The organism is Microlunatus soli (assembly GCF_900105385.1).
Classification (GTDB): Bacteria; Actinomycetota; Actinomycetes; order Propionibacteriales; family Propionibacteriaceae; genus Microlunatus; species Microlunatus soli.
In genome coordinates this window covers 5,848,459-6,309,831 of the sequence record NZ_LT629772.1, presented here as the reverse complement: position 1 = coordinate 6,309,831, position 461,373 = coordinate 5,848,459, and the positions used below count along the sequence as shown (strand labels likewise).

Here is a 461,373-nt window from a genome sequence, read left to right as displayed (position 1 = left end):
ACCGCACCGGATTCCGACCAGGATGACCCGGCGACGGATGCTCCGCAGTCCCCCGACAGCCCCGGCAATCACGGTGCCGACCAACCGCAGCAACCGGCGGAACCGACCGAGGAACGGCATCGCCACCACCACGGCGACGTACCGGTGCTGCTGGACAAGACCGACGATCGCTGGGAGTGGCGCCGCAAGATCCGTGCCGACCCGCACAAGGCACGGATCTACCGCGTGGTGATCGCGATCGCCGGGACCTTGTTGATCGCGCTGGGCGCGGTGACCGGACCGCTTCCCGGTCCCGGCGGCATTCCGCTGGTGCTGCTCGGGCTCGCGGTCTGGGCCAGCGAATTCGAATGGGCGCAGCGGCTGATGCAGTGGTTCAAGAAGCAGCTGCACAAGTTCCGCGGCTGGAGCCGCCCCCGGCAGGTGCTCGGCTGGGTGATCTTCTTCGCTTGCCTGGGTGCGCTCGGGTACGGGTATCTTCTGCTGCTCGGCCTACCCACCTGGATGCCGGCCGCGATCGCCCATTGGTTGGACCGGCTGCCGGGCGTCAACTGACGAAGCGCGGCCAACCGGTAGGGTCGGCCCAAATACCCCGTTCGACAGTAGGAAATACCCATGCGCCCCGACGGACGCCCTCGGCAGCTCCGAGAACCGCCGAGCACGGCCCGCCCCGACTCCACCCTCCCCGACTCCAGCCGGCCCGACTCCATTCGGCCCGACTCCAGCCGGCCCGACTCCAGCCGCCGAGCAGCCGGACAGCCCCGCCGCCGCGACATCGACGCGATGCGCGTCATCGTGTTCAGCTGCGTCATCGCGGCCCACGTCGTGACCTACGTCGGCGACTTCGAACGCCGGTCCGTCGCGGCCTGGGGGATGGCCATGCACTTCACCCGGTACGCGTTCGTGTTCATCTCCGCGCTGGTGCTGATGTACGGCTACCGGGACCGGGAGCTGGCGCCGGCCCGCTTCTGGCGCCGCCGGTTCGGGGCCGTCGTGCTGCCGTACGTGGCCTGGTCCTGCATCTACTACGCCGTCGAGTTGGCCGTCGACGGCAGACCCGGATGGTGGCCCGGCATCACCCGGCTGACGACCCAGCTGCTCACCGGTGGCGTCTGGTACCACCTGTACTTCCTGCTGATCTCGATCCAGCTGTATGCCGTCTTCCCGCTGCTGCACCGCCTCGTCCGCGGTGCGTCGATCCGCCGGTCGGTGGCGATCCTGGTCGGCGGCGCCGTCCTGCAGCTCGGCAGCATGGCCGCGGTCTCGCTGCTGCCAGCACCGCACTCGATTGCCGGCTATCCGTGGCGGCACCCGGACACCCAGTTGCCGATCTACGCGTTCTTCATCGCCGCCGGAATGCTCACCGCGCTGCATCGAGATCGGGTCGACCGGTGGATCCGGGCCCGCCCGGTGCTGATCTCAGTCCTCTTCGGAGTCGGCGTGGTGGTCACGATGGGCGTGTTCCTGATCCGTTCCAGCGCAGGCTCGGCGATGTTGGCCTCGCTGCCCGCCTTCCCGACCATCCTGCCCTGGGCCGCGGGTGCGACGCTGGTGGTCTACGCGCTGTGCATCACCTGGGATCGCCGCGCACCGGCCGGCGGACGGACCGCCCGACTGGCCGCGGCGGGCGCACACCGGGCGTTCGGCGTGTTCGCCCTGCATCCGCTGGTTCTCTGGGCCCTGGACCGCTGGTTGTTGCCCGCCCTGAACGCCGCCGGCGTCGGCACTCCGACCGAGATGGTGATCTTGTTCGTCGGCACCGTCCTCGGCACCGTGCTGCTCGTCGAACTCCTGCTCCGCACCCCGCTGAGCAAGGTCCTGACCGCCCGCCCGCGGATGTCCTTGCGGCGCAGCCGCCAGGATCGCAACGATGTCGACCGGGCAGCACGGGTCAGGAGCTGTTGAGGATCGTCGCTGTGAGCGCAGCGACGACAATCGCGACCGCTTCGGACCTGGCGGCCAGAATCAACAACCTCAGCTCCAACCGGGCGTGATTCTCATCGCCATCTCGCTGCTCCCGGTGCTGACCACGGACCTGCTGCGCCGACACCGGACACCGAGAGCCACCCGGACCGACATAATGATCATCATGCCGGCCAGCGACTACGAGTTCTTCGACGTGCCCTTCCTGGCCTTTGCCCATCGCGGCGGCGCGGAGCTGCCGGCCAACGTGGGCAAGGAGAACACGCTGTACGCCTTCGGCAACGCTGTCGAGCTCGGGTATCGGTACCTGGAGACCGATGTGCACGCCACCGCCGATGATCAACTTGTCGCGTTCCACGACCCGCGGCTGGATCGGGTGACTGATCGCACCGGAGCGATCGGTGAGCTCAGTTTCAAACAGGTACGCAGCGCCCGGGTCGCCGGCGAGCTGCAGATTCCCACCCTGGCCGAGTTGATCGAGGCGTTCCCGCAGGCACGCTTCAACATCGACTGCAAGGCCGAGGGCGCGGTCGCCCCGCTGGCCCGGCAGATCCTCGACCTCGGCATCGGTGACCGGGTCTGCGTCAGCTCCTTCGGGGTCGACCGGCTGCGCCGCCTGCGCAAGCTGCTGCCGGGGGTGGCGTCGGCGGTCAGTTCCCGCGGGATCGCCCAGCTGCGTTTCCTGCCCTGGCTGACCAGAGTGCCGTTGATCAAAAACCTGATCGACTCCCCCGGCGTCGCGCTGCAACTGCCGGTGACGACCACGATCGCCGGCCGCGAGGTCACGGTGGTCACCCCGTCGTTGGTCAAGGCCGCGCACCGCTCCGGACGCCAGGTCCACGTCTGGACCGTCAACGAGTCCGCGGAGATCGAACGGCTGCTCGACCTCGGAGTGGACGGCATCTTCACCGACCGCCCGGACACCCTGAAGTCGGTGTTACAGGCACGTGGCCTGTGGACCGCCGGATCGGAGCGCTGAGCAGATGAGCAGCGGGCAGCTCGAACCGACCGACCGGGCACCGGCCAAACGCCGTACGGTGCTGGCCTGGGCGCTGTGGGACTGGGGCTCGGCCGCGCAGAACGCGGTGATCACCACGTTCGTCTTCGGTCCCTACATCGTTCAGGGCGTGGTCGGCGACGCCCGTCCGGGCGGCCTGACCGGCAACACCTGGGTCGGCATCTCCACCGCGGTCGCCGGTGTGTTCATCGCGTTGATCGCCCCGATCAGCGGCAAACGCGCCGACGCCGGCGGACACCGGCGGCGCAACCTGGCGGTCTGGTCGGGGCTGATGCTGCTGACCATGATCGGCCTGTTCTGGGTGAAGAACGAGCCGAGCTATCTGTGGCTCGGTCTGCTGTTGTTGGCGGCCGGCAACGTGTTCTCCGAGTTCGCGGCGGTCTCGTACAACTCGATGCTGCCGCAGGTCTCCACCAAGGCCACGATCGGCCGGGTCTCGGGCTTCGGCTGGGCGATGGGCTACTTCGGCGGCATCTTCCTGCTGTTGATCTGCTACGTCGGCTTCATCTCCCCCGACGTCGGCTGGTTCGGCGCCGGAGACGAGGGCGGGCTGCGCTACCGGGCCATCGCGCTGATGGCGGCCGCCTGGTTCGGGATCTTCGCGTTGCCGGTGCTGTTCGCCGTACCGGAGGCCCCGGCGGCCGGCGGGGTCAAGGCAGGTCGCGGCATCATCGACTCCTATCGGCAGTTGATCCGCGACATCGTCGCGCTCTTCAAGGCCGACCGGCATGCGGTCTACTTCCTGCTGGCCAGCGCGCTCTACCGTGACGGGTTGGCTGCGGTGTTCAGCTTCGGTGCGATCCTCGCGGTCAGCGTGTACGGGATGGCCAGCGGCACCGTCCTGATCTTCGGCGTGGTGGCCAATGTCGCCGCTGCCCTGGGAGCCGTGGCGATGGGCCGGGTCGAGGACCGGATCGGCCCCAAGCGGGTGGTCCTGATCTCGCTCGCCGGGCTGGTGCTGATGGCCTGCACGCTGCTGGTGGTGGCGCTGCTGCAGCCGCCGAACATCACCACCTTGTTCTGGATCTTCGCGCTGCTGATGGTGCTCTGGGTCGGGCCGGCACAAGCCAGCTCGCGCTCCTATCTGGCCCGGATCGCCCCACCGGACCGAGAGGGCGAGCTTTTCGGCCTGTACGCAACCACCGGCCGGGCTGCCTCTTTCCTGGCTCCGACACTCTTCGCCGTGTTCTCTGGCCTGTTCGGCGATCGGATCGGTATCGTCGGGATCATCCTGGTGTTGGTCGGTGGTGCGGTGGCCCTGTTACCGGTCCGCCCGCCGCGGTCGGCACCGGATACCGATCGAGCAACCGGATCGGGGCACGACCTCCAACAAACCTGAAGGAGCTGATCGGATGCACCAGACCAGGATTTGGACCTGCCGCTACGGTTGAATGTTGGATCGCGGATACCTCCACGCTTCGGCCCGGCAGTTTGCCTGGCGTTCGTGATTCGCGTCACTGCGTCGGTGTTCTTTACTCCGCAAAGGAACAAGACGCACTGCTGGACCGTTGACCAAAGCGAACACATCGGGAGGAAACAACCATGGCTGATCGTTCTCTGCGTGGAACGGGTTTGGGCTCCAAGAGCTTCGAGGACGAGACAGGCGTCGAGTTCGCGGCCCGTCAGGAAATCGGATACATCTGCAGCAACCAGCACGAGTACGCGCTGACCTTCGCCGAGGAGGCCGAGATCCCGGCCATCTGGGAATGTCCGCGTTGCGGTGCCGAGTCCTTGCGCACCGATGGCACCAAGCCGGAGGCCAAGGAGGAGAAGCCGGTCCGTACGCACTGGGACATGCTGCGCGAGCGCCGTTCGATCCCGGAGCTGGAGGAACTGCTCGCCGAGCGGCTCGACCTGCTGCGTTCCGGTGAGCTCGGCCCCAACTACGCCACCGCCGGTGCCGGCAAGTCCAAGAAGACCGCCTGATTCTGAAGGACCGCCTGGGCCGGGTCCGTTCCGAACGGACCTGATCCAGCAGCAAGGGCGTCGCCACACACCATGATTCCGGTGTGGCGGCGCCCTTTGTCGTGCTCAACGCCGGCGGTGTCGCCCAGGAGTCCGAGGTCAGCGATCGTCGATCTCGCCACGGATGATGACCGGGCCGTCGTCGGAACGTGGTTTGCTCGGCGGTACGTCATCGACGACCTCGCCCTCGATGACGTCACCGTCGGCGAATCCGCCCCGTCGGCGGCCGAAGCCGCCCATCGAGCCCATCCCGGAGAGATCGCCGAGGCCGGTGATCCGGCGTTCGAGGGCGCCGGTCAGCAGCGTGCGCGGTAGCCGTCGGGTGAACGGGATCAGGCAGATCAGGGCGATCAGGTCGGTGATCAGTCCCGGGAAGATCAGTGCGAGTCCGCCGGCCACGAAGACCGCGGTGTCCGTCGCGTCGGTCAATTGCCCGGCCGAACGGGTGTTCGGGCCGGTCACCGCGTCTGGTTGCATCGATTCCTGCAGCGATTCCAGCGCCGACCGCCAGCGCCGCCGGCTCAGCCAGGCACCGACCAGCGCCTCGACGATCACCAGTGCGAGCACCGGGAGCAGGCCGATCAGTTGTCCGAGCTGGACCAGCAGAATGATCTCGACCACCGGCAGCACCACGAACAGCACCACCAGGATCGCCAGCGTACGACGTCGAAGCCCCATCAGCGCATCCCTCCCACGTCTCCGATTGTCCCAAATCGGTCCAACTCACCAACCCGGAACGAGACCTGATCCTCCCCTGGTTTCCGGCCCAAGCACCAGCGCTGCACCGGTTGCGTACCTTCGCACCACGTACACGCGGTGCGAAGGTACGCAAATGGTGCGGCGGGGCCGGGCAGGAGCAGGGGCGGGGGCCGGTCAGGAGCGGGTACGGCGGCGGGCGACGACTGCGGCGACGCAGCAGACCAGGGCGGCCAGGGCGATGCCGCGTTCCAGCCACGGGGCGATCCGGACGGCCGGAGTGATCTCGGTCCGCAGCGGCATCGCGACGACGGTCGAGTCGGCGGTCCGTTCGGCGGTCTTCCACTCCACCTGACCGTCCCGGCCGATGAAGCCGGAGACGCCGTTGGTGGTGGCGACGGCGATCTCCCGGCGGGTCTCCATCGCCCGGGCCCGGGTGATCGCGAACTGTTGGCTGACCTGGCCGGTGCCGCTGTAGGTGGCGTTGTTGCTCTGCACCATGAACAGCTGCGATCCCGACGTCACCACGTCGTACATGGTGTCGTCGTAGGCCAGCTCGAAGCAGATCGCGTCGCCGACCGTGACCTGCTGCTGCGGTCCGTTGTTCAAGCTCAGGTTGACCTTCAGAGCGCCCGGCTTGGTGCCCGGGACGGATTGCGCGCCGACCAGCTTGAGGATCGGGAAGATCGGCAGCAGTTCATCGCGGAACGGGATCCACTCCCCGAACGGGACCAGGTTGCGCTTGTCGTAGCGGGCCGTGATGCCCCGCTGCGGATCCCACCACAGGCCGGTGGTCTGCCGTTCGTCGGGACCGGGTCCGTTCATCACCGCACCGACCAGGATCGGTTTGCCGGCGACCGCCGCGGCGGACTGCACCTGTTCCTCGGTGATCGCGTCGGCGGTCGGGTCGATGTCGGTGGAGTTCTCCGGCCACAGGATGAAGTCCGGCTCGTGATAGCGGCCCTGTTGCGCTTCGGTGACCAGTTTGTCGGTCTCGGCGACGTGGTTGGCCGTCACCGTACGCATCCGACCGAGCGCCTCGATCCCCTTGCCCGGCACGTTGCCCTGGACGATGCCGACGTGCGCGACCTGTCCGGTGCCGTCGGCCGGATCGGGGTTCCAGCCGCGCAGCGCCAGTCCACCGCCGATCAGGATCAGCCAGGCCGCCAGCGCCGGCAGCACGGCGCGCAGCAGCAGGGTCCGCGGCCGTCGTCTCCCGGTCCGCGGCGTCGAAGCGACCGCGATCGCCACCCAGGCCAGGCACTGCGCCAACAGCGGCACCACGAACGACAACCCGGCTACCCCGATGAACGGCAGCAGGCCGGCCAGTGGCGTGTCGACAGCGGTGTAGGCGGTCCGGGTCCAGCCGAATCCGCCGAACGGGTACCGCGAATACAGATACTCCACGCCGGTCCAGACGCCGGCAGCCATCGGCGGCCAGAACCGGAACCGGCCGACCAGGCCGATCCCGATCCCGAGCAGGCCGAAGAACAACGCCTCGAACGCGATCAGCCCGACCACGCCGAGCAGCGCGACACCACCGCCGCCGACGATCACCCGGACCCAGATGATGGCGACGCCCAGCATGGCGAGCCCGAAGAAGAACCCGACGGCGAAACCGCGACGCGGACGGGTGCCGTGCACTGCGACGCTCAACCCGGCGATGCCGAGGAAGGCCAACGGCCACAGCGCGTACGGCTGGAAGGCGAACCCGACCGCCAGCCCGGACACCACGGCAAGCAGCAGCCGTACCGGCAACGGCATCGCGATCGTCCCGGATCGCCGGTCACCTGCTACCGGGGCGTCGCGTCTGAGCACCAGGCGAGCCTACCTTTCGGTTCAGGTGCCTCGGACCCGCTCTCAGCTCCTCAGACGACGGGCCGGTCCTCGTACGGGGTGGACAGCACGACGGTGGTGTGGGTGGAGACTCGGCCCTTGCTGCGGATCACGGCCAGCAGCTCCTCCAACTCGGCGGCACTGCCGACCTGGACCTTGAGCAGGTAGTTGGCTTCGCCGGCGACCGAGTAGCAGGACACGATCTGTTCGATGTCGCTGAGCAACTCCGGCGTGTCGTCAGGTTGTTCGGCGAAGAACGGCTTGACCTCGATGAACGCGGTCAGCATCAGACCGAGCGCGTCGCCGGCGATCATGGCACGATAGCCGGTGATCACACCCCGCTGTTCGAGCTTGCGGACTCGCTGTTGGGCGGCGGAGGTGGACAGGCCGGTCGCCTTGCCGATGTCGGTGTAGGACATCCGTCCGTCGCGGGCAAGCAACGAGAGGATCTGTCGGTCGAGCTTCTCCATGCGGCTAAGCGTGCCAGTATTCGGGGTGTGATGACGCAAAGATTGCTGGTTCTGGACACCGCATCGTTGTATTTCCGTGCCTTTTTCGGTGTACCGGACAGTCTCCGGTCCCCTGACGGCCGGCCGATCAACGCCGTACGGGGGCTGCTGGACTTCATCTCCCGGCTCACCGACGAATACCGGCCCACCCATCTGGCCTGCTGCTGGGACAACGATTGGCGCCCCGCATGGCGGGTGCAGCTGATTCCCAGCTACAAGGCGCACCGGGTCGCCGAATCCTCCGGATCCGGGATCACAGAGATGTCCCACTCCGCGGCCACCAAGGTCGAGGACTCCCCCGACGACCTGGCCATCCAGATCCCGATGATCATCGACAGCCTGAACGCCCTCGGCATCGCGATCGTTGGCAAGGACGGCTACGAGGCCGACGACGTCTGCGGCACCCTGGCCCGGACCTCCGGCATCCCGACCGAGGTGGTCACCGGCGACCGCGACCTCTTCCAGCTGGTCGACGACGAGCGGCGGATCCGGGTGCTCTACACCGCCCGCGGTGTCGGCAAGCACGATCGGGTCGACGACGCGTGGATCCGGAACCGCTTCGGGGTGCCGGCCGCCGGCTACCGCGATTTCGCCACCCTGAAGGGCGACCCGTCCGACGGGCTACCCGGGGTGGCCGGCGTCGGGGAGAAGACCGCTGCGTCGTTGATCACCACGTACGGCAGCATCGAGGGCATCCTGGCCGCGGCAAGTAGACCGGACTCCGCGATCGCTGCCGGGGTCCGGGCCAAGCTGGCCGCGGCGATCGACTACCTGGCCGTCGCCCCGGACGTGGTCGGCGTGGTCGATGATCTTGATCTCGGCGTCACCCTTGATGATCTGGTGTTGCCCGACGCCCCGGCCGACCCCGATCGCTTCGCCGAACTCACCGAGACCCTCGGCCTCGGTGGCAGTGCCGACCGGATCCGCGCAGCGCTGGGCACCGAAGGTCGCTGAGCCTGTCGACGGGTCACCAACCTCGAAGGGTCAGCAACCTCGCAGAGTCACCGAGCGGTCCTTCGACAGGCTCAGGAGCCGTGCCGGACCGGTTGTCGGAGGATGGTTCTGAGTCGTTCGGTGGCGGTTCGCCGCGGGTCGCTGAGATAGATCTCGTGGTGCTTGCCTGTCATCCGCAGCCCCTGCTGGGGAATGACGTGGTCATGGAGCTCTGCGAGGACCGGCGCCTCGTCGTCGTAGCTGCCGACATGCAGGGTCTGCACGGACAGTCCTTCGTCGAAGTGCTCCAATCGAAGGTCCGCCAATCGTGGCGCTCCGCCCTTGCCGGCAACGGTTCGCTTCGCCTGCTCGACATGGGCAGCTGTCAACCAGTCCGGGACCATGATCATCATCGTCCAGTCCCAGCGGGACTTGTCCCGGTCGGTGGTGAAGGAGTCCATCGACTCCGACCACCACAATCCCTCCAGCGGCATCACTGCGTAGTCACGTTCGAGCGTGATCTTGCTGAAGAACTTCAGCGCGTAGGCCACCGGATACAGCGTGGCCAGCGTGTCCCGGTAGGCCCCCGAGGTGTTCGGGTCACCGTGCCCGTCGATCATCAGGAACTGCAACTCGGGCACCGTTACGACGTCGAATCGGCCGCGTTGTGCAGCGTAGCCGGCGATCTCCTTCTTGAAGTCGATCTTCATCGCGGGCGCCCTGGCCGCGCACCGGAGAAGGCGATCTCCAACACGGCGTCGATCTGGTCGTCGTCCAACGGTCGGGTGTGCAGCAGCAGTCGGTAGTAGATGACGCCGTACAGCAGGTCGATCAGGCCTTGCAGGTCGATGTCGGCCCGCAGCTCACCGCGTTCGACGCCGGTGGCGAGCCGGCGTCGGCAGGCCAGCACGGCCGGTTCGATCACCCGGTCGAGATGGGCGCGGGACAACCGCGGGTCGGATTGAGCTGCCGCGACCAGGCCCTGGTAGACCCGGCCGACCCTGGTCGTCAGCAGTCGGGACACGCCGAGCATCTGAGTGCGCAGGTCGGCGACGATGTCGCCGGTGTCGGGGAAGTCGACGACGGCGTCCAGACTCTCGTCCAGGGCGTCGAGGGTGACCGCACCCTTGGACGGCCACCAGCGGTAGATCGTCTGCTTGCCGACTCCGGCCTGCCGGGCGATCGCCTCGATGGACACCTGCTCGTAGCCGAGGTCGCCGACCAGTTCGACGGTCGCCGCGAGAATCGCGCGACGGGACTGTTCGCTCCGTCGGTGCGGATCGGGCGACGCAGCCGGCATGACGCCACCCTATCCGAGACGAGACGGTACGTCTTGACTCGCGGCGAGACGCTCCGTATCGTCGCGAGCGAGGGCACCGACTGTGCCATCGTCATCCGTCCGTCACAGGAGCGCCCGCCATGTCTCGTGTCGTCCCCGAGGGTGCCGACCTCGAGACCGATGCAGGTCTGCGTCCGGGCTGGCGCGAGTTCATGGCCGCCGCGATCGCGTTCGTGATCATCTTTGCCGGCATCGTCGCCTGGAGCCGGTTCGGGCCGGACCTGTCGAAGCAGATCGCCGGCCTTGTCGAGTACGCGCTCTCCGCGATCCTCGGTCTGGGGGCGTTCGCGGTGGCTGTTGCGGCGCGGATCCGCAGGGTGCAACCGTTCGGGGTGCATCGGGTGGCCGGCAGTTGGCTCGCCATCGGTGCCGTGTCGGGACTCGGCACCTTCGCCGTCGGTCTGCTCGTCTCGGTCGGCTACATCACGCTGTCCGGTGACCAACGCGTCATCCAGGGCGACTACCAGGCATCGGCCGGCGCCGGCCCGCTGTTCCTGATCGGCACCCTACTGCTGGGGTCCGTGGCGACACCGATCGGCGAGGAATTCCTCTGGCGCGGTGTGCTGGCCAACGTGCTGCTGCGACACCTCCCGGGCTGGATCGCCGTGATCGGCTCGGCCGCGCTGTTCGCCGTTGCGCACGGCATCAACGCCGTCGCCCCGACAGCGTTCGTCGTCGGCCTGGCCACCGTGCTGCTGTTCCGCAGGACACGTTCGGTGTGGCCGGGAGTCTGCCTGCACGCCGTCCACAATTCGCTGTCGACCTTCTTCCCGCTCGCCATCGCCGCGCTGAGCTGACCACACGGCGAACTCGGCACCCGTGTCGGTTCGGCATCGGAGCGGATCGAGCGGGATCAGGCTGGGCGTGGCTCCTCGGCCGGCGGAGGATTCTCAGCCGGCTCGCCGATCAGCGTCCGCACCTGCTCCAGGAACGGTTCGTCATCACCTGGGCGGTCACCCAGATAGTGTCGGCGGACGACATCGCGACGGTCGGCCAATGGATCGTTCTGCAGCAGGTCCTGCAGCGCGTCGACGCTGCCGGAGGTGCCTTGCTCGGCGACAGCCGCATAGTCGATCAGATAGGCGGCCTCGGTGCTCGGCAGGTCCGCCCGGGCCGTCTCCATCGCCTGCCCTCGCGGCAACACCACAGCGTACGGCTTGCCGGTGGCGAAGTAGTCGACCAGCACGCTACCGACGTCGGTGATCAACGCGTCGGAGGCGTCGAACGCGTCGGCCACGTTGGCATCCCGGCCCTCGGCGGCCAGCCGATGCGGCCGGCCCGAACTGTCCCGGTCCTTGCGGAGCAGATCGTCGATGGCGACGATCTCGGACCGTTCCCGGGCGCCGAGCCAGCTGAACGGGTGCGCCCGGAAATGTACGACCGCGCCACGTTCCAACAGGCCGGAAACGATCTTGGCTCCGACCGGCAGTGAGCTGAGCGTGGTCTGGGCGTTGTAGCCACGCCAGGTCGGCGCGTACAGCACGGTGGGCCGCTCCACCTCCCCGATCGTCCGGGCGGCCTGCTGCAATCGCGCCATCTGCGGTCTGCCGACGATCACGAACTTGTCCCGCGGGATGATCACCCCGGCCTGGTCGTAGCGATCGATCGCGGCCTGGCCGGCGACGAACACCAGGTCGAACATGCTGTGCATCGGGTGCACCGACAGCTCCTTGTCGGAGTCGCCGTGCCCGAGGTAGACGTGTTTGAGACTGCGGTAATTGACGAAGCTTGCGTTCTCGGCGGTCCCGTTGACGTAGAACGCCACCTGCAACGACGGAACCGTGATCGCGTCCAGGTCACTGCCGGTCGGCAGCACCACGATCGGCGCGGTGGTCACCGCCTTGGTCGAGCGCACCGCCTCCGGATAGCGCAGCGCCACCAGGTACGGGAGTCCGAGCCGCTCCAGGATCGGGATCCACATCGTCAGCTGGTACGACGCATCGTTGCGGCGACCGGTGTAGATCACGAAACGTGGCTGGTAGGCGTCGATCGCCTGCCGCAGTGCCGCGCGGTGTCGGGATCGGCCGCGACGGGCGCGATAGGCCATCGCGAGGTTGGCGATCAGTCCCAGGCCGGCGATCAACATCAACACGAAGGCGACACCGCCGGGCAGCCAGAGCATCACCAGGACCATGATCAACACGATCGTTCCGGCGATCGCCTGACTGCCGCGTCCGGTCGGGACCGGCAGCGGCTGTCGATAACGCGGCAGCTGGATCGCGCTGACCTCCTTCGGACCGTGCACCGCACTCAGCAACGGCAGCGCGACCACCTCGCAGGCGGTGCCGATCGACGCAATGATGCCCAGCGCGCCGTGTCCACGGATGTCGGCCAGGACAGCCAGCGCGACCGCGACGGCGACCGAGATCGGCAACATGCCGATCACCGAACGGATCAGATTGCGGGGGTTCATCCGACCACCGCCCCGGCGAGCAGCCGATGGGTGGCATCGACGAAGCCGTCGGCCGCGCGCGCGGTCGGCCGATCACCGAGGTAGTAGACGCGCACCCGTTCCCGGTCGGCAGCGAGTGGGTCGGTGATCAACAACTCCTCCAGTGTCGGTTCCAGGTCGGTCAGATCCTCGGCGATCGTGTAGCCCGCGGCTGCAGCGGGCGCCTCGGCGACGAGCTCGTCCTCGGTCCGACCGACCGCAACCACCGCGAACGGCTTGCCGGAGGCCAGGTAGTCCGAGATCACCGCCGACACATCGGTGATCATCGCATCCGAGGCATTGAAGCATTCCTCCACTGTCAGCTGTTGCTCGGCGGCGTCACCCCACAGGTGCTGGCGGCCGGTCCGGTCACGGTCGGCGGCGAGCAGTTCCCCGATCTCGGCAATCAGCCGCCGGTCGGCGTCGAACCGGTAGTTGAACGGGTGCGCCCGGAAGATCACGCGGACGCCGCGCGCCAGCAGTGCATCGACGATCTGCTGACCGACCGGCAGCGAATAGACCCGGCTGTCGGCGTACGGACCCTGCCAGGTCGGGGCGTAGAGCACGGTCGGTTCGTCGGCGCGTTCGGCGGCCGGCCGGATCACCTCGGTCTGTGGACGTCCGACGATCCGGAACTTCTGCTCCGGGATCGTCACCCCGTGCCGGGCGTACCGGTCGACGGCCGCCTGGCCGGCGGCGAAGATCAGGTCGTAGATCGCGTGCACCGGGTTGTAACAGGCCGGCTTCTCCGAGTCACCGTGGTTCAGCCAGATGTGGGTCAGTTCGCGGCGTTCGATCAGATGCGTGTTGCGGACCGCGTTGTTGACGTAGAAGGCGAGCTTCAGGCTGGGTACGACGGCCTCCTCCAGGCTCCGCAGCGTGGCCCGGTAGAGCACCGGGACGTCGGTGCCCCGGGTCAGCTGCCGGATCTCCTCCAGCATCGGCAGCGACCGTGTGATGATCACGAACGGTCGCCCGATCCGCAGGAAATACGGCAACCACATGCCGATCTGATAGCTCGCCCCGATGCCGGAGCCGAAATAGACACAGAATTCGGGGCCGATCCGCTGCAGCACCGCCGGCACCTCGTCCTCGGCCGTCGCCGCGGCGACCAGCCGGGTGCGGGCCGGGCCGACGACCGTGATCATCACCGCTGCGTAGCCGACACCGATCGCCAGCAGCAACCATCCCAGCGGCGCCGTCACCAGGGTCGACAGCAGCGTCACCAGCCATCCGACAGCCGCGGCGACGAGGGCGACCAGCGGCAACCGCGCGACCATCCGGGAGGGACCCGGCAGCGTCAGTCCGGGCAGGTTGTCGGCGATCACACCGGGATAGCTCCAGGCCTGTCGAACCGCCCACTCGGTGACCAGCGCCAGCGTCATGATCAACACACCGACTCCGGCCGCCGCGCCGGGCAGGTCGGAGTTGATCAGCGAAACGCCCGACGACAGCAGCAGGATCAGCCGTGGCCCGTCCAGCGTCGTGTCCGCCCGCATCCGCCCGGTCAGTGTCAGACCGGCCACCAGCACCGCGATCAGCGCGGCAACCGCACCGATCCAGACACCTGCCGTACCAGTGCCCGAGCCGCCGGCCAACGCCAGCACGGCCAGAATGCCGGTGATTATGGTGCGGGCCAAACTGTCCAGGTTGCGCCGGACCGTGTCCCGCCCGATCGTGGTCGAACCGTCGTCGGACTCGGCGACCTCGGCGACCTGCGGTGCCGGCACATCGCAGGCGACCCGGACCGCGTCGACGAACACGTCGGCGTAGCCGTCCACCGGAGCGTCACCGAGGTAGTCGGCCCGGACCGCTGCACGGGTGCCGGCCAGCCGGTCCTCGCCGGGGGTCAACAACTCGTCCAGCACCGAGTCCAGCCGATCAAGATCATGATCGATCAGATAGCCGGCTCGGGCCACCGGATAGTCGGCCACGAAGTCGGCGTCGTCCGGCGTCGTCGGCGGAGCCACCATGGCAAAGGGTTTGGCCGAGAAGAGGAAGTCCGAGACCACACTGGAGACATCGGAGATCATCACATCGGCGGCGTTCATGCAGCCGAAGGCGTCCAACTCGGTCTCCGCGGCGGGACCGTAACGATGCCGGCGGCCGGTCCGCCGCGCATCCTCGGCCAACGTCTGTTTGATCCGTTCGATGACCGCGGTGTCGACCTGATCCTCGTAGCTGAACGGGTGCGGACGGAAGATCACCTCCGCACCACGGTGCAGCAGTGCGTCCACAAGGGCCTCGGCACGATCCAAGGAACTCAGCGCCGTTTCGCTGACATGACCGCGCCAGGTCGGCGCATAGAGCACCACCGGGGCCGCGCCGGCGGCGCGGGCAGCGATCCGCTCCGGGGCTGCCGGGGTGATCACCTCGACCTGCGGTCGGCCGACCACCCGGAACTTGCTCTCGTCGATCAGCACTCCGTGTTCGGCGTAGCGCCGATTGGCCGCCGGCCCGGCGGTGAAGATCTGGTCGTACATCGCGTGCGTCGGGTTGTACGACGGCGGCTTGTCGGAGTCGCCGTGCCCCAGATAGACATGCGTCAACTGGTGATAGCGGATCAGCGCACCGTTGCCCGAGGAGGCGTTGACGTAGAACGCCGCCCGCAGCGAGTCGGTCATGATCAGATCCAGATCGGCAACCGACCGGCAACACACCACCGGCACCTGGACATCCGAGGCTGCCGCAACCGGAGCAATCGCCTCGGCCGGCAGCTCCTCCCGGGTGATGATCATGAATCGCCGCCCGGCCCGGGCCAGGTACGGCAGCCACATCTGCAGTTGGTAGGACGCGTCGTCCGGTCGAGCGGTGTAGAGCAGAAACTCCGGCCGGTAGGCCTGGACCGCCTCCGGCAGTCTGCGCCGGAGCTCGGCTGCAACCCGGCGTCGGTCCCGGACCTGACGGATCAGCAACGCCACCGGGACGGCGCCCAGCACGGAGATCAGCAGGATCAGCCAGCCCGACAACCCCGCCGCCGCGATGATGCCGGCGGCGACGGTGCCCAGCAGACCGATCGGGGCGATCCACCAGGCCGCCCTGGTCCGGTTCGGCAGCGTCGCCGCCCCCGGAAGACCGCTGACGAAGGGCGCGGGCAGCCGCAGCAACCGCACGACGAACGGTTCGACCGCGACGGTCAGAACCAGCCCGATGACACCCACCGTCGCCGGCACCGTACGGCCCGCGGGGGCGCTGGGATCGACGGCAAGGATGAGCACCGCGACGGCGGCCGCCATCCGCAGCGCGCCGAATCGGCCGAGTCCACCGAAACCGCCGGCGATCCCCCAGCGCCGGCCGAGAGGCCCGGCACGGTAGAGGGATTCCCGCAGATCCTCGGGATCGGCTGTTCGCGGGAACCGCAGCACCAACCAGATCGCCGCGGCCAGCAACCCGGCCAGACCGATCCAGCGTCCCCAGTCGATCCCGGCGTCCGCTCCGGCGCCGAGCCGTACGCAGCAGCAGGCCGCGACCAGGACAGCAGCGACTCCGAGGTCGGCAGCCGTCGCCGCCTTCCAGCGACCCTCGACCGCGGCCGGTCGCTCGATGCCGGTCCGGCTCATCCTGTCTGACTCATCGTCGGGGGCAATCTCCTGTCTGAACAACGGGCGCGACGCCTGAGTCTAGTGTTGCCGGTGCCGCCGAACGCCGTACGACTCAGCTGGCTGAGGTCAGGTGGCGGCGCGGCTGAGTAACTCTTGAGCTGCCGCTTCGCCCGCGTGGCGCGCGCCCTCAGCCTCGGTGCCGTGCCGCCCGGTTAGTCTGAGCCCCGCGATCGGGCCAGACACGGTGGCCGCGTGACAGCGAAAGGTGAGATGTCGGTGTTGGGAAACGCCAGGAGGCGTACGCGTCGGATGGCCGGACGAGTTGCGGAGCGGTTGCCTGCTCCGGCTCAGCGCGGCATCCGTGCGGGATGGCGGCGGCTCCGTCCGTACGCCAAGCGGGTCTTCTACTCCCGGCCGGCGTCACCGCTGGTCAGCGTCGTCATTCCGGTCTACAACGTCCAGCGCTATCTGCCGGCCTGCCTGGACAGCGTGCTGTCCCAGTCCTATCAGCATCTGCAGGTCATCCTCGTTGATGACGGGTCACCGGACCGGTCGATCGACATCATGCGCAATTACGCGGCCGAGGACCGTCGGATCCAGATCGTCCAGCAGCCCAACGCCGGTCTGGGTGCCGCACGCAACACGGGTGCCCGGCATGCTCGCGGTAGCTTCCTGATGTTCATCGACTCCGACGATGTACTCAAGCCGGACGCGATCCGGACCTATGTGCGCACGTTGCGCCGTACCGGTTCGGACTTCGCCGTCGGCTGCTACGAGCGGATGAACAGCACCCAGACCTGGCCGGCGGCATGGTGGATCCGGTCCACGCACCGCTTCTCCCGGTTGGGCACCACCCTGGTCGAATCGCCGGATGCCTGTGTCAACGCGGTGGCCTGGAGCAAGTTCTACCGGCGGTCGTTCTGGGAGAAGAACGGCTTCGCCTTCCCGGTCGGCGTGCTGTACGAGGATCAGGCGCTGTCCACCCGTGCCTACGCCACGGCGGCGAAGTTCGACATCCTGGCTACGGTCACCTACGGCTGGCGGGTCCGGGAGGACCGGTCCTCGATCACCCAGCAGTCGACGGCGCTGAACGATCTGCGGGCCCGGCTGCATGCCCTGGAGAACTCGCTGGCCGAGCTGGATCGTCCCGATCTGCAGCATGTCCGCAACGTCCGGCTCGGCCAATATCTGAGCAACGATCTCCCGTTGTCGATCAAGACTGCGCAGTTTGCCGACGACGAGTTCTGGGAGCTGCTGACCGATGCGCTGCGGCGGCTCACCGATCATGCCGACGACGAGGTCTGGGATCGGGTCTCGGCCCAGCATCGGGTCGCGATCAAGCTGGTCACCGAGGGACACCGGGATGCGGTGATCGACTTCGTCGGCCTCGGTCACAACAACCCCAAGAACATCCCGCCGATCGTTGCCGACGGCAACGTCTACCTGGACACGCCGGCCCGGCAGGTGCTGGGGCTGCAGGCCACCGATCCGCTGCTGGCGCTGGCCGATCATCAGCTCGGTCTGGTGTCCAGCATCCGCCGTGTCTACTGGGATCACGATCAACGTCTGCACGTCGAGGGCTGGGCCTACATCGACAATGTCGATCTTGCTCAGTGTGAGACCGATGTCCGGATCGTCGCCGCTGTCCGGGACACCGATCGCGAAGTTGATCTTGCCGTCCAGATGCGTCCGTCGGTCGAGGTCACCCAGGCCAGCAAGCATCGCTACGCCGACTACCGGCCGTCCTGTTTCCATGCCGTCCTGGACCTGTCGGCCGAGGGCCTGGGGCCGGGTACGCAACTGCAGTTGATCGCCCGGGTCAGTTCGGGTGGGATCAGCCGGGAGGCACTGCTGCGGGGTCCGGAACCCGGCGGTTCGGCCGGCCGGCTGCAGTCCGGCAACCTGGCCGACGGCACCGCTGTCGAAGTCTCCTACACCGGCAAGACCGGACTGCTGGTGAACCTGGTCGAGCCGACCTGCACGGTCCGGGACGTACGGTTGGACGGACGACAGCTGACCGCCGAGGTGGTGGGCAGTACGAACTTCGATCCGCATCAGCTCGAGTTGTCCGCCGAGGACGGCGCGGCGGTCGTCCGAACCGCTGTGCAGCGCACCGCTACCGGACCGCGCATCGCGTTGACGCTGCCCGACCACGGCGACGCGATGACGGTCGAGGGTTTCCAGGGACGGAACTGGGTCGTCACCGCGCTCGCCGACGACGGGACCCGCGCTCCCCTGTATTGGCCGGACTTCGACAGCGCCGTACCGAACGAGTCCTACGTCCGCACCCGGGCCGTCCGCACCCCGCGCGGGATGCTGACCGTGATCGACGAGCCCGCCTCGGTGCGGGTGGACGCGGTCGAGGTCGTCGAGGGCACGCTGCGGGTGCATGGCCGGCTTGCCGGCGGTGCGGTGACGGATCTGCAGCTGGCAGTGCAGACTCCCAGGGCGCGCGCCGGTGCGGAGCTGGTCGATTCCGGTGACGGTGCGTTCAGCGCCGACATCGCCTTGGTCGCCGATCCGTGGCATCTGGGCTCGCTGCCGTTGCCGACCGCCGACTACGACCTGGTTGCCACGATCGGCGGCGTCGCCGTGCCGGTCCGGTTGACCGACGAACTGATCAGCACGCTACCGATCGACTTCCGCAGCGAACAGTTGCTGGGCAAGCTGCGACTGCGCAAGCCGAATGCCTTGTCGGTCCGGCTGCTGCCGCCGCTGGCCGACGACGAGTTGGGGGCTCGCAATCAGCAGCGGCTGCAGGATCGGCTGGGCGAGCGGGTCGGAGATCCGAGCTACGAAGCAGGGGCGGTGCTGTTGCGCTCCTACTACGGCGAGATCTGCGGCTGCAACCCGCGTGCGCTGCATGAGTATCTTCATGATCATCCGGTTGTCCCCGGTAGTCCGCACCGCATCTACTGGACCGTCAAGGATTACTCGGTACGGGTTCCCGAGGGCGGCGTCGCGGTGCTGCACGACAGCGCCGAGTGGTATCGGCTGCTGCACGAGGCGCAGTTCTACATGGACAACATGCACCAGCCGATCTATCACCACAAGCCCGCGCATCAGGTGCAGATCCAGACCTTCCACGGCTACCCGTTCAAACAGATGGGTCAGTCGCACTGGGCGATGCAGGGCCGCGACATCGCCCACATCCGGTCCTACCTGGAACGAGCGGCGGACTGGGACTATCTGGTGTCGCCGGCGTCCTACGGCACCGCCGCGCTGTGCCGTGAGTTCGGCTACCCGCGGCCCGCGTTGGAGATCGGCTATCCGCGCAACGACGTCCTGTTCTCCACTACCGCCGATGCGATCGCCGAAGCAGTACGGCGCCGGCTGGACATCCGCTCCGACCAGACCGCCGTGCTCTATGCGCCGACGTTCCGCGACAGCATGAGTGAGAACGACAACACCGCGGCGATGGTCGATTTCCTCGACCTCGATCGGCTCGCCGGCGAGCTCGGCGACGACTACGTGATCATGGTCCGCGGGCACGCCTTCAACGCTCGGCTGAGTGATCGGGTCGGCAGTCACGGGACGGTCATCGACGTCACCGACTACCCCGACATCGCCGAGCTGTGCCTGGCTTCCGATGCGGCAGTGCTGGACTATTCGTCATTGCGTTTCGACTATGCCCTGACCGGCAAGCCGATCCTCTTCATGGTCCCGGATCTGGAGGAGTACCAGAACGAGGCCCGTGGCTCGCTCTGGAGCTATCAGCCGACCGCTCCCGGTCCGTTGCTGAGCAGTACCGACGAAGTGATCAAGACGCTGCGTGATCTTGATCGGGTCAAGCAGGACTATGCCGAGGACTACCGCCGCTTCCGGTCGGATTACCTTGATCTTGACGACGGTCACGCCACCGAACGGCTGGTCCGAGCAGTCTTCGAGGCTGACTCGTCTCGTCTCGCCGGCCCAGCCAAGGGCCCTGAGCCTGTCGAAGGGCCTGACGCGCCCTGAGTCTGTCGGGGCAGCCAACTCGACCGACAGAATCTCTTTCCAAATCTGTGGATAACCCTTCCTGGCTTGGGATCCCTGACGACCCAAACTGTCAGACGTTCCATCTACTGTTGGTCACATGATCGATGGCAGCAGGCTGATCGACACCGCCCTCTCCGGGCCCGGTGTCGATCCGACCTGCCTGACCGACGACCAACTCCTCGCCCAGGTCGAAGCAACCGACCGACTCGAACGCACCGCCGGCACCAACCGGCTTCGGTTGGCAGCGATCTTCGCCGACCAACACCCTGCCGACAGCATCGCCGCCCACCAGTTGGCCATCCCCGGCGGGGACCGGCCCATCCGACCCGGCGGCGACGGCACGCCCGAGTTCACCCGATTCTGCGTCACCGACCTCGCCGCCACGATGCACAAATCCACCGGCACCGCCGAACGAATCATCGCCGACGCCCTCGACCTCCGCCACCGCCTCCCCCGACTCTGGGCGCGACTCTGCAACTACGAAGTCGCCTCACTCGACTGTCAGACCATCGCCCGCCAAACCCGGCATCTGACCTTGGAACAGGCATTGGAGGTGGACCGGTCGATCGCGCCGATGGTCGGACACTGGTCCTGGAACAAACTCCTCGCCCAACTCGAAGCCACGATCATCCGAATCGACGCCGCCAACATCAAAAAACTCGCCGAAGAAGCAGCACAAGACGTGGGCGTCTTTATGAACCAGAGCAACGAACACGGCATCAAGGGCATCTACATCCTCACCGACTCACCCGCCGGGATCCGCTTCTACGCCCAAGTGACCCGGATCGCCGACATCCTCGCCCGCCGCGGCCACACCGGCACCAAGAACCAACGCATGGCCGCCGCCATCGACGTCCTGGGCAATCCCCTCGACGCGATCCGGATGATCGCCGAAGACACCGAACCGACCCTATTCGATCCAGACCTGGATCCTGACGACGACTCCCTGTTCTCGAAACCGGAGTCCAGCGACGGCGACGCCAGGACAACCCGACCGACCGCATCCGACCAGCCCGGCGCGCACGCCTCCCAGGACCAGTCGACCGAGACCGGGTCGCCCGCGCCCGACCGGACAGCCACGTGGCCGCCTGATCACAACACGGCCTGTGAGCCGCAACCCGATGACCACGACTCCGAGGACGAACCGCCACCCGACCCGCTGGACGACGACGGCGCCACCGACCGCTTCCCCCGCGTTGATCAAGATCAACGCCTGGCCGAACTCGCGATCCGCGCGATCAGCAAGATCGACCCGGCCAAGTTCCGACCCAACGCCACCCTCTACGTCCACATCGCCAAAGAAGCCCTCGACACCGGACTCGGCGTCACCCGAGTCGAAGACATCGGCCCCATGGTCAGCAGCCTGGTCGCCGACTGGCTCGGCCACTGCAACATCACCCTCAAACCCGTCCTCGACCTATCGGTCGACCTGACACCAGTGGACTCCTACGAGATCCCGCGGGCGATGCGGGAACGACTGTTCCTCAAACACCCCGGCAGCATGTTCCCCTTCTCCGGGGCCGTCGGGCGTCACCTTGATCTTGACCACAACATCCCGTTCGTCGAAGGGCTCCCGGCACAGACCCGAGAGGACAACCTCTCCCCCGACGGCCGCCGGGAACACAACGTGATCACCCACGGACTGTGGAAGAGGCGACGACCCGAGCCCGGAACCCTCTTGTTCCGGGCGCCGGAAGGCAGAGTGTTCCTGGTCAACGCGACCGGCACCTACGACCTCGGTCGTGGCAGTTTCGCCCAACACATCTGGCAGACCAGCGCGCCCACACCTGACGCCGCCTGACCACGACAGCACCCGCGTTCCCGACCGTTGCCTGCGCTGTGGGCTGCCCGGTACCGGCTGAACGGACGTGGCCGCAGCCGTGCCGCAATCACACTCGCCACGTCTGGCTGCGCCGGCCGGGCCTCCACGATCCGCCGATCCAAGCGTTCGTTGTCGCCTGGCGGTGTCAAAGCCACGGGTAGCGGGCCCTAGTCGTCTGGCTGTCCGATGCTGGCCAAGTGATTCAGCAGTGGGTGCCGGCAGACGAACTCGGCCCGGACCCCGTGGTCGATCATCAGATGCCCGGCAATCCGAGCTACTTCGCCGGCCTCTCACCGGCCCGCAGCTCGATCGATCACCGGGCACGAGAGTCCCGCGGTCTCAATCGGAGGATGAGCCACTTCTGGTCCCGATCATCGGCGCGAGGGTGAGTTGAATGTGGTGGGTCCTCTTGTTGGGTAGTGGTTCTGCCTGGCGGGCGTAGCGGGTGACGATGGAGGCGAGTTCGTGCTGCAACTGCTTGGCCAGGTCTGAGGGGAGCTCCAGCGTTGCGTGTTGGGTCCAGACGGCCGGGGCCTGCTCGCTGAGGGCTTGGGTCCAGAAGCTGTCGCCGTCGGTCAACGATCGGGGAACGAAGTCTCTGTTGACCGATCCTGACGGCCGACGGTAGAGCAGTGTTCCCCACTGCTGGGATCGACCGACCGACAGCCAGCCCTCCTCCAGCGAGGCCTCGACATCGGCGGAGATGTCTGCCAGCCCTTGTCGAAACAGGTCCCGGAGCGAGTCAACTGGGGTCAGGTCGAGTGGTGCGAAGAATCGGTCGGCGACCGCACGGTAGAAGGCGACGGGACGTCCTGCCCGGTGCTGGAGCCGGGTCTGCTCGACCAGTCCGAGCTGGACCATTTGCCTGATCCGGTAGGCCGCGGCTCCGATGCTCACCGAGACCTGGTTGGCTAGTTCGGAGACCGCGAGCTCGCGGCCGAGCAGTGGGATCAGGAACCGGCTCGATGTCGGCATCGTCACGAACGTGGACGCTTCACGGGTCGTCAGCGCGAAAGTTCTACTGCAAGACTGGTCTGCCATTTTCAGTAGGTTAGTGCCGACGATTCGGCGTGTGAGACTTCTCCGCACCAACCCGGTCTTCCGTTCGCTGTGGCTGGCTAATCTGGCCGCGGCGTTGGCCAGCTCGGCACTGGGCACCGTGTTGACCGTGCAGATCTTCACCATCACACACTCTGCTGCCGCCACATCCGGCCTGCTGGTCGCCGCCACTGTGCCCGCGATCGCCCTGGGAACGATCGGTGGTCTGGCCGCCGATCGGATCCGTCGCGACCGACTGGTGAAGCTCACCAGCTGGCTCCGGGTTCCGACCGTTGCCTGCTTGCTGCTCGTCGGTGATCATGCTGGAGCGTTGTATGTGATCGCGTTCGTCCAGGCCGCGCAGTTGCAGTTCTTCGTTCCCGCCGAGCAAGCCACCGTTGCCGACATCGTCAGCGACAAGGACCTGCCGGATGCCATGTCGGCCAACTCCGTCGCCCGCAACGTCACACGACTTGCCGGACCGGCCCTCGGTGGAATCTTGATCACCTGGATCGGTTTCGTCCCGACGATCGCAGCAGTCTCGGGATGCCTCGGCGTTGCTGCCCTGCTGTTCAGTTTCCTACCCAGAAGCGAACATGTGCCGTCGGCAGACGTCACGATCATCCGGGACTGGCTCGACGGGCCGCGGATCACCGTGACGCACGTACCAGCCCGGGCGGTCGCGGTCTTTCAGATCCTCGACTCGATCAAGGAAGGTCCACTCAGCTCGCTGTTCCCGGTCCTCATGCTGGGCACCATCGGCGCTACAGCGGCCTACATGGGCACGGTCAACAGCTCCTTCGCCGTGACCGCCATCCTCGCCGCCCCACTGGTCGGCATCATCACCCGACGGCTCGGCTACCGATGGCCCATCGCCGGCGGCGCCGCCATTTCCGGAGGACTCCTACTCCTCCTTGCTGCAGTGCCCAACGCAACCACGGCGCTTGCCGTCTTCGCTCTCTCAGGATTCCCCTTCACCATTTCCTGGGTCGCTGCCAACACCTGGCTCCTGGCCAACACCGACGCCACCCACCGGGGACGAGTCACCGGCACAACATCCACCCTCAACGCAATAGCCACTGCTGTCTTCGCGGGGATCGCCGGTGCAGCAGCCGAGATAGTCCCGGTTGTCACCGTGATCGGCGTTGCCGCGCTCATCCAGACACTAGCCGGGCCATGCTTCCTGATCATGACTCGCCGCTACACCGGACGAGTCAACCAACCAACCAGCAACGCCTCAACAGAACTGCCCTGACAGGATCCCTCACCGGGCAGTCGCGTCAGGCGGTGATTCCGGCGTCACCGTGCCTGTCTGGTTTGCTCCCACCATGGTAGGTAGGAACCATCGAAGGGGCGACGGCACTCGTTGACCGCGTTCAGGACCGATCTGCACGCGGCTTCGGCTGAGGAGACCAGCGCATCCGGATAGGACCATCGGATGCGCCGGTCGTCGAACTCGCCGCGGGTGCATAGAGCCACGTTCCAAAATGGTCCTCGCCCAGCGCGAGCGCGTACCAAGAACGTGACTCTCCGGCCAGCTTCTTCTTCGTAACCGTCCACGTGTCCGACACGGACGCCGACAGTAGCGGTTGATGTGGCGTTCCGCTCGGGACGGCAAGATCACGAGCGTGCGCCGTCACCGCATGGGATCCGTGACCAGCCGAAGTGTCAGATGCCCCTACTACGGTCCGAGCATGAAAAGCGTCTGGTCAACGGCCTTGATGGTTACTGCCGAGATCCTGAACCGGAACCGCATCCCTTGGATGCTCGTAGGCAGCGCGGCGACAGCCCTACGCGGTGCTGCGATCACACCCGGCGACCTCGACATCGCAGTCAACACAGCGGATGACCTCACCCGAGCCGCCAATCTCATGCCAACCCCGAGCGTCGAGCCACAGGACACGACACCGGATTGGTTGAGCAGCCAGTCCGCACCAACACTCAGCTTCGGCGACGCCGGCGAGCAATGGACGTTCGGGCGCTGGATCATCGAGGGTTTCCGCGTCGAGATTGCCCACATCGAGAGCCCACGAACTACGACGCTCTATCTGGAGACCAGAAGCACGCTCAGCTGGAGCGACCGCGAACCTCTGGAGTGCGCCGGACACGACGTCCCAACCGTACGAGTCGAGCCGCAGATCGCCACCATGATCGCGCGCGACCAGACCGACCGAATCGACGCGACACTGGCAGCGGTCGGCATCGAAACACTTGATCCATCCCGGCTGCGCCGAGCGATCAACGACAAGAGGACCGAAGCACCTGACTTGGTCATCCCCGACCAAATCCGGCAAGTGCTCGCGGTCTGACCGCAGCCGCAGAGGTTCTCACCCGAAAGCCGTTTCCGAGGAGGGCAGGCAGCGGCGTGCCCGCCCGGAGTGACCGGCATGACGCGGCTTATCTGCTCCACAAGGGATCGGTGAGCGGGCAACGATCAACCTCCTGTGTGCGCGGCTACTGATCGCGCGTTCGGGTCGGTTGCCCGCTCTCCGGGTAGACCGTCGCCTTTCGCGAATGGACTTCCAGCTCTTGTACTGGTGGTGGCGGCACCGCCGCTAGCAGGCACACCGTCCGGCGAAGCCGACCGCCCGGTTGTTCGCTAGACTCCTCCTGGCATCTGAGGGGAGCTTTCCAGTGGCAACTGAGCGCAGACAGACGACCCAGGCCGTGGCCTGGTTCTGGGATCTCTTTAACAGGGACCTCTTGGAACTGGACCCTCCTTACCAGCGGCGTAGCGTCTGGTCGCAGACGTACAAGGACTACTTCATCGACACGGTGCTGTTGGACTACCCAGCCCCCGCCGTCTTCCTTTTCGAAGATATCGATGATGCCGGGGTCGCGAAATATTTCGTTGTTGATGGGAAGCAGCGATTGTCCACGGTATTTGAGTTCCTCGACGGGAGGTTCCCTGTAAGTGACGACGCCACGATGGACCGTTATCGCGGACTGATGTTCGCCGACCTACCGAGCGAGACAAGACAGCGATTTTACAGGTACCAGTTTTCAATCGAGTTTCTTCCGACAATTGATGAGAGCGCCCTTAGCAACATCTTTGACCGTATCAACCGAAACGTGGCTCGGCTCACCGCCCAAGAGTTACGCCATGCCCGGTTCGGTGGCGTCTTTGCCTCGAGAGTTGAATCGCTAACCGAACACCTCGAGGAGGTTATGCCTAAAGACTTTCCTCGCATCGCGGCGGGTTCCAGACGACAAATGAAAGACGCAGAGCTGGTCGCACAACTCCTGCTCCTCGTGGAGCGGGGCATCGAGAGCTACTCACAGGACGATCTCGACGATGCCTACAACGCCCGGGACGAAGAGTGGGAGCAGGCTCCCGACGTTGAGGATGAAGCTCGCGAGGTGATCAGGACTCTAGCTAGCTGGGCCGATGAGATCCTCGGCGGACCGTCGAGGCGCCTTCGCAATCAGGCGGATTTTTACTCTCTCTTTGGTGCAATATTGAGCCTCAGGCGCGAGGATAGGCTTCCGGATCAGGGCGCGGCCCTTAGGCGGCTGGGGAAGGCCATGAGCCGAGTCAACTCTGAGGACGATCGCCAGCGATTCCCCGACGCAAAGCGATATTACGAGGCAGCCAGATCGGCATCTAACGACATTGCACAGCGTCGCGCTCGAGTCAAGTATCTCGAGGATGTCATTACTGGGGATGCGGAAAGTGTCCGATCCTGAAAGTGTCAGGCAGGCCTACGACCGGATTCGGCCCCTCGTAGATGACGTCGCTCGTCACGTCAGTGACACGTTGGAGCGTTACTGCAAGGACAATGGCTATCTCTTCCGAGAGCGAACCAAGGAACTGACGTCTTTGGTCGAAAAGCTCGACGGTGGACGAGTAGAGCAGTGGTCGGCCATCGACGACCTTTACGCATGCACGGTGGTTGTTCCTGTTCGAGACCATGAGGAAAAGGTCCTCCGAAAGCTTGATTCAAGCTTTGCGCGCGAGTCAGTCAGGTCGCGGAGTGACGCCAAGAAGGCCCCGGATGTCTTTCGCTTCGATGGTACGCGTTGGTACGGCACCATGAGCGCGGCCGCCGCGAGCGGCCGGCAGCCCGGCGCCGGAGATGTCATCTTCGAGGTTCAAGTGGTCACGGCCTTTGAGTACGCATGGATAGCGGTCACGCACGATCTCGTTTACAAAGGGGACACTGCAGACTGGCGAAAGCAACGCCTCGCAGCACAATTGAAGGCCACGGTGGAACAGGCCGAGGTGCTGATTTCCGCCTTCGAGTCGGTGTCTGATGCAGTCCTCCCATCTCCTTGGCCGGAGACGGAAGTCAAAACTCAAATCGTCGAACGCTTCAAGAGATTAGCTGACGATGGCTCGCTGCCCGATATGATCCTTCCGGCGAGTTGGCGCCGTTTCGGGGACAACGTGTACGCCTTGGTGAAATCTTACGAGAAGAACGCTTACAAAGTGCCGGGAGCAGTGGATAGCTTGTTGGACACGATCGAGGCCGATCTGCTTGGCGCTGAGCCGCGCCATCTTCCCACCTCTGGCACGCTGTTCCAGTACGTCCTCTCGGTCGTCCACCGCGCAGAGACCGATGGATCTCTCGCGAACTTTCGGATTGTTCCCTCACGGGAGCTCAGTGACCTCTACGACATCCAGCAGCTCGAAAAGACCTTTGTGTTTGACGCAGATATGGATCCATCGGTGAGATCCGATCCTCCACCGGACACAATCCTGGAAGACCCGCGATAGTTCGACCTGGCTCCTCTGCAATCCTGAGTACATGAGCGAGTCGTCAGTCGTCCGAGCTGCAGGCGTCGCGATCTTCAACGACAGCGCGCAGCTACTGCTAGGCCGACACCAGCACGACAGACGCTGGGCGACCTTCGGAGGACGTGTTGAAGCCGGCGAGTCGGCCCCGAACGCCGCCATACGCGAAGTCCGCGAAGAGCTCGGCCTCGAGCTCGCCGGTCAAATCCAGGAACTCGGCGTGTTCGGCGACTCGCCGATCTACACCGTGAACTATCCCGACTGGGGACCGACAACGTACGAAGTCACGATGTTCGCCACTATTCTTCGCGGCCATGTCGAACTCGTGCTTGACACTGAAGAGATCGCGGAGGCTCGATGGATCGACGCATCCGACGTTGCTCGCATCGAGCTCGCTCGCGACATGCAAGAGATCGTCCCGGCCGCCTGCGCTTGGCACTCAATACATAGACGTCACGCGTCATAACGGATCCGGCACCGGGCGGCACTCATGTGCGCCGGGACAACCCAACAGCTAGTCGCGTTCAGCGGCGATAATCAGGAAGTTCGGCAGCGCGACGTAGGCATCGATCGCGTCGATTCCGCTCTCTCGCGCGACCTGCGGATCAAGGCCCGGCTCGCACACTTCAGTGATGCGGCAACCGAGGCCGATGAGCACCTTGAGGTAGGCCGACAGGGGCCGGTGGAAGTCGGGTGCGTACCCATCCGGGAGCGTGTACTCCTCCAAGTAGCGGTCGAGGCGATAGTGGCCGTGCTGTCGCCACGTTCCATAAAGGTTCTCAAAGGCCGGATGAGTGATGGAGAAGACAAACCGGCCGCCCGGCCTCATTGCATCAACGCACGCCGACATTGCCGACTGCAAATCGGGAACGGCGAGCAGCACCATACTGCACACCACCGCATCGAAAGGTTGGCCCACCTCGGGCAAAGTCGACAGATCGGCCCGCACGTACGTGATTCCCTGACCACGTTCCCGCTCGATCGTCTGAGCGCGGGCCAGCAGCACGTCGGCCGGCTCCACACCGACGACCTCGGCTCCCCGTTCAGCCAACAACCTGCTGAAGTAACCCTCACCGCTACCGGCATCGAGCACCTTCCGTCCGTCGAGTGGCCCCAACAGCCGAAGCAGGTGCTCGTTCATCAGGTGGCGCTTGGGAAAGTCGCCCTGGGCGTCGTAGGACTCAACGGTGTCAGCCGGCATCGCCGACCAAGCGGCAATCGCGTCGGAGTTGCTGATCGTGGACATGCGGACAGACCTCTTCTGCGACCAAGACAAGGGATGAGCGATCAACGTATCGCGTCACTCATCGCCGAGCTAGCCCGTTAGAGGTTCCACCACCGGGACAGGAGCCACCGCGCTCGCTGCGGCGTGAGCAGGTGGCCGTTTGCCCCGCCCGGCTCCGATGCCCGCAAGGAGGCGACCTACGGACGCATTCACGGGGTTGGAATACGTCGTGTTACCGGTAAACCACGGCCAGTTCATCCAGGACTGGGGCACCGGTCCGCGTCAATGCAACGCGTCAAGGTGTGCAGCGAGCTTGCTGACCTGAGACTTCGAGGTCCGTCGCACATATCCGCTGCCAGGCCCGAACCATCGCTCCCAGACTTCGACCAGCACCTCGTCGGAAATCGGCTGACCAGCCCGCAACCGACGAGCAATCTCATCGGCTTCAAGGTCATACTCGCTTATCGGCGCGCCGATCGCGAGCAGACCTTTGGGATCCTCCCTGCCCAGCAACTCAAGGACCGCCTCAAACGGCGGCCGGCGATCCAGAACAGGCTCCACACCACAAGTATCGACGGTGGTCGTGGGGTCGATCACCGGGCGCCGGCTACAACTTGCGGCCCGATTGAGCGAGGTAGTCAACGAACCCGTCTATCGAGCTGACGCCGTGGTCCAAACCGCTTCGTAAATGTCGACGCTGCTCACGCCACGGTGGTAGCCGTCACTCGCAGCGGCGACCTGCTTGATCTGCAGGATTGATCTGCGGTTCGCCTCGTCCAAGCCATCCCGGATCCGATCGTGGAGTCGTCGGCGCTCCCTTGCCTGGTCGGCGTCAATGAACCACAGGTCGACCTGCCACGCAACGCTACGGAACTCCACGTCCGGGCCGAGGTAGACGCCGGTCGGCAACCCGCTGTCCGTCGGCGCGCGATGGTCGGCATAGTTGATCTTGCGAATCCCGGTTGTCAGCACCAGCTCTTGCAGAACGTTGACCACGACGGCTGGCTGCGGCGGCGACGTCGTGATCACCTCGATGTCGAGGTCCGGCCACACCATCAGTCCCAGATCGAAACTGCCGCCCGGCCACACTCGACCCGCTGTCTCCAGGATTGCTCTCAGTCCAACCTCGTCCATCAGAGCATGAGCGGATGACTGCAGCCACTCCTGGCGCTCGGTCAACTGCTTGACGTCGAGCCCCAGATCCCCCTGCTTCACCTCTGCATCCTGTCAAAGGCTGAAACCGCGCTCGCACCGGATCGGTCACCGGGCGGGATTCAGATGACGGTGCTGACGGTTCCGTTGGCTGATTACACGGTCGACGCCGAACCTGATCATGGCGCGATCGGCAGACGAGTCGACGACGTCATTCGCGGCCGGTTCGCCGGCCGCCGGATCGTCGCCCGGGGCGGCAGCGCCGATGATCACCCAACGCTCAGCGTTGATGATCTGATCAAGATCATTCTGACGACCGGGACCGATCGCTACGACCCCAACCGTGCCGGCGATCGCTACGCCAATATCGAGGGCAAGCACATCGATCTGTTCGGCATGCGCAGGACCGTCACACCGCGGATGAGACTCTTCGCCGATCTCAGCTGGGGTTTCTACCACGGATCGATCGAGGTCCACGGTCGCCCGACGCGGCTCGACATCGTCACGATCTACGACTCCGCGCAGCTTCGCGCAGTCCTCCATCGCTACCACGGCCGCGCCGACCCCAAACGTGACGGCTTCCGATTCGCGGTCCCCGACGACGTGGCGACGACAGTTCTCGGTGTCGTCAAACTCGGTCGATGAGGAGACCAGCGGGCAGCATTCCGCGGCTGCGATCGTTCCGCGGCACCCGGTTGCTTCGGCCACTGTGACAAAACGAGTGGGCTTCGTTGGTCGGCTTTGCGACAGTGTCTCCACGATGACTGCTGGCGTCGGAAGGAGTAACAACGTGCAGGACTCCAGCGCCGAACAACGCGAACTCTGGGATCGGATCGCGGCCGGCTACAGCCCGGACGACGTCGCGGAGACCGACGAGATCTCACCTGCCTTGGACTTCCTCCAGGACCTGGCCGGTGACGGCACTGCACTCGAATTCGCCATCGGCGGCGGCCGAATCGCCGTACCACTGCACCGCCGTGGCGTCCCGGTCGACGGGATGGACGTGTCCTCGGTGATGATCGATGTCCTGCACCGAGCGGTCCCGGCGGGCCGGCTGCCGGCCACCGTCGGGAGCATGGCCGTCGACGACCCGCCGGGCACCGGCTATCAGTTGATCTACATCGTCTACAACGCGATCACCTGTCTGCTGCACCAGGACGAGCAGATCGCCTGCTTCCAGAACGCTGCGCGGCACCTTCGCCCGGGCGGGCGGTTCGTGATCGAGGTCTGGGTTCCACAGTTGCGTCAGTTGCCGGCGGGCCAGACGCTCGTCCCCGGAACGGCGACCGAGGACCTGTTGATCATCGATGACTACGACCTGGTCTCGCAGCGACTGGTCTCCCACCACTACACGTTTCGGGAGGGCAAGATGATCAGCTCCGGCGGGACACCGCACCGCTACGTGTGGCCGTCGGAGATGGACGTGATGGCCACCATGGCCGGGCTCCGGCTCACCGACCGGTACGCGGACTGGGACAGGTCCCCGTTCACCGGGGACAGCACGTCCAGCATCTCGGTGTGGACGAAGCCCTCCGTGGACGGACCATGATCAAAAGGGCCCGGCGTCGCGGAGTCAGAGCTTGATCACGTGCACCTTGTTACGTCGCTCCAGCAGGAACCCGCTCCGGTTGGCGAAGTATTCATCGACAGCGGTCCGGCAACCCGACCAGTGGAAGTAGTCGTCCAGGACGATCCGGCCACCACGGGACAGCAGCGGGACGATCCGTTCCAGGCAGGTCATCGTCGACTCGTACCAGTCGCCGTCCAGATGGGCGAAGGCGACGGGTTGATCAAGATCGATCGTGTCGGCGAACAAGCCCTTCACCAGTTCGACGTTGTTGTCTTCGACCGGCACCCCCAGCCGGGCGAACGACTCGGTGACCTCGGTGTAGAGGTCATCGCGGTACCCGTAGTAGGTGTCGCCGGCAACACCGCGAGCACCACCGGCCTGGATCTGCTCGTATCGCTTCTTGACGTCACTGCCGTCGGCGTCGGTCGGCGCAGGGATCTGATCGAAGACGTCGTACACCTTCATCGGCCGGGCCGGATCCTTGGCTGCGGCCATCACGATCGCCGACCCGCCGCGTGCCGTTCCGGCCTCGATGATCAAGCCCTCCCGGCCGGCCAGGTCGGCGTCGTGGACCTGGCGGGCGAGCACGGTCAGCTCCGGGATACCGAGGTAGGACAGCCGTTCGCCGCGGGCCCGTTCGATGGTTTCGGCGACACCGTCCGGCAGTTCCGCCCGCGGCAGCGGATCCATCAGTGACCGCCGCGTCAGTTGCAGTTCCTTCTTCCAACGAGCCGACGTCTTGCGTTCGGCCTTGACCAACGAACGCAGCCGCCTGACCTCGGAGTTGGCGAAATCGAGTTTGGCCTGCAGTTCCTCGTCCGGGCCCACCGCCCGTCGCAGCACGGCCTTGCCGCGGGTGACCACGGTTCGGCCCTGTCGTCCCACGGAGCGAAGTCGCCGCTTCATTGTCGGCTCGTTCATGTTCCTACACCTCACCACGTGCTGGATCCGGATGCTGCCGAGGCGTGTGCCCCAGCACCAGTCGATCAGTTCGGTCGAAGTTGATCTCGTACGGACCGGGCTGGCGTGCCTCGCGTCCCAGGTCGGCACGCCAGCTGAAGTTGTTGCAGATGTAGGTCAACCGCAGCCGCGCTGTCGTCGAGTCCGGTCCCAACTCGTCGAAGACCTGCTGCGGATCGACGGTCGCCTCGAAACGGACCGTCGTCCCCTTCCGGCTGAACGTGACCGGGACCCGGGTCAGTGCTGCCGTCTTGTCACAGACCGCATGGACGACGACGTCGGACGCCGTCAGGCCGCCCTTGTCGCCGGAGATCTCGATGTCCAGCCGGCCACCCACGAGGAACGTGTGCGGACGACCACTCGTCGCGTTCACCGGCCGGCGGATCCGCTTGCTGCCCAGGCCGATCTCGTGCTCGACCGAGGTCTCGCTGAGCTTCATGCCGGTGATGGTGACGCGACTCTTCTTCTGCTTCACCACACTGGTCAGCACGGCACGCCAGTCCTTCAGGAAGGCCCGGTAATCGTGCTTCTCGGCCTTCTTGTAGGAGGCCTCACTCATCCGCTGGGCCAGTTCCGGATTTTCGGCCAGCTCGACCACCCGATCGGCGAAGCCGTCCAGGTCACCGGGCCGGACCAGGAAACCGTCGACGCCTTCGGTGATCTGGTCCTTGGGTCCGTACTTGATGTCGTAGCTGATCACCGGACAGCCGTGACTCATGCTCTCCAGCGTGGCCAGCGGGTAACCCTCGTTGCGGCTGGTCATCAGGAAGCCGGTGGCGGTCCACAACGTGTTGCGGGCATTCGGGTCGTAGCCCACCAGCCGGACCGCATGGCCGACACCGAGATCATCGATCTCGCGCTGCAGCTTGTCCTCCAACGCGCCCTTGCCGTAGATGTCGAAGGTCGCATCCGGCACCCGCTTCAGGACCCGGGCGAACGCCCGGATCGCGTCCTCCAGGCGCTTCTGGGTCTCCAGCCTGGCGACGGCGACGAACCGTTTCGGATCACGCGCCGGCGGCGTACTCGGCCGCTCCGGCAACTCGACCGGATTGGGCACCACGAACAGGTTGTTGGTCTGGCCGAACCGGTCGATGACGTCCTGCCGCTGGGTCGGGGTCAGCGTGACCAGTCCGTCGATGTAGCGGACATCGTTGAGCAGCGGGCCGTAGCTGGGAGCGAACTTGGAGTTCCACAACCGCGGCATCCCGGTGTGCACGTTGTGCATCAGGTGCATCACGTGGAAACGCGGCGACTTGAACGGGACCAGGTGGGCCAGCGTGAACCGGCTGTCGCTGATGATGAACGCCCGCTGATCGGCCGGCGTCAGCCAGTGCAACCAGAAGCGATACAGCTCGCCGATCTTCTGGAATCGCTTGATCGGCTGCTCGTTCTCGTTGAGCAGCACGTAACCCTGGCTCTGCTTCAGCGCATCGGACTCGGGAATCCGCAGATACCTGCTGCCGTCCGGCCGGTGGTAGTCGATCGCCTGCGGCGCCTTGCTCTCCCGGTGCACGTAACGGGTCCGGTAGACCGACCCGTCCGGGTGCGGCTCGGGGCGCGCCTCGAACCGGTCGAGATCCTCCAACGGCTCACCGACCGGCGGCTCGGCCGTGAAGTCGGCGACCCGCAGATCCTCGTACAGGTTGAGCATCGTCATGCCGGGCACCAGTTGGCCGGCCGCCCGCAACGCCTTACGGACCTCGGGATAGACCGGCTGGCTGTCGACGGTCAACACCGTCGGCCGGATCGAGGTGTACTGCGCGAACAGCCGGTTGCGCATCAGCAGTGCACGGGTCTGTCCACCGGCGTCGGCGCGGATCACTCCGCTCAGTGAGTAGTAGGCGCCCTGGGGCATATCGAGCTCGAACATGGGGAGCACAGTACCCGGAGCCGGATCGGTCAGGCCTGTGGTCGGTCGGCGCGTACGACGTAGTTCTTCGGCATCCCGTGTTTGGTGTACTTCCAGCGCAATTCGGCCCGGGAGAAGGCGCCTCGTAGGAAGCCGGCCAACGCCCGGGTCCCGACCAGCAGCGGCGCCATGTAGATCAGCCGCCAGCCCTGGACGACCTCCCGCGGATCGGCCGGCAGCCAACGGCTCATCAGATGGAACTGGTAGGAGATGGTGCCGAAGTAGCCTTCCAGCCAACCGATCTTGACGTTGCTGTAGCCGGCCTCCTCGAAGAGCTTGACCAGGGCGTACTTGGTGTAGCGGAAGTAGTCGTACGGCGGCTGGTGTTCCTGGAAGAACAGCGGCACCGTGCACAGGATCTTGCCGCCCGGCTTGGTCACCCGGAACAGTTCGGCGAGCACCTTCGGCGGATCGTCGATGTGCTCCAGTACCTGATTGAACAGGATCCGGTCGAACCGCTGGTCCTCGACCGGGATGTCATCCAGGGTGCAGACGTAGTCCAGCTGGGTGTATCCGGTGGACAACTGCGCAAAGTCGGCGGCCTCGTACTGTGCGTGTTTGAAGAGCTTGCGATACGGTCCCCGGCCCGCACCGGCATCCAGGACGACCATGCCCTTCTTGGTGCCGGCGGCGAACTTCTTGTTGACTTGAGACAGCCGGACGCGGGACGCGTTCACGAACCACGGACGCTTCTTGCGCTGGGACACGGAATACCTCTCAGCCGAGAACGATTCCGGACAGGCTATGCGTCGCGCCCAGCCGCGTCGAACACGACACGCACGGCCTGTCAGGATACGCTCACCCCGTCCTGTTCGCAGGAGAACCGCAAAAAGTCTTGACCGCAGTACACCGGTCCTGACGGCAGCACCCAGCCTTGTCCGTAGTACCTACGAGGAGCTCGATGCCCACCCCTCGCCAACTCGCACGCCATCTGCCCGCGCCGGCAAAGTCCCGGATCAAGGCCGTGTTGCGTCGCCTCGAGTCGACCGGCGTCCTCGGTGGACAGCCCACGAAGAAGCCGGCAACCGCCAAATCCACGCCGACGAAGCCGGCGGCCAAGAAGCCTGCGGCGAAGAAGCCCGCCGCCAAGCCGGCCGGGCCGCCACCGAACCCGCTCCGGGTGATCGCGATGGGACGCGAGGTGCCACGCAGTGCGCTGCGGGCACCGCAGGTCGTCTCGCTCGCCCGCGGTCTGATCGAGGAGGGCGACTCGGCCTTTGCGATCTCCGCGGCCGAGGCGCTGCATCGGTCGGAGGAGACCCGGGAACTCGGCTCGCTGGTCGCCGCCATCGTCGCGTTCGAGCGGGGTTACCAGTCCGCGGCCTGGGCTTACCTGCAGGAGGTGCCGACCCAGCTGTGGTCCCGGCACGCACTGAAGGAGTACGTCGTCTCCGGCCTGGAGTCCGACCCCGACACGGTGCACACCGCGCTGACCGAGCTGGCCGCCGCTCCTTCACCGCAGGTCTCCCCCGCGGGCTGGTTCGACGCCACCTCGACCCTGTTCGGCTACGGCAGCGCCGACCTGGCTCGTACCTTGTACGAGCGTTTCGATCGGGCCACCGACACCGCCAACGCACCGGACACGTTGCTGGAGCAGCACCGCGACTGGCTGCGGCCCTGGGTCGCCAAGGACCCCGATTCCCCATCGGCGCCGGCCGTCCCGGACGGCCGGGTCTCCTTCGCCGTGATGGACTACGGACACCCCGGACGCAGCCGCGCCTCGGCCAACATCGGCGACCACGTCCAGAGCATCGCCTCACTGGGCCATCTGGTCCGCCGGCAGAACGTCCACTATCACGGCGAGGACGATCTGCTGGAGCTGATGAAGCGGCTCGGCGACCGAGTACCGGATCGGTTGCGACTGGACAGCGCACCGGCCGAGGTCGAACTGCTCACCGTCGACCGGGACGCCTCGATGTATTCGCCGATCCCGCCGAACACCTGGACGCTGGGCTTCGGCTGGTTCATGCACCCGATCTACGAGATGCGGTGCGGGTTCCCGTTCCACGACAACCTGCTGCCGATCTTCGTCTCCTTCCACTGCAGCAAGCGGGATCTGCTCACCCCGGACGCGATCGAATACCTGAAGAAATTCGGGCCGATCGGCTGCCGGGACTGGACCACGGTGGACATCCTGCTGTCGGTCGGTGTGGAGGCGTTCTTCTCCGGCTGCCTGACCACCACCACCAGCACGGTCTTCGCCGATCTCGAGCAGCGTCCCGGCCCCGACGCACCGGTCGCCTACGTCGACGTCCCCGACGATGCGGTGCCGGCCGGCGGCAAGGTCTTCAAGCACAGCAGCGACAAGATCCGGTTCCGTTCGTTCGTCCGCAACGTCAACGACGCCGTGGAACTGCTGGAGACCTATCGCACCGGTTACAGCAAGGTCGTCACCTCCCGACTGCACGGCTACCTGCCGTCCCGGTCGCTCGGCATGGAGGTCGACTTCGTACCGAAGAACCGTTCCGATCCTCGCTTCGAGGGCCTGCAGGACATCACCGATGAGGCGTTCGAGGCGATCCGGAACGGGATGCTGACCAAGCTGGACGCGATCTTCACCCGGATCTTGGCCGGCGACGACGCCGAGACGGTGTACGCCGCCTGGCACGAGATCAACAAGGACGACGTCGCGTTCGCCCGCGCCCGGCACAGCGAGCCGGCGGCCTTCGCACCGCACGATCCCCAGCTACTCAGCGATGCCGCGGCCAAGGCGATCAGCGGTACGACTGCCGGGACAACCAGCGGCGCAGCCGACGAAACCAGCGGTGCAGCCGACGAAACCAGCGGCGCAGCCGACGATCCGCAGCGTTTGGATCTCGTCGTCCATGTCGGCGAACAGGGCCGGGAACGTCTCGAACAGGGGCTCATCCGGATGGTCGGCACGGCGTCGGCAGCCAGCAGCCGTCCGATCGGCCTGACCGTCATCTCCCGCGCCAAGGAACCCGTCGATCAGGCCTGGTTGGCCGGTCGACTGCCGGGGGTGACCGTGCGGGTGCTGTCCACTGTCGACCTCGGCGAATCCCTGCAGCAGCCCAACGGCAAGCCGGTCTCCAAGCGTGATCTGGATGTCAGCCTGCTGCCCGATCTGCTGCCCGACCTGGACCGGGTGCTGGTGTTGTCCGGTGACGCGATCGTGCAGGGCGATCTGTCGGCGCTGTACGACCTCGACCTCGGCGAGCACCGGTTCGCTGCGCCGACCACCAGGACCGTCAAGGGTCGCAGCGGTTTCGCCTTGATCCATGCCGCCGCCAACCGGCTCCGTGACCGGACCGAGCTGGCTGCCGACCTGCGCCGGACCGCGCACGGCCGGCACGCCTTCGACTTCGACTCCTACACCACCGACGTGTTGCTGCTCGATCTCGCCGGTCTGCGCGCCGACGGCTTCACCGAGGCGTTCGTTCCCTATCTGGCCGAGTTCGGGCTCAGCCTGCGGGAACTGCTCAGCTTCTACGCCGGCCCGAACCGTACCGAGGTGCCGGCCGACTGGCACGTGGTCCCGACCCGCGGTCCGATCGGCGAACCGCAGCTGCTGCACTGGGCGGACTCGTTGAAGCCGTGGTTCCAGCGGATCGTCCCGGGTGAGGAGTACTGGCGCGAGGCGGGCAAGGAGTCGGCTTGAGACGGCCACGACGGCTGGTGAAATCGCTCCGGGCGATCGACCGGCGCGCTCCGGACCCGGTCCGCCGGTTCGTCCGGGCCGGCCGCGACGTCGCCCGGCGGACCGGTCGTGAGCTGACCTGGGAGGTTGCCGGACGACGCGGCGACTCCCGGCTGGTCACGGTCGTGGTGACGGTGTCGGCCGAGGATCTGGATTATCTGGATGAGGCCATGGAATCGGTGGTCGGGCAGGCCCACCGGGACCTGGAGATCCTCGTCGTGCCGTACGGACCGGAAGGTCGGCAGGTCCGCGCCGCGTTGGCGCGGTGGACCCGCTCCGACTATGCGGTGCACATCATGTCGGCACAGCCGCCCGATCTCGCTGCTGCCCGCGACCGTGGCGCCCGCGCTGCGCACGGTCGTTATCTGGCGTTCCTCCGCGGACACGATGTGCTGCCCGCCAAGGCCATCCGGGACGGTGTGGCTGCGTTGCAACGCAGCGACTCCGACTTCGTCATCGGCCGGGTCAGCAACCCGACCTCGGTGATGCGTTCGATCCTGCCGCGGGACGACCGGGTCCACGACCGCCGCCGGTACGGTGTGACGCTGCGCGAGTTCCCGGCGGCCGTCGCCGACTCGGGACTGGGCAATCGGCTGTTCAGCAGCGCGTTCTGGCGCAGGTCGCGGCTGACCTTCGCCGGTGCCCGTGGCGAGTCCGACGTCGTGCTGGCGGCCTTCCAGCATGCCGTCGCGTTCGACGTGATCACCAGCACCACCTACCGGCCCCGCAACCGGGCCTTCGGAACGCCGGTGGAACAGCTTTACGATTCCACGGCCGATCTGTCGGCCTGGCTGTCCGACGCCAGCACCACCCGGCGCCGGCTGCGTACGCTCGAGTCCACCATCGGCGCCGCACTGCTGGACCACTGGGCGACCGGCGTCATCGACCACCAGCTGCAGACCTTCCTCGGTGACGCCGAACGAATGACCGACGAGCAGTGGCAGGCGTTGCGCAGCTTCACCGCCGGCCTGCTGGAGGCGATCAGCGACCGGGCCTGGTCGCAGACCCGGGCCGAGTCCCGGGTCAAGCTGCGGCTGCTGCTGGCCGACCGACGACCGGCGTTGGAGCGGTTCGTCGCCGACCGCTGGTTCGAGCAGGACAACGTCTTGACCAGGGTCGACGAGGGCGGGGTGTACGCCGAGTTCCCGCTGGACGCCGATGCCGCGTCGGTGGTCGACGCCACCGATCTGGCCTTCGCCGAGCACGAGACGCCGGCACGGGTACGGGTCCGCAACGTCCGCATCGTCGCTGCCGACCGGCTCGCGGTCGATGTGCTGGCCCGGATCCAGCTGGTCGACCTGTCCGACATCACCCCCGAGGTCACCGCCCGCTGGCTGGGCTACGACGACGAGGACAAGCGCGACGACTCGATCGAGCCGGTGCCCACCGACGTGATCCCGGTCGAGGACCCACAGGCCAACATGTCGATCGGCCATCGCTACCAGGACTATCGCCGCGGAGGATTCCGGGTCGAGTCCGACCTGAGCCGGCTCACCACCGGCCGCTGGCGGCTCGAGGTCACCGTGCGGGTCGGCACGATCACCCGCAGCACCGACGCGATGAGCTTCGACAATCGCGGATCGGCCGGCCTGATCGGCAGCCGCTATCAGCCGCGCCGGGTCACCGTCGCCGGGCCGACGGTCGCCGTCAAACGCGGTGGCGGCCGGCTCGAGCTCGTCGTCCGGGACGCCGAACCGGTCCGGCTCGTTTCGGCCCAGGTCGACGGCCGTCGGGTCCAGCTCCGGCTGCGTTCCCGCGACGGCCGCTCCGTCGAATCGGTGGTCGCCGACGCCGGCCCGCGGCATGCCGCGGCCGGTCTGAAGGACGGCATCGCCACCCTCGACCTGCCCAGCCCCACTGTCGACTCGCCGCGGGCCTGGAAGCTGCGGGCGATCACCGATCAGGGCAGTCACCCGATCGCCTGGCCCGCCGAACCGGAGCCGAGCCTGCTGGACGGCTGGCTCGGCGTCGGCGACGGCTCGGTCGTCGTCACTCGCAGCGAGTACGGCAACGCCATGCTGTACGAGTCCGAGCGGTCGGCGATCCTGGACGACGTCGACCTCGCCGCCGGCAGGGTGGTCGTTCGCGGCCGCTGGTTGGGGGCCGAGCCCGCCGACGACGCCGGCCTGCGGCTCACCGCGCGGGGTTCCCGCTGCGAGACGGCCGGTGCGATCTCCACCGCGGCGGACGGTTCGTTCACCGCCGACATCCCGCTGCGCTGGACACCGTGGGGGCTGGACGAGCGTCTGGTGCCGCGCGACGAGTACCTTTTCTTCCTCACCGATAACGCGATCGCGACCGGCGAGGAGACCGACGAACCGTCCGGCTTCGCCCCTGAGCTGCATGTCAGCGCCGCGTTCATCGACGGCATGCTCAGCTTCCGGCTGACCGACGAGGTCCGGATGCGGCCGATCTGCAAGCCGAGCCGGGCCCCGGGGTTCGCGCTCAGCGTGCCGATTCCGGTGGCCGACTCCGGCGCGTACGCCCAGTACCGGCTGCAGCAACAGGCGCTGTCCGATCCGGGACCGATCGACGAACAGGCCGTCTACCTGCTCAGCTACAACGGCAGTGTCGCCACCGACAGCCCGGCAGCGATCCACCAGGAGCTGCGCCGCCGGCATCCCGAGCTCAAGCTCTACTGGGGCGTCAACGATCCGTCCACCCCGCTGCCGGAGGGCGGCATCCCGGTGTTGGTGAACAGCCCGGAGTGGTATCGGATCGTCACCACCGCGGCCCACCTGGTGCAGAACGTCGACTTCCCCCGGTGGTGGCGCAAGCGTCCCGAGCAGCGGTTCCTGCAGACCTTCCACGGCTATCCGGCCAAGTCGATGGGGCTGCGCATGTGGCGGGCCAAGAAGTTCACCCCGCTCCGCCAGCAGATCGAGCTCGAACGGACCAGCGCCGGCTGGGATCTGATCCTGACGCCGGCGCCGGCGATGGATGTGCACTACCGGCAGGAGTACGACTACGCCGGGCCGATCGAGAACCGCGGTTATCCCCGCGACGACGCCCTGCTGGACGACCGTGCCGACCAGTGGCGCCAGGAGGTACGGGAGCGGCTCGGCATCCGGCCCGACCAGAAGGTCCTGCTCTATGCGCCGACCTGGCGTGACCACCTGGCCAGCAGCTACACCTCGGCCGCCATCGTGGAATACCTCGACGTCGATGCCGCCTCCGAAGCACTCGGCGACGAGTACGTCTTCCTGCTCCGCGGCCACCGGTTCAACACCAAGCGGCCCGACCGCGGTTGGGACGCCGCCCGGATCCTCGACGTCACCGACTATCCGGAGATCAACGATCTGATCCTCGCCTCCGACGTCGCCGTGCTGGACTACTCCAGTCTGCGATTCGACTTCGCGCTGACCGGCCGACCGATGGTGTTCCTGGTCCCCGACCTCGCCGACTACACCGGCGGCATCCGGGGCTTCCTGTTCGACTACGCCGACAGCGCGCCGGGACCACTGCTGAACACCACCGACGAGGTGATCGCGGCCGTACGCGACCTGAAGGCTCTGTCGCAGAGCTACCGTGGCCAGCTGGCGGCGTTCAACGCCAAGTATCAGTACCTGCAGGACGGCAGGGCCGCCGAGCGGGTCGTCGGCCGTTTCTTCTCCGACCGTCAGCCGGAGGCGTAACGCCGGACCGGTCCAGCACTGTTGATCACCGGGCGTCTGATCATTTGGCGTCCTGATCGGCGAGCAGCGCATCGACCGCGCGCTCGCCGGACCGCCCGTCGTCATAGGGATTGAACCGCTGCCGCCACTGCGCGTACCGCTCGGCGTGATCGGTCCGGAGTCGATCAAGGTCGGCCAACGCGGCGATCACCTCGTCGGTGGTCGCCACCAGCGGACCCGGTGCGTCGGCTGCAAGATCGAAATAGGTGCCCCGCAGGGTGCCGGTGTAGGCGTCGATGTCGGGGGTGAAGAAGATCATCGGCTTGCCGGTCACACTGAAATCGAACATCGTCGAGGAGTAGTCGGTGATCATCACATCACTGATCAGATAGAGCTCGGCGAGGTCGGGATAGAGCGTGACGTCGAGCAGTCGCCCACCGCGGACCCCGCCGCCGTAACGGATCGTGTTGGCATGGCCACGGATCAGCAACCGGCCGGCCGGACCGAGCGCGGCTGCAACGGCGTCGAAGTCCAATTCGGCGAACAATCCCTTGGCGTTCTCCCGCCAGGTCGGCGCATACAGCACGACCCGCTCGTCGGCCCCGATCCCGAGCCGGTCACGGATCTGCCGCCGGTCATCGTCGTCGGCGCGGCTCAGCCTGTCGTTGCGCGGATAGCCGATCTCCAGCACGGTGCCCTCGAAACCGTAGGCGGAGCGGAAAACCTCGCTGCTGTAAGGATTCTGCGAGATCAGCATGCTCCACTGCGAGACCTCGGCCGTGGTGCGCCGCCGGTACGCGTCGCCCCGTTTGGTGCCGATCCGGTCGAAGCCGAGCAGTTTGAGCGGCGTGCCGTGCCAGGTCTGCAACACCGTCTGATGATCGCGCCGCAGGAACTTGCCCGGCATCCAGCAGTTGGTCACCACCAGCCGTGACCAGGTCAGCGCGCGCCACCAGGCGTCGGTCTTGAAGATCACCGAGTCGACCCCGTCGGGCACCTCGACCGACCGATCTGCGACCGTCCACACCGGTCGCAGATCGGGACGCCGGCGGGCGAGTTCGTCGGCGATCGGCCCGATGTTGTCGCCGGTGCTCTTGCCGTCGAAACAGTCCAGGAAGATCGTGTCGGTCGGCTGCCCGGTGCCCTTACGGTGTCTGATCTCGAAGCGTCGGTGCCGATAGCGGCTGCGTTCACCCGGCGGCATCGGCGGCCGGGTACGGACCACCAGCTTTCCATGATCACCGGCAATCAGCAGCGTGTTCTGCTCGGTGTCGATGCTGCTGATCAGCGTCTCGGCCAGCTCCTGATCCAGCAGTGCCGGCACGCCGTGCCGTTGCTCGGTCAGGCGGTAGTCCGCCGACGGCAAGGCAGTCGGCGTCCGGCCCCAGTCCGGGACCGACAACAGCGGATACCGGGCGGAGAACCGGTCGACAGCGTGGTCGACCTGACCGGGCCGGATCTGCAGCTCGACCGGCTGGACCCGCCGGCGGCCGCCGACCAGCAGCCAATCGGCAGGGTCGGCCGACAGCTCGTGGCACTCCCCCTCGATGATCAACTGCGGGCCCTGCGCCGCGGGCTCGACGGTGATTCGGTCCACGACCAATCGTCGGCGGTGCACATCGACCCGGACGACGCCCTTGGGCGCGTAGCGGATGGCGACCCGCGGGTCGCCCGGACTGGCTTCGCGATAGCCGTGCGGTCGATGGCCGTGCCAGTGCACCATCCGGGTCTGCTGCCGGTCATCGGCCAGCACCAGATACCAGGACTCGACATCGCTGCTGTCGCTGCTCCGAGTCAGCGGCCGGACCGATCCGCGGACCCGATAGCGCCCGTCCGGCAGTGCGGACAGCGTCAGCCACACCACTTCCTGGCCCCGCCGCAGCAGCGCCGTCCGGGGCTCGATGTCGCCTCTGCAGGTGACCACGGCGTCCAGATCGTCGCCGTCGAAGGAGATCGAGTCGGCCGTCAGCGCCCGCCGCGCGACGGTCAGCACCAGACCCTGGTCGTCGTCCCAGCTCGGCAGGATCAGGCAGCCGTCGCCCGCGTCGGCGGTGTGCAGGTGCCCGGCGGAGGTGTTCTCGTCGCGCTGTAGCAGCGGCCCCTCGACCCGGCCGTCCCGGTCCTCGACGGCGATCTGGAGCTGCCACTTGCGGAAGAAGATCCCCGGCCCTTCACGCTCGGTGAGCAGCCGCGGGTCCAGCAAGGCGACGAATCCGCTGCCGGTGCGGTCCTTGTCGGTGCTCTCGGAGCGGTCGTTGTAGGCCGCCGACTTCACCGGCTGCACCATCAGCTCGACGGTGTCGTCATCGGACACCAGGGTGACCGAGATCACCTGCGAGTCGGCTCCCTTGCCTTCGGTGCGCCAGCCCGCCCCGTCGATCCGCAACCGTCGGCTGCCGTCGGCGGCCGGCCGTTCCCAGCCCGCGCCGAGCAGCCAGCCGGTGACGTCGGGCGGTGCCGGAGCCGGCTGAGCCTTCCGGTCCTGCTGCCCGATGCTGCTCTGCGAGACGGTCTCCGGCGACCGCGTCATCCGGCCCGACCGGCGCAAGACCCGTGCGGTCAGCCGCGAGGCCACTACCGAGAGACTCTGGATCACGCTCGTCGTCCCCGCCCTTCACCTGCCATCTGTTCGCCGTCGGTGGACGGCCGCAACCCAGGGTAGAGCCTGCGCCACGGCCTGCGAGGGTTTCCGGGCCTGACACGTTAAGGTCGCTGGGTGGAAAAGCTGCGAAACGTCGCCGTCATCCTCGCTGGAGGGGTCGGATCCCGGGTCGGGATGAACATCCCCAAACAGTTGATCAAGATCGCCGGCAAGCCCATCATCGAGCACACCATCATCGCGCTCAGCCAGTCGCCACTGATCGACGAGATCGTGATCATGATGGCGCCCGGGCATCTCGATCCGGTCCGCGCGATCGTGAAGACCGGTGGGTACACCAAGGTGACGCAGATCCTGGAGGGCGCGGGTGCGGACGGGACCCGCAACGACACCACCCGGGCGGCGCTGGCCGCGCTCGGCGACGAGGACTGCAATGTGATCCTGCATGACGCGGTCCGGCCGTTGGTTTCCCAGACGATCATCGAGGCCAACGTCCGAGCCCTCGACGAGTACACCGCCGTCGACACCGCCATCCCGTCGGCCGACACCATCATCCAGGTCGACGGCGAGTTGCAGGGCGGCAAGCGGGTCGGCAGCGATCAGCCGGTGATCGCCGACGTGCTGTCCCGTCCGCTGCTGCGGCGCGGTCAGACTCCGCAGTCGTTCCGGCTGTCGGTGATCCGCGAGGCCTACGAGTTCGCCGCCGAGGATCCGAATTTCACCGCCACCGACGACTGCACGGTGGTGCTGCGTTATCTGCCGGACACCCCGATCGCGGTGGTGGCCGGTCATGAGCGGAACATGAAGGTGACCGAGCCGATCGACATCTATCTGGCCGACAAGCTGTTCCAGCTCGCCTCCGCCGACCGCCCGGCAGCGCTCACCGACGAGCATTACGAAGCAGCGTTGAAGGGCAAGACGATGGTCGTCTTCGGCGGCTCGTACGGGATCGGCGCCGACATCGCCCAACTGGCAGCCAAGTACGGCGCCATCGTCAGGACCTTCTCCCGGTCCTCGACCAACACCCATGTCGATCGGCGCGAGGACGTGCACGCCGCCGCTCAGTCGGTGATCGCCGAGACCGGCCGGATCGACTTCGTCGTCAACACCGCCGGCGTGCTGCCGCGCGGCGAGCTCTCCGATACCAGCGAGGAGACCATCTACTCCGCGACGGAGATCAACTACCTCGGCCCGGTCTTCATCGCCCAGGAGTTCTTCCCCCATCTGGCCGAGTCGCAGGGCTCATTGTTGCTGTTCACGTCCTCCTCCTACACCCGCGGCCGTTCCGGCTATTCGCTGTACTCCTCGGCCAAGGCCGCGGTGGTCAACCTGACCCAGGCGCTGGCCGACGAATGGGCCGGCAACGGCGTCCGGGTCAACTGCGTCAACCCGGAACGGACTGCGACACCGATGCGGACCAAGGCGTTCGGGTCCGAGCCGGCAGGGACGCTGCTGGCCTCGACCGACGTCGCCCGCCAGTCGCTGGACGTGATGCTGGCCGGGCAGACCGGACACGTGATCGACATCCGCCGCGAAGACGGCCCGGCGGCCGTCCAGAACGGCTGAGCACCGCCGCCGTCCATCGGCCGGATATGTTTAGGCCATGCGCGCGACCGTTCGAGATGTAGCGGCCCGGGCAGGCGTCTCACCGAAGACGGTTTCCAACGTCTTGAACGGCACCTTCCGGGTCAGCCCGGCGACCCGGCAGAAGGTCGAGGAAGCCGTCGCCGCACTGGACTATGTGCCGAATCTGTCGGCCCGCGGTCTGCGCAACGGACGGACCGGGATGATCGCGGTCGCACTCCCCGATCTGCGGATGTCGTATTCGGCGGAGATGTGCCATCACTTCGTGGTGGCTGCGGGCAAGCGTGGTCTGCATGTCCAGATCGAGGAGACTGCTGGCGGCGTCGACCGCGAGGTCGAGCTGATGTCGCGGGCACGAGCACAACTGATCGACGGGCTGATCCTCAATCCGGTACGGCTGGAGACCACCGCCGTGCAGCGTGCTGTCGCGATGCCGCCGGTGGTACTGATCGGCGAGGTCGACCAACCCATCGTCGATCACGTCTGGATCGACAACACCGCGGCCGTCCGCGAGATCACCCAGCTGCTGATCGACGAAGGTCATCGACGGATCGCGATCGTCGGTGCGGACAACACCGCCACCGCCCAGGTCCGATTGATCGGGTTCCATCAGGCCCTCGAGGCGGCCGGGATATCCGCCGAGGCAGCCCTGGAGATCCCCAGCCCGGACTGGCATTCCACCGACGCCGCGCGCTGGTTCGGCGAGTTCCTCGACACCCACGACGTCCCCGAGGCCGTCGTCTGCATGACCGACACCCTGGCGATGGGCGTGATCAGCGCGCTGCATGACCACGGTCTGTCGGTGCCCGGGGACGTGTCGGTCGTCGGCTATGACAACATCACCGATTCGGCGACCATGGTGCCGGCGCTGACCACCATCGACTTCGACAAACAGAAGTTCGCCGAGACCGCGATCGACGTGCTCGCCGCCCGGATCGCCGATCCGAACCGGCCGATCATGAGCGTCACCATTCCGCATCGGATCATGCGCCGGGCCAGCACCCGTCAGCGCAGCACCCGCAAGACCGGGCCCCGCAAGACGGGCACCCGCAAAACCGGGCCCCGCAAACCCAGCACCCGCAAGGGCTGACCCCGTCACAGACCGGCGGCCAGCAGCAGCCGGCTCAGCGCCAGTGAATGCTCGGTGTCGATCATCGGCTCGCGTCGGCGGATCAGGTTGTTCAGCACCCATTCGGCCTCGGTCGCGGGCCCGCAGCTGAGTGTCACCGGATCCTGACCGTCGAGGATCGAGCGCAGCCGGCCGCTGCCGACCTCCCACTCGATCATTCCGGCCGGGCCACTGATCTCGATCACCTCGCTCGGCACGGCGCCCGGTCGGCGGCGTACCTCGAAGGTCGCTTCGTCGGCTACCGCTTCTGCACCGACAGCATCGGACGGTGAGCCGTCGCGATCGTTCGTGGCACTGCCGACCAAGATCAACTCGCCGTACGCGGCACGGATCTCGGCGGGATCGTCGACCGCAGCCGGATGCCCATCGGTGACCGTGGTGAGGCCGGCCGGCCTACCTCCGGTCAGCCGCCCGAACAGGTCGAACGCTTCCATGATCGACAGTCGGGACGCCGTGCCGTCGTGTTCGCCGCCGAGCAGCAGTGACACCAGTTGCGGGCGGCCGATCCGACCGAGCAGCTCGACGGCGGTTCCGGCCGCCGGGTGCCCCCGATAGGTGTAGGACGTGGATACCCGGTGTCCCAGATCGGCGGCAAGTCGGGCGATCGTGTCCAGCTCCTCGAGGCTGTCGCAGAGCGGCGGCGCGACCAGGACATCAACGTTGTGCTGCAGCGCATCGATCACGATCGGACCGGATCCAGGCCCGGCGATCGCCACCAACGACGGAGCGGCCGCGTCCAACAGGTCGCGATGATCGGACCAGGACGGCAGGTCGTACAGCTCTGCGGTCCGTCTCCGTGCTGCCGGGTCGGGCTCGCTGAGTCCGACGATCCGGACGCCGGCACGTCGTCGCTGCGCCGCCGCAAGGAACCATCGGTGCCGTTGGTCGACGGCCCCGATCAACCCGACCCTGATCATCCGGTCCCCCTCGGAGGCGTTCCCGCGGGAGCGCCGGGACCGCCGAGTTCACCGCCCGTCCAGCATCGTCCGCCGGACGGTCCGCCTATTGCCGAAGCCATCCGACGCCGCCGTACCAGGAGCTCCGTCCCGTCAGGCACAGGAGGCAGCGCGGCAACGGTGACCGACTCAAGCCAAGCCCGGTCCTCTGCTGTCAGCTGCCCCACCACCTGCGACTCCGTCGTCATCCGATCGATCCTAGGACGTCGTGCCACCCGCGGGTGAGCACCGGCCCGCATTCCCGGACGGCCGGGATGCCGGCAGGGCTCAGGTGCGAAAACGCAACACCACCGGGGGCAACATGGCCCACACGAGGGGAGGTGGGCCCACTGGTGCGTTCTTGGCACCGCGAGCGCGCGCCTTCCTCGGGAGACGTGGTTGAGGGCCGCAACGACCACTTTCACGCCCGGCTCGCTCCCGAGACGAGAAATCGGCGAGGTCAGATCAAGCCGGCGTGATTCTGGTCGCCCCTCCGAGATCCCGGCGCGTTCGGCGCGCAAGATCAGTGCTTGGCGATCATGGTCCAGGCGCGCCAGTTGTAATAGTCGCCGAAGTCGTGGGTCTCCTTCAGCCACGGCCGGATCTGGGTCCACTGGATGTCGGAGCAGTAGCGTGCGAATCGTTCCTCGATCCGGTCCTTGCTCAGATCGTTCACGTGGTAGTAGCGACGTGGCTGGATCCGGTGCTCGGGCTCGTCCCGCATCAGGAAGAACGAGATCAGCACGCCGCGACGCGACACCCGGGACAGCTCGTCGATCGCCCGGTTGAACGCGCTCGGCGAGAGATGCTCCAGCAGATCGTGGGCGACGGCCCAGTCATAGGAACCGTCCTCGGCGTCGATGTCCTGGACGTCGCCGACCCGGAAGTCTGCTTCGGGAAACATCGAGCGTGCGTTGGCGATGTTGGCCTCGGTCAGATCGATGCCGGTGTAGTCCACCAGCGGCGCGATCCCGTAGCCGTCGAAGGCCCGGTAATCGTTGGCCGACCCGCAGGCGGCCTCGATGATCGAGACCCGTGGGCCGTCGGCACCGTGCAGCGCCTCGGTCCACTTCGTGGCGTACACGTCGTGGTCGTCGACGATCTGGGCGAACGCCTCGCGCCACTTGCCCTTCCGCTTGAGTTCGGCGAAACTCATGCCGTACTCCTCGGGCAACTCCTGCTGGCGTTTGCGCAGTGCCCGGTTCTTCTCCACGGCCCAGTCCAGTTCCTCGGCCATCAACGCTCTGTGTTCGTCGCCGGTGACCTCGCCGATGAAGTGGTGCCGCGCCAAAATGCTCTGCACGTTGATCACCGGATCCTGGTAGCTCGTGACCAGGTAGTTCTTCAGCATCGCCGGTTTGGCGTTCACCCAGGATCGCTGCAGCAGATGCCGTTCGATCCGTCGTTCCACCGGGCCGCCCACGGTCGAGCCGACGCGCCGGGCCAACCGGCTGTAGAGCTCCCAGCGGTCCTGACGATTCTGGATCGCCTTGGGTAGTGGCACTTTGGCCAGTGAGTCCTTGGCCCGTGAGATCGTGGCCTGTGGCAATGTGGCCCGTGCGGTCTTCGGCTGTGACATCGTGAGGAACCCCTCCCATCGGTGGCATCGTCGCCGCCGATAATCCCCTCGCTCCCGAGGGACCGTCCCGTCCTCAGCAGACTAACGAGGTCGCCACGGACAGACAAGCACCCGTTGTTCTCCCGGAGTGTTCGGTCTGTTCATCCCAGCTCGGTTGTGATCGCAGCCAAGAACTGGTCGACGTCGGACTCGGTGGTGTCGAAGGAACACACCCATCGGACCTCTCGCGCTGCCCGATCCCAGTCGTAGAAGGCGAAATGCTGCCGCAGCCGATCTGCTGCGCCGTCGGGCAACGTGGCCAAGATCGTGTTCGCCTGGGTCGGCTGGCTGAAGCCGACACCGCTGATCGTTCCGGCATCCAGCCGCTGTTGGAGGCCGTTACGCAGACTGGTCGCCATCGCGTTCGCTCGGGCGGCCGAGCGCAGCCACAGATCGTCGTCCAGCAGTGCGACGAACTGCGCGGACAGGAAACGCATCTTGGATGCCAGTTGCATGTTCAGCTTGCGCAGGTAGTCGATGCCGTCGACAGCGTCAGGATTGATCACCAGGACGATCTCACCGAACAACACGCCGTTCTTGGTCCCGCCCAGCGATAGCACGTCGACGCCGACGTCGGTGCTGATCGCGCGCAGCGGCACCCCGAGGCTCGCCGCGGCGTTGGCGATCCGGGCGCCGTCGACATGGACGGTCAGTCCCAACCGGTGGGCGCGTTCGGTCAGTGCGGCGAGCTCGTCGGGGGTGTAGAGCGTCCCGTATTCGGTGGACTGGGTGATCGAGACGACCGCAGGCAGCGGGTGGTGGACGTCGGTCGGATCGACCGGGAACCGCTCCAGATCGTCGGGTCGCAGCTTGCCGTCGCCGGTCGGGACGGTCAGCAGCTTGAGGCCGGCGACCCGTTCCGGGGCGCCCGCTTCGTCGGTGTGGATGTGGGCCGACGCGGCAGTGATCACCGATCCCCAGCGGGGCGTCATCGCCTGCAGTCCGACGACGTTGGCGCCGGTCCCGTTGAAGACGCCGAAGCCCTGCACCCCGGCGCCGAAATGATCAACCAGCAACTCGGCGAGCCGTGCGGTGTAGACGTCGGCGCCGTAGGACGGTTGATGGCCGCCGTTGGCCCGGCCCAGCGCCTCCAACACCTCCGGATGGGCGCCGGCGTAGTTGTCCGAGGCGAAGCCTCGGGTCTGCGGATCGTGCAAACCGTTCGTCACCGGGGAGAGCCTTTCGCCAGAGCTTGGTCAGATCGTGCCAGAGGTTGGTCAGATGGTGACGGTGCCGCTGATCATGGTCGTCGTCCGGCCACCGACCCACACCGTGCCGTCGGCGTCCTGGTCGATCTCGATCGCACCGTCGGCGCCGACCGCGGTCCCCTGATGGGCCGAGTACGGAGCGGTCAGGATCCCCTGTCCGAGCAGCCATTGGGCGACCGCGGCATTCAGACTGCCGGTCACCGGGTCCTCGAAGGCGATGCCGCCGGAGGCGAAGAAGCCCCGCACCTCGATGGCGTGACCGGTGCCGGCCGCGGCGCTCCTGCTGATCACGCCGACCGCGCCGGGCAGCTCCCTGGTCGGCAGCGCCATGATGTCGACGTCGTCGGTCACCAGCACCCCGACCCAACCTGGTCCGTTGTCGATCACCCGGGAGGCCAGCAACTGGTCGGCGGTGAGGCCGAGGACTCCCCGGATCTCGGCGAGCAGCTGATCGTCGACCGGCTCGTCGGTGATCAGCGGCGGCGCCGCGAAGGCCAGCCCGGACCCGGTACGACGCACCGTGACCAGTCCGACCCCGCATTCCTGGACCACCCGATCACCCTCGTGCTCGGGATGTGCCTGCAGCCAGGCATGTGCGGTGCCCAGCGTCGGATGCCCTGCGAACGGCAGCTCTTCGCTGCCGGTGAAGATCCGGACCCGGTAGTCGGCGCCGGGATCGGTCGGCGGCACCAGGAAGGTGGTCTCGCTCAGGTTGGTCCAGCGGGCGAAGGCCTGCAGTTGATCATCGTCGACACCGTCGGCGTCCTGCACCACGGCCAGCGGGTTGCCCCGGTAGGGAGTGGCCCCGAAGACGTCGATCTGCGAGAAGTCGTAGGTGTTCATCAGGCGATCTCCACCTCGTCCACCGGTAGCTCCCCCACCAGATTGTGTTCCAGCAGTTCCCAGTCCCGACCGTCGGAGCCGATCAGATTGACTGCTCCGTTGAGGATCCTCGGTGCCTCGGTCCGGCACAGTTCGCTGATCAACATCCTGATCAGCGACCCGTGCGCGACCACGATGCCGTCGCCTTCGTGGGCGGCCGCGATCCGGCGAATCGCCCGGGCGCCGCGGGCGCGGATCTGTTGATCGGTTTCCATCTCGGGGAAGTTGCCGTCCGGCCACCGTTGCGCGGCCTCGGTGGCGAGCATTCCGTCGGCGACACCGTAGTCCCGCTCGACCAGGTCGGTGTCGGTGCCCACCGGCATGACCGGCAGCGATCGGGTGATCTGCTCACCGGTCTGCACGGCGCGCTCCAGCGGCGAGGTGATCATCCAGGACCATTCCCGTCCGTCGGGCAGGATCCGACGCAGCGGCTCCGCAGCGGCTTCGGCCTGCCGACGCCCGAGATCGTTCAACGGGGCACCCGCACGTCCCTGCCAACGATGCTGACGGTTCCACTCGGTCTCACCGTGACGGACGAGGGCGATGATCTGCTCCGGCTGGTCCATGATCACTCATCCTTCCAGAGTGGTCCGGTGATCACGGAACCCGGTGCAGCCAGTCGTCGGTGCCGAACTTCTCGGCGGCCAGGGCGGTCGCGCGTTCCCGTTCGGCTGCGGTGATCTGACCGGCGACGGTGCGATAGCGCCCGGCGAAGTGCTTCTTGAACGCCTCGATCACATCTGCGCGCGACATCCCGGTCTGACTGCGCACCGGATCGACCCGCTTGTTGGCGCTGGTGGTGCCCTTGTCGGACAGCTTCTCGCGGCCGATCCGCAGCACCTGCAGCATCGCGTTCGCGTCGATGTCGTAGGCCATCGTCACGTGATGCAGTACGGCGCCATTCAGCTTCGGAGCACCGTTGGTCGCCACCATCCGCTTCTGCGCCGCACCCCCGATCTTGCCTACCGGTGAAGTGATGTCGTTCAGCGGTGCGTAATGCGCGTCGACGCCGACGTCGGCCAACGCGCCGAGCACCCAATCGTCGAGGAAGGCGTACGACCGCTCGAAGCTGAGCCCCTCGACCAGCGAGCCCGGGACGTACAGCGAGTAGGTGATCGTGTTGCCCGGCTGGATGAACATCGCGCCGCCGCCGGAGATCCGGCGGACCACGGTGACGTCGTGCGCCCTGGCTGCTTCCTCGTCGATCTCGTTGCGGTAGGACTGGAAGGAGCCGATCACCACCGCATTGCGTTCCCATTCCCAGATCCGCAGAGTGGGCGCCCGGAGACCGGCCGCGACCGACTCGGTCAGCGCCTGGTCCAGTGCCATCTGCATCGTCGGCTCTTCGGCCGCGCCGTGCACGATCTCGAAGGTGTGGTCCGACCAGCTGGTCGCCCGGCCGACGGCTCGACGGACCGCGATCGCCACCGCGTCGGCGTCGAAGCCGATCAGCTGTGCCTGCGGTCCGACGGCTGCGCGCACCACAGCACTCATGGTGTCGACCGACGAATCCTCCGGCAGCCCGGTCAGCGCCTGGTCGATCCTGCCGAGTGCCTCGTCCGGTTCGAGGAAGAAATCCCCCGACACGTGCACCGAGCCGAACGTACCGCCATCGACCTCGACCTCGGCGGCCACCAGTTTGCCGCCCGGAACCTTGTACTCACCACGCACGCTCCCGACAACCTCTCCGATGCGCTCGCTATTCCTTCGGTGCTCGACACCCTGCAGTCACCATGATCAACTCAGGATCAGGCAACTGGTGGTCGCCGTGGCGTGCCGACGACCGTCGGAGCCCAGCACCTCGGCCCGAGCCGTCCCGGTCCGGCGGCCGACATGGTCGGCGACACCGATGATCCGCAGCGGCTTGTCGTCGGTGCGCACCGCCCGGGTATAGCGGACCTGGATGTCCAAAGTGGTCAGGCTGACACCGGCCGGCAGCCGGCTCTGGATCGCATAGCCCATTGCGGTGTCCAGCCAACTGGCGATCACCCCGCCGTGTACGGTGCCGATCGCGTTGGCCTGGTAGGCCGCCGGGCGTGCCTCGATCGTCACCGTCCCCTGCTCGGCGTCCACCAGGTCGAAGTCCAGGGTGCTGCTCAGCGCCGACTGCGGGAGGTCGCCCTTGATCATCCGCTGCAGGAACTCCAGCCCGGACGTCGTCGGCGCCTGCTCGGCCAGCTGCTGTGGATCATCCCAGCGGTAGGTCCGCTCGTAGCCCTCAGACAAAGAGCGGCTCCATCCCCCAAACGCGTTCGAGATCGCTCATCGCGTCGTCGTCGGGGCGGGCGGTGAAGCGTTCGGCGGCGTCCAGGACCTTGGGCAGGATGTGGATGTCGCCGACGGTGTTCAGGAAGATCCCGGGTCGGCCGAGCACCCAGCTGACGGCGGTGTCGATCGCCTGTTGATCTTGCAGCGGCTCGTACCAGGTGGCGGCGAAATGATCTTTGTCGTCCTGCCAGGGTGCCTTGGTGATCGCCTTGATGGTCTGGACCGCGATCCGGTGCTGCTGGCAGTAGTCGTACAACGCTTCCCAGTCGTCGATGTAGGCCTGGTTGCGGGTCATCGGGAAGTTGTACGGCAGCAGCACCGAGTCGAAGTCGAACACCTGCAGCGACTTCAGGTGCTGGGCCGCCACCGTCACACCGTGACCGGTGATGCCGATGTGCTTGACCAGGCCCTCGTCGCGGGCCTGCACGCAGGCCTCCAGCGCACCGCCGGCGCCGAGTGCGGTCTGCCGTTCGTCCTCGTCCACCAGGTTGTGCAGTTGGATCAGGTCGAGGTGATCGGTGCGCATCCGTTCCAGTGAACGCCGGATCGAGGCGTAGGCGTCCTCGCGGGTCCGGTCGCCGGTCTTGGAGGCCAGGAAGTAGTCGTCCCGGTGCTGCTCGATGAACGGGCCGAGCCGTTCTTCCGCAGCGCCGTAGCTGGCGGCCGTGTCGATATGCGTGATGCCGTGCCGGCGGACCAGTTCCAGGGTCCGATCGGCCTCCTCCTGGGTGACGTCGCTGAGCGCAGCGGCTCCGAAGATGATCCGGGTCGAGGTGTGCCCGGTCCGACCGAAGTCCAGTGTCGGGATCATGATTGTCCTTCCCTGCAAGAGAAACGATGGGTACTGGCCTCGGCCGGAAGCGGTTCGCCCGGCCGGAGTCCGGCGGTATGTGCTGCGGCGATCGTCTCGGCGAGCACCGTACGGACCGGCAGTCCGAGGGATGCTGCGACCGCTGACACATCGTCGAATTCGGGGGTGGCCTGCCGGATCACACCGTCGCGATGGGCGAGCTTGATCAGCACTGCTCCGCCGGAGATGTCGATCTTGGTCCAGGCCCGTGGCGAGGCGAACTTGCGGTAGTCGGTCTGTCGGACGCCGATGGTGCTGGTCTGTTCCAGGATCACGTCACGCAACCCGGCTGCGGCCGACGGATGAGCCAACACACAGAGCGTGTGCGCCGGCCGTCCCTTCTTCATCAGGATCGGCACCAGCCATGCGTCGGACGCGCCGGCGGACAGCAGCGCGGTCAGGGCGCCGGGCCAGAGTCGCGGATCGAAATCGTCGACGTTGGCCTCCAGCAACACCGCCGGATCGCTGTCCTCGTCGCTGGTCGTCTGCTGTCGCTGCCCGATCAGCACCCGGGTGACGTTGGCCCGCCCGGTGAAGTCCTTGCTGCCGGCGCCGAGTCCGACCATGCTGATCCGCATCGCCGGCAGGTCGGTGCACTCCTGGCAGAGCGCGGCGAGCACGGCCATCCCGGTGGGCGTGGTCAGCTCCCCCTCGCCGCCGGCCAGGATCTCCCAGCCGTCGGCCAGCCGGGTGACGGCCGGCACCGGGACCGGCATCCTGCCGTGCGCGGCGCGTACGGTGCCGGAGCCGACGGCGACCCGGCTGCCGCTGAGCGACACGATGCCGAGATCGTGCAGGGCGGCGCTGGCCCCGACCATGTCGGCGATGGAGTCCAGCGCGCCGACCTCGTGGAAGTGGATGTCGTCGGCCGGCACGCCATGCACCTGCCCCTCGGCCTCGGCGAGTCGGGCGAAGACCGCGGTGGCGTTGCGACGGACCGGCTCGGGCACCTCGGCCGTGGCCAGCATCGTGGAGATCGACTTCCAGGTCCGATGCGGCGGGTCGTCGACGAGGACGTCGACATGGACCTTGGTGGCGGCGATCCCGGCCCTGGTCACCGGCTCGGTCCGCAGCCGGATCGAATCCGGCAGCACCGCGTCGATGCAGGTCTGGATGAACTGCAGGTCGGCTCCGGCGTCGATCAACGCCCCGAGCAGCATGTCGCCGGCGATCCCGGCCGACGCGTCGATCCAGGCATGGCGCTCGGTCACGATTGGTCCTCCGGATTGCCGGCCCCGGAGCTTGCCGAGGGGCCGGTCGTCGTGTGCGGTCCGGGGCCTTCGACGGGCTCGGGGCCCTTGTTCGGCTCGGGGCCCTGGGCGATCTGGGCGGCGAGATGACCCGCACCGTAGCCGTTGTCGATGTTGACCACGGCGACACCGGGAGCGCAGGAGTTGAGCATGGTCAGCAACGGCGCCAGTCCGCCGAAGGCGGCGCCGTAGCCGACCGAGGTGGGCAGCGCGATCACCGGGCAACGGACCAGTCCGGCGACGACGCTGGGCAGCGCCCCGTCCATCCCGGCCGCGACCACGATCACCCGCGCCGTACGCAGCCGGTCGAGCTTGCCGAGCACCCGGTGCAGTCCGGCGACGCCGACGTCGACCACCAGTTCGGCGGACCGGCCCAGATACCGGGCGGTCAGCAACGCCTCACGGGCGACCGGAACGTCAGATGTGCCGGCCGACAGCACCAGCACCGGCCCGCCGGACGGCTCGGGGACCGCCGGCGGCCAGGCCACCAGCCGAGCGGTCCGGTCCCAGTGCGCGTCCGGCAGCACGCCGAGGACGGCCTTGGCCTGCTCCTCCGACACCCGGGTGAACAGCGTCACCTGGTCGGGCTCCCGGCCGGCGGCGCGGTCCGCGACCGCCCCGGCGATCGCGGCCACCTGATCCACCGACTTCGGCTCGCAGAGGACGGCTTCGGGGTAGCCGCGGCGGTCGGCGCGGGCGAAGTCGAGGTCGGCGATGCCCTCCAGCTGCGGTCCTGCTGGCTCGGGATGCTGCGGTTCAGGCATCGCGCTGGCCGAGCACGGTGAGGGTGAAGGCACCGGACTGCATGCCGCCCAGGTCGACGGTGGCGAATCGGAAGCCGGCGCGTTGCACGGCGCTGCGCACCTCACCGGCCAGTGGCTGGCTGACCGCCCGGACCAACTCCTCGGCAGGCAGTTCGATCCGCGCGATCTCGCCGTGATGACGGACCCGGAAGTCGGCGAAGCCGAGCTCGCGCAACGCGGCCTCGGCCTGGTCGATCTGCTGCAGCTTCTCCGGGGTGACTTCCTGGTGGTGCGGGATCCGGGACGCCAGGCAGGGAGCGGCGGGTTTGTCGGCCGAGGGCAACTGCCAGGCGCGGGCCAAGCTCCGCACGGCACGTTTGTCCAGCCCGGCCGCGGCCAGCGGACGCAGCACCCGATGCTGGCTGGCGGCGTTGGCTCCGGGCCGGTCCGGTCGGCGGGCGTCGTCGGCGTTCTCCCCGTAGGCGACGGCGTCCAGGCGGTGTTCGGCGACCAGTTCGTCGTCGATCCGGGTGAACAGTTCGTCCTTGCAGAAGTAGCAGCGGTCCGCCCCGTTGGCGCGATACTCCGGCCGGTCACCCTCGTGGGTGTCCACCTCGACCACCGGGGCGCCGATGAACCGGGCGACCTCGTGGGCGGCGGCCCGTTCGGCGGTGGCCAGGCTGGGTGACACGCCGAGGATCGCGACCACCCGGTCCGGGCCGAGAGCACGGACCGCGGCGGCCAACAACACCGAGGAGTCGACACCGCCGGAGAACGCAACGCCCAATCGGCCGACGCCGTTCAATTCGGCGGCCAGATCGCGTTCCATCCGATCACGATCATCACCGGTGCCATCGGTGTCGGTGTGGTCGACGGTCGGTGGTACCGACGTCATCGCATGCCCCTTTCGCGACGCTCAGCGCATCCTGCTCACTCCACCACGGCCGGGGACGGTCGTGGTGGACACTTCACTGGTCAGCAGGCCGGGCACCCTGCAGGTACCAGTCTGCCTCGTCCCCGCGGCATCCTGTCACGCGGGTCACAGGAAGTACCGCAGCCACAGGTACGGCACACACAGCGCGACGGTGACCCCGGTGACGATCAGGCCGTATTTGGTGAAGGTCCAGAAGCTGATGTCGATGTCGTTGCGGCGGGCGATGCCGATCGTCACCACATTGGCACTGGCGCCGATCGCCGTTGCGTTGCCGCCGAGGTCGGCGCCCAGCGCGAGCGCCCACCACAACGGTTTGGCCGGGTCACCGCCGCTGTTCACCAGGTCCACGGTCAGCGGCGCCATCGTCGTCACGTACGGGATGTTGTCGATGATCCCGGAGAGCACGGCCGACCCGACCAGCAGCGACAACCCACCGGCCAGGTAGTGACCGTGCAGCGCCTGCGTCGCAGCCTTGCCGACGGCCTCGATGATGCCGAGGTTGACCAGCGATCCGACCATCACGAAGAGGCCGGCGAAGAACACCAGCGTCTCCCACTCCACGTCGCCGAAGGTCTTGGCGGCGCCCAGCCGGCTGAGCAGCATCAGCAGGCCCGCGCCGAGCAGAGCGATCACCGAGACGTCCACCTCGATCACCGAGTGCAGCACGAAAGCGGTCAACACCAGACCGACGACGACCAGCGACTTGATCAACAGGGGCCGGTCTCGCAGCGCCTCGCGTTCGTTCAAGGCCATCACCTTGGCCGCACGCTCGCTGTTGTAGGCGAAGGCGGACCGGAACATCAGCCGACAGAGAACGATCAGAACGATGATCAGGACGACGACGATCGGGGCCATGTTGATCAGGAAGTCGTTGAAGGACAGGCCTCCACGGCTGGCGATGATGATGTTCGGCGGGTCGCCGATCAACGTCGCCGCACCACCGATGTTGCTGGCCATCACCTCGGCGATCAGGTACGGGATCGGCGGCACCCCGAGCCGATGGCAGACCAGGATGGTGACCGGCACCACCAGCAACACGGTGGTGACGTTGTCCAGGAACGCCGACAGCACGGCCGTGATCACGATCAGCATCGCCATGATCAGGAACGGTCTGCCGCCGGCCCGCTTCGCCGCCCAGATCGCGAGGAACTCGAAGATCCCGGTCTGGCGCAGGATCCCGACGATGATCATCATGCCGAGCAGCAGGAAGATAACGTTCCAGTCGATGCCGGTTTCCTCGGAGAAGAAGGCGTGCCGGCTGTCGGTGGCGCCGATGATCACCATCACCGCGGCGCCGATCGAGGTGACCATCACTCGGGGCAGCTTCTCGGTGGCGATGAAGACGTAGACCGCGACGAAGACCAGCAGCGCGACGACGATCTGGACCGTCACGCGGAGGCACCGTCCCGTCCGACGGTATTCGGTCCAGTGGTCTCGGGGTCAGTGGACTCGGGGCCGCTGCTCTCCGGGCCGATCGTCAACACCGACTGCAGCACTGCGGCCAGGGTGACGAACCGCCGGTCGTCGTTGACGCTGTCGCTGATCACGGCGACCGGGCAGCCGGCCGACACCAGGATCGCGGCGATCTCCAGCATGGTGGCGTCGGCATCGACCGTCGGCACGTCGTGCACGGTGACCGCTTGATCGCCGATCACCTCGGCCAGCGACTTCGCCCGCAACGGGGCGATCATCTCTTCGATCGCCGCCTCGTCCAGTGTTGCGGCCAGTGACGAGTCGTCGACCAGGTAGTCGGGCAGGGCGAGCCGGAGCACGTCCAGCGCGGTGATCACTCCGATCGGTTCACCGGACCCGTCGCTGACCACGACACCGGTCTTGCCACTGTCGGCGATCACCCGGCTGGCTTCGGCTACCGAGAGCTGCCGGTCCACCATCGGGATCGCGATCCTGATATCGGTTGCTCGCATGCTGTCTCCTGCTCGTTCGGTCGGCGCGGCTTCACTCGGTCGGTAGCGGCAACGCTGAACGGTCACCGCGGTCGTACAACTGCGCGTAGCCGCGCCAACTCAGCAGGGTGATGATCATCGATCCGGCGACACCGACGGTCATCGGCAGCCGTCGCCGACGCCAGGCCGCCAGCCCGGCAGCCGCGAGGCAGGCCGAGCCCACCACGTTCAGCGCGATCAATCCGCGGTCCGCTCGCGGATCGGTTGTCCACTCCTCCTCACCGAGCATCGCCCGGGTGGCGAACGCATGATCATCGGTGACCGGCGGGGTGACGATCGGGTTGATCGCCATCCACGCGGCGACCGGTATCGCGGCAGACCACCGTCGCCGCCACAGGGGCACCAGGACGGCCGGCGTCGTCGCCCACCGGGTCCAGGCGCTGATCGGGTGGGCGTGGCGCAGGAACAGCCGGCGGCGGGAGCGGGCAAAGGTTGCGGTGGGCATCAGGGTGGCCTCCAGCGGTCGACGATCCGTTTCGCCGACCAGACTTCCCGGCACACCGCTCGCGACGCTACCGCCTCATCACCGCTGCCGCTACCCCGGTCCCCGGTTCAGGACGCGTGGACGACGAACGGCGCAGTGATCTCGGTGCCGTCCGGCAGCGCGAACTGCGCCCACAGCCGATAGCTCCCGGCGGTGGCGAAATCGGCGTGCAGATCGAGGTCGGGTCCGAAGGTGCTGCCCGGCAGGGCGAACTTCGGCCGACCGTCGGCGTCGGTGGTCTCGGCGTGCTGATGGGCGAACCAGCTGTCGTCGGACTTGATCATCACGACGTGACCGGCCGCACTGAGATAGGGCTTCAGTCCGTCGACCGGTCGCCCGTCCTTGTCACTGAAGTGCAGGCTGAAGTCACTGGTCTCGCCGGCCTTCGCTGCGCCGTCGAGCCGTACGGTGACGCCATGAACGGTCGCCGTCCGGACCTCACCGTTGATCGGATCTGCGGCGGCGCCGGGGGCCCCGGCCACGGTGATCACCTGACGGTCCGCGACGTCGGCCATCCGGCCCTGCCGGCGGAATTCGGTGCGGAGGTCGTAGCGGCCCCCGGTCGGGAAGGTGGCGCGGACACTGAGCTCGCCGGGTCGGCCGGTCGGTTCGGGATGCAGGTGGGCGAAGCTGCCGAGATCGGTCCGGGTGACGATCAGGTGGGTCCACACCTGATGGCTGCGGACCAGATCGGTCATCGGCTCACCGGTCGTTTCGTCGGTCAACCGGATCGTCAAGGTCGTCGGCACCCCCGCACGCACGGTCTCGGCGCCGCTGATCGCGATGTCGACCCCCGCGTCGTGCGCGGACACCGGTGGTGTGTCGGTGGCCTCCATCACGCTCATGGCGGGTCGCATCGGCATCCCCATCCCCTGACTCCAGGCGAGGATCCCGTTCATCCCCCGTTGGGCGGGCTCGCTGCGGCTGGCGATGGTGAAACCAGTCCCGATCGCCAACGCCAGCAGCGCGACGACGACCAGATAGGCGTACCCGCCGATCCTGGTCCGCAGCGGTGGGTGCGCGACCTCGGCGGCGGTGCGGGGACGGCGGAACCGGCGCAGCCGCAGCGCGTTGGTCACCACCGACACCGAACTCATCGCCATCGCGGCCGAGGCCAGCACCGGGTCCAGCAACAGTCCACCGGCGAAGAACAGCGCACCGGCGGCGACCGGGATCAGCAGCAGGTTGTAGCCGAAGGCCCAGCCGAGTCCCTGCTTGATGGTGGTCACGGTACGGCGGGACAGGCCGATCGCCGCGACGATGCCGCGCAGGTCGCCGCCGAGCAGGGTGATGTCGGAAGCGGCGATCGCGACGTCGGTGCCGGTCCCGATCGCGATCCCGAGGTCGGCGGTCGCCAACGCCGGTGCGTCGTTGATGCCGTCGCCCACCATGGCGACGACGGCGCCGTCGGCCTGCAACTCGGCGACCCGACCGGCCTTGTCCGCCGGCAACACCTCGGCCAGCACGTTGTCGATGCCGACCCGGTCGGCGACCGCCCGTGCGGTCCGGGTGGTGTCACCGGTGATCATCCAGACCTCCAGCCCGAGGGCCTTCAGCTGGCTGATCGCTGCGACCGATTCCTCCTTGACCGGATCGGCGACCCCGATCAGTCCGGCCGGTTCACCGTCGATCGCGACGAAGATCGGCGTCTGGCCGTCGGCTGCCAGCTCGTCGGCGGATGGGCCCGCACCACCGAATCCCGCGCTGTCGATACCGGCTGCGACCATCATCGTCCGATTGCCGACCTGGACCAGGTGACCACCGACGGTGGCCCGAGCGCCCTGCCCGGGAACGGCGGAGAAGTCGGTCGCGGTGCCGATCGACAGCCCGCGGGTGCGAGCGGACTCGACCACCGCCTCGGCCAGCGGATGCTCACTACCGGTCTCGACGGCAGCGACCAGGGCCAACAACTCGTCCACGGACCGGTTGCCGACGGCACGGATCGCCGTCACCGCCGGCCGGCCCTGGGTGATCGTCCCGGTCTTGTCCAGCACCACCGTCGTCACCCGGTGCGCGGTCTGCAGCGCCTCGCTGCTGCTGATCAACATGCCCAGTTCGGCGGCCCGTCCGGTGCCGACCATCACCGCGGTCGGAGTGGCCAACCCGAGCGCGCACGGGCAGGCGATGATCAACACGGCGACCGTGGTGGTGATCGCCAACGTCAGCCGGTCCTCGGCCGGGCCGAAGATCATCCAGGCCGCGAAGGTCGCCGCCGCGATGATCAACACCACCGGTACGAAGATCGCCGAGATCCGGTCGGCCAGCTTTTGCAGCGGTGGTTTGGATCCCTGGGCCTGCTCCACCAGCTGGACGATCTTGCTCAGGGTGCTTTCGGTGCCTACGGCGGTGGCGGTGACGATCATCGTCCCGGTGCGGTTCAGGGTGGCGCCGATCACCTGATCGCCGACCCGCTTGGTCACCGGAGCGCTCTCGCCGGTGATCATCGACTCCTCGACCGTCGAGCCGCCCTCGGCGACCACGCCGTCGACCGGCACCTTCTCTCCCGGCCGGACCCGGATCCGGTCGCCGGTGACGACCTGATCGATCGCGATGTCGACCTCGCCCCCGTCCCGGATCACCCGGGCGGTTTTCGGAGCCAGGCCCATCAGTTCGCTGATCGCCGAGACCGTACGGTGTCGGGCGCGACGCTCCAACCACCGGCCGAGCAGGACGAAGCCGACGATCGCCAGCGCTGTCTCGAAGTAGACGTGCAACGGCAGTCCCCAGCGCTCGGCCGCCGCCGGCCAGAGCGTGACGAAGGCGCTGTAGCCGTAGGCCACCGACGTGCCCAGCGCGACGAGCGTGTTCATCGTCGTGCTCCGGTGCCGGGCCGCGAGCAGTGCGGACCGATAGATGTCGGCGCCGGCCCAGAACTGGACGACGGTCGCGACCACCAGCAGCACCGGCATCAGCCAGTCCATGGTGTCGGGGTAGATCGGCACGTACATCGCGACCATCATCACCAGCGCGGTGGCCAGCGCGACGACCCAGCGGCGCTTCAGCCGGGCCAGTTCGGGGTCCGTGGCGTCGGCCGGGTCCTCGTCGTCTGCGTGCTCGGACGGCGCCGCCGTGGCCGCTTCGACGGCGGGCAGCGGGCGCGGCGTCGAGGTGTAGCCGGCTCGTGCCACGGCGCCGACCAGGTCCTCGACCCGGACCGCGCCGGACCCGAAGCGTACGGTCGCTGTCTCGTTGGCCAGATTGACCGACGCGTCGTCGACGCCGTCGACCCTGCGCAGCGCCTTCTCCACCCGCGTCACGCACGAGGCGCAGGTCATCCCACCGATGTCCAGCACCCGGCTGTCGGTGTCCGATCGCTCGGTCGAGGTCGTCGTCATGCCGGGAACTATACCCCCCTAGGGTATAAATCCGCCAGCATTCAGCTGCACAATCGGATCGTTTGCGGTCGGCAGGGCGACGGCGCAGTCCGTCGCCCAGAGCAGTTCGAGCTGCGTCCTCAGTTCCATGATCAGTTTGCCGACGTCGGCCGCGGCCGAGGCATGCACGGCCTCGGCGACGATCAGCACTGCACCGGTTCCCGGGCCGACCGCGGAGGTCGCACTCTGCCGGTTGACCCACCGTCGGGCGTGCGCACTGCCCGCGCTGTCGCGGTAGATGACCTCCCCCGGGCGTGGACGTTCCTCGGTGCCGTCGAACGTGCGGTACCGCTCGGCGCCGGTCGCGAACCCGACCCTCAGGTCACCGACGATCCGGTCCCGGTCGAGAACCGCGACCGGAATCGCATGGGCTGCGGACGCGGCATTGCAGACGTCGACCAGCGGGTGCACCCGAGGCAGCGTCCCCTGCTGACGGATTCGCCGCAACAGCGACTCCGCCGCACAGCGGTACTGGGTCGGTTTGTAGCCGAGGTCGGCATAGACCCGTCGCCAGGCGGCGATCGACGTCAGACCGGACTCGCTGTGGTTGGCGCTGCGGGACAACCGACCCGCGGCCGCCACCTCGCCGTCCCGGACGATCCGCGCCAGCTCGGCCTCGAAATCGGAGTCGGTGCCCGGGTGACCGCTGACGCCAGCGGCCCACAGCACACCGACCGCGAGGGCCGGGAAGCGTTGCCAGACGGCCGGCTCGTGGCCGAAGGTCGACATCACCGCTGCCGCCCCGCCGACATCGGCCCGGTCGGTTTCTGCCCGACCGGCATCCGTCCGGACCGCCGGCGACCGGCCGTACGGTGAGCGACCAGCAGCCCGACCATGATCAACACCATCCCGGCCCAGGCTGCCGGGCCGGGAATCGGGCCACCGACGACGATCCCGATCAGCGCCGACGCCGGCGCTGCGACACCCGACGCCAGCCCGGCCGACCCGGCACCGATCCGCTGCACGCAGCCGAACCAGAGCACGAACGAGATGGCGGTGGCGATCACGCCGAGATAGACGATCGACAGGATCGGACCGGGCTGCCGGAGTTCGATCAGTCGGGACGGCTCGGTGACCGCGGCGATCGCCCCGAAGCTCAGCGCAGCCACCGCGCAGGTCCCCGCTGAGAAGCTCCAGGCACCCAACCGCGGCAGCACCGGCGCGCCGACCAGGGTGAATCCCGCCTCCAGGGCGATCAGCACGGCGGCTGCCAGCAGCCCGATCGCGTCGGTCCGGCCCCACCCCGAGACCAACACCGCACCCGCCGCGACGACGACGGCACCGGCGACCAGCCGCCCGGACGGCCGACCACCTCGGGTCAACGGGCCGGCGACTGCCAGCACGATCGGGATGCAGGACACCGCGGCCCCGAGCACGGCCGGTTCGGCGTGCCTGCTGCCGACGATCAGCGCCAGGTTGAAGCCCACCAGCCCGAGGCCGGCACCGGCGATCACGAACGGCAGTTCGGTCGGACGCGGCAGCACCAGCCGTCGCCCGGTCAGCCGACTGATCAGCGCGATGGTCGCCGCCGCGGCCGCATAGCGCCAGGCCTGCACCCAGAACGTCGGCTGACCGTGGATGCCACCGATCACCGCAACACTGCTGCCCAGCAACACCATCGCCACGATCCCGGGCAGCAGGCTGGCCACGGGGCTCGGGTCGGAGGCGTCGCCGGCTCGGCGCTCCGGCCCGAGCAGCCGGCCGCGGGACGGCGACCCGATCGACGTATCTGAACTCATGGACTCCACCATCACCGGATCTTGGACCAGTGCACAGAGCCAAACCTGGCGCATTCAATCGGTCCAAACTCGCTGCTGCGGGTGCCGGTTCGTGGCAGGCTGGCGTGCATGACCGGTGGCTCGGACTTCCTGCAGCTGGATCCGGCCGGTATCCCTCGCGGTCGCCGCACCGACTGGCTCGCTGATCGGCTTCGGGCGGCGACCGGCGAGGCGCTCCCGGTCGGCGCCCGACTGCCGGCCACCCGCGAGCTGGCCGCCGAGCTGGGCTTCGCCCGCGGCACGGTCACAGAGGCCTACCAACGGTTGATCGAGGAAGGGCTGCTGGTCACCAACCGCGGCGGCGGGACCAGTGTCGCTGCCCGCTCGGCACCTGCCGCGGAGATCGACGCGACAACAGCGGCCGGCGCCACCGGACCCGGCCGGGGAACCGGCCCCGATTCCGACCCCGACGTGATCGACCTGATCTCCGGCGTCCCGGACCTGTCTGCGTTTCCCAGGACGGCATGGCTGCGTGCCGAACAAGCGGTGCTGGAGCGCGCCGACAGCCGGCAACTGGGCTACGCCCCGGCGCAGGGCGTACCGGAGCTCCGGGCCGAACTCGCGGGTTGGTTGGCCCGGTCCCGAGGCGTGACGACGTCTCCGGATCGGATCGTGATCACCGGCGGCGTGACCGGTGCGCTGAGCCTGCTGTATCAGGTGCTCGGTTCGAACGGCGGTCCGGTCGTCGCGATCGAGGACCCCGGCGCCGAGGGCAATCGTCGGATCCTCCAGCACTGGGGCTGTCGGACGGTTCCGGTCCCGGTCGACGCCGACGGACTCGACGTCGAAGCGCTGGAACGGACCGATTCCGACGCGGTCGTGCTCACCCCAGCCCATCACTACCCGACCGGAGTGGTGTTGTCGGCCGACCGTCGTCGCCGGCTGGTCTCCTGGGCAGCGGATCGCGACGCACTGATCATCGAGGACGACTACGACGCCGAATACCGCTACGACCGGGCCCCGGTGCGGGCGATGCAGCCGCTGGCGCCGGAGCGGATCGGCTACGCCTCCAGCCTGTCCAAGACCCTGGCCCCGGCGCTCCGACTGGGATGGCTGGCGGCCCCCGAGCGCCTCGTCGGGCCGATCGTCGAGCGCCGCTGGGCGCTCGACCTCGGCGCCCCCGCACTACCTCAGCTGGTGCTGACCGAACTGCTCCGCAGCGGCGCCTTGGCCCGCCACCTCCGTTCGATGCGGACCAGACATCGGGGCCGGCGTGACGCGTTGGTCGCGGCGTTGACCGAACGGTTCCCCGGTTGCCGGGTCACCGGGATCGCTGCCGGCATCTACCTGGTCGTCCTGTTCGACGACGACGTCGACGATCAGGAGTTCGCCCGGCGCGCCGCCGATCACGGCGTCCAGGTCCAGCCGCTGAGCACGCACCGGATCCGCCCCGGGCGCCCAGGGTTGGTGATCAGCTACGCCAACCAGTCGCCGCAACGGCTTCGGACCGCCGTCGGCCGGCTGGCCGCGGCGGGTCGCCGACCGACCACGATCGGTCGTTCGGATTCCGGATCTCAGGCAGCGCGCCTGCCGGAGCGTCGGCGGCAGTAAGGTTCATGCTCACACGTTCGGAGGTGCACCGATGGCAACGATCTACGAGGTCGCCGCGCGGGCAGGTGTCTCCCCGGCAACCGTGTCCCGGGTCTTCAACGGAGCCCGGGTGTCGGCGGACAAGACCGAGCGAGTACGCCGGGCAGCCGCCGATCTGGCGTTCACGCCGAATCGCGCGGCCCGCACGCTGCGCCGTCGCAACTCGGAGGTGATCGCGTTGATCATCCCCGATATCGGCAATCCCTACTACACCGAGATGGCCCGCGGCGTCGGCGATGTGGCCCGCGAATCGGGTTATTCGGTGGTGCTCTGTAACACCGACGAGCGCGGCGATCATGAGTCCGGATTCCTGCAGATCGCGCTGGCCGAGCACATGGCCGGTGTGATCATCGCGCCGGCGTCCGAACGGACCGATCTCTCCCCCGTCCTGGAGGCGGGCCGGGCCATCGTCGCGGTCGACCGGACGTCGACCTTTGCCGTCGACGGCGTCACGATGGCCAACCGCGAAGCCTGTCGGAATGCCACCGATCACCTGCTGGAGCAGGGATTCCGACGGATCGCCTGCGTCACCGGTCCGGCAGCGGTCGAGACGGCCGTCGAGCGGGTCGAGGGCTGGCGCGAGGCGGTCCGGTCCACCACGGGGAAGGATCCGGACCCCCAGCTGCTGTGTCATTCGACCTTCCGGGTCGACGGCGGCCGCGATGCCATGGAACGATTGCTGACACTGCCGGAGCCGCCCGATGCCGTCGTGGCTGCGAACAATCTGATGGGCGTGGGGATCCTGCAGTTGTTGAACGAACGCCGTCTGGCGCCACCGGCGATCGGCGTCGCGGTCGTCGGCAGCCTCCCGTTCACGACGATGTCGCCGCGAGCGGTCACCGTTGTCCGACTGCCCGCCCGGGAGATGGGCGAAACGGCGGCCAAGCTGCTGATCCAGCGGATCGACGGCGACGACGAACCGCAACGCACCGTCGTGTTGCAGCACACCGTCGAGCCCGCCATCGTCTCCGGCGACGACTCCGCGCCAGCCCTGACCCCAACCCGCTGACCCGCCAGTTTCTCCCCGACACGCCCGGCGTGTCGGGGAGAAACTGACGGGTCAGCGGATGTGTGGGGTGCTCCGCGGTGTCGCGTCAGGCCTGGCTGGTCGGGAATCCGGGACCGTTGTCGGTCGGCGGGACCTGATGCTGGGGCTGCTGAGCCTCGCCACCGACCTGCTGGCCGGCAGGCTGTTCGGCGAGCTTGGCGTCCAGGTCGGCGAGTCGACCTTCCCACCGGCTCTGCGCGGGCTTGATCAGACCGCCGCCGAGTCCGACGACCAGGATGCCGCCGACAGTGGCCAGAACGAAGATCAGGATCGGGCCGGTGATGATGGCGCCGATGCCGATCTGGTTCGTCGCGGCGATGATGCCGAGGGCGAGGATGACCACGTAGCAGGCCGTGCCGACCACGTTGGCGAAGTCACGCCCGGCGAGCACCGACAACACCAGGTCCTTGACGACCTTGGCGATGGTCGCCGCGATGATCACCAGAATGATCGCGACGATGATCCGGGGCAGGAACGACACGATCTGATTCAGCAGATCGGCCACCGGGTTCGGGCCGAAGGCCGAGAACGCGAACTGCAGGACGATCAACATGATGAAGTAGAAAACGAGCTTGATGATCAGCCCGCCGACATCGAAGTTGATCTTCTTGGTCAGATTCGCCAGACCGGCCTTCTGCAGCAGGTTGTCGAAGCCGATCTTGGACAGCAGGAATTGCAGGGCCTTGGTCAGCCCCTTGGCGATCAGATAGCCGATCAGCAGGATCAGCAGGAAACCGAGCAACTTCGGGATGAAGGTCGCGAAGGTCGATAGCCCATCCGAGAGCCCGTTGACCAGGGCCTTTCCGATGTTCATGTGAGACCGTCTCCTTACGTCTTGGTTGTCCGGCAGGCGCGAGACTCGCCCCGATCAAGCAACCAGCACGCCGGACAACGACTTGTGTAGGCACTGCCTGTGGGCAGTAGAGCAGATCATGGTGTCATGGCGCCATAGGCCGCTTGACTTCTTGACGATCTTGCAACCCACCTGCCCAGATGATCACCAGGTCCAAACAACAACCTCAGGCGTAGATTGTTGCCATGATCACAACTGATCTTGTAAACGGTCACGGTCGACGGCGTGTCCACCGACTGGGATGCAACTGATATGCAACACCGTTACTGATTGTCGGATCAATGATCATCGACAGCACAGAAGAAACGACCAGAAAGATCAGAGAACTGCCGCAAGATCAGGAGGAACATCCGCTGACCGACGAGCATGATCGACTGCGTGTCGTCGCCGGCGTCTTCGTCTGCGACGACCGGGTGCTGGCCTGTCGCCGTGCCGCCGGACGGTCGGCGGCCGGGCACTGGGAGTTTCCCGGCGGCAAGATCGACAACTCCGAGACCCCGGAGCAGGCGTTGCGCCGTGAGCTCTTCGAGGAACTCGCCGTCGCCGCACGGATCGGTCGGCTGCTCGACCGATCGACAACGCGGGTCGGTGCACACACGATCGATCTCGCCTGCTACCTGATCGGTGATCATCACCCCGCGCCGTCAACCAGTACCGATCACGATCAATTGCGCTGGCAGCCGGTCGCGGACCTGCTCGACCTGGACTGGGCGAAACCGGATCTGCCGGCGGTCGCCGTGCTGATGGCGGGAGCAGATCACTCCGACGGCAGGCCGGATCCTCGGCGGCGGTAGAGCTCCAGCACGTGCTCGCGTGGGATCACCCCACAACGCTCCGCCCAGGCCTGATAGCTCGCGGCCAACTCTGTCACCAGCTCGGGCCGTTCGGTCGCCCGGTCGTGCAATTCGGTGCGATCGGTGATCATGTCGTACAACTCCCAGGACCGGCCGTGTTTGCGGACCAACTTCCAGTCCCCCCGGCGGACGCCGCAGTTGCCTTCGTGCTCCCAATAGAGGACACGTTCGGGATCGGTGGCGTCGTCGATCAAGGTCGGCAGCATGCTGACCCCCTCGGCCGGCAGGATCGGCCGGTTGTCGTACCGCTCCGGATACTGCAGGCCGGCGGCGTCCAGCAGGGTTGCCAGCACGTCGGTGAGTTGATGCGGCTGCCGGCGCAGCACCCCGGGCTGCACCCGTGCCGGCCACTGCACGATGAACGGCGCGGCGATCCCGCCTTCGTGGATCCAATGCTTGTATTCCCGGAACGGGGTGTTGGACACGTTGGCCCAGGACCGTCCATAGGTCGCGTAGCTGTCCTCACCGCCGGGGACGATGGACGGGTCGTTGCCCGGCCGGACCGGCCGGCCGTCCCGGGTCTCGGCGTCGAAGGTGACGTAGGTGGTGACGAACTCCTGCGCGGTCTCGATCGGCATCTCCTCGGCACAGCCGCCGTTGTCGGACAGGAAGATCACGATCGTGTCGTCGACCACGCCCTGCGCCTCCAACTCGGCCATGATCACCCCGACCCCGGAGTCCATCCGGTCGATCTGGGCGGCGTACACCTCCATCCGGCGGGCCTGCCATTCCTGATCATCGATCTCGTCCCAGGCCGGCACCCGCGGGTCCCGGTCGGTCAGCGGCCAGTCCGCCGAGATCAGGCCGTCGTCGATCATCCGCTGCAGACGCTCCTCACGCAGCCGGTCCCAGCCGGCGGCGAACCGACCGCGATACCGCTCGATGTCCTCGGCGGGCGCATGCAGCGGCCAGTGCGGGGCGGTGTAGCCGACGTAGAGGAAGAACGGGTCGTCGGCGTGTTGATCATGGTGCCGACGCAGGAAGTCGACAGCCTCGGTCGAGATCGTGTCGGTGTAGTAGAAGTCCGGGTCTTCGGTCTCGGACTCGACATTGGTCTCGTCCCGGGTCAGGGTCCGCGGCTGGAAGAAGCTGCCGGCGCCCTCCAGGGTGCCGTAGAAGCCGTCGAACCCGCGGCGGGTCGGCCAACTGTCCGACGGCTGGTGGATGTCGCTGGCCAGGTGCCACTTGCCGGACAGATAGCTGCGATAGCCGCCCGATCGCAGTGCTTCGGCGATCGTCACGCAGGAGTCGTTCAGGGTCCCGGGATAGCCGTCCGGGGCATCGTCGTAGTTGAGGATCCCGATACCGGTCTGGTGCGGATGCAGGCCGGTCATCAGTGACGCTCTGCTCGGGCTGCACCGGGCGGTGTTGTAGAACTGGGTGAGTCGAGCGCCGCGGGCCGCCAGCGCGTCCAGGTGTGGGGTGTCGATCTCTCCGCCGTAGCAGCCGATGTCGGAGTAGCCCATGTCGTCGGCGAGGATGATCACGACATTCGGACGGTGCTGTCCCTGCCTCCTGGCCTGTCCCTGCTGCTGGGCCTGATCCTGCTGGGCCCGACGGTGATCTTGGTCGGCGACGGTCATCTGTTCGTTTGCTCCTGGTGGTTGTCGGTTCGGATGTCGGGTCAGTCTTCGGCGGCCGTGATCAGGTCGGCGTCGACGTCGTCGTGGGCCGTCTCGCGGGCCAGCAGCACAGCGACGAGCGCGATCACGGCGGCGACCATCACGTAGACCGCCACCGGCCAGGATCCGCCGAACCGACCGACCAGCCAGATGCAGAGCGCCGGCGCGATCGCACCCGACGGCAACACGCCGAGTTGATAGACCACCGACATGCCGGTGTAACGCACCCGGGCCGGGAACAGCTCGGCGAAGAACGCCGCCTCCGGACCGAACATCGTGCAGGCGCCGAGCGCCCAGCCGACGATGATCGCCACCCAGATCAAGATCATCATCTTGCTGTCGAAGAGTGCGAACACCGGAAAGGCGGTGACCAACGCGATCAGCGCGCCGAGACCGAAGACCGGCCGTCGGCCGATCCGGTCCGAGAGCCGGCCGGTCGCCGGGATGATCACGAAGCCGAGCACCGAAGCGATCAGCAGCCCGTTCAGGGCGTACGACTTCGGTAGTCCGAGGATCGTCGTGGTGTAGGTCAGGATGAATGCGTTGTAGACGTTGAAGGTGATGCTCTCACTGAATCGGGCGCCGGCACCGATCAGGATCTGCTTCGGGTAGTAGCGCAGCACGTCCAGCAGCGGCACTCGGGCCCGCTGATCGGTGGCGACCAGCGCGCTGAAGCTGGCCGGTTCGGCGACCCGGAGCCGCAGGAACAGGCCGAGCAGCACCAGCACCGCGCTGAACAGGAACGGGATCCGCCAGGTCCAGGCGACCAGTGCACCGTCCCCGCCGAGGGAGACCAGGTTGACTGCGACGGTGGACAGTAACAGACCGAGCGGGACACCGGTCTGCGGCCAGCTGCTCATCCGGCCGCGCCGGCCGGCTGGTGCGTGCTCGAAGGTGAGAATCGCCGCTCCGCCCCACTCGCCGCCGAGCCCGATCCCCTGCAGCATCCGCAGGATCAGCAACAGCACCGGCGCGGCAGTGCCGATCGCGGCATAGGTCGGCAGCACACCCATCAGGAAGGACGATCCGCCCATGATCAACATGGTCAGGATCAAGATCTTCTTCCGCCCGAGCCGGTCACCGAAGTGACCGAAGATCAAACCGCCGATCGGCCGGGTGATGAATCCGGCGGCAAACGTGGCGAAGGCGATCAGGCTGCCGATCAGCGGATCGAACTCGGGGAAGAACTCCTTGTTGAACACCAGCGCGGCCATGGTCGCGTACAGGAAGAAGTCGTACCACTCGATGACCGAGCCGATCACGCTCGCGACCACCGCATTGCGAGCCGTCCGATCACGCATGCCGGCCGACCGCAGCCCCGCTTCTCGGCCGCGTTGCTCCAGCTCTTGTCCGTGCTGTTCGGTCATCGCACCCTTCTCCGGGTTCCGGCCACGTCGCCTGTCCCATTTGACGGGACACTGTCCCGTTTCAGAGCCCGATGCTGTCACGACTCCGACGGATGATCAAGAGGGACGCCGTCAGGGAGTCAGCACGATCCGCCCGAACACCGTGCCGCCGTCCATCCTGTGGTGCGCGTCGGCGGCTCGGTCCAGTGGCAGCACATCCTGCACGACGGAGGTCAGCTCGCCGACCGCAGCAGCGTCGAACTGCTGGGCCCGGACCCGGCCGACCTCGGAGGCCGGGATCGTGTTCAGGCTGAAGGTCGCCACCGATCGGGACTGCTGGAACGCCCCGACGCCGACCAGCCTCGTCCCGAAGTCAGCCGGCGGCAGCCCGGCAACGGCACCCGCGATCACCAAGCGGCCGTTCGGGGCGAGCCGATCGACAAAGTCAGGCACCTGCGGTCCGCCGACGATGTCGATGATCACGTCGAATCCGGTCGCCGCATCCGCACCTCGCGCCGCAGCACCGCTACGATCCAGCAGCTGTGTCGCCCCGAGTTTCCGCAACCGGTCGCCGCGCTCCGGCGACGACGTGGTGACCGCGACCACCGAGGCGCCGGCCCGAGCAGCCAGCTGCACCGTCGCCACGCCGATGCTGCCGGCAGCCCCTCGGACCAGGACCGACTCCCCGGCACGGAAGTGGCCATGGGCCAGCGCGAACTGCGCGACCGGACCCGAACTGCCGAGCGTGACCGCATCGATCGCGGACAGCCCGTCGGGGAGCACCGTGATGTCCTCGATCCGAGCCACCGCCTGCTCGACGTAGCCACCGCCGGTGCCGGTGAAGGCCCAGACCCGTCGATCGACCCAGCCTCGGTCGACACCGGGACCGACGGCGGTCACCCGACCGGCCACCTCACTGCCCGGCACCAATCCTTCGGTGAAGCCGTAGCCGGAGAGGATCCCGCGACGGATCACCGCATCGACACCACCGACCCCGATCGCTTCGACCTCGATGATCACCTGTCCGCCGGCCGGCACCGGCGTCGGCACCTCGGTGAGCACCATCCCGTTCGGATCGCCGAACCGTTCGATCACGACTGCTCGCACCATCGTCCCCATTTCGTCCTCCGACCCGCCGCCGATCGGCGGGTACGCTGGTGAACGTAACGGACGCCCCCGTCCGTTTCTGCGAAGTGAGAGACGATGACCGACCAGGTGACTCAGAAGCTGCGCGTCGATGCCCGGGAGAACCGCGATCGCGTGGTCGAGGCGGCACGGGAGTTGTTCGCCGAGCGCGGCATCGACGTGACCATGCGCGCCATCGCCCGCCGCGCCGGGGTCGGGCCCGCGACGCTGTATCGCCGGTTCCCGGCCAAGCAGCAGCTGGTCGACGAGGCCTTCGCCGACGAGATGCGGGCCTGCCGCGGAATCGTCGAGGAGGGCTGCGACGATCTCGATCCGTGGCGCGGGTTCTGTTCCATCATCGAGCGCATCACCGTGCTGAACGCCCGTAATCAGGGCTTCGTGGACGCGTTCCTGGCGGCCGACCCCGAGGTCGACGGGTTGGCCGCTCACCGCCGCTTGCTGCTCGGGCAACTAGCCGAGTTGGCCGAGCGGGCGCAACGTTCCGGCGGGCTACGCCGGGACTTCGTGATCGAGGATCTGCTGGTCGTGCTGCTGACCGGCCGGGCGCTGTCGGCGACGCCGCGGCAGGATCGGGAGTCGACGGCTCGACGGTTCGCCGCGCTCGCCATCGACGCCTTCCGCGCATCGGCCGACCATGGCGAACTACCGTCCGCCGGACTGACCCGTCGCCGGGCCGGCTGACGACGCCGGCGATGGCGGCCCCAGGGCAGCGGTCGCAGGACGCGGCGAGGAATCAGAGCACCAGGTCCCAGTGTTGTCCGACCAGGTCGTGACCGAAGCTGTGATGGCGGTCCTCCTGGCGGAGCTCGAAGCCGAATCCTTGGTAGATCCGTCGCGCCGCGGTCAACACACTGTTGGTCCAGAGTGTCACCGACCGGTAGCCGGCCCGACGGGCGAACTGCAGGCAGGTCCGGACCAGGAGCGTCCCGATCCGATGCCCGCGGGCGTCCGGCGTGACCAGCAGAATCCGGAGCTTTGCCACCATCGGATCGTCCGAACCGACCAGGAAGATCGATCCGACCCGCCGACCGTCGAGTTCGGCGATCCAGCCGGCCTCTCGATCCGGATCATGATCGGCAGCGAAATCGGCAACCACCCGCGCCACCAGGGCTTCGAAGTCGGCGTTCCAGTCGAACTGGCGGTGGTAGGCCTCGCCGTGGGCCATCACCACCCAGCCGAGATCACCCGGCTGATCGGCTGGTCGGATCCGCACCGTGCGTCCGGCATCTTGCAGCGTCATGAGTCATCCCTCGTTCCGGGCGTCGTCCACGCCGGGGCTACTGACACAACTGTTTCAGTAGCCTACTCTGGCGGGATGTCTTCGGCTCCTGCACCCTCGGCCCGGCAGAGCGAGCTGCTCGACGCCGCCTATCGCTACACGCTTCGGCACGGACTGGCGGATCTGTCGCTGCGTCCACTGGCAACGGCGATCGGATCGAGCCCACGCGTACTGATGTTCCTGTTCGGCAACAAGGACGGGTTGGTCCGCGCGTTACTGGCCCGGGCGCGAGCCGACGAACGGGAGTTGCTCGAGCGGATCGACCGGCTCGCTGACCGATCGGCCGGGATCGGCCCCACCGCCGAAGCGATCTGGGACTGGCTTGCCGACGATGACCATCGTCCGTTGCTGCGGCTGTGGACCGAGGCCTATGCACGATCACTGATCGAGCCGGACGGCCCCTGGGGCGGCTTCGCGGCCGAGACGGTGACCGACTGGTTGGACATCCTGGCGGCCCGGCAGAGCGAGGAACACCGGCACAGCACCGCAGGAGCCGCCGAACGCAGCGCCGTGTTGGCGGTCCTGCGTGGCGCACTGCTCGACCTGTTGGCCACCGGCGACACAAGCCGCAGCACGGCCGCGGTTCGTCATCAACTCGACAGGTTGTGACCGGCGGATCGGCACACCGGAGCCCGCCCGGGGCTCATCCCAACCCCCGGGAGATCTCGGTCGCTGCCGCCGTGAGTACGGCGCGCGCCCGTTCGATCCGCTCGTCGTCCAGTCTCGGCGTCGGCCCACTCACCGACAGCGCTGCGGCGACCCGGCCGGCCGGGTCCAGGATCGGTACGGCGACGGAGCTGACGTTCTCGATGGTCTCGTTCCGGGCGACCGCGTAGCCGTCCCGGCGGGCGGCCTGCAGAAGTTCCGACCGATCATCGACGTCGACCGCTCGGAACACGGCCGCCCGGTACGACTCGTCGGCGAGCACCTCGGACAGCTCGTCGGAGGTCAGCCCGAGCAGCAGGATCCGGCCGCTGGCCCCGGACCAGAGCGGATACTGCCGCCCGAGTTCGGAGGCGAACCGGAGCGGCTGCAGACTCTGCGCCTCGTCGATGAACACCCGGGAATCGCCGACCCGGACCGACAGCCCGACGGTCTCCCCCAGCTGATCGCGAGCTCGCAGCAGTTGCGGCCGAGCCAGCGACACCAGATCCAATCCGCGTCGATAGCCCAGGCCGATCAACAACGCCTGTGGCCCGATCCGATAGGTCTGGGTGGCAGCGTCCTGGATCACCATTCCGGACTCGGCCAACGTACTCAGCAAGCGTTGGACGGTACTTCGCGGCAGGCCGATCTGCGTACTCAGCTGCCGGGCGCTGGCCCCGTCTGCGATCCGCCGCAACGCCTGCAGGACGACAATCGCCTTGGCGACGGCATTCTTGGCCTCCGGCTGCCCGGACCCCGATGCTTCCGCCATGCCGTGCTCCTGCCTCGCCCTCGTTCGGGCCCGTTCTTGGGTCGTCGTTTCCTGAGTCGCCTGGGCAGCCTACTGGCTGCCGTCGGCGTCCGGCTGTCGCCGGATCCGCTGTGCAGAACGCCAACCGCTGGGTGGATGATGATCACGTGAAGATCCTCCATCCCGCACACACCTCCCTTGATGCGTCCAACGTCGTCCTCGGCCTGATGCGAATCCCGTCCATGTCCGACGACGAGATCCGCGAGCTCGTCGGGGCCGCCCGCGACACCGGCATCAACTTCTTCGATCATGCCGACATCTACGGCGGCGATCATGCCTGCGAGCGTCGGTTCGGTGAGGCGATCAGCTTCTCCTCCGCCGACCGCGGGCAGGTCGTCATCCAGTCCAAGGTCGGCATCCGATCGGGCTTCTTCGACTTCTCCGCCGAGCACATCCTGTCCTCCGTGGAAGAGTCGCTGACCGCGCTGCGGACCGACTACCTCGATGTCCTGCTGCTGCACCGGCCGGACAGCCTGGTCGAACCCGACGAGGTGGCCTCGGCGTTCCAGAAGCTGGCCGATGATGGAAAGGTCCGGCATTTCGGCGTCTCCAACCACACTCCGGGTCAGATCGAACTGTTGAAGCGATCGGTCCGGCAGCCGTTGGCGTTCAACCAGGTGCAACTCAGCATCACCCACGCGCCGCTGTTCGCCGCCGGCATCGCGGCCAACATGGCCGGCCTGGAGCAGTCGGTCTCCCGGGACAACGGACTGCTGGACTACAGCCGGCTGAACGACATCACGCTGCAGGCCTGGTCGCCGTTCCAGAAGGGCTTCTTCGACGGCGTCTTCCTCGGTGACCGGGAGCACTACGCCGAGCTCAACACCTGCCTGGACGAGCTGGCGACCAAGTACGACGTCACCCCGACCGGGATCGCGGTCGCCTGGATCACCCGGCACCCGGCCGACATCCAGGTCGTGCTCGGCACCACCAAGCCCGAACGGGTCCGCGAGTCCGCCGCCGGCTCCGAGGTCCCGCTGACCCGCGAGGAGTGGTACCGGCTCTTCACCGCCGCCGGTCACACCCTCCCCTGATCAGCCCCCTGAGCCTGTCGAGGACCCTGAGCCTGTCGAAGCATCTGTCTCAGCCAACGCAAGATCACGGTCCTTCGACAAGCTCAGGGCCCTTGCTGGCCTCACGATTCCGGTCCGGACCAGATGCCGAGCAGGTGCTCGACGTGCCGTGCGATCAGCCCGGTGGCCGGGGCGCCGGGTTGGACCAGCACTCGGTAGAGCACCGGGCCGACCAACTCGGCGGCCGCCGTTCGGCCGTCCGGGACGCCGGGCAGGCTGTCCCGGAGGCGGTCGAGGACAACGGCGGCACTCTCCCCCAGCGGATCCCGTTCGCCGACCAGTCGGGCCACCTCGGGGTCGTTCTGCGCCTCGCCCAACAACGACCGATAGGCCAGGCCGGCGGGTGAAACGGTGAGGAAGCGTTCGACCAACTCGAGGAAGCTGACCAACTCGGCCGCCGAACTACCCCGCGGCGGTGCGATCAGTTCGTCCTCGGCGTCATGCAGCGAGGCCTCCATCAGGATCTCCGCCTTGTTGTTCCACCACCGGTAGACGGTCTGCCGGCCGACCCCGGCGCGTTCGGCGATGCCCTTCATGGTCAGCGCCGCATAGCCCTGCTCGACCAGCATGTCGTCGACGGCCTGCAAGACGGCGACCCGGGCGCGCTCACTGCGGGGTCGGCCGATCCGTTCGGCTGATCTGCCGTCACTCATGTCACACATAATAACGAGTCACAGTGTCTCGTTTTAATGCTAGGTTGATGGCTGCCATGACCGATGCACCTGCCAGCGCCCGCCCGCGCCGCTTCGTCGCCCTCCGGAACAAGCATTCCCGGCCGTATCTCTTCACCGCCGGGTTGTCGATGATGGGCGACAACAACGAACACGTGATCACCTACTGGGTGCTGTGGCAGGAGTTCCATTCGGCCGCTCTCGTCGGCTTCCAGGTGATCAGCCACTGGTTGCCGTTCCTGCTCTTCTCGGTCTGGTTCGGCACCCTGGCGGAGAAGTACGACTGTCGCAAGCTGATCCAGATCTCCCAGGGTCTGTTCATGTTCGTCTCGATCATGTGGGGCGTGCTGTTCCTGACAGACTCGCTGCAGATGTGGCAGGCCTGCATCCTGTTGGTGCTGCACGGGATGGCCGGAGCCATGTGGGGGCCGGCCGAGCAGTTGATGTTGCACGACTTCGTCGAACGCAAGGACCTGCCCAGCGCAGTCCGGCTGAATGCGACCTTCCGCAGCCTCGGCGTGCTCTTCGGCCCGGCGGTCGGCTCTGCGTTGCTACTCGGGCTCGGGCCGGCCTGGGGCATCCTGGCCAACGTCGTCTTCTACCTGCCGATGACGCTGTTGATGATCAGGATCCCGTACACCGGTCATACCCGGGACGGTGGCGTCGATCGGCCCAAGATCACCCTGCTGGACTCGGTCCGGGTGCTGCGTGATGTGCGTGCCAACCGGTTGTTGGTGAGCATGATCATCCTGGCCGGACTGGCGGCGATCACGATCGGCGGTTCACTGAATGCTGCGATGCCGATCTTCGCCGGGATCCTCGGCGCCGGGACGGCCGGGACGGCGTACGGGGTGCTGCTGTTCGCCAACGGTGCCGGCGGGGTGATCGGCGGCTTCCTGCTCGAGGTGACCGGCGCGATCAAGCCCAACCTGACCTGGGCGGTGATCGGCAGCGCCGCCTTCGGTGCGACCACCCTGGTGTTCGCCACCACGCACTTCTACCCGTTGGCGTTGATCATGTTGGTGATCGGCGGAGTGGCCAACATGGCGTCGATGTCGATCAGTCAGAGCATCGTCCAATTGGAGGCCCCGCCGGGCGATCGCGGCCGGGTGTTCGGTGTCTTCGGGATGTTCGGCAGTGGATTGCGGACCGCAGGCGGCATCACCCTGAGCGGCCTGGGTACGTTGATCGGCACGCCGCCGGCGATCGCGCTCTGTGCGGCGATCTTCATCGTCGGCGCGGTCGGCGCCGGCAGCTATGCCCGCAGTGGTGGCCGCCGGCCGGCGGCGACCGGCTAGCCGCCAGGTCACTGCACGGTCGGGTCCTGCAGCTGGCCGATGAACAGCGGGATCCGGCGGGCCGTCTCGAAGATCACGAACAGGAACGGCCGGTCGAAGATCACCGTCCGCGCCTCCCGGGGGATGACGGCGGCCCGAGCCGCGACGGCGACGCCGGTGGCCGCCGCCGCTTCCGCACCTTGTTCGTCGACCGCGACGAACGCCTCGTGGATCACGTCGCTGATCACCAGTGGCCCGTCGGCGATGCCGCCGAAGTCGGCCGCGCCCTGGTCGAAGGCGGCCGTCACACCGAGTCCCTGCAAGGTCGGGGTCAGCTCTCGTCGGGTCCGGAACCGCCACCGGGGCAGGGTGAGTTCGACCGGCTCGTTGTCGAATCCGTCGAGCAATCCGGCCAGCAGCTCGCCGTCCATCGATCTGACGAGCCGTGGCAGCGTACGGTCCGGCTCGGGCAGCAGCAGCGCCATCGCCATCCCGCCGGTGAACGGCAGTCGGATCGCCTGCCAGTCTTCAGTCCGGCGATAGCCGACCGGGTCGAATCGCTGATGCATCATCGGCGCCTCGACGACGACGCCGTCGGACCGGGTGAACGGCTCCGGCCGGGTCTGCCCGAGGAACGGCTGCCGCCAGTTGCCCTTGAAGTAGGCGGCGTTGACCAACACCAGCCGGGTCAGCTCGTCCAGCATCGAGGCGTCGAGCAGTTCGGTGATCTTGCCGCGGGTCCGCTCGCCGACCCAGCTGTTGATCGCAGCCGCGGACCCCGTCGGATCGGCACCGAAGTCCGCCTGCCGTGGCTCGGCACTCATGTCGTCGGCCAGCGTTCGCAGGTAGTCCTTGTCGATCATGAACCCGTCCTGGACCCACAGGGCGTTGGCCAGCGCGACGATCGGATTGCGCGCCGAGTCCGCCGGGGCGAGTTGCCGCTCCGCCGCTCCCAGCAGTGCTACCGCGGCGTCCGGGTCGGGCACGCCGAGCAGGGTGCACAGTTCGTCGGCCGTACGGCCCCGGGCACCGCACAGCGCCATCGTCAGCGCGGCGGCGACCGAATAGGGCGAGGTCAGCACGTTGTCGGCGGAGTCGCCGACGGCGCGATGCAGTGCGGCACTGAAATCGGTCAGCGCTCGGAACTCGATCGGTCGGTCGGCCTCTGCCATGACGCCAGCGTAGTGGCAGCCTGCGGGTCCGGACCGTCGGCGCGTGCCACCCGCCGGCCTGCCAACGCCAGCAGCAGCACCATGCCGGCGGCGACCACTCCGCGGGCGGTGTACAGCACCGACGCGGGTCTGCCCTCGGGGTTGACCAGGAACGCGACCCCGGCATAGACCAACAGCACCGCCGCTGCAACGGCGAGCACCTGGGCCCGACCCCAGCCCTGCCTGCTCGCGATCTCGGCCAGCCCGAGACCGAGGACGACCAGGATCGCGCAGCGGGCCACGAAACCGAACCAGCCCGCGACGTCGTCCAGCAGAACGAATCCGGTCGCCAGAATCGCCACCGCTACGCCGGTCAGCAGCGGGTCCAGAATCGGACCGGGCCGGACCGAGCGGCCGCGGATCCGGAACGCGGCGACGATCGCGAACAGCACCGCGATCGCAACGCCGATCAGTTGCATCGGGTGCGCGACGAATCCGGCCTTGACGACCAGTTCGTTGTAGTAGAAGAGTGCCCCTGCCAGGTAGCTCACCGAGATCACCACCAGGCCCGGGAATCCCAACCATGGTTGGGCTGCGCGGCGAGGAACCAATGACTCGACGACGGCGATCGGTGCGCCGAAGCTCCAGATGATGTGGCCGACGACGAAGGTCAGCAGCTGTCCGGCGTCGACGTCGATCACCGGGATCAGGGTCGACATCGCACCGGTCCCGAAGCCGTCATGATTGAACAAGGACTGGTCGACCAGCCCCGCCTGGATCAGTCCTGCGGCCGTGGCCAACAGCAGCATCGTCGGCCAGCCGCGCCTGGTCCGGCGGGTGATCTCGCGGATGATCACCGCCGGAGCCCCGTAGAGCGGCAGCACCATCAGCACGGCGACCAGCATCCCGACGGGATTGGTGATCACCCCCTGATAGCCGACCAGATACTCCGCGCAGAACGGCGACAGCAGCATCAGACCCACCACCGGAATCCATCGCCGCCACCACGCCTGCCGGACGGTGTTGATCATGATTCGATATTAGCAGAGCAGTGGCTCTATTATTGAGCCCGATGCGTACCGTCAACCCGGAAGTCCATGCCGCCCGGCGGGCGGAGATCGTCGCCGCTGCCGCGATCGAGTTCGCCGCCAACGGCGTTGAGGGCACCAGCACCGCTGCCGTCTGCCGTCGAGCAGGGATCGGATCCGGCACACTGTTCCACTACTTCGGCACCAAGCAGGAACTGTTCCGGGCGATCTTCGCCGACGACCTGCCCCGGATCACCGAGCTCAGTGCGGCCGCCACGGCCGAGGCCGATCCGGATGCCGGGGTGCAGATGATCACCGATCACCTGATCGCCGAGGTCGCCGACCCGCTGTCCCCCGGTCTGACATCGGCGGCCCTGCTCCAGGTCAACCGGGACCCGCAATTGGCAGCCGTACTGACCGAGACCGACGACCTGATCCGACGGGCGCTGACCGCACTGCTGCGGCGTTCGGCCCGCAAGCCGGGGCGGTCACTGCCGTTCCGTCCCGCCCCCACGGCCCGTTGGATCCAGTCGGTCATCGACGCCGCTCATCTGTCCGAGTCGAGCAACCGGCGTCGTACCACCTCCGAGCTGCGCACGATCGTCGGCTGGTTGACCGGCCACCATCCGCTCTGATCGACAGCGGTGCGCCGTTCAGATCAGCAGCGCGATGATCAACCCGAGCACGGCCAGCAGCGGCAGCGTGCCCTGTTTGATCGCCGAGCTGCGCAGCCTCGGCGAGGACACGAACAGTACGAGCGCGGCAGCGGTCATCGACCCGGTGCCGGCCAGGCAGAGCGCCACCCCGGCTTCCGGCTGGCCACCGATCACCAGCCCGACGCCGATCAGTGCGATGATCCCCAGGAACAGGTTGTAGAAGCCCTGGTTGAACGCGCCCCAGACCCGCCACGAGCATGATCGTTTCCCTTCGCCGGACGGCCGTCGTCTTCGGTCGAATCCGACCGGACGGACGCAACAATAGGCGAGGATGGACCCATGATCAGTTCATCCCGGCCAACCATGTATCGGGCCCGTGATCTCGGTGTCGCCCCCGGTGATCTTGCTCCCGGCCCGCTGAACGCGATCACCGACGTGCCCGGGGTCCTCGTCGGGCAGGTCACGCTGATCGAGGGCGCCGCCGTCCGGACCGGGGTGACGGCGGTGCTTCCGCACGGCGGCAACCTGTTCGCCGACAAGGTCGCCGGCGCCGTCCATGTCGGCAACGGTTTCGGCAAGACCGCCGGCGCGATCCAGGTCAACGAACTCGGCTGCATCGAGACACCGATCGTGTTGACCAATACGTTGAGCGTCGCCGCGGGCATCGACGGCATCCTGGACTGGACGTTGGCCCAGCCGGGCAACGAGGAAGCGGTGTCGATCAACGCCATCGTCGGCGAGACCAACGACAGCACGCTGAACGACATCCGCGGCCGACACGTCACGGCCCAGCACGTCGTCCGGGCTATCCGGGAGGCAACCGGCGGACCCGTCGCCGAGGGGTCGGTCGGCGCCGGCACCGGGACGGTCGCGTTCGGCTGGAAGGCCGGCATCGGCACCTCGTCCCGGATCGTCGACGGACACACCCTCGGCGTCCTGGTGCAGACCAACTACGGCGGTTCGCTGCGGATCGACGGTGTGCCGATCGCTCCCGAACTGGTCCCGGAGCACGACGATCGGCGGACCGAGTCCGGAGATGGTTCCTGCATGATCATCGTCGGCACCGATGCACCGGTCGACACCCGGACCTTGGACCGGATCGGCGCCCGGGCGATCTTTGCGATGGCCCGCACCGGATCGTCCTACAGCAACGGCAGCGGCGACATCGCGATCGCCTTTGCCACCGGTCGTGACCGCACCGACCGACCGATCCCCGCAGGACCAGGCACAGCTGCACAGCAAGGCTCCGATCCGTCACCGCTGTTCCGGGCCACTCTGGACGCCACCGAGGAGGCGATCTACAACTCCTTGTTCGCGGCCACCACGATCACCGGTTCCGGCGGCACCACCAGGCGCCCGATCGCGGTGCAGTCGGTACGGGAGCTGCTCGCCCGGAACCGCTGACCCTGGCCACTCCCGGGCCCCGGTACAAGGCAGCTGGGTGACCGCCGAAGTTCACTTCCACGGCCCCTGGCGACGGTTCTAGCTGGCCTGGCGATCGTCTATTCTCCGTTGCAAGTCGAGGGGGTCCGGGAGTGGTACTCGAATTTCAGCTGCTCGGCACGATGTTGATCAACGGCGAGCCCGCTCGAAGCGTGCTGCCGGGGACCCGCGCCCAGCAACTGCTCGCCACCCTGCTGCAGCATCCGAACCGGTACGTCGCCTTCGACACGATCGCCGACAACCTCTGGGACGAACGCCCACCCAAATCGGCTGCGGCCAATCTGCGTAACCACGTCGGAGCGGTGCGACGGGCGATCGCCGCCACCGGATTGCGATCCCGGGTGGAGACCCGCAACGGTGGCTATCAGATCGCGATCAGTCCGCAGTTGTTGGACACCAGCCGGGTGGACGAATTGCTGGCCGAAGCCCGCCATCTGGTGTCGGTGCAGCAACCACAGGACGCCTTGCCGTTGATCAACGAGGCATTGGCGCTGTGGCGAGGATCGCCGTTCGAGGATCTGCCGATCTGCTCGGCCTGGGCTCCACAGATCGCGCGCTGGGAGCTGCTGCACACCGAATGCCTGGATCTGGCCGTACGGCTGAACCTCGAATTCGGCGATCCGTGGCAGGCTGCGGGGCTGGTTCGCGGTCGGCTGGACACCGACCCCTATGACGAGACCGCCTGGTGCCAGTTGGTGCGCTGCTGCCTGGCCGGCGGCATGGTCTCCCAGGCCGTCCAGTCACTGGCCGATGCCCGGCAGCTGCTGGCCGATGATCTGGGGACCGAACCCGGGCCCGAGTTGCAGGAGCTGGAACGCCAGGTCCGCGACGATCCCACCGAATCCGGCCTGACCGTCGTCCCGATGCTCACCGGCGGGCACGAGCGGCGGGCCGATTCGCCTGCTCAGCTGCCCCAGGACGTTGCCGACTTCAGCGGTCGCGACGACCAGCTGGCCGAGACCGTCGCGCTGTTCAACCGTCGGCCCGAGGACCGGCCGGCGGTGTTGATCGTCACCGGCCCACCCGGAGTCGGCAAGACGGCGTTCGTGACGCACGCGGCGCACCAGCTCCGCCAGGCCTATCCCGACGGGCAGATCTACCTCGACCTGCGTGGCACCAGTACACCGCTGTCGCCGGCGTTCGCGGTGACCGAGGTGCTCGCGGCGTTGGGCATCAGTAACCCGTCGGCGGAGTTGGGGCGGGCGGCGGCGTTGCTGCGGTCGGAACTGGCGAACCGGCGGCTGCTGGTGGTGGTCGACGACGCCGGCAGTGCCGAACAACTGACACCCCTGCTGCCCGGGACCGGCGATTCCGCGGTACTGGTCAGTTCGCGCCGGCGGCTGACCGAGGTGACCGGCGCCGAGCTGCTCGACCTCGACGTGCTCAGCATCGACGACGCAGCCGAGATGGTCGGTCGGGTGGCCGGGATCGCCGAGCCGTCCGAGCGGCTGCTGCTGGCGGATGCGTGCGGTTGCCATCCGTTGGCGATCCGGATCGCCGGTGGCCGGCTGGTCCGCCGTCCCGACCTGAGCGTACGGGCATTGGCGCGGCGGCTGTCCGATCCGAGTCGGGCGCTGAACGAGCTCACCCTCGGCGAGATCGCGTTCTCCTCCACCGCGCAGCTGAGCTGTTCGACCCTCGGTGCTGCCGCGGCACGCGGGTTTCGGACGCTGGGCACCCTGGAGGTCGGCGAGTTCAGCGGGCTGACTGTCGATGTCGCAGCCGGTGACGACGGCGCGGAGGCGTTGCTGGAACAGAATCTGCTGCGGGTCGACCGATCGCCCGACGGCCGGGTCAGCTATCTGATGCATGACCTGTTGCGTTTCCACGCCCGCCGGTGGGCCGACGAGATCGGTGAGGACGTCGGCGGCAACGTCCGGGCGATGCTGACCAGTTGGCTCGGGGTCAGCGGTCTGGCTGCCGCCGCCCTGCCATCCAGCTACTTCGGGCCGCAGCCCGACCTGCCGCCACCCGACGTCGACGCCGGGACGCTGGCCGAGATCCGCGCCGCGCCGGACGCCTGGTACGACGGTGAACGCCGCCGGCTGGATGCGATGGTCGCCTCGGCGCTTCGACACGACTGCGCCGATCTGGCCTCGCGGCTGATCCTGGCCTGGTCTCCGTACTTCGATCTGCGCGGCCACACCAGTGCCTGGATCTCCGGACTCGAACAGGTGCTGGCCCCGACCCGGGCCGCCGGCGACGACTTCGGCCTCGGTTGCATCCTGCGCGACATCGGCCAGGTGGCGTTGTATCGCGATGCTCCCGATGAGGCGGCCGATGCGCTGGCGGAGAGTCTGCAACGGTTCGTCGCCGTACGGGAGTGGGTCGGCGCCGGTTTCGCCTCGATCGGCCTGGTGGTCGCCGACGAGATGCGCGGTACGGTCACCGATCGGACCCGGCGGCGCTGCGGCGAGGCCCTGGACTGGTTCACCCGCGCCGACCATCCGGCCGGCATCGCCGCCGCGCACAACGCCTTGGCGCTGGTGCATCTGGCTCGCGGAGAGTACGACCGGGCGATGCCGGTGCTGGAGCGGGCCACCGCCGCTGCGGCCGCGTCCGGAGACCGCCACCGGCAGGCCCAGGTGCTGCGACGGTACGCCGAGGTGCATGCCCGCCGCGGCGAGATCGCTGCCGGTGAGCGCAAACTCGAGTCGGCGTTGCGGATCTTCCTGGACCTCGGCGACCACCGCTGCGCCGGCTACGCCAGTACCCGGCTCGGACGGTTGAAGCTGGCCAGCGGCGACGACACCGGTGCCCGGCGACAGTTCCGGGAGGCGTTGGCCGCCGGTCGCCGGTTGGCCGATCCGGCCGCTCAGGCCGAGGCCTGGTCGGCGATGGCCGAGGCGGTTCAGGCGGATTCGCAGGCTCAGGCGGTGGGCTGCCTGCAACGCAGCATCCGGGCCTGGCAGGTCGCCGATCAGCAGGCGAAGGCGGCCGCGGTTGCGGATCGGCTCGCGCAGCTGCGGGCATCGGGACACCAAGTCGTACCGGGGCTCGCTCCGGGCTGACTGGATGTGCGGGCTGATGTGCAGGTCGTGTGCGGCCGACCGGGATGCTGATGCGATGACAGTCCAGGATCGGCAGGGCAGACCCTCGCAGGGCACACCTCCGCAGCGGCCGACCCCGCGCTCGGTCGACGAAGCTCTGCACTGGCAGAAGGGCCGGATCGGCAGTGCCGCCTGGGAGGGATGGACGTGGAAGTTCCAGCGGCTCGCGTACGGGTTCGTCCGCGACGACCGGTGGAACACGGCCGACGAAGCGTTCGCCTGGTTCTGCGACAACGGGTCTGTCCGGACCGGCGTGGCAGCGCGCGGTGCGCTGATCTGGTTTGCCGGCGAGCGCGGCGTCCTGGTGCGATGCTGCCTGGGTGACGGCCGGGTGATCGGTCCGGGGGTGGCCGATGTCGTGGGGCTGCTGACCGTGGATGATCAGGATCCCCCGCTCGGTTGGACCGAGCCGATCTTCCCGTTCGCCCGGTGAGTGCGAGCAACGTCCACGGTCCGGATCGGGAGACACGAACGGGGTGTCGATCATGATCGACACCCCGTCACCACTGTCGGGCTGGCGGGACTTGAACCCGCGACCCCCGGTCCCCCAGACCGGTACGCTACCAACTGCGCTACAGCCCGATCGGGCCCTTCGGCCCGAGGAGGAACACTACTACAGCCGACCGGCTGATCCACTACCGGGCGGCCGCGCCGGCCGGGTCCGAGGACAGGCACCACACTCACGCCATCAGACCGGCAGTTCGAGCCTGCGCCGGGCAAGATCGATCCGCCCTGGACCCCGCGCGAAACTCGGACACTCGTCCACTTTTCCGGCACGCACTGGGGGCACGCCGTACGAAATCGCCACCTGTGTCCAGAATTCCCCGAGCGTCGATCGGCTACACGGGACGGCGGCAGCAGGTGCCCCGGTCGGTTGCTCTAGCCTGATCCTCCTGACGTAGCTGCATGCAGTTCGTTGCTGCACACCGAGCAGCCGACAACCACGGGAGACGACATGCCGATGACCGCCCTGCTCGACGTGCACTTCGCTGCCGACCATCTGGTCGACGGGCCGGCGCTGTTCACCGAGATCCTCAAGGACACGCGGAGCTTCGCAGGTTGCCTGCGCGCCGATCTGCTCGCCGACATCGCCGATCCGGCGCACTACGTCGCCTACGAGCTCTGGGAGTCCGAGGAGCACGATCTCGCCTACCGTGCATGGCGAAAGGGCGACGGGGCGACGAACCTGCGCGACGTGCTGGACAGTGACCCGGTGCTCACGAGGTTCGAGACCGCCGCGCAGTGATCAGGACGACGAACCTCCCGGCCGGACTGTCGGAGCCGGCTGGGACCATCGGCCGATGTACCAGTGGGAGACCAGCGTCGTCCTGATCCGCAACGATCAGGACGAGGTCCTGCTGGTCGGACAGAACTACGGCCTGCGGTTCTTCGGACTTCCCGGCGGGAAGATCGAGAGCGACGAAGATCCTGCGGACGCGGCGGTCCGGGAACTCCGCGAAGAGACCGGCCTGACCACGGCGACGGTCACACCGATCGGCAGCTACGAACTGCTGTATCCCCGGTCGGGTGCCCGCTATCGAGCGCACGCATTCCGAGCCGACGAGATCTGGGGTGAGCCGACGATCGATCATCCCGACGAGATCTCCTCGATCGGCTGGTATCGGGCCGACCGGCTACCCGAGCCGCTGACGCCGTCGGCCCGCGCCGTGCTGTCACCCGACGCCCCTGACGTCGGCCTCGTGCAGCGTCACCGACGGGCTCGGTGATCAGGACTTCTTGCGCTTCTCTCGCGGCCGGATCGACAGATGGATCGGGCTGCCGTGGAAGCCGAACTCCTCACGCAGCCGACGTTCGACGAACCGGACGTAGCTGGGATCCAGCTTGCCGGTGGTGAACAGGATGAAGGTCGGCGGCGCCGACGCGGCCTGGGTGCCGAACAGGATCCTTGACTGCTTGCCGCCACGAACCGGATGCGGGTGGGCGGCGACCAGCCGGCCGAGGAAGGCGTTCAGCTTCCCTGTCGAGACGCGGGTTTCCCAACCCTGCAAGGCATCCTCGATGGCCTCGCCGAGTCGGTCGACGTGCCGGCCGGTCAGCGCGGACATGTTCACCGCACCGGCCCAGCCGAACTGCACCAGATCCCGTTCGACCTCGCGGGTCAGATAACGCCGCCGTTCCTCGTCGGTCAGGTCCCACTTGTTGAACGCGATCAGCAGCGCCCGCCCGGACTCCTCCACATTTGTCAGGATCCTGACGTCTTGTTCGGTGAGCGGCTCGCTGGCGTCGATCACCGCGATGCAGACCTCGGCCCGTTCGATCGCACCCTGGGTGCGCAGGCTGGCGTAGTACTCATGCCCCTGCGCCTCCTTCACCTTCCGCCGGATGCCGGCGGTGTCGATGAAGTTGTAGAGCGTCCCGTCCACCTCGACCAGCTCGTCGACCGGGTCCACGGTGGTGCCGGACGCGTTGTCCACCACCGAACGGTTGCCGCCGGCCAGTTTGTTCAGCAGGCTGGACTTGCCGACGTTCGGCTTGCCGACGATCGCGACCCGACGCGGCCCGCCCTCGGCGACGGCCTCCTTCGGCGCCTCCGGCAGGATATCCAGGATGGCATCCAGCAGGTCACCGCTGCCCCGGCCGGTCAGCGCCGACACCGGATGCGGCTCGCCGAGTCCCAGATTCCACATCGCGGCGGCCTCGGCCTCGGCCCGCTGGTCGTCCACCTTGTTCGCCACCAGCAGCACCGGCTTCTTGCTGCGGCGGAGCACCCGGACCACGGCTTCGTCGTCGTCGAGGATGCCGACATTCGTGTCGACGACGAAGACCACCGCGTCGGCGGCCCCGATCGCCAGCTCGGCCTGTTCGGCGATCTGGGCTGCCATCCCCTGCGCGTCCGGTGCCCAGCCGCCGGTGTCGACGACGACGAACTGCCGGCCGTTCCAGATCGCGTCGTAGGAGACCCGGTCCCGGGTCACGCCCGGCGTGTCCTGGACGACGGCGGCGCGGCGGCCGATCAGCCGGTTCACCAGGGTCGACTTGCCGACGTTCGGCCGGCCGACCACGGCGACCACCGGCGGTGGCGCGACGGTGGTCCCGTCGACATCACCGAGCCCGAATTCGATGCTGCCGGACTCGACTGATTCGGTCATTGTTCACCCGTACTTGACAGTGGTTGCGGTGGCTCGTCGTGCTCAGGGCGTGACGCGGCGCGCCGACCGTCACCCGGTACGGCGCGCCCCTTCGTGCCTGATGCGGCGGCATGCCGATTCTTGCCTGATGCGGCGGCCTGCCGACGAGCGCGGAAAGCGAGAAGTCTACGCGCCGGTTTCGGGATCCGCGGGATCGGCGGTCCGGGCAGCCGCATCCCGGTCAGTTCCTCGGAGGCGACGATGTGGTCGGCCAGCCGCCGGCGGATCCGCTCGGTCCACTCCGCAACGGCGAGCTTGGTCCGCGGCCACGGCACCAGCGGCACCTGCATCGGAGCGCCGTACGCGATGTGCAGCGGCGAACGATAGCCCGGCACGTGACCGGTGGTCTTGCCCGGACCGCGGGTCCCGAGCAGCGCCACCGGCACCACGGGTGCGCCGGTCACCATCGCCAGATACGCCGCACCGCGCTCGGCCATCGCGACGTCGCCTCCGGTCCGCTTGCCTTCGGGGAAGACCGCCAGGACTCCGCCGGTCCGCAGCAGATGGATCGCCCGGGTCACACCCCGCAGGTCGGCCCGGCGCCGGTCGATGGAGATCTGCCCGACGTATTGCAGCAAGGTGCCGAGCGGCCCGGAGAACAATTCGACCTTGGCGAGTGCGAAGGTCGGCTGCGGGTGGGCGATGACCAGCAGCGGTCCGTCCAGCACACCGAGGTGGTTGGCGACCAGGATCATCGGTCCGCGCGGCGGCAACTGTTCCCGGCCATGGATGCTGATGCTCCAGAACCGGTTGACCAGGGCGCGCGCCGGCCCGCGCAGCGACTTGAACATCCAGTCCCGTCGCCGCGGCAGTTGCTCGGTATGCGGAAGATCGGCAAACGTGTCCAACGTCACGTTCGTGATTGTCCTACTCCAGCGGCGCGCCCGGCGGAGACGCTCCGATCGGCTTGGTCGTCGATCAGGCCGACGATCTGATCGACCACCTCGTCCAGACTCAGCTCGGTCGAGTCGACCACCCGAACGCCGGGTGCGGCGTCATGGAACTCCGCGACCGTCGAGTCGTCCCGATCCCGGCGGATCACCTGATCGTGCACCTCGTGATCGGCGACGGTTTCGCCGAGTTCGTTCTTGCGGCGCGCGACCCGGGCCTGCGGGTCGGCGACCAGCAGCACCCGGACCTGGGCGTCGGGGGCGACCACGGTGGTGATGTCCCGGCCCTCGACCACGATCCCGGGGCGGGCCGCCGCGATGATCTGCCGCTGCTGGTCGATCAGCAGCCGCCGGACCTCCAGGTTGGTGGCGACGGTGCTGACCGCGGCGCTGATCCGCGGTTCCCGGATCGCCGCGGTCACATCGGTGCCGGCGACCGACACGGTCGGAGCCGCCGGGTCGGTGCCGACGCGCAGTTCGGTGCGAGCGACCAGGGCGGCGACCGCCGCCGGGTCGCTGCTGTCCACCGCCGAGTCCAGCACCAACCAGGTGGCGGCGCGATACATCGCGCCGGTGTCCAGGTAGGCGTACCCCTTCCGTTGCGCCACGCCTCGTGAGGTCGAGGACTTACCCGAACCACTGGGTCCGTCGACGGCGACTACGAAGCATTCATCGGTATCGGGCACGGGGCAAGATTACCGCCTGGAGCCGTGCCCGCCGACCGCCGACCGAACGCCGCCGCTGCTGCCAGCCGAGCGGCAGCCGATAGCGTTCGCTGGCATGGATCTTGACTTCTCCCTCAACGGCAGAACGGCGCTCGTCACCGGCGGCGCCTCCGGCATCGGCTGGGCGATCGCCCAGACGTTCAGCGCGAAGGGCGCGCAGGTCGCGATCGCCGATCTGAACTCGACCGGTGCCGCCGAGCGCGCTGCCGCTCTGCCGGGCCCGGCCCAGGGGTACGCGCTGGACGTCACCGCTCCGGAGTCGGTGACCCAGACCGTCGACCGGGTGATCGCCGACCACGGCCGGATCGATGTGCTGGTCAACTCGGCCGGCATCGGTCCGCTGGCACCGGCCGAGGACCTCGGCCTCGACGTCTGGGACCCGACGATCGCGGTCAACCTGCGCGGTACGTTCCTGGTCGCCCAGGCGGTCGGCCGGCAGATGTTGGAGCAGGGTGCCGGCAGCATCATCAATCTCGCCTCCCAGGCGGCCAGCGCGGCGCTGGATCAGCATGCCGCCTACTGCGCGAGCAAGGCCGGCGTCCTCGGCCTGACCAGGGTGCTCGCGTTGGAGTGGGGTGGCCGCGGCGTCCGCTGCAACGCGATCTCCCCTACCGTGGTGATGACCGAACTCGGCCGCTACGGCTGGGCCGGCGCCAAGGGCGATGCATTCAAGCAGCTGATCCCGACCGGCCGGTTCGCCGAACCCGACGAGATCGCCGCCGCGGCCCTCTTCCTGGCCTCGGACAACTCGCTGATGATCAACGGCGTCGATCTTCCGGTGGACGGCGGCTTCCTGGCCCGCTGAGGTTGCTCAGCAGTCGATCCGGGAGTAGCCGGTCAAGATCAACTGCACCCGCTGCCGGGACGGACCGACGTTGGTCAGTCGGACCGCGCCGGCATCACCGGGCTGGCTGTGGATCGCGATCCGTTGATCACCGCGCCGGAGATCGACCCGGCTCCCGGAGTGGCCGAGCCAGCTGTTCTTGCCGGCCAGATCGATGGCGCCGCGGCCGTCGGAGTCGCTGACCCGGACCGCCCAGGTCAGTGCGGTGATGCCGCGGATCGGCCCGGTGTATCGTCCGATCACCTGCGGGTAGACCCCTTGACGAGGCCGCAGGGTTCCCTTCCACACAACGGCATTGCGGCGATCGACCCAGTGCCGACGACACTGTCGATCCTGCACCGCGCGGCGCGCCGACCGCGGCTTGTTGGAGATGATCACCTCGGCCCCCAGAGCCTCGGCCTGGGCGACATCGGCGGCCTTGTCGACGGTCCACACGCTGGGGACCAGGCCCTTGGAACGGATGTAGCTGTTCAGCCAGCCGTAGTTTCCGCTGTAGTGGTAGGAGTAGTAGTCCAGTCCGAGATCGGCGGCCCGGCGGACCCCGGTGATCGACGGCGACGTCTCCAGGGCGGCCACCCGAAGATCATGATCAACAGCCTGGATGCTGCGGGCGACGTCGCGCCAGCCGAAGGACTGGATGATCACCGAGCGCTTGTTCCCGTAGCGGTCGACCAGCCGGGCCACCGCCGCGGCGTGTCGACGGGCCGCGGCAGTGCTGCTCCCCCACTCCTTGACTTCCAGTTGCAGCCCGGCCCGACGCCGTTCGGCATAGCGGAGCAGGTCGATCACCTGCACCAGCCGGCGACCGTTGCACCGAACCCGGGACGCCTGTTTCCAGGACAGGCCGGTGACGGTCCGGCCGCCGTACGGGGAACAGCCGTCGGCCAGTCGTTGATCATGATGGACGACGGCCGTCCCGTCGGTGAGCAGCTGGGCGTCGGCCTCGAGTTGGAAACCGTCGGCGGCGGCCCGTTCGAACGCCGCCATCGACTGCCTCGGATAGACCTCGCCCCCACCGCGATGGGCGGCGATCACCGTCGCCGATGCGATCGGCGCGGCCGTGGCCAGCAGCACCGTGGCGAACATCACGTTGATCAAGATCTTGATCGTGGAGCGCATGCCAGGAGCCCAGCGCGGCCAGCTGAACCGCGGACCGGCAGCTGAGCCGATGTCGGTGCCGATCCGGTGAACGACGGTGCCGGTTGGTGACCAACCGGCAGTGCGCGTTCACCCGCTGCTGCCGGACCCGCAACCCCTGAGCCACCGTCCGGAAACCGCGCCGGGCCCGATGCCCCTACCGACGCCTGCTCCGGTGTCCTTACCTCCGCCGGAGCCGGCCGCGCGCCATGGTCACCGACCAGTAGCAGATGAAGCCGGCCACCAGGATCCCCACTCCGCCGAGGGTGGATCCGATGCCACCGAGAACTCCGCCGACAGCACCGCCGAGCCACACGGCACGGTAACTGCCGCACCGACCACCAGCAGGACGACGGCGATGATCACCGCGCCGCGGCGGGGAAACCGGATTCGGTGACCATCGACTCCGGAGTCGTCGCCACTCACCCGCCGTACGGTAGTACGCCGCGCTCGGCCCGTCTGCCGGATTCAGCTCGACCCGTAAGGGGCCACCGAGCCGATCTCGAGCGGGGCGATCTCAAGCGGGTCGATCCGGGGTCGGGTCCGGCTCGCCGACCGACCAGCCGGCGTCGGCCATCGACTTGGCCAGCGCATCGGCACCGTCGGGAGTCACCGACAGCGACAGGTAGCCGATCTGCCGATCCGGATCGTGCTGGATCGCCACGTCCTCGACGTTCACACCGGCCTCGCCGACGTCGGCGAACAACCGTGACAGCGCACCCGGGGTGTCCGGGATCTCCACCACGAGCTGCCGATATTGCACCGGTGCCGCCCCATGCTTGCCCGGGATCTGGCGGGTACCCGCCAGCCCCCGTTCAAGATGAGCACGGACACCAGTGCCGTCCTGTCCTTCTCGTTCGGGGTCGTCGGCGATGTCGTTGATCAACTTCGCGAGTTGATCTTGCACCGCTCGCAGTTCGGGCAGCAACGCCGCCGAGTTCGCACCCAGGATCTGTTGCCACAGACCGGGATCGCTGCCGGCGATCCGGGTGACGTCGCGCAGGCCCTGACCGGCCAGTTGCAGCTGCTCCGACGGCACCGCCGTGAGATGACCGGCCATCAGCACCGACATCAGATGCGGTAGGTGCGAGACCCGTGCCACGGCCGCGTCGTGCACCTCGACGTCCATCGTCACCGGCTGCGCGCCACAGGCCGCCACCAGGTCGGCAACGTCCTGGGTCGCCGCCGGCGCGGACTTGCGATGCGGTGCGATCACCCAGGTCCGGTCCACGAACAGATCGGCCCGGGCGGTCAACGGACCACTGAACTGGGACCCCGCCATCGGATGGGAGCCGACGTAGCGGCTGACGTCGCCGCCGCTGTCCCACAGCGCATGCAGCACACCGGCCTTCACCGAGCCGACGTCGGTCACTGTCGCCCGCGGGAACCGGGCCAGCGCGTCGACGATCACCGGCGCCAACGCCGACGGCGGCACGGCGACCACGACCAGTGCGACCTGATCGGCCGACGCCGGGTCGGTGCTGCCCGCTCCGACACCGGCGGCGACCTGGGCGTGAGCGGAAATCCGGTCCTCCAGATGGACCCGATGCCCGGCAGCGGACAGTGCGCAGCCCACCGAGGCGCCGACCAGTCCGGTGCCGATCACCACAGCCGGCGACAGGCTCACTCCGGTCTGCTTTCGTTCTCGGGCGCGCTGCCGTCGTCGGTCTGCTGCTGTCCAGCAGCGTGCTCTTCGACGGGCTCAGCGACCTCGACAGGCTCGGAGACCTCAGGGGTCGGTGCGTCGGCCGCCGGGGTCAGCAGCGCAGCCAGCCGGCCACCCGACAACCGGCGGAACTTCCGCGGCTGCACCCGGGTCCGGTCCAGGATCGCGGCCTCCAGGGCCTCCACACCGAGCTCGCGCGGCTGATCGGCGCCGTCGGAGGCCAGCGCCCGGACGGCCAGTTGGATCGCGTCGGCCAGCCCGAGCCCGGGCTGGTACTCCTTTCCGACGAACTCGGCGATCGCCTCGGCCGAGCCACCCATCACGGCGAAGTTGTCCTCGTCCTGCACCGACCCGTCATAGGTCAGCCGGTAGATCTGGTCGGCTTCCGGCGTCGCCCCGAGCTCGGCGACGATCAGCTCCACCTCGTACGGCTTCTCCGCGCCCGAGGAGAAGATCGTCCCGAGCAGCTGGGCGTACGCCCCCGCCAGCGCCCGGCCGGTGACGTCACTGCGGTCGTAGCTGTAGCCCCGGAAGTCCGCGTGCCGGATGCCGGCGATCCGCAGATTCTCGAACTCGTTGTAGCGGCCGACCGCGGCGAAACCGATCCGGTCGTAGATCTCGCTCACCTTGTGCAACGCCTGGGACCGGTTCTCGGCCAGGAAGAGGATGCCGTCGGCATAGTGCAGCACGACCACCGACCGGCCACGCGCGATGCCCTTGCGGGCATAGTCCGCGCGGTCCTTCATCTGCTGCTCGGGCGCGACGTAGAACGGCATGCTCATGTGTTCATCTCTCCTTGTCGAGAACCGACACGTTACCGGCCGCCATCCACCGCGTCCGCACCAGTTGCGTACCTTCGCACCCCGTGCACGCGGTGCGAAGGTACGGAAACGGTGCGGCGGGGTGCCGAGGGTCGGAGCGGGTGGCGGATCAGGGGTTGGCGCGGGGGCCGTCGGGGCGTTCGTGCCGGCGGTTGACGACCTCGTCGACGACACGGCCGATCCGGTCCTCATCGACGCGTTCGACGCCGTCGTCGTCGGCGGTCCAGATCACCGGGAAGATCCGGCGGGCCTGGTCCGGTCCGCCGGTCGCGGAATCGTCGTCGGCGGCGTCGTACAGCGACTGGATGGCGGTGGTGATCGCCTCGTCCTCGGTGAACGTCGGGTCGTACAGCTTCTTGATCGATCCCTTGGCGAAGACCGAACCGGACCCGATCGAGTGATAGGACCGCTCCTCGTAACGGCCGCCGGTCGGGTCGTAGGAGAAGATCCGACCTCGGCCCTCGCCCTCGTCCCAGCCGGCGAACAGCGGGACCACCGCGAGTCCCTGCATCGCCAGCCCGAGATTCTGCCGCAGCATGGTGGCCAGCCGGTTGGCCTTGCCGACCAGCGACAGCGGTGCGCCCTCGATCTTCTCGTAGTGCTCCAGCTCCAGCTGGAACAGCCGGATCAGTTCGATCCCCAGCCCGGCCGCGCCCGCCATCCCGACCAGCGAGAACTCGTCGGCGGCGAAGACCTTCTCAATGTCGTTCTGGGCGATCATGCTGCCCGCCGTCGCCCGCCGGTCACCGGCCAGCAACACGCCGCCGTCATAACAGAGCGCGACGATGGTGGTGGCGTGCGGCGTCAACTGGCCGGCGGTCACCTGGTGGCCGCCGTTGCCCGGCGCGGCAGAGCCGTCCAACCGGGCTCCCGGCAGGGTCTGCGGCGCCACCATCGAGACGAATTCGCTGAACGACGAGGTGCTCGCCCTCAGATAGGTACTGGAGAGCCCGGTCAGCTCGGTCTTGTCGGTCACTGCCCACCCTTCTGCACGAACGACCGAACGAACTCCTCGGCGTTGGTCTCCAAGACATCGTCGATCTCGTCGAGAAGCGAATCGACCTCCGTGTCCAGCTCAGGCTTCTTCGCACCACCCGGTGCCGCCTCGGTGGTCTCCAGCTCTTCGGTTTCATCGTCGTGACGCTCACTGCGGCGTCTGCTCTGCTCCGACTCGGCCATGATCGCTCCTCTCAGTCCGCTGAGACTGCTCCGACCGACATCCGTCGACCGGATACCTCAAGCCTAGACGGACCGGGCGGCCATCCCGACCGACATTCCGATACCCGGCTCCCGGCGAGCCGGGAAATGTCTGCCCGACACGCCGCGTTCGTGACCGCCGACACACACCGCGCCGTCACCGTCTCGTCACTGTCCGGTTGCCTCCCCGCGATGCACCGCTGCGGCAAGTCAGTCCTCGACGGGACCCGAACGATGTCGACACAGCACCCCAGGTCGCGACGACGCAGCACCCGATTGGCGACGAGCACAAGCAGGGGCTGGACCTGGAACGCCGCTTCCCGCAGCCGCAGCCGGAGTTCGTGCACATCCGATCCGGCGATCCGGTGGCCGCCGCCGACGCCCGGCTGGTCGAGCGTTCGCCGGCCTGCTGTTGGTGCACCAACAGCATCCGCACCGTTGCGGCCGCCCGGTCCCGAGCTCAGCCACTTCACGGTGCTGCATGACCCGATGTCCCAGCTGCGGCCGGCGTTCGACAAACGTGGAGCTCGGGAGACGATCATCGGCACCCGGGACTCCCGAGAAAGACATGTTCCGGCTGCGGGAGGCCACCGCGCTCGACCAGCAACTCTTCGACCCACAGCACCGAACGCTTCGTCCGCGAGCACGCCGAACCGATCAGCGCGGTGCCGCTGGCGACGCCGGCTTCCTGATCGCAGATGATCATCTTCACCAACCCGATGATCATCTTCTCACCGAATCAGTGTCCGAGGGCGGTGAACAGTTCGGCCACGGTGTTGCTGGAGTCCAGCAGTTCCTTGACCTGGGCCTGGCTGCCGCGCAACGGGTCGAGCAGCGGGATCCGTTGCAGAGCAGGCCATCCGGGCACGTCCAAGATCACCGAATCCCAGGAGGCGGCAACCACCGAGGAGCCGAACTTGTCCATCATCCGGCCGCGGAAGTAGGCCCGGGTATCGGTCGGCGGCTCGAGCCGGGCGGCGCCGACCCGGTCGTCGTCGACCAGTCGGCGCATCTTGCCGCGAGCGATCAGCGCGGAGTACAGGCTGCGGTGCGGATCGACGTCGGCGTACTGCAGGTCGATCAACGACAGCTTCGCCGAGTCCCAGCCCAGACCGTCGCGATCCCGGTAGGACTGCAGCAGCTTGAGTTTGGCGACCCAGTCCAGTTGATCGGCCAGTTGCATCGGATCGGCGCGCAACGTGTCCAGGGTCTGCTGCCAGCGTTCCAGGATGTCGTTCCATTCGGTGATCATGGCGGCAGTGGTGCCGTCCCGACCGTCCTCCTGCTCGGCGACCCACTTGCTGCAGGCCAGCAGATAGGCCTCCTGGATGTCGATCGCGGTCAGCTGTCGCCCGTCGGCGAGCTCCAGCGTCGTGCTGCAGTGTCGATCATGGCTGATCTGCTTCATCGCTGCCACCGGATGCCGGAGCCGGAGATCATCTTCCAGCCGGCCGGCTTCGATCACATGCAGGGCCAGCGCAGCGGTGCCGACCTTGAGGTAGGTGGAGATCTCGCTGAGATTGGCGTCGCCGGTGATCACATGCAGTCGCCGGTAGCGGGCGGCGTCGGCGTGTGGTTCGTCACGGGTGTTGATGATCGGACGGTTCAGCGTGGTCTCCAACCCGACCTCGGCCTCGAAGAAGTCGGCGCGCTGCCCCAGCTGGAAGCCGGCGGTCTCACTGTTCTGTCCGATCCCGACCCGGCCGGCACCGGTGAACACCTGGCGACTGACCAGGAACGGGCTGAACTGCCGGATGATCCGGTCGAACGGTGTCCGCCGGTCCAGCAGGTAGTTCTCGTGGGTGCCGTAGGAGACGCCCTTGCCGTCGGTGTTGTTCTTGTAGAGCCGGATCGGCCGGCCCAGCCGTCGGCTGGCCTCGGCACCAGCGATCGCCATGATCAGGTCGCCGGCCTTGTCGAAGGCGACGACGTCGCGGGCGCTGGTCACCTCCGGACCGGAGTATTCGGGGTGGGCGTGGTCGACGTACAGCCGGGCGCCGTTGGTGAGCACGACGTTGGCCATCCCGAGGTCGGAGTCGGTCAGCTGATCGGGATGGGCCTGCTCCCGGCTGACCTCGTAGCCGCGGATGTCGCGCAGCGGCGTCTCCGATTCGTAGTCCCAGCCGGCCTCCCGACCGGTGACCGACCCGTAGGCCTTGACGACGTGGTTGGACAGCTGCATCGGGTGCAGTTCCTCACCCGACGGCTCGCCCAATGCGGAGATCCCGTACTCGGTCTCGATCCCCAGCACCCGGCGATTACTGACTTCTGCCATGCGTTGAGATTAGTTGCTCGCAGACCACCGCTCGGCGCGGCCCACCGAAGACCGAGCCGTCATCCGTCGGATCGGTCGCTCAGCGGCACCGCGGTCATCGTCCGCGGCCGGAGCTCGGCCGGCGCCGGGAACGGCAACCGGATGGTCGGCACCGCGGCGGTGATGTCGCCGAAGTCCTCGACCTTGACCTCGATCCCGGCGCGACTGACGCCGACGATCCGGACCGGCAGCGGTTCGTCCGTGCCGGCCGCCTGGACGCCATCGGGAGCAGCGGAGCCGACCAACTCGTACGGCTCGGCCAGCCAGCGCAGCCCGCGTTCCTCCAGGGCCTCCTCGGCCTGCACCCAGTCCCGCGGCGTCGGGTCCTCCCGGCCGAGCAGATCGACGATCGTGCAGGACTCGCCCACCAACCGGATCCAGCCCAGCAGTTCCCGGTCGTCACGACGGTATTCGATCCAGTCATCCACGACCGCCACCGTTGCGTGTCCCTGGGCGGGCACGCAACTCGATTGCGCCGCTCAGCGGGCGGGATCGGGGTGCCGGGAGGCTCGTACCCGCAGCACTGAGCGGGCGATCAGTCGCCATCCGACGATCAGAATGCCCAGTGTGATGAAGGCGACGATCCAGAACGGCCAGGCCGCGGTGTCGCCGCTGGCCAGCCGCAGCAGCATCCCCCCGACGACCGTGGTCAGCCAGACCGTCAGCGCGCTGCGCCACCCGTACGCGTCGTGCCAGAGCAGTGCGATCAGCGATCCGACGACCGCGGCCACCAGGAACGGCCACGCGGTCTGCAACACACCGAGCACCGTGTCGGTCTCACTGTGACTGCGCCGCCCCACCATCGCGAACAGCAGCACCATCACGACATCGATCCCCGCCGCGATCCAGCTCCTCACGCCCCACACGATACGTCAGCCCGGAAGCAGCCCAAGTCCCCGAATACAGAGAGGTCAGCCGGCCGCGGCCATGACCTCGTCGGAGGCGTCGAAGTTGGAGTACACGTTCTGCACGTCGTCGGAATCCTCGAGCGCGTCGATGATCTTGAACAGCTTCTCCGCCGTCGGTGCGTCGATCTCCTGGGTGAAGGACGGCACGAAGGAGACCTCGGCCGAGTCGTAGTCGAAGCCGGCATCCTGGACCGCGGTCCGGACGGCGACCACGTCGTTGGGATCACAGATGATCTCGAAGGACTCTCCCAGGTCGTTGACGTCCTCCGGCCCGGCCTCCAGGGTCGCCTCCAGCAGGTCGTCCTCGGTCAGTGTCCGGGTGGTCTGCTCGCGGCCCTCGCCGGAGGTCTGCTCCTTGCTGACCACGACGACCCCCTTGCGGTCGAACATCCGGGCGGTGGAGCCGGCGTCGGCCATCGTGCCGCCGTTGCGGGTGACGGCAACGCGGACGTCGGAGGCCGACCGGTTGCGGTTGTCGGTCAAGCACTCGATCAGCATCGCGATGCCGGCCGGACCGTACGCCTCGTACATCAGGGTCTCGTAGTCGGCGCCGCCGCCCTCGACACCGGAGCCGCGCTTGACGGCGCGGTCGATGTTGTCGTTGGGGACCGAGGTCTTCTTGGCCTTCTGGATCGCGTCGTACAGCGTCGGGTTCCCGGCAGGATCACCGCCACCAACACGAGCCGCCACCTCGATGTTCTTGATCAGCTTGGCAAACAGCTTGCCGCGCTTGGCGTCGATCACGGCCTTCTTGTGCTTGGTGGTCGCCCACTTGGAGTGTCCTGACATAGCAACCCATTTTAGTGCTCCCGCTCCCAGCCTGCGACTCCGCGCGCCAGACCGTGCCCTGGGTGCCCTGCCCACCGGTCGGTTGCACGGTCGTCCGTCGCGCGCGATCCGCCCCGCCGAGGACCACGTCTAGGGCTCACGTCGAGGCGGCAACCCTGCTCGTCACAGTGCCAACTGGAACACAACCCGGTCCAGCGACGGGCCGTCATAGTCGGCGACCGGTTCCGAGGCGGTGAAGCCCATCGCGGTGTGGAAGGCGATCGAACGCGAGTTCACCGGGGACGTGATCGCCTTCGCCCGCGTACACCCCGCAGCGCGAGCATTCTCGAAGAACGTCTCGTAGAGAGAGCGCGCCAGCCCGGTACGGCGAAGGTCGGGATGCACTCCGGTGAAATGGATGTAGGCACACTCAGGCTGCGCCGGCGAGAAGAATCCGATGACGAATCCCGCTAGCCCTTGGTCGGGAGTCGACGCCACCAGGCTCGTGTCGTGGAAATGATCAAGGAACAGCCTGGTCAGGTCCCGCGATGCCGCGCGACCCCACCACTCGTCGACCACCGCAATGATGCTGTCGTAGTCCTCGGGCCGGGCCGGACGCACGGCGAGCCCCATCGATGTCGGTGTGGCGGACACATCTCTCCTCGTCAGGTCGAACTGTCTTTCGACCTCTATCACACCAAATGGCGGGCAACGTGCCGCGAGAAGGTCGGACCGGGACACCGGGTTGAGGGCGCTGTTCCAGCGTTTTCAGCTACCGGCATCGGTCGATACCGCGTCGTGCTGCAACACGATCAGGACCGGCCGGGTCAGCAGGAGTGTCAGCGGCAGGATCGCCGTCAGGGCGGCCGTGGCCAGGAATCCGACCGCCCAGCCGTGGGATTGGACGAGATAGCCGACGAGCGGCGCGGCAATGGCGATTCCGATCGCGCTCGCCGAATTGATCCAGGTCATCGCCTGCGTGTAAACCTCACTTGCGGTGGCCTGCTGCAACAAGACGGCGGCCGGGATCAAGATCAACGCTACGCACCCGCCGACCAGGCCATAGCCGATGAACATGACCGGAACGTTCGGAACCAGCGCCAGCATCGCCGCACCGATCGTGATGATCACGCTCACAGTCGTCATCACCGTCAATGGCTTGCCCCGCTGGGTGCCGCCGTAGACCAAACCGGCGGTCAGGCTGATCACACTGCTGCCGGCAGCGATCGGCCCGGCCAAGGCCCCGGCACCGTGCGCCAAGGCGAAGGCGGTGACCGTCACCGGCACACCCCCGAAGAACAGTCCCATCGCCAGATTTGCCACAAACAACGCGCCGAACCGCGAACTCATCAGCCGGCGATCAACGAGGAGACCAGCGGATGACCCAGCCGGCACGGGCTCGCTCCACCGAGCGGTCAACAATCCGGCCATCCCCACTGCTACCAGACCCACAGCCGCGATCAGCCCGCACCAGGAAACGACCGTGGCGCTCAGAGTGGTCACCAGCACCGGCCCGACCAGGAAGGTCACATCATTCAGCGATCCCTCCAACGACAGCGCCGATCGAAGCCGGTCGGACGACCCAACCACCTTGCGCCACCGCGCTGCCGACAACGCGCCCACCGGCGGAGCTGTCGCACCGGCCACGCCTGCTAGACCAATCAGAGCCCAGGTGGGCCATCCTCGAGCACTGCCGATCGCCAGACCGATCGCGGCTGCGATGAACAGCACAACCGTGGCCGATACGACACGGCGTTGCCCCCACCGATCAACCAGGCGGCCGACCTGCGGCCCGACCGCCGCGTCGGCAACCGCAAAGGCACCGGTCGCCGCACCCGCCTGGCCGAAGGATCCGGTACCTCCCTGAACAGCCCACAACACGGCCAGTCGACTCATCGCCACACCCAGTCGCGCGATCGCCGCCCACGGGAAGAACCTCAACGCACCAGGGGTACGGAGCACTGATCCATAGCGAGCGCCAACACCAGAAACGACAGCAAAACGACCTGTACCCACCAGACACCTCGACGGTTCATCACCGCGAGTCGCCAGACAGGTCGGACTGGGACATCAACTCGCAAACACGCAACAGTGCGCGCACCGGACGCTAGCCCACCGCCGGCCTGCCCGCAAGCGACCTGCAGACACCTGCCCGGACTCAGGACCCGTGCTCGGTGCGGGCGTACATCACCTGGGTTTCGCCGCGCTCGTAGCCGAGCCGGGCGTAGAGACCGAACGCACCGCTGGGATTGTCGGTGTCGACGCCGAGGCCGGCGGCGTCCAGGCCGGCGTCGGCGAAGGAGTGCATGGAGGCGATCAGCAGCGCCTTGGCGATGCCGCGGTTGCGCCAGTCACGGCGCACACCGAGCCGATCGGTCCAGCCTTCCCGGAAGCCCTGGAACTCCCAGTCCTGCTGGTAGGCCGAGCTCATCGCGTAGCCGGCGATCCGGCCCGAATCGGTGTCGACGGCGATCCAGGACCATTCCGGCCGGGTGGAGGCGGCGCTGAGATCCTCCTGCCACCGGATCTGCGGGATCGGCTGGCTCCCCCAGTGGTCGGAGAACGCCTCGTTGTGTGCCTCTCGGACCTCTTCACTGACCTCGGCGGAGTACGGCTCGATCCGGATCCCGGGCAGCTCGGGCACGGCGGGCAGCCCGGAGGGCAACTCGTCGAATCGGCAGGTCATGTCGGCGAACCAGCGGACCGCGCTGAAGCCGCGGTCAGCGATCAGGGCTGCTCGGTCGGCCAGCTTGTCCTCGACCGCGATCCGCAGTTCCAGCGGCCCGTGCTCGGGACGGCGGTTCTCGTTGTACCACTCGCCGGCGCGGGCGATCTGCCAGTCCAACAGCTCGTGGCCGATGCCGCGGCGCCGCCAACCGGGATGCACACCGCCGGCCAGGAAGACCCGACGCGGATCGGTGTCGGCAGGGAACGGGTGCAGCCAGCCGTAGGCGACCAGGGTGCCCCCGGAGTCGCGGCCGAGCCGGGCGTTGCGGGCCGGATCGGCGCCGTGCTCGGCGTAGGCCTCCTGCAACTCCTCGATGGTGTGCCGCTCGGACGGTTCGTCGAAGTGCTCGATCGCGGTCAGCAGCCCACTCAGCTCGGGCAACTCCGCTTCGCTGACCGGCGACCAGGAGATCGGCTCGGACGGCATCGCGTTCAGCCCTTCCAGATGCGGGGCCGTCGCGGCTGCCCGCCCGGCCGAGGAGACTGGCTCTGTTCCCAGATCCGCCGCCAACTGCCCGCCGGCGGCAGGGTGGCCGCGTCGTGGCCATGTCGCAGGCTCTGCCACCAGGTGGTCCGGTCCTCGGCGATCGCGGTCCGTACCGCGTCACTGATCCGGTCGGTGAACGACGATGCGGTCTCGTCGGGGTCGGCGTGCAGCACAGAACCGAACCGTACGCTGACCCGGGGTCGGACGTGGCCGAACGGCAGTTTCGGCGGCCAGGTCCGGCCGGACGGCAGCACCGCGTAGGTCCCCCGGATCCCGACCGGCAGCACCGGCGCCCGGTGCCGGATCGCCAGCGCCGCGGCGGTCTCGGTGAACGCGCCCATCACACCGTCGGTCGAGCGTTCCTGCTCGGGAAAGATCAGCACGCTCCGGCCGCCGGCGAGCGCGGCATCAGGGCTCTGACTGCCGGCGGCGACCGTGGTACGTCGACGCAGTCGCGGCGGCAGCGCCGCCCGCAACACCTGACTGTCCAGTCCGCTGGCGTGATTGGCCACGATCACCATCGGTCGATCCGGTTCGGTGATCGCGCTCCGGTCGCCGACCTCCAACCGGATCCGAGCGGCCAGCAGCGGTCGCCCGGACATTGCCTGCAGGATCCGTCGCACCGGGTCGGCGATCCGCGCCGGAGTCCTCACGTGACGGCGCCCAACACGTTCGGTGGCGTGTGCAGGTAGCGGATCTTGGGTGTCCGGCCGACCGACGCGGCCGTGATCTCCAGGGCGTCGGCCAACGTCGAGGCGGCCCGGAACCCGAGCCGGGCTGCGCTGGTCCGGTCGGCTCCGACGAAGACGACGTCACCGACCTGCGCGACGGCCTCGCTGAGCTGGGCCCAGAGCCGGAACGGATGCAGCCCATGGAAGGCCTGCGAGGTCCGGTACAGCTGGCGGTACCACGGGTCCTCGGCGAATTTCGTCTCGAACCGGTCGGACAGTTCCGCCGGATCGGTGCTGACCGGCAACACGTCGGCGAAGAAGTCCACCGTCGACGGGTGGTGCAGGCTGCTGAAGTCCGGGCTGAGCGGGTGATAGACGATCACGCTGCCGCCGTCACGGACCAACGGCCCCGCGGTCGCCGCCTGATAGCCGACGCCGAGGGCCTGCCAGGCGGCGAGCACCGGATTGGTCACCGAGTCCACGCTGTGCGCGGTGACGCCCGGCACACCGAGGACGAGGACGTCGGCCTGGCCGGACACCTCGACCTGCTGCTGCTCCAGGATCCGTGCCCGGCTCGCCTCGGCGACCGCGTCGGGCGCGCCGGCGGTCACCCGGGTGACGCCGTAGCCGGCTCCCAGACCGCTGCCGATCAGCTGTGCGGACCTGGTCGGCGCAATCCGGGTCGCCTGCCGCAGTCCGAGAAGTTTCGCTTGAGACTTCAGCGTCCACTCCCACTCGCGGCGACCGAGGAAGTCGACGGCGGCCGGATAGCGGTCGTTGTCCAGGACGGCCTCGATGCTGAGTACGTCCATCGTGTCCAGAGCGGTCGACGTGGCGCCGGTATGGATCGCGGCGACCGACCCCAGACCCTCGACGACACCGGCGCGTCCGCTGCTGCGCACGTCCGTGCCGATGCCGTGCACCAGGTGCACCATCACCAACAGGTCGGAATCGGCGACGCGGGCGTTGAGCTCGCCGGAGTCGCTGCCGGCGGCCTCGGCGTCGTGGTTGGTCAGCCGACCGTCGGCGTAGAACGAGCGGAACACCCGCTCGCCGAGCATCCGACGCAACTCTGCTTCGGTGTTGCGCCGGTTCAGGCCGTTGGCGCAGATCAGCGCGACGTCGTCGACGCCGGCAGCGGCGGCCTGGATCAGCACCCGTTCGATGATCCGGCCGCGGACATCGGGAGCGTGCAGCGGCGCGGTGGACGAGACATCGTCGAACGCGATCGTCAGCTTCATCCCGGCGCGCAGCTTGCTGGCCAACGGCGCGGCGTCGACCGGTTCGGCCAGCGCGGCGTCGATGCCGCCGGCCAGATCATCCAGCCGCGGCAGCGATTCGCCCGGGTAGACCACCTCGGTGCCGAGCGGGAACCGTTCCAACCGCACCCGAGGTCCGTCGTTCACCACCAGCGGCGGCGTCCGATCGTCCACTTCGAGTACGAAGCCTGGGCGCGCCATTCAGCGGTCTCCCCTCAGTTCGGACGTCACAGCTGCGACGCCGTCCTCCCGCGGCGGCACGTCCCGACCGCGTTGCAGGAACGGCCGCGACCAGCGCCGGTCCTGCGGTTTGATCTTCCATTCCACCGTCGTCCACTGGTTGGCCGCGGCGGCCCGCATCAACGGCACGTCCGGGCTGACCACGACCGGCCGGCCGACCACCGACAGCATCGCCAGGTCGGGATGGCTGTCGGCGTAGGCGTAGCTCTTCTTCAGATCGATCCCGTGCAGCGCCGCATAGTGATTCAGCCAGGCTGCCCGGGACTCCCCGACCATCGGCGGGCCGGTCAGGAAGCCGGTGCAGATGCCCTGCTCGTCGGTGGCCAGATCGCTGGCGACGATCACGTCGAACAACGGTTCCAGCGGCCGGGTCAGCGGCCGGATCGCGCCGGTGATCAACACCGTGGTGTGTCCGGCGGCACGATGCTCCCGGGCCCGGCGGACGGCGTCCGGCGACAGCCGGGACAGGATCTCCCGGGCCATCACGGTGTCGACGTATTCCTCCAGGGCGGCCAGATCGGCGCCGGCGTAGCGGCGGTAGACCGAACGCAGGAACATCCCGCGGTCGGTCCGCTCGGCCCGCAGGTAGCTGGGCAGTTTGCCGAGGATCGATGCGGCCTCGGCGAGTCGGCCGGGCGGCGACAGGTCGGGCAGCTTGGACCACAGGTACTGCTCGATCACGTTGGTCGACATCACCGTGCCGTCAAGATCAAAAGCGGCCAGCACCGTACCAGGTTCGTCGTTGGACCTGCTCAGGTCGGTGAACGTCGTCGGCCGGGAGCCGCGACGGCGTCGCAGCGCCTCCAATCGGCGGATCGGCGCGACCACCGCAGGGATGTGGATCTCCTGGATGTAGGTGAACCAGTCGTAGTCGGCGGTGTCGAAGCTGAATGTGTCCTGATCTTCGTCGTGCAGCGACTTGGTCAGCCGCAGGGTGTTGTCGTCGACGAAGTGCAGCTCGGATTGGGCGTACTCGTTGTAGAGCCCGAGGTACTCCCGCAGGAAGTCGATCCGGGACCGGAAACGATCAAGGTCCTTGGCGACCTTGCGGGTGCGTTCGGAACGCGGTGCGAACTTGATCAAGCGGTCGGCGATCGCATGCCCACGTTCGGATCGGGACAGTAGCCGCTCGACCGAGGCGGCGCCCGGGAACTGCCACTGCGGCAGCGCCGGTGCGCCGCGGACGCCGGTGATCAACGGATGCTCGGTGAAGTAGCCGTTGACGAAGGTGTAGAACCGCTGGAAGGTCAACGGGTTCCGGGCGCCGGAGGAGACGTGGTAGTACTCGCAGACCCCGACATGCGGTTCGGTGGCCGCGACCGCCAGCGTCGCATTCACCACGTAGTCGCACGGCACCACGTCACAGACCGCCTCCGGCGAAGCGGGGAACTCCGGCAGTTCGCCGCGGCCGTAGGCCAGGATCAGCGGCTCGGCCATCTTGAAGCCCTCGATCCAGCCCGGATAGGGATGTTTGATCGAGGACTCCACGATCGCCGGCCGGACGATCGAGGCGCGGATATGGGCGCACTTCTCGGCAACCAGCTTCTCCCCCAGCGCCTTGGTGAAGGTGTAGGCGTCGGTCCAGCCCAGCGACCGGGCCCGTTCGGTGCCGGCCTCGACCAGTTTCTTCTGCACCCATTCCTTGCGGCGCCGTTCGGTGTCGGCTGCGGTGATCAGGTGGCCGGCGGCACGATGCTCCCGCTCGGCCTCCTTGCGGAACTTGGTCAGTTGATCGGCGGTCCGGGAGGCGTTCTCGATCTCGGCCGACATCGCCAGCCCGGCCTCCATCTCGGCCCGGTAGTCGATGTCGTGCGCGTGCGGCGCCTCACCGATCGCGCCGCGTCGCCGACCGGCGGTGTAGGCGGTCGAGACGTGCACGTAGTGCGGCATCCGGGTCAGTTCACCGTCGGCTCCGGTGCAGGACTCCAGGAACCGGTCGATCAGGGCGCCGGTGCCGATCAGATTGGTGTTGAACGCCCGGTCGATCGGCGGGTCGAAGGAGACGTCGCCGGCGCAGTGCACCAGGACGTCGATGTCGGTCGGCAGTTCCGGGACGTTCGGCAGATCGCCCTCGATCACCTCGATCCGGGCATCGACCAGACCCTCCGGGCCACCGTACGGTTCGGTCAGCGGTTTGAAGATCTTTTTCTTGACCACGCCGATCGTCCGCGACCGCGCGGTGGCCGAACCCTTCTTGCGGACCAGCACCGCCGCGGTCGTGTCCGGCAGGTCGTTGAGGATCTTCCAGAGCAGCTGCTCACCGATGAACCCGGTGACGCCGGTCAGCAGGATTCGCTTGCCGGCCAGCAGATCCTTCAACCGGCCATCCAACGTGGGAGCCGGATGCTCGGCCTGGGTGGCACCCTGCAGGGGCGTACCGAACGACTCCGCCGGAGCCGTGCTCAACGGTCCCCCTCGGCTCGGCCGGCGGTGTCCAACGCGTCGGAGAGGGTGAAGTTGCCGACGTACAGTGCGGTGCCGATGATCGCTCCCTCGACGCCGATGCCGACCAGTTCGCGGAGCCGGGCGATATCGTCCAAGGTGGAGATGCCACCGCTGGCGACGACCGGCTTGTCGGTTCGTTCGCAGATCGACCGCAGCAGGTCGTAGTTGGGTCCGGCGAGCATGCCGTCGGAGGCAACATCGGTCACCACGTAGCGGGCGCAACCGGCCGCGTCCAGCCGCTGCAGCGTCTCGTACACGTTGCCGCCCTCGGTGGTCCAGCCACGCGCGGCCAGAGTCTCGCCGCGGACGTCCAGCCCGATCGCGATCCGGTCGCGGTGCTCCTTGATCACCGCCTCACACCATTGCGGCTGCTCCAGCGCCGCGGTGCCGATATTGACGCGCGCACATCCGGTGGACAGCGCACGCTCCAGCGAAGCGTCGTCACGGATGCCACCGGACAGCTCGAACCGCAGCGAGGAGACCTCGGCGGTGCGGCTGATCACCTCGGCGATCACCTCGGCATTGCTGCCCCGACCGAATGCGGCATCCAGGTCGACCAGATGGATCCACTCCGCGCCGGACTCGGCCCAGCGGGCCGCCGCCGCGACCGGATCGCCGAAGACCTTCTCACTGCCGGCCTTGCCCTGGACCAGTTGGACCGCCTGGCCACCCGCCACGTCGACGGCAGGAAGCAGTTCGAGATGGTCGGCACGCTGGGCGGCGGTGTCGTTCGGCATGGGCACCAGAAGACCCTATCCGAGAAGCACCCCCCAACTCATCTCGCGGCGCCCGGTCATCTCGCGGCGTCCGGGCCGGACACCGACATCCGGCTCAGACTGGTGCCGGGTTCAGCCGGGCGAACCCCTGCTGCCGCTGATAGGCGAAGTACGGGTACGGCGCATCGGTCGCGCTGACCGCATCCAGCCGGGCCACCTGCTCGTCGGTCAACCGCCAGCCGACCGCACCGAGATTCTGCCGCAACTGGTCGGCGTCCCGGGCACCTACGATGACCGAACTCACCGTCGGCCGACCCAGCAGCCAATTGATGGCGATCTGCGGGATCGCTCGACCGGTCTCCGCGGAGATCTCGTCCAGCACCTCGATGATCCGGTAGAGCCGTTCGTCGTCGACCGGCGGTCCGGCGTCGGCGGTGGTGTGCAGCCGGCTGCCGGCCGGCAGCCCGCTGCCGCGTCGGATTCGACCGGTCAGCCGCCCCCATCCGAGCGGGCTCCACACCATCGCACCGATCCCCTCGGCCAGCCCGAGCGGCATCAGCTCCCACTCGTAGCCGCGCCCGGCCAGCGAGTAGTAGACCTGGTGGGAGACATAGCGCGGGAAGCCGTACGTGTCGGCCAGGCCGACCGATTTCATCAGCTGCCAGCCGGAGAAGTTGGAGACCCCGACGTAACGGATCTTGCCGGCACGGACCAGCTCGTCCAAGGTCGACAGCACCTCGACGATCGGCGTCGCGGCGTCGTAGGCGTGCAACTGGAACAGGTCGATCCGGTCGGTCTGCAACCGCCTCAGCGCGCCGTCGACCGCGGTGATCAGCCGGGACCGCGAGGTGCCGGCCTCGGACGGCCCGTCGCCGGTCGGTAGCCCGGCCTTGGTCGACAACAGGACGTCGTCGCGACGCCCTTTGATGGCGGCACCGAGGATCTCCTCGGCGGCACCGAAGGAGTAGACATCAGCGGTGTCGAAGAGATTCACTCCGTGGTCGATTGAGATGTCGATCAGCGCCCGCGCACCGGCGACATCGGTGTTTCCCCAAGCCTCGAAGAGCTTTCCGCGGCCACCGAAGGTGCCGGTGCCGAGGCTCAGCACCGGCACGCTCAGTCCGGAGCTGCCCAGTCTGCGATATTCCATCGACTCCCCCATGATCATCTTTAACAGGACTACAATCCCGTTAGTATTGATCATGAAGCTACCACCAGATCCGAACAAACGAAACTGGAGTCCCATTAATGACGCCGTCCGGCAACGTCCCGTCCGATCGACTGACCCGCCCCGGCGGTCGTACCGCGCGGGTCCGGGAGGATGTGCTCACCGCCGCCGGCGACCAACTCGCCGAGACCGGCCTGCCCGGACTGGACCTCGGCGTGGTGGCCGCTCGGGCCGGCGTCGGCAAGTCGACGGTCTACCGACGCTGGGGAACCGTCCCCGGCCTGATCGCCGACCTGCTGACCGAGATGGCGACCTCGTCGCTGCCCAGGACCGACAGTGGAGATCTCGATTCCGATCTTCGTGCCAATGCCCGACTGGTGCGCAAGACGCTGATCGACCCGCGGCAGGGCACGTTGTTCACCGCGCTGATCGCCGCCGCGACCACCGATCCGGCGACCGCCGCCGCGCTGCATAGGTTCTATGCCGTCCGGGTGCAGGAGTGGGCACCCTGCGTCCAGTCCGCGATCGCGCGCGGCGAGGTTCCCGTCGGCACCGACCCGGCGCAGGTCATCCGGGCAACCTCGGCACCGCTCTACTACCGGCTGCTGACCACGCCGGACCGAATCACCGTCGGCGATGCCGATCGTGCCGCCCGGGCAGCGTCGGTCGCCGCGAAGGCCGGCGTCTTCGTCAACTGACTCCCGCCGGATCACTCAACTCAAAGCGTCCCGGACCTTGCGGGGCAGCTTGGCGACCACCAGTCCATAGGAGGTATCGATCGCATCGGCGATCTCGTCGTCGGGAATCGCGCCGCCGACCCGCAGCGAATTCCAACCGTGCCGCCCGATGTAGGCCATCACGGCGGCATCGTCGGGGTAGCGCTGCAACCATTCGTCGGCCGCGTCGCGATCACCGCAACTGACGCCGACACCGGACACCGCCCCCACGCCGGATCCGCCGAGGAAGACGAAGATCTTCGGCCCGACCTTGGCCACGACGTCGTCGCCGAAGGGTTGATCACGCCAAGCGCCCGGCTTGGCCAGCGCGTACTGCAGCCAGTCGGTCACCCGCCCACCGTAGCGCTCGGACCCCGTGCCTGGGTACGGGGCAACCGGAGCCGCAGCCACCCGGAATCAGGCGGCTCGCGCCAGCCGGTGGCGCCGCCGAAGCCACCCGTACACCCCGAAACCGATCGGGATCAGCAGCGACACGAACCCCGACGCCGGCCCGACCAGGATCACGCCGTACAACATCACCGCAACGATCGCGGCCAGCACCGCCGGCGGCACGAAACCGCGGGAACGCTCCAGTTCCACGATCGCGATCCCCAGACCGATCGCGATGACACCGAACGCGGTGAACCAGACGTGTTCGGCGGACGTCGCGGTCGCCGTCTCGTCGGACAACCAGATCACCAGGCCCATCACCGTGTGCACCAGACCGATCACGATCACCATGATGCCGACCACCGGCCTCGTTTTTGAACTCATATTCATAAACATGCCAGCACGGCAGGAGCTCCGCAACGTGAATTCGCCCACAGCTCCCGAGCGGGCCGGATTAGCATGCCGAGGTGGCCCGCCCTCGACAGTTCACCGACGACCAGGTGCTCGACGCTGCCCGAGACCTGTTGGCCGATCCCAGCGTGACTCGGCCGACGATCGCCGACATCGGCCGCCAGGCCGGCATCCACACCGGATCGATCTACCTGCGTTTCGCCTCCCGCGACGAACTGCTGGCCCGGCTCTGGTTGCGGTCGATCCGCCGGTTCCACGTCGGCATCATGGAAGCCACCCGCGGCCCCGACCCGTTGCTCACCGCGGCGTTGCACCAGCCGAGGTACTGCCGACAACATCCGACCGAGGCTCGGGCGATGAAGATGTTCCATCGCCAGGACCTGCTGCAGGTCGGCCCGGACGACCTGCGCGATCAGGTGGCCCGGGTCAACGACGAGATGAACGCCGCACTCGGCGACGCGATTCACGCAGCCTTCGGCGAACTCGGGCCGCAGGGCAGGGCGTGGGTCGATGCCGCGGTGAAGGCGATCCCGTACGGACTCATCCGCGACTACATCGCCCGCGCCGCACCGATCCCGGACTGGATCGACGATGTCGTACGGGCCGCGACGAGCGCCGTCCTCGCCACCCCGCCGACCCGTCAATTCCTCCCCGACATTCCGGGCGTGTCGGGGAGAAATTGACGGGTCGGCGGATTGGGGCGGGTCAGGCTTCGAATCTGCTGGGCCGGAAATCGGCCAGCAGCGGATCGGGATCGGCACCGGCGATTTCGGCCGCCAGCAGTTCGCCGACGATCAATCCGAGCGTCGCTCCGGAATGACTGAACGCCACCCAACAGCCGTCGACCCCGGGCAGCGGGCCGAGCACCGGTTCACCGTCGCCCGGGATCGGCTTGGGTCCGTGACCGACGCCCAGCAGCTGCAGCCGCGGATGGCCGGCCAGTACGGCACGGGCCTCGTCCAGCAGCCGGTCCAGGGTGGACCGCTCGACCCGGTGGCTGCCGTCGGCGAGCCGGACCACCTCTCGCTCCGACCAGCCCGAGTCCATCACCAGCCCGCCGTCCACGGTCGGTCGCACGGACACTGCCGGGGTGTTCAGCACGACCTGCAGATCGGTCGGTCCGTCGACCGGCCGGACCCGGGCCAGTGCGGCGATCGACGTCTGGTCGGGCAGCGCGAAACCGAGGTCGGCGGCCATCCCGGGCGTCGCCGCACCGGCGGCCAACAGCACGGCGTCGGCGCCGATCCGGCGGCCGGTTCCGGTGATCACACCGACCGTACGGCCACCGGACAGTTCGACCCGACACTCTCCCGCTTCGGTGATCACCTCACCTCCGAGGTCGGCGAACCGGGCCAGCAACGTGGTGATCAACATCGGCAGGTCGACCCAGCCGTCGGACGGGTTGAGGATCGCACCCTCGGCCGGCAGCATGGCGGGATCGACGCCGGGCACCCGATCGGCGACGAACCGGGCGTCGACCCAACGGCTGGGATAGCCGATGCGCTGCTCATGATCATGGCGAGCCCGGTACGACTCCCCGGGAGCAGCCCAGTTCAGGGCGCCGTCCAGGTGAACGGCGGAGCCGCCGCAGTCGGCTGCCAGTCGGCGATACCGCTGCAGCCCCGCCATCCGGAGCGCGTGGTACGCGGCGCTGCGTTCGGCGGCGGAGTTCAGCCAGGCCAGGGAACGACCGGACGCGCCGTCGGCGGGCTGACCGGCAGTCAGCAACCTCACCCCGACACCGCGCCGCGCCAGTGCCAGCGCGCTCGCAACGCCGAGCACCCCCGCGCCGACGACCACCACCGAACGTTCCTCGACTGCAGCATTCACGGCGCCCATTGTGACGCCGGGTCGGCAGGACCGCCCGCTTCAGTGTCCGACGGGGTCAGTGTCCGACAGGGACCTCAGTGTCCGACAGGGACCTCAGTGTCCGACAGGGACCTCAGTGTCCGACAGGCACGGCGGCGAACGGCCGCTCTTCGACGACGTCGGCCGGAGTGAGCGCGCCGTACAGATGGGGGAACACCTCACCGGTGCCGTCGTCCTCCACGATCACCGGGGCCGAGGCCGCCGCCGGATCGATCCGCAACACCACCAGTTCATCGTCGGCCAGGTCCCGGTAGCCACGTTCCCGGACCGCGGTCAGCTGCTCGGGAAAGGCACAGTGCACGAATCCCTGCACCTCATAGGTCACCCGGCGGGTCGACCAGTAGTAGTTGCCACACTGCTTGGCCTTGTCCCACTGCGCCTTCTTCGCGATGTGGAAGATCGGTCCGGGCACCGGTTCCCGCTCTCCCAGCAGCCCGAGCTCCACCAGCCGGGACCGGGCAGCAGCAGCATCGGTGAACGGGATCGCCTGTAGGCCGAGCTGACCGGCGGTCGTGCAGTTGTGTTCGTTGTCGTCGATGAAGATGGCGTGCTCCGGGTCGACCTGATAGCGGTCGAAGACCACGGAGAACAGCTGGGGATCGGGCTTGGCGATGCCCTCTTCTCCCGAGACCACGATGCCCTCGAACCGGTTCAGCAGACCGAACCGCCGTTTGGTCGGACGGAACAGGTCGGCCGACCAGTTGGTCAGCGCGACAAGTCGCACACCGGCCCGCTGCAGTTCGGCGATGATCGCGGCCGTGCCGGGCACCATGCCGGTGATCGTGAGATCGAAATAGCGGCGGTAGGCCTCGATCTGCTCACGATGCTGCGGCAACCGGGAGATCAGCTCCGCCTCGCCCTCGTCCCAGTCCTGACCGGCATCGTGGCGATGGTTCCACTCGTTGAAGCAGATCTCGTCCATGAAGTCACCGACCTGGTCGGCTGGCATCACCTGCTGATAGGCCCTTTCGGGCTCCCAGTTCAGCACAACTCCACCCAGATCGAAGACCACGGTGTCGTACCGATCGCTCATGGCTTCCTCCGCTTCCTGTATCGACGGACCGCGATGTCCGCCGGTTTCGGCCGAGTACGGCACACTCAGCTCCGCTGCCGTTGCAGCAATGATGAGGCCACGACGTCTCCCTCACAAGGGCGAGGCGTTCCCGGGCGAGCCTGGGCTTGATCGAGCAGCACACCGAACCGGGCACCGATAACCCCTCAAACACCTTGAGCCTCGATCCGTGGACGGGCGCCTACTGCGCGGCCCCAGAGCGGCGCGCTGGCGGCGTTGCCGACGCTCAATGGTCAACCAGACCACCCTCACGCCGGCGCCTTGCCAGCACACCCCTCTGGTGCCGCTCGCTACGGCGCCCGTCCACGGATCGAGGCTAAACTCTCGGCGAGATGAGGCACCGATCATGACCCTTCCCCGACGCCGTCTGCTCGGGCTCTCCGCACTGGGCGTCGGCGGGGCGCTGGCGGGTTGCTCCGCACCCGGTGGCGTGGGCGCGCCGCCGGCCGGATCGCCCGCCGCGACGGGAGGATCGGGCAGCCCGAGCGCCGACCCCGGAGCGACCTCGTCACCGACGGCCGGGCAACGGCCCAACGTGGTGCTCATCCTGGCCGACGACATGGGGTTCTCCGACATCGGCTGCTACGGCTCGGAGATCGCCACGCCGCACCTCGATCGGCTCGCGGCCGGCGGGGTACGGATGTCGCAGTTCTACAACACCGCGCGCTGTTCGCCGTCCCGGGCTTCGCTGCTCACCGGCCTGCACCCGCACCAAACGGGTATCGGCGTGCTGAACAAGGCCGGAGAGCACGGTTATCCCGGCACCTTGAACAGGCGCTGCCTGACGCTGGCCGAACTGCTCGGTGACGCCGGCTACGCGACCTCGATGTTCGGCAAGTGGCATCTCACCGCGCAGGTCGCCAAGCCCGACGACAGTTGGCCGCAGGGCCGCGGCTTCGATCATCACTACGGCATCATCGGCGGAGCGTCGAGCTACTTCGAACCGGCAGCCCTGTACGCCGACAGCCGGAAGCTGGATCCGCCGCAGGACTTCTACCTGACCACAGAGCTCGGCCGCCGGGCATCGGAATTCGTCCACGACCAGGTGCACAACAGACCGGACCAGCCGTTCTTCCTGTATCTGCCCTTCACCGCGCCGCACTGGCCGCTGCACGCGCCGGAGCGTTGGATCAAGCTCCAGGCCGGCCACTACCGGGCGGGCTGGGACACGCTGCGGCAGCAGCGGTATCGCCGACTCGTCGACAGCGGGATGCTGTCCGGCCGGTGGAAGCTCGGTCAGCGCGATCCCCGGGTGCAGCCGTACGACACGATCACCCGGCCGCAGTGGCAGCAGCGTCGGATGGAGGTCTACGCAGCTCAGATCGCGATGATGGATGCCGCGGTGGGACAACTGGTCGAGGCGTTGACCCGGACCAAGCAGTTGGACAACACCTTGATCATCTTCTTGTCCGACAACGGCGGCAGCGCCGAGGAACTGCAGGCCCGGATCGCTCAGGCCGACGACAGCGGGGCGGACTCGGGCGTCGATCGCCGCCGGACCGGCTCGGATCCGGCAGCGCACCGGAGCACCAGGGTCCGGCGCGGCAACGACCCGACCATCGTCCCGGGCCCGGCGACCACCTACAGCTCCTACGGTCGCGGCTGGGCGGGAGTGTCCAACACCCCGTTCCGCGAGTACAAGCACTGGGTGCACGAGGGCGGCATCTCCACCCCGCTGATCGCGCACTGGCCGGGTCGGTTGCCGGCCGGTCGGATCAGTCACCATCCGCATCAGCTGACCGACGTGATGGCCACCGTCCTGGACGTCACCGGGCTGCGCTACCCCGCATCCCGGGCCGGCCGACCGTTGACGCCGATCGAGGGCCGATCCATGATCAACAGCTGGCTCGGACGGCCGGAGGCCGACCGCAATCGCCTGCTCTACTGGGAACACGAGGGCAACTGCGCGGTCCGTCAGGGTCGGTGGAAGCTGGTGCGCAAGTTCGGTGGGCCCTGGGAGTTGTACGACATCGACGCCGACCGGACCGAACTCCATGACCTCGCCGCCGCCCACCGTCCGGTGGTGCAGCATCTGGCCGCCGCGTACCAGGCGTGGGCGAAACGGTGTGGAGTTCATCCCTGGGTCATCGAACGGAAAGGTCGGGTCCGGTAGGTTCTGCCTTCCAGACTGCCTGACCACCTGACCCGAGGTGGAGGCTCTTCGGAGGTGTCCGTGATGAGAATCGCCGCAGCGTCCGCCGTCACCGGTGCGTGCGTGCTCGCCCTGCTCGCCGCGGCGTCACCGGCGCAGGCCGAGCCGCGTACTCCGCTCGATCGACCGGCGGAGAGGTCCCGGATCATCGGCACGCCGACGCTCAGCGCGGACGAGTTGGCCGGCATCGCGGCCAAGGACTCCCGAGCCCGACGACAGGTCTCTCAGCGTGCTGTCTCGTCCTCCGGTCTGGTCGACTCGATGCGCTGGGTCCAGCAGGCCAACTCCTACTACTGCGGGCCGGCCACGCTGGTCACCATGCTGAAGGGGATCCGCGTCAGCCGGACCCAGGCCCAGGCCGCATCGATGCTGGGCACCACGCGGAACGGCACGGACTGGTACAACGGCACCAGCTACCCGATGCCGGCGGCCATCAACTCCGTCGCACCGGCAGGCGTCAGGTACTACGCCCAGGGACTCAACACCAGTCCCACCTCCGGGGAGAAGTCCACCTTCAAGACGCGTCTGGTCACCGATGTGAACGACGGTTACGGCATCGCCGGCAACGCCTGGGAGATCGCAAACGGGCCCCATCTGGTCGGGCATCCGGCGGATCGGCAGATCTTCCACTGGATCCCGATCCGCGGATACTCCAACTCCGGTGGCAACACCCACTACGTCGACCCGGCGTCCGGAGCTGCGTCGATCTCGTGGAGCGGCGGCGTCCCCAAGAGCTCCGCGATCACCACCGACAAGATGGTGACGATCCTGGGTGGTCGCGGCTACGTCTGGTGACCGGCTGCCCGGCGCCGGACTGTTCGCCGGTCTGTGCCTGGCGGTGATGATCATCACCGGCTGCAGCAACACCGCCGAACGATCGGCAACCCCGTCAACCGGCCATCCCTCGGCATCGCCGGGCAGTCAAGGATCGGCTACGCCGGGCGGCGCCGCTGCCCGCTGGACCAAGACCTGCCGGGTCGCGCTCCCCCAGGCCTGGAACGACGCCCTGCATCGCGGACGGCTGAAGCCCGGAGCGGGACTCCAGGCCGGCACCGCGTTCGTCGGGACGAACGGCGAGACCGTGTTGCAGTACAGCCGGCCGGGCCTGGGATCGGGTACCAACAAGATCGTCTGGCGGGTCGGGTCGAAGGACCGATTGATCGACGACTTCGGTGCCGACGGCCATCAGCAGTGGCAGATCCTGAACGCCGACTACGACGGTCGGTGGCTCGCCTACGGCGTGCTGCACGATCCCGCCGACATCAACGACTGGAGCGTCTGGATCTGGGACACCGTCCGGGGCGGCACGCCGCGTCGGATCGGCGCGGCCGACACCAACGCCGACGGTGGCCACCCGGGAGGTCCCTGGCCCTATGTGGCCCTGGTCGACGGGCACGTGTTCTGGCCCCAGGTCCCCGGCGGGAAACCCGGCCGGACCATTAGCTATCTGCGCCGCTACAACATCGACACCGGGCGGCGGGACAACGTCAGCACCGCTGGCTCACCGATCCGGGTCTGGCGGCTCGGTGATCATCGCGTGCTGTGGTCTGCTGCCAGGAAGCAGGGCGAGCTGTCGAGGCTGGCTGCCGCCGACCCGACCACGTTGAAACCGATCCGACTCCCGGCACAGCTCGCCGAGATCAACGGCCCGTTCGCGCTGGCCAACAGTCGGCAGCTGTATGCCTGGTCCGACCACCGGCTCCGGACCCTCTACGTCTGGCGGCCGGGATGGGCCAAGCCGCGGGCTGCGATCACCGTCGGCGCCGATCGGGCGATCGACGCGGTGGGTGTGGTCGGCAGTTCCTTCGTGGTGTGGAACGACGGCTATGCCCAGCACATCCTCGATGTCCGCAGCGGCAGCTACGCATCCCTCACCCGGCAGTGGGGCTCCACCCGGACCGGCATCGACAGCCCCTGGCTGCAGGTCGGTTATCCGCCGGCCAGCAAGGGCAGCAGCCCGTCACCCAGCAGCTACATCGACACCTCCGGGTTGCCCCACCTACCCGGCTGCTAGTGGGCTGCCCCTCAGAGGGTGTCGACCCAGTTGGCCAGCAGTCGGGCGCCCGCAGTCCCGGACTTCTCCGGATGGAACTGGGTGGCGCTCAACACGCCCTGCTCGATGCCGGCGACAAAACGATCACCGCCGTGCTCGGCCCAGGTGACGGTCGCACCGTCCAACGCCGGCGCTGCCTGCTCCCTGATGCCGTAGGAGTGGACGAAGTAGAAACGCTCCGTCCCGAGTCCGGCAAACAGGGTGCTGCCGGCGGGCGCGTCGACGGTGTTCCAGCCCATGTGCGGCAGCCGGACGGCGTGCAACTCCTCCACCGTCCCGGGCCAGCGGGCGCATCCGGCTACCCGGTGTCCGTGCTCGACGCCCTCGGTGAAAAGGATCTGCGCGCCGACGCAGATGCCGAGCACCGGCCTGCCGGCCGCCACCCGTGCGGCGATGATCTTGTCGCCGCCGACCTGCAACAGTCCGTCCATGCAGGCGGCGAACGCACCCACCCCCGGGACCACCAGTCCGTCCGCGGCGACCGCAGCATCATGATCAACACTGATGGTCACGTCGGCGCCGGTCCGGGCCACCGCCCGTTGCGCCGACCGGATGTTGCCCAGACCGTAGTCCAAGATCACGACCGACGTCGTCACAGCGTGCCCTTGGTGCTCGGCACGCCGCTGACTCGGGGGTCGAGTGCGACCGCATCGCGCAGCGCCCGCGCGACGGCCTTGAACTGCGCTTCGACGATGTGGTGCGGATCCCTTCCGGCCAACACGCGCAGGTGCAGGCAGATCCCGGCATGGAACGCCAAGCTCTCCATCACGTGCCGGGTCAGGCTGCCGACGTAGGGAACTCCGGCATTCCCGCCGCCGATGATCACCTGTTCCTGGCCGGCGGGTTCGCCGCTGTGCACGCAGTACGGCCGACCGGAGACGTCGACAACGGCCTGCGCGAGCGCCTCGTCCAGCGGCACCATCGCATCGCCGAAGCGGCGGATCCCCCGCTTGTCGCCGAGCGCGGTCCGGATCGCCTGCCCCAGGGTGATCGCGGTGTCCTCGACGCTGTGATGTGCATCGATCCAGACATCGCCCTTGGTCTCGATCTCGAGGTCGAACAGACCGTGCCGGGCCAGCGCGGTCAGCATGTGGTCGTAGAAGCCGACGCCGGTGTTGATCACCGAGTCGCCACTGCCGTCGAGGTCGATCCGGACCGAGACGCTGGATTCGGAGGTGCTGCGTTCCAGGGACGCGGTCCGGCCCTGCTCGGGACCGGTGTCAGTCATCGGTCAGCCTTTCGTTGTCGGGCAGGATGTCGGTGAGGGCGGTTCTGAAGGCGGCCGTCTCCTCCGGCGTACCGACCGAGACCCGCAGCCAACCGGTGGGGCCGGTCTCGCGGATCAGCACGCCGCGATCCAGCAGCTGCTGCCAGACCCGGTGTCGATCGGCGAACCTGCCGAACAGGACGAAGTTGGCGTCGGACGCGGCGACCTGCAGCCCGGTTGCGAGCAGCCAGTCCTGCAGCGCGTCCCGCTCCCGGCGCAGCGCGTCCACCTGCTGCAGCAGTTCCGGTGCGTGCGCGAGTGCGGCGCGGGCCGCTGCCTGACTGACCACCGACAGGTGGTAGGGCAACCGGACGATCCGCAGTGCGTCGATGAAGGCCGGTGCGGCAGCGAGGTATCCGAGCCGGCCGCCGGCGAAGGCGAACGCCTTGCTCATCGTCCGGCTGACGGCGAGATTTCCGAAGCTGGGCAGCAGATCCAACGCGCTGCGAGTCCCCGGCCGGGCGAACTCGGCGTAGGCCTCGTCGATCACGATCACCCCCGGTGCGGCCGCGCAAAGGCTGCGTAGTTGATCAAGGTCGGTCGCGGTCCCGGTCGGGTTGTTCGGGCTGGCGATCAAGATCACGTCGGGACGGAGCTCCGCGATCGACCGCAGAGCAAGATCAAGATCAAGGGTGAAGTCCGCCCGCCGCGGCACGGTCAGCCATGCCGTGTGGGTGTTCCGCGCGTACTCGGGATACATCGAGTACGACGGGACGAAGGTCAGCGCACTGCGCCCTGGTCCGCCGAACGCCCCCAGCACGTGGGTCATCACCTCGTTGCTGCCGTTGGCAGCCCAGATGTTGTCGGCGGTCAAACCGTGCCCGAGATAGTCGGCCAGATCGGCTCGTAGCGCGAGCGCGTCCCGTTCGGGATAGCGGTTCATCGTCGCCACCGCCTCGCCGACCGCGCGGCTCAGGTCCTCGATCACCTCGCGACTCGGCGGGTACGGGTTCTCGTTGACGTTGAGCAGCACCGGGACGTCGAGCTGTGGGGCGCCGTACGGTTCCTCGCCCTTCAGCTCCGGTCGCAGCGGCAGCTCGGACAAGGACGGCTCGGCGGTGCCGGTCATTGGTCGCCGTCCTGTCTGATCGAGATCGCCCGACCGTGTGACGGCAGGTCCTCGGCCTCGGCGAAGGTCACCACGTGGTCCGCGATCTCGGCCAGCGCCTGCTGGTCGTAGTCGATCACGTGGACGGCCTTCAGGTAGCTCTTCACGTTGAGCCCCGAGGAGTGGCAGGCACATCCTGCGGTGGGTAGCACGTGGGTGCTGCCGGCGGAGTAGTCCCCCAGCGACACCGGCGACCAGGATCCGAGGAAGATCGCTCCGGCGTTGTTGATCTTCCTCGACACCGCTGCTGCGTCCCGGGTCTGGATCTCCAGGTGCTCGGCGGCGTAGGCGTCAGCGACTGCGATCCCTGCCTCGAGATCGTCGACCAGGACGACTCCGGACTGCTGCCCGGTCAGCGAGGTCTCGATCCGCTCGGCGTGCCGTGCCGTCGCCACCTGCTTCTTCAACTCGTCCTCGACCGCGGCGATCAACGGCTCGGAGTCGGTGATCAACACCGATGCGGCCGCCGGATCGTGTTCGGACTGGGAGATCAGGTCGGCGGCGACGAAGGCGGGCACTGCGGTGTCGTCGGCGAGGATCGCGATCTCGGTCGGTCCGGCCTCGGAGTCGATGCCGACCAGGCCCTTGACCAGCCGTTTGGCTGCGACGGTGTAGATGTTGCCGGGCCCGGTGATCATGTCCACCTTGGGACACAGGCCGGGAACGCCGTAGGCGAACATCGGCACCGCCTGGGAGCCACCCACGGCGTACACCTCGTCGACGCCGAGCAGCGCACAGAGGGCGAGGATGCTCGGGTGCGGCAGCCCGCCGAACGCCTGTTGCGGGGTCGACGCCAAGGCCAGCGAACCGACGCCGGCGATCTGGGCCGGCACCACATTCATGATCACCGTCGAAGCCAGTGGCGCGACTCCGCCGGGGACGTACAGGCCGACCCGGTCCACCGGAATCATCCGTTGGCTGACCCGCGCTCCGGGCGCCACCTCGACGTCGACCTGCCCGTCCCCCAACTCGGCCAGACTCACCGCGCGACGCCGCTCGATGGAGACCTCGAAGGCACGCCGGAGCTCAGGATCGAGCTCGGCGAGTGCCGTACTGAGCGCCTCGACCGGCACCCGGAACGACGCCGGCACCACATGGTCGAAGCGCTCGGCGTACGTGGTCAGCGCCTGTTCGCCGTGCCGGGCGATGTCCTCGCAGATCGGTCGCACCGCCTCGACGGCGGCATCGACATCGAACTCGGCGCGCGGCAGTACGTCCTGCAGGTTGTCCAGCAGGGCAGCCGCGCCGTGACTCCGGGCGGGCCCTGTCTCCCGGGAGGTCGCGGCGCGAAGGTCGATACGTCGTAGCACGTCGGCGAGTCTACGAGAGCGTCCGGCACGGAGTCGCAGCAGATCGACGGCCGGACGGTTGACCAGACTCAATCTATTCTATTAATCTTTGGATTATGAGATCTAAGGCAGACGCCGCCCCGCCGAAGGGGTCCTGGCAAGAGTTGTTGGGCCGCGAGCATCGGTCGGTCACCCTGGTGTTGAGCGGCGGCGTCGCGCTCTACGCCGTGAACGTCTATCTGACCACCAGCCTGCTGCCCAGCGCCGTCGGCGAGATCGGCGGCCGCAGCCTGTACGCCTGGGCCATGACGGCATTCTTGGTCGCCTCGGTGTTCACCTCGATGCTGGTCAGCCGCACCGTCACTCGCCGCGGGCCGCGCCAGGCATACTGGATCGGACTGGCGCTGTTCGGTGCCGGCAGTGTGGTCGGGGCGATCGCACCGACGATGCCGGTGTTGCTCGGCGGCCGGGTGTTGCAGGGGCTCGGCGGCGGCCTGCTTGCCGGGCTCGGCTTCGCGGTCGTCCGACAGGCACTGCCCGACCATCTGTGGCAACGCGCGCTCGGCCTGATGTCGGCGATGTGGGGGTTCGGCAACGTCGTCGGGCCGATCATCGGGGGTCTGTTCGCCGAATTCGGTCTATGGCGGCTGGCGTTCGTCCTGCTCGCCGCGAGCGCCGGCGGCGTCGCGGTCGTGGTCGGGCGCTCGCTACCGCGCCGCGCCCCGGACGGCGGATCGTCCGGCACAGCCGCCTCAGATCGGGTGCCGGTGCTCGCGCTGGCGCTGCTCAGCCTGGGTGCCGCGGCGGTCAGCGTCGCCTCCGTCGTCTCCGGCCGTGGCTTGTCGATCGCGCTGATCATCGCCGCCGGGCTCTTCGTGGTCGGCTTCATCCTGCGCGAGCGTCGCGCCGCCACCACGGTGCTGCCCGCGATCACCTACCGGCGCGGATCGGCACTGACCTGGATCTACCTGGCCGTCGCCCTGCTGGCGGTCGGTTCGACAGTGGAGACCTTCCTGCCGTTGTTCGGCCAACAGATCGGCGGACTCTCGCCGCTGCTCGCCGGCTTGCTGGGCGCCTCCCTGTCCTGGGGATGGAGCGTCTCGCAGATCCTGTCCAGCGGCATCACCGGCGTCCGCGGCGCCCGGCTGCAGCGGATCGCAGGACCGGCCTTGCTCGGGGCCGGCCTGGCGATCTACGGACTGCTGCAGGTCGCCGATCCCGGTCCGGGGCGAGTGGTCGCCTGGTTTGCCGTGCTGTTCGTCGCCGGCAGCGGGATCGGGATGGCCTTCGCCCACTGGGTTCCGGCGGCGATGCGGATCACGCCGGACCCGGCCGAGGCCAGCAAGGCCTCGGCCGGTGTGAACACCACACAGTTGATCAGCAACGCGTTCGGCTCGGCACTGGCCGGCTTGCTGGTGCAGATCGGTGGTCCCGGCGTGCTGGGCTCGGCCCGACTGCTGTCCGGCGGCTACGCTGCACTGTGCCTGGTCGGTGTCGCCGTGACTGTGCTGGCGATCGGCGCCGAACGGTCGAACGCCAAGAAGTTGATCACCGAAGGGAGCAGTGATGACCTCGAGTCGGACCTCCGATCGGACATCGTCGGATGATCAACAACCGTCCGCTGCCGATGGCGAGACCGGCTATGTCGACGACGCGGTCTATGAGCAGCTGAGCCGTCTGGGCAAGGCGCTGTCCAATCCGGGACGGATCCGGATCCTCGATCTGTTGGAGCAGGGCGAACACACCGTCGAGGAGATCGCCGACGCCGCCCGGATCCCGATGAAGAACACCTCGGCCCAGCTGCAGCAGTTGCGCGCGGCACAGCTGGTCAGCACCCGCCGGGACGGCGTACGGATCTACTACCGGCTCGCGTCACCGGCAGTGTCGACCTTCGTCGACCAGTTCGAGACCTTCGCCGAACAGACGCTCGCTGATCTCCAGGTCGAGCTCGGCCGGATGCGCGAGTTGCCCGGTGGCATGGAACGGCTGAGCGTCGAGGAGTTCCGGACCCGGATCGCGTCCGGTGACACGATCGTTGTCGACGTCCGCCCCGCCGAGGAATACGCACGCGGACACCTGCCCGGCGCGATCTCGATGCCGTTGGAGGATCTCCGCTCGCACATCGACGAGTTGCCCGAGGACGCCGACGTGGTCGCCTACTGCGAGGGCCCGTACTGCTTCGCCTCCGCACGGGCCGTCCGCCGGCTGCTGGCCGCCGGGCGGGATGCGCACCGGATCGACGGCGGTCTGGCTCGCTGGGTCCGATCCGGCGGCGAGCTGTCCCGGTGAGCAGGAAGAAGCAGCCGGACGCCGGAGGTACGCCGGCAACCGTCGCCCTGACCAGGGCCGGGATCGGCTTCACGCTGCACCCCTACGATCATCATGCCGACGCGGAGTCGTTCGGCGCCGAGGCCGCCGAACAGCTGGGGGTCGATCCGCGGCGGATCTTCAAGACCCTGGTCGCCGACGTCGCCGGGCGCCTGGTCGTCGCCGTGGTACCGGTCGCCGGCCGGCTGGACCTGAAGGCACTGGCGCAGGCGTTCGGCGCGAAGAAGGCGACGATGGCCGACCCCCAGCAGGCCGCGCGGAGCAGCGGCTACGTCGTCGGCGGCATCTCCCCGATCGGGCAGCGGACCCGGTTGACGACCGTGGTCGACACCAGTGCGCAGGACTTCGCGACGATGTACGTCAGTGCCGGGCGACGGGGCCTCCAGGTCGAGCTCGCAGCCGCGGATCTGATCGCCGTCACCGACGCGAAACTCGCTAAGATCGCCGGTTGATCACCGGTCGTTCACCCACATTCTCTTCACATCGTCCGCATTTCCCGCTAACTTCTGTGGCTCCGGCGGGTTTGGGGTCGATCGCGTCGGAGCGCTCGGTCGTCGGCTGACCGGGCCAGTGATCACGACGACTGTCAGGAGACCACAGATGACGACCCCGACCAGACCGCGTACCCGGATGATCGCGGCATTGTTCGCGCTCGCCCTGGCGCTGATCGGCCTGCAGGCACCGAGCCGGGCCGCCGCCGACATCCCGGCCGGCTACTACGATCCGGCCGACGGGCTGACCGGCACCGCACTGAAGTCAGCGCTGCACGACATCATCGACGACCACACCCAGATCTCCTACGACGAGGTCTGGGATGCACTGCAGGAAACCGATCAGGACCCGGCCAACAGCAACAACGTGATCGAGATCTATTCCGGAACGTCGATCCCGAAGTCCGAGCACGGTGGCGATCAAGGCGACTGGAACCGGGAGCACGTCTGGGCCAAGTCGCACGGCGACTTCGGCACCGCCACCGGACCGGGCACCGATGTGCACCATCTGCGGCCGGCCGACGTCGGTGTCAATTCGGTGCGCAGCAACAAGGACTTCGACGACGGCGGCTCGGCGGTCGACGGTGCACCGGACAACTTCACCGACGAAGACTCCTACGAGCCGTCGGACGAGTGGAAGGGCGATGTCGCCCGGATGATCCTCTACATGGATGTCCGCTACGCCGGCGACGACTCCTATCCCGATCTCGAGGTCAATGATCAGGTCGACAACGGTTCCGCCCCCAACATCGGCCGGATCTCGGTGCTGCTGCAGTGGAACGAACTCGACCCGCCGAGCAGCTTCGAACAGACCCGCAACGACGTGATCTACGACAACTGGCAGCACAACCGCAACCCGTTCATCGATCACCCCGAATACGCCGACGCGATCTACGGCTCCTGAGCCAACCACCCCGGGTCCTGAGCCTGGCGAAGGACCGTAAGATCAACCCATGGCAGCCGAGGCCGAACAGTCCCAGACCGTCTCGGTCGACGGTCGGCTGCTGAAGATCAGCAACCTGGACAAGGTCCTCTACCCGCAGACCGGGACCACCAAGGGCGACGTGATCGCCTACTACACCGAGATCGCGCCCCTGATGGTCCCGCATCTGCGGGGTCGTCCGGTGACCCGCAAACGTTGGGTGCACGGAGTCGGGACCGACGCCGAGCCCGGGCAGGTGTTCTTCCAGAAGAACCTCGATCCCCGGTCCACGCCGGAGTGGGTCCGCCGATTCCCGATCAGTCATCACGATCGCACCAACGACTATCCGGTGGTCGAGGACCTCAGCACCCTGGCCTGGTTGGCGCAGTTGGCGTCGCTGGAGATCCACGTCCCGCAATGGCGATTCGCCGACGACGGCACCCCGCAGAATCCGGACCGGCTCGTTCTCGATCTTGATCCCGGGCCGGGGGTCGGACTGCCCGAATGCGCCCAGGTCGCGCACTGGGCCCGGGAGGCGATGGCCGCGATCGGGCTGGAGCTCTTCCCGGTCACCAGTGGCAGCAAGGGCATCCACCTGTACGCCCAGCTGGACGGCAGCCACACCTCAGCCGACGCATCCATGATCGCCAAGGAACTGGCCCGGTCGTTGCAGCAACTGCACCCCGACCTGGTCGTCTCGGAGATGGCCAAGGCCCAGCGCAAGGGCAAGGTCTTCATCGACTGGAGTCAGAACAACGGCAACAAGACGACGATCTCGCCGTACTCGTTGCGGGGCAGGAGCAGGCCGACCGTCGCCGCGCCGCGGACCTGGGACGAACTGGACGAGGACCTGGCGCATCTGGATTATGAGGAGATGCTCGCCCGGGCAGCCGATCTCGGCGATCTCCTGGCTCCGTTGGCGCCGCAAGGAGCCTCCTCGGCCGCCCCGGACCGACTGACGAAGTACCGCAGCATGCGGGATCCGGACCGCACTCCTGAACCGGTGCCCGCCGCCGCGCCGACACCGCGGGACGGCGCGCCGACCTTCGTGATCCAGGAGCATCACGCCCGCCGGCTGCATTACGACTTCCGCCTCGAACACGACGGCGTGTTGGTCAGCTGGGCGGTGCCGAAGGGCGTACCGACCACCACTCGCACGAATCACCTCGCGGTCCAGACCGAAGATCATCCGATCGAGTACGGCAGCTTCGAGGGCATTATCCCGCACGCCCAGTACGGCGGTGGTGAGGTGTTCATCTTCGATCACGGCACGTTTGAGTTGGAGAAGTGGCGGGACGGTCGGGAGGTGATCGCGATCTTGAACGGCACCAAGGACGGTGGGGTCGGCACCGGCTGCAAGGTCGCACTGATCCACACCGGCGGCCGCGGTGGACAGCCGGAGAACCACTGGCTGATGCATCTGATGTCCGGCAGCCCCACCGAGCCGAAGCCGGCGACCGAGGCCGAGCTGAGGGCCCTGCACGAGCGGGCCGAACGCGACACCGACCTGGTCTGGCAGTCCGATCACGATGGCGCCGGCACTGCCGCCGAAGCCCAACCCTCCGAGGGTCCTGAGCCTGTCGAAGGACCCCGACCCGACTTCCCACCCGAGATCAAACCGATGCTCGCCACCACGGCAACGTCGGCGGAGTTCAGCAATCCCGAGGACTGGGCCTTCGAGATGAAGTGGGACGGCGTCCGGGCGGTCTGCTATATCGCCGGCGGTCAGGCCAAGATCCTCAGCCGGCGCGGCCTGGACACCTCGACCAGCTATCCCGAGATCGTCGACGCACTCCGGCAGCTCGACGTCCAGGACGCCGTGTTGGACGGAGAGATCGTGGCGCTGGACGATCAGGGCCGACCGAGCTTCGGCCGGCTGCAGAACCGGATCAACCTCAGCAATCCCGCCGACGTCCGGGCCGCCCGCCGGACGACACCGGTGCAGTTGGTGATCTTCGATGTGATGCGACTGAACGGGAAGTCCCTGATCAAGCGCAGCTACGAACAGCGCCGGGCCGAGTTGGAGAAGTTGATCACCGGCGGACGGATCCAGCTACCACCCAGTTTCGACGGAGATCTCGAATCGGCAACCACTGCCGCTCAGGCGCTGGGAATGGAGGGCGTCGTCGCCAAGCGACGGAACTCCACCTATCAAGCCGGCAGCCGAGGACGTACCTGGCTCAAGATCAAGTACTTCCACACCCAGGAGGTGGTGATCGGCGGCTGGCGGACCGGGAACGGCCGACGCGCCGACACCGTCGGGTCGTTGTTGATCGGAGTCCCCGAGGGCGGCCGGCTCCGCTACGTCGGGCGGGTCGGCTCCGGATTTGCCGACGCCGAACTCGAGCGGATCACCGGTCAGTTCGCCGAGATGGCACGGCAGGACTGCCCGCTGGACGACGTACCGGCGATCGACGCCCGCGATGCACACTGGGTCGAGCCGATATTGGTCGGTGAGGTCAGTTACGGCGAATGGACCGACGATCACCGGCTCCGCCACCCCGTCTGGCGAGGCTGGCGGCCGGACAAATCACCCGACGACGTTCGGCGCGAGTGATCCGACATCGGCCGATCGTCGACCACACTAGGGCACCGGCCAGGCGGTCTAGTGCACATCGACCGAGCACGGCCGATGATCATCGCATCCCGGCCTCGCCGCCCCGTAGCGTCTGCACCATGAACACCATCGGTGGACCGCCAACGACGCGCCCGACCCGACCGCGGACCGGTCGTGCCGCATGGGCTCTGCTGCTGCTCGCCCCGATCAGCGCGGAGCTGATGTTCTCTGCCGTCGGAATGCCGATCATGTGGCTCGCGTTTCCCTTGTTGATCCCGCTCTACGGTGCTGGCGTGCTGTTGGTCCGGGAGGCGACGGTCCGGGTCGGCGGCGGTTGGCCGACCTTGATCGTGTTGGGCCTGGTGTACGAACTGGCCGAGGACGGCCTCGGCCTGCAGGCGTTGACCAGCCCGCACCTGTACAACGCCGCTGCGTGGGGTCCTCGGGTGCTCGGCTTCAATACCACCTACTGGGAGTCCCAGGCCGGCTACCACACCGTCTTCAGCGTGCTGATTCCGATCGTCCTCACCAATCTGATCTTTCCCGAATTGCGGACCACCAGCTATCTGCGGCGACGAGGCATGATCGGCATCGCGATCACCACCGCCGTCGGGGTCGTGCTGCTCAAGATCGGATTCACCACAACCACCGACCCCGGCTACTTCGCCCCGCTCCCGTTCCTGTTCGGTCTGCTGATCGTGATGGCTGCGCTGTGCTACCTCGCTCTGAAGATCATTCCGCAGCGGATCGGCGCCGACTGGTCGCCGTTCGCCGGTCGGCTGCCCACCCGAGTGCCGCCCGCCCCGGTCACCGGTCTGGTCGCCGGCCTGGCGACACTGGTCTTCCTCAGCCTGCTGATGCCGATGGAGAGTCCACCGACCGGACCCGCGTGGGGCACCGGTGGCATCGTCTGGCTGCCGATGGCATTCGCCGCCGCAGTGGCGATCGGAACCGGGATCATGATCGCTCGCTGGGTGCCGTCGATGTCGGATCTGCATCGGATCTGGTTGGTCGGTGGCGCACTGGTCGCGCACACGGCGTACGTCGTGTTGACAGTGCTGGTCCATCCCGGCGGCACCTTGCGCCTGGTGCTCGCCGTCACCACCGGGCCGATACTGATCATCCTCACCGTCGTCCTGCTCGCCGCCCTCGCCCGCAAGGTCGCCCGGCGCACCTCCGACTGACGCTGAAACTCAGTGCCGAGCTCAGCCTGGCTCATCGCCGATCAACACGGCCAATCCATCGAGGTGCCGGGCCAGCGCGTACTCGAACAAACCGTCGAGGTCAGCCGCGAGCCCGTCGGAGATCCTTGCCAGGAACGGAAACCGACCGCCGCCGAGCAGTGCTGAGATCTGTTCCCGGTTGGCAGTCCGCCAATGGTCGCGGGTCAGCCCGGTCTCCAACTCGGCGTCAAGATCATCCGTCTGTTGCGCAGCCAGGTCGAGCACCAGTGCCGGCAGCACCAGCGATTCCCGCACTTGGTCGGTAGCCGACAGGCCGAGACCTTCAAGGGTGGCCAGAGTCCATTCGGTGTGCGCCATCACGTTCGGCGTCATCAGCGGACGGGTGAAGGAGATCGCTCTCGGCAACCAGGGATGCCGGCGGCAGAGGCCCCATTGGACGCGGCAGATCCGTTCCAGGTCGGACCGCCATCCGTTCCGACTGTGCGCGGGCAACGGCTCGGACCCGAACACGTCGTCGGCCAATTGTGCGACGAGCTCCTCCTTGCCACTCAGGTGCCGGTAGAGCGACATCGGTCCGACCCCCAGCTGCGCGGCCAGGCGTCGCATCGACACCGCCTGCAGGCCTTCCTGATCGGCAATGATCATGGCGTTCTGCAGGATCGCGGCCCGGGTCACGGTGCCCCGCGGAGCAGCCTTGGGCTGGTCCGCCGCTGCGGGCGCGACGGTCGTGCCGGAGCCGACCGCGGTCAGCACCAGGCCCTCGTCCCGGAGGGCTCCCGTCACCCTGGTCGCCGTCGCGGCCGCAACTCCCCATCGCTGGGCGATCTGCCGGATCGACGGCAGTCGATCACCCGGCTTGAGGTCTCCACTGAGGATCCTGCCGCGGAGTTCGGCGACGATGCGCCGATACGGTGCGACCTGGGATCGGTCATGCTGCGCGGATCGGTCTGCCATCGGCCTCCCATCGATCGCCGTCCCGGCAACCGTACTAGAGGACGAGTCACCTGACTAGCTCACTTCCTCGGCCGCGTCACTGCTTTCGCTGTTGAAGAAAACCGGCGCTCCCTAGTCTCGTTTCATGATCACCGAAACACCGTACGCAGCGGCAACGTCCGATGTCCGGGAATCGTTGCTGCTGGACATCCTGGCCGAAGCCTTCGACGACGATCCGATCAGCAGGTGGATCTTCCCTGACGCCGAGGACCGTCGACGATATCTGCCGACCTTCTTCTCGACGATGCTGGCGCATCCCTGGGCGACCCGACGCACCATCGACTCCTCGGCGGCAGCCATCTGGATCACCGTGCAGCCGTGCCAGCCACACGCCGAGGAGGATCCACCGGACGAGACCGCATCCGGCGGGGCCGCGGCACCATTCGGCGCGAACGGCCAGCGACTTCGTGCACTCGGCACGGCGCTGGCGAGCTCCCGACCCGCGGTCGAGACCTACGACTACCTGTTCGCGATCGGCGTGCTCCCACAATGCCGCGGTGCAGGCGTCGGTACGGCGCTGCTGAAGGAGGGCCTGAGACGGGCGGACACAGCTCGACGCGGCGTCTATCTCGAAGCCAGTTCACCGGGCAGCCGGACGCTCTATCTGCGGCACGGCTTCGCCGATCTGGCCGCGCCGGTCCACCTCGAGGACGGTCCCCCGGTCTGGCCGATGTGGCGACCGGCCGTCAGTTGATCACCGAATCCCGTTCGCACCCAACCCGCAAAGGAATCATGGCTACCGACACCTCGTCCAGCCGACCGACCATCATCTTCGTGCACGGCACCAACTCCTCCGCACTGCTCGGCGCCGGATTGATCACCGAGCTGACCCTCCGCGGTCATCGCGCCGTCGCGATCGACCTACCCGGGCACGGAGCCGAGGTGGTCTACCCGAAGGCCTACCGCTCGCCGCAGGATCTTGAGGCCTTGGCCACCGAGCCGTCGGCGGTGGCCGGCATCACCGTCGACGACTATGTTGCCCGGACCATCGGGGTCGTCCGCCGGGCGGCCGCAATGGGGCCGGTCATCCTGGTCGGAGCCAGCCAGGGCGGTGTGACGTTGAGCCGGGTCGGCAATGCCGTGCCCGAGCTGATCGATCGGATCGTCTACACCGCCGCCTACTGCTGTGTCGATCTTCGCAGCCTCACCGACTATCTCGGCACCGAGGAGAACTCCGACAGCCTGCTGAGCAAGATCACCGACGCCGCGGTCGGCGATCCCCGTCAACTGGGAGTCGCCCGGATCAACTGGCTGACCTCGGATCCGACCTTGTTCGCCGGCATCAAGGATTGTCTGGCGGCGACCTTCACCGATGCCGAGGCCAGGCGCCTGGTCACGCTGCTCGAACCCGACGAGCCGGCGTCCATCCCGCTGTCCGATGCCCGCGGACGGGCCGATACCTGGGGACGAATCCCTCGCAGCTATGTGCGCTTCAACCTGGACCGCCTGATCCCACCGGCCCTCCAAGATCGTTTCATCCGCGAAGCCGATGCGCTGACACCGGACAACCCGACCGATGTGCACACCGTCGACCTCCCGCACGTCGGCCCGTTCGAGCATCCCGACCTCGTCGACATCCTCGAACACCTGGCAGAACGAACGGCCGCGCCAACAGGGTGCTGAGCTTGTCGAAGGCCCGGCAACCCCGCCGTACGAGCTCGGCCCAGCATCTGTGGATAACCGTTGCTGGCTTGGGATCCCGACCGACGCAAACTGTCAGACCCCCTGTCTAGTGTTGACCACATGATCGACGGCAGCGGGCTGATGCACACAGCCCAAACGGCGGCGGGCATCGATCCGTCCTGCCTGGCCACCGACCAACTCCTGCACCACGTCACCGCCATCGACTGGCTCGTCCGCGCCACCACCAACGCCAGGCTCTGCGTGGCAGCAACCTGGGCCGACCGCTTCCCCGCCGACAGCATCGCCGCCCACCAGCTGGCGATCCCCGGCGGCGACCGGCCGATCCGGCCCGGCGGCGACGGCACTCCGGAGTTCTCCCGGTTCTGCGTGACCGATCTCGCCGCCAGCATGCACAAGTCCACCGGCTCTGCCGAGCGGATCATCGCCGACGCGCTCGATCTTCGCCACCGTCTGCCCTGCCTGTGGCGGCGGCTCTGTAGGAATGAGGTCGACGCTCTGGACTGTCAGACCATCGCCCGTCAAACCCGGCACCTCACGCTGGAGCAGGCGTTGGAGGTGGATCGGTCGATCGCGCCGATGGTCGGCCGCTGGTCCTGGAACAAGCTGCTCGCGCAACTCGAGGCCACGATCATCCGCGTCGACGCCGTCAACGTGAAGAAGCGCGCGGAAGAAGCGGGCAAGGATGTCGGCGTCTTCATCAATCAGAGCAACGAACACGGCATCAAAGGCATCTACATCCTGACCGACTCACCAGCTGGGATTCGGTTCTATGCCCAGGTCCGCCGGATCGCCGACATCCTGGCCCGCCGCGGCCATACCGGTACCAAGAACGAACGGATGGCCGCCGCCATCGTCGTGTTGGGCAATCCGCTCGATGCGGTGCGGATGATCGCCGCAGACACCGAACCCACCCTCTTCGATCCAGACCTTGACCCCGACGACTCCCTGTTCCCCAAGCCGACACACTGCGACCCCGATAGCCGGATGGCGGCCGGTCCGGACGCGTCCGCGTCGCCTCGCGCCGATGTCGACCGCGACCAGCCCACCGGGACCGGGTCGCCCGCGTCCGACCGGACAGCCGCATGGCCGCATGATCACGACACGGCAGGTGAACCGCAACCCGATGATCACCACTCCGGGAACGAGCCACCGCCGGACCCGCTGGACGACGACGGCGCCGCTGGCCGCCTCCCCCGCGTTGACCAAGATCGGCGGCCGGCCGAACTCGCGATCCGCGCGAACGGCAAGATCGACCCCGCGAAGGTCCGACCCAACGCCACCCTCTACGTCCACATCGCCAAAGAAACCCTCGACACCGGACTCGGCCTCACCAGAGTCGAAGACATCGGCCCCATGATCAGCAGCCCGGTCACCGACTGGCTCGGCCACTGCAACATCACCCTCAAACCCGACCTCGACCTCACGATCGACCTGACACCGGTGAATTCCTACGAAATCCCACGCGCGATGCGAGAACGCCTGCTCCTCAAACACCCCGGCAGCATGTTCCCCTACTCCGGGTCGGTCGGACAGCATCTTGATCTTGACCACAACATCCCCTACGTCGAGGGCGTCCCGGCCCAGACCCGGGAGGACAACTCTCCCCTGACGGCCGCCGCGAACACAACGTGATCACCCACGGACTGTGGAAACGCCGACGACCCGAGCCCGGAACCCTGCCGTTCCGGGCGCCGGACGGCAGCGTGTACGCAGGTCTTCGCGACCGGCAGCTACGACCTCGGACGTGGCAGCTTCGCCCAACACATCTGGCACACCCGCACGCCCACACCCGACGCCACCTGACTGACCACGTCGACGCGCCGTGGTGCCGTCCTGCTCGCCGCCGTCCGATCATCTATCCGTTGATCTTCGTTGACGCGATCGAGAACCGCTGCGCCCGGTCAGTAGGATGAGCGGTGCTTCGGGAGTCGCCACTTTCCAGGCGCCCCGTCTTCCGACGAGAAGAGAAGGTCGCCGCAGGATGAAGATCACACATGTCGAGCAGTTCGCCCCGAGACACCGCACCCGGCTGATCCGCATCGGTACCGACGCGGGAATCAGCGGATGGGCGGAAAGCACGCTGGAAGGCAAGCCGAGGTCGGTGCCGGCGGTGATCGACGAATATGCCGAGTACCTGATCGGCAAGGATCCCCTGCGTATCGAGCATCATTGGCAGCAGATCTACAGATCGGCCTTCTTCAGAGGCGGCGCCCACAACATGAGTGCCTTGGCTGCCGTCGACGCAGCGTTGTGGGACATCGCAGGCAAGCACTACGGGGTGCCGAGCTACCAGCTGATGGGTGGCGCCGTACGCGACAGGATCAGGGTCTACGCGCACTGGGGCATCCGTGATCTGTCCGAGCAGGGACTCGAGACCGCCCGCACCCGCCTCGACATGCTCCAGAAGAAGGGTTACACGGCCTACAAGGCCGGCCCCTCCGGGTCCTGGCGCGCCCACGAGCCGCCGTCCAGGATCGACCAGTTCGTCGAAGCGGCGTACATGATGCGTGAGTGGGTCGGCCCTGACGTGGAGCTGTGCTTCGACTTCCACGGCAAGATGACGCCGGCGCTGGCGATCGAAGTGTGCAACGAGATCAAGGGCATGCGCCCCATGTTCGTCGAGGAGCCGGTGCCACAGGAGAACGCCGATGCGTTGAAGTTGGTCGCCGATCATGTCCCGTTCCCGATCGCAACCGGCGAAAGGCTGCTGAACCGGTGGGATTTCCGGCGGGTGATCGAAAACCAGTCCGCGGCGCTGCTGCAACCGGATGTGGCGCACTGCGGCGGACCGAGCGAATTGAAGAAGATCGCCAACTACGCGGAGGTGTATTACCAGCACATCATGCCGCACTGCGCGATCGGCCCACTGGCACTGGGTGCGTGCATGCTCGTCGATGCCGTCGTCCCGAACTTCCTGATCCAGGAGCAGGTCGACGCCTCGCTCGGCAACGGGCTGCTGAAGCAGGATTGGGAAGTGGTCGACGGGCATATCCGCTTGTGGGAGACGCCCGGCCTCGGGGTGGACGTCGACGAGGCGGAGGCCACGAGGGAGTTCACCGGAGAGTCCTACGGGTATCACGCCGAGCTCGGTGGAGAGACTTACCACGAGAACGACGGTTCGGTGGCCGACTGGTGAAGCTACTTCTGATCATGGGACCGCCGGCGGTCGGAAAGATGACGGTCGGGCGCGAGATCGCTGCCCGTTCCGCCTTCCGGTTGTTCCACAACCATCACACGATCGAACCCCTCGTGGAGGTGTTCGGTTACGGATCTCCGCCGTTCAACCTGCTGAACAGGGAGTTCCGCCGGCGGGTGATCGAGGAAGCCACTCGGCATCAGATCGACCTGATCTTCACGTTCGTGTGGAATCTTGCAGACCCCCAGGACGCCGAGTATCTGGCAGAGTTGATCGTTCCGGTGGTGGAGTCAGGCGGCGAGGTGCTGGTGCTGGAGCTTGTCGCGGACCTGCAGACGCGTCTGGAACGCAATCGCGGCGAGAGCCGGCTGGCCGCGAAGCCGTCCAAGCGCGATCTCGTCTGGTCCGACGACAACGTCCGCCAGATGGATCAGCACCAACTCAACAACGACTCCGCAGCCGCCATCTCCGAACAGGCACGAATCTTCTTCTCCAGCTACCCGCACCTCCGACTGGAGACCACATCGCTCACCGTCTCCGAGACTGCGGACCGCACGCTCGACTGGCTTGCCGGGATCTGACGAGCGGACTGCTCGGATGGCGGCGCTGTCGGCTCTCGATCCGGCGATGACGGCCGACGGACGTTTCATCCGACGAGGGCCTCGGCGATCAGGCGGCGCCACACGACGTTGGGTGACCTCGGAACCTCGCCACGGCCGAGGTCCCACAGCAGTGCCGTCACTGCCCGGGCCTGGACACATCGACGGCAGAGTTCGAGATCGACTCCCGCCGCTTCGCTGAAGATGCCGACCCTCCGATGCAGTTCGGTGACCTGATCGACGCCGCTGTCGAAGGCCGGTCGGCGATAGTCGCACATCGTCACTGCATCGTACGCCGGCGTACCGGCCATTCCCTTCGGATCGATGGCGAGCCAACCGCGGTCGGACCGCAGGATGTTGCCGCCGTGCAGGTCGCCGTGCAGCATCGTCGTCGTGCTGTCCCGACCAAGATCACGGATCGTCGCGACGGCGGCGTCGACGATTCGCCCGGGCAGTGGGTGATCGGCCCGTTCGGCGTCGTCACGCACCTGTCGCTCCCAGTCAGCGGTGGTGTCCGCCAGCCGCGTAACACCCGGCGGAGCCGGGATCGCCAGCCGGCTCAGGAGTTCACCGCCGATCGCAATGCCCTCGTCCGCCGCCACGTCGAGGTGCCGGTCGTTCACACGTTCCAGCAGCAGCGCAAACCGGTCGGGATCGCTGTCCAGTAGTCGCACGGCGCCGTTGCCGCCCCACGCAGCAAGCGCCTTGTGCTCGTCGACATTGCCCGGATGCGGGAAGGAGATCTTGACGACGGCACGGCCGCGCGGGCACCGGACAGGGATCACGACCGCCACGGCGCCGGCCTTGACCTCGCCGTCTGGTCGGCAGTCCCACCCGGCGAGGACCTGCTCGGCTAGCGCCGGAAAACCGTCGATCCAGGTTCGGGCCGACTCGCCCTCGCACAACAACAGTGCGGCAAGGGAATCGGGGACAGTGATCATGACGCCGCATCATATGATCAACACGATCATTCATCATCGAAGCAAGGGAGCATCCGGTGGCCGACAGCAGGACCGCGCAGCAGGTATCGATCGATCAGGATGTCTGGTTGTCCGCCGCTGATCATGACTACCGGCTGCGGATCTATCGGCCGCAGACCAACTCCACCGGCGTGATCTTCCTCTGGGCGCACGGCGGTGCCTGGATCGGTGGCGACCTGGAGATGGCCGAGGCCGACGGAGTCTCCCGCAGGGTCGCCGGCTTTGGGATCACCGTCGTCTCGGTGGACTACACGCTGGCTCCGAGGCCAGCGGGTTGGCCTGCCGAGGAGGCCCCACCATCGGGCGCTGACCGCCCGCGGGCGGGCTACCCGGTGGCGTCAGTTCAACTCGCCGCCGCGTTCGACTGGGTGGTCGAGCACGCCACCGATCTGGGCGGTGCCGCGGACAAGATCGGGATCGGGGGCGCGAGCGCCGGCGGCAATCTCGCTGCCTCTGCGGCTCTGCGGCTACGGGACGCCGGCGGGCAGCAACCGGCGGCGGTGATCTTGAGCTATCCGGCACTGCACGCCACCCACCCGCCGATCGCCGACGAACTGCTTGCTCGGCTGGCAGACGTGCCGCAGGAGGACCAGATCGACCCCGACGGAATGCCCGATCTGACCGCCAACTACGCCGGCACGGCGCGCGACGAGCCGTACGCCTTCCCCGGGTCCCACGATGTCGCTCGGTTGCCCCGAACGTTGATCGTGAACGCCGATCTGGACACCCTGCGCCCGTCCGGGGAACTGTTCGCCGCCGAACTCGCCGGCACCGGCGGCGACGTCCGCGTGCTCGCCGAGCAGAGCACCATCCACGGCTACCTGAACAATCCCGACGACCCGGCCGTGCCGATCACCATCGCACGGATGGTGCGTTGGCTCACCGAGTGATCATCGAACTCAGACCGCGGGATCGGCGACGGTGATCCTCGGCTGGTGCCTGACCGGGAAGTTCACCGAGTTGGCGATGAAGCACATCCGGTGCGCGACCTGATGGGCCGCCTCAGCCGCCTGCAGGTCGCTGCCGTCGGCAATCACCACCTGCGGTTTCAAGACCACCTCGGTGAAATGCCCACTGCCATCGGCCTCGGTGACCATCGTGCCGGTCGCGTCGTCGATGTAATCGACCACCCGGACGCCGGCCAGCACACAAGCGTGCAGGTAGGACAGCAGGTGGCACTGGCTCAGCGCGGCCAGCAGCAACTCCTCAGGATTGAAACGTCCCGGATCACCACGGAAGGATTTATCGGCGGATCCGGCCAGCATCTGATCGGGCTTGGTCGCCATCGTGATCTCATGATCACGGGAGTAGTCGCGATAGCCCGAGGTACCGCTGCCGAGATTGCCCGTCCAGCGGATCCGGGCTGCATAGTGGTGCTGTTTGCCGCTCATGATCATGAGCTTACGATCCCCCATCCGTCGACAGGCTCAGGAGCGCTCGATGATCGGTTCAGCTGCGCTTGCTGCGGGCCGGTAGCGCTTCTTCCTCCTCGTCCCGGCCCAGGGACGCCCGCAACAGCACCGGGATGATCGCACCGAAGGCCCAGACCAGCAGCGCGACGGGTGAACGGAGGTTGAGCGCGATCGGGACGAAGTCACCCGGCTGGGCTGCAGCCAGCCGCGGATCGAACGGGCCCGGCCCGAGCTGATACCCGACCCACCAGCAGATCAACGCGGCGCTGACGGCGCCGAGGACCGCGACGAACACCACCGGCCATCCCAACTGGCCGAACCATTTCCAGGCCACGATTCCCAGACCGACCGCGGCGAGGAAGCCGATCAGGCAGAACCAGGCATCCCCGCCGAAGAACTCGGTCAGCCCACGTTCGGTCGTGGTCGCGGTCCCGTTGGAACTGATCCGATAGCCCGGCAACCGGACGATCTTCTCCCACAGGATCCCGGCTCCGACGCCGACCAGAGCCGCCAGCAGCAGATAGCCGGCCAGCCAGCCGGCCGCCCGACCGACCGCGATCTCCGGACGCCCCGGAAGGCCGACGGTCGGCGACTGCACCCGCGGCGACGCCGAGTCGGACTGCTCCGGTGTCGGCCCGGTCGTCATCATCGTCACCCGGCCAGGCAGGACGGTCCGAGCTCGGCCTTCAGGTCGGCCATCAGGGGCTGTGAGGAGGTGACCCGGAACTCGTTGCCGATCCGCATCACCGTGGTCTTGCTCGGTGCCTTCAGTTTGACCTGGACCTCGGTCATGCCCGGATGGGAGCGCAGGATCTCGGCCAACTTGTCCACCGTCGCCGGCGTGCACCGGGTGACCGGCAGCGAGATCACCACCGGCCCGGTCGGACCGTCGCTGGTGTCCGGCAGGGTGAGCTCCTGGCCGATCAAGGCGATCGAATCGTCGTCGTCGCGGATCCGGCCTTTCACCGTGACGACCGTGTCCTCGGCCAGCACGGTCGAAACCAGGTCGTAGGCCTTCGGGAACAGCAGCACCTCGATCGATGCCTCCAGGTCCTCGACCGAGATCACCGCCCAGATGTCGCCCCGCTTGGTGGTCTTCCGGGTCACGTTGGTGATCATGCCGGCGACGGTGACCATACCCTCCCGCGGACCGTCGTCGCCGATCAGCCGACCGATGCTGACGTCGCGTTCCCGCTCGATCACGTGCTCCAGTCCTTGCAGCGGATGATCACTGACGTAGAGGCCGAGCATCTCCCGTTCGAAGGCCAGCTTGGTGCGCTTGTCCCAGTCGTCGATCTCGGGCACCGCAACGCTGACCGGTGAGGCATCGGCACCAAGATCACCGAACAGGTCGTCCTGACCGTGCGCCTCGTTACGTTTCAGGTCGATGACACCGTCCACCGCCGACTCGAAGACCGTCATCAGGGCCCGCCGGCTCGGTGAGATCGAATCGAAGGCACCGGCCTTGATCAACGACTCCGTCACCCGCTTGCTGCAGGCGATCAACGGGATCTGATCAAGGTAGGAGTTGAAGTCCTTGGCCTTGCCGTGTTCTTCACGGGCGGTGACGATTCCGTCGACGACGTTGCCACCCACGTTGCGGATCGCGGTCAGGCCGAAGCGGATGTCGGAGCCGACCGGGGTGAACCGGGCCTCGGACTCGTTGACGTCCGGTGGCAGCACCTGGATGTGCAGTCGACGACACTCGGACAGGTAGATCGCGATCTTGTCCTTGTCGTCCTTCACCGATTCCAGCACCGCGGCCATGTATTCGGCCGGATAATGCGCCTTCAGGTAGGCGGTCCAATAGGACACCAGCCCGTACGCCGCCGAGTGCGCCTTGTTGAAGGCGTAGCTGGAGAACGGGACCAGCACCTCCCAGAGCGCGTTGATCGATTCGTCGGAGAAACCGTTCGCCCGCATACCCTCCTGGAAGGGCGGGAACTCGGCCTCCAACACCTCCTTCTTCTTCTTGCCCATCGCCTTGCGGAGCAGATCTGCTTTGCCCAGCGTGTAGCCGGCCAGCTCCTGGGCGATCTTCATGACCTGCTCTTGGTAGATGATCAAGCCGTACGACTCGGACAGGATCGGCGCCAACGCTTCGGCCAGCTCGGGATGCAGGTACTCGACAGCCTGTTGCCCGTTCTTCCGCTTGGCGTAGTTGGTGTGGCTGTCGGCACCCATCGGTCCCGGCCGATACAAGGCGCCGAGCGCGGAGATGTCATTGAACTCGGTGGGCTTCATCAACCGACACAGGGATCGGTAACCCGACGAGTCGAACTGGAATACTCCCAACGTGTCGCCGCGCGAGAGCAGGTCGTAGGTCGCCTTGTCGTCCAGCGTCTTGGCCAGCTCATCAAGATCGACATCGATCCCGCGGTTCAACTTCACGTTGTCCAGCGCATCGCCGAGGATGGTCAGGTTCCGCAACCCGAGGAAGTCCATCTTCACCAGCCCGAGCGACTCACACGTCGGGTAGTCGAACTGGGTGATGATGGCACCGTCCTGCTCGCGCTTCATCATCGGGATGATGTCGATCAGGGGGTCGGAGGACATGATCACGCCCGCAGCGTGCACACCCCATTGCCGCTTCAGCCCTTCCAGGCCCATCGCGGTGTCGACGACCTTCTTGGTGTCGGCATCGGTCTCGTACAGCTGCCGGAACTCGCCGCCCTCGTTGTACCGGTCGTGGGACTTGTCGAAGATGCTGGGCAGCGGGACGTCCTTGCCCTGCACCGGCGGCGGCATCGCCTTGGTCAGCTTCTCCCCGACCGCGAACGGATAGCCGAGCACCCGGGAGGCGTCCTTGACCGACTGCTTGGCCTTGATCGTTCCGTAGGTGACGATCTGGGCGACCCGGTCGTCGCCGTACTTCTCGCTGACGTACTTGATCACCTCGCCACGACGCCGGTCGTCGAAGTCGACGTCGAAGTCGGGCATCGATTTGCGTTCGGGGTTGAGGAACCGCTCGAAGATCAGCCCGTGCTGCAACGGGTCCAGGTCGGTGATCTTGGTCGCGTAGGCGCAGATCGAGCCGGCACCCGAACCACGCCCCGGGCCGACCCGGACACCGTTGTTCTTGGCCCAGTTGATGAAGTCGGCGACCACCAGGTAGTAGCCCGGGTAGCCCTTGCCGATGATCACCTCGGTCTCGAAGTCGGTCTGCTTGCGGACCTCCGGCGTGATGCCGTCGGGATACCGCTCGGCCAGTCCGGTCTCCACCTCGTGCAGGAACCAACTGGTCTCGTCGTGCCCCTCCGGCACCGGGAACCGCGGCATGTAGCGACCCTCGCCGTAGACGAACTCCGTCTGACACCGTTCGGCGATCTCCAGCGTGCTGTCGCAGGCCTCGGGCAGTTCGGAGAAGAGCTCCCGCATCTCCTGCGGCGACTTCAGGTAGTAGCCGCCGCCCTCGAGCTTGAACCGGTTCGCGTCGGCCATCGTCGACCCGGACTGGACACACAGCAGAGCCTCATGCGCTTCGGCGTCGTCGGCCGAGGCGTAGTGCAGGTCGTTGGTGGCGACCAGCGGCAGCTTCAGGTCCTTGGCGATCCGCAGCAGATCCTCGCGGACCCGCTTCTCGATGGTCAGCCCGTGGTCCATCAGCTCGACGTAGTAGTTGCCGGCGCCGAAGATGTCGCGGAACTCGGCCGCCGACGCGACCGCCTCGTCGTACTTACCGAGCCGCAGGTAGGTCTGCACCTCGCCGGACGGGCAGCCGGTGCTCGCGATCAGTCCCTTGGCGTATTCGGCGAGCAGCTCGCGGTCGGTCCGAGGCTTGTAGAAGAAGCCCTCGGTCGAAGCTCGAGTACCGAGCCGGAACAGGTTGTGCATCCCCTCGGTGGACTCCGACCACAACGTCATGTGGGTGTACGCCCCGCCACCCGACACATCGTCGCCGCCGCCGTCACCCCAACGCACCCGCTTGCGTTCGCTGCGATGGGTCTTCGGCGTCACATAGGTCTCCAGGCCGATGATCGGCTTCACCCCGGCCTTGGTCGCCGCGGCATGGAACTCGTGCGCGCCGAACAGGAAACCGTGATCGGTGAGGGCGATCGCCGGCATCTCCATCTGCTCGCAACCGGCCATCAGATCATCGATCCGGGCCGCACCGTCCAGCATCGAATACTCCGAATGGACGTGCAGGTGGACGAAGGAGTCAGACTTCGATGCAGACATGGATGCCGCAATACCTCCCCATATCGATGTCGCCGCTGCGCCGGGCGGCGGGTTGTGAAGCTTAGCCCGAATTGCTGAGCGCAGCGCAGTCGGCCCGGGCGTCAGCGCGGAGGGGAAGATTCCCGCGCTCCGGACACTCTAAGTCTGTTCGCGTCGTCTCCGCCGGACGACAGGCCGATGTTCCACGCCGGGGTCCTGAGCGTGTCGAAGGACCGATCTGGGACCATGCCGTTGTTGTCGCGCTCAGCCGAACGAAGGAGTTCTCGTGCGTCACACCATCCCCCGCCGTACCGTTCTGACCGCCGGCGCTGCGACCGCCGTCACGGCCTCGTTGCCGGCTGCTGTTGCCCGCGCCGACCAGCATCGGCCCACCGCGACCTTCACCCTCGACGCCGAGGTCCTGGACGGCGGCGAACAGGTCGTCGCGGTCACCATCGACGCCTCCGCGCTGCCGGCGATCGACGCATCCAGTCTCGCCGTCGACACGTTCAGCGTGCACGCCAAGGGCACCAACCCGCTGACCGGCACGGTCGCCTACGACCTGGATCGATCGGTGACGGCTGTCCGGCTGGACGGCAGCGACATCGTCCTGACGTTGTCCTACGCCGAGGGCGTGACCGGCGGCAGCACGCTGGACTACATCGGCGACAAGAGCCGCAACGTCCGGCTCGACCTGGAGTACACGATCACCCAGAACAAGCCGATCAGACTCCGGAACCGGCGTCGGGTCGTCTTCTCCTCGATCGCTCAGGGCAACCTGGTCGACGCCGAGGTGGACGCCTTCGACGCCGCCGTGTCCGGCTCGGGGATGAACTACCGGCTGTTCTCACCCGCTGCCGACAGCCGTCAGAAGCGGCCGCTGATCGTCTGGCTGCACGGTGGCGGCGAAGGTGGGCTGCCCGACGACGACTACTACGACAACGAGAGCCAACTGCGCGCCAACCGCGGCGCGCTCGGGTTCGCCACCAAGGAGGGGCAGCGGGTCTTCGGTGGGGCCTACGTGGTGGCGCCGCAGTGCACCACGGCCTGGATGGACGACGGTCCGCGCTTTGCGCCGCTGGTGCGTGAGATCATCGACGAGGTACGCCGCAAACACCCCATCGATCCCCGTCGGATCCATGTCGTCGGTTGCAGCAACGGCGGCTACATGAGCATGAAGATGACGACGGTGTACCCGACGCTGTTCGCCTCCTCGGTGCCGATCTGCGGTGTCGTCGAAGCTCGGGACGCTTCCGGCGTCCCGCTGATCCCCGACGACGAACTGACCGCGATCAGCACACCGACCTGGTTGGTGGCCTCCCGGGACGACCCGACCGTCGATCCGAACGCCAATACCGTGCATGCACACGACCTGATCCCCGATTCGATCATGAGCCTGTACGACACGGTCACCTGGAACGGCTACCGCTTCCTCGGACACTGGTCGTGGATCTACGTCGCCCGGAACGATCCGGAGCACGACGGCACCCGAATCTGGCAGTGGATGGCCGATCAGCGTTGAGCAGTTGCCAGCTCGGCGAGCTTGGTGACCGTCCTGATGTTGCGTGCGGTGGTGGTCTGCCCGACCGCCTTGGGCAGGCCGGTCGCCAGCTTGCTGTGCGCCAGGCCACCGGCGAAATCGACGTAGACCTCCCGTTCGGCCAGCGTGAACCGCTCCTCCGGCTCCGCGAGCGCGGCCAGCCGGTCGGCGGCGTCGGAGGCGATCGGGGCCTTGGTGAAGCCGACCGTCACCTGTTTGGGGTCTCCGTCGGGATAGGGATTGGCCGCGACCACCGCAGCCAGCTGGGTCCCGGTGCGGACCACCACGTCGACGTCGAAGCCGTAGCGCTGCGCCAGAGCCTCCTCGAAGCCTTGCTCGATCTGCTCGGCCGATTCGGCTGATCCGCAGATCACGTTCCCGCTGTTGATGTAGGTCGACACCTCGGTGTGGCCGAGGTCGGTGGCCAGCGCCTTCAGCTCGGCGCTCAGGACCTTCCGTTTGCCGAGATTGACTCCGCGCAGCAGCACGACATACATCGGCGACCTCCGTCTCGATCCCGACTCTCCAGTATGCCGCCCCCGCCCGATCGGACATCGATGCCGGGCCAACCTTGTCGATCGGGTTGTCCGATCCGGTCAACGTGTTGTCCGACCGGCTGACGGTCTGGGCAGCGTCGGAACCACCGGTTAGCGTCGTGACCAGGAGGGAGATCCGATGTCCTTTGTCAATCGTCAACTGGAGATGTTGATCAACGATTCCGGCTGGGTGCGCAATCCGGTCCTGGCGCAGATGATCAGCGACGCCGGGCTACCGCCGATCAACGAGCAGACGCTGCGGTACGGCTTCGGCCGACGTCGATGGTTCGCGGCCGAGGAGGCGATCGACGAGCTCTTCCGACTGTTCGCCGCCGGCCGCTTCTCCATCGATGTGGGCTACGGACTCCTGCTGGTGCCAGATCCCAAGCTGCTCGACACCCGATCGGCAATGCCCGCCGACGTCCGGAGCTACATCTTCGACGGGCCGAGCGAGGACGTCGTCGACGAGCGACTGTCTGCGGGTCGGATCGTCACCGGAGACGATCCGTGGACGATGGTGATCGGAGTCCGCGGACAGTACGGCCCCGCGATGGGCAGTTATCAGGAGGTGGTCGACGCTCCGGCCGAGGAATTCACGGTGCTCGGGCAGGACACCCGAGCAGCGATGACCCGGCAACTCTGGGGCGCCCGGGTGCTGCAAGCCAACAACCGGTGGCTGCCCGACGCCGAGGGTAACGAGCGATGGACGTTCACCCTCTTCCCCGGTGAAGGGCTGACCGACGGGCAGGCCGAGTCCGGCACCATCCTCAAGGGCAAGGTCAGATTTCGCCTCGGCAAACCCGACCGTGGCATCGCCTCGGCTCGGGTGGCTCCGGCGGTGATCATCGAGTGACCCGGGAGTAGCGTCTGGGGCCATGAGCACCGTTACCGCCTTCGCGGCACCGTCGGCCACCGAGCCGCTGTCCACCATCACCATCGAGCGACGCGAGGTCGGCCCGTACGACGTCCTGATCGACATCGAGTTCTGCGGCATCTGCCACTCCGACATCCACACCGTCCGCGGCGAGTGGGGCCCGATCCCCTACCCGCTGGCACCCGGCCACGAGATCGTCGGCACCGTCGCCGCGGTCGGCTCCGCGGTCAGCAAGCACCAGGTCGGCGATCGTGTCGGGGTCGGTTGCCTGGTCAACTCCTGCGGCGAGTGTGAGAACTGTCTGGCCGGCCAGCAACAGCACTGCCTGAACGGATCCGTGGGCACCTACGCGGCCACTGATCGGGACGGCACGGTCACTCAGGGTGGCTACAGCACCCAGGTCGTCGTGGTCGAGGATTTCGTGCTGAAGATCCCGGACGGTATCGACCCGGCAGCCGCGGCACCGCTGCTGTGCGCCGGCATCACCACCTACTCGCCGTTGCGGCACTGGGGAGCCGGCCCAGGCAAGCGGGTGGCGGTGATCGGGCTCGGCGGCCTGGGTCACATGGCGGTCAAGCTGGCGGCCGCGATGGGTGCCGAGGTGACGGTGCTGTCGCAGTCGTTGAAGAAGCAGGAGGACGGTCTTCGGCTGGGCGCCACCGACTACTACGCAACCAGCGATCCGGACACGTTCACACAGCTGAAGGGCCGCTTCGACCTGATCATCAATACGGTCAGTGCGGCGATCGACATCAACGCCTTCCTCGCGTTGTTGCGGCTGAACGGCACGTTGGTGATCGTCGGCGCGCCCCCGGAGCCGATGCCGGTGCAGGCGTTCTCGCTGTCCAGCAACCGGTCCTCGTTCGCCGGATCCAACATCGGCGGCATCCCCGAGACCCAGGAGATGCTGGACTTCTGCGCCGAACACGGACTGGCCTCCGATGTCGAGGTGATCGGCGCCGACAAGATCAACGAGGCCTACGAACGGGTGCTGGCCTCCGACGTCCGCTACCGGTTCGTGATCGACATCAGCACGCTGCGCGGCGCCGCCTGACCAACAAGCAGCCGCACCGGACCGTCGCGTTCTTCACCGGGGTCGGCTGGGAGTGAATCGGCCGCGGTGCCGCATCACGAACCAGCCGACCACTAGCAGGATGCAGAATGCGCCGGCGCCGAAACCTCCCACGGCGCTGCCCCAGGAATATTGCTCGGGACTGCGCCACCGGTCGCCGGTCCAGTAGACCTCGATCGTGTCGCCCGGCTTCGGGTAGATCAATCGGCTGCCGATCCACACCGCACCCTCGTGCCCGTCGGGCAGGACGAACGCCACCGAACGGCCTCCGGCGCGGCTGGCGTGTCCGGGGTAGCCGTATCCCACCTCCCGTACGGTCGCGGTCCGGGTCTGTGGGCCGAGGAATCGGGTCTCGACGAACTGCGCGATCGGGACGAATCCCCCGGCGACCAAGATCACCAGAACGGCGATCAGGACCTTGACGCTCGGCTTCTTCTTGCTCGTCAACACGACCTCCTGCTCCGAGGCCGAACTCTAACGACGCAAGGGGCCTGAGCTTGTCGAAGGACCAGCACCGCATCGACGGCTGGGCTGCCCTTCGACAGGCTCAGGGGGCTCGGTGGTCAGCGGCCGATCGGCTGGGCGTCGGCCAGCACCGGTCGGGGCAGCTTGCTCGAGCCGGACAGGTATTTGTCGACGGTGGCGGCGCAGGCCCGTCCTTCGGCGATCGCCCAGACGATCAAGGACTGTCCACGACCGGCATCGCCGGCGACGAACACGCCGTCGACCGAGGTGCTGTAGTCGTTGTTGCGGACCGCTCGGGTACGGCTGTCGGTCGGCACGCCGAGCTGCTCCAGCAGGTCTGCCTCCGGGCCGGTGTACCCCATCGCCAGCAGCACCAGATCGGCGGCCAGGAATTGCTCGGTGCCCTCGACTGCGGTGTTCACGCCGTTCTCCCGGACCACCTCGACGATCTTGATCCCGGTAGCGTTTCCCGCGTCGTCGCCGGAGACCTCGATGGTGGCGGCCTTGAAGATCCGCTCGCCACCTTCTTCGTTGGCCGGCGACACCCGCAGGATCCGCGGATAGGTCGGCCACGGCTCGTGCTCGGCCCGGCGGGTCGGCGGCTCGACGTTGTGCTCCAGCTGCAGGATCGACTTCGCACCCTGCCGGATCGCGGTCCCGAGGCAGTCGTTGCCGGTGTCACCGCCACCGATGATCACCACGTTCTTGCCGGCTGCGGAGATCTGATCTGTGACCTGTTCACCGACCGCGACCCGATTGGCCTGGGTCAGGTAGTCCATCGCGTCGTGGACGCCGTTCAGGTCGGCGCCGGGCACCTCCAGCTTGCGCGGAACGGTTGCACCGGTGGCCACGATCACGGCGTCGAAGCGACCGCGCAGCGAGGGGCCGGAGATGTCCTTGCCGACCTCGACACCGCACTTGAAGTGGGTGCCTTCCTCCCGCATCTGGTCGAGCCGGCGCTCCAGCACCGACTTCTCCATCTTGTATTCGGGGATCCCGTAGCGCAGCAGCCCGCCCGGCTTGTCGTCGCGCTCCAGCACCGCGACGGTGTGCCCGGCCCGGGTCAGTTGCTGGGCAGCGGCCAATCCGGCCGGCCCCGACCCGATCACCGCGACCGTGCTGCCGGTGTGCCACTCGGTGACCTGCGGGCGCACCTTGCCGGTGTCCCAGCCCTTGTCGATGATCGAGACCTCGACGTTCTTGATCGTCACCGCGTCGTCGGCGATGGCCACCACGCAGGCGTCCTCGCACGGCGCCGGGCAGAGCCGGCCGGTGAACTCGGGGAAGTTGTTGGTGGCGTGCAGCCGCTCCAGCGCGGCGTCCCAGTCGCCGCGCCAGACCAGATCGTTCCACTCCGGGATCAGGTTGCCCAACGGGCATCCGGTGTGACAGAACGGAATCCCGCAGTCCATGCACCGTCCGGCCTGCTCGGAGATGATCGGCAGCAGCGCCCGGCCGGGGCTACCCGGATAGACCTCGTGCCAGTCCTGGACCCGCTCCTCCACCGGACGGCGGGTGGCCGACTGCCGATCGGTCTTCATGAATCCTCGTGGATCAGCCATTTGCTGCCTCCATCATCCGTGCGGTCGTGGTGACCTCGTCCAAGCCCTCGGTCTCGGCCTGTTGCCGGGCAGCGAGCACGCGGGCGTAGTCCCGCGGCAGCACCTTGGTGAAGCGGGTCACGGTCATCCCCCAGTCGGCCAGCAGCCGCTCGGCTACCACCGAACCGGTCTCTTCCTGATGCCGGGTGATCAACGATTTCAGCAGATCGCGATCGGCCTCGGTCGGTTTGCTCCGATCCACCAGTTCGGTGTTCAGCCGGTCCGGATCAAGATCAAGAACGTAGGCGACGCCGCCCGACATGCCGGCGGCGAAGTTGCGGCCGGTCGGTCCCAGCACCAGCACGGTGCCGCCGGTCATGTACTCGCAACCATGATCACCGACGCCCTCGACGATCGCTGTCGCGCCGGAGTTGCGGACGCAGAACCGCTCGCCGACCTGGCCGCGCAGGAAGATCTCTCCCGCGGTGGCGCCGTAGCCGATGACGTTGCCGGCGATGATGTGCTGTTCGGCGGCGAAGGCTGCGTCACGAGCAGGTCGGACCACGATCCGGCCCCCGGACAACCCCTTGCCCAGGTAATCGTTGCTGTCGCCCTCCAACCGCAACGTGATGCCGGCCGGAATGAACGCACCGAAGCTCTGCCCGGCTGAACCGGTCAGGGTCAGATCGATGGTTCCGTCCGGTAGTCCCTTACCTCCGGTCGACTTGGTCACCGCATGGCCGAGCAATGTTCCCGCAGTCCGATCCACGTTGCGGATCGACAGCTGCGCGCGCACCGGATCGCCCTTGCCGATCGCGTCGGCGCAGATCTTGATCAACTCCTGGTCCAGCTTCTCCTCCAGCCCGTGGTCCTGGCCGGTGGTGTTGCGCAGCGCGGCACCCTCGGGCAGGTCGGGCCGGAACAAGATCGGTGACAGGTCGAGACCGGCTGCCTTCCAGTGCTCGACCGCCGGCCGGGCATCCAGCACCTCGACATGTCCGATCGCCTCGTCGATGCTCCGGAATCCCAACTGGGCAAGGTATTCCCGGACCTCTTCGGCCAGGAAGGTGAAGAAGTTGATCACGAACTCTGGCTTGCCGGTGTACTTCTTGCGCAGCTCCGGATTCTGGGTCGCGATGCCGACCGGGCAGGTGTCCAGGTGGCAGACCCGCATCATCACGCAGCCCTCCACCACCAACGGCGCGGTGGCGAAGCCGAACTCCTCCGCACCGAGCAGGGCGGCGATCACCACGTCCCGGCCGGTCTTCAGCTGGCCGTCGACCTGGACCACGATCCGGTCCCGCAGACCGTTCAGCAGCAAGGTCTGCTGAGTCTCGGCCAACCCGAGCTCCCACGGGCCGCCGGCGTGCTTCAGCGAGGTCAGCGGCGCCGCACCGGTGCCGCCGTCGTGACCGGAGATCAGCACCACGTCGGCCTTGGCCTTGGAGACCCCGGTCGCAACGGTGCCGACCCCGACCTCGCCGACCAGCTTGACGTGCACCCGGGCAGCCGGATTGGCGCACTTCAGATCGTGGATCAACTGCTTGAGATCCTCGATGGAGTAGATGTCGTGATGCGGTGGCGGCGAGATCAGACCGACACCGGGTGTCGAATGCCGGGTGGTCGCCACCCACGGGTAGACCTTGTTGCCGGGCAACTGGCCGCCCTCGCCGGGCTTGGCGCCCTGGGCCATCTTGATCTGGATGTCCTCGGCCTCGGCGAGGTAGGCCGAGGTGACTCCGAACCGGCCGGAGGCGACCTGCTTGATCGCGCTGCGCCGTTCGGGGTCGTACAGCCGGTCGACGTCCTCACCACCTTCACCGGTGTTGGACTTGCCACCGATCGCGTTCATCGCGATCGCCAGCGTCTCGTGCGCCTCCCGGGAGATCGAGCCGTAGCTCATCGCGCCGGTGGAGAACCGCTTCAGGATCGCCTCGACCGGTTCGACCTCCTCCAACGGGATCGGCGACCGGCCGGTCTTCTCCTGGTCACCGAACTGGAGCAGCCCGCGCAGCGTCATCAGCCGCTCGGCCTGATCGTCGACCCGCTGGGTGTAGTCCTTGAAGATGTCGTAGCGGCCGGACCGTGTCGAGTGCTGCAGCCGGAACACCGTCTCCGGATCGAACAGGTGCGGCTCACCTTCGCGGCGCCACTGGTACTCGCCGCCGATGTCCAGCGTGCGGTGCGCCAGCGGGATCCCGTCGGCCGGGTAGGCGCGGGAGTGCCGGCTGCGGATCTCGTCGGCGATCTCGGTCAACCCGATGCCGCCGAGCTTGCTGGTGGTGCCGGTGAAGTAGCGGTCGATCAGCTCCTGGGACAGGCCGAGCGCCTCGAAGATCTGCGCACCGGTGTAGGACGCGACGGTCGAGACGCCGATCTTGCTCATCACCTTGAGCACGCCCTTGCCCAAGGACTTGACCACGTTGGCCACCGCCTGCTCGGGTGTGGTGTCCAGGTAGACCCCGCGGCGAGCCAGGTCCTCCACGGTCTCGATCGCCAGGTACGGGTTGACCGCGGCCGCGCCGTAGCCGATCAACAGCGCGACGTGGTGCACCTCGCGGACGTCGGCGGCCTCGACGATCAGGCCGACCTGGGTGCGCTGCTTCTCCCGCACCAGATGATGGTGGATCGCCGCGGTCAGCAGCAGCGACGGGATCGGGGCCAGCTCGGCGTTGGAATGCCGGTCGGACAGGATGATCGTCCGCGCCCCCTTGGCGATCGCCTCGGAGACCTCGCTCATCAACTGGTCCAGCTTGGCCTCCAGGGCCGACGCACCGCCGTGCACGTTGTACAGCCCGCGCACCACATGGGTGGCGTAGCCGGGCAGATCACCGCGTCGGTTGATGTGGTTGATCTTGGCCAGGGAGTCGTTGTCCAGCACCGGGAAGTCCAGCACCAGCCGGCGACAGGACGCCGGTCCGGGCAGCAGCAGGTTGTGCTCCGGACCGATGCTGTTGTAGAGCGACGTGACCAGTTCTTCACGGATCGCGTCCAGCGGCGGATTGGTCACCTGGGCGAACAGTTCGCTGAAGTAGTCGAAGATCATCCGCGGCTTGTCGCTGATCGCCGCTACCGGGCTGTCGGTCCCCATCGAGCCGATCGGCTCGGTGCCCTTGGCCGCCATCGGCGCCAGGATCAACCGCAGCTCCTCCTCGGTGTAGCCGAAGACCTGCTGCCGGCGGGTCACCGACGCATGGGTGTGCACGGTGTGCTCGCGGTCGGGCAGGTCGCTGAGCTTCAGCCGACCGGCCACCAGCCATTCGCCGTACGGCTCGGCAGTCGCCAGCTGCTTCTTGATCTCCTCGTCACCGATGATCCGATGCTCGGCCAGATCGGCCAGGAACATCTTGCCCGGCTGCAGCCGACCCTTGCTGATGATCTTGGCCGGGTCGATGTCCAGCACACCGGACTCCGACGCCAACACCACAAGATCATCGGAGGTCACCCAGTAGCGGCCCGGCCGCAATCCGTTGCGGTCCAGCACCGCGCCGATCTGGGTGCCGTCGGTGAACACCACGGCGGCGGGCCCGTCCCACGGTTCCATCAACGCGGCGTGGAAGGCGTAGAAGTCGCTGAGCTGCCGATCCATCTTCGGGTTGTTCTCCCAGGCCTCCGGGATCAACATCTGGATGGCGTGCGGCAGCGACCGGCCGCCCAGGTGCAGCAGCTCGACGACCTCGTCGAAGGACGCGGAGTCGGAGTAGCTCGGCGTACAGATCGGGAACAGCCGCTCCAGGTCGCCCGGGATCAGGTCGGAGGCCAGCAGGGCCTCCCGGGCCCGCATCCAGTTCCGGTTGCCCTTGACGGTGTTGATCTCGCCGTTGTGGGCGATCATCCGATACGGATGGGCCAACTCCCAGGCCGGGAAGGTGTTGGTGGAGAACCTGGAGTGCACAACGGCCAGCGCGCTGGCGACCCGCTCGTCGTGCAGCTCGGGGAAGATCTCGCCGAGCTGGTCGGTGGTCAGCATCCCCTTGTAGACCAGGGTCCGCGAGGACAACGACGGGAAGTAGACCCCGAGTTCGTGCTCGGCGCGACGACGCAGCGCGTAGACCATCCGGTCCAGGTCGAGTCCGGCGACCGGCTGGCCGGCCGAGGCGACGACGACCTGCTCGAAGCGCGGCATCGTGCTCAACGAGACCGGGCTCAGGGTGGACGCGTCGGTCCGCACCTCCCGCCAGCCGAGCACCCGCAGCTGCTCGTCGGCGGCGAGCTGCTCGATCGCGGCCCGGGCCTCACCGGCGTCCTCCTCGTCGACCGGCAGGAACGCGGTGCCGACGGCGTACTGACCGGCCGGCGGCAGCGCGAAACCGCAGCTCTCCCGCAGGAAGGTGTCGGGCACCTGGATCAGGATGCCGGCGCCGTCACCGGCGGCGGCGTCGGCACCGGTGGCACCGCGGTGGTCGAGGTTGGCCAGCGCCTCCAGTCCCTGTTCGACGATGGCGTGACTGGGCACACCGGTGAGCGTGGCGACGAAGGCGACGCCACAGGCGTCGTGCTCGAACTCGGGATTGTAAAGACCCTGATGCTGCGGCAGCGCAGCACCGAGAACGGCATTGCCAACGGTGTACCCAGCGTTCATGCGAACTCCCGTCGAAAGATCAGTCGGGTCCGAAATCGGACTGCGGCGGGTTGTCTACCGGGGCGACACCGGCCCGGATGGAGGCCTCAACCTAGCGGAGAGGTGGAACGTTCGGATCGTCGCTCTTCCGCGATGTGGGCACGGAGTCGACGGACCCGGCCCTCGGATGGTGGCGAGGTGTGGCCCCGTGAACGGCAATCCGCTGCAGTCTACTGCCGGGCCCCGGCCGTTTCGGAATCGGAATCGGACCGTGCGAAACCGGGACCTGTCGCCAACGGACCGCAAATCTGCCGGATCAGGCCCTGATCAGTCACGGCACAGGCAAGAAAATGTGGCCAGGAGGTGTGATCGGCGCAAAATATCCGGACGGTGACGACTCGGTCACATCCTCGCTCGACCCGGCGCAGGATTGTCGGCGGATGCGTGATCGCCCGCCTCCGGATCCTTGCCCGCCCCGTCCGGCTGATCGCCCGACTCTGCAGCACCCGACTCGGGATCGCCCGACACGGAATCGGGCGACTCGGGATCCGGCGAGGTCGGTGTCGCGTCGTCGTCGCCTTCCGGCGGCTGCCCGTTGACGTAGACGAAGTCGCCCTCCACGATCGGCTCCCTCCCGGGCTTGTTGCGGATCAGCCAGAGCAGGCAGATCAGTGCGGCGAGGAAGACACCGACCGAGACGTAGTCGTTCAGCCGGAAGCCGCCGATGGTGTGCGCCGGATCGATCCGCAGGTGCTCGACCCAGGCCCGGCCGGCGGTGTAGAGCATCACGTACAGCATGAACACCTTGCCGTGACCGAGCTTGAAGCGGCGGTCCAGCGCGATGATCACCGCGGCGACGCCGAGATTCCAGATCAGCTCGTACAGGAAGGTCGGGTGGAAGGTGGCGTACTGCTCGTAGCCGACCGGGCGGAACTGCGGGTCGATCTGCAGGGCCCACGGCAGCGTGCTGGGCCGACCGAACAGTTCCTGGTTGAACCAGTTGCCGAGCCGGCCGATCGCCTGCGCGACCGCAACACCCGGCGCCATCGCGTCCGCCAGCGCCCAGAATCTGATCTTGCGTCGGCGGGCCACCAGGTAGCCGCCGACGGCGCCGAGCGCGACACCGCCCCAGATCCCCAGGCCGCCCTCCCACAGATACAGCGCCCGGATCGGGTCCTTACCCGGACCGAAGTAGAGCTGATGGTCGGTGATCACGTGATAGATCCGGGCGCCGACGATGCCGAACGGCACCGCCACCAGCGCGACCGTCTCGATCGCATCCCGGCTGCCGCCACGGGCCATCCAGCGGCGGGTGGCGATGATCACGCCGACCACAACGCCGGTGATGATGCACAACGCGTAGAACCTGATCGGTACGCGTCCGAACAGGACCCACTCCGAGATCGGCGGGCTCGGGATGGAGAGTGCCGGGAGCAGGTGATCGACCACGGGTGCGATCCTAGTGGGCTGGAAGCTGGATTCCTTAACGCTTGGCGGCGCCCAGACGCGCACATCGCGGCGTCCGGCTCAGTCGCGTTACGCCCGGTAGCCCTTCCCTCGCCGTCCTTGCGCTGCACGCACCTGGACGCCGCCAAACGTCAAGTTATCCGGCTTCCAACCCACTAGTGGCCGTCCCGAAACCCGGTCGGCGGCACGGTCGGCGGCGGGTCCCGGCGCTGGAGTCGTTGTTGCCGTTCCAGCCACGCCGGCCACAGCCGGCGGGCCACGGCCACCGGCAGCCGACCGCCGAGATGCATCGCCCGCCAGGTCCCGTGATAGCCGGGCAGGACCCCAGAGGCAACAACGACGTGGCCGACGATCATCACCGTCACGGCGTAGGTGACCCAGGTGTGCACGCGATGCAACCAGACGAACACCGGGCCGCCGTGCACCAGCACCAGCCCGACACCGCAACCGATCAACAGGATCAGGCCACCGACGAGGATGACGTTCGCCCCGCGTTGGGCCGGATCGAAGTCGCCCTCGTGCCGGTCGAACCGGCCGCTGCGGACCGCTGCCGGCCAGCGCAGCAGCCACCGCAGGTCACCCCGATCCCAGCGGAACGTCTCCCGCAGAAAATGGGCGACCCGGTGCCGCCAGACGACGACGGCCAGCACACCGAGCCCCGCCAGGATCCACCCCACGATCTTGTGCAACACCACGTCTGATGCGTGGGCGACGATCGCCAGGATGCTGGGTTTGCCTTCCTGTCCGAACAGCAACCATCCGCCGGTGAAGAGCAGCACCAGCGTGCAGGTGAAGATGCCCGCATGCAGCCAGCGGGTGTCCCGGCGGTTACGCTCGACCGTCTCCGCCGGCCGGCTGCGGCGGAGATGTCGGCGATTCTCAGTGGCCATCGGCGTCGCTGGTCCGAGGCGTGTGCGGCGTCATGATCAGTAGCCGTTGGTGTCGGTCGAGCGGCTGGACGACGGGCTCGGCGAGCCGCCGGACGTACCGGACATGACGGTGACGGTGATCTCGGCCGCCGGTCCGACCGGGGAGTGATCGGCGTGCTGCAAGGTCACTTTGATCTTGTGCTGCCCGGACTTCAGGTTGTTGATCATGACTGTCGGTTTCGTCTCGACCGTGTAGTCCTGGGCGTTGCCGTCGAAGGTGAGATGTAAATGGTCCTTCCCCGAACTGGTCGGTCCCATCGCCTCGCTGGACTTGACTGTCAACCGGAACGGTTCGCTGACCGTCGCGTGGTCCTTCGGCGCGGTGATCGAGATCGTCGCGCCTGAGTCGTCACCTCCGCCGCCACCGCCACCGGAGCTTCCGTATCCGCCGCCTCCGCCGGAACAGCCGCTCAACGCCAGCAGCAGCACGGCCCCCGCTCCCACCACGACGCCGCGTCGGGTGATCATGATCCTCGACATGTTTCCTCCTCCGAGAAACCTGCCCCGAGTGCCCTGCACCGGTTGGCAGGTCGGGCGGCGGAACGGCCGCCCGCCTGCTTTCACGGGCGGTGGACGCGCCCGGTTCAGCGGCTCAGCCGGAGTAGTCGGTGACCGGCCCGATCGCTGATCGTCAGCGCTGCGATCTTGTTCAGATCGACGCTGGTCGACAGCGTGACCTGCGCCGTCCCGGCGTAGTCGGCCTGCCAGCTGCCCGCCGTCGTGCTGGTTCCGTCGGTCGACCGGACAATGAGTCGGCATACCGTCCCCGCCGGCACTCCGTGCAGATCCAACCTGATCTCGGCACCCCCGGGCTGCTGCGACATCTCGGCCGCGGCCCGGACCCCGGACGTCTGGTCTGTGGCGGCCCAGCTCATCGACGGCTGCGGTGACGGCCCTGGCACAGGCCGGATGATCATGAACGTGGTCACGCCGGCCAACGCGAAGATCAGCACCGCAGCCGCCAACGCCAACCAGCCCCACCGGCGGCGGCGCAGCCGCTCGGCACGGGCCAGCAGCCGGGACAGTCCCTCCCGCGGAGGCGCCGGCGTGGTCACCGCGTCCGCCCGCAACGCGGCCAGGTCGGCCGGCAGGAGTTTGCCGAGGATGGCCGGCAGCTCCTCCAGTTCGGCCAGCTCGGTCCGGCAGAAGGGGCAGTCGGCGACATGCCGCCGAACGGCGTCGCGTTCGTCGGGGTCCAGCATCCCGAGCACGTAGACGCCGAGATCCTGCTGGGTCTGGCTGCAGTTCATGGCAACAACCCCCGTTCCTCACAGACGAGCCGCAGCGCCTGCAGTGCGTAATGGCTGCGGGACTTGACCGTGCCGACCGGGATCCGCAGGATCGTGGCGGTCTCGGCGACCGAGTGTGCGTTGTAGTAGAGCTCGATCAGCACCCTGCGGTGGTCCTCACTCAGCACGGCGAGCGCCTCGGCCACCGCCCAGGACTCCAGCGCCTGATCGATGTCGTCGGCCGGACTGGACAGCGGGCGGAGCGCGGTTTCGGAGATCTCCCGCGGCCGAGCGGTACGGGCCCGGTAGGCGTCGACGGCCAGGTTCCTGGCAACCGTGTAGAGCCAGCGGCGGCTCGGTCCGCGATCGGGTTTCAGCGCAGCCGGGTGTTGCCAGGCACGCAACAGCGTCTCCTGGACGATGTCCTCGGCCCGTCCGCGATCGCCGTCGGTCAGCGGCACCACGAAATGCAGCAGCGCGGCGGCATGCTGATCGAAGAGATCTCGGAGCTGGTCCTCGTCCGAGCGTGGCAGGTCCACACCAGGATCACGGACCGTCGAACCGCCGGGTTCACCGCGCCGCGGCGACCGCCTGCCGGACCTGGTCGGGCGTCCACTCCGCAGCCTTCGGCTGGATCGTGCCGTTGATCAGCACCGTCGGGGTCTGGTCCACCTTGCGCTCCGCGGCGACCCGGGTGATCGAGTCGATCCAACTGCGATGCTGCATCGAGCGCACACAGTCGCCGAATTCCGGCGTGGTCAGGCCACTGGCGGTCCCGAGCTCGATCAACTGCTGGTCGCTCCACTGCAGCCCGTAGTTCTCGAACAATCCGGCATAGAACTGCTGGCCGCGGCCACCCTCGGCCGCACAGGCCATCGCGTTCGCCGCGCTGCGCGATCCGTGCTCGGGGTCGACGAAGCTCATCGGATAGAGCTCGACCTTGACGGTGCCGTCCCGCTGCAGTCCGGTGAGCGTCTCCCCCACGTTCTCGGTGAAGTCGGCGCAGTGCGGACAGCGGAAGTCCTCGTACAGGGTGAGGGTCACCGCGGCGTCCTCCTCGCCCAGCACGATCGGTTTGCCGGGGCTGATGGTGGTCGGCCCGAAGGTCGGCTGGGCCGACGGTGCCTCGGGGCTGCGGTTGGTCCGCCAGGCCTGATAGCCGATCCCGGCAACGGCGACCACCAGGACCAGGCCGACCACAACGGCCGCCAGGATCAGCCGCTGCCGGCGCCGGTCCGCCTGCTGTTCGGCGAGCCGGGCCTGCTGCTGCGTCGACCGCGCCGAGGAGGTCGCCCCGGCAGGCCGAGGCTGGTTCTTTCGGGCCGTGTTGTTTCGGGGCAGGTTCTTTCCAGCCCGGTTCTTCCGCGACGAATTGCCGCCCGAGCTAGGAGGCCTGGTTGACGGCATCGCGCAACTGCTGGGGCGTCCACTCGGCAGCGTCGGGCTTCACGGTGTCGTTGATGAAGACCGTCGGAGTGCCGGAGACCTGATCGGAGGTGGCCTGCTGGGCCGCGGAGTTCATCCAGGACTGGTACTTCATGCTGTTCACCGCCTGGACGAACTGGTCGTTCGCCTGATCGCCGCCGACCTGTTTGCCCAGGTCGATCAGCTGCTCGTTGGTCCAGTTCTTGCCGTAGTTCTCGTACAGCGCGTTGTAGTAGGCCTCGCCGAAGCCTGCCGCGGCCGCGGCGGCCATCGCATTGCCCGACCGCAGCGACCCCTGTTGGCCGTCCTCGTTGTCGATCACGGTCAGTACGTACAGCTCGACCTTGACGTCACCCTTCTTCTGCAGGTCGGTGATGGTGCCGCCGAGCTTGTTCTCGAACTGTGCACAGTGCGGGCAGCGGAAGTCCTCGTACAGCTTGATGGTGTTCTTGGCGTTCGGCTCGCCGAGCACGATCGGCTTGCCGTCGGTGATGGTGACCGGCCCCCAGCCCTTGCCGGTGTAGCTGCTCGCGGTCGGCTTGCCGAAGTTGGTGGCGTAACCGATGCCGATGCCGACCGCCGCAGCGACCACGACGATCGCCAGGATCAGCAGACCGAGGTTGCGCCGCTTCTTCTTCAGTGCCTGCTGTTGGGCCGCGACCCGGGCACGTTCCCTGGCGTTGCTGCCGGCTGCCTTCGGCGGCTTCTTCTTGCCTCCGTTGGAGCGGTTGGCGTCCGGGCTCATGCATTCTCCTTATCGAACAGGTCAGGCTCGGTCGAGCTGATGGGGCTGGTCGAAACCGCCGGTCACGGCGTCCAGGCTCAACCGGGTCACCGGCTGCAGGAACAGCCACACCGCCGCTGCCAGGAACACCAGGTCGCGGGCCAGATCGAGCCCGTAGGTGGTCTGTCCCTCGGCGACCTGACCGCCGGCGCTGAAACAGCCGCAGTCGATGTTCAGGCCGCGCGCCCAGGCCTGGATCAGGCCGATCACGAACGCCAACTGCAGCAACCCGCTCAACGCTGCGGACCACCGGGTGAACAGTCCGCTGATCAGCACCAGGCCGAGCAGGATCTCCAGGTACGGCAGCGCCCAGCCGAGCAGCTGTGCCAGCGTGTCGGGCAGCAGCTCGTAGGCACGGACAGCCGCGACCGACTGGGCGGGGTCACCGATCTTGGTCGCACCGGCGACGATCCAGACCACACCGAGTCCGACCCGGACGACCGTCCGGACCCAGGGCAGCACGACGCTCGACCGTGACGCGGTTGATGACACAGACATATCAGTGAGACAACCTCACAGCAGGGTCAGAAGTTCCCGAACGCACGGCAGAACGAACACCACCGGCGAGATCGGCGACCACCGCACGCAGTCCGGAGAGGTCGTCGGGGTCGCCGGCATCGTCGGCCTTCAGCAGCTCGCCGACCAGGGCCGATCCGACGATCGCGGCGTCGGCGAACCCGTTCACCTCCGCGGCCTGAGCGCCGTTGGAGACGCCGAGGCCGACGCCGACCAGCGCTTCCGGCCGGGCGGTGCGGACCCGTTCGACCAGCGCTGGTGCCGCGCTGGACGTCTGCTGACGTGCGCCGGTCACCCCCATCACCGAGGTCGCGTACACCCAACCGCGGCAGCTGTCGACGGTGTGCGTCAGCCGCTCGTCCGACGAACTCGGCGCCACCAGGAAGATCCGGTCCAAGCCGTACGCGTCCGACGCGGTGAACCAGGCTTCCGCCTCGTCCGGTGTCAGGTCGGGGGTGATCAGCCCCGCACCGCCGGCGGCCGCCAGATCGCGGGCGAAGGCGTCCGGACCATAGTGCTCGACCAGGTTCCAGTAGATCATCACGACCGCGGTGGTGTCGGTGTTCGCCACCGCCTCGACGGCGCCGAAGACGTCGCGGACCCGGACGCCACGCTGCAGGGCCCGGGTGCTGGCGCGTTGGATCGTCGCGCCGTCCATCACCGGATCGCTGTACGGCATGCCGATCTCGACCAGGTCGACGCCGTCATGCTCCTTGCTCCCCGAGGGGCCGACGCCGCAGAGCGTGCGCATCGCGTCGAACGAGCCGCGGACGCTGGGATAGCCGACCGGGAGGTAGCCGACCAGTGCTCCCCGACCGGCCGCCGTGGCCTCGGCGAACACCGTGCCGCTGATGCCTCGGTCGAAGGTGGGTCGGGTCGACGATCCTTCGACGGGCTCAGGACCCTGTCGAAGGGGGTTGGTGCTGTTGGCGGCGCTCATAGTTCGCTGCTCCCGGTCGCTTCGCCGTGGATGTCGGCGAACCATTTCATGGCGGTGTCCACGTCCTTGTCGCCACGACCGGACAGGCTGACCAGCAGCAGCGGGTCCTTCCTGCCCTCGGCAACGAACCGGCGAGCCAGTCGCAGCGCGCCGGCCAGGGCGTGCGCGGACTCGATCGCGGGGATGATTCCCTCGGTCTCGCTGAGTCGGCGGAACGCGTCCATCGACTCGGCATCGGTCACCGGTTCGTAGTGCGCGCGACCGGCATCGGCCAGCCAGGCGTGCTGCGGACCGACGCCCGGATAGTCCAGTCCGGCGGAGATCGAGTGGCTGTCCTTGGTCTGGCCGTCCTCGTCCTGCAGCACGTAGCTGCGGCTGCCGTGCAGTACGCCGACGCCGCCGGCGGAGATGCTGGAGGCGTGCCGACCGGTCTCGACACCGTCGCCGCCGGCCTCGAAGCCGTACAGGCCGACCTCGGCGTCGTCGATGAAGTCGGCGAAGATGCCGAGCGCGTTGGAGCCGCCACCGACACAGGCGGTGACCGCGTCGGGCAGCCGCCCGTGCCGCTGAAGCAACTGGGCGCGGGCCTCGGTGCTGATCACCCGCTGGAATTCCCGGACCACCGTCGGGAACGGGTGCGGTCCGGCGACGCTACCGATCAGGTAGTGGGTGGTATCGACGCTGGCCACCCAGTCCCGTAGGGCGTCGTTCATCGCGTCCTTCAGGGTCTGGGTGCCGGACTCGACAGCGACCACTTCGGCCCCGAGGAGCTGCATCCGGGCGACGTTCAGGGCCTGTCGCTCGGTGTCCACCTTGCCCATGTAGATCCGGCAGTCCAGGCCGAACAGCGCCGCCGCGGTGGCGGTGGCGACGCCGTGCTGCCCGGCTCCGGTCTCGGCGATCACCCGGGTCTTGCCCATCCGCTTGGTGAGCAACGCCTGGCCGAGGACGTTGTTGATCTTGTGCGAACCGGTGTGGTTCAGGTCCTCACGTTTCAGCACGATGGTGGCACCGGTGCCCTCGGCGAAACGCGGCGCCTCGGTGATCGGGGTCGGCCGGCCGGAGTAGTCCTTGCGCAGGCCGTCCAGTTCGGCCCAGAAGGTGTCGTCGGTCATCGCCCGGTCGAACTCGGTCTGGAGTTGATCAAGGGCAACGTAGAGTGCCTCCGGGACGAACTTGCCGCCGTACGGGCCGAAGTGGCCGGTCGGATCGGGCAGCTCGGTGGCGCCGGAAGACGGCGCGGCAGAGGATGCGTTGGTCATCAGAATTCCTTAGCTGCAAGGGGATGGTGGGGGTTCGACGCTGCGTTGACCTTCACCATCGACCGTGCAGGGCGACCATGATCATGGCTGCAGTCCTCAGGCCCGGTGGGCGAGCGCCGGGTGCGCACCCGCGGCGACCAGATCGGCGACGCCGAGCCGCGGGTCGCGGCCGGTGACCAGAGCCTCGCCGACCAGCACCACGTCGGCTCCGTGCCGGGCCAGCTCGATCACGTCGTGCGGACCGCGGACACCGGACTCGGCGATCTTGACGATCCCGTCCGGGATCCGCGGCGCCAGCCGGGCGAAGGTGTTCGGGTCGACCTCGAGGGTCTGCAGATTGCGGGCGTTCACCCCGATGATCTTGGCGCCGGCATCGACCGCTCGGGCGATCTCCTCCTCGGTGTGCGCCTCCACCAGCGGGGTCAGTCCGATCGACTCGGCCCGCTCGATCAACGACACCAGTTCGAAGTCGCTCAACGCGGCAACGATCAGCAACGCCAGATCGGCGCCGTTGGCACGCGCCTCGAAGAGCTGGTACGCGGTGACGATGAAGTCCTTGCGGAGCACCGGGATGTCGACCGACATCCGGACGTTGACCAGGTCCTCCAGCGAACCGCCGAACCGCCGCCGCTCGGTGAGCACCGAGATCGCCGCTGCCCCGCCGGAGGCGTAGGCCGATGCCAGAGCGGCCGGGTCCGGGATGTTGGCCAGCGCCCCCTTGCTGGGGCTGGAACGCTTGACCTCGGCGATCACCGAGACGCCGGACTCGCGGAATCGTGGCAGCGGATCCAGAGCCGGGTCGACATGCAGCACACGTTCCTTCAGACGGTCCAGACTGACCGCGGCCTGGCGTTCGGCAAGGTCCTGCCGAACACCATCGACGATGTCGTCGAGTACGCCCATGACCGTTCCTACTCCCTGTTCCCTACGATCCGTGCTGTCTGATGTCTCGGGCTGTTCGTGCTGCGTCTGCGTGCCGGCTGACCTGCTGGTGCCGGGATCGACTCATTTCTTCTTCTCGTAGAGTCCGAATCCGAGCGCCTGCATCACCAGGCCGGCGGCGATGCCCAGCACACAGAGCACCGCGCCGATCACGAAGAGCGGCCAGTTGGGGCCGAGCAGCATCGCGATCCCACCGACCAGGAATCCGACGAACACCAGCGTGACGGCGGTCCACATGGCACCCGTCTGACCGTGGTGGACATGCCGCAGCGGCCGCGAATCGAGCGGCTGCAGGGCAGGATCACGACGCACCGCGGCGGTCCGACCGGCCTCGGGGATCCGTGCTGCGTCGGTCGCGGTTGTCTCGGTCGGGGCGATCTCTGCCATCACATCCACCTCGTCTGGCACGTCAGGGGTTACAGGGTCATTGTGTCCCTACCGGCAGGGCAAGCACCAATCGGGGTCGCCGAGCGGTCAGGATCGCGGCTCGACGGTCGGGTCCTGGCCCGCGTCGATGGACTTCCAGACGGCGTCGGTGTCGATCTCGGCGTCCGGGTCGTCGGTCAGCAACGCGCTGCGGGCCGCCGCCGCGCGTCGGTCGAACCGGTCGGCCCGGCGCGGCCATCGATGGGCCCTGGCGATCACCACGACCACGCCGGCCAGCACCACCAGACAGCCGGCCGCGTAGCAGATGTTGCCGCCGGCGATGGTCAACTGATAGCTGTCGGCCAGGGTCTGCTTGCGCAGTTCGGTCAGCACCTCGCTGCGGCCCGGACGCTGGAAGGTCATCGTCACCGCGCCGATGATCGCGATCACCCCGATCAGTCCGGCGACGATCCGGCGGCCGGTCACCCGCAGCGCGAGCATCAGCAGCACCCCGGCCAGGATTGCGACGCCGAGGGCCTGCGCCACGCCACCGGTGACGTCGGTGCCGTTGAAGGTCGCCATTCTGCGACCGGCCTCGGTGGCGGCGTACCACGGCACCGATGCGCCGACCAGGACCGCGATCGCACCGACCAGCAGCAGCCCGAAGCCGACGGCCCGGCTGCGGTCGCTGTTCGGCCGTGCTGGTGTGGCGTCGGACGAAGGGCTGCCGGTCATAGGTGTTCGCCGTCTGTCATAGGTGCTCGAACGTCTCGGCGACCGACACCGCCCGGATCACGGCCGCGGCCTTGTTCTGCGATTCCTGATCCTCCGAGGCCGGCACCGAATCGGCCACGATGCCGCCGCCGGCCTGGACGTAGGCGACGCCGTCGCGGAGCACCGCGGTCCGGATCGCGATCGCCGCGTCGGCATCGCCGGCGAAGTCGAGGTAGCCGACCACGCCGCCGTACAGTCCGCGCCTGGAGACCTCCAGCTTGTCGATGATCTGCATCGCCCGCACCTTCGGCGCACCGGACAGGGTGCCGGCCGGGAACGCGGCCAGGATCACGTCCAGAGCGCTCCGATCGTCGGCGATCTCACCGACCACGGTCGATTCCAGATGCATGATGTGGCTGTATCGCCGGACCTCGGCGAATTCGATCACCTCGACGCTGCCCGGCGTACAGACCCGGCCGAGGTCATTGCGACCGAGGTCGACCAGCATCAGGTGCTCGGCCCGTTCCTTCTCGTCGGTCCGCAACTCCGCCTCGAACGCCTGGTCCTCGCGGTCGTCGGCGCCGCGCGGTTTGGATCCGGCGATCGGGTGGGTCAGTGCGGTCCGGCCTTTCACCGTGACCAGTGCCTCCGGGCTGCAGCCGACGATGTCGAAGCCGTCCATCCGCAGCAGATACATGTACGGCGACGGGTTGGTCAGCCGCAGCACCCGGTAGACGTCCAGCGCGTCGGCCGACGTCTCCACCTCGAAGCGTTGGCTGACCACGATCTGGAACGCCTCGCCGGCCTTGATCTCCTCGATCGCGGCCCGGACGGAGTCCTGGTACTCCTGCTCGTTGCGCTGCCGCCGGACCGGCAGTCGGTGCTCTCGATCGGCAGCGACCGCGGTCGGCGGGGTCGGCTTGCCGACCGCCTCGACCATCGCCTGCACCCGGGCGACCGCGTCGGCGTAGGCCTCGTCGACGCGCTCGTCGGTGTTGTCGTAGTTGATCGCATTGGCGATCAACCACAGCTCACCGGTCTCATGATCGACGACGGCCAGATCACTGGCCAGCATGAAACCGAGCTCGGGGATCTGCAGGTCGTCGACGTTGCTGTCCGGCAGCACCTCGACCCGCCGGACCGCGTCGTAGGACAGATAGCCGACCATCCCGGAGGTGAAGGACGGCAACCCGTCGATCCGCGGCGTGTGCAGCAGCTTCAGGGTCTCCTGCAGAGCCCGGACCGGGTCACCGCCGTCCGGCAGGCCGACCGGTCGATGCCCGGTCCAGTGGGCCTGGCCGTCCCGTTCGCTCAGGGTGGCGACCGAACGGACACCGATGAAGGAGTAGCGCGCCCAGACCCCGTTGTGTTCGGCCGATTCCAACAGATAGCTGCCGGTCTGGTTGGCGGCCAGCTTGAGGTACAGCCCGACCGCAGTCTCGGCGTCGACCAGCAGTCGGCGGTAGACCGGCACCACGCGGCGATCCCGGGCCATCTCCCGGAAGCCGTCCAGGCTGGGCTGCATCCCCGAGCTGGTCGGTCGGTCTGAGGTGATCGTCACTGCGCGTCCTCATTCTGTTCGCTGTGCAGGCCGTCGACATCCAACACCCGGGAGTCGAAACAGGTCCGGGTGCCGGTGTGGCAGGCCGGTCCTTCCTGGTCGACCTTGACCAGCAGGGTGTCGCCGTCGCAGTCCAACCGGACCTCGCGGACCCACTGCCGGTTGCCGCTGGTCTCCCCCTTCACCCAGTATTCCTGCCGGCTGCGGGACCAGAAGGTGCTCCGGCCACTGGTCAGGGTGCGATGCAGCGCCTCGTCGTCCATCCAGCCGACCATCAACACCTCGCCGGTGTCGTGCTGTTGGACGACGGCCGTCACCAGTCCGTCGGCGTCCCGCTTCAGCAGATCGGCGATCTGCGGGTCGAGTCCGTTCACGGGCCCGACAGTATCGACTGCGCTCACCGCGCCATTCTCCCCCATCCCGGCAGCACACCTGCAGCCGTCCCTGACGAGCGAGCCGGGCCCGTGAGGGAAGTGCAACGCAGCGGGCGGGTGTGCCGTGCGGGCCGCAGTGGGCCGAGCGACTGAGTGGTTCGCTAGCATCTGCGATTATGACTTTTGCCAAGGATGAGCGCGCCGGGTTGTGCGAGTTGCTCTCCGAGGTCGGTCCCGACGCCCCGACGCTGTGCGGCGATTGGACCACCCATGATCTTGCCGCTCATCTGTGGATCCGGGAGACCGACCCGGTCGGTGCGCCGGGGATCCTGGCCAAGCCGCTCGCCGGCCTGACCGAACGGCGGATGGCCGAGGCGAAGTCCCGGTGGTCCTATGCCGAGCTGGTCGAACGGGTCGGCAACGGGCCAGCGCGTTTCTCCGTGTTCTCCTTTCCGGGCGTCGACGAACCCGCCAACACCACCGAGTTCTTCATCCACCACGAGGACGTCCGGCGGGCCGGTGATCATCCGGCCGGTCCGCGCGATCTCGGCGACGAGGTCGAGGACTGGATGTGGCGACGGCTCAAGCTGCTGGGCCGTGCCTTCTTCCGACGCGCACCGGTCGGCGTCGTCCTGGAACGCACCCCGCTGGCCGGGTCCGGTGACGGCGACTCCGACGGCGAGCCGGAGACGATCAGGGCGCAGAACGGCACCAGGATCGTCACCGTCGTCGGCAAACCGAGCGAACTGGTGATCTTCGCCAACGGCCGTACCGGGGTCGCCGACGTCAAACTGGTCGGCGAACAGGACGCCATCGACGCCCTGCTGACCACCGACCTGTCGGTCTGACGGCAGTCCGCGCGTGCGATCGGACAACCTGCCCCGAGCTGATCACGCCGTCCTGCAGCAGGTCGGCAGCCGGCGGCTGCGGCCGCGTCACCTTCCCTACCTGGGACTCGTGCTGGTCCCGATCGACTTCGGACTCCAGTTCACCGCTGCCAGCGATGTGCTGCTGTTCTGCGTCAGCGTCGCCGCGCTGGTGCCGTTGGCGTTCCTGATCGGCGAGGCGACCGACCACGCCAGCGAGCATCTCGGCCCCGGTATCGCCGGACTGCTGAACGCCAGCTTCGGCAACGCACCCGAGTTGATCATCGCCCTGTTCTCGGTCCACCGCGGCCTGTTCGACGTCGTCCGGGGCACGCTGACAGGCAGCATCGTCAGCAATCTGTTGCTGGTGATGGGGATGTCGGCGCTGTTCGGCCGGCACGGACGGATCCAGCGACGATCGTGTGCGGCGTGGCTCGGGCTGGTGCTGTTCGGGCTGGTGCTGCTGATCGGTCCTGCGCAGCTGTATTGGGGCTCCGCCGGGGCCGAGCCGGCGCCGATGTCGGCCTGGTCCGTCGTGGTCTGTGCGGTGTTGGTGGCGACCTACGCCGCGGTCACCGTCGTGTCGGTGCTCCGGCAGCGGCGGGCCCATCAGCAGCAGCGCACCGAGCGCGATGCTCGGCAGGATTCGGCTGCAGCCGAGGAATCGGGCGGCTGGTCGCTGCCGGTCTCGCTGACCGTTCTCGGACTGGTCACGCTGGGCACCGTTGTGGTGTCGGAGGTGTTGACCGAGTCCATCCAGGACTTCGCCTCATCGGTCGGGTGGAGCCAGTTCTTCGTCGCCGCGGTGCTGGTGGCGCTGGCGGGCAACGCCACCGAACACGGCGGCGCGGTGATCCTGGCCTTCCGCGGCAAACTCGCGCTGTCGGCGGAGATCGCTTTCAGCTCCAGCGCCCAGGTCGCCACCATGGTGATTCCGGTGATCGCGCTGCTGTCTCTGGCGTTCAACCCACTGCCGTTGGCCTTTCGCCCGGCCGAGATCGTCGCGATGGCGGTGGCCGTGCTGGTCCCCGGCGCGATGCTGCTGGCACGTCGGGTGAGCCGCTGGTGGGGTGTCGTGCTGTGTGCGACCTATTTGATCATCGCGGCCGCATTCTTCGTCGTCTGATCAGCCGGCCGACCCGGGGCTTCGGACGGTCAGCCCAGCCGCATTTGCGGCCTCAGCGAGCCGCAGGTCATAGGTCAAGCAGCCAGCCAGATCTGATGCCACCTCCAACGCGGTCGCCAGGTGAATCGCATCGAGCGACCTAAGACCGACCGGCCGAAGGGACGCGGCCTGCTGACGGATCTCGTCGTCGATGTCAAAGATCGCACAGTCGCCGAGCACCTGCGCCGCACGGGGCAACGCAGCCGGATCCGAACGAGCCAATGCACGACACAACTCGACCTCAGTTAGCGCCGAAGTGAACCAGTCGCCGGGCTGGGTCGCCAACCACCGCCTCAAGTCGGCAGACTCCGGCTCGACCCGACAGAGCTTCATCAAGGCGGACGTATCGAAATAGAGCACGGCTCAACCCGACGTCTTGAGGTCAGTAACGTTCGTCGTCGCGCATGTCGAGCACGGCTTTCGTACCTGAGCTCGCCTGGTCGATCGGCTCAGTCGACAGCCGATGGTCGATTGCGGCGAACAGGGCGCGATGGTCGCGGTTTCCCGCGGACAGGCGCCCGGCAGCTATCAACTGCTCCCGACGGCTCTGCGCCGCTCCGACGGGGACGATGCGCCCGATCACTCGGCCGCGCTCGGTGATCTCGATCGTTTCACCGGCCTTCACTCGACGAAGAGTTCCGGAGGTCTCATGTGAGAGCTCGCGGATCGAGACCGTCGGTGTATCGGACATACCGCAAATGTACTACTTAAATGTGGGACATTCACGACGCATGAGCAGGTCCCGGGCTTCTCGGGGTCCTACGGATCGACGTCGTACGCTCCGATGACACCGGCCGACCGCAGAGCGGCCCGTTCGTCGGCGTCGCACCCGAACTCGTCCAGGATGCTGTCGGTGTCACCACCCGGTGTGCTCACCCGACCAGGCTCGGTCGGAGTTGCGGAGAACCGCGGCACCGGCGCGGCTACGGTGACGTCGTCGACCTCGACGAAGCTCCGGCGGACGCGGTTGTGGGCGTGGTCGGGTGCCTCGGCCAGCGTCAGCACCGGGGTCACGCAACTGTCGGTGTCGGCGAAGATCGCAGCCCACTCGTCCCGCGACCTGGTCAGCAGGATCGCCGAGAGCCACTCGGCACACGCCTCCCACTGGTCGTGGTCGAACGGATCCGGCACGTCTGCGACATCGGCGCCGAGGGTGTGCACCAATTCGGCCCAGAATTTCGGTTCCAGCGCCCCGACGGCGACGTACTTGTCGTCGGCGGTCCGATAGCAGCGGTAGTTGGGTGCGCCGCCGTCGAGCAGGTTGCGTTCGCGTTCGTCGACCCAGTGCCCGGTACCGGCGAACTGCCGGGTCATGGTGGTCAGGTAGGCCGCGCCGTCGGTCATCGCGGCGTCGACGACCTGCCCCTCGCCGGTGGCCCGGGCGTGCAGCAGGGCCGCCAGGATGCCGGTGATGATCATCATCGCGCCGCCGCCGAAGTCGGCCAGATAGTTGACCGGTGGCATCGGGCGGCGATCATGCTCACCGATCCCGTGCAGCGCCCCGCTGAGCGCCAGATAGCTGATGTCGTGGCCGGCCCGCTGGGCGAGCGGCCCGTCCTGTCCCCAGCCGGTCATCCGGCCGTACACCAGCGCCGGGTTGCGTTCCAGCGCGAGGTCCGGGCCGATCCCGAGGCGTTCGGCGACACCCGGTCGGAAGCCCTCGATCAACACGTCTGAACGCTCGACCAGCCGGAGTGCGAGGTCGGCGCCGGCGGTGGTCCGAAGATCAATACCCATCGACCGTCGGCCGCGTTCCAGTGGACCGGGTGGATATTCCAGGCCGGCGTGCGCGTCGGCTGGCCGGTCGACCTTGATCACCGACGCACCGAGATCGGCCAACATCATGCCCGCGAACGGCACCGGCCCGAGTGCCGGCAACTCCAGCACCCGGACCCCGTCCAGCGGTCCCATGATCAACGTGGGCCGGTCAGCCCAGCTTCTCCAAGATCAACTCGCGGACCCGGCCCGCGTCAGCTTGGCCGCGCATCGCCTTCATCACCGCACCGATCAGGGCACCGGCGGCCTGCACCTTGCCGGACCTGATCTTGTCGGCGATGTCCGGGTTGGCCTCGATCGCGGTGTCGACAGCCTCGCTGAGCGCGCCGTCGTCGGACACCACGGCCAGTCCCCTGGCCTCGACGACCGCCTTCGGATCGCCCTCACCGGCCAGTACGCCTTCGATCACCTGCCGGGCCAGCTTGTCGTTGATCGTCTTCGCCTCGACCAGGCCCTGCAGCTCGGCGACCTGGACCGGCGTCATCGCGACGTCCTCCAGCTCCACCCCGGTGTCGTTGGCCTTGCGGGACAGCTCACCCATCCACCACTTACGGGCCGGCTGTGCCGCCGACCCGGCGACCACGGTCGCCTCGATCAGGTCCAGCGCTCCGGCACTGATCACGTCACGCATCTCCAGCTCAGAGAAGCCCCACTCGGCCGTCAGCCGCTTGCGGCGCAGGGCCGGCTGCTCCGGCAGCGTGCCCCGCAACTCCTCCACCCATTCCCGGCTCGGTGCCACCGGCACCAGGTCGGGCTCGGGGAAGTAGCGGTAGTCCTCGGCCTGCTCCTTGCTGCGGCCGGGGCTGGTGGTGCCGGACTCCTCGGCGAAGTGCCGGGTCTCCTGGTGCACCCGCTGCCCGGAGTCCAGCAGCGCGGCCTGCCGGGTGATCTCATAGGTCAGTGCCCGTTCGATGCTGCGCAGCGAGTTGACGTTCTTGGTCTCGGTCCGCAGCCCGTACTCCTCGCGGCCGATCGGTCGCAGGCTGACGTTGGCGTCGCAACGGACCGAGCCCTGCTCCATCCGGGCGTCGGAGACCTTCAGCGCCTTGACCAGATCACGGATCATCGCGACGTAGGCCCGGGCCACCTGGGGAGCCTTCGCGCCGGTGCCCTCGATCGGCTTGGTGACGATCTCGATCAACGGGGTGCCGGCCCGGTTGTAATCCATCAGCGAGTGCGAGGCGCCCTGCAGCCGACCGTCGGCGCCGCCGACGTGCAGGGATTTGCCGGCGTCCTCCTCCATGTGCGCGCGCTCGATCTCGATGGCGTACGTCTCGCCGTCCACCTCGACCTCGACGTGACCGTCGAAGGCAATCGGCTCGTCGTACTGGGAGGTCTGGAAGTTCTTCGGGACGTCGGGATAGAAGTAGTTCTTGCGGGCGAACCGGCACCACTCGGCGATGTTGCAGTTCAGCGCCAGGCCGATCCGGATCGCGGCCTCCACGGCCTTGCCGTTGACCACCGGCAGCGAGCCGGGCAGGCCGAGGCACACCGGGCAGGTGCGGATGTTGGGCTCGCCGCCGAACTCGACCGCACAGCCGCAGAACATCTTGGTCGCGGTGTTCAGCTCGACGTGCACCTCCAGGCCGAGCACCGGGTCGAATTTGGCCAGCGCGTCGTCGTACGGCATCACCGCGTCGAGTCCTGTCGTGCTCACTTCGACACCTCCAGCTCCGGAATGCGGGCAAGCAACGGGCCACCCCAGCTCTCGGTCAGTGCCCGCTCCAAGGCGGCGCCGACCCGATACAGCCGATCGTCGGCCAGCGGTGGCGCGACGACCTGCAGGCCGACCGGCAGACCGTCCTCGGGTGCCAGCCCGACCGGGAACGAGGCGCTGGCGTTGCCGGCCAGGTTGGACGGGATGGTGCACAGGTCGTTGAGGTACATCGCCAGCGGATCGTCGACCTTCTCACCGAGCCTGAACGCCGTCGTCGGCGTGGTCGGCGACACCAGTACGTCGACCTTCTGATAGGCCGCGTCGAAGTCGTTGATGATCAAGGTCCGGACCTTCTGGGCCTGGCCGTAATAGGCGTCGTAGTAGCCGCTGGACAGCGCGTAGGTGCCGATCATGATCCGGCGCTTGACCTCGGCACCGAAGCCCGCCTCACGGGTCAGCCCCATCACCTCTTCGGCGCCGGCGATGCCGTCGTCGCCGGCCCGCAGCCCGAACCGCATGCCGTCGAACTTGGCCAGATTGGACGAGGCCTCGCTGGGCAGGATCAGGTAATAGGCGGGCATCGCGTAGCGGAAGTTCGGGCAGGACACCTCGACGATCTCCGCCCCCAGCTTGGCCAGTTGATCAACGGCCTCACCGAAGCGCTGCTCGACGCCGGCGGCGTAGCCCTCACCGGCGAACTCCTTGACGACACCGATCTTCATGCCCCTGATATCGCCGGAACGGGCGGCCTCGACGACACCGGGGACCGGCTCGTTGATCGAGGTCGAGTCGTGCGGGTCGTAACCCGCGATCACCTCGTGCAGCAGGGCCGCATCCAGCACCGTCCGCGCACAGGGGCCGGGTTGATCAAGGCTGGAGGCCAGCGCCACCAGGCCGTAGCGGGAGGTGCCGCCGTAGGTCGGCTTGACACCAACCGTGCCGGTCACCGCGGCCGGCTGCCGGATCGAGCCGCCGGTGTCGGTACCGATCGCCAGCGGAGCTTCGAAGGCGGCCAGCGACGCCGACGATCCGCCGCCGGACCCGCCCGGGATCCGATCAAGGTCCCACGGGTTGTGGGTCGGCCCGTAGGCGGAGTTCTCCGTCGAGGACCCCATCGCGAACTCGTCCATGTTGGTCTTGCCCAAGATCACCAGGTCGGCGTCGATCAACCGCTGGGTCACTGTCGCGTTGTACGGCGGCACCCAGCCTTCGAGGATCTTCGAGCCGCAGGTGGTCGGCGCCCCGGAGTAGGTCAGGACGTCCTTCAGCGCCAGGGGAACCCCGGCCAGCGGACCGACCGGCTCACCGTTGCTGATCTTGGCGTCGACCGCGGCGGCAGTCTGCAGCGCCCGCTCGGTATCGACGTGCAGGAAGGCATGGACGGCCGGCTCGACGGCGGCCATCCGGTCCAGGTGGGCCTGGGTGACCTCGACCGAGGTCACCTCCTGAGCGGCGATCTTGGCGGCGAGTTCGGCGGCGGTGTTCTTGATCAACTCGGTCATGCCTCCTCCCCCAGGATCCGCGGGACCCGGAAACGTCCGTCCTGCGCCACCGGCGCACCGGACAGCGCTTCATCCTGGGTCAGGCAGGGACGCGGCTCGTCGGCGCGGAAGACATTGCTCAACGGCAGCGGGTGTGAGGTCGGCTGGACATCGGCACCGGCGACCTCGCTGACCTGGGCGACATGCTCCAGGATCTGGTCCAGCTGCGGTGCCAGATGTTCCAACTCCTCCGGCGACAGCTCGATCCGAGCCAATCGGCCGAGGGCTGCCACCTCCTCACGGCTCAATGCCACGATCTCTCCTGTAGGTCTCGCTGCTGCCCGACGACCGGGCGTAGACATCTTAGTGGTCCGGCTCCCCCGCGCCGTTCCGCCCGGGCAGCCGGTGGCCGCCGCCGTACAGTTGGCCCGTGACCGCCTGGAGCGCCGATGCCGTCCGCCGTGCTGCCGCCGACTGGGAGTGGCTGCCCGACGGCACCCGGACCGTCGGCAGCGATCTGAAGATCCTGGACTATCCGGACTGGACCGGCGTCGGTGTCCAGGCCAAGCAGGTCGACTCCGATCGTCAGGCGAAACAGATCATCGAGGACGCCTCGGACCAGGCCCGGGCCTGGGGTCGGGACAAGATCAACTGGTGGGTCGGCGACAGCACCCGGCCGGCCGATCTGGAGGCGGAGCTGGCGGCCCGCGGCGCCGTCCATGAGGAGACGGTGGCCATCCTGGCCCTCGATCTCGGCGACTGGTCCGCGGGGAGTCGCGCGGCTGCCGGGATCACCGCCGAGCAGGTCCGGACCCGGGAGCAGTATGTCGACCTCGACGCGGTCAACGTCTCGGTCTGGGATCAGCAGCCGATCACTCCCGACCGACTCGACCGGCAGCTGGGCGAGGACGCCGCTCGCGGCGAGTTCCGGGTGATCGGCCGGTTGGACGGCGCAGCGGTCTGTACCGCCGGCTGCACAGTTGTCGACGGCGTCGCCCGGCTCTGGGGCGCGGCAACGGTCGAGTCCGCACGTCGGCGCGGCGCCTATCGGGCGGTGCTCGACCTCCGGCTGCAGCTGGCCCGCGACGCCGGCGCGACCCTGGCGCTGGTCAAGGGGCGCACCGACACCTCGGCCCCGATCCTGCGCCGGGCCGGCTTCACCGACTACGGCGAGGAACGGATCCTCGTGCTACCCCTGGGCGCCGGACCGGACTGAGCCGAGACCCTCGAGCTGCATCGAAACCGACCGCTGAGTGGGTCGGCTGCTCCCTAGCCTCTCCGGATCAGTCCCGCACAGGAAGCAGAAGGTGGCAGAACATGATGAGACGCATCGCACTCCTCGCCGCGGCAGCATTCGCCGCGCTGGCCGTTTCGGCGGCACCGGCCGCCGCATCCGGCAGTGCCGGGGTCGCTGGTCCCAACGACGGCACCGTCGACTTCCGTTCCTACGGCGACCACTTCTACATCAACGACTGGAAGGCCGACGGACACGGCGTCAAGGGCGTCCTGGAATACCGGCAGTGCACGCCCGAGGGCCGGTGTTGGTGGCACACCGAGGTGGTCGCCTTCAACAACAAGGGCTATCACGCGCCGGCAAAGCATGTGAACCTGAACATCCCCGAGGACCGCAAGGTGCGCTACTGGGCCTGCATGAGCGACGGTGGTTCCGGCGGCACCCAATCGCGCTGCGGCAAGAAGCACTACGACTACGCCTGACCGACCTCGTACGCCGATGGCGGCCGGCGGATCGGGTCAGGACAGGTCGCGGATCACGAACCCGGTCTTCAACTTGGGCGTGAAGAAGGTCGACTTCGGCGGCATCAACAGACCCTCGCGGGCGGTCCGTTCGATCTCGGCAACGCCGACCGGCCGGATCAGCACCCCGGCGACGGCGTCGCCGGAACCCACCGCCGACAGCACTTCCTCGACCCCGTGCTGATAACTCACCTCCGCGGTCAGATCGGCAAGGGTCTCCTCCAGCCAGACACCGTCGAGGGCCCGGACATCGTCGAACGCTCCCGGCTTCGGCGTCATCGTCCAGGCACCCTCGGCGGTGATCAAGGTCAGGAATCCCTCGGCTTCCATCCGGGCCAGGGTGGCCGGGTCGGGTCGGGCGTCGGGATGATCGGCGTCCAGGGCCGCCAGGTCGAAGCGATCGCCGATGGCCGATCGCAGGGTGTCAGCGGCGATGCCCCGGTAGAGCCGGTGGATGGCTGCGACACTGAGCTGATCGGCGACCAGTTCGTTGACGAAGACCAGGGTGTCCTCTGCGGCGGTGTCGGTGCGTCCGGTCGCGGTCCGGACCTCGTCGCGATAGCTGCGGGCAACCCCGTACCGGTGGTGTCCGTCGGCGATCAGCACGTCGTCGGTGCCGATCAGCTCGGTGATCGCGGCGATCCGGTCCGGGTCGGTGATGCGTTCCAGCAGATGCTCGACCCGGAAGCCGTCGGCGTCGTCGGTGACCGCGGCGACCGGTTCGCCGGGCTCGGCGAGCAGGTCGGTCAGCCCGGCAGCCAACGACAGCCCCCAGACCGGTGACAGATTGGCGCCGGTCGCCCGGGTCAGGTCGAGCCGGTCGGTGGACGCCTTCGGCGTGGTCCGTTCGTGAGGCAGGACGCCGCCGGCGCCCTCGTCGACGACCTCCAGGCCGCCGAGCACGCCGGAAATGGTCCGCTCCGCCCCGGTCGGATCGGTGAACCGGAGCCGGTAGACGGTCAATGTCGGCGCCTCGTCAGCGACCAGCACACCCTCGTCGAGCCACTGCCGGTACAGCGCACCGGCACGCGCGTAGCGATCGTCCCCGGTCGGCACGTCGATCCGGGTGATGTTGTGCGGGTCCCGGTCGTGGTGGTACCGGACCTGCTCGGCCGACAAGACGTCGTACGGCGGTGCGACGACCGCGTCGAAGTTGGTATCGGTCGGATATCTGACGGCTCGGAACGGTGTGAAGCGTGGCACGATCGCGACACTAATGGATCACCCCGGCCCCGTCGCCGGTCTTGCTGCGCGAGACCCGCGAAACACCGCGGTAATGACAGTAGGACAGGATGGTCGCCGTGTTCTTGATGAGGGTGTCGCTTCCGGATGTGCCGGGCTCGCTGGGCGCGGTGGCGTCGGCGATGGGTGCGGTCGGCGCCGACATCCTCGCCGTCGAGATCGTTCAGAAACGCGACGGGCAGGCGATCGACGACTTCGTGGTCGACGTACCGCCGGGGAAGTTGCCCGATGCCCTGATCAGCGCCTGCCAGGGCCTGGACGGGGTGGACGTGGAATGGATCTCGCGCTATCCCGAGGGCGGCGGTCTGCAGTCGGACCTGGAGACCTTGGAGCGGATGACCAACGATCCCGAGCATGCCGCCGAGACCCTGGTGTCCTCCGCACCGGCGGTGTTCCGGTCCCAGTGGGCGGTGTTGGTCGCGCTGTCCGCCGACGGTGCCGGCACGGCGACCTACAGCACGCCGATGGCGCCGGACCTGTCGTCGGAGGACCTGCAGCGGTTGGCGCCGTTCGACAGCACCCACCGGCTGAGCCTGGACGGTGAATGGATCCCCGGCTATGACGATTCGGTCGTCGTGGTGGCGCCGCTGGGTGGCGATCGGGCGATCGTCATCGGCCGGCTCGGTGGTCCCAGCTATCTCGACTCCGAGGTTGCCCGGCTCGGTCATCTCGCCCGGCTCACCAGCTGACGCCGACCGGTCACGCAGTCAGCCCTGGTTGCGGCAGCCCATCCCGAAGCCGTAGCAGCCGGTCATCATGAAGTAGACGTACCAGCCGAGCAGGAAGCAGGCCAACATGATGACCGGCAGCGCGATGCTGACGTAGATCCGCATCCGCTTCTTCTGCTTGGTGGTCGGCACCTTCTCCGGGCCCCAGTCACCGACCTCGGGCTGCACCCGGGGCGGCGTGTGCCCGTTCAGGTTGAGGTTGGAGAACGCCTTGGTCCGGAACCGGCGCCACAGCGACGGCTTCTTCACCGGCTCACCGAACGGGCCCGCTGCCCACGCCTGCGCAGGCTGGTCCTGCTGGCCGGGCTGTTGCTGCTGGCCGAGCTGGGGCTGGCTTCCGGTCGTAGACACACCGCAACTGTAGTGGCCGACCGGAGCAGGCCGGACATCCGCCGGTGGCACGGCAGGAACATCCCGGCACGCCGAACCGGATCCGCGGTCCGGGATCGTGGCTGCACTAGATTCTGTGCTCCGGCGTCGCCCACGCCCAACCTTCGTGACCTGCCCCCAGCGCGGGTCAAACGCTGAAGGCAAAGGGATCTGAAGGTCTCGGGTGATCCTTTCCTGGTCCGTGCCTCGGATCGGCCGGTCGCTGGGGGACGCCGTCCGAGGTGAGGAAGGCCAGATGACAGCGCACAGGCGTTTCAAACAACGGGTACGAGCTCGCGCGGCCAAGACCGGCGAGTCCTACACGGCAGCGCTGCGGCACTTCCGCCGAGCATCAGGAGATGCCATGTTGGAAGATCAGAACACCCGTCCGACCCACCAGCCGCAGGCCGACGGAGCCGAACCGGTCAGGCTGCGCCTGGCGGTTGCGCAGACCGAGCAACGCGAGGACCCGACCGATCCCGAGCTGTTGCGTGCCAGCGGCGCCCAGCTGCGTGAGTTGATCACCCGGGCGCACACCGCCGGCGCACGACTGGTGCAGTGTCCCGAAGGAGCACTCAGCTTCCCGCACAAGCGGGTGATGTCGTCGATCCCCGACGAGGTCGGGCCCGCGGAATGGAGCCGGGTCGACTGGGCCGCCTACGCCGACGAACTCGCCGCCGTCGCGCGCCGAGCGGGCGAACTCGGCATCTGGGTCGCGTTGCCGGCCGCCCACCGGCTGTCCGACGGACATCGTCCACACAACAGCATGTACGTGATCGATGATCATGGACGGGTACACACCCGCTACGACGAGCGGTTCATGTCAGAAACCAAGATCAACTTCATGTACACCCCCGGGACCGGTCCGGTCACCTTCGAGGTCGACGGACTGCGCGTCGGCTGTGCCCTCGGCATCGAGGCGGTGCATCCGCAGAGCTTCACCGACTACGAACAGCTCGGCGTCGACCTGGTGATGTTCTCCACGACCGGGCGAGAGACACCGTCACCGCTTCCGACGCCGTTCTACCGCAACCTCGACGTCTACTCCGGAGTGAACGGCATCTGGATCAGCATGGCATCGACGATGCCCGGCAACAGTGCCGTCTTCGGTCCCGATGTCCGCGAGCCGGTGCAGATCGCCGAGCAGTCCGGCACCGCGCTGCTCGTCACCGACGTCGAGGCCCGGACCGGCAGCACCCCGTGGCTGCACCGGCTGCGTACGGGCGTGTACGACGCCAAGCAACAGACCGAGGACACCAGAAGCCTGCAACGCACCAGCTTCTAACCCGCGCCCCGGGTGGCGGGCCCCACCCGGGACCACCGCCGCGGGGGCCGCCGTACCTCACGGCCGCCGCACCTCCGGACCGCCGCACTCGGGACCGCCGCACCTCACGGCCGCCGGACCTCGGGACCGCCGGACCTCGGGGACATTTCCCAGTACGTGTTGCGAAAATCCCCCGCGCCAGCAGGACGATTCAGTAACACGTGCTGCGACATGACCCGGGGGGGGTGTGGGCGTCCGAAAACCGTGTCACACAAGGGATGGATGACCGGTCACGCAGGGTCACGCGGCCGTTGACCTCCGAGGATCCGCGACGCTTTAGGGTTGACCACGACACTTGTATTTTGCAAGTACGCGGTCGTATGAGCCTCTTCATCACCTGCCCGGTCGAGAGTGTCGAGCGCGCGACCGCCTTCTACACTGCTCTCGGCTGGACCCTCAACCCTGAGATGTCTGATCACAACGTGTCGTGTTTCGCGATTGCGCCCGGGCAGTACGTCATGCTCGGCAGTCGTGAGATGTACGCGAACGTCGGCGGCGTGGAGGAACTGATCGGCGGACCGACCACCCCCTCGAAGGTCACGGTCTCGTTCGACCTCGGCAGCCGCCAAGCTGTCGACGAACTCATCGAGCGGGCCGGTGCCGCCGGCGGGCGGATCGGCGACACCGACGACTATCCCTTCATGTACCAACGCCAGTTCGACGACCCCGATGGCTACCACTACTCACCGTTCTGGCTGAAACCCGACGCCGACGCAACGGCGTGAGTGGCCTCGCCGCAGCCCTCGACATCGTTGGGCCCCGGTGGGCCCTCCTCATCGTCGAGCGGCTGCTCGACGGGCCGCAGCGCTACGGCGACCTGCAGCGCGACCTCGGAACGCCGACCAACATGCTCGCCACCCGCCTCCGCGAGCTCGAAGCGGCTGGCGTGCTGTCCCGTCTCCCCCTCCGGCACAACACCCGCGCCTACGCGCTGACCGATCGCGGACTCGCTCTGCGCGAAGCGATCCGTGCGCTCGAACGCTGGGGCGCCGAGCAGGACTAGAGTGCATACCCTCAGCGCTCAAGCCAGACCCTGACGGCACGCGACCCCTCGCAGGGCTCAGCCTCGATGCACGAGGCGAGTCAGGCAGGCCGCCAGAAAGGGCTCCTCGACCTACAGATCGCCGCCCGCAAGCGGTCCGTGGCGGGCAGACAGCCGATCGCAAAGCGGCAACTCTGCTGCGAGCATTCGCGTTCCACGGAGACTCACCCGGGATGTACTCAAGGGTTCCCGGTCTGCTGAATCCGTGCCGAGATACCCGGTTGCACCATCAAATCCGACTTGTTCCAGATCAGCGAGCAACGCATGGACCGCGTCGCTCCAGGACCGGTCGACCGATGTACCGTGTCGCCGACCCGAGCCAGATCATTGAGATTGCCACCCGACACCTCATCCCGTCATCACTCCCCCAAGCCATGGAACCTGGCTACACGATCACAGCTCTCGGCGCCGCTACCTGACCCGATTGTCGACCCGAGACCGGGTACTCACATCGGCAGTGACCGGCCTGGCGACTGGACGTGGTCGGGCACCGCCGGCGGAATCGGCGCATACAGATCGCGGAGCAACGAGTTCTCTGCACAGTGGCACAGGACTTCGCGATTCACCTGCAGAACCAACGTCGCGGCCGGCCGTCCCATGTCCACTGCCATCGTTCACCGGGCGCTGGCATGCACAGTCGCTGCGGCGGCCTCGACCAGGACGTTGAATCTCGTCCGAACCTCCGCTCCGGTCAGGTGGGCGGGGCCGAGGAAGTTGGCGCTGCCCGTCCAACTATCGATGTCGGGCTCCAGCCGGCTCGCCGCAAGCAACTGCCACCAGGCCAGATCATCAACGGGCGATGCCGAGCGCGATCGATACCCCTGTAGCAGTTCCTCGCCAGCCGCCGACCCGAACGACAACACCGTGCTGACATAGGCGAACCCGAGGTCAATCCCGGCGTTCCCCATGGCTGCCTCGGTCCAATCAACAACCCCGGTGATCGCGTCACCGTCGACCAGGACGTTGCTGACACTGAAGTCGTTGTGGACCAGCACACGAGGCCGCGACTCAAGCCCGTCCGGGAACGTCTGCATCACCAGCTCCAGCAGCGGGCCCGGTGCTCCGTATCGAGGTGGTCGCCCCGCCCGAAGAGCCCGCACAGTGGCAATGGTCTCGTCGGTGAGCCCGGAGACCGTGCCGACAGCATGGATGCCCGCCAGCGCCCAGCCAAGCTCGCGGGCGATATCAAGATCATCTCCCCGATACCGACGGCCAGAACACAAGCTCATCAAGACAGCAGGGGCTGCATGATCGCTACCGGGGGTTGTGCCCAGGCCGATCGGTGCCGGGACATCCACATCAGCCAACGCTGCCAGAGCCAACACCTCACCGCTGGCTGCGCGACGAGCTCGCTGAGCCGACCACTTGGGACTCGGATACTGTCGCAGCACCGCCCGTTGCCCGGATGCCGTCATCACGACGCTCAGCACAGTGGACATGCCACCTTCAAGCGCCACCTCATCGACGACCGGCGACCGAAGCACCTCTTCGGCCCATGACCGAAGTGACGAAGACATCACCCGCGCACCGTGCCATACAGACGTGACCTGGCGCAGCCGGATTGAACGTGCCTCCATCGCCCGGCAGGTCCAAGCCGCTCGTCGACGGGCTGGCCGATGACGTAAAGCAGGTGCTACATGGCGATCGGTACGATCCGTGACGGACCATCGCCGGGAGTGGGAGACCGATGTACCAGATCCTTCACACTGACCGTCTACTCCTGCGACGGTTCGAGCCCTCTGACGTCGAGAACTTGGTCGCCCTCTACACCGACCGCAAGGTGATGCGATACCTCGACAACGAAGACTGGGACCGCGCCCGGATCGAAACCGAACTCCTCCCCAGCTTCCTGACCGAATACCAGCGCTACGCCCTCTATGGGTACTTCGCCGCCGAAACCGCCGACGGATCCTTCGTTGGCCGGATCGCACTCCATCCGGTGATCATGGACCCTCAACCGAACGGCCTCTGGCGCCACGCTGAGACCGATGAGACCGAAGCAGTTTCCATTGGCTACCGGCTCTGCAGCTCACACTGGGGCCACGGATACGCCACCGAAGCCGCGGCCGCCGTGGTGCGACTGGCCTTTGATCAGTACGGCGTCAGCCAAGCCGTCGCGACCACGATGGCGGTGAACCTCGCCTCTCGCCGAGTCCTCGAACGCGTCGGATTCCGCCACACCCGAACCGTTCACCTGGACTGGGACGATCCCCTGCCCGGGAGCGAACAAGGCGAAGTCGTCTATGAACGAGAGCGATCTCCGGGATCGTAGGACGATCGTCTATCGGTCTGCGGGTGGCACGTTGCTTGTCATCCAGGTCGTGATCGCTGAGGTCGTACGTGCGCCACCGTCCGCACCATCGGCGAACCCGGACGTCGTGTGGTCCAGTCCGTCGAACTCGAGGTAGTCACAACCGCAGCCGCGCAGCGTTGGCTCAAGTCGGCGCAGCTTCCTGATCCGTGGATCACCGGTCCCGAGGTAGATCAACGTCGGCTGTTTCATCTGTCGCAGCTCGTGATGCCAGTCGTATCGTCGGAAGGCACGCCAAAACTCCAGGTTGCTGACGGGCAGCCGCGGCTCCCGTTCCAGCCGCCTCATGTCGGCATCGGACGGGTGCCCGAGCAGGTCTGCCCCGCCAGCGATCAAGGCAACCGCGCGTTCGGTGGCCCGGGCGACCATGGCCGCCATGAACGCTGTCTGGGAGAAGCCCCACACGATGAAGTTCTCAACGTGTACGGCATCGAGCACGGCAAGGACCTGGCGGTCGATCGATCCGAAGTCGTAGCGGGCCGGGCGATCGCTCGCCCCGAAACCGACCGGTTGGATCTGAAACGTTCGGAATCTGCGCGCAAGCAGCTGCGCCACCGGGAAGTCGAGCGGATGCTTGTTGTTCTTGATCAGGACGACTGCCGGACCGTCGCCGGCGACGCGGTACGCGACACGGGCACCGTCAACCTCGATCAATTGGATTGACACAAGGCCAGACCGTACGGCGTGACGCGGACACACCCCCGATTGCCGCCGATCGTCGTTCCACCGGCAGGCCCCACCAGCCGCCGACCGCGAGCGGATCTCTTACCGGTCCGCACCGGGACCGGGTCGAGCGCCCGACGGCTGAGGGGACTGGAACGCGGCTAGTCTCGCCACATGCCTGAACCGGAGCCAGAAATCGGCACCGTTGTGAGTCTTCAACTGCGCAAGTGGGACGGAACGCCGCACCGGCAGTTGACGACGACCTATCTCGGGTCCGACGATTACGGACGTTGGGTTGGCCACACGTCTCTCCTCGCAACCGACGAGCCGAACGTGGCGACCGGGAGACGTCACGTCATGCTGATCCCTCACGCCGGGCTCTTTCTCGCACACTTCAACGAACCGCCATCCCGTAACTCGATCTATGCCGACATCACCACCACCCCCGAGTTCGGCCAGGGTGACGACGGCTGGGTCGTCGCGACCGTCGACATGGACCTCGATGTCGTCCGAACCATCGACGGTCGAACCTGGATCGAAGATCAAGACGAATTCGCCGAGCACACCTCCTCGCTCGGTTATCCTGCCGATCTGGTCACGAGTTCCAGAGCTGCCGCCACCCGGTTGCTGGCCGCTGTCCGCGAGGAAGCCGAACCCTTCGCGTCGACCTGGCCTCGTTGGATCAAGCAACTGATCGTGTGACACAAGTGCCCGGATGCGATCGCTCACCGGGCAGCGACGTGACGCAACGAACGTGCCCTGTGCCCGGCTGCAAGGTCTCCAGATCGGGCTGGTTACCGGCAGCTCGTCAATCGGCCAGGAGTGCCCGGAAGAACGGCAGGACATCGGCCAGAACTTCCGACCGCACAGCCGCGCCGTCCGGGATATCGCCAAACTCGAAGTGCCCTACGTGTTGCCCCATCGATCGACCATCAGCTCCTGGGATCAGCCGTGTGTACCGCTGACCATTGACTTCTGGTGCCTCGACCTCGTCAGCGCCTCCCCACCGCACCAGCACCGGCCGGTCGATCGCAGACAGGCTCGCATCACTGAGGATTGGGCAGATTGCCTGGGCCAACAAGACTCCCGCAACGAAGCGCCGATCCCGGTAATCACCTACCGCCCGGGCATCCACCGCCGCGCGGCCGTACCTGGCGACCAGCTCAGCGTTCTCGGTCACGATGTCGGGACGGTCCGGCGGAATCGGCAGGACCGGCTCACCGTCGTACAAACGGCGGAGCTTCGCAGCATCAACTCTGGCCCCCAGAACAGCAGCAGCGGTATAGCCGCCCAGCGAGTAGCCGGCGACTGCAGCTGATCCCACCTTCTCGGTCATCTGGACGTGGTCGACAACGACCGTGAGATCGGCCGGACGCTCCCACCAGAAGGCAGCCCCCTCCGGCAGGAGTTCTTCATCGGAACTGTTGCCGTGGTGATCCACCGCCGCGACCAGGAATCCCTCGTCGCAAAGGGCTTCGGCGAGCCAGCCGAGATTGGCTGCCGCACCACCGGAACCGTGGGACAACACGACAAGCGACCGCCACCTGTCCTGCTTAGGTCGCCACAGCAGGGTCCGCACCGGCGGCGGACCAGGACGCCGCCATGCCCGCCGTGTCTCGTCGAACAGGTTCAGCCCTCAGTGACCGTCATGCAGACAAGCTATGAAAATGTCGGCCACCGGCACCAACACAAACCCGCCCGCAAGGATCGGCTTCCGGGATGCCCAACGCGTGAGTGTTTGGCCGTGAGCGGGGCCGTTGGAGTCGCCGGAGCCCTCGTCGCATCCCGGGCACGGCGAGAGGTACAGGCGCCGGCACTCCCCCGAGGCCGCTTCCCTTGTGCACGCTCATGCCGATGAGCGGGCGGGGTGTGCACTGGGTGAACAGGGAAGGTCTTGTTGATCCATACCTCAACCTACGCTTGCCCTTGCCAGTCGGCTGCCGCGCACAGAAGGACCCGTGGATGCTACGTCGAATGGATCGGGAGCCTATTGCTGTGGCTCACCCAGGCGCGCCCCCTGCTCGAGCTCGGCGGCGAGACCTTCACCTGTCGCGGCTCGGGCGAGAGCGCGCCCCAGCGCAGGTGCCTGCTTGAACAGATTGTGACCGGCCACGAACAGGACAGAGCCTGCCTCCCACACGGCCACGCCGTCCTCGCTCCATGGGAGGTCGGTCACCCAGCAATGAAGGAAGTCGCGCGGCTCTGGGTGGAGACCGGGCAGCGCGCGTGTCACGTATTCGCGCGCGCGTTCGTCCAGCGATCGAATCGCCGCAGGGTCGATGAACGTTCCGTCGTCGCGGACGCCGACGGTTTCGCTGAGTCCGACCGAATAACTGCTGTTGCCCGGTAGCGGCGTCGCGTACACGCCGACTTCGCCGAAGACGCCGCTGCTGTCCTGCAGGCACGCGACTCGTGCCGGGGCGGCGGCTTTCACGTCGAAGGTCAGCCGGACGTGTGCGGCAAGGCGAACCGGCAGCGACAGGCCGACGCTGCGGGCCAGGCGGGCGGTTTCGCGGCCGGCGCACACGACCACCTTGGAGTAGACAGCCCGGTCGGTGACGCTGCGCACCTCGACCGTCCCATCGGCGCGGGGATCGATGGAGATGACCTCTGCGGTGGTGACGGCATCTGCGAGGGCACCCGCGAGTGCCGTGATCGCGGTGCGGGTGCGGATCGCGCCGCCCGACTCGTCGAGCACCGCTGACCCCGAGTACCCAGCGAGCAGCGGCATCCGTTGGGCGAGCTCGGCTGCGTCGATCTCGTACGCTTTCACGCCGCCGACCTGGTCGAGCACCCGCAGCCGCGCCAGGGCGCTGTCTCCGATCGCCACGACACCGTCTGATGAGACCAGCTCGACGTCGAAGTGTTCGGCCCACTCATCCCATACGCCGCGGCTTTCGCGCGCGAAAGCGACGAGTCGCGGGTCGTCGTGGGCATGCCGGAAGATCCGCGACTCGCCTGCGGACTGACCAGTTCCGGGCAGACCGGCCTCGTACAAGCGCACCGGCACGCCCTGCTCTCGCAGCGCGTACGCCGTCGACAGACCGACGATCCCGCCCCCGATCACTGCTACCTCGGGTGAACGCGTCGGGGCAACGTCGTCGTCAGTTCCTGTCATCGCGGTTCCTCGATCTGTTAGGGATGTGCGATGGGCCGCAAGAGAAGGGGCCGCTGCCACGACGTCAACGGGCTGTGTCAGCCCGAAGTCACCGCGTGCAGCGACCCCTCATGTCGGGGTCAGTACTCCCGGTCTGTGGTGTCAGGCGGGGAGTTTGGAGCCCAGTACGTCGAGCTTCTCGATCGTCGGTTCGGAGAACAACGTGCCGGTCTGCTCGCCGAGAGCTACCGCAACAGGGCCGGACAGGTGGGCGTCACGTCCGGCGTCATCGGGGAACACGTCGAAGATCCCGAAGGAGGAGGGCCCGAGGCGGATCGCGAACCACGCGGTGGTCGCCTGCTCGTCCTCGACAAGCGCACGGCCGCTGTCAAGGAACTCCTTCACGTCGTCCTCCTTGCCGGGCAACGCGTCAAACCTGACCAGCAATCCCTTGGTCACACTCATGACTTCTCCTCTTCCTTTGTCGTGGTGCCCGCGAGTTGGGACACTATCGCCTCGGAGAACGCCGGCAGGTCCTCGGGCGAGCGGCTGGTGATGAGATTCTTGTCGACCACGACCTCCTGGTCGACGACGTCGGCGCCGGCGTTGCGCAGGTCGGTGCGAATGCTCGGGAAGGACGTCAGGGTGCGACCGGTGGCCACGCCGGCCTCGATCAACGTCCACGGCCCGTGACAGATCGCCGCCACTGGCTTGCCGCTCTCGACGAAGTCGCGGACGAAGGAAACGGCGCCCTCGTCGACCCGGAGCTTGTCGGGGTTCACCGTGCCGCCCGGAAGCACCAAGGCGTCGTAGTCGGCCACCGAGGCGTCGGCGACCAGCCCGTCGACGGTGAACGTGCCCGCTTCATCCAGGTCGTTCTTACGGGCCTTGATCTCGCCGTCGTGGATCGAGAGGACCTCGGTCCGAGCGCCGGCCCTGTCCAGAGCCTCGCGGGGTTGCTCGAGTTCGACGCGCTCGACCCCGTCCGCGGCGAGGATCGCGACTCTCTTGCCCTGCAGATCTGCTGCCATGTCAGTTTGTCTTCTTTCCGTCGGACATGCCCGGCTTGATGACGACCTTGGTCCAGCCCTCGGACCTGGAGTCGAAGTTCCTGTAGGCGTCGGCGGCCTGGTCCAGCGAGATCTCGTGGGAGACGATCCAGGACGGCTTCGCCTTGTCAGCCGCGATCAGGTCACGCAGCCGGCGGTTGTACTTCTTGACCGGGCACTGACCGTTGCCCATGGTCTGTCCCTTGAACCAGTGGGTGCCGAAGTCGATGGCCGCCTTGCCCTGCTTGGCCAATTCGCCCTTGGCCCCCGGGTCCTGGGGGACGAACACGCCGACGGTGCCGATCCCGCCGGTGAAACGCACCGAGTTGATGAGCATGTTCAAGGTGGCAGCCGGGTCTTCGTTCCCCTGCGGGTCGTGGGCCTGGTAGCCCACGCACTCGCAGCCACGGTCGGCTCCGAGCCCCATGGTCTCGTCCAGCACAGCCTGCACGGGGTCGGTCTTGGAGTCGTCGATGGCGATCGCTCCGATCTGCTCGGCCAGCGCGAGCCGGTCGGGGTGGCGATCGACCACCATGACCTTCGCGGCGCCCTTGATCGTCGCGGACAGCGCAGCCATCAGACCCACCGGACCGGCTCCAGCGATCACGACGCTGTCGCCCGGGATCACGCCGGCCATCTCGGTGGCGTGGTAACCGGTGGGGAAGATGTCGGAGAGCATGACGTAGTCGTTCTCCTTGTCCTGCGCGTCTTCACCCAGGCGCAGTGCGTTGTGGTCGCCGAAGGGCACCCGGAGCAGTTCTGCCTGCCCGCCGCCGTACGGGCCCATTTCGGCGAAGCCGTAGGCCGCACCGGCGGCCGATGGGTCAGGTTGCGTCGTCAGGCAGTAGTTCGTGAGCCCGCGCTCGCAGTTCTTGCAGAACCCGCACGAGATGTTGAACGGCAGCACGACCCGGTCGCCCACCTTGATCTTCTCTACTCCCTTGCCGATCTCCACCACCTCTCCCATGTTCTCGTGGCCGAACGTCCGGCCCTTCTCGAAGGAGGTCCGCCCCTCGTACATGTGCAGGTCCGAGCCGCAAATGTTCGTCGTTGTGATCTTGACCAGCACATCGGTGGGCCGTTCGATCTCGGCGTCCGGAACGTCCGTGACCGCGACATCCTTGGGTCCCTGATAGACGACAGCCTTCATGGCGAATCTCCAATCGTTGCGTCGGTGACTCCGAGCAGTCCACGCTCGTCGCCGACCACCAAGAAGTCATGAGCGCACCAGGCCAAAGTCCCGGGGCATGATTTGGTTCGAGTGCACAACTCCCCGCGGGTGGGTGCGCTGGGCAAGGGGTACGGTGAGCGCGACGCTGCCCCCGAGAGTTGATGAGGACCGATGAGCTATCACGGACTCGGACTGGATCCCGGGATACATCCGTGCTGCATGTACCGAGGCGTCGCCGCTCAGTGCGACGATCTGTGGGGTCCCTACGGCACAGGGGGACCCCGGGCGAGCCGGCCAGGGATCAAGAGATGACCGTCTGCGAGCCCGCCACAACCGGAACCGTGGTGCCAACCGGCGAGCTGGATCTGCGGCGTGCCCTCACCCGCCTCGATGGGCTGCTGGTGATGTCCATGGCGATGATGCAACGTCACGACGTGGACGAGGTCATCAACGTCCTGAAGCGTGAGGTCGAGTCGGTGACCGGCTGCCAGTTGGTTCACGTCACCTTCCAGCGGGACCGGGAGTGGATCACCCTGCCCCCCGGGGAGCCAACGAAGCCGGCGGAACCGAGCCCCTCAACCGGTGAACGGGTATTCGTGCAGGGCAACGGGGACTCCTGGACGTCGACGACGGCTGTGGCGGTCTTGAACGGCGCCCCGGGCCGACTGGTCCTTCGCAGCTTCGCCCGGCCCGACCCCGAACAACTGTTCGTCATCGAACGGTTGGGCGATCTCCTCGGGACGGCGCTCGCGGACGCGCAGGTGCACGAGCGCCACCGCCGACGCGCCCACGAACTCGATGCAGCCAATAACGAGATGGCGCGCACCGTCGCGGCGCTGCAGCACCGTGAGGGGGTGCTTGAGGAGTTCGCCCGACTATCCACGACCGGGACTGAGCTCGACGTGGCCACCTCACTCAGCCGGCTCACTGGCTCCGCTGTCGTGCTGCGGGACAGATTCGGGCACGAGACGACCCGGATCACGGTCGCCGGTCGGTACCAACCGCTCCTCGAGCGAACCTCGCTCGAGGAGGTCATCGGCGGACGCCCCGAACTCGGCACGATCGAACTCGAGGTGCCACCGGACAAAGACCGAGACGACGCATCATTCGCTCTGCGGTACGCGGGCGTCGCACTGGGGCTGCTGAGGGCTAAGGCCGCGGCGATGAATGAACTGGAGAACCGACTGAGTCGAGACCTCCTCGACGACCTTCTTGAAGGGCTCCCGGCCGACGTTGCCGTGGACCGGGCATCCGCTCAGGGCCACGACCTTGGCGTTCCGCACGACCTGATTGTGTGCGCATGGTCCTCCGAGCGGGGTCACCGCGGGCACGACCGCGACGTCGATCACCTCCGGATGGCCATGGCTCGTCAGCGACTGCCCTGCTTGGTCGTCCGGAACCGGGGACTGGTCGTCGCCCTCGCCCATCGAGGTGTCGACATGGGCCGCTTGTTCAACGACTTGTCGCGCGCCTACGGCGACACCAACGGTGTGATCGCCAAGGGGGAGCCGGCCAACTCGCCGGAACAGATCCCACGTGCGTATGAGCAAGCCCAACGAGCACTCAGGGCTCGTCAGCAGTCCCACGATCCGTATGGCTTCATCGCCTACGCCGACTTGGGAGTAGACCGGCTGCTCGCCCTCGACGGCAACGCTGAGGAAGTCGAGCGCCTCATCAGGGACTGGCTCGGCGACCTATTGAGCTACGACCGTCGCCACGGCACCGAGCTCGTCCCCACGCTAGCGGCCTACCTTGACCACGGGGGCAAGTACGCCGACACGTCAACGACGCTCACCATCCACCGCAACACACTGCGCTACCGAATCAGCCGCATCACCGAGATCTCGGGCCACGACCTCAACGACGTCGAGGCACAACTCAACCTCCACCTGGCGACACGCGCGTGGCGACTGCGCCGTGCCTCCGTCGGCGAGCCCCTGCGAAACGCCGTGCGGTGAGGTAGTCCCAAGCCGTAGTTGCGAGAGCCTGCGCGGCGATGGCACTGGACGATCAGGAGTCGTCGACCGGGCCGATCGCCGGGTGGTGCCAGAGTTCCCAGCTGGTGTGCAGCAAGCAGACGAGGGTTAGCCCGGCGAGCGCCGCCGAAGCAGGCGCCACCACCGCGACCGGGATCAGCGAAGCAGCCCCCACTGCGGCCACCAGGCGACCGGTGGCGAGCTGGTGGTGGTCGCGCCATCGGTAGGCGACGTCGCCGACGTAGAACATCGCGACGCCACCGGCCAGGGCGACGGCCGGCAACAAGGGGAGTGGTTCCCCCGGTGCCGCGACTGCTTCGTGCACCCCGAGAGCGAAGAACACCAACCCGGCCACGAGCGGCAGATGAAGGTAGCTGTAGGAGTCGCGCGCGAGCCTTGACCGCTCCCGATCAGTGGTGCCGCGCAGCCGTCGTTCGGCACCGCCGCGCAGATATCCGAAGTAGGACCACCACAGACCGGCCGCGATCAGCACGGCGAGGAGGACGGCCGTCACAACACTCGGGCGCGGAAGAGCGGCTTCGGCGCCAGCGCCTACCCCGACGATCGCCTCACCCAGCGCGATGATGATGATCAGCCCGTGCCGCTCCACGAAGTAGGCAGGTGTCACGCTCCAACCGGTGGTCCCGACCAGGACCGGCCCCGACAGATCCATCACCGCGGCCACGATCCACAGCAACTCTCGTTCTGGCGCGTCGAAGAACGCCGCCGGCCACCAGCACTGCCGGGCCGGCGAGCAGGGTGGGGACTAGTCGCAGCGCGGCCGAACCCACGTCCGCCTCGCCCCGCACGTCAAGAGCCAGCAGCACGACGTGGATCAGTCGGACCGCCAGGAATGCAAGCGCAAAGACCAGCGCCCGCGCGCCGAACGCCTGCGGCAGCGCGACCGCGGCCATCAGCATGGCCGCCATCGCGAGAAAGAGCAGCAGGCGAGGCCCGGGTCCGTCGTGGTCGGAAGTGTTCGTCAGCCAGGCGTAGCAGGCCCACGCCCACCACACAGCAGCGAGCGCCAGAATCCCGCGGCCGCCCCCCGCCCCCCCAGGAGATGTCCGCGAGCATCAGGACAGTGACCTGCGACATCGCGTAGACGAAGACCAGGTCGAAGAACAACTCCAGCGTTCCGACCGACCGATCTGCTGTGTCTTCGGCTGCTTGCTCATCCGCATTGCCGAGATCATCGTCACACATACGGTGCTCCTCACCCACTCGCCGACCTTGATGCTTGCGTACACCAACTCACAGTGGGCTTCGGAGGGCGGGCCCGTTTCGCTGTGGGAGTCTCAAGCACTCTTCGGGGAACGCGATACTTTGCTGTAGAGCAAACCGAGAGCGACCGACGGGGGCAGCACGTGACCACCGATGCGACCGATGGCTTTGTGCGTGTCCGCGGTGCCAATGAGAACAACCTGCGCAACATTGACGTGGACATTCCTCGCAACGTGATGGTGGCGTTCACCGGGATCTCTGGGTCGGGGAAGTCGTCGCTGGCCTTCGGAACGCTGTACGCCGAGGCGCAGCGCCGCTACTTCGAGTCGGTCGCGCCCTACGCGCGCCGGCTGCTGCAGCAGGTCGGTGCCCCGCACGTCCAGGAGATCACCGGCCTGCCGCCTGCGGTCGCGCTTCAGCAGCGCCGGGGCGCGGCCACCTCACGCTCGTCGGTCGGCACCATCACCACGCTGTCCAACCTGCTGCGGATCCTCTACTCGCGGGCCGGCGATTACCCGGCTGGTGCCGATCACCTCGCGGCCGAGGCGTTCTCGCCCAACACCAGCGCGGGCGCGTGCGCGCGCTGCCACGGCCTGGGCGTCGTCCACGACGTCACCGAGGAGCTGCTTGTCCCGGACCCGTCACTGAGCATCCGTGAAGGGGCGATCGCCGCCTGGCCGGGCGCGTGGCAGGGCGCCAACCTGCGCAGCATCGTGATGGGGCTCGGCATCGACGTCGACAAGTCGTGGCACAGTCTCAGGAAGCGGGACCGCGACTGGCTGCTGTTCACCGACGAGCAGCCCTCGGTGCTCATCGAGCCGGAACCAGGTCGCGTCGACCACGGCTACTACGGGAAGTTCTGGAGCGCGCGCAGCCACGTCATGCACGTGCTGGCCGACTCCACGAGCGAGCGGATGCGCAAGCGGGCCATGCGGTTCGTGGAGGAAGCGCCCTGCCCGGATTGCCAGGGCAGTGGACTACGGCCCGAGGCCCTCGCGGTGACCTTTCTCGGGCGTTCGATCGCCGAGGTCAACAACCTGCCCTTCACAGCGCTGGTGGCTCTGCTGCGCCCGGTCGCTGAGCGGCCCGCGGGTGCCGAAGCGGTCGCGGCGCGGATCTGCACTGACCTGGTCGCGCGCGTCGAGGTGCTCCTCGATCTGGGCCTGGGTTATCTCAGCCTGGGACGGAGCTCGACGACGCTGTCGCCCGGAGAGGCGCAGCGCCTGCGGATCGCCACCCAGCTGCGTTCGGGTCTGTTCGGAGTCGTCTACGTCCTGGACGAGCCCTTCGCCGGCCTGCACCCGGCCGACGCGGAGCCGCTGCTGGATGTCCTGGACCGCCTCAAGGCGTCCGGCAACACACTGTTCGTCGTGGAGCACGACCTCGACGTCGTACGACGAGCAGATTGGGTCGTCGATATCGGCCCGGGTGCGGGCGAGGCCGGAGGTCGAGTGCTTCACAGCGGCCCTGTCGCGGGCCTGGAGGACGTGACTGAGTCGGTCACGAGCGCCTACCTGTTCGGTCGCGCTGAGCGGCTCGTGCACGATGCGCGGGCCCCGCAGGGCTGGCTGCGACTGACCGGCGTACATCGCCACAACCTGCGCGACCTGTCCGTCGATATCCCGCTGTGCGTGCTGACCGCCGTCACCGGGGTGTCCGGGTCCGGCAAGTCGACCCTGGTCACCCAGGTCCTGGCCGAGGACCCGACTGCTCGTGAGTCGTTCGACCGACTGGTATTGGTCGATCAGCGCCCGATCGGCCGGACGCCGCGGTCCAACCTCGCGACCTACACGGGGATGTTCGATGCCGTGCGGAAGTTGTACGCCGCCACGGACGCGGCCCGGGCCCGCGGCTACGGCGCCGGCCGCTTCTCCTTCAACGTCGCCGGGGGCCGCTGCGAGACCTGTCAGGGCGAGGGATTCGTCTCCGTCGAGCTACTGTTTCTGCCTGGCACCTACGCTCCCTGCCCGACGTGCCACGGCGATCGCTACAACCCCGAGACGCTCCAGATCACCTACCGCGGCAAGAGCATCGCGGAGGTCCTCGACCTGTCCGTCGACGACGCCGCCACGTTCCTGGCCGACGTACCGGCCGCCGCACGCAGCCTCCAGACGCTTCGCGAGGTGGGTCTGGGCTATTTGCGACTTGGACAGCCGGCGACCGAGCTCAGCGGCGGGGAGGCACAGCGCATCAAGCTCGCCGCCGAGCTCCAGCGCGCTCACCGCGGCCATGCCCTCTACCTGCTCGACGAGCCGACCTCCGGACTCCACCCCGCAGACATCGCTCTGCTGCTGCGCCAGCTGCACCGGCTCGTCGACGCCGGCAACACGGTGGTCCTCGTCGAGCACGACCTCGACGCGATCGCCACCGCGGACTGGGTCATCGATCTCGGTCCGGGCGGAGGAGATGCCGGCGGTCGGGTTGTCGCGACCGGCACGCCGGCCGACATCGCGAGGGCCGAGGGCAGCGCGACCGCGCCCTACCTCTCGCGGCGGCTCGAGCGGACATGAGCTGGGTGCGGGCGGCCGGTGTGCCGTCAGGCTGCCGCGCGGGCTCGGAGGCATCACGCCAAGAAGAATCCGTACATGTCATGAAAGATGAAGGCATGACTGTGTATCTCGCTTGGACCTCGGAGGACCTGCCTGACCTGGAGGGGCCGTGGCACGAGGCTCGGCTTGTGGCGCCCGGCTGGTCGCCGTGGACAGCACCGAATCGCTGTCAGCGGTCTATCACGCCATCAAGTGGTCCCTGGAGGGTGAGGCTTCGCTGATCGTGGTCCCCGTGCACCAGACGCCCAAGTCGCGGGGCATGGCTGCTGGCACCACTAGGTGGTTGCGTGAGCGGACTGCAAGGCAACCGCCCGGTGCGAACATCCGGGGCCTCACGTCATCCGATTGAGCTGTCCGGGCTCCCAGACCACGAGGGCTGCCAGGTTGGTTCTCCCACCTCAGGGAACGAGGATTCACGTAGGTGGGTGATGGACACGGGAAGATTGAGACCGGGGAGCGGCGCCCGCAACCGGGAAGGCCCCGCGCGGACTCCCCTGCCCCGGGGACGCCGCCCGATCAGCGTTCGTCCTGAGGCCGCGTCGTGGGCTGCCCGGACACGCTCGTTGCCGGTCACACGTCCGGGCAGCTTCAACGGGCACGACCCGGTCACACGGCAACGACGGGCCCGGAACCAGGGTCCGGCTTCTCAGCGGCTACCCAGTCGCGATCAGCCGCCGCTGCTCCGGCGCCTTTCGCCAGGGCACGCTGCTGTGCCCGATATACCGTCGACCGCGCAACACCGAACAACTCCGCCACTTCACCGGTGCTGTACCGGCCCGAGTTCATCAACTCGACCAGATGAGCTTCCTGCCGAACACTCAACTTCGGCAACTTCCCCCGCAGATGCCCCTTCGCCTTCGCGACCCGCATCCCTTCCACGGTCCGCATCCGGATCAGATCGGCTTCAAACTCAGCGACCATAGCCAACACGTTGAACAACAGCCGACCGATCGCGTCGTTGGGGTCATAGACCGAGCCACCCAGACTCAACCGGACCCCAGCCGTCGTCAACTCCTCCCCGATCGCCCGCGCATCCGGCACCGACCTGGCCAACCGGTCCAGCTTCGTCACCACCAACGTGTCACCAGATCGACACGCCGCCATCGCCTGCCGCAACCCCGGACGATCCCGACTCGTACCAGTCAAACCATGATCAACATAGACCCGATCCACACCGACACCCAGACGTTGCAACGCCTCACGCTGAACCGTCAGATCCTGATCCTCGGTCGACACCCGTGCATAGCCGACCAGCAATTCCGTCATCACTCAGCCCTCCTGAGCAAACCCCGGCACTCAGACCGGGGAGCAACACGATGCTGCTCACCCCATCGATAACCCCAACGGGCGTGAGCGCGGCGGTATCTCAGACGGGATCGCCCGGCCGGGCTCGCGCTACTTCGAGTGTCGATCGGAGGGTGGCTGACTGTCTGAACGTGGTTGCCTGTCCATGCCCAATCGCCCACGGCGGTTGCCACTGACTACGTAGATGGAGTTCGTGATGACGACTGCTGCCGCCACTATCGAGATGACGACCTTACGGACGTCTCGATAGTCGAGGATGACCTGTAGGCACGCGACAACCAGTGCAGCCGCTGACGCAACGATGATGACAACAACCCACACCGAGGGGATGTGTCCGCCGCGATGTCGACCAAGCTCGCTCAACAGCAACCCGAAGGCGCACACGACGAGTCCGGACCCGAGGGTGACAGTGGAGAGATCACCATCGTCCTCGATCAAGCTGCTGACGACCCCGACACCCAGGGCAGTCACGATGAACACCAGCATGATGGTGAAGAACAGCAATCGCCCCCGCATGCGACCTTCTTACACCGCTAGCCATCGAGCTCGAGCGGACTCTGATCGAATTTCGTCCTTGTCTGTTCGCTGAATTCCAGCAACCGTCAACAGGTCCCGTCCGCAAGCGGTTCTCTGGCAGGCGCCAGCGGGCGCCGCCCGCAAGCGGACCGTGCCGGGCAGACCCTCCGGGCAACCTGACCGGGCACGCCGGTCAGCGCCGAATCGCTGTGTCACAGACGATCCATCACCGGGCGCCCCTGGGGCAATTCAAGTGCACGCGCAGGACAGACCGACCTAGGCTCAGCGGATGACCAGGACCGGCGTCGTACTGGAGATGACCGACTCCAGCCAGCTCATTGAAAGCCACCGTCAGGCCGACCTGACGATCACCGAGGTTCCTGCTCGCAACGGCGGCTTGATCGGCGATCTCTATCGACAAATCTGGGATCCGATCGGTGGAGGCGGTCGAAACAGTTGGACCGATCAAGAATGGATCGATGAGCTCGATCAACCAGGCGTGGGCGCCTGGGTCGCACGGCTAGACGGTCAAAACGTCGGCATGGCCGAGACCGGACAGCCGGGCGACGGTGACGCAGGCTTCGTCGTCATCGGCGTATTGCCGCAGCTCCAAGGTCGCGGGATCGGCGGCGATCTCCTCAGCCGTCTGACACGGCGACTCTGGGAGACGACAGCGCCCAATGGTCGCGCCACGACACGGGTCTGGATCTGGACCATCCCCGATGAACACACCCACACCATCCCCAACTACCTCGCGCGCGGATTCCGCTACGCAAAGGACGACGCAGACGGGACTGCTGCACGAGTAGGTGACATCTGATCTGTGATGTCTGTGGGCATCACTGGAAGGATGTTGATCGTGCCCAAACCCCATCCACGAGAGTTCCGCGATGATGTCGTGGCCGTCGCCCGCAAGGGTGATGCTCCGATCAGTCAGGTCGCGAAGGACTTCGGCATCAGTGATTCCTGCCTGCGGAACTGGCTGGCCAAAGCCGATATCGAGGACGGCCGCCGGCCCGGGACGAGTTCGGCGGAGTCATCTGAGTTGAAGGAGTTGCGGCGTCGGAATCGGCTGCTGGAGCAGGAGAACGAGGTGTTGCGTCGGGCCGCGGCGTATCTGTCCCAGGCGAACCTGCCGGGGAAATGATGTACCCGCTCGTCCGCGAGTTGGCCGTCGACGGCATCCCCGTCACGGTGACGTGCCGGGTCCTCAAGATCGCCCGCCAGCCCTATTACCGGTGGCTGGCCGATCCGATCACCGACCAAGAACTGTCCCGGGCCTATCTGGCCGACGCCGTTTTCGATGCTCACCGAGACGACCCGGAGTTCGGGCATCGCCTGTTGGCCGACGAAGCCCGCGCCGTCGGACAAGCCGGTTGTGACCGGACGGTGTGGCGGATCTGTCGAGATCAGCAGTGGTGGTCGGTGTTCGGTAAGAAACGCGGCAAGAACGGCAAGAAGCCTGGCCCACCGGTCCACGACGACCTGGTCCACCGCGACTTCACCGCTGCCGGGCCGAACCAGTTGTGGTTGACCGATATCACCGAACATCCCACCGGTGAGGGCAAGGTGTATCTGTGCGCGGTCAAGGACGTCTACTCCAACCGGATCGTCGGCTATTCCATCAGCGACCGGATGAGGTCCCGGCTAGCCATTCAGGCGCTGGAGTCAGCGGTCCGACGACGCCAACGTGACGGCCACGACGTGGCCGGCTGCGTTCTGCATTCGGACCGAGGATCGCAATTCCGTAGCCGGAAGTTCGTTCGAGCGTTGCGCCGTCATGACCTGGCCGGATCGATGGGTCAGGTCGGAGCCGCCGGCGACAACGCGGCGATGGAATCGTTCTTCGCCCTGCTGCAAAAGAACGTCCTGGACCGCCACATCTGGACAAGCCGTGTCCAGTTGCGGATCGCGATCATCACCTGGATCGAACGCACCTACCACCGCCGACGACGCCAAGACCGACTCCACGGGTTGACACCCATCGAACGCGAGCTGATCATGAACACACCCGCCACACAGGCGGCCTAACCCAACTGTCACCAGTTCGTGCAGCAGTCCCCGTGGCTGGCGGCCGGTGGTTCAGTATCCGATCGATGTAGCCAGCGGAGCCGTCGAGGCCCTGGAACTCGAAACGATCCAGGCTCGGCTCCATGCACTTGATCACCCAATCCGGCTGCGGATCCTACGAAGCCTGCTCCGGGGCGCGCAGACGACAGGCGAACTCGGCGACAGTTGGCAGCTCACGGCACCGGAGATTTCGCGACATCTGGCCGTCATGCGCGCCGCCAAACTGGTCACGACACAACGCCGTGGTCGATACGTTGAGTATCAGCTGGAGGTAGATCCGATCGGCCGGTTGGGTACAGATCTCGTCGAGGCACTGCTGCGCTAAACTGGCTCTTCACATTCCAGGGTGTGGGAGTGGTCTGAATCCGCCGGTTTCGAGCAGGCTCTGGCGATGTAGTTGGTGAGGTTGCGGAAGCCGAGGGCTGAGCCGCGGCGTTGGCAAGACATCTCGGGGTATTGCCGCTCTTCGAGATCAGCGCCATAAACCTCAAGTAGTCTCGCCGTGGCAGCTCCACGCGCCCGTAGCGGGTTCCCCGGCCGAGGCCAGCGGCAGCCGTCCGCAAGTGGACCGTGCCGGGCAGGCAGCCCGGGCAACGTCACCGGGCATGCCGGTCAGCGTGGAATCATTGTGTCACTGGGGATCGCCGACCGGGCATCCGGTCCTGGCGCTCGGGTCGACTTCAGGGTGCAGTCAGACCGCTGAGGTGGCCGGCGAGCTGCTGAACATCATCGATCCCATCTGGAATACCCCGCTCCTTGATCGTTGCTGTCAACCCGTCGAAGTCGTGTACGAGGCCCCATCCGAGTAGCCGCAGCGCGAGCGGCTCGGGCTTAAGCAGATCCGCTCCGTAGCCCCTGAGCAGCTGGCAGATCAGGCCGGGTCGACCTCGCAGAAGACGAAAGGCGGCATCCGCCAGGTCGTACCAGGGATCGCCCACTCTCATCTCGTTCAGATCGATGATCGACGTCAGCTCCCCGGTGGCAGGCTCGATGAAGACATTGTCACCATGCACATCCCCATGCAGGATCGTCGAGACTGTGCCGGTGTCGATCGTCCCGTACGTCGACCGAGCAAGCTCAAGCAGACCCGGCAGAAAGCGATCAGGAAACAGGGCCAATCGACCGTCGTTCTGACCAAGCTCCTTGACCTCGTCCTCGATCAACTCGTCGAAGCTCGCCCAATCAAGGTTCAATATCCGGCCAGCCGCGTGTGGGGTCCGGTGGAGACTGCGCAACGCAGAGCCGACGGCCTCCGCAGCACGGGAAGCCTTGGCGGGAGCCAGCTCGGCCCGCGCACGATTCCACGGAATCCCGGCCGCCACGGACTCAATCAACCATTGCCAGATGGGCTCCTTTGGCTGCGTTGGAAAGGTGCCCGCAGCAACGAGGCTGGGGATCGGCAGATCACTGGCAGAAAGCAAGGTGTGCGCCTCGCGTTCCAGGTCAAACACGAACGACGCGTCGGGATAGATCGTGACGATCACGTCCCCGCAGCGCGCCGTCGGATACTGCGACGGCTTCAGGATTGCGACATCATCAGCGGCGACTTCGGCCAGCTCCAGCGCCCACCGAATCCACGGGGTCCAAAGCTCCTCGTCGTGCCGAACAGCCCAGTATTCATCCCAGGGGACGAAGGGCGTCGGCGTCAGCTCGTCATGGGCGGTCACGGCGACGAAGCTATGTGACAGACGCTCGATCCGCCACCAAGTTCCGCCCGCAAGCCGTTCCCAGGTCGACGCTGCAGCCCGCCGCCCGATAGCCGGCCGTCGCCAGGCAGATTATCGGGCAGCCTCACCGGGCACCGAGCTAAGCGGGTGATCAGGTGCCCGAATCCGATCGATCAGCGGGCAGCGCCGGCTTAGAGCCAGAGGTGGGCGACCGCGAGAAGGCCAGCACCGATAACCAGGACGAGTACGCAGTCGCGAAGCGCCGTTACGAGGGTGGCGATGGTTTCAGCACCGACCCTGCGTGTACTCGCGTACCCGTTAGCGATCGCACGGCGGAGTTCGTCGGCGTCGTTGTCCGGCAGTGCAGAGAGATTCACCGTGCCGATGTCTGAGCGCGCCGAAATCATGCCGCCTGCGGCCAGCCCAGCCAGGGTCGTGCAGAGTCCCGCGAGGCCGTAAACGAGCCGGCCGAGCCAGTGCAAATCGCACTTGCTGCCATAGGAGGCGATGATCGCACCTCCCAAGACGATGGCGGTTGTGAGCATGACCTGTGCCCGCGCTCGGATGTCCCGCTTCTCGGCAAGTTGATTAGCGGAGTCGAGCCGTGCTTCATCGATGTAGAGCTGGTAGCCGTCCCCCCACCCGTCTGGAAGCGGATCGGGTTGCCCCTGCTCGTGTTGCGGATGTGCCGGCGGTGCCGCGCCAGGTCGGAACGTGATGGTGACGTAGGCGAGGAATAGCCATGCCTCGGACTTGCGCAGCCCCAGAGTAACTTGGCGGAAACGGTGGCAGAGCCCCTTCATCGGTGGTTGTCCAGGAAGGCTGCGATCGCCGCAGTAACCGGCTCAGCGACCTCAGGCGGTAGAAACAACCACTGTCCTGCGGGGTTGAGGTCGACGAACCACCAACTCCCGGAGGTGTCCCGGATCCAATCTTGTGCGGTGAAACCGACACCATTGCTGCGGGCCGCCTCGCGAGCCAGGTCGTGTACGTGGTCTGGGGTAGGCACTCGGGTGAATGCGCGATGGCTCTCCGACGAGAGCCTCCAGTCGAGTGGGAGATTCTCCGCAGGGAGGGTTGCGGACCACACATTGTCACCGACCGTGACGACACGAGCGTGAATGGTCGCCGGGATGAGCTGCTGAATGATGAACGGAGCGGCAGCAATAACGTTCGGGTCGGTGATATCGACAAGTCTGGTCGGGACGATGCGCCCAAGGCCCGTGCCGTCGATAAACGAACCGGGGCCTAGTGGCTTCACTACCCAGGTGCCAGTGCTGGGGACTGAGTTCGGATCGGTCGTGATGAGCCATTTCGGTACCGGAACGCCAGCAGCAGATGCTTGGCGATATTGCACGGCCTTGTTCTCAGATTTGCCGAACTGGTCTAGCGCTGTCAACCACGTGAACCGAGGGTCGCGAATGATAGCGGCAAGGGCAGCTATCGCGGCGGCATGGGAGGCTTGGTCCGCACCTGGTGCATCGATTGCGCTCGCCCACACGGCAGGTGCGAGCCTGCGCAGCCATGCGTGCGTCGCCTGCAGCTCGATACCGGCGACGTCAACATAATTTGCGCTAATTGTTACGGCCGACTCGAGGATGCTTGCCGCGTCGACCATTAGCGGTTTGGAGTGCATCGCATCCACAACCGCTGCCACATGTGGATCGGCGGGATCTCCGATGATGAGTGGCACCGTCAGCGCACGACGCCAGCGGAAAGAAGCAACGTGGCTCGATCGTTGTCGATCGTCTCCACAGCGGCCGTGTACACGGTGCCTGGGTTGGGCCGTGGATCGGGACGCGGGTCGGGAGAAGGATCTGGTCGCGGATCGGGCGACACTTGCTTAGCTGGGATGGCCAGGTCGTAGAGCGACGGTTTTCTCATTGTGTTACACACTCCTTTGCCTTGCGAGCAACCCGCAGCATCAGTCTGCTCGATTCGAGTGCGTCGCGGGACAGTATGCGCATTTCGGGACAGCTTTTCCGACGGCTAATCGATTGTTCGAGCGGGCGAGGTCTCCTGGCAACCTCCAGGACTCTCAGCGCATGGTTACCTGTCCGGTCACGATCGTCGACCAAGTACTCGCACCCCCAACCGAGCGCTGCCCAACCCGGCGTGCCACCGACCATGGCCGAGCTTTTGAGTCGAAACTTGCAACATGCCCATGCCCTGGACTGACGCGCCGATCACGGCCAAGAGCGAGGACGAGCTCGGTCGTACTGACTACGCCGTCCACGCCGCCAGTTTGATTGCGAACAGCCACTCTTGGGAGGACTCGATCGTCTTCGGGCTCACCGGCCCCTGGGGTAGCGGGAAGAGCTCAATGCTGGGCATGATCTCCGAGGAACTCGACGCAACTTGCCCACGTTGGCAGGTCGCCCGGTTCACACCATGGGCGACCGGCGACGTTACCGGGCTGCTCAGCGACTTCTACGCATCGTTGAGCGAATCGCTCCCGGGCCGGTCCAAGCAGATTCGTAATGCACTCGGCACGCTCGTGCAGGTCGCGGCGCCAGCGGCGAACGCCATCCCGTGGGTCGGCGGCGCAGCAGCATCAGCGGCGAGCTCCCTTGGAGCAGCACTGAAGAAGCAGACTCCGTGGGACAAGGCGTTCAACACAGCCGCAGACGAGTTGAAAAAGCTGGGCACGCCGGTCCTGATGATCGCCGACGACATCGATCGATTGCAGACCGAGGAGCTGCTCGCGCTTCTCAAAGTCGTCCGGCTTCTTGGTCGGTTCCCTGGGGTGCACTACCTGCTCGCCTACGACGAGGGAACATTGTTCCAGGCTCTCTCCGAGGCGAACCTTGTCGGCGAGGACGACGGTGCCGCGGCCCGCTTCATGGAAAAGATCGTCCAGTACCCGCTCGTGGTGCCCCCGTTGCTGTCCACACAGCTGCTGGCCCGGCTCGACGCAGGTCTTTCCGCGACGCTTGCCGACGCGGGACGACCGCAACCGAACGGCGAGCGACTTGGGCATCTCGTCGAGGTGTACCGGTCTGTGCTCGGTACTCCCCGTGCCATCGACCGCTATCTCGCGCAGCTGCGACACCACATACCCCTAGTCCAGCCAGAGGAAATCGATGATGAGGACGTCATCGTCCTCACTCTGCTTCGCACAGCGTTCCCGACCCTGTACCAGCAACTTCCGCGATGGCGCGATCAGCTGATTTCCGGGCACACTGACAAACTCAAACACAGCACAAGCGGCATTGAATACGAGCCGTTCGACATCGAACCTCTGCTCGAGACGGTGCCAACTCGCTCACGGGCTGACGCCCGAACGCTACTAACTGACCTGTTCCCAAAGCTGCGTTCTCGCGGCGTGAGTTACGCCTCTTCAGACCGTCGCATCAGCGACGCCCGGTACTTCGACCGGTACTTCGCAATGGGGATCCCGTCCCACGATGTCTCCGACCTCGAGGTGGCGAAGGCGACAGACGAGGTCGGGCGTGGACAGCCAGCGGCGCTCACAGCGCTACTCAGCCAGGCGAACCCGGACCGCGTCGTCCTCGTCGTCGACAAGAGTCGGCGATTCGCAGAGAGTCTACCCAAGGACGACGCCGGCGACGCGCTCCGCCTCGCGCTCGTGAAGCTGCTGGTCGCAGTCCTCGACGACGTGCACGACAAGCCGAGCTTCTTCATGAGCCCGCGCGAGCGGGTAGTCGCTTGGGCTAGCCAAGTCGTAACGCATCTGACCGACATGGCGCCGGCTGACGCACTGCTCGACGCTCTCACCGCCACCGCCGACTTGGCGACGAGGATCGAGGTTATCTACCGTGCCGACCTCGATGAAGGACCCCGTCCTGCCTGCCTCGACCAAGTCATCGCAGAGTTGAGCGCTCAGGCCACCAAGGAGATAGTCGTCCATCTCGAAGCTCAAGACTCCGCTCCCGAGAACACCCAGCCGGGAACGATCATCCACTTCGTGCTGAGCACCGCCCAAGCCGCCCCGCTGGCTACCGCGGTCGCCGCTGGCCTCGCATCGGGCGCGTTCGGAATCGCGGATGTCGCGGCCCGGGTGATCCCGATTCGGATCCTCTACGGGGTCGGGAGCCAATACGAGCTGAGTGACTTCGACCAAGAGACCTTCAACGCCCTGGTTCCACCCGCTCCCGATCCCTGGTATCAATCAACGAAGATCGAGGTCGACAAGCACGACTTAAGCTGGGCCAACCGACGGGAGTACGCGGCCGGCCGGGCGAAGCAGCCTCCAGCTTGATCAACTCTGTCGACCGCCAGAGGCGATGGTCAAATGTACGCACGGGATCCCCGACCAGGCGGCAGCGAGCTCTACCCGATCGATCGATGATCACGGATGCTGGATCGGGTGACTTCGCGGCGCCGATCCCCAGATCGGCACACTAGGAGCCCAGCTCACTGCCACACTTCCGTTGTGCCCACGATCAACGATCGCGCAGCAACGGCCAGCAATCCAAGTACCCCGGTGCCAGTCCTGCGCCAGATGGCCTCGGACGCCGCCCCGAAGGTCCGCACAGCAGTCGCGGGAAACCCATCCACACCGATCGACCTGCTCAAGACCCTCGCCGAGGACGAACTTCCTCGTCCGCTTTGCCGTCGCCGAAAGTCCAAATCCGGACGCGGCCGTGGTCGCTTTACAGTCATCGAGACCCGACACCCGGGCCCAAGCTGCGACACGCGACGATCTCGACGATCCAACTCGTTGGTCACTTCTGCAGGATCCTGCGCACGAAGTGCGCGAACACCTGGCCGACACCTGTTCGGACGTCGAGCTCCTGATCGCGTTGACGCACGATCCACACCCGATGGTCCGAGGATCCGCGGCACTGAACGGGCACCTTCCGCTGGTCGAGCTGGAGAAACTCGCCAAGGACCCCTTAGCCCCGGTGCGAGCCGCAACAGTCGCGACCCGCCGGCTCAGCGCCACCACTCTCACCCGACTGGCAAACGACCGGTCCGCCGAGGTCCGATGGGAAATCCTCACCTCGCACCCAGAACGCCTGGATCTCGTCAAGAAGCTCGCCGGCGACTCTGATGAGATCGTCGCTGGCCAGGCTCGCTCCCAGCTTGAGTGACCGCCTGCCCGCAGGACGTTCCACCACCGGGCGGCAGCTGGCCGGCACCCGTAGGCGGTGCCGTGTGTGCCCGCAGCACCCGCCCGGCTCTCCTGCCCGCTCAACGGGCGCCATACGCAACACGATCCGGGTTCTCCGGTGACTCGCTGATCATGATCATTCGGCGGAAGCGTCGACCGAGTAATCAGCGCAGGTAGCAGCAGACTGGCAGCCCCCGCGCTCGGAGAGGTTTGACGAGGCACACCGTCGACGACCAGCCAGTCGACAGCAATCTCAGGCGTCCTCGCCGATTCGGGCAACCTCGGAGGCGGCGTCCGGTCCAGCGTTCAGCAACACCTCGAACCCTTCGGCGTCCAGGACCGGCACCTTCAGCGAGACGGCCTTGTCGTACTTGGATCCGGGCGACTCCCCGACCACCACGTACGCCGTCTTCTTCGACACCGACCCCGACACCTTGCCGCCGCGGCTGGTGATGGCTTCGGCGGCGCTGTCCCGGGTGTAGCCGGAGATGGTGCCGGTGACCACGAAGGTCAACCCGGCCAAGGTCTGCTCGCCGAGCTCACGCTCCTCGGCGACCATCTGGACGCCGGCGGCCTTCCATTTCGTGACGATGTCGCGATGCCAGTCGACGGCGAACCAGTCGACGATGGCCTGGGCCAGGGTCGGGCCGACCCCCTCGACCTCGGTGAGTGCCTCGACGTCGGCGGCGGCGATCTTGTCGATGTCGCCGAAGGCGTCGGCGAGATCGGGAGCGACCCCCGGGCCGAGGTGCCGGATCGACAGCGCGATCAGGAATCGGTCCAGCGGCCGCTGTTTCGCCTCGTCCAGGTTGTCCAGCAGCTTGCGGGCATTCGCGGTCAGGTTGCCGGCCTTGGTCCGGAACAGCTCTGCCTGCACCAGCTTGTCGGCGTCGAGATCGAAAAGGTCGCCCTCGTCGGTCAACAGTTCGTTGTCCAGCAGCGCCCCGGCGGCCTGGCCACCGAGCATCTCGATGTCCAGCGCGGACCGGCCCGCCAGGTGGAACAGCCGCTCCCGCAACTGCGCCGGGCAGGACCGGGTGTTCGGACAGCGGATGTCGGCGTCGCCCTCCTGCTCCGGCCGCAGCTCGGTCCCGCAGGCCGGGCAGTGGGTCGGCATCTCGAACTCGGTCTCGCTGCCGTCCCGCAACTCGACCACCGGCCCGACGATCTCGGGGATCACGTCACCGGCCTTGCGGAGCACGATCGTGTCGCCGATCAACACGCCCTTGCGTTTGACCTCACTGGCGTTGTGCAGCGTCGCAAAACCCACCGTCGAGCCGGCGACGACCACCGGCTCCATCTCCCCGTACGGCGTGACCCGGCCGGTGCGGCCGACGTTGACCTTGATGTCCAGCAGCTTGGTGTTGACCTCTTCGGGCGGGTACTTGTAGGCGATCGCCCAGCGCGGCGCCCGTGAGGTCGATCCGAGTTGATCTTGCACGGTGCGCTGGTCGAGCTTGATCACCACACCGTCCAGCTCGTGCTCCACCGAATGTCGATGCTCGCCGAAGTAGCCGATGTAGTCCCAGACCTCGTCCAGCGTCGTACACAGCTTGGTATGACTGCTGACCGGCAATCCCCAACGGGCCAGCCCGTCGTAGACCTGGGACAGCCGATCGGCCTCGAACCCCTCGACAGCCCCGATGCCGTGCGCGATGAACCCGAGGTTGCGGCTGGCAGTGATCCGCGGATCCTTCTGCCGCAGCGAGCCGGCCGCCGAGTTGCGCGGATTGGCGAACGGCGCCTTGCCGTCGGCGACCAGCGACTCGTTGAGCTTTTCGAAGGACTCCACCGACAAGAACACCTCACCGCGCACCTCGAGCAGCGCGGGGAGATCATCGCCGGTCAGCCACTGCGGGATCGGCTTGATCGTCTTGACGTTGTCGGTGACGTCCTCCCCCACCCGGCCGTCGCCGCGGGTCGCCGCCCGGACCAGCTTGCCGCCCTCGTAAACCAGGTCGATCGCCAGTCCGTCGATCTTGAGCTCGCAGAGGAAGCCGGACTTTTCGATCTGTTGCTGTCCGAGCTCACGGATCGCGCGCTGCGCCCATCGGTCGAGCTCCTCGGCGCTGAACGCGTTGTCCAGGCTGAGCAGTCGCTGCGGATGCTGCACGGCCGCAAAGGTCGACGACGGCGGCGGGCCGACCTTCTGCGTCGGCGAATCCGGTGTCCGCAGTCCCGGGAACTCCGCCTCCAGGCTCTCCAACTCGCGCAGGGTCTTGTCGAACTCGGCGTCGGACATCGTCGGTTGGTCGAGCACGTAGTAACGCCAGCGGGCCTGATCGATCGCCTCGCTCAGCTCGGCATGCCGCTGCCTGGCCTCGGCCGTCGGTTCGGCACCGGCGGCAGCACGAGCGGTTTCCTCGGACAGTTCGGGCGTCTGATCGGGCGTCTGACTCACACCCGAAATCTAGCGTGTGGCACCGACATCTTGGGTCGATCGGTGGCCCCGGGCCGGCTGTCTCCGGAGCTGAACGAGACGGTGAATAGTCGGGCGATCGAAAACCGATCGGAACTGTCGGCGGCCCGCACTAAGCTGCCCGAGCGGTCACAGGGTGGTGATGGATGGTGGTGGGGGTGATGGATGTTCGGGATCCTGCGGTTCGGCCTACGGGTCGCCCGGAAGTCGACGGTCATCGCGGTGGCGGCGGCCTTGCTCGGAGCGGCGACCGCGATCGTCATCCCGGTGCTCACCGGCCGGGCGATCGGCGGCGCCCTGGGGGTGATCCGCAACGGCTTGGACCGGCCGTACGTCGTCGTCCTGATCGTCCTGTTGCTCGCGCTGGCGATCAGCAACGTGACCTCGGTGCTCGGCCAGACCGGCTTCGAGTTGGCCGACGGCCCGATCCGTCGGGAGGTGACGCTGCGGATCGGCTGGGCGCTGTCGCACGACCCTGATCTGACCGAGATGGAGGATCCGGCGACCGCGGCGCTGGTGCAGAAGGTCCGGTCCCGGGAGTGGGAGATCTCGATGGGCTATCAGCTGCTCACCGGGGTCGCCACCCGACAGATCCCGGCGCTGATCGGCACCGCGGTCACCCTGGGCATCGTGCTCACCTGGTGGGCGCCGCTGCCGATCATGATCCTGATCTTGATCAACGCGGAGTATCTACGCCGGGTGATCACCACCCAGATGGACGTCTGGTCCGGCCAGACCGAAGGACAAAAGCATGCCGCGTACGCCTTCGAGCAGGCGATGGGCAAAGCTGCGAAGGAGATCCGGATCTTCGGCCTCGCCGACTACCTGCGGCGCCGAATGATGGGCTACGCGTTGGAGGGCTACCGGCCCTACTGGGCGCGACGGTGGCGGGACGCCGGGCTGAGTGTGGTGCTCGGCGTCGCGAAGGTGATCGCCACGCTGGCGGTGATCTGTTACGCCGCCTGGCAGGCCGCCACCGGCAGGATCGATCTGACCACCATCGCCACCGCGATCCCGTTGATCATGGCGATGGCCGACACCGATCTGTGGATGATCGGCCAGCTGCAGCGAGCCGGGACCACCTACGGCTGGCTGGAACAACTCGCTCCGACCAAGCAGTACGCCCAGGACCAGACCGAAGGAGCGGCCAAGGTCGCAGCAGCGGCCAGGACCACCAAGATCGCTACGCCGGCCGAGCTGACCTCGGCCGACACGATCATCCGGCCAGCCGACGCCGACACGGCAGACAGCATCGAGACGCCAGCTTCGACCGCGATGGTCGTCGGAGACCGTCGGCGGCCGGACGAGCCGGCCACATCTCCTCCGCCGGGCATCGTCTTCGACGAGGTCAGCTTCGGTTATCCGGGCAGCGATCGGCTGATCCTGGACGGGCTGAGCCTGGAGCTTCCGGCCGGTGATGCGGTTGCTCTGGTGGGGGTCAACGGGGCCGGCAAGTCGACCCTGGTGAAGCTGCTGGTGGCCGGCTACCTGCCGACCCGCGGTCGGGTGCTGGTCGACGGTGTTGATCTTGCGTCACTGGACGTGGACCAGCGGCGCGCCTGGCAGCGCCGGGTCTCCCCGATCACCCAGGAATTCCTCCGGCTGCCGTTGCCGGCCGGCGACAACGTCGAGCTCGGCTCCGGGGCGGTCTGGGCCGGTCGGCTGGATCCGGATCCGGTGCCGGACACCGCGGTGTTGGACGACATCGCGCAGCGGGCCGGGATCACCGATCTGGTGCAGCGGTTGCCGGCCGGATGGCTGACCTCCTTGGACAAGACCATGCCGGGCGGCACCGATCTTTCCGGCGGTGAGTGGCAGCGGATCGGTCTGGCACGGGCGCTGCGAGCCGTCTCGTCCGGCGCGCAGGTGCTGGTGTTGGACGAGCCCGCGGCGGCACTGGACGTGCAGTCCGAGGCCCGGCTGGTCGACGGTTACCTCGACCTGGCCCGGTCGGTGACGTCCTTGATCATCTCGCACCGGTTCTCGGTGGTCCGGCCGGTGCCGTCGATCTGTGTGCTGGAGCACGGCCGGATCGTCGAGCACGGAGCGCACGAGGAGTTGATGGACATCGCAGACGGTCGGTATCGGGCGATGTTCCGGATGCAGGCCAGTCGGTACGCCGAGGCAGATGCCGAGGTCGAGGCCGAGTTGCGGGCAGCGGAGGTGGAAGCATGATCGAGCAGCTGCGCCGGGCGTTCAGCACCATCAGGCTCTGGATCACCACGGCGTTCAAGGCATCGCCGGGACTGGCCGTGCTGATGTGCATCAGCGTCGTGCTGTCCTCGGTGCTCAGCCCGTTGCAGGTGTACGCGATCAAGCTCGTCGTCGACGCCCTCAGTGGGCACACCCCGATCGATCCGTCCGCCGTGCTGCCGGGGGTGGTGCTGCTCGGCGTCTGCCTGTTGGTGACCGCGGTCTCGGGCAGTTTCGCCGGTCCGACCGGCGACACGCTGGACGAGAAGGTCTACTGGTATGTGCACGACGACCTGCTCAAACTGACCGCCGGCATCCCGTCGATCGGCCACCACGAGGACCGTCGACTGGCCGACCGGCTGGCGCTGATCGAGCAGGACCGGCATCAGTTGGCCGGCGTCTATCGGATGCTGTCGGTGGTCGGTGGCGTCACCGGGACGATCACCGTGGTGGCGATGCTGTGGTCGGTGTCGCCGACGCTGATCCTGCTGTTGTTGTTGGCCACCGCCGTCGCCGGGATCCAGGCCCGCGGCTGGCAGCAGCAGCGCAAGCTGATCAGGACCCATGAGCATCTGCGTCGTCTCGGGACCAAGATCACCGACTCGCTGACCGAGGCGCCGACCGGTGTCGAGGTGCGGTGTTTCGGGCTGGGACACACTCTGGTCAAGGTCGCCGCCGACATCATCAGCCTGCGGCACAACCGGTACGCCCGGATCACCACCCGCTTCGCCCGCCGGGTCTCGGTCGGCTGGGTCGTCTACGGCATCGGCTACGCGGTGGCGGTGTTCTGGCTGCTCGGGCAGGTCCGGGCCGGTGCGGCCTCGATCGGCGATCTGACCCTGTTGTTGCTGGTCGGTCCGCAGATCAACACCACCGCGCAGGGCATGACCAACAACATCCGGATGGTGGTCGGCGCCCTGGACTCGTTCGGTCGCTATCAGTGGCTGCACGACTACGCCGACGCCAACACCTGGCAGCAGAGCACGGCCCGACCGCCTGCGGTGCTGACCGACGGCATTCGGTTCGACCGCGTGTCCTTCGGCTATCCGTCCGCGCAGCCCGACGGAGTGCCCGGTGGTCTCGACCGGCCGGCCGACGCATCCTCCGAGCGGGCAGCACCGACCAGCCCCGCTCGGACCGGCGAACTGCAGCCGAGTACGGCACTCGCGTTGGACGATGTCGATCTGTTCCTGCCGGCCGGCACCACGGTTGCGTTCGTCGGTGAGAACGGCGCCGGCAAGTCCACCCTGGTCAAGCTGCTCGCCCGGCTCTACGACCCGACCGCGGGCAGCGTCCGGATCGACGGCGTACCGCTCGCCGACATTGACCCTGCTGCCTGGCGGGATCGGATCTCGGCCGGCTTCCAGGACTTCGCCCGGTTGGAGTTCCTGGCCGCCGATTCGGTCGGGGTGGGTGATCTGGAGGTCCGTGACGACCGCGGTCTGATCGGTTCGGCGGTCGCGGCAGGCCAGGCCGATCCGGTGATCGGTTCGCTGACCGACGGATTGGACACCCAGCTGGGCCGACGGTTCACCGGCGGCGTCGGATTGTCGGGCGGTCAGTGGCAGCGACTGGCGCTGGCCCGGGCGTTCATGCGGCGCCGCCCGCTGCTGATGCTGCTGGACGAACCGACCGCTGCGCTGGATCCGGAGGCCGAACAGGCGATCTACCAGCAGTACGGCGAGACGGCGCGCCGGTTGGCAGCCGAGACCGGCGCGGTCACGGTGCTGGTGTCGCATCGGTTCTCCACCGTCCGGATGGCCGATCTGATCGTGGTCGTCGCCGACGGCGGCATCGCCGAGATCGGCTCGCATGCGGAGTTGATGCTGGCCGGCGGCCGATATGCCGAACTGTTCGAGTTGCAGGCCCACGCCTACCGCTGATCGCGGGCCCATCGCTGAACGCGTGCCCCGCACTGCTCGCGGCTGGGACTTCCCGCGCGCCCGGTCGATCGTAGGCTCAGGCCATGAAACGCAGCCCACGGCTGACCCGGTCGGTCGCCCAATCGGAGTTGGCGGCCGCACTGGCCACGCTACGGCACGACCTGGAGGTGCCGGCCGAGTTCCCGGCGGCGGTGCAGCAGGAAGCAGCCGCCGCCGCGGAGAAGCAGTTGGACGACGCCGTGCAGGATTTCCGCGAGATCGACTTCTGCACCATCGATCCGGCCGGTTCGACCGACCTGGACCAGGCACTGCACCTGACGCGGGACAAGGACGGTCTGGTGGTGCGCTATGCGATCGCCGATGTGCCCTGGTTCGTCCGCCCGGAGGGCGCGATCGACACCGAGGCCAGACGCCGCGGGCAGACGTTGTATGCCCCCGACGAGCGGTCGCCGCTGCATCCGACCGTGTTGTCGGAGGGTGCGGCATCGCTGCTGCCCGATCGGGATCGACTCGCGTTCGTGTGGGAACTGCGTCTGGACTCGTCCACGGAGCTGAAGCAGACCCGGCTCAGCCGGGCCGTGATCCGGTCCCGCCGCCAGTGGAGTTATCCCGACGCACAGCGGGCGATCGATTCGGGCAGCGCACCCGAGTCGCTGCAACTGCTGCCCGAGTTCGGGGCCGGACGACAGGCACTGGAGTCCGCACGGGGTGGCGCCAGTCTCAACCTGCCCGACGGCGAGGTGGTCCTGACCGAACGCGGATACGCCATCGAGCGCCGGCTGCCGCTGCCGATCGAGGATGCCGGAGCCCAGCTGTCGCTGCTGACCGGGATGGCTGCCGCCGAGCTGATGCTGGCGGGCAACGTCGGCATCCTGCGGACCATGCCGGCCGCCGAGACGTCGGCCGTCGAACAGTTCCGCCGGCAGACCGAGGCGCTCGGCCTGCCCTGGTCGGCCGAGGTCTCGTACGGCGACTACCTGCGGGATCTGGACCGGTCCCGGCCGGCAGCATTGGCGGTGCTGCACGCCGCGACGGCACTCTTCCGCGGCGCCGGTTACGAGGCGTTCGACGGATCGGCGCCGCGGCAGCCCCTGCAGGCCGCGATCGCCGCGCCGTACGCACACGTCACCGCACCGCTGCGCCGGCTCGTCGACCGGTTCGGTCTGGTGGTCTGCGCCGCGGTCCAGTCCGACACACCGGTGCCCGGCTGGGTCCGGGAGGCGATACCGCAGCTGCCCAAGATCATGGCGACCAGCGATGATCTTGCGTCCCGGCTCGACTCCGGGGCGCTGAACAGAGTGGAGGCCGCGTTGTTGAAGGACCGGGCCGACGAGACCTTCGATGCAGTGGTGCTGTCCCGCAAGGATGAACACCGCCGGATCCAGCTGGTCGATCCAGTGGTGGTTGCCAGCCTGAACGGCTCCGGCGAGCCTGGTGATCAACTGAGAGTCCGGCTGGTGTCGGCCGACGTGGCCACCGGAGAAGTCGCCTTCGCGGTCGCCTGAGGTCTGCGGGCGCCGGGTCAGTCGGCAAGCTGGTCGGTGACGATGTCCGCCGCCTTGCCGACCGCCCGCAGCGCGTTCACCGCGGAGCGTTGATCAAATCGGGCCAGCCCGCAGGCCGGAGTGATGATCATCCTGCCGGCGACGTCGGGTTCCAGTCCGAGGCTCCGGGTCGACCGCAGGATGCGTTGGGCGATCTCGTCGGCCGACCAGTGCCGTCCGGTCGCCGCACCGGTGCTGGTGGACACGGCTCCGGCGCCCAGCCACAGCCCGTCCGCCATCGCCTGACCGAGCCGATCCCAGTCCGGCGTACCGAGTTGATCAAGGTCGACGGCGATGCCGCCGATACCCGCATCCTTGATCAGCCGGACCGGCACGTCGGGAGCGCAGCAGTGCAACCAGATCTGCGGCAGCCCGCTCCGGGCCTCGGCCGGCGGTCGGTCGACCGCAGCCACGACGACACCGAGTGCTTCCCGGACCTCTGCCAGATCGACCTTGCGATGTTGGGAAAATCCGCTCGCGGTCGGGACTCGGCCGGCGATCACCGCCGGCAGCAGCGGCTCGTCGAGTTGCAGGATCAGCTCGAGGTCCGGCAGCCGACGTCCGAGGTCGGCCAGCAGCTGGCCGGCCCCCTCGGCCAACGATCCGGCGATCTCCCGACGGGCGCCGTGGTCGGCCAGCGCCCGGTCGCCACGGGGGCGCTCGATCGAAGCAGCCAACGTCCACGGCCCGGCGATCGCGACCTTGAACGGGCCTCGATAACCCTGCGCCGCCTCCTCGAGTCGATCAAGGTCATCGCGCAGCGTCGCCCGAGCTCGGAGTTGATCACGTCCCGGCGCGCCGGTCAATCGCCAGCCGGCCGGCTGGAGGTCGACCGACAACTCGGCCAGGACGGCAGCACCCCGGCCGATCAGAGCGGCGCCGGCGCCGCGATCCGGCAGCTCCGGCAGGTAGGGCAGCTCCGGGCACTCGGCAAAGGTGATCTTCAGTGCTTCGGCCAGGTCGGTGCCGGGCCAGGACCCGATCCCGCTGCTCCTGATCGGGGCGAAGTCGTCGGTCATTCAGGGCCTGGCCGCGGAGATCGTGGCGCTGCCGACGACCCGGGTGCCGTCGTAGTAGACGACGGCCTGGCCCGGGGCGACCCCGGTCAACGGTTCGGTCAACGCGACCGACACCGCGTCGGCGCCGACCGTGACCTCCCCGGGCACCGGTGCTCCATGGGCGCGGACCTGGACCTGCGCGGGCCAGTTGCCGTCCGCAACGGCGCCGGTCCAGGTCGGTCGGATCCCTTCCAGATTGGTCACGTCCAGGGCCTCCCGCGGACCGACCGTGACGGTGTTGTTCACCGGGGAGATGTCCAGCACGTAGCGCGGCTTGCCGTCGTCGGCCGGCACACCGAGCCGCAGCCCGTGCCGCTGTCCGATGGTGAATCGATGACTGCCGCCATGCTCGCCGACGGTCCGCCCTTGCTGGTCGACGATCTCGCCCGGCGCCGAGCCCAGCTGCCTGTCCAGGAACCCGGCCGTGTCGCCGTCGGCGATGAAGCAGATGTCGTGGCTGTCCGGCTTGTCGGCGACCGCCAGCCCGCGCCGTTCGGCCTCGGCCCGGACGTCGCTCTTCAGCGAATGTCCCAGCGGGAAGTAGGAGCGTTGCAGTTGTCGCTGATCCAGCACCGCCAGCACGTAGGACTGGTCCTTGCCCTCGTCGACCGCCCGATGCAGCTGAACACCGTCGTCGTCGCGGATGAGCTGTGCGTAATGCCCGGTGCAGACGGCGTCGAAGCCGAGCGCGATCCCCCGTTCCAGGACGGCTGCGAACTTGATCTTCTCGTTGCACCGGACGCAGGGGTTCGGCGTCCGGCCGGCGGCGTACTCGGCGACGAAGTCGTCGACCACGTCCTCCTTGAACTGGTCGGACAGGTCCCAGACGTAGAACGGGATCCCCAGCACGTCGGCGGCCCGCCGTGCGTCGTGGGCGTCCTCCTTGGAGCAGCAGCCGCGGGCGCCGCTGCGGAAGGACAGCGGATTCTTCGATAGGGCGAGATGGACACCGGTGACGTCGTGGCCGGCGTCGACCGCGCGCGCCGCGGCCACTGCCGAATCGACACCGCCCGACATTGCCGCCAGCACCTTCATCGTCCGAACCTCTTCCTCGTCGTGTCCCGGTGGATCACCCCGGTGGCTGCCGATGATTGCTACCCCGGACGTGGTCCGGGTGCCATTGTCGTCGTCGGATCGACAGAGTCCAAAGCGGTTGCCGGTCAGCCGGCGCGGCGGGCGCGTTCGACCGCTTCCGGCAGCACCCGCAGCAGATGGTCCACGTCGGCCTCGGTCGAGGTGTGACCGAGGGAGAACCGGACCGAGGACCTGGCCTGCTCGACACTGTGCCCCATCGCCATCAGCACGTGGCTCGGCTCGGAGACCCCGGCCGTACAGGCCGAGCCCGCGGAACTGTCGATGCCGGCCTGGTCCAGCAGCAGGAGCAGGTTGTCGGCCTGGCATCCGGCGAACGAGACGTTGGCGATGCCCGGCAGCGAATGCTCCGGACTGCGACTGCCGTTCAGACTGCTCCCGTCGATTCCGGTCGCGCCCTGGGTGCCGAGCACGCCGTCGACCAATCGCGACCGCAGGGCGCGCAGCCGGGCCGTTTCGGCCGACATCTGCTGTCGGGCGACCGCGATCGCTGCGGCGAAGCCGGCGATTCCGGCGACGTCGAGGGTGCCCGAGCGCAGGTCTCGTTCCTGACCGCCGCCGTGTTGGATCGGCGCCAGCTTCAGCTCCTTGCGGGCCAGCAGTGCACCGACACCGACCGGTCCGCCGAGTTTGTGGGCCGTCACCGACAATGCATCGGGGCCGTCGGCGGCGAAGTCGATCGGGATCGCCCCTGCCGCCTGGACGGCGTCGGTGTGGAACAGCACGCCGGACCGCCGAGCGAGCTCGGCGAACTCGCGGATCGGCTGCACAACTCCGGTCTCGTTGTTGGCCCACATGATCGACACCACCGCGATCGTCTCCGGGCGATCGGCCAGCAGCGCCGCCAGTTGCTCGGCATCGACCATCCCCTGCCGGTCGACGTCGAGCAGTTCCGGTACCGCGCCTTCGGTCGTCAAGGACTCCACAGAATCCAGCACGGCGTGATGCTCGCTGCGCGGTATCAGCAGCCGGGACGGCTCGGATCGGGCCCGGAACGCACCCTTCAGGATCAGGTTGTCCGCCTCGGTCGCACCGGAGGTGAAGATCACCTCCGACGGAGCGGCGCCCAGTGCTGCGGCAATCACCTCACGGGATTCCTCGACGACCCGCCGGGCGGCCCGACCCGAGGTGTGCAGCGACGACGGGTTGCCGACTCGGGTCAACTCCGCGGTCATCGCCGCGACCGCTTCGGGACGAAGCGGTGCGCTGGCCGCGTGATCGAGATAGGTCCGCTGCTGCACCCGACCAGCATAAGGAAAGGACTGATCTCTTCGGGCGGGCGAGGACCCGCGATGCCCGTCCGCATCCCGTGGCGCACGAGTGCAGCCGAGCCTGCTCGTCAAACAAGTGCAACGCGGCGAACGGGCGGCGTTCAGCGTGGCGCGCAGGAGCCCGGATACATCAGTTGCTGCTCGAATACGGCGCACTCCGACGGTCCATCGAGCACGCCCGGACCTCGAATTCTGCAGTGCCATTGCCGATATCCGGCCGGGTCGGTCTGCGCGGTGTGTGTCGCCGGCAGCACGATCCCCGCCACTCGCCAAGCCGAATCGTGTGCAGTAGTCTGCCGAGGAATTGTGACGTTCAAGTCCCTCGGGGGGACTTCGGCTTGACGTGACAGTGGCATGCGCCCATTGGCGCCTGCCGCAGGACAAGTCAAGACTCTTTTCAAGACTCTTTCCCCCGGGAGTTCGAGCAGTGCCAAGTATCAGACCCGTCCTGGAGTTGTCCGGGATCAACAAGCGCTTCGGCGCAGTCCAAGCGCTGACCGATGTCCACCTGACCGTCGCCCCCGGCGAGGTGGTCGGACTGATCGGCGACAACGGTGCCGGCAAATCCACCCTGATCAAGATCATCGCCGGCGTGCATCAGGCCGATCAGGGCGAGGTACGGGTCTCCGGCAGACGAGCCGACTACAACACTCCGCAGGGCGCCCAGAGTGCAGGCATCGCCACCGTCTTCCAGGACCTGGCGCTGTGCGACAACCTCGGCGTCGTCCCCAATCTCTTCCTCGGTCAGGAACTGCTGCACCGTGGCGCGCTGGACAAGATCGAGATGGAACGCCGAGCCTGGGATCTGCTGCGCTCGTTGTCGGCGCGGATCCCCAACGTCCGGGTGCCGGTGTCGGCTCTGTCCGGCGGTCAGCGGCAGACCGTGGCGATCGCCCGTTCGCTGCTCGGCGACCCGGTGCTGGTGATGTTGGACGAGCCGACCGCAGCACTCGGCGTCGCCCAGACCGCGGAGGTCCTCAACCTGATCGAGTTGCTCCGGGACCGCGGCCTCGGCGTGCTGCTGGTCAGCCACAACATGGGTGACATCCAGGCCGTCTGCGACAGCATCCATGTGCTTCGACTCGGCAGGGACGCCGGTGACTTCCCCGGGACCGCGAGCACCGAGCAACTGGTTTCGGCGATCACCGGGGCGTCGGACAACGTCGTCAGCCGCCGCGCGGCGCGTGTCGCCGCCCGCTGAGAGGTGTGATTTTCATGTCCGCACAGACCGCACAGACCGGCATGCAGCCGTCGATCATCGATGAACGCTACCTTCCGCTGAGTCCGCTGCAGGTGCTCACCCGTCGGGCGCGTGAAGGGCAGCTGGGCGTCATCCCGGTGATCGTTGCCCTGGTCGTCATCGTGATCACGTTCCAGAGCATCAATCCCAACTTCATCTCGCCGTCCAACCTGGTCAATCTGTCCACTCAGGTCGCCTACGTCGGGCTGCTGGCGATGGGCATCAACCTGGTCCTGTTGCTCGGTCAGATCGACCTGTCATTGGCCCAGATCGGTGGGCTGACGGCCTCGTTGTTCGGTGTACTGATGATGCGCGAGGGTCTCAACCCGCTGCTCAGCGTGATCGTCATGTTCGCCATCGGCATCACGTTGGGGCTGATTCAGGGCTGGTTCTTCGCAGCGGTGGGGATCCCTGCTTTCGTTGTCACGTTGGCCGGCCTGCTGGCGTTCTCGGGTCTGACGTTGATCACCCTGGGCAGTCAGAAGAACCTGTCGGTCACCGACTCCTTCGTGTTCAGCCTGGCGAACTTCTACTTCCCGGCAGTCGTCGCGTACGCGTTCGGCGCGCTGCTGATCGGTGTGTTCGTGGTCGGCCAGGTCCGGGACGCGATCTTGCGCCGCCGCGCCGGTCTGGCTGCGACGTCGTTCGTGTTGATCGGGATCCGTGGTGTGCTGCTGGCCGCCGTCGTCTTCGGGTTCCTGATCGCGATCAACTACGACTTCGGGTTGAGCCTGCCGTTCTTCGTCTTCGGAGTGATCGCGATCGGCATCGACCTGATGCTCCGCAAGACCCGCTACGGGCAGAACGTCTACGCCGTCGGCGGCAATCTGGAGGCTGCCCGCCGGTCCGGCATCCACGTCACCTGGATCCGGATCTCGGTCTTCATGATCGCGGCCGGGCTGGCGACCCTGTTCGGGCTGATGAAGGCAGGGGTCACCACCAACGCCGGCTCGACCCTGGTCGGCACCCAGGATCTGCTGACCGCGATCGCCGCCGCGGTGATCGGCGGCACCTCGCTGTTCGGCGGCCGGGGCACGGCGTGGGCGCCGGTGCTCGGTGCGCTCGTGGTGGCCTCGATCAACAACGGCCTGTACCTGATCGGCTTCAACTCCGATGCCCAGCAGATCATCACCGCCCTGGTGCTGCTCGCCGCCGTCGTGCTGGATGCGACCGCACAACGCGGTCAGCGGGTGATCGACGCCCTCCCCCGGCACGGCCGCCCGCGGGCTCTGCTGGCCGCGATCATGCGGACCAGCCAGCACACGCCGGAGGCTGATCCGGAGCCGTCGGCACGCCGTCGCGAGGAACTCACAGCCGTCGCCGGCACCGTCACCGGCCGCAGCGTCAACGGCGACTCCGGCCGCAAACCTGCTCCCACCTCGAGCAAGCCGGCCCGTGCCCAGGAGAACAGCCGGCAGTCCGCCAAATCCCGCCGGCAGCAGGCCAAGGGAACCAACGGGTCCGCCCGCCCGGACAGCACCGCCCGTCCGATCGGGACCGTCCGACTGGATCCCGACCAGGAGCGTCCCACCAGCGCCGGCGGATCCAGCAAGATCAACGGAAATGGTTCCGGTGCTCCCACATCCAACGGTCACCGGGCTAACGGCAACGGAGTCGGTCGCAACGGAACCAACGGCAGCGATGGCTCCAAGATCAACGGGAGGTCGACCAAGATCAACGGGGCCGGGGGCAAGAACGGCTCCAAGATCAACGGTGACTCCACGAAGGTCAACGGCTCGAGCAGCAACGGCACCAAGCGCAACGGCAACAGCCCCAAGACCAACGGATCCAACGGATCCAACGGCAAGGCCGTCAAGGGTCAGCAGCCGGAAACGGTAGGCCAGTCGCGCAAGTAGGGCCATCGCGCAAATAGTCCCGTCGAGACTTCCCGGCGTCGGTCGAATCGATCCGACCGCGTTCGACGCACTGGCAGCGGGACGATCCCGCGGCGCGGCGAACCGGTGGACAGCGCCGGGCGCTGCGATCAGGACGCTCGGGAAGGCTTGATCATGACGTTGGTCTACTCACACCTGTCTGCCTCGGTCGACGGCTACATCTCCGGCCGTGGCGCGCGGGCCGGCCTCGGGCTCGGTGACGGGTTCCGGATCTTCGACTGGCTCTCCGATCGGAGCGCGCCGAATCGGGCGGTCGCCGAGTACGGCGGCACTCGTACCGGTGCCGTGGTCTCCGGCCGGAACACCTACGAGCACGCCGACCGCTGGGGCGGCGACAGCATGCAGCACGGCGCACCGCTGTTCGTGGTCAGCCGCGACCCGATCCCGGACGCGGCTCCCGGCCAGACCGTCGTCACCGACGGCCTGGAATCTGCGATCGAGCAGGCCGTCGCGGTTGCCTCCGAATCAGGCAAGGACGTCAAGCTGGCCGCCGGCGCGATCACCACCCAGGCCCTGAGACTGGGACTGGTCGACGAGATCATGATCAGCCTGGTCCCGGTGCTGCTCGGCGGCGGGATCCCGTTCTTCTCCGACCTGCCGGCAGCGATCGAACTCGACTGCACCTCGGTGGTCGCCAACCAGGGCGTCACCCACCTGACGTACCGCGTGATCAGATGATCGATCGCCCGGCCGAGCCGGGCATTGACCGACGGGGTGCGGACGTCGGGATCGGTGCCGGAGCATGATCGATCACCGGGCACCGTGTCCGCCCGCAGCGGATTTCGTTGCCAGCGAGGGCCGATAGCGGTTTGCTGGAGCGGGTGAGAGCCCAGTGGCGTGTTCTGGTCGACGTCCCCGACTTCCGCCGGCTGTTCGGCGGCAGCACGGTGTCCATCCTGGGATCGAGCGTGACCACCGTCGCGCTGCCGTTGACGGCCGTCCTGGTGCTCGGCGCATCGCCGGTGCAGATGGGATTGCTCGGGGCGGCGTCGTTCCTTCCTCATCTCGTCCTGGGACTGCCGGCCGGCGTGTGGGTGGACCGGCTGTCCTACCGCAGCGTCATCGTCGGTGCCGATCTGTTGGCCGCTGCGGCGCTGGGATCCGTTCCGATCCTGGCGGTGACCGATCTGCTGCAGATGTGGCAGCTGTACCTGGTCGTCGTGATCACCGGGGGATGCAGCATGTTCTCGATGATCGCGTCCCAGTCGTTCGCGCCGATCTTGGTCCCCCGTCGACAACTGCTGGCGGCGAACAGCGCCTTTGCGCTCAGCAATTCCGTCGTTGCGACCAGCGGAAACGCGCTCGGCGGCGTGCTCGTGCAGCTGCTCACCGCACCGATCGCGATCGCCGTCGATGCCGTCTCGTTCCTGATCTCCGCCGTCGCCAACGCGCGGATCTCGGTCAGCGGTCGGACGCCGGCCGCCGAGCGTCACCAGGAGTCGCTGCTCCGGGGCATCCGGGGCGGATTACGTGCGGTGGTGGAACATCCGGCGCTGCGGGCCACCACGATCGCGGCCACCGTCGGCGCCCTGGCCGGTCAGATGCAGGGAGTGATCGTCGTGCTGTTCCTGGTGCGCGATCTCGGCCTGTCGGCGGGTTGGGTCGGCGTGATCATCGCCGTCGCCGGCGTGGCCGGCATCATCGGAGCCGGCGTCGGCGTCCAGCTCACGGCCCAACTCGGCAACGGTCCGGCCTTCATCCTCGGCATGACCCTGTCCAGTCTGGCCGGGCTGGTGATGGCCGCTGCCGGCGGACCGGCGGTGCTGATGATGGCGATCCTGATCATGTCCCAACTCCTCCGCGGCTGGGGGCCGACGCTGTACGGGATCAATCAGCAGACCATCCGCCAGGTCCTGATCCCACCCGAACTGCTGGCCCGCACTCAAGCCACCTGGCGATTCCTGGTCCACGGGATGCAGCCGATCGGCGCGCTCCTCGGCGGCACCCTCGGCGCCCTGATCGGCTTCCGCCCGACCTTGATCGTGAGCAGTGTGATCATGCTCATCGGCACCACGCTCGCGCTGCTCAGTCCGCTGCGGACGTTGCGTCGGCTACCCGGAACCGAACCCGAGCACAGTCGCCCCTGAGGTCCCGCAGCGGACCCCGTCCCGGGATATCCAGGTGCAGACCGATCACGGGCAGGTCCCCGCCGACTGCGCGGCTTCGATTTCGCCAATTCGCCGGCCGAGGTCGCGGCCGCGGATCTGCGCGGGCGACGATTGGTGCTGCGGACCTTCGCGGGCACCCGCGGTGCCGTCGCCGCGACCTCGGCGACCCGGCTGTGGTGCGCCGGCCTGGCCAACGCGTCGGCCACGGCCCTGGCGGTGCAGGACAGCGGACTCGGGACACCCTCGTACGTGATCACCGGTCAGCATCCCGATGATCCCGAGCGTGGAGCGGACGACCGCGAGACGGCTGCCTACATCGAAGCCGTACGGACCGGACGACCCGTCGATCCGGACCGGACCGGACACCGGATCGCCCACAGCACCGAAGCAGCCAGGACGCGGTCGCTGGGCATCGAGCACGTCCATCCCCGCGACATCGAGCTGGCCACCCACGCCGACGTCTTCGACTTCGCCATGGAGGCACACCGGACCGACGGCGCCCTCGTCCTGCACCGGCGCCCAGTACGATCCCGACCATGACCCGGCTCTGACCTCTCACCGGCACGAACTTCCACGTCACGTCAAGGGTCATTCATGCCAAAAAGCACTCTCATCGGCGACCTCGCCGACCTCGTTCTACTCGCGCCGCCGAACGCCGATCAGCCGATCGACTACGTCCTGCTCGACCGCGATCACCGCGAAGACGTAGCTGACCTCTACCTCGCCAGTTATCCCCCGCACGTGGGTGCAGCCGATCTCAACGACGCTCTCGCGGAGATGGACTCGACCTACGCCGGAGACTTCGGGACACTCATCCCCGAGGCCTCCTTGCTGGCACTGCGTGGTGGGCGCGCTGCGGGATCGATCCAAGTTGTTCACCGATCACCCTGGGACGCCGACCTCGACTGTCCCTTCATCATTGAGCTCTTCGTCCATCCCGCGGCACGCGATCACGGCCTCGGCCGTTCGCTCCTCACCCGTGCGGCGGTGGCGTGCCAGCGGCTCGGTGAGACGCAGATCGCGCTACGCACCAGCGATGAAGGTGGAACGTCTCCGGCCGCGTTCCACCTCTACCAGCTCGCAGGAATGCGTCCGTACAGGAAGTCGGTGCAGAGTTCCGGGTCCGACGGCTCGACGGTCGGGCGAGGGGCAGACCGAGCCGGGATCCCCTCCTCGGCCGATCCCCTGATCACCATCGAACGCCGACGGGACCCGCGCGCCACGGAGGAGATTCTGCGCGCGCTCCCGGACTGGTTCGGCATCGAGGACGCCATCCTGGGCTATGTCGAGGATGCCAGGTCGAAGACCAGCTACCTCGCGATCGACGACGGACGCACGGTCGGCGTGGCACTGCTGGAATCGCACTTCCCGCAGTCGGTCGAGCTCCACCTGATCGCGGTCCACCCCAACTACCGGCGACAGGGCATCGGCAAGCAACTGCTCGCACAGATCGAGGACGACCTGCGCGAGCAGTCGGTGTCGCTGTTCCAGGTCAAGACCGTCGGCGCATCGTTCGACCATGCCGGCTATGCCGAGACACGCGCGTTCTATCGGTCCCGCGGCTTCCTTGCCCTGGAAGAAATGAACGGGATCAGCTGGGACGGGCCGACGGTGATCATGGTCAAACCGTTGCGGTCGTAGTCCCGCTCCGACTCAGCCCTTCTGTGCTTTGACTGCGGCGGTCACGGCCGGCAGCACCGTATGCAGGTCGCCGACGATTCCCAGATCGGCGAGCGCGAAGATCGGCGCCTCCGGATCCTTGTTCACCGCGACGATCGCCTTGGAGGTCTGCATGCCGGCCCGATGCTGAATGGCACCGGAGATGCCCGCAGCGATGTACAGCTGCGGGGACACGGTCTTGCCGGTCTGGCCCACCTGGTAGCTGTGCGGATACCAACCGGAGTCGACGGCCGCCCGGGATGCGCCGACGGCCGCTCCGAGAGAGTCCGCCAACTCCTCCACGGGTCCGAAATCGCCGCCGGTGCCGCGGCCGCCGGAGACGACGATCGCCGCCTCCGTCAGTTCCGGGCGACCGCTGGCCTGCTTCGGCTCGGACTTGGTGATCCGGGCCCCTTTCGAACTGTCCGCGACGGTGAAGGTCAACGCCTCGACGGTCGGCGTGGCCGGGGCAGGCTCCGGTGCGGCAGCGTTCGCCTTGACGGTGATCACCGGTGTGCCGTGACCGACGGTCGACCGGACGGTCCAGTTGCCGGCGAACACCGACTGGGTGGTGACCGGTCCCTCATCGCCCGGCTGGACGTCGACGGCGTCGGTGATCAGCCCGGAGCCGATTCGGACCGCCAGTCGGGCAGCGACTTCCTTGCCTTCCAGGCTGGACCCGAAGATGACGGCTGCCGGCTGCACCGACTCGACGGCGGCGGCGACCGCGTCCACCTTCGGCGACACCAGGAACTCCCCCAGTGCCGGGTCGTCAGCGGTGAGCACCTTGACCGCGCCGTACTCGCCCAACGCTGCGGCGGCATCTTCGCCGCCCGCACCGAGCACCACGGCGACCGGTTCGCCCAACCGCCGGGCGATCGTCACCAGCTCCAGCGCCGGCTTGGCGACCGCGCCGTCGACAACAACCAAGATCTGCGACATTGCCAATTCCTATCTGACTCGTCAGAAGCGTAGTTCCGCTATCGCCCGACCACGTTCTGACAACTCGGAGGTTGTGGGTTCAGAGGTACTTTCCGGCGCTGAGGAAGTCGGTCAGGGCGGCGGCGCCGGAGCCGTCGGAGTCGGTGACCTGCTTGCCGGCTTCCTTCGGCGGCTTGGGTGCGGTCTCCTGCACGGTGGTCCAGGCCGCCGACAGGCCGACCTCGCCGTCCACCTCGAGGTCGTCCAGCTCCCATTCCTCGACCGACTTCTTCTTCGCCGCCAGGATGCCCTTCATCGACGGGTAGCGGGCCTCGCCCGACTGGTCGGTGACGCTGACGACCGCCGGCAGTGAGACCTCGACGGTCTGGCTGGCGACGTCACCGTCGCGTCGAATGGTCGCCGTGCTGCCGTCGACAGCGAGGGTGGCGCCGAAGGTCGCGGCCGGCCAGCCGAGCCGTTCACTGATCATGGCCGGTACGACGCCCATCGTGCCGTCGGTCGACGCCATCCCGGCGATCACCAGATCGGGACCGATCTTGGTGATGGCTGCGGCCAGGATCGCGCTGGTGGCCAGCGCGTCGGAGCCGTGCACCGCCTCGTCGTTGATGTGTACACCGGAGTCGGCGCCCATCTGCAGCGCCCGCTTGACCGCGATCTCGGCGTCGTCGGGCCCGAGGGTCAGGGCGACCACCTCGACGTCGTCGCCGTCGTCGGCGATCTGCAGGGCCTGCTCGACCGCATACTCGTCGAGTTCGGACAGCACACCGTCGGTGTCCTCGCGATCGACTGTGCCGTCATCGGCGAAGCCGCGATCGCCGGTGGCGTCGGGAACGTACTTGATCAGCGTGACGATCTTCATATCTCTCGCTCTTCTCCCTCGACTCGCGAGCTGCTCTGAGGACGTATATTACTCGCCAGTAACATACACCCCGTACCGGCCGTCAGCCTACGGGGCCGCGGCCGCCCGGCGCAGCGGCTGGACCGCGTCGTTTCCACATACACTGTCCTCCCGCATGTTGCATCAGCAGAGAGGACGTCCATGACATCGACGCCCCCGGCCGGCCGGTCACGCAGGGCGCCATGGGTCACCGGAATCGGTTACCTGATCTTCCTCAGCCGTTGGCTGCAGGCCCCGCTCTACATCGGTCTGATCGTTGCCCAGCTCGTCTACGTGATCGTCTTCATGGTCGAGCTGTGGCATCTGTGGCAGGAGGTCGTCCACGACCTGGCTCACATCGACGAGGTCACGATCATGCTGAGCGTGCTCGGTCTGATCGACGTGGTGATGATCGCCAATCTGCTGATCATGGTGATCATCGGTGGCTACGAGACGTTCGTGTCCCGGATCAACATCGACGGACACCCGGACCAGCCGGAGTGGCTGTCCCATGTCAATGCCAACGTGCTCAAGGTCAAGCTGGCGATGGCGATCGTCGGCATCTCCTCGGTGCATCTGTTGCGGACCTTCATCGAGGTCAGCGATCTGGGTGCGGTCAATCCGCGTAGCACCAGCGGGCAGGAATACACCAGCGAAGGCGTGCTGTGGCAGGTGCTCATCCATTGTGTGTTCATCCTGTCGGCCATCGCGCTGGCCGTGATCGACAAGATGTCCCGCTCGGGAGCTCGGCCTGCCGCAGAAGTCGCCCACTGAGTCGAGCCAATAGTTTCGTAGCTCTGGACTGCCTACCCGGCGGGTTTGAATCGATCAGGCAGTGATTCAGCGCTACAAAATCGTCGCGCCCCTTTGCGTTGACGGCGGAGCTGGCCGCGGTCACGTTTGGATGTCGTTGCTGCGCGGTCAGCGCGCGACGCCTGCCGACGGGCGCAAGCTTCCCTCGTGGACTGTGGCCTCCGTCGCCTACTCGGCGCCGCGATCGTGCTCACCCTGATCGCGGCGATCAGCGCATGCGCCGAACCGCAAGTCGTCAGAGGCCCCGCTCACCTGTGGCACCTGACCCATCGGATCGACCTCCCCTCCGGCTGGCGGGTTGATCAGCGAAACGTCGGTCCCACCGAGAGTTCAACCTCGATCAGTGACCGCGGAGGTGCCGGATGCCTGATCTCCAGCTCGGTGGCGAAGCCACCGCGTGCTCTGCGGCCCGTACACGCGGCGGTCGTGACCGTGCAGGGGGGCGACGCCAGGTACGGCGACCTCGCCCCTGACTTCGGCCCCTATCCGCGGGCGGTCCTCTGGCGGGGCTCCCGAGATCACTGGTTCCGGGTGAGTTGCAATCTCGACCGAGTCGGCATTCTGCGTATCGCCGAGACGGTCCATCCCGGCACCCATACCGTCAGGGTTCCGTTCCGGGTCACCGAACTGCCCGATGGGATCTCCTTGGAACAGGTGATCGAGACGTCGGCCGACGGTGCAGGCAGGGTGACCGCGGCATTCGAGATGCCAGCCTCCGGCCACCCGTTGATCATGGAGGTCGGCACCCCGACCGGGCGCTGGTACAAACGCGGGGCCGTCCAACGACGCATGCTGCACGGCCGAACCATCGAGATCCGCAACGCGACCCAGACGATCTGTCTCGCCACGAGATCTGAACCCGTCTGTATTTCCGGACCCAGCTACGAGCCAAGCAAGGACTGGTCCCCACAAGCCCGAAGGGTCGCCTTCCGAACGGCCGACGTGCTCATCCCTGTCGCTGACCCTGCCGACGAATCGACCTGGATCGACGCCGATCGAGCATTCCCCGAGTAGGCAGGCTCCGCGGACAACTCGATACCGAGGACGAGTTGCAAAGGGTCAAAGGGTCTGCGTCGAGCGCCGTCGCTATCGGCCGCGCCGTGGATTCAGCAACTCCTTGACACCGAGCAATCGCCGACGGCAGGATGCAGGAGCTGCCGAATGAGGGCGCGCCGGCACTTGCCGAAGGGGCCATGCCCACCTCGCAACTATCCAGAAGTGCGCCCATGACAAATCTTGAGAATCTGCGGAAGCAGGCACGGCAGCTACTGCGCTGGCACCAGGAGCGGAACTATGCCGTCGCCGAGCGGATCCGGCTCGCCGTGCCGGACTACCGGGGTCTGAGTGACAAAGAGATCCTCGCGCAGCGCTTCGTGCTCGCCGACGCACAACTCGTGTTGGCACGCGAAGCCGGATACCGGTCGTGGGCCTTGTTGAAGGCAGGAGTAGCCCAGATGCCCGAGTCGGCCGCACCCCCCGACCACGACGGGCCACCGGCCCTCACCCGGGCCGAACCACAACTGTTCGTCTCCGACATCAGCGCCGCCTGCGCGTTCTTCGAACAGGAGTTGGGTTTCACCGTCGTCTTCACCCACGGCGACCCACCGTTCTACGGACAGGTACGCCGCGACGAGGTGTATCTCAACCTCCGTCATGTTTGCGATCCTGTGTACTACGGCACCGTTCGTGAAGATGATCAACTACTCGCGGCGTCGATCACCGTCGACAACGTGAAAGCCCTCTACCGCGAATACTCCGCCGCCGACGTGGAGTTCCAGCAGAGGCTGATGCGTCAACCCTGGGGTGCGCATCAATTCGTCGTTCGTGATCGCGATGGCAACCTGATCCTCTTCAGCGGCGCCTGACCGACCGTCGGCTGGCTGACCGCCCCGTCCCTGGCTCGGCAGTGCTGGTCAGCGGACGGTCGTGACGGCGACCGGCGTGTCCAGCACCCGGCCGTCTCCGACCTCGCGTACGGCGCCGGTGATCATCAACTCGGCCTGCAGCGGCCGGTCCTCGCTGGATCGTCCGATCGACAGCTCGATCACACCGGGGTCGACGATCCGGCGGTAGTCGGGGCCGACCGGTCCCGGTCCGAGATAGCTGAATCGATCGGCGTCCACGGTGAATCGCACCCGAGCCGCTTCACCCGGCTGCAGGGCGACCTTGGCGAATCCGATCAGTTGTTTCAGGGGCCGGGCGACGCGGGCGACCGGGTCGCCGGCGTAGAGCTGGACGACCTCGGCACCGGCTCGGTCGCCGGAGTTGATCACGGTCGCCGACACCTCGACCGCACCGTCGGTGTTGATTTGTTCGGTGCTGAGTTCAAGATCAACAAGGTCGAAGCTGGTGTAGCTCAGCCCGTGTCCGAAGGGGTACAGCGGACGCGGATCGAGGTTGGACACACCGTCGCTGTACCAGCCCAGGGGCGGCGCGAGGTAGCTGCCCGGCTGGCCGCCGGGATGGTCCGGGATGCCGATCGGCAGCCGACCGCTCGGGTTGATCCGGCCGGAGAGCACGCCGGCGATCGCCGAGCCTCCTTCGACGCCCGGCATGAAGGCCTGCACCACTGCCGCACAGCGTTCGGCGAGACCGCCCAACGCGTACGGCCGTCCCGAGACCACGACCAAGATCACCGCCGATCCGGCAGCCTCGGCGGCATCCAGTACGGCCTCGGCAAGCCGGCCCTGCAGCCCCGGCAGCGACAGGTCGACCGAGTCGCAGCCCTCGCCGGAGGTACCGGTACCGAACATGCCGGCCCGATCACCGACCGCCAGCACCACCAGATCACTGTCTCCGACCAGCCGGGTCGCCTCGTCGATGCCGGTCGAGTCGGCTTCCAGAATCGGCACGCCCTGCGCGTGCCGGACCTGAGCATCGACGAACTCTGCGGTCATCGCCCCGACCAGGTCGTCGGCCGGCAGTCCGATGTCGGTGCTGCCCGCCCGCGACAGCACGTGATTGGGGAAGGAGTAGCACCCGAAGAAGGTCCGGACGTCGTCGGCGACCGGCCCGATCACGGCGATCGTGGAGCCGTGATCAGGCCGCACCGGCAGCACACCGTCGTTGGCCAGCAGGGTGATCGACTCCTCCGCCACCCGGCGGGCCAGCCCACGGTTGTGATCACTGTCCAGGTCGATCCCGTCGCCGTCGGCCACCGGCTGCCAGTCCGGGTCCAGCAGGCCGAGTTCGATCTTGTGGGTGAGCACCCGGCGGACAGCGGTGTCGACGGTCTGTTCGGTGATCAGCCCGGAGCCGATCGCCTTGGCCAGATCGGCGTAGGCACTGGTCTCCGGCAGTTCGACGTCCAGTCCGGCCGCCAACGCGAGCCCGCCGGCCTCGGTCGAGTCCGCGGCCACCCGGTGCATCGTCTGCAGGAACGGGATCGACCAGTAGTCCGACACCACCGTCCCGCTGAAACCCCAGTGATCGCGGAGCGTTCGGGTCAGCAGATCGTGGTCGGCGGCCACCGGAACGCCGTCGACGTCGGAGTAGGAGTTCATCACCGACCGGACACCGCCGAGCCGGACCGCCATCTCGAAGCTGGGCAACAGCACGTCGCCGAACTCGCGCCGTCCCATCGGGACCGGCGCATGGTTCCGGCCGGCGCGCGATGCCGAGTAGCCGCAGAAGTGCTTCAAGGTCGCGATCACGCCCGCGCTCTGCAGCCCCTTCACGTACGCCGTGCCGAGCGTTCCGACCAGGTACGGGTCCTCGCCGATGGTCTCCTCGACCCGACCCCAGCGATAGTCCCGCACGACGTCCAGCAACGGCGACAGCCCCTGATGCACGCCGACCGCGGCCAGGTCGCTGCCGATCGCCGCAGCCATCTGCTCGATCAGCTCCGGATCGAAGGTGGCGCCCCAAGCGATGGCGGCCGGGTAGACCGTCGCCCCGAGCGTGGTGAAGCCGGTCAGGCATTCCTCGTGCGCGATCGCCGGAATGCCGAGCCGGGACCGTGCGGTCACCTGCTGTTGCAGGTCGGCCAACCGCCGTACACCGTCGGCCGCGGTGACCGGCGCCGTCCCGAACACCCGGGTCAGCTGCCCCAGCCCGTGCTCGGCGGTCTTGTCCAGACCCTTGCGGGCCGCGTCGAAGACGGCCTGCATCGGGGCGACCTCGTCGCCGGCGCCGGGCCGATCGCCGGTCGGCTCGGCTGGTTCCTCGGACGCGACCTGGGAGGCGACCGGATCCGTACCGGACCCACCCCCGTGGGATCCGGTACGGGACCAGTAGCTCCCGAGCTGGCCGATCTTCTCCTCCAGCGTCAGCTCGGCGAGCAGGGCGTCCACCCGCTCGGCGACGGTGTGTCCGGGATCGTTCCAAGGATGCATGAGATGACCGTTCTCGGGCTGACGCTGTCGGTTGACCGTTGCCGCGTTGACGGTTGTCGTGCGGGTCCGGTGCACCCACCGGCACGACACCCCGAAACTTTCGCGACGTTATCGAAAGTCGACTCTAGGCCAGCCACCGTCCGCTCGTCAACGGACCCGAGCCGTCGGTGGATCGCCTCGGTGGCTTCAGATCGCCGCCGTGCTGTGCCGCACCACCAATCGCACGGCAAGGTCGATCCGATGGCTGATCGGCTGCTCACCGCGGGACAGTCCCAGCACCAATTGGGTCGCCGCAACGGCCATCTCGTACAGCGGCTGGTCGATCGTGGTCAGCGTCGGCCAGACCCAGTCGGTCAGCGGCAGATTGTCGTAGCCGACAACGGACAGGTCGTCCGGCACCTCCAGCCCGCGTTCCCGCGCGGCCCGCAGCACACCGAGCGCCATCAGGTCGCTGCTGGCGAAGATCGCGGTCGGCCGATCGGCCAGCTGCAACAACTGCACCGCCGCCGCGTAACCGCCCTCGACGCTGAAGTCGGCCTCCCGGGTCAGTTCCGGATCCTCGATGATCCCGGACCGGCGCAGCGCATCGGCGTAACCGTCCATCCGGGCTCGGGCGCAGATCGTCTCCGCCGGTCCGCTGATCGCCCCGATCCGGCGATGCCCGAGATCGATCAGGTGCCGGGTGGCCTGCCGGCCACCGTTCCAGTTGTTGGAGCCGACCGACGCCAACGTGTCGTCGTCCTCACCGACCGGATCCACCACCACGTACGGGATCCGGCGAGCATCCAGTTGCGCCCGCTGGTCGGGAACCAGATCGGAGAACACCATGATGATGCCGGCCGGCTGCCGGTGGACGACCGAATCGATCCACTCCTGCCGCGGTCGACGATGATCGCCGCACTCGGACAGCACGATCTCCACGCCGGCCTCACGTGCCGCATCCTCGACACCACGGATCAGTTCCATCGCCCACGGACTGTCCAGGGCCGGAAAGACCAGATCGATCATCGGCACCGCTCCGGGAGCAGCCGATCGTCGGCGCTGGTAGCCCGCCTGCTGAAGTAGCCTCTCCACCCTGGCACGGGTAGTGGCCGACACGTCGTTGCGACCGTTCAGCACCTTGGACACGGTCGGCACGGAGACCCCGGCCCGTTCGGCGATGGCCGCAATCGTCACCCGGGCGTCCTTGCCGCCCTCCGGTCGCCCCGCCATTGCACTCCCCGTCCGACCTTCACTCCACCGACTGACCGACATCCTCGTTCAGCCCAGCCTGCTGCGCCACCAGTCCAGGATGATCTCGAAGCGCTGCTGCCGATGCCGCGGCCGCCCTGACCGGCTGAGCTCGTGGTTCTCACCCGGGAAGATCACCAATTCGGTGTCAACACCCTGACGTTTCAGGGTCGCATAGTAACGCTCGGCCTGGCTCAAGGGGCACCGTAGATCATGTTCGGAATGCAGCACCAGTGTCGGCGTGCTGACGTCGCCGGCCTTGGCCTGCGGGCTCTGCTCCCGGATCCGCCCCCGGTCCTCGCCGACGTACTCCACCCCGAAGAACGACCCGATATCGCTGGTTCCCTGGAACAGTTCCGGATCCAGGAAACCCCGCTCGACGATCGCACCGGCCCAACGATGATCATGGGCGATGGTCCAGGCGGTCAGATAGCCGCCGTAGGAACCTCCCAGGATCCCGGTCCGAGAGGCGTCCAGTCGATCGTCGGAGCGCAGCGCGCCGTCGAAGAAGTCCACCACGTCGGCATGATCGACGGTGCCCATCTGCCGCCGGATCGCTCGGCCGTGATGCTCACCGCAGCCGCGGGATCCCCGCGGGTTGCAGAAGGCGACCGCGTAGCCGGCATCGACCAGCACCTGGACCTCGTCGAAGGCGCCGACGCCGTAGCCGGCGAACGGGCCGCCGTGGATCATCAACAGCGCCGGGAAGGGGCCCGGCCCGTCCGGGACGGCGAGCCAGCCGTGCACCGGGTAACCGTCCCGCCCGGTGATGATCAGCTCCTTCGGAGTCACCAGTCCCTGCCGGCGGACAGCCGCGGAGAAGTCGGTCAGTCGCCGTATCCCACCGTCGCCGGACGGCAGGCCGAGGTCGCCGAAGCTGTCAGGATCGCTGTAGCTGATCACGATCGGACCGGTGCTGCCGTCCGGCGACCCGGCCGCCGCGATCCCGGTGACCGCAACGGGGCCGTCGGTCAGCCGCTGCTGTTCGGTCTCGGAGACCCGCAGCAACTGGTGACTCCCCCGGTCACCGAGGACGACCAGTGCGGTGCCGTCGGCGCCGGGCACGATCGTGCTGCACTGCTCGCCGACGTCGGAGGCCTTCGGGTCGGTGATCATCACCGGCGGCTGGTCGTCCCCGGTGATCAGATACACCGCGCCGTTGCGTCCGACGAAGTCCACACCGTCCGGGCCGAGATCGACGGCCTCGAACCACAGCCGCCCGTCCGGTCCGTAGGCGATCGAGTTGATCATGAACGGACCGTGGTCGGCCGTGATCACCGATGTCTCGTACTGGACGCCCGAGTCGTCCTGCTCCTCCGAGACGTCCTGATCAGCGTCCTCGTCGAACCGGTCGTCGTCGATCGCGATGATCACGATGTCGTTCCGCCGGTCGAGGTCGCGACCGGGATGCACGGCGGCGATGGTCGCCACACTGTTGCCGTCCGGAGCGAAGCTCAGCCCGTGGTGATCGGTGTCTGTCGTCGAGCTGATCAAGGTCGGCTCGGCAACCACCGGCAGCGGGTCCGCCGGCCCGTCGGCCGTCGGTGCGGGCTGCGCCACCGGCTCGGCGTACACGTCGGGGGTGTCGACGAGGTAGACCAGGGCCGGTCGGTCGTGGTCGTAACCCAGTCCGTTCTGTTGGTAGAGCACCGTAGTGATCCGGCGGGCCGGTTCCGCCCCGGCCGCCAGACCCTCGACGCTGCCGTAGCGGCCCGGCTCCGGTTCGCGACTGATGAAGGCGAGCCGGTTGCCGTCCGGGGACCAGGCGAACTCCTGGACACCCAGCTTGCGGTCGGTCACCTGCACCGGTTCGCCGCCGGCGGCGTCCACCACGTACAACTGGGGTGCTGCACCGGGTTCGGAGCGGAGGAAGGCGATCAGTCCACCGATCGGTGAGAACCGCGGTGCGCTGTCCCGGAAGCCGCGGGTCAACCGGCGGGGTTCCCGGTCGTGGTCGGCGAGCCCGTTGTCGGTGTCCGGCAGCGGGACCCGCCAGAGTTGGCCGACGTAGCTGTCGGCTGCCGGATCGGCGCGGGTCACCGCGCAGACCGCGTACCGCCCGTCCGGGTGCACGGTCGGCTCCGAGACCGTATTGATCAACGGGAGATCCGTGATCTGCATGCAGCTGAACCTTTCTGTCCGGGTCGATCGGTTTGGGGGCGATCGGTTTGGGGTCGGATCGGTCGGACCTGGCAGCGGCCGGGTCAGTCCGAGGACAACCCGTACGGTGTCAGGTCGACCCAGTGCCGCTGCTGCGGGTCCGCCGGGTCGATCAGCACCTCCAGGGTTTGTGCCCCGGCCAGGACCGGTGTCGGGTCGGACATCAGATTGTCACTGGCGAATTCGTACGCCGCGCCGCTGGCCGGGTCACGCCAGCCGACATGCACCCGCCAGGGGTGCACATTGTTGATCCGCAGGTGCCGATTGCGCTGGACGCCGAGGATCTGGCCCTGCACTCGCCGTCCCGAGTCCTGCAACCAGGCCAGCTTCCGTCGTCCCTTCAGATACACGGCGAGCATGATCACGCCGGCCAGGGTGAACGGGATCCCGATCCCTCCGAAGACGATCGGCAGCACCCAGACGGCGACGCCGGCGACCCGGGCGCGCTGCGGATCGTCAGGCGGATACAACACCTCGACGGAATCGCCGGGCCGCGGCGGCTGACTACCCGACACATTCGACTCGAAGGTGATCTTCTTGCCGTCGGCGGTGCTGAACTCGATCGTCGAGTCGTAGACGGTGTGGCATTCGCGGACCCGACGGCCGTCGCTGCGACGATCGGTGTCACATTCCTCATGGGAGTCGACGGCGACCACCCGGCCGGTGGCCTTCTCGGCGGTGGCCTGGAAGCGTTGTGAACTCACTGCCGTGGCACCAGCGGCGATCAGCATGCCGACACCGATCAGCCCGAAGCACAGTCCGAGAACGAGAAGCAGCCGAGAGACTCTGAATCGCACCGGCGTCTTCACCGTCCCCGGAATTCGGCTTTGCCGGGCCCGTGTTCGATGAAGGATCGCATCCCGATCGCGCGGTCCTCGGTCCCGAACAGGGCGGCGAACTGCTGCCGTTCGATCTCCAGGCCGGTGGCCAGATCGACCTCGCTACCGAGGTCGATCGCCTCCTTGGCCGCGCGCAGCGCCAGCGCGGCGCCGCCGACGAACTGGCGCGCCCAGGCCGTCGCGGTGTCCAGCACGTCGGACGGCGGCACCACCTGATTGACCAACCCGATCGCCAGCGCCTCCTCGGCGGAGACGAACCGGCCGCTGAAGATCAACTCCTTGGCCCGGCTCGGGCCGATCAACCGGGCCAGCCGCTGGGTGCCGCCGAGGCCGGGGATGACGCCGAGCTTGACCTCGGGTTGGCCCAGCGTCGCATCCTCCGCGGCAATCCTGATGTCGGCGCAGAGGGCCAGCTCACAGCCACCGCCGAGGGCGTAGCCGTTGATCGCGGCAACGGTCGGTTTGCCGATCGTGGCGACGGCGGCGAAGCTGTCCACCAGGTGCTTGGAGCGGCGCAGCATGTCGGCATGATCGAGGGCGGCCATCTCCTTGATGTCGGCGCCGGCGGCGAACACCTTCGGTCCGCCGGTGATCACCACCGCCGCGATGTCGTCTCGCGCCGACGCCTCCCGGGCCGCTGCTCCGATCCTGTCCTGCAGGTCGAAGTCGAGAGCGTTCACCTTCGGTCGGTCGATCCGCAGGGTCGCCACACCGTCGGAAACTTCCAGCCGTACCGGGTCCTCAGTCATGAAGGAACCTTAATGGTGCGGCATGCCACACCGGGCCGGACCGGCGGCGTTTGCCTGTCCGGTGCGGCGCCGATGCCTGTCCCGCGCGGTCCCTGGACATTCGTCAGGCACAATGGAGACCGTTTTGCGCCGCCCCCGGCGGCCCGCAGGTGAGTGAGAAGAGAGCCCGTAGATGACCCAGATCGACCTCCCGACGCCAGCTGACGGCACCCTCCTGGGCGCCCACATCCGCGACGACGGGACCTCCTTCGGCCTCTGGGCTCCGCGCGCGACACGAGTCGAGCTGGCATTGGTCGACGAGGATCGGACCCAGCACAATCACGACATGACCGCCGGCGAGGACGGCGTCTGGAGCGTGCACGTGCCCGGCGTCGGCGCCGAACAGCGTTACGGCTTCCGGGTGCACGGCGAGTGGGCCCCGGAGGACGGTCGCCGGTTCAACCCCGCCAAACTGCTGCTCGATCCGTATGCCCGGGCCATCACCGGCGGTGTCGACTACAGCGGCCCGATCTCCGACCACACTCCGGATTCGGACTTCACCCCGGATCCGACCGACTCCTTCGCTGCCGTGCCGCTCAGTGTGGTGGTCGAGGACAGCCCACCACCGGAGCCGATCGCCGAGCGCCGCAACCTGGCCGATTCGGTGATCTACGAGACCCACGTGAAGGGCTACACCCGGCTGCACCCGCAGGTCCCGGAGCATTTGCGCGGAACCTTCGCCGGACTCGCCTACCCGGCGGTGATCGAGCACCTGGTCGAGCTCGGCGTGACGGCGGTCGAACTGCTGCCGATCCATCAGTTCGTGTCCGAGCCGTTCCTGATCGGCCGCGGGCTGCGCAACTACTGGGGCTACAACACGCTCGGCTTCTTCGCACCGCACGCCTCCTACTGCTCGGTCGGCACCATGGGCTCCCAGGTCCGCGAGTTCAAGGAGATGGTGACCGCCCTGCACCAGGCCGGCCTGGAGGTCATCCTGGACGTCGTCTTCAACCACACCGGCGAGGGCGGTCACGAGGGACCGACGCTGTGCTACCGGGGCATCGACCACGCCGGCTACTACCGGCTGACCCAGGATCAACGCAACGACTATGACGTCACCGGTACCGGTAACTCGGTCGACACCTCCAATCCCGGCGTACAGAAGATGATCATCGACTCGTTGCGCTACTGGGTGACCGAGATGGGTGTCGACGGCTTCCGATTCGACCTCGCCACCACCCTGCTGCGGGACGGCCAGCATCACGTCCGTCAAGATCATCCGCTGAAGGCGGCGATCGCCGAGGATCCGCTGCTGGCCGACATCAAGATGATCGCCGAGCCGTGGGATGTCGGCCCGTACGGCTATCAGGTGGGGGGCTTCGGCAGCCGATGGAGCGAGTGGAACGACCGCTTCCGCGGATTCGTCCGGGACTTCTGGCGCGGCAACATCGGCGGCGTCCAGGAGCTGTCGGCGCGGCTGGCCGGCTCTCCCGACATCTTTGATCATGATGACCGGCAGGCCGACGCGAGCATCAACTTCGTCACTGCTCATGACGGCTTCACCCTCCGTGACCTGGTCACCTATGACCTCAAACACAACGGAGCCAACGGCGAGTCCAACCGGGACGGCTCCGACGACAACCGATCCTGGAACTGCGGCTACGAGGGCGAGACCGACAATCCCGAGATCAACGCCTTGCGGCACCGTCAGACGAAGAACCTGATCGCCACCACGATCCTGTCCAGCGGCGTGCCGATGATCACCGCCGCGGACGAGATCGGACGGACCCAGGAGGGCAACAACAACGCCTACTGTCAGGACGGCCCGATCTCCTGGGTGAACTGGGACAGCGCGGAGCCGTGGGCGGACCTGAAGGACCTGACCGGAGCCCTGCTCAAGCTCCGTCATGATCATCCGGTGTTGCGCAGCAGTCGCTTCCGGCACGGCGATCAGGTGACCTTGCTGGACGGCAGTCCGTCGGGTCGCAAGAATCTGGCCTGGTTCGGCGGCTACCCGCACGACAACCTGGTCGAGTTGGCCGATCAGGAATGGCAGGACGGCGAGCGTCGGACGCTGGGCATGTTCCTCACCGACGACCGCGACGATCGCACCGAGGAGGACGCCCTGTTGATCTGGTTCCACGGCGGTGCGGATCCGGTCGAGGTGCAACTCCCGGGCGGTCCGTGGGCGAAGGAATACACGGTGCTGGCCCATACCGGCGTCGACGGCGAGCTGCCGACCGATCCGGTGCCCGCCGACGGTCTGGTCACCATCCCTGGCCGTACCGTGGTCGTGATGCAGGCCCACTGAGTCTCACCGACGGTTCATCGTTGAGGCTTTGACCGACCATGATCATCGGTCGACGGTAGCGGCGCCGATCAGCTCAGGAGCCGGACCAGCTGGCGGGTGAGCTGGCCGTTCGACGGCAGCGATCGGGCCCGTCCACCGAATCGGCGCAGCTGGGCCCGCTGCAAGGCGGACCCGACCGCGAACGTCGCAACCACCAGCAGGTCGGCATCGGCAGCGACCCGGCCGGCGGCGCGCTCGGACCGCAGATAGTCCCGGAGCAGGCCGACGGCGCGGTGCGGACCGAGATCAAGTTCCTGGCTGCGGTCCCGGAAGGCGGCCAGCGTCTGCGGGTCGGCCTGCAGCGTCGTCATCCCGGGGAGCAGGCGTTCGAAGTAGTCCTCGAGGTAATCCAGCACCCGTCGCAGACCGACCTCGAGGTCCGGCGGTTCCGGGTCGACCATCAGGCTGTCGATCAGCTGTTTGTACCCACCGACCTCGGCGAAGATGACCTCCTGCAACAGGCCCAGCCGATCGCCGAAGTGGTAGAAGATGCTCGATTCGGCGACGCCGGCGCGGGCTGCGACCGCCTTGGTGGTGAACCCGGCGGCACCGGACTCGTCCAGCAGTGCCGATGCGGTGGCGAGCACGGATTCGCGGACGCCGGTCCTCGGACGCCCCCTCCGGCGGCTCGACCCGGCTGGGTTGTTCATCAGCTGTGTTCCCGTCCTGTATAGCGATGCCGGTGGGCTGCCCCTTGTGTTCCCGACGACCCCAGCCTACATTTATTGAGTCATCACTCGATAAATAAGGACTGCCATCATGATCTTGATCAGTGGAGCGACCGGGACGGTCGGCCGTCAGCTTGTCCACCAGCTCGCCGCCGACGACGTTCCGACCCGTGCGATCAGCCGCAAACCCGAGGACACCGACCTGCCGGTGGAGGTCGTCTTCGGTGACTTCGACCGTCCCGAGACGCTCACCGACGCCCTGCACGGCGTCGATGCGATGTTCCTGTTGCACGGCGGACAGGTTGCCGGCGACATCGACGAGGTCGCGACGGCCGCCGTCGGCGCCGGCGTCCGTCGCATCGTCTTCCTGTCCTCGCTTGCGGCCGGTACTCGACCGGACTCGGTGATCTCCCGCGACCAGGGCCCTGCCGAACGGATGCTCGCCGAGCGGTTCGACGAAGTGACCGTGCTGCGGCCGGGGCAGTTCGCGAGCAATACCCTGTGGTGGCTGGAGATGATCAAGAGCGGGACGGTGCGTGCACCGTTCGGCGACGTCGCCACGCCGCTGATCGATCCGTACGACATCGCCGCGGTCGCCAAGCTCGCACTCACCGCACCCTCCGAGGCCGGGCACGCGGGACAGGTCTACACGCTCACCGGACCCGAGCTGCTGTCGCCCCGGCAGCGGGTCGAGATCATCGCCGAGCTGCTGCAGCGGGAGATCGGATTCGTCGAGCTGCCCGTGGATCGCGCGCGCGCCGAGATGCTCCGTACGATGCCGGCCGAATACGCCGACGCGACCCTCGACCTGATCGGCCGTCCGAGCGCGCCGGAGCGTGCCGTGCTCCCGACGGTGCAGCAGCTGCTCGGCCGACCCGCGCGGAGTTTTGCCACCTGGGCGGCGGATAACAGATCGGTCTTCGGCTGATCGCCACGCGCACCGAAAGTCACCGATTATCGGTGAAGGTGTTCTAACCTGCCGCTGGCGATGCGGCTGCGGCCGTCTGCGCCACAGCCGACAGCGAGAGGCACAGATGACCGAGCGGACGACCCAGACCGAACAAGTCCCACCGACCAAGTGGAAGATCGTCGGACCGGGCCTGGTGGTGGCCGCCACCGGCGTCGGCGCCGCCGACATGGTGGCCACCCTGGTGGCGGGCAGCAAGTACGGCTACGGGCTGCTCTGGGCGGTGATCATCGGCGTGATCATGAAGATCGTGCTGGTGGAGGGCGCCGGCCGCTACACCGTGTCCACCGGGAAGACGATCTTCGAAGGTTGGCGCAGCCTGGGCCGCTGGCCGACCTGGTACTTCGGCCCGTACATCGTGATCTGGGGATTCGTCTACGGTGCGTCGGCGATGTCGTCGACGGCGCTGCCGCTGAACGCCCTGTTCGGCATCCCGATCCCGGTCGGCGCGATCATCTGCGGACTGCTCGGCTTCGCGCTCGTCTGGTTCGGTCGATACTCGGTGTTCGAGAAGATCACCGCGGCGCTGGTCGGCGTGATGTTCATCGTCGTGGTCGGACTCGCCGTGATCGCCGCGCCGAATCTCGGCGAGACGATCAAGGGTCTGATCCCGCTGATCCCCGAGGGCGGGACCTTCTACACCTTGGCCCTGGCCGGCGGCGTCGGCGGCACGATCACACTGGCCGCCTACGGCTACTGGCTGCGGGAGAAGGGTTGGGACAAGATCCCGTTCATGCGGGTGATGCGGCTGGACAACACCATGGCCTACGTGATGACCGGCATCTTCGTGGTCGCCATGTTGATCGTCGGTGCCGAGGTCGTCCGGTCCGCCGGGGTCACCTTGTCCACCGGTGACACCGGACTCGTCGACCTCAGCAGGGTGCTGCGCGCCAAGTACGGTGACGTGATCGGTGTCGGGTTCCTGATCGGCTTCTGGGCGGCGGCATTCACCTCCATCATCGGGGTCTGGAACGGCGTCTCGATGATGTTCGCCGACTTCTGGGCGAACATGCGCGGCAAGGGCTCGGACCATCCGGATGCCCAGCTCAACGGTAAGTACTTCCGGGCCTACCTGATCTGGCTGACGTTCCCGCCGATGCTGCTGCTGCTCCTCGGCAAGCCGATCCTGTTGATCTTGATCTACGGCGTGCTCGGATCGTTGTTCATGCCGTTCCTGGCGATCACTCTGCTGCCGATCCTGAACACCGACCGGGTCCCGGGCGAGTACCGCAACAAGATCTGGCACAACGTCGTGCTCGGCATCTGCGCCCTGCTGTTCATCGCCCTGGGCGGCTACCAGCTCTGGGATGCCATCGTCGAAGCGCTCGGCTGAAGTCGGTTCCTTTCCGGACGGGTTCCGGCTCAGCCGGAATCGCGCTCGGCCAGGAATTCGCGGGCGAGCCGGCAGAGTTCGTCGGGCCGGTCATAGCTGACGATGTGTCCGGCGCCCGTCATCGTGACCAGTCGGGAGGTCGGCGCTGCCTCGGCCGCCGCAGCCAGTTCAGCCGCGCCGACCAACGGATCCCGGTCACCGCGGACCCAGAGCGTCGGCACCTGCAGCCGGTCGAGCTCGGGCAGATAGTCCAGCCGCATCGCGAACGGCCCGTACGCCCGCACCATCCAGTCGTCCAGGGCCGGCTCCCGGTGGGCCGCCTTGGCCCGCGCTTCCGCGCTGACCAGTTCGACGATCGTCTCGAAGTCGCGGGTCTGTGTTCCGGCGACCAGGTTGTCGATCATGGAGGTCCGGATCGCCTTCGGCCGGGCGGCAAGGTAGCGGCTGATCAGCCTCATCAGGCCCGGCGTCCGGATGATCATCCAGGTCAGGAACTGCGCCGTGCGTCGGTTCCCCAACCCGCCGGGACCGATGGCGATCAGCCGCTCGACCCGCTCCGGGTGTTGCAGGGCGTACCCGATCGCCACTCCGGCGCCGAGTGACAAACCCATGATCGACACGCGTTCCAGGCCCAGCGTGTCCAGCAGCTCGGCCAGGAACCCGGTGAAGAAATCTGCGTCGAGCATGCCCTTCCAGGGCCGGCTTCCACCGTGTCGCGGCAGGTCGATCAGGTAGACCTGATGATCAACAGACAGCTGCGGAGCGACGTTGCGCCAGACCCCTGGGGCGGTGTCCAGCATCCCGCCGTGCAGCAACAGCAGCGGCGGGCCGGTCTCGCCGGCACGATAGACCCGGACCGGACCACCGGCAATCGTCAGGTCGGAATGCTTGTCGAAGGTGTCGATCATGACAACGTCATCCTACGGAGTCTGTCGGCACGGGACCCGACGACCGATCCGCTCCTGGGTCACCCCTCACCGCAGCCAGTCGGTGGTATCCAGACCGAGCTGGTCGCGCAGCCGCCCTGCCGTGACCTGCGCGAGGTCGGCCGGCCACTCAAGATCATGGTCGGCGAACAGCGGACGGGCACGTTCGACGATCAGCCGGGCGACGGCCAGTCCGAAGGCGATCATGTCCTCCCGGGTGGCCCGGGCAGCCGGCAGCGCCGCCACCAGCTGCCGTTGTTCCTCGGTGTAGGTGGAGTTCCACGTCTTGCCCGGTTGCTGCTCCCCCGTCTCGGCCAGGAAAACCGTGGTCAACAGCCCGATCACATGCGGGACACCGGTCAGATGTCGCAGATGCTCCTCACGCTGGATCAGACTGATGAACGGCCCGGCCAGTCCACGCAACTGCTCGGCCACGGCGTACTCCAGAGCCGCCGCGACGGTTTCGTAACGGGATGAGGCGAAACCGACCGCGTAGCCCGCCGGCGGCCGGTAGATCGGAACCTCGCCGGAGTGCACCACGACGTCCAGGGTCAGCCCCTGGTCGGTGACGGTGTTGATGATGAACGGGGCGATCGGTGTCCGGGCGAACACGGTCGGGGTGATCCGACGCAGCCAGTTCGGCCAGTCCGCGATGAAGTCCTGATGGTGCTCGGGCTCGGTGGCGATCGCGAGGTCCAGATCGCTCCAGCGATCCGCCGTGCCCGCACCCACCGATCCGCCGGGACCGACCGACCGCACCCGATGATCATCGCCGAGCACCTGCTGCGCTCGCGCGAACACTGCTGTGTAACGAGGATCGATGACGTCGATGCCACCCATGATGCTCCTTGTGATCGCATTCACAATGTGGGTTCACGGTAGCACCATCCGGACCGAGAGCCCCAGGCCTCAGCCCGGCCATTTCGCAGCCGAGAAGGCTAGCCGCCCTGCGGAAATGCGGCCAGTCCGAGCTCGGCGTCGCTGGCCAACCGGGCGTGCCGGGGCACCACCCGGACGGTGTAGCCGATCGAGCCGGCGCGTTCGGTGTCGACCTGTCCCTGATAGCGACGCAGTCCGTCCGCGGCGTCGGCCCCGGCCGGGAACGGGATGCAGCGGACGTCGACCAGTTCGTCGTCCGGGCCGACCGTGCCGACGATCAACTGGACCTCGATCTCGTCCGGTTGCAGCTCCCCCAACCGGACCAGCGCGCTGACACCGATGGTGGTGCCGACCTCGATGGTCTCGCCGGCCAGGCTCTCCACATGATCAACTCCGACGCCCGGCCACAGGTCGCGGACCCGCCGCTTCCAGGCCGCCAGGTCGGCCGCCGTCTGCGGCGTCGATCCGACCGCCCGTGAGGCCGCGGCGGCCGGGGTGTACAGCTGCTGGGTGTAGTCCCGCACCATCCGGGAGGCCAGCACCTTGGGCCCCAGCCCGGCCACGGTGTCGATCATGGTCTGCACCCAACGCTGCGGAATGCCGAGGTTGTCGGTGTCGTAGAACCGCTCGATGATCTCGTTCTCGATGATGTCGTAGAGCGCGTGCGCCTCGAGATCGTCCCGCTGCGCCGGGTCGTCGACACCTTCGGCCGACGGGATCGCCCAGCCGTAGGCCGGGTCGTACCATTCGTCCCACCAGCCATCCCGGATGGACAGGTTGGCTGCGCCGTTCAGCGCAGCCTTCATGCCCGAGGTGCCACACGCCTCGTACGGTCGCAGCGGATTGTTCATCCAGACATCGCACCCCGGATACAACGGTCGGGCCATCGAGATGTCGTAGTCGGGCAGAAAGACGATGCGGTGCCGGACGTCGGCGGCATCGGCGAACTGGACCATCTGCTGGATCAGTGCCTTGCCGCTCTCGTCATCGGGGTGCGACTTGCCGGCGATCACGATCTGGATCGGCCGATCGGGATCGGTCAGCAACCGGCGCAGTCGTTCCGGGTCACGCAACATCAGGGTCAGTCGCTTGTACGACGGCACTCGACGGGCGAAGCCGAAGGTGATCACGTCGGGATCGAGCACCTCTGCGGTCCAGTCGGCCGGGATCCCGCGGTTGGCACTGCTCGCCGCCAGCCGGGTCCGCGCCATCTCGATCAGATCGATCCGCATCTGCCGCTTCATCGCCCAGATGGTCTGCCGATCGGTCCGCTCCAGCGCCGACCAGTCGTACCCGTCCAGCACGGTGTCGCCGTCGCCGCGCGGCGATTCCAGGAGCGCCAGCAGGGCCGGATGGATCCAGGTCTGGTGATGGACCCCGTTGGTGATCGAGGTGATCGGCACCTCGGCGGTGTCGAACAGTCGCCAGAGCCCGTGGAACATCTCCCGTGAGACCTCGCCGTGCAGCCGGGACACACCGTTGGCCCGCTGGGCCAGCCGGAAGCCCATCACCGCCATGTTGAACTTGCCGGGATCACCACCCTCGTAGTCCTCGGCACCGAGTGCCAATACGCGGTCCACCGGTACCGGGTCGAGGTGTTCGAAGTAGCGTGCGATCAGATCGCGGTCGAAGCGGTCGATGCCGGCCGGGACCGGGGTGTGGGTGGTGAAGACGGTGGCCGCTCGGGTTTCCTCCAGGGCCGCATCGAAGTCGAGTTCTCCCGCGGACAGATACTCCCGGATCCGTTCCAGGCCGAGGAATCCCGCATGGCCCTCGTTGGTGTGGAATACCTCGGGAGCCGCTGCCCCGGTGATCGCACAGTAGGCGCGGATCGCTCGGACGCCACCGATGCCGAGCAGGATCTCCTGAGCCAGTCGATGATCGGCGCCACCGCCGTACAGTCGATCGGTCACCTCGCGGTCGGTGCCCGAATTCTGCTCGACGTCCGCGTCCAGCAACAGCAGCGGCACCCGGCCGACCTCGGCCACCCAGACCTGGGCGTGCAGTGTCCTGCCGTCCAGCGGCACCTCGATGATCACCGGTCGGCCGTCGTCCGCGGTGTCCGAGGCGGAGCCGGAACGATCACGCAACAACCGCAACGGAAGGCTGTTCGGATCGATCATCGGATAGCGTTCCTGCTGCCACCCGGACAGATTCAAGGACTGGGTGAAGTAGCCATGCCGATACAGCAGTCCGACACCGATGATCGGCACACCGAGATCACTCGCCGCCTTCAGATGGTCCCCGGCCAGGATGCCCAAGCCACCGGAATACTGCGGCAACACCTCGGTGATCCCGAACTCCGGCGAGAAGTAGCCGATCGCGCGCGGCGCATCGGCCGTGCTGGCGGCATACTCCTGATACCACCGGTCCGCGGACAGGTATTCGGTCAGATCGGCTCGGGCGAGTTCGAGGTGCCGGATGAACTTCCGATCAGCGGACAGCTCGGTCAACCGTGCCGGATCGACCTCGGCCAGCAGTCGGACCGGATCGTGCGCGGTCTCGGCCCACAGCACCGGATCGACGCTCTCGAACAATTCCCGGGTGTCGGCGTCCCAGCACCACCGCAGGTTCAGGGCAAGATCGGACAGTCCGGACAGCGGCTCCGGAAGCACCGGCCGCACAGTGAATCGTCGCATCGCACGCACGCGCAAACAGTAAGCCAGGATGCACCGATTTGCACCGTCGTGCGCGACACGGGCAGGGGCGGGGAATGCGCCGAGCGTCGGGAGCCGATCAGGGAGGCGGGCCCGATGATGCCCGGGCGATCAGCCAGACCGGCCCGGCAAAAGCTGAGTCGTCGGCGGCCCCGAGCCGGGCGAAGATCTGCCGGCCCAACTCGCGACGATCGACGGCCAGCGTGCTCAGGGCGGGTTCCAGCAGTTGAGAGGTGTCCAGATCGTCGTGACCGACCACGGAGAGGTCGACCCCGATCCGCAGCCCCAGATCCCGAACCGCCAGATACACGTAGTGCGCGGACCAGTCGGAATTGGTGATCACCGCGGTCGGCGGATCCGGCTCCTGCAGTTCGGTGACGATCCGGTTGCGGATCGCCTCCCCCTGCAGGTCGCTGAAGATCGGACGTGGCTCGATCCGTCGCCGATCGCACAGCGACAGGTAGTGCTGGTAGCGGTCCTCGTCGCTCATCAGGCTGATCGGCGCGGACAGGAATCCGATCGACCGGTGGCCCAGTTGCCACAGGTGATCGAAGGCGAGACCGACGGCCTGCTGGGCGTCCGGAGCGACATGCGGCAGATCCGGATACATCTGTGGGCCGGCGTTGATCAACACCGTCCGGGCGTCCGGCCGGAGTCGTTGCCACTCCTCCAAGGATGCGGCCCGTCCGATCGGTGCGATCGCCAGTCGGTCGACCCGACGCGCGGCCAGGTGCCGGATGTGGCGTCGCTCCCGGTCCTCGGAATACTCCGAATCCATCGCGACGATGGTCACGCCCTGTTCGAACGCCGCCTGCTGCATCCCGGCCAGCAGATCGTTGAAGAACGGGTTGGACACGTTGCGGACCAGCAGTCCGATCATCGAGACGCTGCCGGTCCGCAGTTCACGGGCTACTGGATCGGGTTGATAGCCCAGATCCTCGGCGAGCTGACGGATCTCGTCCCGGCGAGCCGCCGAGACACCGGACTTGCCGTTCAGTGCCAGGCTGACCAGCGAGGTGGACACGCCGGCCGCACCGGCGATCGTCTGCAGGGTCGGCCGATCCGTCCGATCGCCTGAGCTGTCCGACTCCATGATCATCTCCGATTCATGACCTCCGCAGATAGAGTACGACGTTGCGGTCCTGCGGCGTACCTTCGGCGTCCAGACCACCGACCGAGCCGGGGTCGTTGGCGGCGACCTCCCGATGCAGGCCGGCCAGATCGTCGAGGTCGAGATCGCCGGTCGGCTCCGGAGCGACCGCGGAATCGATCATGGTCGCTCGGATCGCGATCCCCTCGTCTGTGGCGAAGACCTCCAACTCGCGCACCTGCACCGGCCACTCAGCGATCGAGCTGGTGCTGATCTCCCAGAAACCTCCGGACGGTCCGGGCCGCGGTGTGACCTTGTTGACGTGGGTGTGTCCGGACAGCCAGGCGATCACGCTGCCGTGACGATGCAGCAGTTCCTCGACCTCATCGGCCAACCGCAGCCGACCGCCCCAGGTCCCGTCACCGGTGGCGTTGGTCAGGGTGGACAGCCCGTGGTGGGAGCAGATGATCACCAGCCGCTCACCGGCCGACCCCAGTTCGCCTGCCAGCCAGCCGAACTGACGCTCGTCGACACACCCGTCGACGCCGCCGGCCGGGTTCGTGGTGTCCAGGATGATCAGGCGCAGCCCGTCGATGGCGTCGTAGCTGTAGTAGGCGGTGCCGTCGGCGGCGTTCTCCGCGGTGAATCCGTGTCCGGCCGGCTGCTGGCCCGTCTCGCGGTGCAGTCGGACGTAGGTCGCCTTGTCGATCATCCGCCGCTCGGGCAGTGCCTCGATGTCGTGCGGCGCCGCGGTGGAGAAGATCAACGGATCGTCACAGTAGGCGTCGAGGGTGTCCGGGCGCTGCGTCGACTGTGGGTCGCTCGGATCCCGGTCCAGCGGCCGGTCGCTCGGCTTGCTGCCGCCGGTCAGGAAGTCGTCGTAGCCCGGGGGTGCCGGAGCACGCCCCTGGACCAGGCAGTCGTGGTTGCCGAAACAGGCGAGCCAGGGCGCACCGAGTCCCCCGGCCTCGAAGGGCCGGGCGGCCGCGGCCAGGGCACCCGGATGATTGGGCAGCCCCCGTTCGGTCTTCCAACGGTCCCGCGACGTCGGCTCCGGATTCCAGTAGTACTCGTTGCCGGACGCCGACACGGTGCTGTCCAGGCCATCGTTCGGATCGCCCGGCCTGATCGGGCCGCCGTTCATCAGGGTCAGAAAGGTCTGCAGCTCGTTCAACTGGGCTGAATCGGTGTTGTCACCGGTCGTGATCACCGCATCGAATCCCCGCCCGGGCTCTGTCGCCAACTCCCGGATCGTGCGCAGGATCGCCTCGATCGCCTGTAGGAGCAGGAATTCCTGAGGACGATAGGCCGGCAGCATCCGCCGCCAGGCCGGCACCCCGGCGAGCCGTTGCAGGAACTCCAGCCGGCTCGGCGAGACAAGGTCGGCCAGTTGGAAGTCGGTCACCTGGACCAGACGTCCGACCGGCCGGTCGGGCAGCGACCAGGCCGATCCGGTGATCAACTCCGTCCTGGCCCGATGCTGCTCCGCCGGCCCGGCCGTCAGCCGCCGGTAGCCGGTGTCCGGCTGCGGCGCCGTACGGATGATCGTGGCCTGGGTGGTGTCGCGCGGCGGTCGGGTCACGGATGGCTCTCCTGGTGGGCTGGACGGGGTTGCCCGGACGGGCGTGGTCAGACGCGGTGCAGTTCGGATTCGGCGTTGATCTGTTCCAGGCTCTGATGACGGGTCTCCGGCGCCATCGTGACACAGATGATCAAGCCTGCCGCGCCGACGGCGGCGAAGAACCACAGCGCCACGTTGCTCCCCCACAACGCCACGAAGTTGGGGAACACCAGCACCCCGAGGATCGAGCCGATCCGGCTCACCGAGGTTGCCAGCCCGGCACCGGTGGCGCGCAGCGAGGTCGGGAACAGCTCGGTCGGGTAGACGAAGTTGAGGATGCCGCCGCCGGCGTTGGAGAAGAGCACCGCAACGCTGAACAGCGCCACCAGGAAGCCCAGCGTCGGCGACGTGACCAGGGCCAGCACGATCAGCGCAACCGTCAGCCCGGCGAACGAGGTGATGATCAACGGCCGGCGTCCCCAACGGTCGACCAGATTCATCCCGACGAAGGCGCCGACCATGCCGAGCACGGCGACCAGGCCGGACCCGATGATCGTGATCACGCGATCGCCGCTGGTCAGCGGTTCCAAGATCGTCGGGGTGTACATCGAGATGCCGTAGTAGGCGGTGGCGTAGCAGAACCAGAACCCGCAGACGAACAGTGTGCGCCGCCGCATCGCGCCGGAGAACAGAAAGCGGACGGGCTGCCGGGGTGGCGTGGTCGGCAGCACCAGCTCGGCCTCGGGGTTGCCGGTGATCCTGGCGATCACCGATCGCGCTTCTTCAGGCCTGCCGCGGGAAGCGAGCCAGCGCGGCGATTCCGGCAGCTTGACGCGGAAGAAGAACACCACCAGAGCGATCGCGGCACCGACCAGCAGCAGGATCCGCCAGGACCAGTCACCCAGTGGAACCACGGCGAGCCCGACGAGGTAGGCCGCGACGGCGCCGACGAACCACATCGCGCCGAGCGACGTACTGTGCATCCCGCGCCGGGAGTTCGAGCTGAACTCCGACACCAGGGTCGCCGAGATCGGATAGTCGGCACCGATGCCGACGCCGAGCAGGAAGCGGAACAGGATCAGCTGCCACACCTCGGTGGAGAACGCGGTCAGGGCAGCGAAGATCACGAACGCCAGCAGGTCGACCACGTACATCGCCTTCCGACCGAACCGGTCGGTCAGATTGCCCAGCAGGCTGGCGCCGATGAAGGAGCCGATGATCGCACTGGAGACGATCAGGCTCTTCTCCAACGCGGTCAGTTGCCACTCGGCGTGGATCAGCGGCAGCGCCACCGCGATCACCGTCAGGTCGAACCCGTCCAGGAAGGTGCCACCGGCAGACAGCACGGTCACCTTGCGCTGGAACCGCCGGACACTCGGATTGTCCAGTCCCTCGAACGCCATCGTCGCCACCTCATCTCAATCGATTGAGAACTTAGCCGCCAACCATGGTCGTCGGCAAGTGTGCTGGCTCCGGTGGCTCCTGGAGCAGCACGTACGATGTCCCGGTGCTCGACCTGTCGACGCTGGAGAACAGCTACACCGTGATGCGGCATGCGCAGAGCAGACCGAACGTCGCCGGACTGATCGTCTGCCGTGCCCCGGCCGGGCTCGACCCGGCGAACGGGCTGACCGAGCTCGGCCGGCGCCAGGCCCGGGACAGTGCATCGTCCTGGGCCGCTCACCGGGCCGGCGACGCGACTCCCCCGGTGATCATCAGCTCGGACTTCTCCCGGACCACCGAGACCGCCGAGATCCTCCGCGAGGTCACCGGAGCCGGCCCGGTCCGACTGGACCGGCGGCTACGCGAACGCGACTTCGGCGGCTTCGACGGCGGCCCGGCCAGCGCCTACGACCAGGTCTGGGCCCGCGATGCCGAGGACGCGACCGCGCCGGGTGTCGAACCGACCGGCGCGGTGCGTGACCGGGTGCTGAGCATGATCACCGATCTGGAACGTGAGCACCGAGGTCGCGCCATCGTGCTGGTGTCGCACGGCGACACCTCCCAGATCACCCAGGCCGCATTCGCCGGGCTGCCGGTTCACACTCATCGGACCCTACCGCCGCTGGGCAACGCCGAACTGCGGGCATTGAACGTCCTCGACCCGATGATCGATCGGACCGCCGGCTGAGCTGTCGGCGGGCCCGGGATCAGCGATCGATCAGGCAGACGACGTGGCCGTCCGCGTCGCGGACGACAGCCATCCGCTCACCCCACGGTTGATCACTGGGCGGGTCGATCACCGAACCACCGGCCGCCTCCCAGGCCCGCACCACCGCGTCAAGATCGTCAACGGTGAACGCCGCCGCAACGGCCGCATCACTGGGCGTCGTCGGTCGCCGGTGCAGCATGATCGCCGACGCCGATCCGTTGCTCAGCGTCGCCACGTCACCGGTCACGTCGCCGTGGTAGCCCAACACGTCGCGATAGATCGCCAGTGCCCGCTGAAGGTCGCCGGTCGAGATGATCACCCGTGCCAACGCTGCGGCCGGCGCTCTGTCCTCAGTACTCATGGTGATCATCCTCCTCACCGAGGAACACCCGCCGACACCGGCCCACCCGATCGAAGGGCCCTGAGCCTGTCAAAGAGCTATCCGGGCCGATGCGCACGAATCGAGAACAACGCCGGCAGCTCGGGCACTCCCGCCACGTCGGCAGTCGCCGACAACGTCGTCGGCGCGTAGCCATCGTCCGGATGCTCGTGCAGGAACTCGATCACCAGACCGGCGCCGGCCAGCGCGGTGACCACCTCGCCGACCGGATGGATCCACTCCCGGGTCTCGCGATGGGTCAGCCCGACGCCACTGACCGCGTACGACGCGTCCTCCTCGGTGATCGACGGTGCTCCGCCGCCGAAGTAGGACGACGCCAACCGCAGCCCCGATCCGGTCTGCTCCACGGCCATCCCGAGCGGATGGATGTCCAGCAGGTAGAAGGTGCCTCCGGGCCGCAGCAACCGCAGGCAGTTGTCGGCCCAGCCCGCCAGATCACCGATCCACATCAGCACTCCGCGGGTGGTGAAGACGATGTCGTACTCGGTCTGCAGGGTCGCGGCGGCGGTGAGCACGTCGGATTCGACGAATCGGGCCGGTAGCCGCGTCCGTTCGCAGAGTTCGCGGGCGATCCGCAGCGAAGCCCCCGAGAAGTCCACCCCGGTCACGTCGGCTCCGAGTCGCGCCAACGACAGCGAGTCCAATCCCAGATGGCATTGCAGGTGACAGATCGATCGCCCGGCCACGTCTCCGAGTTCGGACTTCTCGATCAAGCCGAGGCTGTCCGGGGACGCCACGAAGCGCTCGATGGCGTAGTAGTCGGAGCCCGCGTGGTGCGGCGCAATCTCGTCCCAGAACTCCCGATTGACCGCACTGTTCTCATCCACCGCGTCAGCTTGACAGCAGTCGACCCGGCTCGCGACCGGATTGATCGCGGGTCGCTACAGCGGACACTTCCGGGGCTTCCTGCGCAGCTGATCGTTGCTCGCCGAAGACTACGCCCCGATCGAATCACGGGTGCGCTGAACGGGGCGCGCCCCATGATTTAACCCGTGGCCGCGATGGCTACGGTCTGCTGAGATGCCGGGCATGGGGTCGACATCGGGCTGGCCGAACAGTTACGTTCGCGGGCTGCACGCCGGTGTATCGACACCGATCGACATCCTGGACCGGTTGACCCGATGGGCCACCGGCCGACGGCTCGACGAGGTGCAGCGGATCGTCGACGGCTACGAGAACGAGGTCTACCGCGTCCGGACCACCGGCGAGCGGGACGTGCTGATCCGGATCAAACGGTTCGGTGGGGATCTCGACGAATCGCTGCGCGAGGCCCGGGCGATCGAGCAAGCGCGTTCGGTCGGCATGCCGGCACCGGAGCTGCTGCTGGTCGACACCGTGGTGATCGACGGCACCGCGTTCCCGGTGATGGTGCAACGCGCTGTCCCGGGCCGCGCCCTGGTCGAGGTGTATGACGGGCTCGGACAGCACCAGCGGCACCGGGTGCTCGTCCAGATCGGCCGGATGATCGCCGACCTCACCGGGATCGCCGTCGACGGCGACTGGACGGCTCGTACGGCGTCGGAGGTGGCGAAGCGGCGGGCCGAGCGCGACCTGGTGATCACGGCCGGCTTCTCCGATCACGAGTTCGACGAGCTGATGGCGGCGCTGGACCGCTATCCCGATCGCTTCCCGTGCCCGGACCCGGTGCTCTGTCACGGCGATCTGAGCCCGAAGCACATCTTCGTCGACGATGAGCTCCGGGTGACCGGTGTGATCGACTTCGGCGACACCCACGCCGGGTCCCCGGTCGACGATCTCGCCGTGTTGCGGGTCCGCGGACCGGCGCTCTCCCTGGACTCGCTCCTGTCCGGCTATCGACGTACCGACATCGCCGGCTTTCGGCAGCGTCTCGACCTGCACACGTTGCTGATCGCGCTCGGCTCGCTCGCCATCGGCGTCGACGAGAACGACGCTGGCTGTGTCCGTCGGGTCAGCCTGCTGATCCGAAAGATCCTGGCAGCACTCCACGACGACGGCTGTTGATCACCGACGCCGGATGCGTTCCCGACCTGCACGTGCGAGCCGCGGCAACAACTCGGCGGTCGTCTCCCAGGACAGACAGGCGTCGGTCACGCTTTGACCGTAGGTCAGCTGCCGACCGGCCGTGACGTCCAGCGGTTGCGCGCCGCCGACGATGAAGCTCTCCATCATCACCCCGCCGATGTTGTCGTCGCCGGCGCCGATCTGGTCGGCCAGTTCGTTGACGACGACGGCTTGCCGACGGTGGTCCTTGCCGGAGTTGGCATGGCTGGCGTCGACGACGACGCGCGGTCGGACGCCCGCCTGGGCGGCGCGTTCCGCCGCCATCGCAACCGGGCCGGACCCGTAGTTGGGACCGGAGCGTCCGCCGCGCAGGACGACGTGGGCGTCGGGGTTGCCGGTGGTGCGGACCAGGGCTGCCCGCCCGTTGCCGTCGATGCCGAGGAAGGACTGCGGTCGGCCGGCAGCCACCGCGCCGTCGACGGCCAGTCCGACATCACCGTCGGTGGCGTTCTTGAAACCGACCGGCATCGACAGTCCGGAGGCCAACTGGCGGTGGATCTGACTCTCGGTGGTCCGTGCGCCGATCGCGGCCCAGCTGATCAGATCGGCGACGTACTGCGGTGTGATCGGTTCCAGCAGTTCGGTTGCCGTCGGCAGGCCGAGCTCGCCGACGTCCAGCAGGAAGCGCCGCGCCAGTTCGAGCCCGGTACCGATGTCGTGGCTGCCGTCCAGATGCGGATCGTTGATCAGCCCCTTCCAGCCGACCGTTGTCCGCGGCTTCTCGAAGTAGCTGCGCATGATCACGACCAGATCGTCGGCCAAGCTGTCGGCGAGCTCGGCCAGCCGACGGGCGTAGTCCAGGCCGGCGTCGGGATCATGGACCGAGCAGGGCCCGACGATCACCAGCAGCCGGGGGTCGGCACCGGAGAGGACGCCGGCGATCTCGGCGCGGCCCCGTTCGACGACGGAGGCGACCATCGACGACGCCGGCAGGCCGCGGCACAAGGTGTCCGGTGCGGTGAGGGATTCGAACTGGCTGACGTGCAGATCTGAGGCGGCAGCCTCGGTGGTGACCGACATGCTGGTCCCTTTCTCACATTCGAGGGTGGCAGCAGGCCCTTCCGCAGAGCCCGCCTGATACGACGAAGGACCAGGATTTCTCCTGGTCCCGTTGGCTCTGAAGGATGTTGCGAGGTCGTCGTCTACCGCGACGTAGGCTCCTCCAGAGCCAACGCGAAGTAGAAATACCAACGACCGGTCATGATCGTCAGGCTAGCAGATCACTCAACCGGTCAGGAACCTCAGCACCGCGTCGTCGATCTCGGCCTGCACGGTGGCCGACGATTCGGTAGCCGTGCCGTCACCGGGTTGATCGCCGTAGGCACCGAACGAGGCGTGGTTGGCGCCGTCGATCACCACCGACTCGGCGTCGGCCGGCAACAGCGGCCGAGCGTTGTTGATCTTCGTCGGGGTGGAGAGGCCGTCCCGGCTGCCGGACACGCTGAGCACTCTGACGTCGGTGCCGGAGATGTCGCGTGCGCAGTAGCTGGCGAAGAGCACCAGGGTCTGGACGCCGCCGCCGCCGACCAGTTGACAGGCCCGGACCCCGCCCAGCGAGTGGCCACCCACTGCCCAGCGCTGCACCCAGGGCGCGAGTGCGGTGAACGCGGTCAGCCGCCGCAGATCGAAGAAGGCGAGATTCAACGTCGGTTTGGTGATGATCACCGTCACGCCTTCTCTGACCAACCCGGCGAGCATCGACGCGTAGGCCAACGGATCGACCTTCGCGCCGGGGATGAACACCAGCCCGTCGGTCGCCTGACCCTCAGCAGCTTGGCCGTCGGTCGGTGTCATCACCCAGGCACCGTCGGAGTGCACCAGATCGATCCGCGGATCGTTGCGCACCGTCGCGAGCGGCACCGACTCCGCCTGCCGCACCCCGACGTTGCCGTACACGACGATGGCGATCATCCCGAGCACGAGGAGGGTGATCAGGCCGCCTCCGATCCAGCCGAGGACCCGGCCTACGCTCCGCACCGCGTGTCCAGGGTCCACGCCGAAAAGGCTATGCCAGAAGGTCGTCGACCATCACGGTCCTGCCGGTCTCCGCGGACCGCCAGATGGCTTCGCCGGCTGCCACCGCGTAGGCGGCCTGGTCCAGGGTCGCCGCCAGACCCAGTCGCCCCGACTCCGCCGACGGTTCGCCGAACAGATCGGCCCGCATCGCCGGGTCGGCCCCGTCGTGGCCGCTACCGCCGGTCTGCACGGTGATCTGCTCCGGATCGGCGAACAACGGCTGCAGGTCGATCCGGTCGTTGCCCGGCATCGGGTTGCCGTCCAGGTCCCGGGCGTAACGCGTCACCAGCCTGCCGTGGGTACCGGTGACAGTCAGTTCGTAGCCTTCCCACGGGGACGAGAAGTCGATCGAGTACAGCAACGCCGCCCCGGATCGGTAGCCGATCAAGGCGCTGTAGTGGTCCTCGATGTCGATCGCGTCGTCGTAGATGGTCATCGGTTCCTCGACCCGATACTGCACCGTGTAGGGCACGTCGGAGCCGGAACGCTGCTCGCCGCCGGGGGCCGGCAGCACGCCGCCCGGGCCGTCCTGCCGGTAGTACGGATCATGATCGGCCAGCGCACCGCCGGTCACCGGGGCACCGTCACGATCATGGGGTCGATGGGCCCCTCGGGGCCCGTAGAAGGCGAGTGCACCGACCGCGGACACCCGGTCGGGAAGATCATCGATCAGCCAGTTCACCAGGTCGAGGTGGTGACAGCTCTTGTGCACCTGCAGTCCACCGGACCGGGCACGACGGCGATTCCAGCGCACGAAGTAGCTCGCACCGTGCCGTACGTCGACGTGGTAGCTGAGGCCTACCTGGAGCACCCTTCCGATCGCACCGTCCATGATCAGTTCCTTCATCCGGCGGTGCCGTGGGGTGTAGCGAAGGTTGTGGGTCACCCGGACCCGGCCGCCGGTCTCGGCCACTGTCTGCCGGACGGCTTCGGCCTGCGCGGCGGTCGCTGTCATCGGCTTCTCGCTGATCACCTCCAGTCCGTGTTCCAGACCGGCCCGGATGTAATCGGCATGGGCGTAGTCCGGCGTGGCCACGATCAGCACGTCAGGTCGACAGTCGATGATCATCTGTTGGACGTCGTCGGGAACGTAGGCCGGCACCGATCCGGCGGAGTCGGGCAGTGTGGACAGGAACGCGCCCACCCGCGGCTGATCGACATCGACGATCGCCACCAGTTCGGCAACCTCGGAGAAGTCGTCAGCGCCCGCGCCGTAGCCGAGCACACCGTCCTCGGCCCCTGCCGCGCCCGCGGTCGCTCCGAGGATCGGACGGATGAATGTCGCGATCGCGCGATTGGACAGACCACACACCGCGTACCGCTTCCTGGGTTTCGCCACCAGTACAGCCTGCCGACGTTCTGCAATTGCCGCAACCGCATGCAGTAAGCTGTCTCAGGTGCCGATCGCCGATGGCCCCCTGGCCTTCCACGCCAATCTCAACGGTCATCTCGACGTGTCCCTGACCTTGCAGACCGAGATCGGCAACCGGACCCGTGAACAACTCGACCATTGGAGTCGGCTCCGCTCCGGGATCACGTCCGAGGCAGCACTGCAGGCCGAGCAGCGACGGATCCGAGCCGCGGTAGACACGGCGATCGGCGGGCTGCCCCCGGCGGCCGAACTGCCCGGACCGCACTATCTGCCCGGTCGGCTGCTCGGCGACATCGAGATCCTTCCGCTGATCTTCCACAGTGCACCGCAGGTCGCGGTATCGGCCACGCTCTACCGGCCGACCGGACCGGTCCCGCAGACCGGCCGGGGCGCTGTCTTGATCACCTGCGGACACACCGACGCCGCCAAGGCCGACCCTGAATACCAGCGGCTCGCCCGTCGACTGGCGTCCACCGGACTGGTGGTGTTGATCTTCGACCCGATCGGGCAGGGCGAGCGACACAGCTACCTCTCCGACCCCTCCGACGCCGCGCTCCCGGCGGCACCGCGCCCGACGATCGCGCCGGGCACCACCGAGCACACCTACGCCGGAGTCCAGGCCTGGTGGCACGGTCAGTCAGCGGTCCGCTACTTCCTGCGCGATGCACTGGCCGCACTGGAACTGCTCCGGGCGCTCCCCGAGGTCGATCCGAGCCGTGTCGGCGTCACCGGGAACAGCGGTGGCGGATACCTGTGCTGCCTGTTGATGGCCGTCGATCCTGCGCTCGCCGCGGCCGCACCCGGCACTTTCGTCTGCGGCCGCGGGCATTACCTGGACTCGGGACAACGCCAGGACGCCGAGCAGATCCTGCTCGGCGGCACTGCCAACGGTCTTGATCATGGTGATCTGTTGATCGCCATGTCGCCCGCGCCGGTGTTGGTGCTCGCCGCCGAATACGACTTCTTCCCCTACCCGGGGACGCTCGCCGTCCTGGGCGACTGCAACGAGCTGTTGCGACGGTGCGGCCGCGAACCGATCGCGCTCGCCACGACCGCCAACGGACATCACTACGACGACCAGCTGGCGATCGCGGCGACCACCTTCTTCGCCGACCGACTCGGCGGTCGGGTCCATCTCTCCGACCCGGGGGAGCCCTTTCCCGTTGTCGACCTCCAGGTATCGCGGACCGGTCAACTCGGAGCGGACGACCGCTCCCAGAAGATGATCTTCGACGAGCTACCGGGTCCGCGATCGGGAGTCGGCGATCGGTGCCGGGATCGTGCTGCACTGGCGTGGCTGGATGCGAAGGTCCGTGGCCCCCGGGTCCTCCTCGACCGATCGGGACGTCGCTGGTTCGACCCGGTCCGGATCGGCGACGAATCCGTGGCACAGCAGGGCTTCTGGTGGACCGAACGGGGCATCGTCGTCGCCGGCGTCGTCACCCGGCCGATCGATACCGCGCCACGATTGCTGCGTGTGGTGCTGCTCGACCGAGGCATCCCGGGCCTGCGAGCCGACGATCGGCGAGCCACCCGAACCGATGCCGCAACCTTGTTCCTCGATGTCCGCGGCACCGGCACCGCACTGCCCCATGATCGGGAGCAGAAGGATTCCCGAGATCTGTCCGGTTCGTCGTACAAGCTGTTGTCGGACCTGCTCTGGCTCGACGACAGTCTGCAGGCGGGTCGTGCCTGGGATCTGCTCCGGACGATCGATCTCGTCGCCGACGGCCTGCTACCGGAGGTGTCGCCGGAGCGGTTCGAGATCATCGCCGAGCCGACCCAGGCGTTCACCGCGACGATCGCCGCTCTGCTGGACGACCGCGTGCAGCTGGAGCTGGATCAACCGATCGACGTCGACTCCATGATCAGCAACAGACTGTGGGACGACACCGACGGACGGTGGCAGTGGGTGCTGCCCGGCTGGCCCACCCGTTTCGACAGCAAGGCGGTACCCGACCTGCTCGGCCACCGCCTCCGGATCCGGCCGACCGCAGGACGCTGATCGATCACCCGCGAACGGCCGGACAGCTCAGCGTCGGGCTCGCAGAAAGAGCGGGGCGGGATGCGGACCCAGGGCTGGCAGGACGATGCGGTCGCCATCGTCACCATCCTGTACGACGGGCTGCGCCACGACGGCACCCGATCGCCGGACAAGGATCAGCCGACAGCGGCGGGTTCCTCCTCCGGCCGATAGCTGATCCGCTGCCGGTTCCCCCGCTGTGCCGGGTCGGAGATCGGCACCGCCGACAACAGTGCCTTGGTGTAACCGTGCTGCGGATCGGTGAACAGTTCGGCGGTCGGTCGGTGCTCGACGATCTTGCCGAAGTACATCACGGCGACCTCGTCGCAGCTGCGCTCGACCACCGACAGGTCGTGGGAGATGAACAGGTAGGTCAGGCCGAGCTCCTGCTGGAGATCGGCGAACAGGTCGAGCACCTGGGCCCGCACCGACACGTCGAGGGCCGAGACGGCCTCGTCGGCCACCACGATGGTCGGTTCGGTGATCAATGCCCGAGCGATGCTGATCCGTTGCCGCTGTCCGCCGGAGAAGGCATGCGGATAGCGGTGCAGCACGTCCGGCTGCAGACCGACTCGGAGCATCGCCTCGCGGGCCCGGTCTTCCAGCTCCGACCGCGCCGTACGCCCGGCCGCACGGAGCGGCTCGGTCACCACGTCGGCGACGGTCATCCGCGGGTTGAGCGAGCCATACGGATCCTGGAACACCATCCGGATCTGTTGCCGGTACGGCAGCAACTCGCGCTCACTGAGCGGAGCAAGATCGACAACGCCGTCGTCGGCCGCATAGTTGATCATGCCGGCCGTCGGCCGGTAGGCCCGCAGGATGGTCCGGCCGAGCGTTGTCTTGCCGCACCCGGACTCGCCGACAATGCCCAACGTGCGCCCCTTCGGCACCGCAAAAGAGACGCCGTCGACGGCCTTGACGACATTGCTTTCCGAACGCCGGAACCGGCGGCCGGACGCTGCCCGGAACTCCATCCGCAGATCCTCGACCGTCAAGATCGGCTCCGTCGGTGCAACAGCCGCCGGCGGCGGTGCCACCGGACGGATCCGCGACGCCGTCTCGGACGGGACGGCGATGCGTTCGGCCCGCTGGGGAAGGGAGTCCAGCAATTCCCGGGTGTAGCTGTGCTGCGGATCGGAGAAGATCTGGTCGACCGGTCCGGTCTCCTGGACTGCACCGTGCCGCATCACGACCACGTCGTCGGCGATCTCGGCGACCACGCCGAGATCGTGGGTGATGAACAGCAACGACATGCCGCTGTTCTCCTTCTCCTGTCGCAACAGATCGAGGATCTGGGCCTGGGTCGTGACGTCGAGCGCAGTGGTCGGCTCGTCGGCGATCAGCAGCCGCGGCCGGGTGATCATCGCCATCGCGATCATCGCCCGCTGCCGCATCCCGCCGGACAGCTGGAAGGTGTAGGCGTCGAAGCGTTCTTCCGGTCGCGGGATGCCGACCTCCTCCAGGGCGGCCACGATCCGTTCCCGACAGCGCCGGTCGCGCCAGCGAATGCCTTCATGTTGGGTGAGCAGATCGGCGATCTGTCTGCCGATCGTGTGCACCGGGCTGAGCGCGGCCATCGGTTCCTGGAAGATCATCCCGATCTCCTTGCCGCGGATCGCGCGGATCGCCCTGCCGCGCGGATCGAAGCCGGCCAGATCGATGGCAGGCTCATCGGCTGCCGGGCGGTAGTCGATCCTGCCGCCGACGATCCGACCGGGTTGATCGACGACCTGCAGGACCGATCGGGCCAGGGCCGACTTGCCCGAGCCGGACTCGCCGACGATGCATGTCGTCCTCCCCCGCCGCAACTGCAGGCTGACGCCGTCGACGGCCTTGACCTCCCCGGTGTCGGTGAAGAAGGAGGTCCGCAGGCCCCCGATGTCCAGGATCAGGTCCCGGCTCGGTTCCGATGCTGTCATCGCCATCACCCTCCGTACGGGTCGGCGGAGTCGCGGAGCCCGTCGCCGACGAAGTTGAACGCGACCACCGCAATGATCACCGCGACGCCAGGCAGCATCAGCCAGGGAGCGGTAGCGACGGTCTGGACATTCTGTGCGTCCTGCAGCAGCACGCCCCAGGAGACCGCCGGAGCACGCAGTCCCAGTCCGAGGAAGGACAGCGAGGTCTCGGCCAGGATCATTCCGGGGACCGCGAGACTGACGGTGGCGATGATGTGCGAGGTGAAGGCCGGCAGCATCTGACGCAGGATGATCCGCCGGGTCCGGACGCCGTCCAGCCGGGCCGCCAACACGTAGTCCTCGTCCCGGGTCTGCAGGAAGCGACCGCGGATCACCCGGGCCAGACCGGTCCAGCCCACCAATGACAGGATCAGCGTGATCATGAAGTAGGTCTGCATCGGACCCCACCGAGGCGGGATCGCCGCGGCAAGACCGAGCCACAGCGGCAGGGTCGGGATCGACATCACGAACTCGATCACCCGTTGGATGACGTGATCGACGACGCCGCCGAAGTAACCGGAGATGCCGCCCAGCACGATCCCGAGGATCAGTGAGACCGCGACGCCGACCAGTCCGATCGAGAGCGACACCTGTGCGCCGTAGACGATCTTGCTGAACAGATCGGCGCCGGTGCGGTCGGCTCCCAACGGATACCAGCGGGCCTGTGGATCCTTCGGGCCGAACAGGTGCGTGTCGGACGGGATCAATCCGATGATCTTGTAGTCCGGTCCGTCGACGAAGAAGCCGAGCTCGATCACCCGGCTCCGGTCCACGTCGAAGACCCGTTGCATGCTGTCGATGTCGGTCCGGCCGACGGTCGGATGGACATAGAAGCCGTGCTCGGCGGAGAGCCGGATGCCCTGCGGGGGTTGATAGGCGTGGGTCGAGCTCGTCGTGGCCGGCGTCGACGGCGCGATGAACCCGGCGAACAGGGCCCCCACATACATCGCGATCAGGACGACCAGACCGATCATCGCCATCCGGTGTCGGCGGAACCGACGCCAGATCAGCTGACGCTGCGAGGCCGTCACGATCTCCGGCCGGTCGGTCACGGTGGTTGCTGTCATCACGCCTTCCCGAACCTGACCCGCGGGTCGACGACCGCGAGCAGGATGTCCGACAGCAGGGTGCCGATCACGGTCAGTACGGCGACGATCAGGATGATCCCTCCGGCCAGATACATGTCCTGCGATTTCAGTGCGGCCAGCAACAACGGCCCGGTGGTGCCCAACGACAACACAACGGCCACGATCACCTCGCCGTCGAACAGCTGCGGCAGGCTCCACCCGACGGTCGAGACGAACGGGTTCAACGCGATCCGGACCGGGTAGCGGCGGATCACCGTCCGCTCCGGCAGGCCCTTCACCCGAGCGGTCGTGACGTAGGGCTTGTTCAACTCGTCGAGCAGATTCGCTCGCATCGTCCGAATGATCCCAGCCGTGCCGGCCAACGCCAACACCACCACCGGGATCCACAGGTGGGCCAGCAGGTCACCGATCTTGGCCAGGCTCCACGGTGCGTCGACGTAGGCGGGCGAGAACAGACCGCCGACGCTCTGCCCGAAGAACTGGAAGCCGATGAACGCCAACACCAACGCAGCCATGAAATTCGGGGTGGCGAGCGCGATGAAGCCGATCGTCGAGATCACGTAGTCGGGTGTCTTGCGTTGCTTGATCGCCGAGTAGACCCCGGCCGGCAACGCGATCAACCAGGTGACCAGCATCGTCGCCACCCCGAGGATCAGGGTCAACGGCAGCCGTTCGGCGATCAACGCACCGACCGGCCGCTGATACTGGAAGGACAACCCGAAGTCGCCGTAGAAGAGGATCCCGGTCAGCCATTTGCCGTACTGGATCCAGAACGGGTCGTCGATGCCGTAGCGCTGCCGCAACGCCTCCACCAGGGCCGGATCGGCGCTCTCCCCCTGGGCTTCCAGTGCCTGCACCCGGGTGGTCAGGAAGTCTCCGGGCGGCAGTTGGATGATGAAGAACGCGACCAGTGAGATCGCCAACAGGGTCGGGATCGCATTCAGCAGGCGGAAGCCGACGTACCTAAGCAAGAGAGATCTGCTCCGGCTTGGTGATGCCTTCCCGCCCGTAGTAGAAGGACAGTTGCGGCTTGTCGGTGCGGACGCCGATGATCTTGTTGCTGACGACCACCGGTTGGAACGGCAGTTTCATCAACCCGATCACGTAGACGTTGTCGTTGTGCTGCTGCGTGATCTTCTTGCCGGCGGCGATCCGGATCTGATCGGTCTGCGCGGTCCGTAGCTCGTCCCAGGTGTCCATCAGCTTCTTGATCTCCGCCGGCGGAGTGACGCCGTCCTTGCCTCCGGTCGCGTACCAGAGTCCGTAACCGGGACAGGAGTGGCTGCCACTGGAGGTCGGCACATACCAGACCGGTTCGAGGTCCCAGTCGTCCTCGATCATGGTGGTGCCGTCGAAGTCGAAGTCGTTACTGGCTCGGAGCTGGGCATACAGCGTGTCGTCGACCGGTCGGACGTTCATCTTCACCCCGACCGCTGCCCAATCCTTCTTCACCAGATTGAACGCATCGGCGCGGGCGATCCCTTGATCGTTGTCGGTGTAGATGACGGTGAACTCCAACGGCTTGCCTCGGTAGTAGCGCACCGACCCACGCTTCTTGGCTCCGATGCCGTCCAGCAGCTGGCCCGCCTTCTCGACGTCGTAGTCGACAGCGGTCCGGCCGCCGCCGGCGATGCCGTACGGACTGCCGTCGGTGGACATCGGTTGCCGGATGATGCCGAGCCCGCCGAGCAGGGTGTCGTTGATCTCCTTGCGGTTGATGGCATGCGACAGCGCCAGTCGGAAGTCCTTGGTCATGAACAGCGAACGCCAGACCCGATCGTTGTGCGACAGGTTGGGGCACAGCGACAGCAGGGTGCCGACCGCCTGCCAACGCTGGACGGTGAATCCCTTCGCCTTGGCGTTGCGGAGATACACCTGGGTGGAGTTGTAGCCCAGGAAGTTGCCCTGGAACTCGAGATCACCGTTGGCCGCCCGCAGGTCGAGCGCAGCCTGGTCGAGCACCTGGACCTGGATCTTGTCGATGTAGGGCAGCTGCCGGCCGTCCGGGTCGGTCTTGTAGTAGAACGGGTTGCGTTCCAGGCTGGCGGTGCCGCTCTGCGCACCCGCGGCCTTGGCGACCTGATAGGCACCCATCACCGGCCGGTCCGGATTGGTCCACGGGTTGTCCCGGTCGGCGAAATACTGGTCCCAGGAGTCGAAGCCGGCCTTCTTGGCGGCCGCGGTGACCTTCGCCTTGTCGGTGTAGGCCGGATGGTACTTCTCCAGATAATGCTTGGGCTTGATGATCTGGATGTTGATCGACGGATGACACAGATACTTCTCGAACAGCGCGAACGGCTCGCGAAACTCGATCCGTACGGTGTTCTCGTCGGTCTTGCTGACCTTCGGGAGTTGTTGATCAACGTCGGCGAACCAGACCGGCAGTGCCGGCACCAGGGTCGCGTTGCCGAGCCAGTCCTTGATGGCGAAGATCACGTCATCGGCGGTGAACGGTTTGCCGTCCGACCACTTCAGCCCCTGCCGGAGCGTGAAGGTGAAGATCGTGTTGTCATCACTGCGCTGATAGGTCTCGGCCAGGCTCGGGATCGCCTTGCTGCTGTCCCGTGACCACTCGACCAGTCCGGAGGAGGCGAACGAGGCGATCACGCCCGAGTCGGTGGCCTCGGTCTGTGCTCGATGCAGAGTGCCACCGAAGCTGCCCGGCTTCTTGATCGGCTGCACGACCATCGGCGAGGCCGGTAGTCGATCGGCCAGCTTCGGAAGATCACCGGCGGTGATCTTCTTGGTCAGGATCGGCGACTCGAGCACCTTCTTGGTGCTGTCCAGACCGGGCAACGGTTCGCGGCGATCGCTGCAGCCGACGACCAGCGCCGATGCGGCGATGCCGCTCGTCGTCAGCAGGGCCCGTCGAGAGATGGGGTGGTCGGTGATCATCACTAGTCCTCCGGTCAGCGAGCAGGGTCAACGGCTCCCGGGTTGCCCCGCGTCGAAGTAATCGATCAGCTCCGGTTCCAACGGCGGAACGTCTCGCGGTGTGTTGTTGTCACGCATCGATTCGGTGGCCAACGCAGCGGCGGCGACAGCCTGCCGGGCCGCGATCGGTGACGTCCGGGTCGGCCGCCCGGTCCGGACGAAGTCCAAGAACTCGGCGAGCAGCAGCGGGTCGGCGCCGTGATGGCCACCGGCGGCCTCCGGGATCGGGACCTCACGATCGCCGTGCTCGGTGTAGTCGGTGCGCCGGTCCCAGATCCGGACCACCCCGGACCCGTCCAGACCGAAGTTCTCCAGCCGGCCCTCGGTCCCGATCACGGTGTAGTTGCGCCAGTAGTCCGGGGTGTAATGACATTCCTGATAGCTGGCCAGCACACCGTTGTCCAACGCCAGTTGGACCATCGACAGGTCCTCGACGTCGACAACGGGGTTCAGACCGCGTTGCTCACCGGGCGGCCAGTTGTCGTGCGACCACCAATCCCTGACGACCTGATCGGAGCGGTCCATCCGATCATCGATCGCCGCATACAGGGTCTGCGCACCCATCCCGACCACCCGAGTGCTGTAGCCGCCGGCCAGCCAGTGGATCACATCAAGATCATGGGACGCCTTCTGCAGCAGCAGCGAGTTGACCCGGCGGCGGTCGGCGTGCCAGTCCTTGAAGAACCGGTCGCCCCCGTCGCCGACGAAGTAGCGACACCAGATGGCCTTCACCTCACCGATCGCACCGTCGGCGATCAATCGATGCATGGTGGTGATCACCGGCATGTGCCGCATGTTGTGTCCGACATACAGCTTGGTGCCGGTCGCCATCGCCGTCCGCAGGATCCGATCGGCATCGGGGAGCGTGATCGCCAACGGCTTGTCGACGAAGACCGCGATCCCGTTCTCGAGCAACGTCACCGCCTGATCGGCGTGCAGGTGGTCCGGTGAGGTGACGAAGACCGCGTCCAGGTCGTCGTCCAGGATCTGCTGGACCCGGTCGACCCGACGGACCCCACTCAGTTCGCGAGCGGCCCGCCGCTGTCCGGCGGGATGTGGTTCGACAACGGCGACGACCTGCGCCGCCCCGTCTGCCTCGGCAGCGCGCGGTGCGATCACACCCCGGTTGCCGTAGCCGATGACTCCCAAGCGAAGCTTCGCCACGCCGCCCCCTCCTCGTTGATGACCACACGCTAGAGGATGCAATCGCTTGCTGCAATGTCAGCCATCTGTTTGTCTCATGCTGCAACACGCCTGCAACAATCTCGTGGCGAGACCCGAATCACGGCCCCGATCGGACTAGGGTCGAACCCAGTCGCCGCGCACCGTCGGTTCGCGGCCCGATCACGTGAGGACGTATCCGATGGCAGTCACCCTTGCCGACGTCGCGGCGGCCGCCGGTCTGTCGGGATCGACGGTGTCACGCGCTCTGTCCGACCCGGACAAGGTCAACGCCGCGACCCGCGAGAAGGTCGTCCGGATCGCCGGCGAGATGGGCTACGTCCCCAATCACACGGCGCGTTCGCTCACGATCGGCCGGACCGATCTGATCGGGTTGTTGGTCCCCGACATCGCCAACCCGTTCTTCCCGCCGATCATCAAGGCGGTCCAGGCGCGTGCGTCGGCGAAGGGCCGGACGGTCGTCATCGCCGACATCGACGAACGGCCGGGCGACGAGCTCGAGCGGGCACGCCAGCTGCGGAAGCGGACCGACGGGCTGGTGATCGCTTCGCCACGAACGACCGACGCCCGCCTGGCCGAACTGTCCGAGCTGGCACCGGTGGTGTTCGTCAACCGCGAGGTGCCAGACGCGGCGAGCGTGATCATCGACTCCGGCGACGGGATGGCTCAGGCCGTGGAACACCTGGCAGCATTGGGACACCGCGTCATCGGCTACCTCAACGGGCCGCGCCGCTCGTGGTCCAACGAACAGCGTCGCCAGGCGATCGGCAGCACCGCCGATCGCCTCGGACTCACCGTGCTCGAGTACGGCCCGTACGAGCCACAGGTGCAGTCCGGCGTGCATGCCGCAGATCTCCTGCTGGCCGGCGAGGCCACCGCCGTGATCGCCTATGACGACCTGATCGCACTCGGCGTGATGGCCCGACTGACCGAGCGCGGGATCCGGACCGGGACCGACATCAGCGTGATCGGTGTCGACGACAGCCCGATGTCGGCGATGGCCTACCCCACCCTGACCACGATCCATGTGCCGGGCGCCGAAGCGGGAACGGTCGCGGTGGACAGCCTGCTGGGGTTGCTGGACGGGACGATCGAGCACCCCGAGCCGATCCGGCTGGAGACCCGATTGGTGGTCCGCAGCTCAACCGGACCGGCGCCGCGCTGACCGCCCGCCGCCAGTGCCCGGGTGTTCAGACCTCGGCGCGATCGAACACTCCGTCCAGCAACTCGGCCGACCGCGGCTCCAGGAAGAGCACCGCATTGCCGCAGGCCCGCAGGATGGTTGCCGGACACGCATTGCTGATCTCGGCCGTCAACGTCTCGTGCACCGCCTTGGCCTTGCGGGACTCGGGGGCACAGACCTGTACCCGGCCGGCCGACAACAGCGCGGGGATGGTCAGGGAGATCGCGGTCTTGGGCACCACGTCCATGCTCGCGAAGTGTCCTTCACCGACCTGCTGACGCTGCGACTCCTCGGTCAGCGTGATCACCCGAGCCCATCGCTGATCGGTGAAATCGGCCGCTCCCGGCTCGTTGAAAGCCAGGTGGCCGTTCTCCCCGATTCCCATGCAGACCAGGTCGATCGGCGCCGAGCGCAGCAACGCCTCGTACCGGTCCGCCTCGGCCTGCGGATCGCCCCGGCCGCCGATGTATTCGACCCGCGCCGGGTGGAAACGCTGCTCGATCCGTTCCCGGATCCAGCGCTGGAAGCTCGCCGGATGGTCGTCGTCGATACCGATGTATTCGTCCATGTGGAAGACCGTCACCACCGACCAGTCGATGTCCTCCTCGGCGAGCGCCTCGACGAACGCGTACTGCGAGTTGCCGGTGGCGATCACGACCCGCGCCGAGCCGTTGGCCGCGACCGCTGCACCGATGGCCTCGGCGGCGCCGCGCGCCGCCGCCGATCCGAGCGCGGGCTCGTCGGGCAACAGCCGGACCGACAGTTCGCCGACGGTGGCTTCGATGGTCGTCACAAGATCCTCCTGATGCGGGCGTCCGGCGTCGACGGATGCCCTGAACGATGACTGCAAGCGCATTCAGCATATGCAGCATGATCGATGAGCGTCCAGTCGCCAGCGTCCTGTCTCACCGATCGGGAGAGCTCGGTGGGTGTGAGCTCGCGCGGTGAACCGGGGTCCACCACTATGGTCAGTGCTGTGACGCCTCGCGACCTCGTGCCGGTGGGCACCTCCTTCCCGCGGATCCCCGTGCTGAAACCGTCGCCGGTGATCGACGACGGCACACTGCCGGCCAAGGCGGCGATCGGTGAGCTGTTCACCGTCGCTGCGACGGTGTTCCGGGAGGGGCACGACGCGGTCGGCGCGCAGGCGGTGCTGACCGATCCCGACGGTGCGAGCCGTACGGTGCCGCTGCACCCGATCCAACCGGCCGGCTTCGATCGCTGGGGAGCCGACGTGGCTCTTGACCGACTGGGCGGCTGGACCTTCCGGGTCGAGGCCTTCGACGACCCGTTCGAGACCTGGCGACACCACGCCGAGATCAAGATCCCGGCCGGCATCGACGTCCAACTGGTCTGCGCCGAGGGACGGCAGCTGTTCGAGGAGGCTGCCCAGACCGCGGCGGCGGCCGGCGACCAGGCCGCGGTCTCCGCGCTGGCGGCCGCTGCGGAGTCGTTGGCTGCGCCGGAGCAGGTCGAGGACCGATTGAGTCACGCCTTGTCCGCCGGGGTGTTGGCCGCCGCAGACAGGTTCAAACCGCGGCGGCTGCTGTCCTCGACGAGGGAGTATCCGATCTTCTGCGACCGGCGGCGGGCGCTGTTCTCGTCCTGGTACGAGTTCTTCCCTCGCTCCCAGGGCGCGGTCCGAGACGAACGCAGCGGCGCCTGGTCATCGGGAACGTTCCGTAGCTCGATCGAGCGGCTCGACGCCGCTGCCCGGATGGGCTTCGACGTGGTCTACATCCCGCCGATCCATCCGATCGGGACGAGCTTCCGCAAGGGGCCGAACAACACCCTCGAACCCGGCCCGTACGATCCCGGGTCACCGTGGGCGATCGGCAGCCCGGAGGGCGGGCACGACGCCATCCACCCTGACCTGGGCACGGTGGACGACTTCGACGACTTCGTCGCCCACGCGCGTTCACTCGGGCTCGAGATCGCGATGGATTTTGCCCTGCAGGCTTCGCCCGATCATCCCTGGGTGACCGAACATCCGGAGTGGTTCAGCACCAGGATCGACGGCAGTATCGCCTACGCGGAAAACCCGCCGAAGAAGTATCAGGACATCTATCCGATCAACTTCGACAACGACCGGGACGGCATCTACGCCGAGTGCCTGCGCTTGATCAACTTCTGGATCTCCCACGGCGTGACGATCTTCCGGGTCGACAACCCGCACACCAAGCCGGTCGACTTCTGGGCCTGGCTGCTCGCCGAGGTGCGGCGCTCCAACCCCGAGGTGATCTTCCTCGCCGAGGCGTTCACCCGGCCGGAGATGATGCACACCCTGGGCAAGGTCGGCTTCCACCAGAGCTACAGCTACTTCACCTGGCGCAACGAGAAGTCCGAGATCATCGACTACATCACCGAGCTGAGCACCGAGACCGACGCCTTCCTGCGCCCGAACTTCTTCGTCAACACCCCCGACATCCTGCCGACCTTCCTGCAGAGCGGACTCGCGTCGGCGTTCACCATCCGCGCTGTGCTGGGCGCGACGCTGTCGTCCAACTGGGGTGTCTACTCCGGCTTCGAGTTGCTCGAACACGAGCCACTGCGCCCGGGCGGCGAGGAATACCTGGACTCGGAGAAGTACCAGTACCGGCCGCGGGACTTCGCCGCCGCCGACGCCGACGGATCATCGTTGTCGTTGCTGCTCGGGGTCCTCAATCAGCTGCGCCATGATCATCCGGCACTGCAGCAACTGCGCAAGGTGCATTTCCATACCGCTCCCCATGATCAGGTCCTCGCCTACTCCAAGAAGGTCGGCGACGACGTGGTGATCGTGATCTGCAGCCTCGATCCCCATCAGACGGTGGAGACCGAGGTCACCCTGGACCTGCCCGCGATCGGGCTCGATGATCATGAGGTGTTCGGCGTCCACGACGAACTCACCGATCAGACCTGGCGGTGGGGGCAGCGCAATTACGTCCGGCTGACGCCCGACAATCCGGCGCACATCCTGACCCTGCGGCCACTGCCGACCACCCCGATCGCATCGACGGCAGAGCAAGCCCCGACCACGACCGAGCCGGCTCCATCCACAGCAGAGCAGGAGACCGCAGCGGCGAGGGCGTCGGAGCCGGCACCGAGATCAGGCGCAGCAGCCGTCCCGACCGAGGCCTCGTGACCTCGACACCGCTGCTGGACCACATCACGGCGGCTCGATGGTTCGGCGGCAAGGGGCGCCGGCCTCGTCTCGTCGGGGTCACGCCACTGCCGTGGCTGCGTCCGCCGGGTGACTGGCCCGCTGTTCGCATCGAGATCGCCGAGATCGGCTATCCCGAGGGCGACACCGAGCTGTATCAGTTGTTGATCAGCTACCGGCCCGAGCAGGATCAGCAGCAGCCACTCATCGCCGTTCAGGATCCCGATCATGGCCGGCTGGCAGGCGTGGACGGAACCGACGATCCGGTCCTGCATGCGGCATTGCTGGAGACGATCCTGAGTGGGCGACGGTCGGACGATGATTCCTCGACGGGCATCGGACCCTCGCCCGCGGTCGGTGAGCCTGGCGACGATACGCTGCTCGCAGCTCACGTCATCGGCGCCGCGCAGGACGGGGAACCGGCCGGACTCCCCTCCCGGATCTTCGCCGGCGAGCAGTCCAACACCTCGATCCTGTACGCCGACGTCGCCCTGCTGAAGATCTTCCGGCGACTGCAGCCCGGACGCAATCCCGATATCGCCATCCACGAGCAACTGACCAGGGCCGGCAACCGACGTATTGCCCGCCTTCAGGGCTGGCTGACCGCGGGCCTCCGCCACGACCGCGACCTGCCGAGCTCCGCCGAATCCGGGCCGGTCGGGACGGACCTGGCGATGCTGGTGCAGCAACTCCCGAACGCCCGCAACGGCTGGGAGCTGGCACTCACTGCGCTCGGTGACGGTCAGGACCTGAGCCGTGCGGCCGCCGACCTCGGCTCCGCACTGGCAGACATCCACCGCGATCTGCGGACCCGGTTCGGCAGTCAGCAGGCCGACGGCACGGAACTCGCCGATGCGATGGCGACCCGGGTTGCGGCCGCGGCGCTGGTGGTCCCCGAGCTCGGACCGCTGCAGGCACCGTTGTCACGGCTGCTGGATCGGCTCCGCTCCCACTCGGTCGACGTCCAGCGGGTGCACGGTGACTTCCATCTCGGTCAGGCGCTGCTGACCGACGACGGCTGGAAGATCATCGACTTCGAGGGAGAGCCGGCCAAGACACTGGCAGAGCGGCACCGACCGGACAGTGTCTGGCGCGACATCGCCGGCGCGCTCCGTTCGATCGACTACGCCGCCGCGCATCGCCGCGACGCGGTCGGCGACCGCTGGTCGGCCGACTGCCGCCAGGGCTTTCTGGACGGCTACCGTCGCAGCGCCGGATGGCAGCCGGACGACAGCCACGGCAGCAGCGACCCCGACGACCGATCCGACCCCGCCGAGCAGGAAGCTCTGCTGCCCGCCTACCTGGCCGACAAGGCGATCTACGAGGTCGTCTACGAGGCACGGAATCGGCCGGACTGGCTGCCGATCCCGCTGGCCGCGGTCACCGCGCTCGCGGACGGAGCGGCATCATGATCATCGAGCAGACCGTTCTCAACAAGCCCGGCGTGATCATCGGGCGCTCAAGGAAGGGGACCTGACATGGCAGTCGATCCGACCGGAGGACTGACCGGCTGGGACCTGACCGGCTTCGGCGAGGGGCACGACACCGAGTGCTGGAAACGACTCGGCGCGATCGAGGTCACCCTCGAGGACTCCGAACGTGGCCCGGTGTTCGGCACCAGGTTCTCGGTCTGGGCGCCGAATGCTCGTGCGGTGCGGCTGGCCGGCGGCTTCAACAACTGGGACGGTCAGCGCCATCAGCTCAGCCGGGTACCGGGCAGCGGCGTCTGGGCGACGTTCGTCGAAGGGGTCGGCACCGGAGCGCTCTACAAGTTCGAGGTCCTCGGCGCCGACGATGTCTGGCGGCTGAAGACCGACCCGATGGCACGCTTCTGCGAGGCCGCGCCGCACAATGCCTCGATCGTCTACAACAGCCAGTTCCGCTGGACCGACGACGATTGGCTGTGGTACCGGGGCGAACAACAGGCGCACCAACGCCCGATGAGCATCTACGAGGTGCACCTGGGCTCGTGGCGACGCGGACTCAGCTATCTCCAACTCGCCCGTGAGTTGGTCGAGTACGTCAGTTGGCAGGGTTACACCCACGTCGAGTTGATGCCGCTGGCCGAGCATCCGTACGAGGGGTCCTGGGGCTACCACGTGACCGGCTATTTCGCGCCGGTGTCGAGATTCGGCTCCCCCGACGAGCTGCGCTACCTGATCGACCGGCTGCACGCCGCCGGCATCGGCGTGATCATGGACTGGGTGCCCGGACATTTCGCCACCGATCCGTGGGCGCTGCAACGCTTCGACGGCACCGCCCTCTACGAACACGAGGATCCGCGCAAGGGCTGGCACCCGGACTGGGGTTCCTACATCTTCAACCTGGGCCGCAACGAGGTCCGCAGCTTCCTGATGTCGAACGCCTACTACTGGTTGGACGAGTTCCACATCGACGGACTACGGGTCGACGGTGTCGCCTCGATGCTCTACCTGGACTACTCCCGTGAGCCGGGTGAATGGGTCCCCAACATCTACGGCGGCAACGAGAATCTCGAGTCGGTGAGTTTCCTGCAGACCGTGAACAGCGACCTGTATCGACGCAAGCCCGGCATCATCACCGTCGCCGAGGAGTCCACTTCCTGGCCGGGTGTCTCTCGGGCCGTTGATCACGGCGGTCTCGGGTTCGGTTTCAAATGGAACATGGGCTGGATGAACGACTCGCTGCGTTACTACGGGCGGCAGCCGATCCACCGCCAGTACCACCATCACGAGATCACCTTCGCGATGGCCTATGCCTACTCGGAGAACTTCGTGCTGCCGATCAGCCACGACGAGGTCGTCCACGGCAAGGGATCGATGTATGAGCGTGCGCCCGAGGACGAGTGGCGCAAGTTCGCCACGATGCGAGCGTTCTACGCTTATCAGTGGTCCTATCCGGGTAAGAAGTTGATCTTCATGGGCACCGAGTTCGGCCAGCAGCACGAGTGGGCCGAGCAGCGTAGCCTGGACTGGGAGGAGAGCAGTCGTTGGGGCCACCGCGGGGTACAGCTGTTGATCAAGGACCTGAATCGGGTCTACCGCGCTCACCCGGCACTCTGGCGTCATGATCACGATCCGTCCGGCTTCCGCTGGATCGACGCCGATGATCAGGGTGGCAACACCTACTCCTACCTCAGGTTCGATCCCGCTGCCGAGGGCCGGCCCGGCCAAGCGGTGGCGGTGGTGATCAACTTCTCCGCCGAGCCTCGCCGGGACCTGCGGATCGGGCTGCCGGCCGAGGGCCGCTGGACCGAGATCCTGAACACCGACGCCGAGCTCTACAACGGTTCGGGCCAGTTCGGCAACCTCGGACAGGTCGAGGCCCGCCCGGTGCCCAGTCATGGACTGGAGTGCAGCGCCGAGGTGACGGTCCCGCCACTCGGAGCGGTCTGGTTCCGGCACGATCCGGACCATCCGGTCGAGGACTCGGGCGCGGTCCTGGACCAGATCACGGCGACACTGGGTGAGACCTCGGCGCGCCCGACCGACTAGCGGAAGGCACAATGGGCGGACGGTCCCCCGGAACTGAGGCTCAATGTGACACGTCCCCCGATCACGGTCCGCGTCGACTCCGACGGCATCGGCCGGCTCCAGCTCCCCGATCAGTGCCCGCCTGACGACACCGACCGGGAAGCGCTGACCGCCGCTGTGTCGTCGGTCGTCGCCGACGCGTTCGCCGCTGACCCGGGACCGCGTCGGATCGAGTCGGTGATCGCCGAGAACGATCACCCCGCGCGATGGGCGATGGTGCGGTCCGGCTTCCGGCTGGAGGGGCGGCGGCGCGGGGCGCGGCGCTCCGGCGTCGACGATCAGCCGGTCGACGAGTTGATCTTCGGACGATTGAGCAGCGACATCGTCGGCGGACCTGACGGGTTCTCCGCTGTCGCCAATTCGACGATGCCGCGCAAACGACTGATCGCGCACGTACTGATGCGCGACGAGAACGGTCGGATCCTGCTGTGTGAGACCAAGTTCAAGACCGATTGGGAGTTACCCGGCGGCATCGTCGAACCGAACGAGTCACCACGGCTGGGTGCGATCCGCGAGATCGGTGAGGAACTCGGTATCGAACGGGAGGTCGGCAATCTCCTGGCGGTGGACTGGATGCCGCCTTATCTCGGCTGGGACGACGCCTGCGAGTTGATCTTCGACGGCGGCACGGTGACCGAGGCCGAGATCGCCGATTACCGGCTCGATCCGCACGAGATCGCCGCCGTCAGGTTGATCGATCTGGCCGACGCCGAACCGCACCTGACGCCGCTGTCCTTCCGGCGGCTGACGGCGATCAGCACGCTGGACGTCCCGCGCACCCTGGTGATGGAGGACGGCCGCCCGCTCTGACGCGTCGACGGAACGCACTGCCTCGATTCAGACCGCTTCGATCGACAGCGACCGTGCCAACCTCGCGTCCGTCGTGATCAACTCGGCGGCCTGCTGCTCCGCCAGTTCGGCGTACAGGGCGTCGAGGACGCGGAGCGATCCACGCCGTCGCCACGCACCGGCGAGCAACCCGGCAACAGGATAGCGACGCACCGGCATCTCGGTCAGCCCGGCGATCGCACGATCAGCATCCGGTGCGCTGATGGTTCCGGCACGCTCCATCCTGGCCATGGCCGAGAGCACCTCGGCATCCAGATGTGCCGGTGCAATCAACACCTGCTCCTCGATGCGCGCCGCAACTAGGGGCGCGATCTCCGTGTCGGCCAGTAGATCGACAACGGCCGAGGCATCGATGACTACGGTGCTCACCGCAGTTCACTCGTCGGGCCGGACCCGAATTCCTCTCGTGTCTGATCAAGCGCCGACATCGCATCAACGTGTCGCGCCCGCCGGCCCCCCGGCCGGTAACGCTCCAGCCACCCGGACAGCGACCGCTGGTCCAGGGCGTCCTCGATGGCCGACCGTGCGAGCGCGGAGACGTTCAGTTCTGCTGCGCGGGCACGCTCGGCGAGGTCGTCCGGCAAGTAGACGTTGACCCGAGACATACACACATCGTACACATGCCTTGGGCAGGCTCAGCCGACTCAGAACAGCGCGGCCATCAGGTCACGGCGCGCCTTCTGCACCCGCGGGTCGGAGTTGCCGACGGTCTCGAAGAGCTCCAGCAACCGGACCCGTACGGTGTTGCGTTCGTCGCCGGCTGTCCTGCGGATCACGCCGATCAGCCGTCCGAAGGCCTGCTCCGCCTGGTTGGTCGCCAACTCGACGTCGGCCGCGGCCAGCTGCTGATCGACCGTCGCATCCGGCGCAGCGGCCGCAGCCAGCACGGCATCGGGATCGGCGTCGGCCGTCCGGCGCAGCAAGGCAGCCTGAGCCTTGCCTGCCTGGGCCTCGGCATCCTTCGGATTGGCCTGCAGCAGCTTGTCGAATTCGGCCTCGGCAGCGGCGTAGTCGCCGCTGGCGAGCGCATCGTCGGCAGCGGCGAACCGCGGATCCGGCTCGTCGTCGGCACCCTCGGTGTCGGCCGGCACGCTGGTCGGCTCGGCCCGGCCCACGACACCGTTGGAGACGGCCGCCTTGATGACCTGGTCGATCGCCGGCCGGATCTCCTCCTTGCCCAGCGCCCCCTGGAACAGCGGCGCCAGCTGGCCCTGGATCACCGCGACGACCGTGGGCACCGCCTGCAGCCCGATCGCCTGGGCGAACTGGGGCGCGGCATCGACATTCAGCCGCGCGACAGCGAACTTGCCGGCGGCCTCGGTCGCCAGCTCGGCCAGCGCTGCCGACAGCTGGTCGGCGCCCTGCGCCCGCGGCGAGTAGAACTCGACGATGATCGGATAGTTCAGCGACTGCCGCAGCACCTCGGTCTCGAAGGTCTGCTCGGTCGCCTCGAAGACGTACGACGCCCCGGCCGGCCCAGCTGCACTCCGGGATCCCGTCCCGGGCTGGGATGCGGCTCCGGCTGCACCCGGTTGTGGGTCGTTCTGTTGCGCCTTCGCAGCCAGATCTGACAGGTCGATGGCACCACGCGGGTTGGACGGAGTCGGACTCATGGGACCAATCCTGCCAAAGCCCCGGCAGCGGCGTACACCGGTCCCGCGAAACCCGCCTTGATCTTCGCTGAGAACAACCCGGGCGGCTGGCACCGCGCTCTGCCAAGCTTGCCGATCGTGAGAATCCTCTTTGCGACCGCGCCGGGCTACGGCCTCACCCTTCCGTTGATCCCGATGATGTGGGCGGCGCGAACCGCCGGGCACGAGGTGCTGCTGGCGACCACCTCGGAGATGACCGAGGCCGGTGCCCGGGCCGGCCTGGCCGTCTATGACGTGTTCCCGGCCAGGGACGTCTGGGGCGACCTGATGCGACAGGTGATGGACAAGACCGCCGATCATGGCGACGAGCCGGAGGAATACCGGCTTGCCCGCCAGAGCATGGGACCGTTCGGGCTGTTCACGGCGTCGATGACCGCCGGCACTATCGAGGCCGGTCGCGTCTTCCGCGCCGATCTCGTCGCCTACTCCTCCGACCATGCGCCGGGGATGTTGACCGCGGCGGCGCTGGGCGTTCCAGGGCTGGAGATCGGCAACCGGGTGTCCTGGTCGACCCGGGACGTGGACTGGAGCCAACGCGCCGATCGGGGCGAGGACGAGGTGACCGCGTTCATGCGGACCAAACTCGGGATCGGTGACCGGCAGGCCCGTGTGATCGCCAGGATCGATCCGCGCGCACCCAGCATGGGCGGCCTGGGCAACGACGAGCAGGCCGCCGATGCCCGGGACGGCGTGCCGTGGTGGCCGATGAGTTACGTCCCCTACAACGGCGGCGCCGTTGTACCGCCGTGGGCCCTGCAGCCAGCCGACCGGCCCCGGATCGCGGTCACGCTGGGCACTGTCGTCCCGGTGATGACCGGGGTCAGCAACCTGCGGGTGGTGATCGAGGCGCTCGGCGCGATGGAGGTGGACGTGGTGCTCGCCGCCGGCACGACCGACCTGACCGAGCTCGGCGAACTGCCCGACAACGTGTCCTCGGTAGGCTACCTGCCGCTGTCGACCTTCCTGCCCGGCTGCGCGGCGATCGTGCATCACGGCGGATCGGGGACCACTGCGGCGCCGCTGTACTACGGGATCCCGCAACTGGTCCTGCCGTCCTTCGCCGACAATCCGATGTCGGCCCAGCGGGTGGTCGACCGCGGCGTCGGCCTGTCCCACGATCCGGCGACGGTGGACGTCGACACCGTACGAGAACTGGTCGATCGGTTGCTGTCGGAGAGGTCCTTCGCCGACGCCGCCGCCGAGGTCAGCGCCGAAATGGCGGCCCAGCCGAGCCCGGCGATTGTGTTGGCCCGCGCGGTTGCCGCGCTGAACTGATCGGATCCGCGCGGCGTCGGGGCGACGCGGACGGGCCGGATGTGGGCAGAATGTGCCTATGGCTCACCCACGCGCAGGCACGCCCGCCCTCCCCCAAGACCTGATCGACGTCGACGCGGTGGTCGGCGCCTACTACGACCGGCGCCCCGATCCGGCCGACCCGGACCAGCAGGTCGTGTTCGGCACCAGCGGGCATCGCGGCTCGAGCCTGGACACCGCCTTCAACGAGGCGCACATCGCCGCCACCACTCAGGCGATCGTCGAGTACCGCGCGGGCCAGGGCATCACCGGTCCGCTCTATCTCGGTAAGGACACCCACGCCCTGTCACTGCCGGCATGGAAGACCGCGATCGAGGTGCTGCACGCCGCCGGCGTCACGGTGCTCTGCGAACAGGACGACCAGTTCACCCCGACCCCGGCGGTCTCTCGGGCGATCATCAACCACAACCGGGACGCCGCACCGGCCGAGATCGCCGACGGCATCGTGGTGACCCCGTCGCACAACCCGCCCCGGGACGGCGGTTTCAAATACAACCCGCCGCACGGTGGACCGGCCGACTCCGACGCCACGAAGGCGATCGCGGCCCGGGCCAACGAGTTGCTCGGCGATCTGTCGGCGATCAAGCGGACCGGCTTCGAGCACGCGATCACCGAGGTCACCCGCTACGACTACCTCGGCCGCTACGTCGCCGACCTGGCACTCGCTGTTGATCTCGAGGCGATCAAGAACGCCGGTGTACGGATCGGCGCCGATCCGCTGGGTGGTGCCAGTGTCGAGTACTGGGGCCGGATCGGCGACCAGTACGGTCTCGATCTCACCGTGGTGAACCCCGAGGTCGATCCACGATGGTCGTTCATGACCTTGGACACCGACGGCAAGATCAGGATGGACTGCTCCTCGCCGAACGCGATGGCGTCCTTGATCAACAAGCTCGCCGACGGCGCCGGCTACGACATCGCAACCGGCAACGACGCCGACTCCGACCGGCACGGAATCGTCACCCCCGATGCGGGTCTGATGAATCCCAACCACTACCTGGCGGTGGCGATCGGCTACCTGTACGCCCATCGCGACGGTTGGCGCGGCGACGCCGGCGTCGGCAAAACCTTGGTCAGCTCGTCCATGATCGACAAGGTGGCCGCCGACCTCGGCCGGACGCTGGTCGAGGTGCCGGTCGGTTTCAAGTGGTTCGTCGACGGACTGCGCAGCGGCGCGGTCGGTTTCGGTGGCGAGGAGTCTGCCGGTGCGTCGTTCCTGGCCCGGGACGGCAGCACCTGGACCACCGACAAGGACGGCATCCTGCTGGCCCTGCTGGCCAGTGAGATCCAGGCCGTCACCGGCAAGAGCCCGAGCCAGCACTACGCGGCGTTGGAAGCCGAGCACGGCAGTCCTGCCTACGCCCGGGTCGACGCTCCCGCCGACCGGGAGCAGAAGGCCAAGCTCGCCGCCCTGGACGCCGATGCGATCACCGCGACCGAACTGGCCGGCGACAAGATCACCGCAGTGCTCACCAAGGCCCCCGGTAACGACGCCCCGATCGGCGGTCTGAAGGTGACCACGGACAGCGCCTGGTTCGCCGCCCGTCCTTCCGGCACCGAGGACGTCTACAAGATCTACGCCGAATCGTTCCGCGGCCAGGACCATCTCGCCCAGGTCCAGGACGCCGCCCGCGAGGTCGTCAACGCAGCCCTCTGACCCTTCCTGAACGCGATATATCAAGGTTAGGCACCCTTCCAGGCCGTTGAAGGATGCGTAACCTCGTCGGATCTGGGCGAGGCGGAGCTCGAGCACAGCCACGATCCGACGAGGTTACGCACCATTTTCGCCCCAGGAAGGTGCGCAACCTTGATATATCGCGGTCAGCTGCGACGGGTGACCTTGGTCAGCAGCAGCATCCTGGCCAGTCCGGTCCGGGTCGCGGCAACTGCGAGTTGATCACCGACGGCGAGCCTCGGGTTGCCCGGCTGCCAGTCCCAGCGGTTGCCGCCCACCGGCCGATGGGCGAGCACCCGCGCCACATCGGGATCCGGAAGCTCACTGAGCCGGATCCCGGCCGCGCCGGAATCCGCCTGGACCGTCAACTCGGTGAAGATCAACACCCATCGGCCGATCGGAAAGATCAGCCGGTCGGTACGGCTCAGGGCCGCCGACGCGAAGGCCGGCGCGGCGAGCATCGACAGGCTCCGGGTCGCGCCGAGTTTCAGTCGGCGCTCGACCCGGCCGGCGAGTTCATGATCGAAAACGCGGGTCACCACCCGGACGTTCTCCTTGGCCTGCTTGGCAACCAGACCGATCTCCAGGTTGACCGAGTCGTTGTCGGTCAGTGCCAGCACCGCATGCGCGCGGGACACTCCGGCGGCAGCCAGGATCGCGTCCTCGCCGGCGGCTCCGATCAGCACCGGGATCTTCCGGGCCCTGATCCGGGAGACGCCGACAGCCCGTTCGTCCTGTTCGATCGCGACCACCGAGACGCCGCGGCTGTGCAGCCGGATCGCCACCTCGGTCCCGATCCGTCCGAGTCCGCAGACCACCACATGATCACGGGGACGGCCACGGATCCCGCCGGACAACTCCTCCAACCGAGCACTGATCAGGGCGTCGACGATCACAGCGGTGATGCCCGAGGACAGCATCAGACCGAAGAGCTGGATGATCACGGCGCCGAAGCGGAAGCCGACACCGAGGTGTTCCTCGGAGTCGCCGATCCCGGTGTCGGTCGACGCGGTGAAGGCCAGGTAGAGCGCCTCCAGCCAGTCGACGCCGACCAGCTTGAAATAGACCGTGCTCAGCAGGATCAGGATCGCCAGTCCGAGCAGCACCAGTCGTAGCCGGCGATCGATCACTCTGGTCAGCGCGCCGAACATGCCCGACTGCCGAACGGCCGGACTGCTGCGTCCGACCAGCTCGGTCCCCAACACGATGTCACCGGTGGCATCAGCCGGCAGCACCGCGCCGCTGAGCTCGGTCTGCTCGCTGTCTCCGATCACACCGAGCCGGTCTCCACCGACGCGGTCCGCGGGTCCGGCGACCACCAGCCGACCACCGATCTCGAAGGTCATCGTGTCCGTCGTCGCCAACGCGGCCGCAACGAACGACGGCGCGGCCAGCGCTGCCGGCGACAGGATCTCGCATTCGCCGAGCACCGGACGCAGCCGGGCCCCGAGCCGGGCGTCGGACAGTCCGAGCACCAGCCGGACCTCAGGATTCAGTTCCTCGACGACCAGCGCCACCCGGATCACCCAGACGTCGTCCTCGTCGATGATCACCGCTGCCTTGGCCCCCTTGATGCCGGCGGCGATCAGATCCGGTTCCCGGACCCGACCCGCGGTGACCACCTCGGCGCCGTGGGCCCGGGCGTCGCTGATCAGATCGGGATCGGCCCCGGCTCGCGCGACGATCACGGTCTGCTCGCCGGCGCGTTCGAGCTCCTCGGTCAACCGGACCACGATGCTGTCCGCGCCGACCACCACCACATGTCCGACACGGTCGACGTGGCTCGTCTCCTCGGGGGCGTCGGGCATGGCGGTCATGGTAGTGAACGCCGGGCGCGTCGGCCCTCCTCGCCGAGCGCACGGTCAGCATGCAGCAGTGCGGCGACCACCTCGGTCTTACCCGCCGTGTAGCTGCGCCGGTCGACGCCCTCGGCGGCAAGGGCGGTCTTCACCGCCTCATAGCGACGTCGAGCTCGAGGGTCACGCCGCAGCAGATCGCGAAACCGCAGATAGTTCCGCCACTGCTCGTCGCCGTGTCCGACGACATGGAGATGGGCCACCCGGTACCGCGGCCGCGTCTCCAGGACGAACAGTCGACCGCCGTCGCTACCGGCATCACCCCGATAGATCCAGCCGTCGTTCAGCAGGCGGCGCTGCACCGGCGCGAACCGCTGATCGGATCGGACACCGACGGCGAGGTCGATGATCGGTTTGGCCAGCAGCCCTGGTACTGAGGACGAGCCGACCGGTTCGACGGCGGCCACCGACCCGTCGAGCACGGCGGCCACCCGCTCGGCCAGCACCTGCCCCGCGGCCACCCAGGCCCCCGTCGTCCGGGCGAGCCGGAGCACCGAGTAGTCCAAGCCCAAGCCAGCCGTCGTCAGCGCTTCCCTGTCGACCTTCTTCTCCGGCGTCGGACCATGCACAGCGCGATCCTGGCAGATGCTCTGCGCCCGACACCGCGCGGCTGCTCGCCGACACAGCTAACGTGGCCGATGATCCGCATCGGCGGCCGAACGGAGACCACCATGACCAGCACCTTCACCGAACTCGCGATCGACTGCGCCGACCCGGTACGGCTGGCCGACTTCTGGTGCACCGTGCTCGGCTATGCGGTGCTGGAACAGGACGACGAGATCGTCAGCATCGGGCCGGCACCGGCGGACACGCCGGCCCAGCCGGCGCGATCCGGACCGATCGCGCCGACGCTGACCTTCGCCCGGGTACCCGAAGAGAAGTCGATCAAGAACAGGGTCCACCTTGACCTCAGTCCGGCCGACCGGGATCAGGACGCCGAGGTGGCCAGGTTGCTCGCGCTCGGGGCCCAGCGGGTCGATGTCGGCCAGACCGGCGAGGAGAGCTGGGTCTGCCTTGCCGACCCGGAGGGCAACGAGTTCTGCGTCCTCGCCGGTCGCGACTGATCATCGGCTGCAGGATTCGTGGCACCGCGTCGCCGAGCTCCAGGGTTACCAGCAGGCGACGGGACGGCGCTCGGCAAAGGTCGCCACGTCGGGCATCAGATGAACAATCGGTGAACACCGCACCACGTCGTTTGAACATTCAGCAACATCTCGCCGAGCAACGCTTCTCGGCTCGACGGGAACGATTTCGAGGGCGTTGACTCTGCTGTGTGGAAGCCTTATTCATCCTCGTCGTGGTGATCGTCGTCGCCTTGGCCTTCGACTTCACCAACGGATTTCACGACACCGGGAACGCGATGGCGACGTCCATCGCCACCGGCGCCCTGAAGCCCCGGACCGCCGTCGCCCTCTCGGCGGTACTGAACCTGGTCGGCGCGTTCCTGTCCATCGAGGTCGCGCTCACCGTCACCAACAAGGTCGTCGACATCCAGGGCGAGAACGGCGCCCCGTTGGCCGACCTGATGGGCGTGCCAATCCTGACCATCGTGTTCGCCGGTCTGGTCGGCGGCATCCTGTGGAACCTCACCACCTGGTTGCTCGGACTGCCCTCCAGTTCCTCCCACGCCTTGTTCGGCGGGCTGATCGGATCGGCCATCGCCGCGCTCGGCTGGGGTGGCGTCAAGTGGAGCGGCGTGGTGACCTCGATCATCCTGCCCGCCCTGTTCGCCCCGGTGATCGCCGCGCTGGTCGCCGCGATCGGCACCCGGCTGGTCTACACGATCACCGCGAAGGTGGCGCCCGGAGCTCGGGAGAAGGGTTTCCGCTGGGGCCAGATCGGTTCGGCATCGCTGGTCTCGCTGGCACACGGCACCGGCGACGCGCAGAAGACAATGGGGGTGATCACCCTGGCGCTGATCGCGTACGGATCATGGACCAACACCGAATCGATCCCGCTGTGGGTCAAGTTCGCCTGCGCGATCGCCATTGCCGCCGGAACCTACATCGGCGGCTGGCGGGTCATCCGGACACTCGGCAAGGGACTGGTGGAGATCGAGTCGCCGCAGGGGATGGCCGCCGAGACCGCTTCGGCAGCGGCGATCCTGACCTCTTCCCACCTCGGCATGGCGCTGTCCACCACTCACGTCGCGACCGGTTCGATCCTCGGTTCCGGCATCGGCAAGAAGGGGGCCGAGGTCCGCTGGAACGTCGCCGGCCGGATGGTCGCAGCCTGGCTGATCACGCTGCCCGCCGCCGGCATCGTCGGAGCACTGTGCCACCTGATCGCCAGTGCCCTCGGACCGAACGTCGGCACCGCCGTCGTGCTGGCGCTGCTGATCGCCGCGTCGGCGTCCATGTATCTGCGGTCCCGCCGGACCAAGGTCGATCCCGACAACGTCAACTCCGAGTGGCAGGGCGGCGTCGCTCCGGCCGACGAGACGATTCCGGCCGACGTGGCCAAGGCCTGAGGAGAACATCATGGGAGAGATCGTCACCGAAACCCTCAGCGCGCTGTGGAAGGTCATCGCGGTCGGCATCCTGCTGGGCGCCGGCCTGCCCGCGCTGTTCGCCCTCGGCCTGCGTTCGCTGAACGCCGGACGGACCGTGAACGCCGATGGCACCGTCACCGGTGAGACCAGTTCGTCGGGCCGAGCGTTGGCCTACGTCATCTTCGGCGTCGTGATCGCCGTTGCGCTGTTCGGTATTGTCGTGATCGTCTTCGGCAAACAACTTTTCCCGCACTGATCGTCGGTGTTCGAGCACGGAGAGGAGCCGAGATGGCCACGAACACTCCCCAGACCGACGAGCGAGGTACGTCGGTCGTCCGCCGAGTGCTCGGCTGGCTCACCGCCGGTTACCCCGACGGGATCCCGCCGACCGATCGGTTCGCCGTCGTCGCCCTGCTCAAGCGACGACTGACCGACGATCAGGTCCGCGAGATCGTCGGCGAACTCACGGCGCAGGGATCGGCGGCGTTGGCCAACGGCGTCATCGGCCAGGACGAGATCGAGGAGCTGATCCGTCGCGTCCTGGACGAACAGCCGTCCGCCTCCGACATCCAGCGGGTCTCGGCACATCTGACCGCCGGCGGCTGGCCGTTGGCCGATGAGCTCGACGTGCCGACCGAGGACTCCGCCGGCGGCGACCGGCCGTGACGCCCTCGTTCCTGGCCGCGATCATCAACTGGTTGCGGGTCGGCTATCCCGATGGAGTCCCCGAACAGGACTACGTTCCGCTGTTCGCCCTGTTGGCGCGCCGGTTGTCCTCCGAGGAGGTGCACCAGATCGCCGAGGCGATCATCCGGCGCAACCAGGGTGCGGAGATCATCGACGGTGCGACCAACGTCGACATCGGGGTGCAGATCACCAAGCTCACCGACGAGATGCCCCGTGAGGAAGACGTCGCCCGGGTGCGATCACGGCTGGCGGCGGCCGGCTGGCCGTTGGCCGACCCCAACCGCGGCTGAGACGCACACACTAGCCAGTCAGCCGCAGGATCTCCGGTACGACGATCGGCCAGACCTGTGACGGCGGCGACTGATGGCCCATGCCCTGCAGCGGCACAAGCCGCGCACCGGGGATCTCCGCCGCCAGCGCCTCGGCATGCCCGAACGGGAAGAAGGCGTCGCGGTCGCCGTGCAGCACGAGTGTCGGCCGATCGATCTGCGTCAGCGACCCCCGCACCTGATCGCCCGGCTCGCACAGCCAGTGATTGCCACTGGCAGCGGCGATGTCGCGCGTCCGGTCGACGACCCGGGCGGCGAGTCGTCGCTCCACTGCTTCGTCGAAGAAGCCGGCGCCGATGAAGGTGCGTTGCGCGTCGACCAGGTAGTCGATCACCGCTGCCCGGTCGGCCCAGTCCGGTTCCGGCGGTGGATCGGCGAAATAGGACGCGACGGGCTCGATCGATGCTGGCAGCTGCCGGTGGGTCGCAACTGCCGGGCTGGTGGCGATCAAGGTCAGTGAGCCGACCCGTTCGGGGTGCGTCAGGGCGGCTTCCTGGGTCACGCCACCACCGGCCGATACGCCGACCAGATGCGCCGTTCGGATGCCCAACGCGTCGAGCAGGCCGACCACGTCCTCGACCAACTGCCGCCCGGTGTAGTCCGGCCGCCCCGCCGGGCACGAGGTCGAACGGCCGGTGTCGCGGTGGTCGTAGCGCAACACCCGTCGTGAACCTGCCGCCAGCTGCCGACAGAAATCGTCGTCCCAGTAGTCCATCGACGACGCCAGCCCGCTGATCAACAGGATCGCCGGATCCTCCCGGGAGCCGAACGCCTGCACACACAACTCGACGGCACCGACATCGATCAGTCGTTCCGGCTCCATGATCAACTTCGAATCGTTCGAGGTCACGGTGATCAACTCCGAGGGTCGCGGGGAATGTACCGCAGATGCACGACGCCGTTGCCGAAGCGTCGCTCGTCCACCAGTTCGAGATCGAGTTCGACGTCGTCGGGGAAGAACCTCCGGCCGCCGCCGACGACCGCCGGGGCGACGAAGAGCTGGTACTCATCGACGAGTCCGGCACGGATCGCCTGCGCGGCCAGGGTCGGGCCGTCGACAGTGAGATCGCGGTCGGACTCGGCCTTGAGCCGGCCGACCTCGCCCGGGTCGAAGCTGCGCACGATCGTGGTCCGCGTACTGTCGGCGTGGTCGAGGCTGGTCGAGTAGACGATCTTGTCGGTGCCCTGCCACTGCCGGGCATAGTCCAGGATGAACGGGTCCTGCCCGGGCTCCCGGTCGGCGGTCTCCCAGTAGCTCATCGTCTCGTACATCGCCCGGCCGTAGAGGTAGGTGCCGACGCCGGCGAACTGCTCGTTCACGAATTCGTGCACCTCGCGGTCCGGGGCACCCCAACCGAAACGGCCCTCCCGATCACTCACGTAGCCGTCCAGCGAGGTGATCATCGAGTAGATCAACCGGCCCATGACTCACTCCGTCCGATACCGATTGCGAATTGCAATCACTTAGCGAGATCGTAGCCAGCCCGGTGGTAAGTTGCAAGCAGTTGGTGCTGCGAGGAGGACCATGGCCAGACAGCCACGATCGGGATGCCCGATCAATGCCGCAGTCGAAGCGTTCGGCGACAGTTGGAGTCTGCTGGTGCTGCGAGACATCATGTTCGGCAACCGGCGCTACTTCCGCGAGCTGCTGAACGGTTCGGAGGAAGGCATCGCCTCCAACATCCTGGCCGACCGGCTGAAGCGCCTGACCGCCTCCGGTCTGCTCACCCGGGAGTCGGCGGGGCACGGCAAGCGCGCCGCCTACAGCCTCACCGAGGAAGCGATCCAGCTGGTGCCGATCTTCGCCCAGCTCGGCGCCTGGGGTCGTCGACATCGGCCGACGAGTCGTCGTCTCCGAGTCCGCGCCGAAGTCCTTGAGGAGGGCGGCAGCGATCTCTGGGACGACTTCATGGACGAGTTACGCACCCTCCATCTCGGTGCCCCGGCTCGGCATCGCGACGGACCGTCAGCGATGCAGCGGCTGGCCGCGGCCTATGCCGCGGCGATCGGTGGCGACAGCGACGACCAAGATCACTTGAGCAGGATCGGCTGAGCCTGAGCGGGACTCAGAACCGGGCCGGTTCGGTGTACTCGCCCCACTCGGTCCGCAACGCATCGCAGATCTCCCCCATCGTCGCCTCGGCACGCACCGCGGCGAGCATCGGCTCGATCAGGTTGTCCGTTCCCCGCGCGGCAGCGATCATCTCAGCAAGAGCGTCATCGACCGCTTGTTGATCACGCGCACCGCGGCGCCGCTGCAGGACCGAGCGCTGCTCGGTCTCGACCTCGTGACTGACCCGCAGGATCTCCAGCTCGTCGGTGATCGACTCGGTGTGGCTGTTGACCCCGACGATCAGTTTGTCGCCCTTCTCCAGCTTGGTCTGATAGGCGAAGGACGCGTCGGCGATCTCCGAGGTGAACCAGCCGTCCTCGATGCCGCGCAGCAGTCCTGCGGTGATCGGCCCGATCGGGTGCTCGGTGGTCCGACCGATCTGGCCCATCTCCTCGATCTGGGCGAAGATCTTCTCCGCCTCGGCCTCCAGCCGATCGGTGAGCTCCTCGACGTACCAGGATCCGCCGAGCGGGTCGGCAACGTTCGCCACCCCGGTCTCCTCGCCGATCACCTGCTGGGTCCGCAACGCGATCTCCGCGGCACGCTCGGTGGGCAGGGCCAACGTCTCGTCCAAGGCGTTGGTGTGCAGGGAATTCGTGCCCCCGAGCACCGCCGCCATCGCCTCGACGGCGGTCCGGACCACGTTGTTGTACGGCTGTTGCGCGGTCAGCGAGACGCCGGCGGTCTGGGTGTGGAACCGCAGCCACTGCGCCTTGGCCGTCGTGGCGCCGTACCGATCGCGCATCCAGCGCGCCCAGATCCGGCGTGCGGCGCGGAACTTCGCGATCTCCTCGAAGAAATCGACATGGGCGTCGAAGAAGAAGCTCAGGCCGGGTGCGAACCGGTCGATGTGCAGACCTCGGGACAGCCCGAGCTCGACGTAGCCGAATCCGTCGGCCAGGGTGAAGGCGAGTTCCTGCGCTGCGGTCGAGCCGGCCTCACGGATGTGGTAGCCACTGACGCTGAGCGGCTTGTAGTCCGGCATCGTGGAGCTGGTGTACTCCATCAGGTCGCCGATCAGTCGCAGGTGCGGCTCGGGAGCGAACAGCCACTCCTTCTGGGCGATGTACTCCTTGTAGATGTCGGTCTGCAGGGTGCCGTTCAGGGTGCTGATGTCGGCACCCTGGCGCTCGGCGGCGACGACGTACATGCAGAACGCCGGAACGGCCGGACCCGAGATCGTCATCGACGTCGTGACGCCCCCGAGGTCGATGCCGTCGAACAGTGCCTCCATGTCGGCGGCCGAGTCGATCGCCACCCCACAGTGCCCGACCTCACCGAGACTGCGCGGATCGTCGGAATCCCGGCCCATCAGGGTCGGCATGTCGAAGGCGACGCTCAGCCCGCCGCCGCCGGCCTTCAAGATCATCTTGTAGCGCTCGTTGGTCTGTTGCGCGTTCCCGAAGCCGGCGAACTGCCGGATCGTCCACGACCGACCCCGATAGCCGGTCGGATACAGACCCCGGGTGTACGGGAACTCCCCCGGCCAACCGATCCGCTCCATCCGCGGATCCGCACTGCCCTCGGGCGGCCCGTAGACGGGATCGACCTCGGTCCCGGACAAGGTGCTGAAGTCCGCCTCCCGGACCCTGCCCGCAGCCTCGGCCTCGGCGTACGCCTGCGCCCATCGGCGGCGGCCCTCGGCAGCAGCGCCTGCGTCATCAGCGGTCGTCATGGGAACCACCTCCAGGACAAATACTAGGACGTCCTACTAAATCACGCCCGAAGGCCTCCCGGAGGCCGACCTGACTCAGTCTGGATCCAGCTCAGTGGATCCGCGCCAGGAAGGACTGGGTCCGCGGATGCTGCGGCGCGTCGATGACCGCCGAAGGCTGCCCCGCCTCGACCACGACACCGTCGTCCATGAAGACGACCCGGTCTGCGGCCTGCCGGGCGAAGCCGATCTCGTGGGTCACGATGATCATCGTGTAGCCCTCGTCGGCCAGCTGGCGCATCGTCGCCAGCACTTCGCCGACCAGTTCCGGGTCCAGGGCCGAGGTCGGCTCGTCGAACAGCAGCAATTCCGGCTGGATCGCCAGCGCCCGGGCGATCGCCACCCGCTGCTGCTGCCCGCCGGACAACTGCCGGGGATAGGCATCCGCACGGTCGCCCAGCCCGACCATCTCCAGCAACTCCAGGGCCCGTCCCCTGGCCGCCGCCCGCGGGACGTGGTGCAAGCCGACCGGCGCCTCGATCAGATTTTCCAGAGCTGTCATGTGGCCGAACAGGTTGAACTGCTGGAACACCATGCCGACCGTGAGCCGCTGCCGGGCGGCCAGCCGATCCGAGGCACGCACCAGTCGATCACCGTGCACCTGATAGCCGATCTGGACGCCGCCGACCGTGATCGAGCCGGCGTCCATCTCCTCCAGGTGGTTGATGCAGCGCAGGAAGGTGGACTTGCCCGAGCCGGACGGGCCGAGAATCACCACCACCTCGCCGCGCCGGACGTCCAGGTCGATGCCCTTCAACACCTCGACCCGACCGAACGACTTGTGCACGTCACGAGCGACGACGACCGGCGGTTGGTCGCCGGCTCCGGCTGTCGGCACGTCGGTTGTCGCGGTCTCGGCCTTCATCGGTCCTCCGCTGGTCGGGACTGCATTCATCCTGCCGGTCCTCCTCGTCCGGGAATCGGCTGCCGCCGCGCTCATCGCGGATCACCACCCGTCAGCTGCGCCGCCGGCCGTCGGCTGCGGAACCAGCCGGTGACCAGCGCGGCGAAGGAGGATTCTCCTGCCGCCGTGCCCCGCGAGAAATGGAACTCGATGAAGGACTGGACGATGTTCAGCACCGTCGTCACGATCAGGTACCAGACCACGGCCACCAGCAGCAGCGGAATCGTCTGAAAGGTGCGGTTGTAGACCGACTGCACCGTGTACAGCAGATCCGACATCGCGATCACCGAGACCATCGCCGTCGCCTTCACCATGTTGATCAGCTGATTGCCGGTCGGTGGGATGATCGAGCGCATCGCCTGCGGCAGTACCACCCGACGCAGCGCCCGACCACTGTTCATCCCGAACGCCTTGGCCGCCTCGCGCTGTCCCGGGTCGACCGACAGCAGCCCACCGCGGATGATCTCGGCCATGTAGGCGACCTCGTTCAGCCCCAGTCCGAGGATCGCCGCCGTCACCGGCGTGATCACCTGGTTGGTGTCCCAGGAGACCAGTTCGGGCCCGAACGGAATCGAGATCGACAGCCGCGGTAGCAGTGCGGCCAGATTGAACCAGAAGATCAACTGCACCAGCAGCGGGGTGCCGCGGAAGAACCAGACGTACACACCGGCCAATCCGCTGACCAGCCTGTTCCGCGCCATCCTGGCGACCGCGACGAGCACGCCGAAGACCAGACCGATGACCATCGAGACCGCCGACAGCCAGATCGTCGTCCACAGCGCCTTCCCGACCGACGGTGCCCGGAACCACGCCCAGACCACCGACCACTCGAACTTCTCGTTGGTGATCAGGAACTTGATCAACCCGATCGCAATCAGGACGACCGCGACCCGCGCGATCCATTGCCCCCAGCGGATCCGATGGGTCGCACCCGCTACGTCGCGGCCGGCCGCGGGAGCGACATCGTTAGCCGGAACGGCGGACATCTCAACTCACCGCCATGTTCTTGCCGGGCTTGTCGATCATGTTCGCCTCCAAGCCCCACTTCTTCATGATCGCGTCGTAGCTGCCGTTGTCGTGCAGTTTCTGCAGCGACTGTTGCAGCAGCGGGACCAGGGGCGAGTCCTTCTTGACCACTGCACCCTGGTACAGGTCCTCGAATCCGTTCTGCTGGCCGGTCCCCGCCAGCTCCAGCTTCCCGCCGGACTCCTTCACGAAGTAGGTCAACGGCGCCTGGGAGGAGAAGAACGCATCGGCCCTGCCGGACTGGACGGCCAGGATCGACGACGGCTGATCCTTGAAGCTCATCACGGTGAGCTTGGGTTTGCCCGCCGCGGCGCACTTCTTCTGCTGATCCTTGATCACCTTCTCCGCACTGCCACCCGCCTGCGCGGCGATCTTGGCCCCGCAGGCGCTTTCCAGTCCGGTGATCTTCTTGGGGTTGCCCTTCGGGACGGCAAAGACGACGAACTCCTGCACGTAGTCGACGAAGTCGTTGGACTGTTGGCGCTCCTTGAAGTCGCCCACCGGGCCGAACGCCATCTGGTAGCGGCCCGAGGAGATCCCGGTGAGCTCGCTCGGCAGACTGTCCACCGTCTTCTCGGTGATCTTGACACCCCACAGCTGCCCGAGCGCGTTCAGCAGATCCGCACTCGCGCCGGTGGTGTTGTGATCGGAACCGACGATCAGGTAGGGCGGGAAGGACCCGCTGTTCACCGACACCAACTTCCCGCTCTTCTTGATGTCGGCCGGCAGCATCGCGCGCAGCTGCGGATCGGTCTTCAACGTCGGCTGCTTCGTCGCCGCCGTGGATGTGTCGTCGTCGTTCTTCGGGCCGACCTGATCAGGATCCTGTGCACTGCAGCCGAAGGTCAGCAGTGCTGAGACCAGAGCGGTGCCGACCACGGCGGCTCGGCGACGGTTCCTCGTACGAGTCCGGGAGTTGATCATGGAACAGACCTTCCGGTTCAGATGATCATGCGGTGATCATCGGGTTCAACGGACAGCTTCTGATGACCGGTGGCGACCGAGGACCGGCGTGCCGAATCGTCGGTTCTGCAGGACCGGCAGCGAGGATCGGGCCTCTTCGATGCGTCGACGGTCGAGGGAGGCGACGAGCAGGGTCGGTTGCTCGGCACCGGCTGCGATCGTGACACCCAGCGGGTCGACGACCAGGGAGCGACCGATGTTGCGCGCGCTGATCTCGCCCACTCCGATCAGGTAGACGGTGTTCTCGACCGCACGGGCGGTCACCATCACCCGCCAGTGGTCCTCCTTCAACGGCCCACGGACCCAGGCCGCCGGCAGCAGCAGCGCATCGGCGCCGGCTACCGCCAGCGCGCGAGCCAGTTCGGGGAACCGGACGTCGTAGCAGGTCATCAGCCCGAAGGCGAAGTCGTCGATCCGTACGATCGGTGGCACCTCGTCCCCGGGAACGACATGATCGGATTCCAGCGAGGCGAAGGCGTCGTAGAGATGCAGCTTGTCGTAGCGGGCGATCAGGTCGCCCCGGTCGATCACGACGTGTGCGTTGATCGCCTTTCCCTGATCGGGAACGTGCACCGTCCCGGCGATCGCCAGCCCGTGCCGTTCGGACAGGTCGCGCAGGCCGCTGACGAAGGGCCCGTCCACCGGTTGCGCGGCACGTCGGGGCAGGTCCGGGTCGTCGGGGTCACGGGCGATGATGCCTTCGGGCAGCACGAGCAGCCGGGCCCCCTCGTCGACCGCGCGACCGGCCAGGTCACCGATCGACGCCAGATTCTGTTGCCAGTCGTCCGCCACCCGCATCTGGCCGAGGGCTATCTTCATCGTCATTTCTCCTTCAGCGGTGTGCGAACGTCGGGCGGGCGTCGTACGCCGCGGGGATGTCGATCGGGAACAGATCGGACACGGCCGGCGCCGCCGGCAGCAGTCGTTGCCGCTCGAGTTGCTCTGAGAACGCAGCGACCATCTCGCCCTGGCGATCGAGCCCTGGCTGGTCCCAACCGGCCGGCAGCACGCGGGACTCCCGGAGCAGATCGTCGATGATCCACATCGACGTCTCGGCGTAGCGCCGGCGCTTCTCGGTCCAGATCCGTCGCGACTCCACCAGGGCAGCGCTGATCTCGACGGCGATCTCCTGGTGCGACCGGAGAAAGTCACTCCGAAAGCCCAGCACATGAATGCCGGGCACGAAGTTGTGCCGGTCGGCGTAGGCCGCCTCGGCGCCCGCCAGATCGTCCAGCAACGGCCGCCACAGGCTGTCGGAGGCGAAGAAGCCGGTCGGCATGAAGGGCGTCAGCACTGCGTCCAACTCCCCCGCCGACAGCATCTCCATCAGCGGGCGTTCCCGCGGGTCCGCCTCGATGTGCCCCGGTCTGCCGAACCCGGCCAACCGATCCTGCACCGGATGGTGCGCGGTCAACCGACCGACCACCCAGCGGGCGTCGTCGATGCCGACGCCGCTCTCGGCCAGCACGGCGCGGGTCCAGGTGTTGCCGGAGTCCTGCCAACCCGTCAAGCCGATGGCGCCACCGCGCAGGTCCCGCACCGCGTGCGCCGAACTCTGGCGGGACACGATGATGCAGCGATGCCGGAACGACTGCATCATCCAGTGCGGAAGGGCCGTGACGTCGGTCGCGCCGGCCGCGATGTGCTGGGCATAGCGGCTGAGCGACGTCTCGGCGACCTCGAAGTCGGTCCCGCTCGACAGGTCGACCAACGCCGGCACGCGATGAATGTCCAGCTCGACACCATGCCGGTCCAGGGCCCGCCGATCGGTCTCACCCAACAGGAGTGGTGTCAACCAATCCCAATCACGTAAGGCCATTCGAACCGTCATGGTCATCGACGACATCCATCCTCGGAGTGCTGGGGCGACTGATTCCGATCACGATATGGCCATGACGATGATATGTACAATACCTAAACGTTACTGTACATTTCTGATCATGAACGAGGCCATCGGGACCGACTGGCTCGCCGAACGGCTCCCCAGTCCGACGGCGAAGGATCTGGCCGCGGATCTCGGCCAGTTGATCAAGCACGGCGAGATCCCACCCGGCGCCCGGCTGCCACCGGTCCGCGATCTCGCAGCGGTACTCGGCGTCAGCCCCGCGACCGTCTCGAGCGCTTGGCAGCGGCTTCGGGCCCGCGATGTGCTGGTCGGCGGCGGGCGTTCGGGTATGCAGGTCGCCGGCGCGCCGACCACGCCCCGACCGGTGCGCTACCAGAGCGAAGGCGACTTCGGCAGCGGGCTGCGCTTCGATCTCAAGCTGTCCGCACCGGATCCTGCCTTGCTCCCCGACCCGATGGCCGTGCTGGCAACGCTGCCTCGACCGGCCGACCTCAACGACTACACCCGAACCCGGATCGTCGAGACCCTGGATCGGGCGGCACGCGCCGAGTGGCCCTACCCCGCACGCTCGCTGATGACCGCCAACGGTGGCTACGAGGCGTTGATGATCACGCTGAACACCTTCATCCAGCCGGGCGACATCGTCCTGGTCGAGGACCCGTCGACGGCCCGGATGCTCGACATCATCGACCTGACCGGTGCCCGCACGGTCCATCTCGAGCGCGACGCCGAAGGAATCCTGCCCTCCGCCCTGCGGTCGGCGTTGTCCGCTCGACCGACCGCGCTGGTGCTGCAGCCGAGTCTGCACAATGCACTCGGTGTGGCAATGACGGCCGGCCGCCGTGACGCGCTGGCCGCGGTGCTGGCCGGGACGGAGATGTTGATCATCGAGGACGACGGGTTCGGGCCCCTGGTGGACGGTCCGATCCACACGCTGTCGGCGACCGCACCGGAACAGTCGGTCTACATCCGTTCCTACTCCAAGTCCCACGGACCCGATCTGCGGCTGGCGATCCTGGAAGGCCCGGCCGCAGTGATCGACAGGATCAGCGACTACCGGCAGTACGGCTCGGCCTGGTCCAGCCGCATCCTGCAGGAGTGCCTGGCCGCCATGCTGACCAGCTCGGAGATCCGCCGTGGCGTCCAGCGAGCTGCCGCCACCTACGACCGTCGACGGGCGGCCCTGGAGTCGGCACTCCGCGCCCGCGGGCTGGACGTCCCGACCGTCCGTGGCATGAACATCTGGCTGCCGGTCGTCAACGAGCGCTTTGCGATGGTCACCCTTGCTGCACACGGGATCGCCGTCATGTCGGGCTCTCGGTTCGGTGCCACTGCGGCCACCGATCACATCAGGATCTCGGCCAGCACCCTGCGCGACGCCCAGACCGCCGAGGTCGCCGACGCACTGACCCGCGCAGTAGCCGGCCCGGGCAAGCGTTGAGCCTCGGCGCGGCGAAGATGATCTTGCTCTGCCCGCAGCCGGACCGTGGCCGACGCTCACAGGCCTCCATCGGGAGGTCGGCGATGCAACCTGTGATCAGCTGTGGCAGCGTGCCCCGGTGCACCACCACCCGGGCATGATCAAAAATCACCCGCTGCCGCACGAGGTGCGGCCAGCATCGCCGTCAGCGCACGGCACTGCTCCTCATCCAACGAGCCCAGGCCGAACTGCGCATCGGTGATCACGGCGCGGGCGCGCTCGGTGATCTGCCGGCCGGCCGGGGTGATCTCGGCGAGCACGGCGCGGCCGTCCTCCGGATGCCGGTTGCGGGTCAGATAGCCGCTGGCTTCCAGCCGTTTCACCAGCGGAGTCACCGATGTCGCATGAACCTGCAGCCGCTCGCCAATCTTTCCCAACGGCAGCGAACCCCGACGGGAGAAGGCGAGCAGCACCAGCACCTCGAACCGCGCGAAGGTCAGCTCGAGCGGGCGGAGCCGTTCGTCCAACTCGGTGATCACCAGCTGGTGCACCCGCATCAGGGAGGTGACGGCCTCCATCCGGTCCCGCTCCGGCCAGCGTTGCTCCCAGGACCGAGCGGCTGCGGCGATCGGATCGAACGGCAGTCGATGCCGTTCGGGCACGCCGTGCTCCGGCGCATTGCCCGTGGCGGCGGCGCGCTGGGTCCGAGCGGCGGCGGATTGCGTTCCTGGGATGGTGATCAGCTCCTGCTTCCGGTGGTGTCATCGGGTGCCTGCTCGTCCGATTCTTCCGTACCGTTTTCGGTGTCGCTGCGTCGGGACCGTGCCCCGGTCGGCACCCGAGAGCCCGAGCGGTCGGCGTCGTCGGGGTCGGACTCACTCAACGTCACCCGGGCTGCACCCGGCAGCCGGTCCCGCAGCGATCTGTTCGGCGCCTCGGAACCGGCCACCTGCTGTCGGGCCCGCTGATGCTCGGCGCGATCCCGTACCGACCAGGCCTGGGTCCAGTGTCGGCTCTCATCGGCGCCATCCCCGGCCGTCTCGTGGGCCATCACGTCCCGGCTCGGGATCTCGGTCCCGTGCACCGGGTCCCGGGCCGGTCCGTTCCCGGCAAGCCAGGCGGCATCCTCTTCCGGCGTCGGGGTGCGACTGCCGTCGGTCGGGTCGCCGTCGTCGAGCAGGTCGAGATCGAGGTCGTCGTCATCGCCGCCACGGGCTTCCCGTCCGTCACTCAGCGGGCGCATGCTGGATCGCAGGCCCGAACGCTGGATGACCCGCTGGATGGTGAGATCTCGTTCGTCGGGCCGAGCGACGTAGCGGATGTCCCGCAGCCCCTGGTCCTGGGCCGCGGACTCGAACACGAAGTGCCCGTAGGAGAAGATCCGGCCGATCATCGGCTTGTGCACCGAGATGTCCAGGATCCGCGACATCGGCATCGTGGCGGTGTGCTGGCTGAAGATCCCGCGCACCCGGAACACCCGCATGTTGGTGATCACGAAACGATCCATGTGCGCGGCCAACATCCGATAGCCGCCGATCCCGATCACCACCAGGCCGACCACAATCGGCAGCAGTGCGATCTGCACCGGCACCACGAACGCGGTCAGGATCACCAGCAGCCCGAGTGCAATGATCAGCACCGGCAGCACGAACGCCATCGGGTGCCGACGGACCTCGTCGACGACGATCTCACCCTCGTCGGCGATCAGGTGGCTGGAGACCCGTGGATCGGCGAACTTGCGCCAGAAGCCGGCCATCGAGCCCGTTCCGCTCAAGCGGCGAGCGAGGTGAAGAAGGTCATCACCGAATCAACACCCTTGCCTACCGCTCCGAACGCCCCGCGCACCGCGTCCGCGGCATCGGTGGGCCGAGTGAACAGGTAGAAGAGCGCGAAGATCACCACCAGCGCCAGCACGATGCGCTTGATCCACTTCACGGTTGACTCCTCGTCGTATGCGTTGGGGAAGAACGCAGGCGAACTCCGAGTCTCTTTGTACCCCGTCGAGCATCAGATCGTGCGACGGCACGCCGAAGACCGGCTCAGGACCGGGTGGTCAGACCGATGCGGCGATCGCCCGGGTCAACCGGTCGGCCGCGGCGTACACGTCCAGCCCGCCGTCCCGGACGGCGGCGGCCAGCCGGTCCAGTTCGGTGCCGTCCTGCAGCCGGACCCGGCGACGCAGAGTGGCCAGCGCCAACGCCTCGATCTCGGTACGGGCCCGGTGCAGTCGGCGCTGTTGCCAACTCCCGGACGCCTCGGCCTGTGACCGGTGGTTGTCCAGCGCGCCGATCAGTTCGTCGATCCCCTCACCGGCCGAGGCGACGGTGCGGACGATCGGTGGCCGCCACTCCTCCGGTCCACGGTCGGCCAGCGAGATCATCGTCCGGATCTCCCGGATCAGCGCCTGGCTGCCGTCCCGGTCGGCCTTGTTGACCACGAAGATGTCGCCGATCTCCAGCACCCCGGCCTTGGCCGCCTGGATGCCGTCCCCCATCCCGGGAGCCAGCAGCACCAGGGTGCTGTCGGCGGTGGCCGCGATCTCCACCTCCGACTGCCCCACGCCGACCGTCTCCACCAGCACCACGTCGCAGCCGGCCGCGTCGAACACCCGGAGCGCCTGCGGCGCCGCGACCGACAGGCCACCCAGGTGTCCGCGGGAGGCCATCGACCGGATGAAGACGCCGGAGTCCAGGGCGTACTCCTGCATCCGGACCCGGTCGCCGAGCAACGCACCGCCGGTGAACGGGGACGACGGATCGAAGGCCAGCACCCCGACCCGTACGCCGCGGTCTCGGTAGGCACCGATCAGCGCCGCGGTGCTGGTCGACTTCCCCACGCCCGGCGCGCCGGTCAGCCCGATCACGTGCGCGCGCCCGGTGTCGGCGGCAAGGGCGGCCATCAACGGCCGCAGCGCGTCCGACTCGTTCTCCACCGCGGTGATCAGCCGGGCGACCGCACGCGGTCGACCCGCCCGGGCCGCCTCGATCAGTTCGTTGGCGGCCGCACTCAGTCCAGGCGGATCCGGTTCGGTATCAGAACCCGATCCCGCCGGGCTGTCGGCAGCCGTCATGCGGATCGACGCGGCGCCGAGATGATCAACGCGTCACCCTGGCCTCCGCCGCCGCACAACGCTGCGGCCGCCGTACCGCCGCCCCGCCGCTGCAGGGCGTAGGCCAGATGCAGGACCAGCCGGGCACCGGACATCCCGATCGGATGGCCGACGGCGATCGCGCCGCCGTCGACGTTGACCTTGGCGTCGGCTTCGGCCTCGCTCAGCCCCAGGGCCCGGACGCTGGCCACCCCGACGGCGGCGAAGGCCTCGTTGATCTCGATCAGGTCCAGATCGGCGACGGTGATCCCGGCCTTCTTGCAGGCGGCCTCGATCGCGTTCGCCGGCTGCAGTTGCAGCGAGGAGTCCGGCCCGGCGACCATGCCGTGCGCCCCGATCTCGGCCAGCACGGTCAATCCGAGTCGCTCGGCGGTCTGCTGGCTGGTCACCAGGACCGCTGCGGCACCGTCGGAGATCGGGCTGGACGATCCGGCCGTGATCGTCCCGTCCGGACCGAAAGCCGGCTTCAGCTTCCCCAGCGACTCCGCCGTCGAGTCCGGTCGCACTCCCTCGTCAACCGATACCACCAGGTCGTCGCCGCGGCGCTGCGGGACCCGGACCTCGACGATCTCCTGGGCCATCGTCCGGTCCTCGATCGCCCGAGCGGCACGCTGATGGGAGCGGGCGGCGAAGGCATCCTGTTCGGCGCGGCTGACCGAGCCGTCATTGTGCTGATCGGTGAGCGACCCCATCGCCTGATCGGTGAAGGCGTCCCAGAGTCCGTCGATGGCCATGTGGTCGGCCATCGTGACGTCGCCGTACTTGAAGCCGGTACGGGATTTGGGCAACAGGTGCGGCGCGTTCGTCATCGACTCCATGCCACCGGCGACGACGATGTCGCACTCTCCGGCCCGGATCAGTTGATCGGCCAGGGCGATCGCATTCAACCCGGACAGACACACCTTGTTGATCGTCAGCGCCGGCACCGCCATCGAGATCCCGGCCTTGACCGCAGCCTGCCGGGCCGGCATCTGACCGCAGCCGGCCTGCAGCACCTGCCCCATGATCACGTAGTCGACCTGATCGGGCTGAACACCGCTGCGTTCCAGCGCTGCGGAGATCGCGATGCCGCCAAGATCCGTGGCGCTCTTGTCCCGCAGACCTCCGAGCAGTTTCCCGATCGGGGTCCGGGCGCCTCCGACGATGACCGATCCCATCTCAACCTCCTGCTCAGCAACCCTGCGTGCACGCTCCGTTACCTTGCACGATAGCTCCCGACGGCGCTCCGGCGGTGCGAGCAACAGCCGGTCCCCCGACGATCGGACGCGAGGTGGTCGCCGTTGCCGAACATCACGGTCAACAGTCGAAGCGCCGGGCACTGTCCTTGCGGGACCGAATCGCTCAACAGGTGGAGACTGGGAGCATGGGTTCAGCGACATCCGAGGCCGTTCCATCCGCTCTGCGCGCCGCCGCGGTCGATCATGTCGGGATCGCCACCGCGGATCTGGACGCCACCGTGGCCTTCTATCGGGACATGTTCGGCCTGGTCGAGGTGCACCGGGAGACCAACCTGCAGCAACAGGTGATCGAGGTGATGCTCGGGCCGGCTGCCGAGCACGCGGCGACGGAACGACCGACCCAATTACAGGTGCTGGCTCCGCTGTCGGACGACTCGGCCATCGCCCGTTTCCTGGACAGATCCGGCCCGGGTCTGCAGCAGCTGGCGCTGCGGGTGGCCGACGTCGAGGCGACGAGCAGCGAGCTCCGTGGTCGAGGGCTCCGCCTGCTGTACCCCGAGGCGAGGGTCGGTACCGCAGGTTCGATGATCAACTTCGTACACCCCAAGGATGCCGGCGGCGTCCTGCTCGAGTTGGTGCAGCCCGCGGAGCCCGTTGTGCAGGACAGGGGGCGCGATTGCGACAGCTGACACGACGCGCCCGGCGAATCCCGCGCGGTAACAGTGATTGCGGGAGCGGGAGCGCTAACGTTGGGGTTACCTGAACCTTCGCAATACCTGCGCCAACGGCGCACGATCTGATAGTTGGGGACTTGATGGCTTCTTCGGACGAGACGACCGGACTCAACCTCTTCGACGAGACCGCGAGCGCGGTCGGCAATTTCCCGTCAGCATTGCGGGGTTACGACCGGACCGCCGTCGACGACTACGTACGAGGGCTGGAAGGCAGAGTCGTCCAGTCCAATCATCAGATCACCGAGCTGCAGCGCCAGTTGGCCGAGGCTCAAGATCAACTGGGCAAGGTCTCCAAGGAGTTGGAGGACCGTCCGACCGGTGAGGTCGACTACTCCTCACTGGGTGCCCGGGCCGGCGCCATCCTGCGGATGGCCGAGGAGCAGGCGAAGGAGATGTTGGACAAGGCCAACACCGACGCCAATCAGCTCCGCGATGCCGGCCGCCGCGACGCCGATCGCCTCCGGCAGCAGGCCGAGGCCGACGGCGAGCAGATCCGGGTCGGCGGCCGCGGCGAGCTGGAACAGTTGCGCGGCAAGGGCCAGCAGGAGGTGCAGGCCGAGGTCGAGCGAGCCCGGGCCGAGGCGGCCAACCTGAAGGCTGCCGCGCAACGAGAGGCCGAAGCCATCCGCCGCGAGGCGCAGCAACAGTCGGATTCGGTACGGCAGGCAGGTTATCTGGAAGGCGAGGGCTACAAGCGCGCCGCCGAGGCCGAGGCTGCCGGTATCCGTCAGCAGGTCGTCGCCGAACGCGAAGCGGCCACCACCGAACTGAAGCGGATGCACGCCGAGTCGGTGGCCGCAACCGGCAAACTGCTGTCCGAGGCGACCCAGCACCACCAGGAATCGGGCAAGCGGATGTCGGACGACATCGAGGCGTCGGCCAAGGCCCGTACCGAGGCACAGGCCGAAGCCGAGAAGCTGCGGCTGGACGCCAAGGACGAGTCCGAACGGATCCTGGCCGCGGCCAAGAAGCAGGCCGAGCGGATCACCCAGCGGACCCAGCAGGAATTCGAGTGGCGCAAGGAGCAGTTGAAGCGCGAGACCGACAATCTGCTGCAGCGCAAGCAGGCGGTCCTCAATCAGCTGCAGAGCCTGTCGGCGCTAGCCTCGCAGAGCGCGGCGGACGTGCCGGACATGCAGCCGCTCGCCGACCTGTCGGAGGATCTGGAGGAATTCAAGGACGACGGTTCGTCCGAACAGGCCACCGCCGCCGATCCCACCGCAGCCGACTCGCAGGCACCGAAGCAACAGACGGCCGGGAAGAGGCCGGCAGCCCCGACGGTGGCCACCTCGGCCAATGGTTCGGCGAAGCAGGCCACCCCGGCACCCGCTTCGCCCAAGGCGCCCGCTCCGCAGCAGGCCTCCACCGGGACCAAGGGGTCCACAGGGTCGACCACGACTCCAGGGGCGGCCGCTCGCGACGACGACGATCAGACCGTCTTGCGCCCGTTGTCGGAGATGCAGGGCCCGGGCGGGCCCACGGCGGGCTCGGATCAGAGCGCCGGCACGAGCGAAGCCGCCGATTCCGATGAGGAGAACGAGGACACCGTGACGGTGCCGGTCACGCCCGGCCAGTCGAAGGCGGACCAGAAGTCATCCTCCGGCGACCAGCGCCGCTGACCGCCGAGCTGATCGGCGACAACCGGGGCCAAGAGGTCAGAACAGGCGGTCCTCGGCGTTGTCCATGCCGCGCAGTGCGTCGTAGTCGACGGTCAGGCAGTCGATGCCTCGGTCGGTCGCCAACACCTTGGCCTGTGGCTTGATCTGCTGCGCGGCGAACACGCCACGTACCTCACCGAGCAACGGGTCTCGGCGCATCAGCTCCAGGTAGCGGGTGAGCTGCTCGACGCCGTCGATCTCGCCGCGGCGTTTGACCTCGACCGCGACGTAGCGCCCCTCGGCATCGCGGCAGAGCAGATCGACAGGACCGATCGCGGTCGGATGCTCGCGCCGGACCAACGACCAGCCCGTACCGAAGGTCTGCGGATGTTCGGCGAGCAGGGCCTGCAGATGGGCCTCGACACCGTCCTTCTGCAGGCCGGGGTCGATGCCGAGCTCGTGGCTGGAGTCGTGCAACACCTCACCGAGGGCGATCTGCAGCGTGTCGCCGTCGCGCCCCTTGACCTCCCAGAGACCCGACAGCTCGCGACCCATCTCCTCGGCCGCCGAGGCCACCTCGTCTGCCGGCAGCTCGGCCATCGTGCACGGCGGGCTCATCCAGTTCAGCGGCTTGTAGGCGCGGTCGTCGGCGTGGATCGAGACCGACCCGTCGGCCTTGACCATGATCAATCTCTGGGCGAACGGCAAATGAGCCGTCAACCGGCCCGCGTAGTCGACCTGACAATGGGCAATCACCAAACGCACGCCGGCCACCGTACCGGTTCCCGCACCGGGGACCGACCCCGGCGGCCGGCGTCGGATCCCGACGCCGATCGCCGAAAGTGATCACGAGACCGGCGACTCCGACGACCGGTCGATCCCGAGGGTCGCCAGGAGGTCCTCGTGCAGCTCGAACCACACCCGATGACAGGAATCGATGGTGGTGCCGTTGACCCATTCCTGCTGCCCGGCCCGAACCCGGTCGAGCGCACCGCCGAAGCGGGTGTCGTAGCCACCGAAGCGGGCGAGGACCCCGGCAAGCAGGGTCACCACAGCGGGCAACGCGGCCGCGACGGCGGCGAGTTCGGCGAGCACCCGTGCATCCCAGGTCGGATCGGCGTGATCGTTGGCGGCCAGTCGATCACGGACCGTCGGCCGCACCTGCCAATCGGTGCAGGCCCGCTGCAGGCGTGCGTTCCACGGCAGGAAATCGCGATACCCGGCGCGAACCGTCGCCGCACCGTCGCTGCCGTCGAGTTCGGCGGCCAGTTGCCGTTCGTTCTCCACCCGGCCCGCGTCGGTCAGCGACCACCCAGCAAGATCACCGAAGGCGGTACGGCCGACCCACCCCACGGCCTCGGCGTCGGCGAGCGCCTCCGACGTCCGGTTCGGGTCGAGACCGAACCGTGCGGCGATCACCGGGGTGTCGGCGAAGCCGAGGATCCGTACGGCGTGCAGTGCCAGCAGGTCGACGGTCGACTGCCGGCTCATCGGGAGACATTCCGTCGGGCCGCCAGCCGGTCGTAGTGCTGCTGACAGGCTTGCGGGGAGTTGAAGCCCATCGCCTCGGCGATCTGGGCCCACGTCAGCCCCGCACTGCGGGCGAGGAACAGCAGCCCGGACTCCAGCCCGTCGACCTCGGCACGCGCCGCCGGCAACAGCACCAGCGCGCTCAGTAGATCCTCCTCGGCGAGGTCGGCCGAGCGATGGACCGCGTCCTGCACCAGGTCGACCGCCGACGGCGGGATCGCGGCCGGGCGCCCCGGACGGGCAGTGATGCCGTCGACACCAGGGCGGTCCAGGAGCCGGGCACGCGCGAGCTGCTCGCGGTGGGCGCGGACCTGATCGTCGTCGGCGGACCCGAACGGATCGGTGATTGGCGGCATGGATGGCATCCTGCATCGTCAACGAAACGTTGTCAACATTCCGTTGATAGGTGGCCGAACTCGGACGGGACACGCAGTTCCTAGGCCGACGCCCCGGTGTAATGCCGCATCGCATACCTCCAGAACAGCCGGCAACCGGTGAAGAACAGCACGGCGACCAGCGCCGTCGCTCCGAGAGTGGCCAGATCCAGCCCGGTCGACAAGGCCTGGGCCGGCACCGTGACGGCAAACCCGACCGGGATCACGAAGGTCAGCACGATCCGCATCCAACTCGGGAAGATCGTGATCGGCCACCGGCCGGCCTGGCCGAACACGGACGAGAAGACGACCAGGATGTTGTCCAGTTTCACGAACCAGAAGGCGCAGGTACCCAGCAACATCAGGAACGAGTACACGATCACCACGCCGAGGACCAACGTCACGCAGAAGGCCAGCCATTGCAGCGGCGGGATCGTGGTGCCGAGCCGGACACAGGCGTAGCCGACGATGCCGAGCCCGACCAGCACATCGACCAGTCGTGCCGGCGAGACCGTCTGCACGCTGGCCAGCAGTTGGGAGTCGGCCGGTTTGGTGAGGGTGAAGTCGAAGGTGCCCAGTCGGATGCCCTCCATCAGCTGCTCCAAGGACGGCTGGATGACCAGGCCGATCACACCGGACAGGAAGAAATGCACGCCGATCAACGCCAGCAGCCCGGCCGGGGTCCATCCGTCCAGGGTGGCGGTCCGTCCGAAGATCACCGCCAGCCCGAGCAACTGGGTCACCAGCGTGATGGCGGCGTTGATCACCGCGATGAAGAACTCACCGCGATACTGCATGACGTTCAGGGCCCCCAGCCGGACGTAGGTCCGGACGATCGTCAGATTGTGCTGCAGCGTGCTGCTCACGTGCCCACCGCCGAATAGCGCCGGACGGCCCGGGACCAGACGAACCGCAACACGACCAGCATCACCACGATCCACCCGGCCTGCGCTGCATAGCCGATCAGCACGTCGGAGCCGGTGGTCTCCCCCATCACCACGTTGACCACAAAGGCCTGGGACCAGGGGAACGGCGACCAGGTCGCGATCGTCGCGACCACTCCCGGCAGCACGGACAACGGTGCGAAACCACCGCTCAGGAAGGTCCGGATCGAGAAGTAGAGGTTGTTCAACGCCGACACCTTGGTCAGCCAGAACGCGCTCAACGCGAGCACCCATTCCAGGATGAAACGGAGCACCATCGCACCGACCAGCGCCGGCACCGCGGCCAGCAATCGACCGACCGTGATGCCGCCGAGGTCGCCGCCGAAGGCGATGATCATGATCACCGCGGCGGGCAGCACCGCCGCCAATCCGACGACCTTGTACGAGGTGGTGGCGATGATGTCCTTGTGGATCGGATGGATCGGCCGGAGCAGCAGTGGCGAGAACTGCCCTTCCCGCACTCGCCACTCGAACTCCCACATCAGCCAGATGAACGTCAGGTGGTCGACCAGCATCATGATCGCGAAATAGCTGACGAAACGGTCCGCGGTGTAGCCGCCGACAACACCGGTCGGGCCGGCCACCGTACGCCAGACGATGATCAACACGATCGGCTGGATCAGCCCGGTGACCAGCCAGATGATCACCGATCCGCGATAGGCCAGATTGACCGCGGTTGCCGCCGCGAACTCGCCGCGGTAGTACTGCGCCAGGACCCGCGGGGAGAAGCGGGCGAAGTCCGGACCGTCCCGCCGGAGCAGCTGCCCACTCATCGCCGTCCCCCGGATTGATCATGCGCGCCGGCCTGATCGTGGCCGCCGGCTTCGACCGCGAACACTTTCTCGATCACGGCCTCGATCGGCTCCTCCTCGATGGTGAGGTCGGCGACCTCGAGCCCGGCCAGCAGCCGTCCGGCGACAGCGGCGGTGTGATCGGACGGCAGCCGGACCTGCCAGCCGGTCTCGGTCGGCTGCACCGCGACTCCGGGCAGCCGCTGCCCCGCCAGAGCCAGCACCTCGGCCTGGGTGGCGATAGCGCCGGCGACCAACTCGACGGTGATGGTCTTGTCCGGGGCGAACGCCCGGACCAGCTCGGTCAGGGGGCCGTCGAAGAGCAGCTCACCGTGATGGATCACGATCACCCGTTTGCACAGTGCCTCGACGTCGGCCATGTAATGGCTGGTCAAGATCACACATGCACCGGTCCGGGCGTTGTACTCCGCCACGAACGATCGGATCCTGCGCTGCATCGCCACGTCCAGGCCGATCGTCGGCTCGTCCAGGAAGAGCACCTGCGGCCGGTGCAGCAACGACCCTGCGAACTCGCACTTCATCCGCTCGCCCAGCGACAGGTTGCGCGCCGGCTTGCGGAGCAGCTCGCTGAGCTCGAGCAGCTCGGTGAGCTCTCCCAACCGAGCAGCGAAGTCGGCATCGGAGATCTGGAAGATCGCCTTGTTGAGCCGGTAGGAGTCGACGACCGGGATGTCCCACTGCAACTGGCTGCGCTGCCCCATGATCAACGTCATCCGGCCGAGGTAGTTGCGATCCCGCTGCCAGGGTGTGTAGCCGAACACCTCGGCCGCGCCGGCGCTGGGATGAAGCAATCCGGAGAGCATCTTCAGCGTCGTCGTCTTGCCGGCGCCGTTGGGTCCGAGGAAGCCGACCACCTCGCCGGCCTCGATGCCGAAGCTGATCCCCCGTACGGCATCGACCGCACGCGTCCGGCGACGAAACAGTGCCGTCACCGCGGCACGCAATCCGCCTTCTCGTTCCGGCACGAGATAGGTCTTTCCGAGTTGATCGACTCGGATCGCTGGCCCCGACATGGATCACAACCAACCACAAACCACCGACGTTTCGTCAAGAGCTTTGACCGATCGAGTTTCCCCTGGCTTCGGGTGAACGGGCGGACGTGGAAGAGTGGCCCGATGGGCTTGCGATTCGAGGAACTGGACTGGCAGCAAACGCCGCTGGGCGAGTTCACCCTCCGGCGGCGCCGTGAACTGGCCGTCGACCGGGACGTGTACGAGGTCAAGCTCAATGACGAGTTCCTGATGTCCAGCCTGTTCACCGTCGCCGAGATCGAGTTGGCCCGGCTCGCTCTCGCCGAGCTCGGCCGAGCCGACCTCCGGGTGCTGGTCGGTGGACTCGGCCTCGGATACACCGCGCAGGCCGCGTTGGCCGATCCACGGGTCGCCGAGGTCACCGTGATCGAAGCGGCCGAACCGGTCCTCGACTGGCATCGTCGCGATCTGTTCCCCGATACGATCGGGCTGGCGACCGACCCGCGCGTTCGGCTGGTCCACGACGACTTCTTCAGGCTGGTCGCCGGCGTACCGGATCGGCGCTACGACGCGATCCTGCTGGACATCGATCACACGCCAGACCATCACCTCGACCGGACCCACGGCGACTTCTACACCCCCGCCGGGCTGACCGCGATGTCTCAGCACCTGACCGCCGACGGCGTCTTCGCGCTCTGGTCCGACGACCCGCCCGACGACGACTTCCTCGCCGTCCTGCGCACCGAGTTCGCCCGGGTCCGGGGCACGGTGGTCTCCTTCGCCAATCCGATCACCGACTCCGAGTCCAGCAACTCCATCTACCTCGCTCGGTAGGACTGCATCGGCTGTGAGCGTCGCTGTTCGGAAGGAACGGATTCCGGGTTTCATCCTGCACACGTACGGCATGCAGGTCGTCGGGACGCCGGGTGATCTGTCGCAGGGTGTGCACAGCACGGCGTATCTGATCCGGACCGACGACGGCGACTGGGTCGTCAAGATCAGCAGCCCCGACAGTGATCCGCCGGACGAGTTGGCGCTGCAGTGCGCGGTGTATGACTTTCTCAACGATCAAGGCCTGCATGCTCCGGTCGTGCTCGCTGATCGGTACGGCCGTCGGGTCGGGTCGATTGAGGGATCGGATGGGGTCCACTACCCCGTCACCGTTATGCGACACCATCGGCTCCGGCGGCTCACGGCGGAGTCGATCGGCGCAGCGGACCTCCATCGGGTGGCGGGCCAGGTCGGCGGCTGCACACCGTGATGGAGACCTTCCCGGATCGTTCGGTGATCATCAACGACCGCCGGAAATCGCTGTCGGAGTGGGGAAAACAGGACTCGGGCTGCTACCCCGAACTGATCGAATCCCCGACCGCCCGCTACTTCAGCAGGGCAGAACGATCATGGATCTCATCCATCGACACGGCGCTGATCGACTACCTCGCCGGCAATTATCCCGAACCGCGATCGCTCACCTTCGCCGTCCTGCATGGCGATCTGGCATTCGAGCAGGTCCGTCTGTTGCCGGACGGCGAGGTGTACTTCTTCGATTTCGGCGACCTGTCCTGGGGACCCGTCGCCCACGAGTTGGCGCAGTTCCTGCGCGGGTTCGCCGCAGAGCCGATCCCCCGTCAACGATGGCTCGACCTCAAGGCCGGGCTGTTGGCGGGCTACCGATCGGAGCATTCCCTCTCGGTAGCGGATGAGGACGCGATCGAGGTCTTCCTGCTCAATCGGGTGCTGGCCGTCGCGCGGTACGTCCTCGAGCTCCACGGCAACAGCGCAGCGCCGGGCGGGGCTGAGGTCATCAAACAGGGTTACCGACTGGCTGCCGAAATCCTGCACGGCCCGCACCAGCCGCAGCAGATCTGAGCATGATCGCCACGCCATTCAGGGGCAAGGCTTCGGCCGAGCACCCTTAACGCTGACGGTGAGCACGATCCCCGAATGGCCGGCCACCGCCTTGTTGCCCGCGCGGCAGACCGTTGTCGCCGCATGGGACGTCTCCGCCGCCAGTTCGATCGTCGACCTCCCGGACTCCAGATCGATCGTCCGGACGGTCGCGTCGTCGGTCCGGAGTCGGGACAACCGCTGCACGAGACGTAACGCGTCAGCCGACCGGATCCAGGTCGTTCCCTGGAATGTCCAGTCGTCGGAGTCCGGTCCCTGCAGCCTGATCATGGTGAACGCCCGTCGGGTCGCCGGCTCGGCGTCGGCGACCGCCTGGAGCGTCGCAATCGAGTCGCTGAACAGATCCTCGGTCGTCACGCCGACCCGCACCGACCCGGCGGCAACGCCCGGACCGTCATCGATGTCGACCAGCATGGTGGTTACTCGACCGACGTCGGCACGACACAGGACGACCAGCGCCCCAGCGATCTGATCGGGGTCATCGCGGCGCACCGTCAGACTGCCCCGCCTGCACTGGAGATCCCACTGGGTCTGCCCCGTTCGAAGGTCGGCGAGCTCGCGATAGACCGAGCGGGCCTGGTCGATGGTGACCGACGGGGACAGTTCCACGAATTGGCTGGTCATCCGGACAACTCCCGGCATCTTCGCGATGTGCTCCTGGCGTCGCTGGTCGACCTCCTCAACCACAGCGTTACCCAGCACCGGTGCGAACGAGCCGAAGATCACCAACGCAACGGCGAGAGCCAACCAGCCGACGAGACGCGACGCCCTGATCCGTCCGTACTGAGCCCGGACGGCGACGATCAGGCTGCTGACGATGTCGCCGACCAACAGCAGATGCAGCAGCAACTGGACGATGAAGAACGGCCATCCGATAGCGCCTTCGCGGCGGAGCTGGATCAGCGAGGCCACGCCGTAGATCGAGGTCGGTAGCATCACCAGATAGATAGCGCCGATCATGAACGGGAGCATCGCCAACGTTGCGATTGCGATGACTCCACCGACCGCCATCATCGAGGCGAAAAGCATGCCGCCTGCGACGATCACCCAGATGTAGAGGGCGATCACGGCAAGCAACGGAAGGCCGGCAAGCTTCACCAGCAGCGTGTTGTGCCGGAGGGCGACCAGATCACCACGTGCGACCAACAGAGAAGCCTCGATGATCGCCAAGATCGTCACGAGCCCGTAGGCCACGAACCAGATGACGATCTTCCGCAACCAACCGGCAGTGGCGTCATCATCGGGTGGGAAGGAGACGAGCAGCAATCCGATCACCAGTACGGCGGCCAGCAACTTACTGCCCAGGTTCAGTCGACGGGACACGCAGCCTCACTCGCCTGCACGCCGAGGGATGAGTATCACGAGCCAGAAGAGTATCCGGGCCAGGGGTCGCGGCCGTCGACAACGTCGCACCGCACCAGTTGGCCGTCCCGAGGCCGGCGCCCGTGGATGAACTATCCGAACTCGTTGCCACGAGACTGTTACCGAGCTGTGTCCTGGGCGGTCGGCTGGGACGGTGTTCTGTCGGTGCTCACTTCTCGAGTGTTTTCATGATCAACACGCCGGCTGCCGACACCCCAGGGTCCGTCCCTGCCGGGCTCGATGCCGTGCAAGTCCTCCGCAACGTCGGCCTCGCCCGCCGCCAGGAACGCGCAGCCCGCACCAAAAAGTTGATCATGGCCACCTGCTGGGCCGACTGCCAACCACCCGAATCCATCGCCCCACACCAACTCGCCATTCCCGGCCGCGACCGACCCATCCACGACCGGGACGGGATCCCCGAACAGACCGGCGACGTCAAACTCGGACCACTGGCCCGACGCGAACACAACAGCATCACCCACGGACCCTGGAACCGGCGACAACCCCAGCCCGGAACACACCTGTTCCGGGCGCCGCACGGCAAGATCATTCTGGTCAACGAGACCGGCAACCACGGCCTCGGACAGGGACCATTCGCCCACCGGATCTGGCAAGCCGCCGCACCCCAAGACAACGCCACCTGAGACCCACCATCCGTACTCCACAGACGGGTCCAGGTCGGCGGGTTGCCCGTGTTGGATCACCAATCCACTGACGATCCGGCGGCATCGTGCGCAGGACAAGTTCGTCGGTCGGCGATGCTCTCGGCGGTGTGCCAGGCACGCCGCTGCGCGGTCTATACACCTCCGGTGTCACGGTTGCTCAGCCGACGGGTTCCTGAAAGCACCAGAAGTGGTGCTCATGGTCAAATGCGGTGTATTCGTGCACGCCGAACAGCGTGGCGATCGGCTTGACGATCTCGGCTCCGGCGGCGACGGCCCGATCGAAGTGGGCACTGAGGTCGGCGACGCCGACGACGGTCATCGACGACGGATCTGCTTCGGGGGCCGGCGGGCTCAGGCCGGGACGCGGGCCGTGCAGGCGGATGTTGGCCGTCGGGCCACTCACCTCGGCGTAGCCGGAGGTGCCGTCCGGACGACGGCTGATCGGTCCCGGCTCGAAACCGAACATCTCGACCAACCGGCCGTGCGCACGTTCCACGTCGGCATAAACCAAGAACACGATCGGCTGGATCGTGATACTCGGTTGCGGGATCCGACTGATCAACTCCCGGAGTCGAGTTGGCTCTCGGGCAACAGCGTCCAGAGGCTGTTGAGCCAGCCGACGACCGAACGCCCGGGTGTCGGTCAACGCCGTCTCCAGACCCCGAGCCTGTTCGTCGATCAGGGCGGCAAGATCAACTCCGTCGGGCTGATTGCTGATCGCGTCCCGGATCTCGGCGAGCGGCAGTCCGGCCCGGCGCAGCACGACGATCACGGTCAGCCTGGCCACATCGTCGGCCGAATACAGCCGATGCCCGCCGATGGTCCGCGCCGAGGGTGGCAGCAGTCCGATCTGGTCGTAGTGATGGAACGTACGCACCGACAGTCCGGTGAGCTCCGACAGCTCGCCGACCCGCCAGGTCCGCTGATCATCGGCAATCACGGCGCTCCTTCTCATCCCCAACAGGGCTTGAACCTGACGTTACGGGATGTTCTAGGTTGACGACACCCGATGAGAGAGGACGGTCGATGTCGATCCCAAGCCTGCAGACCCTGTCGCTGATCATGCAGACCAACGAGGAAGTCGATCAAGCCGCCGAACCGACTCGACCGGATGCCGTAGCCGAGGATGGAGGCTCGGCATTCGTCCAGTCGCCCGCCGGCTTCACCGTCGAACTGCTCCCGGGAGCGGAAACCGACCAGGAGCATCGGTGAACTCGATCTCCGATACCGGCCCGGTCCACGCGGGGAACGACGAGCCCTGGACCGACGACAGGATCCTGCGTGCCCTCGGCGAATGGGGCTGGGCACCCGAAGGCACGCAGACCATCAACACCGACGACTACCGACTCCTGTTGCGGCCCGCCGGTTTCGGCAACGATGCGCACGTCCCTCGGGTCGATTCCGGGCGACCGCCGGAAGAACTGGTCAGAGAGATCAACCGGACGGCTCGCGAGCGCGGCTACACCGAGGCCGTCTGGAGCATCTATCCGACCACCCGACCGCATGCGCTGGCCGACACCCTGCTCCGTCTCGGCGGACGGGTCCTGGACGAGGGCGCCTTGCTCTCCCTGGCCGTGCCGGCCGACGGCCGATTCGACGTCGGCCCGACCCCTGGGGTGCAGGTCCGACGAGTTCGTGATGCCGCCGACCTCACCGACTACCGACGGATCATCTCGACCGTCTACGACCAACCGCTCCCCAGTGCCGAGGCGATCGCCGACGAAGCAGCTGGCATCGCCACTGATCATGCCGGCTGCCGGTTCGTCGCCTACATCGACGGCAGACCGGCCGGTACCGGAGCGATCGCCGTTCGGGCCGACGGTTCGGCGTCGCTGTTCGGTGCGGCGACCTATCTCGCGTACCGACGCCGTGGCGCCTACCGGGCGATCATGGCCGAACGGGTGCGATGGGCAGCGGAGAAGCGTGTTCCGGTCCTGCTGGTCAGCGGCCGGCTCGCGACGTCGGCGCCGATCATGCTGCGGCTCGGGTTCACCGATCGCGGACGGACCCGCAACATCGGACTGCCGACCGATCCAGCCCGTACCGGTGCCGCCGACTGATCAAAAGCCTTCCCCGCCGACACGAGTCCTGGCAAACTCATAGCCGCCTGATCGATCGACCCGATCGAACACCGCGCGGCCGGCATCGGCGCCGAACTCGGAGGACGCGATGGACATCGTCTTGGTACCGGGCCTGTGGCTCGACGGATCTTCCTGGAGCAGGGTGCTGCCCCTGCTGCAGGCGGCCGGACACCGTACGCATCCGGTCACCCTGCCGGGGATGCAGGCCAAGGACGCCGATCGATCACAGGTGACGCTGTCCGACTGTGTCACAGCAGTCACCGCTGCCATCGATTCCTGCGACGACTCGGTCCTGCTGGTCGGGCATTCACTGGGCTCAGCGATCGCCACCGCTGCACTGGACGCGCGAACCGAGAAGGTCGCCGGCGTGATCATGGTCGGCGGTTTCCCCGCCGCGTCCGGTGGCCCGATCGCCGACGGGTTCGCTGTCGAGGGTGATGGCATTCCGCTACCGGCGCTGACCGAATTCGACGACGCCGACCTTCGCGACATGGATCAGGCGATCACTGCCGACTTCGTCGCCCGGGCGATCCCGTCGCCGGCCCGCCTGACCACCGATCCGTTGGAACTGACCGACGACGGCCGCTACTGGACGCCGCTGACCGCGGTCTGCACCGAATACGACGCTGCCACGCTGCGCGGCTGGATCGCCGACGACGCTGCTCCGGTCGCCGAGTTCCCGCGGTACGCCGAGGTCGGCTACGTCGATCTGCCGACCGGGCACTGGCCACAGTTCACCAAGCCCGACGAGCTGGCCGCGATCATTCTGGGCGCGATCCCGGTCAGTGTCGGCGACTTCCTCCGCGCCGACGGCCTGGCGGATTGGCGCAGTGTCGGCGATCGGTTCGACAGCCACTTCCCGCTCCCGTCGCTGACGACGGGAGCCGAGCTGGCACGCCAGATCGCGCAGCTGGCTCCCGGCGGCACCCGGGTCGATGTTGATCTTCGCGTCGAAGGAATCACGGTCTCGATCCCGAGCTGGGGTTACGCTCGCGATGTTGATCTTGCTCGACAGATCTCGACCGCGGCATACGATCTCGGCCTGTCCGCCGATCCGTCGAAGGTGCAGTATGTCGGCCTACGGATCGGCGCCCACGTGCCGGCCGACGTGTTGCCCTTCTGGCAGGCCGTGCTCGGCTATCGCGCGAAGGGTGAGGAGGATGTCGTCGACCCACTCCGGCGGCTACCGGACGTCCAGTTCATGCCGACCTCCGACGACCTCGGTGACCAGATGCAGTTCCACCTCGATGTCGTGGTGCCACACGAGCAGGCTGAGGCCCGGGTCCAGGCTGCGCTGGCCGCCGGCGGACGACTGGTGACCGACGAGTTCGCTCCGCGCTGGTGGACACTCGCCGACGCCGAGGGCAACGTCGTCGACATCGCCCGGGCTGTCCTGGACTGAGCAGGGCTGGCCTGGACTGAGCAGGACCGTCCTGGACTGAGCAGGGCCGGCCTGGACTGGCAGGACCGGCCGCAGGAGTCGGCCGACCGAGGGGACGGTTGCGGCGCTCACCAGGACGTTTGACAGACTCAGCCCTGTGAACAGCTCTGTAGCGGTGATCGGTCTGGGCACGATGGGTGCCGGGATCGCGGAGGTGCTGGCTGCAGCCGGCCGGACCGTGATCGGCGTCGATGCCGACCAAGCGGCGCTGGACCGCGGTCGGACGATCGTCGAGACCTCGACCGGCCGGGCGCTGGAGCGGGACAAGATCACCGCCGACCAGCGGACCGCCCTGACCGAGCGGATCAGTTACCACACGGACTTTGCTGCCGTCGCCGACGCCGAGGTGGTGATCGAGGCGGTCAGCGAGAACCTGGAGCTGAAGAGGTCCATCTTCACGCGGCTGGGCGAGGTCGCGCGTCCCGAGACGTTGCTGGCCACCAACACGTCCTCGCTGCCGATCACCGACATCGCGGTCGCCTCCGGTCGGGCCGACCGGGTCGTCGGCGTGCACTTCTTCAATCCGGCGCCGGTCCAGCGACTGGTCGAAGTGGTGAAAACCGTACTGACCGCCCCCTCGGCCCAGACCCAGGCCCTGGAGTTGGTGAACGATCTCGGCAAGACCCCGATCCTGTGCGGGGACCGGGCCGGCTTCGTCGTCAATGCGCTCCTGGTGCCGTACCTGAATCGGGCCGCTCGGCTGTACCAGGACGGATGTGCCACCGCCGCCCAGATCGACGAGGCGATGGTGGCAGCCGGCAATCCGATGGGCCCGTTGGCACTGATCGACCTGGTCGGCCTGGACGTCACGGTGTCCGCGCTGGATCGGATGTATTCCGAGACCAGGGATCGGCGACACGCCCCGGTCGCCTTGCTGGCCGCCTTGGTGAGTGCCGGACGGCTGGGCCGCAAGACCGGTCAGGGCATCCTGCTGCAGGCCGAGCCGCGACCGGCACCGCTGATCGACCGTTCCGCCGAACTGCCCGATGCCTTGCTGCTGCCCTATCTGAACGACGTCTGCCGGATGGTCGAGATCGGTTACGCGACGCCCGAGGTGATCGACACCGGGATGAGCCTCGGCTGCCGGATGCCGCGACCGTTCGACGTGCTGGCCGATCTCGGACCGGCCGCCGTTCTCGCCGGTCAACAACAGATCTTCGCTGCCACTGCCGAGCCCGGCGATCGACCCGCCTTGCTGCTGGAGCGGCTGGCCGCGGCTCCGGACCCGGCGGCCGCGCTGACCGAGCTGCGAGCGATGGCCTGATGGCACCCTCACAACGGCGCCGCAGCAAACACCTCCGACCGGCACGCCCGCTCGGCGTCGGCCATGCGACGTCGTCGGCCAAGAGCGACGGTCGCTGGATCGTCCGGACGGTCGCCGGATCATCGGCACTCAAGGACTACCGCTGCCCGGGCTGCAATCAGCTGATCAGGCCGGGCACTCCCCATGTCGTGGTGTGGCCGAGTGACAGTCACACCGGCGGCATCGCCGGTTCCGGTGGGGTGGCGGACCGGAGGCACTGGCACAACAGCTGCTGGAGTCGGAGGAGATGATCATGAACGGACTCCCCCGGCGGGCTCGGCTGTACGGCAGCATCCTCGGAGCGGATCCGGGAGTTGATCATGACTCCGGACGCACCAAGCCGCGGGTCGCCTTCTGCCACGGGCTCTTCGGCCAGGGCAAGAACTGGACGTCGATCGCCAAGCAACTGACCGACGACTACATCGTCGCCCTGATCGACATGCCGGATCACGGCCGCTCCCCGTGGACGGCCGAGGTCTCGTACCCGCATTCGGCCGATCTGGTCGCCGAGTACCTGCTGGACAGCTCCGACGGTGAGCCGTGGACCGTGGTCGGGCACTCGATGGGCGGCAAGATCGCGATGATGCTCGCGCTCCGTCATCCCGACCTGGTGCAGAGCTTGTGCGTGGTCGACATCGCCCCGGTGGACTACACCGGCGGCAGCGAGTTCGTCCCGTACGTGCAGGGCATGCGATCGGTGGACCTCGGCACCCTGAGGTCCCGCGCGGAGGCCGACCAACAGCTCCGTGCCACGGTCCCCGCCCAGAGCGTCCGCAGCTTCCTGCTGCAGAATCTTCGCCGCGGCAGCGACGACGACCAGACCGGCTGGCACTGGCAGATGAACCTGCAGTTGCTCGGCGACCAACTCGCAACCCTCGGCGGTTGGCCGGATCCGCACGCCGAACCGTACCCCGGTCCGACGCTCTGGGTCGGCGGCGCCGATTCGAACTACATCCGCCCGGAGTACGCGCCCGCAATGCGGGGCCTCTTCCCGCAGCTGCGGACCGTCAAGATCAAGAACGCCCGGCACTGGGTGCACTCCGATCAACCCGAGGTGTTCACGGCCGTGCTGAAGGACTTCCTGTCCCGCACCGCGGCCGTGGCATGATCAGCTTACGGTGACCGAGATGATCTTGGCCTCCGACTTCGGTTTGCCGTCGTGGGCTCCGTTGCTGTTGTCCACTCCGCCCTTGGCGATCTTGTTCAGCACGGCGATGCCCGCGGCGTCCATCGTGCCGAAGACGGTGTAGTTCGGGTCCAGCTGCGAGTTGCGGTACACCAGGAAGAATTGCGAACCGTTGCTGTTCGGTCCGCTGTTGGCCATCGCTACGGTGCCCTCGCCGTAGCTCTCGTCACCGCTCAGTTCGTCGGGGAAGGAATACCCCGGCCCGCCGGACCGGTCGCCTCGCTTGGACGGATCGCCGCACTGCAGCATGAACAAGGTGCCGGCATCGGTCATCCGCGGGCAGCTGGTGGCGTCGTAGAAGTGCTGCTCGGCCAACGAGACGAACGAGTTCACCGTGCACGGTGACCGGGTCCGGTCCAGCGTGACCGTGATCGTCCCGGCGGACATCTTGATCACCGCCGTTGCGGTGCCCTTCATCGGCACTCCGGTGCTCGGCGGCGGGTCCACCGGACGCGTTGCCGTGCCGGTCTCGGTGTATTCGCAGTCCAGCGGCGCAGCCTTGCTCGGCTCGGCCTCGGCCGACTTCTCCGGAGCAGCGCCGCGCTGCTCCGACGCGCCGAGCGGACTGTCCGGGATCTGCCCGCAACCGGCCAGCAGCATCGCTGCGGACAGCACACCGGCGGTCAAGATCGTCAGTGGCCCGCGCCGCTTCCAGCTGCCTGTCACGGCGCTACCTAACCACACAGCTCACCGAAGACCGGCGCGAAACGCCAGAGGGCCCTGAGCTTGTCGAAGGGCCCCTGAGCCTGCCAAGGCTCGGGAGCCTGTCGAAGGGCTTCCATCCCAGCGCTGCGGTCCCGGTCCTTCGACAGGCTCAGGACCCAATCGACGCGTTCCAGGAGCTACGGCCAGTTGGGTTCGCGATGATCGAGTACGCGTGGCAGCGGGACCGAGGCCGAATGGATCACATAGACCGTGCCACCCGAATGCGGCACCCAGGCGTTCTCCAGTTGATCGCGACGATAGGTGAAGCGGACCTGGTCGTTGTCGGGGATCAGATGCGAGGCCGGGTCGTTGACGACGACATCGCCGTCCTCGGTGAAGCCGACGACGACCATCAGGTGACCGTTGGTGCCGTAGCCGGCTCCGTCCAGTTCGTCCTTCTTGAACGACACCGAGATGATCACCGGGATACCGGCCTTGATCAATTCCTCGGCCTCGGTGAAACTGCGCAGCCGGGTGACGAAGGCACGCAGCCCCCAGGTGGTCGCGTAGGCGGTGTTGAACGGCCAGTTGCCCGCGCCGTCGTAGGTGTAGTCGAAGACGTTCCGGGCGCTGTAGTCGACCTCGGCGTCCACCGGCGGATCGACCCAGTCCAGGTCCTTGCCGTGCGGCCCGGTGTGCCAGTACTTCAACACCATCGCCGTCGAAGTCGCCGAACACCACGCCTCACCGCCGTTGTCCCACTCCGGGTAGTGGCCGTCGTGCACCTCCTGGGAGAAGCGCGGCACGTCCAGCACGGTGCCCAACGCGCTGCCGCCGGGGCTGACCGGGACGGTCGGGTCGTCCGGCAGCAGGGACGCGACCGCACCCACCGTACGCAGTACCGGCGTCTCCCGGCTGTCGTCCGGCCGGAACAGCGTCACGCGCAACTGCCAGTCGGAGAACCGATGCCCGTCGAAGGCGTGCAAGGTATCGGTCCAGACCGTTGCCACCTCGGTGTCCTGGTCGTCGACCGAGGTGCGATGGATCGCCCCACCATCGGCCGGGTCCTTGGCACACCAGCGGCCGAGCACGAACCACCCGGAACGGGTCGAGGTCTCGTCGGCCCCGCGCACCTCGATCTGCACCCAGGTCTTGCCCGGTGTGTCCACCTGCCAGGACGAGATCAGCTCGGTGTAGCCGGCCGGCACCGGGACCACCGGGGACGTCCAGGTCGCGCTGTGATAGTGCACCGGTGTCTTGTCCTCGGCGAACGGATCGACGTAGTCCAGGCTGCCGGTCGGATGGTTGATCCGGATGCCGTCCGGCGTCCACCGGGTGCCGTCCCGCCGTCCGTCCTTGAGCCGGAAGCCGGAGAACTCCCGATAGAGCACGTGCCGATCGCTCGCCGCAGTCCGCGCCCGCGTCGAGGGATCAGGGGTCGCCCCGGACCGCAGTGACCGGCCCGGTTCGGGAGTCGCCGCCCGGGCGAGCCCGACGCCGACGGTGGCCCCGACGGAAACACCGACCGCCCCACTGAGCAGGGTCCGGCGCCGAAAGGCCGCAAGCCGGTCGACGACTCCGTCGGCGGACGAGGAGTTGCAACGCGTGGTGTCACGATCGGCCAACGGAACCTCCGAGATGCGTGCCCGACCCGGAGCCAGGCAAGAATTGACTACCGCATTGGGGCGATCGTAAACCCGTGACATCGCCGCGTCGAGTGCTGCGCCGGATCTCGTCAGCCGCCCGGCAGGGCCACCGGCCGATGCTCCTCCCCGGTCGCCGGCGACGACCGCAGGTCACGAGTGCTGCGGCTCAACAACGGCAGCAGGGCGGTGACCGCCATTGCGCTGCACGCCACGACGAAGACACGATCGATCCCGAACGCCCCGGCCAGCGGCCCCGCGAGCGCACTGCCGATCGGCAGCACCGCCCAGCTCAACAGCGCATCCCAGGATCCGACCCGAGCCAGCTGTTCGGCCGGCACCTGCTGCTGGATCGCGGTCTCCCACAGCACGTCGAGGAACATCAGCGCCAGGTAGCCGGCGATGGTGCAGATCAGGACGACCACCAGCCGCTGCGGCCAGACATAGCTGAGCAACCCGATCGGAAGGATCGCCAACATCGGCCAGGCCAGCCGCAGCGGATGGGTCATCCTGACCCGCATGGCGACGATGCCTCCGATCAGCCCGCCGACCCCGGTCGCGGTTTCCACCAGCCCGAGCGCGACGGCGCCACCGAGTTGGTGGATGGCGATCGACGGGATCAGAACCAGCAACATGCCGTTGCCGAGGTGGTACGCCGTTGCCGACAGGGTCCCGGCCCGCAACCAGGGCCGGGACGCGATCGCCCGCAGCCCGCCGCGCAGTTCGGACCCGAACCCGGAGCGCTGCTGCCGCACCGATCGGACTCGGACCTTCGTCACGCAGAACGCCGAGAACGCGAACGAGACCCCGTTGATCAGGAAGCCGATCGAGGAGCCGACGAAGGCAACCAGGGCACCGCCGGAAGCCGAGCCGATGATCATCGCGCCGGTGGACAGCATCGTCAGCATCGCGTTGGCAGACTGCCGATCAGCAGCAGGAACCAGGTTCGGCTTCAGTGCGATGAACGCCGGCATGAAGAACGCGCCGGCGGCACTCGAGATCACCGTCAGTGCAGCGATCGGCCCGACCGACCAGCCATCGGTGGCGAACAATGCCGAGATCCCCAGAGCCGACCCGAACCGTACGACGTCGGCCAGCACCATGATCCGTTGGGGCAGCAGGCGATCTGCCCAGACGCCGGCAACGGGCATGCAGAGGACGCGGGTCGCCATCCCGAGCGCAAGGATGACGCCGAGATCGGTGGCACTGCCGCCGTGCAGCAGCACTCCGGCAGCAAGTGCGACCGGCTGGAAGGCGTCGCCGAGCCAGGACAACCCCTGGCCGAGACCCAGCCATCTGAAGTCCCGATGCCGCCAGACGGCCCACCCTGCTCGACTGTTCGTCATGATCACAATTTAGTACGATAGCTAACTATCAGGCGTTTGACTAGTTGCTCGCAGTGGTCAGACGGCGAGCCTGCCGACGGACTGACCACCGCGGGATGCCAGACTGCGACGGGTGACCACACGCACGGCGCGCACCGACTTCGCTGATGAGCATCTGAACCGGTGGTCCGACCTCTTCACCGAGAGCGGCTTCGATCGGGAAGTGGAAGGCGCACTCGTCCGGATGGATCGATTGACCCGGCTGTCGGACGACGGCCTGCGCGTGCTGCTGGCCGACGATCCGCTGTCGCACGAGGAGTTCAAGACCCTGCACCACCTCATCGGTGGCGTCAACCGGGACGTCCCCGCGACACCGGCGCAACTGGCGTCCAGAGCCGGTGTCACCCGGGCCGGCATGACGAGTCGGATCGAGCGCCTGGTCCGCAACGGTCTGGTGACCCGTAGCGAAGACCCGCACGATCGTCGCAGCGTGCTGATCGCGGTCACCCCGGCCGGACGCGCTGCCTGGAAACGGATCGTTCACCGGTGGGGCGAACACGAGCAGGGCCTGTTCGCCGGGCTGACCACCGCCGAGCTGAAACGCCTGAATGCCCTGTTGCGCAAGGCGTTCATCGCCCTCGACCGCGGGGCAGAGCAGCAAGCCGCCGAGGGCGAAGGGGACGAATGAGTCGATGAGTCTGACCGACACCGGCGTTCCCAGGCTCTGCGCCGATCTCGGCCTTCCGGGGCTGGCCGACATCCACGTGCACTTCCTGCCCGAACGCATGCTGCACAAGGTGTGGGCGTTCTTCGACTCCGTCGCCGACCGTGGCGGTCCGCCGTGGCCGATCAGCTACCGCTACGACGAGGACCGACGGCTGGAGATCGTCCGGGCCTTGGGGCTGCGGGCGATCCCGTCCCTGACCTACGCCCACAAGCCCGGCATGGCCGGATGGTTGAACCAGTGGTGCGCCGACTTCGCCACCCGGGTGCCCGACGCGATCCACAGCGCCACGTTGTACGCCGAGCCGACCGCAGCGGCCGATGTCCGCGACGCCGTCGACGCCGGTGCGCGGCTGTTCAAGGTACACATCCAGGTCGGTGGATTCGCCCCCGACGATCGACTGCTCGACGGTGCCTGGGATCTGCTGCAGGACAAGGCCATCCCGATTGTCATCCACTGCGGATCCGGACCACATCCGGGCGTACACACCGGCATCGAACCGGTCCGTCGACTGCTGACCCGATTCCCCCGGCTCACGCTGGTGATCGCCCATGCCGGACTGCCTGAGTACGACGAGTTCGCCGACCTCGCGATGGAATACGACCGCGTACACCTGGACACCACGATGGTGGCCACGGACTACGTCGAGTCGCTCGCGCCGATGCCGCCCGGCTATCGGTCGCGGCTGGCCGACCTGCAACCCAAGATCGTTTTGGGCAGCGACTTCCCCAACATCCCCTATCCGTACGCCCACCAGATCGAATCGTTGCAGCGACTCGACCTCGGCAGGGACTGGCTGCGCGACGTGCTCTGGACCAACGGCGCCCGGCTGATGGGACTCGGCCGAGGATAGCAACGAACGCACATGGTGCTGCGCGTCTGACGCATGGCCGCCGGCATCGGCCAACGGCTTTGCTGGAGTCATGACATCACGACACAGCGGTACCAACGGATCGATCGGCACCGCGATCCTGATCATCGCCACCCTGACCACCGGACTCACTGCCGGTGTCTTCACCGACTGGTCGAACACGATCATGCCCGGCCTCGCTGACGTCGACGACCGCACCTTCGTGCTGGCGTTCCGGTCGTTGGACGCCTCGATCAACAACCCCTTCTTCCTGGGAGTCGAGTTCAGCGGAGCGCTGCTGTTCACCGTCGCGGCCGGGGCACTGCAGGTACGGACCGGCCGGCGTACGGCACTGCCCTGGATCCTGGCGGCATTGGTGGCCTATCTGACCGCGATCATGATCACCTTCGCCGTCAACGAACCGCTGAACACCAGACTCCGGACGATCGACGAGCCAGCCGCTAGCGCTGACTTCGCCGCTCTCCGAGCCGAACTGAACGCCGCCCGGTGGGCGGCCTGGAATACCGCACGCGCCGTCACCGCGACGATCGCCTTCGGTTGCTTGCTGGTGGCTCTTTCCGTTCGACGGCGGTCACGAGCCGACCGGTCCGACGCCTCGGCGCGGTCAGCCCGCCTCGACGCGCTGACCTGATGCAACAGCTGAAACGTCTTCGGGGGCTGAATCGTCGTCGGGAAGGGTGACCAGACCGGCGGTGCCGTCCACCGTGATCTCGTCGCCGTGTTTGATCCGACGGGTCGCATCACCGGTGCCGAGCACGGCCGGGATGCCGTATTCGCGGGCCACGATCGAGCTGTGACTCAACGGACCGCCGATGTCGGTGACAACCCCGCCGGCCATCGCGAACAGCGGCGTGTAGGCCGGTGTGGTGATCTTGGCGACGATGATCATCCCCGGCCGCATCGCGGCGAAGTCGGAGTGATCATTGATCAGGCATGCCCGGCCGGTGATCTTGCCGCCGCTGGCGCCCAGTCCGTGCAGCTCGGGGCCGTCCCCGGAGCTTTCGACCGCCGGCATCCAGCGGTTCATCATCCGATTCATCCGGGACTCGACCGGAAGCATCTGTGGCGGCGTGACCGTCCGTCGGCCGCGCCAGGACATCCGGCGGTCGGCGATGCTTGCGGCCAGTTCGTCGGGACCCACCGACGGCTCACCGGCGTCGTCCAGGACAGCAACCAGCGAGCCGATCTCGTCGGCCCGGAGCCAGTAGACGTCGTCGGCCTCCGCGAGCAGACCGTGGTCGACGAGGCGTCGGCCCAGCTCGGCCAGCAACTGCCGGATCCGCGGCCACCCCAGGCCGACGTCGGCCAACGCGTCTTCACGAACGCCGCCGTACCGCTGGGCCTTGGCCAACACCGGCCCGATCACTCGCCGGGCAGGCCCGGTCCGGGCCAGCAGGGCCGAGGTTGCCCGCTGCCGTTCGTCGGCCAGCCGGCGCTGCCGTACGGCCGGATCGGCCTCTTCCCGCGGCCGGTCGTCGCGGGCGTGGAATCGTACGGTTTCCAACACCGCCGACGGATCGTCGGCCGCGACCGGGTTGCTGAAGTCGAGGTCGGAGATGGTGTGGCCGAACTCTTTCAGGTAGTCACCGATCCGCTGTTGCCACTGCTGCCACACCTCTGTCGCGACGCCCTGGGGTGCAGGTCCACCGACCAGACCGTCGGAATCCACCGCGCTCAGGGCGTCCAGCAGGCCCGGTTGCTCGCGGCACCACCGGCCGAGCCCGTACAGTTCGCGTTCGGCACGCATCGGGGCGCTCTCCAGACCGAGCACGAACGTCGTCGGCTCCGGATCGCCGGCCCGCCGGAACGGTCGATACAACCGGGCGAACGACGTCTCGGTCATGGCCGCGACCGGGATCACCTGCTGGACACCGGTGTAATAACGGCAGCCTGCCGCCAACAGCTCGGTTGCTCCGGTGAGCAACTCGGCGGCTGACAGCGTCGCGGCATCCTTCTCGGTCCAGCTGCGCACCGTCTGCTGATACTGCGGCCGATAGACCGTTCGCCATTGTTTCTCGGCACCGCCGGTTCCGCCGCTGAAGATCCTGATCATGGCGGCCGGTGACAGGGCCGTCATCTTCAGCAGGTCCGCCCAGCGATAGGCGTAGTAGGCGTAGCCGTTGACCGTCGGGAACGTGACCAGCTCATGCGGAGTCAACGGTCCGAGCAGGCTGCCCAACAGTTCACCCAGGCTGCCGACCACTGCCGGCTCGATCAGATCACCGAAGAGCGGCGTCAACGGCTCGGGCATCATCTCCACGATGCTGGCCCGGAAGTACACCCGCTTCGGGTCGGGCACCGGCCAGTCGGTCGGTGCATCGCCCACCGGGTCGGGCAGTGCGGTGATCGCCCGGGCCTGCACCAGCCACAGGTCACCCCCGGCGCGCGCCCATTCCAGATCCATCGGTCGGCCGTAGTGTTCGGCGACCCGATCGCCCAGCTCGGCCAGCCCGATCGCGTCGGTGTCGGTCAACACCGGACGGCGACGCAGCCCGTCGGGCACCGCGATCTCCTCGGTACCGGCCTCGGTCCGTACGGTCTGCAGCTGCTTGTCGGCGACGTCACGGTCGGTGATCACCCAACGCCCCTGAGATCTGCGGACGGTCAGATTGTCGGTGGTCACGGTCCCGCCGACCACCGACTCCCCCAACCCCCAGGCCGCCGAGATCACCGTCTCGTCCCGGCGCCCGTTGGTCGGGTTGGCGGTGAACAGGACGCCGGCGGCGTCTGCCTCGACCAGCTGTTGGACGACGACGGCCAGGCTGACCGTCCGCGGATCGATGCCTCGCCGACGGCGGTAGGCGATCGCACGGGGAGTCCACAACGATGCCCAGCAGTCGCGGACCGCCGCCAGCAGGTGATCATCACCGCGGATGTTCAGATAGGTGTCCTGCTGGCCGGCGAAGCTGGCATCGGCCAGGTCCTCTGCCGTCGCCGACGAACGCACCGCGACCGCTACCCGATCACCCATCGCCCGGTAGCCGTCGATGATCTGCTCGGCGATGTGGGCCGGGATCGTTGCACCGGCGAAGAAACCCGCGATCTGCGCCGCCGCCCGGTCAGCTGCCTGATGATCATCTTCGCCGACCTCGTCGGCCGCGGCAGCGATCTTGTCACCGATACCGGTGTGTTCGACGAAGGCGTCGTAGCCGGCGGTGGCGATCACGAATCCTGGTGGCACCGGCAGTCCGGCAGCCGTCAGCTCACCGAGATTGGCACCCTTGCCGCCGGCGGTCTCCACGTCGGTCGCCGCGATGGAGTCGAACGGGCGGATCACCCGCATGACCAGTCACTTCCTCAAAGCGGAATGGCCGCACCCGGACGGTCGCGGCTCTCATCAGAACGACAGTAGACCCATTCGGTGTCGGTCGAACCGGTGATCTTCGCCACCTTCGCAATCCGCCGTGGACCGTACCGATCCTCGCCCCCGCGCCGCCCCGTCCGGACCGAGCGCAATAGGGTGGCACCATGGTGAATCTCACCCGGATCTACACCCGAACCGGTGATCACGGGCAGACCCGGTTGGTGAACATGGCGGTCACCGAGAAGACCGACCTGCGGGTCGCTGCCTACGGCGACGTCGACGAGGCCAACGCCGCGATCGGCGTCGCGCTCGCCTCCGGCGAGCTCACCGAACGGGTCAGCACCGTGTTGGCCCAGATCCAGAACGAACTCTTCGACCTCGGCGCCGACCTGGGCAATCCGTTGGCCGACAGCTACGAGTTCGAGCCGCTACGGATCACCGCGGACTACATCCAGCGGTTGGAGGCCTGGTGTGACGCCTTCACCGCCGAAGTGCCGAAGCTCCGTTCGTTCATCCTGCCGGGTGGCAATCGTGCGGGTGCGCAGTTGCATGTCGCGCGGACGATCACCCGCCGGGCCGAGCGGACGGCGTGGCAGGCCGTGACCCAGTTCGGCAGCGAACCGCCGGCCGGGACCGACCGGCCCGGCGGCATCAACCTCCAAGCGGTCGGCTACCTCAACCGCCTGTCCGACCTGCTCTTCATCCTCAGCCGGATCGCCAACGGCACCGAGTCCGAGGTGCTCTGGAAACCCGGCGGGGAACGTACAAGCTGAAGATGTCCATCGACGTACAGGAGTTCGCAGTATGACCAGCGCCAGCAACTACCCCGCCCTCGGCCGCGAAGCGACCGGTGTCGCCAAGCCGAAACAGGACCGTCCGGTCACCTTGTTCACCGGACAGTGGGCGGATCTGCCGTTCACCGAGATCTGCCGGTTGGCCGGCGAGTGGGGCTACGACGGTCTGGAGATCGCCTGCTGGGGTGATCATTTCGATGTCGCTCGCGCCGCCGAGGACGAGTCCTACGTCCAGGAACGCAAGGACATCCTGGAGCAGAACGGTCTGGGCTGCTGGGCGATCTCCAACCACCTCAACGGCCAGGCGGTCTGTGAGGCGATCCTGGACGACCGGCACAAGTCGATGGTCAACCCGCGGGTCTGGGGCGACGGCGATCCCGAAGGTGTCCGGCAGCGGGCCGCCGAGGAGATGAAGACCACCGCCCGGGCCGCCGCCGCCTTCGGCGTGGACACCGTGATCGGCTTCACCGGCTCCTCGATCTGGCATTACGTGGCGATGTTCCCGCCGGTCGGCGACGACGTGATCCAGGCCGGCTACAAGGACTTCGCCGATCGCTGGAACCCGATCATCGACGTCTTCGACGAGGTCGGTGTCCGGTTCGCCCACGAGGTGCACCCCAGTGAGATCGCCTATGACTACTGGTCCACCGTGGCGATGCTGGACGCGATCGATCACCGTCCCGGCTTCGGGCTCAACTTCGACCCGTCGCACATGGTCTGGCAGGGGCTGGACACCGTCGGATTCCTGTGGGACTTCAAGGACAAGATCCTGCACGTCGACTGCAAGGACACCAAGGTCCGGATGAACAACGGCCGCAACGGCCGACTCTCCTCGCACCTGCCCTGGGCCGATCCGCGACGTGGTTGGGACTTCATCTCCACCGGTCGCGGCGACACCCCGTGGGAGGACATCTTCCGGATGTTGAACACCATCTCCTACGGCGGCCCGATCTCGATCGAGTGGGAGGACGCCGGGATGGATCGTCTCGCCGGCGCTCCCGAGGCGTTGGACTTCGCCCGCGGCATGAACGCCATCAAGCCGTCCGAATCCTCCTTCGACGCTGCCTTCGCCAACTGAGGTCTGCTCTTCTTCCGAGCTGTCGCGGGTCTGTGCCCTACGCCGTGGGGTTGGGGCATCGAGTCTTGCCCGAGGCGATTCCGAGCTCGCAGGCTCGCCCGGAAGGTCGCTTTACGCCCACCACACCATGACTCGATGCCCCAACCCCACGGCTCACCTGGGTGCCGCGGCTCGCTCTTCGTGCAGTACGGTCCTGAGCTTGCGAAGGACCGTGAAGGGGCCGCACGAGTCTGAAAACCAATCACCCTGAGCTTGTCGCCATCAACTACCGTCCCCGTACGATCCGGAACAGCTGCCAGGAGTCATCATCAAGATCGTCAGTTACAACCTACGGTTTGCCAGTGAGAACGATCCGCAGCCGTGGTCGCGGCGCCGAGAGCCGATGATCGAGTTGCTCACGCGGCTGGCGCCGGATGTGCTGGGCACCGAGGAAGGGCTCGATCATCAGCTTGCCGACATCGGGGCCGGATTGGGTGAGCGATATCGGATGGCGGCCGAGCACCGACATCACGATGACGGGTCGGAGAATGCCGAGGAATACTCGGCGATCTTCTACAACTCCGACACCGTGGAGTTGATCGACGTTCGGCATCAGTGGCTGTCCGACACCCCGGACGTGATCGGCTCTCGGACCTGGGGTACGCATTTCCCACGGATGTTCTCCGTCGCCGGGTTCCGCCGGCTGATCGACGGTCGGACGTTCACCGTGATCACCACTCATGTCGATCATGAGGTGGCATCGGCTCAGGTCAAGTCGGCGGAACTGCTGGCCGCCAGGGCCGCGGCGGTTGATCATGATCAGCCGCTGGTGGTGATGGGCGATTTCAATGTGGGCGAGGATTCCGAGCCGTACGCGATTCTGACCGCAGCGGGTCTGCGGGACGCCTACCTGAGTGCAGTCGACCGTGGCCCGCGGCTGGGGACGTTCAACAACTACGCCGATCCCGACCCCGAGGGCATCCGGATCGACTGGATCCTGGTCAACGACAAGATCACCGTCGAATCCGCGCGGATGGTCGACGAGGCTCCGGGCGGGCAGTATCCGTCGGACCATCTGCCGGTCGAGGCCGTACTCGACCTCTGAGGGCTCCCCCGACCTCACAGCCAGGACACGATCGTCCCACGGCGTGATCACCTGCCGTGGTGGATCGTGATCCTGCCCCCACCTTCCCCTAGCCTCCCGTGCGGGGTGTGACCCGGCCGGATGAAATCAGGCCGGGTGAATCGGGTCGGGGTGAATCGGGTCGGGGTGGAGGAAGTCTTCAATGCTGCGCAGTTCGTCGCGTGCGGTGATCGCTGTGTTCACCGCACTGCTGATATTGGCCGGTTGTTCGATACCACAGGGCGATGATCAACATCCGGGTGATCGACCGTCACGGAAGCCGTCTCCCGACACTGCCGCACCGGCTGCGATCCTCAAGGCCCAACGCCAGGCTCGCGGCTACGACTACCCCGCCGCCCTGCAGACACTGAGCGCGGTCCACAGCACCCGGGCGCGACAGTTAATCCGCTCGATCAAGAAGCAACAGCGCTCCGCGCATGCCTGGAAGCGGATGGATCAGATCCCGCATCTGTTCTTCCACAGCTTGATCGTCGACCCGCAGCGAGCGTTCCATGCCGGAAGCCGGGCCCAGGGCTATCGGGACTACATGGTCACTGTCGACGAGTTCCGCGCGATGCTGCCGCAGCTGCGTCGCCGCGGATATGTGCTGGTGCTGCCGCGCCAGATCGCGCGTCCCGACGCTCGTGGCGCGATGCGCTATCAGAAGATCATCCTGCCGGCCGGCAAGAAGCCGCTGGTGATCAGTCAGGACGACGTCAACTACTACGAATACATGCGTGGCGACGGTTTCGCCACAAATCTCACCGTCGACGCCGACGGCAAGATCACCAACACCTACGTCCGCCCGGACAAACGCACCGTACAAGGAAGTTACGACCTGCTGCCGGTGCTGGACGACTTCGTCGCAGCTCACCCCGACTTCGGCTACCGGGGTGCGAAGGGGGTGCTCGGGCTGACCGGCTACAACGGCATCCTCGGCTACCGCACCTCGCACCGCGAATACGGCAACCGCAAGGACTTCGCAGAGCAGCGCAGGACGGCGAAGAGGGTGGCGACGGCGATCAAGGCCGACGGCTGGCAGCTCGCCTCGCACAGCTGGGGCCACCTCAACTTCACCAGCACCGGACTCGGCGTGCTGAAGGCCGACACCCGGCGCTGGGATCGCGAGGTCCGGCCACTCACCGGTCCGACGGACCTGCTGATCTATCCGTTCGGCGCCGACATCAGCGGTGTACAGCCGTACGGCAGGGACAACGCCAAATACCGCTATCTGCATGCCGACGGCTTCAACTTCTTCTTCAACGTCGACGCCAGCAGCCCGGCCTGGATGCAGAAACACGCCGGTTCGCTCCGACAGGCCAGGATCAACGTCGACGGCATCCGGCTCGCCTCGACCCTGGACGGCGACAACGCAGTCCTGAAACACTTCTTCGACGTCCGATCCGTGATCGATCCGGCCCGTCACCACAAGATCGACAAGCAGCACCGGACCACCCGGCGACCTTGATCGACAAGCCATTGCCCAGAACCCGTACCGGTCCGGCACGGGGCCGAATCCACTTCCCTGCCGACCCAGCGGTCGGTAACGTCCCTGTGGTGTCCGAACCGTCCACCGTCACGCTGCGATCCCGTACCGATGACGACCACGATGTCCTGTTCCAGCTCGCCGCAGATCTGGACACCTGGGAGGAGCGCGGCCCCGATTCGCCCGCCCCGCTGACCCGAGAAGCGTACGACGCACGGGTCGCCGCAGCGGCGTCGGATTCCGGAGCAGCCGTCCGCTTCGTCGTCGACGTGGACGGCCGAGCCGTCGGCAGCATCTCACTGTTCGGATTCGACCAGCTGGCCCGCCACGCCGAGATCGGCATCGCTCTGATCGCCGAGGCCCGCGGACGCGGGATCGGGACCATCGCGATCACCCAGCTCGTCGAGTTCGCCTTCGTCCGCTGCAATCTGCGCCGTGTCCATCTGCAGGCAATCGAGTCCAACGTCGGTGCGATCCGTGCCTATCAGAAGGCCGGATTCGAGCTGGAGGGTCGGCAACGCGAGCATGCCTGGGTGCGCGGGCACTACGAGGACATCGTGCTGATGGGGCTGCTTCGATCGGAGTGGTCGGCGCGACAGGTCACGGCCTGACGACCTCGGTCTCGGCGGCAGCGCCGGTCGTAGCGATCAGGTCGACCGCGACCTCGGCGGAGTCCCGGCGATCGTCGTCGAGCGCTACATCCGGGCGATGATCACCTTGGTGTCGGCGGGCCAGTCGGAAGAGACCCCTCGAGCGACGAGCCGGCCGTGCTGGTTACCAAGATCATCCAGGTAGCCGCCGTTGGCGATCACCGCGATCCGCGTACGACCGTTGAACAGCTTGATCAACTCCTCCGGCGCTCTGCCCAATTGCTGTGAGGACAGATAGAGTCGCACGGTCGTCCCTTCGATCCGCCTTGACGTCGGTCACGTCCGGCACCCAACTCGCAGATCATGCTCGTGGAGGCGATCAACATCCGGACGGCACAACCGGACGACGCGGACAGCGAGGGCGCAGGTGACCGAACTCGTGACCGCAGCGATGCTGAGACCGACAACGACGCCGTCGGCCGAGTTGTACCTCTCGTCACCGAACGATGCGATACCGCGACAGGCTGGTGTCCGGATACCGCCACGAGGTGACGACCTCGCGAACGGTGTTGACCAACCGCGGGCTCGACCAAGCTTGCGACGGCTTGGCCAGCATCCAACCGTCACCGACTGTCACGGTTGCGTGGGCCAGATCTCCATGCTCGGTCCAGGCGAACACCACGCCGGGCTGATCATCGAACGCGGTGCCGCTGATGGGTTCCGTGTGCTCGTCGAGCCAGGCCTGAAACCTGACCGGCCCGACCAGCACGTCGCTGACATCCAGGCCGGTGGCCGCCAGCACGGTGCCGAAGCAGTTGGCGCCCGAGCCGCTGACGGCGAAGGTACCGGCGAGCCGCTCGGCCTGCGGCAGCACCGGGTGGGCGTGGGTCCACACCGTGCTGGCAACACTCTCGTGGCGGCTCGGGCGGACCGCCCCCGACGCAACCCAGTTGAACATCAGCTCGTCGCCGGCTCGTGCCAGCTCCGACGGCCATACCGGCATCAACTTGGGACGTACAGTTCTCCGACGTGCCGCCCGCAGACTCCGTCGCACGCTCGGCCGAAGCGCGCCGAACTCTTCTTCGGTGAGCCAGGTCCAGGCCCCGTGGTACATGAAGAACGTGTCGGTCCACTCTGGTGTCGGCTCGACCCGCCTGATGGGAAGAGCAGCAGCCACCTGGGGTTGGAGAATGTCGGTCCGGAACGGCTGGACCGCCGGCGCGAACCAGTCACGCCACCTGTCGACAAGGTCTTCACCGACCTCGATCTCCAGCACCCTCACCGGCACCATCTGCCCGAGTCTGCCAATACCGCCGCAGCCGAGCCACCGCTTATCCGTCCGCCGTCCGGCCACCGAGATCGGTCAACCGACTCCGATCTCGGCAAGGATCCTGTCGATCTTGTCGACGGTCAGCGGATCGTCCAGCTCGGTGGCCAGCGCTCCCTCGGAGAAGGCGCGCTTCTCCCCTTCCGCGCCGAGTGCTGACCACCACCGTGACCACGGCGATGGCCAGCAGCACCGGGGCGCCGCTGAATCCACGGGAGGCCAGGGCGACAACGGCCAGCAGGGCGAGCATCGCGGCCGACACTCCCCAGTTGATCGCACCCGACCCGAGCCAGAACTGAACCTGTCGCTGGGTCCTGGTCCGCGGCCGGCTGGCGATCGCCCAATCCCGAAGCGATGCCGCGTCCGGGCGCCGGAACACCAACCAGGTGATCAGCTGATAGATCAGTTGGTAGAACGCCAGATAGATCATGCCGCCACCCAGTCCGAGTGCGCGACTCCGCACGTCATCTGCGCCGGGCGGGAAGACGACGACGATCACCGCAACCGCCGGCACGGTACTCAGCAGCCCGGCGACCAGCGCGCGGAAGGCGTCGTTCATCAGCCGCGGTACGGCGTCTCGTCGCGCCGGCATTCAGTAGCGGCCGATTCCTGGGGGCGCGGCCTCCAGCCAGCTCATCATGCCGGTCAGCGATTCCGGGGTCATCGCCAGTTGCCGCCGCTCGGTCCGGTCGCCGGTGCCGATCGAGACGGTGACGATCTCCTGATCGGCGTACAGCGCGACCGCCTCCGAGGGGGCCGGGAGCCGGTGGTCGAGGACCGAGACCTGGCTGCGCAGGAACGTGTACTTCGGCCACCAGGCCAGCGAGAAGAACCGGAACCACTCGAAATTCTCGCCGCTGTAACGAGCGACTCCGAGCACCCATCGGGGGCTCGGAGTCGTGTCATCGGACGATGAGGAATCGGACGTGGGCTTGTTGCCGACCGCGGCGGCCGACACCACGTGCCGGCTCATGCTGCACTCGAAGGTGCCGCCGTTACGGGCGAGCCACCGGCGCCGGACGGCCAGGCCGACCAGGCAGAGCCCGAGGAGCACCAGGATGACCCCGATGACCTCGAGCGCGCTCAGCCAGCCGAAGACCACCTTGCCCCGTACCTCCTCGAGTCCAGTCCCGGCTGCCGCTGCTCAGTTCGCCTTGCGGGCTGCGCTGAGCTGAGCCTCGGCACGCCGGTATGCCTTGCGAGTCTCCTCGTCGTCCTCGCCTGCATCAAGCTTGGCACGAGCATCGGCCAACGCGCGCTCGGCCTGGTCCACGGAGATGCCCTGCCCCATCCGGGCGTACTCGCTGATCACCGAGACTCGGCCCTTGGCCACGGAGATGAAGCCGCCGTCGACGGCGACGATCTCGCGCTGCCCGCCCGGCAGCAGCACCTCGACGCCGCCCGGCGCGAGCAGCGACAGCACCGGCTCGTGGCCGGCGAGGATGCCGATGTCACCCTCGACGGTCTTGGCGATGACGCTCTCGGCGTCACCGGACCAGACCACCTCGTCGGCGGAGACGACGCGTACCTCAAGCGGATCTGCCATGGCCGATCAGGCGTCCTTCTGCATCTCGGACCAGGTCTTCTGCACGTCGTCCATGCTGCCGACGTTGAAGAAGGCCTGCTCGGCGATGTGGTCGACCTCGCCGTCCACGATCATCCGGAACGACTCGATGGTGTCGGCCAGCGGCACGTTCGAACCCGGGACGTTGGTGAACTTCTCGGCCATGTAGGTGTTCTGGCTGAGGAATTGCTCGATCCGGCGGGCCCGGGCGACGACGATCTTGTCCTCTTCAGAAAGCTCATCGACACCGAGGATGGCGATGATGTCCTGCAGCTCCTTGTTCTTCTGCAGGATCGCCTTCACCGAGTTCGCCACGTCGTAGTGGTGCTGACCGATGTACTGCGCATCCAGGATCCGGGATGTCGAGGTCAGCGGGTCCACCGCCGGGTAGAGCGAACGGGCCGCGATGTCACGGGACAGCTCGGTGGTCGCGTCCAGGTGGGCGAACGTGGTCGCCGGTGCCGGGTCGGTGTAGTCGTCGGCCGGCACGTAGATCGCCTGCATCGAGGTGATCGAGTGACCACGGGTCGAGGTGATCCGCTCCTGCAGCTGACCCATCTCGTCGGCCAGGGTCGGCTGGTAACCCACCGCGGACGGCATCCGGCCGAGCAGGGTGGAGACCTCCGAGCCGGCCTGGGTGAACCGGAAGATGTTGTCGATGAAGAGCAGCACGTCCTGGTTCTGCACGTCGCGGAAGTACTCCGCCATCGTCAGACCGGTCAGCGCGATCCGCAGCCGGGTGCCCGGCGGCTCGTCCATCTGGCCGAAGACCAGGGCGGTGTCGGAGAACACGCCCATCTCTTCCATCTCGTTGATCAGGTCGTTGCCCTCACGGGTCCGCTCGCCCACACCGGCGAACACCGAGGTGCCCGAGTGCAGCTGCGCGATCCGGTAGATCATCTCCTGGATCAGAACGGTCTTGCCGACGCCGGCGCCGCCGAACAGTCCGATCTTGCCGCCCTGCACGTACGGGGTCAGCAGGTCGATCACCTTGATGCCGGTCTCCAGCATCTCGGTCTTGGCCTCGAGCTGGTCGAACTTCGGCGCCGGGCGGTGGATCGGCCACCGCTCGGTGATCTCGACGCTTGCCGGATCGGCGTTCAGCAGCTCGCCGGTGACGTTCCAGACGTGGCCCTTGGTGACATCGCCCACCGGGACCGAGATCGGTGCTCCGGTGTCCTTCACCTCGGTGCCGCGACGCAGACCGTCGGTCGGCTTCAGCGCGATCGCCCGGACCAGGTTGTCACCGATGTGCAGCTCGACCTCGAGGGTCATGCTGCGGGTGCCCTCCTTGGTGGTGATCTCCACGGTGAGCGCGTTCATGATGTCGGGCATCGCGTCCGCGGGGAACTCGATGTCCACCACGGGGCCGATCACCCGGGCGACCCGGCCGACGCCGAGCGTCTTTTCCTGTTGGGTTTCTTCGACAGTCGAAGTCATGATTTCCCTCTACTTCTTAACTCGGTCTCGTCGGCTCAGTCGTTTTCAGCGCCAGCATTGGCCAAGGCGTCGACGCCACCCACGATCTCGCTGATCTCCTGGGTGATGCCTGCCTGCCGGACCTGGTTGGCTTCCTGGGTCAGCTTCTGGATCAGGTCTTCGGCGTTGTCGGTCGCCGACTTCATCGCCCGCTGCCGGGCGGCCAGCTCCGAGGCCGCGCCCTGCAGCAGGCAGAAGTGGATCCGGCTGGCGACGTACAGCGGGAGCAGTTCTTCCAGCACCCGCTCGCCGCTGGGCTCGAAGTCGTACAACGGAAGCAGTTCGTCGGTCGACGGCGGTGCCTCGCCCTCGATGACCTCCAGCGGCGCCAACCGGATGACCTCGACCCGCTGGGTGATCATCGACACGAACCGGGTGTAGACGATGTGGATCTCGTCCACGCCGCCCTGATCGGTCGGGGTGTTGAACGCCTCCAGCATCCCGTCGGCAATCGCCTTGGCATCGGCGTAGGTCGGACCGTCGGAGTAGCCGCTCCACTCCCCGGCGACCGGCCGGTTGCGGAAGTGGTAGAACGCCGCGGCCTTGCGACCGGACAGGAACGGAACGACCTCCAGGCCCTTGCCGGCCAACAACTCGCGCAGCTGCTCGCCCTCCCGGATCACCGTCGAGGAGTAGGCACCGGCCTGACCGCGGTCGGAGGTGATCAACAGCACCGCCGCCCGGGTCGGCCGTTCGGCCTCGGTCAGCAACGGATGATCGACATTGGAGAAGGTCGCCAGCGCCGACACCGCACGGGTCAACTCGGCCTGGTACGGCGCCGCCGCCTTGGCCCGCTGCTGGGCCTTGACGATCCGGGACGCCGCGATCAGCTCCATCGCCCGGGTGATCTTCTTGATGTTGCTGGCAGAAGCCCGACGGGCTCGCAGCTCACGCAGGGATGCTGGCATCAGGCCCTCACCCGTCCTCTCCTCCGCTGGGGATCAGCATGCACGAACGTCATCGGGACTGCTTGACGATCTGTTCCTGCTCGACCTCGTCGGCATCCAGCGGGGCGTGCTGCTCGTTGCCCGCGCTCAGGAAGTTGCCGTCCGAGGTCTTGAAGCCCTTCTTGAACTCCGCAACGGCCGCCCGGATCGCCTCACCGGTGGAGTCGTCGAACTTCTTGGACTCCCGGATCCCGGCCAGCACGCCGGACTCGCCGTGCCGCAGGCTCTCCAGGAACTCCCGCTCGAAGCGCAGCACGTCGTTGGTCGGGACGTCGTCGAACTGCCCGTCCAGGCCGGCCCAGATGCTGACCGTCTGCTCCTCGAAGGGATACGGGTCGAACTGCGGCTGCTTGAGCAGCTCCATCAGTCGGGCACCACGGTCCAGCTGCCGGCGGGTGGTGGCGTCCAGGTCGGAGGCGAACATCGCGAACGCCTGCATGTCGCGGTACCGCGCCAGCTCGGTCTTCAGCGGGGACGCGGCGGTCTTCATCGCCTTCGTCTGCGCCGATCCACCGACCCGGGACACCGAGATGCCGACGTCGATCGCCGGACGCTGATTGGCGTTGAACAGATCGGACTGCAGGAAGATCTGGCCGTCGGTGATCGAGATGACGTTGGTCGGGATGTAGGCCGAGACGTCGTTGGCCTTGGTCTCGATGATCGGCAGCCCGGTCATCGACCCGCCGCCGAGCTCGTCGGACAGCTTGGCGCAACGCTCCAGCAGCCGGGAGTGCAAGTAGAAGACGTCACCGGGGTACGCCTCGCGGCCCGGCGGGCGACGCAGCAGCAGCGACATCGCGCGGTAGGCCTCGGCCTGCTTGGACAGGTCGTCGAAGACGATCAGGACGTGCTTGCCCTGGTACATCCAGTGCTGACCGATGGCCGAGCCGGTGTAGGGGGCGATGTACTTGTAGCCGGCCGGATCGGAGGCCGGTGCGGACACGATGGTCGTGTACTCCAGCGCGCCGTTCTCCTCCAGCTGCGAACGCACCGAGGCGACGGTCGAGGCCTTCTGACCGACCGCGACGTAGATGCAGCGGACCTGCTGCTCCGGGTCGCCGGTGGCCCAGTTGTCCTTCTGGTTGATGATCGTGTCGACCGCGATCGCGGTCTTGCCGGTCTTGCGGTCGCCGATGATCAACTGTCGCTGACCACGGCCGATCGGGATCATGCCGTCGATGGCCTTGATGCCGGTCTGCATCGGCTGCCGGACCTCCTGCCGGTCCATCACGCCGGCGGCCTGGATCTCCAGGTCACGACGACCGTCGACCCCCTGGATGTCACCCAGACCGTCGATCGGACGGCCGAGCGCGTCGACGACGCGGCCGAGGTAACCGTCACCGACATCGACCGACAGGATGTCGCCGGTGCTCTTGACCGTCGACCCTTCCTCGATGCCCTCGGAGTCGCCCATCACGACGACGCCGATCTCGCGGGTGTCCAGGTTCTGCGCGATGCCGATGGTGCCGTTCTCGAACTGCAGCAGTTCGTTGGCCATCGCGGACGGCAGACCCTCAACGCGCGCGATGCCGTCACCGGAGCTGACCACGGTGCCGACCTCTTCGCGGCTGGAGGTCTCCGGGGTGTAATTCCGGACGTAGTCGTCCAGGGCTTCCCGGATCTCCTCCGGGCGAATCGTGAGTTCTGCCATCGCCTTCGTTCCTGATCTGATGAGTCTCTGGTGTGTTGTTCTTCGTTCAACCGTACGTGCCGGACATCCGGCCCGTCGGGCTAGCCGAACTGGCGCCGGACCTGGTCCAACCGCCCGGCGACGGTGCCCTCGATGACCTCGTCACCGAGTTCGACCCGGATCCCGCCGATCAGCTGGGGATCGACGATCTCCTGGATCGCGACGTCCCGGCCGACCTGCCCGGCCAGGGCTGCCTGCAGCCGCTGTCGCTGCTCCAACTCCAGCGGACGGGCCACCCGTACGGTCGCGATCACCCGGTTCCGCAGTGCAGCCGCGCCCTCGACGTAGCCGTTCAACGTCCGAGAGAAGTTGCGATCCCGCGCTGCCACCGCTCGCTTGGCCAGCTGCACGGTCTGGGCGGTCGCCTTGCCGCCCAGCAGGCTGTCGACCAGGCTCTGCCGCCGGTCGACCGTGCTGGACCGATCGGTGATCGCCGCCCGCAGGGCCGGATCACCCTCGACGACCCGGCCGAACCGGAAGAGCTGATCCTCGACCTCGTCCAGCGCGTTGTTGCCTTCGGCGACCTTGAGGACTGCCCGGACGGCCTGTCGTTCCAGCCCGTCGGTGAGGGCACGATGACCGAGCCGCTTGCCGACCGCCTCGGCCACCAGGCCGACGGTCGCTTCGCTGACCTTGCCCTGCAGCAAGCCGTTGGCCAACGCCTGCCGGCGTTCGGTCGGCGTGCTCGGATCGGTCAGCGCCCGGCGCAGGGCCGGGGTGGCGTCCAGCAGATCGACCACGCTGAACAATTCGTCGGCCAGGCCGTCGCTGACCTGGATCCGGTCCAGGGCGGCGTCCAGCTCGGCGACTGCGGCTTCGGACTCGATGCTCACTTGACGTCTGCTCCTTGCGGTGCTGAGTCGGAGGACTCCAGATCGGCGATGAACCGGTCGACGGTACGCCGAGCCCGTTCGTCGTCGTCCAGCGACTCACCGACGATCCGACCGGCCAACGAGGTGGCCAGGCCACCCAGCTCACCGCGCATCTGACCGACGATCTGACTCCGCTCGGCTTCCAACTGCGAATGCGCTGCGGCGACGATCCGGTCTGCCTCGGCCTGTGCCCGCTCGCGCATCTCGGCGACGATCTGGGCGCCCTCGGTCTTGGCCTGCTCCTTGATCTGGTTGGCCTCGCCACGAGCATCGGCGAGCTGGGCCTGGTAGGACTCCAGCGCCGCCTGAGCCTCGGCCTGCGCCTGCTCGGCCTTCTTGATGCCGCCCTCGATCGCGGCGGCACGGTCGGCGTAGGTCTTCTCGAAGCGGGGCACAACGACCTTGGCGATGATGTACGTCAAGATGCACATGAACACCGCGGCCGCGATGATCTCGGCGGCCGAGCCCGGGATGATCGGGTTCTCGGTCGCCAGGGGTGCCAGGTAGTTGATCATGAAGAAAGCCTTACTGGCCGGCGAAGACGAAGGCCAGGGCGATGCCGATCATCGCCAGCGCCTCGGTCAGTGCCATACCGATCCATGCGGTGCCCATCATGGCGCCACGAGCTTCCGGCTGCCGGGCCGTGCCCTGGATGACAGCGGCGAAGATCAGGCCCACGCCGATGCCCGGGCCGATTGCCCCCAGGCCGTAGCCGATGATGGCGATGTTGCCATTGAGTTCCATTGGGGTCATTACAGCTCTTTCCTTTCCCGGTCAGGGTTTCTGCTGGCCACCAGAGCCAGAAGTGTTGGGTTGTCGATCGGTCGGACTGCGGTCGCGGTCCGACGATCAGTGATCGTCAGCAAGGGCTGATCCGATGTACTGGGCGCTGAGCACCGTGATGATGTAGGCCTGGATCGCAGCGACGAAGGTCTCCAGCGCGAACACCGCCAGGGAGAAGATCAGCGCAGCGCCACCGGCGAGCTTGTTGATGAACGGCTCGGTCTGGAACAGCAGGTATTCACCGCCACCGGCGAAGACCAGCACCAGCAGGTGGCCGGCGAACATGTTGGCGAACAACCGCAGGCTGAGCGTCACCGGCCGGATGATGATGTTGGACAGGAACTCGATCGGGATCACCAGGAACCACAGTGCCTTCGGCACCCCGGACGGCAGCACCGAGTGCTTGAGGTAGCCGAACGCTCCGTGCTTGCGGATGCCGACCGCGTTGTAGATCAGCCAGGTCATCACGGCCAGCGTGTAGGCCCAGCCGACGTGAGACACGGTCGGGAACAGCGTGAACGGGATGACCTCCCAGATGTTGTTGATCACCACGAAGGTGATCAGTGCCATCAGGTAGGGCAGGTACTTCTTGAAGTCGTGGCCGATCTGGTCACGGGCGATGCCATCGCGGACGAAGGAGTACGCGGTCTCGCCCAGGTACTGCCGCTTGGACGGCACCAGCTGGTGGTTGCTGGACATCGCCAACCAGAACACCAGCGCCAGCACGAACGACACGGTGCCGAGCAACAGGGCTCGGGTGAACCACGGGATCGCCTCGAAGAACGGCGGGGTGTGGAAGTTCTCGACACCGACGTGGAATCCGGCACCCTCTTCGTGGTGGCCGGTGAACGCCTGGGAGATCCCGAGTGCGAACGAGAGCACGATCAACACGATCGCGATCACACCCAGCACCGAGGGCCCTCGCTTGGCCGCTGGCGCGGCCTGCGTGAGCGGGCTTGCCATTACCTCTCCCCTCCGGTGATGTCACCGTTGCTGTTCAACATCTCAAAGATCAGTTGGGTCTCGAAGATCGACGTGATCATCAGGATCGACCCCGCCGGGCCTCAGCGGTCCAATACGCACGATCACGGTCACGCTGCGCGATCACCTGCCGGAGTTCGGCGTCGATCACGTCGCCCCGGGAAAAGCGCCGCACGATCAGCAGCAGTGCCAGCCCGATGCCGACCACGATCCCGACCGGGATCATCCACGCCTGATGCAGGAAGTGCGCCCCGACCCAGCCGAGTCCGCCGTAGACGGCCATCCCACCGATCAGGTAGGACAGCACCGCCATTCCCTGGGAGACTCCGGCGGCCTGGGACGCCGTCCGCGGCGTCGACTCCGAGGCCGGAAGCTCACCCGTTTCGGGCGCACGCGTAGATAGCTGCTGTGTCATAGCGCACCAAACCGTATCAGTCGATTCTCAGCGCCAGCACAGCACACGAGGTGATCAACGATCATCGCGCACCCCCCGGGTGCTCGGTGTTGGTCCGGGCGGCGTCAGAGGCCGTGCCGTCGTTCTCGTCGACATCGGCGTCTCCTTCGTCCTCATCGTCGTCGTCGGGGTGCTCCGACGGCCCCTGATAGGGCTCGTCGTAGATGCCGATCCGCAACCGGGAGAAGACGATGATCTCGACCAGGATCCAGCCGGCCACCACCGCGATCGCGCCGATGAACAGGGTCTTGGTGTGCAGCCATTCCCAGGCGCCGGTCTGCTGGGAGAAGATCAGCAGGATGAGTCCGAGGATGATCACCCGACCGACGTAGCTGGCCATCGAGACCAACATCAGGGTCCGGGCGCCGGCATCGGCGAAGCGCACCATCACCAGCTGGCCGATGGCGTAGAAGAAGAGCACCATGCCCGCACCGAGCCCGGCCGAAGCAAGGCCTCGGGAGCCGTCCAGTACGGCGAAGATGATCAAGCAGACGATGGCCGCGGCCACACCGCCGGCGAGTCCACCGAGGAGAAGTTTACGCGCGCGGACGACATGGATGCTCGGCCCGGATGCGCTCCGGTGGCTCGGGCTCTCAGTCGTCATGATGGCGGCTGTCCTGTCCTGTGTGCCAGGGTGCTGTCGACCTGAAGTGACGGCACCGTTCCAGACTGGCTGACTACGCTTGTGAAAACTAGCACAAAGTCCCGTACCGACTCCAACTCAGGATGTGCTCATCCGATGTTCAGCGACGGGAGGTGGCGTCGTTCTCCACCTCGGGACGGTCGTTCAGCCGGCTGTGCCGAGGTCTGGCCGCCTTGCTCTTGCCGTTCACAGGCTTACCCAGGGTGAGGATGGACAACACGATCGCGACCACGACGATCGCCACCGCGACCTCCCAGCTGCGCAACCAGCCCAGGGCGATCACCCCGAGCGAGGCCAGTGCGGTCCAGGCGTACATCAGCAGCACCGCGCGCCGCATCCCGTGGCCGCGTTCCATCAACCGGTGATGCAGGTGCTGCTTGTCGGCCACGAACCACCACTTGCCGCGGTAGGTCCGCCGGACGAAGGCCAGCACGAAGTCCAGGATCGGTAACGCCAGTGTGGCCAGCGGCAGGATCAGCGGCAGATAGGTCGGGGCCAGCCCGCTGCCGGTGTTCTCCAACTGGGAGGAGTCCATCTGCCCGGTCAGGGTGATCGTCGAGCAGGCCAGCAGGAACCCGAGCAGCATCGCACCCGAGTCCCCCATGAACATCCGGGCCGGCTGGAAGTTGTGCGGCAGGAAGCCGATGCAGGCACCGACCACGGCGACCGTGATCAGACTGGAGGTGGTCGCGCGGACCAGATCGAGCTGCACCGTCAGCAGATAGGCGTAGATGAAGTACGCGACCGCACCGATGCAGACGATCCCGGCGGCCAACCCGTCCAGTCCGTCGACGTAGTTGACCGCATTGGAGCAGAGCAGCACGAAGAACACCGTGATCGCGATCTGCACACTGCTGTCCAGCGCGATGGTGTTGTTGCTCAGCGGGATGTAGAGCATCTTCACCCCGAAGGCCACCAGCAGCCCGGCCGCCAGCACCTGACCGGCCAGCTTGGCGAACGGGTTCAGCTCGAGCAGGTCGTCCAGCACCCCGACGGCGCAGATCACGGCGGCAGCGATCAGCACCGCCCGGGAGTCGGACTGCACGATCGGCTGCTGGCCCAGGAACGGCAGGTTGGTTGCGACCAGGAACGCCGCCACCACGCCGGAGAGCATCGCCACCCCGCCGAAGTACGGCATCTCCACGGTGTGCACGTCGCGCTGCCGGACCTTCGCCACTGCCCCGGTCCGCAACGCGATCCGGCGCCAGACCGCGGCGAACACGTAGGTGGTAGCCGCCGAGATGAACAGGACCAGCAGATACTCACGCATCGATCAGCCCGAGGTTCCCGGGCCCGTCGAACTCTCGGGCGGCTGCAGGGTGTGCCGGGCGCGCAGGTCGGCGACGGTGTAGGTCGGCCGTTCCGGCTCGTCGGAGGTCAGGTCCTCCAGGTCCGGCAGGTATTCGCGCAGCGTCTCCAGCGACAGGGCGCCGCGGCGCAGGATCTGGCCGGTCGGCTTGACGGTGAAGTCGATCATGGTCGAGGGCTTGCCGTCGGCGCCACCGACGGCACCGCCGTCGAGATAGACCGCGACCGCGTCCCCGAGCTGGTCGATCGCCTCGTCACAGGTCAGCGCCGCCCGATGGCCGGTCCGGTTGGCACTGCTGACCGCCATCGGCCCGGTCTGCCGCAGCAGGGCCCGGGTCAGGTCGTGATCGGGGACCCGGACGGCCACCGTGCCCGCGGTCTCCCCCAGGTCCATCCGCAGGCTGGACTTGGCCGTACAGATGATGGTCAGCGCCCCCGGCCAGAGCGCCTTCACCAGCTCTTCGGCAGCTTCCGGGACATCCTCGGTCAGCCCCTTCAGCACGCTCGGGTCGGCGATCAGTACCGGCGGCGGCATGTCCCGGCCTCGACCCTTGGCGTCCAGCAGTCGCTGCACCGCCTCGGCGCTGTAGGCGTCGGCACCGATCCCGTACACGGTGTCGGTGGGCAGCACCACGCAGTCACCGGCCTCGATGGCGCGGCGGGCGGCGGTCGCTGCCGCCGTGACAGCCGCCCGATCGGAGGGATCGGTGCAGTCAAAGCGCCGGAAGCGTGGTTCCGGGGTGGCCGACCCGTTCTGGGCAGCCTCGTCGGTGAGCTCGCCGGTCGCCGGCGGCTCGGTGGCCTGGTCGTTCATCGGCGCCAATCCTGCCACGCGCGGGACAGCTCATGTGCCACCGGCACCGGCCAACCTGGCCGTCGTGAACCGCGGCCGATCGCTGAGGTCACGATGATCGCGGATCTGGCGGTAGCCGCCGTGCCGGGCGAACAGTGCCGGAACGGCCTCGGACTGCACCTCGGCATGTTCACAGGCCACCCAGCCGTCCGGCCGGAGCAGCCGGGCCGCAACCCGGGTCAGCACGGCGATCGCATCCAGCCCGTCGTCACCGGAGAACAGGGCCAGCTCCGGATCGTGATCACGGGCCTCGACCTGCACCGACTCCCACGCCAGCAACGGCACGTACGGCGGGTTGCAGACCACCACGTCGACAGTCCCGTCCAGGTCGGTGAACGCCTCGGCCATGTCACCGACCCGCAACTCCACCCCGGTGCCGGCAAGATTCTTGGCCGCCCAGTGCGCAGCCTGCTCGCTCAGCTCGACAGCGTGGATGTCCGCCCCGGGCAGTTCGTCGGCCAGCGCTCGGGCGATCGCACCCGAACCGGTACAGAGATCGACGACCACGGGGGTCCGGTCGGGGACCTCGCGCAGCCGGTCAATCACCCAGCCGGTCATCACCTCGGTCTCCGGCCGCGGGACGAAGACCCCCGGCCCGACCTCCAGCTGCACATGCCGGAAGTAGGCGACGCCGGTGATGTGCTGCAGCGGTTCCCGTGCGACCCGTCGCGCCACCAGGGTGGCGAAGTCGTCCGCCTGCTCCGCCGACAGGTCGTCGGCGATCATCAGCTCGGTCCGCGATCGACCGGTGGCGGCCTGCAGCAGGGCCCAGGCATCGGCGTCCACACTCTCGATCCCTGCCTCCTGCAGCCGGGACCGGGCGTCGGCGAGCAACGGGCGGACCGCCAACCGTGATTCCATGATCATCAGCGTAGTGAGTCGGTGCGACCCGAGGAGAATCTCGCGAACGAGATCGCGATTCTCATCAGCCCTGGAGCCCGTCAGGCTGCAGGAGTGAGCAGGCCGGTGATGATCGTGTCCACGGTCCGCTGCGCGGAGGACCAGACCAATTCCGGCGGCTGCGATCGCAACGGCCCCTTCAGCGCCAACAGCGCAAACCCGTGGACCGCCGACCAACACGGCCACTCCGCCCCCGCTCTCGCCTCGGCGGCCAGCTCGCCGGAGGCGACGAGGCGGTCCAACGCGTCGACGAGCCAGCGCAGCGGCGCCGGCCCGTCGTCGGTCGCGGCGGCCGGCAGGCCGTCGATCTCGGCGAAGGCGACCTCGAACCATCCCGGCTCCTTGAGCGCGAAGCCGATGTATCCGAGGCCGACCGCGCTCAGTTGCGCGCGGGCGGCGCCCGCCCGATCGACCGGAGCGGGCGGCAACTGGTCCCCCATCCGCTCGACCATGCCCTGCTGGATCCGGATCGCGACCGCGGCCAACAGGCTGTCCCGGTCGGCGAAATGCCGGTAGGCAGCGTTCGGCGACACCCCGACCCGCCGGGTGACATCGCGCAGCACGAGCGCGCCCGGCCCACCCGTCCGGGTCAGTTCCAGCCCTGCTTCCAACAGTGCCTCCCGCAGGCTGCCGTGGTGGTAGCTCTGCCGCGGTGGCGCGGATTCGGTCGGCATCGCTCTCCTGGCTCTCGTTCGTCCCGATCCGGTCTTGACAGCACCAGATCCATGTGTACGGTGTGAACATAACATGTGGACACCGTTCACATTGATATCCAGATCACACCCACCACTCCGGGGAGACAACGATGCCCGAGACGATTTCCGCTCCCGATGCAACCGCGAAGTCGCTACCTCCCGTCGTCGACAACGACGCCTGGCGCACCGAACTGGACGCACTCCGGGCCCGGGAGAAGGCGGCCACCCGGGAACTGGACGCGATCGCCGCGCAGCGCCGGCGACTGCCGATGGTCCAGTTGCCCGACTACACGCTGACCGGCGTGGACGGTCCGATCAGCCTGGTCGACATCTTCGACGGCCGATCGCAGTTGATCACCTACCACCACATGTGGTCGCCGGGCGCCGAGTGGCAGTGCGGCGGCTGCACGGGCTTCACGTCCCAGTTCACCCGACTGGATTTCCTGAACGCCTACGACGCCCGCTTTGTGGTCGTCACGCAGGGAGAGATCGGCGAAGCCCTTGCCTACAAGGAGAAGGTCGGCAACCGGATGGACTGGTACTCCACCGCCGACAGCCCGTTCGGGGCCGACGTCGACGCCCCGCCCGGCGGCGGATTCGGGGTCAACGTCTTCCTCCGCGACGGGGACACGGTCTACCGCACCTGGCACACGGCAGGCCGCGGCACCGAGCAACTCAGCCACACCTTTCCGCTGATCGACCTGCTTCCCTGGGGCCGACAGGAATCCTGGCAGGAGTCCCCCGACGGCTGGCCGCAGTCGCCGCCGTACTCCGGGTGGCTGGACTCCCCTGACATCGCCCGGCTGTACGGCTCGACCGCCTGACCATCGCTCGAAATCGACCCTGGAAGTGATCATGAACACCGAGAGTTTCAGCCGCAGCCGGCACATCGCCGCCAGCGCCGACCAGATCTTCGCCCTGCTCAGCAACCCCGCTCGACACCGCGAGACCGAGCCGGACGACTGGGTCCGGGACGCGATCGACACCGAACCGATCACCGAGGTCGGCCAGATCTTCGGGATGAACATGTATGCCGAGGGCGCCGGCGGCGCCTACGTCATCCATAACCGGGTGACCGTCCTCGAACCGGGCCGCAGCATCGGATGGGAGCCCGGGCAGTACAACGACGCCGGCGAACTGGAGTGCGGCGGCTGGCGGTGGCGCTATGACGTCGCCGACGCCGCCGACGGTGGTGCCGAAGTCACCCTGCACTACGACTGGAGCCGAGTGCCGGAGCCGGTGCGCGAGTACTTCGGCGGAATGCCGATCTTCGGGCCCGAATTCCTCGACAAGTCGCTGGAAACTCTTGATCGGACGATCAGCGGAGTTCAGGAAGGCGTCGCCGCTCGATAGCCGAGCGATTCATCTGCATCCGCCAACCGCCCCGATGCGGCACGATGTCCGGCGTCGTGTCATGTCCTGGTGCTAACGTCTCACCCACCACAGCGGCTCGGGGGAAGACCAAAGGCGGTGTGTGGGATGAACAATGAGGTCCCGGACGAGGCTGCGCGCCCCGGCGATGATCAACCTGCGATGGCCGATATGGGAACGGCCGGAAAACCACCGCGACGAAAACGCAATATCGCGATCTGGTTGTTCGGTGCCCTCGGCGGCATCCTGTGGGGCTATGACACCGGCGTGATCGGCGGCGCCATGCTCTTCATCGACAAGGACATGGACCTCACCCCGTTGGTCGAGGGCATGGTGGTCAGCGGACTGCTGCTCGGCGCCATGGTCGGTGCACTCTCCTCCGGTCGACTCTCCGATCGGCTCGGCCGCAAGAAGTTGATCATGGCCGGCGGCATCGTCTTCGTGATCGGTACCCTCGGCGCCGCTTTGGCCCCGAACCCGCCGCTGTTGATCCTGTTCCGACTGATCATCGGCGTCGGGGTCGGGATCGTGTCGGTCGTCGTTCCGATGTATCTCAGCGAGCTGGCGCCCAAACACATCCGGGGCGGACTGTCCTCGCTGATGCAGTTGATGGTCACCACCGGCATCTTCGTCGCCTACCTGGTGGACTTCGCGTTCGCCGGTTCCGGTGCCTGGCGCTGGATGATCGGCCTCGGGGTGGTGCCGGCGGTGATCCTGTTCATCGGGATCAGCACCCAACCGGAAAGTCCGCGATGGTTGGTTGCGGCCCATCGCGGGGAGAAACAGGCCTTGCAGACGTTGCTGCAGCTGCGCGGCAATTACACCGAGGCCGAACGCGAGATGAACGAGATCAAGGCGAGTGTCGCCGAGGAGGAACGAGAGACCGAACCACTCAAGCTGTCCGATCTCTTCACTCCCCGGCTGCGGATCCTGTTCACCATCGGCGTGCTCCTGGTGTTCTTCCAGAATTTCGGCGGCATCAACACGATCATCTACTACGCGCCGACATTGCTCACCAACATCGGATTCACGCCGTCCCAGTCGATCATCGGTAATGCAGCCATCGGCCTGCTCAACATGCTGATGACCCTTCCCGCGATGCGACTGATCGACAAGGTCGGACGCAAACCGTTGTTGATCGTCGGTGCGTCCGGGATGTGCTTCGGGATGCTCTTCCTCGGCGTCACGACGCTGGCCGGGCTGACCGATGATCGGGGACCGTTGGCCATGGTGATCACTCTGGCCGGAATCGCGATCTACATCGCCAGCTTTGCGATCTCCTGGGGCCCGGTCCAGTGGGTTGTGCTGCCCGAGCTGTTCCCGCTGCGGATCCGAGCGGGTGCGATGGGTCTGTGCACGACGTTGAACTGGCTGTTCAACCTCGCCGTCGCCCTGGCCTTCCCGAGCCTGCTGAGCATCTTCGGCGCCGCGCCGAATTTCTTCTTCTTCGCCTGCACCACCTTCCTGGCGCTGATGTTCGCCTGGCGACTGCTGCCGGAGACGAAGGGCCGGAGCCTGGAGGAGATCGAACACGACCTGGTCGGTTCGCGTGCTCCGTCCCCGGCCGTGTGAGGGTGACCCGGATGTGATCGCAGTCCGGATCAGCCGACGGTGAGCGTCCGCAGTTTCGGCCAGAGCGACGTCCAGGCCAGCCGCTGCCCGCTGCACAGCCAGACGCTGGTGCCGTCCTGTCCTCCGTCGACAACGACCGTGATCGAGGAGAAGTAGGGCCGCAGCTGGTCCGGATCCGAGCCGACCAACAGCACCTGATCCGCCGACGCCGGCGGCGGATCGCTGTAGCCGTAGCCACGGTTGCCGCTGTAGGCCGGCGGGAGGCCGTACCGCGGGCCGTAGTTGTCAAGATAGGCGGCATAGATGTAGGACTGCCCCATCACGACGGTCCGTGACCGGTCGGCCGCCGGGATCTGCTGGTAGCCGGTGGCGGCGTTGCGGGCGATCTGATCACCGGGTCTCGACGAGCCCATCGAGGTGCCGAGGATCAGCATGCCGATCGCTGCCGCAACCGACACCGCGTACGCCGGCCAGATCAGCCAACCACGGCGGGGCGGCAGCCCGTCCCGTTCGCGGGCCTCGCGACGGCGTTGCAGTCCGAGAGCGCCGGCGGCGATCACCGGACCGTACAAGCCGTTGAGGTAGTACGGCCTGCCCTGGGTGATCACGAAGAACACGTAGAGCGCCAGGAAGCTGACGGCCAGGAAGCGGTACGTCCGCAACTCGCGATCGCCGAAGAACCGCCACAAGCCGTAGATCAACAAAACCATGCCGGCGACGCCGGCCATCCCGATCAAGCTGATCGCGATGCCCGGCCGGCCGCCGTAGAGCAGCGATTCCGAGGCGGCGATCGGGCCCATCCGCAGCTGCGGCCAGCCGTTGCGGCCCTGCCAGATCAGTGTCGGCAACGCGATCACACCGGCGATCCCGACCCCGGCCCAGAACAGCGGTCTGCGCAGCAGCTCCCGCGGACCCGTGATCAATACCGACAACAGCAGCACCGCGCAGAGCAGCAGCACCTGGAACTTCGTCTCGGCCGCGATACCGGCGACAACGCCGAGCAGTAGCAGAAGTCGATCATCACGCACCCGGACCCAGCGCAGCAGCAGCCAGAGCAGCAGCAGCCACTGCACCGGTTCGACGGTATACGGAGTCAACCAACGCCCGGCCATCGTGACCCACAACGCCGTCGCCTGAGCTCCGGCGGTCAGCAGCTGCGCTCGGCGGTCGGCGCCCAGCTCGCGGGCGATCAGCCCGGCGACCGCGACCGCACCGGCGGTGGCCAGCACCGCGGGGATCCGCAGCACCGGGAGCGATCCCGGGACGAGGTGATCCATCGCCGCCGCCAACAACGGCGTCACCGGCGGCTGGTCGGCAAAGCCCCAGTCCAGATGATGCCGGCCGAGGCTGAGCATGTAGGCCTCGTCGAAGTACGGGCCACCCCGCAGGCCGGCGACCCATTGGACGACGGCGACAACGGCTGCCAGTGGCAGCACGAAGCGCGCAGCGAAGCGCGGAACGGTCACTCGGGCTTGGTCAGCTGTGGTCACCGAACCATCGAATCAACGATCCGGTCAGCCGTGACACGTCCGAACGGCGGACCCGTACCCTTCGAAAGTCGGTGCCTCACCCGTCCTGTGGTGTCAGCCTGTTCACCCGCCCTCCGATCAGCCACTCGGCGACGATGATCCTGCCGTCGCGGGCGGCCGCGACGCCGTGCGGGGAGTTGAAGCGACCGGAGTCCAACGGCGGCCGCACGGTCAGGCCGTCGGCGGAGATCGCATTGGGCCAGCCGGGGCGCGAGACCGCGTCGTCGTCGGCGCCGATGTAGCCGACCAGCTGATCATCGACGTCCAGCACGGCCAACCGCGCCTCCAGCTCCGCGATGATCAGATTCTCCCCCGAGACGGCGAACGCCGACGGTCGGCGCAGCAGCTCTTCACCGCAGATCCGCCGGAAGCCACCGTCCAGGTCGAAGACCTGCAGGCGTTGGTTCTCCCGGTCGGCGACATACAGCTCCGGCTCGTCCCGGCGGCGGTCGATGATCAAACCGTGCGGGCAGTCGAATTCCTCGGGCAGGGTCTTCAGATACGTCCCGTCCGGCCCGTAGAGGTGCACCAGACTGGCGCCGTACCCGTCGCCGACCCAGACATTGCCCCTGCCGCCCTCGCCGGTCGCATCGGCCACCACTGAGGTCGGAGCGAATCGTCCGGTCCGGTAAGCCGGATGATCGGGCAGCGGCAGTTCGAGAACCAGCTGACCGGTCAGGTCGAACTTCGCCACCCGACCATGATCATTCGGAGTGAAGGCGCTGTACGTCCCCGGCGAATCGGTCACCATCTTGGTGCCCGGATCGGCGATCCAGATGTGTTCGGCAGCACCGTCACGGGAGAGCGAGATGCAGTGACCCTCGGTCAGCCCGGTGGTCCAACTGTCCAGCCGGTGGCCGTCGGCGTCGAAGATCACCACCTCGTCCCCCGACGGCGCGAAGGTCACCACCCGGCCGTCCGCCGTCACCGCGACGCCGTGGTGGGCCCAACCGTCCGCCATCGCCGGATCTCCGGAGAACTCGAACCATTGGTAGTCCGACGCCGGCTTGCTGATCGACCCGGTCACGCACTCGCCCCCTGTGCCGCCTGGATCATCCCGTGCGGATCGAGGACGAACTTCTTGGCGGCGCCTTGATCGAAGTCGGCGTAGCCACGAGGTGCGTCGTCGAGCGGGATCGGGGTGGCGTCGACGTTCTTCGCGATCTGCACCCGATCATGCAGGATGGCCATCATCAGCTGATGGTTGTACTGCATCACCGGACACTGCCCGGTGTAGAAGGCGTGCGACTTCGCCCAGCCGAGACCGAGTCGCAGCGACAGCGATCCGACCTTGGCCGCTTCTTCCTGAGCGCCCGGATCACCGGTGACGTAGAGCCCGGGAATGCCCAGCGAACCACCCGCCCGGGTGAGATCCATCAGCGAGTTCAGCACACTGGCCGGCTTTTCGACCGCCGCTCCATCGGGCCCGTGCCCACGGGCTTCGAAACCGACCGCATCGACAGCGCAGTCCACCTCCGGAACACCGAGGATCTGCTCGATCTGATCCTGCGGCTCCCCCTGGGAGACGTCGATGGTCTCGCAGCCGAAGCTCTTGGCCTTGGCCAGCCGGTCGGCGTTCAGATCACCGACGATGACCACGGCCGCTCCCAGCAGGAACGCCGAGGTGGCCGCAGCCAGGCCGACCGGTCCGGCACCGGCGATGTAGACCGTGGACCCGGTGGTCACACCGGCCATCACGCAGCCGTGGTAGCCGGTCGGGAAGATATCGGAGAGCATCGTCAGGTCGAGGATCTTCTCCATCGCCTGGTCCCGGTCGGGGAACTTCAGCAGGTTCCAGTCGGCGTACGGCACCATCACGTACTCGGCCTGGCCACCGACCCAACCGCCCATGTCGACGTAGCCGTAGGCCGACCCCGGCCGGTCGGGATTGACGTTGAGACAGATGCCGGTCTTGCCGATCTTGCAGTTGCGGCAGCGGCCGCAGGAGATGTTGAACGGCACCGAGCACAGATCGCCGACCTCGATGAATTCGACGTCCGGCCCCTTCTCGACCACCTCACCGGTGATCTCGTGGCCCAGCACCAGGCCCTCCGGCGCGGTCGTACGACCTCGGACCATGTGCTGATCACTGCCACAGATGTTGGTGGCGACGTTCTTCAAGATCACGCCGTGCGGGGTCTTCCGTCCGACGTTGGCCGGGTTCACCCCCGGACCGTCACGGAGCTCGAGCCCCGGATAGTCGATGGTGCGGACCTCGACCTTGCCCGAACCGACATAGGTCACAGCCTTGTTGCCTGTCATCAGTTCCTCCTCCGTCCACGCCGGCGACCGCCGACCCTTCGGACCCTACCGGTGACCGCGCTCAGGAGTCTGGGAGGACAGGCGGTGGTAGAGGGTCGGGCGTCGGTCGGCGAGCGCGTCGTTATGCGGGCCGATGCTCTTGTCGCGGGCAGCTTCAAGATCAAGAGTGCCGGTCAGCACGGTCGGCTCGGCCTGTTCGTCGTGGCCGGTGGCCGGGCCGGCGAGCAGGTAGCCGGTGGCGGACACGATCGCCGTACCGCCGATCCAGTCGACACCGCGTTCGGGTCCGCAGCGGTCGGCGACGACGACATACACCTTGTTCGTTCCGGCGGCGGCCTGGGCGCGGATGATCTCCAACGGTCGTTCGGTTTCCGGCCGATCCAACAGTGGCCAGTTGCACGGCGCAACGATGACGTCGGCGCCGTCCAGCGCGGCCAGCCGGGGCCACTCGGGGAGCTCGAGGTCGTAGCAGATCATCACCGCGATCCGGCCGAGTCGGGTGTCGACCGCCGCCGGCGGCTCGGACCCGGGCGTGAACCACTGCACCTCGGCACCCCACAGATGGACCTTGCGGTAGTTGTGCAACAGGTCGCCGTCCTGCACCAGCGCGGCGCTGTTGTAGAGGTGGCCGTCCTCCCCCAGCTCTGGGTAGCCGCCGATGATCACCACGCGGTGCTCGGCCGACAGCCGCCGCAGCAGGCCGACCGTCGCACCGTCGACCGGTTCGGCCGCGTCCCGTGCCTCGGCGGCATCGGCGAACGCGAATCCCGACACACACTGCTCCGGCAGCACGATCAGATCTGCGCCACGCTCGGCCGCGTGAGCCACCGCCGCCTCGACCGCGACGGTCGTCCGGCCGTCGATGTCGACGCCGATCTGACAGGCCGCAGCAACGACCGGGGGCACAGGTCAGTCGTCCTCGGTCGCGGTCGACATCACCGCTGCCGGTGCCCGGTAGCCGTTCGGGTCGATGACGACACCTGCGGACTTCGCCGCCCGGACGACAGCGGGATCCCACTCCAACCGGGTGCGACCATCGCCACCGTTGACCACCAGCAACTCGCCGGTGCCCGGCTCGGCCGATCGGCCGGCTGCGTCATCCAGCAGCGTGAAGGATCGCCAGGCGCCGGCCGGGACCGACAGCGAGTCGAGCGGTCCGAGTCGGACGGTCCGGGCGTCGTCGCCGCGGTTCACCCGCACCTCCCACTGCCCGGACTTGGCGGTCACCACCTGGGGCTTGCGATGCCGGTGGGTGAGCAGGCCCTCGCCCGGTACGGCCTTCAGCCAGGCCAGGTTGAAGCTGTGCTGCTCGTGCAGCCGTGGCACCGCGCGCCGGTCCTCACTCATGCCGTACCCGATCACCGGGCTCAGGGCAGCCCGACCACCGGATAGCTCGGAGCAGAGGAACGGGCGCTCAACCCAGACCCGGTCCGCCGGGGTGGTGACCCGGGTCCTGAACTGGTCGACGGTGAAGCTGTCCAGCCGGTCGATCTCGGCCTGCGGCATCGGCTTGATCAACGCGACGTCGTCGGGCACCACATCGCCGGCGACGGTGTCGATCAGCCTGTTGTCGGCGGTCAGGTGCAGCCCGTACGACTCGGCCTCCTTCAGCACCGACGGTCCCCAGATGATGCCGCCGGTGTCGTCCTGACCGAGGACGGTGAGCAGGATCCCGTCGTCGGCGCCGACGTTGGTGAAGCCACGGAATGCCCACGCGGGCACGGAGATCACGTCACCGTCGGTCGAGCGGTACTCGCCTTCGCTGCCGTCGACACCCCAGCGCAGTTGGTAGTCGCCGCCGAAGTTGATGAACACCTCGGCGGTGAAGTGCAGGTGCAGGCTGTTGATCGTCCCGTTCGGCATTCCGGCGGCGCCGAGCTGGAAGCCGTGCGGTTCCTCGAGATTGACGAACTGCTGGGCATTCTGCGAGACCCCGGAGCCGATGAAGGAGTAGTTGTCCTTGCGGTCCGAGCCGGGCGTCCGGCAGTCGATGAAGGCGGCCTTGCACGGCACCCAGTCCTTGCGGAGGATGGTCCGGCGCGCGAACTCCTGCGCACCCACGGTCACGTCCTGCGTGGCTTCCTCCTGGCTGGTTCCTTGGACGTTGTCCTGCATCTGATGTACCTCGGTCTGCTCGGGTGGGATCGGTAGCTGAATCAGTAGATGTTGGTGTTGGCGACCGGAACGTCGCCGCGGGTGTGATTGATCTGGGCGCGCAAGGCGACCTCGTCGTAGACCCGGATCTCGCGGACGATCCGGCCGTCCTGGATGAGGAACTGCGACACCCCGAGCACCTCGACCGGCTGCCCGGTCAGCGGCCCGAAGTCGGCTGCGCCGCTGTAGCTGCCGGTGAGTTTCCAGGTCACCGCGATCCGCAGGCCGGCATACCGCGGCGAGTCGTTGGTCTGGATGTCGCGGACCTCGAACTGCCCGGTGGGGAACGGCGCCAGCATCCGCAGCAGTTCACGCTGATAACCGTCCGGTCGGACATGACTCTGGTCACCGATGGTGTGCAGGAACAGGTCGCGGATCATGAAGTCGCCGACCTTGTTCAGCCGGCGTTGGTTCCACACCTCGTCGATGAATCGCAGCACCAGCTCGCACTCGGCACGGAAGTCGTCGGGCCGTGGTCCGCTGTCGCCCTCGGCCAGGATGTCGGGTTTGGCCGGCTGGGTCATCGATCCGGTGAACCCCAGGTACGGCATCTGCCGGGCGACCTCGTCGGGATCCTCACCGCGCTGCAGGCAACCGGCCAGGACGTCGCGGACGACCCACTCCTCCACCATCCGACCCCGCCGATACAGACAGTTGGCGATCGTCCGGCTACGCAGCTGCACCTGTCGGCCGTCCACGATCACCCGATCGGCGGAGAAGACCAGATGCGAGCTCAGGAAGGCGTCGTCGCCGCGGGCTTCCCAGACGACGTCCTCGGCCTGGCCGACCCGGGTCGGGGTGTCGGCGATCCGCATCAGGCTGCCGTGGATGACCTCGTCGCGCCCGTTGATCGTGCCCAGCGCGCCGTGCACGATCGAGTCCGGCTCGTAGTTCTCGACGATGTGCGCGATGTCCCGGCTGATCCAGATCCGGTCGGTCACCTCACGGATGAAATCGTCGGGGTCCTTGTACGGCTGGTACGCGATCGGTTGCAAGATCATCTCCACTCAGGTATCGGGATGTGCTCGCAGTGTATGCGTATGCACAACCTGGGTGCAAGCAGCTTGACCGGTTGGCACCGGACCAGATTCGTGGTGACTCAGGAGGCGGCGGGGCCGAGCGTCGAACGCCCGACATAGCTCGTCGGGAAGACGACCGACCGAGCCTCCTCGACGCCCGGATCCTCGATCCGGGAGACCAGCAGCCTGGCCGCCTCGCGGGACATCGCGTCCAGGTCGTAGGCGATAGTGCTCAGTTGCACCATCGCGAAGCCGGCGATCGGCAGGTCGTCGAATCCGACGACGGACAGATCGCTCGGGACCGTGACACCTCGCTCGGCCGCGGCATTCAGGGCGCCGATCGCGACGACGTCATTGGCGCAGATGATCAAGGTCGGCGGCTCGGGCTGATCGAGCAACTGCAGCGTGGAGCCATACCCGGCCTCCAGATCGAACGGGCCGTGTCGAACGTTACGCTCGGCGAGGACGATCCCCTGATCCAGCAGCAGTCGACGCAGGACGACCTCTCGGACCTGACCGGTGCTGGTGTCCTCCGCGCCGAACACCGCACCGACGCGGGTGTGCCCCTGGGCGACGATGTCCTTGACCAGCGCCGTCATCCCTGGTTCGGGATCGACCACGACCGAGTCTGCCGGGACATTGCGGGCGGTCCGATTGAAGTAGACGAACGGAACCCCGCGATCCCCGAGCCGGACGGGCAGGATCGAGTCGGTGGTCGTCGTCGCCAGCACGACTCCACTCAGACCGTTGGCGACGACGTGTTCGGTGACCGGCCCGGATTCGGAGGTCTCGGTGATCAGGACGAGTTCGTACCCGGCGCGGGCCAGCTCGTGGTGCATCGGGGCGATCACGTAGGTGTAGAACTGGTTGCGCAGATCGGTGACGACCAGCCCGACCCGCGTCGACCGCCCCAGCGACAATGCGCGACCGATGGCGTTCGGCGCATAGCCGAGCGCGGCCGCCGCCTCCCGAACCTGGCGCTTGGTCGCCTCCGACACCTTCGGGTCGTCGCGCAGCGCTCGGGACACGGTCGGCTGCGAAACCCCGGCAAGCCGTGCGACATCTCGACTGGTGACCATCGACACCTCCTCGGGCGGCAGCTTATCCGGGCCGATCATCGCGGCACGCCAAACCGTCTTGACGGATCAGCACGTTCTGGGTTCAATACTACGCATACGTATGCGCAATCCGAAGGAAGAGATGTTCCGAATCGCCGACCCGAAGATGATCCTGAAGGCAAGACTGTCCGCGGGTGAGACGCCGATCGGCGCGCTGGTCCGGATGCCGTCGGAGGACGTGATCGAGATGCTCGGCGTCGCCGGCTTCGCGTTCTTGATCATCGACTGCGAGCACGGGCCGGCGGATGTGGTGGCGCTGCGCCGACACATCACGGTTGCCGATCTGCACGGGATGCCTGTGCTGGTGAGGATCGGCGAGGGTGAGAACGCGCTGGCGCTGCGGGCCCTTGATCAAGGAGCGCAGGGGATCATCGCCCCGCACGTCGACGACGCCGCGGACGCCGCGGCGTTGGTCCGGGCCGTCCACTATCCGCCGTACGGGCAGCGTGGCTTCGCCACCTACCCGCGCGCCGGCCGGTTCGGCACGGTGCCGGCCGAAGATCATCGTCGGGCTGCGCGGGAAACGACCCTGGTGATCGCGATGCTGGAATCACCGACCGCCGTCGACAACACCGAAGCGATCTTGAACACCCCGGGGATCGACGGCTACCTGATCGGCGCCGCCGACCTGGCCGCCGCGTCCGGCCCTGATGATCCGCCGGTGCCCGAAGCGATCGCCGAGATCCGCCGCCGGGCCGCGCAGATCGGTTCGATCCGGACCGACCTGGTCGGTGACGCCCGGGCGGCCCGCGACGCCCGGGCGGCCGGTGCGGGGCTGATCGTCTACAACCTCACCCAGGCTCTGATGGGATTCTTCGGCGAGCTGACCGATCTTGATCACTGAGCATGCTTACTCACATAGATGACATCCCCGACTCCAGCTTCCCTCGTGGCGATGGCGGAGAACCGACACACGCCCCTCGTCGGTGCGGTGACCACACGGAATGTGGGGATCGCCATCTATGACACCCGTCCGGGCGACCGCGATCGACGGCTCAAATCTGTCCGCCGGGCAGGCCGGCTCAGGTCCGGTGACCTGATGTGCCCCTCCGGTCGGCGGCTGCGGCCGAGGGCAGCGGGGTGGCCTCGAACGCGTGCTGCGGATCGAACCGCGACTTGACCGACAACAGCCGGGCGGTGTTGGCGCCGTACGCGTCCTCAGCCTGATCACGATCGTCGGGCCCGAGCAGGTTCACGTAGCCTCCAGGCAGCGAGTGCGGCCTCAGGGCTGTGGAGGTCGCTGCGGTCCAGGCGATGTGATCGTCTGCCCTGGCGTCGTCGGTCTCCCACATTCCGATGATCTCCACCATCAGGTGCGGGCTGCGGAGACCGAAGGCTGTCGAGGCCAAGGGCGTACGGGTTGCTGCCCCGTGGAACTGGTGCGCCATCAAGGCTGAGTGGGGCGAGGTGATGGTTTCCGCCGCGCGCACCAAGGCTTGGATGACGCCGGGAGTGAACCCGCTGACGGTCCGGGTGCGGAAGATGCCGCTGCGTTCGCTGAACGGAAACATCTGATCGACCCCGGCCAGCAGTCGGGACCGCGGCGCGGTGGCGATGTCGCCGACCAGCGGCGTACCGAGCTCACGCAACGAATTCACCGGGCTGCCCGGCCGAGCGCCCGCTGCCAGGTCGCCGGACCACGTCGGCATCAGGGCGAGCACAGCGTTTCCGTCCGGCCCGACCAGGAAGGCAGTATCCACTTCGAGTTCGTCGGGACTGGTCCGGAGCACGCCATCGAGCCTTCGGAGGACCGTTTCGGCTTCGCTCAGCGGGAAGAGGATGTTCCCGGCAAGCACGGACGGCACCGGATGCAGCCGAACGCGAAGTGACGTGACGACGCCGAAGTTGCCACCGCCGCCGCGGAGCGCCCAGAGCAGGTCGGGCTCGGCGTCGGTGTCGACGACGGTGCCGTCGGCAAGGACGACCTCGGCTCCGAGCAGGTTGTCCGCGGCCAGACCGAAGCGGCCGATCAGCGGTCCGTAGCCTCCCCCGATTGTGAGGCCGGCGATGCCGACAGTCCCTGCTGTTCCGGTGACGGCGGTCAGGTCGTGTTGCTCAGCGGCTGTAACGAGGTCGGCGGAGAGCGCACCCGCACCGACCTCGGCGACCCGGGTTTCGTCGTTGATGTCGATGGAGCGCATCCGACCGAGGTCGACGACCAGCGCGCCATCGCGGACCGATCGCCCGAAGAGATCGTGTCCGCCGGAGCGAACGACGAGACCGATGCCGTGCCGCCGGGCAGCACGGACGGCTGCCTGGACGTCGGCGGTCGACGTGCACCGCACGATCACGGCCGGCCGGGCCCGGGTCGGCGCGAGAAAGAGTTGGCGACCAGTTTCGTACTCGGGGCCCTCGGTGACAACGCGATCGGGCGCGACTGTGGAGCGCAGCTCGGCCAGTAGATCGGTGGTCGGATTGTTCATGGAATCCCTTCCGGATCGCCGGACATGTGTTGTGGACGTGATGCCAGTCTGGCTACCGATCAGGAGAGCACTGCCGGCAGGATGACGGAGTTGGCGTTGTTCATGGCGTGCACGATCAGGCACGGCCAGATGGCGCCGGATCTGCGGAGCAACAGCGCGTTGGCGATGCCGACGATGAAGGCGACCGGCATGATGTAGTTGATTCCGTGAGCGACGGCGAACACCGCGGCGCTGCCGATCACGGCCACCCACGGGCCGTACCTGCTCAGCATGTTGGCCAGGACACCGCGGAACAGCAGCTCCTCCCCGACCGGCGTCAGCAACGCTCCGAGCGCCAGGGCGCCGAGCATGCTCGCGACGCCGCCGGTGGCCGCGGACCGATAGTCGGACTGGACGGTCTGATTCGTCACACCGGACAACAGGATCGTCACGGCAAGATTGAGCCCGATGACGACGACGCCGGCCCCGACGGCGACCAGCAGCCAACGCGGGGCGACGCTGCGCAGGCCGAACGGGCGCACATCGCGGATCCGCAGCAGCACAGCCGCGATGAATGCTCCGAACGGTGCGAGACCAGAGACCGCGTACTGGACCAGCCCCGCGAGGATCGGCCGGCCGTGCGGGAGGGTGACGATGATCAAGATCCCGACGCCGTACAACACGGCCCCGGCGAGTGCGGCGACACCGACTTCGGGCCAACCGATCTTCTGATGGACTGCATGGTTCTCGACGGTGTTGCTGATCACGCCGAACCCTTCTCGTGTGGCGGCAGGTGAGTAGATCGGGCACCACTGCACACCATGCCCTTGGGGCACACCCAAACCCGACCTGGCTGTGAGGTCGCTCACACCATTGACCTTGAGAAGATGGCGACCTTGAGAAGATGGCTGTGCGGGACGATGGAGCGATGGCTTGGAGGAGCAATGGCGTGGAGCACCCGGGACGTAGCCGAACTGGCGGGCACCACGATCAAGACCGTCCGGCACTACCACAAGATCGGGTTGCTGAACGAGCCGGATCGCAATCGCAAGGGCTACAAGCAGTACCGCGTCGGGCATCTGCTGCGACTGCTCCGCATCCGCCGACTCTCCGCCCTCGGCGTGCCCCTGTCGCAGATCGCGGAGTTACAGGACGACGAGCATCCCGAAGAATCCCTTCGCCGGCTGGACGATGAGCTGGCGGCGCACATCGACCGGTTGCAGCACGCACGTTCGGAGCTCCGCGCGATGCTCCGCGATCGACTGCCCACCGACCTGCCGGCCGAGCTCGGGTCGGTGGTCGGAGAGCTCGGTCCGGCCGACCGAGCGCTGCTGGCGGTCTACTCCCGCATCCTCGATCAGGAAGGCATCGCCGCCTATCAGCGGATGCTGATCGACTACGGCGGCCATCCCACATCGATCGAGTTCAACGAACTGTCCGCCGACGCCGACGAGAAGACTCGGGCGGACCTCGCTCGTCGGAGTGTTCCGGCGGTGCTGCAGATGTATCGCGAACATCCGGATGTCGTGATGGCGTTGCAGCGGACATCGGGCGGCCCGGCGCACGCCGCCGAGACCGTGCGATACGCCATGATCGACGTCTACAACCGGGCGCAGTTGGACGTCCTCGAGCGGGTGCGCGGCGAGCTCAGCCGAGTGGCCACCTGAATTCGATCACTCCGGCGCGCTGCCTGGTCGGGACCCCCTCCGATTCAGCCATCGGACGACCGCTGCGCTGATCAGTCCCGGTGCCTCCAGCGGAGACAGGTGTCCGATGTCGGGCAGGATCTGCAGCCGGGAGCCGGGGACCGCAGCACTGATCTCGCGGTGTCGATCGACCGGGCAGAGCGCATCGTCGGCGGCGGCGAGGACCAGGGTCGGGACGGCTACCCGGTGCAGGGCGGGTCGTTCGTCGATTCGGGTGGCCTGGGCGGCGAGCTGAGTGTCCAGGATCTGATCACCGATGTCGTCCGCCATCGCGCAGATCGCCTCGTCGAGCGCGGCGGTGCGGTGGGCCGTCAGGACCGGCAGCAGGTCACGTTGTAGCTGTCGGGCGGTCTCCCCTGCCGCGAGTCGGCGATGCTCTTCCTGCCAACCGGTCAGCTGAGCGGCCGTCGGTGCCCGGGCGTTGGTGGCCAGCAGGCAGAGCCGGGTGACCCGTTCGGGCGCTCGGCGGATCAGCGCCATCGCGACGATTCCGCCGAGGCTCAGACCGGCGAGCGCGAACCGCGATGGAAGTTGATCAAGGAGATCGTCCACGCAGCCGTCGATCGTCGGCTGCTCCAGTCGACCGTGCACCACGTGCACGGCAGCAGGCAGGCCGGGTAGCACGGCATCCCAGAGCGCTGCCGAGCAGTTCATCCCGGGCAGCAGCACCAGCGGATCGGACGGGTCCGGCACCTCAGCCCTTGACCGATCCACTGCTCAGACCGGCCACCAGATACTTCTGCGCGATGAAGGCGAAGGCGATCACCGGCAGCGTCAGCAGCAGCGCGGCGGCACCGGCCTGCTGCAACATCGGCAATGTCTGGCCGAGTTGGGTGGCGATGAACACCGGCACCGTACGGGCCTCGACGTCGGTCAGGATGAGCGCGGTCATGTACTCCTGGAAGGCGAACAGGAAGATGAAGATCCCCGCGGTGATGATGCCCGGTCCCATCAGCGGGATCATGATCTTGCGAAGCATCTGCCAGCGGGTGCAGCCGTCGATCATGGCGGCCCCGTCGAGCTGCCGCGGGATCTCGGCGAAGAAGTTCCGCAGCAACCAGATGCTGAACGGCTGATTGATCGCGACCAGAGCGATCGCCACCGCGTAGGTGGTGTCGTAGACCCCGATCGCCCGGGACAGGTCGTACATCGGAAGGACGACCGCGAACCGCGGCAGGGCGCGGAAGATCAACGCCAGGATCAGCAGCACCGGCGAGATCCAGGATCCGAAGCGGGACAGCGCGTACGCCGCCGGCAGCCCGATCACCAGGGCCAGCACGGTGCTGATCACCGCGACCACCAGGGTGTTGATCAGATACTTGTAGAAGTAGGTGGTCTGCCACAGGTCGACGAAGGCCTTCAGGGTCGGGTGGTAGCTGAAGACCGGAGGGTTGAGGAAGGCGACATCGGTCGGCTTGGTGACCGAGGCAGCGGTCCAGATCACCGGCACCAGCATCACCACGCAGACCACGATCAGAAAGAGCCCGATCAGCACCGACGAACGTGCCGGTCTGCGTCGCAGTCGGCTCGCCGTCGGCGTGATCACCACGGAATTGAGGTCAGGCACAGTCGAGGTCGTCATCCCTGCCGCGCCTCCTTCCAGACGTTGCGGATGAACGGGGACAGCATGATCACGATCAGGATGATCAAGAGCACATTGATGGCGCTGCCCACCCCGAGCTGCTGGCCACCGTCGCGGAAGGCGACGTCGTAGATGTAGAGCATGATCGACTCGTTGCCGATCTGCTGGGCCTGCGGCGACAGTGGCACCAGGGCGTCGAAGATCCGCAGTACGTCCATGATCGATATCAGTGCGACGAAGCCGAGCACACCGCGGATGCTGGGGATGATCACGTGCCAGTGCCGATTCAAAGTCGAAGCACCGTCGATCCGAGATGCTTCGATGACCTCGTCCGGGACGCCCTGCAGGCCGGCCATGATCACCAGCATCGCGAACGGGATCAGGAACCAGACCGTGTCCAGCGCGATCAACAGCCGATTCGGCCACGGATCGGTCAGCCACAGGATCTCGCTACCGGTGATCTTGCTGATCAGGTAGTTGACGACGCCACCGAAGTTCTTGTCGAACAGCCAGGAGAACATCGTCGCGCCGACGATCTGCGGCACCACGTAGGACACCAGCATCGCGCCGAGCACGAACGGGCGCAGCCGGCCGAGCCCGTTGACCAGGATCGCCAGCAGGTAGCCGCCGACCAGCAGCGCGGCGGTGACGAACACGGTCAGTCCGACGGTGAACAGGACAGCGCGTCCGAAGCGCGGATCGGTCAACGCCTGCTGGTAGTTCGCCAGTCCGACAAAGGTCCCCGGGTCGCCGTAGGTGACGCGTTGCAGACTCCACTGGATCGTGCGGTACAGCGGCACGGCGAGCAGGCCGACCATCACCAGCACGCTCGGACCGATCATCGTGATGAACTCGCGCTTGCGCATGTCATCGCCTCCGAACCCGACGACACGATGCACGGCCGCCGACCCTCATCGGTAGTTCTCCAGGATGCCGTCGGCGATCTTCTGCATCTTCGTGGTCCCGTCGTCGACCGAGGTCTTGCCCAGGATGATCGAGGCGATCACCGGTGTGATCTGGTTGCTGATCTCCGAGGTCCACGGATACGGCTCGGCCGCCGGCGCGGTCTTGATCGCCGTGTTCGCCGCCGCCGCATAGGGTGAGCTGTCGTCGGACACCATGCCCTCGCGCGCCGGATAGGCCGCCGGCAGCGACGCCTTGGAGGCCTTCTCGCTCACCGAGGACGCAATGATCTTGAACAGCAGGTCGTTGTCGATCTTGGTGTTCTTCGGGATCGACCAGCCGTCCACCGACAACGCGTTGTAGGCCGCCGAGCCACCGTCGACCGTGGGCGGCGGGGCGAACGCGAACTTGTCGTACAGCTTGGTGTTGGACTGTTGAGTCAGGTCGTTCATTCGCCCGGAGAACATGATCGCCATCGCGGCGTCACCGTTGAACATCTGCTGCTGCACCGCCGGCTGATCGAAGGTGGTCACCTGAGGGTCCATGTAGGGCCGCAGCGAGATCAACTCCTGCAACGCCTTCTTCGATGCGGCCGAATCGAGGTTGGCCTGCTTGGTCTTCGGATCGGTCAGTGGCGTACCCAGCGATCCGAGCGCAGCGTCATAGGCGGTGACGATGTCGGCACTGGCCAGCCACGGCAGCGCCAGCGGATACTTCGTCGTCCCGGATGTCTTGATCTTCTTCGCGACCGACCTCAGCTCGGCGAAGGTCGTCGGCGGCTCCAGGCCGAGCTTGTCGAAGACGTCCTTGCGGTAGGCCAGGACGAACATCTGCGCCTGCATCGGCAGGCCGTACAGCTTGCCGTCATAGCTCATCGCCTCCTTCATCGCCGGATTGATCTTGTCCAGCGCGAACGCCTTGCCGTGCTGGGATTCCAGCGTGTTCAGCGGCTGCAGCTTGCGCTGCGAGGCGTATTGCGGGACGACGAAGCCGTAGGTCTCGACAATGTCGTAGCTGCCGGAGTCACCGGCCAGCGTTGCGGTGGTCTTCTGCACCTGGCCGCCGAAATCGATCGGCTCGTGCTTGACCGATACGGAGTCGCTGGAGCAACTGGACACCATCGTGTTGGTGTACGGGTCGATGGCCGAGGAGTTGTAGGCGAGCACATTCACCGTCGTCGGCTTCGGCTGCCTGCCCAGGTCGCAGGTGACCTTCGCCGCCGTCTGTGCTCCGGTCCGTGACCCGGCCCCGCAGGCCGTCATCGCCACCACGACGACGGCCCCCATCAGGAGTGCCGTCAGTGTCCTGAGCCTGCGAATCATCGTCGATCCCCTCGTTCGGTGGCGCTGAGTTATACGGATACACGGACCTGACCAGACAAGGGCAATGACCGTGTGCATACGCATACACTAGGGAGCCCGGGAAGCACATGCAAGCGCCGGGTGCCGGCCAGTGAGCCGGAACGACAGTCGGTTCAGCCGACCGGCACCTCCGCCGGGGAGCCGACCGTCGGACGCGAGCGGACGACGCCGACAAGCAGCCAGACCAGGCCGAATTGGAGTTCGGTCGCCACCCAGGCGACCGAATCAGAGACCACTGTTCCTGCCGCCGATGCGAGGGCGAGCCCTGCCGGCACACCGACCAGCACCACCGGAGCGCAGGTGATCAGGGCGACGGCAACCGGACGGGGCACCGACCCGGCCCGCCAGGCGGCGATCCCGACCAGCGTCGTCCCGATGTAGCCCAGATGCGCCAGCATCCAGACCGGTCCGGAGACAACACCGACAACACTGTGCGCCACACTCGCCAGCCCCGCACCCACAGCGCCCAGCACCGTACCGACCAGGTGGGCGATCAGCCCGGCGACGACCAGCCCGAAACCCCACCGCCCGAGAGCGCCGACCCGCACCGACCGGGCGATCACGATCACCGCCAACAGCAGCAGCCCACCCCCCAGCATCGACACGGCCAACTGCCCGACAAACGCCACCGAGCCGACCCCCGACTCACCCCAAGCAGGAGCTCCCGCCGCCGCGAACAACACCCCACCGACCACAGCCGGCCAAGTTCTTGAATTCATGTTCATAAACTACAGGCAGCCACCGAGAGGTTCGTCCCTTCCCCAGCCCGTAGCTGCCCAGAACCGACGAACCCGACCCCGGCATCGCACAACGCAGCAGAGACCGGCGACTCGCCGCGCCGATCGCACGGCGCGGCAGAGACCGGGTTTTCGGCGCTCTGCTGGAGTTTCGGGTGTGGCGGGCGTTGCGTCGCGGCCGGCCGACCAAGATCAACAAGGTCGCCGAACGCAACCCGGCCGCGATGCTGGGCGGAAACTCCAGCAGAGCGCCGAAAACCCACACCACGACCAACTCGCGCCGAGCATGAAGAACCCGAAGACAGCCGAGGACCCGAAGAAGCCGAAGAAGCCAGGCTCAGCCGGCAGCGAGCCGCTCCGCCGTATCGGCTTCTTGGAGGGCGGTCACGATCGGATCGAGCTCACCGGCGAGCACCTGATCCAGGTTGTGAGCCTTGTAGCCGATCCGATGGTCGGCGATCCGGTTCTCCGGAAAGTTGTAGGTGCGGACCCGTTCGGAGCGGTCGACGGTCCGGACCTGGGACTTGCGGGCCTCGGAGGCGGCGTTGGCCTGTTCCTCCTCGGCCCGGGTGATCAGGCGCGCCCGCAGCATCCGCATCGCCTGTTCCTTGTTCTGCAGCTGCGAACGCTCGTTCTGGCAGGAGACGACGATGCCGGTCGGCAGGTGGGTGATGCGGACGGCGGAATCGGTGGTGTTGACGCCCTGCCCGCCGGGTCCGGAGGACCGGTAGACGTCGATCCGCAGGTCGTTCTCGTCGATCTCGATCTCGGTCTCGGCGACCTCGGGCATCACCAGCACCCCGGCTGCCGAGGTGTGCACGCGACCCTGGGACTCGGTCACCGGCACCCGCTGCACCCGGTGCACGCCACCCTCGAACTTCAGCACCCCGTACGGCATCGTGTCCGGCGCTCCGGCGGAGCCGGCCTTGACCGCGACGGTGATCGACTTGTAGCCGCCGAGGTCGGTCTCCTGGGAGTCCAGCACCTCGAGCTTCCAACCACGGTGTTCGGCGAATCTGCTGTACATCTTGAACAGGTCGGCGGCGAACAGTGCCGATTCCTCGCCACCTTCGCCGGACTTGATCTCCATGATCGCGTCACTGGAATCGTTCGGGTCGCGGGGCGCCAGCAGCCGGGTCAGCCGTTCGGTCGCTTCCTCCAGCCGGCTGGACAGCTCGTCGGCCTCGGCGGCGAAGGCCTCGTCCTCGGCGGCGAGTTCCTGCGCCGCGGCGAGGTCCTCGGTGAGCTGGTCGTAGGAGTCCAATGCTGTCACGATCGGCGTCAGTTCGGCGTACCGGCGACCGATCCGGCGAACCTTGGCCTGATCGGCGTGGGTCTGGGGATCGGCCATCTCGGCCTCCAGCCGCGCGTATTCCTGCCGCAGCGGTGCCGCTGACTCGAACCTGACCATGTTTTCCTCCGCCGAACTGCCGAATTGCCGAACCGCCCGACGGTGTGGAGCGGTCTGGACAGACGAAAACGCCGGGAGCCCGGGTCACGCGGACCCTGCTCCCGGCGTTTGACGAAGCTACTTCTTGCCGTACCGCTTCTCGAAGCGGGCGACCCGACCACCGGTGTCCAGAATCCTCTGCTTACCGGTGTAGAACGGGTGGCACGCCGAGCAGGTCTCGACCCGCAGGGTGCCGCCGGCGGTGGACTTCGTGGTGAACGTGTTTCCGCAGCTACAGGTCACTTCGGTGACGCTGTACTCGGGATGGATCCCAGCCTTCATTCTTTCTCCCTGTCGTGTGTATGCACCGGGTCGTCCTCTGAACGGGGACGTGAACCGGCACCAGCGAACAAGTGTGCCGTAGATCCCAACGCCGTACCAAACCGGATCATTCCCCGACGAAGCTCTCGATCCGGCGGCGAAGCCCGGCTGGGTCCAGGCCGTGCAGCCGGTCGTGATCGGCCGGCGTGCCGTATCGATGCCGATCCGGGTCGCCGACACCGAGGCCCAGCTGGCGATGATCGAGGTCCAGCAGCGCCTCGGCGACCTGGGCGGCCGACGTACCGGCAAGGTACGGCTCGACCAGGACGACCCGCGGCCGTCCCAGGTTGGCCCGCAGTGCCCCGGCGTCGAACGGACGGATGGTCGGCGCATAGAGCAGGGTGACGTCGAGGTCGCGGACGGCCAGCTCGGTCGCCCGGAGCATCGGGCCGACCGCGACGACGGTACCGCGACGGCCGTCGCGCAGCCGGGTCCAGCCGGTGGGATCGTGCGGCTCGGCATTGGGTTCGCCGCCGATCCGCAGGTACACCCGGTCATCGCCGGCGACGGCCGCCCGCAGTTGCGCGTCGACCTCGGCCGGATGTCCCGGCACGTGCACGGTCCAGCCCCGCAGGGTGTCCAGCAGCGCGACGTCGCCGGGCGACTGGTGGGTACGGCCACCGGCTGGCCAGTCGTAGGAGCCGTACGAGCCGACCAACACCGCGCCGACCTTCTGATGATCGAGATCGAGCTTCACCTGTTCCCAGGCTCGTTCGATCAGGAAGGCACCGAAGGTGTGGGCGATCGGCCGTAGCCCGCTCAACGCCAGGCCGGCGGCGGTGCTGAGCAGCAACTGCTCGCGGATCCCGACGTTGATCACCCGGTCGGGCCGGGCATCGATCAGATCGGCGAACCGGTCGGACGAGATCTCGGCCAGCACCAGGGCGGTCCGTTCATCGGTCTCCAGCAACTCCCGCGTGGTGGCGACGAACTGGCTGCGCAGGTCGATCACGGCGTCGCCGGTCCAGCCGCGTTGGGCCGCACCCCGCTCGTCCTGATGATCAACGGCTGGCAGATCGTGGGTTGTGGTGTCGGTCATGATCAACCTTTCGGCTCGACGTGGGCGATGACTGCGGTCGGACGGTCGGCGCCGATCTCGCTGAAGGCTCCGGCGAGCGCGGCCCGGTCGCGTCCGTCGACGTCGTGCACCAACCAGCCCTCGGTCTCGAATCGGCGACCGATCCCGCCGCGCCAACCGTGGCTGGCCGACTGGTTGTCGATCACCACGGTGACCAGGTTGCCGAGCCCGACGCTGCCGGCGTAGACGACGGCCTCGGAGTTGCTGCCCTCATCGAATTCGGCATCGCCGATCAGGCAGAACACCCGGGCCGGATTGTGTTGGGCGCGTAGGCCGTGCGCGACACCGACGGCCACCGGCAGCCCGTGGCCGAGTGATCCGCTGGAGAACTCGACGCCGGGGATCAGCAACCGGTCCGGATGGTGCCCGAGTCGGGATCCGAAGCCACCGAAGGTGGGCAGCCACTCCTGTGGGATGAATCCCTTGGCCGCGAGGACGGCGTAATAGGCCATCGGTCCGTGCCCCTTGGACAGGATGAACCGGTCGCGCCGTGGATCGTCGATGGTCTGCGGACTGAGCGCCAGCACCCGGTCGTAGAGCACCCACAACACGTCCAGGGTCGAGGTGGCGCTCGGTCCGTGCTTCTCGTCGCCGGTCATCAACCCCATCAGCTGTTCGAGGTCTGCCCGATCGGGATCTGCTCGGTCTGGGCCTGCCTGTGTGGTGGTCATGATCGCCAGTGTTCAACTTCAACCACGGTTGAGATCAAGGGGTGGCCGAGGATCGCCGGGACAGACCGCCAGTAGGCTCGCAGCCGGACGTCGTCGTACCGGGAAGGACATGATCATGGTCGACACCATGCGAGCCGCCGTCTGGCACGGCACGGGGCCGGAACTGCGGATCGAGGAGATCCCGGTGCCGGAACCGAAAACCGGCGAGGCGCTGGTCAAGCTGACCTCCTGCGGGGTCTGCCATTCCGATCTGCACGTTCTGCGCGGCGAGGTCGCGTTTCCCTCCCCTGCGGTGCTGGGGCACGAGATCAGCGGTGTGGTCACTGCGCTCGGGCCGGGCACGGACGACGCCGCACCGGCCGTCGGCACCTCGGTTGTCGGAGCGTTCATCATGCCGTGCGGCAGTTGTCGGCAGTGCGAACGGGGCCGAGACGACATGTGCCTGAGCTTCTTCGCCCAGAACAGACTGAACGGCACCTTGTACGACGGCAGCTCCCGGCTGCAGGCTACCGACGGCAGCTCGATAGCGATGTATTCGATGGCCGGTCTGGCCGAGTACGCCGTCGTCCCGGTCATCGCGCTGGCGCCGTTGCCGCCCGAGTTGCCGCAGGCGCCGGCTGCGATCCTGGGGTGCGCGATCTTCACCGCCTACGGCGCGATCCGACACAGCGCCGACCTGCAACCCGGCGAGACGGTCGCCGTGGTCGCGATCGGCGGCGTCGGCCAGAGCATCGTCCAACTGGCCAAGGCGATGGGCGCCGGTCGGGTGATCGCGATCGACGTCAGCGACGAGAAGCTGGCCCAGGCCCGTCGGCTCGGCGCCGACGAGGTGATCAACTCCGCCGGCACCGATCCGGTCGCCGCGGTCCGCGAGCTGACCGACGGGGCCGGCGTGGACGTGGCCTTCGAGGCCCTCGGACTGCCGCAGACCTTCCAGCAGGCATCCCGGATGTTGATCGACGGCGGTCGGATGGTCGCGATCGGGATCGCCGCCGGCGACGCGACCGCACAGATCGAGATCACGCCACTGGTGCGCCGCGGGTTCCACATCATGGGGTCCTTCGGCGGCCGGACCAGGGTCGACCTGCCGGCGGTGATCGACCTCGCCGCCCAGGGCAAGATCAACATCGCCGATGCGGTCAGTCGCAGCTACCGCCTGGACCAGGTGAACGATGCCTACGCCGCACTCGGCCGCGGCGAGATCCGCGGCCGCGCGGTGATCACCATGGAGTGAGCGACATCAGTTTCTTCGGTCTGTACGAATCCGGCTACCACTGGCATCGCACCGACTGGACGGTCGAGGTCGAGCTGAACCGTCGCTACCTGCACGAGATGTAAGACCGCTACGGGAGTCGCCGGCGTTCCGCGGTCGGTACCTGCAGCACGAGACCGTCGACAAGAGTGGGGCGGCGAGCTGACGACGCTCGACCGGCTCTGATCGGCACCGCTCAGACGCGCAGCAGCTTCGGGCCGATCGCCGAGTAGCGCTGAGCGGTTGCTCGGGCCAGCTGCTTCCCGGTGACGATCCAACTCAGCTGCCGGACGTCGGCGAACTTGGCAAAACTCGTGACACCGAAGCGGGTGTGCTCACAGACCAGCGCGCTCTGCCGGGCCGCAGCGATCGCCGCACGTTTGGTCTCCGCGACGGCCGGGTCAGGAGTCGTCAGGCCTCGGTCCAGCGTCACGCCGTTGGTGCCCAGGACGGCGAGGTCGACGTTCAGCTCGGCGAGCATCGACACCGCCCACCGGTCCACCGTACCCATCTTCGCTGGGCGCAGCCGGCCACCGACAACGATCACGTCATGATCACTCTGTCGACCGAGATCCGCGGCGATGGTGACCGATGTGGTGACCACGGTCAGTCGCCGGACCGGGCGCAACGGACCGACCAGATCCTCCAGCAAGGCACCTTCGTCGAGGAACACCGAGCTGACATCGGTCATCAAAGACACCGCCGCCTCGGCGATCGCCAATCGCTCCTCGGTCTGGGCCTTGCGCCGGTCCTCCACCGAAGTCTCGTGGCCGCCGATGTCGGTGGGGAAGAACACCCCGTAGGAGCGGACGATCAACCGCTGCGCCTCGAGCGCTCGCAGATCGCGCCGCAAGGTCGCCGGTGAGACAGCGAACCGGTCGCCGATCTCCGACACGACGGCCCGACCCTCGGAGCGGACGAAGGAAAGGATCTCCTGCTGACGGTCGAAGGCCCTGCCACGGAACATGCTGGACATACTGCCCGGCATCTTCGCACAGCGTCGGAAACGTGCGCACAATGATCATGAATTGAACGCCTTCGGCACGGCTGCTGATCGTTGATCATCCCTAGGGTGGTGACGAATTCATCATCGTCGATGCGGATGGGTGTGGCAGCGGGTGAGCAGTGAGACAACCGAGGTGGGCAGCGGGCCGGTGGCCCGACCGCCGGTGCCCCTCGACACCACCGACCCATCGGACGAACTGATCGGTCCCCTCGACGCCCGCCGGCGCCCCGGTGCTGTCCGTCGGCGGCGGCGCGGCTATCTGTTGTTCATCGCCTTCGCGCTGCCCAATCTGGCGCTGATCGCGGTCTTCGCCTACTGGCCGATCATCGAGAACGTCTACCTGAGCTTCACCGACTGGGACTTCATCTCCCCCGAGGCCGGCTTCGTCGGACTTCTCAACTACACCGGACTGTTCAGCAGCTGGGCCTTTCCCACCGTGCTGCTCCGTACGCTGGTCTGGGTGCTGGCGGTCGTCGTGGTGACGATGGTGCTCGGACTGGCGCTGGCTCTGCTGTTCTCCCTGCGGATCAAGGGCACAACGGCCGTCCAGTCACTGGCGTTCTCGCCGCACGTGCTCTCCGGCGCAGCGATCGCCACCATCTGGCTGTTCATCTTCGATCCCAATCACGGGCTGAGCAGAATGCTGTTCAACGTCGTCGGCGCCGACTCCCCCGACTGGACGACGGATGCGTCCTGGGCGCTGCCGGCGTTGATCATCGTGTCGATCTGGAAGGGTCTCGGGTTCGTCGCGATCGTCTACCTCGTCGGCATCCAGCAGATCCCGGCCGAGGTGCTGGAAGCCGCCAGGATCGACGGCGCCGGTCGGATCGCGAGCTTCCTGCAGGTGATCTTCCCGCTGCTCTCCCCCACGACGTTCTTCCTGATCGTCACCCAGACCATCTCGGCCTTCCAGGCGTTCGATGTCATTGCGATGATGACCGGCGGCGGGCCGGCCGGCGCGACGACGACGCTGAGTTGGTTCATCTATGACGAAGCGTTCAACCGCACCAACGTCGGCGTCTCCAGCGCGGCCTCGATGATCCTGTTCGTCGTGCTGATGGTGATCACCGCAGTGCAGTTCCGGTTCGTCGAGCGGAGGGTGCACTACTGATGGCCGCCGTACCGACCGTGACCCCGCAGACACCGCGACGGACGACCGGCGGCCGCGCCCGCCGGACGCCCTGGTGGGGTGTGCTGGCACTGATCGTCAGTGCTCTGGTGTTCCTGATCCCGCTCTATCTGTTCGTCAGCACCGCGTTCAAGACCACGGCCGATATCAACAGCTGGCCGCTGCGGCTGATCCCGCGATCACTGACCTGGGAGAACGTCGTCAACGCCTGGCAACTGGCGCCGTTCGGACAGTTCTTGATCAATTCGGTGGTCGTCGCGCTGATCGGGATGGCGTTGAAGGTCGTGCTGGCCGTCCTCACCGCCTACGCGTTCGCCTTTCTCCCCTTTCCCGGGAAGCGGTGGCTGTTCATCTTCATGCTCGGTGCGCTGATGGTGCCCGGACATGTCACGCTGCTGGTCAACTACATCACCATCGGTCAGCTGCATCTGGTCAACACCTACGCCGGGCTGATCCTGCCCGGCGTGGCGTCGGCGTTCGGGACCTTCCTGCTCCGACAGTTCTTCCTGTCGATCGCCCCCGAGGTACTGGAGGCCGCCCAACTGGACGGCGCCGGTCACCTGCGGACGATCGTCTCGTTCATCGTTCCGATGGCCCGGCCGGCGATCATCACCGTCGGGCTGATCGCGTTGATCGACGAATGGAACGGCTTCGTCTGGCCGCTGATCGTCACGAACTCGGTGAACATGCGAACGCTGCCGATCGGCCTGCTCTACCTGAAGGAGAACGACGGGATCAACGACTGGGGCGCTCTGATGGCCGGGACCCTGTTCGTCGTACTGCCGATGGCGATCGTCTTCCTGCTCGCGCAGCGCTACATCGTCGCCGGGCTGGCCGGGAGCGCGGTCCGCCGATGATCATCGACCACCGGTCACATCGGCCGAGAAAGGGAGACCCGGTGACCCGACTCAACCTGAACCGTCGCCGATTGCTGACCGGGGCGGGTGCTGTCGCCGCCGGCGTCGCGCTGTCCGGCTGTGTCGGCCGCCGCGACGGCGACTACGATCAGGTCAGCGGGCAGGTACCGCCGCAGTTTGCCCGCCGGGACCGGGTCGTGCTGTGGAGCGCGTTCACCTCGCACAACGCCGAGATCCTGCAGACGATCATCGACCGGTTCAACGCGGCGCAGACCGACATCTTCTGCGAGATCCAGTTGTTCCCCGGCTACGACGCCCTGGATTCCAAACTCGCTGCAAGTCTGACGTCGGAGCAGGTGCCGGACTTCATCACTCTCAGCGACGTCTCCTGGAACCGCTACCTGCTGGCCGAGGCGCTGGAGCCGCTGACCGACTACTTCGACGCCGACTTCGACACCACCGCGTTCCATCCCCGATTCCTCGCCGAGGGCACCGTCCGTGACCAGATCTATTGGCTGCCGTGGGCGCGCTCGACTCCGCTGTTCTATTACAACAAGGAGATCTTCGCCGCCGGCGGCCTACCCGACCGAGGGCCGGACAGCTACACAGAGCTCCGGGAGTGGGGTCGCCAGCTGAAGGGCCTGCGCTATCGCGGGTCGAAGGTGCGGATGCGCGGTTACACCGGCGAGGACGACTGGTACTTCCAGGGATCGTCCTGGGCCTTCGGCGGTGGCTACTCCGATGGAATGAACCCGACCCTGGACTCCGAACCGACGATCGCCTCGTTGGAATCCGATCGGGCCTTCATCCACGACGATCAGATGGCCTACCTGGCCAGCGACATCAACGCCGACTTCGCTTCCGGGGTCACGGCTTCGATCTTCAACTCCACCGGCGCGCTGACCTCGTTGCTGGACTCGGTCGAGTTCGAGGTCGGTGCAGCCTTCCTGCCCCGGCAGCAGACCGTCGGGGTGCCGACCGGAGGCAGCGGTCTTGCGGTGATGCGTAATGCCACTCGCAGCCGCAAGCAGGCGGCCTGGCAGGTGATCAGGTATCTGGCCGAACACGGGGCGGCCGATTGGAGCATGGCTACCGGCTACCTTCCGGTGACCAGCAGCGCGCTGCACTCTCCCAAGATCAAGAAGCGGAACACCCGGACACCCGCCTATCAGGTCGCACAAGATCAGCTCTCCCGCGCACGGACCCCGGATGTGATGCGCCGCTACGTCAACGAGACGATTGCCGAGATGCAGATCGCGATCCAGAAGGTGTATGCCGCCAATGCCGACCCGGCTCGGGTCCTGCGGGAGACGGTACGGGTGCTGGAACCGGCGATCGAGCGCACACTACCCAAGTATCAACGCCAGGTCGGGACCTGATCGAGCATCACCCGTCGAGTTCGTCACCCCACCGTCGCCATCGCGACCGTCGGCTCCGGCCAGGAAACCGCACCAACCAGGTCAGCAGTTCCCCAGAGAGAGGCAGCACCGTGAGTTTTGTCGTCGTCGGACACCGAGGCGCCATGGCCGAGGCACCGGAGAACACCGTTGCCAGCTTTCGACGAGCCGAGGAGATCGGCATCGACGAGGTGGAGACCGACGTCCGGATCAGTGCTGACGGTCAGCTGCTGATGCTGCACGACGCCACCCTCGACCGGGTCGCCGCGGACGACGCCGGTAAGGGTCTGGGACCGATCGCGGAGTTGCCCTGGTCGGTGATCAATTCGGTCGACATCGGTGACGGGGAACGGGTGCCGACACTGCTGCAGATGTACGAGTCGACCGCGAGCACCATCCAGCTGGAGATCAAGGCACCGGCCGTGATCGACTCGCTCGTCGACTTCTTCGCCGACCATCGTGATCATGCGGAGCGGACCTTTCTGACCGGCTTCTCGATCGAGGCGATCTCCACGGTCGCCGAGCGGATGCCGCAGATCCGCCGCGGCATCATCACCTCGACCTGGAGCGAGGTCGCCGACCGTCCGGACGGCCCCGAGGGATTGATCAAGGAGACCGGCTCGACCCGACTGCACAGCGGTTGGGACGGCCTGACGGCCGGCGCGGTCGACCAGCTGCACGAGGCCGGCTATCAGATTCACGGCTGGCCGACCAGGACCAGGGAGGACCTGCGTCGCTGCCTGGAGCTCGGTCTGGACGGGACGACCAGCGACGATCCGCGGACGCTGAAGCAGTGGCTCGCCGAGCTGGTCGACTGACGACCCATCACCGCGGCTGAGACGAAGGAGGCAATCGTGCAGGGCGATCCGATCGGGGCGGTGCTGTTCGATATGGACGGCACCCTGTTCGACAGCGAACGGCTGTGGGATGTCAGCCTCGAGGAGTTGGCGACCGGACTCGGCGGCACGCTGTCGCCGGCAGCACGACTCGCCGTGGTCGGCAGCAACCTGATCGACACCGTACGGATGGTGCACGCCGACGTCGGAGTCGACGGCGATCATCTGCAGTCGGCCCGGTGGCTACTGCAGCGGACCAGGGAGCTGTTCGCCGAGGGTGTCCCGTGGCGCCCGGGTGCCGAGCAGTTGCTCGACGCCGTACGGTCGGCCGGCGTGCCGACCGCGCTGGTGACGGGCAGCTATCGCAGCCTCGTCGAGGTCGTCCTCGGGCAACTGGCGCCGGACACCTTCGACGTCGTGGTCTGCGGTGACGAGGTGACCAAGCCCAAGCCGGACCCCGAGCCTTACCTGGCCGCGGCGGCAACACTCGACCTCGACCCGCGCCGCTGCGTCGCGCTGGAGGACTCGGCCAACGGCATCGCTTCGGCCACCGCCGCGGGTTGTTTGGTGGTTGCCGTCCCCGAGGACCCGCTGACATTGCCGGACGGCCACACCGCGATCGTCGCCGAACTCGATGGCCTCACCGTCGACCGACTCGGCGACTGGCTGGCGGCCTCGACGCTGCGCTCTGAGACGCTGCGCTGAGCGGGGCGGGACGTCGGACCAGCCGGCCGACGCAGGTCGGGCGACCCGACGGGAGGGCGGGTGCCGGTAGGAAAGAATGGTCGGACCGATTCGCCGCAGAGAGGCACCGATGAAGATCGACTCGATCACGACGTACCAGCAGAACAACAATCTCGCACTGGTCCGGGTGACCACCGACGACGGCCTCGAGGGGTGGGGCCAGGTCTCGCCGTACATCGCCGACCAGAGTGTCCCGGTGCTCCATGATCAACTCAGCTCGTGGTTCCTGGGCAGGGATCCGTGGGACCTGCCGGCGATCGTCGACGAATGCGTCCGGATGGAGTACAAGTTCTACGGCACGACGCTGTTCCGTGCGCTGTGCGGTATCGACACCGCGATCTGGGATCTGCTCGGCAAGGCGACGGGGCTACCGGTCTACAAACTGCTCGGAGGTGCGGTCCGGACCACGATCGGTGTCTACGGCTCCAGTATGCGCCGCGACATCACGCCGTCCGACGAAGCCGACCGGCTGCGCACGCTGGTGGACGATGGCACCTTCACCGCGTTCAAGATCAGGATCGGTCAGGTGATGGGCCGTGACCGCGATGCCGCACCGGGACGGACCGAGTCGATCATCCCGACGATCCGGGACGCGGTCGGCGATGATGTCACGCTGCGTGCCGACGCCAACGGGTGTTACAGCCCGGCCGAAGCGATCCGGGTCGGTCGGCTCCTGGAGGCGAATGGCTACTACCACTACGAGGAGCCCTGCCCGTACCCACAATTGGAGAGTACGGCGGCGGTCGCCGCCGCGTTGGACATCCCGGTCGCCGGCGGTGAACAGGACAATTCATTGGAACAGTTCCACCGGATGATCGAGGGACGCGTGGTCGACATCGTCCAGCCCGACATCGGCTACATCGGCGGCGTCACCCGGGCCCGCAAGGTCGCCGCGATGGCCGAGGCCACCGGCATCCCCTGTACGCCGCACTGCGCCAACGTGTCGCTGCTGCAGATCTTCACCCTGCACCTGGCCGCGTCCAGCCCCTCGGTCAGCCAACCTCAGGAGTGGAGCATCGAGGACGTGCCCTGGGTCAGGGACCTGTACGAGCCGTTGCCGATCGTCCGCGACAGCGAGGTCACCCTCGGCACCGAGCCCGGCTGGGGCGTCACGATCAACGCCGACTACCTCGCCCGGTCGCAGAGCCGAACCAGCCGCTGACCACCACGCGATCCGGGACGACCGCACGTTGGTTGCCACCAGGGCGTCACACACACGAGTACGACAACGGGCGCACCAGCAAGACGCCGGGCACACCACATCGGATAACGGGCGTTCCGGTCGTTGGTCGTGTTGTTCCGCTCCGGCGCTCGTGAGCATGCGCAGAGTGATCAACTCGCACGCCCCGAATCGGATCGATCCCGGACGGGCATTCAACCGCGGGTTCAGCGGCGTTGTCGCATGGATCGTTCGGTGAAGCGGACATGTTGCCGGGGTCGCTGGCGGGGGTCGATCCGGATCGGTGGGATCACCTCAGGTAACCCTCGGTGGTCCAGGCGGATGGTCCAGCGACTGCCCGGCGGTGCGGTGGGGTCGGGTTCGACCAGGTGGTGATGGTGGGCGCACAACAGGACCCCGTTGGACAGGTTGGTTTCACCACCGTCCCACCACGGTGTCAGATGATGTCCCTCGCACCGGATCGGTGGCACATCACAGCCGGGGAAGACACAGCCACCGTCGCGCAGGGTCAACGCCTGGCGCAGCGCGCCGGTGAACAACCGCACTCTGCGGCCGAGATCCAGGACCGTCGACGGGCCACCGAACACGGCCGGCAGCAGGTCCGCACCGCAGGCCAGCCGGCGGGCCTCTCCAGGGGTGACGGTCTCCTCCGACCCGAGGATCACTCCACCCGATCGGAGTCCGGCCAACAAGTGCTCGTAATCGATCACGATCACCACCCGGGGCCGATCACCATGCACCGACGGAGCGAGTTGGCGACGGGCCAGGTCGTCGATCATCGCGGTCAGAGCGTCGGCGCGGCGTTGCGCCAACGTCGGCACCTCGGTGTCCGGGTCGATCCGGTGATCAAGGCCTTTGGCTCGGGCCTGTTTCTCGTAGGCATCGAGCTGACCGATGAACGCTTCCCCGGCAACCGCGGGCAACCGACCGTGGAAATTGATCGATCCGTGTGCACCGTGCCGCCAGGTCAGGTACCGGTCCCGCCGGGCCCGGCGTTCCTCGGCGTCCAACTGGGCGCCGAGTCGTTCGTCCACGGTGTCGGGTTCGAGTTGTTCGATCAGACGGTTCGTCAGCCGGCGCAACGCGTCGGCGTGGAATTCGGCGGCGCGGATGATCAACTCGACCTGTAACCCTTCGACCTCGACCGGGTCGGCGGTAGCAGGGAGGTTCTTCAGACTGGTGCAGATCGCGGTGGCCTGTTCTACCGTCAGGTCTGCCGAGTCGATGGCGGCGGCGATCAATGGGAACCGTTCCAGTTGGTCGGCCAACCGGACCAGGGCCCGGCCTTGGCGGGGGCGGAGTCGGTTGGTGTCGGTGATCCGGTCGGCGACGGTCCAGCCTTGTTGGTCTTCACAGATCCGGCGGCGCTGGGTTTCGGCGATCACGCGCAACTGTTCGCCGCGGAGCCGGTCAGCGACCCCACCGAGTTGGTCCAGTCGTTCCAACAACTCGGTATCGGACAACTGCCACATCTGCGTTGACGCGATCCGGTCGACTGCCTGCCGCACACCAACCAGCGGTGGGGCGATGGTGTGGACCAGATCACCCGGATCCTCGGGCAACTCCACATCCCACCGTGATCCCTCATCCCAACACGAATGATCATCCGACGGGCCGACCAGAAGACCAAGAGCGAACGAGTCCGGGACGGTCGAACGCTCGGGCGCAGCATCACCCGCCGCGCCGGCAGTGAACGTCCCGTTGGTCATGTCCAACACACTAGAACGACCCACCGACAGTTCTTCCGAACTGCCTCGAAGCCCAGCCGACGTCGGTCAAAGTCACGGCGCTCCGACAAGCTCAGGACCCTCGTGCGGCGAGCCCTGCGGACTCGAGCCTGCTGTTCACGCTGAACCCACCGATACGTCACTGCCGGAGCGACAAGATCGACGCCCTTCGACAAGCTCAGGGACCATGTGCGTCTGCTCGTCCAGGACTCGACGTGATCGAGTGCCCCGTACGTCGGCCGATCAAGGACGCTTCCGCGTCGGCCGCTCAAGACGCTCCTGCGTCGGTCGGCCAAGATCGTCGGTGCGTCCCGCGATCGACGCTTGTGTGTCGGCCATCCAGAAACGTGCCTGTGGGCAGCGATGACAACAGGGCCCCGCTTGCATCGTCACGATGCGGGCAGCATCGTCGCGATGGAAGCAGGGCCCTGGTGCGGAAGTGCTACAGGTGTCAGTCCCGGCTGGGCATGCTCTTGGTGATCGCCACCAGGAACTCGCCGTTGGTCTGGGTCTTGCGGAGCCGGTCCAACATCATCTCCAACGCCTGCTGGCCGTCCAGGTTGGACAGCACCCGACGCAGCTTCCAGATGATGGAGAGTTCCTCCTTACCGATCAGGAGTTCCTCGCGACGGGTGCTGGAGGCGTCGACGTCGATGGCGGGGAAGATCCGCTTCTCGGCGTACTCCCGGCGCAGCCGCAGCTCCATGTTGCCGGTGCCCTTGAACTCCTCGAAGATCACGTCGTCCATCTTGGAGCCGGACTCGATCAACGCGGTCGCCAGGATGGTCAGCGAGCCGCCGTTCTCGATGTTCCGGGCGGCGCCGAAGAACTTCTTCGGCGGGTACAGCGCTGCCGAGTCGACACCACCGGACAGGATCCGACCGGACGCGGGAGCGGCCAGGTTGTAGGCCCGCCCGAGCCGAGTGATGCCGTCCAGCAACACCACGACGTCGTGGCCGAGCTCGACCAGTCGCTTGGCCCGTTCGATCGCCAGCTCGGCGACCGTGGTGTGATCATCGGCCGGCCGGTCGAAGGTGGAGCTGATCACCTCACCACGGACGGACCGCTCGAAGTCGGTGACCTCCTCCGGGCGCTCGTCCACCAGCACCACCATCAGGTGGGTGTCGGGTGAATTGGTGGTGATCGCGTTGGCGATGGCCTGCATCACCATGGTCTTACCGGCCTTGGCGGGCGCCACGATCAGGCCGCGCTGCCCCTTACCGATCGGCGCCACCAAGTCGATCAGGCGACCGATCAGATTGGTCGGCGTGGTCTCCAGGCGGTAACGCTCATTGGGATACAGCGGCGTCAGCTTGTTGAAGTCTGCGCGGCCCTTGGCTGCTTCGGGATCGGCGTTGTTGACGGTCTCGATCTTGACCAGCGGATTGAACTTCTCCCGCCGCTCGCCCTCCTTGGGCTGCTTGATCGATCCGGTGATCACGTCACCCTTGCGCAGCCCGTACTTCTTCACCATCGACAGCGACACGTAGGCGTCGTTGGAACCGGGAAGGTAGCCGCTGGTCCGGACGAACGCGTAGTTGTCGAGCACGTCGAGGATGCCGGACGCCGGCACCAGCACGTCGTCCTCGTTGATCACCGGCTCCGCGTCGAACCGCTCGATGTTGCCGCCGCCGCGATTGTTCCGCCGGCCCTGACGATCGCGATTGCGCCGCCGACGGCTGCGTCGGCTGCCGCCGGACCCGTCGTCGTCGTTGCGGTTGTCGTTGCGATCGTTGTTCCGGTTGTTGTCCCGGCCGTCCCCGCGATCATTGCGGTTGCGTTGCCGGTTGTTGTCCCGGCCGCCGTCACGATTGCCGTTCTGGTCCCGCCCGTTCTGATCACGCCCGCCCTGATCACGCCCGGCTTGATCACGACCAGTGGAGTCCCGGCCGTCGCGCTGCCGGTCGCCGTTGTCGGTACGGTCGCGGCCGTTCTGCTGACGGTCGCCCTCCCGCGCATCCCGGCTGACCTGTTCGCGGATCGACTGCTCCAACTCCGCGCGGTCGGCCCGGACGTTCGGCTCGGTCGTTGCCTGAGTGCTGCTGCCATTGCTACCGCCGTTGGTCGACGGCGCCTCGGTGGACTGAACAGCCGAACGATCATCGCTCGACCGGTCACCGGCGGAGCGGCGGGAGGAGCGGCGTTCGGCACTCGCATCCGGCAGTGTCGGCTGGACGGTGGCATCCGTGTCCGCGGTCCGCGGCGCTCCGGCCTCGCGCTTGGCGGCCCGGCGGCGGCCGGTCGTAGCGGCGCCGCCCTCGGAGGAGCCAGACTGCTCGGCGCCACCCTGCTGGCCGGAACCCGACTTCGCGGACTGGCCGGACTGATCGGATGAGCCGGATTTTGCAGACTGGCCGGACTTCGCGGATTGGCCCGACTGCGCAGACTGAATCGCCTCGATCAGCTGACCCTTACGCATTCCGGCAGTGCCCTTCAGACCCAGCTGGGACGCGATCTGCTTCAGCTCGGGAAGGACCAGAGAGTCCAGTCCGCTTCCCTTGCGCTTGCGCGCGCCCTGCTGGTTGCCGGTGACCTCGGCGGTATCTGTCACGTGGTTCCTTTCGGATTCGCCCGCTGGATTGGTGCGGGCCTGAGCTGCGGGTTACCTCACCCGCTCATGTGCCTGTGAACACCGGCGCGCCAGTCGAATCTTCGACTGTCACCGAAGTAGCTGTCGCAGTGGCGTTCGTTCTCTCGTCAGGCAACGATGTTGAATTCCAGGCCTTGTCGACCTCCGGGATGCGAATGCGCGAGAACGCTCGCAACCGAAGATCAGATGACACACCGGCCGGTCATGTCGCGACCGCGTGTCCAGGGGTGCACCCGACCTGTGGGCGCTGACACCGGCAACCCGTACGACCGCCGTCGACCGACCCGAGCAGCGACTGCTGGGATCTCCTGCGACTCGGGTACGTCCGCGATCAACTCTCGCGAGGATCCCCGACAGGTATTCAACGACGGAATCAGATCCACCGGCGAAACCCAGGCTAGCACCCAACCGTTCAAATCGGCGCAACCGACCCCGATCCTTGGCCAGTTCTGGGGTTTTCGCCGAGCAACCGACCGTCCCGTCATCGATCGGCATGGTGCTCGTCCGGCATCGTTCAGGCGCCGGTCGGCGCGGTTCCCGCGGCGACGACCCGAGCACCCACACCGACACCGGAACGGACCGGGACGAATCCCTCGGTCGGCACGGTCTCGGCCTCTTCGATCTGGTCCGGCGTGCCGATCACCAGGACGGTTGGGCCGGCACCGCTGATCACGGCCGGGATCCCGTGTTGTCGCAGCGCCCGCAGCGTGACCGCCGACTGCGGCATCACGTCGGCCCGGTGATTCTGGTGCAGCCAATCCGCGGTCGCCTCGAACAGCAACTCCGGCGCCTGGGACAGCGCGTGCACCAACAAGGCCGCACGACCCGCGTTGGCCGCCGCCACCCGGTGCGGCACCGCTTCGGGCAACACCGAACGGGCCAGTTCTGTTCCCAACGGCGTCGACGGCACCAGCGCCAGCAACCGGACGTCGGGATGGACACCGACGACACCGGCAGCAGCCCCAGCACCCAGATCGAGCCCTCCGGGAGTCAGTGGCCGGTAGGCCACCACCAGACCCCCGTACAGCGCGGCAGCGACGTTGTCGGGGTGCCCCTCGATCTCGTCGGCAAGGCCAAGCCACTCGGCCGGATCGAACTCCTCGTCCGGTCGGGCCAAGGCGTGCGCGGCGATCAGCCCAGTGACGATGGCAGCCGACGACGATCCCATCCCCCGGCTGGCCGGTATCCGGTTGACCGCGCGGAGCCGCAGCCCGACGACCTGCTGCCCCAACCGTTTCAAGCCCAGGTCGAGACTGCGGACGATCAGGTTGCGTTCGTCGGTCGGCAGTCGGCCGGCGCCTTCACCGACGACCTCGACGCTGACGCCGGGACGCTGCACCGACTCGAAGCTGCAGCTGTTGTTGAGGTCGAGGGCCACGCCCAGACTGTCGAACCCGGGGCCGAGGTTGGCACTGGTCGCGGGAACCTCGACCTCGACCCGACGTCCAATCGGGATCGTGCTCATCGGCTGATCGCGATCATCGACGCGGCGGGGATCTCAGAGTCCACAGGCAGCGGCGACGGCCGGCAGGTCGGCCTGCACCACGTCGGTCTCGATCGGATCCAACGCACCCAATGCGGTGTCGATGTCCTTCAGCCCGTGCCCGGTGACGGTGACGGTGATCCGCCGGCCACCGGTCTCCTCACCACGTTCGGCCATCGCGAGCAGTCCGGCGACACCGGCAGCGGACGCGGGCTCGACGAAGATGCCCTCCTTGCGAGCCAGGAACGTCTGTGCGGCCATGATCTCGTCGTCGTCGACCGCGGCGAAGAAGCCACCCGACTCGTTCTTGGCCGCGATGGCCAGTTCGGTCGAGGCCGGTCGGCCGATCCGGATCGCGGTGGCGATGGTGTCCGGGTCGGCGACCGGGGCACCGTTCACCAGCGGTGCGGCACCGGCGGCCTGGAACCCCCAGACCTGCGGGCGACGGGAGGCGTTGCCGTGGTCGGCGTACTGGGTGAAGCCGAGCCAGTAGGCGGAGATGTTGCCGCCGTTGCCGACCGGCAGGACGTGCACGTCCGGAGCATCGCCGAGGGCGTCCACGATCTCGAACGCCGCGGTCTTCTGCCCTTCGAGCCGGACCGGGTTGACCGAGTTGACCAGCGACACCGGATAGTTGTCGGCCAACTGCCGGGCCAGGTCGAGGCAGGCGTCGAAGTTGCCGTCCAACTGGACGATCCGGGCACCGTGGATGACCGCCTGGGCCAGCTTGCCGGCCGCGATCCGACCGGCCGGGAGCAGCACGATCGGCTGCAGCCCTGCGCGCGACGCGTACGCCGCCGCCGAGGCCGAGGTGTTGCCGGTCGACGCACAGATCACCGCGGTCGCGCCCTCGGCCAGTGCCTTGGAGACCGCGACCGCCATCCCCCGGTCCTTGAACGACCCGGTCGGGTTGGCACCCTCGACCTTCAGCCAGATCTCGCTGCCGAGCTTCTCCGACAATGCGTTGGCACGGACCAGCGGCGTGCTGCCTTCGCCGAGCGCGACGTACGGGTCGTCGGCGCCGATCGGCAGCCACTCGCGGTACCGCTCGATCACCCCCGAGGGCCCCTCGACACGGTGGTCGGTCGGTGAGACGGCGCTCATCATTCCCCTTCGACTCTCATCACGCTGGTCACTTCGTTCACGACGTCGAGGCGGTGCAGGGCCTCGACGGTGGCGCTGAGTGCGGCGTCGGTGGCGCGGTGCGTGACGATCACCAGCCGTGCGTCACCGTCGCGGCCCTGCTGCCGTACGGTCTGGATCGAGACGCCGTAGTCGGAGAACACTCCGGCGATGGTGGCCAGCACGCCGGCAACGTCGGCGACGTCGAGCGACAGGTGGTAGCGGGTGACCACCTCGCCGATCGGCGACACCTTGCGCTGGGCGTAGCTGGACTCCCCCGGCCCGGCAGCACCCCGGACCCGGTTGCGGCAGACCGTGACCAGATCACCCAGCACCGCCGAAGCCGTCGGCGGACCGCCGGCACCCGGACCGGTGAACATCAGCCGGCCGGCAGCCCGGGACTCCACGAACACCGCGTTGTACGGGCCGCGCACCGTCGCCAGCGGATGGCTGCGCGGGATCATCGCCGGATGCACTCGCACCGAGACGGCTCGTTCACCGGGGCTGCCGTCGGCAAGTTCGGCGGGTTCGGTCAACGCGCAGATCGCCAACAGCTTGACCACACAGCCCATCTCGGCGGCCGAGGCGATATCGCCCGAGGTGACGTCGGTGATGCCTTCGCGATAGACGTCGGCACCACTGACCCGGGAATGGAACGCCAGGCTGGACAGGATGGCGGCCTTGGCCGCGGCATCGAACCCCTCGATGTCGGCGGTCGGATCGGCCTCGGCGTAGCCGAGCTGCTGGGCCTCCTCCAGGGTCTCGTCGAAACCGGACCCCTCGGAGTCCATCTTGTCCAGGATGTAGTTCGTGGTGCCGTTGACGATGCCGATCACCGAGGTGATCTCGTCGCCGACCAACGACTCGCGCAACGGCCGGACGATCGGGATGGCACCGGCGACGGCGGCCTCGAAGTACAGGTCGACGCCGGCCTTCTCTGCGGCGGCGTACAGCGTGGTGCCGTCCTCGGCGAGCAGCGCCTTGTTGGCGGTGACCACCGAGGCGCCGTGCTCCATGGCCGTCAGGATCAAGGTTCGGGCGGGCTCGATGCCGCCGATCAGCTCGACCACGACATCGACGTCGTCGCGCCGGACCAGGGCGTCGGCGTCGACGGTGAGCAAGCCGGTGTCGATCCCGGGACGGACCTTGTTGAGGCGACGGACGGCAACCCCGACCAGCTCGATCGGCCGCCCCACCCGGGCAGCGAAATCGTCGGCCTGGTCGGTCAGCAGGGTGACGACCTCCGTACCGACGACACCGCATCCCAGAACCGCGACGCGCAGGGGCGCGGCGCCGGCGGGCAGGTCAGCGTCGGTGACGTTCATGGCTCGGCCTTATCGGTGTGATCGGGGTGGGTCGGTCAGGTCTCTGAGGTCAGGTCGGCGGTCGTACGGTGCACCGCAAATTCTGCCGTCACGGGCAGTCGCGGCGCTGCCATTCTTCCCCATCGCCGGGAGCGGCGAAAACTCGTTCACTCAATGTGGACACACCCGGCCGTCGAAGGTCTCCGAGCGGGTCGCCGGGCCCTCAGCCGACGTCCAGGGCGAGCAGGTCGTCGATCGACTCCCGTCGGATCAGCGTGCTGATCCTGCCGTCCCGCACCGAGACCATCGGCGGCCTCGGGACGTGGTTGTAGTTGCTGGCCATCGACCGGCTGTAGGCACCCGCTCCGGGCACCGCGATCAGGTCTCCGGGCCGGATGTCGGAGGGCAGGAACTCGTCGCGGACCAGGATGTCGCCGCCCTCGCAGTGCTTGCCGACCACTCGGGACAGCGCCGGACCGGCGTCGGAGCGCCGGGATGCCAGGGTCGCCGAATACTCCGCGGCATACAGCGCGGTCCTGATGTTGTCACTCATACCGCCGTCGACGGCGACATAGAGCCGGCTGGCGCCGCCGTCCAGCAACACCTGCTTGACGGTGCCGACGGTGTAGAGCGCGAACGCCGACGGCCCGCTGATCGAACGTCCGGGCTCGATCGACAGATGCGGCACCGCGACGCCGAGCGTCGCGCACTCGGCCGCGATGATCTTGTTCAGTGCCTCCGCCAACTGCTGTGGTGTCGACGGGGTGTCCTGGCTGGTGTAGGCGATGCCGAATCCGCCGCCAAGATCAAGTTCGGGCAGCTCGACCCCGGTCTCCTCGGCAAAGGCGGCGTGCAACCGCAGGGTCCGCCGAGTGGCGACCTCGAAGCCGTCGGCGTCGAAGATCTGCGAGCCGATGTGGGAGTGGATGCCGACCAGCTGCAGCCGCGGATGATCATGGATCCGGCGCAACGCCGCGGCGGCCTGACCGCCGGCGATGGAGAATCCGAACTTCTGGTCCTCGTGTGCGGTCGAGATGTACTCGTGGGTGTGTGCCTCGACACCGGTGGTCACCCGGACCATCAGCCGAGGATGCTTGTCGAGCTGCTCGCTGAGCTCGATCAGCCGGGTGATCTCGTCGTCGGAGTCGACGATGATCCTGCCGACCCCGACCTCCAGGGCGCGGGTGATCTCCTCGACACTCTTGTTGTTGCCGTGCAGGCCGATCCGGGCAGGATCGACGCCGGCCGCCAACGCGACCGCCAGTTCGCCGCCGGTGCAGACGTCGAGCCCGAGCCCCTCCTCGGTCACCCAGCGCGCAACCGCCTTGCAGAGCAGGGATTTGCCGGCGTAATAGACGCCCCAGCCGTCGAAGGCCGACGCGTAGTCCCGGGCCCGCTGCCGCAGGTCATCCTCATCCAGCACGTAGGCGGCGGTGCCGACCTCGTCCGCGATCTGGCTGACCGTCAGCCCACCGATCGTCAGTTCGCCGTTGCCGTCCTTGGCCACGTTCTTGCTCCACAACTCAGGCAGCAGGGTGTTGACGTCGTCGGGCAGCCGCAGCCAGGCCGGCGCGGCGGACGCGACGTCGGCGTGGATCGAGCCGGCGACATGGGTGTGGGACATACACCGAACTCTGCCAGAACACCGCAGTCGACCCGAACGGGTATCCAGCTGGCGATCAGGATCACCCCGCCGGAAGCGGGCTGATTGAATGCCGACCGTGCAGCCTGCCTCGGACCGTGCCCTCGACCACGTCGCGGCGTCGGCCTCCGGGCCGCCGTTGGATCGTTCCCTGCGGGTCACCCTGAATTTCCATCCCGACCGCTACCAGCACGGGATACCGCTGATCGCCCGGTTGGTCGAACAGGGCCGGTATCTGTCCCAGTTCGCGACCGGGACCAGCAACGGCGGACTGACCGCTTACGAGGGTGGGGACCGGTGGCGCTGGGAGCACCGGATCTTCGGCGGCGCCTACGATCGCGCGGCACCCGATCAGCGGCCCGTCTACGGTGCGCTGAACTTTCGCGGCCGCGGTGTCGGGGCGGCGCAGCGCTTCGGCTCGGCACATCTGCGGCTGACCGAGGCAACGCTGGAGCGGACCACCTTCTGCTTTCCGGACAGCACGTTCGAGCCGACCGACTTCGGCGTCGCCGAGCATCTGAGCCTGATCGAGCTGGCCGCGGCCGCCGACCATGATCAACTGGACGACTACATCGAGGCCCAGGTGCACGGCGGGGTCCGATTGGACCGTGACGTCGAAGCCTGCGTCCTCGATCCCTGCTTCCGCGGCACCGAGATCGAGCACGCCGCACGGCGGCTGCCCTGCCGGGTCGAATGGCACGGCGGCTTCGTCCTGTCGGTCGAGGAGTTGCTGCGGCACTCGGACTACCGCGGCCCGGAAATCGTCGATCTCGGCGCCACGATCGCGGTTGACGGGCGGCTCGACCCCGTGATCATCGGTGCGGCGGTGCGCTCCGGCGCCCATGATCCGCAGGCGATCAAGAAGGTGTGGCACTGCGTCGCCCGCTTCGGTACGCGAGCCGATTCGTAACCCGATGGTCGAGCCTGGTATGTTTTCCCACGGCCCAGAAGCGGTGTCAGCACCGATCGAAGGCCGTCGGCCCCCGTAGCTCAGGGGATAGAGCACCGCCCTCCGGAGGCGGGAGCGTAGGTTCGAATCCTACCGGGGGCGCCGATGTGACAGGTCGATCCGGATGCCGTCGGACGGTTGTTGCACGAGGACTTCGTCGATCACAATCCGCAGGTGGCCACGACGTCACAGCGCTGGACGATCCGGGTATGTCGGCCGCCCGCCGGGCTGTCTCTCGGGTCCAGAAGGCTCACGAGCCCCGCTCCGCGGCCCGGATCAGGATCGGACCGGCACCCTGCCCTGGCTGAAATCATCGACCGCGGCGATGATATCGGCGAGGTTCTCCCGGATCCCCTTCTCCCCGAGCATCGGACCGCCGTATCGCTGGAGGCGCTTCCAGTCCGACGGCGTGATGTCTGTTTCGACGCCCGGGCTGCCGGGCATCGCCGCCGGGTGCAGTTGCAGGACCAGCATCCGGTATCTCAACCGACGACGGATCGCGATCCCGGTGACCGCCTCCCACGGGACTTCCATCCGACCGGCGGCAGTGTTCATCGCGAAGCCTCGGTGATTCAGCGTCAGCGGCTCGCTGATAGCGACCCGGCTGCCGTAGATGAAGCTGTGCCAACTCAGCTGGAAGATCTGCCCGACCAGGATGATCAACATCGGCAGTGTCGACAGCGGCCCGAGGTCCTGGGCTTCGAACCAGATGATGGCCGCGACGACGGCCGCACCCAGGACGCCGTGCACCGCCAGGATGCCGCCGTGCCGGCGGTGGATCGCGGCACGGTCGGTGTGGACCACGTATTCAGCACGAGGATCGAACTGTCCGGACCTGCTCATCCCGACACCCTGGCACGTCTGTGCCGGCGTCGACCAACCCCTGCTTTCCGCAGATCACACGCGACGATGCTCAGGCGCCCTGAGCCGTGGCGTCGGTCGAAGCGTTCGCGGCGCCCGGCCCGGGAAGTACCTCGACGTCATCGGCGTGCATCGGCTCGCCACAGCCGGCGCAGCGTAGATCGACGCTGCTGATCTGCCCACAGGCGTGATGCCGATACAGCACCGGCGGGCCGGCTTCGCCCGCCAGCCACTTGTCGCCCCAGCCGACCATGATCATCAACAGGTCGACCAACTCGGTGCCCTTGTCGGTCAGCCGGTACTCATAGCGCGGCCGGTTGTCGTACGGATCCCGCCGCAGCACGCCGTGGTCGACCAAGTGGTTCAACCGCTCGGTCAGCACCTTGCGTGAGATCCCGAGGTCGGCCTGCAACTGGTCGAACCGACTCATCCCGACCCAGACATCACGCAGGATCAACGGCGACCAGGGCTCGCCGATCACGTCGAGGGTGCGGGCGATCGAACAGGCCATCTCGGAGAAGTTCGTGCGTTGCATGGGTCGAGTGTAGCAACTGGGGTTCCCTAACGGAACTCCAGTGTGTTACTGTTCTGGCGTCCCTTCAAGGAACTCGAGAGGATCAGACATGACCAAAGTCATCACCGCGTTGTCGGTTTCGGTCGACGGCTACATCACCGGGCGCGACCCGGGCCCCGGCCACGGACTCGGCGACGGCGGAATGCTCTTCGACTGGTATTTCAACGGCGACACACCGAGCAGCGAGTTCGACGGCTTCAAGCTCAGCAAGGACAGTGCCCGGGTCTTCGACGCCCTCGCCGGTCGCGTCGGAGCCAGCCTGGCCGGTCGCAACACCTACGACGACTCCGACCGTTTCGGCGACGACGGCGGACCGCATCCGACCGCCCCCTTGTTCGTCCTCAGCCACCGCCCGGCACCACAGATGAGCGGACGCCAGACCTTGATCAACTCCGGCATCGAGGATGCCGTCGCAGCCGCCAAGAAGGCTGCCGGCGACAAGTACGTCGCCCTGATGGGCGGCGGCGTCGTCACGGCGGCGTTGCGGGCCGGCCTGGTCGACGAGCTGGTGCTGCATCAGGTGCCGGTCCTGCTCGGCTCCGGCCGGCGCTATTTCTCCGAACTGCCCGAGCACGTCACACTGCGGCTGATCAATTGCGTCGCAGCCCCGGGCGTCACCCATCTGCACTACGAGGTGCAGCGATGAGATGCCCTGTGTCAAGCCGGCTGGTTTTGGGCTTGGAGGATGCGTTGGAGGGCGTGGTGTTGGGCGGGGTCGTAGGAGACGCCGTTTTGCCAGCAGTGCCAGATCACGTGCAGCCAGGCTCGGGCGAGGATGCGGACGGCGTGGGCGTGGTCGTGTCCTCGGGTGCGGGCTCGTTGGTAGAGGTCGGCGGCCCAGGGGTTGGCGTGTCGGCTGTCGCCGGCGAAGTCGGTGACAGCGTCGCGGAGTTGTTTGTCGCAGGACCAGCGGAAGGTGACGGCGCGGAGTTTGCCCGATTGCCGGGTGGAGGGTGCGGCACCGGCCAGACAGGCCAGCGATTCGGGGTGGGGAATCTGGCGCGGCAGTCGCCGATCTCGGCCAGCAGCCGGGCTGCGCGGACTCGTCCTGCTCGGGGCAGGCTGGTGAAGATGTGTTGGTCGGCGTGGGTGTGGAGTTGCCGGTCGATCTGGGCGGTGAGTGCCGCGATCTGTTCGACCAGGGTGGTCAAGATTGCGAGCAGGGCGTGGGTGATGTGGGCCTGGGTTTCGGCGTCGGATCCGGTGATGCCGCGGGCCGCGGCGGCCAGCCGGCCATGCAGTTTGGTCGGCGGGACTTTGCCGGAGTAGCCCTGTTTGGTCAGCCAGTCGCCGAGGCGTTTGGGGGTCAGCCAGTCGGCTTGGTCTTGGGTGGGGAATCGGGTCAGGAACGCGATGCTGATCTTGGAATCGAGATCTTTGAACAGGCCGACCGCGCCGGGGAACACGTTGCCGAGATGGGATCGGAGCTGGTTGGCCACCGCGACTCGGTGAGCGACCAGGTCCTTGCGGGTGCGGCAGGCCCGACGCAGCGCAACCGTCGCGGCGGTGTCGGGGATGAGTGGCCGCAGCCGGGGCCGGTCGGTGCGCAGGGTGTCGGCCAGCACGAACGCGTCGAATCGGTCGTCCTTGTTGCCGGCCGAGCCGTAGCGGCCGCGGAGGTTCTTGACCTGGTTCGGACTGATCACGACTACGGTCAGGTCGGCTTGGAGCAGGGCGTCGACAATCGGACCGTCCGGGCGCTCGATCGCGACCTCGCCGACTCCGTGATCGATGAGGAACTTGATCAACTTCCGCAGCCCGTCCGCGGTGTGTTCGACCAGGGTCTGATCGACTCGATGGCCGCGGCCGTCGACGACACAGACGGCGTGATCGGCAACCGCCCAGTCGATCCCAGCGGTGAGGTCGTTGATGGGTTGGTCGGGCAGAGTATTACTGGCAGACTTCATGTCAGCCTCCTCGCTGCTAGTCCCAGTGGGGAGGCACCCTTGTGTGCCGATGGTGCCGGAACGTGCCTGCCAGTTCGCTCACTGATCGGCGCTCACAGGCGCTCAGCCCTGTCGACGGTCCGCACGCCCCGGGCAACCACCAGACCTCGCAGATCTCATCGTGGACATCCGAAACGTCGAGCGAGCAGGGCGATGACCTGGTGGCACCTCGGGTGCATTGACACTCCATCCAAGAGCGCCAACACGAGGAAGGTAGACCAGTGAGCATCGAACCCGCAGTCCGCGAGGTGCTCGACGGCACCTCGATCGCCCACCTGGCCACGGTCCTGCCCGACGGCGGCCCGCACTCGGTGCCGGTCTGGATCGGCACCGAGGGCGAGCACATCGTGATCATGACCGGGCCGCACAGTCAGAAGGCGCGCAACCTGCGTCGCGACCCGCGGGTCGCAATCTCGCTGACCGCGCCGGACAACCCGTTCCAGCCGGTGATCATCCGTGGCCGGGTGGTCGAGTGGCTGGACGGTGTCCCGGCGCGACGGATCGTCGATCGGCTGGCGATGAAGTACATCGGCAGCCCGTACGATCCCGACATCGTCCGCATCGTCGCCCGGATCGAACCCGATCACCAGTCGGCCTGATCAGCGGTCCCAAGATCAGGCCGGCCGCAGCTCCTCGGGCAACAGCGCCGCGTGGGCGGCGAAGAGTTCGTCGGTCATCGACCGGATCTCGTCCAGGGTGCAGAGCGCCGCGGTCAACGGATCCAACGCCACGGCGTGGTAGACGTTCTCCCGGCTCCCGGTCAGCGCCGCCTGGACGGCCAGGGTCTGCAAACCGATGTTGGTCCGGTTCAGCGCGGCCAGCTGCAGCGGAAGATCTCCCATCGTGGTCGGCTGCACCCCACTGCGGTCGACCAGACACGGCACCTCGACGCAGGCGTCGGCGGGCAGATTGCTGATCGCGCCGGTGGCATTCGGGACGTTGCCGTGGATGACGCTCAACTCACCAGTGACCATCGAATTGACGATGCTGGCGCCATACTCCACCGACGGAGCGAGTTCCTTCTTCAGCCTCTCGAGTTGATCATCGATGTCACCCTGCTCGTCGTGCGCCGAGCAGATCTCGTAGTAGTCCCAGCGCTCGGGGATGTATTCCTTGATCAACTCCGGGCTCTTCCGGAAGTAGGGCAGGTACTCCGATGCGTGGTGACTGGACTCGGTTTCGAAGTAGCCGAACGTGTTCATCAGGTCGGTACGGACCTGTTCGTTGCCACCTTCGTAGTTGCTGTGCCCCTCCGCCTCGTCGCTGTGATCGCCATGATCACCCGCCAGCTCGCCTGCACCCCGGCCGCGGACATGGCGGCGAGCCATCTCCTCCCGCAACCGCGGATACAGGTCGGTCCCGCCCTGCTGGAACTCCAACACCCAGGCCTGATGGTTGATCCCGGCGCAGCGGTAGTTGACCTCCTCGTACGGGACTCCGAGGGTGCGCGCCAACATCCGGGTGGTGCCCTGGACGCTGTGACACAACCCGACCGTCGACGCACCGAGAGCGTTCAGGTAGCCGGTCGCCATCGCCATCGGATTGGCGTAGTTGATGAACTGCGCGTCCGGGCACAGCTCGCGGGCGTCGGCGACGATCTGCCGGTAGGACGTGACCGAACGCAGGAAACGGAAGACGCCGCCGGGCCCGATGGTGTCGCCGACGGTCTGGTCGACGCCGTAGCGGCGCGGGATCTCCACGTCGTGTCGGTAGGCCTCGACGCCACCGACCTGGAAGGTGATGATCACGAAGTCGGCTTCGGTCAGCGCTGCTCGGCGATCGGTGGTCTCCTCCACCCGGGCGCCGAGCCCGTGGTGCTCGATCAACTCTCGGGTCGCCGCGGCGACCCGGCTCAGCCGTTCGGCGTTGATGTCCATCAGGCAGATGGTGGCGTCGCGCAGCGCCGGAAAACTCAGCAGGTCGCCGACCAGCCGGAACGGGAAGACGTAGCCGCCGGCACCGATCAAGGTGATCTTGGGGCGGATCGCAGTCGGATTCATCGTCGATGACATGGCACGAATCTAGGCAGAAGCAGACGGATACGCATCCCCCAGGCCTCCTCCGGCTTTCCGGGATCTTCTGGTCCCGACGCCTCGACGCCGGTTATCGTCGTGGCCATGACCAGCGCTGTCCTGCAGGCCGACGCCGTCGACGTGCTGCCGGCGGGCTTCTGGGTGCACCAGGGGGCGCCGCCGACGATGCGGCTGCCGCACCGGCATGACGACGTCGAGGTGAACGTCGTCCTTTGCGGGCAGTTGGACTACATCTTCGGCGGGTCCCGGTTGACCGTCCGAGCCGGTCAGATCGCCGTCTTCTGGGCCGCCACCCCGCACCGGCTGCTCGCCGCCCGGGACGAGGTTCCCGATCCGACCCGCGGCTGCTGGCTGCACATCCCGCTGACCGCGGTGCTGCGCTGGGGTCTGCCGGAGTACGAGATCGGCCGACTGCTCCAGATGTCGGCACTGATCGCGCCCGTCGACTGTCTGCCGTACGACCCCGAGCGACTGTTCGCCGCGTGGGCCGATGAGCTCGCCGATGACCGGGACGACGGGACGGCGATGCCTGCGCCGCTCGAGGCCCAGGCGCTGCTGCGTCGAGCATGTCGCCATCGGGCGACGGCGACGGCACCGGAGGCCACGAGCTCCGACGGACGCCCGCACGGCAACGTGATCGCCGGCGTCACCGCGATGGCGCAGTACATTGTCGAGCACTTCCGTGATCAGGTCAGCATCGACGATGTCGCCGCTGCCGCTCACCTGAACCGGACCTACGCGGCAACGATCTTCAGCCGCAGCCTGGGCACCACGCCGGGACGCTATCTTGCTCGCTGCCGGGTGGCCGAGGCACAGCGGCTGTTGATCACCACCGACAAGACCATGCTGGACATCGCCCGGGAGGCAGGGTTCAGTTCACAGAGCAGCTTCTACGAGCAGTTCACCCGGCACTGCGACGTCTCCCCCGGCGGTTATCGACGGCGGCACGGAAGATCCTGATCAACCCGGCCGATCATGATCAGCCGGTTCAGCATGATCGGGTGCTTCAGGCGCTCGTCGCCAGTCGCAGCCGACGTTCGGTGCTGATCAACTCGGCGATCCGTTCGGCGGTCGCCGTTCCGGGCTGAGGCATGTGCAGCACCAAGGTCAGATCGGAGCGTTCGGGCAGATGCAGCATCCGCCCTTCCATCACCAACTCGCCCACCTCGGGATGGTTGAAGGTCTTGATCGTCGGCGCCGCCGGCAACACCTCATGTCGACCCCACAGGTCAGCGAATTCACCACTGGTGGCCACGGCCTGATCGATCACGGCGCGATAGCCGTCGTCATTGCCGTGCCGGGTCATCTCGTAGCGGTAGTTGGCGACGACGATCGGCGCCATCTCGTCCCACGCCACGATGCCGCCGCGATAGAGCCCGGAGCCGAAGAAGTCGATCAAGCAGTTGCCGGCGAACTCCTTGCGCCAACCGAAGATCACCCGGGCCGCGTCGTTGGCCTCGACGAAGTTCCAGTAACGATCCACCACGTGCGCGGGATGCGGCAGCCAACCGGCAAGCAGCCGGACGATGTCGGCACCGACCGTGCAGTCCGACGGTGCCTGCGGCAGCGGCGGATTCAGACCGGCGAGCACGTAGAGGTGACGGCGTTCCTCGTCGCTGAGCCGGAGCACGCGCGCGACAGCGTCCAACACCTGCCCGGAGACCGTGATGTCGCGCCCCTGCTCCAGCCACTGATACCAGGACGAACCGACGCCGGCCAGCACGGCGACCTCCTCGCGACGCAGCCCCTGGAGCCGGCGCCTGGCCCCGACCGGCAGCCCGACGTCGGCCGGTGAGACCTGCGACCGGCGGGCCCTGAGGAAATCGCTCAACTCGCTCCGTGCGGTGGTGGTCACAGCACCAGCATAAGCAGGCACTCCCCGAGACTCGCTCGCGCGCCGCACGATCGTGGACATGACCGATGTTCTGCCCTCTCCGACCGCGCCCGCGACCCGTCCGTCCGTTCGTGCCCGGCTGATCCTGATCCTGCTCTGTGCAGCCCAGTTCGCGATCTCGATCGACTTCAGCATCCTCAACGTCGCGTTGCCCAGTCTCGGTGCCGACCTCGGGCTGTCCGCAGCGAATCTGCAGTGGGCGGTGACGGCCTTCGCGCTGCCGTCCGGTGGCTTCCTGCTGCTTGCCGGCCGACTCGGCGACCTCGTCGGCCGGCGTCGGATGTTCCTGATCGGGCTGGTGATCTTCGCCGCGGCATCGCTGCTGGCAACGCTGGCGGTCGGACCGGCAATGTTCCTGACAGCTCGTGCGCTCCAGGGACTCGGTGCGGCGATCACCATCCCGACCGCGATGGCCCTGCTGACCACGAACTTCGCCGAAGGACCGGCTCGCAACCGCGCACTCGGCATCTCCGGAATGATCTTGTCCCTCGGCTTCACCCTCGGCATGTTGCTCGGCGGCACGCTCACCTCCACACTCGGCTGGCGGTCGACGATGGCACTGAACGTGATCATGGCCATCCCGGTCCTGATCGCCGCGCCGCTGCTGTTGACCGAGAGCCGGCCGGCGCGGGCCCCGCGGCTCGACATTCCCGGCGCGGTGACCGTCACCGGCGGGCTGTTGGCATTGATCTACGCCGTCTCCACCGGTTCGGAGCACGGTTGGGCCCGACCGGACGTGTTGATCGGCCTGGTCGCCGCTGTGGTGGGCTTCGTCGCGTTCGCGATCGTGGAGAACCGTGCCGCCGAACCGCTGGTGTCGCTGGCGATCCTGCGGCGCCGTACGGTCGCCTGGGGCAACCTCGGCGGGATGGCGACGTTTTCGATGGCCAGCTCGCTGACCTTCCTGCTGACCTTGTTCCTGCAGGAGGTGGACGGTCTGTCCCCGTTCCGCTCCGGACTGATCTTCGGCGTCACCGGACTCGGTGCTGCCGGAGCCGGCGTGCTCGCATCACGGATGATCAACAGGTTCGCCGCACACCGCATCCTGACGGTCGGACTTCTGTTCCAGGGCCTGGCGACGGCTGTGATGATCATGATCGGCCGCGGCAACGGGGTGGTGCTGGTGTTGATCTTCTGCACGGCCGCCTTCTTCGGCCACATGTTCTCCGTCGTCTCCTACGGTGTTGCGGCCACCTCCGGACTGCCGAACCGTGAGCAGGGGTTGGCGACCGGTCTGCTGACCACCGCTCAGCAGGTCGGACTGACGCTCGGGATCCCGATCATGTCGGCGATCTCGGCCGCTCGGTCCGCCGGGCTGCGTGCTGACGGCGCGACCCCGACCCAGGCCATGCTCGGCGGGCTGCAGTCGGGAATCGCGGCCGACGGCGCCATCCTGGTGGTTGCCGCGATCCTGATGGCCGCCTTCCTGCGGCCCCGCGCCGATCGGTCGCTGCGCTAGTGTGCCGAATTTCGTCGACCTGTTTCAGCAACACAGCACGAGGTCGGTCGCAACCGCGAGGGCCGTGATCAGGGCCGCTGCGAGCAGCCATGATCACGGCCCCGACGGCGCGTTCGTTATGAGGTCGAGCGCCCTGACGGTGAGCTGTCGGCGCTCACGCGGTGGTGTACGACGTACCGCACTTGCTCGGGCTCTTGTCGCTCGAGCCGTCCACCAGGCAGACCCGCAGTTTCACCGAGTGTCCGTCGGTGATGCTGAGGTTGGCGGTCTTGGGACCTGCGTGATAGCCCTTGCCGTTGTAGACCGAATCCACCAGGAAGTACTTGTCCTGGCCACCCGGACCACGCCGCAGCTCATAGATCCAGGCCTTGACCCCGTGGCCGTCGGCCCGCCAGTCGTTGACGGTCACGTGTTCCCCGTAGGACTCGAACCAGACCGACCCGGCCCCGTTCGTCGTCTTGGCACCGCCGTCCGCCGCTTGAGCAGGCGTCATCGAGATCGCCAGCACCGCGAACACCGCTCCGATGAGTACAGCAATCCTGCGAAACATCTCTTTCCCCTTCCCGACTGCGGCCCCCTGTGGGCCGCGTGATCGAGAAGCTAGGAGGCCGCGCGGTCACGCGGGTTCGTGCTTCGATGAAGGTCGAAAGTCCCTATTTCGGGGAACGCGCTCAGCCCGAGTAGGACGGCTCCAGAACCTGGACCTCCGCGCGTCGTGCCCAGACCCGCGCCAACACCGCGCAGACGATCAACTGGATCAAGTGGAAGATCATCACCGGCAGCACGATCATGCCGACGGTGCTGGACGGGAACAACAGGGTCGCCATCGGCAGACCACTGGCCAGACTCTTCTTGGACCCGCAGAAGAGCAGCACCACACGGTCCTCGCGCGACATCCTGGTCAGCCGTCCGATGGCGAAGGTCAACCCGATCACGACGGCCAGCAGCACGATCGACAGACCGATGATCGCCGCCAACGTCGGCGGTGCGACGATCCGCCAGAGCCCTTCGACCACGCCCGCACTGAAGGCGGTGTAGACCACCAGCAGGATCGATCCGCGGTCGACGATGTTGATCACCGGTTTGTGCGCGGCCAGCCAGGGCCCGACGCGACGGTGCAACAACTGCCCGATCACGAACGGCAACAGCAACTGCAGCAGGATGCCGACCACCGATCCGGCGGTGATCTTCGCCTCCGACCCGAGCAGCAGCGCCGCCAGCAACGGCGTGATCACCACTCCGAGCACATTGGAGACCGAGGCCGAGCTCACCGCCAGACCCACATTGCCGCGGGCGATCGAGGTGAACGCGATGGAGGACTGCACCGTCGACGGCAGGATGCACAGGAAGATCACGCCGGCGAACAGGGTCGGGGTCAGCAGACTGCCCTTCAACGGAAGCATCGCCAGCCCCAGAAGTGGGAACGCGACGAACGTGAAACCGAGCACCAGCAGCTGGAAACGCCAACGCGTGAAGCTGTGCAGGGCGTTCGTCGGTGACAGCTTGGCGCCGTGCAGGAAGAACAGGATGCAGACCGCAGCCGTCGTCAGATGATCGAAGACGGTCGCCGCTGTCCCCCGCACCGGCAGCACCGTGGCCAGCAGGATCGCAGCGAGCAGCGACACGATGAACAGGTCGAGCCATCCCGGCAGTCGGAGTCTGAGAGCCACGCAGTCATTGTCTCGTACGGACGGCGTCCGCAAAACGGGCATACAGTTCTGACTGTGGCCACGAAGCGTGATAACCAATCGCCGAGTCTCGATCTGTCCCAACTGCGGACCTTCCTGACCGTCGCCGATCACCTGAGCTTCTCCGCCGCAGCGCGGCGGCTCGGGCTCAGCCAGTCGGCAGTCAGCCAACACGTCCGCCGGCTCGAGCGCACGATGGAGGTCGCCCTGCTGTCCCGCGACACCCATCGGGTGGCACTGACCGCCGAAGGTGAGGCGCTGATCGCGATCGCTCGGTCGATGTTGGAGCTGAACGAGGATGCGTTCCGATCGATCGGTGCTGCCGTGCCGCGAGGTCGGGTCCGGTTCGGCGTCTCGGAGGACTTCGCGCTGTCCCGACTCCCCGATCTGCTCCGCCGGTTCCGGCTGAGCCATCCGGCGATCGACCTCGAGCTGACGGTCGGCCTGAGTGTGCATCTGCACCGTCAGCTCCGAGCCCGCGAACTGGATCTGGTGCTGGCCAAGCGTTCCGCCGACGTGGGTCGGGCCCGGTTGGTCTTCGACGATCGCCTGGTCTGGGTCGGAGCTCCCAACCTGCGCCTGGAACGCGGCCGGGCCGTCCCGTTGATCACCTATCCGCCGCCGAGCGTGACCCGCGAGCGAGCGATGCAGGCCCTGGAACACAGCTCACGGAGCTACCACCTGGCGTGCACGTCGGGCAGCCTGAGCGGCTTGCGCGCCGCTGCCCTCGCCGGACTCGGGGTGCTGCCGTTCTCTCGTTCATTGATCCCCGAAGGCCTGGTCGAGGTCGGCCGTCGCGACCTGCCGCGACTCGGCGACACCGAGTTCGTACTGGTCACCCGGCGTGCCACCGTGCCGGCGGCTACCCAGGCCGTGATCGACGCGGTCCTGGCCGACCATCGCGAGCTCTACCCGGCGACGTCGTCGCCGCACTGACCCCGTTCCGCTGACTCGGGACGGGACGGACCGACATCATGGCCCCGGCAATCAGGATCTGCGGTGCGACTCGGACGTCGGATGGTAGGTTCACCGTGCCTTGCCGCCCACCGGAGAGAGTTCGTGTCCAACCTGTCAGCTTCTGCACCCGGCACCGGGCAGAGCCGGATCCGTGCTGGACTCGAGGTGGTCCTGCCGTGGCTGGTGAGTCGGGCGATCATGGTGCTGCTCGCGGCCACGATCGAGCATGTCGCGACCGGTGACGTCAACTACTACTACGGCAAGATCGACGCGCTCAGCAATGCCGGACTGTCCCAGACGCTGAACGAATATCCGACGCCGGTGGTCTGGATGCTGTCCATCCCGTACGCACTCGGGATCGGTCGGCAGGGCGGCTACCAGATCGCCTTCATCGGGCTGATGCTGCTGCTGGACGCGTTCTTCACGTTCCTGCTCTGGCGGGCTGCCGGACGGCGGCGCGATGCCGCGGTCACCTTCTGGCTGGCGTTCATCTTCCTGATCGGCCCGCTCTGCTACCTCCGGTTCGATCTGGTGCCCGCCGTGCTCGCGGGCGTCTCGGTCCTGTTGGGCCGTCGCCGGCCGTGGCTGACCGGCGTGCTGACCGGGGTCGGTGCGGCGATCAAGCTCTGGCCGGCACTGCTGATCGCCCCGTTCGCCGCCCCACGGCAGGGTCGCCGTGCCACGTTGATCGGGTTCGTCGCGGCCGGATTCGGCCTGGCTCTGATCAGCCTGATCACCGGAGGCATCCAACGGTTGGTCTCACCCCTGGGGTGGCAGTCCGACCGTGGGCTGCAGATCGAGTCCATCTGGGCCACCCCGCTGATGGTGCTTCGGCTGGTGGACACCGACCGGTGGACGGTCACCACCTCGCGCTATCAGGCGTTCGAGGTCTTCGGTCCGGGCGTCGGTCTGTGGCTGACGATCAGCACCATCGCCACCGTACTGGGGCTGATCTTCATGATCCTGTTGTACATCCGCGGCTTTCGCCACCCCGAGCCGTCGATCACCGTCACCGGTCTGATCGTGCTCTCCACCATCGCCATCATGATCATCACCAACAAGACCCTCAGCCCGCAGTACCTGGTCTGGATCGGTGGCCCGATGGCGGCGTTGCTGATCGGTCGGGTGCGTGATCAGCACGGACGCCTGACGGTGATCAGTCGATTCGCCGTCCAGGCCCTGGTGTTGGCGCTGCTCACCCATCTGGTCTACCCACTGACCTATTTCGGACTCTACGGCGACCGGCACGGCGCCCAGTTCGTCGCCTCGACCATCCTGCTGCTGCTGCGCAACCTCGGCCTGTTGATCTTCACCATCGCGCTGGCCGCTGCGGCCTGGCGGGCGACCGGGCAGCATCGGATCGCGGCCGCGCCGGGCGACGATCCCGCCGCGGGCTGATGATGTCGTCGCAGTCCGGCCCGCCGACCGACCTGGTGATCGGTGCCGACATCGGCGGGACCAAGACGCGGGCCGCAGTCGCCGACCGGTCCGGCCGGGTGCTGGCGGTCGCCGAGCAGCCCGCCGGCAACCCGAACGCGGTCGGCGTCGCCGCCGCTGCCGAACGGATCCGAGTCGCGGTCGAGCAAGCCCTTCGACAAGCTCAGGGACCGGGCGGGCAGGCTCAGGGATCGGCCGGGCAGGCCGTACGGGCGATCGTGCTCGGGATGGCCGGTTTCGGCACCGCGCTGGATGCCGGCGAGGAATTCCTGTCCGCCGCGCTACCCACCGATCTGCAGGTCAGACCGCGGATCGTCTCCGATCTTGCGGTCGCCTACGCCTCGGCCACCAGCCTGCCCCGCGGCACCGTGCTGATCGCCGGCACCGGCTCGTCCGCCGCCGACATCGACGACGGTGACATCGTCAGCCGGCGTGGCGGCTGGGGCTGGCTGCTCGGCGACGAAGGCGCCGGTTTCTGGTTGGGTCGAGAAGCGGTCCGCCAAGCACTGACCGAGTTGGAACACGGCCACACCGCGGGAGCACTGACCGGCGAAGTGGTCGCAGCACTGGGCATCGACGGTCCGGACCGGTTCACCGGGCTGCTCCGGGTGCCCTACCTGGACACACCGATCCGGCTGGCCGAACTGGCGCCGATCGTGACCGGCCTGGTCGACAGCGATCCGGCGGCCGCCTCGATCTGTGCCCGGGCAGCGGCCGGGCTCAGCGATCTGGTGCTGGATCTGGGACCGCTGCCGGGCAGGCCGATCGTCGTTGCCGGTTCGGTGCTGCAGTCCGCCGGCCCGATCCGTACGGCCTTCACCCAACGCATCACAGCGGCCCTCGGCAGCCCGGTCCTCCAGGCCCGATCGGGACTGGTCGGAGCGCTCTGGCTGGCGACCGGCACCGACCGGAACGGCCGGTCGACCGGCCTCGATCGGGAGCCGGCCATCCATCAGAATCTGCTGGCGACGATCGGCTGATCCGGGCCCGGATGCCGACCGATTCGACGCGGCGATCGGGCACGCCGTACCAGTCCGCCATCTGGTCTCCATCCTTGGGTAGCCTAGGGGTCGGACCGGAGGGATCCGGACCAGGCACAGAGCGATCAAAACCCGGAAGAAGGCGACTGTGGCCACCGCGCCCGACCCAAACTCCACATCAACCCAGCACGCAGACGAAGACTTCGGCGCCAACGACTGGTTCATCGAGCAGATGTACGAGCAGTACGTCGCCGATCCGAAATCGGTCGACGCCAGCTGGGCACAGTTCTTCAGCACCAACGGAGCCCCGGGCAGCAATCGTCCTGCCGCCGCGCCACCGACGAAGCCGTCGGGCGACGCCACCGCCAACGGCAAGAGCGCGCAGTCGGGCACCGCCGCACAACCGGCGACCAAGACCGCAGCTCCGGCCGCGAAGTCCGAGGCGAAGGCCTCCAGCGTGACCGCGAGCGCTGCGAAGGCGGCCGACCCCGCACCGCAGGCGGCCAAGTCCGCCCCCGCGGCCAAGGTCGAGTCCAAGACCGTTCAGCCGAGCAAGCCGACGACCGGGACCGGGCTGCCGGCCGATCCGCCGAACCCCGCGGACCGACCGGAGGTGGCGCCGGACAAGCCGGTCCGGACCGTGATGCGCGGTGCCCCGATGCGGACCGCGAAGAACATGGACGCGTCGCTGACGGTGCCGACTGCGACCAGTGTCCGGTCACTACCGGTCAAGTTGCTGATCGATCAGCGGATCGTGATCAACAACCACCTCCGCCGGGCCCGTGGTGGCAAGGTCTCCTTCACCCACATCATCGGCTACGCGATCGTCCAGGCGCTGAAAGCCGTGCCGGACATGAACGTCGCCTACGACGTCACCGACGGCAAGCCGACCCTGGTCAAGCCGACCCACATCAACCTCGGCCTGGCGATCGACCTGCCGAAGCCGGACGGCACCCGGCAGCTCGTCGTGCCGAGCATCAAGAGCGCGGAGAATCTCGACTTCGCCCAGTTCTGGGCGGCGTACGAGGAGATCGTCAAGAAGGCACGCGGCAACAAGCTCACCGTCGACGACTTCGCCGGCACCACCATCTCGCTGACCAACCCGGGCACCATCGGCACCAACCATTCGGTGCCGCGGCTGATGAACGGTCAGGGCGCGATCATCGGCGTCGGCTCGATGGAATTCCCGGCCGAGTTCCAGGGATCCAACCCCAACCGGTTGAACTCCTTCGGCGTCGGCAAGATCATGACGCTGACCTCGACCTACGACCACCGGGTCATCCAGGGTGCGCTGTCCGGTGAGTTCCTGGCCAAGCTGCACGGCCTGCTGCTCGGCGAGGACAACTTCTATCGTGACATCTTCGCCTCGCTTCGGATCCCGACCGCTCCGATCGAGTGGGCGGTCGACCGTAGCGCCGTCCACGAGGACGAAGTTTCCAAGCAGGCAAGGGTTTTCGAGTTGATCAACGCCTATCGGGTGCGCGGTCACCTGATGGCCGACATCGATCCGATCGCCTACCATCTGCGTGATCATCCCGATCTTGACGTGCAGACCCACGAGCTGACGTTGTGGGATCTGGACCGCGAGTTCGCCACCGGCGATTTTGCCGACGGCTCGGGTCTGATGACGTTGCGCAAGATCCTCGGCATCCTGCGCGACTCCTACTGCCGCACCATCGGCCTGGAATACATGCACATCCAGGAACGCGAGCAGCGCCGTTGGATCCAGGCCCACGTCGAGCGTCCGCACGAGTCGTTGCCCCGCGAGGAGCACCTGCGGATCCTGGACAAGCTCAACGAGGCCGAGGTCTTCGAGACCTTCTTGCAGACCAAGTACGTCGGCCAGAAGCGGTTCAGCCTGGAGGGCGGCGAGTCCACCATCGCGCTGCTCGACGAGATCTGCGAGCAGGCCGCCAATGATCATCTGGACGAGGTCACGATCGGGATGGCGCACCGTGGCCGGTTGAATGCGCTGGCCAATATCGTCGGTAAGTCCTACACCCAGATCTTCCGCGAGTTCGAGGGCAACATCGACCCGCGGACCGTGCAGGGCTCGGGTGACGTGAAGTACCACTTGGGCGCGGAGGGCAAGTTCACCTCGCTGGCCGGGAACACGATCAAGACCTCGATGGCAGCCAATCCCAGCCACCTGGAGGCCGTCGACGGTGTCCTGGAGGGCATCACCCGAGCCAAGCAGGACATCCTGGACAGGGGTGCGGAATACCCGGTGCTGCCGTTGTTGGTGCACGGCGACGCCGCGTTCGCCGGCCAGGGTGTGGTCGCCGAGACGCTGGCGCTGTCGCAGTTGCGCGGCTACCGCACCGGCGGCACCATCCACGTCGTGGTGAACAACCAGGTCGGCTTCACCACCACCCCGGGCGAGGGGCGCTCCTCCACCTACGCCACCGATGTGGCACGGATGGTGCAGGCGCCGATCTTCCATGTCAACGGCGACGATCCGGAGGCCTGCATCCGGGTCGCCCGGCTCGCCTACGAGTTCCGGCGCGAATTCAACAAGGACGTGGTGATCGACCTGGTCTGCTACCGCAGCCGAGGTCACAACGAGGGTGACGACCCGAGTGTCACCCAGCCGCTGATGTACGACCTGATCAGCAAGAAGCGCGGTGTCCGCAAGCTCTACACCGAGGCGCTGATCGGTCGTGGCGACATCACGATCGAGGACGCCGAGGAGGTCCTGAAGAAGTTCCAGGTCCGACTGGAGAGTGTCTTCGAGGAGGTCCGGCAGGCGGCCAACGTCCCGGTCGACACCGAATACCGGCGGGTGCCGAAGTATCCGGAGAAGACCGGCGCCAAGCACGGCACCGCGATCAGCTCGGAGGTGATGCAGAAGATCGCCGACGCCCATCTCAATCCGCCGGAGGGCTTCACCGTCCACCCGAAGGTGCAGCCGCAGCTGCAGCGCCGGGCCAAGGCGATCACCGAGGGTGGCATCGACTGGGCGACCGGCGAGCTGCTGGCGTTGGGTTCGGTGATGATCGAGGGACGTCCCGTTCGGCTGGCCGGGCAGGATACCCGGCGAGGCACCTTCGTGCAGCGGTTCGCGGCGGTCGTGGACCGGAAGAACGCCGACGTCTGGATCCCGCTGCAGCACCTGTCCCCCGATCAGGGCCGGTTCCACGTCTTCAACTCCCCGCTCAGTGAGTACGCCGCGATGGGCTTCGAGTACGGCTATTCGGTCGCCCGGCCGGAGGCGTTGGTGATGTGGGAGGCGCAGTACGGCGACTTCTCCAACGGTGCGCAGACGATCATCGACGAGTTCATCACCGCCGGCCAGTCCAAGTGGGGACAGAAGTCCGGTGTGGTGCTGTTGTTGCCGCACGGTTATGAGGGTCAGGGCTCCGATCACTCCTCGGCCCGGATCGAACGCTGGCTGCAGCTGGCTGCCGACGATGCGTTCGCGGTCGCCCAACCGTCCAACTCCGCCAGCTACTTCCACCTGCTCCGCAATCATGCGCTCGGCGCCAACCACAAGCCGCTGATCGTGTTGACCCCGAAGCGGATGCTGCGGATGAAGGCGGCGGCCTCGGAGCCGGCGGACTTCACCGACGGCCAGTGGCAGCCGGTGCTCGGCGATCCGACGATCACCGATCCGTCCACCGTCCGCCGGGTCGTGATGGCCAGCGGGATGGCCCGGTGGGATCTGATGGCCGAGCGGGACAAGCTCGGCAAGAACCAGGAGATCGCAGTCGTCTCGCTGGAGCGCTACTACCCGCTGCCGGCCGAGCAGATCGCCGCCGAGCTCGCGCGTTACGGCAACGCCGAGTCCTTCCGGTGGGTGCAGTACGAGCCGAAGAACCAGGGTGCCTGGCCGTTCCTCGCGCTGAACCTGCCCGACGCCTTGGCCGAGCACGGCGCTCGGCTGCCGCTCACCCCGGTCACCCGGGCAGCGTCCTCGGCTCCGGCCACCGGCTCGCACAAGGTGCACGAGGCGGAGCAGAAGGAGATCTACAACGCCGCCCTCGGCTGATCCTCCTCGGCAACCGACCCTTCGACAAGCTCAGAGCCTTCCAGGGTCCTGAGCTTGTCGAAGGACCGTCAACCCACACACCACGGAAACGCTGATGTACTTCACCGATCGCGGCATCGAAGAGCTCGAATCCCGGCGCGGGGACGAGGAGGTCAGCGTCGCCTGGGTGGCAGACCAGCTGCGGACCTTCGTCGATCTGAACCCCGAGTTCGAGACCCCGATCGAACGATTCGCCACCTGGCTGGCCCGCACCGACGACGATTTCGACGACTGATCACTGTCCGCTCCGGCCGATTCCTGACCTGGCGAACGGTCGGTCCAGCCATTGCGAGGACCAGGGTGGGGCATCCGTGGTGATCATCGGGCGGTGCTCTCCCGGACGATCAACTCGAAGTCGATCGTGACCTCCTCTGCCGCGGCCTTGTCCGGCGCGTTCAGCAGGGCGACTGCCCGGCGGGCGATCTGCTCGCGGTCGGTGGCGATCGTGCTCAGCGACGGTGTCGACGCCTCGCCGTAGGGGATGTCGTCGAAGCCGATCACCGCTACGTCTTGGGGCACCGCGATCCGATGCCGATGCAGTGCTCGGATCGCACCGAGTGCCAGCCAGTCGGTGGCGCAGAACAAACCGTCCGGCAGCGGTTTCCCGGTGTCGATCATCTCCTCGACCGCGCGCTCGCCGTCGATGCCGCGGACACCGGCCGTCGGCCGGAGCAGATGTTGATCAAGGTCCAGCCCGGCCGCACGCACCGCCTGTCGGAAGCCGAGATAGCGCACGTTCTGCCGCAGCGGCGGGCTGGCACCGATCATCCCGAGGCGGGTACAGCCTCGTTCGATCAGATGCTCGGCCGCGATCGCCGCGGCCGCGTGGTTGTCGATGCCGACATGCGGAGCCACGCCGTCCAGGGTCCGCTCCCCGAGCAACACCAGCGGCGTTTGGTCGGTCCGTCGGGCGATCTCCTCTGCTCCGACCGCGAGCGGATTGAGGATGATGCCGTCGACCCGGCGGGCGAATTCACCGGCCACCAGCTGTCGTTCGGCCTGGAGATCTCCGCCGGTCTGCTCGATCAGCACCACCGAACCGGCGCCGTGCGCGGCATCGATCACGTGTCGGGCGAGCGAGGCGAAGTACGGCATGTCCAGCTGCGGGACGACCAGGGCGATCATCCCGGCCCGACCGCGCGCAAGGTTGCGTGCCGAGAGGTTGGGCCGGTAGCCCAGGGCATCGATCGCCGTCTCGACCCGGGATCTGGTGGCGGCGGAGATGTGCGGGTAGTCGTTGATCACGTTCGACACGGTCTTCATCGACACACCCGCACGCTCGGCCACGTCGGCCAGCCGGGGTCGCGGTGCAGTCACGCCAGCAGACTAACCATTCAGGCTCTGTTTCGCCTCGGTCATGAACTGCGCGGCGGCCTTCGCCGGATCCGATTTGCCGAAGCCGACATCCTCGTTCAGCTTGCCGAACAGTTCCTGGATCTCGCCGTAACCCTTCGGCCAGGCCGCCGGTGGCTTGCCGACCTTGTCCTTGATCTTCTCCACGTAGGCGATCGCCTTGCCCTCCGGCGAATCCGGATCGGAGCCCAGTTGATCACGACCTGCCTTGGACGGCGGCACACCGAGCGTCAGCCCCAGGGTCTTGATCGCACCGGGGTCGTTGATCAGGTAATCGACCAGAGCCAACGCGCCCTGCTGATTCTTCGAGGTCGAGGAGACCACCCAGAAGTCCAGTGCTTTGAGGAACTGGCCGGACAGCGACCCCGCCTCCGGGCTCGGCAGCGCGGCCACCTCCAGCGGATCGTCGACCAGCGGCGCGTAGAAGGTGATCTGCTGCACCCACCCGAAGGACAGCGGCGACTTGCCGGTCGCCAGCAGGCTGGTGGCAAAGTCACCGGTCTCGGCGGTGATCGAGGACGGCGGTGCGGCCTTGCTCGACCGCAGGTCCTGCCAGTAGGCGAACCACTCCTCCAGATCCTCGGTCTGTACAGCCAGACCGGCGCCGTCCGGGGTGAAGATCTCCCGACCGCGCTGCCGCACGTAAGGCTCGAAGATCTGGATGTTCCCGCCGACATCCGGGGTGCCGTACATCCCTTTGCCTGCTTCGCCCGCATAACCCTTGGCCGCCTCGGCGAACGACTCCCAGGTCCAGTCCGCCGTCGACACTTCGGCGCCGACCTTCTGCCAGGCCGCCGGCCGGCTGAACACTGCGTGCGAGATGGAGCTCTGTCCGACCCCGTAGGTGCCGTCGTCGATCTTGCCGCTGGCGGCGACGTCGGCGTCCAGGTCGGCTGTCTTGATCGCCGAGCCGAGCTGGTCGGACAGATCGAGCAGCGCACCGCGATCGGCGTAGTCGGCGAAGTAGCTCATCGACATCCGATAGACGTCGGGTGCATTGCGGCCGGCGGTCTGGGTGGCCAACTTGTCCCAGTAGCCGTCGAAGGGTGAGAACTCGGTGGAGATGGTGACTCCGGAGTGCTTGCCGTGGTAGGCGTCCAGGGCCTTCTTCATCGCGGCATGCACCGGGTCACCGCCGTACCAGCCGACCCGGACGGCGCCTTCGGTCGCCGAACCGGAGTTCTTGCCGCCGGAACATCCGGTGGCCAGCGCGCCGGCGGCGGCAGCGGTCAGGCCGAGCAGTGCTCGGCGGGTCAACGGGCTGGTGATCGGTCCGCTCATGATTGTCCTTCCAGCGGCGGGGACTGCGTTGCCCAGCGCCAGTTGTGCTCGGCGGTCTTCGGCCGGTAGTTGCCGGTCGGAAGATCGTCGGCGATCCGGATCGTCCATCGCAGCAGGTCGGCGGTCAGTTGCTCCCGGACAGCGCGGTGGGACGGGTGGTCGTAGAGGTTGTCCAGCTCGGCGGGATCGGCTGCAAGATCGTAGAGCTCGCCGACGCCGTTCACGTCCATGATCAATTTGTGTCTGCCGCGGCGCAGCATCCGTGCGCCGCCACTCTGGGTGACGCTGTTCAGCTCGTCGAAGGTCCTGCCCTGGTAGGGAAAATGCAGTTCCGGACGCTCGTCGTCGCCGTAGGGCACTCCCCCGTAGCCGAGCTCGGCGATGATGCTGCCGAATTCTCCGGCCGGTGCGTCACCTCCGGCCAGCAGTGGGACCAGGCTGCGGCCCTGGACGCCGGCCGGGATCTCGGCGCCGACCAACTCGCACACCGTCGGCATCAGGTCGACCATCGACACCGGCTCGTCGCGGACCTGGCCGGCGACGATCCCCGGGCCGGTCAGCTGGAACGGGATCCGGGTCAACGCATCCGACATTCCGGCGCCCTTGCGCTGCAGCCCGTAGTCCCCGACGTAGTCGCCGTGATCACTGACGAAGATCACCACGGTGTTGCCCGACCGGACCCGTTCATGATCGAGCAGCCGAGCGATCTGATCGTCGATCAGCCGCAACATGCCCAGATAATTGGCCCGATAGCGACGCCACTGCTCGTCATACCCCGGCCGCTTCTCCTCCACCAGCGTCCGCAGCCAGCGGTACTTCCCGCCCTTGGTCTCGATCGCTTCCGGTCCGGCGAGACGATCCGGCACGTCGTCCTCGGCGACCAGCGAGAAGTACGGTTCGGGCACCTGGTACGGATTGTGCGGCTCGGGGAACGACACCCACCAGAACGCCGGCCGGTCCTGCTCGGTGTCGTCGATCGCCGCCAGCGCATCGCTGGTGATCCGGTAGGGCAATTGTTCCTCTACCCCGAACGGGGTCGGCGATTCGGCGACGCCATGATCAAGATCGTTCAACCAATGATCGAACTCCTGCTGGTCGGCGGTGTGTTCGGGCCCGCCGGCGTGCCAGTAGGGGCCGGCGTAGCTGTCGAAATCGTCCGGCCCGGGATGCATGTGCGGTTTGCCGGCGAAGTGCAGCGAATATCCTTGGTCGCGCAGAACGTCGAGCAGGTCCCGGTCGTAGTAGGCGTGCTGAGCGTTGCTGTTCTGCCGGACCCGATGTGCGGTCGGGAAGCGACCGGTCAGCAGACTGGTCCGGGCCGGAACACAGGCCGGATAGCTGGTGTAGGCGGCGTCGAACGCCGTCCCCTGCTCCGCCAGCCGATCCAGCCGCGGCATGCTGTCCACCGGGCACCCCGACCGCCGGGTGAACCCGACCCGATGCTGATCGGTCATGATCAACAAGATGTCGGGTGCAGGCGTCTGCTGGGTCATGGAATCCCTCGCGATCGGCGTCGAACGAAATCTACAGCGCTGTAAATGTTACCCGATCAGGATCCCGAGGTCACGGCCCCGTTCGGTGTCGACAAGGTGACGAACGGCTCTACTCGGCCGGCATCGATGGTGCTGCACTGGACGGAGAATGCCCTCGGGGGGTGATCGGCATGCGATCCTTGCTGCGATCTGCTGGGCTCTCGTTGCTGCTCGGATGGCTTCTCGTCGCCTCCCTGGTGGTCCGTGCCTCGGCAGCGGAGCCGGCACCCGGATCGTTCACCGGCAAGGGATTCGACGCCTGCACTGCCCCGACCTCCGCCGCGATGGACGCCTGGCTGGCGTCCCCGTACCGGGCGGTCGGCGTCTACATCGGCGGCAACAACCGGGCCTGTACGCAACCGCAATTGACCGCGTCCTGGGTGGCCCATCAGCAGGCGACGGGGTGGCACCTGCTGCCGATCTATCTCGGGTTGCAGGCGCCGTGCACCACCTCGAACAAGAAGCACCTGATCGATCCGGTGCAGGCCGCGACGCAGGGACGAGCGGAGGCGGATGCGGCCGTCGTCGCCGCCGGAGCGCTCGGGCTGCCACCCGGCAGCATCCTGATCTTCGATATGGAGGCCTATGCCGCCGACAACCCTCCCTGCACCGCAACCGTGCTGACCTTCCTCGGTGCCTGGACCGCACGGCTGCACGATCGCGGTTACTTCTCCGCGGTGTACGGCAGCCTGGCCTCGACGGTGCGTGACCTGGTCGAGGACTACCACTCCACCCGCCGGCCGCGGCCCGACTATCTGTACTTCGCCCGCTACGACGGGATCGCCGACACCACCAATCCGGCGATCCCGATCAGCTCCTGGAGTGGGCATCGGCGGATCCACCAGTATCGCGGCGGCCACAACGAGACCTACGCCGGTGTCACGATCAACATCGACAACGACTACGTCGACATCCGACCGTTGCCGCGGCCGAGCTTCAACGACTTCAACGGCAACGGGTGGACCGACCTGCTGGCCCGCGAGGCCGGATCGGGCGACGTGTACCTCTATCCCGGCAACGGGACCAATCTGGGCGGTCGCTCCAAGATCGCCGGTCGATGGACCGACGCCTTCGCGATCACCCGGTGGGGAGACTTCGACGGCGACCGCCGCGACGACCTGATCGTCCGTACCAACACCACCGGTGAGTTGTGGCTCTATCCCGGCACCGGGGCGGGATTGGCCACCCGGGTCCGGCTGGCGACCGGCTGGAACTCCCGCTGGGAGACCACCGCCGTCGGCGACCTCACCGCCGACGGCAACCCGGACCTGGTGGCCCGGGACCAGGCGTCGGGCTTCCTGTACCTCTACCCCGGACGCGGGCGGAGCCTGGGCACGCGGGTGAGTCTGGGGCCGGACTGGAACACGATGAGTGAGCTGACCGGCATCGGTGACCTGACCGGTGATCGGCGGCCCGACCTGTTGGCCCGGCACACCGGATCCGGCACGCTGTATCTCTACCCCGGCAACGGATCCGGGCTCGGCCCGCGGATCAGCCTCGGCGGCGGCTGGTCCAACTACCGCAATCTGGTCGGGGTCGGCGACTTCGACCGCAACGGCTACCCCGACCTGATGGCCGTCGGATCGTCGACCGGCAACCTGTACCTGTTTGCGGGACGGAAGGACGGTCTGCAATCCCGGATCATCCTGTCGCACGGGACATGGGGCGGCCGGTCGCCACTGTTCTGAATCCGCCCGTCGATCGTGGGTTCGGAACGGCACAGTGTCCGTCGATGCCGACAACCGCTGCAGTAGGCCGGCTGCCTCCGGATCTGACCCACCGATGCCGGGGACGGCCCTATGATCGGTCGGGTGTCGCGCATCCGTGTCGAACAGGCCGAACAGCTGCCGCGATTCGGCGCGCTCCGCCCGGAGCCGCCCGCGGAGGTTCTCGACCGGTTGTCCGGCGCGGAACCGGGAAGCACCTGGACAGCTCGGCAGCTGGGTGATCACGGTGGCTATCCCAACGGTGGCCTGTGGCGAGTGACCGCGGACCGGTCCCGCTCCCCAGGTCCGACAACCGCCGTGGTGAAGCGGACGGGCCCGGCCTACCTCGGCACCTTCCCTGCCTGGCATCTGCACTCCGATCAGTCCGAGCCGCACTGGTGGGGACGGGAGGCGGAGTTCTACCGATCCGAACTGGCGACCACCGGGTGGACCGACGACGTCCGGCCTGCCCGGTGCTACGTCGATGAACATGACGGCTGCTGTGATCTGTGGCTGGAGGACGTGGCCGACATCCCGGCGCCCTTCGAGGTCTGCCGACGTGCCGTCGTCGGCCTGGCCCACTGGCAGGTTGCTCATCCGGCCGCGCAGCATCGGCAACTCCCGGACAGCTGGATCCCCAGCCATCTCGCCCTCCAGGGATTGGACAACGACCGCACGCTGGCCCATCCCGGCTGGCCGTCAGCGTTCGAGCGCGGCGTCGATCCGGCGCTGCGAGAGCTCGTCCGACAGCGTCTCACCGACCCGGCCGAGATCGCCCGACTGCTGTCGGATCTACCGCAGGTGTTGACCCATTACGACTTCCACAACGGCAACATCGGCACCGTGGGCGATCGGATCGTCCTCTTCGATTGGGCCTACCTCGGGCGGGGGCCGATCGGACACGATGCGGGTCACCTGGCGCTGACCCTCGAACCACGCGGTGTCGTCGACCCGGTCCAGGCCTGGGACATCCTGCAGACCACCTACTGCGAGGCTCTGATCGACGCGGGCTGGGCCGGCGATCCTGCCGTCGTCGGCCGATCGATGGCGCTGTCCAATCGTCTTCGACTCGGCTGGGGTGTCGACCACCTGCTCGGCCTGGCCGACCGGGCGACCGAGGCTCAGCTTGCCGCCGAGTCACGACGGTTGATGTTCATCGCCCGGCTCGCTTCATGATCATCTGCTCAGGCCATTGCCCCTCCCTCGGCGGGCACTTTCCGGCGCCGACCGCTCCGGCCCCGTGCCGGCACTGATCCCGAAGAGAGTGCGCACAGCCGGTGATGACGCCACCGACGACGATCATCCGGCGGCAGACGGTGCGGCGAGCCGTTCCAACGCCGGACCAGGGCGATTGAGGTTCTCGAACGGCCGCCCGGGTCGGCTTGACATCAATCAGGCACTCCCGTCAGACTGCACACACTTGCACCAGTGAATATCTACCCACGAACCCAATTCGATGGCCCGGCGTGACGTCACGTCTTCGAGGAGGAAGAATGTCTCAGCAATCGGGCTCCCGTCGGCGCTCCGTCCCCGGATGATCGCCTCGATGTCACCGACCGCACGCGCCGTCGACGGTCTGCAAGACACCGCCCGCGCGGACATTCCGTTGTCTGTCCTGCCCGCGCAGATCGCAGAACTCGCCGTTGCGTTGTCCACCTTCAGCCCGGCGGCGGCGAGCACGGCATGATCGGACCCATGAGCAACCAGGGCCGGCCACGCTTCGCGTTCTACGGCGACGACTTCACCGGCTCGGTCGACGCCCTGCTGCAGTTCCGCCGGGCCGGGCTGTCCGGGTTGCTGCTGACCTCGCCGGATGCGCTGGCTGCGGCGACCTCTGAGCGCTGCGGCGCCGTCCCTGACGTGATCGGACTCGCCGGTCTGGCCCGCTCGCTGCCAACGGCGGAGTTGCCCGACGAGGTGCGCCCGGCGCTCCGAGTGCTGCGGGACACCGGTGCAGCGGTCGTGCAGTACAAGGCCTGCTCGACCGGCGACTCCTCGCCGACGGTCGGCAGCCTCGGACGCGTCCTGGAGATCGCCCGCGAGGAGTTCGGTGAGCTGCCGATCCCGGTCGCACTGGCGCAGCCGGATTTCGGCCGCTACACCTTCTTCGGCCACCACTTCGCCGCGGACGGGGACCAGGTGTTTCGGCTCGATCGACAACCCACGATGCGTGATCATCCGATCACCCCGGCGACCGAGTCCGATCTGCGGCTGCAGTTGGCAGCCCAGACCCGGCTACCGATCGGCGCCCTGCCCTGGACCAGTTACGGCGATGCCGGCACGGTCGCCGCAACACTGCGCGGGGATCTCCCCGACGGATCCGACCGGGGCCGGCCGGCTGCCGTGATCGTCGATGCCTTCGTCGATGATCATCTCGACCAGGTGGCCACCGCCGTCCTCGACGGCGCAGCGATCGACCGTTCCGGACAGGCCCGGTTCGTGCTCGGTTCCGGTGGGATCAGCGGAGCGCTCGGTCGCGCGTACCGACCCGCAGATCCGCTACCGGAGCTGCCCACCGACTGCCCGCCGGCCCGGCGACCGATGCTGGTGTTGAGCGGCAGCACGTCACGCCGGACCCGCGAACAGATCGCCCGTTCGAAGTGGACGGTCGTCGACCTGTTCGACCCCGGTGTCGCCGAACGTACGGCGACCGAGCTGACGGCCGGCCGCGACGTGATCGTCAGCTCGACGACGGACACCGACCTGTCGTCGGCTGCGGCAGATGCTGTCACCGACAGCGATATCCCCGGCGCACTGGCCACCGTCGGTGAACGAGTCCTGCGCAGCGGCGATCTCGCGCCGGACCGGATGATCATCTGCGGCGGTGACACCGCCGGTAACGTCCTGCGCCGTCTCGGCGTGGACGCGATCTCCATCCTTGCCCAACCCTGGGGTAACGCCGTGCTGTGCCGAGCTACCAGCAGGCACCAGCATTTGGACGGCCTGGAGTTGGTGCTCAAGGGCGGCCAGATGGGCCATCCCGACCTGTTCACCGATGTCCGCTCCGGAAACCCACAGAACTGAAGCCACGAAGGATTCCATGCTCACCGACACCAACTCCAGCCCGTACGCGATCATGACCTCGGTGCCGGCCCGCTCGGTCCGTCTGACCGGCGACGGGCCGGTCACCGCGTTGCGGCAACGAGCTCTGGACGTCACGATCCCGTCGATGGGCGCGGTGATGTTCGATCCCGAGCTGGCCCACGCCTACCAGAATTTCCTGCTCGCCTCGGGCGAGCTGGACGGTGAGCGTTCCGGGCCGCCCTTCATGGACGGCGATCTGTACAAGTGGCTGGAGTCGGCAACGGTGGCTGCCGCCGACTCCGGCGATCAGCAGTTGCTGGACCGGTTGGCCACGGCCGCGCCGGCCATCGCCAACGCCCAGCGATCCGACGGCTATCTGCAGACCAAGACGATCATCGCGCGGAACTCCGGCGAGGATGTCGAACCGCTGGAACGGTCGATGGACTTCGAGACCTACAACCTCGGCCACCTGATGACCCTGGCCTGCGTGCACCTGCGGACCACCGGCGACGACTCCTTCCTGGGACCTGCGCTGAAGGCCGCCGAGTATCTGATCACCGCGGCCGAGCAGACACCGGAACGGCTGTCCGACTGCAACATCTGCCCGTCGCACTACATGGGCACGATCGAGCTCTATCGCACCACCGGCGATCCGCGGCACCTGCGTTTGGCGACTCGGCTGCTGGAACTCCATGGTGGCAAGGGAAAGGCGGGCACTGACGACAACCAGGACGTCGTCGCCATCCGGGATCAGCGCCGCGCGGTCGGCCATGCCGTCCGCGCCAACTACCTGTACGCCGGGATGGCCGATCTGGCCCTGGAGACCGGTGATCAGAAGTTGATCACCGCACTGAACAGCATCTGGGACGACCTGATCGGCAGCAAGCTGTATGTCACCGGCGGCTGCGGCGCCCTCTACGACGGCGCCTCACCCGATGCCGGCCAGGACTACTGGTCGGTCACCAAGGTGCACCAGTCCTACGGGCGGCCCTACCAGCTGCCACAGGTGACGGCCTACAACGAGTCCTGCGCGTCCCTCGGACTGATCATGTGGGCCTGGCGGATGCTGACACTGACCGGTGAGGGTCGCTACGCCGACGAGATCGAACGGGTCATCCACAACGCGCTGCCGGCCATGATCGGCACCGACGGGGTCAGCTACTTCTACACCAACCCGTTGCGCCAGGTCCGACACCTGCCGTACCCGCTGCGCCGGCCCGGCGATCCCGGCGACACCGTGCCGCCACCGTCGCAGGAGCGCGGCCGGCAGGAGTACATGAAACACGCCTTCTGCTGCCCGCCCAATGTGGCCCGGGTGATCGCCGAACTGCCCTACTACTGCTACTCAACCGGTGCCGACGGTCTGTGGATCCATCAGTACGTCGACGGAACGGCCGAGCTCGAGCTGGCCGGCCGACCGATCACCGTGCAGCAACACACTCGCTATCCCGCCGACGGTGAGGTGATCATCAGCGTCCGGTCCGCCGAGCCGGTGGCCGCGCAGATCCGGCTGCGGATCCCGGGCTGGTCGACCGGTGCGACCGTGCGGGTCGACGGCGAGCCGATCGACCGGATCGAGAAGGGCTACGCCGTCCTGGATCGGACCTGGCACAACGACGAGATCAGTATCGACCTCGACCTCCGGCCGCGGATGATGGTGGCCAACCACTTCACCGAGGAAACGATCAACCAGGTCTGCGTGCAACGCGGTCCGGTCGTCTACTGCATCGAATCGGCCGATCTTCCCGATGGCGTCGGGATCGAGCAGGTCGCGCTGCCGACCTCGATCAGCTGGCAGGAACAGCCCGGTGCCGGTCTGTTCACCGGGCATACCCTGCTGACCGGGGTCGCGGCGCAGCTGCCGCCGCCGACCGCTCCGCGGCAGCTGTACGCCGAACTCGATCCCACCCCGCCGACCGAGCTCGCGGTGACCATGGTTCCGTATGCTCGATGGGCAAACCGCGGGTCCGGCGAGATGTCGGTCTGGTTCCCCGTGCTCCGGGATGTTCACAATCAGGAAGGGAACTGACATGACCAGGTTGGCCATGCTGCACACCGGCGCGGTCGTCATCGAACCGTTCGCCGCCTTGGCGAGACAGAAGCTGCCCGAGGTCGAAGTGCAACATCTGCTGGACGACAAGATCGTCGCCGATCTCGGTAACGGCGTCGACCATGATCAGATCGCCACCCGGCTCCGTTCGCTGGGTGCAGCAGCGGTGGCATCCGGCGCCGATCGGCTGCTGTTGACCTGTTCCTCGATCTCCGGATTCGCCGGCCCGCTCGCCGCCGCCATCGGGATCCCGGTGTTGCGGATCGATGAGGCGATGGCCGACGAGGCGATCCGTCGCGGCACCCGGATCGGCATCGTCGCCACCCTGGAGACCACGCTGCGGCCGACCGTCGCCCTGCTGGCCGAGCGGGCCGCCGCGACCGGCCGGGAGATCGTCACCACCGATGTCGTGGTGCCCGGCGCGTTCGAAGCGGTCGCTTCCGGAGACCGTACGGCTCATGATCAACTCGTGGCGGCGGCGATCACCGAACTGTCGGCCGACAACGACGTGATCGTGCTGGCCCAGGCGTCGATGGCCTCGGCAGCCGACCAGGTCCGCACGGCGGTTCCGGTGTTGAGCAGTCCGGAGCTCGGCATCGACCGGGTCGCCGGCCTGGTGCGCGGTGGCGGTGATCGCCGATGACCACCGCGAACCACGGGACCGGCGCTGCGATGGGGCGGATCACGCTGCTGGTCAAGGCCGCCCGGATGTATCACGAGGAAGGCATCCTGCAGCCCGAGATCGCCGACCGGCTGAACATCTCCCAGTCCCGGGTCTCCCGACTGTTGAAGGAAGCGCAGCGGCTCGGGATCGTCCGTACCGTGGTGGTCGCCCCGCCGGGCGTCTACGCCGAGCTCGAACAGCAGGTCAGGACCACATTCGGTCTGCAGGACGTGGTGATCGCCGATGCCGCATCCGACGACGATCCGGGGGTGCTGTCGGCTCTCGGCCCGACCGCGGCGGCCTACATCCAGGAGACGCTGCGGGCCGGCGAACGGATCGGCATCTCGTCACGGTCGGCGTCACTGTTGGCCATGGTCGAGGCACTCGCTCCGATCACGGCCGGACCGGCCGAGGTCGTTGTCCAGACCCTCGGCGCGGTCGGCAATCCGGCGATGCGCGCCCAGGCGCCACGGCTGACCGATCGCTTGGCGCAGTTGACCGGCGGCGAGCCGATCTATCTGCCGACACCCGGCGTGGTGACCAGCCGCGCTGTCCGCGACGGACTGCTGGCAGATCCGTACATCGCCGACGCGGTGCGGGCCTGGCAGACCCTGTCGGTGTTGATCACCGGTATCGGATCGGCGCAACCGTCGGCGCAACGTCCGTGGGGCACCGCGCTACCGGCAGAGGATCTCGACCAGCTCACCGACCTGAACGCTGTCGGCGACGTCTGCCTGAACTTCTTCACCGCCGACGGTCTCCCGGTCCGCGGTCCGATCTCGGACCGGGTGATCGGCATCGGGGCGGACGAACTGCGGGCCATCCCCCGCCGGATCGCGGTTGCCGGCGGATCGGTCAAAGTGCCGGCGATCGGCGCCGCGGCACGGGGTGGCTGGATCAATGTGTTGATCACCGACCAGTTCACCGCCCGCCGGCTGCTGGAGGACTGAACCCCCGGTGATCGTTGATCAACTACGCCTGCACGAGGACCCGATCCCCGGCGCCGGCCGGCGCCGGCCGCGTGCCGATCTGCTGTCCGATGCGCCCCAGCTCTCACTGAACGGGCAGTGGCGCTTCCGGCTGAGTCCGACGGCCGACGGCACCGGTCCGGCGTGGGCCGATCCCGGTACCGATGATCAGGACTGGGATGAGATCACCGTCCCGGGTCACTGGGTGTTGCAGGGCCACGATGCGCCGCGGTACACCAACACCGCGTTCCCGTTCCCGATCGACCCGCCACGGGTGCCGACAGAGAACCCGACCGGCGACTACCGCCTCGGGTTCACCGTTCCGGACGATTGGCCGTCCGGCCGTAGCGTGCTGCGCTTCCAGGGTGTCGACTCCTGCGGAACCGTTTGGCTCAACGGCGAACTGCTGGGCCATTCCAAGGGCAGCCGGCTACCGTTCGAGTTCGACGTCACCGATCGGCTCCGGCCAGGTCCCAATCTGCTGGCCGTCCGGGTCCATCGCTGGTCCTCCGGCAGCTACCTGGAGGACCAGGACATGTGGTGGCTGCCCGGCATCTTCCGCGATGTCGAGTTGCTGTCCCGGCCGGACGGCTGCATCGACGACGTCTTCGTGCACGCCGACTTCGATCCGACCACCGGTTCGGGCAACCTTCGGGTGGACTGCGACCCCGCGGCCCGGATCGACATCCCCGAACTCGAGCTGAGCTGCGTCCCCGGCAGCGCGACGGTGATTCCCGCGGTGCAGCCGTGGAGCGCGGAACGTCCACGGCTGTACGACGTCCTGATCCGCACCCCCGGCGAACAGGTCACGGTCCGCACCGGCTTCCGCCGGATAGAGATCGTCGACGGACGGCTGCTGGTGAACGGCGCACCGGTCCTGCTCCGCGGCGTCAATCGGCACGAACACCATCCCGATCATGGTCGATCCCTGGACCGGCAGACCATGATCACCGACGTGCTGATGATGAAACAGGCGGGGATCAACGCGGTCCGCACCGCGCACTATCCCCCGCACCCGGAATTCCTCCGGCTCTGCGACGAGTACGGATTGTGGGTGGTGGACGAGTGCGACCTGGAGACCCACGGATTCATCTACGCGGGTTGGCAGGGCAATCCGGTCGATGAGCCGCAGTGGCGGGATGCGGTGCTGGACCGGATCGGCCGGATGGTCGAACGGGACAAGAACCATCCGTCGGTGATCGTCTGGTCGCTGGCCAACGAGAGCTGGTGCGGGCGGAACCTGGAGGAGGCGGCCGGCTGGATCCACGACCGCGACCCGAGCCGGCCGCTGCACTACGAGCGCGACCCGAGCTATCGCTATTCCGACTTCTCCAGCCTGATGTATCCCGACCTTGATCAGTTGGAACAGATCGGTCGGCGCCTGGAGCCCACGCCACCGAGCATCGAGCCTGGCTCGGCCGATGACCGCCGCCGACGGACGCTGCCCTTCCTGCTCTGCGAATACGGCCACGCGATGGGCAACGGTCCGGGATCACTGCAGGACTATCAGGACATCCTGCAACGCCATGATCGTTTTGCTGGTGCGTTCGTCTGGGAATGGATCGATCACGGCCTGAACGGTGTCACGCCGGAGGGCATCAGCTACGTCCGGCACGGCGCCGATCTCCCCGGCCGACCCAACGGTGGCCGCTACTGCCTGAACGGGCTGGTCTTCGCCGACCGGAGCCCGTCACCGGCGCTGGCCGAATACGCCGCCGTCATCCAGCCGGTGCAGATCACCGGCGGTGATCACGGACTGATCATCCGGAACCGCTACGACATGCTCGACCTGGATCATCTCGACTTTGCCTGGCAGCTGGAGGAGGATGGCGTCCCGACCGCCGACGGGACGCTCGCCGTCCCGGCCTGCCCGCCGCGCAGCACCGTCACCGTCCCGATGCCTGTGGATGCCGATGTCGCGAGCACCGCAACGGCCGGCAGTGTCGAACGGTGGCTGACCATCACCGTGACACTCGCCGAGGCGACCGGCTGGGCGCCGGCAGGCCAGCGGGTTGCGACCTCCCAGGTGCAGCTGCCGAACGGTTCATCGTCGCAGCCGTTGAGCTCGAGCCGCGAGATCAGCCCGACGACCGAGCATGATCAGCTCCGGTTGGGTCCGGCGACGTTCGACACCGCCTCCGGTGAGCTGACCGACCTGGACGGTGTGCCGATCGGCGGTCCGATCATCGACGTCTGGCGGGCACCGATCGAGAACGACCGCGGTCAGGGTCGACGCAACACGATGGCCGCCGACTGGGCCGCCGTCGGTCTTGATCGTTTCTTGCACCGCACCGATGCCGTCGACGCCGACGACGCAGGAGTCACGGTCGCGGTGCGCAGCGGTCCGGCGACCCAGACGTTGGGCTTCCGATCGACCTCCCGATGGTCGGCCGATCATGATCAACTCGATGCTCGACGGCTACGGCTGCAGTTCGACGCCGAGCCGGCCGGGATCTGGGACGGTACACCGCACGGCGACTATCACGTCACACCGCCCAGGGTCGGTCTACGGTTCCGGCTGCCGGCCGACTACACCGATGTGCGCTGGTTCGGACTCGGGCCCCAGGAGACCTATCGGGACAGTCGATCGGCCGGCCGGGTCGGCCGGTATGCGGCCACCATCGACGACCTGCAGGTGAACTACCCGGTGCCGCAGGAGAACGGCAATCACCTGCAGACCCGGTGGCTGGAGTTGTCGGGTCCGGGGCTGCCGACGCTGCGCTTCGCCGGCGAGCCGACCTTCGATTTCACCGTACGGCGCTGGACCAGTGAGGCACTGGAGCGGGCCAGGCATCCCCACGACCTGGTCGACTCCGGCTCGGTCTGGCTGAACATCGATCATGGTCAGCAGGGTCTCGGGTCGGCCTCCTGCGGACCGGCACTGCCCGACCGCTACCGGATGCCGGTCCGACCCTACCGTTACGCGGTGACGATCTCTACGAAGTCGATCACCTGATCACCCGGGCCGACCGTCCAGCGGTGACGGTCGGCCGCGGCGTCGCGGAATCCGGCCGGGGTGACGATCTCCGCCTCGGCACCGGGCGGGACCGTGATCCGGAGTCGGACCGTGTCGCCGTCCCGCTGCCACTCCAGCGCCCATCGACCGCTCGGTCCGTCGTAATCGTGCTGTGCTCGATCGAGTCCGGCCAGCGGCGCGATCGCCACCACCGCACGCCGCCAGCCGACATCACCCGGCGCCTGTTCCAGGCCGCCGATCGAGCCCGTCAGCCAACGGTCGATGTAGCCCAGCATGAAGTGATTGGCCGATTTGCGGGAGGCCGCGCCGGTCCAGTGTTCGGCCAGGGCGGTATACCCCGCGGCCAGCATCTGCCCGTAGCCGGGAACATCGGTCCGGCTCACCATCGTCCGGATCAGCTCGTGTTCGCCCAGTCGGGTCAGCACCCGTACGAGTGCCGGTAGGCCGATCTCGCCGACGGTGATTCGGCCTCCGCCGCGGTGGAGCAGTTCGACCAGCTCCTGCTCGGCGTGCTGCTGCTGGGTGGCCGACAACACGCCACCGAGGTCGATCATCAACGCCAGGCTCGCCTGGCTGCCCGACCCGATCCGAGGCCCGCCGTCCGTCTCCCGGATCTGATCGTCGGCCAGCAGCCGCCGGAGCCGACCGGCCGTCTCGGCCAACCGGCGTCGTTCGTCCTCGTGTCCCAGGACCTCTGCCAGCCGGACACCGACATCCAGCATGCTGATCAGTCCGTAGTTGGCGACCAGCACGCGCGGTGTGCTGTCGTCCAGGGTGATCCAGTCGGCGAGCCCGTGGTCGAGCAGTCCGTCGCCGGCGATCCCTTGCAGGTAACGGAGATAGGCCAGTCCTGGCTCCCACGCCGCCCGTGCCGGGGCAAGATCACCGTAGGTCCGGTAGAGCGCCCACGGCAACTGCCAGATGGCACTGCCCCAGTTGACGTCGTCACGGAATCCGTGGTCGTCGCCGATGTGGGTCGGGTGGTCGAAGACGACCAGCTCCGGTGTGATGCTGGGGATCAGGCCGTCGGCGGTCTGGGCGTCGGCCATGTGGGTGATCATGTCCGCGAGATGATCGGCGACATCGAAGCTGCGGGTCAACGGATCGATCACCAGGTGCAGCTGTTCCAACCAGCCGAGCTTCTCCCGATGCGGGCAGTCGGTGGGCACGCTGTACAGATTGGACTGGATCGCGTTCCGCACCATGGTGTGGATGCCCGACAGGGTCGGGTCACTGCAGCCGAACGAACCGACCGGCCGGTCGTCGGTCATCAACCGCTCGGCCTGCACTGCGACCCCTTCGGTCGGGGTCGGAGCGCCGTCCGGGCCGAAGGCCTGGATCTGCAGATAACGGAACCCGTGGTAGCCGAACTGTGGCCGCCAACTGACCGGCTCCCGGGGTGCGGCGCCGCTCGGGTGCGGCGGATCGGCGGTGGTGTAGGTGTCGACGATGGGGCTGCCGGTGGAGTGCTGATCGACCGTGCCGTCGGCGGCGAGATACTCCGCCGGACGCAGCTCGATCCGGGTACCGGCTGGGATTCCGGGATCGAGCCGGATGACCTCTCGTCCGGCGAGGTTGCGGCCGAAGTCGACGACCTCGACCTCGCCGACCGACCAACGAGCGGCCGGTTCGAACAACTCCTGGACCCGCGTCGGCGGGGTCCTCCGGGTCCACGGCTGCGGGTCGGTACCGGCGTCGCCCACGACGACGGCGGTGTCCCAGCCATCGTCGGCGCTGCCCTGCGAGGTCAGCCAGCCCGCCGGCTCCAGGCCTGCGTCGTAGTCCTCACCGCCGTACCAGTGCGACAGAGCCGTGGGGCCCAAACGGGCCTGCCAGTCGGTGCCGGAGACGATCCGGCGGCTGCTGCCGTCGGCGAAGTCCAGGACGATCGACACCCGCGCCCGGGGGGCGACCCGGCGACCGACCAGCTTGGTGTAGCGATTAGGTGCTCGTCGGACGTGGGCACTGCCTTCGCCCAGTTGCAGCACGAATTCATTGCGGCCGGCGGTGATCAACTCGCCCACCGGGTAACGCCGTGCGGCAACCCGGCGGGTGAATTCCGAGCTCCCCGGCTCCAACACGTCGGCCGATACCGGCCGCCCGTTCAGGTGCGCCACCCAGACCCCAAGGCCGACGATGGTGAGCTGCGCGCGGACCGGCGGCTGGTCGCAGTTGATCATGGTCCGCAACGTCGGAGTCGCCCAACCCGGTTCGGGACCCGCCCAGTCCGGATGGGTGATCCAGTCAGCACCGGCCAGATCCTGCACGACGTCGGCGTCCGGTCGGGTGCCGGGCCGCGGTCGGGTGTCGGTCACGGCGTCTCCTGCAGCGGGCCGTCGAGACTGATCCCTTCCCGTTCCAGCTCGTCGCGCCACAGGTGCTCCGGCCGATAGCCGAGCTGCCGGACCGCCTTGTCCACCGACATCAACGTCTCGTGGCGGCCGAGTGCCTTGGTCACCGGTACATCGGGGAAGGCACCGGCGACGAGGTCCGCGCTGGGCACGGTCAACCCGGTGTCGGTCGCGGCCGCGTTGTACACCTCGAATCCGGGCCGGCCGTGCTGCAGCGCACGATCGATCAGTTGGGCGCCGTCCCGGGAGTCGATGTAGGACCAGACCAGGTCACGTCGGTAGCCCGGGTCGGCACATCGCTCGGCGAAGGTCGCGTATTCCCCCTGCTGGGTGACGTTGCTGAAGCGCAGCGCGGTGATGCTCAGCGACTCCGACCACCGCACCAGTTGGCCGGCCATCGTCTCCTCCAACACCTTGCCCAGGGCATAGGTGCCGTTGGCGCGCCCGCCGCTGCCCTCGTCCAGCGGCAGATAGACCGGCGGCTCGCTGAACGGGAAACCCATCGCGGTGATGCTGGAGGCGTACACGATCCGATCGATCCCCGCCCGCAGACAGGCGTGGAACACGTTGAAGGTGCTGATCAGGTTGTTGTGGAAGACCGTCGCGTCGGGCACCAGCCCGTTGACCGGGATCGCAGCCAGATGCACCATCGCGTCCAGACCGTCGTGCCGAGCGGTGATCCCCAACACCGCGTCCAGGGTCTGGCCGTAGTCGGTGAAGTCGATCATGGTGAAGTCGGGCCCCGGCGCTCCCGCGCGGTCCAGTCCGAGCACCCGGTGGCCGCCGTCCCGGAGCCGGCGGCATGCCGCCCGGCCGAGCTTGCCCGAGCTGCCGGTGATCGCGATCCTCATCGTTACTCCTCGTCGAGTGGGGCTTTGCAAGGTTGACCGGATGGCAGCCGGCCCAACGATGGCAGCACCATGATCAACATCATCCGTCGACATCGTGAAACGTGTCAACACCTCGTCCATCAACTGTGCCGGCATGCCACAATGACGACACCCGACTCCCACCCGATCACGTCCAGTGGAAGGCGTCATGTCCGTCCTCGTCCACCATCTCCGCGCCGAACACCGCCACCCGGCCCTCGGCATCGGAACTGCCACACCGCGGATCTCCTGGCAGATCGACGCGGAACCGCGCTGGTCCCAACGCGGCTACCAGATCGAGCTCACGCGTCATCCGGCGACCGCCGGAGATGCACCGACCGCGCCGACCGTGTTCGAGGGGCAGGGCAACGATCAGCTCCTGGTGCCGTGGCCCGATGAACCACTCGCCTCCCGGGAGCAGGCGACGATCCGGGTCCGGGTCGAGGGCGCTGATGTCGAGGATCAGCAGGAACAACTGTCGCCGTGGAGCGAGCCGCTGACGATCACGGTCGGTCTGCTCGAACCGCAGGACTGGCAGGCGGTGCCGGTCGGCATCCCGTGGTGGGAGGACGCCGAGTCCGACGAACGACGCCCTGCCCTGCTCCGACGCGACTTCGACGTCGACGGCGAGGTGGCGTCGGCGATCCTGTATGCCAGCGCCCACGGTCTCTACCAACTGGAGCTCAACGGTCGGCGGATCGGCGACGAGGAATTGGCGCCCGGCTGGACCAGCTATCCGCGGCGGCTGCGCTACAGCACCCACGACGTGACGGAGTTGATCACGGCCGGATCGAATGCGATCGGCAGCTGGCTCGGAGACGGCTGGTACCGCGGTCGGTTGGGTTGGCGCGGCGGCTTCCGCAACCTGTTCGGCCATGATCAGGCGTTGATCGCTCAATTGGAGATCCGCTACACCGACGGTCGCACCGTGATCATCTCCAGTGATCATCGGTGGCGGGCGGCGCCGTCGCCGATCGAGCACAGCGGTATCTACGACGGCGAGACCTACGACGCCCGGGCCGAGCAGCACGGCTGGTCCGAACCCGGATTCGACGACTCCGACTGGAGTTGGGTCAAGGTCGGTCAGCGTGACCCGCGAACGCTGGTCGCCCCGGACGGTCCCCCCGTCCGATGCACCCAGGAGCTGCAGCCGATCGCGGTACTGGACACGCCCAGTGGCAAGCAGGTGGTCGATTTCGGGCAGAACTTCGCCGGCCGCGTCCGACTGTCGGTCAATGGGCCGGCCGGTACCGAGATCACCCTGCGCACCGCCGAGGTGATGCAGCAGGGCGAGATCTACACCCGCCCGCTGCGGGACGCGCGGTCGACCGATCGCTACATCCTGGCCGGCCGCGATCGCGAGGAATGGGAGCCGCGCTTCACCATCCACGGGTTCCGGTATGTCGAGGTCACCGGTTGGCCGGGCGATCTGCGGCAGGCCGTCGCCGACGGCCGGCTGGTCGGGCGGGTGCTGCACAGCGACCTGGAGCCGACCGGGTCGTTCTCCAGCTCCGATGCCAAGCTCAACAAGCTGCACGAAAACGTTCGCTGGAGCATGCGGAGCAACTTCGTCGACCTCCCGACGGACTGCCCGCAACGTGACGAACGGGTCGGCTGGACCGGCGACATCCAGGTGTTCGCCCCGACCGCGAGTTTTCTCTACGACTGTTCGGGTTTCCTGCGCTCGTGGCTTCGTGATCTTGCTGTCGAGCAACTGCCGGACGGCACCGTCCCGTGGTATCTGCCGGTGATCCCGGCGCACGCGATGTGGACGCCGATCCGGCCGGGGGCGGCCTGGGGCGACGTCGCGGTGCTGACACCGTGGGTGCTGTACGAACGCTTCGGCGATCGGCAACTGCTCCATGATCAGTACCCCAGCGCGAAGGCCTGGGTCGACCTGGTGGATCGGCTGGCCGGCCCCGGACATCTGTGGGACACCGGATTCCAGCTGGGCGATTGGCTCGACCCCGACGCTCCGCCACAGGATCCCGCCGATGCCAAGACCGATCGCTATCTGGTGGCGACCGCCTATTTCGCCCGTTCGACGGCGACCCTGGCGCGAATGGCCGAGGTCCTGGACAACACCGAGGACGCGATCCGCTATCGCGAGCTGGCGGCCCGGATCCGCGACGCCTTCCGCCACCGTTATGTCACCACCGACGGCGACGGCGGCCTCCGAATGACCAGCGATGCGCAGACCGCGTATGCGTTGGCGATCAGCTTCGACCTGTTGCCCGACGAGGCATCCCGGCTCGCAGCCGGCCGGCGGCTGGCCGAGCTGGTGGCGGAGGCGAAGAACCGGATCTCGACCGGCTTCGTCGGGACTCCGCTGATCACCGAGGCGTTGTCCTCGACCGGCCAACTGGACCGTGCCTACGATCTGCTGCTGGAGACCGCATGCCCGTCCTGGCTGTACGCCGTGGAGCAGGGCGCGACAACGATCTGGGAACGCTGGGACAGTCAACTGCCGGACGGCACCGTCAACCCCGGCACCATGACCTCGTTCAACCACTACGCGTTGGGAGCGGTGGCCGACTGGCTGCATCGGGTGGTCGCCGGTCTGGATCCGGTCGAACCGGGATACCGGCGGATCGCCTTCCGGCCCCGTCCCGGCGGTGGTCTGACCTCGGCGCAGGCGGAGCTGGCGACGCCCTACGGTCCGGCGGCGATCGGCTGGCGGCTCGATGATCACCGGCTCGTGATCGACACCCGGGTGCCCACCGGTGCAACGGCTTTCCTGGACCTGCCCGATCGGGACCCGGTCGAGGTCTCGACGGGCAGCAACACCTTCACATTCCCACGGGAGTGATGTCGCCGCCGGTCGAGGTCCTTCGACGAGCTCAGCACTCGCGTCAGTAGTCGCCGGGATCAGGACATGCGTCGTAGTCGGGACGGACACCGCCGCGATCGTTGGCGGTGTAGCCGGCCTCCAGCACCGCCATCGTGGCGAACACGTCGCTGACGGCGGTCGGCAGTGTCCTCAGCTCGCCGGTCAGGTGACGTTGCAGGACGCCCATCGAATACATGAACGCGTCGGGGAACCAGCTGCCGTCGAACGGCAACGGTCGCCAGCCGTCACCGGTGTTGATCTCCAGCCGGTCGGCGCGCCCTTGCGGGTAGTCCATCAGCACCCCCATCTGGGCTCGGATCGCTCCGTCGGTCCCCTCCCATTTGATGAAGCTCTGCTCGTGATCCGGGCCGAATCGATGATCATGATTGGTGCAGACGATGGCCCGCAGCGGCCGGTCGTAGTGCAGCACGATCGCCGACCGGGAGTTGGCATGCTGCTTCGTCGGATGCCGCACCGTGCTGCAGGACACCGATTCCGGGTCGCCGACGAAGCTGCGGATCAGGTCAAGGTGATGGATGCTGTGCATGTTGAGCTCGAGCCGGTCCAGTCCGAGCACCGCCGGGAAGTACTCCCACGGGGTGTTCACCTCGACGACGACCTCGAGATCGTAGAGCTCGCCGATCTCGCCGCGCGCGATCGCCTCCCGCGCCACCGTCACGTACGGAGCGAACCGGAGCTGGGTGTTGACGGCCGCGATCAATCCCTTGGACCTGATCACGTCCATGATCGCCAGCGTGTCGGACCAGTTGTTGCCGATCGGTTTCTGCAACAGCACCGCCGCACCGTCCGGCAACGCCGACAGCACCTGGACGTAGTGCTCCGGCATCACCGCGCAGTCGAAGATCACGTCGTCGGGCGCGGCAGCCACCGCCTCCGTGACCGATCCGTGGGTCCGGTCGATCCGATACCGGTCGGCGAGGTCGCGGGCGCGGTCGATCGCGACGTCGACGATCCCGGCCACCGGGTAGCCGGCCTTGCGGTAGGCCGGCAGATGCGCGTCCCGGACGATCCCGCCGGCGCCGATGATCACGATCGGACGTGGCCGCGACGGCAGAATCGGTCGATAGCCCGGATCCGGCGCGAACTCGGGCCGATCCGGCGATTCGATCATGGTCGTGCGGCCGGCCGGACGGCCCGGACGCGATCCTCGTCGAGTCGGTAGCAGCGGATCGCGTTGTCGCCGAGGATCGCCTGTCGTTCGTCATCGGACAGATCGGCCAGGCACGCGGTCAAGCCGGCCCAGACACGTTCGTAGTCACCGGCAACGATCGCCACCGGCCAGTCACCGCCGTACATCAACCGCTCGGTGCCGAAGACGGCGACGGCGTGATCGACGAACGGCTGCAGGTCGGTCGGCGTCCAGGCGGCCGGATCGTCACCGGCGGCGTAGAGACCGGACAGCTTGGCCCAGACGTTGGGCCGTTCAGCGACGGCGGCCAGCAGCCGGCGCCAGGGCTCGGAATCGTCGAGCCCGATCGGCGGCTTGCCGAGGTGATCGATGACGAACCGCAACTCAGGATGCCGATCGGCCAGGGTGGCGATGTTCTCCAGATGCCGTGGCAACACGGCCGGCACATCCAACGGCAACCCGGAGCGTTCCAGCAGCGAAAGCCCGGCGTCGACCTCGGGACGGAGCAGCCAGTCCGGGTCGGGCAGGTCGTGGATCAGGCTGCGGATGCCGACCAGGACCGATCGGTCGAAGGTCTGCAGCAGCGACCGTGCCTCGTCGGGCCGGTCCAGCGGCAGCCATCCGACGACTCCGAGCACCCGCGGATCGGCGGCGGCCTCCAGCATCAGCCTGGTGTCCTCGGGGGTGTCGTCGGCCTGCACCAGGATCGTGCCGGCGATGCCCGCCCGATCCAGATGCTGCAATCCGTCGGCGAGCGTGATGTCGCGGCGGATCGGTTCCATGGCTTCGGCGGCCAGCCAGGCGTACGGACTGCGTGATCGGTCCCAGATGTGTTGATGGGCGTCGATGATCACCGGCTCGGCTCTCTGCATCATCGGGTCCTTCCTTCCGGATCGCTGGTCGGAACAGCACCGCCGCGCGGCACCGCGGTCGAGTCTCGCATGATCAACTCCGGTCGCGGGTCTGTGATCACCAGGTTGCGCCGGCGACGGCGCCGGGCGGATTGGTCGAGCTCACTGATGAGTTGCTCTACCGCGGCCCTGCCCAGCTCGTACAACGGCATCCGCACCGTGCTCAGGGCGGGCGCAGTGTGTTCGGCGGTCCAGGCATCGTGCAACGCCACCACCGACAGCTCAGACGGTACGGCGATCCCGAGCGAACGTGCCTCGGCCAGGACTCCGATCGCGGCGTTCAGGTTGGCAACCACCACGGCGGTCGGCCGCCGGCCGCGGGACCAGATCCTCCGCAACGCCCGCCGGCCCTGATCAGCGGTGTAGCCGAGGTCGGTCATCCAACTGCTGCGGACCGGTGCCCCGGCCTCGGCCATCACCCGCCGGAAGCCGTCTTGCCGATCCTGCGCGGTGAACGCGGTCGGCAGACCGCCCAGGTAGCCGATCGCGGTGTGCCCGAGATCGATCAACGCGCGGGTCGCGACCGCGGCCGCCTCCTCGTCCGGCAGCGACACCGATCCGGCCCGACGGTCCTGCAGCGAGTTGATGAACACCACCGCCGACCGGCCGCCCTGCTGTTCGGTGTCGCGCAACAGCGCGGCAGCATCGGCCCGGGACGCTTCGTCGCGCAACTGGAGCAGGACGCCGTCGACCCGGCGCTCGCCGACCAGCTTGGTGATCATGCTGCCGCCCGGCTGCATGTCCTCCGATCGGCCGAGCAGCACGACGTGATCATGGTCGATCGCGGCATCCTCGACGCCGCGCATCAGCTCGCTGAAAATGGCGTTGGTGACATCCGGGACGACCAGCGCAAGCACCCGGGACCTGGCCAGTTTGAGCGCCCGGCCGGCGTAGTTCGGGCGGTAGCCGAGCTCCTGCGCTGCCTGCTCGATCCGTTCTCGGGTCTCGGGCCGGACGCGGGCCGACGGTGCGTTGGCCAGCACCCGGGACACCGCGGAGATCGACACTCCCGCCCGAGCGGCGACATCGCTGAGGGTCGCGGTCATCCGGCCAGCCTAGAGCGCGCCGGACACGATGGAAGACCCAGCCCCGCTCGCGCCCGTGGCCGGCATGATCAACTCCCGTCGAGGGCGGAGAACTCCTGAGCGATCACCCGGTCGTGCTCGCCGAGCTTCGGCGCGGGGCGGGTGTCGGTCAGCCGGCGCCCGTCGATCCGGATCGGGCTGCGGGTGGTCTGCAGCTCCAGGCCGGAGCCGTCGTCGGTGACGCCGGCGGACCGGCTGATCCGCTGCGTCATCCCGATGGCGGCGAACCCGTCGTGTTCGATCAGCTGATCCAGAGTGAGCACCGGTGCGCACCAGATGTCGGCGGCATCGAGGATCGACAGCCATGTGTCGGTCGGTCCGCCGGACAGACGATCGGCGAGCAGGTCGGCGATCCGATCCTGCTGGTCCCACCAGGTCTGCGGATCGGTCAGCTCCGCCAGCTCGTCGATCTCGAGCAGGGCACCGAGTCGGTCGACCGGGTTCATCGCGATCGCCAGGTAGCCGTCGGCGGTCGGATAGGTCCCGTACGGCGCCGGCAGGAAGGCGTGGGCAGCGTACTTACCGCCGCGCCGGACGGTGATCGGCCCCGGCCCCAGATGCTCGTTCAGCTTGGTGCTCAACAGCTCGAACTCCAGGTCCAGCATCGATTCCAGCAGGCTGGTCTGCACCAGACCGCCACGCCCGGTGCGCTCCCGGCGATACAGCAGTGCGGTCACGCCCTGGGCGAGGTGACAGCTGGCCAGATGATCGGCGATCGACAGCCCGACCGGCACCGGCGGGTCGGCGGTCGACCCGCTCATCCAGGACAGCCCGGACAGCGACTGGGCCAGCAGGTCCTGTCCCGGGCGGTCCTTCCAGGGCCCTTCCTCCCCGTAGCCGGTGACACTGGCGTAGATCAGCCGCGGATTGAGCTCACGGACGCTGTCGTGGTCCAGCCCGATCCGTTCCATCACACCGGGTCGGAAGTTCTGGATCAGGACGTCGGCCCGAGCGACCAAGCTCTTCACCCGTTGCAGATCGTCGGCGTCCTTGAGGTCGGCCGTGATCCCCTCCTTGTTGCGATTCATCGCATGGAAGGAGATCGTGTCCCCGTCGGCGCGCCGACCGGCGAACGCCAGTTGGCGGCCGATGTCACCGCTGCCGGGACGTTCGACCTTGATCACCCGGGCTCCGAGGTCGGCCAGCCGCATCGCGGCAACCGGACCGGCGAGGAACTGGCTGAAGTCGAGGACCAGGACACCGGCCAGTGGATCGTCCTCAGTTGTCGTCATGATCAATCTCCTGGGGTCGTCGACCGCGGCGCTGTCGGACCTGACCCTACCGACTGTGACCGCCCGCAGGCAGCAGATCTCCATCATTCGGGCAAACGTTTGACCAAGATCACGACGGACATTACGCTCGGACCGACGCCGACGCAGCAGTCACCACGACGGCGCCGCACCATCAGCGATTCACCGTGCCCAGTGCTTCGAGGGAGAGGACTACCGTGCAGATCGTCGAGCGATGGCACGAGGACTTCGAGGTCGGCGAGACCCGACGGACCACCGGCCGGACGATCACCGAGGCCGATGTCGTCCTGCACGCCGGCCAGTCCGGCGACTTCTTCCCCCACCACATGGACGCCGAATGGGCATCGACGCAGCCGTTCGGCCGTCGGATCGCCCACGGGACCTTGATCATCTCGGTCGCCGTCGGGATGACCGCTTCCGACATCAATCCCCAGGCGATGAGCTACGGCTATGACCGGGTGCGATTCATCCGGCCGGTGTTCATCGGCGACACGATCACCGTCACCGCGGAACTGACCGGCATCCGGGACCATCCCAAACAGCCGGCGCGGCACGGCTTCCTCGACGAGACGGTGACGGTCACCAACCAGCACCAGGAGACGGTCCTGGTGCTCACCCACGTCTACCTCACCAACCGGAGACCTGCCTCGTGACGTCAGTTGCCATTGACCGGAAGGCCGTCGTCGCCCGGCACCAGGTCCGGCGGACCGCTCCCGATCCACTGGAACCGCTGACCGTCGGCAACGGCGAATTCGCCTTCACGATGGACGTCACCGGCCTGCAGACCCTGGCCGACCTGCATGACGAGGTCTCCGCGCGGGCCGAGGGTCGACCGGCGATGGGACTGCACACCCAGGCCCAGTGGGGATTCCACGCGATGCCGAATCCCGACGGCTGGGGCCTGGACGACGTGATGACGCCGTACCTGACGCCGCGCGGCCCGGTCGACTATCCGGATCGCTACGACTTCAGCAAGCCGGCCGGCGAACTGTCCGGTGATGAACGTGCCGGGTACTACCTGTGGGTCAATCCGCACCGGATCGACCTGTTCCGGCTCGGGCTGGAACTGCGCGACTGCCCCGGCGACCAACCGCTCCCGGCCGCCGGACTGCCCGACACCCTGTCCGAGATCGATCAGGTCCTCGATCCGTGGGACGGCACGGTCAGCAGCCGATTCCGCCACCACGGCGTCGACTACCAGGTCCGAACGGTCTGTCACGGCAGCCGGGATCTGGTGGCGATCAGCATCGACTCCGCGGCATTGGCCGACGGGCGGGCGACGCTGGCATTGTCGTTCCCCGGTGCATCGGACACCTTCGCCGACACCGCCGACTGGGATCATCCCGAGCGGCACAGCACCACCCTGTCGCCCGACCCCGGGAACGATCGGGTCCGGGAGTTCCTGCGGCAACAGGACGACACCAGCTATCGCGTCCGGCTGGCGCTCTCCCCGACCGGCCGTCTCGAGCAACTCGACGACCACAGCTTCCGGATCACCGCCGACGGCTCGACCCTGCACCTGGTGCTGGAGGCATTGCCGGGAGCCGAGGACACCGCTGGGGAGCAGGGGTCCGCGGCCCGTCGACTCCCCGAACTGCAACAGGTGATCGACTCCTCGCGAACCTGCTGGGAGGACTTCTGGCGCAGCGGCGCCGCACTCGACCTCGGCGCCTGCACCGACCCGCGGGCCGCCGAGCTCGAACGGCGGATCGTGCTCTCGCAGTATCTGACCCGGGCCCAGTCGGCCGGATCGACACCACCCGCGGAAACGGGCCTGACGCAGAACTCGTGGGCCGGCAAGTTCCACCTCGAGATGCACTGGTGGCACGCTGCCCATTTCGCCATCTGGGGACGCCCCGAACTGCTGGAGCGCAGCTTCCGGTGGTATTTGGACATCCTGCCGGTCGCCCGAGAAATCGCTGCCCGGCAAGGGTTCTCCGGGGTCCGATGGCCCAAGCACGTCGGCCCGGACGGCCGTGAGGCACCCAATATCATCGGCCCGCTGCTGCTCTGGCAGCAGCCGCATCCGATCCACTTCGCCGAGCTGCTGCGATACGCTGCCGCAGCCGATGATCGACAACGGATCCTGGACAACTACGGCGAGCTGGTCGACCAGACGGCCGTCTTCATCGGCGACTATCTCTACCGTGATCAGGACGGTGTCGTGCACGTGCCGCCGGCGACGATGCCGGCCCAGGAACGCTATCCCCCGGAGTCGGTCTGGGATCCGCCGTTCGAGCTCGCCTATCTGCGCTGGGGGCTGCAGACGGCACAGCATTGGCGTTCGTTGCGTGGCCTTCCGGCGGAGCCCGCTTGGGACGAGTTGATCAAGGACCTGGCAGAGCTGCCCGTCCACGATGATCACTACGCCGCTGTCGGCAATCCGCCACGCACCGAGATCGGTGATCATCCGTCGATGGTCGGGGCGCTCGGACTGGTCCCCGACCAGGGCATCGTCGATCACGACCGGATGCGGAGGACCTTGGACTACCTCGATCAACAGTGGGATTGGCCGCACACCTGGGGCTGGGACTATCCGATGATCGCGATGACGGCGACCAGGATCGGCGAACCCGAACGGGCGGTCGACGCCTTGTGTCGTGAGGTGCCGCGCAACCGTTACCTGGCCAACGGGCACAACTGTCAACATCCCTCCCGGCTGCCGCTCTATCTGCCCGGCAACGGCGGGCTGCTCGCCGCGGTCGCCCTGATGGCGACCGGCTGGATCGGTGGCGCAACCGGGGATCATCCGGGCTTCCCGACCGATGGCTGGCAGGTCCGCAGTGAAGGGTTCCCACCGCGACCATGACCGTCCACAGGCAACCCGGGTCCGACGCCACCCTGTGCTACGACGCACCGGCAAGCCGGTGGACCGATGCACTGCCGATCGGCAGCGGCCTGGTCGGCGCGATGTGCTTCGGCGGCCCCGACGGTGAGCGCCTGCTGCTCAATCACACCACGGGTTGGTCCGGTGGACCGGCAGCCGAACGCTCGGGGACACTGCCCTCAGCGGATCAATGCCGAAGCGCCCTCGACGAGGCCAGGACCGCCGTCGCGGAAGGTCGGTGGCAGGACGCCGATCGGGCCGTCCAGGGTCTCCAGCACGGCAACCCGCAGTCCTTCCTGCCGGTCGGTGAGCTGTCCATGATCATCACGCCGACCGGCCCGGATCGCGATGCCCCGACGACGGACTACCGGCGCAGTCTGGATCTGGCAACCGCCGTCCACCAGGTCGGCTATCGCCGCGGCGACAGCCGGATCACCATCACGACCCGGGCCAGCCATCCCCACAACGTGTTGATGATCACCGTCCAGATCGACGGCGGCACCGTCGATCTGGACCTGGCCCTGACCAGCCAACTGCACACCACCGCCGCCGGACCCGACCTGCTGCTCCGCTTCCCCAGCAATGTGATCCCGGCCTATGACAAGCCGCAGCAACCGATCGTCTACACCGACGGTGATCAAGAAGCGCTGGACGGCGCGATCGCGATCCGTACGGTCCACGACGGGATCGGTGATCACCCGATCCGCAACCTGCGCCGGGCAACGATCCTCGTCGGGATCGAGACCAGTTACAGCACGCCGGGCGGCGCGCTGCGCGGCGACGCTCGCGATGCCTTGGCCCGCGCCGTCCGGCGGATCGGGACGGCGACCCGGGACGGCGCCGAGGTCGTCGCGCGAGCCCAGGAGGATGATCATCGACGACTGTTCTCGCGGTGTCGGCTCCGGCTCGGATCGCCGGCGGATGAGCTGACCGATCGTCGCCTCGCGGCCGCCTTCGCGCACGGCTCGGCCGCGCTGGACAGCGATCCGGCGCTGGCCGCACTGCTGTTCGACTACGGACGCTACCTGTTGATCTGCAGCTCGCGAGCAGGTGGCCTGCCGGCCAATCTGCAGGGCATCTGGAACGACGCGATGCAGCCGCCCTGGTCCAGCGACTTCACGATGAACATCAACCTGGAGATGAACTACTGGCTTGCCGAGCCGACCGGGCTCGTCGAATGCCTGACACCACTCTTCGACTTCATCGAGGCCCTCGCCGCCTCGGGCGCCGAGACCGCAGCCAGGGTATTCGACGCGCCGGGCTGGGTCGCCTTCCACTGCAGCGATGCGTGGGGTTACAGCCAACCGGTCGGCAATGGCAGCCACGATCCGTGTTGGGCGTTCTGGCCGTTCGCCGGTCCGTGGCTGCTGCAACAGCTGCGGGAACGACTGTTGCACGGCGGCGGTGACGAGGTCGCCCTCCGAGCCTGGCCGTTGGTCCGCGGAGCAGCCGAGTTCCTGCAACACACCATGATCGAACGCGACGACCGAACGCTGGGGACCAGCCCGTCGACCTCACCGGAGAATCGGTTCAGTTCCCGGTCCGGCGACAGCGCTGCGACCGCCGAGTCCTCGACGATGGACATTGCGCTGGCAGCCGACACCTACCGCTTCCTGATCGAACTGTCGGACCGGCTCGATCATGATCAGGATCCCGTCGTGCTCGCCGCGCGCGCCGCGCTGCCCCGGCTGCCCCGCCCGATGATCGACGATGCCGGCATGATCGCCGAGTGGCCGGACCGGGAGTTGGTGCCGCAGCCCGACCATCGGCACACCGCACACCTGTATCTGGTCCATCCCGGTGATCAACCGCTGGAGCCCGCACTGGCAGCGGCCGCCGATGCCAGCCTGACCGGTCGAGGCGATGAGTCGACCGGCTGGTCGCTGGTCTGGAAGGCGACGATGCGTGCCCGGCTCCGGCAGCCCGAGCGGGTTGCCGATCTGCTGCGCTACCTCTTCCGGGACGCCGCCGTCGATCGCGGCCGTTGGGCGGGAGGTCTCTACCGCAACCTGTTCGCCGCGCATCCGCCGTTCCAGATCGACGCCAACCTCGGCTTCGTGACCGCCGTCGCCGAGTGCCTGCTGCAGAGCCACGCCGGCACCATCGATCTGCTGCCGGCGCTGCCCGCGGCATTCGGTCCCGGATCGGTGGCCGGACTGGTCGCCCGGCCCGGTGTCCGGGTCGATCTGTCCTGGGATGCCGGTTCGTTGACCCGCGCGGTGCTGACCTCGGATCGTCACGAACCGATCGATCACCCGGTCCGGTACCGCGACCGGGTGATCAGCTGTCGACTCGAGCCGGGGCGTCCCGTCGAGCTCAGCCCACGGAGCTTCGATCTTCGGCCGATTGCTCGGCGTCCTGGTTCTTGAGCTTGCGTGCCACCAGCGGCCAGAAGACAACCAGGATCGCCATTGCCACCAGGCTGGTCCAGACCTGGGTGCGGCCGTCCGGCGAGGTGAGCATGATGATCACCACCGCAACCACGGCGGCGATCAACACGAAGTTCAGCCACGGGAACGCCCACACCTTGAGCTGCAGCGCGTCCACCTCGGTCCGGGTCATCCGGCGGCGCAGGTTCAGCTGGGTGAGGGCGATGAAGACGTAGACGAACAGGGCGACCAGGCCGGCTGAGTTCATGATGAAGTCGAAGATGCCCGAGCTCGGTGCGACGAAGTTGGCGATCGCTGCCACGACTCCGCCCAGGATCGAGGCGAAGACGGCGAAGACGGGCACTCCGTTGCGAGCCTTGCGACTGACCACCTTCGGCGCGAATCCCTTCTCGGCAAGGGAGGAGATCATCCGGGAGGCCGAGTACAGGCCCGAGTTGAGCACCGAGATCACTGCGGTGAAGATCACCAGTTGCATGATCACGTCGGCCGCCGGGATTCCCAGCCTGTGGAAGATGTAGGTGAACGGGGCGTTGGTCACGTCGGTCGCCTCCGGCAGCTTGTTCCACGGGACAACTGTGACGATGATGAACACCGAACCGACGAAGAACAGCAGTACCCGCCAGATCACCGTGCTGGTCGCCTGCCGGATGCCCTTGGCGGGATTCTGCGACTCCGCCGATGCCATCACCGCGATCTCGGTGCCGAAGTAGGAGAAGATCACCAGCGCGACGCCGGTCAGCGTCGCACCGAATCCGTGTGGTGCGAAGCCGCCGTGCTGCCACAGGTTGGGCAACGAGAAGTCGCTGTGCGGCCAGAGCCCGAGGACGTACAGGATCCCGGCTCCGAGGAACACGATGATCGCCAGGATCTTGATGCTGGCCAACCAGAACTCGGTCTCGCCGAACGATCGGACGGAGATCAGATTGGTGGCGACGAAGATCGCCAGCAGGATCAGTGACCACGCCCAGGCGGGCAGCGCGCCGATCCACCCGTTCAAGGTGTGACCGCCGATCACCGCCTCGTAGGCGAGGACGCCGACCCAGAAGTACCAGTAGAGCCAACCGACCAGGTAGGCCGCCCAGTTCCCCAGGCCGACCCGGGCGTACTCCATGAATGAGCCGACCGCAGGGCGGACCGCCGCCATCTCGCCGAGCATCCGCATCGCCAGGAAGACCAGCAGCCCGCCGATCAGATAGGACACCAGTGCCGCCGGTCCGACCGATCGGATCACATTGCCCGATCCGACGAACAGGCTGGAGCCGATGATCCCACCGAGGGTGATCATCGTGATGTGGCGTGACCTGAGTTTCTTCGTGGCGGGCTGGTGCTGGGCTGGTTCCTCGGCGGCCGGGCGGTGGTCGTCCGAGGCTGGGTCTTGGCGGCGGCGTTCCGGAACATCCACGTGGCACTCTCCCTTGGGGCTACGTCTGCACTCCTCGGCACTCTAAGCCCGATCCCCCGAGGTGCCGCGTAGCCAGCGGCACCAGACGGATGCCTCGGCACGTTGCCGCCGCGAGGGCGGTCTGGTTGACCGTTGAGCGGCGGCAACGCCGCCGACGTGCCCGGATGGGGTCGCGCAGTAGCGGCAGATCGGTGGATCGAGGCTGAGCCCGCCGAACCGCGCACCAGGGAGGCAGGGCATGCTGGTGTGTCGTGGGTGGTCAGCGTCCTGCTGTCGCCGCGCAGCGCCGGCTCAGCCGAGTCAACGACGCCCCGGCAGGCGGTGGTCCGGCCGTTGTCGACATGCAGGTTTCCTTGATCGACAACCGTGCGGCGATGGCGACGCCGGAGAGGAAGACACTGTCGACGGCCCCGGAGATCCGGCAGCTGCCGGGCCCGAAGGACTCGACTATTTCCTGCGTGCGGGGCGGATCAGGCCCTCCTGCGCGACGTCGGAGACCAGCGTCCCCTGCTGGAACAGCCGCGCGGTGGAGAGTCCGAGGCCGGACGAGGCGGACGGTGACACCTGGTCGTACAACAACCAGTCATCGGCCCGGAAGAGCCGGTGGAACCACATCGCATGGTCGATCGAGGCGACCTGGACCCGCGGCGATCCGAGCACCTCGCCATGCGGCACCAGACTGGCACCGAGCAGTGTGAGGTCGCTGGCGTAGGCCAGCACGCCGCTGTGCAGCCGACGATCATCGGGCAGCGCACCGTCGGCCTTGATCCAGATCCGCACCCGCGCCGGGTGCCGTGGATCGTCCAGACCTCCGCCCGGACCGGAATTGCCGACGTAGCGGACGTCGAGCGCGCCCCATTCGGTGGTCCAGGTCTCGGCCGGGGCCCCGGTGATCTTACTGAGCACATCGGCCAGCGACGGGCAGGTGTCCGGCCCGGGAACGTTCTCCGGCACCGGATCGGCGTGCTCGAAACCGTCCTCGTCGCGATGGAACGAGGTCGACATGTAGAAGATGATCTTGCCGTCCTGCCGGGCCGTCACCCGTCGGGTGGAGAACGAACCGCCGTCACGCACCGAGTCGACGTCGTAGACGATCGGCAGATCGGTGCGTCCCTCCAGCAGGAAGTAGCCGTGCAGCGAATGGGCGAAGCGTTCGTCCGGAACGGTCATCCCGGCAGCGACCAGCGCCTGGGCAAGCACCTGCCCGCCGAACGCACGCTGCAACGCCGTACGCGGCTGCTTGGCTCGGTAGAGCCCCGTCTCGATGGTCTCCAAGCTGAGCAGGTCGACAAGCTCGTCCAGGGACTCGGGCACGCGGCGATCCTACTGGTCGGACGGCCCGTTCGAGGCACCGTCGCTCGGGCCGGCCGTGTCGTCGTCCTCGCCGGCCCCGTCCTCCGCCTCGCCGGTCGCGTCCTCGGAGCTGCCGGTCCCGCCTTCTGCCCCAGTCCCGTCCGCTGTCCCAGTCCCGGTCCCGTCCGCTGCCTGCCCGTCGTCCTCTGGGTCCTCGCGCTCGGCGAGGAACCGCTCGAAGGCCGCGCCGATCTCGTCGGCGGACGGCACCGAAGCCAGATCCTCCGAACTCGGCGGCGGGAATCCGATGCCACCGCGATCGGCCCGGAGCGTGTCGTACTGCTGCTCCAGCTGGCCGACCATCTCCTGGGCCTCGCTCGATCCGGCGACTTCCTCGACGATCTCGGCCATGTTGCTCGCGGCTGCTTCCTCCAGGGGACCCAGCGGCACCACCAGGCCGGTGGTTTGGGCGATCCGCTGCCCCAGCGTCAGCGTCGCCTGCGGGAAAGCGGCCTGGGCGAGGTAATGCGGGACGAAGGCCTCGAATCCCATCGCGGTGCGCCCCTGCTCGCCGAGTCGGAACTCCAGCATCGCCGAGAAGCTCGCCTGCACCTCGGCCTTGCCGAACCAGGCCTGTTCCTCGCGAACCAGCTCCGGATCGGTGGAATGGGCATTCAGCGCAACCGGTCGGGTGTGCGGCACTGCTCCGGGGATGCCGGTCAGTGACACGACCAGCCGGACGTCGAAGGTGTCGATCAGCCCGATCACGGCCGCAGCCACCCGCTCCCATTGCACATCTGGCTCGGGGCCGGTCAGCAACAGGAACGGCTCGTCCTGCGCATCGATCATGCGGTGCAGCCGTAGCCGCGGGGTTTCCAAGGAGGACCAGCGGTTGCCGTCGTAGTCCATCATCGGTCGGCGGGACCGGTAGTCGTGCAGTTGATCGTGGTCGAACTCGGCCAGCACCTGGTGCTCGGTGTGTTCCAGCAGATGCTCGGTGAACAGCCGGCCCGCCTGACCGGCGTCGATGAATCCCTCGAGTTGCACGATCAGCACCGGCCGGCTGCCTGCCATCAGTTCGTCGGCACCGGGTGTCAGTTCGTACAGCGAGCTCGGATCCAGCATGGACACCAATCTAATGGGCAGGGCCGCACCCCAGATGGCAGGGCAGCGAACCGTGAGCAGCCGCCCCCTCAGCAGTCGAACCCTCAGCAGTCGAACACCGACCAGCAGATGTCGTTGCGCAGTCGCTGGTCGTCCAGCACGAGCTCACGCACCGGCTCCGGCAGCTGATCTCGCTGCCACTGGCACTCGGCGCGGCCGGCAGCGTCGCTGTCACTCTTCGGCGCAGCGGCCCGGACGGCTTTGATGGCGTACGCCGCCGCGCCCAGGTCATGCGCCGCGACATGGGCGACGACCCCGGCCTGGCCCGCGGCGTAAGCGGCGTGTCGTGCGGCCCCGCGAAGATCTCTGGCCGCGCCCATGGCATGGCCGCCGGCCGCACGGGCCTCCATCATCCTGACCTCTCCACGCACCCACGCACGGGCATGCGCGATGGCCTGCCTCGGTCGCTGATCATCGGGTCGCTCGACCTCGAACAGACTGAGGACATGCTCAGCACAGGCAGCAGCCCACAGCGCCAACGCGTGATGGTGGGCATCGGTCAGACTGCCGCCACGGCGGATCGTCACCAGCCGCGGATCGCGAACCGGAGAAAGGATCATCGAGCTTCCCTTCGTGGATGTCAGGCGGACGTGCGGCTGACTGGCCCGAGCATGCCAGATGATCGCCCGAGCTGGGCAGATCTTCGGCGAGGTCCGCCCGGTGATCACGTCCGCAGCGGTGGCTCCACGTGTTTGATGCGGTTGTTGATCATGGGTGTTTGGTCGGGGTCGATCCAGCGGGGTGGGATCCACCAGGGCAGGCCGTCGATCATTTCGCATTGCCAGCCTTGGCGTTGGAAGTGCTGGTGGTGATAGCGACACAGCAGGGTGAGATTGGTCAGATCTGTCAGTCCGCCGATCTCCCAGCCGATGATGTGGTGTCGTTCACACCAGGCCGCGGGTCGACCACAGGACGGGAACGAACAGCCCTTGTCGCGGGCGATCAACGCCATCGTCTGGGTCTTGTTCGCCACCCGGTGATTTCGCCCGAGGTCGAGCACCTCGCCGAAGGCGCCGAGGACGACGGGAATGATGTCGGCCTCACACGCCAACCTGAGCAGGGTGCTGGGGGCGATCGGGGTCCCGTCGGGCAACCTGCCGTACCCGGTGTCGTCGAGGAGGTGTCGGTAGTCGATGGTGACCACGACGGTGGCCGGCACCCCACCCGCAGCGGGGGCATCGCCGGCGCGCAGGATCCGGGCGAACACGTCGGCGATCGCGTCGTGGGCGCGTTCTTCGGGGCTGCCGAGGTCTTGGCCGTCCGGGCCGTGTTGGGGCTTGCTCAGGGGTCCGATGACGGCGTTGATCTGGGCGCCGACGGTCGGGGTGAAGCGGGCTTCCATCCGCCAGGAGCCGTCGCGGGCTTGGTAGAAGGTGACCCGCCGGGTGGCTTCGTGGAGTTGGTCGTCGGCCAGGGTGCCGTCGGGATCGTTGTGATCGGTGACGCGTTGCACGATTTCGGCGAACTCGCGGGGTGGGAACACCACCGCCCCGGCCGCCAACTCGGCCTCGGCGATCTCGACGGCTTCTCGGTTGGTCCACGGCAGTCGTTCGATCCTCGACAGGCAGCGCAGGGCGATGTCGGCCTGCACCGGCGGCACCAGACCGCTGGCGACGGCGGCGGCCAGCCGGGGCCATGTCGGGGCCAACGGTTCACCGGTCATCGAACGGCCTGCCCGGAGCGTGTCGGCGGCCCGGACCCGGGCATGGGCCTGGCCGGGTTGGATCCGGGTCACCTGTCCCAACAGGTTCGCCACCGTGCGCAACTGGAGCCGGTGCGGCAGGTCGGTGGACTGGCAGGCGTGCACGATCTCGTGATCGACCAGCCCGAGCCGGTTCCGCACCTCCTCCAGCCGGCCGATGAACCCGACCAACCGGTCATCACCCACCACGGTGAGTTCCTCGGCCGACACCCCGGCAATCAAACCCGCAACCGCCCGATCCAACTCGGCCAACAACACCTCCACCGACCCTGGGCCGTCGGCCACCGGCGGGTCGGTCGCTGCACTGACGGCCGTCGCACCGTCGGGTACGGCCTTGTACTCGTCCGTGCCCGACATCGACCCAGTCGGAATGTCCGTCCCTGCCGCGACCTCCGGAGCAGTTGGCGCGGACGGTGTCGCATCGCGACTCATTGCTTGGCCGTCGGTGTCCGGACGCGCACCGATCACGGGATCGGTGGGGAGCCCTGCGGGCTCATGGACTTCCGTGGCCATACCCGGATTGTATTCGAACAGTCATTCGTGTTCAAGAGTTGATCATGAGATATCCCTACAAAACGAGGGTAAATCCTCCATCCCGTGACTAGTTGATCAAGGTCGCAATGATCGGCGTCGCCATCGTCTCACCCGGCACTGACAGTCCTGCCGGATCATCACCGGGGGCGCAGGAATCTGTGGACAAACCGGGGTCTGAGGCCCATCTCGGATCAGGTGCGCGGGTCGGTCGACTCGGCCGGTCCGAGCTTCTTGCCGGGTGAGCGGTCGCTCGATAGGCACACGACCCGCCCCGAACCGGCCGCGGCATCCGCCGCCGCCCGACAGGATCAGGACAGGCCGGCGACCCGACGAGCATCGGCGATGGCATTCATCACACGCTTCTCGGAGATGGGGAACTTCGTCCGCAACTGCTGAGCGAACAGACTCACCCGCAACTCCTCCAGCATCCACCCGATCGCTTCGACGTCAGCGGGCAGCGGCCCCTCGGGCAGTCGCGAACACAGATCGGCGTAGGAGTCCTCGACTCGTGTCATCGTGGCCAACCCGGCGGCGTTCTTGGCCGGGTTCGCCCGCAACACGGTGATCCGGTTGGCGGCCGCCTGCAGATAGCGGACCAGGTCGGGCAGTCGTTCACCATCGGTCACTGCCAGGAACCCGGCGAAGATCAAATTGTTCAACTGTTCACCGAGATCAGCCGCGGCAAGTGCATCGATCCGCGCAACGGTGTCGAGCTGCGCGGTGACGCTCTCCCAGGTCTCCAAGGCTGCAGCAGTCTCATTGACCAGCGTCCGCATCCGGTCGGCGTTGTCGGCCCGCACCAGATCACACAGCTTGGCGAACTTGCCTTGGTCATCAATACGGCCCCCGACAGTCGGCGCGTGCCGTCGGATCAGTTCTCCCACTGTCGCCAACCGGGCGTCGGCGAGCAACGCCGGCACACTCGGATAGGGACTGCCGCCGAGCGCCAGCTTCGCCTGATTGCCGAGATGACCGACCACCCAGCGGGTCGGGTCCGGCGTGTTGATCATGACGAGCCGGCGCAGCCCGAGCGCATGGAAATGATCACGGCGTGCGGCATCGGCATAAACCTTCAGTCCGACGGTGGATCCTTCGTCGATCAGTCCGGGAAAGCTCACCAGGCTGCCGGTGTGGATCTCGTCTGCGATCCGGCCGAACACCCAACTGCCGGCCCCGGTCGTCGTCACTTCCTCGGCAGCCGAGTTCAGCGTCTGACTGATCTCGGGAGCTACCTGCTGCCGCAACGCCTCCAGATCCTTGCCTTCGGCGATCACCCGGTCACCATCGGTGACCAGATAGGTGGGGAGCAGGTGTGCCGGCGGCGCGCTCGAGCGCCAGCTGTCGGCCGGAATGATCACGCCCGTCAACGCTCGTAGGGCTCGCGCGAGTGCCTGCTCGAACGACTCCGCTCCGTCTCCGCCATGATCACCGAGCCAGCTCAGGGCTCGGGTGGCAAACTCCGGTGCCGGTACGAAGTTGCGCCGGACCGCCTTCGGCAGCGACCTGATCAGCTCCGTCGCCAGCTCTGCCCGCAGCCCCGGCACCTGCCAGCTGAAGGAGGTGGCATCGGTACGGTTCAGCAAGCCCACCGGAATCTCGACACTGACCCCGTCTCGCGTACTGCCGGGCTCGAAGGAGTATCCGATCTTGTAGTCCAACTCGCCGGTCGACCACACCTCCGGAAACTCGCCGGTGTCGGCAGCATCCGGATCGACCACAAGATCGTCGAGGCTGAGGTTCAATCGGTTCGGATCGGTCTGCGCGACGTCTTTCCACCACTTGTCGAATGCAGCGCCGGTAGTCACATCTGCGGGGATCCGGGCGGCATAGAAGTCGAAGATCACCTGATCGTCGACCAACAGGTCACGGCGACGGGTCCGTTCCTCCAGTTCCTCGGCCTCGGCCCGGACCCGTTGGTTGTCGGCGAAGAAGCGGTGCCTGGTCCGCCAATCGCCCTCCACCAGCGCGGACCTGATGAAGATCTCGCGCGACTCGGCGGGATTGATCCGGGCGTAGCTCACCGGACGGCGCCCGACGATCGGGATGCCGTAGAGCGTGACGTGCTCGTACGCCATCACCGAGCCGTTGCGCGCCGACCAGTGCGGCTCGGAGTAGTTGTGCTTGAGAAGATGCCGGCCGACCTCCTCGATCTGCTTGACGTCGATGCCGGCCACGGTCCGCGCCCAGAGCCGTGAGGTCTCGACGATCTCGGCGGCCATCACCAGTGGCGGCGTCGTCCTGGCCAGGCTCGATCCCGGATTGATCGCAAACTTGGTGCCCCGCGCGCCGAGGTATTCCTGCAGGGCACGACGTTGCCGGCGCTTGCCGTCCCGGTTTCCCCGCTTGCGGTCCTCCATCACCTCGGCCAGCCCGACCTGGGACAGCAGGCCGGTCAGGATCGCGGTGTGCACCCGGTCATGATCGGCCGGTTCCTCGTTGACATTCAGCTTGAGCTCGCGACAGATCTGTCGCAGTTGAGCGTGCAGATCCTGCCATTCGCGGATCCGCAGGAAGTGCAGGAACTCGTCCCGGCACATCCGCCGGAACGCGTTACCGGACAGGGCTTTCTGCTGTCGACGGAGGTAGCGCCACAGGCGCAGGATCGCGACGAAGTCGCTGCCGTCCGGTGCTGGTTCCTCCGAGGAGGACTCCTCCGTGGCCATCGGCGCCCAAAACCGACGGTGCAGTTGATCAGCTGCCTGTTGATGTTCGGTCGGACGTTCTCGCGGGTCCTGCACCGACAGCCCGGAGACGATGATCAACATCTCGCGCAGACAGCCTTGCCGCTCGCCGGCGATCAACATCCTGGCCATCCGCGGATCGATCGGGATGCCGGCCAGTCGGCTACCGATCTTGGTCAGCCGAGGCGAACGCTTCTGGTCCCAGCGGCCCTTGATCGCGCCGAGCTCCTCCAGCAGCCGCAGGCCGTCGGCGATCTGCGCCGAGTCCGGGGCCTCCACGAACGGGAAGGATGCGATGTCGCCCAGATCAGAGGCCGCCATCTGCAAGATCACCGAGGCCAGGTTGGTCCGCAGGATCTCCGGCTCGGTGAACTCGGGCCGGCCCGCGAAGTCCTCCTCGGCGTACAGCCGGATGCAGATGCCGGGCCCGAGCCGGCCACACCGTCCTGCGCGTTGGTTGGCCGAGGCCTGTGAGATGGGTTCGATCGGCAGTCGCTGGACCTTGGTACGCGCCGAGTATCGGGAGATCCGCGCGGTGCCGGTATCGATCACGTACCGGATCCCGGGAACCGTCAGCGACGTCTCGGCGACGTTGGTGGCCAACACGATGCGTCGCCCACCGATGCCCTTAGCGTCGCTGCGGACGAACACCTTGTGCTGTTCCGCGGCCGACAGTCGTGCATACAGCGGCAGCACCTCGGTGAAGCGCAGTTGCAGAGCGTTCAACGCATCAGCCGCATCGCGGATCTCCCGCTCACCGGAGAGGAACACCAGGATGTCGCCATCCCCCTCGGCCTGAAGTTCCTTGACGGCACGGCAGATCCCGTCGACCTGATCGAGGTCCTCGCCACCCTCTCCTGCCTGGCCGACGAGTGGGTTGTACCTCATCTCGACCGGGTAGGCACGTCCGGACACCTCGACGATCGGCGCCGCCGCTCCTTGATCATCGGCGAAGTGCTCGGCGAACCGCACGGTGTCGATGGTCGCGGAGGTGATGATCACCTTCAGCTCCGGACGGCGCGGCAGCAGCTGTTTCAGGTACCCCAACAGGAAGTCGATGTTGAGGCTGCGTTCGTGCGCCTCATCGATGATGATCGTGTCGTACTTGCGAAGATCACGATCATGACCGATCTCGGCCAACAGCACACCGTCGGTCATCACCTTGACCCTGGTGTCGCGGCCGGCCCGCCGGGTGAAGCGGACCTGGTAGCCGATCAGGTCGCCGAGTTCGACCCCGATCTCCTCGGCGATCCGCTCGGCCACGGTGCGCGCAGCGATCCGGCGTGGCTGGGTGTGTCCGATCGACATCCGACCGAGCTTGAGACAGATCTTCGGCAGCTGGGTTGTCTTGCCCGACCCGGTCTCGCCGGCCACCACGACCACCTGATGATCGCGGATCGCCGCCTCGATCTCGTCGACGCGGGCCGAGATCGGCAACGCCGGGTCGAAGCTGATCGCGGGAACGGACGATACGGCGGAGGACGGCATAACGGGGCGAGTTTAGTGGCGAGCGCCTGTCGGTCCCAGCTGATATACCAACGGCCATGCCAGTCGCGCTGACGATCGCACCGGAACAAGCGGTGCGCTACCGGCTGCAGATCAACCAGCTGACCTCCCGGCTGCCGGCCGGATCGGTGCTCGCCGCGGCTCGGTTCGGACTCCAGGACACGGCGCCGCGCGACGCGCTGCTCGGCCTGCACGCCCGGATGGAGCACTGCCGGCCGGAGGACTGGCAGCACCCGGGGCTGATCCAGACCTACTCGCCGCGGGCCGCGGTCCATCTGCTGTCTCGCGACGCGTTCGGCATCTTCACCCTGGGGCGGATGCCGCTCGATCCCGACCAACAGGCGACCATCGAGCGGTACGCCGACCAGGTGTGCGAGGTGTTGGCCGGTCGGGAGCTGCGGCAGGCCGGACTGGCGAATCAGCGGGCCGCGTGCGCCAGCGGGCGAATTGCGCTGCGTTGGACGACCAGTGCCCTCTACGTCCGCGAGGTCGAGCGTCCGCAGATCGATCTCGAGACGGCGCGCCGCGCGTTGTGCCGACTGCACATCCGGGCATTCGGACCGACCACGCCGGCCACCTACGCCTGGTGGAGCGGACTGAGCGCGGCCGACGCTCGCGCCGTATGGCAACGCTGCGCCGACGACCTGCTCCCGGTCCGGATCGGCGACCACCGTGCCTGGATCCTGTCCGAGGAGGAGCAACTCCTGCGGAGCGCTCCGGAGCCGAGCGGCGTACGGCTACTGGTGCCGAGTGATCTTCGGCTACTCGGCCAGGACCGCTCCGGCCTGTTCGTCGGCCCCGGGCAGAAGCGGCTCTCCGACCGTCACGACAGCTTCCATCCCGGCGGCGTGCTGCTCGGCCGGACCGTCGTGGGAGCCTGGGGACGGCGCGGCGGTCGGGTCGACGTCCGGCTGTCGGCGGCTCTGTCGGGTCCGGAACGTGAGCTGGTCGAGGCCGAGGCGTTGGCGATGCCGATCCCCCGGGCCACGATGTCGATCACGATCTCCGATCGGTGATCCGTCGGGGCGGCAGCCGATCTCAGACGTCGGTGACGGCGCTGATCACCTTGTCCAGCAGCTGCTCGAGCCGGACCTTGTCGGTTGCGGTCAAACCGCTCAGCAGTTCCCGCATCGCCTGATCGGCCGCTGCCGTGGCCGCGGTCAACCGCCGCCGCCCCTTGGCCGTGATGCGGACGGCATGGCTGCGTCGATCGGTCTCGTCGCGACCGCGTTCGGCCAGTCCTTGTCGTTCGAGCTCGTCGATCACGTAGACCAGCGACGACCGGTCCATCTTGATCCGGTCCACCAGGGCGCGCTGCTTGGACGGCCCGTTGTCGGCCAGTTCGCGCAACACGGCGAGGTGTCGCAGGTCAAGTCCCAACGACCGTAGCCGGCCGTTCGTCCCCGCCCGGGCAAACCGATGCGCGAGATAGAACTGACCCCCAAGTCGGAGGTCGATGCCCGGCTCCTGTTGTGTCACAGGATCAGGGTATCTCCCGATACCAGATTGTCTGAATGCAGATAATCTTGACTCATGCACATTGTGATCGTCGGAGCCGGACTGGCCGGTCCCCTGCTGGCTCAGGGACTGCACCGCACCGGACACCGCGCCACCATCCTGGAGCACCGGACCCCGGCCGACCATCGGCGGACCGGCTATCGGATCCACCTCGCACCGCAGGGAGACCTTGCCCTGCGGTCCTGTCTTCCCCCGGACCTGTACGAGCTCGTTGTGCTGACCTCCGGTGTCCCCGGCAGCGGCGTCCGGACCTTGGACCCGGAGCTCAATCTGCTCGACGAATGGCTCGTGCCGCAGCCGGATCCCTCCCAGGGCCAGCATCTGACGGTTGACCGGCAGACGCTGCGCGAGATTCTGCTGGCAGGGCTGGACGACGACGTCCTCGACGGCGCCGGGTTCGAGCACTTTCGGCTACCGGCAGGTGACGACGACTCGACGGACCGAGCCGGCGGTGTCGAGATCACCCTGACCGACGGCGGCACGCTGCACGGCGACCTGCTGGTCGGCGCGGACGGCGCCGGGTCGAAGGTCCGCAGCCAGCTGCTGCCCCAGCTCGAGGTTCGCGACATCGGACAGTTGAACATCTTCGGACGGACCCTGTTGTCCCCCGAGGTGCTACCCCACGTGCCGCCGGCCGCCCTCGACGGATTCAGCACGGTCGTCGGCCCGGGCCGGGCGATGCCGCTGGCCGCCCATCGTTTTGCCTGTCCTCCACAACAGGCTGCCGACCGAATTCGGCCAGGGCTGCGGCTCAGCGCCGACGGCGACTACCTGATGTGGGTGTTCAGCGTCCCGGCCGACGAGGTCCCGGCATCACGTGCCAGCGCGGATCTGCAGCAGTACGTCGCCGACCAGGTGGCGGCATGGCACCCCTCGTTGCGGCAGCTCGTGCTGGCCGCCGAGCCCGAGATGACTCGATCGACCGTTGTCCGGACGTCCCGGCGGCCGGAGCCCTGGCCGAGCGGGCCGGTCACCGTGATCGGCGATGCCGCGCACCCGATGATCCCGGCAGGCATCGGTGCGGCCGTTGCCCTCGATGACGCTGCCCGGCTGGTCGCCGAACTCGGCGCTGCCGACGATCATCCGACCTTGATCGCCGCTGTCGCCCGCTACGAGGAACAGATGCGCGGCTACGGATTCGACGCCGTTGCTCAGTCCGAACAGGTGGCAGGACTGAGCAGCTGACGGGCGGTCGGTCCGGTCAACCCAGGTACTGGGCCTGCAGCGGCATCTCCCGCTCACCGAGTTCATACAGGTCCGCGGCACGCCCGACGATCTGCGGATCGGGATGGCCGACGATCTCGGGATCCTTGCCGTCGTAGTCGAACCGGTCCAGCACATAGCGCATCGCGTTCAGCCGGGCCCTTTTCTTGTCGTTGCTCTTCAGCACCGTCCACGGGGCGTATTCGGTGTCGGTGGCGGCGAACATGTCCACCTTGGCAGCGGTGTAGTCGTCCCACTTGTCCAGCGACGCCAGATCCATCGGGGACAACTTCCACTGCCGCACCGGATCGATCTGCCGGATCAGGAACCGCGTGCTCTGCTCGGACTGGGACACCGAGAACCAGAACTTGATCAAGTGGATGCCTTCGGAGACCAGCAACTGTTCGAAGACCGGCACCTGCTGCAGGAACGCTTGGTACTCCTGTGCCGTGCAGAAGCCCATCACGCGTTCGACCCCGGCCCGGTTGTACCAGGAGCGGTCGAACAGCGTCATCTCACCGCGCGCCGGCAGGTGCTGGATGTAACGCTGGAAGTACCACTGCCGGGACTCGCGGTCGGTCGGCTTCTCCAGGGCGACCACGTGGGCGTGCCGGGGGTTGAGATGCTCGGTGAACCGTTTGATGGTGCCGCCCTTGCCGGCGGCATCGCGGCCCTCGAACAAGATCACGATCCGATCGCCGGTCTCCCTGATCTGCGTCTGTAGCTTCAGCAGCTCGATCTGCAGCAGCCGCTTCTGCGCCTCGTAGGTCGCCGTGTCGATCCGTTCGCTGTAGGGATAGTTCTCCCGCCAGGTGTCGATGATCGTGCCGTCGACGGTCCGCAGGATCGGATCGTCATCCTCCAACTCGACGACGGAGAAATCATCGGATCCGTAACGCTGTTGCAGCTGCCGGATCTGCGCGCTGAGATCATTGTTCACGGTCGCCAGTCAACCCATCCCGATGCCGTCGGAGTTGACACGCAGGCGACGACTGGGTGAACGTCTGGACGGCCGGCAGGGCATCAGCCGCCGAACAGCCTGGCCGGAGCGGCGTGCCGAGACATCCGGACCCGGGCGGCGTCATCGACGGCGGCGCGGTAGTGTCCCATCAGTTCGTCGCAGATCGCCGCCCAGGTTGCTCCCCGTACCCGCAGCCGGGCGGTCCGACCGAACGCTTGCCGCTTGCGTGCGTCGCCGGCCAGGTCCTGGACCCGCGCGCGCAGCATGCCCAATTCGCCGGGTGCGTACAGCCATCCGGTTCGGCTGTGATCGACCAGGTCGACCGGTCCGCCCCGGCCGACCGCGACCACCGGGACGCCGGAGGCCATCGCCTCCTGGATGGTCTGGCAGAAGGTCTCGCTCTCCCCCGGATGCACGAAGATGTCCAGGCCGGCCATCTGTCGGGCCAGTTCGTCGCCGCCGAGGAAGCCGGTGAAGATCGCGTTCGGCAGGGCTGCCTTCAGCCGGTCGGCGTACGGACCGCTGCCGGTGATCACCAGTCGGGTGCCCGGAAGATCGGCAACCAGTCCGAGGTCGTCGACCTGCTTCTCCGCGGCCAGCCGCCCGACGTATCCGATGATCACCTCACCGTTCGGCGCGATCCGACGACGCCATTCATGATCACGCCGACCAGGATGGAATCGGCGGGCGTCGACGCCACGTCCCCATTGGCGGACCCGGGGAATCCCCCGTTCGGTCAGTTCGGCACAGCTGAACGAGGACGGTGCCAGGGTGACGGTGGCCCGGTCATGGATGTCGAAGACCCGCTTCCACAGCACCGGTTCGGCGGCCCGGAGGCCGTAACGGGCGGCATAGGTCGGCACCTCGGTCTGGTAGACCGCGACACTCGGCAACCCGAGCCGGTCGGCGGCGACGATCGCCCGCCAGCCCAGCACGAACGGCGAGGCCAGGTGTACGACATCGGGAGCGATCTCGGTCAGCAGTCGGCGCAGTCTGGCGCTGCCGCCGACGGCGACCTTGAAGGACTGGTAGCCGGGGAGGGCGACTGCCGGCAGCCGATGGATCGTGATCGGTGGTCCGATCGGCGGACAGTAGCTGGTCTCGGCACCATGATCAGCAGGCGCTATCACCTCGACCTGGTGGCCGCGCTCGGACAGATAGTCGAGGATCTGCAGAACGGAGTGCGTGACACCGTTCATCGAAGGGAGGAAGGATTCGGCGACAATCGCGATCTTCACGTTCCTTGACCGAACCCGATCCGAACGCAGTTTGGGCTATCGGCAGGTTGCGTGTCGCTGAACTCCTGCGCCGGTTGCTGTTACTCGGCTCGCCACCACGGTTCGCTGACGTCGGGCCGTTGCGCGACCCACGACCGCCGATCAGGTCAGCGTGATCACCTGTCGGCCATCGTGGTACGCGGCCAGCAGGCTCGGCGAGTTGTGAGCGACCACCACCGTCCCGTCCGACGCCACCGCCACCAAGCCGCCGCTGGCGTCGCGATCAGTGAGTTCCTCGGCGATCGTCGCGGAGACTGCGGCAGCAAGATCAAGACCGGCATAACGCATCCGGGCCGCGATGTCGTAGCTGACCACGCCACGGATGAAGGCCTCACCGTGACCGGTGCAGGACACTGCGAGCAACTCGTCGCGGGCGTAGGTACCGGCCCCGATGATCGGGCTGTCGCCGACCCGGCCCTGCCACTGGTTGGCCATCCCACCCGTCGACGTCGCGGCCGCCAACGCACCCGACGCATCGCGGGCGACAGCGCCGACCGTGCCGTGCCGGGCGCCGCCGGTCGCCGCCGCGTGCAGGCGGGCCAACTGCGCCCGGCGGGCGTCGGTCACGAAGTAGTCGGGGTCGACCACCGAGAGTCCCCAGGCGGCGGCCAGCTCGGCCGGCGGCGCGACCAGCAAGACGTGCTGCGAGCGTTCCATCACGGCCCGGGCCAGCAGCACCGGGTTGCGCGCGACGGTGCTGGCCGCGACCGCGCCGGCGGCGCCACTGCCGGTCATCACCGCGGCATCCAGTTCGGCGTCGCCGGCCGCCGTCAACGAGGCGCCCCGGCCGGCGTTGAAGAGTGCATCGTCCTCCAGTTGCACCACCGTCGCACAGACGGCGTCCAGGGCGCTGCCACCCTGCCGCAGCACGGCATCGCCGGCTCGGTACGCGTTCTCCAGTCCGGCCTGGAAGCCGGCTCGATCGGCGCCGGAGAATTCGGCGATCCGTCCACCGGCGCCGCCGTGCACCGCCAGGGCGTACGGCCGATCAGGCGGCAATTCGATCACAGTGGTCGGCACCGGCGCCGACACCGATTCCTCGGCGGCCGGCGGGCCACCGGTCGGGTTGTCGACCATGATCAGTCGTCGGTCTCGGCGTCGCCGCCGTCCTCGAACGTGGTCCGGCCCCGCAGCTTGTCGGCCAGATGATCATCGATACCGTCTGCGGTGTCGGACATGATCTGCAGCGCCTGGGTCAGGTGTGCGGGCACGAACGGCTGGGCGATCACCGACAGGGTGGCGAAGACCCGATCCCGGATCAGTTGGAACTTCACCCAGCGGGCCTCGCAGTTGAGGTCGTTGAGCACCTCGGCGGCACGGGACCGACCGCCCTCGATCTCGTGCACGATGGCGGCGAAGATCACGATCTCACGACCGTCGACGGAGGTCCGCAGGAAGATCATCGTCGACCCGACCCGGATGGCGATGTCGCCTTCCTCGTCACGGATCGGGGCATGTCCGAAGAGCTCGGTCAGCTCCTCCTCGACCATCGCGTCCAGGTGTTCGCGACTCCCGGGCAGGACCGCGGTGACGTCCTCGTCGTCGAACGGTGGCGGATCGGTCGGGTCGTCGGCCTTGGGAGTGAGCACCTCGGACAATTGGTCCGGGGACAGGAAGACCGGATGCGGTACGCCGTACACGTCCCGCAACGCCACCACCGCGAGCTCGGCGAGCTGATCGGATTGCTCCTGCGGCAGCTCGACCCAGAAATTGGCCGACTCCTCCGCGCTCGGCGGATTCCAGCCCGCCTTCTCCATCAGGGCCAAGGCGCCCGGACCCAGTTGGAAGTCGTCACCGAGCACGCCGTTGCTCGCCGCCTGGGAGCGGATCATGTCCCGGGCCGGAGCCGAGAACGACACGAACGGGCCGCCGTCGTCGGTGCTCTCGGTCTCGGTGCCGATCACCAGGTCGCCCGAGTCGTCGATCACCGAGATCACTTCGCTCAACCGCGTCTGGAACTCCGCCCAGCCCTGAGCGGTGCTGCGGTCGATGTCGAAGCCTTCGTAGTCCGTCGAGTCCACCCGTCGAACCTATCGCGAAACGGTGTGATCAGAACAAGGTGTCGGGGTCGGATTCACGGTAGAGCGCCTGGACGGCCCGCGATGGGGACGGGCGGCCCAGTCGAGCGGCCATCCAGCCGCTGATCTGCACCAGCCGGTCCAGATCGACACCGCTACGGATGCCGAGCCCGTCCAGCATCCAGACCAGATCCTCGGTGGCGAGATTCCCGGTCGCCGATTTGGCGAACGGGCAGCCGCCGAGCCCGCCGGCGGAGGCGTCGAATTCGGTCACCCCGCACTGCAGCCCGGTGAGGACGCCGGCGAGCGCCTGCCCGTAGGTGTCGTGCAGGTGCAGGGCGATCCGGTCCATCCCGATGCCGGCCTCGCCGATCGCGCCGAGCAGGGCTCTGACGTGGCCGGGGGTGGCGACCCCGATGGTGTCGCCGAGGCTGATCGTCCGACAGCCCAGATCGGCCAGTCGGCGGACGACTGCGACGACCTGGCCGATCGGGACCCGTCCCTCCCAGGGGTCGCCGAAACACATCGACACATAGCCCCGGACGGCGATGCCGGCCTCCAGCGCCTGCCGGGCCACCGGGGTGGCCGACTCGATCGCGCCGTCGACGGTGCTGGCGAGATTCTCCTGCGCGAACCGCTCGGTCGCGCTGACGAAGATCGCGATCTCGGCCGCCCCGGCCTCCAGCGCCCGGTCCATCCCACGCTGATTGGGCACCAGCACCGGATGCCGGAAACCTTCCGGTGCGCCGATCCCGGCCAGCACCTCGGCGGCATCGGCCAACTGCGGAACCCACTTCGGTGAGACGAAACTGGTGGCCTCGATCGCGATCAGCCCGGTGCCACGCAGCCGCTCGATGAACTCGATCTTGGTCGCGGTGTCGACGATCTGCTTCTCCGCCTGCAGTCCGTCGCGAGGGCCGACCTCGTAGATCGTCACCTCTTCCGGAAGCCCCGGCAGCGGATATCTGTCCGGAAGTTCACCCATGCTGCTGACTGTAATGGTCCGAGCCGACACAACGGTACGGCGATACCTCCGATGTCTTGCTAGGGTCGCCGGGTGACTCACGGCGAGCTTCCCCTCATTCCTCCGACCGCTGGCCAGCTGGCCTGGCAGCGCAAGGAGCTCGGTGTCTTCTTCCACTTCGGCGTGAACACCTTCGCCGGACTGGAGTGGAGCGACGGTACGGTCCCACCGCAGGACTTCGACCCGACCGAGCTGGACGCCGGGCAGTGGGTGGCCGCCGCGTCCGCCGCCGGTGCGAAGTACGTGATCCTGACCGCCAAACATCACGACGGATTCTGCCTGTGGCCGACGGAGACCACCGATTACTCGGTCGCATCGTCGCCGTGGCGAGCGGGCAAGGGCGACGTTGTGGCCGAGGTCGCCGCCGCCTGCGAGCAGGCAGGGCTCGAGCTCGGACTGTACCTGTCGCCGTGGGATCGCAACGCCTCCTGCTATCCCGACGCCGCCGCCTACGACCGGTTCTATCAAGATCAACTCCGCGAGCTCTGCACCCGCTACGGCCCGTTGACCGAGTTGTGGTTCGACGGTGCCGGCTCGCAGGGCCGGGAGTACGACTGGGTCGGGATCGGCGAGGTGATCGAGAGCACCCAGCCGGACGCGATGATCTTCAACATGGGTAATCCGACGATCCGCTGGGTCGGCAACGAGGACGGCCTGGCAGCCGACCCGGTGCAGTATGTCGTCGATCGAACCGACTTCAGCCAGTACACCACCTCGACCACCCGGTTGGATGCCGCGCTCTACCTGCCGCCGGAGTGCGATGTGTCGATCCGCAAGGGCTGGTTCTGGGCCGATCATGATCAACCGAAGTCGCTGGATCACCTGCTGGGGATCTACTACCGGTCGATCGGGATGGGTGCCAATCTGTTGCTGAATCTGCCGCCCGACACCCGAGGTCTGATACCTGATGCCGATCGTGCCCGGGTGACCGCGTGGCGGAGCGAGCTCGACCGCCGGTTCTGCACACCGTACGAGGCAACAGTCACCAAGGTCGACGAGCGGGACCGGACCACCACCTGGCGGGCCGACTTCCCCGAGCCCGTCACCGTCGATCACCTCGAACTGATCGAGGATTACAGCACCGGACAACGGGTGGTCGATCATCGAATGTGGTCCGGTGATCATGAACTCGGCGCCGGTCGGACGATCGGCAACAAACGGCTGCACGCGTTCGCCGCCACTGAGGTCTCGTCGGTGCGGATCAGCACCGGCGGCATCGATCCGGTGCTGGCGACGGTTCGTGGCTATCGGACCGGTGTGGAGACGATCCCCGCGATCAGCTACCGGGCGTCGACCGACGCGCCCGATGATCACTGAGCGCCGCGGTGGTGAAGCACTCCGCTGACAACAGCGGCACGATCCGGGCTAGCACCGGGTCGTGGGACTCCGGATTCCAGCAGGCGTGCAGTTTCACGCTGCGCGCATCGGAGGCAACCAGCTCCCGGTAGACCACACCGTCGATCCGCATCGCCGTGCAGGAGCGCGGGATCAGCGCAACGCCCCGGCCGGCCCGGACCAACGCCAACATGGTCGGAAACTGTGTCGCCACCTCGGCGCCGAGGAAGTCCTCCGTCGCCACCAGGGCCGCGCACACCTCGTGCAGATAGCGAGATCCCTCCGGGCTGTAGCCGATGTAGTCGGCCGATATGTCGGCGAGCCGGATCGGTCCGGGAACGTCGGCGAGCGGATGCTCGGCCGGCACGGCGAGCACCAGTTCCTCGGTGTGCACCGCAACGCCGGTCAGTCCGGCGGGCAGCGGCGGCCGGACCAGACCGAGGTCCAGTCGATTGCCGGAGAGTTGAGCGAACTGCTCCTCGCTGACGAGTTCGTTGAGCTCGACCTCGACACCGGCGAGCTCGTTGTTGATCAGGCTCAGCAGCGGTCCCAGGACCGCGTAGGCGCCGATCGCAGTGAATCCGAGTCGGATCGTGCCGACGTCGCCGGCGGCCACCCGGCGGGCCGACTCCGGCGCGGCATCGACCAGGGTCAGCACCCGGCGGGCGTCGGCCAGGAAAGCGGCACCGGCGGCCGTCAACCGGACCTCGCGATCGCGATCCAGCAGTCGGACGCCGAGGATCCGTTCCAGGGTTTGGATCTGACGGGTCAGCGGCGGCTGCGTCATCTGCAGGCGCTGCGCGGCCCGACCGAAGTGCAGCTCTTCGGCGACCGCGACGAAGCCACGCAGCTGGGCGAGCGAGTAGTCCATACCGGCACAGTATCGGGCGATACCGGATCGGGCTTGGACGGGTATCGCCCCGGCTGCGTACGTTGCTGCCGTGACACGATTGCTGATGGCCATCTCCCCCGCCCGTGCGGACGACGTCTGCGACCCCGCGACCCGCACCATGATCGAATCCCGGTTCGACACGACCTGGGCCGATGATCAACTCGACGTCGCGACGTTGCGCAGACTACTGCCCGGTCGGGACGCGGTGATCACCAGCTGGGGTACGCCGCCGCTGCCGACCGACCTGCTCGGCGCCGATGCGGGCGGACCGACGGTCGTCGGACACGCTGCCGGGACGATCAAGAAGCTGTTGGACGGCGAGGGTCTGGCCCGGGTGACGACCTTCTCCGCGGCGCCCCGGATCGCCTGGTCGGTCGGTGAATACTGTCTGTCCGCGCTACTCACACTGCTGCGCCGGCTGCCCGCGTACGACGCCGGTATCCGGAGCGGCGGTTGGAAGCCGGTTGCCGGACCCGGTCGAGAGCCGCTACTGCGCGGCCTGGAGCTCCGCGGCTCGAGGATCGGGATCGTCGGCGCTTCGTCGACCGCACGAGCATTCATCGAGCTGCTCCGCCCGTTCGGTGTCGAGATGCTGGTGCACGATCCCTACCTGGACCCCGCCCGGGCCGATGCCCTCGGTGTCCGCCCCGCGTCCTTGTCGGAAGTGATGGCTTGCGCGGTGCTGTCGATCCATGTCCCGGCGACACCGGAGACCGAGGGCATGATCACCGCCGAGCTGCTGGACCGACTCCCCGACGGAGGGATCGTGATCAACTCCTCGCGCGCCGCGGCGGTCGACAACGAGGCGTTGATCGCCGCAGCCGACAGTGGCCGGTTGCGAGTCGCTCTCGACGTCTACCCCACCGAGCCACCGGACCTGGCGCCCGAAGTGCTGCAGAATCCGAACCTGCTGCTGACGCCGCACATCGCCGGCGACACCGGCAACGGGCATCAGGCCCTGGTCCGATACGTGTTGGACGACATGATCGCCTTCCTCGACTCCGGGACCACCCACGGGCCGAGCTGGGTCGACCCGGCGAACCTGGCGATCACAGCATGAGCGGCGCTGCGGTGGGCCAGGGATTCTCCGGTTCGACCATCGTGTCGGTGCAGGCGTTCTGCGTTCCGGTGCCGTTCCGGCGCAGCTTCGTCCTCGGCAGCGGCGCCGTCGGTGACCGCGACCGGACCGGTGATGTGATCTTCGTGAAGATCACCACCAGCGACGGGGAGGTCGGTTGGGGCGAGCAACGCGCGCTGCCGAGCTGGAGCTATGAGACGGCAGAAACGATCATGGTGGTGATCGAGAAATACCTGGCGCCGCTGGTGATCGGGCTGACTCCGTTCGATGTCGAGCTGTTTGCCCGGCGCGCTGCCAAGGCGCTCAGTCCTTCGGTCTCCAACGGCTTCCCGTTCGCCCGAGCGGCGATCGACATCGCGATGCACGACGCAGCAGGCCGGCTGGCCGGCCTGCCGGTGCACCAGCTGCTCGGCGGCCGGACCACCGATGCGATCCCGCTCTGCAGCGCCATCGGGATCGATGCGCCGGAGGTGGTGGCGCGGCACGTCCAGGACAGTGCGGCCTACCACGCCTACAAGATCAAGATTTCCGGTGAGGTGCCCGCCGACATCGCCGCAGTCAGGGCCGCCGCCGAGCAGACCGGCGGCAAGCCGATCTGGCTGGACGCCAACCAGTCCTACCGGCCGGCGGCGTTGCACGGCCTACTGACCGCGATCGGCGACCTACCGGGGTTGTTCTGCATCGAGCAACCGGTGCCGAGCACCGACTGGGGCGGGATGCAACGGCTGCGCGCCGATCTCCGGCTGCCGTTGGCGATCGACGAGGGCAGCTTCACCGCCGCCGATCTGGCCCGCACTGCGGTACTCGGGGCAGCCGATCTGGTGGTGATCAAGGTCTGCAAGTCCGGGGGCCTGCGGCAGGCGCAGCGGACCGCGGCTGTCGCCCAGGCCCACGGCATCGAGCTGCTGGCCAGCGGCCTCACCGACTGCGGTGTCGGATTCGCCGCTGCGCTCCACCTGTTCAGCTCCCTGGAACTGGCCCTGCCGGCAGAATTGAACGGACCCGAGCTACTCGACGACCTCTTCGTCGATGGCCTGACGATCACCGACGCGGTCGCCCAGATCCCCACCGGGCCGGGACTGGGTGTCGAGGTCGACGAGGACCGGATCCGCCGCACCGCCCGCTGATCACACGGTACCGATCCGACTCCGACAGCATCATCCGATTCCGACATCATGGGGAGGACATCCAGATGTCAACCATCTCTCGCCGATCGTTGCTGCGAGCAGCCGGCCTGAGCGGCGTCGCAGCCACCGTCGGCGGCACCGCCGCTTGCGCGACCAGCGAAACCAACGACGTCACCTGGTCGATGTGGTCCAGCAGTGCTGCCGAGGGCAAGGTCTGGGCCGATTTCGGAGCCTTTGTGCAGAAGTCGATGCATCGGCGCTCGGTCTCCCAGCTGACCCCGTCCGACGGCTACTCGACCAAGATGGACCTGCAGCTGGTCAGCGGCACGGCGCCGATGGTGACTGCGGTCAACGGCACCTTGATCAGCACCTACGCCGCACGTGGTGCCCTGCGGACCCTGGACGACCTGATCGCCGCCGATCACGACTTCGACGCCGACGACTTCTTCCCCGCCAGCCGGCGGATCTCCTCCTTTGCCGGCCGGACCTATGCCATCGGCTTCGACATCGCGCCGACGGTCCTGTACGTCAACAAGACGATGTTCGCTGCGGCGGGGATCAAGCCACCGTCGCCGACCGAGCCGATGAGCTGGCAGCGATTCCGCGAGCTGGCGGTGGAGTTCGCCCGCAAGGACGGCCAGTACGGCTTCAGCTGTGCCCCCAGCATCGACGATCTGGTGTCCTGGCTCTACTGCGCCGGCGGCAATGTGATGAACGAGCAGCAGTCGATCAGCACCCTGCACACCGACGAGTCGATGCATGCGCTGCGTTTCGTGATCGACCTGTTCACCAGGGATCGGGTCACCCCGCCGATCGACAACCTGGTCACCACCAATGCCCTGTCGAACTTCCTGGACGGCAATGTCGCGATGATGCAGAACGGACCGTGGCAGGTGGTCAATGCTCGCAAGGCCGACTTCGAGTGGGACATCGTCCCCTTCCCGGCAGGACCGGCCGGCAGCACGCCGAGAGTTTCCGGTTCCAGCTTCGCGATGCCGTCAGCGACCGAGGACATCGACCTCGGATGGCAGCTGCTGAAAACCCTGACCAGCACCGCGGCACTGGACATCTATGCCAGGGCCGGCCGCAACAACCCGGCTCGGGAGTCCGCCAGCACGGCATTCGCCGCGCCGCCGCAGAATGTCGGAATCGTGCAGGAGATCCTGGCCGGTCGCTTGGCCGGCGGCCATCCCTACGACGTCACCACCAACTGGAACGAGGTCCGCGATCTGCTCGGCCAGGATCTGCCCCGCTGTTTCCTCGGCCACCGACCGGTCGGTGAGGTGATCAAGGAGCTCCGGCCACGGCTGGACAGTCTGATGGCCCAGAACCAGGACAACATCCGCCAGCTCGAAGGACGATGACCATGAATGCAGTTGCCGCAAGATCGCGAACCAGACCGCCATGGAGAGTGCGTGAGCACCCTCACGTGGCTGCTTGGCTGTTCCTGCTGCCGAGCTTCATCGGGTTCGCGATCTTCACCGCTGGTCCGGTGCTGGCGGCCGCCGTGATCTCGTTGTTGGACTGGAACCTGTTCAGCCCACCGACCTGGGCCGGACTGTCGAACTTCGCCCAACTGCTGCACGATCCGACCTTCTGGTCAGCGCTGGGCAATACGGCCGTCTTCACCTTCACCAGCGTCCCGCTGACGATCGCCGTCAGCTTGGGGCTGGCGTTGTTGCTCAACGTCGGGATCCGGCGGATCGCAGTCTTTCGATCGTTGTTGCTGCTGCCGTATGCGACGATCACTGTTGCCGTCGCTTTCGTCTGGGTGTGGCTCTACATCCCGCACGGCGGACTGATCAACAGCGCGCTCGCCCTGGTCGGCATCGACGGACCGGCCTGGCTGACCTCGGACACCTGGGCGATGCCGGCGTTGGTGATCATGAGTGTCTGGAAGAGCTTCGGTTTCGGGATGGTGATCTTTCTCGCCGGTCTGCAGACGATTCCGCAACAGCTCTACGAAGCGGCCATGGTCGACGGAGCCGACGTACGCCGTCGGTTCCTGCGCGTCACCCTCCCGATGCTGTCGCCGTCGTTACTGTTCGTCGTCGTCACCTCGGTGATCGGCTCCTTCCAGGTGTTCGATCAGGCTCTGATCATGACCAACGGCGGCCCCGGGACGGCGACCACCACACTGGTGATGTACATCTACCGGACCGGCTTCCAGAACTACCACCAGGGCTATGCAGCCGCCCAGTCCCTGGTGTTGTTCGCGTTCATCGTGGTGATCACCGCCGGACAGTTCCTCGCCAGCAGGAGGTTGGTGCACTATGACCAGTGAACTCACTCTCCCTCGTCCGATCGTGACGCCACCGAAGTCGCCCGACGCCCAGCCGGGCGCCGACCGGCAGCTTCGGACCAGGTTGCTGCTGTTCGTCTGCTTCCTGGTGACCGCGTTCACCCTGATCCCGGTGGTGATGATGGTTCTGGTCGCGTTCCAGTCCGATCCGGAGTCGATGGCGGCCACTCCCTCGTTCTGGCCGTCGAGCTGGCATCCGGAGAACTTCGCTCGCGTCTTCGAACTGGTGCCTGTCGGCCGTTACCTGCTGAACACAGTGATCTTCGCCGCCGGCACCACGCTACTGGAGACCGCGACGGCCGCGCTGGCCGCGTACGCCTTCGGGCGGATCCGGTTCCGGGGCCGCAATGTGATCTTCGCGATCTACCTGGCGACCTTGATGATCCCGTCGCAGGTGACCCTGATCCCGCAGTTCGTGCTGGTCGCGCGGTTGCACTGGGTCGACACCTGGTGGGGCATGATCATCCCGCACGCCTTCACCGCACTCGGCGTTTTCCTGCTCCGGCAGTTCTTCCTCGGCATTCCGGGCGAGTACGAGGAAGCGGCACGGATCGACGGCGCCAATCGCTGGCAGAGCTTCACCCGGATCATCCTGCCACTGGCGGTACCGGCGGTCGCTACCCTGGCCGTCTTCAAGTTCATCAGCCAATGGAACAACCTGCTCTGGCCGCTGGTGGTGTCGAACACCGATGCGACCCGGACCGCTGCTGTCGGCCTGCGGGTGTTCCAGGACAGCAACGGCACGCAATGGAATCTGCTGCTGGCGGCTGCCACGGTCACCACCGTGCCGTTGATCATTCTGTTCTTCCTGACGCAGCGATGGTTCGTGCGCGGGATCACCCTGAGCGGCCTGGGAGGTCGATGATGTCACCGAAGTCCACTCCAGGTCCCGCGGCCCGGACCTGGGCGATCTTCAGCAAGCCGTGGGCCGGCCTGGCCGCGGACGAACTCGGCCCGCTGATCACCGGGATGGGGTTCGACGCGGCCGAGGTGCCGGTCCGCGACGGTGCCTATCTGAGGCCGGACACGACGGGCGCGCGGCTGGCCGACTTCGTCCATCGGCTCGCCGGCCACGGCGTACAGGTGATCAGCATCGCCTCCGAGCCGACCGAACCGATGCTCGCGGCCTGTGCCGAAGCCGGGGTGCCGATGATCAGGATCATGGCCCCGATCGGCGCCCAGGGCTATCGCGCATCCGTCGACCGGCTGCGTACCCGGTTCGACGCGCTGGCTCCGCTCTGCAGCCGATACGGCGTCGAGATCGGCATCCAGCCGCACCACGGAGCATTCGTCAGCACCGTCCTCGGCGTGCACGAGCTGATCAAGGACCTGGCACCGCAGTTCCGGATCGTCTGGGACGCTGCGCACGACGCGCTGGCCGGTGAGAACCCGGCGTACACGCTCGAACAGTGTGGCGACCGACTCGGCCTGGTCAACCTGAAGAATGCCGAGTATCGGCGGGTGTCGGACGACAGCCCGTTCCGCTACCGATCCTGGTTCGACGCCGGAGACCAGGGCCTGGCGGATTGGCCGTTGATCATGGACGTGCTGCGCCGGATCTCCTACCACGGACCGATCTGCTTGACCGCGCAGTACACCGACCGGACACCCGAACAGACCGCCGTCCAGGCGACCACCGACCTCGCCTGGGTCCGCTCCCTGGATCGCGATGGGGTCAGCGCGCGGTAGCCATCGACTCGGTGCCACGACCGGCCTCTTCAGCGGCCACGTGACAGGCGACCTCGATGCCTGGGGCAAGCTCCAACAGCGGCGGGGTGGTGGTCCGGCAGACGTCCCGCGCCAGCGGGCAGCGGTCGGCGAACCGGCACCCCGGTCCGGGATCGATCACCTTCGGCGGTTCACCCTTGGCCATCTCGGCGGTCACGGCCAGCTCGGCCCGAGGATCGGGTACGGCCGCAACCAGGAGCTGGGTGTAGGGATGTCGTGGATCGCCGAGCACATCGTCGACCGGACCGG

Annotated in this window: 415 protein-coding genes, 2 tRNA genes and 5 pseudogenes (2 of these 422 cut by a window edge); 169 read left to right on the top strand and 253 right to left on the bottom strand. The window is 67.4% G+C overall.

Translation table 11 applies throughout. From position 1 onward, the window contains the following. The 5 genes from BLU38_RS28870 to BLU38_RS28850 form a co-directional block, all read left to right on the top strand. Positions 1–552: the 3' portion of a PGPGW domain-containing protein gene (locus tag BLU38_RS28870; RefSeq protein ID WP_157683812.1), read on the top strand. Its footprint begins 51 nt before the window's first position; only the last 552 of its 603 coding nucleotides appear in the window; the start codon falls outside the window, past its left edge; its stop codon occupies positions 550–552. 60 nt (positions 553–612) lie between these two features. Further along, positions 613–1,902 carry an acyltransferase gene (locus BLU38_RS28865; protein WP_157683810.1) on the top strand — a complete coding sequence of 430 codons (1,290 nt, stop codon included), beginning with the start codon at positions 613–615 and terminating at the stop codon, positions 1,900–1,902. An 85-nt stretch (positions 1,903–1,987) separates the two neighbouring features. Then, complete coding sequence (locus BLU38_RS28860) at positions 1,988–2,899, top strand: glycerophosphodiester phosphodiesterase family protein (protein WP_407939630.1); 912 nt, start codon at positions 1,988–1,990, stop codon at positions 2,897–2,899. Positions 2,900–2,903: 4 nt separating this feature from the next. Further along, complete coding sequence (locus tag BLU38_RS28855) at positions 2,904–4,277, top strand: MFS transporter (RefSeq protein WP_091533338.1); 1,374 nt, start codon at positions 2,904–2,906, stop codon at positions 4,275–4,277. A gap of 203 nt (positions 4,278–4,480) precedes the next feature. Next, positions 4,481–4,864, top strand: a complete 384-nt coding sequence (locus tag BLU38_RS28850; RefSeq protein WP_091530512.1) for an RNA polymerase-binding protein RbpA — start codon at positions 4,481–4,483, stop codon at positions 4,862–4,864. 138 nt (positions 4,865–5,002) lie between these two features. On the opposite strand, the gene BLU38_RS28845 is transcribed toward BLU38_RS28850, so the two are convergent. The 3 genes from BLU38_RS28845 to BLU38_RS28835 all read right to left on the bottom strand — a co-directional run bounded on the left by BLU38_RS28845 (position 5,003) and on the right by BLU38_RS28835 (position 7,905). Then, positions 5,003–5,581, bottom strand: coding sequence for an FxsA family protein (locus tag BLU38_RS28845; RefSeq protein ID WP_091530509.1), 579 nt, complete (start codon positions 5,579–5,581; stop codon positions 5,003–5,005). Between the two features lie 195 nt (positions 5,582–5,776). Further along, positions 5,777–7,417, bottom strand: coding sequence for an apolipoprotein N-acyltransferase (gene lnt / locus BLU38_RS28840; protein WP_091530506.1), 1,641 nt, complete (start codon positions 7,415–7,417; stop codon positions 5,777–5,779). Positions 7,418–7,467: 50 nt separating this feature from the next. Next, a complete protein-coding gene (locus tag BLU38_RS28835; protein WP_091530502.1) occupies positions 7,468–7,905 on the bottom strand; it encodes an Lrp/AsnC family transcriptional regulator in 438 nt (145 codons plus the stop codon). Positions 7,906–7,935: 30 nt separating this feature from the next. Here BLU38_RS28835 and BLU38_RS28830 point away from each other — a divergent pair, with 30 nt between their 5' ends. Next, positions 7,936–8,898 (top strand): 5'-3' exonuclease, encoded by a 963-nt coding sequence (locus BLU38_RS28830; protein ID WP_091530499.1) that lies wholly within the window; start codon positions 7,936–7,938, stop codon positions 8,896–8,898. Positions 8,899–8,969: 71 nt separating this feature from the next. Here the strand turns inward: BLU38_RS28830 and BLU38_RS28825 are convergent, their stop codons facing one another. Both BLU38_RS28825 and BLU38_RS28820 read right to left on the bottom strand, forming a co-directional pair. Continuing rightward, positions 8,970–9,587 (bottom strand): GyrI-like domain-containing protein, encoded by a 618-nt coding sequence (locus BLU38_RS28825; protein WP_091530495.1) that lies wholly within the window; start codon positions 9,585–9,587, stop codon positions 8,970–8,972. Then, positions 9,584–10,177, bottom strand: a complete 594-nt coding sequence (locus BLU38_RS28820; protein WP_091530492.1) for a TetR/AcrR family transcriptional regulator — start codon at positions 10,175–10,177, stop codon at positions 9,584–9,586. Before BLU38_RS28820 ends, BLU38_RS28825 begins: the two co-directional genes overlap by 4 nt. Positions 10,178–10,296: 119 nt before the next feature. Here BLU38_RS28820 and BLU38_RS28815 point away from each other — a divergent pair, with 119 nt between their 5' ends. Continuing rightward, the gene (locus BLU38_RS28815) at positions 10,297–11,013 is read left to right on the top strand and encodes a CPBP family intramembrane glutamic endopeptidase (protein ID WP_091530489.1); all 717 of its coding nucleotides are present in this window, start codon (positions 10,297–10,299) and stop codon (positions 11,011–11,013) included. Positions 11,014–11,069: 56 nt separating this feature from the next. Here the strand turns inward: BLU38_RS28815 and BLU38_RS28810 are convergent, their stop codons facing one another. After that, positions 11,070–12,629 carry a CDP-glycerol glycerophosphotransferase family protein gene (locus tag BLU38_RS28810; protein ID WP_091530486.1) on the bottom strand — a complete coding sequence of 520 codons (1,560 nt, stop codon included), beginning with the start codon at positions 12,627–12,629 and terminating at the stop codon, positions 11,070–11,072. Further along, positions 12,626–16,207: a CDP-glycerol glycerophosphotransferase family protein gene (locus BLU38_RS28805; protein WP_091530482.1), complete on the bottom strand. Its 3,582-nt coding sequence runs from the start codon at positions 16,205–16,207 to the stop codon at positions 12,626–12,628. The genes BLU38_RS28810 and BLU38_RS28805 overlap by 4 nt, the downstream gene beginning before the upstream one ends. Before the next feature lie 234 nt (positions 16,208–16,441). On the opposite strand from BLU38_RS28805, the gene BLU38_RS28800 reads away from it, so the two are divergent. Together BLU38_RS28800 and BLU38_RS28795 are read left to right on the top strand one after the other, a co-directional pair. Beyond that, positions 16,442–20,146, top strand: a complete 3,705-nt coding sequence (locus BLU38_RS28800; RefSeq protein WP_157683808.1) for a bifunctional glycosyltransferase/CDP-glycerol:glycerophosphate glycerophosphotransferase — start codon at positions 16,442–16,444, stop codon at positions 20,144–20,146. Positions 20,147–20,264: 118 nt separating this feature from the next. Beyond that, positions 20,265–21,968 carry a hypothetical protein gene (locus BLU38_RS28795; protein ID WP_091530476.1) on the top strand — a complete coding sequence of 568 codons (1,704 nt, stop codon included), beginning with the start codon at positions 20,265–20,267 and terminating at the stop codon, positions 21,966–21,968. Positions 21,969–22,328: 360 nt separating this feature from the next. Here the strand turns inward: BLU38_RS28795 and BLU38_RS28790 are convergent, their stop codons facing one another. Beyond that, complete coding sequence (locus BLU38_RS28790) at positions 22,329–22,964, bottom strand: winged helix-turn-helix domain-containing protein (RefSeq protein WP_157683807.1); 636 nt, start codon at positions 22,962–22,964, stop codon at positions 22,329–22,331. A gap of 10 nt (positions 22,965–22,974) precedes the next feature. Here BLU38_RS28790 and BLU38_RS28785 point away from each other — a divergent pair, with 10 nt between their 5' ends. The 5 genes from BLU38_RS28785 to BLU38_RS28765 all read left to right on the top strand — a co-directional run bounded on the left by BLU38_RS28785 (position 22,975) and on the right by BLU38_RS28765 (position 28,228). Continuing rightward, a complete protein-coding gene (locus BLU38_RS28785) occupies positions 22,975–24,282 on the top strand; it encodes an MFS transporter (RefSeq protein ID WP_157683806.1) in 1,308 nt (435 codons plus the stop codon). Between the two features lie 439 nt (positions 24,283–24,721). Then, on the top strand, positions 24,722–25,336 hold the full coding sequence (locus BLU38_RS28780; protein ID WP_091530466.1) for a hypothetical protein: 615 nt from the start codon (positions 24,722–24,724) through the stop codon (positions 25,334–25,336). Between the two features lie 325 nt (positions 25,337–25,661). Next, positions 25,662–26,714 (top strand): DUF262 domain-containing protein, encoded by a 1,053-nt coding sequence (locus BLU38_RS28775; protein WP_157683805.1) that lies wholly within the window; start codon positions 25,662–25,664, stop codon positions 26,712–26,714. Beyond that, positions 26,701–27,744, top strand: a complete 1,044-nt coding sequence (locus tag BLU38_RS28770) for a nucleotidyltransferase family protein (RefSeq protein WP_157683803.1) — start codon at positions 26,701–26,703, stop codon at positions 27,742–27,744. Before BLU38_RS28775 ends, BLU38_RS28770 begins: the two co-directional genes overlap by 14 nt. A 31-nt stretch (positions 27,745–27,775) precedes the next feature. Then, a complete protein-coding gene (locus BLU38_RS28765) occupies positions 27,776–28,228 on the top strand; it encodes an NUDIX domain-containing protein (protein ID WP_091530457.1) in 453 nt (150 codons plus the stop codon). A 48-nt stretch (positions 28,229–28,276) separates the two neighbouring features. Here the strand turns inward: BLU38_RS28765 and BLU38_RS28760 are convergent, their stop codons facing one another. The 3 genes from BLU38_RS28760 to BLU38_RS28750 form a co-directional block, all read right to left on the bottom strand. Next, on the bottom strand, positions 28,277–29,008 hold the full coding sequence (locus BLU38_RS28760; protein ID WP_091530454.1) for a class I SAM-dependent methyltransferase: 732 nt from the start codon (positions 29,006–29,008) through the stop codon (positions 28,277–28,279). A 261-nt stretch (positions 29,009–29,269) separates the two neighbouring features. Continuing rightward, complete coding sequence (locus BLU38_RS28755) at positions 29,270–29,584, bottom strand: hypothetical protein (protein ID WP_157683801.1); 315 nt, start codon at positions 29,582–29,584, stop codon at positions 29,270–29,272. A 54-nt stretch (positions 29,585–29,638) separates the two neighbouring features. Further along, positions 29,639–30,202 carry a hypothetical protein gene (locus BLU38_RS28750; protein WP_091530447.1) on the bottom strand — a complete coding sequence of 188 codons (564 nt, stop codon included), beginning with the start codon at positions 30,200–30,202 and terminating at the stop codon, positions 29,639–29,641. 63 nt (positions 30,203–30,265) lie between these two features. Between BLU38_RS28750 and BLU38_RS28745 the strand changes: the two genes are divergently transcribed. Next, complete coding sequence (locus BLU38_RS28745) at positions 30,266–30,784, top strand: hypothetical protein (protein WP_091530444.1); 519 nt, start codon at positions 30,266–30,268, stop codon at positions 30,782–30,784. A gap of 145 nt (positions 30,785–30,929) precedes the next feature. Further along, entirely contained in the window at positions 30,930–31,688 is a 759-nt protein-coding gene (locus tag BLU38_RS28740; protein WP_231920082.1) for a class I SAM-dependent methyltransferase, read from the top strand. Between the two features lie 24 nt (positions 31,689–31,712). On the opposite strand, the gene BLU38_RS28735 is transcribed toward BLU38_RS28740, so the two are convergent. From BLU38_RS28735 to BLU38_RS28725, 3 genes are read right to left on the bottom strand one after another with little or no spacing between them, the layout of a single operon-like run. Next, on the bottom strand, positions 31,713–32,630 hold the full coding sequence (locus BLU38_RS28735; protein ID WP_197679914.1) for a TylF/MycF/NovP-related O-methyltransferase: 918 nt from the start codon (positions 32,628–32,630) through the stop codon (positions 31,713–31,715). A 4-nt stretch (positions 32,631–32,634) separates the two neighbouring features. Continuing rightward, a complete protein-coding gene (locus BLU38_RS28730; RefSeq protein ID WP_091530438.1) occupies positions 32,635–34,539 on the bottom strand; it encodes a glycosyltransferase in 1,905 nt (634 codons plus the stop codon). Between the two features lie 29 nt (positions 34,540–34,568). After that, entirely contained in the window at positions 34,569–35,285 is a 717-nt protein-coding gene (locus tag BLU38_RS28725; RefSeq protein ID WP_091530434.1) for a class I SAM-dependent methyltransferase, read from the bottom strand. A gap of 194 nt (positions 35,286–35,479) precedes the next feature. Between BLU38_RS28725 and BLU38_RS28720 the strand changes: the two genes are divergently transcribed. Next, positions 35,480–38,197 carry a glycosyltransferase gene (locus tag BLU38_RS28720; RefSeq protein ID WP_091530431.1) on the top strand — a complete coding sequence of 906 codons (2,718 nt, stop codon included), beginning with the start codon at positions 35,480–35,482 and terminating at the stop codon, positions 38,195–38,197. Beyond that, on the top strand, positions 38,194–41,871 hold the full coding sequence (locus BLU38_RS28715) for a CDP-glycerol glycerophosphotransferase family protein (protein ID WP_091530427.1): 3,678 nt from the start codon (positions 38,194–38,196) through the stop codon (positions 41,869–41,871). Before BLU38_RS28720 ends, BLU38_RS28715 begins: the two co-directional genes overlap by 4 nt. Before the next feature lie 40 nt (positions 41,872–41,911). On the opposite strand, the gene BLU38_RS28710 is transcribed toward BLU38_RS28715, so the two are convergent. After that, entirely contained in the window at positions 41,912–44,380 is a 2,469-nt protein-coding gene (locus BLU38_RS28710; RefSeq protein WP_157683799.1) for a CDP-glycerol glycerophosphotransferase family protein, read from the bottom strand. A 186-nt stretch (positions 44,381–44,566) separates the two neighbouring features. On the opposite strand from BLU38_RS28710, the gene BLU38_RS28705 reads away from it, so the two are divergent. Both BLU38_RS28705 and BLU38_RS28700 read left to right on the top strand, forming a co-directional pair. Beyond that, positions 44,567–46,015, top strand: a complete 1,449-nt coding sequence (locus BLU38_RS28705; RefSeq protein ID WP_091530421.1) for a bifunctional cytidylyltransferase/SDR family oxidoreductase — start codon at positions 44,567–44,569, stop codon at positions 46,013–46,015. Positions 46,016–46,052: 37 nt separating this feature from the next. Further along, positions 46,053–47,123, top strand: coding sequence for a LacI family DNA-binding transcriptional regulator (locus tag BLU38_RS28700; RefSeq protein ID WP_091530418.1), 1,071 nt, complete (start codon positions 46,053–46,055; stop codon positions 47,121–47,123). Positions 47,124–47,128: 5 nt separating this feature from the next. Here BLU38_RS28700 and BLU38_RS28695 read toward each other — a convergent pair whose 3' ends face one another. From BLU38_RS28695 to BLU38_RS28615, 17 genes are all read right to left on the bottom strand, one after another. Beyond that, positions 47,129–48,079: a Gfo/Idh/MocA family protein gene (locus BLU38_RS28695; RefSeq protein ID WP_091530415.1), complete on the bottom strand. Its 951-nt coding sequence runs from the start codon at positions 48,077–48,079 to the stop codon at positions 47,129–47,131. A 541-nt stretch (positions 48,080–48,620) separates the two neighbouring features. Further along, on the bottom strand, positions 48,621–49,676 hold the full coding sequence (locus BLU38_RS28690) for a class I SAM-dependent methyltransferase (protein WP_091530412.1): 1,056 nt from the start codon (positions 49,674–49,676) through the stop codon (positions 48,621–48,623). A gap of 140 nt (positions 49,677–49,816) precedes the next feature. After that, the gene (locus BLU38_RS28685) at positions 49,817–50,884 is read right to left on the bottom strand and encodes a threonine aldolase family protein (protein WP_091530409.1); all 1,068 of its coding nucleotides are present in this window, start codon (positions 50,882–50,884) and stop codon (positions 49,817–49,819) included. 48 nt (positions 50,885–50,932) lie between these two features. Beyond that, positions 50,933–51,766: a PhzF family phenazine biosynthesis protein gene (locus tag BLU38_RS28680; protein WP_091530406.1), complete on the bottom strand. Its 834-nt coding sequence runs from the start codon at positions 51,764–51,766 to the stop codon at positions 50,933–50,935. Further along, the gene (locus tag BLU38_RS28675) at positions 51,766–52,371 is read right to left on the bottom strand and encodes a histidine phosphatase family protein (RefSeq protein WP_091530403.1); all 606 of its coding nucleotides are present in this window, start codon (positions 52,369–52,371) and stop codon (positions 51,766–51,768) included. The genes BLU38_RS28680 and BLU38_RS28675 overlap by 1 nt, the downstream gene beginning before the upstream one ends. Positions 52,372–52,402: 31 nt before the next feature. After that, a complete protein-coding gene (locus BLU38_RS28670; protein WP_091530400.1) occupies positions 52,403–53,476 on the bottom strand; it encodes a lipoate--protein ligase family protein in 1,074 nt (357 codons plus the stop codon). Between the two features lie 66 nt (positions 53,477–53,542). Next, positions 53,543–54,031, bottom strand: coding sequence for a PaaI family thioesterase (locus BLU38_RS28665; protein ID WP_091530397.1), 489 nt, complete (start codon positions 54,029–54,031; stop codon positions 53,543–53,545). Then, on the bottom strand, positions 54,024–54,884 hold the full coding sequence (locus tag BLU38_RS28660) for an aldo/keto reductase (protein WP_091530394.1): 861 nt from the start codon (positions 54,882–54,884) through the stop codon (positions 54,024–54,026). The genes BLU38_RS28665 and BLU38_RS28660 overlap by 8 nt, the downstream gene beginning before the upstream one ends. After that, entirely contained in the window at positions 54,881–56,134 is a 1,254-nt protein-coding gene (larC, locus tag BLU38_RS28655; protein ID WP_231920081.1) for a nickel pincer cofactor biosynthesis protein LarC, read from the bottom strand. The genes BLU38_RS28660 and larC overlap by 4 nt, the downstream gene beginning before the upstream one ends. Beyond that, positions 56,131–56,937, bottom strand: a complete 807-nt coding sequence (gene larB, locus BLU38_RS28650; protein ID WP_091530392.1) for a nickel pincer cofactor biosynthesis protein LarB — start codon at positions 56,935–56,937, stop codon at positions 56,131–56,133. Before larB ends, larC begins: the two co-directional genes overlap by 4 nt. Beyond that, positions 56,930–57,811, bottom strand: coding sequence for an ATP-dependent sacrificial sulfur transferase LarE (larE, locus tag BLU38_RS28645; RefSeq protein WP_231920080.1), 882 nt, complete (start codon positions 57,809–57,811; stop codon positions 56,930–56,932). Before larE ends, larB begins: the two co-directional genes overlap by 8 nt. A 144-nt stretch (positions 57,812–57,955) precedes the next feature. After that, entirely contained in the window at positions 57,956–59,242 is a 1,287-nt protein-coding gene (locus tag BLU38_RS28640; protein WP_091530388.1) for an ArsB/NhaD family transporter, read from the bottom strand. After that, positions 59,239–59,775 carry a CBS domain-containing protein gene (locus BLU38_RS28635; protein ID WP_091530385.1) on the bottom strand — a complete coding sequence of 179 codons (537 nt, stop codon included), beginning with the start codon at positions 59,773–59,775 and terminating at the stop codon, positions 59,239–59,241. Before BLU38_RS28635 ends, BLU38_RS28640 begins: the two co-directional genes overlap by 4 nt. A gap of 31 nt (positions 59,776–59,806) precedes the next feature. Next, positions 59,807–60,259, bottom strand: coding sequence for a DUF6653 family protein (locus tag BLU38_RS28630; protein ID WP_197679913.1), 453 nt, complete (start codon positions 60,257–60,259; stop codon positions 59,807–59,809). Between the two features lie 107 nt (positions 60,260–60,366). Next, positions 60,367–63,633, bottom strand: a complete 3,267-nt coding sequence (locus BLU38_RS28625) for a heavy metal translocating P-type ATPase (RefSeq protein ID WP_091530381.1) — start codon at positions 63,631–63,633, stop codon at positions 60,367–60,369. An 18-nt stretch (positions 63,634–63,651) separates the two neighbouring features. Further along, on the bottom strand, positions 63,652–64,401 hold the full coding sequence (locus BLU38_RS28620; protein WP_091530378.1) for a B3/B4 domain-containing protein: 750 nt from the start codon (positions 64,399–64,401) through the stop codon (positions 63,652–63,654). Further along, the gene (locus tag BLU38_RS28615; RefSeq protein WP_157683797.1) at positions 64,401–65,411 is read right to left on the bottom strand and encodes a DMT family transporter; all 1,011 of its coding nucleotides are present in this window, start codon (positions 65,409–65,411) and stop codon (positions 64,401–64,403) included. The genes BLU38_RS28620 and BLU38_RS28615 overlap by 1 nt, the downstream gene beginning before the upstream one ends. Before the next feature lie 108 nt (positions 65,412–65,519). Here BLU38_RS28615 and pdxR point away from each other — a divergent pair, with 108 nt between their 5' ends. Together pdxR and BLU38_RS28605 are read left to right on the top strand one after the other, a co-directional pair. Next, complete coding sequence (pdxR, locus tag BLU38_RS28610) at positions 65,520–67,001, top strand: MocR-like pyridoxine biosynthesis transcription factor PdxR (protein ID WP_091530371.1); 1,482 nt, start codon at positions 65,520–65,522, stop codon at positions 66,999–67,001. Positions 67,002–67,032: 31 nt separating this feature from the next. Further along, entirely contained in the window at positions 67,033–68,049 is a 1,017-nt protein-coding gene (locus tag BLU38_RS28605; RefSeq protein ID WP_091530367.1) for a LacI family DNA-binding transcriptional regulator, read from the top strand. Between the two features lie 85 nt (positions 68,050–68,134). On the opposite strand, the gene BLU38_RS28600 is transcribed toward BLU38_RS28605, so the two are convergent. Beyond that, complete coding sequence (locus BLU38_RS28600; RefSeq protein ID WP_091530364.1) at positions 68,135–68,902, bottom strand: mechanosensitive ion channel family protein; 768 nt, start codon at positions 68,900–68,902, stop codon at positions 68,135–68,137. Between the two features lie 320 nt (positions 68,903–69,222). Between BLU38_RS28600 and BLU38_RS28595 the strand changes: the two genes are divergently transcribed. Then, on the top strand, positions 69,223–69,735 hold the full coding sequence (locus tag BLU38_RS28595; RefSeq protein WP_091530361.1) for a (deoxy)nucleoside triphosphate pyrophosphohydrolase: 513 nt from the start codon (positions 69,223–69,225) through the stop codon (positions 69,733–69,735). Here BLU38_RS28595 and BLU38_RS28590 read toward each other — a convergent pair. The 3 genes from BLU38_RS28590 to BLU38_RS28580 form a co-directional block, all read right to left on the bottom strand. Beyond that, positions 69,699–71,378 (bottom strand): arylsulfatase, encoded by a 1,680-nt coding sequence (locus BLU38_RS28590; RefSeq protein WP_091530358.1) that lies wholly within the window; start codon positions 71,376–71,378, stop codon positions 69,699–69,701. The genes BLU38_RS28595 and BLU38_RS28590 overlap by 37 nt on opposite strands. 41 nt (positions 71,379–71,419) lie before the next feature. After that, positions 71,420–72,784 (bottom strand): MFS transporter, encoded by a 1,365-nt coding sequence (locus BLU38_RS28585; protein ID WP_091530355.1) that lies wholly within the window; start codon positions 72,782–72,784, stop codon positions 71,420–71,422. A 111-nt stretch (positions 72,785–72,895) separates the two neighbouring features. Next, the gene (locus BLU38_RS28580; RefSeq protein WP_197679911.1) at positions 72,896–73,873 is read right to left on the bottom strand and encodes a zinc-binding dehydrogenase; all 978 of its coding nucleotides are present in this window, start codon (positions 73,871–73,873) and stop codon (positions 72,896–72,898) included. Positions 73,874–73,966: 93 nt separating this feature from the next. Here BLU38_RS28580 and BLU38_RS28575 point away from each other — a divergent pair, with 93 nt between their 5' ends. Beyond that, positions 73,967–74,590 (top strand): TetR/AcrR family transcriptional regulator, encoded by a 624-nt coding sequence (locus tag BLU38_RS28575; RefSeq protein ID WP_172836245.1) that lies wholly within the window; start codon positions 73,967–73,969, stop codon positions 74,588–74,590. Positions 74,591–74,642: 52 nt separating this feature from the next. Here the strand turns inward: BLU38_RS28575 and BLU38_RS28570 are convergent, their stop codons facing one another. Then, a complete protein-coding gene (locus BLU38_RS28570) occupies positions 74,643–75,149 on the bottom strand; it encodes a GNAT family N-acetyltransferase (RefSeq protein WP_091530352.1) in 507 nt (168 codons plus the stop codon). A gap of 75 nt (positions 75,150–75,224) precedes the next feature. On the opposite strand from BLU38_RS28570, the gene BLU38_RS28565 reads away from it, so the two are divergent. Next, on the top strand, positions 75,225–75,797 hold the full coding sequence (locus BLU38_RS28565; RefSeq protein ID WP_091530349.1) for a TetR/AcrR family transcriptional regulator: 573 nt from the start codon (positions 75,225–75,227) through the stop codon (positions 75,795–75,797). Between the two features lie 34 nt (positions 75,798–75,831). On the opposite strand, the gene BLU38_RS28560 is transcribed toward BLU38_RS28565, so the two are convergent. Further along, entirely contained in the window at positions 75,832–76,605 is a 774-nt protein-coding gene (locus BLU38_RS28560; RefSeq protein ID WP_091530346.1) for an IclR family transcriptional regulator, read from the bottom strand. Positions 76,606–76,715: 110 nt separating this feature from the next. On the opposite strand from BLU38_RS28560, the gene BLU38_RS28555 reads away from it, so the two are divergent. After that, a complete protein-coding gene (locus tag BLU38_RS28555) occupies positions 76,716–77,678 on the top strand; it encodes an aldo/keto reductase (RefSeq protein WP_197679910.1) in 963 nt (320 codons plus the stop codon). Positions 77,679–77,779: 101 nt separating this feature from the next. Here BLU38_RS28555 and BLU38_RS28550 read toward each other — a convergent pair whose 3' ends face one another. Then, complete coding sequence (locus BLU38_RS28550) at positions 77,780–78,370, bottom strand: TetR/AcrR family transcriptional regulator (RefSeq protein ID WP_091530343.1); 591 nt, start codon at positions 78,368–78,370, stop codon at positions 77,780–77,782. Positions 78,371–78,426: 56 nt separating this feature from the next. Between BLU38_RS28550 and BLU38_RS28545 the strand changes: the two genes are divergently transcribed. Continuing rightward, the gene (locus BLU38_RS28545) at positions 78,427–79,686 is read left to right on the top strand and encodes an MFS transporter (RefSeq protein WP_231920079.1); all 1,260 of its coding nucleotides are present in this window, start codon (positions 78,427–78,429) and stop codon (positions 79,684–79,686) included. An 8-nt stretch (positions 79,687–79,694) separates the two neighbouring features. Here BLU38_RS28545 and BLU38_RS28540 read toward each other — a convergent pair whose 3' ends face one another. Continuing rightward, positions 79,695–80,837, bottom strand: a complete 1,143-nt coding sequence (locus tag BLU38_RS28540) for a serpin family protein (RefSeq protein WP_157683795.1) — start codon at positions 80,835–80,837, stop codon at positions 79,695–79,697. Continuing rightward, positions 80,798–81,847, bottom strand: coding sequence for a hypothetical protein (locus BLU38_RS31105; RefSeq protein ID WP_157683793.1), 1,050 nt, complete (start codon positions 81,845–81,847; stop codon positions 80,798–80,800). Before BLU38_RS31105 ends, BLU38_RS28540 begins: the two co-directional genes overlap by 40 nt. Positions 81,848–81,888: 41 nt before the next feature. Between BLU38_RS31105 and BLU38_RS28535 the strand changes: the two genes are divergently transcribed. Then, positions 81,889–82,479, top strand: coding sequence for a TetR/AcrR family transcriptional regulator (locus BLU38_RS28535; RefSeq protein ID WP_091530331.1), 591 nt, complete (start codon positions 81,889–81,891; stop codon positions 82,477–82,479). Positions 82,480–82,497: 18 nt separating this feature from the next. Here the strand turns inward: BLU38_RS28535 and BLU38_RS32150 are convergent, their stop codons facing one another. Beyond that, positions 82,498–82,833 (bottom strand): DUF1304 family protein, encoded by a 336-nt coding sequence (locus BLU38_RS32150; protein ID WP_091530328.1) that lies wholly within the window; start codon positions 82,831–82,833, stop codon positions 82,498–82,500. Between the two features lie 6 nt (positions 82,834–82,839). Here BLU38_RS32150 and BLU38_RS28525 point away from each other — a divergent pair, with 6 nt between their 5' ends. From BLU38_RS28525 to BLU38_RS28515, 3 genes are all read left to right on the top strand, one after another. Further along, complete coding sequence (locus BLU38_RS28525; protein WP_091530324.1) at positions 82,840–83,904, top strand: P1 family peptidase; 1,065 nt, start codon at positions 82,840–82,842, stop codon at positions 83,902–83,904. A gap of 131 nt (positions 83,905–84,035) precedes the next feature. Next, entirely contained in the window at positions 84,036–86,954 is a 2,919-nt protein-coding gene (locus BLU38_RS28520) for an AfsR/SARP family transcriptional regulator (RefSeq protein WP_091530320.1), read from the top strand. Between the two features lie 55 nt (positions 86,955–87,009). Beyond that, positions 87,010–87,426, top strand: coding sequence for a hypothetical protein (locus BLU38_RS28515; RefSeq protein ID WP_157683791.1), 417 nt, complete (start codon positions 87,010–87,012; stop codon positions 87,424–87,426). 76 nt (positions 87,427–87,502) lie between these two features. Here the strand turns inward: BLU38_RS28515 and BLU38_RS28510 are convergent. Then, positions 87,503–87,575, bottom strand: a tRNA-Pro gene (locus BLU38_RS28510). A 373-nt stretch (positions 87,576–87,948) separates the two neighbouring features. Between BLU38_RS28510 and BLU38_RS28505 the strand changes: the two genes are divergently transcribed. Both BLU38_RS28505 and BLU38_RS28500 read left to right on the top strand, forming a co-directional pair. After that, on the top strand, positions 87,949–88,239 hold the full coding sequence (locus tag BLU38_RS28505; protein ID WP_091530312.1) for a putative quinol monooxygenase: 291 nt from the start codon (positions 87,949–87,951) through the stop codon (positions 88,237–88,239). A 55-nt stretch (positions 88,240–88,294) separates the two neighbouring features. Next, positions 88,295–88,720 (top strand): NUDIX hydrolase, encoded by a 426-nt coding sequence (locus BLU38_RS28500; protein WP_091530308.1) that lies wholly within the window; start codon positions 88,295–88,297, stop codon positions 88,718–88,720. Here BLU38_RS28500 and der read toward each other — a convergent pair whose 3' ends face one another. Genes der through cmk form a run of 3 tightly spaced genes read right to left on the bottom strand, consistent with a single transcriptional unit; the run spans position 88,721 to position 91,718 of the window. Beyond that, positions 88,721–90,103 (bottom strand): ribosome biogenesis GTPase Der, encoded by a 1,383-nt coding sequence (der, locus tag BLU38_RS28495; RefSeq protein ID WP_091530305.1) that lies wholly within the window; start codon positions 90,101–90,103, stop codon positions 88,721–88,723. It abuts the gene before it with no gap. Continuing rightward, on the bottom strand, positions 90,100–90,996 hold the full coding sequence (locus tag BLU38_RS28490) for a lysophospholipid acyltransferase family protein (RefSeq protein ID WP_091530302.1): 897 nt from the start codon (positions 90,994–90,996) through the stop codon (positions 90,100–90,102). Before BLU38_RS28490 ends, der begins: the two co-directional genes overlap by 4 nt. Then, the gene (cmk, locus tag BLU38_RS28485; RefSeq protein ID WP_091530298.1) at positions 90,993–91,718 is read right to left on the bottom strand and encodes a (d)CMP kinase; all 726 of its coding nucleotides are present in this window, start codon (positions 91,716–91,718) and stop codon (positions 90,993–90,995) included. The genes BLU38_RS28490 and cmk overlap by 4 nt, the downstream gene beginning before the upstream one ends. A gap of 94 nt (positions 91,719–91,812) precedes the next feature. Between cmk and BLU38_RS28480 the strand changes: the two genes are divergently transcribed. Beyond that, positions 91,813–92,562, top strand: coding sequence for a GolD/DthD family dehydrogenase (locus BLU38_RS28480; RefSeq protein WP_091530294.1), 750 nt, complete (start codon positions 91,813–91,815; stop codon positions 92,560–92,562). 6 nt (positions 92,563–92,568) lie between these two features. On the opposite strand, the gene BLU38_RS28475 is transcribed toward BLU38_RS28480, so the two are convergent. From BLU38_RS28475 to BLU38_RS28385, 19 genes are all read right to left on the bottom strand, one after another. Further along, complete coding sequence (locus BLU38_RS28475; protein ID WP_091530291.1) at positions 92,569–93,720, bottom strand: glycerophosphodiester phosphodiesterase family protein; 1,152 nt, start codon at positions 93,718–93,720, stop codon at positions 92,569–92,571. Between the two features lie 231 nt (positions 93,721–93,951). Then, positions 93,952–94,164 (bottom strand): hypothetical protein, encoded by a 213-nt coding sequence (locus BLU38_RS31100; protein WP_157683789.1) that lies wholly within the window; start codon positions 94,162–94,164, stop codon positions 93,952–93,954. Positions 94,165–94,255: 91 nt separating this feature from the next. After that, complete coding sequence (locus BLU38_RS28470) at positions 94,256–95,365, bottom strand: prephenate dehydrogenase (protein ID WP_091530288.1); 1,110 nt, start codon at positions 95,363–95,365, stop codon at positions 94,256–94,258. Continuing rightward, positions 95,362–96,186, bottom strand: a complete 825-nt coding sequence (gene prcA, locus BLU38_RS28465; protein ID WP_091530284.1) for a proteasome subunit alpha — start codon at positions 96,184–96,186, stop codon at positions 95,362–95,364. The genes BLU38_RS28470 and prcA overlap by 4 nt, the downstream gene beginning before the upstream one ends. A gap of 148 nt (positions 96,187–96,334) precedes the next feature. After that, positions 96,335–97,201: a proteasome subunit beta gene (gene prcB / locus BLU38_RS28460; protein ID WP_407939629.1), complete on the bottom strand. Its 867-nt coding sequence runs from the start codon at positions 97,199–97,201 to the stop codon at positions 96,335–96,337. After that, on the bottom strand, positions 97,198–97,404 hold the full coding sequence (locus BLU38_RS28455; protein WP_091530281.1) for a ubiquitin-like protein Pup: 207 nt from the start codon (positions 97,402–97,404) through the stop codon (positions 97,198–97,200). The genes prcB and BLU38_RS28455 overlap by 4 nt, the downstream gene beginning before the upstream one ends. 556 nt (positions 97,405–97,960) lie before the next feature. Further along, positions 97,961–98,149 carry a hypothetical protein gene (locus BLU38_RS28445; RefSeq protein ID WP_091530274.1) on the bottom strand — a complete coding sequence of 63 codons (189 nt, stop codon included), beginning with the start codon at positions 98,147–98,149 and terminating at the stop codon, positions 97,961–97,963. A gap of 12 nt (positions 98,150–98,161) precedes the next feature. Then, on the bottom strand, positions 98,162–99,697 hold the full coding sequence (dop, locus tag BLU38_RS28440; RefSeq protein WP_091530270.1) for a depupylase/deamidase Dop: 1,536 nt from the start codon (positions 99,695–99,697) through the stop codon (positions 98,162–98,164). Positions 99,698–99,756: 59 nt separating this feature from the next. Further along, complete coding sequence (locus tag BLU38_RS28435) at positions 99,757–100,164, bottom strand: hypothetical protein (protein WP_197679908.1); 408 nt, start codon at positions 100,162–100,164, stop codon at positions 99,757–99,759. A gap of 51 nt (positions 100,165–100,215) precedes the next feature. Beyond that, complete coding sequence (locus BLU38_RS28430) at positions 100,216–100,593, bottom strand: DUF3054 domain-containing protein (RefSeq protein ID WP_197679907.1); 378 nt, start codon at positions 100,591–100,593, stop codon at positions 100,216–100,218. 54 nt (positions 100,594–100,647) lie between these two features. Continuing rightward, positions 100,648–101,433: a YebC/PmpR family DNA-binding transcriptional regulator gene (locus BLU38_RS28425; protein WP_091530265.1), complete on the bottom strand. Its 786-nt coding sequence runs from the start codon at positions 101,431–101,433 to the stop codon at positions 100,648–100,650. A 162-nt stretch (positions 101,434–101,595) separates the two neighbouring features. Next, entirely contained in the window at positions 101,596–102,066 is a 471-nt protein-coding gene (locus tag BLU38_RS28420; RefSeq protein ID WP_231920078.1) for a GNAT family N-acetyltransferase, read from the bottom strand. 114 nt (positions 102,067–102,180) lie between these two features. Further along, entirely contained in the window at positions 102,181–103,353 is a 1,173-nt protein-coding gene (locus BLU38_RS28415) for an MFS transporter (protein WP_091530261.1), read from the bottom strand. A 217-nt stretch (positions 103,354–103,570) separates the two neighbouring features. After that, positions 103,571–104,566, bottom strand: coding sequence for a GNAT family N-acetyltransferase (locus BLU38_RS28410; RefSeq protein ID WP_091530257.1), 996 nt, complete (start codon positions 104,564–104,566; stop codon positions 103,571–103,573). Positions 104,567–104,571: 5 nt separating this feature from the next. After that, a complete protein-coding gene (locus tag BLU38_RS28405) occupies positions 104,572–105,279 on the bottom strand; it encodes a lysophospholipid acyltransferase family protein (protein ID WP_091530254.1) in 708 nt (235 codons plus the stop codon). Continuing rightward, positions 105,276–106,757 (bottom strand): lactate racemase domain-containing protein, encoded by a 1,482-nt coding sequence (locus BLU38_RS28400; RefSeq protein WP_091530251.1) that lies wholly within the window; start codon positions 106,755–106,757, stop codon positions 105,276–105,278. The genes BLU38_RS28405 and BLU38_RS28400 overlap by 4 nt, the downstream gene beginning before the upstream one ends. Further along, on the bottom strand, positions 106,758–109,202 hold the full coding sequence (locus BLU38_RS28395; protein WP_231920077.1) for an HAD-IB family hydrolase: 2,445 nt from the start codon (positions 109,200–109,202) through the stop codon (positions 106,758–106,760). It lies immediately after the preceding gene. Then, positions 109,199–109,978, bottom strand: a complete 780-nt coding sequence (gene priA / locus BLU38_RS28390; protein WP_091530247.1) for a bifunctional 1-(5-phosphoribosyl)-5-((5-phosphoribosylamino)methylideneamino)imidazole-4-carboxamide isomerase/phosphoribosylanthranilate isomerase PriA — start codon at positions 109,976–109,978, stop codon at positions 109,199–109,201. The genes BLU38_RS28395 and priA overlap by 4 nt, the downstream gene beginning before the upstream one ends. Positions 109,979–110,072: 94 nt before the next feature. Next, the gene (locus BLU38_RS28385) at positions 110,073–111,125 is read right to left on the bottom strand and encodes an aldo/keto reductase (RefSeq protein WP_231920076.1); all 1,053 of its coding nucleotides are present in this window, start codon (positions 111,123–111,125) and stop codon (positions 110,073–110,075) included. A gap of 80 nt (positions 111,126–111,205) precedes the next feature. On the opposite strand from BLU38_RS28385, the gene BLU38_RS28380 reads away from it, so the two are divergent. After that, entirely contained in the window at positions 111,206–111,823 is a 618-nt protein-coding gene (locus BLU38_RS28380; protein ID WP_091530244.1) for a TetR/AcrR family transcriptional regulator, read from the top strand. Positions 111,824–111,838: 15 nt separating this feature from the next. On the opposite strand, the gene BLU38_RS28375 is transcribed toward BLU38_RS28380, so the two are convergent. Further along, positions 111,839–112,192, bottom strand: coding sequence for an MmcQ/YjbR family DNA-binding protein (locus tag BLU38_RS28375; protein ID WP_091530241.1), 354 nt, complete (start codon positions 112,190–112,192; stop codon positions 111,839–111,841). Positions 112,193–112,258: 66 nt separating this feature from the next. Next, positions 112,259–112,615: a DUF6463 family protein gene (locus BLU38_RS28370; RefSeq protein WP_197679906.1), complete on the bottom strand. Its 357-nt coding sequence runs from the start codon at positions 112,613–112,615 to the stop codon at positions 112,259–112,261. 83 nt (positions 112,616–112,698) lie between these two features. Between BLU38_RS28370 and BLU38_RS28365 the strand changes: the two genes are divergently transcribed. After that, positions 112,699–113,325, top strand: coding sequence for a TetR/AcrR family transcriptional regulator (locus BLU38_RS28365; protein WP_091530239.1), 627 nt, complete (start codon positions 112,699–112,701; stop codon positions 113,323–113,325). Positions 113,326–113,347: 22 nt separating this feature from the next. Here BLU38_RS28365 and BLU38_RS28360 read toward each other — a convergent pair whose 3' ends face one another. Together BLU38_RS28360 and BLU38_RS28355 are read right to left on the bottom strand one after the other, a co-directional pair. Then, a complete protein-coding gene (locus tag BLU38_RS28360; RefSeq protein ID WP_172836244.1) occupies positions 113,348–114,472 on the bottom strand; it encodes an NAD(P)/FAD-dependent oxidoreductase in 1,125 nt (374 codons plus the stop codon). A 112-nt stretch (positions 114,473–114,584) separates the two neighbouring features. Then, positions 114,585–115,544 (bottom strand): HAD-IA family hydrolase, encoded by a 960-nt coding sequence (locus BLU38_RS28355; RefSeq protein WP_091530232.1) that lies wholly within the window; start codon positions 115,542–115,544, stop codon positions 114,585–114,587. A 385-nt stretch (positions 115,545–115,929) separates the two neighbouring features. On the opposite strand from BLU38_RS28355, the gene BLU38_RS28350 reads away from it, so the two are divergent. The 3 genes from BLU38_RS28350 to BLU38_RS28340 all read left to right on the top strand — a co-directional run bounded on the left by BLU38_RS28350 (position 115,930) and on the right by BLU38_RS28340 (position 119,749). Further along, positions 115,930–117,696, top strand: a complete 1,767-nt coding sequence (locus BLU38_RS28350; protein WP_091530228.1) for an arylsulfatase — start codon at positions 115,930–115,932, stop codon at positions 117,694–117,696. Positions 117,697–117,759: 63 nt separating this feature from the next. After that, positions 117,760–118,530: a C39 family peptidase gene (locus BLU38_RS28345; RefSeq protein WP_091530225.1), complete on the top strand. Its 771-nt coding sequence runs from the start codon at positions 117,760–117,762 to the stop codon at positions 118,528–118,530. Further along, complete coding sequence (locus BLU38_RS28340) at positions 118,508–119,749, top strand: hypothetical protein (protein ID WP_091530222.1); 1,242 nt, start codon at positions 118,508–118,510, stop codon at positions 119,747–119,749. The genes BLU38_RS28345 and BLU38_RS28340 overlap by 23 nt, the downstream gene beginning before the upstream one ends. Before the next feature lie 11 nt (positions 119,750–119,760). On the opposite strand, the gene hisH is transcribed toward BLU38_RS28340, so the two are convergent. Genes hisH through hisD form a run of 4 tightly spaced genes read right to left on the bottom strand, consistent with a single transcriptional unit; the run spans position 119,761 to position 123,398 of the window. Beyond that, the gene (gene hisH / locus BLU38_RS28335) at positions 119,761–120,384 is read right to left on the bottom strand and encodes an imidazole glycerol phosphate synthase subunit HisH (protein ID WP_091530218.1); all 624 of its coding nucleotides are present in this window, start codon (positions 120,382–120,384) and stop codon (positions 119,761–119,763) included. Then, positions 120,381–121,016: an imidazoleglycerol-phosphate dehydratase HisB gene (gene hisB / locus BLU38_RS28330; protein ID WP_091530215.1), complete on the bottom strand. Its 636-nt coding sequence runs from the start codon at positions 121,014–121,016 to the stop codon at positions 120,381–120,383. The genes hisH and hisB overlap by 4 nt, the downstream gene beginning before the upstream one ends. Beyond that, positions 121,009–122,124 carry a histidinol-phosphate transaminase gene (locus tag BLU38_RS28325; protein WP_091530211.1) on the bottom strand — a complete coding sequence of 372 codons (1,116 nt, stop codon included), beginning with the start codon at positions 122,122–122,124 and terminating at the stop codon, positions 121,009–121,011. Before BLU38_RS28325 ends, hisB begins: the two co-directional genes overlap by 8 nt. Then, on the bottom strand, positions 122,121–123,398 hold the full coding sequence (gene hisD / locus BLU38_RS28320) for a histidinol dehydrogenase (RefSeq protein WP_231920446.1): 1,278 nt from the start codon (positions 123,396–123,398) through the stop codon (positions 122,121–122,123). Before hisD ends, BLU38_RS28325 begins: the two co-directional genes overlap by 4 nt. Before the next feature lie 170 nt (positions 123,399–123,568). Between hisD and BLU38_RS28315 the strand changes: the two genes are divergently transcribed. The 6 genes from BLU38_RS28315 (at position 123,569) to BLU38_RS28290 (ending at position 130,934) form a co-directional block, all read left to right on the top strand. After that, a complete protein-coding gene (locus BLU38_RS28315; RefSeq protein ID WP_091530206.1) occupies positions 123,569–125,059 on the top strand; it encodes an MFS transporter in 1,491 nt (496 codons plus the stop codon). After that, positions 125,019–125,741: an ArsR/SmtB family transcription factor gene (locus BLU38_RS28310; RefSeq protein ID WP_091530203.1), complete on the top strand. Its 723-nt coding sequence runs from the start codon at positions 125,019–125,021 to the stop codon at positions 125,739–125,741. Before BLU38_RS28315 ends, BLU38_RS28310 begins: the two co-directional genes overlap by 41 nt. Further along, positions 125,738–126,232: a Cys-tRNA(Pro) deacylase gene (gene ybaK / locus BLU38_RS28305; protein ID WP_091530200.1), complete on the top strand. Its 495-nt coding sequence runs from the start codon at positions 125,738–125,740 to the stop codon at positions 126,230–126,232. Before BLU38_RS28310 ends, ybaK begins: the two co-directional genes overlap by 4 nt. 148 nt (positions 126,233–126,380) lie before the next feature. Next, entirely contained in the window at positions 126,381–127,175 is a 795-nt protein-coding gene (locus tag BLU38_RS28300) for an endonuclease I family protein (RefSeq protein WP_197679905.1), read from the top strand. A 49-nt stretch (positions 127,176–127,224) separates the two neighbouring features. Further along, a complete protein-coding gene (locus tag BLU38_RS28295) occupies positions 127,225–129,750 on the top strand; it encodes an ATP-dependent DNA ligase (protein WP_091530199.1) in 2,526 nt (841 codons plus the stop codon). A gap of 119 nt (positions 129,751–129,869) precedes the next feature. Continuing rightward, positions 129,870–130,934, top strand: a complete 1,065-nt coding sequence (locus BLU38_RS28290) for a hypothetical protein (protein WP_091530196.1) — start codon at positions 129,870–129,872, stop codon at positions 130,932–130,934. A 21-nt stretch (positions 130,935–130,955) separates the two neighbouring features. On the opposite strand, the gene BLU38_RS28285 is transcribed toward BLU38_RS28290, so the two are convergent. Continuing rightward, on the bottom strand, positions 130,956–131,888 hold the full coding sequence (locus tag BLU38_RS28285; protein WP_091530193.1) for a GntR family transcriptional regulator: 933 nt from the start codon (positions 131,886–131,888) through the stop codon (positions 130,956–130,958). 124 nt (positions 131,889–132,012) lie between these two features. On the opposite strand from BLU38_RS28285, the gene BLU38_RS28280 reads away from it, so the two are divergent. From BLU38_RS28280 to BLU38_RS28260, 5 genes are all read left to right on the top strand, one after another. Then, positions 132,013–132,621, top strand: coding sequence for a GNAT family N-acetyltransferase (locus tag BLU38_RS28280; protein WP_091530186.1), 609 nt, complete (start codon positions 132,013–132,015; stop codon positions 132,619–132,621). 38 nt (positions 132,622–132,659) lie between these two features. Next, positions 132,660–133,550 carry an alpha/beta fold hydrolase gene (locus BLU38_RS28275; protein ID WP_091533308.1) on the top strand — a complete coding sequence of 297 codons (891 nt, stop codon included), beginning with the start codon at positions 132,660–132,662 and terminating at the stop codon, positions 133,548–133,550. A gap of 60 nt (positions 133,551–133,610) precedes the next feature. After that, on the top strand, positions 133,611–135,203 hold the full coding sequence (locus BLU38_RS28270) for a hypothetical protein (RefSeq protein ID WP_157683784.1): 1,593 nt from the start codon (positions 133,611–133,613) through the stop codon (positions 135,201–135,203). A gap of 277 nt (positions 135,204–135,480) precedes the next feature. Then, positions 135,481–136,707 carry a galactonate dehydratase gene (gene dgoD / locus BLU38_RS28265; protein ID WP_091530179.1) on the top strand — a complete coding sequence of 409 codons (1,227 nt, stop codon included), beginning with the start codon at positions 135,481–135,483 and terminating at the stop codon, positions 136,705–136,707. Beyond that, positions 136,704–137,288, top strand: coding sequence for a DEAD/DEAH box helicase family protein (locus BLU38_RS28260; protein WP_091530176.1), 585 nt, complete (start codon positions 136,704–136,706; stop codon positions 137,286–137,288). Before dgoD ends, BLU38_RS28260 begins: the two co-directional genes overlap by 4 nt. A gap of 65 nt (positions 137,289–137,353) precedes the next feature. Here the strand turns inward: BLU38_RS28260 and BLU38_RS28255 are convergent, their stop codons facing one another. After that, positions 137,354–138,247 (bottom strand): aminoglycoside phosphotransferase family protein, encoded by an 894-nt coding sequence (locus tag BLU38_RS28255; protein ID WP_091530173.1) that lies wholly within the window; start codon positions 138,245–138,247, stop codon positions 137,354–137,356. 56 nt (positions 138,248–138,303) lie between these two features. Here BLU38_RS28255 and BLU38_RS28250 point away from each other — a divergent pair, with 56 nt between their 5' ends. Further along, positions 138,304–139,176 (top strand): alpha/beta hydrolase, encoded by an 873-nt coding sequence (locus BLU38_RS28250; RefSeq protein WP_091530170.1) that lies wholly within the window; start codon positions 138,304–138,306, stop codon positions 139,174–139,176. A 9-nt stretch (positions 139,177–139,185) separates the two neighbouring features. On the opposite strand, the gene BLU38_RS28245 is transcribed toward BLU38_RS28250, so the two are convergent. Genes BLU38_RS28245 through dnaE form a run of 3 tightly spaced genes read right to left on the bottom strand, consistent with a single transcriptional unit; the run spans position 139,186 to position 143,877 of the window. Beyond that, positions 139,186–139,677: an OsmC family protein gene (locus BLU38_RS28245; protein WP_091533306.1), complete on the bottom strand. Its 492-nt coding sequence runs from the start codon at positions 139,675–139,677 to the stop codon at positions 139,186–139,188. Between the two features lie 58 nt (positions 139,678–139,735). Continuing rightward, positions 139,736–140,353, bottom strand: coding sequence for a hypothetical protein (locus BLU38_RS28240; protein WP_157683782.1), 618 nt, complete (start codon positions 140,351–140,353; stop codon positions 139,736–139,738). Then, on the bottom strand, positions 140,350–143,877 hold the full coding sequence (gene dnaE / locus BLU38_RS28235) for a DNA polymerase III subunit alpha (protein WP_091530165.1): 3,528 nt from the start codon (positions 143,875–143,877) through the stop codon (positions 140,350–140,352). Before dnaE ends, BLU38_RS28240 begins: the two co-directional genes overlap by 4 nt. A 265-nt stretch (positions 143,878–144,142) precedes the next feature. Here dnaE and BLU38_RS28230 point away from each other — a divergent pair, with 265 nt between their 5' ends. Beyond that, entirely contained in the window at positions 144,143–145,378 is a 1,236-nt protein-coding gene (locus tag BLU38_RS28230; RefSeq protein ID WP_157683780.1) for a prolyl oligopeptidase family serine peptidase, read from the top strand. Here BLU38_RS28230 and BLU38_RS28225 read toward each other — a convergent pair. After that, complete coding sequence (locus BLU38_RS28225; RefSeq protein WP_091530160.1) at positions 145,369–145,893, bottom strand: DUF1697 domain-containing protein; 525 nt, start codon at positions 145,891–145,893, stop codon at positions 145,369–145,371. The two genes, BLU38_RS28230 and BLU38_RS28225, sit on opposite strands and share 10 nt — an antisense overlap. A gap of 178 nt (positions 145,894–146,071) precedes the next feature. Between BLU38_RS28225 and BLU38_RS28220 the strand changes: the two genes are divergently transcribed. Beyond that, on the top strand, positions 146,072–146,785 hold the full coding sequence (locus tag BLU38_RS28220) for a hypothetical protein (RefSeq protein WP_091530158.1): 714 nt from the start codon (positions 146,072–146,074) through the stop codon (positions 146,783–146,785). A 22-nt stretch (positions 146,786–146,807) separates the two neighbouring features. Then, positions 146,808–147,860, top strand: a complete 1,053-nt coding sequence (locus tag BLU38_RS28215) for an NAD(P)-dependent alcohol dehydrogenase (protein ID WP_091530156.1) — start codon at positions 146,808–146,810, stop codon at positions 147,858–147,860. A gap of 33 nt (positions 147,861–147,893) precedes the next feature. Here the strand turns inward: BLU38_RS28215 and BLU38_RS28210 are convergent, their stop codons facing one another. The 18 genes from BLU38_RS28210 to hisI all read right to left on the bottom strand — a co-directional run bounded on the left by BLU38_RS28210 (position 147,894) and on the right by hisI (position 166,999). After that, entirely contained in the window at positions 147,894–148,325 is a 432-nt protein-coding gene (locus BLU38_RS28210) for a hypothetical protein (RefSeq protein ID WP_172836243.1), read from the bottom strand. 116 nt (positions 148,326–148,441) lie between these two features. Then, positions 148,442–149,905: a glutamate synthase subunit beta gene (locus BLU38_RS28205; protein ID WP_091530148.1), complete on the bottom strand. Its 1,464-nt coding sequence runs from the start codon at positions 149,903–149,905 to the stop codon at positions 148,442–148,444. Then, complete coding sequence (gene gltB, locus BLU38_RS28200; RefSeq protein WP_091530145.1) at positions 149,898–154,466, bottom strand: glutamate synthase large subunit; 4,569 nt, start codon at positions 154,464–154,466, stop codon at positions 149,898–149,900. The genes BLU38_RS28205 and gltB overlap by 8 nt, the downstream gene beginning before the upstream one ends. 381 nt (positions 154,467–154,847) lie before the next feature. After that, on the bottom strand, positions 154,848–155,894 hold the full coding sequence (lgt, locus tag BLU38_RS28195) for a prolipoprotein diacylglyceryl transferase (protein ID WP_091530143.1): 1,047 nt from the start codon (positions 155,892–155,894) through the stop codon (positions 154,848–154,850). 173 nt (positions 155,895–156,067) lie between these two features. Further along, positions 156,068–156,802: a cytochrome b/b6 domain-containing protein gene (locus BLU38_RS28190; protein ID WP_091530142.1), complete on the bottom strand. Its 735-nt coding sequence runs from the start codon at positions 156,800–156,802 to the stop codon at positions 156,068–156,070. A 36-nt stretch (positions 156,803–156,838) separates the two neighbouring features. Beyond that, a complete protein-coding gene (locus BLU38_RS28185) occupies positions 156,839–157,321 on the bottom strand; it encodes a hypothetical protein (RefSeq protein WP_157683778.1) in 483 nt (160 codons plus the stop codon). A gap of 104 nt (positions 157,322–157,425) precedes the next feature. After that, a complete protein-coding gene (locus tag BLU38_RS28180) occupies positions 157,426–158,091 on the bottom strand; it encodes an anti-sigma factor (protein WP_091530135.1) in 666 nt (221 codons plus the stop codon). Next, positions 158,088–158,609: a sigma-70 family RNA polymerase sigma factor gene (locus BLU38_RS28175; RefSeq protein WP_091530131.1), complete on the bottom strand. Its 522-nt coding sequence runs from the start codon at positions 158,607–158,609 to the stop codon at positions 158,088–158,090. Before BLU38_RS28175 ends, BLU38_RS28180 begins: the two co-directional genes overlap by 4 nt. 31 nt (positions 158,610–158,640) lie before the next feature. After that, complete coding sequence (locus tag BLU38_RS28170) at positions 158,641–159,477, bottom strand: DsbA family protein (protein ID WP_091530128.1); 837 nt, start codon at positions 159,475–159,477, stop codon at positions 158,641–158,643. Further along, a complete protein-coding gene (locus BLU38_RS28165) occupies positions 159,455–160,240 on the bottom strand; it encodes a DsbA family protein (RefSeq protein ID WP_091530124.1) in 786 nt (261 codons plus the stop codon). The genes BLU38_RS28170 and BLU38_RS28165 overlap by 23 nt, the downstream gene beginning before the upstream one ends. Before the next feature lie 21 nt (positions 160,241–160,261). After that, positions 160,262–160,777: a DoxX family protein gene (locus tag BLU38_RS28160; protein WP_091530122.1), complete on the bottom strand. Its 516-nt coding sequence runs from the start codon at positions 160,775–160,777 to the stop codon at positions 160,262–160,264. Position 160,778: 1 nt separating this feature from the next. Beyond that, positions 160,779–161,735: a tryptophan synthase subunit alpha gene (gene trpA, locus BLU38_RS28155; protein ID WP_091530118.1), complete on the bottom strand. Its 957-nt coding sequence runs from the start codon at positions 161,733–161,735 to the stop codon at positions 160,779–160,781. Next, entirely contained in the window at positions 161,732–162,997 is a 1,266-nt protein-coding gene (trpB, locus tag BLU38_RS28150; RefSeq protein ID WP_091530115.1) for a tryptophan synthase subunit beta, read from the bottom strand. Before trpB ends, trpA begins: the two co-directional genes overlap by 4 nt. Positions 162,998–163,093: 96 nt before the next feature. Next, complete coding sequence (gene trpC / locus BLU38_RS28145) at positions 163,094–163,900, bottom strand: indole-3-glycerol phosphate synthase TrpC (RefSeq protein WP_091530111.1); 807 nt, start codon at positions 163,898–163,900, stop codon at positions 163,094–163,096. Positions 163,901–164,002: 102 nt separating this feature from the next. After that, a complete protein-coding gene (locus BLU38_RS28140; RefSeq protein ID WP_157683776.1) occupies positions 164,003–164,326 on the bottom strand; it encodes an HGxxPAAW family protein in 324 nt (107 codons plus the stop codon). A gap of 87 nt (positions 164,327–164,413) precedes the next feature. Further along, positions 164,414–165,040: a Trp biosynthesis-associated membrane protein gene (locus BLU38_RS28135; protein WP_091530102.1), complete on the bottom strand. Its 627-nt coding sequence runs from the start codon at positions 165,038–165,040 to the stop codon at positions 164,414–164,416. Positions 165,041–165,056: 16 nt separating this feature from the next. Beyond that, on the bottom strand, positions 165,057–166,544 hold the full coding sequence (locus BLU38_RS28130) for an anthranilate synthase component I (RefSeq protein WP_091533304.1): 1,488 nt from the start codon (positions 166,542–166,544) through the stop codon (positions 165,057–165,059). A gap of 32 nt (positions 166,545–166,576) precedes the next feature. Continuing rightward, positions 166,577–166,999 (bottom strand): phosphoribosyl-AMP cyclohydrolase, encoded by a 423-nt coding sequence (hisI, locus tag BLU38_RS28125; RefSeq protein WP_091530098.1) that lies wholly within the window; start codon positions 166,997–166,999, stop codon positions 166,577–166,579. A 131-nt stretch (positions 167,000–167,130) separates the two neighbouring features. On the opposite strand from hisI, the gene BLU38_RS28120 reads away from it, so the two are divergent. Then, positions 167,131–167,802, top strand: coding sequence for a TIGR03085 family metal-binding protein (locus tag BLU38_RS28120; protein ID WP_197679904.1), 672 nt, complete (start codon positions 167,131–167,133; stop codon positions 167,800–167,802). Positions 167,803–167,815: 13 nt separating this feature from the next. Further along, positions 167,816–168,946: a calcium/proton exchanger gene (cax, locus tag BLU38_RS28115; RefSeq protein ID WP_091530095.1), complete on the top strand. Its 1,131-nt coding sequence runs from the start codon at positions 167,816–167,818 to the stop codon at positions 168,944–168,946. Here the strand turns inward: cax and BLU38_RS28110 are convergent, their stop codons facing one another. The 6 genes from BLU38_RS28110 to gatC form a co-directional block, all read right to left on the bottom strand. After that, entirely contained in the window at positions 168,947–169,345 is a 399-nt protein-coding gene (locus BLU38_RS28110; protein WP_091530091.1) for a type II toxin-antitoxin system VapC family toxin, read from the bottom strand. A gap of 22 nt (positions 169,346–169,367) precedes the next feature. After that, positions 169,368–169,676 (bottom strand): type II toxin-antitoxin system Phd/YefM family antitoxin, encoded by a 309-nt coding sequence (locus BLU38_RS28105; RefSeq protein ID WP_197679903.1) that lies wholly within the window; start codon positions 169,674–169,676, stop codon positions 169,368–169,370. A gap of 68 nt (positions 169,677–169,744) precedes the next feature. Then, positions 169,745–170,896, bottom strand: coding sequence for a CaiB/BaiF CoA transferase family protein (locus tag BLU38_RS28100; RefSeq protein WP_091530087.1), 1,152 nt, complete (start codon positions 170,894–170,896; stop codon positions 169,745–169,747). 16 nt (positions 170,897–170,912) lie between these two features. Then, positions 170,913–172,391 carry an Asp-tRNA(Asn)/Glu-tRNA(Gln) amidotransferase subunit GatB gene (gatB, locus tag BLU38_RS28095; RefSeq protein WP_091533299.1) on the bottom strand — a complete coding sequence of 493 codons (1,479 nt, stop codon included), beginning with the start codon at positions 172,389–172,391 and terminating at the stop codon, positions 170,913–170,915. A 23-nt stretch (positions 172,392–172,414) separates the two neighbouring features. After that, positions 172,415–173,920 carry an Asp-tRNA(Asn)/Glu-tRNA(Gln) amidotransferase subunit GatA gene (gene gatA, locus BLU38_RS28090; protein WP_091530084.1) on the bottom strand — a complete coding sequence of 502 codons (1,506 nt, stop codon included), beginning with the start codon at positions 173,918–173,920 and terminating at the stop codon, positions 172,415–172,417. After that, the gene (gene gatC, locus BLU38_RS28085) at positions 173,917–174,213 is read right to left on the bottom strand and encodes an Asp-tRNA(Asn)/Glu-tRNA(Gln) amidotransferase subunit GatC (protein ID WP_456238070.1); all 297 of its coding nucleotides are present in this window, start codon (positions 174,211–174,213) and stop codon (positions 173,917–173,919) included. Before gatC ends, gatA begins: the two co-directional genes overlap by 4 nt. A gap of 116 nt (positions 174,214–174,329) precedes the next feature. Between gatC and BLU38_RS28080 the strand changes: the two genes are divergently transcribed. Together BLU38_RS28080 and BLU38_RS28075 are read left to right on the top strand one after the other, a co-directional pair. Beyond that, positions 174,330–175,115, top strand: coding sequence for a hypothetical protein (locus BLU38_RS28080; RefSeq protein ID WP_091530081.1), 786 nt, complete (start codon positions 174,330–174,332; stop codon positions 175,113–175,115). Positions 175,116–175,216: 101 nt separating this feature from the next. Beyond that, positions 175,217–175,615 carry a hypothetical protein gene (locus BLU38_RS28075; RefSeq protein WP_091530077.1) on the top strand — a complete coding sequence of 133 codons (399 nt, stop codon included), beginning with the start codon at positions 175,217–175,219 and terminating at the stop codon, positions 175,613–175,615. 36 nt (positions 175,616–175,651) lie between these two features. Here BLU38_RS28075 and BLU38_RS28070 read toward each other — a convergent pair whose 3' ends face one another. Further along, positions 175,652–176,857: a DUF1015 family protein gene (locus BLU38_RS28070; protein ID WP_091530073.1), complete on the bottom strand. Its 1,206-nt coding sequence runs from the start codon at positions 176,855–176,857 to the stop codon at positions 175,652–175,654. Positions 176,858–176,964: 107 nt separating this feature from the next. Between BLU38_RS28070 and BLU38_RS28065 the strand changes: the two genes are divergently transcribed. Then, on the top strand, positions 176,965–177,585 hold the full coding sequence (locus BLU38_RS28065; protein ID WP_231920444.1) for an ACT domain-containing protein: 621 nt from the start codon (positions 176,965–176,967) through the stop codon (positions 177,583–177,585). 18 nt (positions 177,586–177,603) lie between these two features. Here BLU38_RS28065 and BLU38_RS28060 read toward each other — a convergent pair whose 3' ends face one another. Continuing rightward, positions 177,604–177,975 (bottom strand): hypothetical protein, encoded by a 372-nt coding sequence (locus BLU38_RS28060; RefSeq protein WP_091530070.1) that lies wholly within the window; start codon positions 177,973–177,975, stop codon positions 177,604–177,606. 274 nt (positions 177,976–178,249) lie between these two features. Between BLU38_RS28060 and BLU38_RS28055 the strand changes: the two genes are divergently transcribed. The 3 genes from BLU38_RS28055 (at position 178,250) to BLU38_RS28045 (ending at position 180,320) form a co-directional block, all read left to right on the top strand. Continuing rightward, positions 178,250–179,278, top strand: coding sequence for a carbon-nitrogen hydrolase family protein (locus BLU38_RS28055; RefSeq protein ID WP_091533293.1), 1,029 nt, complete (start codon positions 178,250–178,252; stop codon positions 179,276–179,278). A 290-nt stretch (positions 179,279–179,568) separates the two neighbouring features. Beyond that, complete coding sequence (locus tag BLU38_RS28050; protein ID WP_197679902.1) at positions 179,569–180,042, top strand: VOC family protein; 474 nt, start codon at positions 179,569–179,571, stop codon at positions 180,040–180,042. Then, entirely contained in the window at positions 180,039–180,320 is a 282-nt protein-coding gene (locus BLU38_RS28045; RefSeq protein ID WP_091530063.1) for a winged helix-turn-helix transcriptional regulator, read from the top strand. Before BLU38_RS28050 ends, BLU38_RS28045 begins: the two co-directional genes overlap by 4 nt. A 653-nt stretch (positions 180,321–180,973) precedes the next feature. Here the strand turns inward: BLU38_RS28045 and BLU38_RS28040 are convergent. Further along, positions 180,974–181,798 carry a phosphotransferase family protein gene (locus tag BLU38_RS28040; RefSeq protein WP_157683774.1) on the bottom strand — a complete coding sequence of 275 codons (825 nt, stop codon included), beginning with the start codon at positions 181,796–181,798 and terminating at the stop codon, positions 180,974–180,976. Between the two features lie 248 nt (positions 181,799–182,046). On the opposite strand from BLU38_RS28040, the gene BLU38_RS28035 reads away from it, so the two are divergent. Next, the gene (locus tag BLU38_RS28035) at positions 182,047–182,631 is read left to right on the top strand and encodes a GNAT family N-acetyltransferase (protein WP_091530056.1); all 585 of its coding nucleotides are present in this window, start codon (positions 182,047–182,049) and stop codon (positions 182,629–182,631) included. 9 nt (positions 182,632–182,640) lie between these two features. Here the strand turns inward: BLU38_RS28035 and BLU38_RS32460 are convergent, their stop codons facing one another. Beyond that, positions 182,641–183,225 (bottom strand): alpha/beta fold hydrolase, encoded by a 585-nt coding sequence (locus BLU38_RS32460; RefSeq protein WP_407939722.1) that lies wholly within the window; start codon positions 183,223–183,225, stop codon positions 182,641–182,643. Positions 183,226–183,690: 465 nt separating this feature from the next. Between BLU38_RS32460 and BLU38_RS28025 the strand changes: the two genes are divergently transcribed. Beyond that, a complete protein-coding gene (locus BLU38_RS28025; RefSeq protein ID WP_157683772.1) occupies positions 183,691–184,035 on the top strand; it encodes a DUF402 domain-containing protein in 345 nt (114 codons plus the stop codon). 106 nt (positions 184,036–184,141) lie between these two features. On the opposite strand, the gene BLU38_RS28020 is transcribed toward BLU38_RS28025, so the two are convergent. The 5 genes from BLU38_RS28020 to BLU38_RS28000 form a co-directional block, all read right to left on the bottom strand. Continuing rightward, positions 184,142–184,912, bottom strand: coding sequence for an alpha/beta hydrolase family protein (locus tag BLU38_RS28020; RefSeq protein WP_157683771.1), 771 nt, complete (start codon positions 184,910–184,912; stop codon positions 184,142–184,144). Between the two features lie 408 nt (positions 184,913–185,320). Beyond that, the gene (locus BLU38_RS28015; protein WP_172836242.1) at positions 185,321–186,451 is read right to left on the bottom strand and encodes an NAD(P)/FAD-dependent oxidoreductase; all 1,131 of its coding nucleotides are present in this window, start codon (positions 186,449–186,451) and stop codon (positions 185,321–185,323) included. A gap of 141 nt (positions 186,452–186,592) precedes the next feature. After that, complete coding sequence (locus BLU38_RS28010) at positions 186,593–186,895, bottom strand: putative quinol monooxygenase (RefSeq protein ID WP_091530037.1); 303 nt, start codon at positions 186,893–186,895, stop codon at positions 186,593–186,595. Next, positions 186,892–187,461 carry a type 1 glutamine amidotransferase domain-containing protein gene (locus BLU38_RS28005; RefSeq protein WP_091530034.1) on the bottom strand — a complete coding sequence of 190 codons (570 nt, stop codon included), beginning with the start codon at positions 187,459–187,461 and terminating at the stop codon, positions 186,892–186,894. Before BLU38_RS28005 ends, BLU38_RS28010 begins: the two co-directional genes overlap by 4 nt. 1 nt (position 187,462) lies before the next feature. Continuing rightward, positions 187,463–188,548: a glutathione-independent formaldehyde dehydrogenase gene (locus BLU38_RS28000; protein WP_331715055.1), complete on the bottom strand. Its 1,086-nt coding sequence runs from the start codon at positions 188,546–188,548 to the stop codon at positions 187,463–187,465. 410 nt (positions 188,549–188,958) lie between these two features. On the opposite strand from BLU38_RS28000, the gene BLU38_RS27995 reads away from it, so the two are divergent. Next, entirely contained in the window at positions 188,959–190,608 is a 1,650-nt protein-coding gene (locus tag BLU38_RS27995; RefSeq protein WP_157683770.1) for a PucR family transcriptional regulator, read from the top strand. A gap of 52 nt (positions 190,609–190,660) precedes the next feature. Here the strand turns inward: BLU38_RS27995 and BLU38_RS31920 are convergent. From BLU38_RS31920 to BLU38_RS32450, 3 pseudogenes are all read right to left on the bottom strand, one after another. Beyond that, positions 190,661–191,353 (bottom strand): annotated as a pseudogene (locus BLU38_RS31920) (low temperature requirement protein A); the annotation flags it as partial. A gap of 25 nt (positions 191,354–191,378) precedes the next feature. Continuing rightward, a pseudogene (locus BLU38_RS32455) lies at positions 191,379–191,669 on the bottom strand (low temperature requirement protein A); the annotation flags it as partial. A 28-nt stretch (positions 191,670–191,697) separates the two neighbouring features. Continuing rightward, positions 191,698–191,832 (bottom strand): annotated as a pseudogene (locus tag BLU38_RS32450) (hypothetical protein); the annotation flags it as partial. 161 nt (positions 191,833–191,993) lie between these two features. Here BLU38_RS32450 and BLU38_RS27985 point away from each other — a divergent pair. Beyond that, a complete protein-coding gene (locus BLU38_RS27985; RefSeq protein ID WP_091530025.1) occupies positions 191,994–194,360 on the top strand; it encodes an ATP-binding cassette domain-containing protein in 2,367 nt (788 codons plus the stop codon). 645 nt (positions 194,361–195,005) lie between these two features. Here BLU38_RS27985 and BLU38_RS27980 read toward each other — a convergent pair. Both BLU38_RS27980 and BLU38_RS27975 read right to left on the bottom strand, forming a co-directional pair. Further along, positions 195,006–195,665, bottom strand: a complete 660-nt coding sequence (locus tag BLU38_RS27980; RefSeq protein WP_091530022.1) for a recombinase family protein — start codon at positions 195,663–195,665, stop codon at positions 195,006–195,008. A 129-nt stretch (positions 195,666–195,794) separates the two neighbouring features. Further along, positions 195,795–196,220, bottom strand: a complete 426-nt coding sequence (locus BLU38_RS27975) for a hypothetical protein (RefSeq protein WP_091530019.1) — start codon at positions 196,218–196,220, stop codon at positions 195,795–195,797. Positions 196,221–196,509: 289 nt separating this feature from the next. On the opposite strand from BLU38_RS27975, the gene BLU38_RS27970 reads away from it, so the two are divergent. From BLU38_RS27970 to BLU38_RS27960, 3 genes are all read left to right on the top strand, one after another. Next, positions 196,510–197,040 (top strand): GNAT family N-acetyltransferase, encoded by a 531-nt coding sequence (locus BLU38_RS27970; protein ID WP_091530016.1) that lies wholly within the window; start codon positions 196,510–196,512, stop codon positions 197,038–197,040. 39 nt (positions 197,041–197,079) lie between these two features. Beyond that, a protein-coding gene (locus tag BLU38_RS27965) for an IS3 family transposase (RefSeq protein ID WP_407939627.1) occupies positions 197,080–198,251 on the top strand; the annotation gives its coding sequence in 2 pieces (ribosomal slippage) (positions 197,080–197,358 and positions 197,361–198,251; 1,170 coding nt in all). A 46-nt stretch (positions 198,252–198,297) separates the two neighbouring features. Beyond that, positions 198,298–198,615 (top strand): ArsR/SmtB family transcription factor, encoded by a 318-nt coding sequence (locus BLU38_RS27960; protein ID WP_091530011.1) that lies wholly within the window; start codon positions 198,298–198,300, stop codon positions 198,613–198,615. A gap of 355 nt (positions 198,616–198,970) precedes the next feature. On the opposite strand, the gene BLU38_RS27955 is transcribed toward BLU38_RS27960, so the two are convergent. The 3 genes from BLU38_RS27955 to BLU38_RS27945 all read right to left on the bottom strand — a co-directional run bounded on the left by BLU38_RS27955 (position 198,971) and on the right by BLU38_RS27945 (position 201,650). Next, entirely contained in the window at positions 198,971–199,957 is a 987-nt protein-coding gene (locus BLU38_RS27955; RefSeq protein ID WP_157683769.1) for a phosphotransferase family protein, read from the bottom strand. Positions 199,958–200,148: 191 nt separating this feature from the next. Next, positions 200,149–200,760: a hypothetical protein gene (locus tag BLU38_RS27950; RefSeq protein ID WP_091530005.1), complete on the bottom strand. Its 612-nt coding sequence runs from the start codon at positions 200,758–200,760 to the stop codon at positions 200,149–200,151. Beyond that, on the bottom strand, positions 200,757–201,650 hold the full coding sequence (locus tag BLU38_RS27945) for a hypothetical protein (protein WP_157683768.1): 894 nt from the start codon (positions 201,648–201,650) through the stop codon (positions 200,757–200,759). Before BLU38_RS27945 ends, BLU38_RS27950 begins: the two co-directional genes overlap by 4 nt. A 465-nt stretch (positions 201,651–202,115) precedes the next feature. On the opposite strand from BLU38_RS27945, the gene BLU38_RS27940 reads away from it, so the two are divergent. The 3 genes and pseudogenes from BLU38_RS27940 to BLU38_RS31915 all read left to right on the top strand — a co-directional run bounded on the left by BLU38_RS27940 (position 202,116) and on the right by BLU38_RS31915 (position 205,014). Further along, positions 202,116–204,179, top strand: a complete 2,064-nt coding sequence (locus BLU38_RS27940) for a KAP family NTPase (protein ID WP_091530000.1) — start codon at positions 202,116–202,118, stop codon at positions 204,177–204,179. Positions 204,180–204,275: 96 nt separating this feature from the next. Further along, positions 204,276–204,506: pseudogene (locus tag BLU38_RS32445) on the top strand (variant leucine-rich repeat-containing protein); the annotation flags it as partial. A 166-nt stretch (positions 204,507–204,672) separates the two neighbouring features. Then, the gene (locus tag BLU38_RS31915; RefSeq protein ID WP_091529997.1) at positions 204,673–205,014 is read left to right on the top strand and encodes a hypothetical protein; all 342 of its coding nucleotides are present in this window, start codon (positions 204,673–204,675) and stop codon (positions 205,012–205,014) included. A 273-nt stretch (positions 205,015–205,287) separates the two neighbouring features. Here BLU38_RS31915 and ligA read toward each other — a convergent pair whose 3' ends face one another. Further along, a complete protein-coding gene (gene ligA / locus BLU38_RS27930; RefSeq protein ID WP_197680297.1) occupies positions 205,288–207,405 on the bottom strand; it encodes an NAD-dependent DNA ligase LigA in 2,118 nt (705 codons plus the stop codon). Between the two features lie 213 nt (positions 207,406–207,618). Between ligA and BLU38_RS27925 the strand changes: the two genes are divergently transcribed. The 3 genes from BLU38_RS27925 to BLU38_RS27915 all read left to right on the top strand — a co-directional run bounded on the left by BLU38_RS27925 (position 207,619) and on the right by BLU38_RS27915 (position 213,034). Then, positions 207,619–209,628 (top strand): ATP-binding cassette domain-containing protein, encoded by a 2,010-nt coding sequence (locus BLU38_RS27925; RefSeq protein ID WP_231920072.1) that lies wholly within the window; start codon positions 207,619–207,621, stop codon positions 209,626–209,628. After that, complete coding sequence (locus BLU38_RS27920; RefSeq protein ID WP_091529991.1) at positions 209,625–211,529, top strand: ABC transporter ATP-binding protein; 1,905 nt, start codon at positions 209,625–209,627, stop codon at positions 211,527–211,529. Before BLU38_RS27925 ends, BLU38_RS27920 begins: the two co-directional genes overlap by 4 nt. Before the next feature lie 83 nt (positions 211,530–211,612). Beyond that, complete coding sequence (locus BLU38_RS27915) at positions 211,613–213,034, top strand: RNB domain-containing ribonuclease (protein ID WP_091529989.1); 1,422 nt, start codon at positions 211,613–211,615, stop codon at positions 213,032–213,034. 17 nt (positions 213,035–213,051) lie between these two features. Here the strand turns inward: BLU38_RS27915 and BLU38_RS27910 are convergent, their stop codons facing one another. The 3 genes from BLU38_RS27910 to BLU38_RS27900 all read right to left on the bottom strand — a co-directional run bounded on the left by BLU38_RS27910 (position 213,052) and on the right by BLU38_RS27900 (position 216,464). Beyond that, positions 213,052–214,092 carry a uroporphyrinogen decarboxylase/cobalamine-independent methonine synthase family protein gene (locus BLU38_RS27910; RefSeq protein ID WP_091529985.1) on the bottom strand — a complete coding sequence of 347 codons (1,041 nt, stop codon included), beginning with the start codon at positions 214,090–214,092 and terminating at the stop codon, positions 213,052–213,054. Further along, entirely contained in the window at positions 214,093–215,166 is a 1,074-nt protein-coding gene (mnmA, locus tag BLU38_RS27905) for a tRNA 2-thiouridine(34) synthase MnmA (protein WP_091529981.1), read from the bottom strand. 125 nt (positions 215,167–215,291) lie between these two features. Further along, positions 215,292–216,464 (bottom strand): cysteine desulfurase family protein, encoded by a 1,173-nt coding sequence (locus tag BLU38_RS27900; RefSeq protein WP_231920071.1) that lies wholly within the window; start codon positions 216,462–216,464, stop codon positions 215,292–215,294. A 457-nt stretch (positions 216,465–216,921) separates the two neighbouring features. On the opposite strand from BLU38_RS27900, the gene BLU38_RS27895 reads away from it, so the two are divergent. From BLU38_RS27895 to BLU38_RS27870, 6 genes are all read left to right on the top strand, one after another. Beyond that, positions 216,922–217,695, top strand: a complete 774-nt coding sequence (locus BLU38_RS27895; RefSeq protein ID WP_172836241.1) for an ATP-binding cassette domain-containing protein — start codon at positions 216,922–216,924, stop codon at positions 217,693–217,695. Between the two features lie 14 nt (positions 217,696–217,709). Further along, entirely contained in the window at positions 217,710–219,590 is a 1,881-nt protein-coding gene (locus tag BLU38_RS31495) for an ABC transporter permease subunit (RefSeq protein WP_197679900.1), read from the top strand. 153 nt (positions 219,591–219,743) lie between these two features. Continuing rightward, the gene (locus BLU38_RS27885) at positions 219,744–220,307 is read left to right on the top strand and encodes a dihydrofolate reductase family protein (RefSeq protein ID WP_091533287.1); all 564 of its coding nucleotides are present in this window, start codon (positions 219,744–219,746) and stop codon (positions 220,305–220,307) included. Positions 220,308–220,450: 143 nt separating this feature from the next. Continuing rightward, on the top strand, positions 220,451–221,716 hold the full coding sequence (locus tag BLU38_RS27880) for an MFS transporter (protein WP_157683766.1): 1,266 nt from the start codon (positions 220,451–220,453) through the stop codon (positions 221,714–221,716). Positions 221,717–221,782: 66 nt separating this feature from the next. Next, positions 221,783–222,277, top strand: coding sequence for a 2-phosphosulfolactate phosphatase (locus BLU38_RS31280; protein WP_091529971.1), 495 nt, complete (start codon positions 221,783–221,785; stop codon positions 222,275–222,277). A 54-nt stretch (positions 222,278–222,331) separates the two neighbouring features. Beyond that, complete coding sequence (locus BLU38_RS27870; protein WP_091529969.1) at positions 222,332–223,378, top strand: GNAT family N-acetyltransferase; 1,047 nt, start codon at positions 222,332–222,334, stop codon at positions 223,376–223,378. Between the two features lie 12 nt (positions 223,379–223,390). On the opposite strand, the gene BLU38_RS27865 is transcribed toward BLU38_RS27870, so the two are convergent. Continuing rightward, positions 223,391–224,338 carry an electron transfer flavoprotein subunit alpha/FixB family protein gene (locus tag BLU38_RS27865; protein WP_091529966.1) on the bottom strand — a complete coding sequence of 316 codons (948 nt, stop codon included), beginning with the start codon at positions 224,336–224,338 and terminating at the stop codon, positions 223,391–223,393. A gap of 79 nt (positions 224,339–224,417) precedes the next feature. After that, positions 224,418–225,197 (bottom strand): electron transfer flavoprotein subunit beta/FixA family protein, encoded by a 780-nt coding sequence (locus BLU38_RS27860; protein ID WP_091529961.1) that lies wholly within the window; start codon positions 225,195–225,197, stop codon positions 224,418–224,420. Positions 225,198–225,377: 180 nt separating this feature from the next. On the opposite strand from BLU38_RS27860, the gene BLU38_RS27855 reads away from it, so the two are divergent. The 3 genes from BLU38_RS27855 to BLU38_RS27845 all read left to right on the top strand — a co-directional run bounded on the left by BLU38_RS27855 (position 225,378) and on the right by BLU38_RS27845 (position 227,893). After that, the gene (locus BLU38_RS27855; RefSeq protein WP_091529956.1) at positions 225,378–225,989 is read left to right on the top strand and encodes a TIGR00645 family protein; all 612 of its coding nucleotides are present in this window, start codon (positions 225,378–225,380) and stop codon (positions 225,987–225,989) included. A 465-nt stretch (positions 225,990–226,454) separates the two neighbouring features. Beyond that, a complete protein-coding gene (locus BLU38_RS27850) occupies positions 226,455–227,042 on the top strand; it encodes a hypothetical protein (protein ID WP_157683765.1) in 588 nt (195 codons plus the stop codon). 131 nt (positions 227,043–227,173) lie between these two features. After that, positions 227,174–227,893 carry a bleomycin resistance protein gene (locus tag BLU38_RS27845; RefSeq protein WP_197679899.1) on the top strand — a complete coding sequence of 240 codons (720 nt, stop codon included), beginning with the start codon at positions 227,174–227,176 and terminating at the stop codon, positions 227,891–227,893. Positions 227,894–227,941: 48 nt separating this feature from the next. Here the strand turns inward: BLU38_RS27845 and BLU38_RS27840 are convergent, their stop codons facing one another. From BLU38_RS27840 to BLU38_RS27820, 5 genes are all read right to left on the bottom strand, one after another. Continuing rightward, on the bottom strand, positions 227,942–230,362 hold the full coding sequence (locus BLU38_RS27840; protein ID WP_091533285.1) for a glycoside hydrolase family 3 N-terminal domain-containing protein: 2,421 nt from the start codon (positions 230,360–230,362) through the stop codon (positions 227,942–227,944). A gap of 186 nt (positions 230,363–230,548) precedes the next feature. Then, positions 230,549–231,574, bottom strand: coding sequence for a LacI family DNA-binding transcriptional regulator (locus tag BLU38_RS27835; RefSeq protein WP_197679898.1), 1,026 nt, complete (start codon positions 231,572–231,574; stop codon positions 230,549–230,551). Between the two features lie 48 nt (positions 231,575–231,622). After that, complete coding sequence (locus BLU38_RS27830) at positions 231,623–233,713, bottom strand: S9 family peptidase (RefSeq protein ID WP_091529942.1); 2,091 nt, start codon at positions 233,711–233,713, stop codon at positions 231,623–231,625. Between the two features lie 83 nt (positions 233,714–233,796). Beyond that, on the bottom strand, positions 233,797–234,549 hold the full coding sequence (locus BLU38_RS27825; RefSeq protein ID WP_157683764.1) for a DUF3592 domain-containing protein: 753 nt from the start codon (positions 234,547–234,549) through the stop codon (positions 233,797–233,799). Between the two features lie 8 nt (positions 234,550–234,557). Further along, complete coding sequence (locus BLU38_RS27820; RefSeq protein ID WP_091529935.1) at positions 234,558–235,340, bottom strand: enoyl-CoA hydratase/isomerase family protein; 783 nt, start codon at positions 235,338–235,340, stop codon at positions 234,558–234,560. Between the two features lie 172 nt (positions 235,341–235,512). Here BLU38_RS27820 and glgX point away from each other — a divergent pair, with 172 nt between their 5' ends. Next, positions 235,513–237,630 carry a glycogen debranching protein GlgX gene (gene glgX, locus BLU38_RS27815; protein ID WP_091529931.1) on the top strand — a complete coding sequence of 706 codons (2,118 nt, stop codon included), beginning with the start codon at positions 235,513–235,515 and terminating at the stop codon, positions 237,628–237,630. Between the two features lie 68 nt (positions 237,631–237,698). On the opposite strand, the gene BLU38_RS27810 is transcribed toward glgX, so the two are convergent. Next, on the bottom strand, positions 237,699–238,319 hold the full coding sequence (locus BLU38_RS27810; protein ID WP_091529927.1) for a TetR/AcrR family transcriptional regulator: 621 nt from the start codon (positions 238,317–238,319) through the stop codon (positions 237,699–237,701). A 109-nt stretch (positions 238,320–238,428) separates the two neighbouring features. Here BLU38_RS27810 and BLU38_RS27805 point away from each other — a divergent pair, with 109 nt between their 5' ends. After that, a complete protein-coding gene (locus BLU38_RS27805; protein WP_091529924.1) occupies positions 238,429–239,265 on the top strand; it encodes an NAD(P)H-binding protein in 837 nt (278 codons plus the stop codon). Positions 239,266–239,371: 106 nt separating this feature from the next. Next, complete coding sequence (locus BLU38_RS27800) at positions 239,372–240,637, top strand: Nramp family divalent metal transporter (protein WP_091529921.1); 1,266 nt, start codon at positions 239,372–239,374, stop codon at positions 240,635–240,637. A 29-nt stretch (positions 240,638–240,666) separates the two neighbouring features. On the opposite strand, the gene BLU38_RS27795 is transcribed toward BLU38_RS27800, so the two are convergent. The 6 genes from BLU38_RS27795 to BLU38_RS27770 form a co-directional block, all read right to left on the bottom strand. Continuing rightward, complete coding sequence (locus BLU38_RS27795; protein WP_091529918.1) at positions 240,667–241,545, bottom strand: alpha/beta fold hydrolase; 879 nt, start codon at positions 241,543–241,545, stop codon at positions 240,667–240,669. A gap of 66 nt (positions 241,546–241,611) precedes the next feature. Further along, positions 241,612–242,403, bottom strand: coding sequence for a nucleotidyltransferase domain-containing protein (locus tag BLU38_RS27790; RefSeq protein ID WP_157683763.1), 792 nt, complete (start codon positions 242,401–242,403; stop codon positions 241,612–241,614). Between the two features lie 98 nt (positions 242,404–242,501). Continuing rightward, positions 242,502–245,057, bottom strand: coding sequence for an alpha-glucan family phosphorylase (glgP, locus tag BLU38_RS27785; protein WP_331715054.1), 2,556 nt, complete (start codon positions 245,055–245,057; stop codon positions 242,502–242,504). Positions 245,058–245,178: 121 nt separating this feature from the next. Continuing rightward, positions 245,179–246,198 (bottom strand): LacI family DNA-binding transcriptional regulator, encoded by a 1,020-nt coding sequence (locus tag BLU38_RS27780; RefSeq protein ID WP_091529909.1) that lies wholly within the window; start codon positions 246,196–246,198, stop codon positions 245,179–245,181. A 7-nt stretch (positions 246,199–246,205) separates the two neighbouring features. Beyond that, positions 246,206–247,771 (bottom strand): TIGR03767 family metallophosphoesterase, encoded by a 1,566-nt coding sequence (locus BLU38_RS27775; protein ID WP_091529906.1) that lies wholly within the window; start codon positions 247,769–247,771, stop codon positions 246,206–246,208. Positions 247,772–247,818: 47 nt separating this feature from the next. Further along, the gene (locus BLU38_RS27770) at positions 247,819–249,153 is read right to left on the bottom strand and encodes an MFS transporter (RefSeq protein WP_091529902.1); all 1,335 of its coding nucleotides are present in this window, start codon (positions 249,151–249,153) and stop codon (positions 247,819–247,821) included. Positions 249,154–249,257: 104 nt separating this feature from the next. Between BLU38_RS27770 and BLU38_RS27765 the strand changes: the two genes are divergently transcribed. Then, positions 249,258–249,881 carry a histidine phosphatase family protein gene (locus BLU38_RS27765; RefSeq protein ID WP_157683762.1) on the top strand — a complete coding sequence of 208 codons (624 nt, stop codon included), beginning with the start codon at positions 249,258–249,260 and terminating at the stop codon, positions 249,879–249,881. A 19-nt stretch (positions 249,882–249,900) separates the two neighbouring features. On the opposite strand, the gene BLU38_RS27760 is transcribed toward BLU38_RS27765, so the two are convergent. Further along, on the bottom strand, positions 249,901–250,263 hold the full coding sequence (locus BLU38_RS27760) for a VOC family protein (RefSeq protein ID WP_091533283.1): 363 nt from the start codon (positions 250,261–250,263) through the stop codon (positions 249,901–249,903). A 77-nt stretch (positions 250,264–250,340) separates the two neighbouring features. Further along, a complete protein-coding gene (locus tag BLU38_RS27755) occupies positions 250,341–251,129 on the bottom strand; it encodes a class I SAM-dependent methyltransferase (protein WP_091529829.1) in 789 nt (262 codons plus the stop codon). A gap of 202 nt (positions 251,130–251,331) precedes the next feature. Between BLU38_RS27755 and BLU38_RS27750 the strand changes: the two genes are divergently transcribed. After that, on the top strand, positions 251,332–252,285 hold the full coding sequence (locus tag BLU38_RS27750; RefSeq protein WP_157683761.1) for a phosphotransferase family protein: 954 nt from the start codon (positions 251,332–251,334) through the stop codon (positions 252,283–252,285). Here the strand turns inward: BLU38_RS27750 and BLU38_RS27745 are convergent, their stop codons facing one another. From BLU38_RS27745 to BLU38_RS27735, 3 genes are all read right to left on the bottom strand, one after another. Next, a complete protein-coding gene (locus BLU38_RS27745; RefSeq protein ID WP_091529822.1) occupies positions 252,286–253,365 on the bottom strand; it encodes a 3-deoxy-7-phosphoheptulonate synthase in 1,080 nt (359 codons plus the stop codon). 204 nt (positions 253,366–253,569) lie between these two features. Further along, the gene (locus BLU38_RS27740; RefSeq protein WP_197679897.1) at positions 253,570–254,340 is read right to left on the bottom strand and encodes an alpha/beta hydrolase; all 771 of its coding nucleotides are present in this window, start codon (positions 254,338–254,340) and stop codon (positions 253,570–253,572) included. A 10-nt stretch (positions 254,341–254,350) separates the two neighbouring features. Continuing rightward, entirely contained in the window at positions 254,351–255,700 is a 1,350-nt protein-coding gene (locus BLU38_RS27735; protein WP_091529818.1) for a Gfo/Idh/MocA family protein, read from the bottom strand. Between the two features lie 58 nt (positions 255,701–255,758). On the opposite strand from BLU38_RS27735, the gene BLU38_RS27730 reads away from it, so the two are divergent. Further along, positions 255,759–257,738: an alpha/beta hydrolase family protein gene (locus BLU38_RS27730; protein WP_091529815.1), complete on the top strand. Its 1,980-nt coding sequence runs from the start codon at positions 255,759–255,761 to the stop codon at positions 257,736–257,738. Between the two features lie 155 nt (positions 257,739–257,893). On the opposite strand, the gene BLU38_RS27725 is transcribed toward BLU38_RS27730, so the two are convergent. The 5 genes from BLU38_RS27725 to BLU38_RS27705 are packed head-to-tail and all read right to left on the bottom strand — an operon-like array spanning position 257,894 to position 264,903. Then, positions 257,894–259,678 (bottom strand): ABC transporter ATP-binding protein, encoded by a 1,785-nt coding sequence (locus BLU38_RS27725; RefSeq protein WP_197679896.1) that lies wholly within the window; start codon positions 259,676–259,678, stop codon positions 257,894–257,896. A gap of 5 nt (positions 259,679–259,683) precedes the next feature. After that, positions 259,684–260,784 (bottom strand): ABC transporter permease, encoded by a 1,101-nt coding sequence (locus BLU38_RS27720; protein ID WP_091529808.1) that lies wholly within the window; start codon positions 260,782–260,784, stop codon positions 259,684–259,686. Continuing rightward, positions 260,784–261,776: an ABC transporter permease gene (locus tag BLU38_RS27715; protein ID WP_091529805.1), complete on the bottom strand. Its 993-nt coding sequence runs from the start codon at positions 261,774–261,776 to the stop codon at positions 260,784–260,786. The genes BLU38_RS27720 and BLU38_RS27715 overlap by 1 nt, the downstream gene beginning before the upstream one ends. Further along, a complete protein-coding gene (locus tag BLU38_RS27710; RefSeq protein WP_091529802.1) occupies positions 261,769–263,700 on the bottom strand; it encodes an ABC transporter substrate-binding protein in 1,932 nt (643 codons plus the stop codon). The genes BLU38_RS27715 and BLU38_RS27710 overlap by 8 nt, the downstream gene beginning before the upstream one ends. Before the next feature lie 27 nt (positions 263,701–263,727). After that, entirely contained in the window at positions 263,728–264,903 is a 1,176-nt protein-coding gene (locus BLU38_RS27705) for a Gfo/Idh/MocA family protein (RefSeq protein ID WP_091529799.1), read from the bottom strand. 199 nt (positions 264,904–265,102) lie between these two features. Here BLU38_RS27705 and BLU38_RS27700 point away from each other — a divergent pair, with 199 nt between their 5' ends. Then, entirely contained in the window at positions 265,103–266,086 is a 984-nt protein-coding gene (locus tag BLU38_RS27700) for a LacI family DNA-binding transcriptional regulator (protein ID WP_091529796.1), read from the top strand. Positions 266,087–266,111: 25 nt separating this feature from the next. Here the strand turns inward: BLU38_RS27700 and BLU38_RS27695 are convergent, their stop codons facing one another. Continuing rightward, positions 266,112–266,897, bottom strand: coding sequence for a 6-phosphogluconolactonase (locus BLU38_RS27695; protein ID WP_157683760.1), 786 nt, complete (start codon positions 266,895–266,897; stop codon positions 266,112–266,114). Positions 266,898–267,080: 183 nt separating this feature from the next. On the opposite strand from BLU38_RS27695, the gene BLU38_RS27690 reads away from it, so the two are divergent. The 4 genes from BLU38_RS27690 to BLU38_RS27675 all read left to right on the top strand — a co-directional run bounded on the left by BLU38_RS27690 (position 267,081) and on the right by BLU38_RS27675 (position 273,568). Then, positions 267,081–269,228: an alpha-1,4-glucan--maltose-1-phosphate maltosyltransferase gene (locus BLU38_RS27690; RefSeq protein WP_231920070.1), complete on the top strand. Its 2,148-nt coding sequence runs from the start codon at positions 267,081–267,083 to the stop codon at positions 269,226–269,228. Next, complete coding sequence (locus BLU38_RS27685; RefSeq protein WP_091529785.1) at positions 269,225–270,658, top strand: phosphotransferase; 1,434 nt, start codon at positions 269,225–269,227, stop codon at positions 270,656–270,658. The genes BLU38_RS27690 and BLU38_RS27685 overlap by 4 nt, the downstream gene beginning before the upstream one ends. A gap of 66 nt (positions 270,659–270,724) precedes the next feature. Next, on the top strand, positions 270,725–272,719 hold the full coding sequence (glgB, locus tag BLU38_RS27680) for a 1,4-alpha-glucan branching protein GlgB (RefSeq protein ID WP_091529781.1): 1,995 nt from the start codon (positions 270,725–270,727) through the stop codon (positions 272,717–272,719). Between the two features lie 45 nt (positions 272,720–272,764). Further along, on the top strand, positions 272,765–273,568 hold the full coding sequence (locus BLU38_RS27675) for an NUDIX domain-containing protein (protein WP_091529778.1): 804 nt from the start codon (positions 272,765–272,767) through the stop codon (positions 273,566–273,568). A 27-nt stretch (positions 273,569–273,595) separates the two neighbouring features. On the opposite strand, the gene BLU38_RS27670 is transcribed toward BLU38_RS27675, so the two are convergent. Genes BLU38_RS27670 through BLU38_RS27660 form a run of 3 tightly spaced genes read right to left on the bottom strand, consistent with a single transcriptional unit; the run spans position 273,596 to position 275,220 of the window. Further along, positions 273,596–273,976 carry a type II toxin-antitoxin system VapC family toxin gene (locus tag BLU38_RS27670; RefSeq protein WP_091529774.1) on the bottom strand — a complete coding sequence of 127 codons (381 nt, stop codon included), beginning with the start codon at positions 273,974–273,976 and terminating at the stop codon, positions 273,596–273,598. Then, entirely contained in the window at positions 273,973–274,212 is a 240-nt protein-coding gene (locus BLU38_RS27665; RefSeq protein WP_091529770.1) for a type II toxin-antitoxin system CcdA family antitoxin, read from the bottom strand. The genes BLU38_RS27670 and BLU38_RS27665 overlap by 4 nt, the downstream gene beginning before the upstream one ends. Positions 274,213–274,251: 39 nt before the next feature. Continuing rightward, positions 274,252–275,220 carry a tetratricopeptide repeat protein gene (locus BLU38_RS27660; protein WP_091529767.1) on the bottom strand — a complete coding sequence of 323 codons (969 nt, stop codon included), beginning with the start codon at positions 275,218–275,220 and terminating at the stop codon, positions 274,252–274,254. A gap of 117 nt (positions 275,221–275,337) precedes the next feature. Here BLU38_RS27660 and BLU38_RS27650 point away from each other — a divergent pair, with 117 nt between their 5' ends. Both BLU38_RS27650 and pgm read left to right on the top strand, forming a co-directional pair. Beyond that, positions 275,338–276,534, top strand: a complete 1,197-nt coding sequence (locus BLU38_RS27650; protein WP_172836239.1) for a nucleotide disphospho-sugar-binding domain-containing protein — start codon at positions 275,338–275,340, stop codon at positions 276,532–276,534. A 58-nt stretch (positions 276,535–276,592) separates the two neighbouring features. Beyond that, complete coding sequence (gene pgm, locus BLU38_RS27645; RefSeq protein ID WP_091529763.1) at positions 276,593–278,230, top strand: phosphoglucomutase (alpha-D-glucose-1,6-bisphosphate-dependent); 1,638 nt, start codon at positions 276,593–276,595, stop codon at positions 278,228–278,230. A gap of 164 nt (positions 278,231–278,394) precedes the next feature. Here pgm and BLU38_RS27640 read toward each other — a convergent pair whose 3' ends face one another. Beyond that, the gene (locus tag BLU38_RS27640; RefSeq protein ID WP_172836238.1) at positions 278,395–280,056 is read right to left on the bottom strand and encodes a potassium channel family protein; all 1,662 of its coding nucleotides are present in this window, start codon (positions 280,054–280,056) and stop codon (positions 278,395–278,397) included. Between the two features lie 5 nt (positions 280,057–280,061). After that, positions 280,062–280,673 carry a GrpB family protein gene (locus BLU38_RS27635; protein ID WP_157683759.1) on the bottom strand — a complete coding sequence of 204 codons (612 nt, stop codon included), beginning with the start codon at positions 280,671–280,673 and terminating at the stop codon, positions 280,062–280,064. Positions 280,674–280,775: 102 nt separating this feature from the next. On the opposite strand from BLU38_RS27635, the gene BLU38_RS27630 reads away from it, so the two are divergent. From BLU38_RS27630 to BLU38_RS27610, 5 genes are all read left to right on the top strand, one after another. After that, entirely contained in the window at positions 280,776–281,168 is a 393-nt protein-coding gene (locus tag BLU38_RS27630) for a VOC family protein (protein ID WP_091533277.1), read from the top strand. A gap of 209 nt (positions 281,169–281,377) precedes the next feature. Continuing rightward, a complete protein-coding gene (locus tag BLU38_RS27625; protein ID WP_091529754.1) occupies positions 281,378–282,574 on the top strand; it encodes an inorganic phosphate transporter in 1,197 nt (398 codons plus the stop codon). Positions 282,575–282,584: 10 nt separating this feature from the next. Continuing rightward, the gene (locus BLU38_RS27620; RefSeq protein ID WP_091529749.1) at positions 282,585–282,851 is read left to right on the top strand and encodes a hypothetical protein; all 267 of its coding nucleotides are present in this window, start codon (positions 282,585–282,587) and stop codon (positions 282,849–282,851) included. A gap of 32 nt (positions 282,852–282,883) precedes the next feature. Continuing rightward, complete coding sequence (locus BLU38_RS27615) at positions 282,884–283,261, top strand: DUF3349 domain-containing protein (RefSeq protein WP_091529743.1); 378 nt, start codon at positions 282,884–282,886, stop codon at positions 283,259–283,261. Then, entirely contained in the window at positions 283,258–283,572 is a 315-nt protein-coding gene (locus BLU38_RS27610) for a DUF3349 domain-containing protein (RefSeq protein ID WP_091529739.1), read from the top strand. Before BLU38_RS27615 ends, BLU38_RS27610 begins: the two co-directional genes overlap by 4 nt. A gap of 10 nt (positions 283,573–283,582) precedes the next feature. On the opposite strand, the gene BLU38_RS27605 is transcribed toward BLU38_RS27610, so the two are convergent. Together BLU38_RS27605 and BLU38_RS27600 are read right to left on the bottom strand one after the other, a co-directional pair. Continuing rightward, a complete protein-coding gene (locus BLU38_RS27605; protein ID WP_231920069.1) occupies positions 283,583–284,461 on the bottom strand; it encodes an alpha/beta fold hydrolase in 879 nt (292 codons plus the stop codon). Positions 284,462–284,466: 5 nt separating this feature from the next. Next, positions 284,467–285,036 carry a dihydrofolate reductase family protein gene (locus BLU38_RS27600; protein ID WP_091529733.1) on the bottom strand — a complete coding sequence of 190 codons (570 nt, stop codon included), beginning with the start codon at positions 285,034–285,036 and terminating at the stop codon, positions 284,467–284,469. 100 nt (positions 285,037–285,136) lie between these two features. On the opposite strand from BLU38_RS27600, the gene BLU38_RS27595 reads away from it, so the two are divergent. After that, complete coding sequence (locus tag BLU38_RS27595; RefSeq protein ID WP_091529731.1) at positions 285,137–285,664, top strand: winged helix-turn-helix transcriptional regulator; 528 nt, start codon at positions 285,137–285,139, stop codon at positions 285,662–285,664. Between the two features lie 13 nt (positions 285,665–285,677). On the opposite strand, the gene BLU38_RS27590 is transcribed toward BLU38_RS27595, so the two are convergent. The 6 genes from BLU38_RS27590 to BLU38_RS27565 form a co-directional block, all read right to left on the bottom strand. Next, complete coding sequence (locus BLU38_RS27590; protein WP_091529728.1) at positions 285,678–287,399, bottom strand: acyl-CoA mutase large subunit family protein; 1,722 nt, start codon at positions 287,397–287,399, stop codon at positions 285,678–285,680. 91 nt (positions 287,400–287,490) lie between these two features. Then, positions 287,491–288,303 carry an amino acid ABC transporter ATP-binding protein gene (locus BLU38_RS27585; RefSeq protein ID WP_091533273.1) on the bottom strand — a complete coding sequence of 271 codons (813 nt, stop codon included), beginning with the start codon at positions 288,301–288,303 and terminating at the stop codon, positions 287,491–287,493. A 71-nt stretch (positions 288,304–288,374) separates the two neighbouring features. Then, positions 288,375–289,328: an amino acid ABC transporter permease gene (locus BLU38_RS27580; protein WP_091529724.1), complete on the bottom strand. Its 954-nt coding sequence runs from the start codon at positions 289,326–289,328 to the stop codon at positions 288,375–288,377. Position 289,329: 1 nt separating this feature from the next. Beyond that, a complete protein-coding gene (locus BLU38_RS27575; RefSeq protein ID WP_091529721.1) occupies positions 289,330–290,292 on the bottom strand; it encodes an ABC transporter substrate-binding protein in 963 nt (320 codons plus the stop codon). Positions 290,293–290,337: 45 nt separating this feature from the next. Beyond that, complete coding sequence (locus BLU38_RS27570; protein ID WP_091533270.1) at positions 290,338–291,150, bottom strand: deaminated glutathione amidase; 813 nt, start codon at positions 291,148–291,150, stop codon at positions 290,338–290,340. 13 nt (positions 291,151–291,163) lie between these two features. Next, a complete protein-coding gene (locus BLU38_RS27565; RefSeq protein ID WP_197679895.1) occupies positions 291,164–292,168 on the bottom strand; it encodes a substrate-binding domain-containing protein in 1,005 nt (334 codons plus the stop codon). Positions 292,169–292,271: 103 nt separating this feature from the next. Here BLU38_RS27565 and BLU38_RS27560 point away from each other — a divergent pair, with 103 nt between their 5' ends. After that, positions 292,272–293,618: an aminotransferase-like domain-containing protein gene (locus BLU38_RS27560; RefSeq protein WP_172836237.1), complete on the top strand. Its 1,347-nt coding sequence runs from the start codon at positions 292,272–292,274 to the stop codon at positions 293,616–293,618. 140 nt (positions 293,619–293,758) lie between these two features. On the opposite strand, the gene BLU38_RS27555 is transcribed toward BLU38_RS27560, so the two are convergent. The 5 genes from BLU38_RS27555 to BLU38_RS27540 all read right to left on the bottom strand — a co-directional run bounded on the left by BLU38_RS27555 (position 293,759) and on the right by BLU38_RS27540 (position 297,863). Further along, a complete protein-coding gene (locus BLU38_RS27555) occupies positions 293,759–294,259 on the bottom strand; it encodes a MarR family winged helix-turn-helix transcriptional regulator (protein ID WP_091529713.1) in 501 nt (166 codons plus the stop codon). Positions 294,260–294,336: 77 nt separating this feature from the next. Next, positions 294,337–295,353, bottom strand: a complete 1,017-nt coding sequence (locus BLU38_RS32210) for a PH domain-containing protein (RefSeq protein ID WP_091533268.1) — start codon at positions 295,351–295,353, stop codon at positions 294,337–294,339. Between the two features lie 14 nt (positions 295,354–295,367). After that, positions 295,368–295,532 (bottom strand): hypothetical protein, encoded by a 165-nt coding sequence (locus tag BLU38_RS31275; RefSeq protein WP_172836236.1) that lies wholly within the window; start codon positions 295,530–295,532, stop codon positions 295,368–295,370. Between the two features lie 118 nt (positions 295,533–295,650). After that, a complete protein-coding gene (gene meaB, locus BLU38_RS27545; RefSeq protein ID WP_091529710.1) occupies positions 295,651–296,667 on the bottom strand; it encodes a methylmalonyl Co-A mutase-associated GTPase MeaB in 1,017 nt (338 codons plus the stop codon). Continuing rightward, on the bottom strand, positions 296,664–297,863 hold the full coding sequence (locus BLU38_RS27540) for an acetyl-CoA C-acetyltransferase (protein WP_091529707.1): 1,200 nt from the start codon (positions 297,861–297,863) through the stop codon (positions 296,664–296,666). Before BLU38_RS27540 ends, meaB begins: the two co-directional genes overlap by 4 nt. 206 nt (positions 297,864–298,069) lie before the next feature. On the opposite strand from BLU38_RS27540, the gene mce reads away from it, so the two are divergent. Continuing rightward, positions 298,070–298,573, top strand: coding sequence for a methylmalonyl-CoA epimerase (gene mce, locus BLU38_RS27535; protein WP_091533267.1), 504 nt, complete (start codon positions 298,070–298,072; stop codon positions 298,571–298,573). 125 nt (positions 298,574–298,698) lie between these two features. Beyond that, positions 298,699–300,237 carry a hypothetical protein gene (locus BLU38_RS27530; protein WP_091529703.1) on the top strand — a complete coding sequence of 513 codons (1,539 nt, stop codon included), beginning with the start codon at positions 298,699–298,701 and terminating at the stop codon, positions 300,235–300,237. A gap of 36 nt (positions 300,238–300,273) precedes the next feature. On the opposite strand, the gene nucS is transcribed toward BLU38_RS27530, so the two are convergent. The 6 genes from nucS to BLU38_RS27500 all read right to left on the bottom strand — a co-directional run bounded on the left by nucS (position 300,274) and on the right by BLU38_RS27500 (position 304,889). Beyond that, on the bottom strand, positions 300,274–300,981 hold the full coding sequence (gene nucS, locus BLU38_RS27525; RefSeq protein ID WP_091533266.1) for an endonuclease NucS: 708 nt from the start codon (positions 300,979–300,981) through the stop codon (positions 300,274–300,276). Between the two features lie 81 nt (positions 300,982–301,062). Then, positions 301,063–301,707: a transcriptional regulator gene (locus tag BLU38_RS27520; protein WP_091529700.1), complete on the bottom strand. Its 645-nt coding sequence runs from the start codon at positions 301,705–301,707 to the stop codon at positions 301,063–301,065. Further along, a complete protein-coding gene (locus tag BLU38_RS27515) occupies positions 301,704–302,102 on the bottom strand; it encodes a DNA-binding protein (RefSeq protein ID WP_091529697.1) in 399 nt (132 codons plus the stop codon). Before BLU38_RS27515 ends, BLU38_RS27520 begins: the two co-directional genes overlap by 4 nt. A gap of 80 nt (positions 302,103–302,182) precedes the next feature. Next, the gene (locus BLU38_RS27510) at positions 302,183–302,986 is read right to left on the bottom strand and encodes an ABC transporter permease (RefSeq protein ID WP_091529693.1); all 804 of its coding nucleotides are present in this window, start codon (positions 302,984–302,986) and stop codon (positions 302,183–302,185) included. Further along, entirely contained in the window at positions 302,983–303,837 is an 855-nt protein-coding gene (locus tag BLU38_RS27505) for an ABC transporter permease (protein WP_091529690.1), read from the bottom strand. The genes BLU38_RS27510 and BLU38_RS27505 overlap by 4 nt, the downstream gene beginning before the upstream one ends. Then, on the bottom strand, positions 303,834–304,889 hold the full coding sequence (locus BLU38_RS27500; RefSeq protein WP_091529687.1) for an ABC transporter ATP-binding protein: 1,056 nt from the start codon (positions 304,887–304,889) through the stop codon (positions 303,834–303,836). The genes BLU38_RS27505 and BLU38_RS27500 overlap by 4 nt, the downstream gene beginning before the upstream one ends. A 102-nt stretch (positions 304,890–304,991) precedes the next feature. Between BLU38_RS27500 and BLU38_RS27495 the strand changes: the two genes are divergently transcribed. The 3 genes from BLU38_RS27495 to BLU38_RS32140 are packed head-to-tail and all read left to right on the top strand — an operon-like array spanning position 304,992 to position 306,716. Then, positions 304,992–305,681 (top strand): spermidine synthase, encoded by a 690-nt coding sequence (locus BLU38_RS27495; RefSeq protein ID WP_091529684.1) that lies wholly within the window; start codon positions 304,992–304,994, stop codon positions 305,679–305,681. A 13-nt stretch (positions 305,682–305,694) separates the two neighbouring features. Beyond that, positions 305,695–306,108 (top strand): phosphotransferase, encoded by a 414-nt coding sequence (locus tag BLU38_RS32145; RefSeq protein WP_091529681.1) that lies wholly within the window; start codon positions 305,695–305,697, stop codon positions 306,106–306,108. 23 nt (positions 306,109–306,131) lie between these two features. After that, positions 306,132–306,716 (top strand): phosphotransferase, encoded by a 585-nt coding sequence (locus BLU38_RS32140; protein ID WP_172836235.1) that lies wholly within the window; start codon positions 306,132–306,134, stop codon positions 306,714–306,716. An 18-nt stretch (positions 306,717–306,734) separates the two neighbouring features. On the opposite strand, the gene BLU38_RS27480 is transcribed toward BLU38_RS32140, so the two are convergent. Then, positions 306,735–308,078, bottom strand: a complete 1,344-nt coding sequence (locus BLU38_RS27480; protein WP_157683757.1) for a hypothetical protein — start codon at positions 308,076–308,078, stop codon at positions 306,735–306,737. A gap of 227 nt (positions 308,079–308,305) precedes the next feature. Here BLU38_RS27480 and BLU38_RS27475 point away from each other — a divergent pair, with 227 nt between their 5' ends. Further along, the gene (locus BLU38_RS27475) at positions 308,306–308,761 is read left to right on the top strand and encodes a hypothetical protein (protein WP_091529672.1); all 456 of its coding nucleotides are present in this window, start codon (positions 308,306–308,308) and stop codon (positions 308,759–308,761) included. 178 nt (positions 308,762–308,939) lie between these two features. Here BLU38_RS27475 and BLU38_RS27470 read toward each other — a convergent pair whose 3' ends face one another. Then, the gene (locus BLU38_RS27470; RefSeq protein ID WP_157683756.1) at positions 308,940–309,722 is read right to left on the bottom strand and encodes a MerR family transcriptional regulator; all 783 of its coding nucleotides are present in this window, start codon (positions 309,720–309,722) and stop codon (positions 308,940–308,942) included. Between the two features lie 86 nt (positions 309,723–309,808). Here BLU38_RS27470 and BLU38_RS27465 point away from each other — a divergent pair, with 86 nt between their 5' ends. The 6 genes from BLU38_RS27465 to BLU38_RS27440 all read left to right on the top strand — a co-directional run bounded on the left by BLU38_RS27465 (position 309,809) and on the right by BLU38_RS27440 (position 314,715). Next, a complete protein-coding gene (locus BLU38_RS27465) occupies positions 309,809–309,994 on the top strand; it encodes a hypothetical protein (protein ID WP_091529665.1) in 186 nt (61 codons plus the stop codon). Beyond that, on the top strand, positions 309,991–310,842 hold the full coding sequence (locus BLU38_RS27460) for a GNAT family N-acetyltransferase (protein ID WP_091529662.1): 852 nt from the start codon (positions 309,991–309,993) through the stop codon (positions 310,840–310,842). Before BLU38_RS27465 ends, BLU38_RS27460 begins: the two co-directional genes overlap by 4 nt. A 109-nt stretch (positions 310,843–310,951) precedes the next feature. Continuing rightward, entirely contained in the window at positions 310,952–312,265 is a 1,314-nt protein-coding gene (locus tag BLU38_RS31490) for an alpha/beta fold hydrolase (RefSeq protein ID WP_197679893.1), read from the top strand. 136 nt (positions 312,266–312,401) lie between these two features. Next, entirely contained in the window at positions 312,402–313,568 is a 1,167-nt protein-coding gene (locus BLU38_RS27450; protein WP_172836234.1) for a 3-hydroxyacyl-CoA dehydrogenase, read from the top strand. Continuing rightward, positions 313,568–313,858 (top strand): hypothetical protein, encoded by a 291-nt coding sequence (locus tag BLU38_RS27445; protein ID WP_091529659.1) that lies wholly within the window; start codon positions 313,568–313,570, stop codon positions 313,856–313,858. The genes BLU38_RS27450 and BLU38_RS27445 overlap by 1 nt, the downstream gene beginning before the upstream one ends. A 2-nt stretch (positions 313,859–313,860) precedes the next feature. Next, positions 313,861–314,715 (top strand): alpha/beta fold hydrolase, encoded by an 855-nt coding sequence (locus BLU38_RS27440; RefSeq protein ID WP_091533262.1) that lies wholly within the window; start codon positions 313,861–313,863, stop codon positions 314,713–314,715. On the opposite strand, the gene BLU38_RS27435 is transcribed toward BLU38_RS27440, so the two are convergent. The 3 genes from BLU38_RS27435 to BLU38_RS27425 form a co-directional block, all read right to left on the bottom strand. Beyond that, positions 314,716–315,459, bottom strand: a complete 744-nt coding sequence (locus tag BLU38_RS27435; RefSeq protein ID WP_231920068.1) for a peptidylprolyl isomerase — start codon at positions 315,457–315,459, stop codon at positions 314,716–314,718. 176 nt (positions 315,460–315,635) lie between these two features. Beyond that, a complete protein-coding gene (locus tag BLU38_RS27430; RefSeq protein ID WP_231920067.1) occupies positions 315,636–317,063 on the bottom strand; it encodes a peptidase C39 family protein in 1,428 nt (475 codons plus the stop codon). Positions 317,064–317,173: 110 nt separating this feature from the next. Beyond that, entirely contained in the window at positions 317,174–318,427 is a 1,254-nt protein-coding gene (locus BLU38_RS27425) for an MFS transporter (protein ID WP_157683755.1), read from the bottom strand. Positions 318,428–318,539: 112 nt separating this feature from the next. Here BLU38_RS27425 and BLU38_RS27420 point away from each other — a divergent pair, with 112 nt between their 5' ends. From BLU38_RS27420 to BLU38_RS27410, 3 genes are all read left to right on the top strand, one after another. Beyond that, positions 318,540–319,094 (top strand): MarR family winged helix-turn-helix transcriptional regulator, encoded by a 555-nt coding sequence (locus BLU38_RS27420; protein ID WP_091529652.1) that lies wholly within the window; start codon positions 318,540–318,542, stop codon positions 319,092–319,094. 4 nt (positions 319,095–319,098) lie between these two features. Next, positions 319,099–319,983, top strand: a complete 885-nt coding sequence (locus BLU38_RS27415) for an amidohydrolase family protein (RefSeq protein ID WP_091529650.1) — start codon at positions 319,099–319,101, stop codon at positions 319,981–319,983. A 70-nt stretch (positions 319,984–320,053) separates the two neighbouring features. Next, positions 320,054–320,632 (top strand): anthrone oxygenase family protein, encoded by a 579-nt coding sequence (locus BLU38_RS27410; protein WP_197679892.1) that lies wholly within the window; start codon positions 320,054–320,056, stop codon positions 320,630–320,632. Here the strand turns inward: BLU38_RS27410 and BLU38_RS27405 are convergent. Beyond that, the gene (locus BLU38_RS27405) at positions 320,606–323,284 is read right to left on the bottom strand and encodes a PEP/pyruvate-binding domain-containing protein (RefSeq protein ID WP_091529647.1); all 2,679 of its coding nucleotides are present in this window, start codon (positions 323,282–323,284) and stop codon (positions 320,606–320,608) included. The two genes, BLU38_RS27410 and BLU38_RS27405, sit on opposite strands and share 27 nt — an antisense overlap. Positions 323,285–323,469: 185 nt before the next feature. Here BLU38_RS27405 and BLU38_RS27400 point away from each other — a divergent pair, with 185 nt between their 5' ends. The 5 genes from BLU38_RS27400 (at position 323,470) to BLU38_RS27380 (ending at position 328,376) form a co-directional block, all read left to right on the top strand. Beyond that, on the top strand, positions 323,470–324,078 hold the full coding sequence (locus BLU38_RS27400; RefSeq protein WP_091529644.1) for a cob(I)yrinic acid a,c-diamide adenosyltransferase: 609 nt from the start codon (positions 323,470–323,472) through the stop codon (positions 324,076–324,078). Positions 324,079–324,109: 31 nt separating this feature from the next. Beyond that, positions 324,110–325,177 carry a sugar phosphate isomerase/epimerase family protein gene (locus tag BLU38_RS27395; protein WP_091529642.1) on the top strand — a complete coding sequence of 356 codons (1,068 nt, stop codon included), beginning with the start codon at positions 324,110–324,112 and terminating at the stop codon, positions 325,175–325,177. 292 nt (positions 325,178–325,469) lie between these two features. Continuing rightward, the gene (locus tag BLU38_RS27390) at positions 325,470–326,261 is read left to right on the top strand and encodes an endonuclease/exonuclease/phosphatase family protein (RefSeq protein WP_091529639.1); all 792 of its coding nucleotides are present in this window, start codon (positions 325,470–325,472) and stop codon (positions 326,259–326,261) included. A gap of 181 nt (positions 326,262–326,442) precedes the next feature. Beyond that, entirely contained in the window at positions 326,443–327,747 is a 1,305-nt protein-coding gene (locus tag BLU38_RS27385) for a polysaccharide deacetylase family protein (RefSeq protein WP_091529634.1), read from the top strand. A gap of 89 nt (positions 327,748–327,836) precedes the next feature. Further along, positions 327,837–328,376, top strand: coding sequence for a GNAT family N-acetyltransferase (locus BLU38_RS27380; RefSeq protein WP_157683754.1), 540 nt, complete (start codon positions 327,837–327,839; stop codon positions 328,374–328,376). A gap of 84 nt (positions 328,377–328,460) precedes the next feature. Here the strand turns inward: BLU38_RS27380 and BLU38_RS27375 are convergent, their stop codons facing one another. The 18 genes from BLU38_RS27375 to BLU38_RS27290 all read right to left on the bottom strand — a co-directional run bounded on the left by BLU38_RS27375 (position 328,461) and on the right by BLU38_RS27290 (position 342,830). Beyond that, entirely contained in the window at positions 328,461–328,661 is a 201-nt protein-coding gene (locus BLU38_RS27375) for a hypothetical protein (RefSeq protein ID WP_091529628.1), read from the bottom strand. 190 nt (positions 328,662–328,851) lie between these two features. Beyond that, positions 328,852–329,709, bottom strand: coding sequence for a hypothetical protein (locus BLU38_RS27370; RefSeq protein ID WP_157683753.1), 858 nt, complete (start codon positions 329,707–329,709; stop codon positions 328,852–328,854). After that, on the bottom strand, positions 329,687–330,274 hold the full coding sequence (locus tag BLU38_RS27365) for a hypothetical protein (RefSeq protein WP_091529623.1): 588 nt from the start codon (positions 330,272–330,274) through the stop codon (positions 329,687–329,689). Before BLU38_RS27365 ends, BLU38_RS27370 begins: the two co-directional genes overlap by 23 nt. After that, positions 330,275–330,784 (bottom strand): DUF2550 domain-containing protein, encoded by a 510-nt coding sequence (locus BLU38_RS27360; RefSeq protein ID WP_091529620.1) that lies wholly within the window; start codon positions 330,782–330,784, stop codon positions 330,275–330,277. Positions 330,785–330,826: 42 nt separating this feature from the next. Beyond that, the gene (locus tag BLU38_RS27355; RefSeq protein ID WP_091529617.1) at positions 330,827–331,228 is read right to left on the bottom strand and encodes a F0F1 ATP synthase subunit epsilon; all 402 of its coding nucleotides are present in this window, start codon (positions 331,226–331,228) and stop codon (positions 330,827–330,829) included. A gap of 6 nt (positions 331,229–331,234) precedes the next feature. After that, positions 331,235–332,686, bottom strand: coding sequence for a F0F1 ATP synthase subunit beta (atpD, locus tag BLU38_RS27350; protein WP_091529615.1), 1,452 nt, complete (start codon positions 332,684–332,686; stop codon positions 331,235–331,237). 35 nt (positions 332,687–332,721) lie between these two features. Further along, positions 332,722–333,633 carry a F0F1 ATP synthase subunit gamma gene (locus BLU38_RS27345; RefSeq protein ID WP_091529613.1) on the bottom strand — a complete coding sequence of 304 codons (912 nt, stop codon included), beginning with the start codon at positions 333,631–333,633 and terminating at the stop codon, positions 332,722–332,724. A 49-nt stretch (positions 333,634–333,682) separates the two neighbouring features. After that, positions 333,683–335,323: a F0F1 ATP synthase subunit alpha gene (gene atpA / locus BLU38_RS27340; protein WP_091529610.1), complete on the bottom strand. Its 1,641-nt coding sequence runs from the start codon at positions 335,321–335,323 to the stop codon at positions 333,683–333,685. A gap of 80 nt (positions 335,324–335,403) precedes the next feature. Then, positions 335,404–336,195 carry a F0F1 ATP synthase subunit delta gene (locus BLU38_RS27335; protein WP_091529607.1) on the bottom strand — a complete coding sequence of 264 codons (792 nt, stop codon included), beginning with the start codon at positions 336,193–336,195 and terminating at the stop codon, positions 335,404–335,406. Beyond that, positions 336,192–336,749: a F0F1 ATP synthase subunit B gene (locus tag BLU38_RS27330; RefSeq protein ID WP_091529605.1), complete on the bottom strand. Its 558-nt coding sequence runs from the start codon at positions 336,747–336,749 to the stop codon at positions 336,192–336,194. The genes BLU38_RS27335 and BLU38_RS27330 overlap by 4 nt, the downstream gene beginning before the upstream one ends. Before the next feature lie 10 nt (positions 336,750–336,759). After that, a complete protein-coding gene (gene atpE / locus BLU38_RS27325; RefSeq protein ID WP_091529602.1) occupies positions 336,760–336,987 on the bottom strand; it encodes an ATP synthase F0 subunit C in 228 nt (75 codons plus the stop codon). 96 nt (positions 336,988–337,083) lie between these two features. Beyond that, the gene (gene atpB / locus BLU38_RS27320) at positions 337,084–337,980 is read right to left on the bottom strand and encodes a F0F1 ATP synthase subunit A (RefSeq protein ID WP_091529599.1); all 897 of its coding nucleotides are present in this window, start codon (positions 337,978–337,980) and stop codon (positions 337,084–337,086) included. Between the two features lie 79 nt (positions 337,981–338,059). Then, positions 338,060–338,413, bottom strand: a complete 354-nt coding sequence (locus tag BLU38_RS27315; RefSeq protein WP_157683752.1) for a hypothetical protein — start codon at positions 338,411–338,413, stop codon at positions 338,060–338,062. 61 nt (positions 338,414–338,474) lie between these two features. Beyond that, the gene (locus BLU38_RS27310) at positions 338,475–339,056 is read right to left on the bottom strand and encodes a hypothetical protein (protein WP_157683751.1); all 582 of its coding nucleotides are present in this window, start codon (positions 339,054–339,056) and stop codon (positions 338,475–338,477) included. A 139-nt stretch (positions 339,057–339,195) separates the two neighbouring features. After that, positions 339,196–340,365 carry an MraY family glycosyltransferase gene (locus BLU38_RS27305; protein WP_091529591.1) on the bottom strand — a complete coding sequence of 390 codons (1,170 nt, stop codon included), beginning with the start codon at positions 340,363–340,365 and terminating at the stop codon, positions 339,196–339,198. Between the two features lie 3 nt (positions 340,366–340,368). Continuing rightward, complete coding sequence (locus BLU38_RS27300; RefSeq protein ID WP_091529588.1) at positions 340,369–341,217, bottom strand: L-threonylcarbamoyladenylate synthase; 849 nt, start codon at positions 341,215–341,217, stop codon at positions 340,369–340,371. A 30-nt stretch (positions 341,218–341,247) separates the two neighbouring features. Beyond that, positions 341,248–342,117: a peptide chain release factor N(5)-glutamine methyltransferase gene (prmC, locus tag BLU38_RS27295; protein WP_091533255.1), complete on the bottom strand. Its 870-nt coding sequence runs from the start codon at positions 342,115–342,117 to the stop codon at positions 341,248–341,250. Positions 342,118–342,197: 80 nt separating this feature from the next. Then, the gene (locus BLU38_RS27290) at positions 342,198–342,830 is read right to left on the bottom strand and encodes a TetR/AcrR family transcriptional regulator (protein ID WP_091529586.1); all 633 of its coding nucleotides are present in this window, start codon (positions 342,828–342,830) and stop codon (positions 342,198–342,200) included. Positions 342,831–342,961: 131 nt separating this feature from the next. Between BLU38_RS27290 and BLU38_RS27285 the strand changes: the two genes are divergently transcribed. From BLU38_RS27285 to BLU38_RS27275, 3 genes are all read left to right on the top strand, one after another. Next, on the top strand, positions 342,962–343,675 hold the full coding sequence (locus BLU38_RS27285; RefSeq protein WP_091529584.1) for a DUF899 domain-containing protein: 714 nt from the start codon (positions 342,962–342,964) through the stop codon (positions 343,673–343,675). A gap of 31 nt (positions 343,676–343,706) precedes the next feature. Further along, the gene (locus BLU38_RS27280; RefSeq protein ID WP_091529581.1) at positions 343,707–344,204 is read left to right on the top strand and encodes an SRPBCC family protein; all 498 of its coding nucleotides are present in this window, start codon (positions 343,707–343,709) and stop codon (positions 344,202–344,204) included. Positions 344,205–344,330: 126 nt separating this feature from the next. Further along, positions 344,331–345,794, top strand: coding sequence for a sugar porter family MFS transporter (locus BLU38_RS27275; RefSeq protein WP_197679891.1), 1,464 nt, complete (start codon positions 344,331–344,333; stop codon positions 345,792–345,794). A gap of 29 nt (positions 345,795–345,823) precedes the next feature. Here the strand turns inward: BLU38_RS27275 and BLU38_RS27270 are convergent, their stop codons facing one another. From BLU38_RS27270 to BLU38_RS27240, 7 genes are all read right to left on the bottom strand, one after another. Continuing rightward, the gene (locus tag BLU38_RS27270) at positions 345,824–347,284 is read right to left on the bottom strand and encodes a glycosyltransferase family 39 protein (protein ID WP_197679890.1); all 1,461 of its coding nucleotides are present in this window, start codon (positions 347,282–347,284) and stop codon (positions 345,824–345,826) included. A gap of 76 nt (positions 347,285–347,360) precedes the next feature. Continuing rightward, complete coding sequence (locus BLU38_RS27265) at positions 347,361–348,350, bottom strand: NHL repeat-containing protein (RefSeq protein ID WP_197679889.1); 990 nt, start codon at positions 348,348–348,350, stop codon at positions 347,361–347,363. Further along, positions 348,347–349,585: a formaldehyde dehydrogenase, glutathione-independent gene (fdhA, locus tag BLU38_RS27260; protein WP_091529577.1), complete on the bottom strand. Its 1,239-nt coding sequence runs from the start codon at positions 349,583–349,585 to the stop codon at positions 348,347–348,349. Before fdhA ends, BLU38_RS27265 begins: the two co-directional genes overlap by 4 nt. Before the next feature lie 45 nt (positions 349,586–349,630). Then, complete coding sequence (locus BLU38_RS27255; RefSeq protein WP_091529575.1) at positions 349,631–350,491, bottom strand: nitrilase-related carbon-nitrogen hydrolase; 861 nt, start codon at positions 350,489–350,491, stop codon at positions 349,631–349,633. Between the two features lie 3 nt (positions 350,492–350,494). After that, entirely contained in the window at positions 350,495–351,700 is a 1,206-nt protein-coding gene (locus BLU38_RS27250; protein ID WP_197679888.1) for a cupin domain-containing protein, read from the bottom strand. A gap of 41 nt (positions 351,701–351,741) precedes the next feature. Continuing rightward, positions 351,742–352,740: an ester cyclase gene (locus BLU38_RS27245; protein ID WP_091529572.1), complete on the bottom strand. Its 999-nt coding sequence runs from the start codon at positions 352,738–352,740 to the stop codon at positions 351,742–351,744. Between the two features lie 98 nt (positions 352,741–352,838). Continuing rightward, a complete protein-coding gene (locus tag BLU38_RS27240; RefSeq protein WP_172836233.1) occupies positions 352,839–353,837 on the bottom strand; it encodes a LacI family DNA-binding transcriptional regulator in 999 nt (332 codons plus the stop codon). Positions 353,838–353,937: 100 nt separating this feature from the next. On the opposite strand from BLU38_RS27240, the gene BLU38_RS27235 reads away from it, so the two are divergent. Next, the gene (locus BLU38_RS27235) at positions 353,938–354,720 is read left to right on the top strand and encodes an HpcH/HpaI aldolase family protein (protein WP_231920066.1); all 783 of its coding nucleotides are present in this window, start codon (positions 353,938–353,940) and stop codon (positions 354,718–354,720) included. 178 nt (positions 354,721–354,898) lie between these two features. Here BLU38_RS27235 and BLU38_RS27230 read toward each other — a convergent pair whose 3' ends face one another. Both BLU38_RS27230 and BLU38_RS27225 read right to left on the bottom strand, forming a co-directional pair. Further along, entirely contained in the window at positions 354,899–356,299 is a 1,401-nt protein-coding gene (locus BLU38_RS27230) for an FAD-binding oxidoreductase (RefSeq protein WP_091529567.1), read from the bottom strand. 59 nt (positions 356,300–356,358) lie between these two features. Further along, positions 356,359–357,045 carry a CPBP family intramembrane glutamic endopeptidase gene (locus BLU38_RS27225; protein WP_197679886.1) on the bottom strand — a complete coding sequence of 229 codons (687 nt, stop codon included), beginning with the start codon at positions 357,043–357,045 and terminating at the stop codon, positions 356,359–356,361. A 177-nt stretch (positions 357,046–357,222) separates the two neighbouring features. Between BLU38_RS27225 and BLU38_RS27220 the strand changes: the two genes are divergently transcribed. Next, a complete protein-coding gene (locus tag BLU38_RS27220; RefSeq protein ID WP_091529565.1) occupies positions 357,223–357,945 on the top strand; it encodes a MerR family transcriptional regulator in 723 nt (240 codons plus the stop codon). Positions 357,946–357,951: 6 nt separating this feature from the next. Here BLU38_RS27220 and BLU38_RS27215 read toward each other — a convergent pair whose 3' ends face one another. The 5 genes from BLU38_RS27215 to BLU38_RS27195 form a co-directional block, all read right to left on the bottom strand. Continuing rightward, entirely contained in the window at positions 357,952–358,677 is a 726-nt protein-coding gene (locus BLU38_RS27215; RefSeq protein ID WP_091529562.1) for an alpha/beta fold hydrolase, read from the bottom strand. Position 358,678: 1 nt separating this feature from the next. Then, a complete protein-coding gene (locus BLU38_RS27210) occupies positions 358,679–359,566 on the bottom strand; it encodes a carbohydrate ABC transporter permease (RefSeq protein WP_091529560.1) in 888 nt (295 codons plus the stop codon). Then, on the bottom strand, positions 359,563–360,432 hold the full coding sequence (locus BLU38_RS27205; protein ID WP_157683750.1) for a carbohydrate ABC transporter permease: 870 nt from the start codon (positions 360,430–360,432) through the stop codon (positions 359,563–359,565). The genes BLU38_RS27210 and BLU38_RS27205 overlap by 4 nt, the downstream gene beginning before the upstream one ends. A 45-nt stretch (positions 360,433–360,477) precedes the next feature. After that, entirely contained in the window at positions 360,478–361,791 is a 1,314-nt protein-coding gene (locus tag BLU38_RS27200; RefSeq protein ID WP_172836232.1) for an ABC transporter substrate-binding protein, read from the bottom strand. Between the two features lie 152 nt (positions 361,792–361,943). Next, complete coding sequence (locus BLU38_RS27195; RefSeq protein WP_157683749.1) at positions 361,944–362,549, bottom strand: hypothetical protein; 606 nt, start codon at positions 362,547–362,549, stop codon at positions 361,944–361,946. 173 nt (positions 362,550–362,722) lie between these two features. On the opposite strand from BLU38_RS27195, the gene BLU38_RS32135 reads away from it, so the two are divergent. Then, the gene (locus tag BLU38_RS32135) at positions 362,723–362,857 is read left to right on the top strand and encodes a hypothetical protein (RefSeq protein ID WP_269458142.1); all 135 of its coding nucleotides are present in this window, start codon (positions 362,723–362,725) and stop codon (positions 362,855–362,857) included. 47 nt (positions 362,858–362,904) lie between these two features. Here BLU38_RS32135 and prfA read toward each other — a convergent pair whose 3' ends face one another. The 4 genes from prfA to BLU38_RS27175 form a co-directional block, all read right to left on the bottom strand. Further along, positions 362,905–363,978: a peptide chain release factor 1 gene (prfA, locus tag BLU38_RS27190; RefSeq protein ID WP_091529551.1), complete on the bottom strand. Its 1,074-nt coding sequence runs from the start codon at positions 363,976–363,978 to the stop codon at positions 362,905–362,907. Between the two features lie 117 nt (positions 363,979–364,095). Continuing rightward, on the bottom strand, positions 364,096–364,299 hold the full coding sequence (gene rpmE, locus BLU38_RS27185; RefSeq protein WP_091529548.1) for a 50S ribosomal protein L31: 204 nt from the start codon (positions 364,297–364,299) through the stop codon (positions 364,096–364,098). Between the two features lie 106 nt (positions 364,300–364,405). Continuing rightward, positions 364,406–365,377, bottom strand: coding sequence for a transketolase family protein (locus BLU38_RS27180; protein WP_231920065.1), 972 nt, complete (start codon positions 365,375–365,377; stop codon positions 364,406–364,408). Positions 365,378–365,379: 2 nt separating this feature from the next. Continuing rightward, positions 365,380–366,087: a thiamine pyrophosphate-dependent enzyme gene (locus BLU38_RS27175; protein ID WP_091529545.1), complete on the bottom strand. Its 708-nt coding sequence runs from the start codon at positions 366,085–366,087 to the stop codon at positions 365,380–365,382. 115 nt (positions 366,088–366,202) lie between these two features. Here BLU38_RS27175 and BLU38_RS27170 point away from each other — a divergent pair, with 115 nt between their 5' ends. Continuing rightward, complete coding sequence (locus BLU38_RS27170) at positions 366,203–367,321, top strand: zinc-binding dehydrogenase (RefSeq protein ID WP_231920064.1); 1,119 nt, start codon at positions 366,203–366,205, stop codon at positions 367,319–367,321. 214 nt (positions 367,322–367,535) lie between these two features. Here the strand turns inward: BLU38_RS27170 and BLU38_RS27165 are convergent, their stop codons facing one another. Then, positions 367,536–368,327 carry a DeoR/GlpR family DNA-binding transcription regulator gene (locus BLU38_RS27165; protein ID WP_091529541.1) on the bottom strand — a complete coding sequence of 264 codons (792 nt, stop codon included), beginning with the start codon at positions 368,325–368,327 and terminating at the stop codon, positions 367,536–367,538. Between the two features lie 130 nt (positions 368,328–368,457). On the opposite strand from BLU38_RS27165, the gene BLU38_RS27160 reads away from it, so the two are divergent. The 6 genes from BLU38_RS27160 to BLU38_RS27135 all read left to right on the top strand — a co-directional run bounded on the left by BLU38_RS27160 (position 368,458) and on the right by BLU38_RS27135 (position 374,470). After that, complete coding sequence (locus BLU38_RS27160; protein WP_231920063.1) at positions 368,458–369,456, top strand: carbohydrate ABC transporter permease; 999 nt, start codon at positions 368,458–368,460, stop codon at positions 369,454–369,456. Beyond that, positions 369,456–370,331 carry a carbohydrate ABC transporter permease gene (locus BLU38_RS27155; protein WP_091529534.1) on the top strand — a complete coding sequence of 292 codons (876 nt, stop codon included), beginning with the start codon at positions 369,456–369,458 and terminating at the stop codon, positions 370,329–370,331. The genes BLU38_RS27160 and BLU38_RS27155 overlap by 1 nt, the downstream gene beginning before the upstream one ends. A 41-nt stretch (positions 370,332–370,372) precedes the next feature. Continuing rightward, entirely contained in the window at positions 370,373–371,710 is a 1,338-nt protein-coding gene (locus tag BLU38_RS27150; RefSeq protein ID WP_157683748.1) for an ABC transporter substrate-binding protein, read from the top strand. Positions 371,711–371,853: 143 nt separating this feature from the next. Next, positions 371,854–372,546 (top strand): glycerophosphodiester phosphodiesterase, encoded by a 693-nt coding sequence (locus tag BLU38_RS27145; RefSeq protein WP_091529527.1) that lies wholly within the window; start codon positions 371,854–371,856, stop codon positions 372,544–372,546. A 36-nt stretch (positions 372,547–372,582) separates the two neighbouring features. Beyond that, the gene (locus BLU38_RS27140; protein WP_197679885.1) at positions 372,583–373,269 is read left to right on the top strand and encodes an HAD family hydrolase; all 687 of its coding nucleotides are present in this window, start codon (positions 372,583–372,585) and stop codon (positions 373,267–373,269) included. Positions 373,270–373,345: 76 nt separating this feature from the next. Continuing rightward, positions 373,346–374,470, top strand: coding sequence for a mandelate racemase/muconate lactonizing enzyme family protein (locus tag BLU38_RS27135; protein ID WP_269458141.1), 1,125 nt, complete (start codon positions 373,346–373,348; stop codon positions 374,468–374,470). A gap of 224 nt (positions 374,471–374,694) precedes the next feature. On the opposite strand, the gene BLU38_RS27130 is transcribed toward BLU38_RS27135, so the two are convergent. The 6 genes from BLU38_RS27130 to lysA form a co-directional block, all read right to left on the bottom strand. Then, positions 374,695–376,197, bottom strand: a complete 1,503-nt coding sequence (locus BLU38_RS27130) for a DUF222 domain-containing protein (RefSeq protein ID WP_091529522.1) — start codon at positions 376,195–376,197, stop codon at positions 374,695–374,697. 469 nt (positions 376,198–376,666) lie between these two features. Further along, the gene (rho, locus tag BLU38_RS27125; RefSeq protein WP_091529520.1) at positions 376,667–378,766 is read right to left on the bottom strand and encodes a transcription termination factor Rho; all 2,100 of its coding nucleotides are present in this window, start codon (positions 378,764–378,766) and stop codon (positions 376,667–376,669) included. Between the two features lie 553 nt (positions 378,767–379,319). Next, complete coding sequence (gene thrB / locus BLU38_RS27120) at positions 379,320–380,270, bottom strand: homoserine kinase (RefSeq protein WP_091529517.1); 951 nt, start codon at positions 380,268–380,270, stop codon at positions 379,320–379,322. 33 nt (positions 380,271–380,303) lie between these two features. Then, on the bottom strand, positions 380,304–381,392 hold the full coding sequence (gene thrC, locus BLU38_RS27115) for a threonine synthase (protein ID WP_091529514.1): 1,089 nt from the start codon (positions 381,390–381,392) through the stop codon (positions 380,304–380,306). Next, positions 381,392–382,735, bottom strand: coding sequence for a homoserine dehydrogenase (locus tag BLU38_RS27110; protein WP_091529511.1), 1,344 nt, complete (start codon positions 382,733–382,735; stop codon positions 381,392–381,394). Before BLU38_RS27110 ends, thrC begins: the two co-directional genes overlap by 1 nt. A 202-nt stretch (positions 382,736–382,937) precedes the next feature. Beyond that, positions 382,938–384,338 (bottom strand): diaminopimelate decarboxylase, encoded by a 1,401-nt coding sequence (gene lysA / locus BLU38_RS27105; protein ID WP_091529509.1) that lies wholly within the window; start codon positions 384,336–384,338, stop codon positions 382,938–382,940. A gap of 88 nt (positions 384,339–384,426) precedes the next feature. Here lysA and BLU38_RS27100 point away from each other — a divergent pair, with 88 nt between their 5' ends. Further along, a complete protein-coding gene (locus tag BLU38_RS27100) occupies positions 384,427–385,266 on the top strand; it encodes a DUF3626 domain-containing protein (protein ID WP_091529506.1) in 840 nt (279 codons plus the stop codon). 69 nt (positions 385,267–385,335) lie between these two features. Beyond that, positions 385,336–385,407 (top strand) — tRNA-Arg (locus tag BLU38_RS27095). A gap of 174 nt (positions 385,408–385,581) precedes the next feature. Here the strand turns inward: BLU38_RS27095 and BLU38_RS27090 are convergent. Together BLU38_RS27090 and BLU38_RS27085 are read right to left on the bottom strand one after the other, a co-directional pair. Continuing rightward, on the bottom strand, positions 385,582–386,148 hold the full coding sequence (locus BLU38_RS27090; RefSeq protein WP_091529503.1) for a hypothetical protein: 567 nt from the start codon (positions 386,146–386,148) through the stop codon (positions 385,582–385,584). Positions 386,149–386,218: 70 nt separating this feature from the next. Beyond that, a complete protein-coding gene (locus tag BLU38_RS27085; protein WP_091529501.1) occupies positions 386,219–386,701 on the bottom strand; it encodes a winged helix-turn-helix transcriptional regulator in 483 nt (160 codons plus the stop codon). 88 nt (positions 386,702–386,789) lie between these two features. Between BLU38_RS27085 and BLU38_RS27080 the strand changes: the two genes are divergently transcribed. After that, complete coding sequence (locus tag BLU38_RS27080) at positions 386,790–387,386, top strand: dihydrofolate reductase family protein (RefSeq protein ID WP_091529498.1); 597 nt, start codon at positions 386,790–386,792, stop codon at positions 387,384–387,386. Positions 387,387–387,397: 11 nt separating this feature from the next. Here the strand turns inward: BLU38_RS27080 and BLU38_RS32130 are convergent, their stop codons facing one another. Continuing rightward, on the bottom strand, positions 387,398–387,709 hold the full coding sequence (locus tag BLU38_RS32130; RefSeq protein WP_269458198.1) for a transposase: 312 nt from the start codon (positions 387,707–387,709) through the stop codon (positions 387,398–387,400). Between the two features lie 440 nt (positions 387,710–388,149). Continuing rightward, positions 388,150–388,647: pseudogene (locus BLU38_RS32125) on the bottom strand (IS110 family transposase); the annotation flags it as partial. Between the two features lie 260 nt (positions 388,648–388,907). On the opposite strand from BLU38_RS32125, the gene BLU38_RS27070 reads away from it, so the two are divergent. After that, a complete protein-coding gene (locus BLU38_RS27070) occupies positions 388,908–389,285 on the top strand; it encodes a PPOX class F420-dependent oxidoreductase (RefSeq protein WP_231920061.1) in 378 nt (125 codons plus the stop codon). Positions 389,286–389,300: 15 nt separating this feature from the next. On the opposite strand, the gene melA is transcribed toward BLU38_RS27070, so the two are convergent. After that, complete coding sequence (gene melA, locus BLU38_RS27065) at positions 389,301–390,698, bottom strand: alpha-glucosidase/alpha-galactosidase (RefSeq protein ID WP_231920060.1); 1,398 nt, start codon at positions 390,696–390,698, stop codon at positions 389,301–389,303. A gap of 105 nt (positions 390,699–390,803) precedes the next feature. On the opposite strand from melA, the gene BLU38_RS27060 reads away from it, so the two are divergent. Further along, positions 390,804–391,679 (top strand): helix-turn-helix domain-containing protein, encoded by an 876-nt coding sequence (locus BLU38_RS27060; RefSeq protein ID WP_091529493.1) that lies wholly within the window; start codon positions 390,804–390,806, stop codon positions 391,677–391,679. 46 nt (positions 391,680–391,725) lie between these two features. Here BLU38_RS27060 and BLU38_RS27055 read toward each other — a convergent pair whose 3' ends face one another. Further along, complete coding sequence (locus BLU38_RS27055) at positions 391,726–392,574, bottom strand: helix-turn-helix transcriptional regulator (protein WP_197679884.1); 849 nt, start codon at positions 392,572–392,574, stop codon at positions 391,726–391,728. A 58-nt stretch (positions 392,575–392,632) separates the two neighbouring features. Here BLU38_RS27055 and BLU38_RS27050 point away from each other — a divergent pair, with 58 nt between their 5' ends. Continuing rightward, a complete protein-coding gene (locus BLU38_RS27050) occupies positions 392,633–394,072 on the top strand; it encodes an MFS transporter (protein WP_091529487.1) in 1,440 nt (479 codons plus the stop codon). A gap of 154 nt (positions 394,073–394,226) precedes the next feature. Here the strand turns inward: BLU38_RS27050 and BLU38_RS27045 are convergent, their stop codons facing one another. Continuing rightward, the gene (locus BLU38_RS27045) at positions 394,227–394,622 is read right to left on the bottom strand and encodes a hypothetical protein (RefSeq protein WP_157683747.1); all 396 of its coding nucleotides are present in this window, start codon (positions 394,620–394,622) and stop codon (positions 394,227–394,229) included. Between the two features lie 121 nt (positions 394,623–394,743). Next, positions 394,744–395,742, bottom strand: a complete 999-nt coding sequence (locus BLU38_RS27040; RefSeq protein ID WP_172836030.1) for a bile acid:sodium symporter family protein — start codon at positions 395,740–395,742, stop codon at positions 394,744–394,746. 54 nt (positions 395,743–395,796) lie between these two features. On the opposite strand from BLU38_RS27040, the gene BLU38_RS27035 reads away from it, so the two are divergent. The 5 genes from BLU38_RS27035 to BLU38_RS27015 all read left to right on the top strand — a co-directional run bounded on the left by BLU38_RS27035 (position 395,797) and on the right by BLU38_RS27015 (position 403,396). Further along, on the top strand, positions 395,797–396,696 hold the full coding sequence (locus tag BLU38_RS27035; RefSeq protein ID WP_091529480.1) for a LysR family transcriptional regulator: 900 nt from the start codon (positions 395,797–395,799) through the stop codon (positions 396,694–396,696). Between the two features lie 123 nt (positions 396,697–396,819). Then, positions 396,820–398,115 carry a glycosyltransferase family 87 protein gene (locus BLU38_RS27030; protein WP_157683745.1) on the top strand — a complete coding sequence of 432 codons (1,296 nt, stop codon included), beginning with the start codon at positions 396,820–396,822 and terminating at the stop codon, positions 398,113–398,115. Continuing rightward, complete coding sequence (locus tag BLU38_RS27025; protein WP_091529475.1) at positions 398,115–399,134, top strand: N-acetylglucosamine kinase; 1,020 nt, start codon at positions 398,115–398,117, stop codon at positions 399,132–399,134. Before BLU38_RS27030 ends, BLU38_RS27025 begins: the two co-directional genes overlap by 1 nt. 148 nt (positions 399,135–399,282) lie before the next feature. Further along, entirely contained in the window at positions 399,283–403,122 is a 3,840-nt protein-coding gene (locus BLU38_RS27020; protein ID WP_091529472.1) for a multifunctional oxoglutarate decarboxylase/oxoglutarate dehydrogenase thiamine pyrophosphate-binding subunit/dihydrolipoyllysine-residue succinyltransferase subunit, read from the top strand. Between the two features lie 94 nt (positions 403,123–403,216). Further along, positions 403,217–403,396 carry a DUF6104 family protein gene (locus tag BLU38_RS27015; RefSeq protein WP_091529470.1) on the top strand — a complete coding sequence of 60 codons (180 nt, stop codon included), beginning with the start codon at positions 403,217–403,219 and terminating at the stop codon, positions 403,394–403,396. An 83-nt stretch (positions 403,397–403,479) separates the two neighbouring features. Here BLU38_RS27015 and BLU38_RS27010 read toward each other — a convergent pair whose 3' ends face one another. The 3 genes from BLU38_RS27010 to BLU38_RS27000 are packed head-to-tail and all read right to left on the bottom strand — an operon-like array spanning position 403,480 to position 407,288. Next, entirely contained in the window at positions 403,480–404,478 is a 999-nt protein-coding gene (locus BLU38_RS27010; RefSeq protein ID WP_091529468.1) for a LacI family DNA-binding transcriptional regulator, read from the bottom strand. A 9-nt stretch (positions 404,479–404,487) separates the two neighbouring features. Next, positions 404,488–405,795, bottom strand: coding sequence for an ABC transporter substrate-binding protein (locus BLU38_RS27005; RefSeq protein ID WP_157683744.1), 1,308 nt, complete (start codon positions 405,793–405,795; stop codon positions 404,488–404,490). Continuing rightward, a complete protein-coding gene (locus BLU38_RS27000; protein ID WP_091529462.1) occupies positions 405,792–407,288 on the bottom strand; it encodes a sulfatase-like hydrolase/transferase in 1,497 nt (498 codons plus the stop codon). The genes BLU38_RS27005 and BLU38_RS27000 overlap by 4 nt, the downstream gene beginning before the upstream one ends. Positions 407,289–407,458: 170 nt before the next feature. Between BLU38_RS27000 and BLU38_RS26995 the strand changes: the two genes are divergently transcribed. The 8 genes from BLU38_RS26995 to BLU38_RS26965 all read left to right on the top strand — a co-directional run bounded on the left by BLU38_RS26995 (position 407,459) and on the right by BLU38_RS26965 (position 418,695). Continuing rightward, positions 407,459–409,015: a glycoside hydrolase domain-containing protein gene (locus BLU38_RS26995; protein WP_157683743.1), complete on the top strand. Its 1,557-nt coding sequence runs from the start codon at positions 407,459–407,461 to the stop codon at positions 409,013–409,015. Positions 409,016–409,138: 123 nt separating this feature from the next. After that, complete coding sequence (locus tag BLU38_RS26990; RefSeq protein ID WP_157683742.1) at positions 409,139–410,209, top strand: phosphotransferase; 1,071 nt, start codon at positions 409,139–409,141, stop codon at positions 410,207–410,209. Between the two features lie 370 nt (positions 410,210–410,579). Then, a complete protein-coding gene (locus tag BLU38_RS31080) occupies positions 410,580–410,720 on the top strand; it encodes a hypothetical protein (RefSeq protein WP_157683741.1) in 141 nt (46 codons plus the stop codon). Positions 410,721–410,728: 8 nt separating this feature from the next. Beyond that, positions 410,729–412,057 (top strand): four-carbon acid sugar kinase family protein, encoded by a 1,329-nt coding sequence (locus BLU38_RS26985; RefSeq protein WP_091529454.1) that lies wholly within the window; start codon positions 410,729–410,731, stop codon positions 412,055–412,057. A 16-nt stretch (positions 412,058–412,073) separates the two neighbouring features. Beyond that, positions 412,074–414,086 (top strand): glycoside hydrolase family 127 protein, encoded by a 2,013-nt coding sequence (locus tag BLU38_RS26980; RefSeq protein WP_157683740.1) that lies wholly within the window; start codon positions 412,074–412,076, stop codon positions 414,084–414,086. 1 nt (position 414,087) lies between these two features. Continuing rightward, entirely contained in the window at positions 414,088–414,750 is a 663-nt protein-coding gene (locus tag BLU38_RS26975) for an aspartate/glutamate racemase family protein (RefSeq protein ID WP_091529449.1), read from the top strand. Further along, positions 414,747–415,721: a sugar-binding transcriptional regulator gene (locus BLU38_RS26970; RefSeq protein WP_091529447.1), complete on the top strand. Its 975-nt coding sequence runs from the start codon at positions 414,747–414,749 to the stop codon at positions 415,719–415,721. Before BLU38_RS26975 ends, BLU38_RS26970 begins: the two co-directional genes overlap by 4 nt. A 7-nt stretch (positions 415,722–415,728) precedes the next feature. Next, positions 415,729–418,695 (top strand): glycoside hydrolase family 2 TIM barrel-domain containing protein, encoded by a 2,967-nt coding sequence (locus BLU38_RS26965; RefSeq protein WP_197679883.1) that lies wholly within the window; start codon positions 415,729–415,731, stop codon positions 418,693–418,695. Here the strand turns inward: BLU38_RS26965 and BLU38_RS26960 are convergent. Beyond that, complete coding sequence (locus tag BLU38_RS26960; RefSeq protein ID WP_091529444.1) at positions 418,659–421,031, bottom strand: family 78 glycoside hydrolase catalytic domain; 2,373 nt, start codon at positions 421,029–421,031, stop codon at positions 418,659–418,661. The genes BLU38_RS26965 and BLU38_RS26960 overlap by 37 nt on opposite strands. Further along, positions 421,028–421,918 (bottom strand): NAD-dependent epimerase/dehydratase family protein, encoded by an 891-nt coding sequence (locus BLU38_RS26955; protein WP_091529442.1) that lies wholly within the window; start codon positions 421,916–421,918, stop codon positions 421,028–421,030. The genes BLU38_RS26960 and BLU38_RS26955 overlap by 4 nt, the downstream gene beginning before the upstream one ends. Positions 421,919–422,105: 187 nt before the next feature. Between BLU38_RS26955 and BLU38_RS26950 the strand changes: the two genes are divergently transcribed. Next, positions 422,106–424,745, top strand: a complete 2,640-nt coding sequence (locus tag BLU38_RS26950) for an alpha-L-rhamnosidase (protein WP_091529439.1) — start codon at positions 422,106–422,108, stop codon at positions 424,743–424,745. Between the two features lie 43 nt (positions 424,746–424,788). Here the strand turns inward: BLU38_RS26950 and BLU38_RS26945 are convergent, their stop codons facing one another. The 4 genes from BLU38_RS26945 to BLU38_RS26930 form a co-directional block, all read right to left on the bottom strand. Continuing rightward, complete coding sequence (locus tag BLU38_RS26945) at positions 424,789–425,898, bottom strand: Gfo/Idh/MocA family protein (protein ID WP_091529436.1); 1,110 nt, start codon at positions 425,896–425,898, stop codon at positions 424,789–424,791. Further along, on the bottom strand, positions 425,895–426,791 hold the full coding sequence (locus BLU38_RS26940; RefSeq protein WP_197679882.1) for an amidohydrolase family protein: 897 nt from the start codon (positions 426,789–426,791) through the stop codon (positions 425,895–425,897). Before BLU38_RS26940 ends, BLU38_RS26945 begins: the two co-directional genes overlap by 4 nt. Then, the gene (locus tag BLU38_RS26935) at positions 426,788–427,873 is read right to left on the bottom strand and encodes a LacI family DNA-binding transcriptional regulator (protein WP_091529434.1); all 1,086 of its coding nucleotides are present in this window, start codon (positions 427,871–427,873) and stop codon (positions 426,788–426,790) included. The genes BLU38_RS26940 and BLU38_RS26935 overlap by 4 nt, the downstream gene beginning before the upstream one ends. Before the next feature lie 68 nt (positions 427,874–427,941). Next, complete coding sequence (locus BLU38_RS26930; protein WP_091529432.1) at positions 427,942–429,144, bottom strand: CaiB/BaiF CoA transferase family protein; 1,203 nt, start codon at positions 429,142–429,144, stop codon at positions 427,942–427,944. Between the two features lie 215 nt (positions 429,145–429,359). On the opposite strand from BLU38_RS26930, the gene BLU38_RS26925 reads away from it, so the two are divergent. Genes BLU38_RS26925 through BLU38_RS26915 form a run of 3 tightly spaced genes read left to right on the top strand, consistent with a single transcriptional unit; the run spans position 429,360 to position 434,358 of the window. Continuing rightward, positions 429,360–429,815, top strand: coding sequence for a MaoC family dehydratase (locus BLU38_RS26925; RefSeq protein ID WP_091529429.1), 456 nt, complete (start codon positions 429,360–429,362; stop codon positions 429,813–429,815). Continuing rightward, positions 429,812–431,971, top strand: coding sequence for a hypothetical protein (locus BLU38_RS26920; RefSeq protein WP_157683739.1), 2,160 nt, complete (start codon positions 429,812–429,814; stop codon positions 431,969–431,971). The genes BLU38_RS26925 and BLU38_RS26920 overlap by 4 nt, the downstream gene beginning before the upstream one ends. Beyond that, a complete protein-coding gene (locus BLU38_RS26915; RefSeq protein ID WP_091529424.1) occupies positions 431,968–434,358 on the top strand; it encodes a glycoside hydrolase family 95 protein in 2,391 nt (796 codons plus the stop codon). The genes BLU38_RS26920 and BLU38_RS26915 overlap by 4 nt, the downstream gene beginning before the upstream one ends. Here BLU38_RS26915 and BLU38_RS26910 read toward each other — a convergent pair. From BLU38_RS26910 to hrpA, 6 genes are all read right to left on the bottom strand, one after another. Next, a complete protein-coding gene (locus BLU38_RS26910; protein ID WP_091529422.1) occupies positions 434,306–435,664 on the bottom strand; it encodes an amino acid permease in 1,359 nt (452 codons plus the stop codon). The genes BLU38_RS26915 and BLU38_RS26910 overlap by 53 nt on opposite strands. A 564-nt stretch (positions 435,665–436,228) precedes the next feature. Beyond that, positions 436,229–437,095 carry an acyl-CoA thioesterase gene (locus BLU38_RS26905; RefSeq protein ID WP_091529419.1) on the bottom strand — a complete coding sequence of 289 codons (867 nt, stop codon included), beginning with the start codon at positions 437,093–437,095 and terminating at the stop codon, positions 436,229–436,231. Between the two features lie 9 nt (positions 437,096–437,104). Further along, complete coding sequence (locus tag BLU38_RS26900; protein ID WP_091529417.1) at positions 437,105–438,199, bottom strand: PAC2 family protein; 1,095 nt, start codon at positions 438,197–438,199, stop codon at positions 437,105–437,107. A gap of 83 nt (positions 438,200–438,282) precedes the next feature. Then, positions 438,283–438,798 (bottom strand): putative immunity protein, encoded by a 516-nt coding sequence (locus BLU38_RS26895; RefSeq protein WP_091533227.1) that lies wholly within the window; start codon positions 438,796–438,798, stop codon positions 438,283–438,285. 104 nt (positions 438,799–438,902) lie between these two features. Then, a complete protein-coding gene (locus BLU38_RS26890) occupies positions 438,903–440,297 on the bottom strand; it encodes an HNH endonuclease signature motif containing protein (protein WP_172836231.1) in 1,395 nt (464 codons plus the stop codon). Between the two features lie 485 nt (positions 440,298–440,782). Beyond that, a complete protein-coding gene (gene hrpA, locus BLU38_RS26885; RefSeq protein WP_091529410.1) occupies positions 440,783–444,643 on the bottom strand; it encodes an ATP-dependent RNA helicase HrpA in 3,861 nt (1,286 codons plus the stop codon). 56 nt (positions 444,644–444,699) lie between these two features. Here hrpA and BLU38_RS26880 point away from each other — a divergent pair, with 56 nt between their 5' ends. Continuing rightward, positions 444,700–445,677, top strand: a complete 978-nt coding sequence (locus BLU38_RS26880) for a DNA glycosylase AlkZ-like family protein (RefSeq protein ID WP_091529408.1) — start codon at positions 444,700–444,702, stop codon at positions 445,675–445,677. A gap of 22 nt (positions 445,678–445,699) precedes the next feature. Here the strand turns inward: BLU38_RS26880 and BLU38_RS31075 are convergent, their stop codons facing one another. After that, positions 445,700–446,140: a MarR family winged helix-turn-helix transcriptional regulator gene (locus BLU38_RS31075; RefSeq protein ID WP_157683738.1), complete on the bottom strand. Its 441-nt coding sequence runs from the start codon at positions 446,138–446,140 to the stop codon at positions 445,700–445,702. Positions 446,141–446,194: 54 nt separating this feature from the next. Here BLU38_RS31075 and BLU38_RS26870 point away from each other — a divergent pair, with 54 nt between their 5' ends. Continuing rightward, the gene (locus BLU38_RS26870) at positions 446,195–447,364 is read left to right on the top strand and encodes an FAD-dependent oxidoreductase (RefSeq protein WP_091529406.1); all 1,170 of its coding nucleotides are present in this window, start codon (positions 446,195–446,197) and stop codon (positions 447,362–447,364) included. A gap of 16 nt (positions 447,365–447,380) precedes the next feature. Here the strand turns inward: BLU38_RS26870 and ppk2 are convergent, their stop codons facing one another. The 5 genes from ppk2 to BLU38_RS26845 form a co-directional block, all read right to left on the bottom strand. Continuing rightward, entirely contained in the window at positions 447,381–448,298 is a 918-nt protein-coding gene (gene ppk2, locus BLU38_RS26865) for a polyphosphate kinase 2 (protein WP_172836319.1), read from the bottom strand. A 107-nt stretch (positions 448,299–448,405) separates the two neighbouring features. After that, positions 448,406–449,581 carry a glycosyltransferase family 4 protein gene (locus BLU38_RS26860; RefSeq protein ID WP_091529404.1) on the bottom strand — a complete coding sequence of 392 codons (1,176 nt, stop codon included), beginning with the start codon at positions 449,579–449,581 and terminating at the stop codon, positions 448,406–448,408. A gap of 141 nt (positions 449,582–449,722) precedes the next feature. After that, complete coding sequence (locus BLU38_RS26855; RefSeq protein WP_091529401.1) at positions 449,723–450,697, bottom strand: isoaspartyl peptidase/L-asparaginase family protein; 975 nt, start codon at positions 450,695–450,697, stop codon at positions 449,723–449,725. 2 nt (positions 450,698–450,699) lie between these two features. After that, positions 450,700–451,641 (bottom strand): T3SS (YopN, CesT) and YbjN peptide-binding chaperone 1, encoded by a 942-nt coding sequence (locus tag BLU38_RS26850; protein ID WP_091529398.1) that lies wholly within the window; start codon positions 451,639–451,641, stop codon positions 450,700–450,702. A 28-nt stretch (positions 451,642–451,669) separates the two neighbouring features. Beyond that, positions 451,670–452,623 (bottom strand): hydroxymethylglutaryl-CoA lyase, encoded by a 954-nt coding sequence (locus BLU38_RS26845; protein WP_091529396.1) that lies wholly within the window; start codon positions 452,621–452,623, stop codon positions 451,670–451,672. Positions 452,624–452,695: 72 nt separating this feature from the next. Here BLU38_RS26845 and BLU38_RS26840 point away from each other — a divergent pair, with 72 nt between their 5' ends. Beyond that, positions 452,696–453,979, top strand: a complete 1,284-nt coding sequence (locus BLU38_RS26840; protein WP_091529393.1) for an alpha-L-fucosidase — start codon at positions 452,696–452,698, stop codon at positions 453,977–453,979. Here BLU38_RS26840 and BLU38_RS26835 read toward each other — a convergent pair. Further along, positions 453,939–454,868 (bottom strand): LysR family transcriptional regulator, encoded by a 930-nt coding sequence (locus BLU38_RS26835; RefSeq protein WP_091529390.1) that lies wholly within the window; start codon positions 454,866–454,868, stop codon positions 453,939–453,941. The genes BLU38_RS26840 and BLU38_RS26835 overlap by 41 nt on opposite strands. Positions 454,869–454,938: 70 nt before the next feature. Between BLU38_RS26835 and BLU38_RS26830 the strand changes: the two genes are divergently transcribed. The 6 genes from BLU38_RS26830 (at position 454,939) to BLU38_RS26805 (ending at position 461,085) form a co-directional block, all read left to right on the top strand. Continuing rightward, entirely contained in the window at positions 454,939–455,949 is a 1,011-nt protein-coding gene (locus tag BLU38_RS26830) for a hydroxyacid dehydrogenase (RefSeq protein ID WP_091529388.1), read from the top strand. Further along, complete coding sequence (locus BLU38_RS26825) at positions 455,946–457,094, top strand: mandelate racemase/muconate lactonizing enzyme family protein (RefSeq protein ID WP_091529385.1); 1,149 nt, start codon at positions 455,946–455,948, stop codon at positions 457,092–457,094. The genes BLU38_RS26830 and BLU38_RS26825 overlap by 4 nt, the downstream gene beginning before the upstream one ends. A 65-nt stretch (positions 457,095–457,159) precedes the next feature. Beyond that, complete coding sequence (locus BLU38_RS26820) at positions 457,160–458,458, top strand: ABC transporter substrate-binding protein (RefSeq protein WP_091529382.1); 1,299 nt, start codon at positions 457,160–457,162, stop codon at positions 458,456–458,458. Positions 458,459–458,523: 65 nt separating this feature from the next. Then, positions 458,524–459,378, top strand: a complete 855-nt coding sequence (locus tag BLU38_RS26815; RefSeq protein WP_231920059.1) for a carbohydrate ABC transporter permease — start codon at positions 458,524–458,526, stop codon at positions 459,376–459,378. Beyond that, on the top strand, positions 459,368–460,261 hold the full coding sequence (locus BLU38_RS26810; protein ID WP_091529376.1) for a carbohydrate ABC transporter permease: 894 nt from the start codon (positions 459,368–459,370) through the stop codon (positions 460,259–460,261). Before BLU38_RS26815 ends, BLU38_RS26810 begins: the two co-directional genes overlap by 11 nt. After that, positions 460,258–461,085, top strand: coding sequence for a sugar phosphate isomerase/epimerase family protein (locus BLU38_RS26805; RefSeq protein WP_197679881.1), 828 nt, complete (start codon positions 460,258–460,260; stop codon positions 461,083–461,085). The genes BLU38_RS26810 and BLU38_RS26805 overlap by 4 nt, the downstream gene beginning before the upstream one ends. Here BLU38_RS26805 and BLU38_RS26800 read toward each other — a convergent pair. Continuing rightward, on the bottom strand, positions 461,072–461,373 hold the end of the coding sequence (locus BLU38_RS26800) for an ABC transporter ATP-binding protein (RefSeq protein ID WP_091529371.1). Its footprint extends 763 nt past the window's final position; only the last 302 of its 1,065 coding nucleotides appear in the window; its start codon lies off the right edge, out of view — the gene reads right to left on this strand; it ends in the stop codon at positions 461,072–461,074. The genes BLU38_RS26805 and BLU38_RS26800 overlap by 14 nt on opposite strands.

Coding starts and splice junctions, on each gene's coding strand:
- BLU38_RS28865 (WP_157683810.1), top strand. CDS start 613: ATGCGCCCCGACGGACGCCCTCGGCAGCTCCGAGAACCGCCGAGCACG.
- BLU38_RS28855 (WP_091533338.1), top strand. CDS start 2,904: ATGAGCAGCGGGCAGCTCGAACCGACCGACCGGGCACCGGCCAAACGC.
- BLU38_RS28850 (WP_091530512.1), top strand. CDS start 4,481: ATGGCTGATCGTTCTCTGCGTGGAACGGGTTTGGGCTCCAAGAGCTTC.
- BLU38_RS28845 (WP_091530509.1), bottom strand. CDS start 5,581: ATGGGGCTTCGACGTCGTACGCTGGCGATCCTGGTGGTGCTGTTCGTG.
- BLU38_RS28835 (WP_091530502.1), bottom strand. CDS start 7,905: ATGGAGAAGCTCGACCGACAGATCCTCTCGTTGCTTGCCCGCGACGGA.
- BLU38_RS28830 (WP_091530499.1), top strand. CDS start 7,936: ATGACGCAAAGATTGCTGGTTCTGGACACCGCATCGTTGTATTTCCGT.
- BLU38_RS28825 (WP_091530495.1), bottom strand. CDS start 9,587: ATGAAGATCGACTTCAAGAAGGAGATCGCCGGCTACGCTGCACAACGC.
- BLU38_RS28820 (WP_091530492.1), bottom strand. CDS start 10,177: ATGCCGGCTGCGTCGCCCGATCCGCACCGACGGAGCGAACAGTCCCGT.
- BLU38_RS28815 (WP_091530489.1), top strand. CDS start 10,297: ATGTCTCGTGTCGTCCCCGAGGGTGCCGACCTCGAGACCGATGCAGGT.
- BLU38_RS28810 (WP_091530486.1), bottom strand. CDS start 12,629: ATGAACCCCCGCAATCTGATCCGTTCGGTGATCGGCATGTTGCCGATC.
- BLU38_RS28805 (WP_091530482.1), bottom strand. CDS start 16,207: ATGAGCCGGACCGGCATCGAGCGACCGGCCGCGGTCGAGGGTCGCTGG.
- BLU38_RS28795 (WP_091530476.1), top strand. CDS start 20,265: ATGATCGATGGCAGCAGGCTGATCGACACCGCCCTCTCCGGGCCCGGT.
- BLU38_RS28790 (WP_157683807.1), bottom strand. CDS start 22,964: ATGCCGACATCGAGCCGGTTCCTGATCCCACTGCTCGGCCGCGAGCTC.
- BLU38_RS28780 (WP_091530466.1), top strand. CDS start 24,722: ATGAAAAGCGTCTGGTCAACGGCCTTGATGGTTACTGCCGAGATCCTG.
- BLU38_RS28765 (WP_091530457.1), top strand. CDS start 27,776: ATGAGCGAGTCGTCAGTCGTCCGAGCTGCAGGCGTCGCGATCTTCAAC.
- BLU38_RS28760 (WP_091530454.1), bottom strand. CDS start 29,008: ATGTCCACGATCAGCAACTCCGACGCGATTGCCGCTTGGTCGGCGATG.
- BLU38_RS28745 (WP_091530444.1), top strand. CDS start 30,266: ATGACGGTGCTGACGGTTCCGTTGGCTGATTACACGGTCGACGCCGAA.
- BLU38_RS28735 (WP_197679914.1), bottom strand. CDS start 32,630: ATGAACGAGCCGACAATGAAGCGGCGACTTCGCTCCGTGGGACGACAG.
- BLU38_RS28730 (WP_091530438.1), bottom strand. CDS start 34,539: ATGTTCGAGCTCGATATGCCCCAGGGCGCCTACTACTCACTGAGCGGA.
- BLU38_RS28720 (WP_091530431.1), top strand. CDS start 35,480: ATGCCCACCCCTCGCCAACTCGCACGCCATCTGCCCGCGCCGGCAAAG.
- BLU38_RS28710 (WP_157683799.1), bottom strand. CDS start 44,380: ATGACGCGGTCGCCGGAGACCGTCTCGCAGAGCAGCATCGGGCAGCAG.
- BLU38_RS28700 (WP_091530418.1), top strand. CDS start 46,053: ATGCGCGCGACCGTTCGAGATGTAGCGGCCCGGGCAGGCGTCTCACCG.
- BLU38_RS28695 (WP_091530415.1), bottom strand. CDS start 48,079: ATGATCAGGGTCGGGTTGATCGGGGCCGTCGACCAACGGCACCGATGG.
- BLU38_RS28690 (WP_091530412.1), bottom strand. CDS start 49,676: ATGTCACAGCCGAAGACCGCACGGGCCACATTGCCACAGGCCACGATC.
- BLU38_RS28680 (WP_091530406.1), bottom strand. CDS start 51,766: ATGAACACCTACGACTTCTCGCAGATCGACGTCTTCGGGGCCACTCCC.
- BLU38_RS28675 (WP_091530403.1), bottom strand. CDS start 52,371: ATGGACCAGCCGGAGCAGATCATCGCCCTCGTCCGTCACGGTGAGACC.
- BLU38_RS28660 (WP_091530394.1), bottom strand. CDS start 54,884: ATGATCCCGACACTGGACTTCGGTCGGACCGGGCACACCTCGACCCGG.
- larB (WP_091530392.1), bottom strand. CDS start 56,937: ATGCCTGAACCGCAGCATCCCGAGCCAGCAGGACCGCAGCTGGAGGGC.
- larE (WP_231920080.1), bottom strand. CDS start 57,811: ATGACGTCGGTACCACCGACCGTCGACCACACCGACACCGATGGCACC.
- BLU38_RS28635 (WP_091530385.1), bottom strand. CDS start 59,775: ATGCGAGCAACCGATATCAGGATCGCGATCCCGATGGTGGACCGGCAG.
- BLU38_RS28630 (WP_197679913.1), bottom strand. CDS start 60,259: ATGCCCACCGCAACCTTTGCCCGCTCCCGCCGCCGGCTGTTCCTGCGC.
- BLU38_RS28625 (WP_091530381.1), bottom strand. CDS start 63,633: ATGACGACGACCTCGACCGAGCGATCGGACACCGACAGCCGGGTGCTG.
- BLU38_RS28620 (WP_091530378.1), bottom strand. CDS start 64,401: ATGTCGACCTTCGGCCACGAGCCGGCCGTCTGGCAACGCTTCCCGGCC.
- BLU38_RS28615 (WP_157683797.1), bottom strand. CDS start 65,411: ATGAGTTCAGATACGTCGATCGGGTCGCCGTCCCGCGGCCGGCTGCTC.
- pdxR (WP_091530371.1), top strand. CDS start 65,520: ATGACCGGTGGCTCGGACTTCCTGCAGCTGGATCCGGCCGGTATCCCT.
- BLU38_RS28605 (WP_091530367.1), top strand. CDS start 67,033: ATGGCAACGATCTACGAGGTCGCCGCGCGGGCAGGTGTCTCCCCGGCA.
- BLU38_RS28600 (WP_091530364.1), bottom strand. CDS start 68,902: ATGAACATCGGAAAGGCCCTGGTCAACGGGCTCTCGGATGGGCTATCG.
- BLU38_RS28595 (WP_091530361.1), top strand. CDS start 69,223: ATGATCATCGACAGCACAGAAGAAACGACCAGAAAGATCAGAGAACTG.
- BLU38_RS28590 (WP_091530358.1), bottom strand. CDS start 71,378: ATGACCGTCGCCGACCAAGATCACCGTCGGGCCCAGCAGGATCAGGCC.
- BLU38_RS28585 (WP_091530355.1), bottom strand. CDS start 72,784: ATGACCGAACAGCACGGACAAGAGCTGGAGCAACGCGGCCGAGAAGCG.
- BLU38_RS28580 (WP_197679911.1), bottom strand. CDS start 73,873: ATGGTGCGAGCAGTCGTGATCGAACGGTTCGGCGATCCGAACGGGATG.
- BLU38_RS28575 (WP_172836245.1), top strand. CDS start 73,967: ATGACCGACCAGGTGACTCAGAAGCTGCGCGTCGATGCCCGGGAGAAC.
- BLU38_RS28570 (WP_091530352.1), bottom strand. CDS start 75,149: ATGACGCTGCAAGATGCCGGACGCACGGTGCGGATCCGACCAGCCGAT.
- BLU38_RS28565 (WP_091530349.1), top strand. CDS start 75,225: ATGTCTTCGGCTCCTGCACCCTCGGCCCGGCAGAGCGAGCTGCTCGAC.
- BLU38_RS28560 (WP_091530346.1), bottom strand. CDS start 76,605: ATGGCGGAAGCATCGGGGTCCGGGCAGCCGGAGGCCAAGAATGCCGTC.
- BLU38_RS28550 (WP_091530343.1), bottom strand. CDS start 78,370: ATGAGTGACGGCAGATCAGCCGAACGGATCGGCCGACCCCGCAGTGAG.
- BLU38_RS28545 (WP_231920079.1), top strand. CDS start 78,427: ATGACCGATGCACCTGCCAGCGCCCGCCCGCGCCGCTTCGTCGCCCTC.
- BLU38_RS28540 (WP_157683795.1), bottom strand. CDS start 80,837: ATGGCAGAGGCCGACCGACCGATCGAGTTCCGAGCGCTGACCGATTTC.
- BLU38_RS31105 (WP_157683793.1), bottom strand. CDS start 81,847: ATGATCAACACCGTCCGGCAGGCGTGGTGGCGGCGATGGATTCCGGTG.
- BLU38_RS28535 (WP_091530331.1), top strand. CDS start 81,889: ATGCGTACCGTCAACCCGGAAGTCCATGCCGCCCGGCGGGCGGAGATC.
- BLU38_RS28525 (WP_091530324.1), top strand. CDS start 82,840: ATGATCAGTTCATCCCGGCCAACCATGTATCGGGCCCGTGATCTCGGT.
- BLU38_RS28515 (WP_157683791.1), top strand. CDS start 87,010: ATGACAGTCCAGGATCGGCAGGGCAGACCCTCGCAGGGCACACCTCCG.
- BLU38_RS28505 (WP_091530312.1), top strand. CDS start 87,949: ATGCCGATGACCGCCCTGCTCGACGTGCACTTCGCTGCCGACCATCTG.
- BLU38_RS28500 (WP_091530308.1), top strand. CDS start 88,295: ATGTACCAGTGGGAGACCAGCGTCGTCCTGATCCGCAACGATCAGGAC.
- der (WP_091530305.1), bottom strand. CDS start 90,103: ATGACCGAATCAGTCGAGTCCGGCAGCATCGAATTCGGGCTCGGTGAT.
- BLU38_RS28480 (WP_091530294.1), top strand. CDS start 91,813: ATGGATCTTGACTTCTCCCTCAACGGCAGAACGGCGCTCGTCACCGGC.
- BLU38_RS28475 (WP_091530291.1), bottom strand. CDS start 93,720: ATGCGCTCCACGATCAAGATCTTGATCAACGTGATGTTCGCCACGGTG.
- prcA (WP_091530284.1), bottom strand. CDS start 96,186: ATGAGCATGCCGTTCTACGTCGCGCCCGAGCAGCAGATGAAGGACCGC.
- BLU38_RS28455 (WP_091530281.1), bottom strand. CDS start 97,404: ATGGCCGAGTCGGAGCAGAGCAGACGCCGCAGTGAGCGTCACGACGAT.
- BLU38_RS28445 (WP_091530274.1), bottom strand. CDS start 98,149: ATGATCATCGGGTTGGTGAAGATGATCATCTGCGATCAGGAAGCCGGC.
- dop (WP_091530270.1), bottom strand. CDS start 99,697: ATGGCAGAAGTCAGTAATCGCCGGGTGCTGGGGATCGAGACCGAGTAC.
- BLU38_RS28425 (WP_091530265.1), bottom strand. CDS start 101,433: ATGTCAGGACACTCCAAGTGGGCGACCACCAAGCACAAGAAGGCCGTG.
- BLU38_RS28410 (WP_091530257.1), bottom strand. CDS start 104,566: ATGCCGTCCGAGCCGATCTCCTGGTCGCCGGTCAGCGAAGCGGAGTTG.
- BLU38_RS28400 (WP_091530251.1), bottom strand. CDS start 106,757: ATGGCGCGCCCAGGCTTCGTACTCGAAGTGGACGATCGGACGCCGCCG.
- priA (WP_091530247.1), bottom strand. CDS start 109,978: ATGCCGAACGACACCGCCGCCCAGCGTGCCGACCATCTCGAACTGCTT.
- BLU38_RS28385 (WP_231920076.1), bottom strand. CDS start 111,125: ATGATCATGGGGGAGTCGATGGAATATCGCAGACTGGGCAGCTCCGGA.
- BLU38_RS28380 (WP_091530244.1), top strand. CDS start 111,206: ATGACGCCGTCCGGCAACGTCCCGTCCGATCGACTGACCCGCCCCGGC.
- BLU38_RS28370 (WP_197679906.1), bottom strand. CDS start 112,615: ATGAGTTCAAAAACGAGGCCGGTGGTCGGCATCATGGTGATCGTGATC.
- BLU38_RS28355 (WP_091530232.1), bottom strand. CDS start 115,544: ATGAGCGATCGGTACGACACCGTGGTCTTCGATCTGGGTGGAGTTGTG.
- BLU38_RS28350 (WP_091530228.1), top strand. CDS start 115,930: ATGACCCTTCCCCGACGCCGTCTGCTCGGGCTCTCCGCACTGGGCGTC.
- BLU38_RS28345 (WP_091530225.1), top strand. CDS start 117,760: ATGAGAATCGCCGCAGCGTCCGCCGTCACCGGTGCGTGCGTGCTCGCC.
- hisB (WP_091530215.1), bottom strand. CDS start 121,016: ATGACTGACACCGGTCCCGAGCAGGGCCGGACCGCGTCCCTGGAACGC.
- BLU38_RS28325 (WP_091530211.1), bottom strand. CDS start 122,124: ATGACCGGCACCGCCGAGCCGTCCTTGTCCGAGCTGCCGCTGCGACCG.
- BLU38_RS28315 (WP_091530206.1), top strand. CDS start 123,569: ATGAGATCTAAGGCAGACGCCGCCCCGCCGAAGGGGTCCTGGCAAGAG.
- BLU38_RS28310 (WP_091530203.1), top strand. CDS start 125,019: ATGACCTCGAGTCGGACCTCCGATCGGACATCGTCGGATGATCAACAA.
- BLU38_RS28300 (WP_197679905.1), top strand. CDS start 126,381: ATGACGACCCCGACCAGACCGCGTACCCGGATGATCGCGGCATTGTTC.
- BLU38_RS28295 (WP_091530199.1), top strand. CDS start 127,225: ATGGCAGCCGAGGCCGAACAGTCCCAGACCGTCTCGGTCGACGGTCGG.
- BLU38_RS28290 (WP_091530196.1), top strand. CDS start 129,870: ATGAACACCATCGGTGGACCGCCAACGACGCGCCCGACCCGACCGCGG.
- BLU38_RS28285 (WP_091530193.1), bottom strand. CDS start 131,888: ATGGCAGACCGATCCGCGCAGCATGACCGATCCCAGGTCGCACCGTAT.
- BLU38_RS28280 (WP_091530186.1), top strand. CDS start 132,013: ATGATCACCGAAACACCGTACGCAGCGGCAACGTCCGATGTCCGGGAA.
- BLU38_RS28275 (WP_091533308.1), top strand. CDS start 132,660: ATGGCTACCGACACCTCGTCCAGCCGACCGACCATCATCTTCGTGCAC.
- dgoD (WP_091530179.1), top strand. CDS start 135,481: ATGAGCGGTGCTTCGGGAGTCGCCACTTTCCAGGCGCCCCGTCTTCCG.
- BLU38_RS28255 (WP_091530173.1), bottom strand. CDS start 138,247: ATGATCACTGTCCCCGATTCCCTTGCCGCACTGTTGTTGTGCGAGGGC.
- BLU38_RS28245 (WP_091533306.1), bottom strand. CDS start 139,677: ATGAGCGGCAAACAGCACCACTATGCAGCCCGGATCCGCTGGACGGGC.
- dnaE (WP_091530165.1), bottom strand. CDS start 143,877: ATGTCTGCATCGAAGTCTGACTCCTTCGTCCACCTGCACGTCCATTCG.
- BLU38_RS28225 (WP_091530160.1), bottom strand. CDS start 145,893: ATGTATGTCGTGCTGCTGCGCGGAGTCAATCTCGGCAAACGGAAGGTC.
- BLU38_RS28220 (WP_091530158.1), top strand. CDS start 146,072: ATGTCCTTTGTCAATCGTCAACTGGAGATGTTGATCAACGATTCCGGC.
- BLU38_RS28215 (WP_091530156.1), top strand. CDS start 146,808: ATGAGCACCGTTACCGCCTTCGCGGCACCGTCGGCCACCGAGCCGCTG.
- BLU38_RS28205 (WP_091530148.1), bottom strand. CDS start 149,905: ATGGCTGATCCACGAGGATTCATGAAGACCGATCGGCAGTCGGCCACC.
- gltB (WP_091530145.1), bottom strand. CDS start 154,466: ATGAACGCTGGGTACACCGTTGGCAATGCCGTTCTCGGTGCTGCGCTG.
- BLU38_RS28190 (WP_091530142.1), bottom strand. CDS start 156,802: ATGGCCACTGAGAATCGCCGACATCTCCGCCGCAGCCGGCCGGCGGAG.
- BLU38_RS28185 (WP_157683778.1), bottom strand. CDS start 157,321: ATGTCGAGGATCATGATCACCCGACGCGGCGTCGTGGTGGGAGCGGGG.
- BLU38_RS28180 (WP_091530135.1), bottom strand. CDS start 158,091: ATGAACTGCAGCCAGACCCAGCAGGATCTCGGCGTCTACGTGCTCGGG.
- BLU38_RS28170 (WP_091530128.1), bottom strand. CDS start 159,477: ATGCCGTCAACCAGGCCTCCTAGCTCGGGCGGCAATTCGTCGCGGAAG.
- BLU38_RS28165 (WP_091530124.1), bottom strand. CDS start 160,240: ATGAGCCCGGACGCCAACCGCTCCAACGGAGGCAAGAAGAAGCCGCCG.
- BLU38_RS28160 (WP_091530122.1), bottom strand. CDS start 160,777: ATGTCTGTGTCATCAACCGCGTCACGGTCGAGCGTCGTGCTGCCCTGG.
- trpA (WP_091530118.1), bottom strand. CDS start 161,735: ATGAGCGCCGCCAACAGCACCAACCCCCTTCGACAGGGTCCTGAGCCC.
- trpB (WP_091530115.1), bottom strand. CDS start 162,997: ATGACCAACGCATCCTCTGCCGCGCCGTCTTCCGGCGCCACCGAGCTG.
- trpC (WP_091530111.1), bottom strand. CDS start 163,900: ATGGGCGTACTCGACGACATCGTCGATGGTGTTCGGCAGGACCTTGCC.
- BLU38_RS28140 (WP_157683776.1), bottom strand. CDS start 164,326: ATGGCAGAGATCGCCCCGACCGAGACAACCGCGACCGACGCAGCACGG.
- BLU38_RS28135 (WP_091530102.1), bottom strand. CDS start 165,040: ATGACCGGCAGCCCTTCGTCCGACGCCACACCAGCACGGCCGAACAGC.
- BLU38_RS28130 (WP_091533304.1), bottom strand. CDS start 166,544: ATGCAGCCCAGCCTGGACGGCTTCCGGGAGATGGCCCGGGATCGCCGC.
- hisI (WP_091530098.1), bottom strand. CDS start 166,999: ATGGGGGAGAATGGCGCGGTGAGCGCAGTCGATACTGTCGGGCCCGTG.
- BLU38_RS28120 (WP_197679904.1), top strand. CDS start 167,131: ATGACTTTTGCCAAGGATGAGCGCGCCGGGTTGTGCGAGTTGCTCTCC.
- BLU38_RS28105 (WP_197679903.1), bottom strand. CDS start 169,676: ATGTCCGATACACCGACGGTCTCGATCCGCGAGCTCTCACATGAGACC.
- BLU38_RS28100 (WP_091530087.1), bottom strand. CDS start 170,896: ATGGGACCGCTGGACGGGGTCCGGGTGCTGGAGTTGCCGGCACTCGGG.
- gatB (WP_091533299.1), bottom strand. CDS start 172,391: ATGCCGTACGACGACGCGCTGGCCAAATTCGACCCGGTGCTCGGCCTG.
- gatA (WP_091530084.1), bottom strand. CDS start 173,920: ATGACCGAGTTGATCAAGAACACCGCCGCCGAACTCGCCGCCAAGATC.
- BLU38_RS28075 (WP_091530077.1), top strand. CDS start 175,217: ATGATGAGACGCATCGCACTCCTCGCCGCGGCAGCATTCGCCGCGCTG.
- BLU38_RS28065 (WP_231920444.1), top strand. CDS start 176,965: ATGAGGGTGTCGCTTCCGGATGTGCCGGGCTCGCTGGGCGCGGTGGCG.
- BLU38_RS28055 (WP_091533293.1), top strand. CDS start 178,250: ATGACAGCGCACAGGCGTTTCAAACAACGGGTACGAGCTCGCGCGGCC.
- BLU38_RS28040 (WP_157683774.1), bottom strand. CDS start 181,798: ATGTCCACTGTGCTGAGCGTCGTGATGACGGCATCCGGGCAACGGGCG.
- BLU38_RS28035 (WP_091530056.1), top strand. CDS start 182,047: ATGTACCAGATCCTTCACACTGACCGTCTACTCCTGCGACGGTTCGAG.
- BLU38_RS28025 (WP_157683772.1), top strand. CDS start 183,691: ATGCTGATCCCTCACGCCGGGCTCTTTCTCGCACACTTCAACGAACCG.
- BLU38_RS28015 (WP_172836242.1), bottom strand. CDS start 186,451: ATGACAGGAACTGACGACGACGTTGCCCCGACGCGTTCACCCGAGGTA.
- BLU38_RS28010 (WP_091530037.1), bottom strand. CDS start 186,895: ATGAGTGTGACCAAGGGATTGCTGGTCAGGTTTGACGCGTTGCCCGGC.
- BLU38_RS28005 (WP_091530034.1), bottom strand. CDS start 187,461: ATGGCAGCAGATCTGCAGGGCAAGAGAGTCGCGATCCTCGCCGCGGAC.
- BLU38_RS27995 (WP_157683770.1), top strand. CDS start 188,959: ATGACCGTCTGCGAGCCCGCCACAACCGGAACCGTGGTGCCAACCGGC.
- BLU38_RS27980 (WP_091530022.1), bottom strand. CDS start 195,665: ATGACGGAATTGCTGGTCGGCTATGCACGGGTGTCGACCGAGGATCAG.
- BLU38_RS27975 (WP_091530019.1), bottom strand. CDS start 196,220: ATGCGGGGGCGATTGCTGTTCTTCACCATCATGCTGGTGTTCATCGTG.
- BLU38_RS27970 (WP_091530016.1), top strand. CDS start 196,510: ATGACCAGGACCGGCGTCGTACTGGAGATGACCGACTCCAGCCAGCTC.
- BLU38_RS27950 (WP_091530005.1), bottom strand. CDS start 200,760: ATGAAGGGGCTCTGCCACCGTTTCCGCCAAGTTACTCTGGGGCTGCGC.
- BLU38_RS27940 (WP_091530000.1), top strand. CDS start 202,116: ATGCCCATGCCCTGGACTGACGCGCCGATCACGGCCAAGAGCGAGGAC.
- BLU38_RS27925 (WP_231920072.1), top strand. CDS start 207,619: ATGTTCGGGATCCTGCGGTTCGGCCTACGGGTCGCCCGGAAGTCGACG.
- BLU38_RS27920 (WP_091529991.1), top strand. CDS start 209,625: ATGATCGAGCAGCTGCGCCGGGCGTTCAGCACCATCAGGCTCTGGATC.
- BLU38_RS27915 (WP_091529989.1), top strand. CDS start 211,613: ATGAAACGCAGCCCACGGCTGACCCGGTCGGTCGCCCAATCGGAGTTG.
- BLU38_RS27910 (WP_091529985.1), bottom strand. CDS start 214,092: ATGACCGACGACTTCGCCCCGATCAGGAGCAGCGGGATCGGGTCCTGG.
- mnmA (WP_091529981.1), bottom strand. CDS start 215,166: ATGAAGGTGCTGGCGGCAATGTCGGGCGGTGTCGATTCGGCAGTGGCC.
- BLU38_RS31495 (WP_197679900.1), top strand. CDS start 217,710: ATGTCCGCACAGACCGCACAGACCGGCATGCAGCCGTCGATCATCGAT.
- BLU38_RS27885 (WP_091533287.1), top strand. CDS start 219,744: ATGACGTTGGTCTACTCACACCTGTCTGCCTCGGTCGACGGCTACATC.
- BLU38_RS27870 (WP_091529969.1), top strand. CDS start 222,332: ATGCCAAAAAGCACTCTCATCGGCGACCTCGCCGACCTCGTTCTACTC.
- BLU38_RS27865 (WP_091529966.1), bottom strand. CDS start 224,338: ATGTCGCAGATCTTGGTTGTTGTCGACGGCGCGGTCGCCAAGCCGGCG.
- BLU38_RS27860 (WP_091529961.1), bottom strand. CDS start 225,197: ATGAAGATCGTCACGCTGATCAAGTACGTTCCCGACGCCACCGGCGAT.
- BLU38_RS27855 (WP_091529956.1), top strand. CDS start 225,378: ATGACATCGACGCCCCCGGCCGGCCGGTCACGCAGGGCGCCATGGGTC.
- BLU38_RS27845 (WP_197679899.1), top strand. CDS start 227,174: ATGCAGGAGCTGCCGAATGAGGGCGCGCCGGCACTTGCCGAAGGGGCC.
- BLU38_RS27840 (WP_091533285.1), bottom strand. CDS start 230,362: ATGCATCCTTGGAACGATCCCGGACACACCGTCGCCGAGCGGGTGGAC.
- BLU38_RS27835 (WP_197679898.1), bottom strand. CDS start 231,574: ATGGCGGGGCGACCGGAGGGCGGCAAGGACGCCCGGGTGACGATTGCG.
- BLU38_RS27830 (WP_091529942.1), bottom strand. CDS start 233,713: ATGCAGATCACGGATCTCCCGTTGATCAATACGGTCTCGGAGCCGACC.
- BLU38_RS27820 (WP_091529935.1), bottom strand. CDS start 235,340: ATGACTGAGGACCCGGTACGGCTGGAAGTTTCCGACGGTGTGGCGACC.
- glgX (WP_091529931.1), top strand. CDS start 235,513: ATGACCCAGATCGACCTCCCGACGCCAGCTGACGGCACCCTCCTGGGC.
- BLU38_RS27810 (WP_091529927.1), bottom strand. CDS start 238,319: ATGAACAACCCAGCCGGGTCGAGCCGCCGGAGGGGGCGTCCGAGGACC.
- BLU38_RS27805 (WP_091529924.1), top strand. CDS start 238,429: ATGATCTTGATCAGTGGAGCGACCGGGACGGTCGGCCGTCAGCTTGTC.
- BLU38_RS27800 (WP_091529921.1), top strand. CDS start 239,372: ATGACCGAGCGGACGACCCAGACCGAACAAGTCCCACCGACCAAGTGG.
- BLU38_RS27795 (WP_091529918.1), bottom strand. CDS start 241,545: ATGATCGACACCTTCGACAAGCATTCCGACCTGACGATTGCCGGTGGT.
- BLU38_RS27790 (WP_157683763.1), bottom strand. CDS start 242,403: ATGGGTGGCATCGACGTCATCGATCCTCGTTACACAGCAGTGTTCGCG.
- BLU38_RS27780 (WP_091529909.1), bottom strand. CDS start 246,198: ATGATCATGGAGTCGGACAGCTCAGGCGATCGGACGGATCGGCCGACC.
- BLU38_RS27770 (WP_091529902.1), bottom strand. CDS start 249,153: ATGGCGTTCGAGGGACTGGACAATCCGAGTGTCCGGCGGTTCCAGCGC.
- BLU38_RS27760 (WP_091533283.1), bottom strand. CDS start 250,263: ATGAGTACTGAGGACAGAGCGCCGGCCGCAGCGTTGGCACGGGTGATC.
- BLU38_RS27750 (WP_157683761.1), top strand. CDS start 251,332: ATGGGGTCGACATCGGGCTGGCCGAACAGTTACGTTCGCGGGCTGCAC.
- BLU38_RS27745 (WP_091529822.1), bottom strand. CDS start 253,365: ATGTCGGTCACCACCGAGGCTGCCGCCTCAGATCTGCACGTCAGCCAG.
- BLU38_RS27725 (WP_197679896.1), bottom strand. CDS start 259,678: ATGACAGCATCGGAACCGAGCCGGGACCTGATCCTGGACATCGGGGGC.
- BLU38_RS27720 (WP_091529808.1), bottom strand. CDS start 260,784: ATGACAGCAACCACCGTGACCGACCGGCCGGAGATCGTGACGGCCTCG.
- BLU38_RS27710 (WP_091529802.1), bottom strand. CDS start 263,700: ATGATCACCGACCACCCCATCTCTCGACGGGCCCTGCTGACGACGAGC.
- BLU38_RS27700 (WP_091529796.1), top strand. CDS start 265,103: ATGGCAGTCACCCTTGCCGACGTCGCGGCGGCCGCCGGTCTGTCGGGA.
- glgB (WP_091529781.1), top strand. CDS start 270,725: ATGGCAGTCGATCCGACCGGAGGACTGACCGGCTGGGACCTGACCGGC.
- BLU38_RS27665 (WP_091529770.1), bottom strand. CDS start 274,212: ATGTCTCGGGTCAACGTCTACTTGCCGGACGACCTCGCCGAGCGTGCC.
- BLU38_RS27660 (WP_091529767.1), bottom strand. CDS start 275,220: ATGAGTCCGACTCCGTCCAACCCGCGTGGTGCCATCGACCTGTCAGAT.
- pgm (WP_091529763.1), top strand. CDS start 276,593: ATGGCTCACCCACGCGCAGGCACGCCCGCCCTCCCCCAAGACCTGATC.
- BLU38_RS27640 (WP_172836238.1), bottom strand. CDS start 280,056: ATGCCCGACGCCCCCGAGGAGACGAGCCACGTCGACCGTGTCGGACAT.
- BLU38_RS27630 (WP_091533277.1), top strand. CDS start 280,776: ATGACCAGCACCTTCACCGAACTCGCGATCGACTGCGCCGACCCGGTA.
- BLU38_RS27620 (WP_091529749.1), top strand. CDS start 282,585: ATGGGAGAGATCGTCACCGAAACCCTCAGCGCGCTGTGGAAGGTCATC.
- BLU38_RS27615 (WP_091529743.1), top strand. CDS start 282,884: ATGGCCACGAACACTCCCCAGACCGACGAGCGAGGTACGTCGGTCGTC.
- BLU38_RS27600 (WP_091529733.1), bottom strand. CDS start 285,036: ATGGGCCGGTTGATCTACTCGATGATCACCTCGCTGGACGGCTACGTG.
- BLU38_RS27595 (WP_091529731.1), top strand. CDS start 285,137: ATGGCCAGACAGCCACGATCGGGATGCCCGATCAATGCCGCAGTCGAA.
- BLU38_RS27590 (WP_091529728.1), bottom strand. CDS start 287,399: ATGACGACCGCTGATGACGCAGGCGCTGCTGCCGAGGGCCGCCGCCGA.
- BLU38_RS27585 (WP_091533273.1), bottom strand. CDS start 288,303: ATGAAGGCCGAGACCGCGACAACCGACGTGCCGACAGCCGGAGCCGGC.
- BLU38_RS27580 (WP_091529724.1), bottom strand. CDS start 289,328: ATGTCCGCCGTTCCGGCTAACGATGTCGCTCCCGCGGCCGGCCGCGAC.
- BLU38_RS27575 (WP_091529721.1), bottom strand. CDS start 290,292: ATGATCAACTCCCGGACTCGTACGAGGAACCGTCGCCGAGCCGCCGTG.
- BLU38_RS27570 (WP_091533270.1), bottom strand. CDS start 291,150: ATGAAGATAGCCCTCGGCCAGATGCGGGTGGCGGACGACTGGCAACAG.
- BLU38_RS27565 (WP_197679895.1), bottom strand. CDS start 292,168: ATGACCATGACGGTTCGAATGGCCTTACGTGATTGGGATTGGTTGACA.
- BLU38_RS27560 (WP_172836237.1), top strand. CDS start 292,272: ATGAACGAGGCCATCGGGACCGACTGGCTCGCCGAACGGCTCCCCAGT.
- BLU38_RS32210 (WP_091533268.1), bottom strand. CDS start 295,353: ATGGCCGGCTTCTGGCGCAAGTTCGCCGATCCACGGGTCTCCAGCCAC.
- meaB (WP_091529710.1), bottom strand. CDS start 296,667: ATGACGGCTGCCGACAGCCCGGCGGGATCGGGTTCTGATACCGAACCG.
- BLU38_RS27540 (WP_091529707.1), bottom strand. CDS start 297,863: ATGGGATCGGTCATCGTCGGAGGCGCCCGGACCCCGATCGGGAAACTG.
- mce (WP_091533267.1), top strand. CDS start 298,070: ATGGGTTCAGCGACATCCGAGGCCGTTCCATCCGCTCTGCGCGCCGCC.
- BLU38_RS27530 (WP_091529703.1), top strand. CDS start 298,699: ATGGCTTCTTCGGACGAGACGACCGGACTCAACCTCTTCGACGAGACC.
- BLU38_RS27520 (WP_091529700.1), bottom strand. CDS start 301,707: ATGAGCCGGCAGTCGACCGTCGACCTGCTGGCACTGCACGCCGTACGG.
- BLU38_RS27515 (WP_091529697.1), bottom strand. CDS start 302,102: ATGCCGCCAATCACCGATCCGTTCGGGTCCGCCGACGACGATCAGGTC.
- BLU38_RS27505 (WP_091529690.1), bottom strand. CDS start 303,837: ATGAGTGGGCAGCTGCTCCGGCGGGACGGTCCGGACTTCGCCCGCTTC.
- BLU38_RS27500 (WP_091529687.1), bottom strand. CDS start 304,889: ATGTCGGGGCCAGCGATCCGAGTCGATCAACTCGGAAAGACCTATCTC.
- BLU38_RS27495 (WP_091529684.1), top strand. CDS start 304,992: ATGGGCTTGCGATTCGAGGAACTGGACTGGCAGCAAACGCCGCTGGGC.
- BLU38_RS27475 (WP_091529672.1), top strand. CDS start 308,306: ATGATCAACACGCCGGCTGCCGACACCCCAGGGTCCGTCCCTGCCGGG.
- BLU38_RS27465 (WP_091529665.1), top strand. CDS start 309,809: ATGTCGATCCCAAGCCTGCAGACCCTGTCGCTGATCATGCAGACCAAC.
- BLU38_RS31490 (WP_197679893.1), top strand. CDS start 310,952: ATGGACATCGTCTTGGTACCGGGCCTGTGGCTCGACGGATCTTCCTGG.
- BLU38_RS27445 (WP_091529659.1), top strand. CDS start 313,568: ATGGCACCCTCACAACGGCGCCGCAGCAAACACCTCCGACCGGCACGC.
- BLU38_RS27440 (WP_091533262.1), top strand. CDS start 313,861: ATGAACGGACTCCCCCGGCGGGCTCGGCTGTACGGCAGCATCCTCGGA.
- BLU38_RS27425 (WP_157683755.1), bottom strand. CDS start 318,427: ATGACGAACAGTCGAGCAGGGTGGGCCGTCTGGCGGCATCGGGACTTC.
- BLU38_RS27415 (WP_091529650.1), top strand. CDS start 319,099: ATGAGTCTGACCGACACCGGCGTTCCCAGGCTCTGCGCCGATCTCGGC.
- BLU38_RS27410 (WP_197679892.1), top strand. CDS start 320,054: ATGACATCACGACACAGCGGTACCAACGGATCGATCGGCACCGCGATC.
- BLU38_RS27405 (WP_091529647.1), bottom strand. CDS start 323,284: ATGCGGGTGATCCGCCCGTTCGACTCCATCGCGGCGACCGACGTGGAG.
- BLU38_RS27400 (WP_091529644.1), top strand. CDS start 323,470: ATGGTGAATCTCACCCGGATCTACACCCGAACCGGTGATCACGGGCAG.
- BLU38_RS27395 (WP_091529642.1), top strand. CDS start 324,110: ATGACCAGCGCCAGCAACTACCCCGCCCTCGGCCGCGAAGCGACCGGT.
- BLU38_RS27385 (WP_091529634.1), top strand. CDS start 326,443: ATGCTGCGCAGTTCGTCGCGTGCGGTGATCGCTGTGTTCACCGCACTG.
- BLU38_RS27365 (WP_091529623.1), bottom strand. CDS start 330,274: ATGCCGGCGCGACGAGACGCCGTACCGCGGCTGATGAACGACGCCTTC.
- BLU38_RS27355 (WP_091529617.1), bottom strand. CDS start 331,228: ATGGCAGATCCGCTTGAGGTACGCGTCGTCTCCGCCGACGAGGTGGTC.
- atpD (WP_091529615.1), bottom strand. CDS start 332,686: ATGACTTCGACTGTCGAAGAAACCCAACAGGAAAAGACGCTCGGCGTC.
- BLU38_RS27345 (WP_091529613.1), bottom strand. CDS start 333,633: ATGCCAGCATCCCTGCGTGAGCTGCGAGCCCGTCGGGCTTCTGCCAGC.
- atpA (WP_091529610.1), bottom strand. CDS start 335,323: ATGGCAGAACTCACGATTCGCCCGGAGGAGATCCGGGAAGCCCTGGAC.
- BLU38_RS27330 (WP_091529605.1), bottom strand. CDS start 336,749: ATGATCAACTACCTGGCACCCCTGGCGACCGAGAACCCGATCATCCCG.
- atpE (WP_091529602.1), bottom strand. CDS start 336,987: ATGACCCCAATGGAACTCAATGGCAACATCGCCATCATCGGCTACGGC.
- atpB (WP_091529599.1), bottom strand. CDS start 337,980: ATGGCAAGCCCGCTCACGCAGGCCGCGCCAGCGGCCAAGCGAGGGCCC.
- BLU38_RS27315 (WP_157683752.1), bottom strand. CDS start 338,413: ATGACACAGCAGCTATCTACGCGTGCGCCCGAAACGGGTGAGCTTCCG.
- BLU38_RS27310 (WP_157683751.1), bottom strand. CDS start 339,056: ATGACGACTGAGAGCCCGAGCCACCGGAGCGCATCCGGGCCGAGCATC.
- BLU38_RS27305 (WP_091529591.1), bottom strand. CDS start 340,365: ATGCGTGAGTATCTGCTGGTCCTGTTCATCTCGGCGGCTACCACCTAC.
- BLU38_RS27300 (WP_091529588.1), bottom strand. CDS start 341,217: ATGAACGACCAGGCCACCGAGCCGCCGGCGACCGGCGAGCTCACCGAC.
- prmC (WP_091533255.1), bottom strand. CDS start 342,117: ATGGAATCACGGTTGGCGGTCCGCCCGTTGCTCGCCGACGCCCGGTCC.
- BLU38_RS27290 (WP_091529586.1), bottom strand. CDS start 342,830: ATGCCGACCGAATCCGCGCCACCGCGGCAGAGCTACCACCACGGCAGC.
- BLU38_RS27285 (WP_091529584.1), top strand. CDS start 342,962: ATGCCCGAGACGATTTCCGCTCCCGATGCAACCGCGAAGTCGCTACCT.
- BLU38_RS27280 (WP_091529581.1), top strand. CDS start 343,707: ATGAACACCGAGAGTTTCAGCCGCAGCCGGCACATCGCCGCCAGCGCC.
- BLU38_RS27275 (WP_197679891.1), top strand. CDS start 344,331: ATGAACAATGAGGTCCCGGACGAGGCTGCGCGCCCCGGCGATGATCAA.
- fdhA (WP_091529577.1), bottom strand. CDS start 349,585: ATGACAGGCAACAAGGCTGTGACCTATGTCGGTTCGGGCAAGGTCGAG.
- BLU38_RS27250 (WP_197679888.1), bottom strand. CDS start 351,700: ATGCAGGACAACGTCCAAGGAACCAGCCAGGAGGAAGCCACGCAGGAC.
- BLU38_RS27245 (WP_091529572.1), bottom strand. CDS start 352,740: ATGATCTTGCAACCGATCGCGTACCAGCCGTACAAGGACCCCGACGAT.
- BLU38_RS27240 (WP_172836233.1), bottom strand. CDS start 353,837: ATGGTCACCAGTCGAGATGTCGCACGGCTTGCCGGGGTTTCGCAGCCG.
- BLU38_RS27235 (WP_231920066.1), top strand. CDS start 353,938: ATGCGCAATCCGAAGGAAGAGATGTTCCGAATCGCCGACCCGAAGATG.
- BLU38_RS27230 (WP_091529567.1), bottom strand. CDS start 356,299: ATGAACAATCCGACCACCGATCTACTGGCCGAGCTGCGCTCCACAGTC.
- BLU38_RS27220 (WP_091529565.1), top strand. CDS start 357,223: ATGGCGTGGAGCACCCGGGACGTAGCCGAACTGGCGGGCACCACGATC.
- BLU38_RS27210 (WP_091529560.1), bottom strand. CDS start 359,566: ATGACGACCTCGACTGTGCCTGACCTCAATTCCGTGGTGATCACGCCG.
- BLU38_RS27205 (WP_157683750.1), bottom strand. CDS start 360,432: ATGCGCAAGCGCGAGTTCATCACGATGATCGGTCCGAGCGTGCTGGTG.
- BLU38_RS27200 (WP_172836232.1), bottom strand. CDS start 361,791: ATGATTCGCAGGCTCAGGACACTGACGGCACTCCTGATGGGGGCCGTC.
- BLU38_RS27195 (WP_157683749.1), bottom strand. CDS start 362,549: ATGAATTCAAGAACTTGGCCGGCTGTGGTCGGTGGGGTGTTGTTCGCG.
- prfA (WP_091529551.1), bottom strand. CDS start 363,978: ATGGTCAGGTTCGAGTCAGCGGCACCGCTGCGGCAGGAATACGCGCGG.
- rpmE (WP_091529548.1), bottom strand. CDS start 364,299: ATGAAGGCTGGGATCCATCCCGAGTACAGCGTCACCGAAGTGACCTGT.
- BLU38_RS27180 (WP_231920065.1), bottom strand. CDS start 365,377: ATGACCGACACCACAACCCACGATCTGCCAGCCGTTGATCATCAGGAC.
- BLU38_RS27175 (WP_091529545.1), bottom strand. CDS start 366,087: ATGACCACCACACAGGCAGGCCCAGACCGAGCAGATCCCGATCGGGCA.
- BLU38_RS27170 (WP_231920064.1), top strand. CDS start 366,203: ATGGTCGACACCATGCGAGCCGCCGTCTGGCACGGCACGGGGCCGGAA.
- BLU38_RS27165 (WP_091529541.1), bottom strand. CDS start 368,327: ATGCCGGGCAGTATGTCCAGCATGTTCCGTGGCAGGGCCTTCGACCGT.
- BLU38_RS27155 (WP_091529534.1), top strand. CDS start 369,456: ATGGCCGCCGTACCGACCGTGACCCCGCAGACACCGCGACGGACGACC.
- BLU38_RS27145 (WP_091529527.1), top strand. CDS start 371,854: ATGGCCGAGGCACCGGAGAACACCGTTGCCAGCTTTCGACGAGCCGAG.
- BLU38_RS27135 (WP_269458141.1), top strand. CDS start 373,346: ATGGTCGGACCGATTCGCCGCAGAGAGGCACCGATGAAGATCGACTCG.
- BLU38_RS27130 (WP_091529522.1), bottom strand. CDS start 376,197: ATGACCAACGGGACGTTCACTGCCGGCGCGGCGGGTGATGCTGCGCCC.
- thrB (WP_091529517.1), bottom strand. CDS start 380,270: ATGAGCACGATCCCGATTGGACGTCGGGTCGAGGTCGAGGTTCCCGCG.
- thrC (WP_091529514.1), bottom strand. CDS start 381,392: ATGAGCGCCGTCTCACCGACCGACCACCGTGTCGAGGGGCCCTCGGGG.
- BLU38_RS27110 (WP_091529511.1), bottom strand. CDS start 382,735: ATGAACGTCACCGACGCTGACCTGCCCGCCGGCGCCGCGCCCCTGCGC.
- lysA (WP_091529509.1), bottom strand. CDS start 384,338: ATGTCCCACACCCATGTCGCCGGCTCGATCCACGCCGACGTCGCGTCC.
- BLU38_RS27100 (WP_091529506.1), top strand. CDS start 384,427: ATGCCGACCGTGCAGCCTGCCTCGGACCGTGCCCTCGACCACGTCGCG.
- BLU38_RS27090 (WP_091529503.1), bottom strand. CDS start 386,148: ATGAGCAGGTCCGGACAGTTCGATCCTCGTGCTGAATACGTGGTCCAC.
- BLU38_RS27085 (WP_091529501.1), bottom strand. CDS start 386,701: ATGCAACGCACGAACTTCTCCGAGATGGCCTGTTCGATCGCCCGCACC.
- BLU38_RS27080 (WP_091529498.1), top strand. CDS start 386,790: ATGACCAAAGTCATCACCGCGTTGTCGGTTTCGGTCGACGGCTACATC.
- melA (WP_231920060.1), bottom strand. CDS start 390,698: ATGTCATCGACGATGAATCCGACTGCGATCCGCCCCAAGATCACCTTG.
- BLU38_RS27060 (WP_091529493.1), top strand. CDS start 390,804: ATGACCAGCGCTGTCCTGCAGGCCGACGCCGTCGACGTGCTGCCGGCG.
- BLU38_RS27050 (WP_091529487.1), top strand. CDS start 392,633: ATGACCGATGTTCTGCCCTCTCCGACCGCGCCCGCGACCCGTCCGTCC.
- BLU38_RS27045 (WP_157683747.1), bottom strand. CDS start 394,622: ATGTTTCGCAGGATTGCTGTACTCATCGGAGCGGTGTTCGCGGTGCTG.
- BLU38_RS27025 (WP_091529475.1), top strand. CDS start 398,115: ATGATGTCGTCGCAGTCCGGCCCGCCGACCGACCTGGTGATCGGTGCC.
- BLU38_RS27015 (WP_091529470.1), top strand. CDS start 403,217: ATGTACTTCACCGATCGCGGCATCGAAGAGCTCGAATCCCGGCGCGGG.
- BLU38_RS27005 (WP_157683744.1), bottom strand. CDS start 405,795: ATGAGCGGACCGATCACCAGCCCGTTGACCCGCCGAGCACTGCTCGGC.
- BLU38_RS27000 (WP_091529462.1), bottom strand. CDS start 407,288: ATGACCCAGCAGACGCCTGCACCCGACATCTTGTTGATCATGACCGAT.
- BLU38_RS26995 (WP_157683743.1), top strand. CDS start 407,459: ATGCGATCCTTGCTGCGATCTGCTGGGCTCTCGTTGCTGCTCGGATGG.
- BLU38_RS31080 (WP_157683741.1), top strand. CDS start 410,580: ATGTCACCGACCGCACGCGCCGTCGACGGTCTGCAAGACACCGCCCGC.
- BLU38_RS26985 (WP_091529454.1), top strand. CDS start 410,729: ATGAGCAACCAGGGCCGGCCACGCTTCGCGTTCTACGGCGACGACTTC.
- BLU38_RS26980 (WP_157683740.1), top strand. CDS start 412,074: ATGCTCACCGACACCAACTCCAGCCCGTACGCGATCATGACCTCGGTG.
- BLU38_RS26975 (WP_091529449.1), top strand. CDS start 414,088: ATGACCAGGTTGGCCATGCTGCACACCGGCGCGGTCGTCATCGAACCG.
- BLU38_RS26970 (WP_091529447.1), top strand. CDS start 414,747: ATGACCACCGCGAACCACGGGACCGGCGCTGCGATGGGGCGGATCACG.
- BLU38_RS26955 (WP_091529442.1), bottom strand. CDS start 421,918: ATGAGGATCGCGATCACCGGCAGCTCGGGCAAGCTCGGCCGGGCGGCA.
- BLU38_RS26950 (WP_091529439.1), top strand. CDS start 422,106: ATGTCCGTCCTCGTCCACCATCTCCGCGCCGAACACCGCCACCCGGCC.
- BLU38_RS26945 (WP_091529436.1), bottom strand. CDS start 425,898: ATGATCGAATCGCCGGATCGGCCCGAGTTCGCGCCGGATCCGGGCTAT.
- BLU38_RS26940 (WP_197679882.1), bottom strand. CDS start 426,791: ATGATGCAGAGAGCCGAGCCGGTGATCATCGACGCCCATCAACACATC.
- BLU38_RS26935 (WP_091529434.1), bottom strand. CDS start 427,873: ATGACCGCGACCCTCAGCGATGTCGCCGCTCGGGCGGGAGTGTCGATC.
- BLU38_RS26930 (WP_091529432.1), bottom strand. CDS start 429,144: ATGACGACAACTGAGGACGATCCACTGGCCGGTGTCCTGGTCCTCGAC.
- BLU38_RS26915 (WP_091529424.1), top strand. CDS start 431,968: ATGACCGTCCACAGGCAACCCGGGTCCGACGCCACCCTGTGCTACGAC.
- BLU38_RS26910 (WP_091529422.1), bottom strand. CDS start 435,664: ATGATCACCCTCGGTGGGATCATCGGCTCCAGCCTGTTCGTCGGATCG.
- BLU38_RS26900 (WP_091529417.1), bottom strand. CDS start 438,199: ATGCTGGATCCGAGCTCGCTGTACGAACTGACACCCGGTGCCGACGAA.
- BLU38_RS26895 (WP_091533227.1), bottom strand. CDS start 438,798: ATGATCCTTTCTCCGGTTCGCGATCCGCGGCTGGTGACGATCCGCCGT.
- BLU38_RS26890 (WP_172836231.1), bottom strand. CDS start 440,297: ATGTCGGGCACGGACGAGTACAAGGCCGTACCCGACGGTGCGACGGCC.
- hrpA (WP_091529410.1), bottom strand. CDS start 444,643: ATGCCGTCCTCCGCCGTATCGTCCGTTCCCGCGATCAGCTTCGACCCG.
- BLU38_RS26880 (WP_091529408.1), top strand. CDS start 444,700: ATGCCAGTCGCGCTGACGATCGCACCGGAACAAGCGGTGCGCTACCGG.
- BLU38_RS26870 (WP_091529406.1), top strand. CDS start 446,195: ATGCACATTGTGATCGTCGGAGCCGGACTGGCCGGTCCCCTGCTGGCT.
- BLU38_RS26855 (WP_091529401.1), bottom strand. CDS start 450,697: ATGGTCGACAACCCGACCGGTGGCCCGCCGGCCGCCGAGGAATCGGTG.
- BLU38_RS26845 (WP_091529396.1), bottom strand. CDS start 452,623: ATGGGTGAACTTCCGGACAGATATCCGCTGCCGGGGCTTCCGGAAGAG.
- BLU38_RS26835 (WP_091529390.1), bottom strand. CDS start 454,868: ATGGACTACTCGCTCGCCCAGCTGCGTGGCTTCGTCGCGGTCGCCGAA.
- BLU38_RS26825 (WP_091529385.1), top strand. CDS start 455,946: ATGAGCGGCGCTGCGGTGGGCCAGGGATTCTCCGGTTCGACCATCGTG.
- BLU38_RS26820 (WP_091529382.1), top strand. CDS start 457,160: ATGTCAACCATCTCTCGCCGATCGTTGCTGCGAGCAGCCGGCCTGAGC.
- BLU38_RS26810 (WP_091529376.1), top strand. CDS start 459,368: ATGACCAGTGAACTCACTCTCCCTCGTCCGATCGTGACGCCACCGAAG.
- BLU38_RS26805 (WP_197679881.1), top strand. CDS start 460,258: ATGATGTCACCGAAGTCCACTCCAGGTCCCGCGGCCCGGACCTGGGCG.